416 protein-coding genes, 3 tRNA genes and 9 pseudogenes (2 of these 428 running past the window's edge) are annotated in these 461,373 nt (G+C 58.2%); 187 read left to right on the top strand and 241 right to left on the bottom strand.

The window, feature by feature from the left end:
• On the top strand, positions 1-1,294 hold the 3' portion of the coding sequence (locus K5R88_RS07985) for a propionyl-CoA synthetase (protein ID WP_442963911.1). It extends 638 nt beyond the left edge of the window; the window shows 1,294 of its 1,932 coding nt (coding positions 639-1,932); the start codon falls outside the window, past its left edge; the stop codon is at positions 1,292-1,294.
• A 378-nt stretch (positions 1,295-1,672) separates the two neighbouring features.
• Here K5R88_RS07985 and K5R88_RS07980 read toward each other — a convergent pair whose 3' ends face one another.
• From K5R88_RS07980 to K5R88_RS07970, 3 genes and pseudogenes are all read right to left on the bottom strand, one after another.
• Positions 1,673-2,269, bottom strand: a complete 597-nt coding sequence (locus K5R88_RS07980; protein WP_230427576.1) for a response regulator transcription factor — start codon at positions 2,267-2,269, stop codon at positions 1,673-1,675.
• A 1,106-nt stretch (positions 2,270-3,375) separates the two neighbouring features.
• Positions 3,376-3,569 (bottom strand): annotated as a pseudogene (locus tag K5R88_RS07975) (hypothetical protein); the annotation flags it as partial.
• Positions 3,570-3,663: 94 nt separating this feature from the next.
• Positions 3,664-3,899 (bottom strand): annotated as a pseudogene (locus tag K5R88_RS07970) (hypothetical protein).
• A 324-nt stretch (positions 3,900-4,223) separates the two neighbouring features.
• Here K5R88_RS07970 and K5R88_RS07965 point away from each other — a divergent pair.
• The gene (locus K5R88_RS07965) at positions 4,224-4,565 is read left to right on the top strand and encodes a hypothetical protein (RefSeq protein WP_226299638.1); all 342 of its coding nucleotides are present in this window, start codon (positions 4,224-4,226) and stop codon (positions 4,563-4,565) included.
• A gap of 679 nt (positions 4,566-5,244) precedes the next feature.
• Here K5R88_RS07965 and K5R88_RS07960 read toward each other — a convergent pair.
• Positions 5,245-5,886 (bottom strand): hypothetical protein, encoded by a 642-nt coding sequence (locus K5R88_RS07960; protein ID WP_226299637.1) that lies wholly within the window; start codon positions 5,884-5,886, stop codon positions 5,245-5,247.
• 424 nt (positions 5,887-6,310) lie between these two features.
• Positions 6,311-6,589: a hypothetical protein gene (locus K5R88_RS07955; RefSeq protein ID WP_226299636.1), complete on the bottom strand. Its 279-nt coding sequence runs from the start codon at positions 6,587-6,589 to the stop codon at positions 6,311-6,313.
• 331 nt (positions 6,590-6,920) lie between these two features.
• Between K5R88_RS07955 and K5R88_RS07950 the strand changes: the two genes are divergently transcribed.
• Positions 6,921-7,103, top strand: a complete 183-nt coding sequence (locus K5R88_RS07950) for a hypothetical protein (protein ID WP_226299635.1) — start codon at positions 6,921-6,923, stop codon at positions 7,101-7,103.
• A gap of 573 nt (positions 7,104-7,676) precedes the next feature.
• Here the strand turns inward: K5R88_RS07950 and K5R88_RS07945 are convergent.
• The 5 genes from K5R88_RS07945 to K5R88_RS07925 all read right to left on the bottom strand — a co-directional run bounded on the left by K5R88_RS07945 (position 7,677) and on the right by K5R88_RS07925 (position 11,989).
• Positions 7,677-7,898, bottom strand: coding sequence for an AbrB/MazE/SpoVT family DNA-binding domain-containing protein (locus tag K5R88_RS07945; protein ID WP_226299634.1), 222 nt, complete (start codon positions 7,896-7,898; stop codon positions 7,677-7,679).
• A 352-nt stretch (positions 7,899-8,250) separates the two neighbouring features.
• Positions 8,251-9,000, bottom strand: a complete 750-nt coding sequence (locus tag K5R88_RS07940) for a hypothetical protein (protein ID WP_226299633.1) — start codon at positions 8,998-9,000, stop codon at positions 8,251-8,253.
• Between the two features lie 414 nt (positions 9,001-9,414).
• The gene (locus tag K5R88_RS07935) at positions 9,415-10,497 is read right to left on the bottom strand and encodes a ComEC/Rec2 family competence protein (RefSeq protein ID WP_226299632.1); all 1,083 of its coding nucleotides are present in this window, start codon (positions 10,495-10,497) and stop codon (positions 9,415-9,417) included.
• Positions 10,498-11,037: 540 nt separating this feature from the next.
• Complete coding sequence (locus K5R88_RS07930; RefSeq protein WP_226299631.1) at positions 11,038-11,610, bottom strand: hypothetical protein; 573 nt, start codon at positions 11,608-11,610, stop codon at positions 11,038-11,040.
• Between the two features lie 79 nt (positions 11,611-11,689).
• Positions 11,690-11,989 (bottom strand): hypothetical protein, encoded by a 300-nt coding sequence (locus K5R88_RS07925; protein WP_226299630.1) that lies wholly within the window; start codon positions 11,987-11,989, stop codon positions 11,690-11,692.
• 392 nt (positions 11,990-12,381) lie between these two features.
• Here K5R88_RS07925 and K5R88_RS07920 point away from each other — a divergent pair, with 392 nt between their 5' ends.
• Entirely contained in the window at positions 12,382-12,675 is a 294-nt protein-coding gene (locus tag K5R88_RS07920; RefSeq protein WP_226299629.1) for an antitoxin Xre/MbcA/ParS toxin-binding domain-containing protein, read from the top strand.
• Positions 12,676-12,902: 227 nt separating this feature from the next.
• Here the strand turns inward: K5R88_RS07920 and K5R88_RS07915 are convergent, their stop codons facing one another.
• The 5 genes from K5R88_RS07915 to K5R88_RS07900 form a co-directional block, all read right to left on the bottom strand.
• On the bottom strand, positions 12,903-14,867 hold the full coding sequence (locus K5R88_RS07915) for a DUF3732 domain-containing protein (RefSeq protein WP_226299628.1): 1,965 nt from the start codon (positions 14,865-14,867) through the stop codon (positions 12,903-12,905).
• A complete protein-coding gene (locus tag K5R88_RS07910; protein ID WP_226299627.1) occupies positions 14,864-15,352 on the bottom strand; it encodes a three component ABC system middle component in 489 nt (162 codons plus the stop codon). The genes K5R88_RS07915 and K5R88_RS07910 overlap by 4 nt, the downstream gene beginning before the upstream one ends.
• On the bottom strand, positions 15,349-15,639 hold the full coding sequence (locus tag K5R88_RS30850) for an ABC-three component system protein (protein ID WP_442963910.1): 291 nt from the start codon (positions 15,637-15,639) through the stop codon (positions 15,349-15,351). The genes K5R88_RS07910 and K5R88_RS30850 overlap by 4 nt, the downstream gene beginning before the upstream one ends.
• A 456-nt stretch (positions 15,640-16,095) precedes the next feature.
• Positions 16,096-16,722: a pentapeptide repeat-containing protein gene (locus K5R88_RS07905; RefSeq protein WP_226299626.1), complete on the bottom strand. Its 627-nt coding sequence runs from the start codon at positions 16,720-16,722 to the stop codon at positions 16,096-16,098.
• Complete coding sequence (locus tag K5R88_RS07900; RefSeq protein WP_226299625.1) at positions 16,683-17,177, bottom strand: hypothetical protein; 495 nt, start codon at positions 17,175-17,177, stop codon at positions 16,683-16,685. The genes K5R88_RS07905 and K5R88_RS07900 overlap by 40 nt, the downstream gene beginning before the upstream one ends.
• Positions 17,178-17,436: 259 nt before the next feature.
• Between K5R88_RS07900 and K5R88_RS07895 the strand changes: the two genes are divergently transcribed.
• Positions 17,437-18,051: a hypothetical protein gene (locus K5R88_RS07895; RefSeq protein WP_226299624.1), complete on the top strand. Its 615-nt coding sequence runs from the start codon at positions 17,437-17,439 to the stop codon at positions 18,049-18,051.
• Between the two features lie 76 nt (positions 18,052-18,127).
• Here K5R88_RS07895 and K5R88_RS07890 read toward each other — a convergent pair whose 3' ends face one another.
• Complete coding sequence (locus K5R88_RS07890) at positions 18,128-19,015, bottom strand: Fic family protein (RefSeq protein ID WP_226299623.1); 888 nt, start codon at positions 19,013-19,015, stop codon at positions 18,128-18,130.
• A 1,022-nt stretch (positions 19,016-20,037) separates the two neighbouring features.
• Between K5R88_RS07890 and K5R88_RS07885 the strand changes: the two genes are divergently transcribed.
• The gene (locus tag K5R88_RS07885; RefSeq protein ID WP_226299622.1) at positions 20,038-20,499 is read left to right on the top strand and encodes an antitoxin Xre-like helix-turn-helix domain-containing protein; all 462 of its coding nucleotides are present in this window, start codon (positions 20,038-20,040) and stop codon (positions 20,497-20,499) included.
• A gap of 423 nt (positions 20,500-20,922) precedes the next feature.
• Here the strand turns inward: K5R88_RS07885 and K5R88_RS07880 are convergent, their stop codons facing one another.
• Together K5R88_RS07880 and K5R88_RS07875 are read right to left on the bottom strand one after the other, a co-directional pair.
• Complete coding sequence (locus K5R88_RS07880; protein WP_226299621.1) at positions 20,923-21,144, bottom strand: AbrB/MazE/SpoVT family DNA-binding domain-containing protein; 222 nt, start codon at positions 21,142-21,144, stop codon at positions 20,923-20,925.
• A 101-nt stretch (positions 21,145-21,245) separates the two neighbouring features.
• A complete protein-coding gene (locus K5R88_RS07875) occupies positions 21,246-22,496 on the bottom strand; it encodes a hypothetical protein (protein ID WP_226299620.1) in 1,251 nt (416 codons plus the stop codon).
• A 1,603-nt stretch (positions 22,497-24,099) separates the two neighbouring features.
• On the opposite strand from K5R88_RS07875, the gene K5R88_RS07870 reads away from it, so the two are divergent.
• The 4 genes from K5R88_RS07870 to K5R88_RS07855 all read left to right on the top strand — a co-directional run bounded on the left by K5R88_RS07870 (position 24,100) and on the right by K5R88_RS07855 (position 29,307).
• Entirely contained in the window at positions 24,100-25,239 is a 1,140-nt protein-coding gene (locus tag K5R88_RS07870; protein WP_226299619.1) for a metallohydrolase, read from the top strand.
• Positions 25,236-27,464, top strand: a complete 2,229-nt coding sequence (locus K5R88_RS07865; protein ID WP_226299618.1) for a Mov34/MPN/PAD-1 family protein — start codon at positions 25,236-25,238, stop codon at positions 27,462-27,464. Before K5R88_RS07870 ends, K5R88_RS07865 begins: the two co-directional genes overlap by 4 nt.
• 187 nt (positions 27,465-27,651) lie before the next feature.
• Entirely contained in the window at positions 27,652-28,548 is an 897-nt protein-coding gene (locus K5R88_RS07860; protein ID WP_226299617.1) for a ComEC/Rec2 family competence protein, read from the top strand.
• Between the two features lie 9 nt (positions 28,549-28,557).
• On the top strand, positions 28,558-29,307 hold the full coding sequence (locus K5R88_RS07855; protein ID WP_226299616.1) for a hypothetical protein: 750 nt from the start codon (positions 28,558-28,560) through the stop codon (positions 29,305-29,307).
• Between the two features lie 623 nt (positions 29,308-29,930).
• Here the strand turns inward: K5R88_RS07855 and K5R88_RS07850 are convergent.
• Entirely contained in the window at positions 29,931-30,986 is a 1,056-nt protein-coding gene (locus K5R88_RS07850; RefSeq protein WP_226299615.1) for an AAA family ATPase, read from the bottom strand.
• 439 nt (positions 30,987-31,425) lie between these two features.
• Positions 31,426-31,905 carry a hypothetical protein gene (locus tag K5R88_RS07845; RefSeq protein ID WP_226299614.1) on the bottom strand — a complete coding sequence of 160 codons (480 nt, stop codon included), beginning with the start codon at positions 31,903-31,905 and terminating at the stop codon, positions 31,426-31,428.
• A 714-nt stretch (positions 31,906-32,619) separates the two neighbouring features.
• Here K5R88_RS07845 and K5R88_RS07840 point away from each other — a divergent pair.
• The 3 genes from K5R88_RS07840 (at position 32,620) to K5R88_RS07830 (ending at position 34,249) form a co-directional block, all read left to right on the top strand.
• Complete coding sequence (locus K5R88_RS07840) at positions 32,620-33,450, top strand: hypothetical protein (protein WP_226299613.1); 831 nt, start codon at positions 32,620-32,622, stop codon at positions 33,448-33,450.
• 118 nt (positions 33,451-33,568) lie between these two features.
• Positions 33,569-33,895, top strand: a complete 327-nt coding sequence (locus K5R88_RS07835) for a hypothetical protein (RefSeq protein WP_226299612.1) — start codon at positions 33,569-33,571, stop codon at positions 33,893-33,895.
• 96 nt (positions 33,896-33,991) lie between these two features.
• Positions 33,992-34,249, top strand: a complete 258-nt coding sequence (locus K5R88_RS07830) for a hypothetical protein (RefSeq protein ID WP_226299611.1) — start codon at positions 33,992-33,994, stop codon at positions 34,247-34,249.
• Between the two features lie 617 nt (positions 34,250-34,866).
• Here K5R88_RS07830 and K5R88_RS07825 read toward each other — a convergent pair.
• The 5 genes from K5R88_RS07825 to K5R88_RS07805 form a co-directional block, all read right to left on the bottom strand.
• Entirely contained in the window at positions 34,867-36,165 is a 1,299-nt protein-coding gene (locus tag K5R88_RS07825) for a site-specific integrase (protein ID WP_226299610.1), read from the bottom strand.
• Positions 36,166-36,167: 2 nt separating this feature from the next.
• On the bottom strand, positions 36,168-37,193 hold the full coding sequence (locus K5R88_RS07820; RefSeq protein ID WP_226299609.1) for a hypothetical protein: 1,026 nt from the start codon (positions 37,191-37,193) through the stop codon (positions 36,168-36,170).
• Complete coding sequence (locus K5R88_RS07815; protein WP_226299608.1) at positions 37,193-39,244, bottom strand: tyrosine-type recombinase/integrase; 2,052 nt, start codon at positions 39,242-39,244, stop codon at positions 37,193-37,195. Before K5R88_RS07815 ends, K5R88_RS07820 begins: the two co-directional genes overlap by 1 nt.
• Position 39,245: 1 nt before the next feature.
• Complete coding sequence (locus K5R88_RS07810; RefSeq protein WP_226299607.1) at positions 39,246-41,441, bottom strand: hypothetical protein; 2,196 nt, start codon at positions 41,439-41,441, stop codon at positions 39,246-39,248.
• A 425-nt stretch (positions 41,442-41,866) separates the two neighbouring features.
• On the bottom strand, positions 41,867-42,304 hold the full coding sequence (locus K5R88_RS07805; protein ID WP_008028095.1) for an Lrp/AsnC family transcriptional regulator: 438 nt from the start codon (positions 42,302-42,304) through the stop codon (positions 41,867-41,869).
• Positions 42,305-42,439: 135 nt separating this feature from the next.
• Between K5R88_RS07805 and K5R88_RS07800 the strand changes: the two genes are divergently transcribed.
• The gene (locus K5R88_RS07800; protein WP_226299606.1) at positions 42,440-43,333 is read left to right on the top strand and encodes a DMT family transporter; all 894 of its coding nucleotides are present in this window, start codon (positions 42,440-42,442) and stop codon (positions 43,331-43,333) included.
• Here the strand turns inward: K5R88_RS07800 and K5R88_RS07795 are convergent, their stop codons facing one another.
• Positions 43,334-44,374: an FUSC family protein gene (locus K5R88_RS07795; RefSeq protein ID WP_226300244.1), complete on the bottom strand. Its 1,041-nt coding sequence runs from the start codon at positions 44,372-44,374 to the stop codon at positions 43,334-43,336. It lies immediately after the preceding gene.
• Between the two features lie 47 nt (positions 44,375-44,421).
• The gene (locus K5R88_RS07790) at positions 44,422-46,047 is read right to left on the bottom strand and encodes an NADP-dependent glyceraldehyde-3-phosphate dehydrogenase (protein WP_226299605.1); all 1,626 of its coding nucleotides are present in this window, start codon (positions 46,045-46,047) and stop codon (positions 44,422-44,424) included.
• Between the two features lie 186 nt (positions 46,048-46,233).
• Between K5R88_RS07790 and K5R88_RS07785 the strand changes: the two genes are divergently transcribed.
• The 9 genes and pseudogenes from K5R88_RS07785 (at position 46,234) to K5R88_RS07745 (ending at position 54,975) form a co-directional block, all read left to right on the top strand.
• The gene (locus K5R88_RS07785) at positions 46,234-47,121 is read left to right on the top strand and encodes a Dyp-type peroxidase (protein ID WP_226299604.1); all 888 of its coding nucleotides are present in this window, start codon (positions 46,234-46,236) and stop codon (positions 47,119-47,121) included.
• Positions 47,122-47,599: 478 nt separating this feature from the next.
• Positions 47,600-48,352: a GntR family transcriptional regulator gene (locus K5R88_RS07780; protein WP_008039052.1), complete on the top strand. Its 753-nt coding sequence runs from the start codon at positions 47,600-47,602 to the stop codon at positions 48,350-48,352.
• The gene (locus tag K5R88_RS07775; protein WP_192228316.1) at positions 48,349-50,079 is read left to right on the top strand and encodes a fumarate reductase/succinate dehydrogenase flavoprotein subunit; all 1,731 of its coding nucleotides are present in this window, start codon (positions 48,349-48,351) and stop codon (positions 50,077-50,079) included. The genes K5R88_RS07780 and K5R88_RS07775 overlap by 4 nt, the downstream gene beginning before the upstream one ends.
• 25 nt (positions 50,080-50,104) lie before the next feature.
• Positions 50,105-50,350: a 4Fe-4S dicluster domain-containing protein gene (locus tag K5R88_RS07770; protein WP_007946457.1), complete on the top strand. Its 246-nt coding sequence runs from the start codon at positions 50,105-50,107 to the stop codon at positions 50,348-50,350.
• A 237-nt stretch (positions 50,351-50,587) separates the two neighbouring features.
• A complete protein-coding gene (locus K5R88_RS07765) occupies positions 50,588-51,994 on the top strand; it encodes an ABC transporter substrate-binding protein (protein ID WP_226299603.1) in 1,407 nt (468 codons plus the stop codon).
• 120 nt (positions 51,995-52,114) lie between these two features.
• Positions 52,115-52,897, top strand: a complete 783-nt coding sequence (locus K5R88_RS07760) for an ABC transporter permease (protein WP_226299602.1) — start codon at positions 52,115-52,117, stop codon at positions 52,895-52,897.
• Positions 52,897-53,744: pseudogene (locus K5R88_RS07755) on the top strand (ABC transporter ATP-binding protein). Before K5R88_RS07760 ends, K5R88_RS07755 begins: the two are co-directional and overlap by 1 nt.
• Positions 53,741-54,703 carry a HEAT repeat domain-containing protein gene (locus K5R88_RS07750; protein WP_226299601.1) on the top strand — a complete coding sequence of 321 codons (963 nt, stop codon included), beginning with the start codon at positions 53,741-53,743 and terminating at the stop codon, positions 54,701-54,703. The pseudogene K5R88_RS07755 and the gene K5R88_RS07750 overlap by 4 nt, the downstream one beginning before the upstream one ends.
• Entirely contained in the window at positions 54,700-54,975 is a 276-nt protein-coding gene (locus tag K5R88_RS07745) for a DUF971 domain-containing protein (RefSeq protein WP_008027252.1), read from the top strand. Before K5R88_RS07750 ends, K5R88_RS07745 begins: the two co-directional genes overlap by 4 nt.
• Positions 54,976-55,025: 50 nt before the next feature.
• Here K5R88_RS07745 and K5R88_RS07740 read toward each other — a convergent pair whose 3' ends face one another.
• Positions 55,026-55,454, bottom strand: coding sequence for a nuclear transport factor 2 family protein (locus tag K5R88_RS07740; RefSeq protein ID WP_226299600.1), 429 nt, complete (start codon positions 55,452-55,454; stop codon positions 55,026-55,028).
• Between the two features lie 835 nt (positions 55,455-56,289).
• Here K5R88_RS07740 and K5R88_RS07735 point away from each other — a divergent pair.
• Positions 56,290-57,390 (top strand): polyamine ABC transporter substrate-binding protein, encoded by a 1,101-nt coding sequence (locus K5R88_RS07735; RefSeq protein WP_192415723.1) that lies wholly within the window; start codon positions 56,290-56,292, stop codon positions 57,388-57,390.
• A 167-nt stretch (positions 57,391-57,557) separates the two neighbouring features.
• Here K5R88_RS07735 and K5R88_RS07730 read toward each other — a convergent pair whose 3' ends face one another.
• Positions 57,558-58,736: a cystathionine gamma-synthase gene (locus tag K5R88_RS07730; RefSeq protein WP_008039031.1), complete on the bottom strand. Its 1,179-nt coding sequence runs from the start codon at positions 58,734-58,736 to the stop codon at positions 57,558-57,560.
• Positions 58,733-60,109, bottom strand: coding sequence for a pyridoxal-phosphate dependent enzyme (locus K5R88_RS07725; protein WP_008039030.1), 1,377 nt, complete (start codon positions 60,107-60,109; stop codon positions 58,733-58,735). Before K5R88_RS07725 ends, K5R88_RS07730 begins: the two co-directional genes overlap by 4 nt.
• 208 nt (positions 60,110-60,317) lie before the next feature.
• On the opposite strand from K5R88_RS07725, the gene K5R88_RS07720 reads away from it, so the two are divergent.
• Together K5R88_RS07720 and K5R88_RS07715 are read left to right on the top strand one after the other, a co-directional pair.
• Positions 60,318-60,704 (top strand): DUF1801 domain-containing protein, encoded by a 387-nt coding sequence (locus tag K5R88_RS07720; protein WP_226299599.1) that lies wholly within the window; start codon positions 60,318-60,320, stop codon positions 60,702-60,704.
• Between the two features lie 138 nt (positions 60,705-60,842).
• Positions 60,843-61,292 (top strand): cupin domain-containing protein, encoded by a 450-nt coding sequence (locus tag K5R88_RS07715; protein ID WP_192415730.1) that lies wholly within the window; start codon positions 60,843-60,845, stop codon positions 61,290-61,292.
• Between the two features lie 368 nt (positions 61,293-61,660).
• Here K5R88_RS07715 and K5R88_RS07710 read toward each other — a convergent pair whose 3' ends face one another.
• Complete coding sequence (locus K5R88_RS07710; protein ID WP_226299598.1) at positions 61,661-63,079, bottom strand: MFS transporter; 1,419 nt, start codon at positions 63,077-63,079, stop codon at positions 61,661-61,663.
• A gap of 135 nt (positions 63,080-63,214) precedes the next feature.
• Between K5R88_RS07710 and K5R88_RS07705 the strand changes: the two genes are divergently transcribed.
• A complete protein-coding gene (locus K5R88_RS07705) occupies positions 63,215-64,105 on the top strand; it encodes a LysR family transcriptional regulator (RefSeq protein WP_226299597.1) in 891 nt (296 codons plus the stop codon).
• 16 nt (positions 64,106-64,121) lie between these two features.
• Here K5R88_RS07705 and K5R88_RS07700 read toward each other — a convergent pair whose 3' ends face one another.
• Complete coding sequence (locus K5R88_RS07700) at positions 64,122-64,382, bottom strand: hypothetical protein (RefSeq protein WP_226299596.1); 261 nt, start codon at positions 64,380-64,382, stop codon at positions 64,122-64,124.
• A 414-nt stretch (positions 64,383-64,796) separates the two neighbouring features.
• Between K5R88_RS07700 and K5R88_RS07695 the strand changes: the two genes are divergently transcribed.
• A complete protein-coding gene (locus tag K5R88_RS07695; protein ID WP_226299595.1) occupies positions 64,797-65,864 on the top strand; it encodes a hypothetical protein in 1,068 nt (355 codons plus the stop codon).
• A gap of 20 nt (positions 65,865-65,884) precedes the next feature.
• On the top strand, positions 65,885-66,238 hold the full coding sequence (locus K5R88_RS07690; protein WP_008039011.1) for a DUF1428 domain-containing protein: 354 nt from the start codon (positions 65,885-65,887) through the stop codon (positions 66,236-66,238).
• Positions 66,239-66,251: 13 nt separating this feature from the next.
• Here K5R88_RS07690 and K5R88_RS07685 read toward each other — a convergent pair whose 3' ends face one another.
• A complete protein-coding gene (locus K5R88_RS07685; protein WP_192415742.1) occupies positions 66,252-66,446 on the bottom strand; it encodes a hypothetical protein in 195 nt (64 codons plus the stop codon).
• A gap of 60 nt (positions 66,447-66,506) precedes the next feature.
• Between K5R88_RS07685 and thpR the strand changes: the two genes are divergently transcribed.
• Entirely contained in the window at positions 66,507-67,046 is a 540-nt protein-coding gene (gene thpR, locus K5R88_RS07680; protein ID WP_226299594.1) for an RNA 2',3'-cyclic phosphodiesterase, read from the top strand.
• Between the two features lie 289 nt (positions 67,047-67,335).
• On the top strand, positions 67,336-69,222 hold the full coding sequence (locus tag K5R88_RS07675) for a hypothetical protein (RefSeq protein WP_226299593.1): 1,887 nt from the start codon (positions 67,336-67,338) through the stop codon (positions 69,220-69,222).
• A gap of 342 nt (positions 69,223-69,564) precedes the next feature.
• Here the strand turns inward: K5R88_RS07675 and K5R88_RS07670 are convergent, their stop codons facing one another.
• From K5R88_RS07670 to K5R88_RS07650, 5 genes are all read right to left on the bottom strand, one after another.
• Positions 69,565-70,662, bottom strand: coding sequence for a polyamine ABC transporter substrate-binding protein (locus K5R88_RS07670; protein ID WP_226299592.1), 1,098 nt, complete (start codon positions 70,660-70,662; stop codon positions 69,565-69,567).
• Between the two features lie 54 nt (positions 70,663-70,716).
• On the bottom strand, positions 70,717-71,601 hold the full coding sequence (locus K5R88_RS07665) for an ABC transporter permease subunit (protein ID WP_192228303.1): 885 nt from the start codon (positions 71,599-71,601) through the stop codon (positions 70,717-70,719).
• Positions 71,598-72,479: an ABC transporter permease subunit gene (locus tag K5R88_RS07660; protein ID WP_192228413.1), complete on the bottom strand. Its 882-nt coding sequence runs from the start codon at positions 72,477-72,479 to the stop codon at positions 71,598-71,600. The genes K5R88_RS07665 and K5R88_RS07660 overlap by 4 nt, the downstream gene beginning before the upstream one ends.
• Before the next feature lie 29 nt (positions 72,480-72,508).
• Positions 72,509-73,651 carry a polyamine ABC transporter ATP-binding protein gene (potA, locus tag K5R88_RS07655; RefSeq protein ID WP_008027211.1) on the bottom strand — a complete coding sequence of 381 codons (1,143 nt, stop codon included), beginning with the start codon at positions 73,649-73,651 and terminating at the stop codon, positions 72,509-72,511.
• A gap of 348 nt (positions 73,652-73,999) precedes the next feature.
• Complete coding sequence (locus K5R88_RS07650) at positions 74,000-74,761, bottom strand: gamma-glutamyl-gamma-aminobutyrate hydrolase family protein (RefSeq protein ID WP_008027209.1); 762 nt, start codon at positions 74,759-74,761, stop codon at positions 74,000-74,002.
• Positions 74,762-75,033: 272 nt separating this feature from the next.
• Here K5R88_RS07650 and K5R88_RS07645 point away from each other — a divergent pair, with 272 nt between their 5' ends.
• From K5R88_RS07645 to K5R88_RS07620, 6 genes are all read left to right on the top strand, one after another.
• Positions 75,034-76,410, top strand: coding sequence for a glutamine synthetase family protein (locus K5R88_RS07645; protein ID WP_008039000.1), 1,377 nt, complete (start codon positions 75,034-75,036; stop codon positions 76,408-76,410).
• Between the two features lie 266 nt (positions 76,411-76,676).
• Positions 76,677-78,167 carry an aldehyde dehydrogenase gene (locus K5R88_RS07640; RefSeq protein ID WP_226299591.1) on the top strand — a complete coding sequence of 497 codons (1,491 nt, stop codon included), beginning with the start codon at positions 76,677-76,679 and terminating at the stop codon, positions 78,165-78,167.
• Positions 78,168-78,219: 52 nt separating this feature from the next.
• Positions 78,220-79,503: an NAD(P)/FAD-dependent oxidoreductase gene (locus K5R88_RS07635; RefSeq protein WP_008038997.1), complete on the top strand. Its 1,284-nt coding sequence runs from the start codon at positions 78,220-78,222 to the stop codon at positions 79,501-79,503.
• Between the two features lie 372 nt (positions 79,504-79,875).
• Positions 79,876-80,424, top strand: coding sequence for a cupin domain-containing protein (locus K5R88_RS07630; RefSeq protein WP_007946335.1), 549 nt, complete (start codon positions 79,876-79,878; stop codon positions 80,422-80,424).
• A 115-nt stretch (positions 80,425-80,539) separates the two neighbouring features.
• Positions 80,540-80,986, top strand: coding sequence for an NUDIX hydrolase (locus K5R88_RS07625; RefSeq protein WP_226299590.1), 447 nt, complete (start codon positions 80,540-80,542; stop codon positions 80,984-80,986).
• Positions 80,987-81,064: 78 nt separating this feature from the next.
• On the top strand, positions 81,065-81,358 hold the full coding sequence (locus K5R88_RS07620; RefSeq protein ID WP_226299589.1) for a hypothetical protein: 294 nt from the start codon (positions 81,065-81,067) through the stop codon (positions 81,356-81,358).
• 120 nt (positions 81,359-81,478) lie between these two features.
• Here the strand turns inward: K5R88_RS07620 and K5R88_RS07615 are convergent, their stop codons facing one another.
• The 19 genes from K5R88_RS07615 to K5R88_RS07525 all read right to left on the bottom strand — a co-directional run bounded on the left by K5R88_RS07615 (position 81,479) and on the right by K5R88_RS07525 (position 103,964).
• A complete protein-coding gene (locus K5R88_RS07615) occupies positions 81,479-82,213 on the bottom strand; it encodes a zeta toxin family protein (RefSeq protein WP_226299588.1) in 735 nt (244 codons plus the stop codon).
• Entirely contained in the window at positions 82,200-82,562 is a 363-nt protein-coding gene (locus tag K5R88_RS07610; RefSeq protein WP_226299587.1) for a hypothetical protein, read from the bottom strand. Before K5R88_RS07610 ends, K5R88_RS07615 begins: the two co-directional genes overlap by 14 nt.
• A 198-nt stretch (positions 82,563-82,760) precedes the next feature.
• A complete protein-coding gene (locus tag K5R88_RS07605) occupies positions 82,761-83,054 on the bottom strand; it encodes a fructose-bisphosphate aldolase (protein ID WP_226299586.1) in 294 nt (97 codons plus the stop codon).
• A 499-nt stretch (positions 83,055-83,553) separates the two neighbouring features.
• The gene (locus K5R88_RS07600) at positions 83,554-84,429 is read right to left on the bottom strand and encodes an alpha/beta fold hydrolase (protein WP_226299585.1); all 876 of its coding nucleotides are present in this window, start codon (positions 84,427-84,429) and stop codon (positions 83,554-83,556) included.
• Between the two features lie 112 nt (positions 84,430-84,541).
• Positions 84,542-85,174 (bottom strand): CGNR zinc finger domain-containing protein, encoded by a 633-nt coding sequence (locus tag K5R88_RS07595; RefSeq protein WP_226299584.1) that lies wholly within the window; start codon positions 85,172-85,174, stop codon positions 84,542-84,544.
• A 119-nt stretch (positions 85,175-85,293) separates the two neighbouring features.
• On the bottom strand, positions 85,294-86,715 hold the full coding sequence (locus tag K5R88_RS07590; RefSeq protein WP_226299583.1) for a mannose-1-phosphate guanylyltransferase/mannose-6-phosphate isomerase: 1,422 nt from the start codon (positions 86,713-86,715) through the stop codon (positions 85,294-85,296).
• Between the two features lie 105 nt (positions 86,716-86,820).
• Positions 86,821-87,933: a mannuronate-specific alginate lyase gene (locus tag K5R88_RS07585; RefSeq protein ID WP_226299582.1), complete on the bottom strand. Its 1,113-nt coding sequence runs from the start codon at positions 87,931-87,933 to the stop codon at positions 86,821-86,823.
• Positions 87,933-89,330 (bottom strand): alginate O-acetyltransferase AlgX-related protein, encoded by a 1,398-nt coding sequence (locus K5R88_RS07580; protein WP_226299581.1) that lies wholly within the window; start codon positions 89,328-89,330, stop codon positions 87,933-87,935. Before K5R88_RS07580 ends, K5R88_RS07585 begins: the two co-directional genes overlap by 1 nt.
• 11 nt (positions 89,331-89,341) lie before the next feature.
• Complete coding sequence (gene algG, locus K5R88_RS07575; RefSeq protein WP_192228291.1) at positions 89,342-90,859, bottom strand: mannuronan 5-epimerase AlgG; 1,518 nt, start codon at positions 90,857-90,859, stop codon at positions 89,342-89,344.
• A gap of 83 nt (positions 90,860-90,942) precedes the next feature.
• A complete protein-coding gene (locus tag K5R88_RS07570; protein WP_223415530.1) occupies positions 90,943-92,331 on the bottom strand; it encodes an alginate export family protein in 1,389 nt (462 codons plus the stop codon).
• Positions 92,332-92,372: 41 nt separating this feature from the next.
• Positions 92,373-93,773, bottom strand: coding sequence for an alginate biosynthesis protein AlgK (locus tag K5R88_RS07565; protein WP_226299580.1), 1,401 nt, complete (start codon positions 93,771-93,773; stop codon positions 92,373-92,375).
• Positions 93,770-94,984, bottom strand: coding sequence for an alginate biosynthesis protein Alg44 (locus K5R88_RS07560; RefSeq protein ID WP_226299579.1), 1,215 nt, complete (start codon positions 94,982-94,984; stop codon positions 93,770-93,772). Before K5R88_RS07560 ends, K5R88_RS07565 begins: the two co-directional genes overlap by 4 nt.
• Before the next feature lie 64 nt (positions 94,985-95,048).
• Positions 95,049-96,530, bottom strand: a complete 1,482-nt coding sequence (locus K5R88_RS07555) for a glycosyltransferase family 2 protein (protein WP_192228287.1) — start codon at positions 96,528-96,530, stop codon at positions 95,049-95,051.
• Positions 96,531-96,587: 57 nt separating this feature from the next.
• Positions 96,588-97,898, bottom strand: a complete 1,311-nt coding sequence (locus K5R88_RS07550) for a nucleotide sugar dehydrogenase (protein WP_008027175.1) — start codon at positions 97,896-97,898, stop codon at positions 96,588-96,590.
• Between the two features lie 590 nt (positions 97,899-98,488).
• Positions 98,489-99,904, bottom strand: coding sequence for a purine-cytosine permease family protein (locus K5R88_RS07545; protein ID WP_223449487.1), 1,416 nt, complete (start codon positions 99,902-99,904; stop codon positions 98,489-98,491).
• A 364-nt stretch (positions 99,905-100,268) separates the two neighbouring features.
• Positions 100,269-101,420: an acetylornithine deacetylase gene (argE, locus tag K5R88_RS07540; RefSeq protein WP_223449488.1), complete on the bottom strand. Its 1,152-nt coding sequence runs from the start codon at positions 101,418-101,420 to the stop codon at positions 100,269-100,271.
• Positions 101,417-102,094, bottom strand: a complete 678-nt coding sequence (locus K5R88_RS07535) for a DUF1028 domain-containing protein (RefSeq protein ID WP_192228284.1) — start codon at positions 102,092-102,094, stop codon at positions 101,417-101,419. The genes argE and K5R88_RS07535 overlap by 4 nt, the downstream gene beginning before the upstream one ends.
• Before the next feature lie 121 nt (positions 102,095-102,215).
• The gene (locus tag K5R88_RS07530; protein WP_008038953.1) at positions 102,216-102,632 is read right to left on the bottom strand and encodes a RidA family protein; all 417 of its coding nucleotides are present in this window, start codon (positions 102,630-102,632) and stop codon (positions 102,216-102,218) included.
• A gap of 21 nt (positions 102,633-102,653) precedes the next feature.
• Complete coding sequence (locus K5R88_RS07525; protein WP_223481220.1) at positions 102,654-103,964, bottom strand: flavin-containing monooxygenase; 1,311 nt, start codon at positions 103,962-103,964, stop codon at positions 102,654-102,656.
• Between the two features lie 207 nt (positions 103,965-104,171).
• On the opposite strand from K5R88_RS07525, the gene K5R88_RS07520 reads away from it, so the two are divergent.
• From K5R88_RS07520 to K5R88_RS07500, 5 genes are all read left to right on the top strand, one after another.
• On the top strand, positions 104,172-105,143 hold the full coding sequence (locus K5R88_RS07520; RefSeq protein WP_226299578.1) for a bifunctional helix-turn-helix transcriptional regulator/GNAT family N-acetyltransferase: 972 nt from the start codon (positions 104,172-104,174) through the stop codon (positions 105,141-105,143).
• 39 nt (positions 105,144-105,182) lie between these two features.
• Positions 105,183-105,563, top strand: a complete 381-nt coding sequence (locus tag K5R88_RS07515) for a RidA family protein (RefSeq protein ID WP_008027160.1) — start codon at positions 105,183-105,185, stop codon at positions 105,561-105,563.
• 247 nt (positions 105,564-105,810) lie between these two features.
• Positions 105,811-106,905 carry an alpha/beta hydrolase gene (locus tag K5R88_RS07510; RefSeq protein ID WP_226299577.1) on the top strand — a complete coding sequence of 365 codons (1,095 nt, stop codon included), beginning with the start codon at positions 105,811-105,813 and terminating at the stop codon, positions 106,903-106,905.
• A 60-nt stretch (positions 106,906-106,965) separates the two neighbouring features.
• Positions 106,966-108,021, top strand: coding sequence for an alpha/beta hydrolase (locus K5R88_RS07505; RefSeq protein WP_226299576.1), 1,056 nt, complete (start codon positions 106,966-106,968; stop codon positions 108,019-108,021).
• Positions 108,022-108,039: 18 nt separating this feature from the next.
• A complete protein-coding gene (locus K5R88_RS07500) occupies positions 108,040-109,212 on the top strand; it encodes a (R)-mandelonitrile lyase (protein ID WP_226299575.1) in 1,173 nt (390 codons plus the stop codon).
• Here K5R88_RS07500 and K5R88_RS07495 read toward each other — a convergent pair.
• Together K5R88_RS07495 and K5R88_RS07490 are read right to left on the bottom strand one after the other, a co-directional pair.
• Positions 109,200-110,093: a LysR family transcriptional regulator gene (locus K5R88_RS07495; RefSeq protein ID WP_192228278.1), complete on the bottom strand. Its 894-nt coding sequence runs from the start codon at positions 110,091-110,093 to the stop codon at positions 109,200-109,202. The genes K5R88_RS07500 and K5R88_RS07495 overlap by 13 nt on opposite strands.
• 91 nt (positions 110,094-110,184) lie before the next feature.
• On the bottom strand, positions 110,185-111,039 hold the full coding sequence (locus K5R88_RS07490; protein ID WP_008027147.1) for a LysR substrate-binding domain-containing protein: 855 nt from the start codon (positions 111,037-111,039) through the stop codon (positions 110,185-110,187).
• Positions 111,040-111,173: 134 nt separating this feature from the next.
• On the opposite strand from K5R88_RS07490, the gene K5R88_RS07485 reads away from it, so the two are divergent.
• The 5 genes and pseudogenes from K5R88_RS07485 to K5R88_RS07465 form a co-directional block, all read left to right on the top strand.
• Positions 111,174-112,226 (top strand): agmatine deiminase family protein, encoded by a 1,053-nt coding sequence (locus K5R88_RS07485; RefSeq protein WP_008038940.1) that lies wholly within the window; start codon positions 111,174-111,176, stop codon positions 112,224-112,226.
• Between the two features lie 4 nt (positions 112,227-112,230).
• Complete coding sequence (gene aguB / locus K5R88_RS07480) at positions 112,231-113,139, top strand: N-carbamoylputrescine amidase (RefSeq protein ID WP_226299574.1); 909 nt, start codon at positions 112,231-112,233, stop codon at positions 113,137-113,139.
• Position 113,140: 1 nt separating this feature from the next.
• The gene (locus K5R88_RS07475; RefSeq protein ID WP_226299573.1) at positions 113,141-114,238 is read left to right on the top strand and encodes an extracellular solute-binding protein; all 1,098 of its coding nucleotides are present in this window, start codon (positions 113,141-113,143) and stop codon (positions 114,236-114,238) included.
• Positions 114,239-114,261: 23 nt separating this feature from the next.
• Positions 114,262-115,386, top strand: a complete 1,125-nt coding sequence (locus tag K5R88_RS07470) for an agmatine deiminase family protein (RefSeq protein WP_226299572.1) — start codon at positions 114,262-114,264, stop codon at positions 115,384-115,386.
• A gap of 41 nt (positions 115,387-115,427) precedes the next feature.
• Positions 115,428-115,757, top strand: a pseudogene (locus tag K5R88_RS07465) (metallophosphoesterase family protein); the annotation flags it as partial.
• A gap of 1,075 nt (positions 115,758-116,832) precedes the next feature.
• Here the strand turns inward: K5R88_RS07465 and K5R88_RS07460 are convergent.
• The gene (locus K5R88_RS07460) at positions 116,833-117,717 is read right to left on the bottom strand and encodes a LysR substrate-binding domain-containing protein (protein WP_192228267.1); all 885 of its coding nucleotides are present in this window, start codon (positions 117,715-117,717) and stop codon (positions 116,833-116,835) included.
• Positions 117,718-117,873: 156 nt separating this feature from the next.
• Here K5R88_RS07460 and ydiJ point away from each other — a divergent pair, with 156 nt between their 5' ends.
• On the top strand, positions 117,874-120,897 hold the full coding sequence (gene ydiJ / locus K5R88_RS07455) for a D-2-hydroxyglutarate dehydrogenase YdiJ (protein WP_226299571.1): 3,024 nt from the start codon (positions 117,874-117,876) through the stop codon (positions 120,895-120,897).
• 11 nt (positions 120,898-120,908) lie between these two features.
• Here the strand turns inward: ydiJ and K5R88_RS07450 are convergent, their stop codons facing one another.
• Positions 120,909-121,496: a TetR/AcrR family transcriptional regulator gene (locus tag K5R88_RS07450; RefSeq protein WP_207284494.1), complete on the bottom strand. Its 588-nt coding sequence runs from the start codon at positions 121,494-121,496 to the stop codon at positions 120,909-120,911.
• A 172-nt stretch (positions 121,497-121,668) separates the two neighbouring features.
• On the opposite strand from K5R88_RS07450, the gene K5R88_RS07445 reads away from it, so the two are divergent.
• The 4 genes and pseudogenes from K5R88_RS07445 to K5R88_RS07430 all read left to right on the top strand — a co-directional run bounded on the left by K5R88_RS07445 (position 121,669) and on the right by K5R88_RS07430 (position 127,952).
• Positions 121,669-121,947 (top strand): LysR family transcriptional regulator, encoded by a 279-nt coding sequence (locus tag K5R88_RS07445; protein ID WP_008038901.1) that lies wholly within the window; start codon positions 121,669-121,671, stop codon positions 121,945-121,947.
• 139 nt (positions 121,948-122,086) lie between these two features.
• Positions 122,087-123,331 (top strand): multidrug efflux RND transporter periplasmic adaptor subunit MexE, encoded by a 1,245-nt coding sequence (mexE, locus tag K5R88_RS07440; protein WP_226299570.1) that lies wholly within the window; start codon positions 122,087-122,089, stop codon positions 123,329-123,331.
• An 11-nt stretch (positions 123,332-123,342) separates the two neighbouring features.
• Positions 123,343-126,537, top strand: a complete 3,195-nt coding sequence (locus tag K5R88_RS07435; RefSeq protein WP_226299569.1) for an efflux RND transporter permease subunit — start codon at positions 123,343-123,345, stop codon at positions 126,535-126,537.
• Positions 126,534-127,952, top strand: a pseudogene (locus K5R88_RS07430) (efflux transporter outer membrane subunit). The gene K5R88_RS07435 and the pseudogene K5R88_RS07430 overlap by 4 nt, the downstream one beginning before the upstream one ends.
• Positions 127,953-128,018: 66 nt before the next feature.
• On the opposite strand, the gene K5R88_RS07425 reads toward K5R88_RS07430, so the two are convergent.
• The 6 genes from K5R88_RS07425 to K5R88_RS07400 all read right to left on the bottom strand — a co-directional run bounded on the left by K5R88_RS07425 (position 128,019) and on the right by K5R88_RS07400 (position 133,084).
• Positions 128,019-128,615: a cytochrome c3 family protein gene (locus tag K5R88_RS07425; protein WP_226299568.1), complete on the bottom strand. Its 597-nt coding sequence runs from the start codon at positions 128,613-128,615 to the stop codon at positions 128,019-128,021.
• A 9-nt stretch (positions 128,616-128,624) separates the two neighbouring features.
• Entirely contained in the window at positions 128,625-129,110 is a 486-nt protein-coding gene (locus K5R88_RS07420; RefSeq protein ID WP_226299567.1) for a nitrate reductase cytochrome c-type subunit, read from the bottom strand.
• Between the two features lie 11 nt (positions 129,111-129,121).
• Positions 129,122-131,626: a nitrate reductase catalytic subunit NapA gene (gene napA, locus K5R88_RS07415; protein ID WP_226299566.1), complete on the bottom strand. Its 2,505-nt coding sequence runs from the start codon at positions 131,624-131,626 to the stop codon at positions 129,122-129,124.
• Complete coding sequence (locus K5R88_RS07410; RefSeq protein WP_226299565.1) at positions 131,623-131,883, bottom strand: chaperone NapD; 261 nt, start codon at positions 131,881-131,883, stop codon at positions 131,623-131,625. The genes napA and K5R88_RS07410 overlap by 4 nt, the downstream gene beginning before the upstream one ends.
• Before the next feature lie 33 nt (positions 131,884-131,916).
• Positions 131,917-132,084, bottom strand: coding sequence for a periplasmic nitrate reductase, NapE protein (napE, locus tag K5R88_RS07405; protein ID WP_008038857.1), 168 nt, complete (start codon positions 132,082-132,084; stop codon positions 131,917-131,919).
• A gap of 259 nt (positions 132,085-132,343) precedes the next feature.
• Positions 132,344-133,084 carry a Mut7-C ubiquitin/RNAse domain-containing protein gene (locus tag K5R88_RS07400; RefSeq protein WP_223481198.1) on the bottom strand — a complete coding sequence of 247 codons (741 nt, stop codon included), beginning with the start codon at positions 133,082-133,084 and terminating at the stop codon, positions 132,344-132,346.
• Between the two features lie 358 nt (positions 133,085-133,442).
• Here K5R88_RS07400 and K5R88_RS07395 point away from each other — a divergent pair, with 358 nt between their 5' ends.
• The gene (locus tag K5R88_RS07395; protein ID WP_192228256.1) at positions 133,443-133,904 is read left to right on the top strand and encodes an HvfA family oxazolone/thioamide-modified RiPP metallophore; all 462 of its coding nucleotides are present in this window, start codon (positions 133,443-133,445) and stop codon (positions 133,902-133,904) included.
• Positions 133,905-134,011: 107 nt separating this feature from the next.
• Here the strand turns inward: K5R88_RS07395 and arsH are convergent, their stop codons facing one another.
• From arsH to K5R88_RS07375, 4 genes are all read right to left on the bottom strand, one after another.
• Positions 134,012-134,704, bottom strand: a complete 693-nt coding sequence (arsH, locus tag K5R88_RS07390) for an arsenical resistance protein ArsH (protein WP_192415837.1) — start codon at positions 134,702-134,704, stop codon at positions 134,012-134,014.
• An 11-nt stretch (positions 134,705-134,715) separates the two neighbouring features.
• Positions 134,716-135,186, bottom strand: coding sequence for an arsenate reductase ArsC (locus tag K5R88_RS07385; RefSeq protein ID WP_008033448.1), 471 nt, complete (start codon positions 135,184-135,186; stop codon positions 134,716-134,718).
• A gap of 251 nt (positions 135,187-135,437) precedes the next feature.
• Complete coding sequence (locus K5R88_RS07380) at positions 135,438-135,737, bottom strand: hypothetical protein (protein ID WP_226299564.1); 300 nt, start codon at positions 135,735-135,737, stop codon at positions 135,438-135,440.
• 141 nt (positions 135,738-135,878) lie between these two features.
• Positions 135,879-137,078: a patatin-like phospholipase family protein gene (locus tag K5R88_RS07375; protein ID WP_226299563.1), complete on the bottom strand. Its 1,200-nt coding sequence runs from the start codon at positions 137,076-137,078 to the stop codon at positions 135,879-135,881.
• Positions 137,079-137,810: 732 nt separating this feature from the next.
• Here K5R88_RS07375 and K5R88_RS07370 point away from each other — a divergent pair.
• Positions 137,811-139,262, top strand: coding sequence for a multiheme c-type cytochrome (locus K5R88_RS07370; RefSeq protein ID WP_226299562.1), 1,452 nt, complete (start codon positions 137,811-137,813; stop codon positions 139,260-139,262).
• A gap of 222 nt (positions 139,263-139,484) precedes the next feature.
• Entirely contained in the window at positions 139,485-140,387 is a 903-nt protein-coding gene (locus K5R88_RS07365; protein WP_226299561.1) for an alpha/beta fold hydrolase, read from the top strand.
• A gap of 168 nt (positions 140,388-140,555) precedes the next feature.
• Here the strand turns inward: K5R88_RS07365 and K5R88_RS07360 are convergent, their stop codons facing one another.
• Genes K5R88_RS07360 through K5R88_RS07350 form a run of 3 tightly spaced genes read right to left on the bottom strand, consistent with a single transcriptional unit; the run spans position 140,556 to position 143,602 of the window.
• On the bottom strand, positions 140,556-140,906 hold the full coding sequence (locus K5R88_RS07360) for a RidA family protein (RefSeq protein ID WP_226299560.1): 351 nt from the start codon (positions 140,904-140,906) through the stop codon (positions 140,556-140,558).
• A gap of 28 nt (positions 140,907-140,934) precedes the next feature.
• A complete protein-coding gene (locus K5R88_RS07355) occupies positions 140,935-142,179 on the bottom strand; it encodes an NAD(P)/FAD-dependent oxidoreductase (RefSeq protein WP_226299559.1) in 1,245 nt (414 codons plus the stop codon).
• A 4-nt stretch (positions 142,180-142,183) separates the two neighbouring features.
• Positions 142,184-143,602, bottom strand: coding sequence for an aminotransferase-like domain-containing protein (locus K5R88_RS07350; RefSeq protein WP_226299558.1), 1,419 nt, complete (start codon positions 143,600-143,602; stop codon positions 142,184-142,186).
• 339 nt (positions 143,603-143,941) lie between these two features.
• Between K5R88_RS07350 and K5R88_RS07345 the strand changes: the two genes are divergently transcribed.
• The 7 genes from K5R88_RS07345 to map all read left to right on the top strand — a co-directional run bounded on the left by K5R88_RS07345 (position 143,942) and on the right by map (position 149,764).
• Positions 143,942-145,375 carry an amino acid permease gene (locus K5R88_RS07345; protein WP_226299557.1) on the top strand — a complete coding sequence of 478 codons (1,434 nt, stop codon included), beginning with the start codon at positions 143,942-143,944 and terminating at the stop codon, positions 145,373-145,375.
• Positions 145,376-145,460: 85 nt separating this feature from the next.
• The gene (locus K5R88_RS07340) at positions 145,461-146,426 is read left to right on the top strand and encodes an ABC transporter substrate-binding protein (RefSeq protein ID WP_226299556.1); all 966 of its coding nucleotides are present in this window, start codon (positions 145,461-145,463) and stop codon (positions 146,424-146,426) included.
• Positions 146,427-146,474: 48 nt separating this feature from the next.
• Positions 146,475-147,251 (top strand): amino acid ABC transporter ATP-binding protein, encoded by a 777-nt coding sequence (locus K5R88_RS07335; RefSeq protein WP_226299555.1) that lies wholly within the window; start codon positions 146,475-146,477, stop codon positions 147,249-147,251.
• Between the two features lie 3 nt (positions 147,252-147,254).
• Positions 147,255-147,935 carry an amino acid ABC transporter permease gene (locus tag K5R88_RS07330; RefSeq protein WP_226299554.1) on the top strand — a complete coding sequence of 227 codons (681 nt, stop codon included), beginning with the start codon at positions 147,255-147,257 and terminating at the stop codon, positions 147,933-147,935.
• A 1-nt stretch (position 147,936) separates the two neighbouring features.
• Positions 147,937-148,584, top strand: a complete 648-nt coding sequence (locus K5R88_RS07325; RefSeq protein ID WP_226299553.1) for an amino acid ABC transporter permease — start codon at positions 147,937-147,939, stop codon at positions 148,582-148,584.
• A 125-nt stretch (positions 148,585-148,709) separates the two neighbouring features.
• Positions 148,710-148,976, top strand: coding sequence for a ParD-like family protein (locus K5R88_RS07320; RefSeq protein ID WP_008038842.1), 267 nt, complete (start codon positions 148,710-148,712; stop codon positions 148,974-148,976).
• Positions 148,973-149,764 carry a type I methionyl aminopeptidase gene (map, locus tag K5R88_RS07315; RefSeq protein ID WP_223435616.1) on the top strand — a complete coding sequence of 264 codons (792 nt, stop codon included), beginning with the start codon at positions 148,973-148,975 and terminating at the stop codon, positions 149,762-149,764. The genes K5R88_RS07320 and map overlap by 4 nt, the downstream gene beginning before the upstream one ends.
• 74 nt (positions 149,765-149,838) lie before the next feature.
• On the opposite strand, the gene K5R88_RS07310 is transcribed toward map, so the two are convergent.
• Positions 149,839-150,486 (bottom strand): TetR/AcrR family transcriptional regulator, encoded by a 648-nt coding sequence (locus tag K5R88_RS07310; protein WP_226299552.1) that lies wholly within the window; start codon positions 150,484-150,486, stop codon positions 149,839-149,841.
• A gap of 129 nt (positions 150,487-150,615) precedes the next feature.
• Here K5R88_RS07310 and K5R88_RS07305 point away from each other — a divergent pair, with 129 nt between their 5' ends.
• On the top strand, positions 150,616-151,833 hold the full coding sequence (locus K5R88_RS07305; RefSeq protein ID WP_008038838.1) for an MFS transporter: 1,218 nt from the start codon (positions 150,616-150,618) through the stop codon (positions 151,831-151,833).
• A gap of 184 nt (positions 151,834-152,017) precedes the next feature.
• Here the strand turns inward: K5R88_RS07305 and K5R88_RS07300 are convergent, their stop codons facing one another.
• The 3 genes from K5R88_RS07300 to K5R88_RS07290 all read right to left on the bottom strand — a co-directional run bounded on the left by K5R88_RS07300 (position 152,018) and on the right by K5R88_RS07290 (position 154,103).
• Entirely contained in the window at positions 152,018-152,473 is a 456-nt protein-coding gene (locus tag K5R88_RS07300; RefSeq protein WP_226299551.1) for a VOC family protein, read from the bottom strand.
• 181 nt (positions 152,474-152,654) lie between these two features.
• Positions 152,655-153,077, bottom strand: coding sequence for an MAPEG family protein (locus K5R88_RS07295; protein ID WP_192228253.1), 423 nt, complete (start codon positions 153,075-153,077; stop codon positions 152,655-152,657).
• 72 nt (positions 153,078-153,149) lie between these two features.
• On the bottom strand, positions 153,150-154,103 hold the full coding sequence (locus K5R88_RS07290; protein WP_226299550.1) for a diiron oxygenase: 954 nt from the start codon (positions 154,101-154,103) through the stop codon (positions 153,150-153,152).
• Between the two features lie 198 nt (positions 154,104-154,301).
• Between K5R88_RS07290 and K5R88_RS07285 the strand changes: the two genes are divergently transcribed.
• Positions 154,302-155,258, top strand: coding sequence for an AraC family transcriptional regulator (locus K5R88_RS07285; RefSeq protein WP_226299549.1), 957 nt, complete (start codon positions 154,302-154,304; stop codon positions 155,256-155,258).
• 47 nt (positions 155,259-155,305) lie between these two features.
• On the opposite strand, the gene K5R88_RS07280 is transcribed toward K5R88_RS07285, so the two are convergent.
• Positions 155,306-156,193, bottom strand: a complete 888-nt coding sequence (locus K5R88_RS07280; RefSeq protein ID WP_226299548.1) for an NAD(P)/FAD-dependent oxidoreductase — start codon at positions 156,191-156,193, stop codon at positions 155,306-155,308.
• Positions 156,194-156,334: 141 nt separating this feature from the next.
• Here K5R88_RS07280 and K5R88_RS07275 point away from each other — a divergent pair, with 141 nt between their 5' ends.
• Positions 156,335-156,763 (top strand): Rrf2 family transcriptional regulator, encoded by a 429-nt coding sequence (locus tag K5R88_RS07275; protein WP_008038831.1) that lies wholly within the window; start codon positions 156,335-156,337, stop codon positions 156,761-156,763.
• Positions 156,764-156,966: 203 nt separating this feature from the next.
• Here the strand turns inward: K5R88_RS07275 and K5R88_RS07270 are convergent, their stop codons facing one another.
• The 11 genes from K5R88_RS07270 to K5R88_RS07220 form a co-directional block, all read right to left on the bottom strand.
• Positions 156,967-157,548, bottom strand: a complete 582-nt coding sequence (locus K5R88_RS07270) for a hypothetical protein (RefSeq protein WP_226299547.1) — start codon at positions 157,546-157,548, stop codon at positions 156,967-156,969.
• A 98-nt stretch (positions 157,549-157,646) separates the two neighbouring features.
• Complete coding sequence (locus K5R88_RS07265) at positions 157,647-159,008, bottom strand: HEAT repeat domain-containing protein (protein WP_192228248.1); 1,362 nt, start codon at positions 159,006-159,008, stop codon at positions 157,647-157,649.
• Positions 159,009-159,132: 124 nt separating this feature from the next.
• Positions 159,133-159,564: a bleomycin resistance protein gene (locus tag K5R88_RS07260; RefSeq protein ID WP_226299546.1), complete on the bottom strand. Its 432-nt coding sequence runs from the start codon at positions 159,562-159,564 to the stop codon at positions 159,133-159,135.
• 158 nt (positions 159,565-159,722) lie between these two features.
• Positions 159,723-160,124 carry a GFA family protein gene (locus K5R88_RS07255; RefSeq protein WP_226299545.1) on the bottom strand — a complete coding sequence of 134 codons (402 nt, stop codon included), beginning with the start codon at positions 160,122-160,124 and terminating at the stop codon, positions 159,723-159,725.
• A 61-nt stretch (positions 160,125-160,185) separates the two neighbouring features.
• Positions 160,186-160,593 carry a hypothetical protein gene (locus K5R88_RS07250; RefSeq protein ID WP_329959902.1) on the bottom strand — a complete coding sequence of 136 codons (408 nt, stop codon included), beginning with the start codon at positions 160,591-160,593 and terminating at the stop codon, positions 160,186-160,188.
• A 163-nt stretch (positions 160,594-160,756) separates the two neighbouring features.
• On the bottom strand, positions 160,757-161,368 hold the full coding sequence (locus K5R88_RS07245; protein WP_226299543.1) for a hypothetical protein: 612 nt from the start codon (positions 161,366-161,368) through the stop codon (positions 160,757-160,759).
• 48 nt (positions 161,369-161,416) lie between these two features.
• Complete coding sequence (locus K5R88_RS07240) at positions 161,417-161,887, bottom strand: carboxypeptidase-like regulatory domain-containing protein (RefSeq protein ID WP_226299542.1); 471 nt, start codon at positions 161,885-161,887, stop codon at positions 161,417-161,419.
• Positions 161,888-162,568: 681 nt separating this feature from the next.
• Positions 162,569-163,474, bottom strand: coding sequence for an alpha/beta fold hydrolase (locus K5R88_RS07235; protein WP_226299541.1), 906 nt, complete (start codon positions 163,472-163,474; stop codon positions 162,569-162,571).
• Between the two features lie 139 nt (positions 163,475-163,613).
• Positions 163,614-164,762 (bottom strand): 2Fe-2S iron-sulfur cluster-binding protein, encoded by a 1,149-nt coding sequence (locus K5R88_RS07230; RefSeq protein WP_442963904.1) that lies wholly within the window; start codon positions 164,760-164,762, stop codon positions 163,614-163,616.
• A gap of 3 nt (positions 164,763-164,765) precedes the next feature.
• A complete protein-coding gene (locus tag K5R88_RS07225; protein WP_226299540.1) occupies positions 164,766-166,022 on the bottom strand; it encodes an aromatic ring-hydroxylating oxygenase subunit alpha in 1,257 nt (418 codons plus the stop codon).
• Between the two features lie 138 nt (positions 166,023-166,160).
• Complete coding sequence (locus K5R88_RS07220) at positions 166,161-167,099, bottom strand: LysR substrate-binding domain-containing protein (protein WP_226299539.1); 939 nt, start codon at positions 167,097-167,099, stop codon at positions 166,161-166,163.
• A gap of 414 nt (positions 167,100-167,513) precedes the next feature.
• Here K5R88_RS07220 and K5R88_RS07215 point away from each other — a divergent pair, with 414 nt between their 5' ends.
• The 11 genes from K5R88_RS07215 (at position 167,514) to K5R88_RS07165 (ending at position 179,891) form a co-directional block, all read left to right on the top strand.
• Positions 167,514-168,227 carry a GntR family transcriptional regulator gene (locus K5R88_RS07215; protein ID WP_008033405.1) on the top strand — a complete coding sequence of 238 codons (714 nt, stop codon included), beginning with the start codon at positions 167,514-167,516 and terminating at the stop codon, positions 168,225-168,227.
• Entirely contained in the window at positions 168,224-169,135 is a 912-nt protein-coding gene (locus K5R88_RS07210; protein ID WP_192228242.1) for a dihydrodipicolinate synthase family protein, read from the top strand. The genes K5R88_RS07215 and K5R88_RS07210 overlap by 4 nt, the downstream gene beginning before the upstream one ends.
• The gene (locus K5R88_RS07205) at positions 169,128-170,645 is read left to right on the top strand and encodes an aldehyde dehydrogenase (RefSeq protein ID WP_223449519.1); all 1,518 of its coding nucleotides are present in this window, start codon (positions 169,128-169,130) and stop codon (positions 170,643-170,645) included. Before K5R88_RS07210 ends, K5R88_RS07205 begins: the two co-directional genes overlap by 8 nt.
• Positions 170,642-171,988, top strand: a complete 1,347-nt coding sequence (locus tag K5R88_RS07200; RefSeq protein ID WP_207284473.1) for an NAD(P)/FAD-dependent oxidoreductase — start codon at positions 170,642-170,644, stop codon at positions 171,986-171,988. Before K5R88_RS07205 ends, K5R88_RS07200 begins: the two co-directional genes overlap by 4 nt.
• 72 nt (positions 171,989-172,060) lie before the next feature.
• Entirely contained in the window at positions 172,061-172,909 is an 849-nt protein-coding gene (locus K5R88_RS07195) for a glycine betaine ABC transporter substrate-binding protein (RefSeq protein ID WP_008038804.1), read from the top strand.
• A 74-nt stretch (positions 172,910-172,983) separates the two neighbouring features.
• Entirely contained in the window at positions 172,984-174,102 is a 1,119-nt protein-coding gene (locus tag K5R88_RS07190) for a quaternary amine ABC transporter ATP-binding protein (RefSeq protein WP_226299538.1), read from the top strand.
• Positions 174,099-174,947: an ABC transporter permease gene (locus tag K5R88_RS07185; RefSeq protein WP_223416287.1), complete on the top strand. Its 849-nt coding sequence runs from the start codon at positions 174,099-174,101 to the stop codon at positions 174,945-174,947. Before K5R88_RS07190 ends, K5R88_RS07185 begins: the two co-directional genes overlap by 4 nt.
• Positions 174,944-175,795 carry an ABC transporter permease gene (locus K5R88_RS07180; RefSeq protein ID WP_008033394.1) on the top strand — a complete coding sequence of 284 codons (852 nt, stop codon included), beginning with the start codon at positions 174,944-174,946 and terminating at the stop codon, positions 175,793-175,795. Before K5R88_RS07185 ends, K5R88_RS07180 begins: the two co-directional genes overlap by 4 nt.
• 12 nt (positions 175,796-175,807) lie before the next feature.
• Entirely contained in the window at positions 175,808-176,806 is a 999-nt protein-coding gene (locus tag K5R88_RS07175) for a 4-hydroxyproline epimerase (protein WP_223449521.1), read from the top strand.
• A gap of 114 nt (positions 176,807-176,920) precedes the next feature.
• Entirely contained in the window at positions 176,921-177,904 is a 984-nt protein-coding gene (locus K5R88_RS07170; RefSeq protein ID WP_008038798.1) for a GlxA family transcriptional regulator, read from the top strand.
• A gap of 589 nt (positions 177,905-178,493) precedes the next feature.
• A complete protein-coding gene (locus K5R88_RS07165; RefSeq protein ID WP_008033386.1) occupies positions 178,494-179,891 on the top strand; it encodes an MFS transporter in 1,398 nt (465 codons plus the stop codon).
• Positions 179,892-179,986: 95 nt separating this feature from the next.
• Here K5R88_RS07165 and K5R88_RS07160 read toward each other — a convergent pair whose 3' ends face one another.
• Together K5R88_RS07160 and K5R88_RS07155 are read right to left on the bottom strand one after the other, a co-directional pair.
• Positions 179,987-180,688 carry a hypothetical protein gene (locus K5R88_RS07160; RefSeq protein ID WP_226299537.1) on the bottom strand — a complete coding sequence of 234 codons (702 nt, stop codon included), beginning with the start codon at positions 180,686-180,688 and terminating at the stop codon, positions 179,987-179,989.
• A 132-nt stretch (positions 180,689-180,820) separates the two neighbouring features.
• Positions 180,821-181,738: a LysR substrate-binding domain-containing protein gene (locus K5R88_RS07155; protein ID WP_223481107.1), complete on the bottom strand. Its 918-nt coding sequence runs from the start codon at positions 181,736-181,738 to the stop codon at positions 180,821-180,823.
• Positions 181,739-182,120: 382 nt separating this feature from the next.
• Between K5R88_RS07155 and K5R88_RS07150 the strand changes: the two genes are divergently transcribed.
• The 4 genes from K5R88_RS07150 to K5R88_RS07135 all read left to right on the top strand — a co-directional run bounded on the left by K5R88_RS07150 (position 182,121) and on the right by K5R88_RS07135 (position 184,872).
• Positions 182,121-182,573, top strand: coding sequence for an Ohr family peroxiredoxin (locus K5R88_RS07150; RefSeq protein ID WP_192228233.1), 453 nt, complete (start codon positions 182,121-182,123; stop codon positions 182,571-182,573).
• Between the two features lie 240 nt (positions 182,574-182,813).
• Positions 182,814-183,272 (top strand): MarR family winged helix-turn-helix transcriptional regulator, encoded by a 459-nt coding sequence (locus K5R88_RS07145; RefSeq protein ID WP_008033385.1) that lies wholly within the window; start codon positions 182,814-182,816, stop codon positions 183,270-183,272.
• 161 nt (positions 183,273-183,433) lie between these two features.
• A complete protein-coding gene (locus K5R88_RS07140) occupies positions 183,434-184,129 on the top strand; it encodes a tRNA (adenine(22)-N(1))-methyltransferase (RefSeq protein WP_329959895.1) in 696 nt (231 codons plus the stop codon).
• A gap of 173 nt (positions 184,130-184,302) precedes the next feature.
• Entirely contained in the window at positions 184,303-184,872 is a 570-nt protein-coding gene (locus K5R88_RS07135; protein ID WP_226299535.1) for a DJ-1/PfpI family protein, read from the top strand.
• A 394-nt stretch (positions 184,873-185,266) separates the two neighbouring features.
• On the opposite strand, the gene K5R88_RS07130 is transcribed toward K5R88_RS07135, so the two are convergent.
• The 9 genes from K5R88_RS07130 to K5R88_RS07090 all read right to left on the bottom strand — a co-directional run bounded on the left by K5R88_RS07130 (position 185,267) and on the right by K5R88_RS07090 (position 193,744).
• Entirely contained in the window at positions 185,267-186,031 is a 765-nt protein-coding gene (locus K5R88_RS07130; RefSeq protein WP_223449526.1) for an ABC transporter ATP-binding protein, read from the bottom strand.
• 144 nt (positions 186,032-186,175) lie between these two features.
• Positions 186,176-186,874, bottom strand: coding sequence for an ABC transporter permease (locus tag K5R88_RS07125; protein WP_192228229.1), 699 nt, complete (start codon positions 186,872-186,874; stop codon positions 186,176-186,178).
• The gene (locus tag K5R88_RS07120) at positions 186,871-187,560 is read right to left on the bottom strand and encodes an ABC transporter permease (RefSeq protein WP_226299534.1); all 690 of its coding nucleotides are present in this window, start codon (positions 187,558-187,560) and stop codon (positions 186,871-186,873) included. Before K5R88_RS07120 ends, K5R88_RS07125 begins: the two co-directional genes overlap by 4 nt.
• A 106-nt stretch (positions 187,561-187,666) precedes the next feature.
• Positions 187,667-188,449, bottom strand: a complete 783-nt coding sequence (locus K5R88_RS07115; protein ID WP_226299533.1) for an ABC transporter substrate-binding protein — start codon at positions 188,447-188,449, stop codon at positions 187,667-187,669.
• 427 nt (positions 188,450-188,876) lie between these two features.
• Positions 188,877-190,031 (bottom strand): alpha-hydroxy acid oxidase, encoded by a 1,155-nt coding sequence (locus K5R88_RS07110; protein WP_223449530.1) that lies wholly within the window; start codon positions 190,029-190,031, stop codon positions 188,877-188,879.
• Positions 190,032-190,125: 94 nt separating this feature from the next.
• A complete protein-coding gene (locus K5R88_RS07105) occupies positions 190,126-191,043 on the bottom strand; it encodes a LysR substrate-binding domain-containing protein (protein ID WP_226299532.1) in 918 nt (305 codons plus the stop codon).
• 379 nt (positions 191,044-191,422) lie between these two features.
• Positions 191,423-192,064 carry a GntR family transcriptional regulator gene (locus K5R88_RS07100; RefSeq protein WP_226299531.1) on the bottom strand — a complete coding sequence of 214 codons (642 nt, stop codon included), beginning with the start codon at positions 192,062-192,064 and terminating at the stop codon, positions 191,423-191,425.
• A 41-nt stretch (positions 192,065-192,105) separates the two neighbouring features.
• Positions 192,106-192,309, bottom strand: coding sequence for a GntR family transcriptional regulator (locus tag K5R88_RS07095; RefSeq protein WP_226300242.1), 204 nt, complete (start codon positions 192,307-192,309; stop codon positions 192,106-192,108).
• A 118-nt stretch (positions 192,310-192,427) separates the two neighbouring features.
• Positions 192,428-193,744, bottom strand: a complete 1,317-nt coding sequence (locus K5R88_RS07090; protein WP_192496250.1) for a CitMHS family transporter — start codon at positions 193,742-193,744, stop codon at positions 192,428-192,430.
• Positions 193,745-194,095: 351 nt separating this feature from the next.
• Between K5R88_RS07090 and K5R88_RS07085 the strand changes: the two genes are divergently transcribed.
• From K5R88_RS07085 to K5R88_RS07070, 4 genes are all read left to right on the top strand, one after another.
• Positions 194,096-196,702: an aconitate hydratase gene (locus K5R88_RS07085; protein ID WP_226299530.1), complete on the top strand. Its 2,607-nt coding sequence runs from the start codon at positions 194,096-194,098 to the stop codon at positions 196,700-196,702.
• Between the two features lie 28 nt (positions 196,703-196,730).
• Positions 196,731-197,879 (top strand): 2-methylaconitate cis-trans isomerase PrpF, encoded by a 1,149-nt coding sequence (gene prpF, locus K5R88_RS07080; RefSeq protein ID WP_223449535.1) that lies wholly within the window; start codon positions 196,731-196,733, stop codon positions 197,877-197,879.
• Between the two features lie 183 nt (positions 197,880-198,062).
• Positions 198,063-198,776, top strand: coding sequence for a TerC family protein (locus K5R88_RS07075; protein ID WP_226300241.1), 714 nt, complete (start codon positions 198,063-198,065; stop codon positions 198,774-198,776).
• Positions 198,773-199,513: a transporter substrate-binding domain-containing protein gene (locus tag K5R88_RS07070; RefSeq protein ID WP_192229335.1), complete on the top strand. Its 741-nt coding sequence runs from the start codon at positions 198,773-198,775 to the stop codon at positions 199,511-199,513. The genes K5R88_RS07075 and K5R88_RS07070 overlap by 4 nt, the downstream gene beginning before the upstream one ends.
• Before the next feature lie 399 nt (positions 199,514-199,912).
• Here K5R88_RS07070 and K5R88_RS07065 read toward each other — a convergent pair whose 3' ends face one another.
• The 5 genes from K5R88_RS07065 to K5R88_RS07045 form a co-directional block, all read right to left on the bottom strand.
• Positions 199,913-200,281 carry a DUF6632 domain-containing protein gene (locus K5R88_RS07065; RefSeq protein WP_226299529.1) on the bottom strand — a complete coding sequence of 123 codons (369 nt, stop codon included), beginning with the start codon at positions 200,279-200,281 and terminating at the stop codon, positions 199,913-199,915.
• A gap of 478 nt (positions 200,282-200,759) precedes the next feature.
• Complete coding sequence (locus K5R88_RS07060) at positions 200,760-201,701, bottom strand: RES domain-containing protein (protein WP_226299528.1); 942 nt, start codon at positions 201,699-201,701, stop codon at positions 200,760-200,762.
• Positions 201,702-201,906: 205 nt separating this feature from the next.
• Positions 201,907-202,563, bottom strand: a complete 657-nt coding sequence (locus tag K5R88_RS07055) for a DUF6988 family protein (protein ID WP_226299527.1) — start codon at positions 202,561-202,563, stop codon at positions 201,907-201,909.
• A gap of 201 nt (positions 202,564-202,764) precedes the next feature.
• Positions 202,765-203,148, bottom strand: a complete 384-nt coding sequence (locus K5R88_RS07050) for a hypothetical protein (protein WP_226299526.1) — start codon at positions 203,146-203,148, stop codon at positions 202,765-202,767.
• A gap of 352 nt (positions 203,149-203,500) precedes the next feature.
• Positions 203,501-204,397, bottom strand: a complete 897-nt coding sequence (locus tag K5R88_RS07045) for an SDR family NAD(P)-dependent oxidoreductase (RefSeq protein WP_226299525.1) — start codon at positions 204,395-204,397, stop codon at positions 203,501-203,503.
• A 105-nt stretch (positions 204,398-204,502) separates the two neighbouring features.
• Here K5R88_RS07045 and K5R88_RS07040 point away from each other — a divergent pair, with 105 nt between their 5' ends.
• The gene (locus tag K5R88_RS07040) at positions 204,503-205,372 is read left to right on the top strand and encodes a LysR family transcriptional regulator (protein ID WP_226299524.1); all 870 of its coding nucleotides are present in this window, start codon (positions 204,503-204,505) and stop codon (positions 205,370-205,372) included.
• Between the two features lie 108 nt (positions 205,373-205,480).
• Here K5R88_RS07040 and K5R88_RS07035 read toward each other — a convergent pair whose 3' ends face one another.
• From K5R88_RS07035 to K5R88_RS07010, 6 genes are all read right to left on the bottom strand, one after another.
• On the bottom strand, positions 205,481-206,005 hold the full coding sequence (locus K5R88_RS07035; protein ID WP_226299523.1) for a hypothetical protein: 525 nt from the start codon (positions 206,003-206,005) through the stop codon (positions 205,481-205,483).
• A 119-nt stretch (positions 206,006-206,124) separates the two neighbouring features.
• Entirely contained in the window at positions 206,125-206,397 is a 273-nt protein-coding gene (locus K5R88_RS07030; protein WP_226299522.1) for a hypothetical protein, read from the bottom strand.
• A gap of 272 nt (positions 206,398-206,669) precedes the next feature.
• A complete protein-coding gene (locus tag K5R88_RS07025) occupies positions 206,670-206,852 on the bottom strand; it encodes a DUF1289 domain-containing protein (RefSeq protein WP_008033373.1) in 183 nt (60 codons plus the stop codon).
• A gap of 2 nt (positions 206,853-206,854) precedes the next feature.
• A complete protein-coding gene (locus tag K5R88_RS07020; protein WP_226299521.1) occupies positions 206,855-207,211 on the bottom strand; it encodes a hypothetical protein in 357 nt (118 codons plus the stop codon).
• 39 nt (positions 207,212-207,250) lie between these two features.
• Complete coding sequence (gene dmeF / locus K5R88_RS07015) at positions 207,251-208,165, bottom strand: CDF family Co(II)/Ni(II) efflux transporter DmeF (protein ID WP_226299520.1); 915 nt, start codon at positions 208,163-208,165, stop codon at positions 207,251-207,253.
• Positions 208,166-208,181: 16 nt separating this feature from the next.
• Positions 208,182-208,457, bottom strand: coding sequence for a metal/formaldehyde-sensitive transcriptional repressor (locus K5R88_RS07010; RefSeq protein ID WP_008033367.1), 276 nt, complete (start codon positions 208,455-208,457; stop codon positions 208,182-208,184).
• A 215-nt stretch (positions 208,458-208,672) separates the two neighbouring features.
• On the opposite strand from K5R88_RS07010, the gene K5R88_RS07005 reads away from it, so the two are divergent.
• From K5R88_RS07005 to K5R88_RS06990, 4 genes are all read left to right on the top strand, one after another.
• Positions 208,673-209,014 (top strand): hypothetical protein, encoded by a 342-nt coding sequence (locus tag K5R88_RS07005; protein WP_223449543.1) that lies wholly within the window; start codon positions 208,673-208,675, stop codon positions 209,012-209,014.
• Between the two features lie 374 nt (positions 209,015-209,388).
• Complete coding sequence (locus K5R88_RS07000) at positions 209,389-209,667, top strand: DUF2790 domain-containing protein (protein ID WP_008044187.1); 279 nt, start codon at positions 209,389-209,391, stop codon at positions 209,665-209,667.
• A gap of 238 nt (positions 209,668-209,905) precedes the next feature.
• Complete coding sequence (locus K5R88_RS06995) at positions 209,906-210,553, top strand: hypothetical protein (protein WP_226299519.1); 648 nt, start codon at positions 209,906-209,908, stop codon at positions 210,551-210,553.
• 89 nt (positions 210,554-210,642) lie between these two features.
• The gene (locus tag K5R88_RS06990; RefSeq protein ID WP_226299518.1) at positions 210,643-210,849 is read left to right on the top strand and encodes a co-regulatory protein PtrA N-terminal domain-containing protein; all 207 of its coding nucleotides are present in this window, start codon (positions 210,643-210,645) and stop codon (positions 210,847-210,849) included.
• Positions 210,850-210,962: 113 nt separating this feature from the next.
• Here K5R88_RS06990 and K5R88_RS06985 read toward each other — a convergent pair whose 3' ends face one another.
• Entirely contained in the window at positions 210,963-211,289 is a 327-nt protein-coding gene (locus K5R88_RS06985) for a DMT family transporter (RefSeq protein ID WP_192415939.1), read from the bottom strand.
• A 67-nt stretch (positions 211,290-211,356) separates the two neighbouring features.
• Positions 211,357-212,358: an SLAC1 anion channel family protein gene (locus K5R88_RS06980; protein WP_226299517.1), complete on the bottom strand. Its 1,002-nt coding sequence runs from the start codon at positions 212,356-212,358 to the stop codon at positions 211,357-211,359.
• Between the two features lie 115 nt (positions 212,359-212,473).
• On the opposite strand from K5R88_RS06980, the gene K5R88_RS06975 reads away from it, so the two are divergent.
• From K5R88_RS06975 to K5R88_RS06960, 4 genes are all read left to right on the top strand, one after another.
• Entirely contained in the window at positions 212,474-213,430 is a 957-nt protein-coding gene (locus K5R88_RS06975; protein WP_192229319.1) for a GlxA family transcriptional regulator, read from the top strand.
• 190 nt (positions 213,431-213,620) lie between these two features.
• Positions 213,621-214,142, top strand: a complete 522-nt coding sequence (locus K5R88_RS06970; protein WP_223449547.1) for a sigma-70 family RNA polymerase sigma factor — start codon at positions 213,621-213,623, stop codon at positions 214,140-214,142.
• A complete protein-coding gene (locus K5R88_RS06965) occupies positions 214,139-215,095 on the top strand; it encodes a FecR domain-containing protein (RefSeq protein WP_226299516.1) in 957 nt (318 codons plus the stop codon). The genes K5R88_RS06970 and K5R88_RS06965 overlap by 4 nt, the downstream gene beginning before the upstream one ends.
• 119 nt (positions 215,096-215,214) lie before the next feature.
• Positions 215,215-217,695, top strand: a complete 2,481-nt coding sequence (locus K5R88_RS06960; protein WP_226299515.1) for a TonB-dependent siderophore receptor — start codon at positions 215,215-215,217, stop codon at positions 217,693-217,695.
• 119 nt (positions 217,696-217,814) lie between these two features.
• On the opposite strand, the gene K5R88_RS06955 is transcribed toward K5R88_RS06960, so the two are convergent.
• The 3 genes from K5R88_RS06955 to K5R88_RS06945 form a co-directional block, all read right to left on the bottom strand.
• Positions 217,815-218,435, bottom strand: coding sequence for a LysE family translocator (locus tag K5R88_RS06955; RefSeq protein WP_226299514.1), 621 nt, complete (start codon positions 218,433-218,435; stop codon positions 217,815-217,817).
• 48 nt (positions 218,436-218,483) lie between these two features.
• The gene (locus K5R88_RS06950; protein WP_226299513.1) at positions 218,484-218,978 is read right to left on the bottom strand and encodes a PaaI family thioesterase; all 495 of its coding nucleotides are present in this window, start codon (positions 218,976-218,978) and stop codon (positions 218,484-218,486) included.
• 90 nt (positions 218,979-219,068) lie between these two features.
• The gene (locus K5R88_RS06945; protein ID WP_008024112.1) at positions 219,069-219,473 is read right to left on the bottom strand and encodes a RidA family protein; all 405 of its coding nucleotides are present in this window, start codon (positions 219,471-219,473) and stop codon (positions 219,069-219,071) included.
• Between the two features lie 132 nt (positions 219,474-219,605).
• Between K5R88_RS06945 and K5R88_RS06940 the strand changes: the two genes are divergently transcribed.
• The 3 genes from K5R88_RS06940 (at position 219,606) to K5R88_RS06930 (ending at position 222,247) form a co-directional block, all read left to right on the top strand.
• Complete coding sequence (locus K5R88_RS06940) at positions 219,606-220,532, top strand: LysR family transcriptional regulator (protein WP_226299512.1); 927 nt, start codon at positions 219,606-219,608, stop codon at positions 220,530-220,532.
• 136 nt (positions 220,533-220,668) lie between these two features.
• Positions 220,669-221,337, top strand: coding sequence for an ATPase (locus K5R88_RS06935; protein ID WP_226299511.1), 669 nt, complete (start codon positions 220,669-220,671; stop codon positions 221,335-221,337).
• Positions 221,338-221,458: 121 nt separating this feature from the next.
• Positions 221,459-222,247 (top strand): DeoR/GlpR family DNA-binding transcription regulator, encoded by a 789-nt coding sequence (locus tag K5R88_RS06930; RefSeq protein ID WP_192229311.1) that lies wholly within the window; start codon positions 221,459-221,461, stop codon positions 222,245-222,247.
• A gap of 18 nt (positions 222,248-222,265) precedes the next feature.
• On the opposite strand, the gene K5R88_RS06925 is transcribed toward K5R88_RS06930, so the two are convergent.
• Positions 222,266-223,165 (bottom strand): bestrophin family protein, encoded by a 900-nt coding sequence (locus K5R88_RS06925; RefSeq protein WP_207284461.1) that lies wholly within the window; start codon positions 223,163-223,165, stop codon positions 222,266-222,268.
• A gap of 249 nt (positions 223,166-223,414) precedes the next feature.
• A complete protein-coding gene (locus K5R88_RS06920) occupies positions 223,415-224,266 on the bottom strand; it encodes a CAP domain-containing protein (RefSeq protein WP_226299510.1) in 852 nt (283 codons plus the stop codon).
• A 200-nt stretch (positions 224,267-224,466) separates the two neighbouring features.
• Here K5R88_RS06920 and K5R88_RS06915 point away from each other — a divergent pair, with 200 nt between their 5' ends.
• The 4 genes from K5R88_RS06915 to K5R88_RS06900 all read left to right on the top strand — a co-directional run bounded on the left by K5R88_RS06915 (position 224,467) and on the right by K5R88_RS06900 (position 228,355).
• Entirely contained in the window at positions 224,467-225,087 is a 621-nt protein-coding gene (locus K5R88_RS06915; RefSeq protein ID WP_226299509.1) for a cell wall hydrolase, read from the top strand.
• A 107-nt stretch (positions 225,088-225,194) separates the two neighbouring features.
• Positions 225,195-226,130, top strand: coding sequence for a Ppx/GppA phosphatase family protein (locus K5R88_RS06910; protein WP_008024127.1), 936 nt, complete (start codon positions 225,195-225,197; stop codon positions 226,128-226,130).
• A gap of 177 nt (positions 226,131-226,307) precedes the next feature.
• Positions 226,308-227,240: a GlxA family transcriptional regulator gene (locus K5R88_RS06905; protein WP_226299508.1), complete on the top strand. Its 933-nt coding sequence runs from the start codon at positions 226,308-226,310 to the stop codon at positions 227,238-227,240.
• 146 nt (positions 227,241-227,386) lie between these two features.
• Positions 227,387-228,355, top strand: a complete 969-nt coding sequence (locus K5R88_RS06900) for a nitrilase-related carbon-nitrogen hydrolase (RefSeq protein ID WP_226299507.1) — start codon at positions 227,387-227,389, stop codon at positions 228,353-228,355.
• A gap of 562 nt (positions 228,356-228,917) precedes the next feature.
• On the opposite strand, the gene K5R88_RS06895 is transcribed toward K5R88_RS06900, so the two are convergent.
• From K5R88_RS06895 to K5R88_RS06880, 4 genes are read right to left on the bottom strand one after another with little or no spacing between them, the layout of a single operon-like run.
• Positions 228,918-229,616, bottom strand: a complete 699-nt coding sequence (locus K5R88_RS06895; RefSeq protein WP_008028132.1) for a dienelactone hydrolase family protein — start codon at positions 229,614-229,616, stop codon at positions 228,918-228,920.
• A gap of 37 nt (positions 229,617-229,653) precedes the next feature.
• Positions 229,654-230,277, bottom strand: coding sequence for a glutathione S-transferase family protein (locus K5R88_RS06890; protein ID WP_008043943.1), 624 nt, complete (start codon positions 230,275-230,277; stop codon positions 229,654-229,656).
• A 56-nt stretch (positions 230,278-230,333) separates the two neighbouring features.
• A complete protein-coding gene (locus K5R88_RS06885; RefSeq protein WP_226299506.1) occupies positions 230,334-230,849 on the bottom strand; it encodes an HvfX family Cu-binding RiPP maturation protein in 516 nt (171 codons plus the stop codon).
• A gap of 53 nt (positions 230,850-230,902) precedes the next feature.
• Positions 230,903-231,106 (bottom strand): HvfA family oxazolone/thioamide-modified RiPP metallophore, encoded by a 204-nt coding sequence (locus tag K5R88_RS06880; protein WP_008043946.1) that lies wholly within the window; start codon positions 231,104-231,106, stop codon positions 230,903-230,905.
• A gap of 377 nt (positions 231,107-231,483) precedes the next feature.
• Between K5R88_RS06880 and glsB the strand changes: the two genes are divergently transcribed.
• The 3 genes from glsB (at position 231,484) to K5R88_RS06865 (ending at position 234,659) form a co-directional block, all read left to right on the top strand.
• On the top strand, positions 231,484-232,392 hold the full coding sequence (glsB, locus tag K5R88_RS06875; RefSeq protein WP_008028142.1) for a glutaminase B: 909 nt from the start codon (positions 231,484-231,486) through the stop codon (positions 232,390-232,392).
• A 340-nt stretch (positions 232,393-232,732) separates the two neighbouring features.
• Positions 232,733-234,235, top strand: coding sequence for an aldehyde dehydrogenase family protein (locus K5R88_RS06870; RefSeq protein ID WP_226299505.1), 1,503 nt, complete (start codon positions 232,733-232,735; stop codon positions 234,233-234,235).
• Between the two features lie 73 nt (positions 234,236-234,308).
• Positions 234,309-234,659 (top strand): BON domain-containing protein, encoded by a 351-nt coding sequence (locus tag K5R88_RS06865; protein ID WP_008043954.1) that lies wholly within the window; start codon positions 234,309-234,311, stop codon positions 234,657-234,659.
• Between the two features lie 119 nt (positions 234,660-234,778).
• On the opposite strand, the gene K5R88_RS06860 is transcribed toward K5R88_RS06865, so the two are convergent.
• The 3 genes from K5R88_RS06860 to cynS all read right to left on the bottom strand — a co-directional run bounded on the left by K5R88_RS06860 (position 234,779) and on the right by cynS (position 236,258).
• On the bottom strand, positions 234,779-235,438 hold the full coding sequence (locus K5R88_RS06860) for a carbonic anhydrase (protein WP_226299504.1): 660 nt from the start codon (positions 235,436-235,438) through the stop codon (positions 234,779-234,781).
• Positions 235,439-235,467: 29 nt separating this feature from the next.
• Positions 235,468-235,704, bottom strand: coding sequence for a DUF2790 domain-containing protein (locus tag K5R88_RS06855; protein ID WP_226299503.1), 237 nt, complete (start codon positions 235,702-235,704; stop codon positions 235,468-235,470).
• Positions 235,705-235,790: 86 nt separating this feature from the next.
• A complete protein-coding gene (cynS, locus tag K5R88_RS06850; protein ID WP_201112519.1) occupies positions 235,791-236,258 on the bottom strand; it encodes a cyanase in 468 nt (155 codons plus the stop codon).
• A gap of 121 nt (positions 236,259-236,379) precedes the next feature.
• Between cynS and cynR the strand changes: the two genes are divergently transcribed.
• Positions 236,380-237,276: a transcriptional regulator CynR gene (cynR, locus tag K5R88_RS06845; protein WP_226299502.1), complete on the top strand. Its 897-nt coding sequence runs from the start codon at positions 236,380-236,382 to the stop codon at positions 237,274-237,276.
• Here cynR and K5R88_RS06840 read toward each other — a convergent pair.
• The 5 genes from K5R88_RS06840 to K5R88_RS06820 all read right to left on the bottom strand — a co-directional run bounded on the left by K5R88_RS06840 (position 237,262) and on the right by K5R88_RS06820 (position 241,729).
• On the bottom strand, positions 237,262-237,564 hold the full coding sequence (locus K5R88_RS06840; RefSeq protein WP_223449562.1) for a hypothetical protein: 303 nt from the start codon (positions 237,562-237,564) through the stop codon (positions 237,262-237,264). The genes cynR and K5R88_RS06840 overlap by 15 nt on opposite strands.
• A 121-nt stretch (positions 237,565-237,685) precedes the next feature.
• Complete coding sequence (locus K5R88_RS06835) at positions 237,686-238,015, bottom strand: hypothetical protein (RefSeq protein WP_008028159.1); 330 nt, start codon at positions 238,013-238,015, stop codon at positions 237,686-237,688.
• Between the two features lie 521 nt (positions 238,016-238,536).
• Positions 238,537-239,040 carry a GNAT family N-acetyltransferase gene (locus K5R88_RS06830; RefSeq protein WP_226299501.1) on the bottom strand — a complete coding sequence of 168 codons (504 nt, stop codon included), beginning with the start codon at positions 239,038-239,040 and terminating at the stop codon, positions 238,537-238,539.
• A 31-nt stretch (positions 239,041-239,071) separates the two neighbouring features.
• Positions 239,072-239,701: a glutathione S-transferase family protein gene (locus tag K5R88_RS06825; RefSeq protein ID WP_226299500.1), complete on the bottom strand. Its 630-nt coding sequence runs from the start codon at positions 239,699-239,701 to the stop codon at positions 239,072-239,074.
• A 78-nt stretch (positions 239,702-239,779) separates the two neighbouring features.
• Entirely contained in the window at positions 239,780-241,729 is a 1,950-nt protein-coding gene (locus tag K5R88_RS06820) for a DNA topoisomerase III (protein WP_226299499.1), read from the bottom strand.
• Positions 241,730-242,077: 348 nt separating this feature from the next.
• On the opposite strand from K5R88_RS06820, the gene K5R88_RS06815 reads away from it, so the two are divergent.
• The gene (locus K5R88_RS06815; RefSeq protein ID WP_008028168.1) at positions 242,078-242,446 is read left to right on the top strand and encodes a DUF427 domain-containing protein; all 369 of its coding nucleotides are present in this window, start codon (positions 242,078-242,080) and stop codon (positions 242,444-242,446) included.
• Between the two features lie 36 nt (positions 242,447-242,482).
• Here the strand turns inward: K5R88_RS06815 and lldD are convergent, their stop codons facing one another.
• The 4 genes from lldD to K5R88_RS06795 all read right to left on the bottom strand — a co-directional run bounded on the left by lldD (position 242,483) and on the right by K5R88_RS06795 (position 249,512).
• Positions 242,483-243,637 (bottom strand): FMN-dependent L-lactate dehydrogenase LldD, encoded by a 1,155-nt coding sequence (gene lldD, locus K5R88_RS06810; protein ID WP_008028170.1) that lies wholly within the window; start codon positions 243,635-243,637, stop codon positions 242,483-242,485.
• 1,023 nt (positions 243,638-244,660) lie between these two features.
• Positions 244,661-245,785, bottom strand: coding sequence for an IS481 family transposase (locus K5R88_RS06805; protein ID WP_226299186.1), 1,125 nt, complete (start codon positions 245,783-245,785; stop codon positions 244,661-244,663).
• A 167-nt stretch (positions 245,786-245,952) separates the two neighbouring features.
• Positions 245,953-247,575, bottom strand: coding sequence for an MFS transporter (locus K5R88_RS06800; RefSeq protein ID WP_226299498.1), 1,623 nt, complete (start codon positions 247,573-247,575; stop codon positions 245,953-245,955).
• 290 nt (positions 247,576-247,865) lie between these two features.
• Complete coding sequence (locus K5R88_RS06795; RefSeq protein WP_226299497.1) at positions 247,866-249,512, bottom strand: GMC family oxidoreductase; 1,647 nt, start codon at positions 249,510-249,512, stop codon at positions 247,866-247,868.
• A 121-nt stretch (positions 249,513-249,633) separates the two neighbouring features.
• Here K5R88_RS06795 and K5R88_RS06790 point away from each other — a divergent pair, with 121 nt between their 5' ends.
• Positions 249,634-250,530 (top strand): LysR family transcriptional regulator, encoded by an 897-nt coding sequence (locus tag K5R88_RS06790; protein WP_207284451.1) that lies wholly within the window; start codon positions 249,634-249,636, stop codon positions 250,528-250,530.
• 108 nt (positions 250,531-250,638) lie between these two features.
• Here the strand turns inward: K5R88_RS06790 and K5R88_RS06785 are convergent, their stop codons facing one another.
• The 6 genes from K5R88_RS06785 to wecB form a co-directional block, all read right to left on the bottom strand.
• A complete protein-coding gene (locus tag K5R88_RS06785) occupies positions 250,639-251,739 on the bottom strand; it encodes a DNA alkylation repair protein (protein WP_226299496.1) in 1,101 nt (366 codons plus the stop codon).
• A gap of 75 nt (positions 251,740-251,814) precedes the next feature.
• Positions 251,815-252,891 (bottom strand): GGDEF domain-containing protein, encoded by a 1,077-nt coding sequence (locus K5R88_RS06780; RefSeq protein ID WP_226299495.1) that lies wholly within the window; start codon positions 252,889-252,891, stop codon positions 251,815-251,817.
• Complete coding sequence (locus K5R88_RS06775; RefSeq protein ID WP_226299494.1) at positions 252,875-253,753, bottom strand: DUF4434 family protein; 879 nt, start codon at positions 253,751-253,753, stop codon at positions 252,875-252,877. Before K5R88_RS06775 ends, K5R88_RS06780 begins: the two co-directional genes overlap by 17 nt.
• Positions 253,753-256,917, bottom strand: a complete 3,165-nt coding sequence (locus K5R88_RS06770) for an NfrA family protein (protein ID WP_226299493.1) — start codon at positions 256,915-256,917, stop codon at positions 253,753-253,755. The genes K5R88_RS06775 and K5R88_RS06770 overlap by 1 nt, the downstream gene beginning before the upstream one ends.
• Complete coding sequence (gene nfrB / locus K5R88_RS06765) at positions 256,914-259,088, bottom strand: cyclic di-3',5'-guanylate-activated glycosyltransferase NfrB (protein ID WP_223452566.1); 2,175 nt, start codon at positions 259,086-259,088, stop codon at positions 256,914-256,916. The genes K5R88_RS06770 and nfrB overlap by 4 nt, the downstream gene beginning before the upstream one ends.
• Complete coding sequence (wecB, locus tag K5R88_RS06760; RefSeq protein WP_226299492.1) at positions 259,085-260,239, bottom strand: non-hydrolyzing UDP-N-acetylglucosamine 2-epimerase; 1,155 nt, start codon at positions 260,237-260,239, stop codon at positions 259,085-259,087. Before wecB ends, nfrB begins: the two co-directional genes overlap by 4 nt.
• A 509-nt stretch (positions 260,240-260,748) precedes the next feature.
• Between wecB and K5R88_RS06755 the strand changes: the two genes are divergently transcribed.
• The 9 genes and pseudogenes from K5R88_RS06755 to K5R88_RS06715 all read left to right on the top strand — a co-directional run bounded on the left by K5R88_RS06755 (position 260,749) and on the right by K5R88_RS06715 (position 268,538).
• Complete coding sequence (locus K5R88_RS06755; RefSeq protein WP_226299491.1) at positions 260,749-261,540, top strand: hypothetical protein; 792 nt, start codon at positions 260,749-260,751, stop codon at positions 261,538-261,540.
• Positions 261,541-261,816: 276 nt separating this feature from the next.
• The gene (locus K5R88_RS06750) at positions 261,817-262,665 is read left to right on the top strand and encodes a transporter substrate-binding domain-containing protein (protein ID WP_226299490.1); all 849 of its coding nucleotides are present in this window, start codon (positions 261,817-261,819) and stop codon (positions 262,663-262,665) included.
• 52 nt (positions 262,666-262,717) lie between these two features.
• Positions 262,718-263,380 carry an amino acid ABC transporter permease gene (locus tag K5R88_RS06745; RefSeq protein ID WP_008033038.1) on the top strand — a complete coding sequence of 221 codons (663 nt, stop codon included), beginning with the start codon at positions 262,718-262,720 and terminating at the stop codon, positions 263,378-263,380.
• 9 nt (positions 263,381-263,389) lie between these two features.
• Positions 263,390-264,052, top strand: coding sequence for an amino acid ABC transporter permease (locus tag K5R88_RS06740; protein WP_008033040.1), 663 nt, complete (start codon positions 263,390-263,392; stop codon positions 264,050-264,052).
• Positions 264,049-264,846: an amino acid ABC transporter ATP-binding protein gene (locus K5R88_RS06735; protein ID WP_008033043.1), complete on the top strand. Its 798-nt coding sequence runs from the start codon at positions 264,049-264,051 to the stop codon at positions 264,844-264,846. Before K5R88_RS06740 ends, K5R88_RS06735 begins: the two co-directional genes overlap by 4 nt.
• A gap of 30 nt (positions 264,847-264,876) precedes the next feature.
• Positions 264,877-265,266 (top strand): RidA family protein, encoded by a 390-nt coding sequence (locus tag K5R88_RS06730; protein ID WP_008033044.1) that lies wholly within the window; start codon positions 264,877-264,879, stop codon positions 265,264-265,266.
• Between the two features lie 144 nt (positions 265,267-265,410).
• Positions 265,411-266,175, top strand: a complete 765-nt coding sequence (locus tag K5R88_RS06725) for an IclR family transcriptional regulator (RefSeq protein ID WP_008033782.1) — start codon at positions 265,411-265,413, stop codon at positions 266,173-266,175.
• 41 nt (positions 266,176-266,216) lie between these two features.
• The gene (locus K5R88_RS06720; RefSeq protein ID WP_223437703.1) at positions 266,217-267,434 is read left to right on the top strand and encodes an amino acid deaminase; all 1,218 of its coding nucleotides are present in this window, start codon (positions 266,217-266,219) and stop codon (positions 267,432-267,434) included.
• Positions 267,435-267,606: 172 nt separating this feature from the next.
• A pseudogene (locus tag K5R88_RS06715) lies at positions 267,607-268,538 on the top strand (sugar kinase).
• A 139-nt stretch (positions 268,539-268,677) separates the two neighbouring features.
• Here K5R88_RS06715 and K5R88_RS06710 read toward each other — a convergent pair.
• Positions 268,678-268,953, bottom strand: coding sequence for a peptidylprolyl isomerase (locus K5R88_RS06710; protein ID WP_007898282.1), 276 nt, complete (start codon positions 268,951-268,953; stop codon positions 268,678-268,680).
• A 65-nt stretch (positions 268,954-269,018) separates the two neighbouring features.
• Positions 269,019-271,556, bottom strand: a complete 2,538-nt coding sequence (locus K5R88_RS06705) for a PAS domain-containing hybrid sensor histidine kinase/response regulator (protein WP_226299489.1) — start codon at positions 271,554-271,556, stop codon at positions 269,019-269,021.
• Between the two features lie 119 nt (positions 271,557-271,675).
• Here K5R88_RS06705 and K5R88_RS06700 point away from each other — a divergent pair, with 119 nt between their 5' ends.
• Positions 271,676-272,785: a PilT/PilU family type 4a pilus ATPase gene (locus tag K5R88_RS06700; RefSeq protein WP_226300240.1), complete on the top strand. Its 1,110-nt coding sequence runs from the start codon at positions 271,676-271,678 to the stop codon at positions 272,783-272,785.
• Between the two features lie 139 nt (positions 272,786-272,924).
• Entirely contained in the window at positions 272,925-276,773 is a 3,849-nt protein-coding gene (locus tag K5R88_RS06695) for a hypothetical protein (RefSeq protein WP_226299488.1), read from the top strand.
• An 18-nt stretch (positions 276,774-276,791) separates the two neighbouring features.
• On the opposite strand, the gene K5R88_RS06690 is transcribed toward K5R88_RS06695, so the two are convergent.
• From K5R88_RS06690 to K5R88_RS06640, 11 genes are all read right to left on the bottom strand, one after another.
• Positions 276,792-278,747, bottom strand: a complete 1,956-nt coding sequence (locus K5R88_RS06690) for an acetoacetate--CoA ligase (protein WP_226299487.1) — start codon at positions 278,745-278,747, stop codon at positions 276,792-276,794.
• A 139-nt stretch (positions 278,748-278,886) separates the two neighbouring features.
• Positions 278,887-279,660, bottom strand: coding sequence for a 3-hydroxybutyrate dehydrogenase (gene hbdH, locus K5R88_RS06685; RefSeq protein WP_008033792.1), 774 nt, complete (start codon positions 279,658-279,660; stop codon positions 278,887-278,889).
• A gap of 7 nt (positions 279,661-279,667) precedes the next feature.
• On the bottom strand, positions 279,668-281,059 hold the full coding sequence (locus tag K5R88_RS06680; protein ID WP_008037115.1) for a GntP family permease: 1,392 nt from the start codon (positions 281,057-281,059) through the stop codon (positions 279,668-279,670).
• Between the two features lie 296 nt (positions 281,060-281,355).
• A complete protein-coding gene (locus K5R88_RS06675; protein WP_226299486.1) occupies positions 281,356-282,771 on the bottom strand; it encodes a sigma-54 interaction domain-containing protein in 1,416 nt (471 codons plus the stop codon).
• 119 nt (positions 282,772-282,890) lie between these two features.
• Positions 282,891-284,471 (bottom strand): ABC transporter ATP-binding protein, encoded by a 1,581-nt coding sequence (locus K5R88_RS06670; RefSeq protein ID WP_226299485.1) that lies wholly within the window; start codon positions 284,469-284,471, stop codon positions 282,891-282,893.
• A 14-nt stretch (positions 284,472-284,485) separates the two neighbouring features.
• Complete coding sequence (locus tag K5R88_RS06665) at positions 284,486-285,508, bottom strand: ABC transporter permease (RefSeq protein WP_008037110.1); 1,023 nt, start codon at positions 285,506-285,508, stop codon at positions 284,486-284,488.
• On the bottom strand, positions 285,508-286,569 hold the full coding sequence (locus K5R88_RS06660) for a microcin C ABC transporter permease YejB (RefSeq protein ID WP_008029533.1): 1,062 nt from the start codon (positions 286,567-286,569) through the stop codon (positions 285,508-285,510). Before K5R88_RS06660 ends, K5R88_RS06665 begins: the two co-directional genes overlap by 1 nt.
• A complete protein-coding gene (locus K5R88_RS06655; RefSeq protein WP_226299484.1) occupies positions 286,569-288,437 on the bottom strand; it encodes an extracellular solute-binding protein in 1,869 nt (622 codons plus the stop codon). Before K5R88_RS06655 ends, K5R88_RS06660 begins: the two co-directional genes overlap by 1 nt.
• A gap of 136 nt (positions 288,438-288,573) precedes the next feature.
• A complete protein-coding gene (locus K5R88_RS06650; protein WP_008029538.1) occupies positions 288,574-288,855 on the bottom strand; it encodes a peptidylprolyl isomerase in 282 nt (93 codons plus the stop codon).
• Between the two features lie 83 nt (positions 288,856-288,938).
• Positions 288,939-289,820, bottom strand: coding sequence for an esterase/lipase family protein (locus tag K5R88_RS06645; RefSeq protein ID WP_223435702.1), 882 nt, complete (start codon positions 289,818-289,820; stop codon positions 288,939-288,941).
• A 225-nt stretch (positions 289,821-290,045) separates the two neighbouring features.
• Complete coding sequence (locus tag K5R88_RS06640; protein ID WP_192227015.1) at positions 290,046-291,119, bottom strand: 3-deoxy-7-phosphoheptulonate synthase; 1,074 nt, start codon at positions 291,117-291,119, stop codon at positions 290,046-290,048.
• A 627-nt stretch (positions 291,120-291,746) separates the two neighbouring features.
• Between K5R88_RS06640 and K5R88_RS06635 the strand changes: the two genes are divergently transcribed.
• From K5R88_RS06635 to K5R88_RS06590, 11 genes are all read left to right on the top strand, one after another.
• Entirely contained in the window at positions 291,747-292,505 is a 759-nt protein-coding gene (locus K5R88_RS06635; RefSeq protein WP_226299483.1) for a carbon-nitrogen hydrolase family protein, read from the top strand.
• The gene (locus K5R88_RS06630; RefSeq protein WP_223449900.1) at positions 292,505-292,948 is read left to right on the top strand and encodes a GNAT family N-acetyltransferase; all 444 of its coding nucleotides are present in this window, start codon (positions 292,505-292,507) and stop codon (positions 292,946-292,948) included. The genes K5R88_RS06635 and K5R88_RS06630 overlap by 1 nt, the downstream gene beginning before the upstream one ends.
• Before the next feature lie 126 nt (positions 292,949-293,074).
• Complete coding sequence (gene gacA / locus K5R88_RS06625) at positions 293,075-293,716, top strand: response regulator transcription factor GacA (RefSeq protein ID WP_008015884.1); 642 nt, start codon at positions 293,075-293,077, stop codon at positions 293,714-293,716.
• 2 nt (positions 293,717-293,718) lie between these two features.
• A complete protein-coding gene (uvrC, locus tag K5R88_RS06620; RefSeq protein ID WP_008029554.1) occupies positions 293,719-295,542 on the top strand; it encodes an excinuclease ABC subunit UvrC in 1,824 nt (607 codons plus the stop codon).
• A 32-nt stretch (positions 295,543-295,574) separates the two neighbouring features.
• A complete protein-coding gene (gene pgsA, locus K5R88_RS06615) occupies positions 295,575-296,132 on the top strand; it encodes a CDP-diacylglycerol--glycerol-3-phosphate 3-phosphatidyltransferase (RefSeq protein WP_008029556.1) in 558 nt (185 codons plus the stop codon).
• Positions 296,133-296,199: 67 nt separating this feature from the next.
• Positions 296,200-296,275, top strand: a tRNA-Gly gene (locus tag K5R88_RS06610).
• Positions 296,276-296,550: 275 nt separating this feature from the next.
• Positions 296,551-298,269 (top strand): ShlB/FhaC/HecB family hemolysin secretion/activation protein, encoded by a 1,719-nt coding sequence (locus K5R88_RS06605; protein ID WP_226299482.1) that lies wholly within the window; start codon positions 296,551-296,553, stop codon positions 298,267-298,269.
• A 27-nt stretch (positions 298,270-298,296) separates the two neighbouring features.
• Positions 298,297-307,455, top strand: coding sequence for a hemagglutinin repeat-containing protein (locus K5R88_RS06600; RefSeq protein ID WP_226299481.1), 9,159 nt, complete (start codon positions 298,297-298,299; stop codon positions 307,453-307,455).
• Positions 307,456-307,463: 8 nt separating this feature from the next.
• A complete protein-coding gene (locus K5R88_RS06595) occupies positions 307,464-307,850 on the top strand; it encodes a DUF5376 domain-containing protein (RefSeq protein ID WP_223449908.1) in 387 nt (128 codons plus the stop codon).
• A 541-nt stretch (positions 307,851-308,391) separates the two neighbouring features.
• Positions 308,392-308,496 carry a hypothetical protein gene (locus K5R88_RS30845; protein ID WP_442963909.1) on the top strand — a complete coding sequence of 35 codons (105 nt, stop codon included), beginning with the start codon at positions 308,392-308,394 and terminating at the stop codon, positions 308,494-308,496.
• A complete protein-coding gene (locus K5R88_RS06590) occupies positions 308,493-308,948 on the top strand; it encodes a DUF6911 family protein (RefSeq protein ID WP_226299480.1) in 456 nt (151 codons plus the stop codon). The genes K5R88_RS30845 and K5R88_RS06590 overlap by 4 nt, the downstream gene beginning before the upstream one ends.
• 249 nt (positions 308,949-309,197) lie before the next feature.
• Here K5R88_RS06590 and K5R88_RS06585 read toward each other — a convergent pair whose 3' ends face one another.
• Together K5R88_RS06585 and K5R88_RS06580 are read right to left on the bottom strand one after the other, a co-directional pair.
• A complete protein-coding gene (locus tag K5R88_RS06585) occupies positions 309,198-310,259 on the bottom strand; it encodes a hypothetical protein (RefSeq protein ID WP_223449910.1) in 1,062 nt (353 codons plus the stop codon).
• A 225-nt stretch (positions 310,260-310,484) separates the two neighbouring features.
• A complete protein-coding gene (locus K5R88_RS06580; protein ID WP_226299479.1) occupies positions 310,485-311,423 on the bottom strand; it encodes a LysR family transcriptional regulator in 939 nt (312 codons plus the stop codon).
• A 138-nt stretch (positions 311,424-311,561) separates the two neighbouring features.
• On the opposite strand from K5R88_RS06580, the gene K5R88_RS06575 reads away from it, so the two are divergent.
• The 3 genes from K5R88_RS06575 to K5R88_RS06565 all read left to right on the top strand — a co-directional run bounded on the left by K5R88_RS06575 (position 311,562) and on the right by K5R88_RS06565 (position 314,230).
• Entirely contained in the window at positions 311,562-312,875 is a 1,314-nt protein-coding gene (locus K5R88_RS06575; RefSeq protein ID WP_226300239.1) for an MFS transporter, read from the top strand.
• Between the two features lie 61 nt (positions 312,876-312,936).
• A complete protein-coding gene (locus tag K5R88_RS06570; protein WP_226299478.1) occupies positions 312,937-313,686 on the top strand; it encodes a creatininase family protein in 750 nt (249 codons plus the stop codon).
• A gap of 79 nt (positions 313,687-313,765) precedes the next feature.
• Positions 313,766-314,230 (top strand): RidA family protein, encoded by a 465-nt coding sequence (locus tag K5R88_RS06565; RefSeq protein WP_226299477.1) that lies wholly within the window; start codon positions 313,766-313,768, stop codon positions 314,228-314,230.
• A 63-nt stretch (positions 314,231-314,293) separates the two neighbouring features.
• Here K5R88_RS06565 and K5R88_RS06560 read toward each other — a convergent pair whose 3' ends face one another.
• A complete protein-coding gene (locus K5R88_RS06560) occupies positions 314,294-315,550 on the bottom strand; it encodes an OprD family porin (protein WP_192227021.1) in 1,257 nt (418 codons plus the stop codon).
• A gap of 288 nt (positions 315,551-315,838) precedes the next feature.
• Positions 315,839-317,578, bottom strand: a complete 1,740-nt coding sequence (locus K5R88_RS06555; RefSeq protein ID WP_226299476.1) for a dipeptidase — start codon at positions 317,576-317,578, stop codon at positions 315,839-315,841.
• A gap of 286 nt (positions 317,579-317,864) precedes the next feature.
• Here K5R88_RS06555 and K5R88_RS06550 point away from each other — a divergent pair, with 286 nt between their 5' ends.
• The 7 genes from K5R88_RS06550 (at position 317,865) to K5R88_RS06520 (ending at position 323,867) form a co-directional block, all read left to right on the top strand.
• On the top strand, positions 317,865-319,034 hold the full coding sequence (locus K5R88_RS06550; protein WP_226299475.1) for a DUF1624 domain-containing protein: 1,170 nt from the start codon (positions 317,865-317,867) through the stop codon (positions 319,032-319,034).
• A gap of 337 nt (positions 319,035-319,371) precedes the next feature.
• Positions 319,372-321,933, top strand: coding sequence for a nitrite reductase large subunit NirB (nirB, locus tag K5R88_RS06545; protein WP_223435744.1), 2,562 nt, complete (start codon positions 319,372-319,374; stop codon positions 321,931-321,933).
• Positions 321,933-322,310, top strand: a complete 378-nt coding sequence (nirD, locus tag K5R88_RS06540; RefSeq protein WP_008029576.1) for a nitrite reductase small subunit NirD — start codon at positions 321,933-321,935, stop codon at positions 322,308-322,310. Before nirB ends, nirD begins: the two co-directional genes overlap by 1 nt.
• 40 nt (positions 322,311-322,350) lie before the next feature.
• A complete protein-coding gene (locus K5R88_RS06535) occupies positions 322,351-322,791 on the top strand; it encodes a CBS domain-containing protein (protein WP_008029579.1) in 441 nt (146 codons plus the stop codon).
• A gap of 250 nt (positions 322,792-323,041) precedes the next feature.
• Positions 323,042-323,115, top strand: a tRNA-Cys gene (locus K5R88_RS06530).
• A gap of 195 nt (positions 323,116-323,310) precedes the next feature.
• A tRNA-Leu gene (locus K5R88_RS06525) sits at positions 323,311-323,397 on the top strand.
• Positions 323,398-323,516: 119 nt separating this feature from the next.
• A complete protein-coding gene (locus K5R88_RS06520; RefSeq protein WP_226299474.1) occupies positions 323,517-323,867 on the top strand; it encodes a hypothetical protein in 351 nt (116 codons plus the stop codon).
• Between the two features lie 85 nt (positions 323,868-323,952).
• Here the strand turns inward: K5R88_RS06520 and K5R88_RS06515 are convergent, their stop codons facing one another.
• Together K5R88_RS06515 and K5R88_RS06510 are read right to left on the bottom strand one after the other, a co-directional pair.
• On the bottom strand, positions 323,953-324,162 hold the full coding sequence (locus K5R88_RS06515) for a hypothetical protein (RefSeq protein ID WP_008031035.1): 210 nt from the start codon (positions 324,160-324,162) through the stop codon (positions 323,953-323,955).
• A gap of 147 nt (positions 324,163-324,309) precedes the next feature.
• Positions 324,310-325,137, bottom strand: a complete 828-nt coding sequence (locus K5R88_RS06510) for an SDR family oxidoreductase (RefSeq protein ID WP_226299473.1) — start codon at positions 325,135-325,137, stop codon at positions 324,310-324,312.
• A gap of 155 nt (positions 325,138-325,292) precedes the next feature.
• Here K5R88_RS06510 and K5R88_RS06505 point away from each other — a divergent pair, with 155 nt between their 5' ends.
• Entirely contained in the window at positions 325,293-325,979 is a 687-nt protein-coding gene (locus tag K5R88_RS06505; protein WP_226299472.1) for a TetR/AcrR family transcriptional regulator, read from the top strand.
• Here K5R88_RS06505 and K5R88_RS06500 read toward each other — a convergent pair.
• The 8 genes from K5R88_RS06500 to K5R88_RS06465 form a co-directional block, all read right to left on the bottom strand.
• Positions 325,976-326,260: a hypothetical protein gene (locus K5R88_RS06500; protein ID WP_008036910.1), complete on the bottom strand. Its 285-nt coding sequence runs from the start codon at positions 326,258-326,260 to the stop codon at positions 325,976-325,978. The genes K5R88_RS06505 and K5R88_RS06500 overlap by 4 nt on opposite strands.
• Before the next feature lie 301 nt (positions 326,261-326,561).
• Positions 326,562-326,792 (bottom strand): hypothetical protein, encoded by a 231-nt coding sequence (locus tag K5R88_RS06495; protein WP_008031039.1) that lies wholly within the window; start codon positions 326,790-326,792, stop codon positions 326,562-326,564.
• Positions 326,793-326,907: 115 nt separating this feature from the next.
• A complete protein-coding gene (locus K5R88_RS06490) occupies positions 326,908-327,129 on the bottom strand; it encodes a hypothetical protein (protein WP_223416091.1) in 222 nt (73 codons plus the stop codon).
• A 72-nt stretch (positions 327,130-327,201) separates the two neighbouring features.
• Positions 327,202-328,242: a DNA topoisomerase IB gene (locus K5R88_RS06485; RefSeq protein WP_226299471.1), complete on the bottom strand. Its 1,041-nt coding sequence runs from the start codon at positions 328,240-328,242 to the stop codon at positions 327,202-327,204.
• 75 nt (positions 328,243-328,317) lie between these two features.
• Positions 328,318-329,397 (bottom strand): molybdenum ABC transporter ATP-binding protein, encoded by a 1,080-nt coding sequence (gene modC, locus K5R88_RS06480; protein WP_223449920.1) that lies wholly within the window; start codon positions 329,395-329,397, stop codon positions 328,318-328,320.
• Between the two features lie 3 nt (positions 329,398-329,400).
• Positions 329,401-330,081: a molybdate ABC transporter permease subunit gene (modB, locus tag K5R88_RS06475; RefSeq protein ID WP_192227047.1), complete on the bottom strand. Its 681-nt coding sequence runs from the start codon at positions 330,079-330,081 to the stop codon at positions 329,401-329,403.
• Positions 330,082-330,849 (bottom strand): molybdate ABC transporter substrate-binding protein, encoded by a 768-nt coding sequence (gene modA, locus K5R88_RS06470; RefSeq protein ID WP_008031048.1) that lies wholly within the window; start codon positions 330,847-330,849, stop codon positions 330,082-330,084. It abuts the gene before it with no gap.
• A gap of 135 nt (positions 330,850-330,984) precedes the next feature.
• The gene (locus K5R88_RS06465; RefSeq protein WP_226299470.1) at positions 330,985-332,049 is read right to left on the bottom strand and encodes an NAD(P)H-dependent flavin oxidoreductase; all 1,065 of its coding nucleotides are present in this window, start codon (positions 332,047-332,049) and stop codon (positions 330,985-330,987) included.
• 187 nt (positions 332,050-332,236) lie between these two features.
• Between K5R88_RS06465 and acuI the strand changes: the two genes are divergently transcribed.
• Positions 332,237-333,220: an acrylyl-CoA reductase (NADPH) gene (gene acuI, locus K5R88_RS06460; RefSeq protein ID WP_192227049.1), complete on the top strand. Its 984-nt coding sequence runs from the start codon at positions 332,237-332,239 to the stop codon at positions 333,218-333,220.
• Between the two features lie 47 nt (positions 333,221-333,267).
• On the opposite strand, the gene ada is transcribed toward acuI, so the two are convergent.
• From ada to K5R88_RS06435, 5 genes are all read right to left on the bottom strand, one after another.
• Positions 333,268-334,332 (bottom strand): bifunctional DNA-binding transcriptional regulator/O6-methylguanine-DNA methyltransferase Ada, encoded by a 1,065-nt coding sequence (gene ada / locus K5R88_RS06455; RefSeq protein ID WP_008031054.1) that lies wholly within the window; start codon positions 334,330-334,332, stop codon positions 333,268-333,270.
• An 86-nt stretch (positions 334,333-334,418) separates the two neighbouring features.
• Positions 334,419-335,099 carry a DNA oxidative demethylase AlkB gene (gene alkB / locus K5R88_RS06450; protein ID WP_226299469.1) on the bottom strand — a complete coding sequence of 227 codons (681 nt, stop codon included), beginning with the start codon at positions 335,097-335,099 and terminating at the stop codon, positions 334,419-334,421.
• A complete protein-coding gene (locus K5R88_RS06445; RefSeq protein ID WP_226299468.1) occupies positions 335,089-335,796 on the bottom strand; it encodes a 2OG-Fe(II) oxygenase in 708 nt (235 codons plus the stop codon). The genes alkB and K5R88_RS06445 overlap by 11 nt, the downstream gene beginning before the upstream one ends.
• A gap of 125 nt (positions 335,797-335,921) precedes the next feature.
• Positions 335,922-336,098 (bottom strand): hypothetical protein, encoded by a 177-nt coding sequence (locus K5R88_RS06440; protein WP_226299467.1) that lies wholly within the window; start codon positions 336,096-336,098, stop codon positions 335,922-335,924.
• 28 nt (positions 336,099-336,126) lie between these two features.
• A complete protein-coding gene (locus tag K5R88_RS06435) occupies positions 336,127-336,429 on the bottom strand; it encodes a DUF1883 domain-containing protein (RefSeq protein WP_226299466.1) in 303 nt (100 codons plus the stop codon).
• Positions 336,430-336,641: 212 nt separating this feature from the next.
• Between K5R88_RS06435 and K5R88_RS06430 the strand changes: the two genes are divergently transcribed.
• Together K5R88_RS06430 and K5R88_RS06425 are read left to right on the top strand one after the other, a co-directional pair.
• The gene (locus K5R88_RS06430; RefSeq protein ID WP_223480399.1) at positions 336,642-337,001 is read left to right on the top strand and encodes a hypothetical protein; all 360 of its coding nucleotides are present in this window, start codon (positions 336,642-336,644) and stop codon (positions 336,999-337,001) included.
• A 72-nt stretch (positions 337,002-337,073) separates the two neighbouring features.
• Positions 337,074-337,304, top strand: a complete 231-nt coding sequence (locus K5R88_RS06425; protein WP_008031064.1) for a hypothetical protein — start codon at positions 337,074-337,076, stop codon at positions 337,302-337,304.
• An 11-nt stretch (positions 337,305-337,315) separates the two neighbouring features.
• Here the strand turns inward: K5R88_RS06425 and K5R88_RS06420 are convergent, their stop codons facing one another.
• Entirely contained in the window at positions 337,316-337,597 is a 282-nt protein-coding gene (locus K5R88_RS06420; protein WP_008036896.1) for a hypothetical protein, read from the bottom strand.
• Positions 337,598-337,738: 141 nt separating this feature from the next.
• Positions 337,739-337,927 carry a hypothetical protein gene (locus K5R88_RS06415; RefSeq protein ID WP_008036894.1) on the bottom strand — a complete coding sequence of 63 codons (189 nt, stop codon included), beginning with the start codon at positions 337,925-337,927 and terminating at the stop codon, positions 337,739-337,741.
• A 279-nt stretch (positions 337,928-338,206) separates the two neighbouring features.
• On the opposite strand from K5R88_RS06415, the gene galU reads away from it, so the two are divergent.
• On the top strand, positions 338,207-339,046 hold the full coding sequence (galU, locus tag K5R88_RS06410) for a UTP--glucose-1-phosphate uridylyltransferase GalU (RefSeq protein ID WP_008036893.1): 840 nt from the start codon (positions 338,207-338,209) through the stop codon (positions 339,044-339,046).
• 131 nt (positions 339,047-339,177) lie between these two features.
• Positions 339,178-340,536, top strand: coding sequence for a glutathione-disulfide reductase (gorA, locus tag K5R88_RS06405; RefSeq protein WP_226299465.1), 1,359 nt, complete (start codon positions 339,178-339,180; stop codon positions 340,534-340,536).
• On the opposite strand, the gene K5R88_RS06400 is transcribed toward gorA, so the two are convergent.
• Positions 340,533-341,543 carry a DNA-binding protein gene (locus tag K5R88_RS06400; protein ID WP_226299464.1) on the bottom strand — a complete coding sequence of 337 codons (1,011 nt, stop codon included), beginning with the start codon at positions 341,541-341,543 and terminating at the stop codon, positions 340,533-340,535. The genes gorA and K5R88_RS06400 overlap by 4 nt on opposite strands.
• 178 nt (positions 341,544-341,721) lie before the next feature.
• Between K5R88_RS06400 and K5R88_RS06395 the strand changes: the two genes are divergently transcribed.
• The 3 genes from K5R88_RS06395 (at position 341,722) to ahpF (ending at position 345,056) form a co-directional block, all read left to right on the top strand.
• The gene (locus tag K5R88_RS06395) at positions 341,722-342,660 is read left to right on the top strand and encodes a site-specific integrase (RefSeq protein WP_192416223.1); all 939 of its coding nucleotides are present in this window, start codon (positions 341,722-341,724) and stop codon (positions 342,658-342,660) included.
• A 138-nt stretch (positions 342,661-342,798) separates the two neighbouring features.
• On the top strand, positions 342,799-343,362 hold the full coding sequence (ahpC, locus tag K5R88_RS06390; RefSeq protein ID WP_010460707.1) for an alkyl hydroperoxide reductase subunit C: 564 nt from the start codon (positions 342,799-342,801) through the stop codon (positions 343,360-343,362).
• A 128-nt stretch (positions 343,363-343,490) separates the two neighbouring features.
• The gene (gene ahpF, locus K5R88_RS06385) at positions 343,491-345,056 is read left to right on the top strand and encodes an alkyl hydroperoxide reductase subunit F (protein ID WP_226299463.1); all 1,566 of its coding nucleotides are present in this window, start codon (positions 343,491-343,493) and stop codon (positions 345,054-345,056) included.
• Between the two features lie 132 nt (positions 345,057-345,188).
• On the opposite strand, the gene gloA is transcribed toward ahpF, so the two are convergent.
• The gene (gloA, locus tag K5R88_RS06380; protein WP_008031081.1) at positions 345,189-345,710 is read right to left on the bottom strand and encodes a lactoylglutathione lyase; all 522 of its coding nucleotides are present in this window, start codon (positions 345,708-345,710) and stop codon (positions 345,189-345,191) included.
• A 145-nt stretch (positions 345,711-345,855) separates the two neighbouring features.
• Here gloA and K5R88_RS06375 point away from each other — a divergent pair, with 145 nt between their 5' ends.
• A complete protein-coding gene (locus K5R88_RS06375; protein ID WP_226299462.1) occupies positions 345,856-346,380 on the top strand; it encodes a DUF4946 domain-containing protein in 525 nt (174 codons plus the stop codon).
• Positions 346,381-346,545: 165 nt separating this feature from the next.
• Here the strand turns inward: K5R88_RS06375 and K5R88_RS06370 are convergent, their stop codons facing one another.
• From K5R88_RS06370 to K5R88_RS06360, 3 genes are all read right to left on the bottom strand, one after another.
• Positions 346,546-346,911, bottom strand: a complete 366-nt coding sequence (locus K5R88_RS06370) for a histone-like nucleoid-structuring protein, MvaT/MvaU family (protein ID WP_008031084.1) — start codon at positions 346,909-346,911, stop codon at positions 346,546-346,548.
• A 233-nt stretch (positions 346,912-347,144) separates the two neighbouring features.
• The gene (locus K5R88_RS06365) at positions 347,145-348,680 is read right to left on the bottom strand and encodes an EAL domain-containing protein (protein WP_226299461.1); all 1,536 of its coding nucleotides are present in this window, start codon (positions 348,678-348,680) and stop codon (positions 347,145-347,147) included.
• Between the two features lie 115 nt (positions 348,681-348,795).
• Complete coding sequence (locus K5R88_RS06360; RefSeq protein WP_223480391.1) at positions 348,796-349,668, bottom strand: LysR family transcriptional regulator; 873 nt, start codon at positions 349,666-349,668, stop codon at positions 348,796-348,798.
• A gap of 78 nt (positions 349,669-349,746) precedes the next feature.
• On the opposite strand from K5R88_RS06360, the gene K5R88_RS06355 reads away from it, so the two are divergent.
• A complete protein-coding gene (locus K5R88_RS06355) occupies positions 349,747-350,691 on the top strand; it encodes a DMT family transporter (RefSeq protein WP_226299460.1) in 945 nt (314 codons plus the stop codon).
• 252 nt (positions 350,692-350,943) lie between these two features.
• Positions 350,944-352,020 (top strand): 4-hydroxyphenylpyruvate dioxygenase, encoded by a 1,077-nt coding sequence (gene hppD / locus K5R88_RS06350; protein WP_008031092.1) that lies wholly within the window; start codon positions 350,944-350,946, stop codon positions 352,018-352,020.
• Between the two features lie 128 nt (positions 352,021-352,148).
• Here hppD and rarD read toward each other — a convergent pair whose 3' ends face one another.
• The 3 genes from rarD to K5R88_RS06335 all read right to left on the bottom strand — a co-directional run bounded on the left by rarD (position 352,149) and on the right by K5R88_RS06335 (position 355,748).
• The gene (gene rarD, locus K5R88_RS06345; protein WP_226299459.1) at positions 352,149-353,030 is read right to left on the bottom strand and encodes an EamA family transporter RarD; all 882 of its coding nucleotides are present in this window, start codon (positions 353,028-353,030) and stop codon (positions 352,149-352,151) included.
• Positions 353,031-353,230: 200 nt separating this feature from the next.
• Positions 353,231-354,244 (bottom strand): aldo/keto reductase, encoded by a 1,014-nt coding sequence (locus tag K5R88_RS06340; protein WP_008036869.1) that lies wholly within the window; start codon positions 354,242-354,244, stop codon positions 353,231-353,233.
• Positions 354,245-354,437: 193 nt separating this feature from the next.
• Positions 354,438-355,748, bottom strand: a complete 1,311-nt coding sequence (locus K5R88_RS06335; protein WP_008031098.1) for an MFS transporter — start codon at positions 355,746-355,748, stop codon at positions 354,438-354,440.
• A 161-nt stretch (positions 355,749-355,909) separates the two neighbouring features.
• Between K5R88_RS06335 and K5R88_RS06330 the strand changes: the two genes are divergently transcribed.
• From K5R88_RS06330 to K5R88_RS06315, 4 genes are all read left to right on the top strand, one after another.
• Positions 355,910-357,031 (top strand): sugar diacid recognition domain-containing protein, encoded by a 1,122-nt coding sequence (locus K5R88_RS06330; RefSeq protein WP_008036866.1) that lies wholly within the window; start codon positions 355,910-355,912, stop codon positions 357,029-357,031.
• Positions 357,032-357,272: 241 nt separating this feature from the next.
• Complete coding sequence (locus K5R88_RS06325; protein ID WP_207284405.1) at positions 357,273-358,415, top strand: glycerate kinase; 1,143 nt, start codon at positions 357,273-357,275, stop codon at positions 358,413-358,415.
• A gap of 346 nt (positions 358,416-358,761) precedes the next feature.
• Complete coding sequence (locus K5R88_RS06320) at positions 358,762-360,387, top strand: methyl-accepting chemotaxis protein (RefSeq protein WP_226299458.1); 1,626 nt, start codon at positions 358,762-358,764, stop codon at positions 360,385-360,387.
• A gap of 41 nt (positions 360,388-360,428) precedes the next feature.
• Positions 360,429-361,616 carry a pyridoxal phosphate-dependent aminotransferase gene (locus K5R88_RS06315; RefSeq protein ID WP_226299457.1) on the top strand — a complete coding sequence of 396 codons (1,188 nt, stop codon included), beginning with the start codon at positions 360,429-360,431 and terminating at the stop codon, positions 361,614-361,616.
• 117 nt (positions 361,617-361,733) lie between these two features.
• Here the strand turns inward: K5R88_RS06315 and K5R88_RS06310 are convergent, their stop codons facing one another.
• The 10 genes and pseudogenes from K5R88_RS06310 to K5R88_RS06265 all read right to left on the bottom strand — a co-directional run bounded on the left by K5R88_RS06310 (position 361,734) and on the right by K5R88_RS06265 (position 373,884).
• Positions 361,734-362,711 (bottom strand): NAD(P)-dependent oxidoreductase, encoded by a 978-nt coding sequence (locus K5R88_RS06310; protein ID WP_226300238.1) that lies wholly within the window; start codon positions 362,709-362,711, stop codon positions 361,734-361,736.
• A 21-nt stretch (positions 362,712-362,732) separates the two neighbouring features.
• Positions 362,733-364,031 carry an MFS transporter gene (locus K5R88_RS06305; protein ID WP_226299456.1) on the bottom strand — a complete coding sequence of 433 codons (1,299 nt, stop codon included), beginning with the start codon at positions 364,029-364,031 and terminating at the stop codon, positions 362,733-362,735.
• A gap of 105 nt (positions 364,032-364,136) precedes the next feature.
• Positions 364,137-365,123, bottom strand: a complete 987-nt coding sequence (locus K5R88_RS06300; RefSeq protein WP_226299455.1) for a sugar kinase — start codon at positions 365,121-365,123, stop codon at positions 364,137-364,139.
• Positions 365,116-365,898, bottom strand: a complete 783-nt coding sequence (locus tag K5R88_RS06295; RefSeq protein ID WP_192227067.1) for a sugar phosphate isomerase/epimerase family protein — start codon at positions 365,896-365,898, stop codon at positions 365,116-365,118. The genes K5R88_RS06300 and K5R88_RS06295 overlap by 8 nt, the downstream gene beginning before the upstream one ends.
• Positions 365,899-366,052: 154 nt before the next feature.
• A complete protein-coding gene (locus tag K5R88_RS06290) occupies positions 366,053-367,078 on the bottom strand; it encodes a LacI family DNA-binding transcriptional regulator (RefSeq protein ID WP_317850748.1) in 1,026 nt (341 codons plus the stop codon).
• A 138-nt stretch (positions 367,079-367,216) separates the two neighbouring features.
• Entirely contained in the window at positions 367,217-367,825 is a 609-nt protein-coding gene (locus tag K5R88_RS06285) for a LysE family translocator (RefSeq protein ID WP_226299454.1), read from the bottom strand.
• A gap of 52 nt (positions 367,826-367,877) precedes the next feature.
• Positions 367,878-368,717 (bottom strand): AraC family transcriptional regulator, encoded by an 840-nt coding sequence (locus K5R88_RS06280; RefSeq protein ID WP_226299453.1) that lies wholly within the window; start codon positions 368,715-368,717, stop codon positions 367,878-367,880.
• Positions 368,718-368,793: 76 nt separating this feature from the next.
• The gene (locus tag K5R88_RS06275) at positions 368,794-369,435 is read right to left on the bottom strand and encodes a DUF1345 domain-containing protein (protein WP_207284400.1); all 642 of its coding nucleotides are present in this window, start codon (positions 369,433-369,435) and stop codon (positions 368,794-368,796) included.
• A 178-nt stretch (positions 369,436-369,613) separates the two neighbouring features.
• Positions 369,614-372,712, bottom strand: a complete 3,099-nt coding sequence (locus tag K5R88_RS06270) for an efflux RND transporter permease subunit (RefSeq protein ID WP_226299452.1) — start codon at positions 372,710-372,712, stop codon at positions 369,614-369,616.
• A 15-nt stretch (positions 372,713-372,727) separates the two neighbouring features.
• A pseudogene (locus K5R88_RS06265) lies at positions 372,728-373,884 on the bottom strand (efflux RND transporter periplasmic adaptor subunit).
• A gap of 295 nt (positions 373,885-374,179) precedes the next feature.
• On the opposite strand from K5R88_RS06265, the gene K5R88_RS06260 reads away from it, so the two are divergent.
• On the top strand, positions 374,180-374,881 hold the full coding sequence (locus K5R88_RS06260; RefSeq protein ID WP_008031130.1) for a response regulator transcription factor: 702 nt from the start codon (positions 374,180-374,182) through the stop codon (positions 374,879-374,881).
• Positions 374,882-374,885: 4 nt separating this feature from the next.
• Positions 374,886-376,187: an ATP-binding protein gene (locus tag K5R88_RS06255; protein ID WP_226299451.1), complete on the top strand. Its 1,302-nt coding sequence runs from the start codon at positions 374,886-374,888 to the stop codon at positions 376,185-376,187.
• A gap of 104 nt (positions 376,188-376,291) precedes the next feature.
• Here the strand turns inward: K5R88_RS06255 and K5R88_RS06250 are convergent, their stop codons facing one another.
• Genes K5R88_RS06250 through K5R88_RS06240 form a run of 3 tightly spaced genes read right to left on the bottom strand, consistent with a single transcriptional unit; the run spans position 376,292 to position 378,130 of the window.
• On the bottom strand, positions 376,292-377,059 hold the full coding sequence (locus tag K5R88_RS06250; protein WP_226299450.1) for an anti-sigma factor family protein: 768 nt from the start codon (positions 377,057-377,059) through the stop codon (positions 376,292-376,294).
• On the bottom strand, positions 377,056-377,553 hold the full coding sequence (locus tag K5R88_RS06245; protein ID WP_226300237.1) for an RNA polymerase sigma factor: 498 nt from the start codon (positions 377,551-377,553) through the stop codon (positions 377,056-377,058). The genes K5R88_RS06250 and K5R88_RS06245 overlap by 4 nt, the downstream gene beginning before the upstream one ends.
• 46 nt (positions 377,554-377,599) lie before the next feature.
• Entirely contained in the window at positions 377,600-378,130 is a 531-nt protein-coding gene (locus tag K5R88_RS06240) for a tetratricopeptide repeat protein (RefSeq protein ID WP_223449942.1), read from the bottom strand.
• Between the two features lie 188 nt (positions 378,131-378,318).
• On the opposite strand from K5R88_RS06240, the pseudogene K5R88_RS06235 reads away from it, so the two are divergent.
• Positions 378,319-378,475: pseudogene (locus tag K5R88_RS06235) on the top strand (class I SAM-dependent methyltransferase); the annotation flags it as partial.
• 51 nt (positions 378,476-378,526) lie between these two features.
• On the opposite strand, the gene K5R88_RS06230 reads toward K5R88_RS06235, so the two are convergent.
• From K5R88_RS06230 to K5R88_RS06205, 6 genes are all read right to left on the bottom strand, one after another.
• Positions 378,527-379,480 carry a D-2-hydroxyacid dehydrogenase family protein gene (locus K5R88_RS06230; protein ID WP_008036836.1) on the bottom strand — a complete coding sequence of 318 codons (954 nt, stop codon included), beginning with the start codon at positions 379,478-379,480 and terminating at the stop codon, positions 378,527-378,529.
• A 13-nt stretch (positions 379,481-379,493) separates the two neighbouring features.
• Positions 379,494-380,516, bottom strand: a complete 1,023-nt coding sequence (locus K5R88_RS06225) for an alpha/beta fold hydrolase (RefSeq protein WP_226299449.1) — start codon at positions 380,514-380,516, stop codon at positions 379,494-379,496.
• Positions 380,517-380,600: 84 nt separating this feature from the next.
• Positions 380,601-381,035 (bottom strand): YqaA family protein, encoded by a 435-nt coding sequence (locus K5R88_RS06220; RefSeq protein ID WP_226299448.1) that lies wholly within the window; start codon positions 381,033-381,035, stop codon positions 380,601-380,603.
• A complete protein-coding gene (locus K5R88_RS06215; protein ID WP_226299447.1) occupies positions 381,035-381,484 on the bottom strand; it encodes a DUF411 domain-containing protein in 450 nt (149 codons plus the stop codon). Before K5R88_RS06215 ends, K5R88_RS06220 begins: the two co-directional genes overlap by 1 nt.
• Positions 381,485-382,677: 1,193 nt before the next feature.
• On the bottom strand, positions 382,678-384,669 hold the full coding sequence (locus K5R88_RS06210; protein ID WP_207284396.1) for a methyl-accepting chemotaxis protein: 1,992 nt from the start codon (positions 384,667-384,669) through the stop codon (positions 382,678-382,680).
• Positions 384,670-384,848: 179 nt separating this feature from the next.
• On the bottom strand, positions 384,849-385,844 hold the full coding sequence (locus K5R88_RS06205; protein ID WP_008024806.1) for an aldo/keto reductase: 996 nt from the start codon (positions 385,842-385,844) through the stop codon (positions 384,849-384,851).
• A gap of 118 nt (positions 385,845-385,962) precedes the next feature.
• On the opposite strand from K5R88_RS06205, the gene K5R88_RS06200 reads away from it, so the two are divergent.
• Positions 385,963-386,889, top strand: coding sequence for a LysR family transcriptional regulator (locus K5R88_RS06200; RefSeq protein ID WP_207284394.1), 927 nt, complete (start codon positions 385,963-385,965; stop codon positions 386,887-386,889).
• Between the two features lie 6 nt (positions 386,890-386,895).
• On the opposite strand, the gene K5R88_RS06195 is transcribed toward K5R88_RS06200, so the two are convergent.
• Positions 386,896-387,036, bottom strand: a complete 141-nt coding sequence (locus K5R88_RS06195; protein WP_008024803.1) for a hypothetical protein — start codon at positions 387,034-387,036, stop codon at positions 386,896-386,898.
• Between the two features lie 182 nt (positions 387,037-387,218).
• Here K5R88_RS06195 and K5R88_RS06190 point away from each other — a divergent pair, with 182 nt between their 5' ends.
• The gene (locus tag K5R88_RS06190; RefSeq protein ID WP_008024801.1) at positions 387,219-387,407 is read left to right on the top strand and encodes a hypothetical protein; all 189 of its coding nucleotides are present in this window, start codon (positions 387,219-387,221) and stop codon (positions 387,405-387,407) included.
• Between the two features lie 19 nt (positions 387,408-387,426).
• Here the strand turns inward: K5R88_RS06190 and K5R88_RS06185 are convergent, their stop codons facing one another.
• Complete coding sequence (locus K5R88_RS06185; protein ID WP_192227081.1) at positions 387,427-387,798, bottom strand: fe2+ zn2+ uptake regulation protein; 372 nt, start codon at positions 387,796-387,798, stop codon at positions 387,427-387,429.
• Between the two features lie 313 nt (positions 387,799-388,111).
• On the opposite strand from K5R88_RS06185, the gene pvdQ reads away from it, so the two are divergent.
• Positions 388,112-390,460 carry a bifunctional acylase PvdQ gene (gene pvdQ / locus K5R88_RS06180; RefSeq protein ID WP_226299446.1) on the top strand — a complete coding sequence of 783 codons (2,349 nt, stop codon included), beginning with the start codon at positions 388,112-388,114 and terminating at the stop codon, positions 390,458-390,460.
• A gap of 55 nt (positions 390,461-390,515) precedes the next feature.
• On the opposite strand, the gene K5R88_RS06175 is transcribed toward pvdQ, so the two are convergent.
• Together K5R88_RS06175 and K5R88_RS06170 are read right to left on the bottom strand one after the other, a co-directional pair.
• Positions 390,516-391,517: a FecR family protein gene (locus tag K5R88_RS06175; RefSeq protein ID WP_226299445.1), complete on the bottom strand. Its 1,002-nt coding sequence runs from the start codon at positions 391,515-391,517 to the stop codon at positions 390,516-390,518.
• A gap of 98 nt (positions 391,518-391,615) precedes the next feature.
• Positions 391,616-396,472, bottom strand: a complete 4,857-nt coding sequence (locus K5R88_RS06170) for a dermonecrotic toxin domain-containing protein (protein ID WP_226299444.1) — start codon at positions 396,470-396,472, stop codon at positions 391,616-391,618.
• Between the two features lie 183 nt (positions 396,473-396,655).
• Here K5R88_RS06170 and K5R88_RS06165 point away from each other — a divergent pair, with 183 nt between their 5' ends.
• Positions 396,656-397,696, top strand: coding sequence for an Ldh family oxidoreductase (locus K5R88_RS06165; protein ID WP_226299443.1), 1,041 nt, complete (start codon positions 396,656-396,658; stop codon positions 397,694-397,696).
• Between the two features lie 156 nt (positions 397,697-397,852).
• Here the strand turns inward: K5R88_RS06165 and K5R88_RS06160 are convergent, their stop codons facing one another.
• A complete protein-coding gene (locus K5R88_RS06160) occupies positions 397,853-398,170 on the bottom strand; it encodes a DUF883 family protein (RefSeq protein ID WP_192227086.1) in 318 nt (105 codons plus the stop codon).
• Between the two features lie 165 nt (positions 398,171-398,335).
• On the opposite strand from K5R88_RS06160, the gene K5R88_RS06155 reads away from it, so the two are divergent.
• Positions 398,336-398,587 carry a hypothetical protein gene (locus K5R88_RS06155; protein WP_007937833.1) on the top strand — a complete coding sequence of 84 codons (252 nt, stop codon included), beginning with the start codon at positions 398,336-398,338 and terminating at the stop codon, positions 398,585-398,587.
• Between the two features lie 8 nt (positions 398,588-398,595).
• On the opposite strand, the gene K5R88_RS06150 is transcribed toward K5R88_RS06155, so the two are convergent.
• Positions 398,596-399,504 carry a LysR family transcriptional regulator gene (locus tag K5R88_RS06150; protein ID WP_226299442.1) on the bottom strand — a complete coding sequence of 303 codons (909 nt, stop codon included), beginning with the start codon at positions 399,502-399,504 and terminating at the stop codon, positions 398,596-398,598.
• Positions 399,505-399,588: 84 nt separating this feature from the next.
• On the opposite strand from K5R88_RS06150, the gene K5R88_RS06145 reads away from it, so the two are divergent.
• Entirely contained in the window at positions 399,589-400,509 is a 921-nt protein-coding gene (locus K5R88_RS06145) for a carbon-nitrogen hydrolase family protein (RefSeq protein ID WP_226299441.1), read from the top strand.
• 106 nt (positions 400,510-400,615) lie between these two features.
• Here K5R88_RS06145 and K5R88_RS06140 read toward each other — a convergent pair whose 3' ends face one another.
• Together K5R88_RS06140 and K5R88_RS06135 are read right to left on the bottom strand one after the other, a co-directional pair.
• Positions 400,616-402,049: a nucleobase:cation symporter-2 family protein gene (locus K5R88_RS06140; RefSeq protein ID WP_226299440.1), complete on the bottom strand. Its 1,434-nt coding sequence runs from the start codon at positions 402,047-402,049 to the stop codon at positions 400,616-400,618.
• Positions 402,050-402,179: 130 nt separating this feature from the next.
• Entirely contained in the window at positions 402,180-403,073 is an 894-nt protein-coding gene (locus tag K5R88_RS06135; protein ID WP_226299439.1) for a LysR family transcriptional regulator, read from the bottom strand.
• A 101-nt stretch (positions 403,074-403,174) separates the two neighbouring features.
• Between K5R88_RS06135 and K5R88_RS06130 the strand changes: the two genes are divergently transcribed.
• On the top strand, positions 403,175-404,266 hold the full coding sequence (locus tag K5R88_RS06130; protein WP_226299438.1) for a polyamine ABC transporter substrate-binding protein: 1,092 nt from the start codon (positions 403,175-403,177) through the stop codon (positions 404,264-404,266).
• Positions 404,267-404,287: 21 nt separating this feature from the next.
• Entirely contained in the window at positions 404,288-405,247 is a 960-nt protein-coding gene (gene speB / locus K5R88_RS06125; protein WP_192227092.1) for an agmatinase, read from the top strand.
• Positions 405,248-405,374: 127 nt separating this feature from the next.
• On the opposite strand, the gene K5R88_RS06120 is transcribed toward speB, so the two are convergent.
• On the bottom strand, positions 405,375-406,427 hold the full coding sequence (locus K5R88_RS06120; protein ID WP_226299437.1) for an aldo/keto reductase: 1,053 nt from the start codon (positions 406,425-406,427) through the stop codon (positions 405,375-405,377).
• A 191-nt stretch (positions 406,428-406,618) separates the two neighbouring features.
• On the opposite strand from K5R88_RS06120, the gene K5R88_RS06115 reads away from it, so the two are divergent.
• From K5R88_RS06115 to K5R88_RS06095, 5 genes are all read left to right on the top strand, one after another.
• On the top strand, positions 406,619-407,335 hold the full coding sequence (locus tag K5R88_RS06115) for a helix-turn-helix transcriptional regulator (protein WP_192227094.1): 717 nt from the start codon (positions 406,619-406,621) through the stop codon (positions 407,333-407,335).
• Between the two features lie 52 nt (positions 407,336-407,387).
• Entirely contained in the window at positions 407,388-407,729 is a 342-nt protein-coding gene (locus K5R88_RS06110; RefSeq protein WP_008040238.1) for a nuclear transport factor 2 family protein, read from the top strand.
• 30 nt (positions 407,730-407,759) lie between these two features.
• On the top strand, positions 407,760-408,878 hold the full coding sequence (gene zapE / locus K5R88_RS06105) for a cell division protein ZapE (protein WP_008040240.1): 1,119 nt from the start codon (positions 407,760-407,762) through the stop codon (positions 408,876-408,878).
• Between the two features lie 18 nt (positions 408,879-408,896).
• Positions 408,897-409,484: a DinB family protein gene (locus tag K5R88_RS06100; RefSeq protein ID WP_008040241.1), complete on the top strand. Its 588-nt coding sequence runs from the start codon at positions 408,897-408,899 to the stop codon at positions 409,482-409,484.
• Positions 409,485-409,576: 92 nt separating this feature from the next.
• Entirely contained in the window at positions 409,577-410,068 is a 492-nt protein-coding gene (locus tag K5R88_RS06095; RefSeq protein ID WP_223451646.1) for a GNAT family N-acetyltransferase, read from the top strand.
• Between the two features lie 81 nt (positions 410,069-410,149).
• Here the strand turns inward: K5R88_RS06095 and K5R88_RS06090 are convergent, their stop codons facing one another.
• The 4 genes from K5R88_RS06090 to K5R88_RS06075 all read right to left on the bottom strand — a co-directional run bounded on the left by K5R88_RS06090 (position 410,150) and on the right by K5R88_RS06075 (position 415,011).
• A complete protein-coding gene (locus K5R88_RS06090; protein ID WP_192227098.1) occupies positions 410,150-410,350 on the bottom strand; it encodes a hypothetical protein in 201 nt (66 codons plus the stop codon).
• Between the two features lie 98 nt (positions 410,351-410,448).
• Complete coding sequence (locus tag K5R88_RS06085) at positions 410,449-412,683, bottom strand: TonB-dependent siderophore receptor (protein ID WP_226299436.1); 2,235 nt, start codon at positions 412,681-412,683, stop codon at positions 410,449-410,451.
• A gap of 202 nt (positions 412,684-412,885) precedes the next feature.
• Positions 412,886-414,628 (bottom strand): phosphoethanolamine transferase CptA, encoded by a 1,743-nt coding sequence (locus K5R88_RS06080; protein ID WP_207284383.1) that lies wholly within the window; start codon positions 414,626-414,628, stop codon positions 412,886-412,888.
• A gap of 200 nt (positions 414,629-414,828) precedes the next feature.
• The gene (locus K5R88_RS06075) at positions 414,829-415,011 is read right to left on the bottom strand and encodes a DUF6026 family protein (protein WP_008029917.1); all 183 of its coding nucleotides are present in this window, start codon (positions 415,009-415,011) and stop codon (positions 414,829-414,831) included.
• A 272-nt stretch (positions 415,012-415,283) separates the two neighbouring features.
• On the opposite strand from K5R88_RS06075, the gene gnd reads away from it, so the two are divergent.
• From gnd to K5R88_RS06060, 3 genes are read left to right on the top strand one after another with little or no spacing between them, the layout of a single operon-like run.
• Positions 415,284-416,264 carry a phosphogluconate dehydrogenase (NAD(+)-dependent, decarboxylating) gene (gene gnd, locus K5R88_RS06070; protein WP_226299435.1) on the top strand — a complete coding sequence of 327 codons (981 nt, stop codon included), beginning with the start codon at positions 415,284-415,286 and terminating at the stop codon, positions 416,262-416,264.
• On the top strand, positions 416,261-417,784 hold the full coding sequence (zwf, locus tag K5R88_RS06065) for a glucose-6-phosphate dehydrogenase (RefSeq protein ID WP_008029913.1): 1,524 nt from the start codon (positions 416,261-416,263) through the stop codon (positions 417,782-417,784). The genes gnd and zwf overlap by 4 nt, the downstream gene beginning before the upstream one ends.
• Positions 417,781-418,605, top strand: coding sequence for an HAD family hydrolase (locus K5R88_RS06060; protein ID WP_226299434.1), 825 nt, complete (start codon positions 417,781-417,783; stop codon positions 418,603-418,605). The genes zwf and K5R88_RS06060 overlap by 4 nt, the downstream gene beginning before the upstream one ends.
• A gap of 97 nt (positions 418,606-418,702) precedes the next feature.
• Here the strand turns inward: K5R88_RS06060 and nhaB are convergent, their stop codons facing one another.
• From nhaB to K5R88_RS06045, 3 genes are all read right to left on the bottom strand, one after another.
• Positions 418,703-420,205 (bottom strand): sodium/proton antiporter NhaB, encoded by a 1,503-nt coding sequence (gene nhaB, locus K5R88_RS06055; protein WP_008029909.1) that lies wholly within the window; start codon positions 420,203-420,205, stop codon positions 418,703-418,705.
• Positions 420,206-420,283: 78 nt separating this feature from the next.
• Positions 420,284-421,573 carry a hypothetical protein gene (locus K5R88_RS06050; RefSeq protein ID WP_223451641.1) on the bottom strand — a complete coding sequence of 430 codons (1,290 nt, stop codon included), beginning with the start codon at positions 421,571-421,573 and terminating at the stop codon, positions 420,284-420,286.
• A 280-nt stretch (positions 421,574-421,853) separates the two neighbouring features.
• Positions 421,854-422,117, bottom strand: coding sequence for a hypothetical protein (locus K5R88_RS06045; protein ID WP_223451640.1), 264 nt, complete (start codon positions 422,115-422,117; stop codon positions 421,854-421,856).
• A gap of 343 nt (positions 422,118-422,460) precedes the next feature.
• Here K5R88_RS06045 and K5R88_RS06040 point away from each other — a divergent pair, with 343 nt between their 5' ends.
• Positions 422,461-423,786, top strand: coding sequence for a sigma-54 dependent transcriptional regulator (locus tag K5R88_RS06040; protein ID WP_223451638.1), 1,326 nt, complete (start codon positions 422,461-422,463; stop codon positions 423,784-423,786).
• A 69-nt stretch (positions 423,787-423,855) separates the two neighbouring features.
• Here the strand turns inward: K5R88_RS06040 and K5R88_RS06035 are convergent, their stop codons facing one another.
• The 9 genes from K5R88_RS06035 to K5R88_RS05995 all read right to left on the bottom strand — a co-directional run bounded on the left by K5R88_RS06035 (position 423,856) and on the right by K5R88_RS05995 (position 432,623).
• Positions 423,856-425,136, bottom strand: a complete 1,281-nt coding sequence (locus tag K5R88_RS06035) for a hypothetical protein (RefSeq protein ID WP_223451636.1) — start codon at positions 425,134-425,136, stop codon at positions 423,856-423,858.
• 46 nt (positions 425,137-425,182) lie between these two features.
• The gene (locus tag K5R88_RS06030; RefSeq protein WP_226299433.1) at positions 425,183-425,923 is read right to left on the bottom strand and encodes a hypothetical protein; all 741 of its coding nucleotides are present in this window, start codon (positions 425,921-425,923) and stop codon (positions 425,183-425,185) included.
• 33 nt (positions 425,924-425,956) lie between these two features.
• Positions 425,957-426,637 (bottom strand): C39 family peptidase, encoded by a 681-nt coding sequence (locus tag K5R88_RS06025; RefSeq protein WP_223451632.1) that lies wholly within the window; start codon positions 426,635-426,637, stop codon positions 425,957-425,959.
• A 62-nt stretch (positions 426,638-426,699) separates the two neighbouring features.
• Positions 426,700-428,010, bottom strand: a complete 1,311-nt coding sequence (locus tag K5R88_RS06020; protein WP_226299432.1) for a heme utilization protein — start codon at positions 428,008-428,010, stop codon at positions 426,700-426,702.
• A 51-nt stretch (positions 428,011-428,061) separates the two neighbouring features.
• Complete coding sequence (locus tag K5R88_RS06015; RefSeq protein ID WP_192227105.1) at positions 428,062-428,634, bottom strand: adhesin; 573 nt, start codon at positions 428,632-428,634, stop codon at positions 428,062-428,064.
• 1 nt (position 428,635) lies between these two features.
• On the bottom strand, positions 428,636-429,070 hold the full coding sequence (locus K5R88_RS06010) for a hypothetical protein (RefSeq protein ID WP_192416286.1): 435 nt from the start codon (positions 429,068-429,070) through the stop codon (positions 428,636-428,638).
• Between the two features lie 357 nt (positions 429,071-429,427).
• A complete protein-coding gene (locus K5R88_RS06005) occupies positions 429,428-429,952 on the bottom strand; it encodes an AAA family ATPase (protein ID WP_008029890.1) in 525 nt (174 codons plus the stop codon).
• Complete coding sequence (gene pnuC, locus K5R88_RS06000; protein ID WP_223414246.1) at positions 429,949-430,512, bottom strand: nicotinamide riboside transporter PnuC; 564 nt, start codon at positions 430,510-430,512, stop codon at positions 429,949-429,951. Before pnuC ends, K5R88_RS06005 begins: the two co-directional genes overlap by 4 nt.
• Positions 430,513-430,988: 476 nt before the next feature.
• The gene (locus tag K5R88_RS05995) at positions 430,989-432,623 is read right to left on the bottom strand and encodes a methyl-accepting chemotaxis protein (protein ID WP_226299431.1); all 1,635 of its coding nucleotides are present in this window, start codon (positions 432,621-432,623) and stop codon (positions 430,989-430,991) included.
• A 293-nt stretch (positions 432,624-432,916) separates the two neighbouring features.
• On the opposite strand from K5R88_RS05995, the gene K5R88_RS05990 reads away from it, so the two are divergent.
• Positions 432,917-433,747 (top strand): undecaprenyl-diphosphate phosphatase, encoded by an 831-nt coding sequence (locus tag K5R88_RS05990; protein WP_223451628.1) that lies wholly within the window; start codon positions 432,917-432,919, stop codon positions 433,745-433,747.
• A complete protein-coding gene (locus K5R88_RS05985) occupies positions 433,744-434,169 on the top strand; it encodes a DUF1294 domain-containing protein (protein WP_192227108.1) in 426 nt (141 codons plus the stop codon). The genes K5R88_RS05990 and K5R88_RS05985 overlap by 4 nt, the downstream gene beginning before the upstream one ends.
• Here K5R88_RS05985 and K5R88_RS05980 read toward each other — a convergent pair.
• Together K5R88_RS05980 and K5R88_RS05975 are read right to left on the bottom strand one after the other, a co-directional pair.
• Positions 434,166-434,525 (bottom strand): MmcQ/YjbR family DNA-binding protein, encoded by a 360-nt coding sequence (locus tag K5R88_RS05980; protein WP_008043775.1) that lies wholly within the window; start codon positions 434,523-434,525, stop codon positions 434,166-434,168. The two genes, K5R88_RS05985 and K5R88_RS05980, sit on opposite strands and share 4 nt — an antisense overlap.
• On the bottom strand, positions 434,522-435,430 hold the full coding sequence (locus tag K5R88_RS05975) for a LysR substrate-binding domain-containing protein (protein WP_008029879.1): 909 nt from the start codon (positions 435,428-435,430) through the stop codon (positions 434,522-434,524). Before K5R88_RS05975 ends, K5R88_RS05980 begins: the two co-directional genes overlap by 4 nt.
• A 129-nt stretch (positions 435,431-435,559) precedes the next feature.
• On the opposite strand from K5R88_RS05975, the gene K5R88_RS05970 reads away from it, so the two are divergent.
• Both K5R88_RS05970 and K5R88_RS05965 read left to right on the top strand, forming a co-directional pair.
• Complete coding sequence (locus tag K5R88_RS05970; protein ID WP_008043774.1) at positions 435,560-436,171, top strand: FMN-dependent NADH-azoreductase; 612 nt, start codon at positions 435,560-435,562, stop codon at positions 436,169-436,171.
• A 257-nt stretch (positions 436,172-436,428) separates the two neighbouring features.
• On the top strand, positions 436,429-437,466 hold the full coding sequence (locus tag K5R88_RS05965; protein WP_008043773.1) for an alpha/beta hydrolase family protein: 1,038 nt from the start codon (positions 436,429-436,431) through the stop codon (positions 437,464-437,466).
• A 557-nt stretch (positions 437,467-438,023) separates the two neighbouring features.
• Here K5R88_RS05965 and K5R88_RS05960 read toward each other — a convergent pair.
• The gene (locus K5R88_RS05960) at positions 438,024-439,211 is read right to left on the bottom strand and encodes an MFS transporter (RefSeq protein WP_192227112.1); all 1,188 of its coding nucleotides are present in this window, start codon (positions 439,209-439,211) and stop codon (positions 438,024-438,026) included.
• A gap of 275 nt (positions 439,212-439,486) precedes the next feature.
• A complete protein-coding gene (locus K5R88_RS05955; RefSeq protein WP_008026595.1) occupies positions 439,487-441,076 on the bottom strand; it encodes an ABC-F family ATPase in 1,590 nt (529 codons plus the stop codon).
• 494 nt (positions 441,077-441,570) lie between these two features.
• Here K5R88_RS05955 and lpxO point away from each other — a divergent pair, with 494 nt between their 5' ends.
• From lpxO to K5R88_RS05940, 3 genes are all read left to right on the top strand, one after another.
• Positions 441,571-442,470, top strand: a complete 900-nt coding sequence (gene lpxO / locus K5R88_RS05950; RefSeq protein ID WP_223451613.1) for a lipid A hydroxylase LpxO — start codon at positions 441,571-441,573, stop codon at positions 442,468-442,470.
• Positions 442,471-442,630: 160 nt separating this feature from the next.
• Positions 442,631-442,987, top strand: coding sequence for a hypothetical protein (locus K5R88_RS05945; RefSeq protein ID WP_226299430.1), 357 nt, complete (start codon positions 442,631-442,633; stop codon positions 442,985-442,987).
• A 51-nt stretch (positions 442,988-443,038) separates the two neighbouring features.
• Complete coding sequence (locus tag K5R88_RS05940) at positions 443,039-444,190, top strand: PQQ-dependent sugar dehydrogenase (RefSeq protein ID WP_226299429.1); 1,152 nt, start codon at positions 443,039-443,041, stop codon at positions 444,188-444,190.
• 133 nt (positions 444,191-444,323) lie between these two features.
• On the opposite strand, the gene rimI is transcribed toward K5R88_RS05940, so the two are convergent.
• Entirely contained in the window at positions 444,324-445,424 is a 1,101-nt protein-coding gene (rimI, locus tag K5R88_RS05935) for a ribosomal protein S18-alanine N-acetyltransferase (RefSeq protein ID WP_226299428.1), read from the bottom strand.
• 92 nt (positions 445,425-445,516) lie between these two features.
• Between rimI and K5R88_RS05930 the strand changes: the two genes are divergently transcribed.
• On the top strand, positions 445,517-447,091 hold the full coding sequence (locus K5R88_RS05930; protein ID WP_226299427.1) for a RimK family protein: 1,575 nt from the start codon (positions 445,517-445,519) through the stop codon (positions 447,089-447,091).
• A gap of 7 nt (positions 447,092-447,098) precedes the next feature.
• Complete coding sequence (locus K5R88_RS05925; RefSeq protein WP_008044231.1) at positions 447,099-448,022, top strand: magnesium transporter CorA family protein; 924 nt, start codon at positions 447,099-447,101, stop codon at positions 448,020-448,022.
• A gap of 147 nt (positions 448,023-448,169) precedes the next feature.
• Here K5R88_RS05925 and K5R88_RS05920 read toward each other — a convergent pair whose 3' ends face one another.
• Positions 448,170-448,505: a DUF2834 domain-containing protein gene (locus tag K5R88_RS05920; RefSeq protein ID WP_223480045.1), complete on the bottom strand. Its 336-nt coding sequence runs from the start codon at positions 448,503-448,505 to the stop codon at positions 448,170-448,172.
• A 247-nt stretch (positions 448,506-448,752) separates the two neighbouring features.
• Here K5R88_RS05920 and ilvA point away from each other — a divergent pair.
• Positions 448,753-449,754, top strand: a pseudogene (gene ilvA / locus K5R88_RS05915) (threonine ammonia-lyase, biosynthetic); the annotation flags it as partial.
• 165 nt (positions 449,755-449,919) lie between these two features.
• Here the strand turns inward: ilvA and eco are convergent.
• Positions 449,920-450,402 carry a serine protease inhibitor ecotin gene (gene eco, locus K5R88_RS05910; protein WP_226299426.1) on the bottom strand — a complete coding sequence of 161 codons (483 nt, stop codon included), beginning with the start codon at positions 450,400-450,402 and terminating at the stop codon, positions 449,920-449,922.
• Between the two features lie 304 nt (positions 450,403-450,706).
• Here eco and K5R88_RS05905 point away from each other — a divergent pair, with 304 nt between their 5' ends.
• Positions 450,707-450,976: a DUF1652 domain-containing protein gene (locus K5R88_RS05905; RefSeq protein WP_008026579.1), complete on the top strand. Its 270-nt coding sequence runs from the start codon at positions 450,707-450,709 to the stop codon at positions 450,974-450,976.
• A gap of 131 nt (positions 450,977-451,107) precedes the next feature.
• Here K5R88_RS05905 and K5R88_RS05900 read toward each other — a convergent pair whose 3' ends face one another.
• On the bottom strand, positions 451,108-451,374 hold the full coding sequence (locus K5R88_RS05900; RefSeq protein WP_008044241.1) for a DUF2790 domain-containing protein: 267 nt from the start codon (positions 451,372-451,374) through the stop codon (positions 451,108-451,110).
• Between the two features lie 515 nt (positions 451,375-451,889).
• Here K5R88_RS05900 and K5R88_RS05895 point away from each other — a divergent pair.
• Complete coding sequence (locus K5R88_RS05895; RefSeq protein WP_226299425.1) at positions 451,890-452,186, top strand: hypothetical protein; 297 nt, start codon at positions 451,890-451,892, stop codon at positions 452,184-452,186.
• A 66-nt stretch (positions 452,187-452,252) separates the two neighbouring features.
• Here the strand turns inward: K5R88_RS05895 and K5R88_RS05890 are convergent, their stop codons facing one another.
• Positions 452,253-452,804 (bottom strand): hypothetical protein, encoded by a 552-nt coding sequence (locus K5R88_RS05890; protein WP_226299424.1) that lies wholly within the window; start codon positions 452,802-452,804, stop codon positions 452,253-452,255.
• Between the two features lie 69 nt (positions 452,805-452,873).
• Positions 452,874-454,850 carry a type VI secretion system Vgr family protein gene (locus K5R88_RS05885; protein WP_226299423.1) on the bottom strand — a complete coding sequence of 659 codons (1,977 nt, stop codon included), beginning with the start codon at positions 454,848-454,850 and terminating at the stop codon, positions 452,874-452,876.
• Between the two features lie 371 nt (positions 454,851-455,221).
• On the opposite strand from K5R88_RS05885, the gene K5R88_RS05880 reads away from it, so the two are divergent.
• Positions 455,222-456,523: an OprD family porin gene (locus tag K5R88_RS05880; protein ID WP_008044248.1), complete on the top strand. Its 1,302-nt coding sequence runs from the start codon at positions 455,222-455,224 to the stop codon at positions 456,521-456,523.
• A 100-nt stretch (positions 456,524-456,623) separates the two neighbouring features.
• Here the strand turns inward: K5R88_RS05880 and K5R88_RS05875 are convergent, their stop codons facing one another.
• From K5R88_RS05875 to K5R88_RS05860, 4 genes are all read right to left on the bottom strand, one after another.
• Positions 456,624-457,568: a carbohydrate kinase family protein gene (locus K5R88_RS05875; RefSeq protein WP_226299422.1), complete on the bottom strand. Its 945-nt coding sequence runs from the start codon at positions 457,566-457,568 to the stop codon at positions 456,624-456,626.
• Positions 457,569-457,581: 13 nt separating this feature from the next.
• On the bottom strand, positions 457,582-459,078 hold the full coding sequence (gene xylB, locus K5R88_RS05870; protein ID WP_226299421.1) for a xylulokinase: 1,497 nt from the start codon (positions 459,076-459,078) through the stop codon (positions 457,582-457,584).
• A 159-nt stretch (positions 459,079-459,237) separates the two neighbouring features.
• Positions 459,238-460,710 (bottom strand): mannitol dehydrogenase family protein, encoded by a 1,473-nt coding sequence (locus K5R88_RS05865; protein ID WP_226299420.1) that lies wholly within the window; start codon positions 460,708-460,710, stop codon positions 459,238-459,240.
• A gap of 16 nt (positions 460,711-460,726) precedes the next feature.
• Positions 460,727-461,373, bottom strand: partial view of an ABC transporter ATP-binding protein gene (locus K5R88_RS05860; RefSeq protein ID WP_207284362.1) — the 3' portion only. The gene runs 457 nt beyond the window's last position; the window shows 647 of its 1,104 coding nt (coding positions 458-1,104); the start codon falls outside the window, past its right edge; the stop codon is at positions 460,727-460,729.

Here is a 461,373-nt window from a genome sequence, read left to right as displayed (position 1 = left end):
GGGACGGGATGTCGATTGGGAACAGGCCGTGGCCAGCGCGCAGCCCGCGGCCTGCGTACCAGTGCAAGGGACCGATCCGCTGTACATCCTCTATACATCCGGAACAACCGGCGAGCCCAAGGGCGTGGTTCGGGATAACGCCGGCCACGCGGTCGCTCTTCGTTGGACCATGGAGCATTTCTACAATGTCCAACCCGGCGAAGTCTTCTGGGCGGCTTCGGATGTCGGATGGGTCGTGGGTCACTCCTACATCGTATACGGGCCGCTGCTCGCCGGCTGCACCACTGTCGTGTTCGAAGGTAAACCAGTGGGAACTCCCGACGCGGGTACATTCTGGAGGGTCGTCGAACAGCACAAAGTGACGACCTTATTTACCGCGCCGACGGCCTTCCGTGCCATCAAACGCGAGGATCCTCAGGGCCAGCATATCGACAAGTACGACCTGTCTCATCTTAGGGCTCTGTTCCTGGCTGGAGAGCGTTCGGATCCGGACACCCTGCAGTGGGCGGAACAGAAACTGCAGGTTCCGGTCATCGACCATTGGTGGCAAACGGAAACAGGTTGGGTCGTTGCGGGTAACCCCCTCGGCACGCATCTGTTTCCCGTCAAGTATGGCTCGGCCACGCGCCCGATGCCGGGCTGGGATGTCCAGGTGCTCGACAGCGAGCAGGACGTGATGTCACGAGGCAAGATTGGTGCCCTGTGCATCAAGCTGCCGCTGCCCCCAGGCGCGCTGGTTACACTGTGGAACGCGGATCTACGCTTCCAGAGCTCCTACTTGCGTGCTTATCCGGGGTTCTACGAGAGCGGGGACGCGGGCTTCATTGATGAGGAGGGCTACGTTCATGTAATGACCAGGACCGACGACATCATCAATGTCGCCGGCCACCGACTATCGACGGGGGCGATCGAAGAAGTACTGAGCAGCCATTGCGATGTCGCCGAGTGTGCGGTGATCGGAGTCGCCGACCAGATTAAGGGGCAAGTGCCGCTGGGGCTGTTATGCCTTAAGGTCGGTGTCAACCGCCCGCACGAGGAGATTGTCAAAGAAATTGTGCAGCTCGTTCGCGAAAAAATCGGCCCGGTTGCTGATTTCAAGCGTGCGGTGGTGGTCACTCGCCTTCCGAAGACGCGCTCGGGAAAGATCCTGCGCGGGACCATGCAGAAGATCGCCGACGGCCAAGAATGGAAAATGCCTGCCACAATCGACGATCCGGGCTCACTGTCGGAGATCGGTGCCGCGCTACGAACTGCAGGGTACGCGCTGAATGCTACATTCGTGACAGCCTCTTAATAGCGGTGCGGCGGGCACCGGTTGCGCCGTGTGCAATACGCGTCGGCGGCGCGACCTGGTGTCCGTAGGCCGCAAGCTTGGGTGGAACTTTTGACGCCCCTGCGGCTTGGACCGCGGCGCTTTTACTCTCGCGACGCTGACTCTTGGGGCCAGAGGCTCGCTCCCGAGCTGGCGTAGCAGCGAATAACCATGGAAACCTGGCGACCATTTCCCGATCCACACGGGCAGCGAATGCCATGAAGACAAGCAACCATCTCAGTTGGTCAACAACGAATAACCGCAGCAATGTCAGAGCAGAAGGCCATGTCTACGACACTCCGCCAGCGCCGGATGGCGCGGCGGCGATATTTCGAAACCGGCTCGGAATGCGGTTTACCGTCAGGACGTACGGGCAACGTCTTGCGCCGAAAGCACCATGTGGATCAGTTCCGCTGTGGTATGAACATTCGTCTTGAGCAGGACGTTGGCGCGATGAAACTCGATGGTCTTGCACGATAAATTAAAGATATTGGCTATCATCTTGCTGGACTTGCCGGCGACAATCAGATCCATGACCTCGCGCTCGCGCGTCGTTAGCGTATCCAGACGTTCACGCACTGACTCACGGCCAACCGCCGAATAGCGCCTTTCCTGCTCAAGCGTAAGCGCGAGATGTACCTGATCGAGCAGATCTTGATCGTGGAAAGGTTTTTCCAAGAAATCCAAAGCGCCTGCCTTTACCGCTCGCACGGCCATAGGCACATCCCCGTGCCCCGTGATAAAGATGACGGGTATCGTTATTTTTTTCGCCTTGAGGTATTCCTGAAGCTGCAGGCCACTCATACCAGGCATACGCACATCGAGAACCAGACAGCCCTGTTTGGAGCAATCGTCATCGTCGATAAACGCCTGCGCGCTAGGATAAGTTTTTACCGGAAGATCGACGGACATGAGCAGTGCGCGCAGGGAATCGGCCACAGCTTGATCATCGTCCACTACGAAAACGGTCCCCGAACTGCCCATTTAGTTAACCTCTCTTATTGTATTGGGAGCGTGAAACGGAACATTGCACCGCAAAGCGCATTTGTATCCAGTCAGAGCCGGCCATGATGCACTTGCACGATTGAGTGACTGATGGACAGCTCCGGCCCATGCTGTCAGTTCTGGCGGTGAGAAAAGATCGAAAATCTGGGCTGGGACAATTACCGGAAAGCTAGCCCTGAATCTCGTACGGTCACCTCCATATCGGTCTAGCTCTTTACCAGTTTCGGCAGAATCTGTTCGATCTCGATCTTTTCAGCGTGAACCGATGGGAGTTCGGCAGCAGGCCGTGGCGCACGGTCAATGTGGCTCTGTCCCGCCTTCGGTTCCACGAAGTTCAGGACTGTAATCATTACTCGGCCTATGTCGACTGGACCTACTTTGAGCCCTCCCTTGGCTACGAGCTCGCGGATCTGTCGAATGGTCTGTCCGCCGCGCTTGCCTCTCCGACTATCCTCTCGAAGTTCTCGAGTACTTCGACACACGCATCCGCACTTGGCTTGATGCGTAAGATACTTGCCCTGGCGAAGTTGGCAATCGTCATGAGCGGTTGGTTTTCGTTCGTTGCGATGTTCGTCGCCATCTCACCCATGGTGAACACACATGCCACGTGGGCAACTTAGCCAAATGCCGGTGCGACTGTTCTTGCGGCAGTCTGCGCTCGCTGAAATCCCGCGTCAATGCGACCACGGAGGTATATTTTCACGTACGTCGCGCAGCGAAACTATGTAGCTTTCGAGCGCGTGTACGCTGCCTTTGAAGCTGATTTCGCGCGACTCCATCGACCCCGGTTTGCCCAGAAACGCCTGTTCCTTTAGTCGGCGATACGGCTTCCGGTATTCGGGCGCGATGTAGCGATACACCGGTTGACCAATTACCTTCTTGGGGACTCCCTACCAGGGCTTACCTGACTTGACCACGCGTTTGCATACGACCTGACCAGCAGATCTTGTGTCCACGACTAGCCGATTGCTGTCCGATGGCGAGTGTCAACGCGAACGTTTCTGTGAGATCACTATCGACTCACCCATCGATGAAAAGCCGGACTGTACGCCCAGGTTTCAGTGCAAGCGCCATGACACACCAACATACACTGCTAGACCCTTACCCGGCGTGCACCGTACCGCGTCCAGACCCTATCGTAGCCCGGGGTGATGGTGGCAGCATCTTGCTTGCCCGTCAGGTTGCGCATGTCCAGCCGGGTCTGCCAGTCGCCCTTGGGCGAGTTGTAACCCAAGGTTGCGGCTGTTGCAGCCGTAATGGACGCATTCAGGCACGACGACGTCTTGGAAGGGGCTCCACCGCAATCTCCACTTCCACTTTGCCCATTAGCCTGTAGCGGTGGGTCGCTAAAGCCACATATTTACCACCAGCCGATCCAGCTCCTCCCAATCAGCCACGCCCAACACCCGTATGGTATTCAACGCGCGCAAATAACCGCGCAACTGACTTGGCGGTGGCCCGCGCAAACTCCGGTCGGCGCGTCTTCGCACAACAGTACGGTTTTGTACTGGACCCGGTACTCGGCCATCCGGTTACAGAAATCGAGGAAAACGGCGTCGCGGATTAAGTCAAAAGTCCTCAAGAAGAGATCCTCATCAATCTTTTCTAGTTGTGATTGAGTGTGTATCCGTCTGAACGGCGCGCAACTATTGCTAGAAGTAATAGTGATCATCACGAAATACAAGTTCTACTTTATTGGTAATAGCCGGAAAATCGCCTGCATCAAACACACCGCTCAAGAAATTGCGCGATGAAGACATTCACCCGACTCGTTATGGTCGCTCTGCTGACGGGCGTAGTGGTTACTGCACCTGGCTGAAGACACAAAACACAAATGGCATGGCGGCGCTCAAGACGCAGTTCCGTTGCTTGATGAAGCGAACCTTTTATTTTCAGGATGAGATCGATGCGCCCTTTATTCGTGCCTGCCATGGTGTTTGCCTCTTTGTTGCTCGCCGGTTGTGCATCCACGCCGAACGACCCGACTTTGACCTTGCAGACCAGCAAGACCCCGGCCCAATTCGCTGACTGCGTTGTACCGAAATTGCAGGGCAGTGCGTTGAGCCCGACCGTCTCGCAGACCCAGCGCAGTTACCGGATCGTGGTGTCGAGCAAAGTCTCGGCGGACAACGTGCTGGAAGCCTACAAGGCCGGGAACGGCGGCAAGGTGTTCATCTACGAGCGGCACTTGCTGGCTTCGAACTTCCTGCCTTCAAGTTTTGAACGCGCCGCGCAGGATTGCATCTGACCCCGGCCCGTAAACGCTTTCATAGCGCTCCTTTGGTTGGCCGCAACCAACCAATTTTTTGCCCCGCACCGCATTCGGCTGCGGGGCTTTTTTCTGCGAATTAACAACGGCTTGCATTTGATTCAAATGGAAGAGGCTGTAATGGTTTGATTCACGCTCGAAGGGGATGCTCAACAATCCAGAGCGCAAGTTGGGACTGGTTTGAGTGGGCGAATTCCATCGTACTTTTTGCCGGCAGGTAGCGCTGCATATTCGGCGGTCATTCGCTGAAAGCGTTGGTATTTCGGTGGAAGAGAGAATCCGAGTTCTCTCCTCTTGGGTAAAAGCTTATCGACTTCGATCAAGTGTGCTGGATTTCCATCGACCAGCAGTGTTCGCCCAGGCTGGCGTTTCTGCGCCCATCCAAATATCTGAACGATATCCGAAAAAAGACCGATTGCCTCGTAGAGCAGATCAGGCCGACGGTTACGACGGCGGCTACAGCGGGCCCATAATACGTCGTGGTGAGGTGAGGTGAGGTGAGGTGAGGTGAGGTGAGGTGAGCAAGGCAAGTCGTTGCGTGCCTTTCTATGAGTATTGAATACAACCATCCAGATCCAACGCTTATCCAATGAATTTCAATGGTGCCGTGCGCCGCTATCCGTCAGATGTTCAGAATTTATTTGTCATCGTCAATTGATTAATAGAGGATATCTTCTGAGCACTCATCACTAGGAGGGGTTGGAATTGGGTTATATATTATTTGTCTACCATTGTTGTTTGAGTGCCATCTTTTATTTTCAATGCAATGAATCGACGAGATCGGCGTAACGTTCTCGATCAGAGTATCTGCTGTTTGCGTTCGAATGGTTGAGCTCTGCCTTAAATCGCGTTCGAGATTCAGAACTTTCTCCCTGAGGTCGTTTAGTTGTTGCGTATTCGCCACATGTAATGCGATAGCTTTTGCATAGGATTGAAAACGTGGCCAAAAGTTGTGATAGTAATCAAAGTTAACTGTGATGGCTGTATTTTTTTCTTCGTCTGAGATGTGATTCCACGCCAAGTCAAATCTTTCATCTTTTGAGTCTGTCGCGATAAGTCTTCTTGCCAGCGATTCAGGGATCTTGGGAAACCTCATCAAGGCGCCGACCGATGCTTCGGGGTTCATCCAAGTGGCGCCGTTTTGCACCTCTACTTCGACCTGTGATACCGCATCAAGAATCCAGCCAATGCATTGAAATCGGCAAATTTTCACAATTCGAAATTCATTACTCAGATAATTGAATTCAAGGAAAACTGCTGATGAGTTTTCGTTAATGCAGATATTGATGGAGTATGCCAATTTTTAGATCTCGCCTTTTCAGTTGTGGAGGGCTGATGGGGTGTTATAGCTTTGGATGTTTGCCGTTAAAATGTTTGCGCACAACAAAGCCCAGTGGGGCCTCTTGGTGATCAGCCAAAGTCATTGAAGTCTATGTCCACAAATGCATGGGTCAAGATAGAGTTTCTTGTCGCCAGATCAAAAAATATAATAGTTCCGGGCTCGCCAGTATGTAATTCCAATGTCAAGTATTTGTCGTCTGTCTACGGAGACGATTCAAGTACCAAATCATTGATGATGGTGTCTTTTTGGGTGCCTATATATACATGATGAAAATGAGATTTTGCACGATCAATAAATATTTGTGTGTATGCCGGAAGACAATTTCACGTCAAATGTATTTGGTGCAATCAGGGTTCAGCGGGACCCTATATTTGGTTGCAAGTTAGGCGGCGACGTACTCGCTGTAGAAAGGACTGTCATCTTCGACACTTGCGCTTGCCAGCGCAGAAATCAAAGCTGGGTTAGTGCGGTTGCCGTCGTCCAAGTCGTGGTCGTCGGCAAACTTGTCCCATTCCGCTTTGCTCAAGCGCTGGACGATGTAAATATTGTTGGAGGCCGGCTTGCATTCGTGGATGTGCACAGTCTCGCCGTCGGTAGTGGCGTAGTACTCGTAGCCGCCGAAAGCGCACGCAGGATCGTAGATGTGTCTGAAGTTAGCCATGGCACGGCCCTTTTATATTGTGCGCTGTATTTGCCAGCAATCGGTGTTGTTTGCTGATTGGTTCAAGTCTGCCAGCAACGCTGGCACGAATGCAAGTGTTATTTTGAAATTAACTTACATGGCAATTTAATATGCAAGTTGCCAAAACAGCCAAAATCCATACAGACAAAGGCTAATTCTGATTTCGCGGTGATGGCGCGCGGGCCAAATATTTTTAGAATGATAGTAAGTTGATACCAAAGTTGCGGCCGTCACCGAAGTCAAACTCACTTACATTAGCATCGATGACTACAATGAACGCACGGTCATTGCCCAAAACAACGGTTTGCGGATGCACGAAGGCGATTCAGAAGGTCAGACACTTTCGATGCTCATGATTTCCGTGCGAGAAACCGCCGCGAAAATCGTCCAGAGAGAGCTTTCCGCGATTTCTGTGCCGCTGGCTTCCTGTATCGCCGAATGCCATCGATCAATGGTTGACGTCGAAGTTGATGATGTCGTGCAACTAACCTGACCTGCGCAAAAAATCGAAAAAATCGTGATGCGGGATACTGCAGTCGACCTCGGCGCGCCAACAGATGGTGCTGTACGGCTGACTTTGATCCAAGACGTTTTGGCGTTTTCCAGAGTTTTTACACCAGCGGATCTGAAGCCAAATGGCAGAAACCGTCTTTCGACCCGGTCGATGTCACGCGCTACGACATCATCGAGCCGTACCTAACGCACGCTTGATTGAGGTAGCTCTTGTACCATGACTGACTGCGGGCGCCATACATTGCGCGGGTGGGTGGATGAGCATGCCGGTTCGTGGGCTTGGTTCGAAGCGCCCGTGGATATGATGAGGACGAGGGTGGAAACGAAGGCCGTCTTTGATTTTATTGGACGACTCGAGAAGGGCGTTCTTGTGTGAGATTCGATAGGCGACTTGTTGGGCTTCGTAGCTAAAGCTTCTTTGGCTATCGCTCCTTCGGGCTTCAGCCCGGCTCGACCCCAAGTCTTCACGTGCCCAGGGTGAGTCACTCCACGGCCTGCCATGATTGATTCAAGGAAGCGCATTTCGACGGCCTCATTTCTCCTCGACATTGCCCTAGTGTCCGCTATTCCAGGATTCAGTGAGCTCGTCTATTCGATCCGCAATTTGAGGCGTTTTTGATAGGACGAGGCATCGCGTGTTGCCGACAAATTCTTCAATCAGATACACGGGGGCGCCGACATCCAGCTCCAACTCCTGCAACGCTTCATAGGGAATTCGAATCGCACCGTCACCATCCCATTCTTCGATGATGATTTTCATAGGTGGCTTTCTCATGTGCGGCCTCTTTTGATTCTGAACTGGCAATGTTAATGCGCTTTCGCTTATGGCCCAGAGCACAGTGAGCAAGCTTTCGAGCTGTTCTCGTTCCTAGGCACTCGAATGGCCGACCTGGATCAGGTCAGCCCACACGATGATGTTATTGAAATCGCAACCTATCGATTGCGGGCTGGAGACGCTACGACAGGTACCAGCCAAAGCCAGGGTAGGCCAGCACCCAAAGCAGGCGGTACCATTACGCCAGCTTCCTCATGCGCTGAACCACTACAACTTTGCTAATGCGCTTGCTCTTTCAAACGCACTGGTGAAAATTCCACCGAAGAAACTTAGCCTAAAGTTTAGTTATGGCTTATTTCTTTTTAGCTGTCTGGTGCGCATTGTTCATGAGCGTATCGCAACTCAGAATGAGCTGTCGACCATATGCTCTAGACGCCTCCCATACTGCCTTTTTATTTACAGAAAAGATCATGTAGGCAGTGTGGAGCAATAAAGCAGCCATAACTATAATCAGTTTTTCATCGATGCGTGGAAGCTCTTCAAAGTAAGTCGGTTTGAAATATAAAACGGCTATGCAAAATGCCAAAACTAACAAATTGCAAATGATCGCAATCGTTTTTAGGCCAAGCAAATTTCGACGAAAGCCATAGGTGATATTTTCGCCAAACAGCATCGAAAATTTACTCGTGTCACGCGTGCGGTCACGCAACCAAGCGTTGGCAGCACGATAGAAGTCGTTAGCCTTCGTAGTATCAAATTCTTCTTCGTTGGCTGTCGGAGCCTCTTGCTTCAGCTGATCAGCTACAAAGTTTCGAAAGAGGCTCTTTGAAACCTCCGGCAAATCAGAATTATCCCGATGCCATTGCTCGGGCGTCTCGCCAGATCCCAGTTTGGTTTGGATATTCTTGCCTCGGTGTCTAGCCATATCGGCAAATGCAAAAACCAATACCACTCCCATAAAGGACGCGATGGCTTGCGAAATGCCTAAGTGATCCCAAGGCACAATGATAAATAATAATGCAAGCGTAGGGAGGCCTGCGATAATCGCAGGAAATACCCTTGCTTTAATGCTGTATGTGTCGAATTGCTTTAAGAACTCCATCTACTTGCCGTCTCTAGTTCTGGTTGTAATTTAAACGAAGAGTTAAATAACCTGCTCCGCCCCTGCTGCTTTACGGCAGACAATACTGACGCATCAGCCATGACTGACTACATAACATTTTACCGCGCATGATGTCTAATTAGCGAATCAGTGCATTCCACCGTGTAGGGGCTCGTCTGGGCTGGGTCTGTGGCGGAAATGTTGCATCCATCGAGATGGGAGAGGGGAGAGCTCCTCCGACACGAGCGTTATTTTTGCTCGCCGCTATCTTTCAATACTTCGAGCCAATCACCAATTTAATCGACCGATACGCTTTAATAAACGTATCGACCGAATAAAATGAGATATGACGACAGTATTCTGTCTAAGCCTCTGAAATTTTCTTCAGGAGGATTTGATGAGTTCTTTTTTTGGTCACTCTTCTACTTCGTCATAGAAAGGAACGTAGGAGATCGGCCCCCATCCTTCGCGCTGTGGCATGCCAGGGGTGAAGTGACAAATTGTGCCCCCTTTCGTTTGACCAACTTTAAAGCCACGACGGGCGAATGCGTTTGTTACAGCTCTTTTGGGATGACGCGGTGCTTTTGCTGCAACTGAGACAAAGGCGGTACGAGTAGGCTCCTCAGGCGCATTTGGCAGCGGCTCACCAACGAGCATATTCAAGGTCTCAGAGGAGACGTTGTGACGCCCTCCATGGTGAGGGATTTGCACGAAGGTTACACGCCGTGGCAAATCGATACCGATGCCAGCAGCATATTCTGCAGAGGCGCGAAGCGTTTGGATTCCTGCATCCCCCGTCAACAAATAGCCCCTATCTCCCACTGACGCGAACAGAATTGCGCTGCTTTCATTTTCAGCAGAAGTCGACACGGTATCTGGAAGGTATTCCACGTCCCAACGATCGGCGATGAATCCCAAAGCTCCTTTGACTGCGTCAAAGACGGAAGCCAGTGCGCTCTCGTTTTTCTTCAGATCGGGGGCTTTTTCGAATTGTGGTACTAACTCATGGACATAACGGTCTCGGGTGGGAGAGAGGACAGTAAAAATCCCAATCTTGCTGCCGGCAAATGGCTCGAAGATTTTAACCCCTCGTTTTTGGGCTGCTTCTTCCAAGGCGTACGCTGCCGACATTTTTTTCTTCAAGCGCTCCTCTAGGCTGGCGTCAGTAATCCGGCCATCACGAAAATAATGTCGAATCTCGTTGCTGTACGTCCAAGGTTGGTGCATCCAAACCTGGCCAACTGTCAGATTCTCCAGGACGTGCAGTAATCCACCTGCATGGTCATTATCGGGGTGGGAGTTGACCACGTAGTCAACGTAATGAGAATGAAAATGCGTTTTCACGTGGTCAACCAATGCAGAGCCGTAAGCTTTGGTTCCGCCATCGTAGATCAATATTTTGTACTGATCATTTTCACGCCACCGAATAGCAATGGCGTCCCCGCTGTGTTCGCCTTCCCCAACTGGTAAGAAGTCAATTTCGATGCTGTCCGCCACAAACATATGCTCCGTAAGAATTCCGCGAAATCTATCGCGGTCAGGGATGGCCTTTGGCCATTTGTGGAGTTAGATTGGGGGCGAATCCAAAAACTTCAAGGCGCTTGGTAATTTAGTCTTGCATAGCTTCGCTGTTGCGATGTCTAAGGCGCAAGAGGGGGCAGTCGCCTTAAGCTGCTTACATAATGCCGACTACGGATCTGGCCGAAGCCCATTGTGGCTCGGTACGCTAGCTTGATGGCTCCAAGCAGCCGATTCCGTCACAGAAAGCATGCGCGAATCAGGCTCTCGAGTATGCCTGCAGACTTTGATTTCGCTGGAAAATGGAAGTGCCCAAAGTGCAAGACTTGCTATGCCGGCACAGCTTAAGATCACTGTGTTGGCGCTGATTGAAAACTGACTCACTGGGTCAGCTTTCGGTCAGCGGCAACACCTGGCGATACACATTTTCGCGCCCGTAGAAAATGGACACCATCGTTTCATGGACTGGGATCAGGAAGGTGTGTTTACGGAAAAGTCCACTGCACCTTACTCCCTTCCCTACTTGTCGTACTTCGATGGCAGCGGACAGTCATAATTGACGTCTATCATATCGAGATTTGTCAACTCGAAAGTGGCATAGTTGCGTTCATTATAGACTTTCACGCTCGGCTGCCCATACAGGAAAACGAAAGCGGTAGGTATCGGTTTTTTACAGACCTTGGAAAGCCTGACTGCCATGAGATTCTTCAGCTTGAAACTATCGATCAGAGAATCCGAAACGAAGGTAGACGTCACCAGATTCTCGCCCCCTTGCTTGAGACTTTTCTTGAACTTGATTTTGTAGGCCTTATCATTTCTAGTCCGATCGACATAAGCCCACCCGTAATAGATAACCGGATGTTTTGGAAGATCTTCTAGATCTTGCTCCCATATGCATTTGAAAATGCTGCTATACAGGACGTCTTGTCCGAGAATATTGAGGCGACGAAACTCGATACTCCCATCTTCTCGATATCGTATATACCGGCTGACAATCGACCGAACGGAGTAAACGGGGCCGCTAGGGCCTTTTTCGCCGAGCTTTGGCGTATAGGGCTTACGGGCCTTTGCAAGTTTCTTTGCAACCAGCATGTCCGCACTAGGATCCAGCTTACGCTCCTCATAGTACGAGTCGGGGCGATCCAGCTTGAAAACGTCTACGATAGACTGATCAGACCGTCTGACGCTCTCTGCTCTCAGGGGCTGCTGGCTCTATGACCTCTTTGAAAGGGGCCTCTTCAGGAATCCCGCATCCCTCACTATGGGCACCGATAACCCTGAAATGTGGCACCACCTTCATGTTCTGAACGTCTTTGTCCAAATTGGCGCAGGTAACCTGAGCGCTACAGTCCGCCCCCGGGCAGATAAAGGCCTTTTTGCTCGTGATCACCCGTGACCAGTAGAGATCATAGGCTCGATCAGGATCGACAAAGTCGTTAGCTTCAATGCTGAAAGCGAGATCCAATGGCATGGCGTGCAATCCCTAAACTAACTGACCGACCGGACGTCGATGGTACCTGAAGGAAAGCCGCTGTCCTGCGACAGGTCTAAGATATTGCAGATAAAACCATAGTTACAATCCTCCGTTATCTTTCCGTAACCTTGACTCGGGAGGAGGCTCGCGAGATGGAAAACGGGCCCGGCTTAGTTGTAGGTTTTTCAGATGGAGGAGAAAGTTCTGTCATCGATCAAGGAATACCAACCAAGGCCCCAGATCTCACGGAGCATTTGGATGACCCTCGGGCTGCCGTCACGCGGTACCGTGCTTCATGACCTAGTTCACAAAGGACTGCCTTTTGAATTCCTCGACCGAATGGCGAGCCTTCTGCAGGTGCAGCGGGGGGGTTCTCCAAGGCTATTTGCATGTCACCCACAACGTTGGCGCGTAGGGTGAAAGTAGGGCGGTTAAATTCCGTAGAAAGCGACCGGTTGGTCGCATTGATAGCGGTCTTTGAGCAAGCCCTTTACCTGTTCGAAAACGATGTCGCCGCAGCAACGGGATGGATTAGTACGCCGGTGCGGGGCCTCGGTTCGAAGCGTCCACTGGATATGATTAGTAAGAGGGTGGAGACGAACGCTGTGCTCGATCTTATCGGTCAACTGGAGAGGGGGGCTCGTGTGAGATTCGATAGGCGACTCGCTGGGCTGCTGAGCTAAAGCTGCTTTGGCTATTGCTCCTTCGGGCTTAAGCCCGGCTCGACCCAAATCGTCCATCCCCTGGGCGAGTCACTCCACGGCCTGCCATGATTGTTTTAAAGACGCGCATTTCGGCTGTCTCATTTATCGAGGGCGTTACCAAGCTGTCCGCTATTAGTGCCCGAAGAGCGAGGGCTTCGCGCCTCACTCCTTGCGAACTACGGGGGCGAGTGCGTCCCCACCGTCAGTCAGCGGGACACTTGGCTCTTGAGAGGCCAATCTTCTGGAACCAATGCAGGAGGCTTGCTCCAGAGCGCCTCCACCAAGGACGTCTGGAACCAGTCGTCACGCAGGTTGGCATGCTCTGTCACGATGATTTGGAATCCAGGCACGTCCTCGACCGTGAACTGGTACAGCAAGTTAAATAGCTTGCGCACGGAATCCATATCGGCATCGGACTCCTCGGTGTTTTTAACGGTACCGTCTACAGCTTTGTAGGCCTCCTCCGAGGGGAAATATACCTGAGTCGGCTGATCGATCATCAAAAAGCGAGGCATAGGTCGATTGCTCTCTGCGCAGTACCAGTGCAGCGCGAGCAGTGCCGAGAGGTGATAGGCAAGGTAGTTTTCGCCACCACCTGTCCTCGACATGGGCACAGGACGCTCAGGGCGATCAAAAACGATGGTCAGACGCTTCAGGTCTAAACGGGCAGGATAGGCGCTGAATTCCGATTTGAAACGCTGGTTGTAGACATTCATCTGTGCCGAGATGCTGTTTATGATAGATGCTAGGCGGTCATCCACGTCTACATCCGCCAAGGTCTTTTCCAGTTCCTCTACACGCACTTCCCTACGGCGATGGTCGACCAGGTGCTGTTTCAGCGAGTTGTCAGGGATGAACCCCTCCAAGAAATAGCTGATACGGCCCACCACATGTTTGGCGGCATCGCTTTGCTTCTGCGCGTTGGCCAAAACCGCATTGGTTGCGATGGCTGCAGTCAGCTCGGCTTCTTTTTCGGCGATCGACCGGTGGGTCACTTGAAGTCGTTGAGACTCTTCTTCTAAGTAACCCTGGAGTTGAGGGCGCTGCCCCATGACCGTCTGCATCTCAGCTTCCAAGGATTCCAGCTCGCCGATCAGTGCTTGGGCAATGGGTGTGTCCATGGCCAGGTTCTTTTCTGCGAAAGGCCACTGCCACTCGCCTGTCGAAGAATGTTTTGGAAGCGACTTGATAGAGGCTAAGCGGTCAATGTGCTCCGCTGCTTCGCTCTGGAAGCCGCCGGCACGTTTTTCGAACAGCTTCCCGGCCTCAATTTTGGCTTTGATTTCGCGCCTGGCCTTACGAAGCTTGGCAAGCTCAAACTCTAGTTTGGGAATCTTGTCGTCAGGTTGGGAGTGAGGCTTGGCGGGAGACCACTGCTCAGCCGTTTTGAGCGCCGCAAGGATTTCATCCATTTCACCGGTCGAGGTGCCTTCGGGAAGTATTCCTACAGTCTTAGCTTCCGTGAGCAGTGAAACAGCTTGCGTTCGGTTATTTCCCACTGCCTGCTTGGCCTGATCCAGCAATTTTGCTTGGGCTCTCAGGTCTCGCTGTGCTGTCCTAAGCTTGGCCTGCAACTCGTAACGCTCATTGGTCGACGCACCTAATAGGATTGGCAGCGTGTCCTTGATCGCCTGGGGTTGAAATGGCTCCTGCTGGCGATAGAAAAGCTGATCCTTGTTTGTGACCAAGCCCTGCTTTTGAAAGAGGTAGTAGTACGAGTGCTTGATGGACGCTTCGTAGCTGTTGCGCGTGTGCTGTTCGGCAACCTCGGTACGGTTTTCTGGAATGCCGAGATGTCGTGACAGCAATGACGTAACGGCGATGTCGTCGGTGTTGATCACGAGCTCTGAGTATTCAGGTGGCTGCACGAACTCACCAGTGCGTGTCATGGCCATACTGCAGCTAGCTCCTCCAGAACGTGGAGCAGGTTTGGCCACCATTACCTGTACATCCGTAAACTGATAGATCACTGCGAACCATGAGACCTTGTCTCGGATAACGCCTTCTGCAACGTTGAAGTCGGACTGGCCCATGCAATATTCGATGATGTCCGAAAGCGCGGATTTGCCCGTTGAGGAACGGCCAGTAATGACATTGAGCCCGTCGACTTCGAAGTTGAGATCGCGGCGTTGTCCGTCGTGGCTATATAGATGGATAGAGCTGATTTTCATGGTCGAATTCCAAAAGCCGTGTACACCGTTACCCTGTCTGCGATTCTGGCAAACTCTCTCCCCAGCAACATCGCCGCCCGTTGGCACGCCACTGATTCTTCCGTGCCTTGGATGTCTGCCTTGAGCCTTCGGGCTTTCGGAAGGAGTCGTCCCTGCGGGGTAACCTCAAAGCAATCAGTGTGGTGGGCCAAAGCGAATGCCTCAAATGTAAAGGGCAGCATTTCTGTCACCCGTTCAGGCAGCCCAATTTGCAGTTGGGGATTGGTTTCCACTGTCTTGAGCAGGTAGCCCTTGTACAGCTTCATCAGCAGACTTCGAGAATCGTAGTGCAGGCTCAATGGCAATATGAGCAGCGATAGCGAGAACGGCATTCCCTTGGGATCTGCCGTTGCGTAAGCCTTTAGGGCGCGCATCAGCACGACTGCACAGAAGGCTGGGTTGAAAAGGTTTTTGGTTTCAAAAGGACGCTGATCCCAGCCAATCATTCTGTTTCTCCGGCAGCCTTGATCAGGCGATCCAGAAGCTGTGGATGCCAGTAAACAGTGGGGTAGGGGCGCTTATTGGCGAGAATCTGAAAGCTGCCGCGAAGGACGTAAGGCTCTGTCACGCGTGCCCGGATTTTCAGATGATCAAGCTTTTGTGCTTCGGTCTCTGCCCAGGTGTAGAGCTTCTTTCCTGCAGCAATCAGTGTCTGTTCTAAGCTGGCCTCGATCGGTGCGTCGAAGGCATCATCGAATACGATGTCTTTATTGCGCTCCCACTCATTCGTCAGCCGATTTTCGTAGCGTGTGATTTCTTCAGAGCCGACTAGGCGCTGCCTTGAGTGTGCGGGAACGACGCAGGCACAGGGGGGACTTCGCGTGGGTTCTGAGTCCTGAGCCGCACCGGCTATGGGCCTGGGCTGGCGTGAAATGGATTGAATTTTCGGCGCTCTCGCATCGGAGGATCGAAGTGCGAGGCCTCAGGGGACGATGAGAGGCAGCGGTCGGTGCTCTCCCTATGGGCAGGTCATTTTGTTTGGCCCTAGGCAGATTTAAGCCACGCGCGACCATTGTCTCTGGGTCTAACGCTCGCAATAGCATCCTTTCCATGTTCGTCCTATCTTAACCGATTCCCTCCCGGCGACTATTCTGCTTTGAGTAGTGGCATATGGCAATCGCTCTGCTGTAGGCACTGCCCACCCGTGGCAAGTTGACCAGGTCTCGCAGTAGCTCCGCAGCAGGGAGCGCTACGGACTGAAGGGCTTAAGGTCGCGTTTAGATATGCTTTTATTTAAATGACGCGCCAAGTCGAACGTCTCGGGAAAGGTAACGCTGTGAACCTCATTTCGTTCAAATGCAGTGGGTTTGAGATCACTGCCGGTAAAGTCGGAGCCGTTTAGGACGCAGCTCTTTAGCTCTGTCCGAGCGAAGCCGCTGTGTCTGAAGTTGCTCGACATCATCATTGCCCCGTTGAACTTGCAATCGGAGAAATTGGCATGCAGGGCTTCCAAGTTCAGCAGGTCTGCACCGACCAAGTTGCAGAGCTGTAAGTCTGCCCAGTTGAGCCTTGATCTCTGCAGGGAGGCCTTACGCAGGGAGCAGTGTTGGAGATTGCTGTAGCTCAGGTCGCAGCATGCCAGCGATATCCTGTCGAGCATTTCACCAGGCAATTCAATGCCTCTGAGGTCATCCAGGTCATTCGGAGACAGCGGATTACTTACTGGGGGGAGGTCTAACAGTAGCTCCGGCCAGTCTTCGCTCCCCACACGCAGGGCAATAAGTAACTTTCGCCGAACTTGCTGTCCAGCGGCAGTCTTCCAGCGATCCTTGAGTTCTAGAACGCCAGGTTCGGGCAATTTTTGTTTATCGTCCATTCATTCACCACCAAGAAACGTCTTGACCTCTCTACTTTCCCAGCCCGCCGGATCATTGAGGGGAGGATCCACGAATCGATCGCTCCCTCCATCTCTCCTGGAAAAGGTGCGCCGGCAAATCCGTTGGCCGTGGGCACTTTACCGGCCAGCAGCTTTTCAACATCCCAGCCAGGAATATTGTCCAACTCATAAACCCAGCCACCTTCGTCGGCCCAGCACACGGCCCCCTGACCCAAAGCTTCATTCACCATCAAAAAGGGCGTTGTGCCTCGGAACCTACTATCACGCCCTTTTCCGGCATGCCGCAAAAGATCAACGCAGAAGCCCTTTAAAGGTAACCCTTTGGTGAAGGCTACGTCTGGTGTCAGATTTGACGTCCCGTAGTACTGCTGGGTGCCTAGTTTCGCAGGTGCTTCGAACGCACCATTCGGCAATCTTGCCGTCAATATCATCATTGGCTGGGAGCTCTTGCAGAAGCAAGTCTCATCGCTGCAAAGCCGCATTCCATGATTCACCATCAGCATCCTGCAATCGTCCCTTCGCTATTGCTGCTCATGTGCCATTTTTCTCGAACCAATCCAGTGCCAAAAAGTGATCTTGGTGAGAGGGCCGCTCCCCGTCAACGTTTACCGGAAAATTATTTATCTTCAACGTTAAAGTCTGCCCTTAACCCGTCCGATTAGATTTTGAGAACATAAATAATGACGGTGTTTTGTGGGCAAATATGACGGGCAGTCAGAAGTATTCCTTGCGACTCGCGATCTCACGTGCTGGCGAGAGCGTGAATACAACGACAAATATCCATGCCAAGTATCAAGCTTTCAGGGAGTTAACAGTGTTGATATCAATTTAGATACCGTATCGATTAGGTTTGCTAGTCCCGTAGCTGAAGAGGTTGCGCGCTGCCTTTACGATGCTGTCCTGATTACGGTGGGAAATCTGGCCGGATTTGTACCAACGCCTGCCGCACGGGACAGTATGTTTGAGCGCAAATATCACAAAAGAGTATCCGGAGATTGGAGTTACACCGCTGACGGGAAATTCAGTTGTCACGGATCCGAAAGTGCGGTCTATTTTGTCGAGCTCCCAACAGATACCAATGATACAACTGAGCAAGTGGGCGTCTACACAGTTGAGGACGGTGGAGCAGAGCTTGTATTCGAGTTCATGTGCTATTCGTTCAGCATGCTTGACGCGGTTTGGCTAGCTAACAGTTTGATGGAAGCCGCAGGAGGTGAGCCTTTGGATGTTCTGGAAACTACTAGCGTGAGCAGCTCGAGCTGCGTGCCGCTGGCGGTACTAAAATTCATGGGCTTGTTTGAACGTTAGGATAACCCCGGCAATCCTAGTTGAGGCTATGACCGTTATCGCCCCTCCGGGCTATCAGCCCGGCTTACAGTCAAGTTCATGCTAAATGAAAATCGGGAAGGAGAACCTGGGCAAACCAGGCCGGTAAGCTTACCTCCAGCCTTTGGAGGTTAGATGGCGGGCTCACCACGATACCGAGGTTGAGCAGCCGGTTGAGCTGGTCGCTTGCTGCTTCACGTGGAAGACCGGTAAAGGTTACGAATTCGGTGCGAGGTAGTGAGCCTTGGATTAACAGCGCTAGGAGCGCCGGCATCGTTTCTGGGCTGACGCTTGCTTCCGTCAATCGCGAGTTTGTTCTGTACGCATGGGCAACGGACTCACGAAGCTGGTGACGACTCAGAGCGGTAGTCATGTAGTCCACTTCTTCATGGCAGACATCAAGCATGAACTCAATGAAGGTGAGAGAGGCTCTGTCTGTTCGCTGGAATCCACTAGCAAGTTGTCTCTCTTGCGTGTCACCAGTTATGCCCAGCGCAGCGTGATACTCCTCCTGTCTACGAGCTATACCGCGAGATAACGACCACAGCTGCGGATGTAATCCGATCTGAGCGAAATGCGTATGAACGATCAGCCTCGCCACGGCCCCATTACCGTCAGATAGCGGTTGAGTTTGTACAAGGTGATAGTGGTGGGCTAGCGCCGCAATGAGACGTCGACGAAGCTCGGTGATTTCCCCCAACGTGGACTGCATGCTAGCCAAGTTGGTTGCGTCTTCCAGCACCTCCAGGTCAGTGTTGTGCCCGTCGATGATCCTCGAGTACTCAGCGTCAGAGACCTTCAGCTGTCTGCTCAAGCATGCTGCAGTTTCAGGTGCGAGCAGGCCGGCAAGGAAAGCTGTTTTCGTTACAAGCACGTCTGCTTTCGACAGTATCGACGGAGGAATCGAATCGGGCAGGGGCGGAATAAGCCATTGATCAGCGGTCATCTGAGATATCTATAAAAGGATATTGTTTCATTCATCATCCGCCATCATCGATGAGTTTGGGTCGATATTCGATTTGGGCCGGCTGCGGGCCACGTAAACTGGGCCGCTCACGAAATTCCGGTGGTTGCTTCGGCCAGGAAACGCTCAGCAAATTCCGGTTGGCGTACACAGGAATCCGGTGCCCTAGCCCGATTGCACACCGAACGGAGCCAGTGCTGCTGATGGCGTGTGGGAGATAAAACCCCCGATATTCGATTCTGGCCGGCTGCGGGCCACGTAAACCGGGCCGCTCACAAAATTCCGGTGGTTGCTTCGGCCAGGAAACGCTCAGCAAATTCCGGTCGGCGTACACAGAATTCCGGTGCCCTAGGCCGATTGCACACCGAACGGAGCCAGTGCTGCTGCTGATGGAGGGTGGGAGATAAACCCCCGATATTCGATTCTGGCCGGCTGCGGGCCACGTAAACCGGGCCGCTCACCAAACTCCGGTGATTGCTTCGGCCAGGAAACGCTCAGCAAATTCCGGTCGGCGTACACAGAATTCCGGTGCCCTAGGCCGATTGCACACCGAACGGAGCCAGTGCTGCTGCTGATGGAGGGTGGGAGATAACCCCCCGATATTCGATTTTGGGCAGCTGGAGGCCACATAAACCGGGCCGCTCACCAAATTCCGGTGCCCTGTCTCGGTATATATTGGTTCGTTGCACGTCGAACGGGCCAGGGATGCTGATGATGGACTGTGGGAGATAAAACCCCCGATATTCGTTTCCGGTCGGCTGCAGGCCATGTAAATCGGGCCGTTCACCAAGCTCCGGTGATTGCTTTGGCCAGGAAGCGCTGACCAAGTTCCGGTCTGCGTACATAGGATTCCGGTGCCCTATGTCAATGCCCGCCGAAAGGTTAGGATGATTTCGCTACCTATCGATACCTCGTCATCTCGGGTCTGATTTACCTAAGCGTCGGGCGATTGGAGATGTCGCTGATTCGGGCCACTTGGCCCGGCTTGGTTGTAGGTTTTTCAGATGGAGGTGAAAGTGCTGTCATCGATCAAGGAATACCAACCAGGGCCCCAAATCCCACCAAGCATTTGGATGACCCTCGGGCTGCCGTCACGCGGTACCAGGCTTCATGACCTAGTTCACGAAGGACTGCCTTTCGAATACCTCGAGCGGATAGCGAACCTCTTGCAGATACAGCCGGGGGTTATCTCCACGGCTATTTGCATGTCACCCACAACAGTGGCCCGTCGGGAGAAAGCAGGGCGGTTCAACACCTTCGAAAGCGACCGCCTCGTTGCATTGGTAGTAGTCTTTGAGGAAGCCCTTTCCCTGTTCGAAAACGATGTTTCCGCTGCAACGGAGTGGATGAGCTCGCCGGTTCGTGGGCTAGGTTCGAAGTGTCCGCTGGATATGCTTGGGATGAGGGTGGAAAGCGAGACTGTCCTCGATCTTATCGGTCGATTGGAGAGAGGAGTTCTTGTGTGAGACTCGTCAGGCCAGCTTAACGCATCTCTCTATGTGCCGCGAGGTGCTGCATCTCGGCTGTCCATAGTCGCAAAAAGCGGCGCCAATCTCTCGCGTAACAGCCTTGCCGTAATCGAGTAGACCCGGTGCTCGCTTCTTCGAAACGCGTCTTCCACGGTTCTGGTATGTGCTCGTCAAGCACGACGACGAAGTGGGATCCGCTGACTCCCTCGATCTCGGTTTCTGGAACACATTCTCGTAGCTCATCAACCGACATGGCTACTGCATCGCCTATAGGGTCATCTCGATCTTGGTGCTCAATTTCATCAAGAATCTCAAGGCACTGAATCGCTCGATCAGATCCAGGCTGCAGCCTTTCTAAATCCCACAGAGCGTAGCGCCGTTTGCGTTCGCGTTGCCAGAGACGGTTCGCGTCAATCATTTTTATTCACCGCTATTCCAGGCCTCAGTGAGTTCGTCTATTCGATCCGCAATTTGAGGCTTCTTTGATAGGACTAGACAGCGCGTGTTGCCGACAAATTCTTCTATCAGATACACAGCGTCGCCTACATCGAGCTCTAGTTCCGGCAGTGCTTCATCCGGAATCCGGATTGCACCGTCACCATCCCAATCTTCGATCATCACTTTCATAGGTAGCTTTTTCACGTGTGGTCTCCATTGTTTCTGAGTCGACAATCCTTGCGTGCGATTGACGGAGAGATGGCCCCGATTTACGCCATCCCGCTCAGAGCCGATAGGGATGAAGCTTATTGGCTATGTAGCTGGTCAATCACTGCCAAGTAGCGCTGGAATGGCTCCGCAAGACGTTTGGGCAAGGTGCGGTGCCAAGTTCCACGTCGATACTCATACCAGACGTCTTCTTCAGGACGATGGTTAATGATACCGAGCCGATTCTTGTACCCCACCAAGGCATTGCCCTTGCCAGCCAGTAATGCGGCGATGGCAATGTGCATGAGGTGGCTCGGCACGTCCTGCGGTGTCCTGGGGCGATCCAAGGTGATCGTCAGGCAGCGCTGCTCGTGGAACTCACGCCAATCCGGCCCCGCGATGTCGCCGAGGTTGGCAACTTGCTTGGCTGCTGACTCGCTTTTGCCGTTGACGACTCCCAGTAGAACCGTAGGGCTCAGAAGCCCGAGTGCCGAACTGACCTTGGCCAGGGTCGCTTTCACCCGCTCCAGGTGCTCATCAGCGGCAAATACAATGAACTGGTGCCGGAAGTCTTCCCCCTCGATTAGCGTAGAGGGCAACTGAACATAAAGTGGATATAGCAGGTCATTCAAGTAGATGAACGTCTTGCGCCGGCCCTCATCATCGCTGGACTTCGTTGCTGTCAGCGCCTGCCGGGCCCACTGCGGTGTCAGCTGATCCAGACTCATGTCGGTGATGTCGATGGATATGAGTGGAAAGCCCATTGAGCGACCAGCCAGAGCCTTTCGCCCATCAAATGCGTGGCCAAGCTCAATTTCGATACCCGCCAGCACCATCGGATGCCGAAGAATGGGCTTGCCGAGCACCGCCACATCAAGGCGATAGGAGTTGCCAAACGGTGTCTTGATGCTCTGTTCTTGGGTAACGCCATTAGCCCCGAGCAGGAGATTGCCGGCCAGATGATACTGGCTGATCGTTTCATCCCTGTAGTACCAGGGCATGGCCAGCCCTGCGTCGAGTCGGCGCTGGAGCTCATCGGCTATTAGCTGCTTGGCTCGCCTGTGCTCCTCGCTTTCGCCAATATGACGTTGTCGAGCTTTTTCCTGACTGTCGAAATAGTCTGCGGCTCGAACGCCGCGTTTGCCGGTGTATGTTCTGAAATAACTGCGTGTTTTCAGCTTTCCATCATCATTGAAACAAGGGCTTACCCAGCTTACGAGGCGGTGGGGTTTGTCCGTAGTGACCAAGGGCCACATCTTTCGATAATGCTCCCGGCTTTTAATTTCGTACGCCGTAATCGGAGTTTGGAAGAGGCCTTTCCGTGAAAAGACCACCAGCGCGTCATCCATAGCAATGCAATCCGAAGAGGTATAGCCAGGGAGAATAGCGCTTCGCTATCAGCCCTGAAACGCTTGAGTTCGGAGAATGTGAAAGTGGTGGGCAGCGCCGCAACGGTACGCTGATGAAGCTCTGCTAGCTTCTTCGGGTTTGCATGTTTTTCGCAAAATCTGGAGAGCGGAATGTGCTGCTCAGAACAGGCCGGCGCCGACTGTCAGCGGCGAAAAAAACATTGACGCCAGAAGTGAAGCCGCTCTGAGGTTTACCAGGGTAATACGTCGGCGCCGGCTGAGCGGCTGACAGATCTGATTCTGATCAAAGGGGGCGTGGCCACCTATATGTCCAGGTCTTCCGAAAACTGCGGGCTCAGCGGTCGCTTTGCAAACGACCGCGTGTGAGTGCACATCCCGGAATGTCCACCCCCGATGAGACCAAGTGATCACCGGAGATCTGTCTGCGGCTGCCCAGCCTGTTTGCAAGTGAGAAATTAATGGGCGTGCTCGATACGGTAGATGGTCGGTGAGGGAGGGGGATAAAGTTGGCTGGCGTGCCGGTTGATCCGAATTGGGAAATGCGACTAGAGAGGATGAACCAAGGCTTCACAACGAGGATAGATGAGCTGTGGCTTGCCTTCTGTAAATCAGGCTAGGTAACTCCGTGATACGTGGCTTTAATAAATAATTCGTTTTCACATTGCCATCCTACTAACTAGTCTGCGGTTTGTTTGATGATTCTATTATTAATTAAGCCGAGCAAAAAACTAAGCTAACAAGCAGGTCAGGTTTTGCTGGAGTGAGAAGGGTTCTCAACTAATGAATTTTTCTCAACCCATGTAACTTGTTTGTCGTAATTTTGACAGAAAAACACGTCATTTTTCAGACGTTCGGTTCGTCGTGACACGACCCGTCATCTCTTATGTGGAGGCGACTCGGTTCAAATTTGTAACAATTTACTTCACGTTAAATCTAGCAAACCCTCGTAACTCGCGGGCTGTGCATACGTACAGCTAAAAAATGGGATCCAACAGACGGCTTGCGCCAAGCTCTTCGTGCGGCGTCTGCTTGCGGTGTCCTGTTTTTTTGCCTATGTTGTAGCTGTGCCATAGATATGGCACTACATGTTGTGTTTTTTCTCAGTGGTCTGGAAGTGGATTTCGTGGGATGGGTACTAGGTAAGTGAAAGTGGCTATCGGCCATCTTTGAGTCGCGGCCAGTGAATGAGTCGGTGGGATGATGTGCGTTGGGGCTGCCAGTGTTGCAGGCTGTGTGGATGCTAAATGAGTGGATTGTGCTGACCCCAAACTCCAGTACGGAGCTTTCGACGGGAATTCACTCGGAGTGTTTTAAGCACAGTTGGTTACCGCATCCTCAAAACTATCTTGTTCACCCGAAATCCGCATTCAGCACATAAGCGTACTTAAAGCTTTGTCCAGAACTAGGCAAAGCAACAGGTTCATTCGTGCTCCGCCTTTTCTGAGGGGCAGTGGCTTTTAAACAAAAACGTTTTCCGTGTTTGGAAAGTCGTATCCAGCCGATCTTGGGTACTATTTTCCAGATAGCGCAAGGAGGTACGAGTGGTAGCTAAGTTTTCTTTTTCCAGGTTGGTAATGGCGATATGACCTTGGTGCGCTTGGCGGATACTAGGGTCACTACCATTCTGATTGATTGCCACATTAGAGCGGCGGCAGATAACCCGAACGATGACACCCCGAACGTTGGTAGGGCGCTGCGTGAGCGATTGATTTATGACAAGGATGGCCGCCCCTTCGTTGATGCATTTCTGCTGAGTCACCCTGATCAGGATCATTGCGGGGGGCTGCGCAAGCATTTCTGGCTGGGGCACCCCGATGACTACCCTGACGATGATCTTGATCGCTGGGAAAAGCGGATCATCATACGCGAGCTTTGGTCTTCCCCACTGGTCTTCAGGCGGCGGTCGAAGAACCACACCCTTTGCGATGATGCGAGTGCCTTCAATAAAGAGGCACGTCGGCGGGTGAAGCACTGGCGTGATCACCGCTGGGCGTCCAGCGGCAATCGCATCCAGATCATGGGCGAGGACGTGGATGACAAGACCGATGACCTGAGAGCGATCCTGGTCAAGGCAGGCGAATGGTTCAGCACCATCGACGGCTCTTCCTCTTCTCTGTTCAGAGCGCAGCTTCTGGCGCCGGCACCCCATGAGGATGACGCTGAGCTCGAAGAGGCGCTGACCAAGAACGAGTCCAGTGTTGTCATGAACATGGAGATCGCACCGTCAATCTTCACCAGCAAGCGTACCCGGTTCCTGGTAGGCGGGGACGCAGAGGTTTTGATCTGGGAGCGGATGTGGGATCGGTTTGAGGATGACCCGCAAACCCTCGCTTATGATCTGCTGCTTGCACCCCATCATTGCTCGTGGCACACGCTGTCGTGGGACAGTTGGTCTGGCAAGGGAGAGAACGCGAAGGTCTCCGAGGCTGCACGGAACGCCCTTGGCCAAGCTAAAGAGTCGGCCACAATTATCTCCAGCAGTAAAACAATCGTAGATGATGCCAACGACCCGCCCTGCATCCGCGCTAAGCGGGAGTACCAGGCGATCTTGAAAGATGTCGATGGCTGGTTTGCCTGCACGGAAGAAAATGGCTCCAAAGGGGTACTTGAGCTTGAGGCGACATCTGGCGGCAGCGTAGTCAAAGCGGTTGTAGCGGTCGCCGCAGCTGCGACCTCGGCTGCAGCAGCTGCTGCACCCCGTGCAGGTGCCGTCAAAAAATGACCAGCTTCTACGTGTTGGGTGAGGCTATGGGTGAGAAGCCCGAACCCATTCATGCGTGCACCAAAGCACTGGTGAAAGCATGCAAGGCGTACTCGGGTGTCGAGCTCCTGGGGCTTCGGCAGGAAAGCGAAGCCGGCGGGGTGACGGAGTACCTCGTGATCGAGGCCGGCGACGGGACTGTTAACGGTGGAAATCCAGGTGGAATCCATCGCGTGGAGACGCTAGCAATTGCAGTCAATCCACGGCTTCATATCCCGGTTACCGTGCATGCGCTGCGAATGGACTTCCCAGAGCGTTCACACCTACACGGGTCAGATCCGGGTACTCCCAGGATCCTTTGCCTTTACGACGTGGATTGGAGCGGAGTCGAGCGGATCTGGACGGCTGAACGTTTTCTGGAGCGGATGTTCTGGTGGTTGCGCGAATCATCAGAGCTGCGATTGCACCGGGAGGATCAGCCGTTGGAGCAAATGTTCTACGCCAGTCCCTTCCAGCTGATTCTTCCGGCTATGGATCCAGCGCAGCTGGCTCAGGGAGCTTGCAAGCTTCGAGTTGTGCTGACTGACACAGCCGAAAAAATCACGCTACGGGCTGTCATCGATTCTGATGCTTCGTCAGAAAAATCAGGCTACCGGTTGCTTAACATTATGGTTCCGCCTGTTGAACCAACGTCAGTGGTGATGTTTCCAGCCAACCTCGGGGAGTTGCATGATCAGTTGGTGGAGTGGGGTAGCGAACTGTCCCAGCAGCTTTCTGATTGTGTGTACGAGGCTGCTACCGGTGGTATTCAGAAATTTGAAAAGGGCGAAAGACAAGGGCTTTTGATTCTGGTCTGGGTGCCTAGGCTTCGCCATAGCGTCGTAGAGCGCACGGATGTGAAGGGGTACATGCTGGAGGTCAACTTGTTTGATCTGGCAGCCTCATTCGAAATGCTTGCACCGGCAACGGCAGAGGGAGTTTTTTTCCCAGCAGTGCAGATTGGAGGGTACACGGGACAGGCCTGGAAAGAGTTTGGCGTACGTCCTGTGGAGGTTCGCGGCTCCCTGAATGCGGCGTTCGCTAGAGATCTCTCTGCTGTTGACTCTACCACCGCGACATTCAATGGAGTGCTGGCTGGAACGGGTGCCCTTGGAGGCATGCTCGCGGATATCTGGACGCGATTGGCATGGGGGAGCTGGACATTCATCGACCCTGACTTGCTGCTACCGCATAACGTTGTAAGACACGTTGCTAATGACGAGTACGTAGGCTTTCGGAAAGCGGACGTGCTCCAGGACATGATGCAGCGAGTGTATCCGGGGGAACCAGCTCCAAAAGCTATCTCCAAAGGAATCTTGGCAGATGATGCTCGCATCCATGAGGCCATTGAACACGCGGATCTTTTGATTGACGCTACAACGACGTTGGCGGCGCCTCGGGATTTGGCGCTGCGTGATCAGGCTCCTCGGGTCGCGAGCGTATTTCTGACGCCATCTGGCATGGCCAACGTCATCATTCTCGAGGATTCGGAACGGCTACAACGAGTTGATGCGCTGGAGGGACAGTATTACCGAGCGATATTGAGTAATCCCTGGGGCGAAGATCATCTCGTTAACCATCTGGGGGATCGTTGGGTCGGTGGTGGTTGTCGTGATGTATCGTTCCGGATGTCCAATGAGAACATCCACATACATGCGGGTTTGATTTCGCGCAGGTTGCGGAAAATAGTAACCAGTTCAGAGCCTAAGATCCTGATATCCACACTGGATGATGAATCAGGCAGTGTGGAGTCTCGCGAGGAGCAAGTCCACCCAGTCACTTCCGTAAAGGTAGGGGAGTGGATGGTCAAATATGACAGCGGTTTGATTGAAAAGATCAGGTCGCAAAGGTTGTCCGAGCTTCCCAATGAGACCGGTGGATCGATTCTTGGGATTACTGACTTGAAGAGTAAAACGATCGTCCTGGTTGATACCTTGCCACCTCCACCAGACAGCGAGTCGGGCCCCACCCACTTCATCAGAGGTAAAGAGGGGCAGTTGGACGCACTGAAGAGGGTGCATCACCTAACTGCTGGGGTCGTTGACTATGTGGGTGACTGGCATTCGCACCCCAATGGTTGCTCCGTTAATCCAAGCACAGACGACGAAATATTATTTGCCACGTTAGTGAAAAGGATGCAAGTGGAGGGGCTTCCGGCAATGATGTTGATTGTTTCAGATGTCGACCTAGGTGTGTACGTGATCTAGCGTTCTGTTAAGTAGAGAATGTGGTCTGGCCGGTCTGCTCTCCAGTGGAGAGCAGCGGAAATTTATAAAATGATTTGAAGGTGCTCATGATTTAATGTGCGATGCATATTTCTGCCTGCAAGTGGATGGTTGTTTATACTTGGCTAGTATATGTTGAAATTTTGATTCTTTTAACTTTGGGGGTGGTATGCCTGTGATAAAAAGCCTTTCCGTGGGCAATGGCGATATGTTTTATATTGCGCACGCTGGTGATAGTTTCACCATGATCGATTGCAATCTTAAAACAGATAGTTCAGAGGAGCTCATTGCTGAGCTCAAGCGGGTGGCCCGAACGAAAGGAATGCGTAGGTTCATTTGCACTCATCCTGATGAGGATCACTTCCGAGGGATCGAGCTGCTGGATAAAGCACTTCCAATTAATAATTTCTACTGCGTTAAGAACACGGTGGAGAAAGATGATCTGACGGACTCGTGGCTGCATTACAAGTCTCTGCGAGACGGAGATAAAGTTTTCTATCTTGAGAAAGGCGTGAGGCGACGCTGGCTTAACGCTAGCGATGAATCACGTGGCAGCGCCGGCGTGCAGGTATTGTGGCCTAATGTGTCCAATCCAAATTTCATCGAAGCGATGCGAAAAAGTGAGGCTGGACATAGCCCGAATAACCTTTCTTGCGTACTTCGCTACGCAGTCAAAGATGGCGCAAGCTTCATGTGGCTTGGCGATCTTGAAACGGACTTCATGGAAAGTATCGCCGATGACATTGAGTTGGAGAAGACCACCGTGGTTTTCGCGTCTCATCATGGTCGAAAGACAGGGAAAATTCCAGATTCCTGGCTGAAAAAACTGGATCCTCAAATCATCGTTATTGGTGAAGCGCCTCGCCGTGACATGCATTATTACACCGGCTACCAAACGATTACCCAGAATACGGCTGGTCATATCACGTTGGATTGCAGTGATGGTAAGGTTCATGTGTATGTATCAGCGGAAGGGTACTCTCGGGACTTCTTGAGTGATGAGGGGGAAAACAAGTATCCGGGTTATATTGGCTCGTTTGAAGTAGAGACAGAATACACTCTCTGAGAGGTGAGTATGGACTTGAGTAAGATCTACGATCCGTACAAAATCAATGCCAGGATCAAGCCAGCTTTTTTGCTGTTTTTGCCTGTAGTTATATTTGTGATAGCTTTTTTTGAGCCGTCTCGTACGATGGAAGGTATTGCGTTAACTTTTCTGGTGTCGTTTGGAGTCATCGCCTTTGCGGCAAACCAAATGTCCAGCAGAGGCAATATCCTTCAGGAAAAACTTTACAAGAAGTGGGGTGGAGCACCTACCACTATTGTTTGCAGGCATTCTGATGACACGCTGGATCGACCGACCAAAAGCCGCTACATGCAACACTTGGCAGGTCTGATCAAGGGGTTTTCTGTGATCAGTGAAACAGATGAGAAAAATGATCCAAAAGCTGCGGATGAAATGTATCGGTCAGCGGCTAATTATGTAAGGGAGAGGACTCGGGATCAGAAAAAATACTCCATGATTTTCAATGAAAATATTGAGTATGGATTTAGCCGAAACCTTACTGCGTGCAAACCGTTTGGCATCGTACTGACATTAATTTGCCTTGTGCTCTGCTTACTGGGCTTATATCACGTGATAGGTGTTCCATTGGAAAGCCTAAGTCTTACGGATTTAACAAAACATCCGTACTTAGTGACCGCTACGGGTGTCGAACTGCTAATTTTTCTGGGTTGGATATTTTTAGTGAACCATGACTGGGTTCGAGTTCGCGGTCTTGCTTATGCCAAGCGCTTGTTTGAAAGCTGCGAGGAGGTCAGTTGAGCGCTGTTAGGCGCTGCATTCACCCCGGCCTTGAGCCGGGGTCGTATCTGAGAGCCACTCAGACCGCCGGATGAAAAGGCTGATACCCATTAGGGCTTTAGAGATGCCAGTACGAACTACATTGATGTTGTCTTCCGGGGTGGCGAGGGCGCCATTCACATTCCCTGACACATCACTACTCCTCAGTGCCCAACCTACTTAGTAAGCTCCTCCACTGCGGCTCGCAGGGCGTCTTGGTGAAGGCCAGCGACGTGCTTATCGTAGTGATGTCAATCCTTGGCGAGAGGCTGGGCTGGCATGAAGTTGTAGGCTGTCAATGTGTCACAACTGGAAGGGGCTGATGCGTCAATCGCTCACCAAAAGATTGACAGTCAACCGGTCTCAATGGGAAGTATGGGAAAGCCACTTTTCATGGATTATACCGTGTCAATGTATAGAACTGAATTGCGATGCGAAGCACTATTTGTCATGCCTGTCGTAATGGTCTAAGAAGGCAATGCCCGCGCGCAGTAAATTAGATACGTCTATGATGATGCGCCATGCTCTACGCATAATGGTGGTCATGTTTTCTCCTGGGTGTCATTGCTATATATGTGACGAAAATGGATAAAGAAATCTAGATTCTAGTTTCGTCCCCACAAAATTTCTGCTAGCTCATCTCTAACCTCTGATACCTCAATGGATGCTATTGAGTTGGGTGCTATATCCATAATGGTGTCGAAGTAACAAAATTCAGTTGCTTTTAAATCACTGTTATATAGCTCGATATGGTACTCATAGTCTGCGGAAAAACGTGAGCGCAAGGTGGGTATTTTTAGCTCACGGATTTTTTTATAGTTTTTTAGGGTTAGGTGAGCGTTAAACATACAGCTGTCAAATATTCTGTTTTTGTGTGCGCGCGTTACATCCAGCTGTCCTCGTGGACTGGGAATGCTGGAGAAATTAGTGAAAAGCACGTGAATGGAGTCCAATTTGTCAACGTTGATTTTGTTCATGTGGTTGTAGTAATTATGTGTGCTGTTGGGGGAGTATTGACAGGTTGCGTCTACGAGCAAAATTATTTCATCTGATTGGGCCAATGTCTCGTATAAATCTCTGTTCAAATCAAAGAGAACTAGATCGTATTTATTTTTTATGTCGTCAAAGGTCAGTTTTGAAGCTTTTTTTCGAGAAATTATTTCTTTGTCATCGATGCATGAGCTAAAACTCGGAGAGTTTCTACTTCGCTCATTTGCTTCCTCTAATCTTGCTATCTCTGCGGGGTACATAACAATGTCGTGCTGGTCGTAAAAGTCTACTTGAGAAGAAAGGCGCTTCGAGTTCTTTATAGTCTGGCGGTCTGTTTCGGTGTAAGATCGGAATACTTCATCGTTCGCGACTACTGCGACTTTTAAGCCGGTTTGTGCAAATGATGTCGCGACTGCCACGGTTATTGGAGACTTTCCAATACCTCCTTTATAAGCTGTGATACTGATGACTTTCGCGTAGGGCCAAGTAATATTGAATGTGCGCAGGAATTTCGAGAATATGACATCTGGAATCTGCACCTTGGACTCAGCGTTCTCATATCCCCGCCAAGATTTGGTGCATCTCCCTACCGCTGCAGCGGCTTTTTCCGCAGAAATGCCTTTCAATTTTCTCATTGCCTTTAGTTCTTCAGGTCGAATCTTTCGTGCCATTGCGTATGTCCTCGTTTGGTTCGCAAAATATACGGTAGTCGTGTTCCAGCCGAATAGAGGAAACAGTTTCCTCTTGACGGCTCTGCGCGCATGTGATTCTAGGCTTCTCGATTGGAAATGCTTTGACGAAGAAGCAAGAAGGAAGAGGCCAAAGGGCAGAGATTTTTGGAGCAATGAAATACGGGGCGATGGTGTGCAGGCACGACGTTTAGCCTCAGAGGCGATGGTGTCAGGTCGATTATCTGATGTATTTCGATACGATGCGGCCCACAGTTTGGTCACTATGGGAATACTGGTATCAAAGTAGCGAAACGATAGTTATTGATGAGTCTGTTGATCGCATGCCGGTCAGGGCATATGACGCCGATAAGGCCTTATCCATCCCGTTACACGTTCGATTTCGGTTAGATTGCCGAAGGGGGGCCGGTTAATTCTTTTCCTAGTACGCAGCGGACAGGGCTCGCTGGATGTCGTGGACTGCACCGACCCAGTGCCGACCATTTTCGTATGAGGTGAAACCCATGCGTTCTCCAAACGCAGCCGCGTTTTTGTTTGCGCATTCTATGGCTAGAAATTTGTAGCCAAATTCAGGTGTCAGCTTCACCAGCATTTCTAAAAGCTCCCGACCGTGCCCCGCACGCTGCTCCTTGAACATCAAGCGGGCAAGGATTAGGCATTCCCTTGGGCAGAAATCATCAGGTCGCAGAAAGAGACGGAAGTAGAGATCATATTTGCTTGTGTAAGTGGAGACGGTGGGGCCTGTTCGCCATATTTTCTGCTTCACGTAACGTGGGTTGTAAGAGAAACGCTCCGTAAGGAACTCCGCAAGGTGGGGTATCAGCACCTCACCACTTTGGTAGGAATAGAGATTCCAATCTTCATCGTTGGCGTCGATTGAGGGCGTTTTGAGCAGCTCCATCGCTTGGCTCCGAGGTATTGAGTTAGACAAAGCGTAGGCGAATTGCACGACAGCGAATCTAATATCCATTCGAGAGAGTGTTCGAAGCCAAATTATTGTGTTGAGTGAATGCAGCCCATTGCTTAGCTGTGCTGAGCTAGAAGCTCTAGAGCAATAAAATCGCTTTTTCGGGCACTTGGGCCCGGCTAAAGCAGGCAGTCAGGTGGGCATCTCGTTCATGATGTAAGCAACATTTCTAGCATCGTCTATCCCTCGGTGATAGGCAGGGGAATCATCACGGACGATGACGTTAGTGACCTGTACCTTGACCTGGTCAACCAGTGGGTTACCTCAACAAATTTGGAGCTGTCAGAGAGCATCATTGAATTGCTGGGCCTGTCTCCAGTAGCTCCCGACGAAGAGCCAGAGTAGGTAGGCGTCGGTGTAGGCTCTGGTTCAGAGCGTGACGTTGAGCCAGGTGCTCACGCCTGGTTACCAGCCAGCTAGAGAGCACCTATCGCAATGCGTTTTCGATAACAAGCAGCCCATCCCCAATCATGAACATACCCTGTAGCCCGCCGCCATCGCTCTCGCGAACCCGCTGGTAGTAAGCGGATTCGATTCCCTGCAGATGATGGTCGCACCATAGATGATCGTCCTAGAGAGATTCGTGCCTTGACGCATCCAGTTGGTCATCAACAGAATGGCCGATTGCCACCTGGCTGTTGAATAGGAATGAGTCGTTTGCCATCATCAATCGTCACCCCGCCTATGTCTGAGCTCGACTCAGACCACGTCACATCCGAAGCTCTCTACCCGGATCCGGCCCGAGTCCCCCCATACGTTACTGCTGTAGAAGCCTCTTCCTTCGAAGGTAAACCGTTGGGCCAGGTCGAGGTTGAGATCGTGCCTATGACTGCCGACCATGTTGCCTGGTGGCATGACACGATGCAGCCCATTATCAAAGCGAGTTTTCGCACCGCTGTTGACCGAGCTGCAGATCCTGCAAAAAAGATCCGTGCTGACGTGAACTGGAACTGGAAGACTAATTTCTGGTTGCTGGACGTGCACAACCGTGGGCATTTCAGTACGCGTAATGCGCACCGAGCGTTTGGTCTCACGATGGTTGCACGTAACGCGCTTGGCGAACGCGTGCCCGTTGGCATGATGACCCTGGTGCCACGCTACCTGTGCAATTCAGACCAGTTTGGTTCCAAGACCTATACTTGGTTCATTTCCTCGGCGCCTGAGGGCTTTTACAAGGAGTACTTCGGGGAACTGAAGCTAGAAGGGGTGGGTAAGGTGCTTTTTGACTCGGCCATCATTGCCTCATACCGGGCTGGCTTAGATGGTTCGCTGCTCCTGCATGCTGCGCCGGGAGGTGGTAAGGGTTTGACAAGGCTTTACGAGAAATTGGGATTTAAGTCGATCGGCTTCAAGCTCTTGCCAATTACCCTGTATCGCTGGCTAAACAGAAAGGGGTACATGCTGCTCGAAGCTGAGGGGGCAGCGAAGATCATCAAGGACAACGACTTGTATCGTCGCAAGGGCTACGTTGCTGACTGAGTGCATGGGCGATACAGAAACCCAGTATCAAATGTGCGGGGGCATTTGATTGATGCCAGATCCCTTTACGTCGGCCAGACCGCACATGCTAGGCTGAAGGAACACGGGAGAAGAATTAATGAACAGCGATGACGGTAGCATGACCCTTTTTGCCAAGGCCGTGAGCATGGCACTGGGGCGGAAATTTGACACTGACAGTGACCTGGGTCTGGAGGAGCTCCGTGTGTTGGCGCGTGAGCTGGCGGCTAATCCTGATGCGCCTGAGACCGAGCGCGTGTTGGAGGCCATGGAAGACCTCGGAGGCGGACATGAACCTGCGCTCAAGGTTACGAAGGGCGTGGCTCCCCTTGTCATTCAGCTGGATATTCCTGAGGCGCAACGGGTTCTGAAGAAAGGCCGGTCTTACGTCAGCAACAAGAAGCCTGATTTGTATCTTGGGATGTAGGTTTTCACCCTCGCTATTCACCACCCTGCCTGTCACGATCTGGGTCAATAATCATAGGAGGGCGCTAGTTTGCCGTGCCCTACCGGGCCGGCTGTCGTGAACCAAGCTGTCACCGCCAATGTAAAACTGACCCCCTTCCGGGCTCTGGAAAAAACCGGAGTGCTCGAATTGGCCAAAGATCTGGCCAGGGTGACGGTAGAGTCCTTGGATGGAGACGCCTTGTCAGTGCTCGCGCCCACCCCCAAGGGCATGAAGCCCGGATCGGTCAAGCCCTTAGAGGTTACATTGCAAATGGGCGTAACCTTTGAGCAGGCAAGGGCATTGATCAAGGTCAAGGTGTTGGTGGGTACCTAACGCACGCTTGATCGAGGCAGCACTCGCTCCATGACTGACTGCGGTCGCCATACATTGCGCGGGTGGCTCATGTGAGATTCGATAGGCGATATGTTCGGCTGCGGCTAAAGCTACTTTGGTTATCGCTCTTTCGGGCCGAAGGCCCGGCGTAGTCAGCCAAGCATCTCCTTAACGATGGACGCCACATTTCTAGCATCGTCTATCCCTCGGTGATAGGTACCAAGCCAAACTAAGCCCAACAACTCTACCGTTTGCTTAAGTGATTCGGTCGATTGTCACACAAGCCTGCATGCCATTTCCTGGCATTGAAATGTGGCAGACCCACGAGCAGGGAAGGGCTCGCAGCGAATCCAACATCACGCTCTAGCTGCCACGCATCATAATCACCTCATGAAGCCCAGGCAGCGTCGGGTAGCGCGTAAAATAAACGATCCTAGCTCCTGGCCAACCTCTTTATAAGTTCCTGCACTATCCACATCTACTTGCTGGATGGATGGATATGAAATTTTTACAGAATTCTGTGAGTTCGGGATTGATTTGAGACCGGAGGAAGCGCTACATGCATCCGCGGTCTCAAGTGTTTCCAAATCGATTATCACGTAATTTTGCGGAAATCATTATGGACATTCGATCATATTACGCCCTGGATATGAGTCTATGAACTCCGCGACCGTCTGTTCAGGTTCGATAAACTCCTGGTAGGCCCATCCTTGATAATGAACCATGACTCGAGCCATATCGATATAATGTTTATAGGTTGTGCTTATATCGTCATGTCCCATTTGATCCATTATTGCTTGCGCGCACGCAGCATATAAGAAATCGGAAGACTTAGTTAGAATATCTCCTTTGTGGTAATTGATAAGAAATTTCGTCGGCCACCATTTGCGCGTAGAGTAAAAAACTGAAGTGTCACGAAAGTCAGGGAAAACTACCTTTGATTTTTTCTTTGCGTAATTTGTCCGTTGAGAAATCATTTTCTCAGTAATGGGCACGCCTTTTTCATTGAGAAACAAGATCGATAAGGGACAAGGGTGCCCATAAAGTTCGGCATATTTTTTTGCCCTTATTTTGTATAGTTTACTGGTGTAAGAATCTTGAAGGTCGCGCAGGTCTTTTACGTTGATCTTAATCTTACGAGTTTTATTTCCTTTTCCGACAAGAGTGTAATCAACAGTTCCTAAAACGTTATTCATATCAGAAAATGGCGCAATATGCTGATTTACTCCCGCCCCGTAGAGAGGGAACTTACAGATTTCCATTGGACGCATAGCTGTGCCTAGTGCAAATTTCAATATTGCTGAATATACAGGGTCATGATAATTATTAATCAGTGCGTGAATTTCTTCTTTGGAAATCAGCGTGACAATATTTTTCTGTCGACTTTCCTTGTCTAAAACTCTAATCCCTTTGTTTGAAAGGGTTTTTTTAGCCTTTCTTTCAATGTAATTTAGAAGTCTCTCCTTTTTAAAGTTGATAATTGATTGGAATACATTTATTTTTACGTCAGATGGATAGCCGTGTTCTTCGAGCCAGCTGAATAGTTGGAGTAGAATGCGCGCATCTTCAACAATAGTTTTTGTAGATGGGCTCGCGCTTTGATCTCGTAGGCGCTTCTCCAGTCTTGAAACTTGCCATCGAATAATATCCTTGTTTGAAACATGCGCATGGTATTCAGCGACATTAAATTCACTAAATCTTATCTGTGTTGACAAGAATTTATAAAATGATGAAATTATCTGGGAGTAGCGGTCAGACGTTTTTAGCGAAGACCTTGTAGTACTGTACAGATAAAGATTCGGGTGGCTCAGTATAGTCGTTTTTTTATCATTGTAAGCAGTTAAAACGTAGTGTGACACTCTCATTCCGGTTTCATCGTCAAGGTAGGAGATGGGCTGTCTGTTTATCTTTATCATGACTAATCTCCCTGCGAAATTTGACTAAACGAGATGGCGTTTATTCCTATCGACCTACATCGTTTTAGGGATGTGTCCTGAAGACCGAAATCATCTGCATTTCTTAGTTCAAAATGAGGAACATTTCTTACAAAAAAAGTTCGTTGTATTTTAACAATACTTTCTACATCGCAGACAGGAATGATAACTTGGACGCGTGCGCGAACATCCATTTGTGCTAGATAGCTTTTAAGTAAATATTGATCAAAAATCGGAAACCTAACTAAAATAGCGGCACTGCTATCGTACGGGTTGAATTGATCCGCAAATTTCTCAAAGCGTGATATGAATCTGTCAATATATAAAACTACTGACGAAGTGTTGTGGCCGACTATTGTATTGATTTTGTTTATTGTCTTCTCGGCGCATTTATTCTTTAATTGAATAAAAGTTGATTCGTCTTCGATGGTGTTTTTCTTGATAAGTAATTCGAATTCGTCAATTACAATTAAGTCGCTTGCCATCGGTTGAGCTCTAGAGCCATTTGATTTAATATTATTTAATTCGGCTTCAGCGGTAAGCGCACGTGACTGTTCTTGGAGTAATGCCATTTTTAGCGTGCTAAGATCTTGTCTGAGCTTTTCGTTGTGGCTAATTTGTTGTGCGTGTCGTTTTCGTACATTGTCGGCATCGTGCAGAGCCAAGTCGCTTTTCATGAGAGAAGTTATGCAGTTGTTTTTGAACTCCTGCAACTCTTTTTTATGTGCATCTTCCACTTTAGAAAGTGAGCTTTGAAGTTCGTTAATTTTTTTCTGGGCATTCAACAGATGGGTAGATCCCATTCCGTCTGTTTGATTTTGAAATAACGTGGAGATAGGTTTCTCACCTAGCACGTATGGTTTGAGTTCACTATGGTATCGATGGAATGCCTGCCTGGTTATGCCCGCCATCTCCGCGATAACGCCTATTCTTAGTTTGGCATTTCCTGTTTCGATTTGTTGTTCTGTTATAATCCTGATCAAAGCTTCACGTGTTGTTTCAGTACGCATTATGATCTCGCCAAATCCGATTCAGATGTAATTGTGATATTTGAACGCCCTAAATTATCTAGGTGAATTAGGCATGCTCTTAATTGTTTGCTTAGTTTTTGAAAAGAAACCTTATTCTCTTGACCCGTCATATGATCGAGCAGTGAAGTGTAAAACTTTACATCCTCCTGTAGTGATTCGCGGGCTTTTTCTGTAACAACGGCATGCTTACAGTATGTTTTACAGTTCTGAGGGTCTGGGAGAGGGGTCTCATCCGGCAAAAGAACTTTCCCTTCTAAGCATGGAGGAAGATATGTTTGGCTGTATTTCTCATCAGATAGGCAAAATACACCCAGTGCAGTACGTTTAATAAATATAGGTTCACCAGATTCAAGCAAATGCTTGATGTAGTGAAATACTGTCACTTTAAATTGTCTTCCATTGAAGTGTTCAGGTTTGGCATTTATAGCATTGGCGATCCTGGTAGCGGTCTCACCCGAATGTTGTCCGTTTTTAACAGCATCCAGCACATCGACAAAATCATCACTGTAATTTTGCTCAATTGCTAAAGCTACACTTTGGATAATGTAAGGGTTTCTCGCGATATAGCGGAGGGTCATTGTGTAGCTTTTGTGCCCAAAAAGATGTCTAAGAATATCGATGTTGGCTTCACCGCGATTGATAATGATATCTGCGATTGTCTTTCGAAAACGATGCACGTGTATGCTGTCTAGGCCTGTTTCATTTTTCAGATGAGTCAAGATAGGCAGAAGCACTCGGTGGTTCGAGTCAGTTCGAGAAGAACGCATGGATCGAAATAATAAGTCCGAATTTGGTTTGTAAAGATTTTTCAAATCTTTTAGTAGAATTAAATTCTCGCCAATAAAAGATGGTAAAGGAATTTCTTGTTTTTGACCTTTGTAGTTGGGGTCGTTTGTCACCTTGAATCTCGTTAAAGAAACCCACCACTCTCCGCGAGCATAGTAAAAGTCTGAAAAGCACAGTCCGCATAACTCCCTTGACCGTGCTCCAGTACAAAGCGCGATCAAAATAAACAATGCACTTCTGACCTTGTCGATCGTTTTAATATACGGCATGGCAAAATTATAAATATATCGGGTGGTGTTATTTTGTGCAATTGTATATTGGCGCATTTGAGGTTTAAATATTTCAATGTTGTCAACAATGACCGTAGTGGATTCCTCCAGGCTCAAGTCACGGTCAGGGACTTGAACTTTAAATCCATAAAACTTTTCGATTTTGTTTTGTTTTATGAAGTCTTTAAGTTTTGTCAGTTCTGGCAATGCCTTTTCAATCCAAAACATCGCGTATTCAATGAGGCGCTCCAACTCATCTTCATCATAAGATTCCCAGCTACCGAGGGAGTTTTTCAAATGTTCGAAGACGTCGCGCTCGCGTTCTTTTGTGTCAACTTTATTAGCAGGGATGTCTAGACAAAAAGGCTCTGGAATAAAACCATCTCTCCCCAGGTTTAGCCAAAAACGGATTAAATAATAGAGATTGCTGTAGTGCGAAACCTTGCCTGAGTCTCTAGCCGTATCAAGCGCCATGTTCAGCATCGGTACTGTGATCAAACTTATACTGCTTGGTGTTGCATCTAGGTGATTAGGTGTAAAGCAGTAGTCGTCCAACAGCTTGAACGTTGATGTTTTGTGCTCGGCTGTAATGTAGCTTCTACATCCCCCGTATGGAGAGAAGTCCGGAATTAAATGATAGCCTAGCATCCGTTTAAGATCATTTTCTCCCGGCAGTAATCTATTAAACGAAATGCTTAGTTTTTTATAGTTATTAGGTTGACCGAGAACCCACTGATCATCACCGTAATTTGAATGCTTGCTAACTGGGAAGTCAAGATTTGGGAAGAGCTTTAGTTTGCCTTTTAGTCCTTCTGTTTTTTGCTTTGATTTTGGATTGTGTATTGATCCTGAGCTGTTAAGCAGTTCGTCAAGTATTTCATCTGCATACTCTTCAAAGTCGTAATCAAATTCCGATATAAGATCATTATCATTGATATCATTCGCGGATTGGCGAGCGTCGTTGAGACTTGTCATCTTAGTCATCCTGGAACAGGGTGTTTAATATTTCTAGGCTCTTTGGTAGCAGCCCTTTGTTCGCGTTAAAGAAAACAACTGCCTTGCTCACTGCGCCTGAGTCATTCCAGTTGTCAATGATATACTCAATAATTTTAAGTTCGCTTCTGAGCTGGAAGATCCCACTAGCTGATAAATTGTCGTCTAAGTATTGCTGCAAGTAATGAGCCCTATCCATTAAGTAAGGTAGAGAGTCTTCGAAAATCATAACTCTGCTACAAAATAGACATTTTGAAATGTGGGCGCATTTTTTCCCTTTTTTTATGTATGTATCAAATCCAGTCCAATCTGGAGCCTTCTGATCGGAACATCCCCATAATGGTGGCTCCATACCTGGAATGCTGAACAAGGTTATGCATTTAGAGTTTTCATTTGTTTGTCCAGGTTTTGGCGGAAGGAGCTGTCCGCGGAACTTCAAGGATCTCAGTGTTTCCATCGTCTGCTCTAGCGCCCCACGTAGCCGTTGCTCCCTTTCTTTTACTGCCGGCCCTGAACTACAATAAAATATATCTGTGGTGTCTTCTTGTTTGTGACCCATCTGCGTAGCGACGAAACTTAAAGGGCTCTTGGTGTATTCTTTCTCAGCCCAGGTAGGTCTTAAACTAGCAGTGAAGTCTTCAGCTGATTTTAAGCGTTCCCCATTTTCAAAGATTTCATATTGGGCCAGGAATTGTTTCACCCCTGTTTCGAAATAATAGGCGTTATAGAGTGACGTATGTCGGCCATGTACAGCCCATGTTTTGGATGTTTTAATGCACAAGAATAACTTGCTCGCGTCTTCGTCATAAAAAACTCCAACCTTGTCTAAGGGCTTACCTTGTAATGGCTCTGCAAGGGTGTTGGCCAAAAAAATTAAATTGTAAGCGGAATACCTATCGGTTTTATCGCTCAGGCTAAAAATTGCTTGGGGGTTGGCGTAAGGTAGACCTTTTCCTTGAGATTTATTCTTCTCGCCCTGGATTACTTTTGAGTCTGTGTTAAATACCCCTGAGAGGAAATGAGTTGCAGTGTCAGGAGTAATGGATAAAACTGTTTCCTTGTTCCAACCAGTCTCAAGCATGATTTTCAAAACGATTACAGTCATATCCAGTTCCGAGGGATAATACATTTCTAATAATTCGTCTTGGGAGAAAATTGGCGAGCGACCGTTGTATCTTGCAATTCTTAGAATGATGGTTTTGACGATATCGAATTTGCAATCATCAATATTGATTAAAGAACTCGATGTATATTCTTTTGCAATGGTTTCAAGAGATATATCGAAGGGGAAGCCGTGAGTAAGAAAAGTTTTCAACACCCTGATTGGTTCAGGTTTCCAATTCGTGAGCCCCCCAATTTTACTTTTGACATCGAAAGGACTAAGTTCAATATAGTCAGCATGCTTATACTGTTGTTGATATAAGTCCATTACTTTGTTGTAATAATCTGGCTGGGTAGCGAGTTTGTTAAGGGCTTTGTCTGCAGAGTTTGCTAAAAATTTTGCCAAATTGGCTTTATTAAGAATGCGGCCGTTTTTTATTAGATTGAAGTTTATCCACTTAAATATATTTTCAAGTGTGTGGGGGTTTGTTTCGGAGAGCATCGATGAATAGGTATAAGGCTCCGAAGCCTCTACTTGCATTCTGAATTCAATTTTTTTGTAAATTTTTTCAATATGCTGATTCAAACAGTTTGCAAGACTTGTTTCGCACTCAAGTGAAAGAGGTTTGGCACTATTGTATTCGGCATTTGAAAGCGTGGTAAACCGTAGATTGGAAAATAAGTTGTATTTTTTGCTATATGTAGTAATCGCGCTTTTGAAAAGAACCATGCGAGTCGTTGCAAGGTTTGCATTTTCGCAATTGGCGTATAAATAGTTTTGAAATTGGTTATGTATTTCAATGTCGTAATCTTCCATTCCCTGGAAGGCTAGTTCTGATTTGTTCAGTTCATTATACTGTCCGACAAACGAGAGGAACTCATCAATGGATTTTCTTAAGCCGCTTGCAGTAGAGTATGAAACTTCTCTGCAATAGCTGATAAAAATTCTGTGTAAATCCTCTGAATAACCAGCATCGAACTGGAAGTGCTCATGATCCATATAGTTGCACTTGACCATAATTCCTTTAACGGAAGGCACACTAATGGTATTAAATATTGGCGAGATTGAATCGGTCACAAGTTACGACTCAGGTAATAGAATTGAATTTGATCAATACTTGAGGTGTCCGCTTAAGCGTTTTGTTGCAACATCTAGGGTTAAAACGCGTGGCCATGGATGACGGCTTCGCTAGCATATACGCTAACAAATTACTAGCGCCGAAAAGGAAAATCAGCAGGAACCTTACTAGATTTTTTATTCGGTTCGGTGCAGAGAACATGAGGGTCTTAGATTTCTCGATGAAGGACTGGATGTTTACATTTAGTCTGGGTGAGATCTAACGATACAGAGGTTGACATATTTGTCAACGAGAACTAAATCTACAACCTGTTCATCAGCTTGTTGCAGATCTTCGGCATCATGAGCCGCGATGATTAATCGTCGTCCATGAGTAAAAAACCCGCTTCGGCGGGTTTTTTCTTGCCTGCGATTTGGCTGAAGGCTCATGCCATGGGCGGCAATCGGCGTTTGACCGGGGTTTTCTTGACGATGGCGGTGTTGGTTTCAGCGTGGGTGTTCAGGCGGTCGAGGAGGGTGTCCAGTTGTTCCATCGAGCGCACGTGCAGGCGGGCGATGAAGCAATCGTCGCCGGTGACCTTGTCGCACTCGGTGAATTCGGGGATGGCCTGGATTTGCCGCTCCACCTCTTGCAACTGGCCCGGCAACGGGCGGATTCGCACGATGGCCTGGAGTTGATAGCCGAAACACTTGGGATCAATCTCGACGGTGTAGCCCTTGAGCACGCCGCGTTCTTCGAGGCGGCGCAAACGCTCGGCGACGCTCGGTGAGGACAGGCCGCTGAGGTTTGCCAGCGCCTTGAGCGAACGCCGTGAGTCTTCCATCAACGCCGTAATCAGCACCTGGTCGATATCGTCAGTCATGGCGCAACCCCTGTAAGGCAATTAATCGAAACCGCCTTGATAAAAAAGGCAGATGTCGAGTTTAGCCTGCTTTTTGCGCTGGAGAAGCCCCCTGTTGGATGGGCATACTTTGGGCTCAATCACAGGAGTCTGATGATGGACAAAACACTTCGTCGCGGGTCATTCGAGATGACTGCCGCCATGCTGATTTCCGGGACCATCGGCTGGTTCGTGCTGGTGTCCGGGCAACCGGTGCTGGACGTGGTGTTCTGGCGTTGCGTGTTCGGCGCCGGCACCTTGTTGCTGATTTGCTCGGCTTTCGGCTTCCTGCGCCCCGGCATTCTGACCCGCACCACGTTCCTGCTGGCCGTGCTCAGCGGCGTGGCGATTGTCGGCAACTGGGTGCTGTTGTTTGCCTCTTACTCCCGCGCTTCGATTGCCATCGGTACCGCGGTGTATAACGTTCAGCCGTTCATGCTGGTCGGCTTGGCCGCGCTGTTCCTCAACGAAAAAATCACCTTGCAGAAACTGTTCTGGCTGGGCGTTTCGTTTCTGGGGATGCTGGCGATTGTCAGCGCACATGGGCAACAGGGCGAGGGCGGCAACGATTACCTGATGGGCATCGCGCTGGCACTCGGGGCCGCTTTCCTTTATGCGATTGCGGCATTGATCATCAAACGCCTGACCGGCACGCCACCGCACCTGATTGCGCTGATTCAAGTCAGCACCGGCGTGTTGTTGCTCGCGCCATTCGCGCACTTCTCGGCGTTGCCGCAAGCACCGAGCGCCTGGGCCAGCCTGGTGACTCTCGGCATTGTTCACACCGGCGTGATGTACGTGTTGCTGTACGGCGCGATCCAGAAATTGCCGACGGCACTGACCGGTGCGTTGTCGTTTATTTACCCGATTGCGGCGATTTTCGTTGACTGGTTTGCCTTCGGCCATCGTCTGGAAATACTGCAATGGATCGGTGTCGCTGCGATTCTGCTGGCCGCCGCGGGCATGCAACAAGGCTGGAGCCTGAAGTTTCGGCGGACAGTTACACAATAATCAGATGTTCCAACACGGCGCGGTCTTGGCCAGGCGCTGGCGCATTTCGCCAATGTTGCTGGCCAGCTGCCGGATCAATAGCCGGTAGCCGTCCAGCGGATTGTAGACCGGTGTGTCCAGGCTCGAATCCGCCGGCAGTTCGACGGGTCGATTCAGCCGTTGGGACGCGCCGGATTTCAGCGCCCGCGCCATTCCCACCCATTGCACGCGAATCAGCCGATGCTCCGCTTTCAACGCCGATTGCAGATGCGCCATGGCGTCGGGGTCATTGATATCCGGTCGGGTGTTGCCGAGGATTTCCAGGGTGCTGACACACATGCGCAAATGGCGCTGTATCGCATCGAGCTCGGTCATGGATATCTTCACTTCCTTGGACACCGACGGCATCAGCGAGCGCTGTTGCACCATCACCGTGTTCAGGCGATTCATCAACTTCACGTGCTCGTCATCGGTCACGGGTTGGCCATTGATGATGCGCCCGTAAATCGTCGCGCAATCGCGCAGCGCATCGGCCAGGTTGTAGCGCCAGGAGTAAACCGCGTACAGCGGCAAGGCGAAGGAAAACGCCAGGGCCAGGGCAATGCCGATCAGGATATCGACCCCGCGCCACAGCCCGTCGGTCACCGGATTATCGCCATGCCCGGCGACGATAAACACGGTGATCGCTGACAGCAGCGCCGTGTAACCGCCTTTGCCGATGGCATGGTATGAGAAAAATCCGCAGACCACCGACATCGCAAAATAGGTCAGCCACGGCATCCCGAGCCAGGCTTGTTGTGCCACCAATAACAGGCCGACACCGGCGCCGATCAAGGTGCCGATGGCGCGCTCGGCGGCTTTTTTGCCGATGTTGCCGTGGTGCTGCAAACCGCCGATCACCACCAGCATCGTCACCGACGCCCACTCACCGTGGGGCAGGTGGATGCCGGTGGTCAGCAGGATCGTCGCCAGCAACCCCAGCGATACACGCACGGCGTGAATCAATCTGGCGTGGCGATAGCGCCGGTACGGGTCCAGTAACGGACGCAGTACCCGGCGCAGTAACGGTGGCAGTCGGTTGGCTCTGAAGGTACTCAGACTCGTGGTCCTCAGAAGATGTAGTCGGTGGTCAGGAAACTCGAACTGCGACCGCTGATGATCTCGCTGATGAGGTCCTTGTTGGTCTCCTGGAACTTGGTCGCGACCAGCGTGCGAATAGAGAACACCCGCAACGCATCATGCACCGACAACGTGCCTTCGGCCGAGTTCTTGCGACCATTGAACGGATAGGTGTCCGGGCCGCGCTGGCACTGGGCGTTGAGGTTGATCCGCCCGACCTGGTTGGCGAAAGTGTCGACCAGACGGCCAACCGCCACCGGGTTGGTGCCGAAGATACTCAGTTGCTGGCCGAAGTCCGATTCCAGGACGTAATCGATCACCGTGTCCAGATGCCGGTAAGGCACGATTGGCACCACCGGGCCGAACTGTTCTTCCTGATAGACGCGCATCTGCGGCGTCACCGGGAACAACACCGCCGGATAGAAGAAGGACGCGCGGGCTTCACCGCCATTCGGGTTGACCACACGGGCACCTTTGCTCACGGCATCCGCAACCAGCCCGTGCAGATAATCGACCTTGCCCGACTCCGGCAGCGGTGTCAGGGCTACGCCGCTTTCCCACGGCATGCCGGGTTTGAGGCTGGCGAGTTTGGCGCTGAATTTGTCGATGAACGCCTCGACCACGTCTTCGTGGACGAAGAGGATTTTCAGCGCGGTGCAGCGCTGGCCATTGAACGACAGCGAGCCGGTGACCGCTTCGTTCACGGCGTTGTCCAGGTCCACCTCAGGCAAAACGATGCCAGGGTTTTTCGCGTCCAGGCCCAGCGCTGCGCGCAAACGGTGCGGTTTCGGGTGGAGTTTTTTCAGGTCGCTGGCGGCCTTGTTGGTGCCGATGAACGCGAAGATATCGATCTTGCCGCTGGCCATCAGCGCGCTGACCGTCTCGCGGCCGCTGCCGTAAATGACGTTGATCACACCGGTCGGGAAGCTGTCGCGGAACGCTTCCAGCAGCGGACGAATCAGCAGCACGCCGAGCTTGGCCGGTTTGAACACCACGGTGTTGCCCATGATCAGCGCCGGAATCAGCGTGGTGAAGGTTTCGTTCAGCGGGTAGTTGTAAGGTCCCATGCACAGCGCCACGCCCAGCGGTACGCGGCGGATCTGCCCGAGCGTGTCCTGTTCCAGCTCGAATCGACTGGAGCGGCGGTCGAGTTCTTTGAGGGCGTTGATGGTGTCGACGATGTAGTCGCAGGTGCGGTCGAACTCTTTTTCCGAGTCCTTGAGGTTTTTGCCGATCTCCCACATCAGCAACTTGACCACGGCTTCGCGCTGTTCGCGCATACGCCCGAGAAACGCTTCGACGTGCTGGATGCGTTCGGCCACGCGCATGGTCGGCCACAAACCCTGGCCCCGGTCATAGGCGCGGACGGCGGCGTCGAGCGCGGTCAGCGCTGTGTCGGCATCGAGCAGCGGCGTGCTGCCGAGGATCACTTGTTCGTCGCCATTTTCGCCGGTCAGGTACACCGGGCTGCGGACTTGGGCGAGGGGGCCGGCCCAGGTTTTCAGTTCGCCATCGACCAGGTATTCACGTTGCTCGGTCTGGCCGTCGAGGCGGTACTTTTCTGGGATGTCGCTGGCGTCGGGAAACAGGTTGCCGAGGATGTGTGCTGTGGTCATGTCGCTACTCCATGTGATGTAAGCCATGCGCTGGCGGCTTGCAGTTCAGAATTCACTTCAAAGGTTATACGCCTTATTGCCTCGACTTTTTAAGTGCCGATTTGATGAACCCGCGATCTTTTGACCTGAGAACACACAACGGCCGACGCTGCGGGTAAACTTCATGCTCTTTATTAAGGAGTTCATATGAGTTACTACCAGCCGGGCATCCTCGCCACCCCCGTTCCACCTCAAGCCCGTCATATGTTCTTCGCGCTGGAATCCGTCGATGCTCTGCCGGCCGCGCTCGAAAAATTGATGCTGCTGGTGGACGGGAAATCGGCGGTGGCCGGTTTCGGTGAATCCCTGGTCAAGGCGCTGCACGTGCAGATCGACGGGCTGCGGTCGTTTCCGGCACTGACCGGCGTCGGTGTCGACAACCCGTCGACCCAGCACGCGCTGTGGTGCTGGTTGCATGGTGTCGACCGTGGCGAGTTGCTCAATCGCGCCACCGCCATCGAAGCCGCGCTGGCACCGGCCCTGCGCCTGGTGCAGATGAACGAAACGTTCCGCCACCTCACCGGCCACGACCTGACCGGTTACGAAGACGGCACCGAAAACCCGCACAACGAAGCCGCCGTGGCTGCCGCGCTGGTCGGTGAGGGCGCTGACGGTGTGGTCGGTGGCAGCTTCGCCGCGATCCAGCAGTGGCAGCACGACCTGAAGGGCTTCCATGCGATGCCGTCTGAAGAAAAGGACAACATCATGGGCCGTCGCTTGAGCGATAACGAAGAAATCGATGACGCGCCGATCTCTGCCCACGTTAAACGCACCGCCCAGGAAAGCTTCGCCCCCGAAGCGTTCGTGGTCCGCCGCTCGATGCCGTGGATCGAAGGGGATCGCGCTGGTCTGATGTTCCTCGCGTTCGGTTTCTCCCTCGACGCCTTCGAAGCCCAATTGCGCCGCATGAGCGGTCTGGAAGATGGCATCACCGACGGCTTGTACCGCATCAGTCGCCCGATCACCGGCGGCTACTACTGGTGCCCACCGCTGAAGGACGGTCGACTGGATTTGCGCGCACTGCGCGTCGGTTGATTTGTAGGAGCCCGGCTTGCCGGCGAAGGTGACTTCAATGACGCCATCGCCAGCAAGCCGGCTCCTACAAGTGCGCATGCGTGCCGGGAATGTTCGGTTGACGCCAATCCTGTAGGAGCCCGGCTTGCCGGCGAAGGCGATTTCATGGACGCCATCGCCGGCAAGCCGGCTCCTACAAGTGCGTATGCGTGCCGGGAATGTTCTGTTGACGCGAATCCTGTAGGAGCCAGGCTTGCCGGCGAAGGCGATTTCATGGACGCCATCGCCGGCAAGCCGGCTCCTACAAGTGCGTGGGTGTACCGGGAATGTTCGGTTGACGAGAATCCTGTAGGAGCCGGCTTGCTGGCGATCCATGCAGCGCGGTGCGTCAGGTAACGCGCCATCCCACGAATCTAACCTTATTCTCAAACAGTATTTCTCAACCCCAGTACTAGAACTCTAAGATCACGTCATAACTCGTTATAACAAGTGATCTGCCATGACCGATAACGTTCTCTCCCTCAGCAGTGTTCCTTTGCACACTCAACTGCGTGACGTCCTGCGTGCCCGCATTCTCGACGGCGAATACCCGCAAGACAGCCAGATGCCTTCGGAAAGCGAGCTTGGCGCGTTGTTCAAAGTCAGCCGCATCACCGTGCGCCAGGCCCTCGGCGATCTGCAAAAAGAAGGGCTGATCTTCAAGATTCACGGCAAGGGCACCTTCGTCGCCAAGCCGAAAACCTTCCAGAACGTCAGCACCCTGCAAGGCCTCGCCGAGTCCATGACCGGGCGCGGCTACGAGGTGATCAACCGCCTGCGCAGTTTCAAATTCATCCCCGCCGACAAACTCGTCGCCGAGCGTTTGCAGGTGGCCGAAGGCGAGATCGTGGCGCAGATCAAGCGGGTGCGCCTGATCAACCGTGAGCCGATCTCACTGGAAATCACCTACCTGCCCAAAGCCATCGGCGAACGGCTGGAAAAGGCCGATCTGGTCACCCGCGACATCTTCCTGATCCTCGAAAACGACTGCGGCCTGGCCCTCGGTCATGCCGATCTGGCCATCGATGCCGTCCTCGCCGACAGCGACCTGACCCAGGCACTCAACATCGAACCCGGCTCGCCGATCATGCGCATCGAGCGTCTGACCCACGATGCCAGCGGCCAACCCGTGGACTTCGAACACCTTTACTACCGTGGCGATGCCTTCCAGTACCGCCTGCGGATCGACCGGCACAAAGGGGCGCAGGCATGACAAGAAGTACCCTCGAACAGGAATACGACATCGTCGTGATCGGCGGTGGCACGGCGGGTCCCATGGCGGCAATCAAGGCCAAGGAGCGCAACCGCGACCTGCGCGTGTTGCTGATCGACAAGGCCAACGTCAAACGCAGCGGCGCGATCAGTATGGGCATGGACGGCCTGAACAACGCGATCATTCCCGGCCATTCCACGCCGGAGCAGTACACCAAGGAAATCACCATCGCCAACGACGGCATCGTCAATCAGGCAGCGGTCTATGCCTACGCCACCCACAGCTTCGAAACCATCGAGCAACTGGACCGCTGGGGCGTCAAGTTCGAGAAGGACGAAACCGGCGATTACGCAGTGAAAAAGGTCCACCACATGGGCGCATACGTGCTGCCGATGCCGGAAGGGCATGACATCAAGAAAGTCCTGTACCGCCAGTTGAAACGCGCCCGGGTCAGCATCACCAACCGTGTGGTTTGCACGCGCTTGCTGACGGACGAAGAGGGCGCGGTCAACGGTCTGATGGGGTTCGACTGCCGTACCGCCGATTTTCATGTGATCAAGGCCAAGGCGGTGATCCTCGCGTGCGGTGCTGCCGGGCGCCTCGGTTTGCCGTCCTCGGGTTACCTGATGGGCACTTACGAAAACCCGACCAATGCCGGCGACGGTTACGCCATGGCTTATCACGCCGGGGCCGAATTGGCGAACCTCGAATGCTTCCAGATCAACCCGCTGATCAAGGATTACAACGGCCCGGCCTGCGCCTACGTCACCGGCCCGTTGGGCGGCTACACCGCCAACAACAAGGGCGAGCGCTTCATCGAGTGCGACTACTGGAGCGGCCAGATGATGTGGGAGTTCCACCAGGAACTCGAAAGCGGCAACGGCCCCGTGTTCCTCAAGCTCGATCACCTGGCCGAGGAAACCATCCAGAACATCGAAGAGATCCTGCACAGCAACGAACGCCCGAGTCGCGGCCAGTTTCACGCCAATCGCGGCACCGATTACCGCACGCAGATGGTCGAGATGCACATCTCGGAAATCGGTTTTTGCAGCGGGCATTCGGCGTCGGGTGTGTGGGTCAACGAGAAGGCCGAAACCTCGGTCAAGGGTTTGTATTCGGCGGGTGACATGGCCGCCGTGCCGCACAACTACATGCTTGGCGCGTTCACCTACGGCTGGTTTGCCGGCACCAACGCAGCGGATTTTGTCGCCGGTCGCGAATTTTCAGCGGTCGATGCCAAGCAGATCGAGACAGAGAAAGCGCGGGTCTACGCGCCACTGGACCGCGAACACGGACTGCCGCCGGCCCAGGTCGAGTACAAGCTGCGACGCTTCGTGAACGATTACCTGCAACCGCCGAAAGTGACCAAGAAGATGCAGATCGGCCTGCAGCGTTTCAGCGATATCCAGCGCGATCTCGATCAGATCAAGGCCCACAACGCCCACGAACTGATGCGCGCCATGGAAGTCAGCATGATCCGCGACTGCGCCGAAATGGCCGCCCGCGCTTCGTTGTTCCGCGCCGAAAGTCGCTGGGGGCTTTACCACTATCGGGTCGATCACCCGCAACGCAACGACAGCGACTGGTTCTGCCATTGCCATTTGAAGAAGGATGAAAACGGCCAGATGAGCAGTTTCAAGAAAGCCGTCGAGCCCTACATCATCCCGCTGGATGCCGAAGAAATGCAGGCCTACGACCGGCTGCGCGTCGGTGCCTTTGCGGCCTGAGCCTGACTATAAGAGAGACCGACAAATGGCCTATCAACCCCAGGAAATTTTCTTCCGTTCCAACGCGCCCGTCACGGTCGACGAGGACCTGTGCATCGCCCACAAAGGCTGCACCGTGTGCGTCGACGTCTGCCCGATGGACCTGCTGGCGATCAACCCGGCCACGCAAAAGGCCTACATGGCCTTCGACGAATGCTGGTACTGCATGCCCTGCGAAAAGGACTGCCCGACCGGGGCGGTGAAAGTCGAAATCCCTTATTTGCTGCGTTGACTGACAGGACGCCATCGCTGGCAGGCCAGCTCCCACAGGGATTTTCAGTGGGACACGGATTTCGCTGGCAACAGAGAACCTTGTGGGAGCTGGCCTGCCAGCGATGAGGCCCGCCCAGACAACCCAAAGCCATCCGGAAACACCGGACGCTGGATTCACCCAACACCCCTCGTTTCCCACCACGCCCTGATCGTGGCGGAGACGAACATCCTATAAATGATTCGAGGGGACACACCCATGTTATTGCGTGCAGCATTGGCCGGTCTGGTACTGGCTTCTTTCACCTTGTCGGCTTCCGCCGAAACCATCCGCATTGCCATCGGCACCCAGGACACCACGATCAACTGCGCCGCCGGCGGCCTGTTGATTCGCGAGCTCGGCCTGCTGGACAAATACTTGCCCCACGATGGCCAATACAAAGACGCCAAATACGAAGTCGAGTGGAAGAACTTCACCAGCGGCGCGCCTCTGACCAACGAGATGGTCGCCGGCAAACTGGACTTCGGCGCGATGGCCGATTTCCCCGGCTCGTTCAACGGTGTCGCGTTTGAAACCGCCGGCAAGCACAGCCTGTTTATCAGCGTGCTGTCGGGCAGCATCAAGGGCAGCGGCAACGGCATCGTCGTGCCGAGTGCTTCGGGCGTGCAATCACTGGCCGAGTTGAAGGGCAAGACCATTTCCGTGCCGTTCGCCTCGACCGCCCATGGCATGTTGCTGCGCGCCGTGGCGGCTCAGGGTTGGGACCCGCTCAAAGACGTGAACATCATCGCCCAGCCGCCGGAAGTCGCCGGTTCCGCATTGCAGGCCGGGAAGATCGACGCCCACGCCGACTTTGTGCCGTTCGCCGAAATGTTCCCGAGCCGTGGCTTCGCTCGCAAGATCTATGACGGTTCACAGGCGAATACGCCGACGTTCCACGGTGCGCTGGTCGATCAGGCCTACGCGAAAAAGTACCCGGAAATCGTCGTCGCGTACCTGCGCGCCAGCCTCGAAGCCAACCAGTTATTGGCGGCAGAACCCGAGAAGTACAGCGAGTTGATCGCCAAGGTCACCGGCGTCGATGCCGAGGTCAATTACCTGTTCCACGGCCCGCTCGGCGTGCAGACCCGCGACCTGAGCTGGAAGCCGGAATATCGCCAGGCGGTCGGCACCGCCATCGACACCCTCAAGCTGCTGAAGAAGGCTGATCGCGGTCTCGACCTCAACACCTTCATTGATGACCAGTACATCCGCGCCGCGTTCAAGGCCTCGAAGCTGGACTACACCGCGCAACTGGCCAACTACGGTCAGACCCCGCTCAAGGCAGTGGATGCGTTGAGCGGCAAAGCCATTACCGACTTCAGTCATGTGGCCGAGATCTGGGTGCGCGGCGAGCCGAAAGTGCGTCAATACGCCTCGGCGGAGTCGGCGTTCACCGCATTGGCCGGTTTGAAGTCCGAAGGCAAAAACATCCGCGCGGTGTATGCCCAGGCGAGTGACAGCGGGATCAAGTTGCTGGCGGATCAGGCGTGGTTTGCCAGTGACGCGAAAGGGCGCCTCAGCGCGTTCCTGCTCAAGGGCCAGGCCCAGCAATTCGCCACGGCCCAGGGCGGCAAAGTCCTCGACTTCACCGACGCCACCACCCAGGCCGTAGCCGCCCGCTAACCGCCAGAACCCCGCAATCCCCTGTAGGAGCCGGCTTGCTGGCGATGGAGTGTCAGTCGACATCAATGTAGCTGACACACCATCGCCAGCAAGCCGGCTCCTACAGGGGGAGGAAGATGTATGTCCCGATCTATAAAGCGCTGGATCCCGAGGGCAGCTTCATTGCTGCTCTGCCTTTTGTTCTGGCAACTCGCCGCCAGCCACCACTGGAACCTCGGCCTGGTCACCTTCGCCAATGTCCCGACACCGCTGGCGGTGATCGAAGCCGCTCTGGGCCTGGGCGATTCCGGCAAACTCGCCCAGCACCTGAGCAGCAGCCTCAGCCGGGTCTTCGCCGGTTACCTCGCGGCGCTGATCATCGGCATCGCGTTGGGCCTGGCCATCGGTCGTTCGAAATGGGCCGAAGATTTGCTGCTGCCACCACTGGAAGTCCTGCGCCCGATCCCGGCCGTGGCCTGGATTCCCCTGGCGATCCTGATGTTCCCGTCGTCGGAACTGTCGATGGTCTTCATCACCTTCACCGGCGCGCTGTTCCCGATCCTGCTCAACACCGTGCACGGCGTCGAAGGCGTCGACCGGCGCCTGATTGCCTCGGCGAAAAGCCTCGGGGCAGGGCGTCGGGCGATTCTGCTGGAGGTGATTCTGCCGGGCGCCGCGCCGAGCATCATCACCGGCCTCGCCATCGGCATGGGCACCTCGTGGTTTTGCCTGGTGACCGCCGAAATGATCTCCGGCCAGTACGGCATCGGTTATTACACCTGGGAGTCCTACACCATCCAGAACTACGCCGACATCGTCGTCGGCATGTTGCTGATCGGCGTGCTCGGCATGGGCAGCAGCCTGCTGATCAAACGGTTGGGCGGGTTGTTGACGCCCTGGCATCGACCACGAGGAAAAGCCTGATGAGCGTATTTCAACACCTTGAAGGGCGCATCGACATTCGCGGATTGTCGATCAGCCTAGGGGAGGGCCGTGCCGCGTTCGAAGCCGTGCAAGGCCTCGATTGCCAGATCGAGCCGGGGCAGTTCGTGTGCATTCTCGGCCCCTCCGGTTGCGGCAAATCGACCTTGCTCGGCGCGCTGGCCGGACACCTGCAACCTCGCGCCGGCAGCCTTAAAGTCGATGACGAAGACGTGTCGAGTCCTTCGCCCCAGCGCGGCATGGTGTTCCAGCACCACACGCTGTTCCCTTGGCGCACGGTGCGCGACAACGTCGCGTTCGGCCTGAAAATGCGCGGCATCGGCAAGGCCGAACGGCACGAAGCCGCCGACGAAATCCTCGCGCTGGTCGGCCTCGAAGGGTTCGCCGAGCGCTGGCCAGATCAGTTGTCCGGTGGCATGCAGCAGCGGGTGGAAATCGCCCGGGTGCTGATCAACCGTCCGCGTTTGTTGCTGATGGACGAACCTTTCGGTGCCCTCGACGCGCTGACCCGATTGAACATGCAAGAGCTGCTGCTGGACATCTGGACGCGGATTCGCACCACCGTGGTGTTCGTCACCCACGACATCGACGAAGCGTTGTTTCTCGCCGACCGGCTGCTGGTCATGAGCACGCGTCCCGGGCGGATCATCGAAGACCTGCGCCTCGACTTCCTCGGCCACGCACCAGCGAACTGGTGACAAGCCATGAGTTCTCCCGCTTGAAGCGCCATTGCCTCGAATTACTGCGTCACGAAGACGGTCGGCAGCTACCGCGCCTGAACCCTCTCGGACTTCCCCCTGAAAACAAACTGCCGCGATTTGCCCTATGACCTCTCTATTCGATGTAACCGATAACGATGACATTCTCGCCCTGCAACCGCGCCTGACCGATGCCGACGCCGGCGTGCGCCGGATCGCCCTGATCGAGCTGGCAGACCTGGAAGAGCCGGACGGTTTGCTGTGGCTGGTCGATCGACTGGCCGAAGACCCGACCGCAGAGGTCCGCGCCGAAGCTGCGCGCCTGCTTGAAGCCTGGGAGGAGGCGCCGGTCGTTGAGGCGCTGTGCCAGGCGTTGACCGATCCGTCGCCGGCCGTGCAGGCCGCCGCCGCGCAGAGCCTGAGCCTGCTCAAGAGTGAAGCCGCAGGCAGGGTGATTCTGCCGTGGACCGGGCATGCCGACATCAACGTGCGTATCGCCGCGTTCCGGGCGTTGCGCGAATTGCGTTTTCCCGATGCCGCGACCGCTGCCTTGGCGGCGCTGGGCGATGCAGACGCCAGCGTTCGCCGCGAAGCGGTTGGCGTGCTCGGCTGGCTCAAACAGCTTGATGCATTGCCGGCCCTGGCGACGTTGGCCAGTCACGACCCGGACACCGAAGTCCGTCGCGCCGCCACGGGAGCCCTCGGCCTGGCCTCCGATGCGCACGTCCTGCCGGCCCTGCGCCAGGCATTACAGGATGGCGCCTGGCAAGTGCGCGAAGAAGCCGCGACCACCCTCGGCAAGGTCGGTCATACCGACGCAGGCCCGGCATTGGTCGAAGCGTTGAGCGATGATTATTGGCAAGTGCGCCTGCGCGCCACCCGCAGTCTCGGTCGCTTGCGTTATGCCCCGGCGCTGGACGCATTGATCGAAACCCTCGGTCATCGCATCAGCAACCTGCGCAAGGAGGCCGCGTTGGCCCTCGGCGAATTGAACGATAAAGGCGCAGTTGCGCCGTTGCAGGCCGCGCAGAACGACGGCGACCCGGAAGTGCGCAAAGCCGTGCGCATTGCCTTGAGTCAGTTGCAATGAACCCGCTGGCGATCGGCAACTCCCGGAGCAAACAGCAGCTGCGGCTGAACTGGCCGGATGGTCGTGAGCAGCTGCTGGATCATGCCGAGTTGCGCCGGCAATGCCCGTGTTCGCAGTGCCGGGCGTTTCGCTTGAAAGGGTTGACGCCGAGGGTCGATGACCGAGTGCAAGTCATCGAATTGAACGCGCAGGGCTATGGCCTGCAACTGATTTTCAGCGATGGTCACGAACGGGGCATCTACCCGTGGCCGTATCTTTCGAGCCTGGCCTGATGACGCGCTTCACCGGTGAGTGTGCCCGCCGATGAAGCGCTGCGCAGTGGTCAGGCTTTGCTGGCGGCCAGGAAAGCGCCCAGTCGGCGCCCCATCTCTTCACCCAAGGCTTGCAAGCCACTCAGGGGGCGGACCATCACCTCGAATTCAACGATTTTTCCTTGTTCGTTGAAGCGGATCATGTCGATGCCCTTGAGCTGTTTTTCACCGACCTTGGCGCTGAACTCGAGGATGACGTTCAAGCCGTCCGCAGTCGCCAGTTCGCGGTGGTACTGGAAGTCCTCGAACACGCCGGACACCGTGTTGAGAATCATGTTGACCACTGGCGCCCCTGGATAAGGCGTGTGCGCCATCGGCGAGCGGAAAACCACTTGCGGGTCCAGTAATTCGGGCAAGGCCTTCAAGTCGGCTTTTTTGATCATCGCGTGCCACTGGCTCAACGATTGTGCGGCGTTTGGATGCAGTTTCAGTTCCGACATTTTCAACTCCTGTATTTTTGTTGTTCTGCAAACGTCGGCGAAGACTGTACATCAAAGGGCTTGAAGGGAAACCCTCCGGCGGCAAAACCCTCGAGCACTGGTTAGTATTTTTCCGTCCTGACGCCCGTCGCCATGGGCGAAATCGTTCTAAAAATTCCGGGGCGCGGTTCGGGAGGGTGTACTAGTCTAGAACTTGTAGGTGAAGACGCAGACTGATGCGCAAGCGGATGGCAAGGACACGTGGGGCGCGTTCCGAAGGGTACACGGTTAGAAAGATCTCCGCGCTGAGATCCAGCCCTTATGCCGTGTGAAGCAGAAGAGCACAAAACTCTTCTGTGAGAGTCCTGATAAACCTTGTAAGCCGGAGACCAGCGCCGGCCACCTACTCGAATCCCGAAGCCCGCCTTGTGCGGGCTTTTTTTGTGGCCTTTGCCTTCACCCAAATGCGCGTATTTCACTCATTTCCAGATTGACGCCAAACCTGTAGGAGCCGGCTTGCTGGCGATAGCGGTGTGTCAGTCACCCATGATGTTGCCTGGCCAACCGCTATCGCCAGCAAGCCGGCTCCTACAGGGATTGCGTACAACAGGGTGATCAGGGCGTCTTCCGCCACCGGATCCACCGGGACACCGATATTGGCCATTTCGATCTCCTTTTGGCCGACCTCGCACTATGAACTCACTCGTTCGTCAGCAAGAATCGAAGCAGCATTGCTGTTTCAGCACGCTTGCGAATCCACAACTGAAATCCTGTTTTCCTTGCCCTGGGCAATTTTTAAGGCCTGCCGTGTACAGAACATAAAAACCAACGAGCGACACATTTGGGGAATTCATTCATGGTCATGATGAAACGCATACTGGGCGCCACTGTTTGTGGGCTGACGCTGTTGGCCAGTGCCGTGCACGCCGAACAGCGGGAATTGCGGGTGTACAACTGGGCGGACTACATCCTGCCGTCCGTGCCCAAGGACTTCGCCCAGAAAAGCGGAATCAAAGTGACCTGGGACACCTTCGACACCAACGAATCGCTGGAAGCCAAGCTGCTGACCGGCAACTCGGGCTACGACCTGGTGGTGCCGTCGAACCAGTTCATCGAAACCCAGATCAAGGCCGGTGTATTCCAGAAACTCGACAAGACCAAACTGCCGAACTGGAAACACCAGGACCCGGCACTGCTCGCATTGCTGGACAAGAACGATCCGGGCAACCAGTACGGCGTGCCCTACATGTACGGCACCGTGCTGATCGGTTTCAACCCGGCCAAGGTCAAGGCCGCGCTGGGCGAGAATGCGCCGGTGGACAGTTGGGACCTGGTGTTCAACCCGCAGAACATGCAGAAGCTGAAATCCTGTGGCGTCGCCATGCTCGACTCACCTTCGGAAATCCTGCCGCTGGCGCTGCACTATCTGGGGCTGGACCCGAACAGCCAGAACCCGGACGACTACGAAAAAGCCAAGGCGCTGATGCTGAAGATTCGCCCTTACGTCACCTATTTCAACTCGGCCAAGTACATGACCGACATCGCCAACGGCGATATCTGCGTCGCCATCGGCTACTCCGGCAGCTTCTACCAGTTCGGCAATCGCGCCAAGGAAGCGGGCAACGGCGTAGTGGTCGACTGGCGCTTGCCGAAGGAGGGCGCGCCGATCTGGTTTGATACCTTTGCGATTCCAAAAAGCGCGAAGAACGTGGAGGAAGCCCACGAGTTTCTCAACACCTTGCTGGACCCGAAAGTCATCGCCCCGATCAGTGATTTCCTCGGCTACCCCAACGCCAACAAGGACTCGCTTGCGCTGATCAATAAAGAAATCACCGGCAACCCGAACCTGACGCCGACCAGCGAAGCGTTGAAAACCCTGTATGTGGTGCAACCGCTGCCGCAAAAGCTTGAGCGGGTGCGCACACGGGTCTGGACCAGCATCAAGTCCGGCGAATAACACCCAAGGCAGAGCGCAATCGACCGGCCATACGCATTCCCCTGTAGGAGCCGGCTTGCTGGCGATGGCGGCGTGTCAGCCAACATCAATGGTGATTGATACACCGCAATCGCCAGCAAGCCGGCTCCTACAGGTTCGGTGTCATGCCACCGAACCCCCCGTTTTGTTCAGATCCGCGTCAGCGCCTGCGCCAAATCGGCACGCAGATCCTCGACATCCTCAACCCCCACGGACAACCGCACCAGCCCGTCGCCGATGCCCAGCTGCGCGCGGGTTTCTGCGGGGATGGTGGCGTGGGTCATGATCGCCGGGTGCTCGATCAGGCTTTCCACGCCGCCCAGACTCTCGGCCAAGGCGAATATCCGTACGCTCTCAAGGAAACGTGTGGCACCCGCCAGATCACTCTTCAGATCGACAGAAATCATCCCGCCGAAACCGCGCATCTGCCGCTTCGCCAATTCATGCTGCGGGTGCGATGGCAGGCCCGGGTAGTAGACGCGCGCCACTTGCGGCTGGCGCTCCAGCCATTGCGCCAACTCAAGCGCGTTGCTGCAGTGACGCTCCATGCGCAGCGCCAGGGTTTTCACGCCGCGCAGGGTCAGAAACGCGTCGAACGGGCCGGCGATTGCGCCCACCGAGTTCTGCAGGAAACCCAGTCGTTGCGCCAGTTCCGGGTTCTGCCCGACCACGGCGATGCCGCCGATCACGTCGGAGTGGCCGTTCAGGTATTTGGTGGTCGAGTGCAGCACGATGTCGAAACCCAGCTCCAGCGGGCGCTGGATCCATGGGCTGGCAAAGGTGTTATCGGCGACGCAGATGATGTCGCGGTCGCGGCAGATACGTGCGACGGCGGCGAGGTCGGTCAGGCTGAGCAACGGATTGCTCGGTGTCTCGACCCAGACCATTTTGGTGTCGTCCTGCAACGATGCTTCGAACGCCGCGAGGTCTGTCAGGTCGACGAAGCTGAAACGATGCCCGGCGCTGCGTTTACGCACCTTGTCGAACAGTCGGAACGTCCCGCCGTACAGGTCATTGCCGGACACGATGTGCGAACCGGCGTCGAGCAGTTCCAGCACCGTGGAAATCGCCGCCAGCCCGGAGGCGAACGCGAAGGCCTGGGTGCCGCTTTCCAGATCGGCGACGCAGCGTTCCAGGGCGAAGCGCGTCGGGTTGTGCGAGCGCCCGTAATCGAAACCTTTGTGCACGCCGGGGCTTTGTTGCAAATAGGTGGAGTTGGCATAAATCGGTGGCATCAATGCGCCGGTGGTCGGGTCCGGCGTTTGCCCGGCGTGGATCACCCGAGTGGCAAAGGCGCGTGCCGCGGCGTTTTCATCGTGTTGACTCATGCAAGGGATCTCCGCAAATGATTGAGCAGGTCGACGCGAGTAATCAGGCCGTGGAAGCCCGAGGCGTCGGCGATGATCGCGACCAGCCCGCGATCGAGTTCTGCCTGCAGCTTTTCCAGACTGGCGCTGGGCGGCAGGGTTTCTACTTTGTCGGTCATTGCGCTGGCCACGGTCAAGCGGAAGTGTGAAGGATCTTCCTGCATGCCCAGCAGAATGTCGGATTCGTCGATCACGCCGACCAGTTGCTTGCCGTCCGCCAGCACCGGCAATTGCGACACATCCGCCAGGCGCATGCGCTGGAACGCCGTCAGCAGCGTGTCGTCCGGGCCGACGCTGATCACCCGGCCATCCTCGAAACGCCGTGCGATCACATCGCGCAGGTCGCCATAAGGTTTGCGCTTGAGCAAGCCCTGATCATTCATCCACTGGTCGTTGTAGACCTTCGACAGGTAGCGGGTGCCGGTGTCGCAGACGAAGCTGACCACGCGTTTGGGCGTAGTTTGTTCGCGGCAGTAACGCAGCGCCGCCGCCAGCAGGGTGCCGGTCGAAGAGCCGCCAAGAATGCCTTCGGCGCGCAGCAGTTGGCGGGCGTGATCGAAGCTTTCCTCGTCGCTGATCGAATAGGCGTGGCGCACGCTGGACAGGTCGGCAATCGAGGGGATGAAGTCTTCGCCGATGCCTTCCACCGCCCACGAACCGGGCGTCTGCATGGTGCCGCTGCGGCTGTATTCGGCCATCACCGAACCGATGGGGTCGGCCAGCACCATTTCCAGATTGGGCTGTACGCGCTTGAAGAAACGGGTCAGCCCGGTCAGCGTGCCGGCCGAGCCGACGCCGACGACAATCGCATCCACGTCATGCTGGGTTTGCGCCCAGATCTCCGGTGCGGTGCTGCACTCATGGGCGAGCGGGTTGGCCGGGTTGTTGAACTGATCGGCGAAGAATGCATCGGGAATTTCCAGCGCCAGCCGTGCCGCGACGTCCTGGTAATAATCGGGATGGCCCTTGCCGACATCGGAGCGGGTGATGTGCACCTCGGCGCCCATGGCCTTGAGGTGCAAGACTTTCTCGGTGGACATCTTGTCCGGCACCACCAGCACCACCCGATAGCCCTTGGCGCGGCCGACCAGGGCCAAGCCGAGGCCGGTGTTGCCGGCGGTGGCCTCGACGATGGTGCCGCCAGATTTCAGCCGGCCGTCGCGCTCGGCTTCGTCGATCATCGCCAGGCCGATGCGGTCCTTGATCGAGCCGCCGGGGTTCTGTGATTCGAGCTTCAGAAACAGGGTGCACGGGCCCGTGTCAAAGCGGCTGACGCGCACCAGCGGCGTATTGCCGATCAGTTCAAGCACGGCAGGGCGGGAGTCGTTCGGCATGTTGTCACCTCTTTGCGAAAATTCGCACGGGAAGGACAGCAACCGGCGGCGAGCCATCGCACGCCGGTCGCCAGCAATGCATCGTTTGGACCATAGGCCGCGAATGCGCCTCTCGCAACTTTGTGCGACCAGCCGGTCACCTGATTGCTGGAGAGAATCCCCGAGTCGGCAATACTCAAGCGACCACCATCGGCCGAGGGCGAGCACCATGACGAAGGAAAGCAGTGGGGGCGAATCGGCCTCTGCGCTAATCGATGCACGAATCAGGGAATTGAATGACTGGCGGGGCGAGACGCTCGCGCGCGTCAGGGCGATCATCCAACAGGCCGACCCCGACGTGGTCGAGGAGTGGAAGTGGAGGGGCGTGCCGGTGTGGTCGCATGCCGGGATCATCTGCACGGGCGAGACATACAAAACGGCGGTGAAAATGACCTTCGCCAAAGGTGCTGCGCTGGACGATCCTGCCCATCTCTTCAACGCCAGCCTGGAAGGCAATACCCGCCGGGCGATTGATGTGCATGAGGGCGAGGCGATTGATGAAAAAGCATTGAAGGCGCTGATCCGGGCGGCGGTGGTGCTCAACACCTCCAAATGAGTCGGCCGGTTTGTATTCCTGTGTATCCCTCGGGGCCGCAGCTATCTTGGCTTACAAAACCATGGCATCCGCGACACGTCCCCGATACACGACGGCCGCCTAATGGGGCACCACAACGGTATCACCCGGAGAAATGCCATGTTCCGTATCAACGCTCGTCACACCGCCAGAATGCTTGGCGTCGCTGTTGTCACCACTGCCGCACTCGCGGCGTTCTCCGGGATGTCTCAGGCCGAGGAAGTGAAAGCCCCTGCAAAAAGCTGGCAGACAGGGATTCATCGCACCGATCTCCTGAAAAAAGACCTCGACGTCGACGGTCGTGAAGTGATCCAGGTACGGGTTGATATCGATCCGGGCATCTCGTCGCCCAACCACTCCCATCCCGGCGTGGAAGTGGCTTATGTCATCGACGGCACGTTCGAATATCAACTGGAAGGGCAGCCACCGGTGACGTTGAAAGCCGGTGATTCGCTGTACATCCCGGCGGGCGTTGCGCACATCGCGAAGAACATCGGAACCAAAACCAGCTCCGAACTGGCGACGTACATCGTCAAGAAAGGCGAACCGCTGGTTGTGATCAAACAGTAAGCCAAAGGCACGCAAATCCCCTGTAGGAGTCGGCTTGCCGGCGATAGCGGTGTGTCAGCCAACATCAATGGTGATTGATAAGCCGCCATCGCCGGCAAGCCGGCTCCTACAGGATTTATGTCAACCGAACATTCCCCGTCCATACGCGCACTTGTAGGAGCCGGCTTGCTGGCGATAGCGGTGTGTCAGCCAACATCAATAGTGATTGATACGCCGCCATCGCCAGCAAGCCGGCTCCTACAGGATTTACGTCAACCGAACATTCCCGGAACACTCCCGCACTTGTAGGAGCCGGCTTGCCGGCGATAGCGGTGTGTCAGCCAACATCAATGGTGATTGATACGCCGCCATCGCCGGCAAGCCGGCTCCTACAAAGGTTTCAGCGCTCGGCGGGCTAGCACGACGCCGAGGGCAACCACGATCAGCCCCAACGCTACCGCGAAGGTGACCCGCATGCCGTGGGCCACGGCTTCGGGTGGCGTCAGGGTGATGTCGGCCGCCTGCGAGGCGAGGGCGAATACAGCCCCCAACGCCGAGGCGCCAGTGATCAATCCCAGGTTTCGCGACAGATTGAGCATGCCCGAGACAACGCCACGCTGATCGGGCTGCACATCGCTCATGACCGTGGTGTTGTTGGCCGTCTGGAATACGGCATAGCCGAGCGTGATCACCACCATCGGCGCAACATACCCGCCAATGCCAACGGTCAGCGGCAACACCGATAACACCAGGCAACCGACGGCCATGGCGATCAGCCCGGCGACAGTCATCCGCTGGGCGCCGAATCGGTCGGCGATCCGCCCGGCGGGCACACCTGTCAGGGCCGCGACACAGGGCCCGACCGCGAGCACTATGCCCACCACAACCGCCTTCAGCCCAAGCCCGTGGGCCAGATAAAACGGCCCGACCACCAGCGTTGCCATCATCACCGTCGCGACCAGTGTGCTCATGGCCAGGCTCGCGCTCAGCACCGGGTTGCGAAACATCGCCAGCCGTATCAGCGGCGAAGCGACTTTCATTTCAACCAAAACGAAGAGCCCCACGCCGACCCCCGCCGCCAACAGCAAACCGATATTAAGCAGCCCGAAATGGCCACGGCCCAATGTCATGGCCAGCGCATATGCCGCCAGCGTCAGTGCCAACACCAGCGTGCCCCACGCGTCGAAATGGACGCTCCCGGTGGTTGCGCTCTGCCGATCCGCCGGCAGGTAGCGATGCGCAAGCAGCAGCGTCATCAGGCCCAATGGCACGGTGACCAGGAACATCGCCTGCCAACCGAACCCACTGATCAACAGGCCGCCCAACGATGGCCCCAGTGCGGTGCCAATCGCCGACATCGTCCCGAGCAACCCCATGGCGCTGCCGGTTTTGGCTTTCGCCACGGTCTCACCGACGAAGGCCATGGTCAGCGCCATCATGATCGCCGCGCCGAGCCCTTGCAGGGCTCGGGCGCCAATCAACATGCCCAATGTCGGTGCCCACGCGCACAGCGCCGAGGCGAGGGTGAACAGGCCAATGCCGCCGAGCAGCAACCGGCGGCGGCCGATCAGGTCACCGAGCCTTCCGACGCTGACGATCAGCGTGGTGATCGCCAGCAGATACGCGATGACGACCCACTGCACGTCCTGAAAGGTTGCACCGAACACCTGGGCCAGCGTCGGCAAACCGACGTTGGCGACGCTGGTGCCGAGTGACGACAGCAGCATCGACAGCGAAAGGCTGACCAGCGCCCAGCGTACGGCGGGTGTCTGTGTTGTGTTGTCGACGATGGCGATAGTCGGCTTCATGCTGTCCCTCTGGATCTGGCCACTCCCGAAGTGGAGCTATCAGAAATCTACGCTGGCGCCTAACATGGCGGAAGGCGCACGGGTTGCACTCTACTCGTGCGTAAAACGCCATCTCACCCGGCCGTGGGGCAACGCATGTCGACTCCCGATTTCAATTTGCTGATCACCCTTGATGTGCTGCTCGCTGAAGGCAGCGTGGCGCGTGCCGCCAAACGCTTGCGCCTGAGCCCGTCGGCGATGAGCCGGGCGTTGGCGCGGTTGCGCGAAACCACCGGTGACCCGTTGCTGGTCCGGGCCGGGCGCGGACTGGTCGCCACGCCTCGGGCGCTGGAATTGCGCGAGCGGGTCAGCCAGTTGGTGCAGGACGCCGAGGCGGTGCTGCGCCCGGCGCAACAGCCTGACCTGAAGCAATTGGCCCGCACGTTCACGTTGCGTACCAGCGAGGGCTTTGTGGAGACCTTTGGCGCGCCGCTCATCGACCGCGTCGCCGAGCAAGCGCCGGGCGTGCTGCTGCGCTTCATGCACAAACCTGACAAGGACAGCACGTCGCTGCGGGACGGGACCGTTGATCTGGAAACCGGTGTGGTGGGGAAGGCCGCCGGGCCTGAGTTAAGGACCCAGGGTTTGTTTCGTGATCGCTTCATCGGCGTGGTGCGCGTGGGTCACCCGTTGAGTCAGGGCGAGATCACTCCGGAACGTTATGCGGCGGGCGGTCACATCAGCGTCTCAAGGCGCGGGCTCGACAAGGGGCCTGTCGATGAAGCACTGGCGGCGCTGCAACTGGAACGGCAAGTCTTGACCATCGTCGCCGGTTTCTCGACCGCGTTGGCGCTCGCCCGAGCCACCGATTTGATCGCTGTCGTTCCTGAACGCCACACCGAAAACCTGCGGGCGGGCATGCACAGTTTTGCGCTGCCGGTTACCTTGCCGGAATTCACCGTCGCGATGCTCTGGCATCCGCGTCTGGACGCCGATCCGGTGCATCGCTGGTTGCGGGGGTGTGTTCGTGAGGTTTGTGCGCAATAGCCAGTGACGGTCAGTCTCAAAAACTGAACGACCGCGAGGTGTGTCGGGCCAGCTCGGCATCCAGCAGATGTTCGGCCAGCACATCATTCAAAAAGCGGAATTGATCGTTGAGGCCGACCACTTCGTTGCTGAAGTGGTTGCCAGCGGCGGGCATCAGCAGCGCTTCGAAGTTCTTGTCGAACACCAGCGACAGCACTTTGCGCGAGACGGCCTGCTGTGAGTAGTAGTTGTTGCCGAACACCGGAAAGCTCACGGCGAGGGTGACGGTGTGGATCATGATGTGCGCTCCTCGGTCAGGACGTACCACGAAAAAACGGTCAGCGTGAAGGCTGTCAGGGCCAGGCAGGTCAGCAGATGGATCAACATGATTTGCCCCTCCGGTTCGGGGTTGTGTGTCGGGTTGAAGTTGATCCTACGCTGACGGTTCATGAGCGGAAGGCATTCGCGGCGATGGTGAATATCGATGTGAGTGATGGTCGGGTTTTTGTGGTGTTCTTGAGGGACCCTTCGCGGGCAAGCCTCGCTCCTACAGGGATATCCGCGGGACACCAGTCATCTGTAGGAGCGAGGCTTGCCCGCGAAGAGACCATCAGCAACACCATCAACCTGAGAGTCCGCCGCCTATACTCAAATCAGGGCGCTTTAACCCCTGAATATCCTGTTCGGGGGAAGACTTTAGGACACCACGATCTTGAACCTGCGTTCGCTGATCGTCGCCGTGCTGCTGGTGTTGGCGGGATGCGTCACGCCTGCGCGTGCCCCGGCGCCTGCGCCGCCCGTGGTCATTTCCCAGAGCACCTGGCAGCAGGTGGATCGGGACATCGTCGCGGCATCCCAGTCCGCCACCGAACAGGCAAAAATCTATTCGCGCGGCGCCATGGATTACTGGCGAACCCGGGTCTATCAACTGACCGAAGAAAAATTCATTCCCTGGTTCAGCAGTTACTGGACCCAGGAATGGCTGTCGATGAAAGTCAGCTGGTACAGCCTCAGCGCCCAGGGTGAGCAGGATGCCTCGTCGAAACGCCTGGCGGCCTATCTGCTGGAGCAATACCAGAAACGCGTGCTGGCCCCGGTCGCGGTAGAGATTGATCCCGACCAGATTCTCGGTCTGGCCACGGCGTTCTACGTGGATATTCTTCAGGAAGAACTGCAAAAAATCTCCCAGCGCCACGGCGTGCCCATGGCCCAGCTCAATGGCCGTATCCAGAAAATCCCGGCCATCGCCCTCGGACCGCCGCCCGCGCGAGACGCTTCGCTGTACCAGGTCGTGCACACCCAGCCGCTCAACATCCTGCCGGCGTACGCGGCGCTGATCGACAAAATCCACAAGGCCGGCGGTAGCAAGGGCGTTGATTCCACCGACCAAGCCATGGCGCCGGTGGCCAAGCGCGCCAGCCAGCGGATGGAAGCCGAAATGGCCCCGCGCGGTGCCGCCAGCGCGGTATCCGCAGCGGCGGGAAAAATCGCTGGAGGCTTGATTACCTTGGGCGTGGCGGGAATTCGCGCACTGATTCAGGCCAGCGACCGACCGGACAGCGAGGCGCTGATTCGCAGCAGCCTGGGCAACACGTTCGATAAGGCCTGGATAAAAATGGTGCAGAACCCGACCTTCGGTGTGATGGCGGGGACGTTGTACATGGCAGGGCAGATCGAGGGCAACCTGGCGGGGAGTGCCGACGTACCGTCGGTCAGTTCGGGCAGCGGCGCTGTCGATTGGAGCCCGTCCGAACCGACTAAACCGCAGATCGACCCTTAACCCCCGGCAGGAGAATGACCATGTCTTACGTCGATGGCTGTGTCTTTGCGGTGCCCAGTGCCAACCGCGAAAAATTCAAGAAACACGCGGAATCCGCCGCTGTCATTTTCAAGGAAAACGGCGCCCTGAGCATTGTCGAATGCTGGGGCGATGACGTGCCCGATGGCAAAGTGACTTCGTTTCCGCTGGCCGTGAAACTCAAGGATGACGAAACCGTGGTGTTTTCCTGGATCGTCTGGCCGGACAAGCCCACCCGCGATGCCGGCATGCAGAAATTGATGGCCGACCCGCGCATGCAACAAGACGTCAATCCGATGCCGTTCGATGGCCAGCGGATGATCTTCGGCGGCTTCGACATCCTCTTGCAGGTCTGAGCGTGTGTCAGGATCACTCCGGTGTCGGGGTGATCCTGCAACTTTTTCGATTGCGGATCTCGCTGTCCGTCGGTCGCTCTTTGACAAACTCGAAACGCGGTTCACCTTCGCTATAGTGAACCAGCCAGCCCCATTCCAGCTCTGACTCATCCTGACCCGGTTGCGGTGGCACGGCCCACCATGGCTCTTTGCTGATGATCTCTCGCATGGCCCCGTCCCGTTTATTCGGTTGGTTCAACTATAACGTGCATGTCAGGAGGTGCCAGGCGTGAGCGACGAAACCCCGGAGCCGGTCAAACGGCTGTTTTTTGCATTGGATTGCCCACCCGAACAGCGCAAGGCGATTGCCCAATGGCGCAGCGCGCTGCAATTGCGCATCGGGCGTCCGGTGCCGGTGGAAAACTTCCATCTGACGTTGCTGTTTTTGGGCGCTGTGGAGGTGGCGCAGATTGCCGAAATCTGCGCGGCAGCAGCAAAGGTGCGCGTGCCGGGTGCGGCGTTGCGGTTGGCGCTGGATCGCCTGGATGTGTGGCGCAGGGCCGGGGTGTTGGTGCTCGCGCCGGAACAGGCGCCGCCGGAGTTGCTGCGGCTGGTGTATGCGCTGGAGCAGGCGATGTTGCCGTTCGGGTTTGAAGAGGCACACAAGGAATTCAGGCCGCATCTGACATTGATGCGCGACTATCGGGCGCCGGTGCCTGAGTCGACGACGCCGCCGGAGTTTTTTCTGCGGGCGGATCGATTTGTGTTGTTTGAATCCCACAAGGGCCGCTATCGGGCGCTGGCCGAATGGCCGCTGGTGCCGGCATAAAAAAAGGCGCCCGAGGAGGGCGCCGAACTCACCTTAACCGAGGAAGCCAGGTGAGGCCGTTCGTCAGAGAGGAGTGCAGCGGTGGTAAGGCGCTGCGTGAACGGAAAAGGGTAAGCGGCCAGTATCTATGTTGGATGTTTTGGCCTCATCGCCAGCAAGCCGGCTCCTACAAGGTACGCGTCGCGCCGCAGATCACTGTAGGAGCTGGCTTGCTGGCGATAGCTATCGCGTCGCACGCTGAGAGATCTGGTAGTGTTAGTTATCGGAGAAATTAGTTTTAAGGACTGTTATGAAAAAACTGAAACCCTGGGCACGTGGACCTTTGGAGCTGATCCAACATGCCGAGGAGCACTTGAGAGGGGACAGTGATTTCGACCGTCGCATGGTCTTGGTTAGTTTTGACAATGCTATTGAACTTTCAATCATCACCTTTTTGTCACTTAATCCCATTCAGCGAAGTGGTTTGCAATATGAAAAAGCACAAGTTGGGAAGTGGATGCACAACTTTCACTCAAAGCTTGAGTTTTTGGAATATTATGTTGTTTCTCAGCTTAAACAAGAGATGCTCATAGAGCGTGATGTTTTGGTCTATTATCATTCGATTCGGAATGAGCTTTATCATAATGGGAATGGGTTTGCACCGGCTTTGGAAATTGTCGATGGCATAAAGTCCGCAGCGCATTGGGTCTTTTCCGTATTGTTCGAAAGTAAGCCTGAAGATCATTTTGTCAGTCGGGTTGTTGAGAGTAAATCACCTTTTCCAACTGATGAAACTGGTCTTTCATCTGCTACCCTGTTCTTGAAAGCATTTATAGATGTGAAAAATCTGTTGAATTCGGAAATGGGTGCGGATGGTGTTGAACATTCGAGCTCTCTAGTTTCTGCTATACGGAAGTTTGCCGAAAATTATCCAATAAAATTGCCTGACGGATTAGTTGCTGCAGCTGTAAAGGCGGAAGAAGTTAGGGAGGTCATGCTTGGTGGTGAGCAGCCGGACTTGTCGGGGGTTGAACTTAAAAATCTATCGTCGGAGTTGAAAAAGTATTCGGCCCAGATAGATTCGAAACTCAGACTTTACCAGTTAAAATTAGTAGAGGCAGCCGTTGAGGCGACGGTTAAAACACTGTCGTTGCATGAAGATAGAAAAGTGGGGGTGGTTCATCAAACACTTGGGACAGGGATAAATATGTCCATTGTCTCGTACATAATTCGCGCACGTCAAATTGCAGGGCTGGAGTATGTGCCATTCATTGTGGTCGGCACTCACAGAGAGTTGTTGAGTCAACTTCAAGGTAGATTAATCGATCACTGCCCTGGCTCCTCGGGGATGCATACTGTAATGCCCATGGGTAAGGTGAATTTGATGGCTTCGCTCTCTGCTCCGAATCCTGGAGTAATCTTTACTACGATGGCGCAACTTCGAAATATCCCGATGGTGTTTGAGCAGAAGTGTCTTTTGATTGGTGTCGGCTTGCAAGGCGTTCAGTTTGATTTCAAGAGATCAACTCCGCTTGCTGCATTAATTAATTTTTCCAGTTCTCCTGTTGGTCTCAAAGAGTCTCCGGATAAGAATTTTGGCTCTCTTGTTGTTAGTTTTGGTCTGCAGCAAGCTGTAGAACATGGTGTTCTTCTTCCGTTGATACTGGATAAGAGGCCTGTAACTGTGGTGGCTCGAGCGGGTGCTGATGAAAGCGCGGTTTCTGATGGTGTCAGGGAGGAGTGGATAATTGGTGAGGTTTGTAAAGACCTGAAGAGTTTTTCGTTTGATAGTAGGTGTAAGGCTATTATCGTCACGAATAGAATATCTGTTGCATCCATTTTGTACGAAAAATTGGTGGTCGCGTTAGGTGGGAAGGGAGAGAGTGGTGTGGCTCCGCTAACAGTAGGACTTCTTTCGAGTGCAGAAAAAGATGGAGGTCGTCATGCGGTTCAACAATTCAATAATGCAAGTGACGGAGGAAGCGTCCTTGTGATCACCAGCGGAATGCTGGCGGGGCTTGACTTGCCGGAAGTTAATATGGCTTTTGTAACCAGTCCGCTACAAACGGAGTCTCTAGAAAAAATTACCACTTTGTTGGGGCGTGCCGGCCGATCAACAGAGGGAGTAATTGTTGACTTCAGTGGTAATGCATGGCCGGACGTGATGATTGGGCAAGTAACCAAGAACGAAAATTAGATTTTCAGGTGACGAGCAGTAACGTGTGTGGTTGAAACATCGAACAAGTAAGTTCATAGCTTTAAGGCACAAGGCTCAGGGTTTCAGTCGTTGCAAAAAAAAGGCGCCCGAGGAGGGCGCCAAATTCACCTTAACCGAGGAAGCCAGGTGAGGCCGTTCGTCAGAGAGGAGTGCAGCGGTGGTAAGGCGCTGCGTGAACGGTAAACAGTAGAAACCCAATGCCCCTGTAGGAGCGAGCGGGCGGCGTTCCGACTTGCCCGCGAAGACGGTGTGTCAGTCGCTATCAATGTTGAATGTGACGGACCCTTCGCGGGCAAGCCTCGCTCCTACAAAGGGGCTCAATTATTTCCCGAGCTTCACCCGCGTCCAGCCGCGCGTCATCACCCGCTGAACGCCGATCGGCATGTCCGGAATCGCATACAACGTCGCCATCACGGCCAAGGGCGGATACGAGCCCGGATCATCGCGAATCGCTTCATCCACCAAGGGCGTCGCCGCCGCGTTGGCGTTGCTGTAGCCGATGTTGTTGGTGATCTCGGCGATGATGTCCGGGCGCATCAGGAAGTTCATGAACAGGTAGGCGTTGTCGACGTTCGCCGCATCCCGTGGGATTGCGACCATGTCGTAGAAACTGCCGGCGCCTTCTTTCGGAATGCTGTATTCGATTTTCACCTTGTCGCCCGCTTCCTGTGCGCGGGCCTTGGCTTGCAGCACGTCGCCGGAATAACCGACAGCGACGCAGATGTTGCCGTTGGCCAGGTCGGAGATGTACTTCGACGAATGGAAGTACGCCACCGACGGCCGGATCTTCATGAACAGCGCTTCAGCTTCGGCGATCTGCTCCTTGTCCTGCGAGTTCACCGGGTAGCCCAGGTAGTGCAGGGCGGCGGGCAGCATTTCGGTCGGTGAGTCGAGGAAGCTGATACCGCAGGCTTTCAGCTTCTCGGCGTTTTCCGGTTTGAACAGCAAGTCCCACGAGTTGGTTGGCGCATTGGCACCAAGCACTTCCTTGACCTTGGCCGGGTTGAACCCGATGCCGATCGAGCCCCACATGTACGGGAAGGCGTGACCGTTTTCCGGGTCGCTGGCCGAAGCGTTTTTCAGCAACACCGGGTTGAGGTTTTTCCAGTTCGGCAGCTTCGACTTGTCCAGTTCCTGATAGACGCCAGCCTTGATCTGCTTGGCCAGGAAGCTGTTGGACGGCACGACAATGTCATAGCCGGATTTGCCTGCGAGCAGGCGTGCCTCAAGGGTTTCGTTGCTGTCGAACACATCGTAGGTCACGCGGATACCGGTCTCGTCTTCGAACTTCTTGACGGTGTCCGGGGCGATGTAATCCGACCAGTTGTAGACGCGCAGTACCTTATCATTGGCCTGGGCGCCGGTAGCCATTGCGCCCAATAAGGACAGTGTCAGCAGAGTCCTGCCAAACATTTTCATCGGTACAACTCCATTTTTTTTATTCAGTACGCAAAGCTGTGAAACGCGACGGCACTAGGCCGTCGCTTCTACCATTTGCTTTTTCGGTTGCTGCCAGGATTCGCTGGCGGTCTGGTCCATCGCTTCCTGGATCGCCCGTTTGCGGCTGGCTTCGGCGCGGCGGCTGAAGTACCAGACCATGAAGGTCACGATCGAAACGGCGAGCAGAATCAGGCTGGCCACGGCGTTGATCTCAGGCTTCACGCCCAGACGCACCGCCGAGAACACTTCCATTGGCAAGGTCGTCGAGCCTGGGCCGGATACGAAACTCGCCAACACCAGGTCATCCAGCGACAGGGCAAACGACATCATGCCGCCGGCCGCCAGTGACGGCGCGATCATCGGGATGGTGATCAGGAAAAACACCTTGAATGGCTTCGCCCCGAGGTCCATGGCCGCTTCTTCGATGGACAGGTCCAGCTCGCGAAGGCGGGCGGAGACGACCACCGCCACATAGGCCGCACAAAACGTGGTGTGGGCGATCCAGATGGTCACGATGCCACGCTCCATCGGCCAGCCGATCAGTTGCGCCATGGCCACGAACAGCAGCAACAGCGACAGGCCGGTGATCACTTCAGGCATCACCAACGGCGCGGTGACCAGGCCACCAAACAGCGTACGGCCCTTGAAGCGCGTGACGCGAGTCAGCACGAACGCCGCCAAAGTCCCCAGCGCCACCGCTGCAATCGCGGTGTAGCAGGCAATCTCCAGCGAGCGCACCACCGAGCCCATCAGTTGCGAGTTGTCGAGCAAGCCGACGTACCACTTCACCGACCAGCCGCCCCACACCGTCACCAGTTTCGAGGCGTTGAACGAGTAGATCACCAGAATCAACATCGGCAGGTAGATAAACGACAAGCCGAAAATCAGCATGAACTTTGAAAATCCGAAGCGTTTCATCCCCGTGCCTCCATCTCTTTGGCCTGGCTGCGGTTGAACAGCAGAATCGGCACAATCAGGATCAACAGCATCACCACCGCCAGGGCAGACGCCACCGGCCAGTCGCGGTTGTTGAAGAACTCTTGCCACAGCACACGGCCGATCATCAGGGTTTCCGGGCCGCCCAGCAGTTCCGGAATCACGAACTCACCGACCACCGGAATGAACACCAGCATGCAGCCGGCGATGATCCCGTTCTTGGCCAGCGGCACGGTGATTTTCCAGAAGTTGTTGAAGTTGCTCGACCCCAGGTCCGAACCCGCTTCCAGCAAGCTTTGATCGTGCTTGACCAGGTTGGCGTACAGCGGCAAGACCATGAACGGCAGGTAGGCGTAGACCACACCGATGTACACGGCCGTGTTGGTGTTGAGGATCTCGATTGGGTGATCGGTGAGCCCGGTCCACATCAAGAACGCGTTGAGCAAACCGTTGTTGCTGAGGATGCCCATCCACGCATACACGCGGATCAGGATCGCAGTCCAGGTCGGCATCATGATCAACAGCAGCAAGACGTTTTGCGCTTCCTTGCTTGCCTTGGTGATCGCGTAGGCCATCGGGAAACCGATCACCAGGCACATCAGCGTGCTGAAAAACGCGACCTTCAACGAACCGAAGTAAGCCGAGATGTACAACTCATCCTCGGTCAGCAGCAGGTAATTGCCGACGTTGAGGAACAGCTGGAGTTTCTGTTCGGCGAAGGTGTAAATCTCGGAATAAGGAGGAATGGCCAGCGCCGCTTCCGAGAAGCTGATCTTCATCACCAGGAAGAACGGCAACAGGAAAAACAGGCACAGCCACAGGAATGGAATCCCGATGACGAGCTTTCGACCACTCGGCATCAGCCGCATGAACCGCTGATTGAGTGTTTTCATGAGCGCAGTACCACGCCGCTGTCGTCTTCCCACCACACGTAGACCTTGTCGTCCCAGGTCGGACGCGCGCCACGGCGTTCGGCGTTGGCCATGAACGACTGCACGACTTTGCCGCCAGGCAGTTCGACGTAGAACACCGAGTGACCGCCGAGGTAGGCGATGTCATGCACCTTGCCCTGGGACCAGTTGTAGCGGGACTCGGGTTGGGTGGTGCTGACCAGCAGTTTTTCCGGACGGATCGCGTAGGTGATGGACTTGTCCTCCACCGAAGTGCTGACGCCGTGGCCGACGTAGATCTTCTGCTCCAGATCCTTGCTGTGAATGATCGCGTGACCTTCAAGGTCCTCGACAACGGTGCCTTCGAAGGCGTTCACGTTGCCGATGAATTCGCAGACCATGCGGCTGACCGGGGCTTCGTAAATGTCCACCGGGCTGCCAATCTGGGCGATCCAGCCCAGGTGCATGATCGCGATGCGCTGGGCCATGGTCATGGCCTCTTCCTGGTCGTGGGTCACCATTACGCAGGTCACGCCAACGCGTTCGATGATTTCCACCAGCTCAAGCTGCATCTGCGAACGCAGTTTTTTATCCAGCGCGCCCATCGGTTCGTCGAGCAACAACAGCTTCGGACGTTTCGCCAGGGAGCGGGCGAGGGCGACACGTTGACGCTGACCGCCGGAGAGTTGATGCGGCTTGCGTTTGGCGTATTGGGTCATGTGCACCAGGCGCAGCATCTCTTCCACGCGGGCGTCGATTTCACTGGCGGGCAAACGGTCCTGCTTGAGGCCGAAGGCAATGTTCTGTGCGACGGTCATGTGCGGGAACAGGGCGTACGACTGGAACATCATGTTGATCGGCCGTTCGTACGGCGGCATGTCGGTGATGTCCACGCCATCGAGCAGGATCCGCCCTTCGGTCGGGCGCTCGAAGCCGGCGAGCATGCGTAGCAGCGTCGATTTGCCGGAACCGGAACCGCCGAGCAAGGCGAAGATTTCCCCTTGATGAATCTCAAGCGAAACATCGTCCACTGCGGTGGTTTCGTCGAATTTCTTGGTGACGCGGTCGACTTTCACCAACACCTTTTTCGGTGCCTGGTGACCTTCAAGAGCCTTCCTGTAAATGCTGGAGGCGTTTGCCATGTGAAACTCCCAACAGGTTTCAGTCGTCGGGCCAACGCGGCCTGACTTAAGAGTGGATTGCAAGCCCGGGGCATTCGGTTGGCGCAACCCCCTGTAGGAGCGAGGCTTGCCCGCGAAGACGGTATGTCAGTCGATATCATCGTTGCCTGAAACACCGCCTTCGCGGGCAAGCCTCGCTCCTACAAAGGATTGCGCTCGCCTGATCCATACCGCTCGGGCTTATTCGGCGCCGCCGTCCTGGCTGCCTGGGTCGTACTTGTTGTTATTGCAGTGTGTTTTTTTCGCGAGCCACGGACGCGCAAAGGCACGCCCGCCAAACTCGCGGGGGCAGTAAATGGGTGTTTTGGGTCAGCGGGTTTTACGCTGCGCGGCCCGTCGTCGGCATGCATCGCCGAACGCCTGGAAAATACTCAAATAAGGAGGATTCGAAAGCACCTGCCATTCCGGGTGCCATTGCACGCCGACCGCAAAGGTCGGGCTGTGGTCCACCGAAATCGCTTCGATCAGACCGTCCGGCGCAATCGCCTCGGCGCGCAGGCCGGGAGCGAGGCGGTCGATGCCCTGACTGTGAATCGAATTGACCATGAACTCGGTCGGCAACTCCAGCGCTTCGAACACGCCACCCGGTTGCACCGTCACCGCATGCGCCGGGGCGTATTGCACCGCCAGCTCAGGGCTGTCCGCTTCGCGATGATCGAGCATGCCCGGCAGTTCATGCACCTTCTGGTGCAGGCTGCCGCCAAACGCCACGTTCATTTCCTGGAAACCACGGCAGATGCCGAGTACCGGAACGCCCGCCGCAATGGCTGCACGCAATAAAGGAAGGGTAGTGGCGTCCCGCGCCGGATCGTGATCCGTGCCGGGAGCGCTGGCCGGGCCTTGATAGTGGAAGGGCTCCACATTCGATGGCGAACCGGTCAGCAACAGACCGTCGAGATGCGCGAGCACATCCTCGATTTCAGTCAGTTCGCCTAAGGAAGGAATGACCACGGGCAGCCCCAGAGCCGCGACGCTGACAGCACGCAAGTACTTGTCGCCGCTGATGTGGTAGGGGTGCAGGCCAATCTGTTTGACGCACGCTGTAACGCCGATCAATGGCTTGAATGCCATTTTTATCACCTCGACCTTGAACGAGTTTTTCAGGAGCTTAGCTTTGTTGATTTTAATTAACAACTCTCATGTAAAAAATTCTAAACGCCGCACGTCCGATTGCTAGTCTTTGTGCGGTGTTGAGGGCCTATATGGCACTCTCGTGCCCAGAAAAGTCCCAAAAATAAAGGATGAAAGGCCAAGTGTTCGCTATTGACTTCACTTTGCCGTTCGGGTTGACTGGGCTCCAGAAAGTGCGGTGAACATAATAATTAACAGCTAATAGGTGCATCATGTCGGTCCCTCTGCGTGCCGTTCAACTCAACGAAGCAAACGCATTCCTTAAGAAATATCCTGAGGTTTTGTACGTCGACCTTCTGATTGCGGATATGAACGGTGTGGTGCGCGGCAAGCGCATCGAGCGCACCAGTCTTCATAAGGTCTACGAAAAAGGCATCAACCTGCCGGCGTCCCTGTTTGCCCTGGACATCAATGGCTCCACGGTGGAAAGCACCGGCCTGGGTCTGGACATCGGTGACTCTGACCGGATCTGCTATCCAATCCCTGGCACCCTGAGCATCGAGCCTTGGCAGAAGCGCCCGACCGCGCAACTGTTGATGACCATGCACGAACTCGAAGGCGAGCCGTTCTTCGCCGACCCGCGTGAAGTGCTGGCCAATGTGGTGCGCAAGTTCGACGAACTTGGCCTGACCATTTGCGCTGCGTTCGAACTCGAGTTCTACCTGATCGACCAGGACAACGTGAACGGTCGTCCGCAATCGCCACGCTCGCCGGTTTCCGGCAAACGTCCGATGTCGACCCAGGTGTATTTGATCGATGACCTCGACGAATACGTCGATTGCCTGCAAGACATCCTCGAAGGTGCGAAAGAGCAGGGCATCCCGGCCGACGCCATCGTCAAGGAAAGCGCCCCGGCGCAGTTCGAAGTGAACCTGCATCACGTCAACGACCCGATCAAGGCCTGCGACTACGCGGTGTTGCTCAAGCGTCTGGTGAAGAACATCGCCTACGACCACGAGATGGACACCACGTTTATGGCCAAGCCGTATCCGGGCCAGGCGGGCAACGGTTTGCACGTGCACATTTCGATTCTCGACAAAGAAGGCAACAACATCTTTGCCAGCGAGGATCCCGAGCAGAACGCCGCGCTGCGACACGCGATCGGCGGTGTGCTCGAGACCCTGCCGGCGCAGATGGCTTTCCTGTGCCCGAACGTCAACTCGTACCGCCGTTTCGGTGCGCAGTTCTACGTACCGAACTCGCCGAGCTGGGGCATCGACAACCGTACTGTTGCGGTACGTGTGCCGACCGGTTCCTCCGATGCCGTGCGCATCGAACACCGCGTGGCCGGTGCCGATGCCAACCCGTACTTGTTGATGGCTTCGGTGCTGGCGGGCGTGCACCACGGCCTGACCAACAAGATCGAGCCGGGCGCACCCGTGGAAGGCAACAGCTACGAGCAAAACGAGCAAAGCCTGCCGAACAACCTGCGCGATGCATTGCGCGAGCTGGACGACAGCGAAGTCATGGCCAAATACATCGACCCGCTGTACATCGACGTGTTCGTGGCGTGCAAGGAAAGCGAGCTGGCCGAGTTCGAAAACTCCATTTCGGACCTTGAGTACAACTGGTACCTGCACACGGTTTGACGAGATCTGCGTCGACGACACAAAACCTTGTAGGAGCCGGCTTGCTGGCGATAGCGGTGGGTCAATCAACATTGATGTCGCCTGACACACCGCCATCGTCGGAACGCCGCCCGCAGCAAGCCGGCTCCTACAGTAGATCTTCGTCGTTCGCATCTTTTGTGTACGTCACAAAACCCTGTAGGAGCCGGCTCGCCGGCGATGGCGGCAGCTCAGCCACCACCAACGCCCACGGCCCACCCAACATTCCTCTGCGTCGAGTCACAACCATGACAAACACTCGCAGCGACTGGGAACAACGCTTCCAGTCCCTAACCATCGAAAACCGCGCCTTCATCGACGGCCAATACCGCGCGGCACTCAGCGGTGAAACCTTCGAATGCATCAGCCCGGTCGACGGCCGCTTCCTGGCCAATGTCGCCAGCACCGATGAAGCCGACGCCAACGAAGCCGTCGCCGTCGCACGCCGCACCTTCGAATCCGGCGTCTGGGTCAATCTCGCCCCGGCCGAGCGCAAGCGCACTTTGATCCGCTTCGCCGACCTGATCCTGGCCAACCGGGAAGAACTCGCCCTGCTCGAAACCCTCGACATGGGCAAACCGATCAACGACTCGATGAACATCGACATCCCGGCGACCGCCAACGCGATCCGCTGGAGCGCCGAAGCCATCGACAAGATCTACGACGAAGTCGCCGCCACGCCGCACGACCAACTCGGCCTCATCACCCGCGAACCTGCCGGTGTCGTTGCCGCCATCGTGCCGTGGAACTTCCCGTTGATCATGGCCAGCTGGAAGTTCGCCCCGGCCCTCGCGGCGGGTAACTCGTTCATCCTCAAGCCTTCGGAAAAGTCGCCACTGACCGCGATCCGCATCGCGCAATTAGCGCTGGACGCCGGCATTCCGAAAGGCGTGTTCAACGTCCTGCCGGGCTACGGCCACACCGTCGGCAAGGCGCTGGCGTTGCACATGGATGTCGACGTGCTGGCCTTCACCGGCTCGACTGCGATTGCCAAGCAACTGCTGATTTACGCTGGCCAAAGCAACATGAAACGCGTCTGGCTCGAAGCAGGGGGGAAGAGCCCGAACGTGGTGTTCGCCGATGCGCCGGATCTGCGCGCGGCAGCACAAGCAGCGGCCAGCGGCATCGCTTTCAACCAGGGCGAAGTCTGCACCGCCGGTTCGCGTTTGCTGGTCGAACGTTCGATCCGCGAGCAGTTCATTCCGCTGCTGGTAGAAGCGCTGCAAGCCTGGAAACCGGGGCATGCTTTGGACCCGCAAACCACCGTCGGTGCGGTCGTCGATCAGCGTCAACTGGACAACGTGCTGCGCTACATCCAGGTCGGTAAAGACCAGGGCGCGCAACTGATCGCGGGCGGCAGCCGCACCCTGGAAGCCACCGGTGGCCTGTACGTGGAACCGGCGATTTTCGACGGCGTGACCAACGCCATGACCATCGCCCGGGAAGAAATTTTTGGCCCGGTACTGTCGCTGATCACCTTCGACACCGCTGAAGAAGCCTTGGCCATCGCCAACGACAGCATCTTCGGCCTGGCTGCCGGTGTCTGGACCAGCAACCTGAGCAAGGCCCACACCTTCGCTCGCGGCTTGCGCGCCGGCAGCGTCTGGGTCAACCAGTACGACGGCGGCGACATGACCGCGCCGTTCGGCGGGTACAAGCAGTCGGGTAATGGTCGGGACAAATCGCTGCACGCGTTCGACAAATACACCGAGCTCAAAGCGACCTGGATCAAGCTCTAATACTTCTACAACGGCGGCCGCCGGCGCATGCCAGCGGCCATCGGAGAAACCTATGAAACAAGCACATGTAAACAGCTACTACGCCGCAACCCGCAACTTCACCGGCGACTTCCCGGTGCTGGAACAAGCGGTGGATTGCGACGTCTGCATCATCGGCGCCGGCTACACCGGTTTGTCCTCGGCGCTGTTCCTCGCCGAAGCCGGCTACAGCGTGACCGTACTCGAAGCCGCCAAAGTCGGTTTCGGCGCCAGCGGTCGCAACGGCGGCCAACTGGTCAACTCCTACAGCCGCGACGTCGATGTCATCGAAGAGCGCTATGGCGACAGAACCGCTGAAGTCCTCGGCAGCATGATCTTCGAGGGCGCCGACATCATCCGTCAGCGCATACAACACTACGACATCCAGTGCGACTACAAGCCGGGCGGCATCTTCGCTGCGCTGAACAAAAAGCAGCTCAAAGGCCTGGCCGAGCAGAAAAGCAGCTGGGAACGCTACGGCAACAAGAACCTGAAAATGCTCGACGCTGCGGACATCAAGCGCGAAGTCGGCAGCGACAACTACGTCGGCGGCCTGCTCGACATGCAGGGCGGCCACATCCACCCGCTGAACCTGGCCCTCGGCGAAGCCTCGGCCATCATCGGCCTGGGCGGCAAAATCTACGAACAATCGGCGGCGGTGGAAATCACCTACGGCGAACCGATCACCGTGCGCACCGCCAAAGGTGTGGTCCGCGCCAAATACCTGTTGATCGCCGGCAACGCCTACCTGCCGCAGGGCCTCGATAATCGCGTGACCGCCAAAAGCATGCCGTGCGGCTCGCAAATCGTCGTCACCGAACCGTTGTCGGAAAAGGTTGCGCGCAGCCTGATCAAAAACAACTACTGCGTCGAAGACTGTAACTACCTGCTCGACTACTACCGCCTGACCGCCGACAACCGCCTGCTGTACGGCGGCGGCGTGGTCTACGGCGCGCGCGAACCGGATGACATCGAACAGCTGATCAAGCCAAAAATCCTCAAGACTTTCCCGCAACTGAAGGACGTGAAGATCGACTACCGCTGGACCGGCAACTTCCTGCTGACCATGTCGCGCATGCCGCAATTCGGCCGCATCGAGAAAAACGCCTACTACATGCAGGGCTACAGCGGCCACGGCGTCACCTGCTCGCACCTGGCCGGCAAACTGATCTCGGAAATGATCCGCGGCGACGCCGAACGCTTCGATGCTTTCGCATCCTTGCCGCACATGCCAATGATCGGCGGCCGCACCTTCCAGGCCCCGCTCACCGCCATGGGCGCCGCGTACTACGCACTTCGCGACCGTTTCGGCATCTAACCCAACACAACCCTGTAGGAGCAGAGCTTGCTCGCGAAGACGGCGGCACATCCGACATCGGTGCCGCCTGACACACCGCCTTCGCGAGCAAGCTCTGCTCCTACATTGGATCCATGGCAGGCACAAAATGTACGTGCAGCAGAGGTCAAAAACTGTGGGAGCGAGCCCGCTCGCGATGACGCTATCCGGTTCCCCATCAATGCCAACTGACCCACCACCATCACCAACAACCATGCGCCTACAGCAACACCCCCAAACGTGATTTAATACCCGCCTTTCACAATTACGGGACAGGGAAGCGGTACTTTCGCGGCCAAAAGTCGCCCGCCATCCACCCCCATAACCCTTAAGTTTTCCTCGCATAAGGCTGTCATGGACACGGGCTCACGACTCAAATTAGTACGCGAAAGCTACAAACTCTCCCAGCGCGAGCTGGCCCGGCGTAGCGGCGTCACCAATGCCACCATCTCCCTGATCGAACAGAATCGCGTCAGTCCCTCCGTCAGCTCCCTGAAAAAACTGCTCGAAGGCATCCCCATGTCTTTGGCGGACTTCTTTACCTTTGATCAGCCGCCACGCGAGCATCAATACGTGTTCCGCGCTAACGAACAACCGGATCTTGGGCGTCATGGGCTGCGGTTGCTGCTGATTGGCGCTTCGGTGCCGAGCCGGCAGATGCGCTTGCTGCGCGAGCAATACGCGCCGGGGGCGAGTTCGGGGGAAGAGCCGATTGTGCACTCGGAAGGGGAGGAGTGTGGGTTGGTTACGCGGGGGACGGTTGAGTTGACTGTTGATGGGCAAATCAGTGTGCTCAACGCGGGTGACGGCTATTACTTCCCGACGACGTTGCCGCACAAGTTTCGCAATATTGGCCAGGATGAAGCGGAAATCATCAGCGCCAACACTCCGGCCAACTTCTGATATCAAAAGCGGACGCCAACCTGTGGCAGTTGCCGAGGTTGCGTCCGCGATCAATACCCCATGCCGAATGGAAGCAGCTGCTTCAGGAATTTTCAAAGTAAATGGACTTCACATCATGACCACACCCCGCATCCGCCCCCTCGCACTCTGCATCTTCCATCACGACGGCAAGATACTGGTCAACGAAGCTCGCGATCCTATTACTGAAAAGCCGTTCTTCCGCCCAATCGGTGGCGGAATCGAATTCGGCGAAACCAGCGCCCAGGCAGTTGTACGAGAAGTACAGGAAGAACTCGGTTTGCCCATCACCGATGTTCGCTTGCTCGGCACGCTTGAAAGCCTCTTTACGTATAACGGCACACCAGGGCACGAAATCGTGCAGGTGTACGACGCGAAGTTTGTGGATGCCAGTGTCTACGAGTTGTCGCACTTGGATGCTCAAGAAAGCGATGGTGCACCCTTCATCGCCAAATGGCTCCCATGGGCAAGCTTTACTGACGAAGCACCGTTGGTGCCCGATGGGCTTTATGAACTGCTAGAGAAAACTTCAATTTCGGACTGAGCCCATCACCCTGAAAGTTCGGGTAAAGTTAAGTAGTTGTCTTTTTTTTGTCGAACTAAGAGGTCGTAAGGAATGAGCGTGACGAAAAATGCAATAGCGACATTTATCACTTTGGTAGTAGTGTTGGTGGCGATGGCGTATGTGATTCCATACTTTAATGATAAGTGTTTGAAACCGCAGTTCGTTGAGGCGCATCTGAAAAATTGTAATCTTTTGAGTGTGGAGGATTCTTGTTTGTGGTTGAAAGATAATGCCGTCTATGAAGATTATGGAGTAGATAAATCTGCTGTTGTGAAGGCCTGCAATAACAGTCGGGAGATAACTGAATTGCTTGTGAAGTATGCTTCAAAAGGGAAAATTGGAGGAGAATAATAATTAGCCGCACACTGCTGGCTTATAATGGGGTAGGCCTAAAAAAAGGTGACAGATCTATTTAATAAACAGGCCTGTCACCTTTTTGGTTTTTATTGATTGATTGAATGATTCATTGGTTTAAGTAGTTTCGACTTTATCGACATAAGACTCGAAGAACCAGTCAGGGATGTCTTCAGTACGGTATTCAAGGGTGTCCCCATCAGTAATCTCCGCAAGAAAAACCGTACTGTCGCCGGAGTTGTCGAAGATGTAAGCCCGATTGCTGACTGCGATGGCTTCTGGCAGTAGACCCAGCGATTTGTAGTACCTTTCGCGTACCTTGTCAGATGCCACGGGATGACCACCTTCGCGGACTCTGATTTTTACGCGGTCTATGTTGATTGCCGGATTTTCAGTCGAAACGAAGTAAAGATATATCCGATAACCGTGGGCTTGGGCTTCTTTCATGAAGTCGACCTTGCTGCGATGTGACATCACCGTTTCGAAGGTAAAATTCACACCTTTTTCCAGCAGGTGCTGGCGTATGAAGTCCGATATTACGGAAGCCAGATAAGAATTGACGTGTACGTTTCGGTAGTCAACTTTAGAGCCCAGCAAACCAATTTGTTTGGCTTGATCACTGAGCTCTTTGTTTTTTATCAGATAGTGTCCGGCATGGAACGTGAGTAACTCAGGCAATGTAGTGGCGACTTCAAAGGTAGCCAAGTCGATGAATCCGGTTGCTTTCGCTTCCTTCTCGAGATCATCGGCATTCACGTACATCTTGATAAGGGCGGGATCAATTTCTCCCTTGATGGTGCTTTTGCCTGATCCGTTCGGTCCCGCAAATACCCGAAACCTAGGCACGACCACCAGCCGTTTGATCTTCGATACGGCGCACGGTGATCACCTCACCTACTTTGACTTTGCGACGCGGCTCGGCTTTGGCTACAACAGTCTTGCTGCCATCAAGTGAGATCCGTACCAAATCGCCGGAATCGACACGAAGTACGCTATCACTCACCAGCAGTGCGCGAGCATAAGCAGTCTTGGTGGCTATTTGGGCGAGATCAGGTATCTGGCGCTCGAGTGCGTCCATCTCCTTATCCGAAAGCTGTTTGGTTCTTGCAGTCATCGGGACTCTCCGCTTGAGCGAGCGCTCTGGTGCTTCTTGTCCGGATAATACCGCATTAACCGGGCTTTCGAACGTCATCAGTTCCATATCAATTTCCTCGGTAGTGTAAGCCTTGATCACTGTGTGAAGTACAGATTTTCCAGCATGAAATGCGGGGGCTTTTGCCGATAGCTCTCTGTAACGATCCCCTGAAACCGGCTCACTGAAAAGAAAGTGACCATTACAGCGTGTGTTCAAGCGACCAAAAAACCGCAGCGACGAGTGTTGCTGCGGTTCAAGAGCTGATCAGTGCCCTTTGGGTGCCTCAAACCCACGCTGCTCAATCACTCGAAACACATCACTCACGTCCTGGAGCAAAATCCGGGCGATGTTGGCGACGGTGTTGATGTCGTTTTCGGCGTAGTCGGGGAGGCTGGTGCAGCCCATGAGCTGGAGGTAGGGGAGGACGGCGTTGAGGCGTTCGCTGACGACGTTGTGCAGTTCGCGGATTGGGGCGTGGCTGTCGATGACTAGTACGGGGTAGTCGGTGGCGAATTGGGACATGGGGGTGAAGCGGCGGGGCGGATGTTGGGTCGTCATGGATGTAGTCCTAGAAAGATGAATCAAAATCGCCATTACTCGTTTACCGACGGAGATCGGCTGCGCGGGTCTGGCGGTCTTCGGTGTCTTCTCTTTTGGGCTGCGAATCCCGGTCACCGACAATGGCAGCGACGGCGGGAACTATAAGCTGCGATTTTGGCGCTCACAACCGGGCTGTAGGACGCTTTGGCGTTTGTTGCGACAAGGCTCAATGCCACTGTTTACGGGGCTTTCACGGTAATCCGGGAGGTATGGAATGCCTTGGGAAATCGGGGGCAGGTTTTGGGGCGGCTTCGCTGCTTGTTGGGAATAAATCCCCTCGTTACAAAAGGTGAATTCCTACACGTTTTTCGGATGTCAGGTTTGTGAAATCGAGTGGGCTGAAAGGTGTGACAGTGAATGTTGGTGTTGAATGTGAAGGCCTCATCGCCGGCAAGCCGGTCTCGCTCCCACAGGGGAGATGTAGGCGGGCGCACTGTTGCGTCCGCCTGGGATCCTTTTATGCCGCGTGACCGATCACTTCGATGATTCGCTTCGCAATGTAGTCGACGTGGGTTTCCAGGGCGAAGTGTCCGGTGTCGAGTAGTTCGACTACGGCATTGGGGTTGTCGCGTTTGAATGCCTCTGCGCCAGGCGGGATGAAGAAGGGGTCGTTCTGGCCCCAGATGGCCAGGGTTGGCAGTTGGGTCTCGCGGAAGAAGCGCTGAAAGTCCGGGTAGCGTTTGAGGTTGTTCGCGTAGTCCAGGAACAGGTCGAGCTGGATGTCCTTGTTGCCCGGCCGCTCCAATAGCAGCGCGTCGAGTGTGTAGGACTCGGGAGCGATGAGTTCAGGCGTGCTGACGCCGTGTTCGTATTGCCAGCGCGTGCCTTCCAGGTGCAGGACTGCGTCGGCGATGACCTGGCGATTTTCGGACGACGGTTCTGCCCAGTAGGCTTTGATCGGTGCCCAGGCATCGCCCAATCCTTCCAGATACGCGTTGCCGTTTTGCGAGATCAGTGCGGTCATTCTCTCGGGGTATTTGACTGCCAGTCTCAGGCCGGTCGGTGCGCCGTAATCGAAGACGTACATCGCGTAGCGTTTCAGTCCCAGGGTCTCGACGAAATGCCCCAGCGTTTCTGCCAGTGCGTCGAAGGTGTACGCGTATTTGCGCTCGGCAGGCACTTCGGTGAATCCAAAGCCGGGCAGGTCCGGGGCGATGATGTGGAAGTGGGCTGAAAGCAACGGGATGAGTTGGCGGAACTGGTGGGATGAGCTGGGAAACCCATGGAGCAAAAGAAGGGTCGGCTTGGCCGGTTCTCCTGCTTCCCGGTAGAAGACGCGAACGCCGTCGACGTCGGCAAATGTGTAGCGGATGGGTGCAGTGGTGCTGGTCATGATGATTGGCCTCGTAACCGCATGGATGAGATCAAGCCGGTTTTCGAGATTAAATCTGGCACGAACAAAGTAACCTGTCAAAATGATTTTGACAGGTTATTGTTTTTCGCCCTCAAGCATCGATGACTTTCTTTTGCCGCTCGCGGTGGGCCGCTGCTTTCGCTCGGTTGCCGCAGACCGCCATGCTGCACCAGCGGCGTTTTCTGCCTCGGGTGTGATCGACGAACATCAGGGTGCAGCTCGGTCCTTCGCAACATTTCACGTTGGTGAAATCTTCCTCGCTGACGAACTGTGCGAGCACTTCGCCCAGTGGCAACAGCAGGGAATCGGGGCTGCGCCAGCGGCGCTTCAGTTCCCAGGCGAGCTTTGGTGTTTCGCCGTCCTGCAGCGTGATCTGGGTGTATTTTTCGTCCCGTTCGAGCAAGCGATTCAAGGCCTCTAGCTCTTTCAGGGCTGAGGCTTCAAGCGGTTTTCCTTTGTATTTCAGGACAAAGCCGCGAAACCATTCGCGCAATGACCGTGCCTGCGCTGCGACGGTTTCCAGCTCGCCAGGCATTGCTTGTGCCTGAAGCCGTTGCAGTATCTCGTCTTCCACCCAGCCCGATTGTTTCAGCCAGTCCAGCCAGCCGTTGCCGTCGTCAATCCAGTCGACGGGTTCATCGACCGGCGTTGCTATCGAGTTCAGGAAATCGAGAGCGGCGGCGTCGGCGACGAAGAGGGCCGGTCCATGGGGAGTGCTGTTCATGAGGATGTCCGCTAAAGCCTGGATTGATAAGGCTCAGCGTAACCACTCAAAGTGCATCCGACAAGTTACTGTTTAATTGATAACCTCTTCATGGTATTCGGTGGGGTTACTGAATGGGCTCAATTCTTGACCTGCTGATTCCGCCCATAAACATCCTCCAACCGCTCAATATCATCCTCACCCAAATAACTCCCGGACTGCACCTCAATCACCTCCAGCGGAATTTTCCCGGGGTTGGCCAGCCGATGCACCGAAGCAATCGGAATGTAGGTGGACTGGTTTTCCGTCAGCAGGAAGACCTTTTCATTGCACGTCACCTGGGCGGTGCCGGAGACCACGATCCAGTGTTCGGCGCGGTGGTGGTGCATTTGCAGGGACAGTTGCGCGCCCGGTTTGACGGTGATGTGCTTGACCTGGTGGCGGATGCCGTTGTCCACCGAGTGGTAGCTGCCCCAGGGGCGATACACCGCGCAGTTGTTCTGGGTTTCCGAGCGATTTTGGGCGTCGAGCGCATTCACCAGTTTTTTCACGTCTTGCACGGTGTCGCGGTGCGCGACCATCAGTGCATCTTCGGTTTCTATCACGACGAGGTCTTCCACCCCGAGCAGGGTCACCAGTTTGCTGCTGCCATGGACGAAGCAATTGCGGCTGTTGTAGCTGACGACATCGCCCTTGAGCACATTGCCGTCGGTGTCCTTTTCGTGCACATCCCACAGCGACGACCAGCAACCGACGTCACTCCAGCCAGCGCTGAGCGGGACGACCCACGCGCGGTGGGTGCGTTCCATTACCGCGTAGTCGATGGAGTTGTCCGGGCAGCATTCGAAGGTGACGCGATCGATGCTGGTCACGCCGTCGCTGCTGGGGCTGCGCTCCAGGGCCATCACGCAGGTGTCGTACATGTCCGGTTCGTGAGTGCGCAGCTCTTCGAGGTAGCGGCTGGCACGGAACAGGAACATGCCGCTGTTCCAGAAGTATTCGCCGGAGCGGACAAATTCGGCGGCGGTTTGCTGGTCGGGTTTTTCGATAAATTGCTCGACCTTGAAGGCATGGGCGTCCGCATCGCTGCAGTCGGCCTTGATGTAGCCGAAGCCGGTTTCCGGACGCGTCGCCGGAATGCCGAACAGCACCAGATTGCCTTTGAGCGCCTCTTGCTCTGCGTGTTCCAGTGTGGCGCGCAAGGCGGGGACGTCGCTGATCACATGGTCGGCCGGAAGGACCAGCATGAGCTCATCGCGGCCTTCGGCAATCAGCTTGAGGGCTGCCAGCGCCACCGCCGGTGCGGTGTTGCGGCCGAAGGGTTCGAGCAGGATCGCCTGCGGCGTGCAGCCGATGGCGGCAAGTTGTTCGTTGACCAGGAAGCGATGCTCTTGATTACACACCACGATAGGTTTGCCGATACCGTTGAACGCCAGGCGCTGCAAGGTTTGCTGAAAGAGTGATCCTTCGCCGGCCAGGCTCAGGAATTGTTTGGGATACAGCTTGCGTGACAATGGCCACAACCGGGAACCACTGCCCCCGGACAGAATGACTGGAATCATTTTTCTTTCCTCCCACACCTTCATCGTTCGATATGAAGGCGCTTCGAACAGCGAAGGACTGCCTTCCATTATTTGAAACACAAGCTCAATTCAAAGTGGCCGCAATCAGGGGCGTGCCGGCTGTTGCACCTGGTCTTTCTGGTCTGCAAACAGCTGGGTGATGTCGCCGCCCAGGCGGTAGTTTTTCATCGGTTCGACCGATTGGCGCCAGCGGTTGGTTTGCGCTGAGCAGTCGTATAGGGCGCAGTACGGTTCCAGCCAGGCAAACTTGCCATCCTCGTTGAGGTCTTCGAGTGCTTGCTTGTGGCCGGTCTTGCGTTCGAACAAACCTGGATTCTTGATGCCTTCTTCCACGCGCGTCGCCAGACGCCGCATGGCGCCGTTGTTCTCTTCGCGCAGGTCGACGCCGTTGGCTTGGGCGAAGGAGGCGATCATCATCAGCGGCCCCATCGCGTAGTTATGGTAAGCCAGAGCACGGGTGTCGCGGCCCAATTCGTTGGGCAGGTATCCATCTGCATCGACCTGTGACGCGCCGATGCGAAACTGTGCGACCGACCAGTCGAACAGGTCGCGCCGGTCGACCACCACCGAGGCCGCCATGACGGACCATGCCGCCCAATACTGGTGATTGTTGAGGCGGTCCAGCGGTTGGTCGCGCCAGTCCCGCACTACCTGTTCGGCGAGCTTGCCGATCCAGGCTTCGATGGGACGGGTCTGCGCTTCACGGCCCTTCAATGGCTGTGATTGCGAAAACTTGAGCCGCAGGTACGCCGAAGAAATACTGCCCAACGCCCATTTGCGCATCGACTTGCCGGTGTGGGTGTAGGTGGTGCTCAGCAACGCCTGTGCCTTGGCCCAATCGCCCAGCCAGCTCAACGTGCAGTCCACATGACCGGGGCGGCCGAGCCGCAGATAGGCGGCGACTTGTTTGTTGACGCCTTTTTCCAGTTCGTTGATTTCGCCGGACATTTCCTTGTAGCGTTTGTTGGATTCTGCGTTGAGCTGATCCCGAGCCTTGCCCGAGCCTTCGTATTTGCTGGGGATCAACAGGTCGCCGGTATAGGGTTTGGGCGTCGCCGGACAGCTCTGCGCGTCGCCCTTTTTCTCTGTGGCCGGCGCGTAATAGCCCTGCGGTGGGCGAAGTTGTGCGGCCGCCTGCATGATCGGCCCCATCAGAATGAAGGCCACGCCAATGGCGGCCCAGTGTGCCGGGCGCATCAGTTTTCCTCCGTCTGCGCGGTGCGCAGGGTCGGTGCTGCCGTGATGGCGGGTTTGACGCACAGTCGGGTCGAAAGCCCTGTGGTGGTCATTCCCGGCGGCGGTTGCACGTCCATGGAAAGAAGCGTCTGTTCGCCCCAATCCCCGTCGCCGCGCAGCTCGAAGGCGAAGCGGCCCTGGGTATTGACCGTCGGCGAACGGCTCAAGCTGAGGTTTTCCTGGCGACCGTTCAGGTAGGTCAGGGTCGCGTTCAACAGACGCACGCCAGGATCCGCGAACTTGAGGTCGACCTGATAACGATTGCCCTTGATCGGATACACGTTGCCGCCACTGCCGTTGAACAACACTTGATTGCGCCCGCTGTGCAGGGTCGCCTGGCTTTTGAGCAGCGGGGACTGGTTGTCGCAGCCATCGCTCAGCGCCGCCATTGCCTGGCGGTAGAAGCTGGGTTTGCCGAGGCTGTCGAGGTTGTCGGTTTCCCACACCAGCATCGCCGGCGGGGCGTTCTGGAAGTCGTCGCCGAGCAGGTAGGCGATTAACGAATCATCGTAGCCACCGCCCGGTACGCTGAAGTTGCGGACTGGCGTCTGCAGATATTGTTCAAGGAAACCGGGGAAGTTGAACAGCTCGCTGCTGGCGCTGGTGCCGATCAATGCGACCTTGGCCGGGCCCTTGGAATCGCCTTGGGCGCGGGTTTGATAACGGGTCACATACTGCGCCGCATAGCCGTTGCCGCAGATCTGTGCGGCGGCTTTTTGCAGCGTGCCCGAGCGTCCCAACAGGCCGGCCGGTTGGCTGGCGAAGACCTGATGCGGCAACGCCTTGAGCACATCGTTGCCCTTGAGCGTCTGGGCTACCAATTGGGCACTGCGGTCGGCGCCATAGGGCGTCCAGTTGTGATCGCCCTTGAAGTAGAAGGGCTGGCCGGCGGGCTGTGGCGAGCTCAGCAGGTTGGCAAAGTCAGGCGCCAGAATGCCCAGGTCGCGCACCCGGTCCAGGGTTTGCAGGTAGTTTTGCCGGGCCCTGGCCTGATCGAAGCTGGCCAGTTCCAGCGGCGTCAGGCGGTCGGCGTGCAGCAGGCCGCGACTGGGTGGCATCACCAACACCAGTTCGACCCCACGCTGGGCGAGCCCGTCGCGCAGGCGCTTGAGGGCTTTGTAACCGCTTTCATCAAGGCCGAAGTCGGTGCGCAAATCGCTACGGGTGCGGAAGAGCCATTGGTCCTTGGCCTCCACCAGCGTCGCGTAGTTTTTCAGTTCCGGTGGCTCGTAATAGGTTGCCTGCGCCGCTTGCGGGCACAGCTGACAGCAGGCCTCGGCCGTGTACTGCGGCTGCGCCTGTGCCCCCATCGACATGGACAGCAGGCCAAGCGCGGCAAATCCATGAAAGGTGTTCATCGGCAGGCTCCTCACAGTGTCTCGGGCAGAATTAGTGCGGCGGCGTGGCGGCGCAGGAGGATGTCCATCAAGTCGCCCTGGACGTCCCCCAGCAAACCGGTGAAGGCCAGGCCGTCCTGTTTCTGCGGCGCGAGAAAGGTCAAGTCATAGAGTTCCAGGCGCGAGGGTGAAAACACGGCGATGGGGCTGGAACCGTTGCCGATCAGCTTGCCGCCGACCACGGTGAGCGACAGTTTGGCTTCGTAAGGGTCTTCCTTGAGATCGCGGTCGCTGCCACGCAAATCCTTGGTGTGGCCATAGATCCCGGTCAGGGCGTTGGCCATCAGCTCGTTTTCGTACAGGCGCACGCCGGTGCTGTTGCGCACGCGGATCCCGTGTCGGTCATTGTCCGCCGCGCGGTTGCGCCAGATCAGGTTATTGCCGCTCTCGTACAAGGTGATGCCGTCGGAACGGTTTTTGTAGGTTTCGTTGTAGGCCAGCAGGTTATTGACGCTGGAACGGTCCAGGACGATGCCCGACAGATGATTGTTGTAGGTGCGGTTGTAGATGATCCAGCTGTCGTTGACCTCGCGCGAGAGGATGATGCCGTGCTTCTTGTGGGTATCGAAGACATCGTTATGGGCAATGATCAGCCGGCGCGAACGGTCGTGCGGGTCGATGCCATATACGATGTTTGCGCGATAGGTGTTGCGCAGAATCACCACGTCGTCGGCCTCGTAGCAATAGAAGCCGAAATAGTTGTCGATGAACTGCGAATTGATCAGCCAGCCGGTCGGTTTTTTGCGCTTCATCTTCGGCGCCATGCTCGGGCTGTACTGGGAAATACTCACCCCATAGCTCTTGCTCTCGGTGTAGCCAAAGCTGGTGATGGTGCTGTTGACGATGTAGGTTTCGGTGCCGCCCCAGGAGATCAGGAACGGGCGAAACGTTTCCTCTTTTTTGAACCAGGCCGGACTGTCGTCTTTCTCGCTCCAGGCGCTGACCTTGGTATCGGTAATGAACAGTTTGCCGTCGTTGACCAGGAACGAACCGCCGTCCTGGGACAAGCGCAATTCCTTCACCGACTTGTCGATATGCAGCGTCCCGCCGGGACGGATGACGATCGGCAAGCGCGCCAGAAACACTCCCGGTGCGGTCTCGCGCAGGGCTGTCTGTGGCAGGCTGCGTGCCAGTTGCGTCAGGCTCATGTAGCCACGGTCGATGAAGATCGCCACGGGCATTTGCTTCTGGCGCACCACCCATTCCTTGAAGCGGTCCTGGCCACCGATGAACTCGTCCAGCGCGTTTTCCTTGAGCATCGGCTGGATCAAGGCACGGCCGGCGGGCTTGTAGGCAATCTTCGCGGCGACTGCCTCGGCGGTATAGCCGGACAGGTCGGGCATTTTCGGTTCCTTGATCAGCAACGGTTTTCCCGGAGCCTCGCTGATGCTGTAGCGCGGTATCAGGAGGTCACCTGCCGCACTGGCACCTGCCGTCTGCACCAACAGCATTGCGGCGAGCATCAGTCCTATCTTGACGACACGGTCCATAAGTCTCACTCATCCAAAAGGCAGCCGGTTGTGATCAATGTGCCGTTGCCCGCGATGGCTTCAGCGCGGGCAGCCACCGGGTCCTAGATTTTCCAGACGAAATCGATGAACGCCCGGTGCATGCTCGAATCGGTGTCGTTGGCGTAGGCGTCACCGGGGAAGAACACGCCCAGGCGCAGGCGGATCAGTGCCGAGGGTTCGTCGACCCAATCCACCATGCTCGCGGGCAACAGGCCTTGCTTGAAGTACTTGGTCATGACCAGATCGACTTCCTGGCCCAGGTCCTTCTCGCCGTCCACCAGCGCCGCATTGATGATCCCGTCGTCGCCGGTTTCCGTCTGGTCGTCGACCCGCCAGAAGCGGTGGTAGACGAGGCTGGCGTCGTAGTCCTCGCGATACGACCAGGCGCCGAACAGCGTTGCTGTCTGGAGGTTGCTCAGTTCACCGCGAAAGGCTTCGCCGAAGCGGTGTACCCGTGAGCGCGTGCCGGTGTAGTTCGAGCGGTTGCTTTGCAGGCCGGTTTGCTGGAACTGGTTCTCCTGGTCGTTACCGCCGCCATCGCCACGGGCGGCGGCAGCACCGAGGCGCCAGGCGTCATCGATGTTCCAGCGCAAGCCCAGGTCCGCGGCCCAGGAATTGACGTCGCCGCTGGTGTGGCCTGTCGCGATTCGATCGCCGGAAGGGACGATCACGCTGTTGAGGTTGTCGCGATCGCCGGTCAGCCAGGTTGCGTTGATCCAGTAATTGAGCGGCATCGTCGAGCGATAGTTGTAGCCGTCACCGTTCGCTTCAAGGCCGACCCAGGTCAGGCTGCCGGTGGTGGTCTTGTCGAGTGTGTCGAGCCGGTCACCGGGGTCCGGCAGATTGCCGCTGTCTTCCGAGTGATGTACGCGCAGGCCGACCCAATTGTTGGGCGTCCATTGCGTAGAGATGTCGGCGAAGGCATGGGAGCGGTCTTTGTCTTCCGGCGCCAGGTCGTCCAGGTCGGTGCGGTAGTCGGAAAAGCGTTGAGCGGCGCCGACGTGGCTGCGCAGCAGCGTGGTTTCGAAGGTCCAGTTGAGCGCTTCGATGTTGGTGTCCATCCACTCGCCGCTGTCCTCGCGCAGACGCTGGCGCCCCAGGCGCAGATGCTCGCCCGGATAGGCCGTGATGCCTGAATAGTCGACCCAGAATTCGCGAAGCGCCAGGTAGCTGTCATCCGCTTCACGGGTGTTGCTGTCGTCGACGCCGTTGTTCACGGTGTCGGTGTCGATGGTGTCGGTCGCCGCTACCGCCTGGCCCATCACATAGGCGCTCCAGTTGCCCCATTGGCCAAAGGCCCAGGGGCGCAGGTCGAGGCCAATATCGTTGAGGGTGCCACCGGGTGCAGTGCCCAGGTCCCGGTCGTCCTGCGACTCGCCGGTAATCTTCACATCCAGGCCGAAATTCTTCGGCGCCACTTCCGCCGCCAGCACCAGACCGGCGCTGCACATCAGCGAAACTCCCAGACCATAACCTGCCAACAGTGCTTGTTTCATAGTAAGTCCTGTCCATTTTCCGGAGTTTGCAGCCTGGCGAGAGCCGCGCCCGTCAGACGGGCCTGAGCTTCTTCCTCAAGTAAGGGCTGCGCGATTTTCCTCTCTGCCGGGGTCATCCCCGACTGCACGGCCGACAGCACTGGCCCCGCATTTACCACGCCCTGGCGTTGCGCGAGTTGCGCAAAGACAAAAGCATTGATTCGATTGACCTTGACCCCGCGTGAATCGGAAAACATGTGCGCCAGCGCCAGGTCGGCATTGGGCGAACCGTTGCGCGCTGCCAGCAGCAAGTGTTGCAACGCTTTCTGTGGTTCGACCTGGCCCAGATAACCGCGCCGGTACAACTGGCCGAGGTAGTAATGCGCCCCGACTTCACCAGCGGCGGCCGCCTTGAGCAGGTGCTCTTGCGCCAGGCGCGGGTCCTGCGGCAGCCATTTGCCGAGGTAATACAGGCGCCCGGTCAGCAGTTCCGCCCGTGGATCGCCCGCTTCGCGCCCGCGCTGCAAGGCCGAGAGCAATTGCGGCGCATCGCCTTGGGCGGGGTAGTCGTCGATCAGCCGCGCCAGGCTGGTCCAGGCCGGTGGATAGTCGGGTGCCAGTTCTTCGAGCAGGCGCTGGGCGCTTTGCGGATCGGCCGGGCCTTCGAGTGTCGGCGTCGACAGAACGCGTGCCACCGACTCGACCCGCAAGGGCGCGACTCGTCCCTCGCGCCAACCCTGGCGCAACTGCGCCAGCAAGTCGGCTTGCGCCTTGGGCTGGGCGCGCATTCGGTTGATAGTGGCCAGCTCCACATAACAGGCATCGAGTAATGCCAGTCTCGCCCGGCACATCTGCTCGATCTGCGGCAGGTGAGCGTTATAGGTGCCCTGATTGCGGTAAATCAGGATTTGCGCCATGTCTGCCTCGACAATGCCCTGGGCGCGCCAACTGTTGACCTTCTGTTGCGGATCCACCCCCGGCGTCAGTTGCGGGTACCCCAGGTACAACAAGGTCAGCGGCACCACTGCACTGAACTCGCCTTTGTCCAGCGCGCCTTCCAGCAATTGCCGGGCCTCTTGCACTTGCTTGGGATCCGTCGGTCCCTGACGAAGCAACACGCGGCCCAGACGTGACTGCGCCTTGACCGATTCCGGCGCAGCCTGCCGGTACAATCCCTCAGCCTCTTTCAGGCTCGCCGGGTCGCCCGCCGAGGCCGTCAAGTCGCCCATTCCGGCCTGCGCGTCGGCATAGCCGTCCTCGGCCAGCGGCGCGTAGTTCTTGCGAGCCGTTTCATAATCGCCGCGCGCCATGGCTTCGCGCGCCAAGCCTTGATCGGGGAGGGTGCCGCACCCATGAATCATTGTCAGGGCAACGGCCAGCGCGGAAAGCCGCAGCCCCGATCGCCATGCGCCGTTCATTTTCCGGCCGCCATGACTTTATTCGCCCAGGTGTTTTTCACCCAGGCATTGGCCGCCGAGGCACTCTGCACCCAGACATTGCCTTGCAGGTCTTCGATACTGACCTCCACCGGCCGCCCGGCCTGATCGGTTTGCAACGGGCTGTCAGGCTCAATGGTGACCCGCAGGTCCGAAGCCAGGCCGCCGTTGTCCAGCGCCACCGCAGTGATTTTGCCTGCGCGTGGCTGTTCTTCGCCGATCAGCTGGAAGCTCACCGCTTTGCCGGGCTGGATCTTGGCAAAATTCTTGTAGGGGAAGCGCGCCTCGATGGTTGCCACACCGTCGATCGGCATCAACTCGTACACCGTGGTGCCCTTGCCGACGACCTGGCCATCCGGCACCAACTGCGACACCACCCGGCAATCGCAAGGGCTGGTCAGCGAACCTTGCAGGGTTCGGCTGAACAGGCGCTCAAGGTTTTCCGGGGTCGCCTGTCCGGGCGGCAGGTTGCCTTTCATCACATCCAGCAGCGAGGCGGAAAAGGTTGCCAGCGGGGCGCCCTTGGCCACCACCGACCCCACTTTGACCAACGAATTGACGCTGCCGTCGCGCGGCAGGCCGATCAACTGGCCGGGCACATTGACCCGCGCCGATTCGGCATGGGTGACGAAATAAATGCCATACAACTGGTGCACCACATAACCAAAGGCAAACAGACCCACCAGGAACATCAGCAGGCTTGCCGCGGTGGCCCGCACGCGAGCGAGAATGCCCATGCCGTGGCCGCTTTCGTGCTTTCGCGGCTTGGTGAAGTTGTCGCGCTGCTGGGTCGAGAGCATGTCACCCAGGCTGATCACCCCGCCCGAGAGGTAAGAGGTGATCACGTAACGCAAGGCGGAAATCGCACGAGGGCGCAGGTTTTGAAACTCGCAACCTATGCGCTGCCCCTCGTCGTTAATCGAGCGCACGACAAACTCCACGTCGATGGCAAACCCCAGCGCATCGACCTGGAACACCAGTTTGCCTTTGTGTTGCCGGCCAACGATCAGCGTTGTACCCGGCTGACTCAGGCTGAATCCACCGGCTGACAAGTCGATCAGCTCGCAATCGAACGGCTCCCGGTCCGGCCCGTGAAACTTGATCCTCGCCGGCAGAGTCAGCCGCGCATGCTGACGCTGCACCTCCGACTCGTGCACGACATTGTCATCAACAGCAACAAAAGCTGTGTTCATAACGCGTTCCTTCCCATCGATTGAGTCCGATCCGGCACGGCCTGCCACGGCCCTGACACCTGCACTACACAATCCACATCAGCAGCGCGCAAAACACGCTGCCCGCCGAAAACGTCATGGCCCGCGACGACCAGGTATTGAACCAGCGCTGATAGCTCGCCAGCCCACGGTCGAGTTTGGTTTTCTGGCGCGTCCACGATTGCTGGTCGAGACGGAAGAACACATAGATCTTCACCATGGCGCCGACCAGCTGGTTGTAATAGAGAATCAGTGGATAAGCCGGGCCGACCGGGTGCCCCGACGCCAGCAACAGAAGACTCAGGATCAGGCGCGTCACGCCGATCCAGAGCACATAAATCAGCAAGTAGGCGATGCTGTATTTGAGGCTGGCAATGATCGCCACCGACGGCCCGAGCAGGCTGGCCCACATCGATACGCGTTGGTCGAGCAGCACCAGCGAGGTGAACCAGCCCAGCCGCCGCACGCCCAGGTGCAAGGCCCGTGAGTTCTGCCGCAGGTTATTGCCATACCAGCGGAACATCAGCTTGCGGCTGGCCTTGATGAAGTTCTTTTCCGGTGGATGCTCGACGGTGTTGATCGCCGCGTCGGGCACATAAAAGGTGTCGTAGCCCAGCCGCATCAGACTGTACCAACTGGACTTGTCATCACCGGTCAAAAAGCGAAAACGTCCCAGGCGCCAGTGCTGCAGATAATCGCGCTCGACGTCTTGAATGAATCCGGGATCGGTCACCACCTGGGCGCGGAACACCGACATCCGCCCGGTCATTGTCAGCACCCGCTTGCCCAGTGCCATCGAGCACATATTGATGTGCCGCTGGGCGAACCGCAGCTTGTGCCATTCGCTCATCAGGTAGCTGCCGCGTACCTCGCAGAACTCATTGGTGGTCAACCCGCCGACGTTCGGAAAGAGCTTGAACCAGGGCACGGTCTGACGTACCAGCCCGGCGGAGAGCACGGTGTCGCCATCGACCACCGCCACCACCGCATCGGCGTCCGGCACGTGCCGGGAGATTGCCCGGAAACCATGGGCCAGGCCGTCGCGCTTGCCGGTGCCGGGAATCCGCACGAAGCTCAGCTTGACCTGCTCCGGCGGGGTATAGCTGTCCCAGAGTGCCTTGATCAGCAATTCATCGGCGAGCTCGACGATGGAACAGACCACCGTGGTCGGGTAACCACAACCGATGGCCTCTTCAATCACCGAGCGGTAAACCTGCGCCGTGGTCAACGCCTCGATCCGAAAGCTGGTGACCAGCAAAAACACGTGCGACGGGTCGGCAATGCTGCCGAGCCGGGTGACTTTGCGTCTGTAGTAGGGGAACACCAGATAAAGGAACAGTAACCCTCGTATGTAATGGACAGCCCCCATCGAGTAGCGCCAGATGCCGACCGCCCCCAGCAACAGGAGAAAGTCCCTGGATTGGGGATCGAACACTGAGCGCGGCAGCAGCAATGCAAGCCCCAGCAACGCGGTGACGTAAAACAGCCAGCCCGCCGCTTCGCGCAAGTAATCCCTGGCACCAGCCATACTTGTGACTCCTGTTCGATAATCCCGTATTACCCGGGTTGCAGTTCGGTGGCTCTCTTACCAGCAGATGCCTTCGAGCTGATCGTCACTGGTGTGTGGCATGAAACCCACCAGGTCAACCACCTGCTTGCCCTCGGGCACCTCAAGCGCGAGGGCTCTGAAGGACTCGTCACCGTTACCCAACACAATCACCTCTGCCTCGTCGATCACCTTCACAAGGTCTGCGCGTAGCAGCGAAGCCAGGTGCGGAATCTTCGATTCGATGTAGTCCTTGTTGGCGCCGTAGATGCGCGCGTATTCAACGTTGCGGTCGAAGATATGCAGGTCGTAGCCCTTGCCGATCAACATTTCGGCCAACTCCACCAGCGGGCTTTCGCGCAGGTCATCGGTGCCGGCCTTGAAGCTCAGGCCGAGCAGGGCGATACGCCGCTTGCCGTAACTGGTGATGATGTCGAAGGCTCGCTGAACCTGCGCCGCATTGCTGCGCATGATCGACGCCAGCAGCGGGTGCTCGACATCCAGTTGCCCGGCGCGGTAGTTCAGCGCACGCACATCCTTGGGCAGGCAGGAACCGCCGAACGCGAATCCGGGGCGCATGTAATAACGCGACAGGTTGAGTTTGGTGTCCTGGCAGACCACGTCCATCACGTCGCGACCGTCCACGCCGGCAGCCTTCGCGATATTGCCGATCTCATTGGCGAAGGTGACTTTGGTCGCGTGCCAGACATTGCAGGTGTACTTGATCATCTCGGCCACTTCGATACTGCGGCGCAGGAGCGGCGCGTCCAGCTCTTGAAAGAGCGAGGCGAGCAGGTCACCGCTGCGTTGGTCGAGTTCACCGATCACTGTCATGGGCGGACAGTTGTAGTCCTTGATCGCCGTACTTTCGCGCAGGAATTCCGGGTTGATCGCCACACCGAAGTCGACCCCGGCCTTCTTGCCGGAACAGTCTTCCAGTATCGGGATCACCACATTCTTGACGGTGCCCGGCAGTACCGTGCTGCGCACCACCACCGTATGCCAACTGTCCTTGGTGTGCAGGGCTTCGCCGATCTCGCGGCAGACCGACTCGATGTAGACCAGATCCAGATCGCCATTCTTCTTGCAGGGCGTTCCGACGCAGAGGAACGACATTTGCGTGTCCATCACGGCCGCCTTTACATCACTGCTGCCGCGTAGCCGCCCTGAATTCACCCCCTGTTCGAGCAGCGGTTCCAGGCCGGGCTCGACGATAGGCGATTTGCCCTGGTTGATCAGGTCAATCTTGACTTGCGAGACATCCACGCCGATTACGTCATGACCGCGAGCAGAGAGACAGCCCGCGCATACAGCGCCCACATACCCCAGACCAAATATGCTGATACGCATTGGTAAGTTCCCCATATACCCGGATTTCGGATGGCCATCGGCATGCCACACAGGCCGACAGTTGCTCTATTTGGCTAACTAAGCGGCAGTTTGGTTCAACGTGTTTTTCGGGTCCGCAAACGCAGAACCAAGAGTGTAGACAAACATCTTCCTGGCACTGTCATTTTTTTTAACAGGAATTTCGAACAGTTCGCGCCAGCAATATAAAGAGTGGGGGTTACAAGGAAGGTGCCAAAAGACAATGTGTGAATTGCGAATAAAAAATACTAATAAAAACAGCAAGGTAACTAACTTATTTCGTTTGGAAATATGAGTAGAATATGTATTTTTGCACCAAAATCAGGCAGGCGCCTATATCGTTTTTTTGAAGCGGCACTGGCGCGGTGCAACGCCAGCGTTACAATTTTGCAATCAGCCAGATCAATTTTTTCTTAGAGTGTAAAGTTGCTGAGACATGTCAAATTTTCAATAACGGTTTTATTGGCGTTTTTATTATGCGTGATAGTAAATATCTTGGAGCTGCATAATATGATCAAGCAATAAAAAACCGCATTGATGCGGTTTTTTATTAAGGTTGAAATGCGGGGGAGTTAGAGGCTATTGGCCAGTTTCCCGATGGAGAGTCGGCGCTTGTACGCGGTGTCGCGATTGGCCAGCCAGTAGTAGAGCGGCGAGGTGATGATCAGGCCCACCAGCCAGGACAGGTCAGCCCCATTGATGTGCTGCGAAATCGGCCCGACGTACAGCGGCGTGTTCATGAATGGAATCTGCACCACGATCCCGATCGCATACGCCAACAGTGCCTGCGGGTTGTACCGGCCGTAGATGCCGCCATCGACCTTGAAGATCGAATTGATGTCGTACTGGCCTTTGTGGATGGCGTAGAAGTCGATCAGGTTGATCGCGGTCCATGGCACCAACACCACGAGCAACACCAGCACCATGTCGACGAAGTGGCCGATGAAGTTGGCGGAGGCGCCGACGGCGGCAAAGCAGCAGGCGGCGAGGAGGATGATCGACAGGATGGCGCGGCTTTTGGCGGTGGGGATCCAGCGGTAGGCGAAGGTTTGCACCAGGGTGATCAGCGACAGCACCGCGCCGTAGAGGTTGAGGGCGTTGTGGCTGATGACGCTGAGCAGGAACAGCACGAGCATCAACGGGCCGATGGAGCCGGTGGCGAGTTTGACGGCGTCCATGGTGTCCATGCCGACGGGCGTGGCGAGGACGGCGACTGCGCCGAAGATGAACGAGAGGCTGGAGCCGAGCACAGTGCCCAGATAAGTCGTCCAGAAGGTTGCGGCGACGGGCACGTTGGCCGGCAGGTAGCGCGAGTAGTCGGAGACGTAAGGCGCGAAAGCGATCTGCCAGAGTGCGGCAAGGGACACGGTGGCGAGCCAGCCGGAAATGTTGAAGCTGCCGCGTGTGAGGAAGTCGGCGGTCTGCACGTGGGTGAAGATGTAGCCGAAGCCGAGCACGATACCCGCGCCGAGCACCCAGGTGCCGATGCGGTTGAGCACGTGGATGAAGCGATAGCCAATGATGCCGATGATGCCGGAACCGAGGGCACCGATGACGATGCCGACCGGCACTGGCACGCTGTCGACCACGCCATGCAGGGACTTGCCGGCGAGGACGATGTTGGAGGCGAAGAAGCCGATGTACATGATGCCGGCGATCAGCACCACCAGCAGCGCGCCGAGGGAACCGAACTGGGCGCGGCTCTGGATCATTTGCGGGATGCCCATCTGCGGGCCCTGCGCCGAGTGCAGTGCCATCAGCACGCCGCCGACCAGGTGGCCGACGAGGATGGCGACAATGCCCCACACCAGGTTGAGGTGAAACATCTGCACGCCGAGGGCGCCGGTGACGATGGGCAGCGGGGCGATGTTGCCGCCAAACCAGAGGGTGAACAAGTCACGGGTTTTGCCGTGGCGATCTTCGGGTGGCACGTAGCCGATGGTGTGTTTTTCGATGAGTGGGGCGGGGGTTGTTGCTGCGGTAACCATGACGGACTCCAAGGCAATTTTGAGTACGTGGACGTACTTCGGTGAGCGCCGCGTGGGGCGACGCTTTTCTTGTTGGAGTTGATGATGTGCGGTGGGTAGCGATAGATAAATTAGTAGTTTTGTTGGTACAGACGTTAAAAAAAGTAGGTCCACGGGTCGCCCAAAAACCCTGTGGGAGCGAGCCTGCTCGCGATAGCGGAGTGTCAGTCAACACAGGTGTTGAATGTTAGTCCGCCATCGCCGGCAAGCCGGCTCCTACAGGGTTATTTGGGGTGTTCGGGGGCGTTGAATCACCACGCCACCTGTAGGAGCCGGCTTGCCGGCGATAGCGATTGTGAGACCGCCATCGCCAGCAAGCTGGCTCCTACAGGCTGATGAACGCGAGCATTCGTTGCAGCATTTCATCGCAGCGGTTCAATTGTTCGAGGCTGACGAACTCATCCGGTTTATGGCCCTGATCCATGCTGCCGGGGCCACAGACGACAGTGGGAATTCCTGCAGCATCGAACAGGCCGCCCTCGGTGCCAAAGGCCACTGTTCCAAATTCCCTGGAGCCGGAAAATGCAGCGATCAACTCAGCCGCTTCGCTGTGTGCATCCGTCGCCAATCCGGGATACGCCGACAACTCACTGAAGCGAATCTCGCTCTGTTCACTGACCGCACGCATTCGCGGCAGCACTTGCTGCTCGGCGTAGGCTTTCAATTCCTGGGCGACTTCGCTTGGATCATGCGAGGGCAACGCGCGTATTTCGAAGTCGAACCGGCAATCGGCCGGGACAATGTTCAACGCTTTGCCACCGGAAATCACACCGGTTTGTACGGTGGAAAATGGCGGATCGAAACGCGCATCGTGATGCTCGGGCGCTTTCAGTCGGTTACCGATTCGTCCCAGTTCGCCGATCAATTCGGCGGCGTACTCAATGGCATTGACCCCAAGCGGCGCATACGCCGAATGGCACGCTTCGCCATGAATATCGCAGCGCATCGCCAGTTTGCCTTTGTGCCCGAGCACCGGTTTCAGCTCAGTCGGTTCTCCAATGATGCAGAGCATCGGTTTGACCGGGCGTTGTTCCAGCTCCGCCAGTAAGGAACGTACACCGAGGCAGCCGACTTCTTCATCGTACGAAAGCGCGATGTGCACCGGCAGTCTCAGCGAAGCGTTTACCAAGGACGGAACGAGGGCAAGCACGCAAGCAATGTAGCCCTTCATGTCCGCCGTACCGCGACCATACAACTTGCCATCGCGCTCGCTCAGTTCGAACGGCGCAACGGTCCATGGCTGGCCATCGACGGGCACCACGTCGGTATGTCCCGAGAGCACGATGCCCGGCTTGTCCGCCGGGCCGATCGTGGCAAACAGATTGGCCTTGCTGCGCTGCTCGTTGTAGATCAGTTCACAAGGCACATCGAGACTTGCGAGGTAGTCACGGACAAACTCGATGAGCTGCAGGTTCGATTCGCGGCTCGTGGTGTCGAACGCCACCAGGGTTTGCAGCACGTCGCGGCTGCTGCTCATCGGTCGTCTCCGGCGACGCCGTAGCCGGGGGATTTGTCCGGGGCGAGGGCACGGTCGATGTAGTCCTGGACTTGTGGGCGGTAGGCATCCCAGAGTTTTTCGAGCTGACCGATTGGATCGTTGTCCGCCCAGTCGACTCGCAGGTTGATGATCGGCCAGGTCAGTTCGCCGACCACCACCATCGCTGCCGAATGCACCGGCCCGGCTTCGCCACCAGCGGCGATGGCGGCTTTCATCGCGGCGAGCAGGCGGTCGGCGAGTTGACCTTCGCCGTGTTCGAAGGCCTCGACCATCGCCTCGATCACGCCCCGGTCCGCAAGCATGTTGCCGGCGGCCACACATTGTTCGCCGGACACGGCGTTGTGGTTGCCCAGGGTTTGCGCACCGCTGAAGTGGGCGGTCTGGCCGAGGTGGTCGATGGCGGTGATCTGCCGGTATTGGCTGTAGCCGTTGCGCGTGAGGACCTTGTCCAGCGCATCGAAGGGGGCGAGGCCTTGCTCCATCAGGGCGAGGACGTCCGGACCGAGGGAGGGCAGGGTGATGTTTTGCGTGGAGACGGCGCCGACGCCCGGCAGCAGCCACGGGCAGCGGGCGCCGACGGCGATGCTGGAAGAACTGATGGCGATGCCGAACTGACCGGTTTCGGGGCAACGGGCGGCGATGGAGAAGGTCATGGGTTTTACTCCTTGGCAAATGAGGTGTCTGGGCGGGCCTCTTCGCGAGCAAGCTTCGCTCCTACAGGAAATCCGGATCACCTGTAGGAGCGAAGCTTGCTCGCGAAGGCCGCGACTCGGTCTACTCGGGAATCACCGCAATCACGTCAATCTCCATCAACCACTGCGGCTGCCCCAGCGCCGACACCACCAACCCGGTCGAAATCGGAAACACGCCTTTCAACCACTTCCCGACTTCCTGATACACCGGCTCGCGATACCGCGGATCGATCAGGTAAGTCGTGGTTTTGACGATGTGACTGAGGTCGCTGCCGGCCTCTTCCAGCAACTGCTTGACGTTGCGCATGGCTTGCTCGGTTTGCGCACGCGGGTCGCCAAGGCCCACCAGACGGCCTTCGAAATCAGTCCCGACCTGGCCACGGACATAAACCGTATTGCCAGCGCGGACCGCCTGGCACAGGTCATTGTCCAGGCTCTGGTTCGGGTAGGTTTCCTTGGTGTTGAACATGCGAATACGGGTATGGGTTGGCGTGGACATGTGAAGCTCCTGGAAAATGGCTTAAGCGCTGACAGTTTTTTTAGGGGCGAGCGAAACAACTTCCGCCTCGCGTTGCGCCGCATCGTGGTAGTCGAGGTACGAACGCTGAATGGCGATGTGATCCGCCACGTACTTGGCGTCATGCCAAACGCCCCAGATGAACGAAGAGCCGCGACGGGACTGCCAAGGCAAACCGAGGAAATACACCCCCGGTTCGCTCGACACACCGCGTTGATGCTGCGGCTTGCCCTTGTCGTCGAAGGCATCGACCTTCAGCCAGCTGTAGTCCGTGGCAAAACCGGTGGCCCAGATGATTGAGGTCACGCCGGCCTTGGCCAGGTCCAGCTCAAGAATCGGATGGGTCACGCACTCCGGATCGGGGAAGGTGATGCGCGCTTCCGGTTCTTGCGGCAGGTCCAGGCCATTGCGTTCGATGTAGGCGTCGGCGGCGTTGAGCAGCGCCAGATAATTTTCGTCGCCACGCGCCAGGTTCTCGGCCAGGTTTGGCTGGAAGGTCGCCACGCCGCCGTTGAACGCCTGGGTCAGGCCGACCAGCGTCATGCCGCGATGAGCGAGGCCACGGAAGTCCACCGTACGGCCGCCATGTGCGCCGCTGACCGCGATGGTCACGTGTTCGCGACCGGGCTTCATCGCCGCTTGATCCCACTCGCCAAGCACCCCCAGCCACCAGCAGAAATCACGGTTGCGATAGGCGCGAGGCGGGCGGTCGTGGGCGCCGACCGAGAGATAAACCTGCTTGCCGGCCCGCTGCAATTCATCGGCGATCTGCACGCCGGACGAACCGGCGCCAACCACCAGCACTGCGCCTTCAGGCAGCTGCTGCGGGTTGCGATAATCGGCGGAGTGGATTTGCAGGAAAGGCTGATCCTGCGGCGCAATCGGCGGAATCACCGGCCGCTGGAAAGGCCCGGTGGCGGCGACCACACGGTTGGCCTCGATCACGCCTTCAGAAGTTTCGATGGTGAAACCCGGACGGCCAACGTTGCGTTCAACTTTCAGCACGTCCACGCCGGTGCGGATCGGCGCGTTGAATTTCTTCGCGTAGGCTTCGAAGTAATCGGCCACGCGTTCTTTCGGCGCAAACTCGTCGGGGCTGAGGTCGTCAAAATCAAGGCCCGGAAAACGGTCGTGCCACGCCGGACCATTCGCCACCAGCGAATCCCAGCGCCCGGTGCGCCAGCGTTCGGCGATACGGTTGCGCTCCAGCACCAGGTGCGGCACGCCGAGTTTGCTCAGGTGTTCACTCATGGCCACGCCAGCCTGACCGGCACCAACAATCAGCGTATCTGTTTTTATTTTTTCAGTGGTCATCTCTATACCCTTCGAGTTGGATTTAGGTCGCGAACGGCCTGCCATTTCTTGGGCTCAAGACTAGGGATGACCCTGTTATCGGTAAAATATTATTAAGCTGGCATTTGAGTATAAATAACTGATGCAGAGCGTTTGACTCAGCGCCTGTTGAACCCTCGCGTTGAAATATGGTTGTATGGTGCAACTAATTTTCAGGGGAGGCCTGAAGTGACCACTCATCCCGCTCTGGTTGAAGAAATCCGCTCTGCGTCGCGCACGATGGTGCGTGAGTTGGGCTTCATGCGCGCCACGCTGGCGGCGACCGACTACTCACCTTCTGCCGTACACGCGCTGCTGGAGATCGAGGCACACCTGGCGCTGACCGCCGCTCAACTCGTGCAATTGCTCGATCTGGACAAGTCCAGTGTCAGCCGCATGGTGGCCAAGCTCATCAAGGCCGGCGAGCTGGTGGAGAGCGCCGACAGCGATGGTCGCGTCAAGCGCCTGCAATTGACGAAGCAGGGCCGGCGCACAGTGACTGCGATCCATGCTTATGGGCGAACGCAGGTCCAAACGGCGCTGGAACACTTGAATCCATCACAACAACAAGCGGTCGCCCAAGGGCTGGCGGCGTATGCCCACGCCCTGAATGCACACCGTACCGGCGAAGGAAAAGCGCCGGGCAACCCGGTCGAGATCTGCGTCGGTTACCGTCCCGGTGTCGTTGGGCGTGTGACTGAAATGCATGCTGCCTTTTACGCGAGGCACTCAGGGTTCGGGCAGTTTTTCGAGAGCAAGGTCGCCAGTGGCATCGCTGAGTTCGTGGGGCGTCTGGACCAGCCCTGCAACAACCTCTGGGTGGCGACAGTGAATGATCGCATCGTCGGCTCGATTGCCATCGACGGGCAGGATCTGGGCAATAACCAGGCCCACCTGCGCTGGTTCATCCTTGACGACGGTTGCCGTGGTGGCGGGGTGGGGCGCCAGTTGCTGCGCGAGGCGGTGGAGTTCTGCGACCGGTTCGGCTTCGAGGCGATCGAGCTGGCAACGTTCAAGGGCCTGGACGCCGCGCGTCGACTTTATGAAGCCGCAGGTTTTGAGCTGACCCACGAACAGCAAGGCAGTCAGTGGGGCAGCGTGGTGACTGAGCAGCAATTCACCCGCCGCAGGGGAGGCGCAAGTCACCCGGTGAAGCTGTAAACTCCCCACACTTTTTACTTCCCCGAACAAGAGAACCCCATGGCGAACCAAGACATCACCTTCACCCCTGATCCCGACGCGGATTCCATCTCCTCCGACGTGGCCGGCTTCAACGGCATCCTGGTCTCCACGCAGATCCCGACCCGCGCCGACGGCAGCCTGGAACTGGGCGACATCACCCTGCAGAGCGAGTGCACGTTGCAGGCATTGAAGGTTGCGCTGGAGCGCGCCGGCAGTTCCATGGACCGCGTCATGCACCTGACCATCTACCTCACCGACATGGCCGACCGCGCCGCGTTCAACGAGGTGTACAAGCGCTTCTTCGCCAAGCCGTGGCCGGTGCGTGCAGCAGTGGGCGTGGCCTCGCTGGCAGTTGAAGGCATGCGTGTGGAAGTGACCGCGATGGCGGCCAAGGGCTGAGCAAAATGGTAGGAGCAGCCGGTCGACGCTCGATTGCTCGCGATGAACTCAGGCGCAACGCGCTTATTCAGAAAGCCCGCGTTATCGTTGGCCTCCATCGCGAGCAGGCTCGCTCCTACAGGGAAAGTGTTGGGCTTTCTCATCACATTTATGTGATTTTGGTATCAGTGCTATCCGATTAGTACTGTTTATCAATCAATAGTCTGAGGGTAAGTTGCTTCTCTGCGTTTCTCGCCGAGAGCACCCCATGACCCATCCCGTTATTCTCTATCGTGTTTCAGCCCTGGCAAAGGCAGGCACCCTGTGTTTTGCCCTGTGCACCTCTGCGGTCGCCGAAGCGGACGAGCGCAGTCCGCTGGTCATCCAGGAGCAGGGCAGCGTGATTGCCGGCGGGAGGGTTGAGACTCAGCCGGGCATCTTTGACCCGTACAAGCCTGCCCTGTCTGATGGCCAAAGCTACCATGGCGACCATGTGTATGCGTTCTACCAGGTCCCGGTTGACGCTCGCCCGTTGCCGATTGTCATGTGGCATGGCGCGGGGCAGTCTGCGAAATCCTGGGAAACGACGGCTGACGGACGCGAAGGGTTTCAGAACATCTTCCTGCGTCGCGGCTTCTCCACCTGGTTGATCGACCAGCCGCGCCGTGGCGATGCCGGACGCAGTCTGGTTGAAACGACGATCAAACCGGTGGCGGACGAGCAGATGTGGTTCAACCAGTTCCGCATTGGCCTGTGGCCCGACACTTTCGAGGGCAGCCAATTCCCTCGGGGGCCGCAGGCGCTGGAGCAGTTCTTCCGCTCGATGACACCCAACACCGGCCCTTATGACATTGAGGTCGTATCCGATGGCGTATCCGCGCTGCTGGAAAAGACGGGGCCGGCCATTCTGTTTACCCACTCGCAAGGTGGCGGACCCGGCTGGCTGACGGCGATCAAGAGCCGCCATGTGCGGGCTATCGTCGCATTTGAACCGGGCAGCAGCTTCGTGTTTCCCGAGGGGGAAGGCCCCGCGCCGATCCCCAGCGCATTCGACACAGTCTCGGCACAGATCGTCTCGAAGGAACAGTTCGAAGCGCTGACCCGTATCCCCATCCTCATCTTCTACGGCGACAACATCCCCGACAAACCGGTTCGTTTGCCTGCTCAGGACAGCTGGCGTGCCCGTCTGGAGATGGCGCGCCTGTGGCGTGATGCGGTGAATCGCCATGGCGGTGACGTAAAGCTCATTCATTTGCCGGAGATCGGGATCAAGGGCAATAGCCACTTCCCGTTTTCTGACTTGAACAACATCGAGATCGCGGACCTGGTTTCGACCTTCCTCGCAGAAAAAAATCTTGATTGATTACGCGCACGGCCATGGCTGCCGTGCACCTTGGAAACAGGAATTGGCAGGAATATTCATATGACGCGAACCACGATAAAGGCCACATTCCTGGCCGCCATGATCGGGATGTCCGGAGCCGAAGTCGAGGCAGGGGACTACAAGCAGAACCCATTCACATTGACCTACGGTGGCGCGCTGACGAAGAACGAGCCCGGAAAGGTCAACATCCATCCGGTCACCTACAAACTCAATGGCCTGGACATTGCCGCCAACGTTTACACCCCCGCGAACTATGACTCGGCGAAGAAGTACCCGGTTGTTGTCGTGGCGCATCCCAATGGCGGGGTGAAGGAGCAGGTTGCAGGCCTGTATGCCCAGCGCCTGGCAGATCAGGGCTATATCACGATCACTGCGGATGCGGCGTATCAGGGAGGCAGTGGCGGTCAGCCGCGCAACGTCGACAAACCAACGAACCGCGTCGAAGACATCCATGGCATGGCGGACTTTATCGCCGGCTATCCGGGCGCCGACGACTCGCGTTTGGGCTTGCTCGGTATCTGCGGCGGTGGCGGCTATTCATTGAAGGCGGCGCAAACCGACAAGCGCTTCCAGTCCATCGCAACGGTGAGCATGTTCAATTCCGGACTGGTACGGCGCAATGGCTACAGGGATTCGCAGCTGTCCACCGTTCAGGAGCGTTTACGGCAGGCTTCGGCTGCCCGTGCCCAGGAGGCGGCAGGCGGAGAAATTCTCTACACCGGCGATGCCAAACTCACCAACGAGCAGATCGCCAAGCTGCCATTTGATTTGTATCGGCAGGGTTTTGAGTACTACGGCAAGACTCATGCTCACCCCAACTCGACCTTCAGATACACCCTGAGCAGCCTGCTGGACCTGATGAGCTTCGATGCGACGGATCAGATCGAACTGATCGACAAGCCGTTGCTGATGATCGCGGGCAGCAAGGCGGACAGCCTGTATATGTCGGAGCAAGCCTTTGCCAAGGCCACCGGTACACAGGACAAGAAGCTGTTCACCATCGATGGCGCAACTCATATCGAAACCTATTGGGTGCCTGAGTATGTGGACGTCGCCATTGCGCAGTTGAACGCGTTTTACGCCAGAACGCTCTGACTTGAGGGATCGGTCATTATGAAAAACACTCTTTTGGGGATCGCGGTTTGCGTCGCAGCGCCCTTCGCCAGCGCTGCGGGTGCTGAAAATGCCGGTGAGTCCCGGTCCGTTCAGCAGATCAGTCGCGCAGGCTCCCAATCTTCCACAGCGGGATCGGCGGATTACTTTACCGGGCAAGTGCGCGTCGACCCCTTGTTCCCCGTCACGAATGAAATCAATGCGTCCAGCGCCTACGTGACCTTCGAGCCGGGTGCGCGTTCGGCCTGGCACACCCATCCCGCAGGCCAGCGATTGGTGGTGGTTTCCGGCGTGGGCTTGACCCAGGAGTGGGGCAAGCCTGTGCAGGAAATCCTCCCCGGCGACGTGATCGTCTGCCCGCCGGGCGTCAAGCATTGGCACGGCGCCGCACCGTCAAGTGCCATGACCCATCTGGCGGTGACCGGTGCTGTGAATGGCAAAAGTGTGGATTGGCTGGAGAAAGTCACCGACGATCAATACCGCGCCCACGAGCCCGTGACGCCGACATCAATGTCCACCGAAAATCTCGCTTCCGAGGTGCTGTCCGCGAGGCAACAAGCCATCCCGCTGATTGCTGCCCACATGGCCAGCAGCAACATGCCGGGGCTGAATGCTGCATTGAATCAGGGGCTGGACGCGGGCCTGACCGTCAGCGAGGCGAAGGAAATACTGGTGCAACTCTACGCTTACACCGGTTTTCCACGCAGTCTCAACGCACTTGGCGAGCTGATGAGGGTTGTGGAGGCGCGCAAGAAAAACGGCATCCAGGACGATCCGGGGCGCGAGCCCGGTCGTGTCATTCCCACCGGTGGTGAACTGCTGTCGGTGGGCAAGGCCAATCAGACCCGCATTGCCGGCGCGCCTGTTCAGGGCCCGCTGTTCGACTTCGCCCCTGTCATCAACCAGTACCTGCAGGCGCATTTGTTCGGCGATATTTTCGAGCGCGACAACCTTAACTGGCAAAGTCGTGAGTTGGCCACGGTCGCCGCGTTGGCCGTCACTCCCGGTGTGGAGTCACAGTTGCGTTCGCACATGGCCGCCAGCCTGCGGGTCGGCCTGAGCGTTTCGCAATTGCGTCAATTGGTCCGGCTGCTGGCGGCGCAAGGTCATGCCGATGCGGCCAAGCGTGCCGACGCGGCGCTGAATGCTGCCCAGGCAAATCAGCCCAAATAGCGCAGGGCTTCGCGCAGCAGTGCGAAGGCGGGCGAGCTCTGGCGTCGGCTCGGGTAATAGAGGTGGTACCCCGAGAACGGCTCGCACCAATCCGCGAGCACGCGAATCAACCGGCCTTGCGCAACATGCTCCTGCACCAGGTCTTCGGGCATATAGGCCAGCCCCAGCCCCTGAAGGGCGGCCTCCATGCGCATGGCGATGTTGTTGAACACCATTTGGCCTTCGACGCGTACGTTCAGTTCTTGCCCATCCTTCTCGAACTCCCAGAGAAAGAGGCCGCCGTAAGTCGGCATGCGCAAGGTTATGCAGTTGTGTTGCATGAGGTCGCTCGGGATGTCTGGCTTTGAATGCCGGGCGAAATACGCCGGGGAGCCGACAACCGCCATGCGCATGTCGGGACCGATGCGCATGGCGATCATGTCTTTGGCGACCTGCTCACCCAGCCGAACACCAGCGTCGAAGCCTTCCGCCACAATGTCAGTCAGGCCGTAGTCGACGATGATTTCGATATTGAGATCGGGATTGTCGGGCAGCAGCTTCGCGAGTACCGGTTGCAGGACCGTAATCGCGGAATGCTCACCGGCCGTAATACGCAGTTTGCCTGCTGGCTTGTCGCGGAATTCGCTGAGCAATGCCAGCTCGATGTCGATCTCTTCGAACCTTGGGGCGATCACTTTCAGCAGGTGTTCGCCCGCTTCCGTGGGAGATACGCTGCGCGTGGTGCGAGACAGTAACCTGACGCCCAGTCGTTCCTCCAGCTGGCGCATGGCCCGGCTCAATGCGGGCTGTGACATGCCCAGCCTGGCAGCGGCGCGGGTGAAACTGCGCTCCTGCGCCACGGCCGAGAAGATCGCGAGTTGGTCGTAGCTTTCAACGGTCATTTGTACATCCCTGGGTCACGTTTCCAAAGAGGAACGAGGAGCTTACCTTGAGGCCTGCGAAAGCGCTTTGCAGGATGTCGAAAAGACCGCGTCACGTCAGGTTGTTCAGCAGCCACTCGATGAAGCTTCGCGCCAACGGATTGTTCTCACTGTCACGGTGAGTCAGCAACGCCCAGTTCGGCCCGCGAATGGTTTCCTCCACCAACGGTTGCAGCAGTCCGTTGTCACGCGCCTGTCGACTCAGCAGCTGGCTGACCAGCGCAATCCCTAACCCCGCACACGCCGCGTCCAGCAGCAACCCGGGGTCGGAAAAATTCAAGCCCTGATCCTTCTGCCCCACATCGATGCCGGCCTCGACGTCCCAATGGCTCCAGTCCATTTCCCGCTCGCCGTGCAGGGTGGTGCGCTGTTCGATGGGCACGGCCAATACATCGGGATGACACGCCGGATAGAGGCGATCGGCGTGCAGCACCTTGAAGCTGCATTCGGCCTGGGAGCTGATGTCATCGCGCACCGCGAGGTCGATGGTCTGGGTGGTCATGTCCGGGACTTCATCGGTGCTGAAAATCCACAGATCGACTTCCGGATGCTGCCGGCGAAAATCCCCCAGACGTGGCAGAAGCCAATGACGAGCGAACGTCGGCGTGGTGTTGAGCACCAGTTGATTGGGTTTCTGGTATTGCCCGAGACGACGAATGCCGACCGACAATTGCTGCAGCAACGCCTGCGTGGTGCTGAGCAAATCGTGGCCGGCATCGGTCAGGCTGACGCTGCGTCCACTGCGAAAAAACAGCGGCTGCTCAAGGTACGCCTCAAGCGTTCGAATCTGCTGGCTGATCGCCGATTGGGTCAGGTGCAGCTCGTCGGCGGCCTTGTGAAAACTGCCCAAGCGGGCAGCTGCTTCAAAGCCGCGAAGGGTGCTGAGCGGGGGCCAGTGCTTGAGCATATTGATAAGTTCCTCTAATCACTTTTCTGCAAAATCCATCGTTTGTTAGCCCGTTTTTACAGCCGTAGCATGCATGCCAGGACCGAAAAGGTCATTTTCATTGAACACAATGACTTAACTCAAGGGCGATTGTCATGCAGCAGAACGAACTTCAGAACAGCGGCTGGTTGATGCCGGCAGAATGGGTAAAGCACGCAGCGACCTGGATGGTCTGGCCACACAATCAGGCACTCTGGGAGTCGGGTTGGCGCGTCACCCTCGCACAAGTGCAAAAGGATTTCGCCGGGGTAGCCAACGCCATCGCTCGTTTCGAACCGGTGAAAATGGTCGTTGATCCGTCTGCTGTCGCGAGTGCCAAGGCGCTTTGTGGTCCGAACATCGAACTGATCGAGTTGGCGGTGAACGACAGTTGGTGCCGCGACTCCGGCCCAAGCTTCGTTTGCCACCCGCAACAAGGGCTGGCCGGTGTGAGCTGGCGTTTCAATGCGTGGGGCGGCAAGTCGGCGCACGATCTGGATGAAGGCCTGGCGCGCCGTGCACTCAATCACTTGGGCTTGCCGTGCTTCGGCACACCGCTGAGTAACGAAGGCGGGGCGATCCATGTCGACGGCGAGGGCACGCTGATCACCACCGAGTCGGTGTTGCTCAATCCCAATCGCAACCCCGGGATGACCAAGACTGAAATGGAGGAGATTTTCACGCGTCTGCTGGGCGTGAAGAAAACCATCTGGCTGCCGGGTGATCCGGACTACGTGACCGGCGACATGACTGACGGCCATGTCGATGGCGTCTGCGCATTCGCACGCCCCGGCGTGTTGCTGGTGGACGCGACACACGACAAACAGTCGGTGTATGCCGAAGTGGCTCGCGAAAACCGCCGCGCGCTGGAACTGGCCACCGATGCCCAAGGCCGGAAGTTCGAGCTGATCGAGCTCTATGAAGCCACCGATGCGGTGGACACTGAGGCGGAAGTGTTCTGTGCCTCGTACACCAATTTCTACATCGCCAACGACGCGATCATCATGCCGGCCTACGGCATCGATGCCGACCACGCAGCGGCCGAAGTGTTGGCTCAGGCGTTCCCTGGGCGTGAAGTGGTGCCGGTGCGGATCAACCATCTGGCCCATGGCGGCGGCGGGGTGCATTGCATCACCCAGCAACAGCCTGCCTGGCCAGTGAAGGGTTGATGCCATGACTCTATTGACGATTGCTACCACCCAAATGCCCTGCACCTGGGACTTGCCGCACAACCTCGACCTTGCCGAACAGTTGGTTCGCGAGGCCGCGGCGAAGGGCGCTCAGGTCATCCTGTTGCAGGAGCTGTTTGCCACGCCGTATTTCTGCATCGAGCAAAGCCACAAACACTTGGCACTGGCCGAGGAATATCAATACAGCCGTGTACTCAAACGCTTTGCCGCGTTGGCCAAGGAGTTGGGCGTGGTGTTGCCGCTGAGCTGGTTCGAGAAGGCCGGCAATGCCTATTTCAACTCTCTGAGCGTGGCCGATGCCGACGGGCGCTTGTTGGGCGTGTATCGCAAGACCCACATCCCCAACGCCATCGGTTATCAGGAGAAGGAATACTTCAGCCCCGGCGATACCGGTTTCCGGGTCTGGGACACGGCGTTCGGGCGCCTCGGCGTGGGGATCTGCTGGGATCAGTGGTTCCCGGAGACTGCGCGTTGCCTGGCGTTGATGGGCGCTGAAGTCTTGCTGTTTCCCACCGCCATCGGTTCTGAACCTGGCTGCGCCGAGCTGGATTCCCGTGACCATTGGCAGATGACCATGCGTGGCCATGCGGCCGCGAACATCCTGCCGGTGGTGGCCGCCAATCGCGTCGGCCGAGAAGCGGCGACCACCGATACGACCTTGCAAATGGGCTTCTATGGCTCGTCGTTCATCTGCAATCACAAGGGCAAACTGCTCGCCGAGGCCGACCGTGACAGCACCGGCGTGCTGGTGCACAGCCTGGACTTGAGCGCCATGCGCGAAGAGCGCCTGAGCTGGGGCATCTACCGCGACCGTCGCCCTGAGATGTACGGGGCGCTGTTGAGCCAGGACGGTCGTCACCTTCATGCACGCTGGAACACTCAAGGAGTTTGATATGGGCATTGCGCACACGTTGTTGCTCGGCACCTTGGGGTTGGCACTGGCCTCGTCGTCGCTGCACGCCGAAGAGAAAACCCTCAGGCTGTACAACTGGGCCGATTATTTCGCCGAGGACACGCTGGCGAAATTCACCGCTGAAACCGGGATCAAAGTGATCTATGACGTCATGGATGGCAGCGAAACGCTGGAAGCCAAGATGCTCGCCGGTGGCAGCGGTTATGACCTGATTTTCCCCGGCGACACGGTGGCCGAACGCTTGATGCGCGCCGGCAGCCTGCTGCCGCTGGACCGCAGCAAACTCACCGCGCTGAACGACATCGAGCCCGGTTTGCAGAAACTGCGCCGGCAGTATGAAACCTCGAGTCAGGCCACCGTGCCTTACACGTGGGGCACCATCGGCCTGACCTACAATGATGAGCAGATCAAACAGCGCTTGCCCGATGCTCCGGTCAACAGCCTCGATATGTTGTTCAAGCCGGAGCTGGCCGGCAAATTTGCCGACTGCGGTATTTCGATGATCGACTCACCGGATGAAGTGCTCGCCGTGGTGCTCAATTACCTCGGTCGGGAACCGCGCAGCGCCAAGCCCGAAGACCTCGCGGCGGCGAGTGAATTGCTGATGAAACTGCGGCCACACATTCGCAAGTTCCAGTCGCAGCCAGTGACCGATCTGGTGAACGGCAACCTGTGCGTGTCGCTCGGTTACAGCGGCGACATGACCCAGGCGCAACGGACGTCAGACAGCGCCGGCAAAAGCACCCGATTCGAGTACCGCATCCCCCGTGAAGGCACCACCGTGTGGATGGACACCATGGCGATTCCGGTCGATGCGAAACATCCGGAGTACGCTTATGAGTTCATCAACTTCGTCATGCGCCCGCAGAACATGGCCGACATCAGTAACTTCACCGGCTACCCGACCTCCAACGCCAAGGCGCGGCCGAGCGTCGATGCGACAATGCGCAACAACCCGGACATCTATCTTGATGAAGCCACTTATGCGCGGCTGATTCCAGGCAAGGACATCCCCCAATCCGATATGCGCGCGCGGATGCGCACCTGGACCAAGTTCAAGACGGCCACCGCAAAATGAGTTCACTTTCCAAGGATCAATACATGTCGACGCGTCGCGAGTTCATCAAGCAGGTTTCGGTCGTGGCGGGGATGGGGGCGGTCGCCTCCATCGGTTTCGGCTTGGCGCCTTTGTCCGCGCACGCAGCCACCCAAGTCGGTTGGCGCATGCCGGATGAGGGCGATCGCCACGAGCAAGCCTTCATTGCTTTTGGTGCGCAAGAGGCGATCTGGGAGGATTTCACCGCCGACGTGCAAGCGGCCATTGGCCTGATTGCGCGCACCATCGCCCGCCATGAACCGGTTACCGTTTTCTGTCGCGAGCACGAGCGGAGCCTGGCCGAAGAGCATTGCGGCAAGAGCAACATCACCTACGTCGTCACCGAGCTCGACGACATCTGGATGCGCGACATCGGCGCCAACTTCGTCATTGATGACAAGGGCGTACTTGGCGCCGTGGATTTCAACTTCAATGGCTGGGGCAACAAACAGCAGCACAGCGAAGATGCGCAACTGGCGGCACAGGTGGCCGACGCCACGGATGCGCGTTACCTGCGCAGCGAACTGGTAGGCGAGGGCGGCGGCATCGAAGTGGATGGTCACGGCACCGGGATCATGACCGAGAGCAGCTGGATCAATAAAAATCGCAACCCGGACTGGAGCAAGGCCGAGGTCGAGGAGGAACTGAAAGCCCGCTTGGGCCTGCGCAAAATCATCTGGCTGCCGGGCATCAAGGGCAAGGACATCACCGATGCCCATGTCGATTTCTACGCCCGTTTCGTCAAGCCCGGCGTGGTGATCGCCAACCTCGACAACGACCCCGAGTCATACGATTACAAAGTCACGCGGGCTCATCTGGACATTCTGAAAAATGCCACGGATGCCGATGGCCGCAAGCTGCAGGTCCATACCGTGTCGCCGCCGCTTAATCCACGAAAGAGCAGGTTCAACCGCAGCAACCCGGACTTTGCAGCGGGCTATATCAACTACTTCGTGATCAACGACGCGGTGATTGCGCCGGAGTTTGGTGACAAGGTGGCAGATGCCAAAGCCTTTGATCTGTTGTCCGGGCTCTATCCGGATCGAGAGGTGGTGCAACTGAACATCGACGCAATTTCCGCTGGGGGTGGCGGCATACATTGTGTGACCAGTCATCAGCCGTTGGTTTAGTCTGCGATGCTCCACTGCTTGAGCCTGGTCGGGAGCTTTGTATGAAGGTTGGCGTGATTTCCGATACCCATGGACTGCTCCGCCCTGAGGCCCTTGCGGCTTTGGAGGGGTGTGAGCGGATCATTCATGCGGGCGACATCGGAAGCTCCGAAATCCTTGAGCAGCTGGGGGCAATCGCTCCACTGCACGTCGTGCGCGGGAACAATGATCTTGATGCTTCCTGGGCAATGGATATTGCAGATTGCCTGCGTTTCGACCTCAACGGGTGGGAGGCGTTGCTGGTGCATGACATTGCCGATGTCCCGGCCGTGCTTGATGCGACGGTCAAACTGGTGATCACCGGCCATTCGCACAAGCCGTGCATCGAATGGCTCGATTACGGGATTGGGTGAGGCCCGGTCTTGCGCACACCGCTGCACTGTAGGAGCCGGCTTGCTGGCGATGGACTCACAGGCGCCGCGTTTATTCTGTAGAAACGCTTAATCGTTAACGATCATCGCCGGCAAGCCGGCTCCTACAGGGTTTGGGTGAGGCTTGGTCTTGTGGACACCGCTGCACTGTAGGAGCCGGCTTGCTGGCGATGGATTCACAGGCGCCGCGTTTACCCTGTAGATGCGCTTAATCGTTAACGACCATCGCCGGCAAGCCGGCTCCTACAGGGTTTGGGTGAGGCTTGGTCTTGTGGACACCGCTGCACTGTAGGAGCTGGCTTGCCAGCGATGGACTCACAGGCGCCGCGTTTATTCTGTAGAAACACTTAATCGTTAACGACCATCGCCAGCAAGCCGGCTCCTACAGGGTTTGGGTGAGGCTTGGTCTTGTGGACACCGCTGCACTGTAGGAGCTGGCTTGCCAGCGATGGACTCACAGGCGCCGCGTTTATTCTGTAGAAACACTTAATCGTTAACGACCATCGCCAGCAAGCCGGCTCCTACAGGGATTGGGTGAGGCTGGGTCTTGTGTGCGCCGCTGCACTGTAGGAGCCAGCTTGCTGGCGATGGACTCACAGGCGCCGCGTTTATTCTGTAGAAACACTTAATCGTTAACGACCATCGCCAGCAAGCCGGCTCCTACAGGGATTGGGTGAGGCTGGGTCTTGTGTGCGCCGCTGCACTGTAGGAGCCGGCTTGCTGGCGATGGACTCACAGGCGCCGCGTTTATTCTGTAGAAACGCTTAATCGTTAACGACCATCGCCAGCAAGCCGGCTCCTACAGGGTTTGGGTGAGGCTGGGTCTTGTGTGCGCCGCTGCACTGTAGGAGCCAGCTTGCTGGCGATGGACTCACAGGCGCCGCGTTTATCCTGTAGATACGCTTAATCGTTAACGACCATCGCCAGCAAGCCGGCTCCTACAGGGATTGGGTGAGGCTGGGTCTTGTGTGCGCCGCTGCACTGTAGGAGCCGGCTTGCTGGCGATGCAGACGACGCGGTGTATCCACGGACGTCGTCATATCTGCGCCAGCAACCAGGTACGGAACGCGATCAGCGACGGCAGCCTTTCGTTGCGCGGTGGATAGGTCAGGTAGTAACTGCGCTGGCTGGCGAAGGGTTGGTCCAGGCTGATCAGCTCGCCGTTGGCCAGCTCGTCGGTCACCAGGATGCGCGGCACCAGACCGATACCAATGCCCGCTCTCACGGCCTGGATCAAGTGTGAAGTGAGTTCGAAACTCGGCCCCAGCCGCATCATTCGATGGGGCAGGCCGTGGTGGCTGAACCACTCGCCCCAGACGTTGGCGTTGTTCGCGACGTTGAGCAGCGTCTGTCCGCCGATGCGTTCCGGGGTCCAGGCGTCATGGGCCTCGGCCGCTTCTGGAGAAATGATCACCATCAACTCTTCCGTATGCAGGCGATGGCTGATCAGGCCCGGCGAGTCGGCCGTGCCGACGACGATCGCGGCATCGATGCCACTGGTTTCGAAGTCGATGGCCTCGATCCGGGAGTTGATGTGCACCAGCATGCCAGGATGGGTTTTGTAGAAGTCGTGAAGGCGCGGCAATAACCATTTCGAACCGAACGTGGGCAATGTGGCCAGGCGCAAGGTGCCGCTGCCTGACTGATAAGCCAGCGCCTGCAATGTGGCGCTGCGGATGCGCCCGAGTGCGTCGCTCATTTCCCGCTGGTAAAGACGACCGACGTCGGTCAATTGCACCTGCCGACCTTCACGACGAAACAGCGTCAGGCCCAGTTGCTGCTCCAGCGCCTGGACTTGCCGGCTGACGGCGCTCTGGGTCAGTGACAGCTCCAGCGCGGCGCGGGTATAGCTTTCATGCCGGGCGGCGGCTTCGAAAGCCAGCAGCAAGGACATGGACGGGGTGAGATGGCGGTAATTCATTCGTAAAAGTCATCGATAGCGGCAGGATTATCCGTTTGTTCGGCGTCGGAACCTGCAGGATCATTGGCTCAGCCGACGACCTGAGGCTGACCTATTAATGCTCAGGCGACAAGTATTTTGATTTCCGTGATTAGACCTACAAGAGATTTTCCAGCGATGATCGCCCAGTTGCCTACCGCTGCACCCGCCGCACAGTACCCGGAATTCCTCCAGGCCTTGCGTGCCGCTGGTTTCCGCGGACAGCTCAGTGCCGACTACGCCACCCGCACCGTGCTGGCGACCGACAACTCGATTTACCAGCGTCTGCCGCAAGCGGCGGTGTTCCCACTGGATGCAGACGACATCGTGCGCATCGCAACATTGATGGCCGAACCGCGCTTTCGCCAGATCAAGCTGACCCCACGTGGCGGCGGCACCGGCACCAACGGCCAGTCGTTGACCGACGGCATCGTGGTTGACCTGTCGCGACACATGAACACCATCCTCGAAATCAACGTCGCCGAACGTTGGGTGCGGGTGCAGGCGGGCGTGGTCAAAGACCAGCTCAATGCCGCGCTAAAACCTCATGGATTGTTTTTCGCCCCGGAGCTGTCGACGTCCAACCGGGCCACCGTTGGCGGCATGATCAACACGGACGCCAGCGGCCAGGGCAGTTGCACCTATGGCAAGACCCGCGATCATGTGCTGGAACTGGACAGCGTACTGCTCGGCGGTGAGCGCCTGCACAGCCAGCCGCTGTCCGACGCACAGCTGGAAGCTGCATGTGCGCAACCCGGCCGTATCGGCGAGGTGTACCGCACCGCACGGCAGATCCAGGAAACCCAGGCCGAGCTGATCGAGGCGGTGTTCCCCAAACTCAATCGCTGCCTGACCGGTTACGACCTGGCGCACCTGCGCGACGAGCAGGGGCGTTTCAACCTCAATAGCGTGCTGTGCGGTGCGGAAGGCTCGTTGAGTTACCTCGTCGAAGCCAAGCTCAACGTGCTGCCGATTCCCAAGTATTCGGTGCTGGTGAACGTGCGTTACAGCAGCTTCATGGATGCGCTGCGCGATGCCAATGCGTTGCTGGCGCACAAGCCGCTGTCCATCGAAACCGTGGACTCCAAAGTGTTGCTGCTGGCGATGAAAGACATCGTCTGGCACAGCGTCGCCGAGTATTTCCCGACGGATGCCGAGCGCCCGACGCTGGGTATCAACCTGGTTGAATTCAGCGGCGAAGACCTGTCGGAGGTGAACGCTCGAGTGGCGTCGTTCGTGACGCATTTGCAGGCCGATACGACGATCGAACGGCTGGGCCACACGCTGGCCGAAGGTGCTGAAGCGGTGACCCGTGTCTACACCATGCGTAAACGCTCTGTCGGGTTATTGGGCAACGTCGAAGGCGAAGTCCGCCCGCAGCCGTTTGTTGAAGACACCGCCGTACCGCCTGAGAAACTCGCCGACTACATCACCGAGTTCCGCGCATTGCTCGACAGTCATGGCCTGGCCTACGGCATGTTCGGCCACGTCGATGCCGGCGTGTTGCATGTGCGTCCTGCGCTGGACATGAAAGACCCGAAGCAGGCCGCGCTGGTCAAGCCGATTTCCGATGCCGTGGCCGAGCTGACCCGGCGTTATGGAGGGCTGTTGTGGGGCGAGCACGGCAAGGGTTTGCGCTCGGAATACGTCCCCGATTTTTTTGGCGAACTGTACCCGGCGCTGCAATCGCTCAAGGGCGCGTTCGACCCGCACAATCAGCTCAATCCCGGCAAAATCTGCACCCCGCCCGATGCGGCCCAAGGCTTGCTCAAGGTCAACGAAGTGACGCTGCGCGGTGATCTGGATCGGCAAATCGACGAGCGCGTGTGGCAGAGTTTCGGCAGCGCCGTGCACTGCAACGGCAACGGCGCTTGCTACAACTATGACCCCAACGATGCGATGTGCCCGTCGTGGAAAGCCACGCGGGAACGCCAGCATTCGCCGAAGGGCAGGGCGTCATTGATTCGCGAGTGGTTGCGCCTGCAAGGGGCGGCCAATATTGATGTGTTGCAAGCGGCCCGGGGCAAGTTGACGTGGTTGAGCGGGTTGCCAGCGCGACTGCACAACAACCTGGCGCGCTCGCGCGGCGAGGCGGATTTCTCCCATGAGGTGTACGACGCCATGGCAGGCTGCCTGGCCTGTAAATCCTGCGCGGGACAATGCCCGGTCAAGGTCAATGTCCCGGAATTCCGCTCGCGTTTTCTCGAGCTGTATCACGGTCGCTATCAACGCCCGATGCGCGATTATCTGATCGGCTCGCTGGAGTTCACCATTCCCTACATGGCGTACGCGCCGGGCCTGTACAACGCGGTGATGGGGTCGAAATGGGTGAGTCGTTTGCTGGAGCGACACGTCGGCATGCTCGACAGTCCGCTGATCCACCGCTTCGACCTGCAGAACACGTTGACCCGTTGCAAAGTCGCTGTCGCCAGCGTGCCCGCCCTGCGCGAACTGACTGCCGCACAACGTGAGCGAAGCGTGGTGTTGGTGCAGGACGCCTTCACCCGCTACTTTGAAACGCCGCTGTTGGCGAGCTATATCCAGCTGGCGCATCAGTTGGGCTACCGCGTGTTTCTGGCGCCCTACAGTGCCAACGGCAAGCCTTTGCACGTGCAGGGGTTCCTCGGTGCATTCGCCAAAGCGGCGATCCGCAACGCCAATCAGCTCAAGGCCCTGGCCGACTGTGGCGTGCCGTTGGTTGGCCTCGACCCGGCGATGACGCTGGTCTATCGCCAGGAGTATCAGAAAGTGCCGGGCCTCGACGGCTGCCCGAAAGTCTTGCTGCCCCAGGAATGGCTGGTTGATGTGTTGCCTGAAAGGTCCCGTCACGCCGATCAGACGTTCCGTTTGATGGCGCACTGCACCGAGAAGACCAACGTCCCGGCCAGCACCTCGCAATGGGAAACCGTGTTTGCCAGGCTTGGGCTGAAGCTGGTGACCGAGGCAACCGGCTGTTGCGGCATGTCGGGCACCTACGGCCATGAAGCGCGTAACCAGGAAACCTCGCGGACTATCTTCGAGCAGTCATGGGCGGGCAAGCTGGACAAGGCGGGTGAAGCGCTGGCGACGGGGTATTCGTGCCGCAGCCAGGTCAAGCGCCTGGCCAGCAAGCAACTGCGTCACCCGCTGGAGGTGGTGTTGGAGCATGTGCTCGTTGAGTGAAGAGTAGGGCGTCAGTCCGGAACGCCTGCCTGCTCTTCTTTCTCGGGAGCAGCAGGCCAGGCACTGATCACCGATTGCAGGAACTGCCCGGACAACTCAGGGTTGTCCAACGCCCTGGCAATCAACATCGCCCCGGCTATCGATGACAGGATGCGCAGCGATTCCTGGTATTTTTCCTCGTGACTTTCCCCCTCGACCAGCGCCATCAACGTTTCGATCAAACGCTCGACGCCTTTGGTGAAGGAGTTACTGACGGTCCCGCCGGCGCGGGCAACATCGGCGCCCAATGCCGGGATGGGGCAGCCCTCGGTCCAGTTATCCAGGTGCCCTTGCGTCAGGTAACCCTTGATGAGCTCGGGAATGGATTTGGCGTCCCGCCAGTCCTGGATATTGGACTCGAACGTGCGGGTGACGGCTTCTGAAGCCAACTGCTCCTTGCCGCCCGGAAACTGTCCGTAAAAGCCGCCATGGGTCAGGCCCACGGAGCGCGACAGTTCACCAATGCCGATGCCGTCGATTCCCTTTTCCCGATACAGCCGGGACGCGGCCGTGAGGATCGCCTCTTTGTTTGCGGCGGCCTGGTCTTTCGTGACTTTCATGAGTCTGCTCCTGTCGCCAGGTCGGCATCGCTTGGGAAAAGCTGTGCTGAGAGGCTGGTATTGATGATGCACGTCATATAAAGTCGCTGCAATGGCTTTTCCGGTATCGACTCAAGTCTGGCGGATTCCCCGCCTGTGGCTCAAGTCAAAAATCTCTACGTGGACCTGCCCCATGAAACGTAATGATCTGCACAGTATCGATCTGAATCTGCTGGTGGTATTCGACACGCTGATTCAGGAGCGAAACCTCACCCGTACCGCTGAGAAACTGTCGCTGGGCCAGCCCGCCATCAGCGCGGCGCTGGTGCGTTTGCGCAAGTTGTTCAACGACCCTTTGTTCGAGCGCATCGGTCGCCGAATGGTGCCCACTCCACGGGCATTGAGTGCGGCGCAGACGCTGGGGCCGGCGCTGGATTGCGTGTGTTCGGCAATCGCTCACAAGAGGGGTTAACCGGGTCGCCCCTTTTTTTGCCCTTAAACATGACGGCTATCATTAATGATGATAGCCAACTTCACTCCGTTCGATTCGTCGTGACCTCGCGCGAGGCCGAGAATCCGCAAAATCCCAAACCGTCTGGCGGACACACCCCATGGAACAGTCACTCAAACCTTTGCGTTATCCCCTGGCTGCGTTGGCGCTGCTGATGCTTACCGCGTGTGAACGCACACCCAGCGCCGCACAGGCTCCGGGGGCGCCGCACGTTACCGTCGCCAAAGTGCTCGAGCAGCCCATCACCGAGTGGGATGAAGTCACCGCTCGCCTGGAAGCACCGGAAACCGTAGAGGTTCGTCCACGGGTGTCGGGCCAGATTGAACGCGTGGCCTTTACCGATGGCGCGTTGGTGAAGAAGGGCGACTTGCTGTTCCAGATTGATCCACGGCCGTTCGAACATGAGGTGCATCGCATCGAGGCGCAGTTGCAACAGGCACGCGCCACCCTGGTCCGCACCGGCAACGAAGCGCAGCGCGGCCAACGTCTATTGAGCAGCAACGCGATCTCCGCAGAGCTCGCCGACACCCGCACGACCACTGCGCAAGAAGCTCGGGCTGGTGTGGATGCCATTCAGGCGCAGCTGGATCTGGCGCGTTTGAACCTCAGCTTCACCCGCGTTACCGCGCCGATCACCGGCCGCGTCAGCCGTGCGGAAATCACCGCCGGCAACATCGTGACCGCCGACACTACAGCGCTGACCAGCGTGGTCTCCACGGACAAGGTCTACGCCTATTTCGATGCGGACGAGCGCATGTTCCTCAAGTACAGCCTGCTTTCCCGCCAGGGTCAGCGCGGTCAAGCCACGCCGGTGTACATGGGCCTGTCGAACGAGGAGGGCAACAGCCACCTCGGGCAGATGAACTTCGTCGACAACCAGGTAAATCCGAAAACCGGCACTATCCGTGGTCGCGCGGTGTTCGACAACACGGACGGCCAGTACACCCCCGGCCTGTATGCCCGGTTGAAACTGGTGGGCAGCGCCGCCTATCCCGGCCTGTTGATCAAGGACGAAGCGGTGGGCACCGACCTCGGCAAAAAATTCGTGCTGGTGGTCGATCAGGACAACAAAGCCGTGTATCGCAGCGTCGATCTGGGGCCGAAGCTTGAAGGCTTGCGCATCGTGCGCAGCGGCTTGCAGAAAGAAGATCGCATCGTGATCAACGGCTTGCAGCGCGTGCGGCCCGGCGCGGTGATCGACCCGCAGGATGCGCCGATGGCCAGCCCGGAAACCGTCGCCACACTGGCTCGCCAGCGCCAGGCCATCGAAGCCTCCAATCAGCCGGCTGCCGTTAAATCACCTGCCCTGGTGAAAGCGGATTCTGCCGCTGCACCTCGCGGATAAGGAGCACCGACATGAAGTTCTCCCAGTTCTTTATCACGCGGCCGATCTTCGCGGCGGTGCTGTCGCTGCTGATCCTGATCGCCGGCGCGATCTCGCTGTTCCAGTTGCCGATCAGTGAATATCCGGAAGTGGTTCCACCGACCGTCGTTGTTCACGCCAACTACCCGGGCGCCAACCCGAAAGTCATCGGCGAAACCGTGGCAGCCCCTTTGGAGCAAGCCATCACCGGTGTCGAGAACATGCTGTACATGTCCTCGCAATCCACGGCTGACGGCCGGCTCACCCTGACCGTGACCTTCGCGTTGGGCACCGACCTGGACAACGCCCAGGTCCAGGTCCAGAACCGTGTGACCCGTACCGAGCCCAAGCTGCCCGAGGAAGTGACGCGTATCGGCATCACTGTCGACAAGGCGTCGCCCGAGCTGACGTTGCTGGTGCATTTGATCTCTCCCGATAAACGCTACGACATGCTCTACCTGTCCAACTACGCGATCCTCAACGTCAAGGACGAGCTGTCGCGTCTGGAAGGGATCGGCGATGTGAAGATGTTCGGCATCGGCGATTACTCGCTGCGTATCTGGCTCGATCCGGACAAAACCGCCTCGCGCAATCTGACTGCCACTGATGTGGTCACTGCGGTGCGTGAACAGAACCGTCAAGTCGCCGCCGGGCAACTGGGTTCGCCGCCAGCACCAAATGCCACCAGCTTCCAGATGTCGATCAACTCCCAGGGGCGGTTAGTCAGCGAAGAAGAATTTGAAAACGTGATCGTGCGCAGTGGCCCGAACGGCGAAATCACGCGCCTGAAGGACATTGCCCGGATCGAACTGGGTTCCAACCAGTACGCCTTGCGCGCCTTGCTCAACAACCAGGAAGCGGTGGCGATGCCTATCTTCCAGCGGCCAGGTTCCAACGCCATCGACGTCTCCGACCAGGTGCGGGCGAAGATGGCCGAGCTGAAGAAAAATTTCCCGGAAGGCATGGATTACGAGATCGTCTACGACCCGACGATTTTCGTCCGCAGCTCGATTGAGGCGGTGGTGCACACGCTGTTTGAAGCACTGATTCTCGTGGTGCTGGTCGTCATCCTGTTCCTGCAAACCTGGCGCGCGTCGATCATTCCATTGGTGGCCGTGCCCGTGTCGCTGATCGGTACGTTTGCCGTGATGCACCTACTCGGATTTTCGCTCAACGCACTGTCGCTGTTCGGCCTGGTCCTCGCCATCGGGATCGTGGTCGACGATGCCATTGTGGTGGTGGAGAACGTCGAGCGAAACATTGAATCCGGACTGGAACCGATCGAGGCGACCAAGAAAGCCATGGGCGAAGTGACCGGGCCGATCATCGCCACGGCGCTGGTGCTGTGCGCGGTGTTCGTGCCAGCCGCGTTCATCTCCGGGCTGACAGGGCAGTTCTACAAACAGTTCGCGTTGACCATCGCGATCTCCACGGTGATCTCGGCGTTCAACTCCCTGACCTTGTCACCGGCGTTGGCAGCGGTGTTGCTCAAGGCCCATGGCGCACCGAAAGACCGGTTTTCCAGAGTGCTGGATCGTTTGCTCGGTGGCTGGCTGTTCAAACCGTTCAACCGTTTCTTCGAAAGGGCCAGTCACGGCTACATGGTTGCCGTGGCCAAAGTCATTCGTGGCAGCAGCGTGGCGTTGTTGGTGTACGCCGGTCTGATCGCCATGACCTGGATGGGTTTCAGCACCACGCCGACCGGCTTCGTGCCGACCCAGGACAAAAAGTACCTGGTGACCTTCGCGCAACTGCCGGATGCCGCGAGTCTCGACCGCACCGAATCGGTGATCCGTCGCATGAGCACCATCGCCATGAACGAGCCGGGTTTCGACAGTGCCGTGGCATTTCCGGGCCTTTCAATCAACGGCTTCACCAACAGCCCGAACGCTGGTATTGCGTTCATCGGCTTGAGTTCGTTCGAAGAGCGTAAAGACCCGAGCCTGTCTGCCAAGGCGATTTCCGCCTCGCTCAACGGCAAGTTCGGCGGCATTCAGGACGCCTACATCGCCGTGTTCCCGCCACCGCCGGTACAAGGCCTGGGCACGATTGGCGGCTTCCGTCTGCAGATCGAAGACCGTGGCAACCTGGGCTACGACGAGCTGTACAAAGAGACGATGAACATCATCGCCAAGAGCCGTAGCACGCCGGAGCTGGCCAACCTGTTCACCAGCTACACCGTCAACGTGCCGCAGGTTGAAGCCGCCATTGACCGGGAAAAAGCCAAGACTCACGGGGTGAAGATCAACGATATTTTCGACACCTTGCAGGTCTACCTGGGCTCGCTGTACGCCAACGACTTCAACCGTTTTGGCCGGACCTATCAGGTCAACGTGCAGGCCGAGCAACAGTTCCGCCAGGAGCCTGAACAGATCGGTCAGTTGAAGGTGCGCAATGATCGCGGCGAGATGATTCCGCTGGCCACATTCGTCAAGGTCAGCCCGACGTCAGGCCCTGACCGGGTCTCGCACTACAACGGCTTCCTCACCGCCGAAATCAACGGCAGTGCAGCCCCCGGCTACAGCTCCGGACAGGCACAAGCCGCGATTGAAAAGTTGCTCAAGGAAGAATTGCCCAACGGCATGACATACGAGTGGACCGACCTGACCTACCAACAAATCCTGTCGGGCAACACGGCGCTTCTGGTGTTCCCCCTCTGCGTGCTGTTGGCGTTCCTGGTGCTGGCGGCGCTGTATGAAAGCTGGAGCCTGCCATTGGCGGTGATCCTGATCGTGCCGATGACCCTGCTGTCGGCGATTGCCGGGGTGATCATTTCCAAGGGCGACAACAACATCTTCACCCAGATCGGCCTGATCGTGTTGGTCGGCCTGGCCTGCAAAAACGCGATCCTGATCGTCGAATTCGCCAAGGATAAACAGGACCAGGGCATGTCGCCGCTGGATGCAGTGCTGGACGCTTGCCGCATGCGTCTGCGGCCGATTCTGATGACGTCCTTCGCGTTCATCATGGGGGTGATTCCGCTGGTGACGTCCACGGGTGCCGGCTCGGAAATGCGCCGTGCGATGGGCGTCGCGGTGTTCTCCGGAATGCTCGGCGTGACCTTCTTCGGGTTGCTGCTGACGCCGGTGTTCTTCGTGCTGATTCGTCGCTACATCGAGCGCAAAAACGCGCGCAAGGTCACCAAGGCTCATCAGGCAAACGCGCTCAATCAGGAGGCTCATTCATGAACACCTTGAAGCTTTTTTTACCCAGCCTTCTGGTCGTCGCGCTCGGCGCCTGCACGGTAGGCCCCGACTACAAAACGCCTGACACCGCGCCCGCCAACGTCGTGTCTGCCCAAGGCAGTGCCTACGATCAATCGCGATTTGAAACGGTGTGGTGGCAACAGTTTGATGACCCCACGCTCAATCAGTTGGTGAGCAAATCCCTGGAGGGCAACCGCGACTTGCGCGTCGCGTTTGCCCGCTGGAAAGCGGCCCGGGCGATTCGTGATGACGTCAGCAACGACATTTTGCCGGTTGTCACCAGCCGCGTCAGCAGCCAGCATGGCAAGTCGCAAGTGCCTGGCCTGACCGAAAGCCGCGTCAATATCGAACGCTACGACCTGGGCCTCGACATGGCTTGGGAAGTCGATCTGTTCGGCCGGATCCAGCGTCAACTGGAATCCAGCAGCGCCCAGGAAGACGCTGCCGCCGCAGACTTGTTTCAGCTCCGCGTGACAATGATCGCCGAGCTGGTGGATGCCTACGGCCAATTGCGCGGCGCGCAGTTGCGGGAAAAAATTGCCCTGGCCAACCTGAAGAATCAGCAGGATTCGCGCAGCGTGACGGTCAGCCTGCGCGATGCCGGCGTGGGCAATGAGCTTGACGTGGTGCGTGCCGACGCACGTTTGGCGGCTGTCGAGGCGACGGTTCCGCAACTGCAAGCGGAACAGGTGCGGCAGAAAAACCGCATCGCCACGCTGTTGGGTGAACGCCCGGATACGTTGTGCGTGTCGTTGAGCCCTGCGCAGTTGCCCGCCATCGCCAAAGCGTTGCCGATCGGTGATCCCGCCGAGCTGCTGCGCCGGCGTCCCGATGTGCTCGCCGCCGAGCGCAGGCTGGCGTCCTCCACGGCGGAAATCGGCGTGGCCACCGCCGACCTGTTCCCGAGAGTGAGCTTGAGCGGCTTCCTCGGTTTCACCGCCGGCCGTGGTTCGCAGATTGGTTCCAGTGCCGCCAGAGCCTGGGGATTGGGACCGAGCATTACCTGGGCAGCTTTTGACCTGGGCAGTGTGCGAGCGCGCATCCGGGGCGCCGACGCGAATGCCGAAGGCGCCTTGGCCACCTACGAACAGTAAGTGCTGCTGGCGCTGGAAGAGTCGGAAAACGCCTTCAGCGACTACGGCAAACGCCAGCAGCGGCTGCTGTCATTGATCCGGCAAAGCGAGTCCAGCCGAGCGGCTGCAGACCTGGCGGCGATCCAGTACAAGGAAGGCACCGTGGATTATCTGGTGTTGCTGGATGCGCAGCGTGAACGCCTGAACGCCGAGGATGCGCAGGCGTTGGGTGAGATTGATCAGTACCGGGGCATCGTCGCGATCTATAAGGCGTTGGGAGGAGGGTGGGACAGTGTCGGCAAAAAAGTGGTAGCCACGAACTGATGCCGGTGTGAGATCTGTCGCCCTACGCTGACGGTGTGGGGCGGCCGGTCGGATATTTCGGATGCATCACCATCCTTTCACTCCACTCATATCGGGCAACTTGTGCGCAATGCCCTTGTGGCAGTCGATGCAAGTGGCCTCGCCCTTGGCCAATGCGGTGGAGTGCATGGCCGCAGCGCGTTTGCCCTGGCGGGTAAAGTCCATGAACTCAAAGTTGTGGCAGTTGCGACATTCGCGCGAGTCGTTGGCCTTGAGCCTGGCCCATTCATGTTCCGCCAGTTCACGGCGCAAAGTGAGGAATTTGTCGCGGGTGTCGATGGTGCCGAACAGCTTGCCCCAGACTTCCTTCGATGCCTGCATCTTGCGCGCGATCTTGTGCGTCCACTCATGGGGAACGTGGCAGTCCGGACAACTGGCGCGCACACCGGAGCGGTTGGTGTAGTGAATGGTGTCCTGCAACTCGACATAGACGTTGTCGCGCATCTCATGGCAGGAAATACAGAACTTCTCGGTGTTGGTCAGCTCCAGCGCCGTGTTGAAACCGCCCCAGAAAATGATCCCGGCGATAAAGCCGCCCAGTGTCAGAAACCCCAGGCCGAAGTAAACGCTGGGTCGACAGAGGATGCCCCAATAATCCTTAAGCAGGGCGAACAGTGCTTTCATGGCGCCTCCTCAAGGTTTTTGCGCAGCGTTGGCATCGTCTTGCAGGATTTTGTCGATGGTTTCAAAGGTGTTGCCCACCAGCGGCAGTACCTCTTTTTGCGGCACGTGGCACTGAGTACAGAAGTAGCGCCGGGGCGAGACCGCCGCCAGCGCCTGACCGTCGCGATCCATGTAGTGGGTGATGCTGATCATCGTCGCCTGCGCGCGCGCGCTATTGGCCCGGCTGTGGCACGTCAGGCATTTGTTGCCGTTCTTGTCGATCTGGTACCCGCGAATGCTATGGGGAATGGTCGGCGGCTGGTCAGGATAGTTGCGCTCGCGCTTCAGGTCCTTGTTTTCATCGTTGGCAATCGGTGGCGCGGGCATGCTCCGGGTGAGGGTACCGCCGGGGCGGCGACCGTCGGGGCCGGGCGCATCCAGCGGGTAATCGACCTCGGCGGCGAGCACCATGCCCATTGCGGCAAGCAGGACCAGGGGCAGGATTCGAAAAGTCATGACGGTTCTCCTCAAGCCGCGCTGATCAACTCGATGCGGATGGCGCATTTCTTGTAGTCGGTCTGCTTGGAGATCGGGTCGGTGGCGTCGAGCGTGACCTTGTTGATCAACTTGTTGGCATCGAAAAACGGTACGAACACCAGGCCACGGGGTGGTTTGTTGCGCCCGCGGGTTTCGATGCGCGCGCGGATTTCACCGCGGCGGCTGATCAGCTTCACTTCACTGCCACGCCGTGCCTTCAAGGCCTTGGCGTCCTCCGGATGCATGTACACCAGGGCGTCCGGCACCGCTCTGTACAACTCCTCGACTCGCTGGGTCATGCTGCCCGTATGCCAGTGTTCGAGGACACGGCCGGTGCTTAGCCAGAACGGGTAGTCAGCATCCGGGATTTCGGCCGGTGGCTCGTAGGGCAGGGCGAAGATGATCGCCTTCTTGTCCGGGTAGCCATAGAACTGCACTTCGCTGCCGGCCTCCACGTAAGGATCGAGGCCCTCGCGATAACGCCAGCGGGTCTCCTTGCCGTCGACCACCGGCCAGCGCAGGCCACGTTCGCTGTGGTAAAGGTCGAAGGGTGCCAGGTCATGGCCGTGGCCACGACCGAACCGGGCGTACTCTTCGAACAAGCCTTTTTGCGCATAGAAACCAAAGGCCTTGGCTTCGTCGTTCTTGTAGCCGGCCTCGATTTGCTCGACGGGAAACTGGTCGACCTGACCGTTCTTGAATAGAACCTCGAACAGGGTTTTGCCTTTGTATTGCGGCGATTTGGCCAGCAACTCGGCGGGCCAGGTTTCGTCGGTGGTGAAGCGTTTGGAAAACTCCATCAGCTGCCACAAGTCCGATTTGGCGTCTCCCGGTGCACTGACCAATTGATGCCAGAACTGCGTGCGACGTTCGGCATTGCCAAAGGCGCCTTCCTTTTCCACCCACATGGCGCTGGGCAGGATCAGGTCGGCGGCCTGGGCGGAAACGGTGGGGTAGACGTCCGAGACGATGACGAAGTTTTCCGGGTTGCGCCAACCCGGCAAGACTTCCTGCATGATGTTCGGCCCGGCGTGCATGTTGTTGCTGGCCTGGGTCCAATACACGTTGAGGACGCCGTCCTTGAGCATGCGGCTCTGTTGTACCGCGTGAAAACCGACTTTCTCCTGGATGGTGCCGGCCGGCAGTTTCCAGATCTGTTCTGCGGTGGCGCGGTGCTTGGGGTTGGTCACTACCATGTCGGCGGGCAAGCGGTGGGAGAAGGTGCCGACCTCCCGCGCAGTGCCACAGGCTGACGGCTGGCCGGTCAACGAGAATGGGCTGTTGCCCGGCTCGCTGATCTTGCCGGTGAGCAGGTGGATGTTATAGATCAGGTTGTTGGCCCACACCCCGCGTGTGTGTTGGTTGAAACCCATGGTCCAGAACGACACTACCTTGCGTTCGGGGTCCGCATAAAGTTCAGCCAGGGCCTTGAGGTGTTCCGGGGCCACGCCGGACTCTTTCGCGGTACGTTCCAGGGTGTAGGGTTTGACGAACGCGGCGAACTGCTCGAAGGACATGTCGGTCCAGGTATTGGCCTTGTCGGCATTCTTCGCCTGTTTTTCCCGTGGGTCGTCGGGACGCAAGCCGTAGCCGATGTCATCGGCGCCTTTGGCGAAGCGCGTGTGCTTGCTGATGAAATCCTTATCGACCTTACCGTTTTCAATGATGTGGTTGGCAATGTAATTGAGGATCAGCAGGTCGGATTGCGGCGTGAATACCATGGGAATATCGGCCAGTTCGAAGCTGCGATGTTCGAAGGTCGACAGCACCGCGACTTTCACATGCGGCTGGCTCAGGCGCCGGTCGGTGACCCGGCTCCATAGAATCGGGTGCATCTCAGCCATGTTCGAGCCCCACAGCACAAAGGCGTCGGTGGCTTCGATGTCGTCGTAGCAGCCCATCGGTTCATCCGCGCCAAAAGTGCGCATGAAACCCATCACCGCCGAGGCCATGCAATGGCGGGCATTGGGGTCGATGTTGTTGCTGCGAAAACCGGCTTTCATCAATTTGTTGGCCGCGTAACCTTCCCAAACCGTCCATTGCCCGGAACCGAACATGCCGATCGATTCCGGGCCTTTGCTCTTCAGGGCTTGCTTGAACTTTTCTTCCATGATGTCGAAGGCCTGGTCCCAGCTGATCGGCTGGAATTCGCCCTGTTTGTCGAACTGGCCGTTGGTCATGCGCAGCAGTGGCTGGGTCAGGCGATCCACGCCGTACATGATTTTGGAGAGAAAATAGCCCTTCACGCAGTTGAGTCCGCGATTGACCTCGGCCTTGACGTCGCCATGGGTGGCGACCACCCGGTTGTCGCGGGTCGCGACCATCACGCTGCACCCGGTGCCGCAGAAACGGCAGGGCGCCTTGTTCCAGTCCAGGGTGACCATGTCCGCTTCGGTAATCAGGTTACTGGCGGAGGTGGCAATCGGCAGGCCAGCGGCGGCGGCTGCGATGGCCGCGGCCTGGGCCTTGACGAACTCTCGGCGGGACATGCTCATTCGGTGTCTCCTGTGGGCTCTAGGAGTTCGTGATAGATCAACGCGGCGTTGAGCACACCCGGCAGATTGTTGATTTGCTCGATACGTTGCAGGATCTGATTTTCGTGGCTGGCCTCAAGCACGACCACCAGTTTTCCGGCGGCACTTTCGTGATGTAATTCCAGGCCGTCCAATAGACGCAAGTTGGTTTTGACGGCGTCGAATAGTTCAGGTCGGGCAAGTACCACCAGGCTGGCTATATGCAGAGTTTCGTCCATGCGCTGACTCCAACAGGCTCTGAAAGAGAACTATCAGTTAGGTGGTCCGGGCGGGCCGTAGAGCATTTGGAAAAACCAGATGAGGAAGCCATAGCCGCCCACTATCGCGACCGACAGCAGCGGAAAAAGGCAGACGACAAGAAAGACAAACAGCCGGGCTTCTTTGCGACGCTGCGGTTTTTGTTCTTCAGCCAACGACATGAGAATCTCCTGCCGAAACTTGCGTTGATACTAGATCAGTAGTTAAGGGGAGGACTTCTGCCCTGAGTTTTTCTCGACCAATGGTTAATCTCCATGCACCGGTGCAAGCCACGAGCGGGACAGGTATGGAGATGGATGCAATCTACTTTCGTGACACAACGCAGGCGTATCGGTCCGATCTCCTTGCGCGTAGTGCATGCGGTGACCGGAGTTCCCGAGTAAACGGTCCTCGCAATCTCTTCCCGGTCGATGCATTCGGCTATCGGTCCAGCAGAGGTGCCAGCAGTGCACACATGCTGCGCCAGTGCGAACCCTCCCAGTAAACCCGTTGGCAGGCGTCGCAGCGCAGGAAGTGCGAATAGAGCGCGCCAACGCGTGGCGGGACCTGCGGCCGGGCCAGTTCCGGGCTGATCTCGTGCAGCGGCAGGTTGCAATGAAGGCACAGGCTGAATGGCCGCGCGCTACGCGCCAGGTCGAGGCGCTCGTACAATTCGCGCAGCTGCAGCGACGGTTTCAGGGCGTGCACGTAACAGCCGTGGCTGATGATCCGCCGCTTGAGCAGTTCGCGGTCACGGGTCAGCACGATACGTCCTTGCTGCGCAGCGATCTCAGCAATCTCGCCATCCTCGAAGCCATTGTCGTAGAGGGTGTCGAAGCCGCTCATACGCAGCAGGTTGGCCAGCCCGCCCAGGTGCGCATCAGCGACGAAGCGCAGCACCCGTAAAGGTTGAGCCCGAACCTTTAACAGCGGGCTGATGTCCAGCGTTTCGAACTTGGGATACACCGCCAACCGGTCATCGTCGAAGATCACCCGCTCGAAACCCACCGACTCACCGTTGAGCAGCACCAGCTCGACCTCCGTGTGCGGTATCCCGAGCGCCTCGATCATGTGCTTGACCGTCGCCCCTCGCGCGCACTTGCAGGTGAATGACTGCCGCCGCCGTTCGGCCGGCAGGAAATCGTTGAGCTCCTCGTAGAAGCGGAAGGTTGCACTGGCCATGATGAACAGTATGGCAAGGCTGCAGGATGAGCGAGTCTGGCCCGGGCATCTTCTGCGGCGGGGCCACGACTACGATCATGTTGGAATTGCTCAGGGATAGGTTTGATGCCGATTGGTTCAGGGCCTTCCAGGCGGCAAAGATAAAAAGCAGTGGGCCAAATGTATCGCTGTGTATCCAGACCCGCTGTAAAGATGCTGGCGTACAAATGCCCCTCGATCCGGATACATCCGGGATACACGGTTGCAGTCAAATAGCCTGGCCTTAGCGAGAAAGCAAACGCACCTCGCACCACGGCTTATCGCCCTGGTGGCATGACCCTGAGCGGCCTCACCGCACACAGTATCCGGAGAAATAACCATGTCCCGTCTTTCGAACAAATCCCGTATTGGCCTGATTGCTGTTTCACTGGTCGGCTGCATGAACCTCGCTTCGTCCGCCTTCGCCGCTGACGCACTGCCTCAAGGCTACCAACTCGCCGCGGCGGAAAAGACCAGTGAAGGCAAGTGTGGCGAAGGCAAGTGCGGCGCCAGCGAAACCGGCGCCAAGGTCACCAAGGCCGGTGAAGGCAAATGCGGTGAAGGCAAATGCGGCGACGCTTCCTTCGCCCGTACCGACACCGACCACGACGGCCGAGTTTCCCTGAAAGAATTGCTGACCGTGGCCCCAAAGGGTGCTGAAGAGTTCAAGGCGATGGACACCAACAACGACGGTTTCCTTTCCGAAGGCGAGGTCTACAAATTCCGCACCAACCAGTTCACCTCCAACGGCAAGAAAGTGCCAACCGAGCTGTTCACCAAAATGAGCAAAGCACAGGGCTGATAGTGGGGACTGCCGACTACAACAACACCGGTGTGGCGAGATAGGGTTTTCTCTATCTCGCCACATCGGTGTTTTATTCGTTGCGATCTATAAAGCGTCGGGGTGCTTCAAATCGACCGCTGATTCACCCGCCGGGTCAGTTCCTCCGCCGACTCCTTGCGTTCGGAGTAACGGTCAACCAGGTCCGGACGCTCCCGGAGCAGCAGAGTGAACTTCACCAGCTCCTCCATGACGTCCACCACCCGGTCATAAAGCGCGGACGGTTTCATGCGGTTGTCTTCGTCGAATTCCAGATAAGCCTTCGGCACGGAAGACTGGTTGGGGATGGTGAACATCCGCATCCAGCGCCCCAGCACGCGCAGTTGATTCACCACGTTAAACGACTGAGAACCACCACTGACTTGCATGACCGCGAGGGTTTTGCCCTGGGTCGGGCGAATGGCGCCTAGCGCGAGTGGCACCCAGTCTATCTGCGCCTTGAACACGGCCGACATCGAGCCGTGACGCTCGGGTGAACACCAGACCTGTCCTTCGGACCATTGCATCAGTTCGAGCAGTTCCTGGACTTTCGGGTGATCGGTCGGTGCATCGTCCGGCAGAGGAAGGCCGGATGGATTGAAGATCCGCGTTTCTGCACCGAAATGTTCGAGCAATCGGGCGGCTTCCTCGATCAGCAGACGACTGAATGAGCGCGGTCGAGTCGACCCGTACAACAGCAGGATTCGCGGCTTGTGCGGGGTGTCGTCACCGGCAATGGATTGAATCAGGGAGGCGTCGAGATTGGGCAGTTCGTGGGACATGAGGGCTCCGGTTACAGGGTGCTGATGCGATCGAGTTCGCGCTTCAAGGCATCCCGGTCAAGTTCGCCGAAGGGCAGGGCGAGGAAGGCCCGGCAGCGTGTTTCGATGCGCGCCAGGGTTGAGTGGAAGGCTGCGGTCACGACCGCTTCGTCGCCCTTCACCTCGGATGGATCTTCCAATCCCCAATGGGCTTTCAGCGCCGGGCCGAAGTAAACCGGGCACGCCTCGCCGGCAGCCTTGTCGCAGACGGTGATGACAATGTCCGGTGGGTTGGCTTCGAAGGCGTCGTTGCCTTTACTGCTCAACCCGTCAATCGCGATGCCGGCTTCTTGCAGCGTCACAAGACTGCGCGGCAGAACCTGGCCCTTGGGGAAGCTGCCGGCACTGACTGCCTGAAAACCTTGCGGCGCGAGATGATTGAACATCGCTTCGGAGAGGATGCTGCGGCAGCTATTGGCGGTGCACATGAACAGAACGCGCATGGTGACTTCTCTGAGTACATATGGTTAATCGAATATACGGTTTTCCATATGGATTGGTCAAATGCTGTCTGAATGCCAATTCACTGCCTGTCATGGGTCTTTGCAGAAATGCGGTCTCGGCGTGCGAGTCTTGGCTTTAATGTCCGCAGCCGACGGGAAATGGTCGTCGGCCTCTGGACGTAAGCATGAGGGCGCTTAAACACGCGCCTTCCACAGATGTTTATTGAGTAGAAGCGCACACGGCTGCACGCCTAATTTTTGCACTCGGCCAACACCACCTGGCAGGTATCCGGCGTGCCACCGGAGCGGCCGGCATAGCGAATGCAGTTACTCAGGGATTTCTGGCGTGCCATGTTCAAGGTGTCCCCCCAAGCGAGGCCGCCCTCACCGGAAGTGGGCAGTGCTTTGGCATAGCAGCTTGAGCCTACGCTCAAGGTCGAGTAGCGAGCCGTGGCCGCTTTGCCTGAACATCCCGCCATCATCGCCAGGATGATGGCAAGCAGGGAGGGCAGGATCCATGACGAGCAGTGGCGTACTGTGTTTGCGGTCATGGCGTTTTCCTGCAAGAGGCGGCTAGCAGCGTGTGTGTAGTCGTGTACTTATCAGATTAGACGGTAGGTTGACGTTGCTGCAATCGGCTGTGGATTCAACCGGTCGATGCAGCAGATTGCCTCGATCTTTCAGCGGTTGTTTCAATGTTTGGTGTTTTCCAAGTGCGGCGATTTATGCCACGGATAGCCTTTCGCGCTGAGTTGAAAGGCGTAATCGAATAAACGCTTCATGTACTCGCCATCGAATTTTCGATTGTGCGGAAAGTAGAAGTCGGAGCCAATGTACGCAAGATTGAAATCCGCTCCATCCTGTTGTGCCATACGGTAAATACGCTCCAGGTCGCTGATCCCCTGAGTTTGAATCAAGGCACTGATGGCTCGACCGCCGATGCTCAATGTGCGGCGCTTTGTCCCGGACCACTGTGGCTCCAGTGTCCCATTACGAATGACATAGAAATGACGGTCGAGTCGCAAAGGTGCTCCGGTGGCTTTGCTCAGCGCCATCACGGTGCTGGGTGGGTAAAGAAACACTTGAGTGATGACCCCTCCGTCCACGTGCATTTCCTGAAACTGTTTGCCGTCAACGTCCACATCAATCATGACGGGTGAGACTGCACCGGGAATACTCATTGACGCGAGCATAATGTTGCGAAAGAGGTCGAGCGCTCCCGGTGCTTTGCTTGCGGCAATCGCGCCCATGTTCCACGTGACTGGCCGCCCCGAATCAAGGTCAGTTGTGCCAATCAGCAGAATTCGTCCTTTGGCGTACTCTGTCGCGATCGCCGCAAGAATCTGTGCTGTAACGTATTTTGCGATGAGCCGCGACAGTGGCTTACTGTCCGCTATACCGTCGCTGGCAAGACGGGTGAATACGCTTCGCGAATGAAAAATGTCTTTTGGACCGATTGCGTTGGAGACATACCGAATCACGCCGTCGTACTCGGACCCCAGGTAAGCGAACGGGGCGACCAGGGCACCCGCGCTAACGCCTGTGACGACCTTGAACATGGGGCGAGTTCCTTGCGTCGTCCATCCAGCAATCAGTCCCGCTGCGAATGCACCCGCGTCGCCGCCACCGGAAATCGCCAGCATATTTGCCAGCGGAAGGATATTGTTCGGCTTCCCGGCCTTGGCGAGAACCTCGCTCTCACGTTTGTTGGACTGAACCGCATCCTCAATGAAAGGCGTCAGGTCGTGGTCCAGCCTGTAGCGAGCATCGGGAATGCCTGAGATGACAGCTTTTTCCGTCAAGGCTGGCGGAACAGCATCACGGCGTGGCAGACACGCTTGAAGAAACATGTCCAGAGTTGAGGCGCCAGGTCTGAGCGGGAATGGTTTCAAAACGCCTCTCCAGCCCTTGCCGTCGACAGCAAGCGCGCTCATCGTCCCCGAGAAAGTCCCTGCCGGTGGTGTACGAGATGACTACACGCCAGCCGCCTGCGGCATGTCATTCGAACGCCAGGCTGCTCATTCTGCGCTCCTTTACATGATAAAAAAACTCATTGGCCGCGCGCGCCAGGTTTTATAAGAAAGCCTTTTGACTCTCCTGGTTAAGGGGTAGAGCGTGATATTTAGGACGGGTCAATTACGCGTTGCGTACTGGCTGAACAGGAAAAGCTTGACCCCTTCAATATTCATGAGCTCGTATGAGCAATGAGGCAATAATCAGACCATTTGAGTGAAAGACGCTTGGCTGCAAGCCTTGGGCCTGTAGCGCTGCTGAAGCGCTTTTGTTCCCCCCCGATTTCGGAGTGAGCTTCCCCACTAATGGGCGTGATTCCCCAGCAGAGTTCGCGTCTCCATTAACTCAAAATTTCAAGCACTGACCAATGTTTGCTGGTCTCCCAGGTAATCCGACATATTTTGTTGCGGGGCTGGCAAGGCAATTGCTGAGTGAGCTTGTCCCGTTCATGCAAGGTGCAGGGTCGGGGTGCTGTGGAACTGTCAGTACTCCATTGAGTGATTGCCTGTAACCATCGGTTTGCATCACGAAGTACCTCCGACTACTCAATACTGGGGCTACTCAATAGAAGTACTGCAGTCATCCTCTGCAACCGTCCAGGGGAAATGCTTATGGGCCACTCCAGAAATACGTGTGCGCAGGTAGCACTGAACCGGTTGTGCTTTCTAGCCTGCCTGCTGATGGTCACGCTGGTGGCGGCCGACGAACCTCAGGGCAATGACAACCAAAGTAATGAGAAGTGGCTGGAGCCGGCACGCTCCAGGCTCATGCATGTGATTGGCGGGATGCCGTTCTTTCCTCATCGGGCCAATACCACCGGCAACCTGGTTTTGAATGTCAAAGACTTCGACAATGCCCAGGTCTGTGGCGCTTGCCATACAGAGATCTACAAGCAGTGGCGCTCGTCGATGATGTCCCAAGCCTGGGATGAACCCATCTATCGGGCTTTGCTCAAGCGTGCGAGTTCGGCCACCGAGGGGAAGGTCGATAACTTCTGCACCGGCTGCCATACCCCGATCGGTCTCACGACCGGGCAGATCAATTCGCAAGTTAACCGCTCTTCAATTGAAGACAGCGCGAAGAATCATCCGATGCCTGGGGTCGATTGCGAGACCTGCCACAACATCAGTGCACGCACGGGCCTCGATAACGGTGCCTATGTTCTGAGCCCTCGAGCGCACGGTAAACCCACCAAGTTCGGCCCGCGTAAAGATGCCGTTTCGCCTTATCACGACACCGTGTATTCCGCTCTGCACACGCGCTCGGACTTTTGCGGAACCTGCCACAACGTCACGCACCCGTTCAGCAGTGTGGCGGTCGAGCGCACCTATGACGAATGGCAGGAGAGCACCTACAGCCTTAACGATGTCACCTGCCAGAGCTGCCATATGCCAGGTTTTGCGGGCAAGGCCGCGATCATGGGGCCAGACCGCGAGGAGGTCGCCTCGCATTGGTTCAGCGGAGCCAACGCGATGCTGCTCCAGCACCTCGGCCAGGAAGAGGGCGCGCAACGCGCGCGCAACATGCTCGCGCGCGCGGCGGAAGTAAAGTTCGAGCAACTGCCGGCAGCCATCATTCCCGGGCAATACACCTCGGTCGCAGTCAAAGTTTCCAATGTCGGCGCCGGGCACAAGCTGCCGACCGGCTTTCCGGAGGGACGGGAGATGTGGATCGATTTCCGGGTGCAGGATGCCACGGGTCGCGAGCTCTATCGATTGGGTTCGATCAAGGACGGCAAGACCGAGGACGACACGCGAAATTTCAAAGTGCACATAGGCGACAAGGACGGAAATCCGTTGGACGTCGAGGTTTGGAATGCCACGCAGATTCTCTCGGACAACCGCATTCTGCCCAAGGGCTACGATATCCGGGAATTCTCCTTCCTGGTGCCGGCCGACGCCGTCGGGCCGCTGACCCTGAATGCCAACCTGAACTACTGGCCGTTTTCGCAGAAGCTGGCCGACTACCTGCTCGGCAAGGATAAGATGCAGGTGGAAATCACCCAGATGGCCAAAGTCACGCAGAGCGTACCTCTGTCCCCGATCACTGCGTCCCGACCCTAGCGGCATATGTTCACGCGGTGGTTGTGACGGTACATGGACCGAAAACGCCTGCTATCGAGCTAGGGGACAAATGCCGGGAATGCCGTTTTCAGCCTGTCACCAGGGACAGCCATCGACCCGAAGCTGACGCTACGGATTGCAGGCGGGGGGATAGTTTTCTCGCGCCTTCGTGTGCCGTTATCGCTATATAGTGGCAACATTTCTTCGGTCAAAGGAATGGCTATGAACCCCTTAAGCTTACTCGTCGGCGTGATCGGCGCCACTTTGTCCCCGGTGTCGGCATCGCCAGCCCTGTCTGAGTCCCTGTCGCCAGTGACGGTCAAACAGGGGCGTATCTCTGTGCTGGTCGAAGGCAAGGGAACAGACATTATATTGATTCCAGGATTGGCATCGTCCTACGAAGTATGGGCTGATTTGGCCTCCAGATTGCGACAGACCCACCGTCTCCATCTCGTACAGGTAGCTGGCTTTGCCGGCTCGCCTGCCGCATCCGATCCAGAAGGGAAAGTAGCAGCGCCTACAGCCGAGGCGATTGCTGAATATATCCGCAGCCAGCGCATCGAGGCGCCGGTCATCATCGGTCATTCGTTGGGTGGTGAGGTGGCACTGATGCTTGGTGCTCGTCATCCCGACCAGGTTGGCCCCCTGATGATTGTCGATGCTCTGCCTTTTTATACGTTGCTGATCGCACCCTCGGCTACCAGTGAAACGGCCACCCCGCATGCTGCTGCGATGCGCGATGCGATGTTAGCGGCAACACCTGACCAGGCCGAAGCGATGCAGCATGCATCCATCGCCCGTCTCGTCAAAACTGAAGCGTTCAGGCCAGGTTTGGCCGCAGCGGGGATAAGCTCGGACCGAAAGACCGTGGCCGATGCCATGTATGAACTGATGGTTACTGACCTGCGGCCTGAGCTTGAACGCATTAAGGTGCCGGTCGAGGTTGTCTATGCCTACGACCCGCTTTACGGCATAGATGCTTCCAACGTTGATGCAATGTACCGGAACGCCTATGTCTCGACCCCAAACATCAGCTTGCGACGCATTGACGGCAGTTTTCACTTCGTCATGCTTGATCAATCAGAACTGTTCGCCGCTGCTGTCATCGAGTTCCTGAACCAGTGAGCGACGGCATGGGGTTGCCAGAGTGACGAATCGCCGCAAACGGGAAAGTGGATTCGTTGCCGTGCTTGCGGGTCACTGACCGTCCGCTTCTGGCCGATTGCTGCCCGTCACTAGCGGCAGCTATGCGGCTCTCGTAGCCATTGATGCGCTTGAGAGAACCGTAAAAATTCACTCCTTCGCCGCGCAGACAATCACTTCAACCAACAACCGCGGATCAGCGAGTTTCGCCTCGCCGCAAGCACGTGCCGGAGCATGGCCCGCCGGTATCCAGGCATCCCATACGGCGTTCATCGCCTCGAAGTCCGCCATGTCGGCGAGCCAGATGGTTGTTTGCAGCAAGTGTTGCCGCGTAGAGCCGGCTTCTTTGAGCAAGGCATCGACCCGTGAAAGGGCATCGCGGGTTTGGTCGGCGACGTTGTGGTGGGCCTCACCCACTTGACCGGCCAGGTACACTGTGTCGCCGTGGATGACGATCTGGCTCATGCGTTGGTTGGTCTGTTTGCGTTCGATGGTTGGCATCAATTGCTCTCCTGTGGAATGACGTGGCTCAGAAACGTTGCACGGAAAAACTGTCGAGCCAGCCGGGGGGCTTGCCGGCGATGCAATCCGCGACCAACTGGCCGGTCGCCCCGGCGAGGGTCAGGCCCAGGTGTTGATGGCCGAAGGCATAGATCAGTCGCGGTTCGTTTGGCGATGGGCCGATCACTGGCAACGAGTCGGGCAGGGACGGGCGGAAGCCGAGCCATTTGCGCGCCACCGGTTCGGTCAAACCCATGACACGGCGTACATGGCGCTCCAGATAATCAAAGCGTTTGGGATTGGCCGGGTCGTTGATCGAGCCAAGCTCCACCGTACCCGCCACCCTCAGGCGACCGGCCATGGGCGTCATGTAGAACGCGCTTTCCACCGGGCAGCAAGGGCGATTGAGCAAGGTGTCTTGCAGGTCGAATTCGAGGTGATAACCGCGCTCGGTATCCAGCGGAATGTGATCGCCGACCTGACGCGCCAACGCCGCCGACCAAGCCCCCCCGCACAGCACCACCCGGTCGGCGCGGTAGGTCAGGCCTTCGACGCTGAGCAGGTGCAGGCCGTCGCTGTGCCTTTGCAGGCCGGTGATCGTTGCTTGATGCAGCGCCCCTTCAGCCACCAGCGGTGCCGCCAGCGCTTCAATGAAGGCTCGCGGGTCATCCATGTGCGACGACTCGGGAAACAGAATCCCGGCGACCGCTTTACCCGCCAGGGCCGGTTCCAGCTGTTCGATATCGGTAGCGTTCAACACTTGTTGCGGGATGTTCAGGGCGCGGCGCAGTTCGATGGCGGCCTGGGCGCCGGCGAAACCCTGCTGGGTGCCGTAGGCATAGATGCAGCCGTTGTGGCGCAGATGCTGATTGGCCTGGGGGCAATCTGCCAGCAAGGGCGCATAACCGCTGTAGGTGTGTTGCAATATTTTTGTCAGTGCCAGGGTGTTGGCTTCGCAGCGCGAAGCGCGACATTCATTGAGAAACCGCAACAGCCAGGGCATCAGCCGGGGCAAGCGGGCCCAGTTGATGACAAAGGGAGAGTCCGGCGAAAACAGCAGCGACGGAATCGCCTTCAACAGTGAAGGCTGGGCGATCGGCATCACGCCGTAGGGCGCCAGGGTGCCGGCATTGCCGTAGGACGCGCCGGCGGCAATCGCCTCGCGCTCCAGCAACAGCACTTGGTAACCCTGGCGACGCAGCCAGAGTGCAGTTGCCACCCCGACAACACCGGCACCGATAACGGCAATTTCGCAATGAACTGGCTGTGTCATGACCTCAGATCCGGTTGTGCATATAGAGATGACCCTGGCGCGCCAGTTGGCTGATGATGCCCAAGGCCTTGACCAACTGCTCCCGTGACAGAGCAGCCGAGATGTTGATGCGCACCGCTTGCGGTGACAGTTCCGGGCGCAAGGTGAAGGCGCCGCCGGCCAGCAGCACGACACCGCGGTCCTGGCACAATCGGGCGAAGCGCGAACCGGTCCACGGTTCTGGCAACACCAGCCAGGCGTGAGTGCCGGTGGCGCTGTGCTGGAATTCCAGGCCTTCAAGATGCGTGGCCAGCAGCGCCTGGCGGATCCGCAGTTCTTCGCGCTGTTCGGACACCAGTTGCTCGGCATGCCCGTCCTCGATCAACCGGGTGGCGATCAGCGCAGTCAGCGGCGAAGTGCTCCAGCAGTCGATGCGTTGCATGGCGGCGATGTCTTGCACCAACGGTTGGGGCGCCATGACAAAACCCATGCGCAGCCCCGGCGCGATGCATTTGGACAGGGCCGAGATGTAAATCGTCCGTTCCGGCATCAGGGATGCGAAGGAGGGCGGTGATTGATCCAGCAGCGGTCGGTATACATCGTCCTCGATCACCAGCAGGTTGGTTTCGCGAATCACCTCCGCCAGTTCTTCGCGGCGCTCGGCGTCGAGGGTAATGGCGGTGGGGTTATGGATCGACGGCACCAGAAACAGCAACCGTGGCTGATGTTCGGCGCAGGCCAGGCGCAACGCTTCAGGGGACATGCCGCGCGCATCAGCATCAACCCCGACCAGAATCAGGCCCAGAGAGCGGCACAGGGCGTTAATGCCTTGATAGGTCACGCTGTCGGCCAACACGGTGTCGCCGCTGTTGGTCAGGCTGCGCAGGGTATTGGCGATGCCATGTTGCGCGCCTTCGACAATCAGCATCTGACTGGCCTGGGCCTCTACGCCGGTATGGCGCAACCATTGCGCAGCGGCTTCCCGGGCCCAGAGCGGACCTTCGGACGGGTGATAGTCCTTCATGTCGCCAAAGCGCGGATCACTGGACAGCCGTGGCAGCAGTTGTGCCAGTACCCGATTGAACCCATCGGTGGCCGGGCGGTTGACGCTCAGGTCCACGGTGCCCGGATCATTGCTCGGCGCCGACTGGAACTGCGCGGCCGGATGCCGAGGCTGGGCGACTTGCGTGCCGCGACCCGGGCGGCTTTCTACCAGGCCTTTTTGCTGCAACACCGCCATGGCTCTGGTCACCGTGGTGATGTTCACCCCCAGTGCGCTGGCGAACTCGCGGTGCGGCGGCAGGCGCTCGCCCGGCTTGAGCTTGCCATTGCCGATCGCTTCAGCCAGTGAATCGGCCAATTGGGCGTAAAGGGTTTCTGCCTTGTCGCGCTGCAAAGCGGCACTGGCTTTGAGCTCGTCCAGCAACTGTTCGAATTGACTCATGGTGCTTTATCCCTGCTTGTCATGCTTGCAGCAAGACAATAAGCAAATTTGTATTGCTTTTTATCCGATACAAGGCCCATTGACAAGCTAAAAAATCGTGATTAGTGTGTGAGTTGTAATGCTTGTCATGCAACACAATAAGAAAATGGCTGCCACGCTCAGCCCAACAGGTACGCACATGACTATCAAAACGTTCCAGCCAGGCACGCCCCGGCACCACCGACTTTTCAGCCTGGCAGCGGGCGGCACAGAGTATCCGGTGTGTTGTCCCCCCCGCGCAAAGTCTTCGATGAAATTATCCGGTCGATCGGCCCCAGACAACGCAGCGGAGGTCATCCGATGAACAACGCCCAGCCAACCAATACAAAGCCCGGTCAGCAACAACTCAGCGGGGCGTTGCGCCAACGTCATATCACGATGATTTCCCTGGGCGGGATCATTGGCGCGGGCCTGTTTGTCGGCAGCAGCGCGACGATTCAGGCCATCGGCCCGGCCTCGTTCCTCAGTTATCTCGCCGCAGGCATCGTAGTAATGCTGGTCATGCGCATGCTCGGCGAAATGGCCGTGGCCCTGCCCGGTGTCGGCTCCTTTACCGAATACGCGCGCATCGGCCTGGGCAATTGGGTCGGCTTCACCAGCGGCTGGTTGTACTGGTACTTCTGGGTGATCGTGGTCGCCGTGGAAGCCGTGGTCGGCGCCAACATTCTCCAGCAATGGATACCGTTGCCGGCCTGGATGATCGGTCTGACGCTGTTGGCCGTGATGACCGCCATCAATTGTCTGTCCGTGAAGTCCTATGGCGAATTCGAGTACTGGTTTGCGTCATTGAAGGTCTTCGCGATCATCGTCTTCATCTTTGTGGTCGGTGCCTACCTCTTCGGCTTTGCGCCAAGCACCAGTGCGCTGCTGGGCAACCTGGTGAACGACCGCGGCTTCATGCCTTACGGCGTGAGCGCGATTCTGGCCGGGGTGCCTACGGTGATCTTCGCGGTGGGTGGTGCCGAGATCGCGACCATCGCCGCCGCCGAATCCGATGACCCGTCGAAGAACGTGGCGAACATGACCCGTTCGGTGATCTTCCGGGTCATCACCTTTTATGTCGGCTCGATTTTCCTGATTGTCTGCGTGGTGCCCTGGGGGCAGATCGTGGCCGGGCACTCGCCGTTCGTGGCGGCGCTGGAGGTCCTGCACATTCCCGGCGCGGCCATGATCATGCAAGCGGTGGTGCTGGTGGCCGTGCTCTCGGCGCTGAATTCCGGGTTGTACGTGTCGTCGCGGATTCTGTTCGGCCTCAGTCAGCGCGGTGATGCACCGGCCAGGCTGTCGACCCTGACCGGGCGCAAAGTGCCCCGGGCCGCGGTGCTGCTGAGCAGTGTGATCGGCTACATCGCGATCATGGCGGCGATCATTTCCCCCGAAGGCGTGTTCCTGTTCCTAGTCAATGCGTCCGGCGCGGTGATGCTGTTCGTGTATCTCGCGGTAGCGCTGGCGCAGATCCAGGTTCGGCGTCAGGTGCAAGCCACGGCGCCGGCCCGGCTGACCCTCAAGATGTGGCTGTTTCCTTGGCTGTCCTATGCTGTTGTAACGGTGATTGCGGGTGTTTTGGTCGCCATGGCCTTTCAGGAATCCTTGCGCACACAGTTCCTTGCCAGCCTTGTAAGTCTGGGCGTGGTATCGGCGGCTTACCTGCTACTCAAGCGTCGTCGGCAGTCAGTCGGCAAGCCCCACATCAATGCCATCGACTTGCTGGCGGGGTTGCCGACACGGTCATAAATCATAGGGAAATCCAGCCACGGATGGCGGTTGAGTTGTTTGGCTTGAAACCGTCCAAAACAATAATTTGCCCAATAGGTGATCTATGTCCGACTTCAAATTCGACTCCCAGGGTTTCTCTCGGCGCGGGTTGCTCAAAGCCACGGGTTACGGTTCGCTGGCTGTGCTGCTGAGCAGCGTCGTAGGCCCGATCCCGATGTCATTCGCCGCCGGGCAACCGATCAAGACTGTGCGCCCCGGCTACCTGACAGCCGCTTGCCTGGGTGATATGCCCTTGGGTGCGCTGCGTGAAGGCGTACCGGTCGGCACCGATCTGGAATTGCTGAAGATCATTGCCGATCGCCTCGAACTCAAGCTCGACGTGCTGACTATGGGTTTCCCGGCGGTGGTCGAAGCGGTAAGGTCGGGACGGGCCGACTGGTTCGGCGGCAACTTCGCCTGGAACCCGATGCGTTCGAAGATCCTGCTGCTGACCGACCCGGTGTTCTACACCGGTGCCTACGTGATCATGCGCGACAGTGAGCCGTTCACCACCTCGATCACCGTCAACGACGTGAAGGGCCGCACCATCGGCGCGATTACCGGCTATTTCACCATTCCGGACATGAAGAAAATCGAAGGCGTGAAGGAGGTCAAACTCTACGACAACACCGACTCCTGTCTGCGTGACGTGCGCGCCGGGCGACTGGATTTTGCCGTGCTGGATGCCCCGACCATTGACTACATGATCCTTCAGGACCCAAGCCTCAAACTCAAACAAATCCCTATGTCCTACGATGAAAAATTCCCCAGCCTGACCGCCAAGTTCGAGGCGATCTGGGGTGTTCATCCGCAGAACCAGGACTTGTTCGATGGCATAAACCAGGGCCTGCGCTGGCTCAAAAGCACCGATCAGATCAAGCCGATCCTCGCCAAGTACGGGATCAAGAACTCCGACTACCTCGTGCCTCCCGCCAAGGACCCGCGCATCGGCGTGGACCGCGACGAAAAGGGCAACCTTATCGGGCCGTTCGAGCACCCGCCGCGAGATTTCAGTCAGGCCTTCGCCTGAGTCGACGTCGCGATCACAGTTTGCGTCATCCACTTACGGACATTGCACATGGCTGAATCAACTCCACTGGTGCGGATCGAAGGGCTCTACAAGTCCTTCGGTAGCCTGGACGTGCTCAAAGGCATCGACCTCAACGTACAGCAAGGCCAGAAGATCTCGCTCATCGGCCCCAGCGGCTCGGGCAAGACCACCTTGTTGCGTTGCGTCAACTACCTCGAAGAGCCGACCAAAGGCGATATTTACATCGATAACGAACTGATCGGCCAGCGCCTGGTGGGCACCCGCAAAGTGCCCATGAGCGACAAGGAGCTGGCGCGGATGCGCACCGAGATCGGCATGGTGTTCCAGCGCTTCAATCTGTTCCCGCATCTCTCGGTGCTGGAGAACATCATCCTCGGCCCGCTCAAGGTGCAGCAACGCAACCGCGCCGAAGCGGTGGAACTGGCCGAAGACCTGCTGAACAAGGTGGGCATGTTTGCCAAGCGCGACGTTTACCCGGAACAGCTCTCGGGCGGGCAACAGCAACGCATCGCCATCGCCCGGGCGCTGGCGATGCAACCCAAGCTGATGCTGTTCGACGAGGCCACATCAGCGCTGGACCCGGAGTTGGTGGGCGAAGTGTTGACCGTCATGCGCAAGCTGGCAGAGGAGGGCATGACGATGATCATCGTGACCCATGAAATGCATTTCGCCGAAAGCGTCTCCGATCAAGTGATCTTCATGGCCGACGGCAACATCGTTGAACAGGGGCCGCCACGACAGATTTTTCGCGAGAGCCAGATCGAACGCACCCGCTCCTTCATCCGCGCCGTGCAGGAGCACTGATTGATGTTCGATTCGACTGCACTGCACAAAGCCATCGAGATGCTGCCGTACTTTTTGAATGTGCTGGGTATCGGTGCGCTGACGACGGTCGGCCTGACGGCCGCCGCGTTTGTCGTGGCGATGCTGCTGGGGTTTTGCCTGGCGTTGATGCGGCTCTCGCGCAGCCGGGTACTGAGCCTGATTGCCAGCGTGTACCTGGAGGTGTTTCGCAACATACCGATTTTGACCCAGTTGTTCATTCTGTACTTCGGGCTGACCTATATCGGTATCACGCTGCCGGCGATCGGCGCGGCGATCATCGGTTTTGGCCTGAACGGTGCCGCGATCCTGTCGGAAGTGTTCCGTTCGAGCATCCGCACCATTGATCGGGGGCAAAGCGAAGCAGCGTTTTCGATCGGTATGACCCGGTCGTTGGCGATGCGCATTATCGTGCTGCCCCAGGCGTTCAAGGTGGCGATTCCGGGGATGGCCAACTTCGCCATCGGCCTGCTCAAGGACACCTCCCTTGCCTCGGCAGCGGCGGTGCCGGAGCTGACGTTCAAGGCGCGGATGCTGGTCAGCGAAACCTATCAGACCAACCTCATCTACTTCCTGTTGGCGATCATCTATCTGGTCTTGAGCCTGGTGCTGTCCCACTGGGCGGCGCGCACAGAACGGCGACTCAAAGTCGTGAAGGAGCATTGATATGGGCTATGGCGAGTTGTGGGAAGCAACCCATGTCGAATTGCTGGCGGCGGCCTGGGCGACGCTCCAGTTAGCGTTTGGCGCACTGGTCATCGGTTTGATTGTCGGGCTGTTGGTGGCGTTGGCCAGGCTTTCACGTAACCGACCATTGCGCCGCGCCGCGCTGGTCTACATCGAGGTCTTTCGCGGTACACCGGCGCTGGTGCAACTGTTCATCGTCTACTTCAGCCTGACCGAAGTCGGCGTGCAGTTCAGCTCGTTTCAAGCCGCCATGATCGGCTTGGGATTGAACGCCGCTGCCTACCTGTCGGAGATTTATCGCTCGGGCCTCGAGGCCGTGCCCAAGGGGCAGGTGGAAGCGGCGAAGGCAATTGGAATGCCTCATCTCAAGGTGTTGCGCTGGGTCGTGTTGCCTCAGGCCATTCGCATCGTGCTGGCGCCAATTGGCAACGTGGCGATCTCGCTGTTGAAAGACACCTCGGTGGCCTCGTTGATCGCGGCGCCGGATTTGATGTTGCGGGCTCAGGATTTGAGCTCGGTGTACTTCATGCCCCTGGAGATCTACATCCTCGTCGGCGCGATCTATTTTGCGCTGTGTTATCCGCTGTCGCTCGGTGTGCGTTTGCTGGAGCGCAAGACGAGGCATTGAACCGATGGCCCGTCGGGTTTTCATCTGCACCAGCTTTTGATCCTCCCCAATCCGACAACGCAAATTTGATTTCACGCTCGAACCGGCTAATATACGTTCCATATCCATTTCATATAGTGAAGCTGATGGGCATCGTAAAAATTTCTGAAGACATGCATGAGCATCTGCGCGTCGCGAGCGATGCGTTGAGTCGCTCGATCAACGCTCAGGCCGAGCACTGGATGCGTATCGGGATGCTTGCCGAATTACACCCCGACCTGGATCACAGCGACATTTGCCGCATGCTGATTCGCGCAGAACTGCAAGGCGGTCTTGATTTGAAGAAGCTCTGCGCCCTCGAAGAAAGTTCGCAAGGCCCACAGGTTCATGCAGCCATCGGAGCCAGGAAATGAGGGCGAACGTGCGCATCAATACCCGGGCAGACATCGCCAGCTCACGTGCCGCTGCAACGCTGGCGGCCGAGGTGCTGGCCATGATTGGGCCTTATGTGAAAGCGGGTGTCACCACCGACGAGCTCGATCAGCGCTGTCACGACTACATCGTCAATGTGCAAAAGGCCATTGCGGGGAATATCGGGTATCTCGGCTACCCGAAAACCGTGCTGACGTCCGTCAACCAGGTGGTCTGCCATGGCCTGCCTTCGGCCACTGTCCTGAAGGATGGCGACATTGTGAATATCGACGTCGCTGTCAAAAAGGACGGTTGGTATGGCGACACCAGTCGAATGTATTTCGTGGGTGAACCCAGTCCGCAGGCTCGGCATTTGGTCAAGACCACCTACGAAGCGCTGTGCGCCGGTATTCGAGTCGTTCGCCCCGGTGCCACGCTGGGCGATATCGGTTATGCCATTCAGTCGGTCGCCGAAAGGGATGGATTCAGTGTTGTGCGCGAATACTGCGGTCACGGTATTGGCAAGGTCTATCACGATGAGCCGCAGATCCTCCATTACGGCTACCCCGGCCAGGGATTGCAGTTGAAAGCGGGCATGATTTTCACCATTGAGCCCATGTTGAACGCGGGTAAGCGTCACGTGAAAACCCTGGCGGACGGCTGGACCGTTGTCACCAAGGATCACTCCCTTTCAGCCCAGTGGGAGCACATGGTGGCGGTCACTGACGATGGCTTTGAGGTTCTATCTGCCTGGCCTGACAGCGTCGAAGAGTTCCCGGCTATCCGATAACCCGGCCCTGGACGGGCCTTTGACAATTACGCAGTTGCGCCGGATTCACGCCATGGCCTCACGGGTTAAATCAATCAGTCCCTGTTGGCCATTGCGATAGCTGGCGGAGCGGAAGAGGCCGTAATGTCCCAAGTCAGCAGTATCTGGGTGATGGCCGCATCAATTACCTCATGCGACGTGTTATCCCGAGCGAGGATGGAAATACCCTGCAGGAAACTGTCGAACACCGTAGCCATCGCGGGCGCGTGAACATTGCCCGGCAATTGACCTGTACTGATACCCCGCTCGACACACGCCAAAATCCCCGCACGAGTGCGGGTGCGTGAATGGGTCAATGCATCGACCACCCGCGCACTCTCCGGGCTGGGCGCGCTCATCACGCCGAGGGCCACCATGCAGCCTTTGGGATGACCTTCTTCGCATTGCATGCGCGCCGATTGGCGCAGCGCGGTTTCGATAGCCTGGCGTGGAGGCAGGCTCCCATCCCACAGGCATTCGGTGACTTGAGCGAAAGTCGCCAGATAACGCTGCACACACTCGTCAAACAACGCTTCCTTGGAACCGAATGCCGCGTAAAAACTCGGTGCGGAAATTCCGCCGCCCAATCCGGCTTTCAACTGAGCGAGGGAGGTCGCGTCGTAGCCGTGTTGCCAAAACAGGTGCATGGCCTGTTCCACGGCGTGGTCGCGGTCAAAGGTTCGGGGGCGGCCCATTTGCGCCATTTCAAGGCTCCTGAGGATTACGAGATAAATACTAGTCGATACATAAGTCGTTGACAACGAGTGCTGGCAGCCTTCAACATTTGTATCGATCAGTATTTAAGTCGAAAATCCTCACTCAAGGAATCTACCGTGACACCCTCAATTACCTTATCGGTGGCGCCCGAGCGCCTACCCATTGGCGCCTTGCTTGCACTGGCCATGACCGGCTTCATCTGCATCGTCACCGAAACATTGCCCGCCGGCCTATTGCCTCTGATCAGCGAAGGACTGGCGATTTCCCCCTCCATGGCCGGGCAGATGGTCACCGCTTACGCGCTGGGTTCGGTTCTGGCGGTGATCCCCATGACCATCGCCACCCGTGGCTGGCGCCGCCGCAATGTACTGCTGCTGACCATCGTCGGTTTCCTGCTGTTCAACTCCATCACCGCGCTGTCATCCCACTACGGAGCGACCCTGGTGGCGCGCTTCTTCGCCGGCGTCGCGGCGGGGCTGGCCTGGAGCCTGCTGGCCGGTTACGCCCGACGCATGGTCGCGCCCCATCAACAGGGCAAGGCGCTGGCGCTGGCCATGGTCGGCACACCGATTGCCCTGTCCCTGGGTGTACCCCTCGGCACCTGGCTGGGCGGCCTCGTGGGTTGGCGCACGACCTTCGGCATCATGTCGGCCCTGACCCTGGTGCTGATTGCCTGGGTGCTGGTGAAAGTCCCGGACTACCCCTCCCAAGCCGAGCACCAGCGCCTGTCGCTGCGCACCGTTCTGACCACTCCTGGCGTGCGCCCCGTGCTGGCGGTGGTGATCTGCTGGATGCTGGCCCACAACATTCTCTACACCTACATCGCACCGTTCGTGGTGCCGGCGGGGTTGGGGGATCGGGTGGATTTAGTATTGTTGGTGTTTGGTACTGCGGCGTTGGCGGGGATCTGGCTGACTGCCAAATTGGTTGAGCCGTTGTTGCGCAAGACAGTGTTGGTGAGCCTGGCGACGTTTGCGGCGGTTTGCGTAGTGCTTGGATTTTTGGGGAGCGTGCCTGAAGTGATCTACATCGGCGTGGCGGTTTGGGGGTTGAGCTTCGGCGGGGCGGCGACGTTGTTGCAAACAGCGCTGGCAGACGCGGCGGGAGATGGGGCCGATGTGGCGTTGTCGCTGAATGTGGTGGCCTGGAACAGTGCGATTGCGGGGAGTGGGGTAGTGGGCGGCGTGTTGCTGGATAGATGGGGCATCGCCTCTTTTCCCTGGGCAATGATGGTGTTGGTGGGAGTGGGTTTTGCGATTGTCTGGGGGGCTCGGGCTCACGGCTTCAAATCGGGACCGCGTGCGGCTGGCCGGCCTGCGGTTGCGGGGCACTGAACTACAAAAAAGGCGCTGGCGGGGGGCTTTAATTCGAGAGTTGTCCCGTCCTGAATAAGGTTTACACCTTCTGATCTGTTTTCAGGAGGACGGGATACATCTCCGCTGCTGAGGGCTTGGCAAAAAATTATTGAGGCAGATGGCCGGAGCGCTGTGGTCAACTTCCGAATCCCGAGACCAGATTTCAGGCAAACGCCTCCTCGATAAATGCTTCCAGCGCCTTGTCTTCCAATATCTCGATGGAGAAGTGCCCGAAGCGCTTGGGCAACCAGATGATGCGGGCCCCGGACGGGGATTGCAGGTTCTCGCGGGCGAGGGGTTTGCCGTTTTCGTCTTCTGGCTGAACACCCGTGGCGATCAATTCGTCATAGGCCTTCTCGATGTCCGGCGTGGAGTAGCAGTGGCGATAAATCATGCCTTCACCCGATGAATCCAGGAGTTCTTTCAGGTTCCCCGCCAACGGTTGCACCAGCATGAAACGCTCCTGACCAATCAACGCAATCGCGTAGCGCACGTGCAGGCCACCGCGTTCCCAGACGAGGGTTTTAGAGATCCTGGCCTTCAGTGTCTGTGCGTAGTAAGCACAGGCTTCTTCAAGATTCGTGACCAGTACATCGACGTGACTGAACTTCAACTCCATTGCATTTCTCCTGTCGAACCGGCGTCCATGATAACGACGTCACCCTCAGGATCAGAAGGGGTTTCATGGGGTTGTTTGCGAACCGAACAGCGTCGCTGAGGTGGGGCCGTGGCGTAGGCTTGCCGAGAGCGGCAACGCATTGCCCTCGACGTTTGCGGCAAGCAAGCACTTCATCCCTTACTCATGCGCCGTAACTCGCCGCTATCACAATGAGCGCAAGGAAACAGACCAACTGAACGCAAAAGAAGGTAAACCGAACCGCCACGAACCTGTTTGTCTGCACATGAGATACGTGAACCAGAGACTGGCACACGCGAGCGATCAGGACGAGCATGGACAAGTAGTCAACGGCGGGTGTGTTGATACCAAGGGCTGAAATCACGAACACGATGGCGCCAAAGACCGGCAGGTTCTCCACACAGTTCGCATGCGCTCGAGTTCCGCGCCGATACCAATCCTCGCCATCGGGCTGATCGCTTCGGAAAGAGGCAATCGGAACATTCGAGAACAGGATTCTGACCCAGCGATACACCCCGACGGTTGCCATCAACAGCAGCAAAGTCCAGGTCGCGAACCCCAGCAACATCCACATCGGTATCGTCATGGCTGCTATCCTCAATCCAGCACGTCATTGCACATCCGCGCGACCGACGCGAGGTCGGCCGCACCCTGTAGATCAGTTGCTCATGATGGGAGCCAGTGCGGTCTGAATCCTGGACATCTGTGCGGGTGTTGTCATGCGCGCAAGCAGTTGGCCAAAGTGTGGATGCTGCACGCCCGAGATAATGTATTGCCAGCGGTAGGCGCCCAGCACGGAGGCATTGATTTGCGCGGTCTCGTCAACACTGAACGAGCGTGGAACATTGCGAATGAAGTAGTTGGCATCGGATGCCGATTGCGCCTGCAGGATTGCATCGACGGCTGCCACCAGCGCAATCAGATCGTTCACGGCCTGGTCGCGCTCGACTGGCGAAAGTTTCGCATGCTCCGCTTTCCATTCCAGCTCATCGAGTACGACGTGCCGGCTTTCATCCTTCCAGTGAAATTTGAAGACATCCTTGAAGAGTGGGCACAACTCCTCGCGCGGGGCGATGCTTTTTGCGTAATGCGTTTGAACAAACAGTTCGATATGACAGGTCAGCGCCAGCACCGACCAGGTGCTGGCCGCCAGTACCGCACGCGCCACATCGTTCGGATCGGCCACTTGACGATATCCCGACGGCAATTGCGCATCCATCATCGTTTCTATGCGCCGGAACAGCTCCTGATGCTTGATCTCGTCATTGGAGAATCGCACCAGCGCTTCAAGTGCGAGCTGATCGTCAAAGACATGGGCCCGACCTTGATCGAGCATTTTGGCACTGATGAAACGCTCGACCAGGCCAAAGATATACGCATAGGTTCGGCCCTGAATCTGGCTGAGCAGGCGCGCCTCTTCCAGGGTGAGAAAGGTCAGGCGGTCGATCCGCGAGAGTCCGTCGGGCAAGAATTTGCGCGAGAAGTCGAAGCGGCGGTCCTGGAGCAAATCGCGATCGATCTGCCATTCGGCTTTTTTCGAGGACCTGACGAGTTGAGCATAACGGGCGGCGTTGCCCGAATCTGCGTCGGGTAAGGTTGCGACGGTGTTCATATCGATCTCCTGCTTCCTGGTCGAACTGGAAGGGGGCCATTACGGTTAACGTCGGAGCCTGTGACCATGAGTGAAACCTCTGGGGGGCGTCCTGATCACTGAGTCCGCGTTGGTGCTAATCTAGGCCTCGCCGTTCAGGCGCAGAATGACCGGTGCGCCTGATTACATGCTCCGGACTCCGGAAAGGAGGGCTGGCAATTGCTGGATGCGCTTTCTGATGTCTTGCGTGTCATTCGGCTCTCTGGAGGGGTCTTCCTCGAGGCGGAATTCACTGCGCCCTGGTGCCTCAGCGGAAAAATCTCTGCGGACGATTGCAAACCGTTCCTGGCGGCCCCTCGACATGTCATTGCTTCGCATTTTGTCGCTGCGGGGCACATGCAATTGAAAATCGACGGTGAAGCCCCCCTCGACGTGGGGGCAGGCGAACTCATTCTGCTTCCGCGCAATGACGTTCATACGTTTGGCAGCGACCTGAGCGTTGCTCCCATGTCGGCGCGCGACGTTATTCAGCCGCCGGAAGTCGGCGGCATTTCACGTATCAAGTGCGGCGGAGGCGGCGAGGTCACGCAGTTATTGTGTGGGTTCCTCGGCACTGAAACCCCTTTCAGTCCTTTGCTCTCGTCGCTGCCATCCTTATTGAAACTGGATGTGCGCGCGACGGCTTCGGGAGCCTGGATTGAAAGCTCATTCCGGTTTGCTGTCAGCGAGATCGCGGCGGGGCGCGTCGGCTCGACAACGGTCATCGCCAAGCTATCGGAATTGCTTTTCGTCGAAGCCGTCAGCCAGTATGTCGCGAGCCTCCCCGCTGAACGGCGCGGGTGGCTGGCGGGTTTGCGGGATCCGCATATAGGGCGCGCATTGGCGCTGCTTCATGCTCGCCCAACCGAGGGCTGGACGGCAGAAGCCCTGGCGCTTGAAGTGGGCATGTCGCGCTCGGTTTTCGCGGAACGATTCACGGCATTGGTCGGCCAGCCACCGATGCAATACCTGACGCTCTGGCGCATGCACGTGGCGGCTCAACATCTGCGCGAAGGTCGCGGCAATGTGGCGCAGATCGGCTTTGCAGTGGGCTACGAATCAGAAGCCGCGTTCAGTCGTGCATTCAAGCGCCAGTTCGGCACATCACCCGGCACCTGGCGCAGGCAATCGGCATGAGAAGGTCGGGTGCCGGCGGACGCACTTAATCCGCTTGCGACGCGTATTCAGCGAAAGATCAGCGACTGGTGTGCCGCGCCGCCCGTGCGTGCGCCGTCACCCACTGCGACTGCCACATTGCCTGCGGCTGTTGCTGCATCCCCGCAGGCAAACACGCCGGGTACACTGGTTTCGCGCATCGCATCGACCTTGATGAACTCACCCGTCGGCCCGGCTTCAAACTCGCAACCAAGCAGCGCTGCCAGTGGGCTGCCCATACGCGTGAGAGGCTGAGTGAACAGCCCTGCGAGTTTGATCACACGACCGCTGGCCAGTGTCACATCGGCTTGTTCCCCGCCAACCGACAAGACAGGTTCGCGCTCCACCGCAACCCCACGCCTGGCCAGCTTCGCCAACTGCTCGGCATCTGGCTCGAATACCTCGTTGAGGAAGAGTGTCGTTGGCCCCCAGTCCGGCAACATCAGCGATTGGTGGATGGCAACTGGCGACGCCGCCAATACTCCAATCGGTCCGCCGTACAGTTCATATCCATGGCAATACGGACAATGAAACACTCGCTGCCCCCAGCGCTCTGACAGCCCGGGAATCGCAGGCAACTCATCCACCACCCCTGTGGCCAGGATCAGACGCCTCGCTGCGAATTGCTCCCCGTTCGCGGCTGTTATCACAAATCCACCATCGCCCGTCTTTGCCTGGGTGGCGGGTTGCGAAAGCCACTCGACTGTTGGATAGGCCAGCAACTGGGCACGTGCCTCGCTGGCTATCGTGCCGGGATCACGACCGTCCTGCCCGAGAAATCCATGTGAATTGTGAGCAAACCGATTACGGCGCAGACCTGCATCGATCACCAACACCTTTCGGCGCGCCCGTGCCAGTTGCAAGCCTGCGGAAATACCGGAATAGCTGCCACCAACGATGATCACGTCGTAAACCATTGATCAGTCTCCCTGGGTCTTCGACCTGCTCGAAAACTCTAGATACAACGTAAGTTACGTGATGTCGGGGTGTCAATAGTCTCGTAACTTATGCTGTGTCGAGCGATACTCGGCACACGCAACTTCAGGAAACCGCCATCCATGAGAAATGACACTCGCTTGTCCCGCATGCTGCACGTGCTGATCCACATGGCTCGCCACGAACAGCCCGCCACGTCCGATACCATCGCGCAGATGCTCGGTACCAACCCGGTGGTGGTCCGGCGGACCATGGCGCTGCTCAAGGACGGGGGCTATGTGCGCTCGGAAAAGGGGCACCGTGGGGGGTGGACGCTGGCGAAACCGTTAGCGGATATAACACTGTTGAACATCCATCAGGCCTTGGGCTCGTCCTCGCTTTTCGCCATCGGTCTGTCGACCGACCATCCAGAATGCCTGGTGGAGCAAGCGGTGAATGCTGCGCTGACCGAAGCGTTTGATGCGGCGCAGGCACTGCTTATAGATCGCTTGGGAAGCGTCACGCTTGAACAGTTGGCCAGTGATTTCGAACGGCGCTACCAACGTCTGTAAACCTGTGGTCTACAAAGTGGCGTCTGGAAGTAGCTGTATGTTTGGTTCTAGCCGGAAAGTGACGGTCCAGTAGGGAAAGATCACATCCTTGGACATTACCCACATGGGGCCACTTGATCTTGTGAAAAGATGAGTCATGTCGCCTGGAGGGCGAACTACGTTACTCAAAAAAGCACCTCCAGCCTACCTCCACTTTGTCTGTACTACGTTAGCTGAAAACGCTCTAACGCATAATCCTTGCCTGCCAAGGTAAGTTCAAAAGTGGTGGCGCCAAACGTACCCCGTGTCACTTTTTGTTTGATAAGGCGTTTGTCTTGAAGTTGCTTTAGATCGGCTTCAACTTCTGCTGTGCTGAGTGAGACAAGTTTGCAAATTGAGTTCAGATTTGCAACTTTCCTGAAATTTGCATGATAGGCCAAAGCTTCCATTAATAGCGTTTGGTTATCTGTCAGTCGTGGGAACTGAGGGTTGTTCATTTTGTAAACTTTTCGCTCTATCTCATGTAGCTCGTCGTAAGCTCCATCAGTGTTGCGGGCGTAGTAAATCGCTGCAGACAAAGTGCTGATTAAAATCGCGATTATCATCAGCAGCGACCAATTCGGCATTGGCGTTTCCAGCGAAAGCCAATCCGAAAAACGTTGCGGCCAGCTCGTGCTATCTGCCAACAATCTCAGGTCTAGGTGAGTGTCGAGCAGCTTTATGACAGCCCAAGCGACAAGGAAAATCCCAGCCCAGCAGGCCATAGCCTTGAGCGTGAATGGGGAATGCTTGCCTTGTACTGCCATGCTACTCGTCCCCAGTGCAGAAACAGGTCTTATCAGCATAGCAGTGGAAAATTTGTCGTCTGGCAGATGACCTGAAAGGTCAGCTTTTGGTTGGGGATTCAACCGGTCGATGCAACACGGGCTACGCTGTCGCTGCCGATGAGTCCTGTTGCGGCCAGGTTTCGAAGCTTTTGAGCCAATGCTTCTCGCTCGGCCTTTGAGGTGACCGGATCGACGATTTGATATTGGCGATCGCACCACATGCCAACCTGACGTAGCCAGAAAGCCTGTGCAACCGGTTCAGTAGCCAGTCGCTCCAGTAGGTACGCCACCTGCTGCCAACCAGGTCTCAATTGAAGTATCGCCTGGCGGCGTGCTGTCGACAGTTCATGCCAATCCCTATCTAGTTTGGCACCTGATCCAGGTGTCACTGATGCCCAAGATAGCTTGTCCAGTTGAGCAACTGCGGCGTAAAACACTTTGTCCGACGGATCGTCAAGCGCCCCCAGCAATTCGGACAATTGGTTATCGCCAAGCAGACGTACGGCCGCTTGGCGCACGGTGGAATAGCGAGAGCGCATCGCTTCAGTTAGCCACAGCTTGTCGAGAGGGAAGTTAAGTTCGGTTGCCAAGCCAATGACACCGAGCCAATCCTGTTTCCGTGTTGGAATGCCCTGATTCAATTTCTTTTTCAGGATCGCGTTTGCATCGACGTCATGGCGTGCTGCTGCCCAGCGCGCCAAACTGCGGATTGAGGCGGATGCATCCAGCAAGGCCTTGCACAAAATTGGCCTCGGATCGTCGAACAAAGGCAGTAATGCGCGCAGCACGCAGACACGAACTTTGGCGCCCGGACGTGATAGGGCTTCGAGTAGCAGTGGTGAAGCTTGTGCAGCTGGTAAATCCTGACAAGCTGACACGGCAGCTAAGCGTACGGTCAGCTCGCGATGGGCTAAGGCGTCCCTTAAAAGTGTCTCCGGCGTTGAGTCCTTTTCCAGCAAAAGAGCAAACAGATAGCGCGCAGCTTTACCTTGTCGCGCAAGGAAATTGGCGTAGACCTCAGCCTTGATCTCGGGTGACTGCAGTACTGTGCGGGCGGCCATGAGCGTGGGGCCATGATCGGCTCTTCGGCGCGCAGCCAACGCTATGAGTGGCTCCAGTGCGATCAATAGCGCCTGGGCCCGAGAGGGAGTTAAATAGTGATTCAGCCCCTCCAACGCCAGATCGCGAATCTGGGGTACCCAATCGTTCAAACGCTCTATCAAAGCGACTAACGCTTCAGGAGAAGGATGATCGCGCAGCCCCCTGACAGCGACTTCTCGAATGAAGCCGTTGTAGTGAGTACTGATCTCTATCCATTTTCCACTGTTCTCAGCATTCCCCAGCAGTTCCATCGCTTCGTTTCGCCGATGCTCCGCCAATGAGGAGGCTGGCACCTGCTTGTTCTTCAGCTTACCCAGCCATTCCTTTATGACGTTCACTTTTTAATCCTTTTTTTGCTCGTACGGGCAGTCTTGCCAACACTTTACCCAGTTTTTCAGGTCGATTGCAGTCAGTAGGGAAGGATGCTTTCGACACTAAACGGATGGTCGCCTTGGCCTGCGTTCAGATTGAAAAAGCCGGCCGCTCACCCAACCGCTCAACCAATCTGACGAGATAACCATCGGGATCCTGGACGATGAACTCGCGCTGGCCTACTTCTACGTTATCAGCCCGATACCAGGTGTCTTTGCATGCTCGATAGAGTGGAAATCCGGCTTGGCCAAGTTTTTGGGTGATGGGGGCGACAGCGGCAACGTCGATCTGCAGGTTGATTCCTCTTCCAAATGGCTTCGTCAGGGGGGCCGTAAGCCATTGGCCTGCGTCCGGATCAATCTGCTCGAGCATTACCTGAGCACCGTTCAAATCGAGGTAAGCGAATCCATCTTCCAGGCGTTGATACGCTACTTCGAAGCCAAGGCAATACACCCAAAAATCCAGGCTGTTACCAAGGTCGGTGACCATTAACTCTGGAACCAGTTTGCTACGTTCAAACATGAGATGACTTCCATTTCGATAGGCTTCTCCCCTGGGGCTGGCAGTGTAAATGCCTGATGCGTGGTAGCAGGCTCTGCACTGTTGGCACGAGTGCCACGGGAAAGGGGAGCGAGCGGCATGATGCAGGGGCGGATGAGTATTATCGAGCCACAAAGCGATTATCGGGACTGCGGCCAGTGATCCTGAATGTCATGCCATACAGCCTTGGACGTCACCTCGACATGCTTCTGTTTATCGCAAGTAAAGGGCGTGTCCAGCGTACCGAGGGCTATGGAGATCCAGTCGGAGTATTCGCCCTGGTTATTTGACCAGAAGAGCGACGAGCCGCAGCGAACGCAAAACTGGCGCTCGACAGATTCAGAGGAAGGGTAAGAACGGATGTCGTCGTTACCCTGTACCAGATCAAAGTCGCCCCTCAAGACACTGCCGTAGCTCGCAAATGCAGCGCCATGGCTTTTGCGGCATTGGCTGCAATGGCAGTGCGAAACAGCTTTGGGTCGTGACCGGAGTTGGTATTGAATGGCGCCGCAAAGGCAACTGCCCTGGAAGGTTTCAGTCATTTTGGATGTCCCCCGGTTTCTACCTTGCCAATACACTGCCCGTCATCATCGTAAGACGGGATTAGCTAACAGACCGCGCGGGATAGAAGTAGCCGCTCGTGCGCAGTTGCAGGCTGTATACCCAGATCCCGAAGACCAGGGCGTACTCCTTAAACATCGGGAGCGTCAGCAGGTGCACGATAGAACCGCTGCGCATTTGGCTGAGGGAGAAAGCCACGCCTAATGCCAAGGCAAGAATAAAGCACAACGAGCTGCTCTTTTTCCTGGCCAGTAGCATCAACCCGCCGACCCATATCAGAAGTGCTACGGTACAGACATTGAGCAGCACCAGAAGTGAAATATCCCCTTGTCGCGTTTGTTCAAATCCTTCGTTGACCACCCAAAGACCCGCTTGAATCAAGACGATGAAGCAATAAAAGACAGTCATGAAGACCGGGGCAGGACGTGTGGTGTACCAAGGCTGAGGCATGTTTGCTTCCATAGTGAAGTCGCTCCTGGAGGATTAGGTAAAGGGCAGTTGCCAACCCTGACGGATGGCTGCGAACGCTGGGTTAATGCTTAAACCCAGCGATTGAAAAGGCTTCTTTTGAGCAAGCCGCAGTTGGCCGCGGAAGAATCTATATCGTCCAGCGTTACAGCATGTTGCACAGCCCTTTTCCAAAGACATCCGTTGCCTTTTCATTGGGCCAGCCTGGAAATTGCAGTGGTTGGGAGACGTTTGTTATTGCCACGTCGGCCAGGAAGGGATGAGCTTTTTTTATGTCGACAATGGTCTTTGCAAAGTCGTCACGATTGGAAAGGCACATCGTCAGGGAGTTTGCGTGAAAATTGCCAATGTAGACGGCTTCCCCAGCCTTGACGTTGAACAGCAGCGGTTTTTTCAGATCGTCGCTGAAGCCGTCATAGAAACGGTAGTACCAGTGGGTGACTTCATAGGTCCCCGGAGGTACTTCGAAAACGAAAGTGTTGCCCATGATGTGCGTGTTACCACGCACTTCGTTGTTCTGGTCAAGAGTCGTAAGGGCGATGCGCGTATCTTTCGCCCGGGGATCCGGGTCCTGGTATTTGAGCATCACATTCAAGCCATGGGGCTGAGTGAGAAAGCCTTCTGAAACAAAACCGACGATAAGGCTCTTCTGGGAGCTGATAGGCTTACTTTCATCGACTCGATCGATCATGTTGGAAGCAGTGACGCAGCCGCCCAACGATAGCAGCGCGACGAGCGCCAATATCCACTTGTTCATCCTTCGTTTTCCTGTGGTGAAATTGCGATCCAAGAGGACATGCATCGATCAATCGTTGGTAAGAAACACAGTCGTCTCTTGACCTTCTTCCACTACGATTCGTCTCGTCAGCGAGTTCATGTCGACAACACTCCATAAGAAGTAAGCGCCCGCCGGCAATGCTTCAAACTGGAATTCGCCAGAGCTGTTGCTATGAGTTCGGCGGGTAAGTGAATCAATTCTGGGGTCCATTTGATCAGGCAGTTTAATGCCATCCCGTATGGCCCGTTCCCGTTTTTCCGTGTAGGGCGTTGCTGGCCACAGCAGCATATTACTGTTGTTGCCAACGCGTATTTGGCCTCTTCGGTCCGTGAAGTAGAGCTTTCCTGCAATAGACCCAACACCTGCTTTTGACTGCGCCAACATCAGTTGTGCGTATTCGGCGTCGGGCATCCGGGAGATGGGTTTGAGGTCGTAGTCTGTAGCGCATCCGGCCAAGGTCAGTGCCAGCAGTACGACGTTAAAATGGCGTAAAACCATCAGAAAGCTCCATTCACTTTGTTGGCGACCATTAATATTTGTCCGTATGGCTCGCGGTTAGGCTATTGGCTGCTCTCTTCGCAAATTGCTTTCAGACCAAGGACTGTAGTTGGAGTACTACCCAACTGAGTTTGAGTAGCAATGACCATGTTGGCGCCTGAGTCACCTTCCAGATGGTAAGGCTTTCCATTGCACACTTTTGTGGCTTTCTGGTTTATGTTTTCTAACAAGCCTTCTCTAGAGTTAAAGATACTTCCGTGGCTTGTGATCATATATTGGCCCGGTGCAATTTCATTGGCGCCCGTGAAGGTGCAACCCGTCAAGGCACAGGTAATGCATCCGGCTAAAAGTATATTTTTCAACTGCGCGATCTCATGTAAGTAGTCTAACTACTATCAGGCGATATGCGATATCGTGTAAACGACACTACATAGATGGAAAGATCCATTGCCGAGTATTAATAGTTGCATGATATCGTTTGGCCATTAACGTGTCCATCGGACTCTCTGGCCGATTGCCGCCAGTCACGTCAGGGCATGACACAAAGCAGCTATTCGCAATCAATCGAACGCTTATACCGGAATGCTGATCGCAGTCAGCTTCGCACACGGGGCGGCGATATTACTCATCGCCGCCTCCATGTGATTGGAGCTCAATTCGTTTTTGCCCTGCTACAGACGGTCACTGCAAAAAGTCGCGAATCGCCCGAATAGTCTGCGTAGGCGCCTCTTCCATCAACCAATGTCCTGCCCCTGGAATCACCACTTCCGTGACATTGTCCGCGGCGTTGCGCATGACGATGGCTTCGTTGTTGCCAAAGGATTTTTCCCCGCCGACGGCCAGCACGGGCATGGTCAGGCGTGTCTTCATTGATGCTTCGTTGTCCACGGCGTCCTGGCGAATGCTGCGAAACTGCGCGAACGCCGCGTGCATCGCGCCGGGGCGGGCGTAGAGTTTGGCGTAATGCTGGCGGGTGGCTTCGTCCACTTTGGTCGGGTCGCCGGCGAACTCGTTCCAGAAGCGGTCGAGGTAGATACGCTCACGACCGGCCACCAGGCGCTCGGCATCCGGGCCGCCAAAATCGAAGTGCCACAGCATCGGTGAGCGCACGATGTCGTTCCACGGCGGAATGCCCGGTACGGGCGCATCCATGACCACCAGGCGATCGGTTTGCTGCGGATAACGCGAGGCGTAGGCGAAGGCGACCATGGTGCCGATGTCATGGCCGATGACCACGGAATGTTCGATTTTCAACGCTGCGAGTACCGCGCGTATGTCGCCCGCTTGCGTCTTCTTGTCGTAGCCGCCGTCCGGGATCGACGACAAGCCCATGCCGCGCAGGTCCGGCACCACGACCGTGTGATCCTTGGCCAGGTCGGCAGCGAGAGGCGCCCACATGTCGCCGGTGTCGCCGAAGCCATGCAGCAGCACCACGGCAGGCCCTTTGCCGCCGACGCGCACGTGGATCTTCGCGCCTTCCACGGCGATGTCCTGGGTGCGGAAGGAAGTGGGGAATGGCGTGACGCCGGCATGGGCGGGCAGGCTTAGCGCAAGCAGCAAAGAAGCAGTCAGCAAGGTGCGGATCATGTGGTTTTCCCGGAAGGATGCATGGAGAGTTGCGTACCGCATCCGCTGCAAACCACCGTGCCGAAAACGCACGTCGCCCGGGGCAGAACAAGGTACCCAAGGCTGGAGCGTAGACCACATTGAAAGGTTCTGATGGACCCTACAAATCGATGACCAGGTCTGACGTTGGCTTACTGCAGCACAGCAGGCGCAATCCCTTGTCGATTTCACGCTGGCGGATGCCGCCGTTGTGGTTCATCGCCACCGTGCCTTGCAGCACCGCCGTTTTACAGGTGCCGCAGACCCCTTGGCTGCAAGAGGAGGGGATGATGGCGCCGGCCTTCTTCGCTGCGGTCAGCACGGTCTGGTTGCCCGGCATGCTGAAGGTTTTACCGGAGCGGGACAGCGTGATCGTAAACAGGCTCTCCGGCTGATCGAGCACGCAGGCCGTTTCGATCAGAGGGGCCTCATCCAGCGCCGTGATATCGAAGCTTTCCTGGTGATAGTGCTGGAAATCAAAGTTTCCCTGTTTGAGTAGCGATTTGACCGCGCCCATGTAACCTTGCGGCCCACAAGTGAACACTTCTCTGTCCTTGAAGTCCGGCACCTGTTCGCTGAGCAAGGCCAGATCCAGGCGGCCAATCGGCCCGGCCCAATCCGCGCTGTCGCCGTGTCCTTCGCAGATATTCACGACACGAAGTCCCGGCATGCTGGCCTGCATCCGTGTCAGTTCTTCATGGAAAATAATATCGTCGGGGGTTCGAGCACTGTGCACGAAGACGATATCCAGTCGGGCTGCCAGGTCGAAACCCGCACGGGTCATGGACATCAGCGGTGTCACGCCGGACCCCGCCGATAGATAAAGCAGCTTGTCGGCTGGACGGCCTGTCGGTGTGAAGCTGCCCGCAGGGCCTGAGGCAAGCAGCCTGTCGCCTTCGCGCAAGTGATCGTGCAGCCAGTTCGATACGGTCCCGCCGGGAACACGCTTGACCGTGATCGACAGCGCAAAGGGGCGGGTGGGCGACGATGACAACGTGTAGCAGCGCGACACGCGTTGCCCCGAAATGGTCGGCGATACCGTAATGAACTGCCCTGGCTCAAAACTGATGGCGCTGAAATCCGCACTTCGAAAGGTAAAGGTTTTTACGTCGTGGGTTTCGTCGCGTACGGCGCAACAGTGCAGCGCTTTTTGCTCGCCACTGTTCCACTGTGCACCGTTGGTGGCCCACGTGTCCGGATGGGTGAATACGTTCGGTGCAGACACGGCGCTCGCTGTAACCGGTGGCTTTTCAAGGAGGGTCATGGTCATTGCTCACACTCCCTGTGCGGCAAGCCGCGCGGCGTACCAGCGAGAAAATTGATCCACGTAGGATTCGGTAAATGCCGAGAAGGGGCCTGGCGAGTAGCCGGGATCTTGCGTACCGCTGTGGGTGATCGCGACAAGGTTGGCGTCCTGCTGATTGGTGGCTTTCCAGACCTCGGTCAGTTTTTCGATGTCGTAATCCACGCCCTCGATGGCGTCGGCATGGACCAGCCATTTGGTGCGCACCAACGTCTTGTCGGGCGCGAGCGGGATGATGTATGAAATGACGGCGTGATCGCTCATCACATGCGTCCAGGAGTTATGAGTCCACAGGTGCACGTCGCCGAGATCGCGGCGGGTCAGATCACCAAACAGCCGTGTGCAGGCCACCCGAGTGTCGAGCGTTTGCGATTCGCCATTGCCGGCAATGACCAGCCGTTGCGTGCGGAACTGGGTCACCGCGTCTGTGTCCAGGTGTTCCACTGCGTCGCAGATAAACCCTTCACGTTCCCAACTGCGTTTGGCCGCCGCATTGCGTTCTTCATACTCATCCAGCGCTTGCAGCGATTCCTCACTCAGACCTTCAGCGCAGAAACCAAAATCCTCCGGCAGGAATGAGGCGGTTAATTCAGGGTGCGTCGCAGAGCAGTGATAACACTCGCGATTGTTTTCGATGACCAACTTCCAGTTACCGTCTTCAATGATCTCGGCTTCATAAGCAATCTTCGAATACGTGAGGTTGTAGGGCGCCAGCCGGGGCGCCATGGTTTGTTCCAGATAGGCGATGTCTTCCGGTGGTCGGTCACCCAGGCAAACAAACACATGAGTGCCGACCACTTTCGTATGAACACGAATCAGGCTTTTGCAGGTCGGATCGAAATCCTTACCCATGTGGGCGGCGTGCTTGAGGCTGCCATCAAGGTCGTAGGTCCACTGGTGATACGGACACACGAGCATGCCCACCGTTGATTTGCCGGCCTGTTTCAGGCGTGCCCCGCGATGGCGGCAAACGTTGCGAAACGCCTGCACCTGCTCGTCGTCATCGCGCACGAGGATGATCGAGGATTTGCCGATGTCTATGGTCGAAACATCCCCAGGCTCCGGGATGTCCGCCGTCACGCCGACCAGAATCCAGTGCCGGGTGAAAAAGATATCGACGTCGCTGTCGAAAATGTCCTGACGCCCGAACAACGCGCCATGCATGCCATGGCCGGGGGTACGTGCAGTCACCAGTTCTTGTTGGGATTTCGCGACGGTAGTTGTCATCTGTTGCCTCACGGGGGCGATGTTGAATCGTCAGCAAGTGACGGTGAGGCAAGTATCAAAATGGTCCGGTTTTGCGTCAATGCGCTTTAATTTCACCCTCGCATAGCTAAAAGTTATGCGAAGAATCGACAACTGACCTTAGTGTGAAAGTAGCGACTCATCCCGCAGCCAATCGACGATGGCGTGCACCAACGGGGTTATTTCCCGGCCGTTCGGAACAATCAGGTAATAGGCATCTTTCGGTTTCACCGCATAGTCAGTAATCCGCACCAGTTCGCCGCTCTGCAATAGTGGACGCAACAAACGGTTCCAGCCCAGCGCGACGCCATAGCCCTGCAACGCGGCCTGCACCGTGTCGTTGTAACTGCTGCAGCGCAGGCAGTAATTCACCTTGGGACGACTCTCGCCCAGCTCCTTGAACCAGCTGTTCCACGTCATCCAGCCTTCGAGCGTGGTGTCCGAATCGATCAGGTCAATGTGCAGGAAGTCGTTGACCGACAGCGGGGCAGGGTGCGTGGTCAGCCAGGCGGGGGAACACACCGGGAACACTTCTTCGTCAAACAGGAAAATCGCCGTGCCGTCCTCCCATTTTCCATTGCCGAAGCGCACGGCGATGTCGACGTCCTGTCGGTGCACGTCCGGATTGTGGACTTGGGTGATCAGGCGCAACTGCAGCTTGGGTTGCGACAGGCGCAATGCAGCCAGCCGGGGCAGGATGCGCAGGTGTGAAAACGCCGCAGTGCAGGCGAGCACCAGTTCCTGCTCGGGAATCCCCTCGGAAATCTTGTCGAACACGTTCGCCATGCGCTGCATGGATTCGGCGACCACCGAATACAGCACGTAGCCTTCGCTGGTCAGTTTGATCGCCCGGTGCAGTCGATGAAACAGACGGGTGCCGAGGGTTTCCTCCAGGTATTTGACTTGCTTGCTGACGGCCGCCTGGGTCACGCCCAATTCTTGCGCCGCCAGCGTGAAGCTGCTCAACCGCGCGACGGCCTCGAATTCCATCAAGGCCGTCATGGACGGTATCAGTCGGCGGTAGCCCTTGACCTTCTTACTGGTTTCTTCACTGCCCATCTTGGTCGATCCTGAAGGAGAACGGAGCCGCTCAACCGGCGACACACTATCGCTTGTTCCGTTGCTCGCCGGGAAGTGCTCGCAAAGCCGTGTCGCAAACGCCTTGCGCCATGTCGCTACGGGTCAACCGGGCTGCTGGCAAAGTGCGCTTGGCAATAAGCTTTATGATGGAATGATCTAGAAATAAGCATTCCAAAAACGACGTGTTTCTTTTCTGTAACCGACTAGTTCATTTTTGAGGTGAACGCATAACTAAATGAATTAAAAAGAAATTAATCGAAATCGCGTTGTGTTTTTCCTGTGTTTTCTATGTATACACAAGAAATACAATCTATTGACCGACCCAAAAACCCGTGCGAGTCTCGACTCATCAGTCAGCCGCACCTGACCGCAAAACTGCCCTTGGAGGTCGTTGTGAAAAACGGCAAAACCAGTCTTTACGAAGATCTGAAACGTCAAATCCTGACGATGGAACTGGACCCTGACGAAGCGCTGGATGAGGTCATTCTCAGCGAGCGATATGGCTTGTCCCGCACGCCGGTCCGGGAAGTATTCCGACGCCTGGCCGGTGAAGGTTATGTCGACATTCGGGAAAACCGCGGTGCCCGGGTGATTCCAATGAATCACTCGACCCTGCGCAATTTCTTCCTCGTCGCACCGATGATTTACGCAGCCGTTGGCCGTCTGGCCGTTCAAAACTACAAGCCGCGCCAACTGGTCGACTTGAAGGACACGCAGCACCGGTTCCGCATCGCCACTACCTCAAGGGATGCGCTGGCCATGGTCGTCGAGAACAACCGCTTCCACGCGATCATGGGCGAAATGGCCGGCAATCAATACCTCCAGCCCAGCCTGGAAAGATTGCTGATTGATCACTCCCGTATCGGCAATACCTTTTTCCGGCCTCAAAACGAGGACATGGAAGAGCGTCTTGAGCTGTCGGCGGGGCACCACGATTTGTTTATCGAGGCGATTGAACGCCGCGATGAATCTGCAGTAGTCGATCTCGTGTTTGAACACTGGGAACTGTCCCGGGAAAACATGGAGATTTTTATCGCGCCCCAAGGCATCAAGGCGGACGCGCTCGTTGATCTTCCACGCAATTCATTTCCGGAGAAATCATCTTGAAATTTGAAGGCATCTACACCCCCGCAGTGACACCTCATAAACCGGATGGGGAAATAGACTGGAGCGTGTACTCCGAAGTACTGGAGTCGCTGATCGAGGCGAAAGTGCACGGCATTATCATCGGCGGTTCGACCGGCGAATATTATGCGCAGACCTCGGAAGAGCGTACCGAGCTTGCCGCTTATGCCAAGGATGTCATCGGCAACCGGGTCCAGTTGATCGTCAGCACCGGGGCCATTCGTACCGAAGATTCGGTGCAATACGCCAAGGATGCCAAAGCGATCAAAGCGGACGCCATTCTCGTCACTAGCCCGCCGTACGCGCTGCCGACTTCCCAGGAAAATGCAATCCACGCGTTGACCATCGATCGCGCTGCCGACCTGCCGATCATGCTTTACAACTACCCCGGCCGCATGTCCGTTTCGATGGACGAGGATTACCTCACCCGTGTAAGCGCCTCCAAAAATGTAGTTGCCATCAAGGAAAGCTCCGGCGACATGGGCCGCGTTCATCTGCTGGCCCGTGAGTTCCCGAACATCGCGCTGTCCTGCGGTTGGGATGATCAGGCACTGGAGTTTTTTGCCTGGGGCGCCCGAAGCTGGGTGTGTGCCGGCTCCAACTTCCTGCCAACCGAACACGTGGCGCTTTATGAAGCCTGTGTGCTCGAAAAGGACTTCGACAAGGGCCGCCGGATCATGTCGGCGATGATGCCACTGATGAATGCCCTGGACGGCGGCAAGTTTGTGCAGTCGATCAAATACGGTTGTGAACTGGCCGGGCTGAAAGTAGGGGACGTGCGCTTGCCGCTGCAACCTCTCGACCTGGAAGAAAAGCAAAGCCTGCAAACCATCATTGCCAATGTGAAGCGCGACGTTGCACGCATCACATCAGGAGCCAGCCATGGGTGATCTCCTGACCAAGGCCGAATACGCCGCCATCGCCAAAGACATTTCGTTCCCCTGCAATGCCTTCATCAACGGCGCGTTCAAACCCGCGATCTCGGGCAAAACCTTCGCCACGAACAATCCGGCGACCGGTGAGTTTCTGGCAGACGTCGCCGCTTGCGCGTCGGCAGATGTCGATCTCGCGGTCAGCAACGCCAAGGAAGCGTTTGAGGATGGCCGCTGGAGATCCATTTCTCCAAAAGAGCGCAAAACCGTCCTGTTGAAGTTTGCCGATTTGCTTGAACGGCATAGCCACGAACTGGCCGTCCTTGAGAGTCTCGACAGCGGCAAGCCAGTCAGCGAGTGCCAGTTGGTCGATGTGCCGGACACCATTCATACGCTGCGCTGGCACGCCGAGTTGATCGACAAGATTTATGACAACACCGCCCCTGTGGGCAGTGACGCGCTGACCATGGTCGTGCGTGAACCCATCGGGGTGGTGGGCTGCGTGCTGCCCTGGAACTTCCCGCTGCTGATGCTGGCCTGGAAAATCGGCCCGGCACTTGCCGCAGGCTGTTCGGTGATCGTCAAACCCGCCGAGCAGACCACGCTGACGACGTTGCGTGTGGCGCAACTCGCGTTCGAGGCGGGCGTCCCCGCCGGTGTGCTCAACATTGTCACCGGCACCGGGAAAGAGGTCGGCGAGCCGATCGGCCTGCATCACGACGTCGACATGGTGAGCTTCACCGGCTCCACCGCGACCGGCCGCCGTTTCCTGCACTACGCAGCCGATTCGAACCTGAAACGCATCGTTCTCGAGTGCGGCGGGAAAAACCCGGCCGTGGTGATGGACGATGCGCAAAACCTCGACCTCGTCGCTCAGCATGTCGTCAACGGCGCGTTCTGGAACATGGGCGAGAACTGCTCCGCAACCTCGCGGCTGATCGTCCACGCGTCTGTGAAGGATGAACTGCTGGAACGCATGGGCGCCTACATCCGCGAATGGAAAATGGGTGATCCACTCGACCCGCAAAACCGCGTCGGCGCGTTGGTCAGCCCCGAACATTTCGCGAAAGTGAAGTCGTACCTTGAGCATGCCAGCGTCGGCAAACTTGACGTTGTGTACGGCGGTAGCACCGAAGACGGTGCGTTCGTCGAGCCGACCGTGATTGACGGTGTCGCGCCAGAGAGTCGGTTGTTCCAGGAAGAGATCTTCGGTCCGATTCTGTCGGTCACCACGTTCAGCTCGATTTCTGAAGCCATTGCCCTGGCCAATGACACGGTGTACGGCCTGGCCGCCTCGGTTTACACCGGCAGTTTGCGTCGTGCCATCAAGTTGGCGAGGGAGATTCGCGCCGGGATCGTCACCGTGAACTGCTTCGGCGAGGGCGATGCTTCCACGCCGTTTGGCGGCTACAAGGAGTCCGGGTTCGGCGGTCGGGACAAATCGATTTTTGCCCACGATCAATACACCGAAATCAAAACCATCTGGATCGATGTGTCTGATCGGTCGGATGAAGAGAACGAAAAATGAGCACCCATACCATCAAGCGCCTTCCGGTAGACACCGGGGTTTCAGGTTGGGAGGCAATTTCCGTACGCACTGCGCCTGTTCGCCTGCTTGATGGCAACGTCACGGCGGACTGGCTGATCATCGGTGCGGGTTTTGCCGGGCTGTCTGCGGCTCGCAGGCTGGCTCAACTGCATCCGGGCTGCCGCATCGCGGTGGTGGATGCCCATGAAATCGCCAAGGGGCCGGCGGGCAGGAACTCGGGGTTCATGATCGATGTGCCGCACAGCCTTTCATCCGGGGAGTATTCGGTGGGCGGTGAGTCGGCAACGGCACTAGAAATTGCCCAGAACCGTTTTGCCATTGCGTTTGCCGCCGACGCTGCTCGTGAATATGGCATGTCTGCGCAGACGTTCGACCCTTCCGGCAAGATCAACGCCGCCGCCACCGAGCGGGGGACGAAACTCAATGACAACTATGCCAAATCGTTAAAAGGCATTGGCGAGCGGTTTGAAGTACTGGACGCCGCGCAGATGCGAGACATCACCGGTTCCACTTATTACCACAACGGGCTGTATACGCCTGGTGCGGTGATGATTCAGCCAGCGCAATATATTCGGGATCTTGCAAACGGACTGGATCGGCAGATTGAACTGTATGAGCGTTCACCGATTGTGGAATTGTCCCGGGCGGGAGTTGGCTGGAAGGCGAAGTCTCATCGTGGTTCCGTTAGTGCGCCTAAAGTCATTCTTGCGGTCAATGGCCATATTGAAGACTTCGGTCACTTTCAAGGCCGGTTGCTGCATGTCTTTACTTACGCCTCAATGACGGCTGCTTATAGTCATGATGAGTTTTCAAGGCCGGTTACCGGTAAAGATCGTTGGGCCTTATTGCCAGCGGACCCGATGGGCGCGACAGTTCGCAAGATAACTTCGAATGGACTTTCGCGGATTGTTATCCGCACCAAGTTTACCTATGACCCGAGTATTCAAGTCACACCGATGCGTGTCGCGGCGGTGGCCGAAGAACAACGGCACTCTCTGGATGCGCGTTTCCCGGAGTTGAAATCGACGCCGCTGGAATTCAGCTGGGCAGGGCGGCTTTGCCTGAGTCGTAACAGCGCGCCCGCCTTTGGCGAAATCGAGGAAAACCTCTATTCCGCCTGCTGCGAAAACGGGCTGGGCACGGTTAAAAGCACATTGGCAGGCGTGATGGCTGCCGAGTTGGCCAGCGGTCACCATTCACAGGTTTTGCAAAGTTTCAGTCAACTGCCAGGGCCTAGCCGGCTTCCACCAAAGATATTGACGATGTTGGGTGTCAACTCGGTTATTCGCTGGCAGGCGCTCAGAGCAGGGCGAGAAGGCTGAATAGTTTCAAACCACCGGCTTTTATTTCATAAAGGCCTAATCTCTAGTTTTAACCGTAGATCGGAGCACGCCATGAAAAAGATTTGGAAGGCAGTCTGCGCTGTCGCTGTGGCCGGCGTTATGTGTTTGCCAGTTCACGCCGAAGAAAAAAATATCACCATGGGTACTATGACGTGGGAGGACTTGACGCCAATTACAGGTATTACCAAGAAGGTGCTTGAAGACTCTGGTTATACCGTAAAAGTTGTAGAGTTCTCCGAGTGGGGCATCGCTTATGCGGCATTAAGCAAAGGTGATGTTCAAGTGCTGGCGTCGCAAACGGACTACGCGGCAAACGATTACTGGAACAAAAACAAGAACAAAATCGAGAAACTCTCGCCGGTTTCGTTTGGCCTCTACCAAGGGCTTGCGGTACCGAGTTATGTCGACATCGATTCCATCGACCAGTTGAACGCCAATTCGGAAAAACTGGGCGGCAAGATCATCGGCATCGAACCGGGTTCTGGCCTGATGAACGATGCGACCAATGTGGTTAAAGCCTATGACCTCAAGCTGAAACTGGTGGAAGGCAGTACCACGGCAATGACGGCGGCGTTGAAGTCGGCAGTCGACCGTAAAGAGCCAGTAGTCGTCACCGTTTGGGATCCGTCCTGGATGACCAAGAAATTCGATCTCAAATTCCTGAAAGATCCAAAAGGCATTTTCCCGCCGCTGCAAGGCTACTACTGGATCGGCCACAAAGGCTTCGCTGAAAGCAATCCGCGTGCGCGTGAACTGATGGCGAGCGTCTACGTGCCAATCGCCGACATCACCGCGATGAACGCCGAAGTCAAAGATGGCAAAACCATGGAACAGGCCATCAAGGGCTGGACCGATAGCCACAGCGAGCTGCTCAAGCGCTGGGAAAATATCAAGAACTGATTGCTGATGCCTTACGCCACTGCCGCCCTTTGATTCATTAGAGAAACCAGAAAACTGGTTCACGGGTTACGAAAATGACAACGGCCAAAATAGACACTAACGAAGTGCTGATAGATTGCCAGTCAGTCTGGAAAATCTTCGGGAAAGCCGCACCGGCAGCGATGAACGCTGTCACTCAGCAAGGGCTGACCAAGACTCAGATCCTGCAAAACTACGGCTGTGTGGTCGGGGTCTCCGACGTCAGCCTCCAGGTTCGAAGAGGCGAAATCTTCTGCATCATGGGCTTGTCCGGCAGTGGCAAATCCACCTTGATCAGGCTCCTCAACAAACTGATCACACCGAGCTCAGGCAAAGTGCTGGTCAAAGGCAAGGACCTGTCTTCCCTGACACCGGCGCAGCTTCGAGAGGTGAGGGCGCGTCACATCGGCATGGTCTTCCAGAGTGTGGCGTTGTTGCCCAATCGAACGGTGCTGGAGAACACGGCATTCGGCCTGGAAGTGCAGGGCGTCGGCAAGGCTGAGCGGTACAAAGTGGCCGAGCAGGCACTGGCCAAAGTGGGGCTGAGCGAATGGTCATCGCGTTACCCCACGGAGTTGTCTGGCGGCATGCAGCAACGTGTCGGCCTGGCCCGTGCGATTACCGCCGACCCTGAAGTGATTTTGATGGATGAACCGTTCAGTGCGCTTGATCCATTGATTCGCCGGCAGTTGCAGGACGAGTTTCGCCAGCTGACCAAGGAGCTTGGCAAGTCCGCGGTCTTCATCACTCACGACCTGGACGAGGCCATCCGCATTGGTGATCGCATCGCGATCATGAAGGATGGCGTGATCATCCAGGTCGGCACCGCCGAGGAAATCGTGCTTAACCCAGCGGACGATTATGTCGCGGAATTTGTGGCAGGTATCTCCCGGCTGCACTTGGTCAAGGCTCACTCGGTCATGACGCCGGTCGAGCCTTTCAAGGTCGCAAACCCGGGATGCGACATTTCCAGGCTGAGCAAGACTTCGCTGGGCGCAGACATCAACGAACTGATCGGATTGACGATGAAGTCCGAGCGCGACGCGCTGGCAGTCATCGACAACGGCGTGGTGGTGGGCATCATTACGCCGCGCGATCTGCTTCGCGGCGTTCAGGGCATTCCGAATGAATTCTCGGCCTCAACAGCCGACACCGTTCTGGAGGCATCGACATGAGCATTCCGGACTTTTCCGATCAATTCGACACGACCATCGACTCGAGTCTGGAATGGCTCTCGGATCACGGCGAGTTTTTGTTCGACGGCGTCAATGCACTGCTGACGGGCGTCTACAAAAGTGTGCTCTGGTGCATTGCCTATCCACCGTATTACCTCGTCGCGCTGGCCATCGCCCTGATCGGATGGCGGGTGGTGGGCGCCCGGTTCGCGATTCTCGCGGGCCTCGCGCTGGTGTTCTGCGACGTGATCGGCTTGTGGCCAGAGACGGTCAGCACGCTTGCGCTGGTGCTGACGGCCACCGTACTGGCGCTGGTGGTCGCGATTCCATTGGGCGTGCTGGCCGGCCTCGCGCCGTCGGTTGATCGCGTGGTCGATCCGGTGCTGGACCTGATCCAGACCATGCCGCCCTACATCTACCTGTTGCCGGCCATCGCGCTGCTGGGCTACGGCCCGGCCACCGCACTGCTCGCCACTTTTATCGTGGCCGTGCCGCCGGCGATACGCCTGACATCCTTGGGGATTCGGATGACCCCGCGAGAGTTCATCGAGCTGGGCGATGCCAGTGGTGTCACTGGCTGGCAAATGTTTTTCAAGATTCGCCTGCCGTTCGCCAAGCCCAGCATCATGGCCGGGGTGAACCAGAGCTTGATGATGGCGTTCGGCATGGTGGTTATCGCCGGCATCGTCGGCTCCGGCGGGCTGGGTGAGTCGATCTACGGCGCCGTTCGCACACTGGATATCGCCAAGTCGATCAACGCGGCCATCGCCATCGTCATTCTGACCATGATCCTGGATCGGTTAGCGCAGCACGCTGCCCGCTCGCGGATGGGAGAAAGCCAATGAGTGCCTCAGAACTGCAATTTTCCCCGGGCGAATTCCTGGCGCCCGCAGTCGATTGGCTGAACGCCAATCTGCACGGTGTGTTCAAAGGCATCAGCCAAGTCATCGAGGCGGTGCTGGGCGCGGTGGAGTCCGCGTTGCTGGCGCCGCATCCTTATCTGTTCATCGCCATCGTCGTGGTCGGCGCGTTCTTTTTCGCCAACAAACGCGTCGCGGTGTTTGCCGCCTTGATGTTGGCGTTTTGCCTGTTCGCCGGCCTTTGGGCGGCCTCCATGCAAACCATCGCGCTGGTCTCGGTGGCGGTGTTGATCTCGGTGGCCATCGCCTTTCCGCTCGGTGTATTGGCGGCACGGGTAAAACGCGTGGATGAAGCCTTCCTGCCGATCCTCAACATCATGCAAACCGTGCCACCGTGGGTTTACCTGATTCCCGCCGTGATGCTGTTCAGCCTCGGGCGAGTGCCGGCGATTATCGCGACCATCGTCTACGGCATTCCGCCGATGCTCAGGCTGACCACCCTGGCGTTCAAACAGTTGCCGAAAGACCTGCTGGAACTGGGCCAGGCGTCCGGCGCTTCACCCCGGGACATTCTGTTCAAGATCGAACTGCCGACCGCCGCGCCGACGCTGTTGGTCGGGCTCAACCAATGCATCCTCATGTCCCTGGCAATGGTGGTGTTGGCGGGCCTGGTCGGTGCCGGTGGACTCGGTGCAGAAGTGACGCGAGGTCTTTCCAGAATGGAGATGGGCCTGGGGCTGCGCGCCGGTCTGGCGATCGTCGCGGTGGCTCTGTTGCTGGACCGGCTGACACGCGGCGCGTTGCAGCGTCACTCCCCACGCGCACTTCTTTGAGAGACCTTCAGAATGAGACGTAGCTTTTTTTGTGTCGACTCCCATGCGTGCGGGAACCCGGTGCGGGTCGTGACCGGCGGCGGGCCTCTGCTGCCGTCCGTTTCGATGGCCGAACGCCGTGAGATTTTCGTGCGTGACCATGACTGGGTTCGCACCGCGCTGATGTTCGAACCCCGTGGGCACGACATCATGTCCGGCGTGATCATCTACCCGTCGAACCGCGACGATTGCGATTTTGGTGCGTTGTTCATCGAAGTCAGCGGCTGCCTGCCAATGTGCGGGGCGGGTACGATCGGCTTGTCCACCGTGGTGATCGAAGAGGGGTTGGTCACGCCGCGCGAGCCGGGCCGGCTGGCCATCGAAACACCGGCCGGGCGCGTCGATGTCGACTACGTCATGAGCGGCGAATACGTGGACTCGATCCGACTGTTCAACGTGGCCAGCTACCTGCACAGCGCCGACGTGGTGGTCGAGGTGCCGGGCGTTGGAACCTTCACCGTCGACATTGCCTATGGCGGCAATTTCTATGCAGTGGTTGAACCACAAGAAAGTTGGGCCGGCCTGACGGGGATGACGACCGCAGACATCGTCAGCCTGAGTCGGAAACTTCGCTCGGCATTGGCAGGCGTGTGTGATCCCGTGCATCCCGAAAACAGCCGGATCAGCGGCGTTCACCATGTCATCTGGTGCGACGACGAACACGGCACCGCCGCCGATGGCCGCAGTGCGGTGTTCTACGGCGACAAGGCGATTGACCGCTCTCCCGGCGGCACCGGGACGTCGGCGCGGATGGCGCAGCTGGTGGGGAAGGGCCGGTTGCACGTGGGCGAGACATTCCGCAATGAGAGCCTGATCGGCACGATCTTCGAAGGCAAAGTCGAGTCTGCGGTGAAAGTCGGCCCATTCGACGGCATTCGCCCCAGCATCGGTGGCTGGGCGCAGATTACCGGGCACAACACCATTTTTGTCGATGACAAGGACCCGCTTCGTCATGGCTTTCAGTTGGCGTGAAGAGGTGTAAATGGCGCTAGGGTGTTTTGAGCGTCAGCAGGTAGCATTAGGTTTTATCTACGCCGTAACCGAGTGCCTAAAACTTTGATCGAACGACGCCAATTTAGCGGAGGCATGAAGGGGAAAAATCTTCGCTATCTGAACGACAACCCCGACGAGCCTGTTCAACTGACACGGACAGGCTTTTTGCTGCTCGAACATTTTTCGCTGCCGGCATTTACGCAGGCACTGGATACGATCATCACGGCGAATCTGCTACGGCCAAAACTGTTCTCGTCGCGCACGTTCGGCTTGCACGACGGGGAGGTCATCAGCGATCTGGGGCTGGTCATCCGGCCGGATGCGCGCATTGATTGCTCCGTCGTGCACGACCTCGATCTGTTGGTCATTTGCGGTGGCTACAGGACCGAGCTGAAGGCCTCTGACGAGTTGACCAGTCTGTTGAGAGCGGCCGCCGACCATGGCGTGAGCCTGGCCGGATTGTGGAATGGCGCCTGGTTCCTCGGGAGTGCCGGCTTGCTCGACGGCTATCGCTGCGCGATTCATCCCGAACATCGCCCCGCGCTCGCGGAAGTGGCGAAAGCGGCGCATGTCACCAGCGAGCCTTTTGTCATTGATCGAGACCGGCTCACGGCGTCCAGTCCTTCGGGCGCGTTCCACATGGCGCTGGACTGGATCAAGAGCTTGCACGACAAGGCTCTTGTCGAAGGGATCGAGGACATCCTCGCGTTCGAAGAGTCGCGTTACCGGCGGATCAAACCGACGGAAAATGTCTGCGTGAGCGCACCCTTGCGCGAGGTGGTGAAGCTGATGGACGCCAACCTCGAAGAGCCTCTGGAGTTGGAGCAGTTGGCCGTTTACGCAGGCCGTTCTCGCCGCCAACTCGAGCGTCTGTTCAAGGAGCAACTCGGCACCACGCCTCAGCGCTATTACATGGAATTGCGCATTACCGAAGCGCGGCGCCTGCTGCAGCACACGGAACTGTCCCAGGTGGATGTGCTGGTGGCCTGTGGTTTTGTGTCACCGAGTCATTTCAGCAAGTGCTACAGCTCGTATTTCGGGTACAGGCCATCGAAGGAAAAACGGCTGGTCAAATAAGCCCCTCCTCAAAAATTGTAGGAGCGAGCCGGCTCCGGGCGGCGTTCCGACGATGGACTTCAGAACACCGCGTTGAGCCAGATAACACGCGTTTTCGTTCACGTCCATCGCGAGCAGGCTCGCTCCTACAGTTGAAGTGTTCGTCACGACATGCGTTGTCGTACGACTATCTGATTTTCAAATACCCACGGCCACACCCGGACCACTAATCTCTTCAAGGGCGGCACAGCCTTTGCCGTTCGGCGGGTTGTCTGTCGAGACGAACGGCCATTTTCCGGATTGACAGCCGGGTAGGGGAGTCGTTATAAAAGGCGCAGTTGTACGACGACATACGATGTTACACCCCTAAAAACAAAAACCGGGTCCCATCATGAACTCAATCCGCTTTCCAGCCTTCCCGCATACCGCTTCTTGTGGTCCGGTCCTGATTGCCTGCCCAGGCGCTCAGTCATCCCCGTTATCTGTAGCAACCCCCCGATTGCACGTGCTACTCGTCTGACGATAGCCACAGAGCAGTTCGCTACGCGTAAGAATTGATCTCGCTTGAAACCGAGAGATCATCACCACAATCCAATAATAAAGTGATGCCATGAATCTGAACGAGCCCATCAATGCGCAACGTGTCGGCCAGTCCGTCGGCAAATATCGCTGGACGATCTGTGCACTGTTGTTCTTCGCCACCACCGTCAACTACCTCGACCGCCAGGTGCTCAGCCTGTTGGCGCCGGATCTGTCGACGCAATTTGGCTGGAGCAACAGCGACTACGCCAACATCGCTTCCGTTTTCCAGTTTGTGTACGCGATATCCATGCTGTTTGCCGGCCGTTTCGTCGACAAGATCGGCACCAAGAAGGCCTACATCATCGCGATCGCTGTCTGGTCGACCGGCGCCATGATGCATGCCTTTTCAGTGCCGATGGGCGAGGGCATCGCAGCGGTGAGCAGTGCGTTCGGCCTTGCGGTGATCCCGGTCTCTATCGCCGGTTTCATGCTGTCCCGCGCCGTGCTGGCGATAGGCGAGGCGGGTAACTTCCCGATCGCGATCAAGGCCACGGCCGAATACTTCCCGAAGAAGGAACGCTCCTTCGCCACCGGTATCTTCAACTCTGGTGCCAACGTGGGCGCGATCCTGGCGCCGATCTGCGTGCCGCTGATTGCCGCCCTGTGGGGTTGGGAAGCGGCGTTCATCGTGATCGGCATGCTGGGCTTTGTCTGGGTGGCCGTGTGGATTGCACTGTACGAAAAACCTGAAAATCAAAAACGCCTCTCGGCAGAGGAACTGGCCTTCATCCGCAGCGATGCGCAGGTGATTGCCACCCCGGCACCGGGCGTTGCCGAGAAAAAAGTCTCGTGGTTCAAGTTGCTGACCTACCGCCAGACCTGGGCGTTCGCCTTCGGCAAATTCATGACCGACGGTGTGTGGTGGTTCTTCCTGTTCTGGCTGCCAACCTACCTGTCGGCGCAGTACGGCATGAAGGGCGCGGCCATCGTCTTGCCTTTGGCCGTGCTGTACAGCATGACCATGGTCGGCAGTATCGGCGGCGGCTGGTTCCCGAGCTATTTCATGGCACGTGGCGATGCGCCGTATGACGGTCGGATGAAAGCCATGCTGGTCATCGCCTTCTTCCCGCTGCTGGTGTTGCTGGCTCAGCCATTGGGTTACATCAGCTTTTGGGTACCGGTGATATTGATCGGCATCGGGGCGTCGGCGCATCAGGCGTGGTCGTGCAACATCTTCACCACCGTGTCTGACATGTTCCCGCAAAAATCCATCGCGTCAGTGGTCGGCATTGGCGGTTTGGCCGGCGGCATGGGCGGTGTTGCGATGACGAAGCTTGGCGGTTGGGTGTTCGACTACTACAAATCGATCAACGATATTCACACCGGCTACATGATCATGTTCGCCATCTGTGCGGTGGCCTACCTGGTGGCGTGGAGCGTGATGAAACTGCTGGTACCGCGCCACAAGGAAATCACCGATCTGTAATCGGCTGGCTTGAGAGGTTGAACCGGTAGACGGCGCTTGTAGCCGTCACCGGTTCCGTTTCACCATTCACCGCCCTTCAGTTCAGGGGGCGCAGGTCAGGTACGACTCGCCATGCGCCGTTTCACCCTGTAGCAGTCATTGATATCGAGCGCTTTCTGGTAAAACTCCCAGCGCTGCGCGCGGTTACTGTCGCCCTGCAGCCGGTAAATCTCCGCTTGATAATCACGGCTGCTGCCCCATTGCATTGCCATGCCCATGGGCTCTTCGCGTCGACACTCAAGCTTTACAACCGGCTGCGGAAAGTATTTCTCATAGAGGGGCATGCTGGCCTCGATCGCCTGCAGCGCTGTCTGGTATTGGACGGTGTCCGTGAACGCCACACACCAGGACGAAATCTCGAGTGCCGCTGGAGCAAAGCCATGTACCAGACTTTGTTCGAACAAGGGGCAAGCCTTCTCCTTTATCACGTCGCTCGGATGGAGCATCACGTAGATCAACGCCAGACGATACTGCGCTACCGGATGCTCAAGCGCTGCGGCTTGCTCCAGCAATGTGATCGCAGGCCTGAGCAACACTCCCGCTTCGTCGACCAGCGCCATTGAGCGCTGCTTCTCCTCGGCACTCGCCGTGGGAAAATTGGAAGGCACCGCTTCAAGCTTGCTATTGGCTTGCTGCAGATACGGGACAGCCTGTTGGTAGAGACTCTCGGAGCGAGAATCTATGGAAAACGAACTCGCCATGCACAGCGACGGCATCAGACTCGCCAGCAAGGTGATGCAACTGCGATGGATAAACATGGGGACTTCCTTGTGTCACGCGTTTTCAGTGTTGCGCAGGATACTGAGAACTTCGCATGGGGACCACTTTCAGGCGTGAGCGATCAGGATTCTGGTGACGGAAATGGACGCGCGTGAATGACGACTCGAGCCTCACCCCTTGGCTCGGTGACGCAAGCGTGAGTACGAAATCAGCATGCTGGTCAGTTCTTGTGTCACTTGGGTGAAGGGTGACACTCGACGGCTGATCAGGCACACCTCGCACGACTCCAGCGGCTCGCGGATCGAAATGCTGGTCAGCGACGAGGAAAACAGCTTCATGCCGGCAAGCATGCCGGGCTCAATGGTCAGGTAGTCCGTCTCGGAGATGATGTGCAGGATTTCCAGCAGCGACTCGGTCGTGATCGCGATCTTCGGGGGCGGCAAGCCTTGGGCTTTGAACAGCTCGATCAGTTGCTTCTCCGCGCTACCGGCAATCCCCGCCGGGCGGACGCTGATCCACTGGCAGTCGGCGAGGTCGCGCACTGAGCGAGCCTCCGCCAGGGGATGCCCCTTGCGCGCAATGACGCTGGCTTTCGAGCGGTAAAGCCGCTCAATCTGCAAGTCGATATCGCAAACGTCGGCACTCAGTGGACACATCACAAAGTCGAGCCGGCCCGCGCGAATCATTTCGATCAACTTCTTCGTCTGGCCACCGGCGACGTGCAACTGCACGTTTGGAAATCGGCGGGTAAAACTGTTGAAGACCGGCATCAGGCACGCAGCCAAGGGTTCCGTCGTGACACCCAATGCGATCTGACCTTCGGGCGCACCGTTGCATTGTCGGACGTCCTGTACTGCGCGATCACAATCCAGAATGATCGAGCGTGCCCTGGTCAGGAAAACCTTGCCGGCCAGGGTCAGGCTGATGCCTTGATTGGAGCGCACCAACAAGGTGGCCCCCAGTTCTCTTTCCAGACTTTGAATCGACTCGGTCAAGGTGCTTTGAGCCGCTTCCAGCGTTCGCGCCGCCGAACGAAAACTGCCCATGTCGACCACTGAGCAGAACGCCCGAAGCTGGATCAGTTTCATGCAGCAGTGATCCAGTTGTTGCCGTTGTGGCCATGGGCAGCGTGAGAGATAGAGATTGTGCGGCTGCTTGCGGTGTTCATGGCGGATTCTCCAAACGGCAAGGGATGTAGTGGCTTGTTATCGCTATCGATTAGATCGCATGCGATTTATAAATATTCAAGCAAAGACCCCTCGATGTCAAAGATCCTGTCGCGACTTGGCGACGAGCGGTGATGGGCTTCATCTCAACTGGCGAAGGGCAGCAAGGTGGTCGGAAAAGCCGAAGGTGATCGGTTTTTCCGTCATTCCCGGCGCTCTGATCTCGTCTATAAAATTAGCCAAGTCATATAGTTACGTATCTTTTGTGCTATTTGACTTTAATAAAAAACTCAAGGAATCACTGATGAGCAAAATCGAAAAAGTCTTGGCTACCGGCAAGACTCACACCACCCTGAGCAGCTCCGGCAACAATTCGCGCGGGCACAACGGCAACCTCGACATCGAACTCTCAACGCCGGGGAGCGCCAAACCGGCCCACGTATTTGCCGCCACCCAGCCGCACCCGACGGCCGAGCAGTTGTTTGCCGGCGCATGGTCGGCTTGCTACATCGCAGCGCTTGGCCTTGCGGCCAAAGAGTTGAAGGTGGCTATTCCGGCCGACGTGTCCGTCGACATCGAGATTGATCTGGGGCAAACCGGGAATGCTTACTTCCTGCAGGCCGGGTTCAACGTCAACCTGCCAGGCCTGCCTTATGAGGTCGCTTGCGCTGTTGCACATGCGGCGGATCAAATTTGCCCGTACTCGAAGGCCACGCGCGGCAACATTGATGTGTATTTGAATGTTCAGACGTCGTGAGTCGATATAAAAAGCCGGGTTCAAGTCGCTGAGGTAAGTGAAAAGCCCAAAGCATGAAGACTTGATGCTGACGGCGGCAGTGTCCGTCGACGCACGACTCCCTGGTGAGCCGTGCGTCGACCGTCACCGGCCTGCTGCACTTGGATAACGAACATCAGAGGAACGAGCACTTCCGACACCATCGCATGCGATGTATAGTCGGGCCTTGCGATCCATTTGTCTTTGGCCCGGAGAATGCTCATGAAACCCACTGAAAAGACATCCGCCCTCGACCTGAAACTTTCCGACTTCCTGTGTTTTGCGGTCTATTCCTCCAACCTCGCTTTCGGCAAGGCTTACAAGCCAATGCTCGAACGGCTCGGACTCACCTACACGCAATACATCACCCTCGTGGCGCTGTGGGAGGAAGACAACCAGACCGTTGGCAGCCTCGGCGAAAAACTGTTCCTGGAATCCAACACCCTCACTCCGATCCTGAAGAAGTTGGAAGCCATGGGGTATGTGCTACGCCAGCGCGACCCGGAAGACGAACGCCAAGTGCGGATCAGCCTCACAAAAGAGGGGCGAAAACTGCGTGAAGGTCTCTCCGAAGACGGCTTCCCGCAAACCGGTCTGGATGCCGACGACTTCGTGCAATTGCAGCAGGCAATCGTGAAGTTACGGGGCAACCTCATCCGTACGACGAAAGATCGGGAGTAGGGCGACTCAACCGTTCAAGCCTGTCTACCCGAAGGCAAGACGACAGGCAGTTCATCACACAACCCGCGCCGGCGCTTTACCCTGCCACCCTCACCAAGCATCATGTGCGGCCCGCACTCATGCCAACGGTGCCGGACATCCGTGGTGAAAAGGAACTGCAGTTGAACGAACAGACATTGTCCATGCGCCTGGAGCGCGTGGCTGCGCATATGCCAGCCGGTGCGCGCCTGGCCGATATCGGCTCGGATCATGCCTACTTGCCGGTGGCGTTGATGCGCCGTGGCGCTATCGCATCGGCGGTGGCGGGCGAGGTGGCATTGACGCCGTTCCACTCGGCCGAACGCACCGTGCGCGAAAACGGCCTGGACCAGCACATCACCGTGCGCCTGGCCGATGGCCTGGCGGCAATCGAGCCGGGAGACGGGATCACCGCGATCAGCCTCTGCGGCATGGGCGGCGAGACGATCCGCGACATCCTCGACAGCGGCAAGGCGCACCTGAGCGGCCAGGAACGCCTGATCCTGCAGCCCAACGGCGGCGAGCAGCCACTGCGCCAATGGCTGATGGAAAATGGCTACCGCATCCTCTGCGAGGAAGTGCTGCGCGAAAACCGTTTCGACTACGAAATCATCGTCGCCGAGCGCGTCGGACCGGTGACGTACACCGCCGAAGAACTGTACTTCGGCCCGCTGCAGATGCAGGCACGCACCCCGGCGTTCCTGGTCAAATGGCAGCGCATCCTGCGCCACAAGCAACAGACCCTGACCCAGTTCGCCCGAGCGCGGCAGGCCGTGCCTGAGGAGAAGGTGCAGGATGTCGCCCGGCAGGCGCGGTGGATTAGTGAGTTGCTGGCTTGAGTACGGTTCCCGGGTTTGTACGGACGTTAGCCGGGCGGATATCCCTCAAAGGTGTAGGCACATCAAATGGTTGATAACGACCTATCGCGAGGGGCAGCAAACGACCCATAGCAGCCCTTGATGTATGTGTGTTGTCGCCATATGTTATTGGCATTCATGGAGGATTCTGACTGATGGCACGCGTGGGATTGATACTGACACCCGGTTTTGCGGACTGGGAATATGCTTTCATTGCTGGAACTGCGTCTCCGTTTTACGGGATCGACGTCAGGTTTTTCGCTTCTGCTACGGGGCAGTTCCTCTCGCAGGGTGGATTGGCTGTAACTGTCGATAGCAGCTTGCAACAATATCTGGACTGGAAACCGGACGTTGTTGTCGTCATTGGAGGAATGGTCTGGGAGCGTGCAGAAGCACCGGATATTCGAGAGTTTCTTCATGCTAGTCGTTCAAGTGGAGCGACAATTGCCGGTATCTGTGGGGGAACGCTGGCACTTGCGAGGGCCGGGCTTCTCGACACGGTTCCTCATACATCGAACAGCGCTGACTTCTTACAGCAGAATGCCGTAGGTTATGAGGGGCGCACGCTTTATCGATGCAGTGCAGTGGCTGTGGTTGCAGACCGCATTATAACTGCTCCAGGCCCTGCACCCGTTAGCTTCACCTGCGCAGTGTTCGAAGCTGCCGGGCTATCTTCAGAGATCACTTCTCAATTCAGGTCAATGTTGGCAGCGGAACATCGGTGACTGCTTCGTCCTGCAAAACAGCCGATCAGGTGATGTGTTCGAGTGGCCGCTCATGGCCGATTGCTGCCCTCCGCGACAGGCAGCAATCGACCCTTTGCAGTCAGTCAAATTACCGATGCAATCAGGCGATAATCCGTGCATTTCTGGCGTCATTGATCATCGAGGATTACATACGGTTTCTAATAATTTGACGTTGGCCGAATGCATGTGCATTCAGCCTTCGATAGATCTACTTTGTTTCTAAATGACCACTACAGCAACGGTCTAAGTCATGAAAGTGCTTTGGAAATGATTACGTGGTGGTTCGCTCGGCGTTATTGGGCCTGTCAGCTAGAAAGCTAGTGTGTGGGGAAGGCATTCCAAGGCGCTCTACGACGGAGATGCAAGCGGCCGACTACTTCAAGCTTCCAAAAAGGAATTGCTGGAGCCGTTCGGATTTTGGATTTGCCAACACTTCCTTAGGGCAACCGCTCTCTTCTACCAGTCCCTTATGCAAAAAGGTCAGATGGTTAGAAACCTCACGAGCAAAGCCCATTTCGTGGGTCACCACCACCATAGTGCGTCCCTCCTGCGCAAGGTCTTGCATTACCTTAAGTACTTCACCAACGAGCTCTGGGTCTAGCGCCGACGTGGGCTCGTCAAACAGCATCACTTCCGGCTCCATAGCAAGAGCGCGGGCAATGGCCACGCGTTGCTGTTCGCCACCAGACATATGTCCTGGATAAGCATCTTTCCTGTGTGCCACTCCGACCTTGTTCAGGTAGTGTTCGGCCCTGTCGCGAGCCTCACTTTTGGAAAAGCCGAGCACGTGTACGGGAGCTTCCATGACGTTTTCCATGGCACTCATGTGTGACCAGAGGTTGAAGTGCTGGAACACCATTGCCAGGCGCGAGCGCATACGCTGCAATTGTTTAGGGTCAGCGGCTCTAAGCGCTCCGTCTTTGCTTGGCGTTAGCTTCAGCTCTTCGCCGTTGAGCAGGATCTTTCCGCCGTAAGGTTGCTCCAGCATGTTGATGCAGCGCAAAAAGGTGCTTTTGCCGGAACCGCTTGAACCGATGATGCTAATAACATCACCAGCCTTGGCGGTCAGGGACACGCCCTTGAGCACTTCGTGAGTACCGTAGCGTTTGTGCAGGTCTTGGACTTCTAGTTTGTACATGGTTTCGATCTCCTGTGGCCATGTCGCTCGGAACGCGCTCCTGATGGGTGGCTTCACGACTGACCTTGGCCAGCCATCGTTCAGGCAGCGCGAAGAAGCGGGGGGTTAGGCGCGTAATGAATTGAGCGTGCTTGGCACCACTCCCTAGTGCTTGCGCGGGGCGAGGTACGCTAGCCAATGGCGCTCGGCGTGCTTGAACAGGCGCACCAAGATTAGGGTCAGGCCAAGGTAGAGCAAGCCTGCTGTGATGAAGGCCTCAAACGGCAGGTAATACTGCGAACTCACCGTGCGTGCGGCACCGGTAATGTCGATCAGTGTGACAATCGACGCCAGGCAAGTGGTGTGCAGCATCATGATCACTTCGTTGCTGTATTGCGGCAGCGCCCGGCGCAGGGCCGAAGGTAACAAGATCCGGCGATACAGCTTGGCACGCGACATACCGACAGCTTTTGCCGCCTCTATCTCGCCGTGAGGTGTAGCTTTCAAACTGCCAGCAAGGATCTCAGCGGTGTAGGCACTGGTGTTTATGGCAAAGGCTATACAGGCGCAAAAGGTGGCGTTGGAGAGGTAAGGCCAAAGCGCGCTTGCGCGTAATGCCTCGAACTGCGCCAGGCCGTAGTAGATCAGGAATAGTTGTACCAGCATCGGTGTGCCACGGATTACGTAGGTATAGAGCCACGCCGGCAGGTTTACCAACGGGTTTCTGGACACCCGCATCAGTGCCAGTGGTACTGCCGACACCAGACCCAAGGTCAGGGAGATCACGAGTAGTTTGAGGGTTACCAGCATGCCTGCAAGATAAAGCGGTAGGTTCTCCAGAATAACGCTGTAGTCGAAGATCATAGTTCAACCGCCTTGATACCCGCGGAGTAGCGTTTTTCCAAAACACGCAATGCCAGCAATGAAACGCTGGTCAGCACCAGGTAAAGCGCCGCCGCTGCCAGATAGAAAGTGAAGGGTTCGTGTGTCGAATCTGCGGCGCTCTTTGCTTTGAACATCATGTCCTGCAGGCCGACCACGGAGATAAGTGCTGTAGCCTTGGTCAGCACCAGCCAGTTGTTGGTAAAACCAGGAATGGCCAAGCGAATCATCTGCGGTACTAATACACGGAAAAAAACCTGAGAGTCGCTCATACCATAGGCAACTCCTGCCTCGCTCTGTCCTTTTGCAATGGCCATAAAGGCACCGCGGAAGGTTTCGGACAAGTAGGCACCGAAGATTAATCCCAAGGTGAACACGCCAGACCAGAAGGGGTCGAGATCAATGTAGTTCTCGTGGCCGACCATCGACACTGCGAGGTTCACGACCTGCTGGCCACCGTAAAAAACCAATAGAATCAGGACCAGGTCAGGGATGCCTCGCACGATGGTGGCGTAGCCTTCACCCAAGAGCGCCATCCACTTGATTCGCGACAACCGAAGCGCTGCGCCAATCAGGCCAAGAGTGATCGCCAGCAATATGGAAGATAGGGCCAATAACAGTGTAAGCCAGGCACCATCGAGTATGGTCGAACCGTAGCCATTAAGCATGATTCAAGTCCTTAAAACGCGCTCTGAGATATCGGGCGCTGCCAATTCAACGAAAAAGTGGCGCAATCACTAAGTTGAGAGTTGCGCCATTACCAAGGGGAAGTAATTAGTCGCCAAAGACGTCGAACTGGAAGTATCTATCCTGGACTACTTTATACTTGCCATTAGTCCGGATGGCTGCAATGGCTGTGGAGATCTTTTCAGCCAAGACCTTATCTCCCTTGCGCACAGCAATACCTTTACCCTCACCGAAGTAATTCTTGTCAGTGAAGGCCGGGCCTGCCAAAGCGAAGCCTTTGCCGGCGTCGGTCTTCAGAAAGCCATTATTGATGTTCACCGCATCCGCCAGAGTGGCGTCTAAGCGTCCTGCGGCCAAGTCTAAAAAGACCTCGTTCTGCGAGCTGTAACGCACCACTTCCACACCGGCAGGAACCAGGACTTGGCTTGCGTAGCGATCAAAGGTTGACGCACGTTGCACACCGACTTTCTTGCCTTTCAGATCAGTCAATGGATTGTTGATCACGGCACCTTCTTTCATCGCTAGGCGAGCCGGGGTATTGTAATATTTATCAGTGAAGTCCACCGACTTGAGACGTTCTTCAGTGATGCTTATCGATGACAGCACGGCATCGAACTTACGGACTTTAAGAGCAGGAATAAGACCGTCGAACTCTTGCTCTATCCATTGGCACTTGACCTTCATTTCTTCGCATAGGGCGTTCCCTATGTCGTAGTCGAAGCCGGTTATCTTGCCTTCCGAAGTCTTGTAGGCGAAGGGGGGGTAAGCTGCCTCGATACCTATGCGCAGAGGGGGCGTGCCATCGGCCATGGCAATCAATGGTGATATCAGAGACAGTGCCATGGCACCAATAAGTGAAGTTTTTCTCATTACGTGACTCCTTTGTAGAGTGGGATTTTTGCGGGCAGGAATAAGACGTAGCAATGCTTGCCTATAAAAAGGAAGGGCATTGTCCTCGAGTGTTTATTGTTTTTGTTTTTCTGAGTACCAACCCATTCGATGTGCGTGGTACTCCAGAAACTAATATTCCGTTTGCTGTTAAGATTACTTCCCTGGGAGTCTGTTTTTCGTATGTCTAAATCACTTCTTAAAATTAGCCGTGAGCTTATATTCTTGAAATTGATAAGGTGATTGCGCTGAGTTTCATGATCGAAATAATTTTTATCCTCTTTAGAGAAATGCCGAGGAGTAAACTAAAGTCGCTTCAGTTGAAAGCTCGGAGAATTACCCAGTGCTGTAAAATGGATGAAAAAGTTTTCACCGTAACGATACAAAAAAAGCAATTTTGATGTGTTCGTTATGGCGTCGGGTAGCTACCAGGCAACAGAATGTTGTGATTGATTTGGCTGATGTCGGTATAGCCACAAAGTGCCATTGTAAGATCCATCTCTTTGGCAATGATCTCCAGTGTTTGCCGAACACCCTTTTCCCCAGATGCACCAAGGCCGTATAGGTGGGCTCTACCGATTAGAGTGCCTTTGGCGCCAAGAGCCAGTGCCTTGATCACGTCCTGTCCGCTGCGGATACCGCTATCGAGCCAGACTTCGACCTGGTTGCCTACTGCGTCAACAATGGCCGGCAGCATCTTGATGCTCGAAGGTGCACCATCGAGTTGACGTCCGCCATGATTACTCACGATGAGTGCATCGGCACCGACCTTGACTGCCATTCGCGCATCCTCTACATCCAGAATGCCTTTCAATACTAGTTTTCCACCCCAGCGCTGCTTGACCCAGGCAATGTCGTCCCAGCATAGGCTCGGGTCGAATTGATCATACGTCCACTCAGCAAGCTGGCTCAGGTCATCGACGCCTTTGACGTGCCCCATGATGTTGCCGAAGTGGTGTCGGCGGGTGCCGAGCATTCCTTTGATCCAGCGGGGTTTGCTCAGCATGTTCAGGATATTTGCAGGGGTTGGCCGAGGAGGGGTGCTCAGACCGTTTTTCAGGTCTTTGTGCCTCTGGCCGCTGAGTTGCAGATCAAGAGTAAGCACCAGTGCATCACAACCTGCGGCTTTTGCTCTATCAATCAAGCGGCCGATAAAGTCACGGTCACGCATGATGTACAACTGGAACCAGAAAGGGGATCCCACCTCATCAGCAATATCCTCCAGCGAGCAAATGCTGACGGTCGATAAGGTGTAGCGAATGCCCGCCGATGCTGCAGCCCGAGCCGCAAGAATTTCACCGTCGGCGTGCATCATGCCAGCGAGCCCGGTCGGGGCGATAGCGACTGGCATTGCCATGTCGATTCCAAGCATCTTGGCTTTCAGTGAGCGGTTTTCGATGTTGCGCGCTACCCGCTGACGGAACTTGATCCGCGCAAAGTCACTTTCGTTTTCTTGATAAGTGCTCTCAGTCCAGGAGCCCGTGTCGACATAGTCATAGAACATTCTCGGCACACGCCGCTGAGCTAACAGGCGAAGATCTTCTACGCAAGTAATGATGGTCATACGGCCACTCCCCAAAAACATTGATGGGGATGCTAGCGGTTATGGAGCGAGTGGGCGGGGAAAAAAATGCGCGTCATCTAGGCGTTTTTTTCCGTTAGAGCGAGTGCTCCAATTGCATCTGGGCGCTGGATACCGCCTCGCAACAAATTTGCTTGAGCCAGGCTACGAACGCATCGGCCGCTACCGAAGGTTGAAGTACGCTCACTTCATAGTGAAAAGATGGTTTGCTACGAATCTTGCCTAAGGGTACCAACCTGCCATCAGCCAACCACGACCGAGCCAGCGATGGCCGAGCAAGTACCACCCCTTGGCCGTTCGCTGCTGTTTCCAACATCATGCCCAGGTCGAGTAACACTGGACCCACATGAGGTTCTGGCAGATCCAGTTGGGCCTCATTCAACCAAGGACGCCAAGGCTCCAGCGGTGAGCGTAGCAGGGGGAGCCGGGAAATATCGTCAAGCAAATGCAGCGAGCCGAACCTGGTAAGCAAGTCTGGTGCTGCCAGGGGCTGCAGTTGCTCGTCCAGCAGTCGGTGCTCTGGTTCTACCTTGGCGCTATCGCCACTGATATTGATATCCCATGTACCGCCGATGCTACGTGCCAGAGGCGCCGAGAGTTGAATTTGCAGATCTATGTTCGGGTGCGCCGCGCTGTGCTCTGGAAGACGAGGAATTAGAATTTGGCGAGCGAAGGTCGGTGGACAGCAGATGGTGAGCCGCTGCTTTCGCTGGGTCAGGCGGTTATGCATTGGGATTGCGACCAACTGTTCTAGTATCGGGGTGATCTGTTCAAGATAGGCTTGGCCCTGAGCGGTGAGTGTCACGGTACCGCCGAGGCGATTAAACAGTAGTACACCGAGAAGCTGCTCTAAGCCCGATACGCGCTTTCTGAGCGCGCTGCTGGTAACCGATAATGACTCAGCGGCTCGATCAAAAGACTCCATCTGTGCTGCGGCCTCGAATGCCAATAGGGCATCGAGAGAAGGGAGACGATAGTCGTTGAATCCGCTCATGCTTGCTCCCGAACATTAAAATTTACTACACCTTGATTGCTCCCGACCGACTCGTTTTTCGATGAGGAACCAAGCGAAGCAGTGTATACCGTTGGTTTTTCATGTCTCTTGTTATTGGCTCCCAAGCCCCCCTGATAAAAGCCGTCTGGCTGTCCTTGGTCGATGCGCCGGCTAGTGAGGTTGTGTTCAAGCGGACACGTTAGCCAGTACTCGCTCTGCTTGAATTATAAATGGTCTTTGTAGTGATATAGATCAATCTGTGTTTTGGGGGCCTGAAACCGACGATTAGCTAGAGGCTATCGTTTGGCAAAAGTCAGGAAGGGGTAAGCGAGCGCGACCTGTGAGGTCGCACTTGGCATGAAGTGAGGAGGGCAGGGGGTTATTCGAACAGAGAAGGATCTACTTTTTTACGTCGGGCCTGCTCCAGGTGTCTGCGCATCTGGTCTGCTGCTGCCAGCCGGTCCCCTCGTTCCAGGCAGTCGAGGATCGCGAGATGCTCTTCCGCCTGGCCTTTGCGTGGGGCTCGTGTGCTGGCTTGACGGTATTCTACCAGTCGACGCAATTGGTCGAGACGGCGGACGGTTTGATGCAGGAAGCGATTGCCGGAGCACGCCGCCAGTGTCTCGTGAAACAGTGAGTTCGCCTCAAACAGCTCCTGAGGAGTCATAGTCAGGTAACCACCGTTGGCAATGAACTCCTGTTGTTTGCGACAGGTAGCAAGCGTTTCACGATCTATTTGAAATGTGGGTGAGAGCAGGCCAGAGGGCTCGATGGTTGCGCGGAATGAATAGCTTTCTTCATACGCCTCGACTGAATCGATCATGGGCAGAAGCCGCCATCCTTGACCCGCGCGTTGTTCAATCCATCCTTCCTGCTGGATGCGTGAGAGAACCGCTCTCAGCGCTGCCCGAGACACATCAAACCGACGCATGAACTCAATCTCGGTAAACAGTTCGGGAAGCTGTCGGCTGAGACGTAATTCGGCAAACTTCAGGTAGAGCGGATCGTCACTGCTCTCCATGACTTCCGAGGCGAGGTCTACTAGATCGTCGCTGGAGCGGGCTAGAAAAAGCCTCGATTTCGGTCGTATGTGAGCATGCCCTTTTCGACCAAATGGCCCATGGCAAACTTGATTGGAGTACGTGAAACGTTAAGCGTTGCCGCCAGCTGTGACTCGACCAGGTGATGTCCTATATCGAAGCGTTCACGACGCACGTGAGAAACAATGTCACGCGCAATGCGTGCTTGCAGAGGACTTAGAGGCATTGGATCGAGAACCAAATAGAGCTGACCATGGAATCGCCATTCTAGCGTGTCGGTAAGCTTAACGGCAGAGACCATTTTTTTGCCTCTGCCGAGGTTTGTGTTGCTCCGAGCGCCTGTTTTATCGAACTTGGTAGAAGGGGAACGCCCCGAACAACAGGCCACCAGCGAGCAGGCCGAAGCTGGCAAAAATTGCCCACTTGAGAGCGAAGCGCTGGTGGTCACCCAGATCGACTTTTGCCAATGCGACCAACAGGTACAGGGACGGTACCAGCGGGCTCAGCAGATGGACAGGTTGGCCGACCACTGAGGCGCGGGCAATTTCAAGAGGCGTGATTCCATACTGAACGGCTGTCTGTGCGATCACGGGCAGAATGCCGAAGTAAAACGCATCATTGGACATGAAGAATGTGAACGGCATGCTGACCAATGCTGTGAATACGGCCAGGAACGGGCCGAAACTGTGTGGAATGACAGTGAGCAAACTTTTGGCCATCGCATCCACCATGCCGGTTCCAGACAGGATGCCTGTGAATATCCCGGCGGCAAAGATCAGCGCGGTGACGGCCAGCACATTCGACGCATGGGAGGCGATACGTTCCTTTTGGTGTTCGATACTTGGGTAGTTGATCATGATTGCCAGTGCGAAACCGACCATGAAAAGCACCTGGATTGGCATGGCCCCCGCGACAAGGCAAGCGATCAAGGCGAGTGTGAGAATCAGGTTTGGCCAGAACATTTTCGGACGGCGATGCACGTCACACTCTTCTGCCGATCCATTCCCCAAAGCCATCGATCCATGGTGAAAGTCTTCGAGATGAAGCACTCCGAGCGCGGCACGCTCTTTGCGACCCAGCACAATGGCCGTAAATATGAGGCAGGCCGCCCCCATCAGCATGGCAGGAATCATCGGTAGGAATATCTCAAGCGCATCGACATGCAGGGCGGCAGCGGCGCGCGCTGTTGGCCCACCCCAGGGTGAAATGTTCATGATGCCGCTGGCGATATTCACTACGCAGACCATACCCAGCACGTTCATACCCAATCGCTGGTAAAGCGGCAGAAACGCTGCACAGGCGATCATGTAAGTGGTTGAACTGTCGCCGTCCAGGGATACCAGCATCGTCAGCACGGCAGTGCCCACCAGAACCTTCAGTGGGTCTCCTTTCACCAGCTTCAAGATGAAGCGCACGAGCCCGTCAAAGAGCCCCGCGTCGATCATGATGCCGAAGTAAAGAATCGAAAACGTCAACATCACGCCCGTTGGTGCGAGGGTTTTTACACCGTCGAGCATCATGCCGCCGAGGCCCGCGTAATGGCCCCCGATCAAAGCGAAAACGATAGGTATCAGGATCAGCGCAATAAGCGCCGATAGGCGCTTTGTCATGATCAGGTACATGAAACAAATGACCATTGAAAAACCAAGGATTGTTAACACGGTCCTACTCCCACTTTTATTAGACGTATGTGGCTCTCGTCAGCCGCGTGGCTGTTCCAGATCCATGGTTATCAAGTCGAGGCTGGCTCGAAAAAAAGGGGAGTGAGGATGGAGCTGGGGCATGTGAGCTTGATCATGGTGAGCCTCGACTTTCTTATGTTTATTTTTTCTACCGTACCCAACCGGGCGCTGCGTCAGAGGAGCGACTGTGCACAGTAGAAATCGTTGGTTGGGGTACGTCCGATCTCGGGTTTGAGATGACTCGGACAAATCAACATTGATCTATATCGTGACAAAGTGCAATATGGTTCTCACAAAAACATTACCCGTACAGCCTGTGAGGATTAGCCAATGCCTAAATCAAAGGGTCGAACCGTTTCCGCCAACGGCATCGAGTACCGTGTAAGTGATATTCGGGGGGTTGTGACTGACCTGGGAGGTGACTACGCCAGGCTGCCCTATAGCCTGCGAGTTCTTGCCGAGAACGTTTTGCGTGGTGAGGGCGATCCTGAAGCCGCACTTAAAGTGATATGTGCCCGTTCCAAAGAATTCGACATCCCGTTCCGCCCGGCCCGGGTTGTGCTGCAGGATCTGCTGGGTACGCCAGCACTCGTAGACCTCGCTGGTTTGAGAGATGCCGTCGCGGAGAAAGGTGGTAATCCGCGCTTGGTGAACCCGGTGACCCCAACCCACCTCGTTGTGGATCACTCGCTCAACGTCGAACGCTGGGGCGATGCCAGTGCTCTTGCTGATAACGAGGCAATCGAGCGTGAACGCAATGCGGAGCGTTTCCAGTTCCTGGACTGGTGTAACAAGGCATTCAGCAATCTCTCCATCATTCCCTCGGGCAAAGGCATCCTTCACCAGATCAACCTTGAGCGTCTGACCACCGTTGTAGGTACTCAGCGCCGTGGCGACGAGCTATGGGCTTTCCCGGATACGTTGGTAGGTACTGATAGCCACACCACTATGATCAACGCCATTGGTGTGTTGGGCTGGGGTGTTGGCGGCATTGAGGCCGAAGCCGCGATGCTGGGCAAATCACTGATGCTGCGCCTGCCGGAAATCGTTGGTGTGCGCCTGGAAGGCACATTGCCTCAAGGCTACCTCGCGACCGATATTGCACTGGCGTTGACTGAACAACTTCGTAATGCAGGTGTGATCGGTTCCTTCCTTGAGTTCTTTGGCCCGGGCGTGCCACAGCTATCACTGGCAGACCGTGGAACCTTGTCGAACATGGCGCCGGAATTCGGTGCAACAGCAGCAATGTTCGCAATTGATGACCGGACGCTGCATTACTTGCGTATGACGGGGCGTGGCGGTCAGATTTCGGGACTGACGGAAGCGTATGCGCGGGCACAAGGTCTCTGGCATGACAGTCTTGCCGAGGCTGAATACAACCGTGTCGTAACACTCAATCTCAGCACTGTTGCACGCTCGATAGCCGGGCCTAAGCAGCCACACCAACGCATCGTATTGGGACAAAAGGCGCCTGCCACCAATCTTCCTGCCGGTCTGGACAATGGCTCGATAGTTCTCGCTGCCATTACCAGTTGCACCAACACCTCCAACCCAAGGGGAGTAATCGCTGCGGGGCTGGTTGCGCGTAACGCACGCAAGCGTGGACTGAAGAGAGCCCCCTGGGTGAAAACCTCGTTCGCTCCTGGCTCCATGGTGGTATCGGACTATCTTGAGCGGTCTGGCCTGAATGAAGATCTGGACGCTTTAGGTTTCAACCTGGTTGGCTATGGCTGCACCACCTGCAACGGTATGTCCGGCCCGTTGCTCAGCACCGAAATCGAAGACGAAATCCGTGCTCGCAAGTTGGAGACTGTGGCTGCGACTTCAGGCAACCGTAACTTTGAAGGCCGAGTCCACCCACTGGCGCGCGAAGTTTTCATCATGTCGCCACCGTTGATCGTCGCTTATGCGATTGCCGGCACCTACTTGATTGACCCGGAAAAGGACGCATTGGGTCTCGACGACAAAGGCGTACCGGTCTACCTGCACGAATTGTGGCCGAGCGATGAGGAGCTGACGCAAATCGAAGCAGATAATTTGACTGCCGATTTGTTCGACAAGGCCTACGAGGATGTTCCGCGTGAAGCAGGCTTGATCGCCAGCGATCTGCGCGCCGGTGTCAGCGACCAATATGCCTGGCAAGAAAGCAGCACTTACATCCGTAAACCTCCATATTGGAGCGAAGCGGTGACTGCGACAGACACCACCAAAGACCTCAGCAACATGCGTGTGTTGGCCATGCTCTCGGACAACATCACCACCGACCACATCTCGCCATCTGGCGCGATTCTTCCAGAAAGCGATGCGGGCCAATACCTGCAATCGCATGGCATCGCAGTACCAGACTTCAACTCCTATGGTACGCGTCGTGGCAACCATGAAGCGGCGCAGCGTGCGACCTTCGCAAGCCCTCGTTTGAAAAACGAACTGCTTGAAGATGGCCGTGAGGGCCCGTGGACGTTGCTTCTGCCCGAGAAAGAAGTCACCACGATTTTCCAGGCCGCCGAGATCTACGCACAACGTAAGCAGTCGCTGATCGTTGTCGCCGGTAAGGAGTACGGAAGTGGATCCTCGCGCGACTGGGCTGCAAAGGGCCCCCGTCTGTTGGGTGTTCGTGTGGTCGTGGCCGAAAGCTTCGAGCGTATTCACCGCACCAACCTGGCTGGCCTCGGCATTCTTCCGTTGCAGTTTGAGGGCGGTGTTTCTCGTCAGAGTCTGGGCCTGAATGGACGTGAAACATTCAGCGTTGAAGGCATCACCGCAGACTTCCAGCCGGGCGCAAAAATCACGCTGGTGATCGAACGTGAGAGTGGTGAGAAAGAGCGCGTCACGGTCGTGAGTCGTCTGGATACCTTCGAAGACGTCCGCTACTTCCGCAGCGGTGGTTTGCTGCCACAGCTTCTGATCGAAAGCATGAAGAACGCATCCGTTAACTGATGCACCGCTGATTCGTTGGAGTAAAAAAATGACCCAAAGACGTATTCCTGCCGTTTACATGCGTGGCGGTTCCAGCAAAGGCGTGTTTTTTCTTGACGAGAGCCTGCCACCGGCAGGTGCGGAGCGTGATGCGATCCTGCTTCGTGTGATTGGCAGTCCGGATGTGTATGGCAAGCAGATCGATGGGATGGGCGGCGCCACCTCCAGTACCAGCAAGGTTGTGATCATCGGTAAATCCACCCGTGATGACTGTGATGTGGATTACCTGTTTGGTGCGCCGGCGATTGAGACCCCTGTAATCGATTGGTCAGGTAACTGCGGAAATCTGAGCTCGGCGGTTGGCCCTTACGCGATTTCCGAAGGCTTGGTGGATGCACCTCGCGATGGCATGGCAGTTGTCCGCATCTGGCAAGCCAACATCCAGAAGCGAATCATCGCTCACGTGCCAATGCGTAATGGTGAGGTTCAGGAAGAGGGTGATTTTGTACTCGATGGCGTAGCTTTTCCTGCTGCCGAAGTTGTCTTGGAGTTCCTCAATCCCGGTGGTTCAGATGGCAGCATTCTGCCAACCGGAAATGCCATCGATGAATTGGACATTCCGGGCGTCGGTAATCTTGCAGTGACACTGCTGAATGCTGGCAACCCGACCATATTCGTAGACGCGGATAAGGTGGGCCTGAAAGGCACCGAAACTCAAGACCAGGTTAACGGTGATGCGCAGTTGCTTGCACGGCTTGAAATCATTCGCGCCCATTGCACGGTGGCCATGGGCTTGGCCGAGAGTGCGGAAGAAGCAACGCGATTGCGTCCTCATACTCCGAAGCTATGCATGGTTGCTAAACCTCAAGCCTACAAGGCAGCGGGTGGCAAACAGGTTGAGCCAGGTGATATCGACGTGATTGCCCGGATTCTCTCGATGGGCAAGCTTCACCATGCAATCACTGGCACCGGCGCTGTTGCTGTCGCAGTTGCAGCAGCACTTGATGGCACGTTGGTCAATCGCATCGTCGGCGACGTCAGAGATCGTCAGGTACGCATGGGACACACCGCTGGCAGCGTCGCTGTCGGTGCGAAAACCGCCTTTGTAGAGGGCGCCTGGACAGTCGAAAAAGCAGTCATGAGCCGCAGTGCTCGTCGACTGATGGAAGGCTGGGTACGCATCCCCGAAGTGGTTTGATTTGCCAGTGTCATGCCGAGCGACGCTCGGCATGAGCACACCTGATTCAATGTCGCATTTGACGTTGACAGACATTCAGGTGGACTTACTGAAAATGGCCATGTGATTAAAACCGGCAGCCCTGTTTGTATGATTTTCAAAACGACCTGACCGCCTGATTCGCAGAGACCTGGAATGCTTACTTTGATCGAACTACTCAACTCGCCAACGTTCTGGCTGGCAGTGGCGCAAATCATAGCCATCGACATCTTGCTCGGGGGCGACAACGCAGTTGTCATTGCATTGGCATGCCGCAAGCTCCCGGAAGCTCAGCGTAATCGCGCCATTCTTGGTGGCGCGCTGGGTGCCATAGTGCTCCGCATTGTGATGATTTTCTTTGCACTGCAATTGTTGGAATTGCCGTACCTCAAGTTCATCGGGGCAGCACTGCTTCTCTGGATTGGTATCAAAATGCTCGTTCCAGAGAAGGAGGATGCGCATGACAACCTTGCAGCCAGTCCTCGGCTGTGGGGGGCGATCAAGACAATCATTGTCGCTGATGCTGTCATGAGCCTGGATAACGTTGTTGCGGTCGCGGGAGCATCTAAAGGAAGCCTGGAGTTGGTGATCTTTGGCATCGTCATCAGCATTCCAATCATCATCTGGGGCAGCAAGCTGGTGCTCCATTTTATGGATCGGTTTCCATTGATCGTCACACTCGGGGCGGCATTGCTTGGCTGGATCGCCGGAAGCATGGCTGTCGGTGACATCAGCTTGCCAAGCCTCCCGTCATGGTCGCACTACGCAGCCGGGGTGGTCGGTGCGATGTTGGTCTTGATTGTGGGCATGCTCGTGAAGCGTCGTCAGCAAACTGATGGCGAGCTGTCTCCAGAGATTGAAAGAGGTGAACAGTTATGAGTTCTGATATTGCAGCTGTGCGTCGCGATTTGGCCCCTTATGGCGAACTGCGGGTAGCCATCAATCTAGGTAATCCAGTCCTGGCCCAGCGCGATGAAGCCACCGGCACTTTAGGAGGTGTATCTGTTGCGTTGGCAAATGCGTTGGCACAGGAGCTGGGTGTCGCGGTCAAGCTGGCTGCATACGATGCCGCTGGGAAGGTGTTTGCTGCCTTGGAGGACGGGCAGTGGGACTTGGCGTTCCTAGCTATTGAGCCAGTACGCGCGGAGAAGATCGCCTTTTCAGAACCTTATGTGAGTATCGACGGCACCTACCTCGTTCGTGAGCAAAGCCCTTACCAAAGTGCATCTGACCTGGATGCGCAAGGTCACAGGATTTCTGTAGGTCGTGGTGCCGCGTATGACTTGTATCTCACACGCACTCTTCAGAGAGCTGAGCTCGTCAGAGGGGAGACCTCAGCGAGCGCTATTGATCTGTTTTATGAGCAGGGATTGGAGGCAGCAGCGGGAGTGCGGCAGCCATTGGAGCGGTTTGCAAAGTCAGCTCAGGGAGTAAGGGTGCTGGCAGACAACTTCACCCAAATTCGCCAGGCGATGGCTGTTCCGAAGGCTCGGAGCATCGCAGCTGCGTACATTCAGGATTTTATAAGTCGTCGCGTAAAAGATGGCTTCGTGGCAAATGCGCTAGCCGAAAGTGGGCAACATGATGCGCGAGTGGCACTGCCAAAAGCGTACTAATCCAGACAGCATTTTTGCTCCAGTTTTCGGACATCGTTGTTCAGTGTTTGAAAAGTGAAGGCTCCAAGTGCGGCATCGAAGATTACCTTGAAATCAGATATTTCTGTTTTAGCGTGTAGTGATGAGGGTAAGCGTGGAAAGTAAAAGCCGGTTGAATTATCTCGGAGCGCCATTGGTGGGAGTCATCGGTGGTCTGCTGGCGAGTTGGGTTAGCTGGCCCTTGTTGCGCAATGTGATTCTCTGCAGGCAGTTTTTCAATCGCATATAGCGCGCAAGATCTCCCGCAGGTAGCTTGACCAAGGAATATCGGTGAATCGACTGCAAATTCGATAACAGCCAGTCGAAAATCGACAACCCGACAATTCCAAAAACGTGAGGGCGTACCCATTCGGCGGCCAATTACGAACGGGGCGTCAAGATGGCCAAGGCAACCGCCACGATGAAGAGCGCCGGCACGTCACCTGCCAAGTGCCCCATTTGCCCCGGCTGGGTGACCGCCTGGACGGCCATGATTCCTCCGTGTACGGCGCTAGACCACACGGTGAACCAGATCAGGCTCAGATTGGCTAATGGATCACGTGCGGCCAGGATCAAGAACACGCCAAGTGTGGCGTAGATGCCAACGATCATCATCGGGTAGTCCGAGTGACCGACGTGCCAGGCCCAGCCGGACGGCCAGAACAACATAAGTGGGTAGAGAGCAAGGCACGCGAGGCCAGCCAAAACTAGAACGACGCGCAAATACCTGAGGCGATCGGCTACGGTCATGGCGGACTTCCTCTTTGGGCCTAAGACCCCAAGTTGGGGTGATAACGCCTTCACAGGCTTGATGGATAACATTCCTTGTTCTGTCGTCTATTCCTGACCAGGCCGGGCATTGTGATAGTCGGGTAACCGCTGAAGGGGCTTATACACCAAGGACGGAAAGCCCAATCGGCTCAATCAGTTCCGGCAGTAGACCAAGCATAGCTACTCATTTGCTATCGCTCCGTCCACCGAACGCTTCTGGTCGATTGCTGCCTGTCACGAAGGGCAGAAAACGACCCGTAGCTGACATTCGAGATATTAGGCTTTGTGCGCGTGGCAATGGACGAAGCAGTGGCATTCTGCTAGCCAGCAATCTGAATCAAACTCGCATCAGAGACGACAGCCCTGCCAACTCTGGCTTTCGGGTAACGACTGCGGCGAGTTAAACGATCAATTTTGCGCAGTCGGCGCTTGTTTATAGGATGTGCAGAACACAGGACTAGGGAATTAGTCTGGTTGTCGTGTTTATGGTAGTCCTCTGCTCTAAGGTAGAGCGGTCATTCGACGCGTAAATTCTCCGATGCTTTTTTATAAACTCTGCGAAACGTGCACCTGCTGCTTCAGCCTCTGCGTGATACTTATAGGTTCCATCTTCTTGCAGTAGAAAATAGCCTACAGGCATCTTTAACCCACTCTCTTTACCGTTGAACGCAAAAATCTCGAGCAACTCAAGCTTGTGCTGAGATTCGGGGCGGAAGCATACGTTCTCACCGCCTTGATAAACCGTAGATGGGTATGCCCAACCGTCAGGGCTAATATTTAAGATTGAGTTGGTAAATTCGCTACTGAAAAGGTAAGCGCCTTCCCCGGCAGCCAGTAGGTTCTGGTTAATAAACTTCCGAATGATGGAGAGTTTTTTCCTAGTATCCGACGGCAGGCTGGTATAGAACTTATTGCCCACCGTTGCCACAGTGAGTATTTCTTTGGATTGATAGGCCATCAGGAGTACATTGGACTGTGGCTCGACTCTAACCTCTGCAAATGTTGTAGGTATTTGGCCCTCTGAGGTATAGAGCAAACCTTGAGACGGCCGGTTGACACGACCGTGGTATTTAACGCGATCGTTGGGGGCCGCCCAGAACTCTGACTCTGGAAGGTCTTTGAACTCAGAATCCCAAATTCGCGCACGGTAGAAAATGCCGCCAGGAAAGTATTCCTTCTCCTGTGCAGCGATGGCGCCCGCTCTCACAGCCCCTGTTGAAATCATGATGACTTCTTTAATTCGAGCGTAGATGTCTTGGGAGTCTAAATTTTTATAGTTATCGTTAAATTTCTCGATTCTTCTTTTGAGTTCTTTGCTGCTGACATTGCGCAATAAAAACACTATGTGGGCTAGGTCTTCATTTGACGCGCGTTCGCTATCCATTTCTAACATCGACATTTAAAGCCTCTAGCTCTCTCGCGATCTGTATTATAGTTCCCCCAGAAACCTTGTTAATCAAGTAACTGGCTTTATACCTACTGGGGGGTAAGATAAGAAGGGCAAACCTAACATTTTAATATAACCTTCGGCTAGGAAAATTTCCTCTGAATTCAAGGCGTCAGCGGCTGGCCGCTTCTGGGCGAAAACTGACTGTCCTGAACGGTCAATGAGCCGGCTCGGCCGTACGCTTGTATGGTGGGTTATTCGCAGGGAAGCAATCTTGGAACTCCGTGTAGATGCCCACCATAGTTCCTGCCTCCTGCGGTACACCACTCAGGAACAGAAGTAGATTGCCTGCGATTCCGAGCAGACCATTCGAGTGCTGGATCTCTAATAAAACCAGCTCTGGTGGAAAACCCCTTCCGTGACGATTAACTGCATGGATACCTCCATGCACGTAGGAGTTCAAAGGTCCCCAAGAGTAGTGCTTAAACTCCTTTAGGAGAGCTACCGGAGCGTGCGGAGCTTTCACCTCAATCTCCTCCAACATTTGGCTGAGCATAGGAATTTTTCTTGCCTGCTTTGCCGTCTCTTGTGTGAGTTCAGCAAGCATCAAATCCACCTGATCATCCTTGGCTACATAAAGAACCCAAAGTGCGCGAACTAGTGATTCGTACTGTACTCGTAGTAGCGCAGCAGCAGAGGTGTACAGCCCTGCTGCTACCAGATGTTTCAGGCTCCGGGCGTGCTCAAATCCTAGACTAGCTAGCGCTTGGGTTGCCTGACGGCGGCTGGAAGCATCGACTAAAGGCAGGGCGAAAAAGCTGACAAGCCGGTCCTCAAGCATGGACGAACGTGCCAGTAATTTGTCGAAGTGCATACACATACCCAGGTCAGAGAAGAGTCATTTCAGCAGGTTTCTATCGGCACCGGGCAATGACCGAATCTGGCCGTTTTTTGCCTGTCGCGACCGATTGAATTCACAATCCAAAGCAGCCAGTCGCTGAAGCTTAGCTTGCGGAGCAGCAGAACGAGATCCCGGAGATCAAGAGGAATCGCTTGGACGACTTGTTATAGGCATTCACTTCGCACGAAAATGCCGAATAAGCTCACTTGCCTTTATGGATGCATAAAAAATTAAAACTGAACAAGCTATAGCAGCCACCGTCGGACCGACGGGGTTTATACCTACTGCGATTTGTATATATATAGATATAAACAAGATAAGGACTGCGTAGCTTATGGCGACCTTGTTAAATGTCGCCAAAAATAACGGAGCTATTGAAATTATAGCCGAGTGAGCTGCAGTCGTTAAAAGTATCTCCATGATCAGTCGAAGAGGAACGCCGCCAAATTGTGCTTGCGCAATTGCAATAAAGGGTTCGTACAAAAGCACCTGTAATGCCCCAACGACAGCCGCACTGATTCCAATAAAGGGCAAGGTTGTTTTTTTCGTAATGTTCATCGTACTTCCACTGACTCCTATAACTCCTATTAAGGACATCGTTGTTGCATAAAATCCCTTGCTACACGCTAAGACGTTACTTTTCTTAGATCCTATCATGGCAAATGCGGAACCGAGCAGAGAAAAACTCGATATGAAGCTGGCCAAATTGCCGAGCGTTCGCAGCCAATGAGTAGCGGGCTATGGACTTGCTGACAGGCTGTTGAGTGGCTACTTTTGGCCGATTGCTGCCTGTCGCGGAGGGCAGCAATCGACCCAAAGCAGTCGGTCGAAGCGTGTAGGATTAGGTCACCAAGTTGTCGCTCGTGGTGCGATCTTCAAAGGTCTGTGATGGAGAGCGCTTGTCTCGCGATCAAGAGACTGCGACTGAAATACCCGTCCGGGCAACAAGTGTTTCGGACGCGACCATGAACTGGCTGATATGCGTTTCAGTCATGCCCGTAGACGGAAGGATCGCTTGCCCTTTGTTGTTGAACATCGCGCCGCTGCGATCCTCGATCTCAGGGGCAACAAGTAGCGGGACGATTTTCTTTGCATACGTTTCGGCGGTGGGTGTCAGCAGCCCGATCAGGCCCTCCACGATGCTCGACTTTAGCGAGCCCTTGCCGAAAAAGTTATCGCGGATACTGGTTTTGATAAGGCCGGGATTCAGGCCAAAAACGCTCAAGTGCGGATAGCGTTTCACCGCATCCAAAACGAGCATTTCGTTGCCGGCCACAGTGTTCATATGCGCGGGCATGGCCTTGTAGGACCTTTCAGCATTGAGGTCGTCGAACGTCCCTATCTGGCCCGTACCGGGATACCCCACGACAATCACCCTTGGTTTGCTAGTAGTTTTGGGCCTGTCTGCACCCAACTTCGGTCCGACGCTGCGCAGGATGACCATACGGTTCAGATAACTGACTGCCAGATCGCGCTCAATGCCCTCTGCTGTTTCCTGACGTTGGGAGGCGGCAAAGATACCGGTGGTGAAGATGAGCAGGTCCAAGGATTCCGACGGCAGCAGCTTGGCAACCCGCAGAGCCTCACTCATCAGGCTTAGATCCGCCTGGAGAAATTCGATCCCCTGCGTGCCAGCATCGCGAAAGGTTTGCCCAACGACCAGGATGCGAGCGCCGCGAGAGGCGAGCAAGCGACTCAATGCCTGACCGATGCCACCGGTGCCACCGACGACGGCAACCCGCATCCCTTTGAGGTCAAGGTTCTCTGCATCGACATGGCGCCACGTCAGGCTGCTGTCACGCTTCATATGATGGCTCTCAAATAAATTGTTGGAAACGCATCATCCGCTTTATTGTTTTTGGGATAAATATGGTTTATTGGATTTTACTGATCCATTTATGGGGCAATAAGCGTGGATTTTCTGAATGATATGGCGCTGTTTGTCGAAGTCGTCAAAGCGAAAGGGTTTCGCGGGGCCTCCGAGGTAACTGGCATACCGAATTCCACCTTGTCACGGCGAATCAGTCAGCTGGAAAAGGCAATCGGGTTGCGGCTGCTGCATCGCACGACTCGCAAGGTCGAGTTGACTGAAGCCGGGCAGATCTACTTCGAACGGTGCAAGCGCATTGTCGAGGAGGCTCGGCTGGCGCATGAGCAGCTTGGAGAGATGGTGGCTCGACCGAGTGGGGTGCTACGAGTTTCTTTGCCTGTGGATTTTACCGTCACTTACCTGGCTCCTCTGCTCACAGAGTTCGCTGGTCTCTATCCAGGGATCACCTTTGATCTGGACCTCACACCTCGGCGAGTCGACCTGGTGAGCGAACCCTTCGACGTCGCAATCCGGATGGGGGAATCCGAAAGCTCGCAGCTGATCGCCCGACCTCTGGCCTCGCTAACGTCTTATTTGTATGCGTCGCCGCATTACCTGCAGGTTTCAGGCGTGCCGGGTTCACCTAGTGATCTTGAACGGCATCAGTGTCTGAACATTCAGAAGGCCGGGACGTGGGAGCTGAACGATGGTGTACGAACCATCTCGGTAGCGGTTGGAGGACGCTTCATGGTCAACAGCGTCGGTTTGATTCGACGGCTGGCGGCACTCGATCAGGGCATCGTGCTGATGCCCGAGGAAATCGTGGCTAATGAGCTAGGCAATGGTCAACTTTGCCGTGTCATGCCTCAATGGAAGGGAGCGCCGATGACTGTCTATGCCGTTACCGAGACTCGATTACTGCCTGCTAAGACTCAACTTTTTATCGATTTCCTTCGGGCGCGTCTGGGATGACCGCTCCAGTCATCACACGCTGCCTATAGGCGGATTCTGCTGTGCACTCAACCGACCGCTTCTGGCCGATTACTGCCCGTCGCGGAGTGCAGCGGACGACCCTAGGCGTCATCCTAGCGAAGTCACCAAGCGGGTTTCGATGCCCGTCACACTTTCGGCCGGTTCGTTGATAAGCATGACAGCATCGTCACCCTGGTTCAGATAGATCAGGTAGTCGCCGGTCTCGAAGGTAATCTTGAAAGCTACAAGCCGAGCCTCCTCGTCCAATCTTTTGTCCACGACTCCTTGAACCTCAGTGATGATCTTTCCTTCAAGCGAAAGGGCGGATAATTCAGAAAGCAGATTTTCTCTACGCCACGAACAGGCACTATCTGCGCCAAGCTCAAACGGCGCGGGGGGTGGCAGATCAGATAGCTCAGCACCGACACTTTCCCCATCAGCTAACAAGTACATCGAAACGGTCTGATGTTCGCCACACAGCCACACCAACGATCCTATGTCTTCCGGACACTTCTCATCGTTAAAGTAGTACTGGTCATGCAATAGCACGGAAAGTCGCTGACCCAGCAGCAAACGCGCCTTGTCTAAGTCGTGCTTCATCCTCTCGCGGGAGGCGGCATAGCGGTTAAACACTGGGTAGTATCTCGTTGGCTAGTGAGAAGAAGGCGCAGATCTTAGTCGGGCTGCTCGTTAAACGTCTGCTTATCGCCGATTTCTGTCTGTCAGAAGGGCTGCAAACGGGCCGTAGCGGACTAGCTGAATTGACGCTCATACAGCGTGACATGCAGAGGAAACAACTCACCATAGAGAGGATATGGAATACCGAAAATGTTCACTTCGATGCAAGGCGACGGGAACTCTTTGGAGTAATCCAGGATACTCAGGCCCGCACACGGAATTACCAGGCCCGCTTCGGTCTGAACAGAAAGATCCAGAGCGGTCTGATCGTGGTGGTTCGTGGAGCACTCGCTCTGGACGGCTGTGTACCCATCGGCAGATTCGAATTGGCCGAAAGCAACGCCCATGGGGGGATCTCCGTACTCGAGCGCGGAGTAGCCCACCAGAACCAACCCGCTATAAATTGAGAATCGCCTCATGAGACTGCCTGTTTTTGCCATGCATTAGACCCGAGAGCGGTATATCACTTGGCTAGTAGTTAAGCGAGGGCTAGCCTGTTGAATCCACAGCCGATTGCTGTCTATCAGTTGGTTCTCACAAGGGTCATTATGGGACAGACCACATTTTCTAAATGTGGTCTGTCCCTGAAATCCCAATTGCGGTCATCCAGCTCAAGCGACTATCCCTGTGCTTTCTTCAACCCTTTCAAACGCACATTCGCCCGTTGCACAGCGGCCATTTTTTCAGGCCGCTTCATGCGTTTCCACTTTCTGATGTCTTCCTTGCTCCGTCCACAACTCACACACAGATCGCCACTCAGTTGGCAAACCGAGATGCAGGGGTTTTCGATTTCTTTAGCCATCGTCAATAACCCTTGGCCAGGCGCTTCTGCCAATCGCCACCGTGAGTGCGCTGGCATTCTTCCTCGGAGTCAAAGCGGACATTGAGGTCTGAAGGGCTCAGATCGATGTTGGCCTCATTCAAGGCGATAGTCGTGAGCTCAAAGATGCGTGTCTTCGCGTTAACCTGGGCGAGCTTTTTGTCAGCGAGGGTTTCGAACACCCAGATCACCTTCAGGGTTTCAGCCAATGCGTTCAGGTCAGTGATGTGGGTGAGCCAGGTAAAACCCTTGATTTCACTTTTTGCTGTTTCGCACGCATCAGTGAGCGTGGCAATCAATCGGCGTTCGATCCGCGCCAGTTCACGTTTCCCTGGGGGCATTACGGTTTCCTTTGGAGGCAGTGGAGGGGAGGCGCTGAATCAGGCCGGTCGAAACTCGACCGTCAGATGGCTGACTTCATGAACCGGCTTCAGACGTTCACGAATGCTGTCGGCGTTCGCAGTGGCTTCACCAAGGACGCTGACGATGGCCGCATGCGCTTGCGGTCCAACTCGCCAGACGTGCAAGTCAGTGATGGTGGCATCCCCAGGTTTCTCAACCCGTTCACGGATTTCCTCGGCAACGTGTGCGTCTGTCTGATCCAGCAGTACACCTGCGGTGACCCCCATCAAGATCCACGCCCAACGCGCGATAACGATAGCGCCGACAATGCCCATGACCGGGTCCAGCCACACCCAACCGAGATACCGGCCGGCGAGCAGTGCAGCAATGGCCAGAACCGAAGTCAGCGCGTCTGCGATGACGTGGACGTAGGCCGATTTCAGGTTGTTGTCGTTCCCATGATGGTCATGATCGTGATCGTGATCGTGCCCATGACTGTGCCCGTGACCCAGCAGCAGAGCGCTGACTATGTTGACGATCAAGCCGGCAATCGCGATGAGCGTCGCGGTGCCGAACTGAACTTCCGTTGGCTGCAAGAGACGTATGACGGACTCAACGCCAATTCCCAGGGAGACCATACCGAGAATCAGCGCCGAGGCGAACCCGCCCAAGTCTCCAACCTTTCCGGTACCGAAACTGTAGCGCTGGCTGAAAGCGTGGCGTTTTGCGTAACCATAAGCCGCCGCCGCGATGCCCAATGCGCCGGCATGGGTTGCCATGTGAAAGCCATCGGCCAGCAACGCCATCGAGCCCGTCATATACCCGGCGGTGATCTCACCGACCATCATCACAACGGTCAGTATCACAACCCAAAGCGTACGCTTGGCGTTTTCGTCGTGTGCTGAGCCAAGGAACATGTGGTCGTGTGTGTAGTTGATGTTGGAGCTGCTCATGAGTGTGTACCTGCGTTCACTTGGAGTAACGGCGAATGGCTTCAAGAAGTTCTTCGACGCCCTTGTTTCGCTCCTCTTCGCTGAGAGCAGGGTTCGCGACATGCTCCCGCGCGTGGTCCTCGATGATTTCTTCCATCAAGCCGTTGATGGCTCCGCGGGTGGCGGCAACAAGGTGCAGTGTTTTGGCACAATCGAGATCCGATTCCAATGCCCGTTCAACGGCTTGGATTTGCCCGGCGATACGTTTTACGCGTTTGAGAAGATCGCCTTTGTTTGCTGCAATATGGCCCATGGGATACCCCCCCTGCCTATGTATTGCGCATGATAGGCATACCCCCTATACCTATGCAATGTCAGGGGCGGAGAGGGCATCTATAACCCCTGGCAGGAATTTGCGAGGGGGCAATCGAGAGGACCTGGAATGAGCGCTTCTGGCTGATTGTTGCCGTTCACCATCGACACTGATGCTCGCCAGCTGCCCCCTTGGACTCGAGCAATGGATATCGCTTGGATGAATGGCAGTTCCTCAGCCTGCGGGACGTCTGGAAATCAGCTGTACTTAAAATCCGACATCGAGTTCCTGGAGATCAGATTATGAGAAAGCACAGGACGTTTGGTTGGGTAGCGATGATTTTTCTTCTGGTGGCGAACGGGGCAGCTTGGGCGGCCACCGAACGAGCCGAGACGCGTCGTTCCGCGCGCGATGTCAGGCAGGAAACGCGCCAGGGTGCGCGTGAGACGAAACAGGATTGTCGAGCAGCCGATGCCCAGAGCAATCCCGGTTGCCGACAAGACAAGCGACAAACGAAGCAGGAAGGACGTCAAAAAGCCCGGGATATCAAGTACTGAACCTGGACGCTCGAACGGCGGAAACTGGCCGATTTCGGCCAGTCATGGACGGCAGAAATCGGCCAATACCCGATATTTCTCACCCTGGCTCGCAGACGTTTTCGGTCCATGTGCCGTCACAGCCAGCACGTGAAATCTCGCTCGAAAATCCGTCATAACATGTTATGACCTCACTCAAAAATGCCGTTTGGCCCAACAAATACGGCGTTTAATGGACGAATGGTCGTAAGGCGTCAAGCGCGGGGAATTGCTAGGGGCCTGAAGCCACTACAGGCGACTCAGATCGGCGCGTTCGTCGCGGTGAAGTGAACTTCACTTTGATCACGTGTCACATTAAGTCCTCGTTAAGAGAACTTCAGTGGAGGTACAGCCTTATGAACATGGCCACAATTGTCAGTGCCGTGATTTCCAGTCTCGCGCCAACTGTCTTCGACCAGAACGGCCTGCAAGAACCCGGCGCGCATGTCTCAGCCGTCGATTACCACTACGGAATGGAAATCGATGTGAAGCGGGTATTGCAGCGCACTGATACATCCAACAAGACAGGCGTGGTACCGGTGACCCTGGTCTATGAAGACAGCCTGGGTGAGGTTCACAAGATCCGTTTCCTCGAATGGGGCGCAAGCCCAGCCAATCCCGCCAGCATTGCCTGATCCGCTCGCCGATAGGGTTCTGGATCTCGCCGACCCCAGAAGCGGAAGTTAAACCTCATATGCACTAAGTACGGATGATTAAAAGTTCATTCGCGAAAATCACTATTATCCTGGCAGCGTAACACTGCGAGATTATTTAATAATAATTGTTGGATCCTAATTACAATCAGCAACGGCAAACTCCAATCAAGCTGTGCCGAGAGCTATGTTGATTCACTATTGAAGTCAAGAGGTAACCATGGAACTTAGTATGATTTCTTCGTCCACCGTGGAATATTTTCGTTTGGGCGTTGTATATTTCCATCTTATCGCCTGCTGTGTTGCAATCGGTCTTGTCTTGACCAGTGACGTTGCAATGGTCAAGCAACTCCTGAAAGGGGACGTGTCGGGTCACCATGATGACGCACATATGGAAAGCCTTCAAAAAACCGTCGTACTTGCACTTGTAGCTCTTTGGATTACGGGCATTGGCATTATCGGGATCGATTATGCCGGCAAGGGGATGGAGTATTTCCAGAATCCAAAGTTGCAAGCAAAAATCGGGATCGTTGTACTGCTGACATTTAACGGCTTCCTGTTGCATAGCGCTGTATTGCCGGCGCTGAAAAAAGCCGGTTCGTTACTTGAACTTTCCTTCAGCCTTCGCATGCTGGCGCTGTTCTCGGGGGCGCTCTCTGGCGTGTCGTGGTTCTATGCCGCCATGTTGGGTGTTGGTCGTCCGCTGGCCTGGAAATACTCGCTGATCGAGTTGCTGGCAGCCTATCCGGTTCTCATCGTCGGTGGATTCGCAATGATGGTAATGCTCACCGCCTGGGCAAAAAGCAGAGATGCCGACGGGCGTATGGAGCAAGGCACCTGGACGCAACAAAACGCCGCCCTGGCTTAATGCTAAAGCCAGGTTGAATGAGCAAGTAATGCTTTAGCAAATAACTACCACTGTTATCTATTAATAAACTCTCACTTGAGGAAACCCAAATGAAATCCATAAAAGTTCTTTTCGTCGCCGCCGCTCTGACCGCTTCCACTCTGGCTATGGCCACAGGTGGCGGTGATCGGACCTTCACACGCATGGAGTCGGCCCGGAAAGTCTCGATGGAAGCCTTCCAGGTTGCACAGAAACAGAAGGCTGAAGCCGCTGTTGCCGAAAGCAAAGCCAAGGCGACCGATCGCACCAACGGCTGATCTGTGTAGGGTCATTAGGGGACAGACCACATTTTCTAGATGTGGTCTGCCCCTGAAATCCCTGAAATCCTCTCTGGCTTGACCCCAAAAAACACTCTGAAGTACTTGCTCGTTCAAGCTGCCCAGCGTAGTCCCGCGACACTCAGCAGGATCAATCCGATCCAGACCATTCGCCAGAGTGAAACCCCATCACCCAACCAGTACATGCCGACAATGGCTGTGCCGGCGGCGCCGATGCCGGTCCAGACTGCATAGGCGGTACCGACTGGCAGAACGCGCAACGCCATCGTCAACAGGCACAAACTGCCGGCCAACACGATGACGGTACCGGCCAACACGGCGGGCCGTTCAAAGCCGTTTGCAGATTTCAAACCGACCGCAAAGGCGATTTCCAGTAGTCCGGCAACGATCAGCATTAACCACGAAGTGCTGTGTGTCATTCGATGAAACCTGTAGGGGCAAAAAAAGAAGCGAGCCGGTGAAGGCTCGCCAAAGGGAGGTAAAACGTCAGTTGGCCAACAGTTTGCCGCTGAACAGGCTGATCAGGGTTTTCACCAACAGCACGGCCAGTGCCACGGTGAGGAACAGCAGGATCGCCGCAGCGATGACCATCAGCAGAGCGTTGTCCTGGGCATGTGCATATTTCAGCGCCGCATTGCTCAAGGCCGCGATAGGAAAGCTGATAGCCCACCACGAAGGGGCAAAGGGCACATCGCGACGGAACACTTTGAAGCTCAGCACCACGAACAGGAACAGGCCGAAGTAGAACAACACACTGGCAAACCGGTCGATTTCGCCGAACACGTTGGTGTACGCCAGGAAACCTACCTCGAAGGGTGCAATCAGGACCATCAACGAAGGCACCATGCCTTTGGCCAAAGCGGCCTCATGCACCAGTCGCGAAAAGATCCGGGTGAAGAAAACCAATGCCAGCACCGCACCCACGGCGAGGGCAAACAGGTTGAACTCCGCAGCCCAAACCATGGGCATGTGCGCACCGGTTACCGCGATGTCGAGGGTGGCAACACCAGGGATCAGCCAGGCAGGCACGGCATTCACCGAATCCTGATTGCCCGACAACAGACGCGAAACCACCAGGCCTGCGAGCAACACCGTGAGCGCGCTGCCCAGTATCCACAGAGCCTCTGCGAGCCACTGGCTATGGGGCGCAGCGACTGCCGAAAGCAGCAACAGGGCAATGGTGACGGTGCCAAAAAAGTTGCTGGCAATCGGATGGTTGAACTCGGCCTTTACTGCTTCAGGGTGTTTCACCCATTTGCTCAGGTAACCCAGGGTCAGCAGCACGAATACCAGGCCGGCCAGTGCGCCAATCGCTTCTCCCAATGCGCCGCCGACGCCGAAATATTGGCCACTCAAACGCCAGGCCAGTCCCAGGCCAGCCAGACCCATGACTGAACCGAACAGGTTGATGGGCAGGTTTTTGATCGACGTCGTACTGCTTGATACCGATTGTGCAGCTGCGACGGAGGAAGTGTATGCAGTGTTCATGGCGGTCTCCCGTTTGACTGAATTTGCTGTTGGAGCTATTTTCAGCCGAAAAGACCATGGCTGAAATAGTCACATAACGACGTATTCAGCCAATGATTCGACGAGGACAGACATCATGCGCATAACTCTCCTGGCGTTCCCCCGCGTGCAGCTTCTGGATGTCATCGGCCCGGCAGACGTCTTTGCTGAAGCGGCAAAGCAGCTCGGCAATCCGCGCGCCTATCGGGTGGAAGTCATCGGTACCGACAAGGGGATGATCAAAGGTTCAAGCGGATTGAAGCTGGGCATCGACGAGACCTTCGATACCTATAAAGGCAAGATCGATACGTTGCTCGTGGCCGGAAGCCCACACATCGATGAAATTGCGCTCGACCCTGCACTGCAAGAGTGGCTGCGCCGACAGGCGAAATCCGTGCGCCGTATCGGCTCGGTCTGCAGCGGTGCTTTCTTGCTCGCCGCCGCTGGCCTGCTGGACGGACGCCGAGTTACCACTCACTGGAATTCCAGCGCAAAACTCGCCAAGGAGCACCCGCAAACGCAGGTCGAACCCGACAGCATCTTCATCAAGGACGGCAACATCTACACCTCGGCGGGTGTCACGGCCGGCATGGACCTGGCCCTGGCGCTGGTCGAAGAGGATCACGGCAGAGAACTGGCGCTGAGCGTTGCCCGTGAAATGGTGATGTTCTTCAAGCGGCCTGGCGGACAGTCGCAGTTCAGCGCGCAACTGGCAGCGCAAACCGCAGAACGCAGCGTAATCAGAGACGTGCAGGATTATGTTTTGGAGCACCTGAAGGCTGACTTGAGCGTGCCCACCCTGGCTGCCCGCGCCGGGATGAGCGAGCGCAACTTCGCCCGTACCTTTAAATCCGAAGCGAATTCGACCCCGGCCGAATTTGTCGAGCTGGCGCGCATTGATGCGGCCAGGCGGCTAATCGAAGGCTCGGACGTATCACTCAAGCGCTTGGCCGATACCGTCGGCTATGCCAATACGGACGGGTTCAGAAGGGCATTTATGCGACGCCTCGGAGTGGGGCCGAGCGATTATCGCAAGCGGTTTTCATCCGTGTGATGCAGAGGTAGGCGTCAGCGACATTGATCAAGCGACTGCATAAACATTCTGATAGTCGCCTGCATGTATTCTTTGATGGGCTTGATGCATCTGCCTGGCGTCGCGCCTGTCAGCCAATGTGGCTATTGCAAATCACCCATTGCACACATGACAATGCGAGTCATTATCACTCGCGAATTATTCCATCGTCATGTCCGCCAACGATTTATCCCTGCGTAGCGCCGTCAATGATCTGTATTGCGACCATCACGGTTGGCTCAATGGCTGGCTGCGCAAGCGCCTGGGCAATGCGTTCGATGCGGCAGACCTGACGCAGGACACCTTCGTCCGGGTCCTCAAGGCGCGTAACGCACTCGATATTCGCGAGCCGCGACCTTACCTGTCGATGATCGCCAAGGGTTTGCTGATCGATCTGTTCCGCAGGCGGTCATTGGAACAGTCCTATCTGGAAGCCTTGGCGGCCATGCCCGAATGGCAGCAGCCTTCGTTGGAGGAGCAGGCGATCCTGTTGCAAGCCCTGATGGAGATCGACCGCCTGCTGCAAGGATTGGGGACGAAGGTCAAACAGACGTTCATCCTGTCTCAGTTCGACGGCTTGACCTACCCGCAGATTGCCGAGCGCTTGAATATCAGCTCTCGCACGGTCAACAACTACATGGCCAAAGCCATGGAGCATTGCTGCCTGATGCAGATTCAGTTGCAACTGGCATGAGCCTTTCGCCCGCTGAGTTGAAGGCAATCAGCGTTGCCGCCCAGTGGTACGCCCGACTTCGGTCGGGTGTCGCCACCGATTCGGACCTGGCCGCCTGGAACGACTGGCTGGTCGCCGACCCTGCCCATCGACAAGCCTGGCAACGCATGGCGGACGTCGGCGAGCAGATGGCCAGTGTGCCGGGTGCCCTGGCATTGCCAGCGTTGCGTGGTGCTGATCGATCCCGGCGTCAGGTGTTGCGCAGTGTGCTGGTGCTTGCCTCCGCCAGTTCACTGGGCTGGCTGGGCTGGCGCAGTGAAACCTCGAAGAACCTGTTCGCCGATTTTCGCACCGCCGTGGGTGAGCGCCGTGAGTTCCGGTTGGCGGATGGCAGTTCGTTGCTGCTCAATACCGACACCTCAGTCAATCTTCGTTTTGACGGTCGTCAGCGTGTGCTCGAACTGTTGCGTGGCGAGATCCTTGTGACGACCGCTGTCGATCCCTTGCAGCGACCCTTCAAGGTGCTCACCCGTCATGCAGAGGTGCTGGCGCTCGGGACGCGTTTTATCGTCCGGTCCCTTGAACAGGGCGGCGGGGTGGCGGTGATCGAGAAGGCCGTAGAGGTCCGTTCGGCTGGCGGTGGCTCGACGGTGCGTCTGGAGGGCGGCCAGTCCCTGGACTTCGATGGTCACTCGGTGGGGGCGGTACGGCGCAACGACGCAGCGGTCGGCGCCTGGCAAACGGGCAGCATCATTGCCATCAATCGTCCCTTGGCCGAGTTGCTGGCCGACCTTTCGCGCTATCGCACAGGTGTGTTGCGCTGTGATCCGCGTATCGCCCAACTGAAGGTGTCCGGCGCTTTCCCCATTGATAACACCGACCTGGCGCTGGCTGCGCTGGAGAGTGGTTTCTCGCTGCGGATCACCCGGTTCAGTCGATATTGGGTCGACGTGTCGCGTGGTGATTTGCTCTGAATGTGGGCTTGCTCGCGATAGATCTGAAAATAATTTTTTCGGCCTTTGCACTTTTCATACACATCGTTCGGCTCATCCCTCAGTGAGTTTTTATTGATTGTTTTTGGGGGAGGGTAAGCATGTCTCGGGTGTACAAGTCTGATCGTCTGGCGACCGCAGTGACGGTCGGGCTATTGGCGGCAACGACGGCGGGCGTCTGGTCAACGGCAACGCTTGCGGCACAGGTGCCGGTGCAACAGCAGAGCCCGGTGAAATCGTTCAACATTCCCGGCGGCAGCCTGACCGAAGTGCTCAGCCAATTCGCCAGTGCGGCGGGTGCCGCCATTTCCTTTGATGCGCGACAACTCGAAGGGTTGAAATCCCCGGGCCTCAACGGTGCTTTCGGGATCAGCGAAGGGTTTGCGCGGATTCTGGGTGGAAGTGGTCTGCAAGCCGAACCCCAGGCCAACGGTACTTATGTCCTGCGACCAGCCACGGCTGCCGGCGCGGCCCTGGAACTGGGCGCGACCAACATCAATGGGCAAATGCTCGGCGCGACCACCGAAAACAGCGGCTCGTACACCACGGGTGCGGTGACTATCGGCAAGGGTGAGCACTCACTCAGGGAAACGCCGCAGTCGGTCACGGTGATGACGCGCAAGATGCTCGATGACCAGAACCTGAACACCATCGACCAGGTCATGGAAAAGACCCCGGGCATCACCGTCTACGACTCGACCATGGGCGGCAAGTATTTCTATTCGCGCGGGTTCCGCATGTCGGGCCAGTATCAGTACGACGGCGTCCCTCTGGACATGGGCAGCCTCTATGTTCAGGCCGACAGTTTCAGCGGTGACATGGCGTACTACGACCGTGTCGAAATCCTTCGCGGCGCAGCCGGGATGATGAAAGGTTCAGGTGGCACCGCCGGCGGGGTGAACTTCGTGCGCAAACGCGGCCAGACGGCCCCGCACACCGACATCACGCTCTCCGGTGGCAGCTGGGACAACTATCGCGGACAGGTCGACACCGGTGGCCCGCTGAACGAATCCGGCACCCTGCGGGGGCGGGCCGTTGTCGCCGAGCAGAGTCGGCATTACTCGGTAGACGACGCCAGTCGCAAGGATCAGGTGTATTACGGCGCGCTCGACGCTGATGTGAGCCCCGACACGACACTCGGCCTGGGCGTTGCCTATGAAGATGTAGACGCCAACCCTTGCTGGGGTGGCCTGCCGCGTTACCGGGACCGCAGCGATTTGAAACTCAGCCGCTCGACCTGCCTCGATCCCTCGTGGAACACGTGGCGCAGCCAGCGCACCACCGTTTTCAGTGATTTGAATCACCGGTTCAATGATGACTGGAGCTTGAAGGTCGCCAGTGTTTATACAAAAAACACCCAGGACATCAAGTACGCATTCGCCTCCGGCGCCGTGACGCCAGGTACCAATACCACCGGCATGCTGGGCAGCATGTACGATTACGATCAAGTCGATTACGGTCTTGATGCGTACGTGGATGGCAAGTTCAACGCGTTCGGCCAGCAACATGAATTGATCGTGGGCGCCAACGCCAGTCGTTCGAAAAAGGACGACTTCTACTCGGTGGCGTTTCTGAAGCAACGCCAGAATGTGTTCAACCCCGACAAACATATTCCGGAGCCGGATGACAGTTACTTTATTGACAACTCATCTCGCGGCGGGCCGGTCAATTCGGTGACCAAACAGAAGGGCATCTACTCGACACTGCGGTTGAAACTGGCCGATCCGCTGACATTCGTCGTCGGCAGTCGGGTGAGCTGGTACTACTCCGAAACCGACTCCGACTTCATCAACACAGGCACCTCGGAACATTCCAGCGCTACCGAGACCGGGCAGGTGACGCCGTTTGCCGGTGTGCTTCTGGACCTTAACGAGAACCTGACGGCCTATGCCAGCTACTCGGATATCTTTACCCCGCAAGGCAATTTCCGCTCGGAAGACGGATCTGCACTCAAGCCGCTCGTGGGCCAGAGCTATGAGCTGGGGATCAAGGGCGCCTGGTTCGACGGTCGCCTGAACAGTTCCTTCAACTTGTTCCGCACGATCCAGAAAGATCAGGCGCAGACGGACTACAACTCATCCTGTCCTTCATCCGATGGTTACTGCTACGTCAATGCCGGCAAGGTTCGCGCCCAGGGGTTCGAGGCCGAGATCAGCGGTGAAGTCATTGAGCGCCTGCAAGTGCTGGCGGGTTACACCTATACCCAGACCAAAACCCTCGACGACATCGACACCAGCCTGAACGGCGCAGCGTTCAACAGTTATGTGCCTCGGCATGTGCTGCGCATGTGGGGCGATTACGCCCTGAGCGGGTCGCTTGAGCGATTCACGATCGGTGCCGGCGTCAACGCGCAAAGCGATAACTTCCGGGTTTCACCTTCCAGTGGCGAAAAAATCAGCCAGTCAGGTTATGCGGTCTGGAACGGCCGCATCGGTTACCGCATCGACGACACCTGGTCGGTTGCGCTCAACGGCAACAACCTGTTCGACAAGCGCTACTACGCCACCATCGGTACCGAAACCTTCGGCAACTACTACGGTGATCCACGCAACTTTATGGTGTCGGTCAAAGCGAGTTTTTAACGCAGGCCGCGCTGAAAACGACGCATAACCCGTGAACGAAATGCCCGCTTCGCAAGAGGCGGGCATTTTTTTGGGTTCTTCACGCAATCCCGGGAAACACAAAACTGTAGGAGCGCTGTTCACCGCTTGCTGAACGCCAACCGCGCTGCAAACAGAACAAAGATCATGCCCGTCGTGCGGTCCATCCACTTGATGACTTTTTCACGCCGCAGCACCAGGGCGAGTGGTTGTGTAGCGCGAATCAACGTCAACGACCAGATCAAACCGAGCACCACGTGAATGCTGACCAAGCCAAAAGTCCAGGCAATCAGCGAGTGGCCCTGGGGAATGAACTGAGGGAGAAAAGAGACGTAAAAGATGCCGATTTTCGGGTTGAGCACATTCCCCATCATGCCTTTCAGAAACCAGTTGGCCGTTGGTTTTGCGTCCGTTTCGAGGGGCGACAGCGAGCGGCGCGGGCGCAACAGCATGTTCAAGCCCAGCCACGCCAGGTAAGCGGCGCCGCAGTATTTCAGGACGTTGAAGGCCAGTTCCGAGACAGCGATCAACGCGCCCAGACCAAAAGCGACCGCAGCGCCCCACAGGAAGCAGCCGGCATTGATGCCCAATGCCGCGCGGAAGGCCTGTTGTCGGCCGTCCACCGTTGCGGTTCGCAGGATCAATGCGGTATCGAGGCCGGGTGTCAGTGTCAGCAACGTGGCCGCGAAGGTAAAGGCGAGAAGATTGTCGGCGATGGACATGGGCGTGCGCTTCCAAAAGAGGATGCGCGCACGTTATCACGCGGCGACCTATCGGTTGTGCGCGACGTCGGCCAATTGAGCGGTGTCCACGCGAACAAAAGTGGAGTCGCCCACCGCCGTGAGCACGTCCCCGGCGTAGATCTCGCAGATGACCCGGGTCTTGCGCCCGACATCACCTTCGACTTTCGCCCGCAGGGTCAGCGGGACACCCATCGGCGTCGGCTTGATGAACTTGATGCCGAGGTTGCCCGTGACGCAATTGATGCGCGGAAGGCTGACGGGGTCGCGGTTTTCCGCCCGGTAGTGATAGGCCATCGCGGTCCAGTTGGAATGGCAATCCACCAGCATCGCGATCAAACCGCCGTAGACCAGATCCGGCCAGCCGCAATACCTGGCGTCGGGCACGTGCTCGGCGATGACATGCTCGCCGTCTTCATGCCAGTAGCTCTTGACGTGCAGCCCATGCGGGTTGCGGCTGCCACAGCCATAACAAACGCCTTCCGGCGCTGCGGTGTCTTGCAGGGAAATGTCGGGTGTGGACATGCCTGGGTCATCCTCAAAAGTGTGGGCTGAACATTTTCCGATTCTAACGCCGAACGGATAGCCGCGTTCATTCCCTGTGCAGGCTTCAGTTCATTCCTCGGCGGTGTCTGGAAGCCTGGCAATCACCTTGATCTCGAATTGAAAGCCATACAGCCACGTTACGCCGACTCCGGTCAACGTCGGGTGCGGTGCGTTACCCCAGAACTCCGGCACGATCTTCCAGATGGTTTCGAAGGTCGATTCGGGGTCGACGATGAACACGGTGACATCAATCACATCGTCGAAGGTGCAACCGGCCGCCACGAGGATCGCGTTCAAATTGGTGAAGGCGAGCCGCACCTGTTTCTCCAGATCCGGTTCGGGCGATCCATCCTCAGCGCTGCCGACTTGCCCCGAGACGAACAAAAAGCCGTTGGAGCGAATAGCCGGTGAGTAGCGATTGCGCTCATATAGCGCCTGGCGTTTGGCTGGGAAAACAACATCGCGCTGCGTCATGAAAGGCCTCCATCAAGGGCTCTGTGTGAACGATGAAGGGACTGTAAGGACTTGCATCGGGGCGATAAACGAGCAACCTTGGCCAGCACTGTTTGTGATATCCAAACAATCCTATCGATACCTGGGGCTGCAATGGACCGTTTTGATGCAATGCAGGCATTCGCGCGCGTGGTGGAGGCGGGCAGTTTCACCAAGGCGGCCGAAACCCTGCACATGAGCAAGACCACCGTGACCCAACTGGTGCAGCAACTGGAGGCCCGGTTGCGCGTCAAGTTGCTCAACCGCACCACGCGCAAGGTCAACGTCACGGCTGATGGCGCCGTCTATTACGAGCGGGTGTTGCGGCTGCTGGCCGACATGGACGATGCCGAAACCAGCCTGTCCGGTGCGTCGACGTTGCCCAGAGGCCGGCTGCGCGTGGATGTGCCGAGCCCGCTGGCGAGGATGATTCTGGTGCCGGCATTGCCTGCGTTTTATGCGCGATACCCGGACATCCAGATCGACATGGGCGTCAGCGATCGCATCGTCGACATCATCGATGAAAACGTCGATTGCGTGGTGCGCGGCGGCGAGCTGATGGACCAGTCGCTGATGGCCCGGCGTGTCGCTGACCTGCCGCTTGGGGTGTTTGCAGCACCGAGCTATCTGGCTCGCGTCGGCGTGCCTGTGCATCCGCAAGAGCTGGAGGATTCGGATCATCGAGTCGTCGGCTTTTTGTGGGCGCGCACCGGCAAACCGGTGCCCTACGCGATGTACAACGAACGTGAGCGTGTGCAGGTCAAAGGACGTTATGTGCTGGCCGTCGATGATGGCAACGCATTTCTTGCGGCGGGCCTCGCCGGGCTCGGTGTGCTTTGGCTGCCCAAATACATGTCCCGGGACTACGAGGCTCGCGGTGAATTGGTACCGCTGTTCGAGGGCTGGAGTCTCGAGACGATGCCCTTGTATGTGGCCTTCCCGCCGAACCGGCACATCAGCCTGAAGCTGCGCGTGTTTATTGATTGGGTGGTCGAGTTGATGGCGCAGCATGCGCCGGTTGCTGATCGGCCGGGGGCATGAGGCTAGGGGGTAACGGTCCCTTTTGCCGCAACCATTCGTTTGATCAATAACCATCATCAAGAATCGCAAGTTCTGTTTTTTCGCCAAGGGAGGAGGATAGCCACATACCGAATTCGCCACCGAAGGAACCTGCGCGATGAGAATCTCTACCCTGCTGGCCCTTGTCGCTGTCCTGACCGGCAGCGTTGCCGCCACCGTACCGGCATACGCCGCCGAACAGTCCTGCCACTTCCCGCCGGTCGCCGACAGCGCCGCGACGTTGCAACACGCGCAATCAGTGGGCGTGCTCTACAGCGAAAACACTGTCAGCACCCTCGAATACCTTGAGCAGTACCACTCGGTTGCACTGAACGGCGCGAAGAACCCGGAACTGGATTCACGCATCAGCAGCGCCTTCGTCGACAGCTCCGATCCGAAACGGGCGATCAACTGGCTGATGGGGTCGTTGCAGAAAGAGTTTGCCTCGGTGACGGTCTACGACAACCTCGATGCGCTGGTGCAGGCGCACCCGGACGTGGTGGTGATGCTCGACACTTACAGCCGTCTGGTGTCCAAGCGTAACAACCAGGTTGAAGCGCGGTTCATGGCCAAATTCTACGACTCGAACCTGCAATACATCGGCAAGGCCGAGGGCTCGCGCACACAACAAATGCCTTCGGTCTGGGTGCATGGCAAAGCCGCACCGGAGATCGCCGCGCAGATCGATCAGCAAACCGCATTGCAAGTGAATGCACTGAAACAGTTCGACACCTCGTTGAAGGCGCTGGTGACCTCGGGCCATGTGGCTCAGGTCGCGATCAACTGACGCTTCACCGCAATCCTGTAGGAGCCGGCTTGCCGGCGATGGGGCCCCTGAGCCCTGCATCGATTGTGTTTGCACGAAGGTTTGGCTAATCTCGCACAAACCCGCAAACTCAGGCATAAACATGCACGACCATCACTCGGCCGCCGAACTCCCTCATCTGCGCCGGCAGAAAATCCTGCTGATCCTCGAACGTGACGGCAAGGTCATGGCCTCCGAGTTGAGTCAGCATTTCGCCGTTTCGGAAGACACCATCCGCCGCGACCTGTCAGAGTTGGCCACGGCCGGTCTGGTGCAACGCGTGCACGGCGGCGCGCTGCCTCGGCCCAAGGACACGGGCAAGGATTACTTCACGCGGGTCAGCGAAACCGATGAAGTGAAAACCCACCTCGCGCAGCTCGCCGCCAGTCGCGTGGAGAATGGCCAGATCGTGATGTTCGATTCCGGCACCACCACGCTGCAGATCGCGCGTTCGTTGCCTTCGGACATTTCCATCACCGCCATCACGACCTCGCCGATGACCGCCATCACCCTGGCCGAATACAAAGGCATCAAGGTGATTCTGGCAGGCGGGCAACTCAACCTCGCTACGATGTCGGTCAGCGGACACGAGACCTTGCGCTTGTTGCAGGGCATCAAGGCGGATGTGCTGTTCACCGGGGTTTGCGCGATTCATCCGCAAGTCGGCATCAGCTCGTTGCACTTCGATGAGGTGCCGGTGAAACAGGCGCTGCTCGACAGTGCTTCGCAGGTGATCGCCGTCACCACGGCGGACAAACTGGGCGCGGTCGAGCCGTTTGTGGTCGCGCCGTGCAACCGTATCCATACGCTGATCACCGAGCGCCATGTGGCGTCGGGCGATGTCGGGGATTATCGGAAACTGGGGATCGAGGTGGTTCAGGCACAGGCCTGAACCTGTCCCGCTGGTGTTTCAGCTCAACACGAAATCGACGGGTTCAAGGGCCGGGGGAAGTTGTGTTTCACCCAGTGCCGCGAGGATTTCGCGCTCGATGTTGCGCACCATCGCATGGGTCGGCAGATCGTTTTCGTCACGCCCGAACGGGTCCTCCAATTCATCGCCAATCGCATCCAGGCCGAAGAACGTGTAGCTGACGATGGCGGTGAAAACCGGTGTCAACCAGCCCAGCGACTCTGCCATGGCGAAGGGCAGCAAGAGGCAGAAAAGGTAGGTCGTGCGGTGCAGCAGCAGGGTGTAGGCGAAGGGTAGAGGCGTGTGCTTGATCCGTTCGCAGGCCGCTTGCGACCGGCTCAGGCTCGTCAGGTGGTTGGCCATGATCGTGTAGCGAAACTCACTGATGGCTTCGGACTCGCCGAGTGCTGAACATTGCTCACCGACATGGTTGAGAATACGTCCGCTGATGTCCGGCGCGTTGTCGTCCGGCCTCGGCTCAAGCCACTCACCAGCGGCGTCCAGTTCGCGCTTGCCGTGCAATTTTGCGTTCAGCGCGTGGGCGAACCCGCAAAGGTTGCGCAGGATGGTCTGCCGCGCGTGTGCGTCCTTGATCACTTGGGTTTCGCGGATCATCGAGCGGATCGCGACGATCATTTCGCCCCAGGCTTTACGTGCTTCGTACCAGCGGTCGTAACAGGCGTTGTTGCGAAAGCTCATGAAAATCGAGAGCGACAGGCCGAGCAAGGTGAATGGCGTCGCGTTCACTTTGGAGAAGTAGTTGGGGTGCAGGGTTTCCACGAGCACGATGATGGACGCCAGCAGCGTCACCATCAGACAACGCAGCGCAATTTTCCTGGCAATCGAGCCCTTGAGCGAAGTGAGGATGTTGATCAGATTGGGTTTGGGGCGGACGATCATGGTGCTTTGCCTGTGTCGGAGGGCGCTGTTCACGAAATGAGTGCGCGCAGGCTAGAAGCAACGGGCCGGGGCGTCCAATCACTTTAGATGACCAGTTGATTGACAGAGTCTATGACAACGCCAAACGCCGACCTGTATCTGTAGGAGCGAGCCTGCTCGCGATGGACGTTAACGATAACGCGTTGTCCTGAATGAACGCGGCGCCCTGAAGTCCATCGCGAGCAGGCTCGCTCCTACAGGAGATGCGGTTTACGGCGAACCAAACATCACTGTCCAGTAAATCCCCGAATCGCTTTTCGGGTCCACCGCATACGCCGCGCCCAGCTCGTGGTACTGCGGGTTCATCAGGTTCGCGCAGTGGCCGGGGCTGGCGACCCAGCCATCGACGACCTTGCGCACACTGTCTTGCCCGGCGGCGATGTTCTCGCCGATCTGCTGGCCGCTGTAACCCGCCAGTTCTGCCCGGTCACCCGGCGTGCGACCGTCGCGGTCCTTGTGATCGAAGTAATTGTTGTTGGCCATGGACCGCGAGTGCGTCTCGGCGGCTGTCGCCAGTGTGGCGTTCCAGGTCAACGGCGTGGCGGCGGCAAAGGATTGCGTGCCGCACTGACGTGGACGGCTGCGGGCGACGTTGAGTTCGGCGAGCAGCTTCTGGCCTTCCGCCTGCCAGTCGCCCAGGCGCGCACTCAACAATGGACGGGCCACCACGATGCGCCATTCACGGTCCTGGCGGCTCACGCCGATGTCGACGAATTGCGGATCGAGCACGATCTGGCAAAAGCTCTCCTGGATCGCTTTCATCGCCGCCGCCGCATCGCGCGGCCCGGACAGGCTGATCGCCTGCACGTTCTTCATCGGATAATTCGCGGCGACCATGGCCTGTTGCAGATTGCCGATACTGGTGGCGGACAACACCAGCCGTGGATCACCCGCCAGCGGCGGCAGTTCCGACGAGACCTGGCCTGCGCACCGCTGGTTCTGGCTGCGGTAATCGTTGATCGAGTCGATCAGTTGTTTCTCGTCGGCCGCCAGCGCATTCATGGCGAACAACAGCCCCAGCGACAACGTGGCAAGACGCAAAACGGGTGGCAGGACACGCATGGAAATCTCCCTTGTTCGGACTGCGCCCATGATGCGCGATTTCACCCCTGTGAGCGCAATGCCTTTTCACACCGAAATACAGGTTGTCGGCCGTCTGTCGAAATGAAAACGGGCAACTACAATCAAGCGATGTCGCCGGCCAGGGGCGCTCAGCGTCGACAGTTTGTTGCTTGAATCCAGTCCACTCAGAAGGGTCGATCATGCGCTTGATTTGGATAGCGACCTGCTTTGCAATCACGCTACTCGGCGGCCAGGCAGCGGCTACTGAACAGGAACAAAAAAAGGAAACGGCCGAAAACAAGGCCGAAGTGCTGGAACAGAAAGCGGCGGAGAAGGGGGCCGATGTGCCGGTGCCCAAGTCCGAAGCGATTACCACCTCCGAAGTGCAGGCGGTCGACCCGGCAGGCGCGTCGCCGCTGGACGATGCAATCACCTGCCTGGCGCGCTCCATTTATTGGGAAGCCAAGGGCAAGTCCTCCGCCGACATGGAAGCCGTGGCCAGCGTGGTGATGAATCGCCTGGGCCATGAGGGCTTTCCGGACACAGTATGCGCGGTGGTCAAACAAGGTTCTGAAACCAAGAATTGCCAGTTTTCCTGGTGGTGTGACGGGCGTTCCGATCAGGTCCAGGAAGAAACCCAATACACGATCGCCAAGGAAATCGCGCGCAAGGCACTCAACAAGCAACTCAACGACCGCACCCACGGCGCGATGTATTTTCACGACCGCAACGTGAACCCCGATTGGGCCAGCAAATACATCAAGACCACCGAGACCAGCATGTTTCTCTTCTATAAACCCAAGGGCGGAGAGGCCCATTAGCGATGTCATCTGGATGTCATCGAACCCATGTAAAAATTCTTGCAAACCGTCTTGAACGTACAGCGGGCCTGGGTCTGCTGACAGATGAATTTGCAAGGAATACCTCAATGAAAGGAGATGCCTCCCTGTTTGCAGCCATCGACCTGGGTTCCAATGCGTTTCGCATGATGATCGGCCAGTCGGTCAAGCGGAATCAGCAACTGGTGATCCAGGAAGTGAAAACCCTGCGCGAGCCGGTGCGTCTGGCGGAGGGTTTTCAGGGCGGTGCGCTGGACGAAATGGCACTGGATCGCGGATGGCAGGCACTCGCGCGATTCGGCAAAAAGTTACGCGGCTTTGAGCCCGGTCGTGTGCGGGCGGTGGCGACGAGCGCCGTGCGTGAAGCCGACAATGCCCAGTTATTCCTGGCCAGCGCTGAGCGGCATCTGGGTTTTCGCATCGACGTGATCTCCGGGCATGAAGAAGCGCGGCTGGTTTACGCCGGTGTGGCTCACACGGTTCCCGGTACGGAACGCAAACGGCTGGTGATCGACGTCGGTGGCGGCTCCACGGAATTGATCCTCGGGCAGGGCGCGCAGCCGCTGTTGACCGAGAGCATTGCCATCGGTAGCGGCACCTTTGGTGCGCGTTATTTTCAAGGAGGGCGCATCACGGCCCCGGCGCTGCTGGAAGCCGAGCGTGTCGCCACCCTGCAATTCGAACGCGTGGCGCGCCGTTATCGCTCGCTGGGCTGGCAGCAGGTGATCGGCTCATCAGGCACCGCACGGATGCTCGCCAAAGTGCTCAAGGCCAACGGTTTGAACGACGAAGGCCAGAGCGGCATTACCTACAGCGGCCTGTTGCGCCTGTCGCTGCGCCTGCTGGAAGTGGGGCACGTCAATCAACTCAGGCTCGCAGGCCTGCAAAGTCACCGCCTGAGCATCCTGCCCGGCGGACTGGTGCTGATGCTGGCAGCGTTCAAAGTCTTCGGCGTCTCGCACATGACACCGTCCGAGCCCGGTTTGCGGTTCGGTGTACTGCATGGGTTGATGTCCCGGCACTGAGTGCCAGCCGCGATCCCTTCAGAACTTCGCATAGTTCAACGCATCGACCACGGCCTGCGCCTCGTGTTGTCGGCCAACGGCTTTCCGTTAGGTGTAGACCTGATCAGGGCGTACAGTGCAGGTTAGATGGCCTTAAAAGCTATCAAGCCTCCTTTGCGGTCATCAGGAATTGGCGTCATGCACGAGATCGCCCTCATCGTTTACCCCGAATTCCAGGTGCTGGGCCTGGCCATGTGCGCGGCGTTCGAAATGGCCAATGGCGCCGCCGACGAGCCGGTGTACAGCCTCTCCTTGTTGTCGGAACACGGCGGGACGGTGCAGACCTCCGCCGGTTTCGGCGTGGAAACCACCGCGTTCGATCAGCGCTCGTTCGACACGCTGCTGGTAATGGGCGACAACCTGATCCGTCCGGTTTCATCGGGCATGGTGGCGTTTCTGCGCAGCGCCAGTCAGACCTGCCGCCGGGTCGGCTCGATCTGCACTGGTGCCATCGCGCTGGCCGAGGCGGGTCTGCTCGATGGCCGGCGAGCAACCACGCACTGGTGCCATGCACCGGCGCTGCAACGGGCTTACCCGAAAGTGAAGGTGGAGGAGGACCGGATCTTCATCAACGACGGCAACGTCTGGACCGCTGCGGGCATGAGTGCCTGTGTCGATCTTGCATTGGCCCTGGTGGAAAGTGACCTCGGTGCAGAAGTGGCGCGGCGGGTGGCCCGGCAATTGGTGGTGTACCACCGGCGCGCGGGCGGGCAGTCGCAGTTTTCGGTGATGCTTGAACTCGAGCCCAAGACTGACCGCATTCAAGCCGCGTTGACCTATGCCAAGCAGCATTTGAAGTCCGAGTTGTCGGTCGAGGAACTGGCCAGCGCCGCCAACCTCAGCCCGCGACAGTTCAGTCGCGTCTTCCATGCTGAAACCGGTCAGTCTCCTGCCAAGGCCATTGAAAACCTGCGGGTGGAGGCCGCGCGCCTGATGATGGAAACCGGCCGGCACGCCATCGATGTGGTGGCGACAGAGACCGGTTTTGGTGATCGCGAGCGGATGCGCCGGGCGTTTATTCGCGCCTTTGGTCAACCGCCGCAAGTCATCCAGCGTGCGAATCGAGGCTGACTTTGTAGGAGTCGGCTTGCCGGCGATGGCGTCATTGAAATTGCTATCTGCGTGGCTTAAAAGGTGGTGTATTTGGCATTTGAGACAAAATATTATTGGCGTAATCTTGATCTCGTTGAAGCCCATTCCCCACTGAGATCACCGCCATGACCATCGTCAAAGCCGCTGCCGTCCAGATCGCACCTGTGCTCTACAGCCGTGAAGGCACTGTAGAAAAGGTCGTCAACAAGATCCATGAACTCGGCGAGAAAGGCGTGCAGTTCGCCGTTTTCCCGGAAACCATCGTTCCGTACTACCCGTACTTTTCCTTTGTGCAGGCGCCGTTCGAAATGGGTTCCGAGCACTACAAATTGCTCGATCAGGCCGTCGTCGTGCCTTCCGCGACCACCGATGCCATTGGCAAAGCCGCCAAGGACGCCAACATGGTGGTGTCCATCGGCGTCAACGAGCGCGATGGCAGTACCCTGTACAACACGCAATTGCTGTTCGATGCGGACGGCACCCTGATTCAGGCCCGTCGCAAGATTTCGCCGACCTATCATGAGCGCATGATCTGGGGCATGGGTGATGGTTCCGGCCTGCGCGCCACCGACAGCGCTGTTGGCCGCATTGGTCAACTGGCTTGCTGGGAACACTACAATCCGCTGGCGCGTTACGCCTTGATCGAGGATGGCGAACAGATTCACGCCTCGATGTACCCCGGTTCGTTCGCCGGTGAGCGGTTCACCCGCCAGATGGAAGTCAGCATCCGCATGCACGCGCTGGAATCGGCGTGCTTCGTGGTGAACTCGACGGCCTGGTTGTACCCGGATCAGCAGGCGCAAATCATGGCTGACACCGGTTGCGGCATTGGTCCGATTTCCGGCGGTTGCTACACCGCGATCATCGATCCGCAAGGTGAAGTCGTCGGCGCACTGACCGAAGGTGAAGGCGAAGTCATTGCCGACATCGACTTGTTCCAGATCGAAGTGCGCAAGCGTCAGATGGATGGGCGCGGCCACTACAGCCGTCCGGAAATCCTCAGCCTGAACATCGACCGGACACCGCATCGCCATGTGCACGAGCGCAACGCGCAGCCGAAGCTGGCCGACACTGCGCAAGCGGAAGAGTTGTGATTATGGAAGTCATGACGATCAACCGGTAAACGCTTCACCTGTAGGAGCACGGCTTGCCGGCGAAGGCGTCTTTGAAATCGCCATCGTCGGAACGCCGCCCGCAGCAAGCCGGCTCCTACAGGTTTTGCGTCAACCCGCGATCCCGAACACGCCCGAGATTTGTAGGAGCCGGCTTGCTGGCGAAGGCGTCAGTGAAATCGCCATCGCCAGCAAGCCGGCTCCTACAGGTTGTGCGTCAACCCGCGATCCCGAACACACCTGTGATCCGTAGGAGCCGGCTTGCCGGCGATGGCGTCAGTGAAATCGCCATCGCCAGCAAGCTGGCTCCTACAGGTTTTGCGTCAACCCGCGATCCCGAACACACCCGAGATCTGTAGGAGCCAGGCTTGCCAGCGAAGGCGTCGTTGAAATCGCCATCGCCAGCAAGCTGGCTCCTACAGGTTTTGCTTGAACCTGCGATGCCGTACACACCCGAGATCTGTAGGAGCCAGGCTTGCCGGCGAAGGCGTCAGTGAAATCGCCATCACCAGCAAGCCGGACTCCTACCAAAAGCGTGTCGGTCTTAGAGTTCCATGCCCAGGAAGATCAGCGTATTGCCATGGGCTTCAGCCGCGGCACGCTGGTTGTAGCTGTCGCGATGCGAGCAGTTGAAGCCATGCTCGGCTTCCGGGTAAACCACGATTTCAACGTTATCGTTGTTGTCGAAACGCTCGGCGATTTTTTCCACGGCTTCCAGCGGGATGTGGCTGTCCTGTTCACCAAAGTGCATCAGCAGCGGCACTTCGATTTCGTCGGCGCGGTCCAGTTGGTTCTGGATGCCGCCGCCGTAGTAGGCGATCGCCACGTCCACCAGCCCATTGGCAGCGGTGTGGTAGGAGAGCAAGCCGCCGAAGCAGTAGCCGATGGAGGCAATGCCGCCATCCAGACCCGGTTGTGCTTTCAGGGCGTCGATGGCCAGCTCGATGTCTTTCTGTGCTTTGCCGACGTCGGTTGCGTTCATCAATTCGACGGCGCGTTTCCAGCCGGCTTCGTCGTAGGTCAGTTCAATGCGCGGGCCGTTGCGCCAGAACAGGTCCGGTACGATTACCAGGTAGCCGTCGGCGGCATATTGCTCGGCGACCGAGCGGATGTGTTCATTCACACCGAAGATCTCCTGGATCAGCACAATCCCCGGGCCTTTGCGGGTATGCGGAATCGCCAGGTAAGCGCCGAATTTACCTTCAGCGCTGTCGATCTCGATCCATTGGGTGGTCACGCTCATGGTGGCTCCTGTCTTCGCAAGTGAGTTGGGGCGTAGCTTAATGCGGCTGTGTGGCTTTGAAGCTCGTCAGCCCCTGCATCCGTTTCCACCAGCTGTTGAAGCCGTCCACGGCAAATACCTGTGGCGCATCCGGGGTCATCGCGATGTAGGCGCAACCCGGTGCCAGGTAGAAGTCGCCGATGCTCGGTTCAAGGCCGGCGATATACGGATCGGTGCCTTTAATCTTCATCAACTCGCGCAGCACTCGTTTCGAGTTCTCGATGCCTTGGCGGCGCGAATCCTCATTCTGCCCGCCAATGAAGTCGGGAAACAGATGGTAGCCGAACACCGAGACCAGCGCGCCATAACCGTAGGAATCATAAATGCCCTGGGCCATGTGGGTACGCGCACGGTCGTGGGCGTTGTCCGGGGTGATTGACGGGCCGGGCAGGACTTCGTCCAGGTAGGCAATGATCGCGCCGGTTTCGATCACCCGAAACCCGTCGTGGTCGACGACGGGCACCTTGCCGAACGGGTGACGCACCAGATGCTCCGGCAGGTGTGGTTCCCCTTTGATCACGTTGACTTGGACCTGCTCGAAGTCCGCGTCTTTTTCCACCAGCAACATCTTCACTGTGCGCACATAAGTACTGCCGTCAAAACCGTAGAGAGTGAGACTCATGGCGATTGCTCCTGTTCTATTGGGAGTGGCAGGTACGTTATCGAAACGCCGGCGCCTCAGCGGTGGTTGCGACGCCAGAAGAAGCGAGCCAACAACGTATCGAGACTGAGCTTGCCGGCACCCGAGAGCAACAGCGGCATCAGGGCGGCGAGGTAAATCAGCGGCAGTTTGAAGTTGCCGTAGCCCTTGTTGCTGATGGCGTAACCCTGAGCAAGCTCACTCAATGTAGACCAATCGGCCGGCCAGTGGACGGCGGCCGTCGCCACAAGGGTGACCACGATCAACGCGATGGCCGAAATCCGCGTGCCAAGGCCGACGAGGATGGCGAGGGCGCAAAGCAGTTCGGCCCACATCGACAGTTCCCAGTTCAGCGTCGCCGGTATCTGGTCGAAGGGAAACGGAAAGCGATCCTGAATGTCGGCGAACCAGTTTTCGCCATTCCATTTTTCCAGGCCTGACTCGAAAAATTCCCAGGCAATGAACAACCGCAGGGTCAATGGGGCGAGCCAGCTACCGGCACGGTCGAGATTCAGGTGCAGGCCTTTCACGGCCGACGAGATTGCAGAGTTCATGGACGTGGTCTCCGTTCAGTCAGGGATGCGGGGCTCGCGGCCCCGCGCAAGGGTTACTCGCCGGCGCCGCACTTACCTTCGCCGCATTTGCCTTCAGCCGGTTTTTCCGCGGTGTCGGCGTGGGCCTGGCTGTAGCCGTGGGCCAGTTGTTTCATGCTGAACGCTTCGGACTCGGAGGCCGACGCGACGTTGGACAGGGCCAGGCCGCCTGCGATGATCAGGCCGAGGGTCAGGGAAGAAGTCGAGAGCTTGAACATGGTGATACTCCGTAGCATTGAGTGAGTTGAGCGCTTTGATCGGCTGAGCCAATCGACAGGCACATTTCATCAATCGGGTGTATCTGCGATGTGTCGTTGGGGTGGGGTTTTATGGACGGGGTGTGTCAAGGGCGGGGCTGTACACACTCTGATACGTAACCCCCTAAATTTCCTTGGCCTACACAAATCCTTGTAGGAGCCGGCTTGCTGGCGATAGCGTCCGTTCAGGCGATAAATGTGTCGACTGACCCACCGCTATCGCCAGCAAGCCGGCTCCTACAATGGCATTCCAATTCACAACTGTGATCCGCTGCTGACCACCAGCGTCTAGCGTCAGTGTCCCCGCAATCCCTTGGGGCGAGACTTCGGAACCCGGCATGCAAGCGCTGTTGAACGAGATCCTTGACGCAGTTCGGCCCCTGATCGGTCAGGGCAAGGTGGCTGACTACATTCCTGCCCTCGGCACCGTGCCGGCCAATCAACTGGGCATCGCCGTGTATGGCAACGACGGCGAGCTGTTTTGCGCCGGTGACGCCCACACGCCGTTCTCGGTGCAGAGTATTTCCAAGGTGTTCAGCCTGGTGCAGGCCATCGAACATTCCGGTGAAGCCATCTGGCAGCGCCTGGGCCACGAGCCTTCCGGGCAGCCGTTCAACTCGCTGGTGCAGCTGGAATTCGAACGCGGGCGCCCGCGCAATCCGTTCATCAACGCCGGTGCGCTGGTGATCTGCGACATCAATCAGTCGCGCTTTGCCGCACCGGCCTTGTCGATGCGTGATTTCGTCCGGCGCCTGTCGGGCAATCCGCAAGTCATGGTGGACGGCAAGGTCGCCGAGTCCGAATACCAGCACCGGGCGCGCAACGCCGCCATGGCGTACCTGATGCAATCCTTCGGCAATTTTCACAACGATGTCGAAGCGGTGCTGCGCAGCTACTTCAGCCATTGCGCCCTGCGCATGAGCTGCGTGGACCTGGCGCGGGCGTTCTGCTTCCTGGCCAACGACGGCTTCTGCAAACACAGCGGCGAACAGATCCTCAGCGGCCGCCAGACCCAGCAAGTCAATTCCATCATGGCTACCAGCGGCCTCTACGACGAGGCGGGCAACTTCGCCTATCGCGTCGGTTTGCCCGGCAAGAGCGGCGTGGGCGGCGGGATCGTCGCGGTGGTGCCGGGGCAGTTCACGGTGTGCGTCTGGTCACCGGAACTCAACGCCGCCGGTAACTCATTGGCGGGCATGGCCGCGCTGGAACTGCTGAGCCAGCGGATTGGCTGGTCGGTGTTCTGATAGCGCGGGGTTGTGGCCGGCGCGACTACCGCCACAGCCGCCGAGGCGGCCTGAAAGCCGACCTGTTTCTCAGTTGTCCGCGTTCTCCTTCACTACTGCGACCGCTCATTTTGGACATGTCCACCGATTCCCTGTAGGAGCCGGCTTGCTGGCGATGGCGTCTGTCCAGCCAATACACACGTTGACTGATCCACCGCTATCGCCAGCAAGCCGGCTCCTACAGGGGATCTGCGTACGGTTTCGCAATCGAACGAAATGCGCCGGATGGCCACCGGTTAATGACGCTCCAGAAATTTTGCTATACATTTTCTGACCGCCCATTGCATGGTGAAACCGCTTCATGTCTCTTGCGCTCGAACGTCTAGTCGCTGGCACGCCAATCCCTTTCGCTGGTAACCGCGTCACTGTGGTCAGCCCCGAACTGGCCTTGCGCTTTCAGCCCGGGGACCACCTGTTGGTGGAGCAGGTCAGCGGTGAGTTGTTGCTGATTCCCGTAGCAGACCAGAAAGCAGCAGCGGTCGCGATTGAGCGGGCTGAAGCGGCGTTTACGGCGATGTCCGCCGTTTCCGATCAGGCGATCAGTGCGTTTTTCGACCTTTTTGCCCAACGCCTGGAAAACCAGGACTGCTGGGACTTGATCGAAGCGGCCAACCGGGCCGACATCGAATGGGCCAAGTCGCGTGGACGCTCCACCACACGGTTGCTGGCCGATGAGCGCATGCGTCGTGACATGATCGCGGGCCTCAGGGCCTGGCGCGATGCGTCAGCCTCGCGTGGCAAAGTGATCAGTTGCGTCGAGCATGACGGCTGGAAAGTCGAGCAGGTGGTTTCGCCGTTGGGCATCGTCGCCTTCGTCTTCGAGGGCCGGCCGAATGTCTTCGCCGACGCCGCCGGCGTGTTGCGCACCGGCAACACCGCGGTGCTGCGCATTGGCAGCGATGCCTTGGGCACGGCGCAAGCCATTGTCACCCACGCGTTGAATCCGGCATTGAGTGAGGCCGGTTTGCCGGTGGGCGCAGTGTCGCTGGTGGAAAGCGTCAATCACGCCGCCGGTTGGGCCATGTTCGCCGACCGTCGTCTGTCGTTGGCGGTGGCCCGAGGTTCGGGGCGTGCGGTCAGTCAGTTGGGCAGTATCGCGCAACAGGTCGGCACTGCCGTCAGCCTGCATGGCACCGGTGGCGCCTGGCTGGTCGCCGACAAGGACGCCGACGCCAAGCGTTTCGCCGCCGTCGTGCGCAATTCCCTGGACCGTAAAGTCTGTAACACCCTGAACGTCTGCCTGATCCACCGCGATCGCGCCGCCGAACTGGTGCCGCTGTTTCTGGACGCCCTGGAAAAAGCCGGCAGCGCCCGGGAAGAGGGCTGCAAGTTGCACATCGTCGAGGGCAGCGAAACGTATTTGCCGGGCCGTTGGCGGACTGCAACCGTCGAGGTCTACCGCCCCGACGGCTACCAGACCGAAGCGTTGGCCGAACCACTGCCCGAAGACCAGTTGGGCCGCGAGTGGGAGTGGGAAGAAACCCCGGAAGTCAGCCTGAAGATCGTCGACGACCTGGGCCAGGCCATCGCCTTGTTCAATCGCTACAGCCCGCAATTCACCGTGTCGTTGATCAGTGAAGATGCCGAGGCGCATGAGCGCTTCTACAACGCAGTCAACGCACCTTTTGTCGGCAACGGGATTACCCGTTGGGTTGACGGGCAGTACGCGCTGAATAAACCGGAACTGGGGCTTTCGAACTGGGAGAGTGGTCGCCTGTTCGCTCGCAGCGCGATTCTCTCGGGCGACGGTGTGTTCACGATCCGTAGTCGCATGACGCAGATCGATCTGTCGGTCAAACGCTGAGAACCCGACCTCAAGCGCAGACCGCACTATAATTAAGGGTGTCTGCGACTGCGTCTTGAGACAGGGGTCCGCCATGAAACTTCAATCCTTCGATCATTACTCTCATAAGCTGGAATTGGCCGCGCATGACGCGTGGCTGACAGCCCGGGTGAAGTCGGCCTTGGCGTTGGCCGATCCGACCCTTGGCCTGCAAGTCCATGTCAAAACCCTCGCGGGAATGGTGATGTTGAGTGGTCGCGTCAACACGCATAAGCAATGTGAGCAGGCTGTTGCGCTGGCTCGCACGGTCAGTGGTGTCAATGAAATCGATGCCAGGGAATTGCTGACTCACGTGTTCACGCCTGGAAGCTTTCCAACACCGCCCAACGCCGAGGAAAACCCGGAGATCCGGCCATCCTCGTCAGCCAAACCGGAAGACAAATAAAGCGGGGTGCAGCGCTTCCGTGAATCGGGCGCGCTGCATTTTCACTTCGCGGTTATTGAGCGCGGATGCTGATTGGCTGCAAGGTGCCAGCTGAGGGCGATGGCCCTCTGGTACACGGATCAAGCCGCTTCAACCGCTTTGCCGTAAACGGCGCACGTGCTCGGGTGCTCGACCAGCGACACGAACGTGCGGCTGTTGGCATCCAGTGCATCGATCGACCCGGTTTCGATGTCGTAGACCCAGCCATGCAGGTTCAGCAGGCCTTTTTCCTGAGCCAGTCGCACGCTCGGGTGTGTCTGAATGTTCGCCAGTTGCGCGATCACGTTTTCCCGCACCATCGAACTCACTTTCGCCGCGTCGCTGGCATGAGGCCGGGATTCGTTGATGACCTTCGCCGATTCCGCATGTTGCAACCAGCCGCTGACGGCGGGCAGGTGATCCATACATTTGCAGCTGGCGACGGCTGTCATCGCACCACAATCCGAATGGCCGCAAATCACGATGTCGGTGACGCCCAGTACGGCCACCGCGTATTCGACCGTGGCCGATACACCGCCCGGATGCGGGCTGTAGGAGGGCACGATATTGCCGGCGTTACGGATCACGAACAGTTCGCCGGGTTCTTGCTGGGTCAGCAGTTCCGGTACGACACGGCTGTCGGAACAGGTGATGAACAGCGTGCCGGGGTGTTGCGTGGTGGCCAGGTGTTTGAACAGGTCAGTCCGTTGCGGGAAGGCTTCCGTCTGGAACTTCAAAAAACCGTCGATGAGCGCTTTCATGGGGGAGTTTCCTTTCAAATGATGGGGGATCAGTTCGAGCAGCCGGTGCCAAACACGCTGTAGTCCAGAATGTGGGTGGCGCCTGTGGAGTCCTGGTACGTCATTTCCACGGGGACGACCCCGCACTCATCGGCAATCGGCGTGATGCTCACGACATGCGCGATGTCCAGTTTCATGCCGTACTCGTACGCGACGGCCGTTTCTTCTGCGTAAACCTGGGCAGACATGCCCGCTAACAACGACAGCACCAACAGAATTTTTTTCATGGGGCATCCTCCAGACCAATGTGGTGAACAAAGAAACAAGCGGGGTTCTGGAACTGGCCCGCACTTGAATGCGGGCCGGGATCAAGTCAGAAAGGACGCAGTGGCAGGAACTTGCCGTCGAGGGTGATCACGGCGCGGGAGCCGCCTTCCGGGTCTTCGACTTTTTTCATGTCGAGCTTGAAGTTGATCGCGCTGATGATGCCGTCGCCGAACTGTTCATGAACCAGGGCTTTGAGCGTGGTGCCGTAGATCTGGATCATTTCGTAGAAGCGGTAGATGGTCGGGTCGGTCGGCACACCAGAGAGGCTGCCGCGCAGTGGAATGATTTGCAGGCGAGCCACGGCGTCGGCGTCCAGGTCGAGCTTCTCGCCAATCACTTTGGCGGCGCTTTCCGGCAGTGGGTGCTGACCGAGCAGGGCGGCGGTGACATAGGCCAGGCCGAGGCCGGTGCCGTCGGTCAGGTCCTGCCACGACAGGTTTTTACGCGCCTTGGCATCGAGGATCGAGGTGGTCAGGGCCAGGCTCGGGTCGTTGTAAGCGTGGGACTGTTGCATGGTGAATCTCCTATCGGGTTGAGTACTGCTTGGGTGTGAAGCAATCTTCTGCCGATTGATTCATAGCGTCCAAGACCGATATACAATGCATTGCATAAGCCCTGCCTATAGGTTGATCCCGATGCTGCTCCGACATTTGCGCTACTTGCTGGCGGTCGCCGACCACGGCGGCTTCACCCGTGCTGCCGAGGCATTGCACGTGTCCCAACCGACCTTGTCGCAACAGATCCGCCAATTGGAGGAAACCCTCGGCGTGAGCCTGTTCGACCGCACCTCGCGCACGGTCAAGCCAACCGATGCGGGTGAGGCCTACATCGAGTGCGCTCGGCGGGTGCTGGTGGAACTGGAGGCGGGTAAACGGGCGTTGCATGACGTGAAGGACTTGTCACGGGGGACGTTGCGATTGGCGATGACGCCGACGTTCATGGCGTATCTGGTCGGGCCATTGGTGCGCGACTACGTGGCGCGCTATCCGAACATTCACCTGGAGATTTTCGAGTTGTCGATGGACGACATCGAGGCCGGGCTGCTGGATGACTCACTGGACATCGCCATTGCATTTGATCAGGTCAGGAATGCTGACATCGAGTCGATCCCGGCGTTTACCGAGACGCTGGGAGTGATGGTCGGGCGGGATCATCCGTTGTACGAAAGCCAGGTCGCGTTATCCGCTGAAGCGGTGGCCCAGCTGGAATTTGCCCTGTTGGCCACGGACTTCGTCACCCGAACCCGAATCGATGAGTATTTCGCTGAGCAGCAGATCACGCCAAAAGTGGCCATTGAGGTGAACTCGGTCAGCACCTTGCTGGAAGTCATTCGCCACACGGCGATTGCCACCATCCTTCCGGAACCCATCGCCACTCAGGACCGCGCGTTACGCAGGATCCCGTTGCTGGGGGAGGCGCCCAAGCGCGGGGCCGCGCTGCTGCGGCGTAAAAACAACTACCACAGCGCGGCGTCGGTGGCCTTCATGGAACTGTTGCTGGGAACCGTTGAGGCGACGTCAGTCATCCACTGACTGGCACACGCCGTTGGAGGCCTTGCCGGTGGAGGTCACGGCGACCGAATCGTCATCGGCGAGGACAATTGACAGGGTGATGCCGGAGCCTTTGGCTTCGAAGCGGCGCTCACTGATGATTTTGGTGTCTGCTTCCTTGCCGTTGATCATGACCGGCCCATCCTGATCCGCCTGGACGAGAAACTTGCCGGGGCACTCCACCGCGAATGACGGGACACCGTCGACGCTGTTTGCCTGAGCAACACTTGTCAGAACCAGCAACAGCGGGAATATCAGCTTGTTTTTCATCGCAAGTCTCCAGTGACCAACAGCGGATACGCTTAACAATAGCTTTGTTTGGCAAACCGGAGACAAACAAAAAGGCCCCGCTCGTTTATTCGAGCGGGGCCTTTTTTATTGCGATGGTTTATCAGTAGAACCGATCAATCACCCGAACTTCATTCTGGTTCTGCATCGAGTCCCAGGCCTGCTTCAGCGTTTGCAGGACATTGCCGATGAAGTCTTTGTCGGCTGCAGCTTTCTTGCCGACATAACCCTGGCCGCGACGGTACATTTTCAGTCGGGCCAACAGGTTCTGGTTGTTCTGGTCGAACTCGGCTTCATGGGCATGCGGCGACAGGCAATCGATATGAACCTGGCCCGATTTGCTGATCCACAGAATGTGGCTGTCGTGGCTGTCTTTTTGCGCAGCGAACATACGAGCCAGTTCATCGATAGTAGGTTGATTGTTCAGATTCATAATATGCCCCTTGACCATTTGGTGATCTTTCAAAGTTGATTCGCTAATACAAGTAGCCCATCGGTTAGTTGATCCCTGGCACCGAAACCAGGACGTCAGCGTTCGGCCGTCGAGAGTGACGGGGTTACGCGTCTGTTGCATGTAGTCGTGTTGAATAACTGCTACGCAATAGCGTCACAACGAAGAGAAGCAGCGAATACCTTCAGGCCACTGCCGACGTTTTCAGGGTCGGCCACAAGCTTCATGAGGATTGATCGCCAGCGCTTCTCGTCCTTGTACTGGACGTTCGGGCCAGGTCAGCTTCTTCAATCTGCCTTGTGGGCAGCGTGTATCCGGGAAAAACAGCTCGGCGGTCAGACGAGCTTGCTCAAACATGTTGCTGTACTCCCGATCGGGGAGATGTCTGCATCATGCAAGGGCAAATCGGAGGCGTCAACGGTTTTGTAGTGATTATTTTCAGTCACTACATATTGTCGGACAAAGCTGTTTGGAATTAGAAAGCAGCAGGGTGAAAGCGCCCCTCAGGACGAGGGCAGCGAGCTTTGGAAGCGGTAAAAGGTGCAGGGATAACCGTCTACTGGCTGATGATGCCGGGAGAACGTGTTACCCGTGAGGCCAGGTATCACACGGGCCCAGAACTGCCGTGCAGGCGGGTTGGCGTCGATGTGGAAAATCTGCCATTGCCCGGGAAGCTGGCTCAAGAGGGTAGAAACGACAAACGTCGCGACTCCTTGGCCACGAAAGCGTCGGCTGACAAAAAGGTAGCCGATGTTGTACTGGGCGCCAGGCAGGTGGGTGTTGTCATCCACGGTCACAAACCCCGCCAGTTCCCCGTCGACCTTGATCAGGAACGGGCGGGTTGCGGGGTTGCGCCAGTAGTCCTGTTGCGGCTGGATGCGGAAGAAGCCATGCCCGCCGAGTTTGAGCGGGAGCCACTCACTGAGGTCGTACATATAGAACTGCATCAGGTTTTCGAGCGTTTCCAGTTCGTCTCGCTGAGCGGCGTGCAGTTCTATCGAGGGCATGCGGGCTGACTCCTGTTCAGAGCGGAATCAATCAGTGAGGCGCGAAGTCGTATTTACCACCTTTCTTCAGTGCGGCTTGATAGGCCGGGCGCGCCTGGAAGCGCTCGATCCAGGCCGCTACATGAGGGTAGTTGCCGAGCTTGCCTTGGGCGCGGGCGATTTCGCCTATAAAACTCATCTGGATATCGGCTGCGCTGAATTCCTTGCCCAACAGGTAATCGGACTGGCTCAGCGCGGTGTTCAGATAGCCGAGGTAGTTGGCTACTTCCGAGTTGATCCGCGGATGCAGCGGTGCGCCGGCTTCACCGAGACGTCCGACATACAGGTTCAACATCAGCGGCAACATGGCCGAGCCTTCGGCGAAATGCAGCCACTGCACGTATTCATCGTAGGCCGGGGTGGACGGATCGGGTTGCAGGCGCCCCTCGCCATGGCGACGAATCAGGTAGTCGATAATTGCGGCGGACTCAATCAGCTTCTGGGTACCGTCTTCGATGACCGGCGATTTACCCAGGGCGTTGATCGCTTTCAGTTCCGGCGGGGCCAGGTTGGTTTTCGGATCGCGCTGATAGAGCTTCAGTTCGTAAGGGATGGCCAGTTCTTCCAGTAGCCACAGAATGCGCTGGGAGCGGGAGTTGTTCAGGTGGTGCACGATAATCATGGTCGATGCCTTTTCAGGAAACAGGGCTGTAGCCGGGCTTGAAGAACACTAGACCATCGCTGGCCAGTCGAAGTGCCATCAAGCTTTACCCGGCGTTTTTGCTGCACGTTTGACGCCGGTCGATGGCTTGCGTTTGGCCGGCTTGCGTTTGTTTTTCCAGGGTGTGGAACCTCGCCCGGCAGGGCTTGCAGGCCCGCTGATGGTCAGGCTCAGGCCGGAGCAGCGGGCAACCTGCTTGCTCATCCACGCCGCTTGTTTGGTGACGAATTCTTCCAGGCTCATTTCGCCGTTCTGCACCATGTCCAGCGCCTGCTCCCAGATCGCTGTGGTGCCCGGGTCGGCAATCGCGCGCGGCACGGCGTCGATCAGGCTGAACGCCGCCGGGGTGGCGGCCAGGGCCTTGCCGTTCTTGATCAGATAACCACGGTCGAGCAGCCCCTGAATGATCGAGGCGCGGGTGGCCTCGGTGCCGATCCCGGTGGTGTCCTTGAGTTTCTGTTTCAGCAGTGGATCCTCCACCAGCTTGGCGACGTTCTTCATCGCCTTGATCAAATCACCCTCGGTAAACGGTTTGGGCGGCTGCGTCCAAAGGTCCTTGAGCTTCACTTCGGCCACCGCGCAATCACGGCCTTCGCTCAATGTCGGCAGTGTTTGCGGCGCCGGTACTTCGCGGCCCTTGGCCGGAGCAAGGGCCTCGGGCAGGGCGCGTTTCCAGCCGGGTTCGACGATCTGCTTGCCGACCGCGCGCAAGGCTTCACCGGCACAGTCGAAGTCGGCCTGGGTCCGGTCGTATTCATGGTTGGGCAGAAACTGCGCCAGATACCGCGCGCGGATCAGCGTGTAGACCGCTCGCTGCTTGCCCACCAGTCGATCCAGGTTCTTTGCCGCAGCCGTGGGGATGATGCCGTGGTGAGCGCTGACCTTGGCGTCATTCCAGGCCCGTGAGCGCCGTTGCGGTTCAAGGTAGTCCTGCAAGGCGTTCAGCGTCGGATCTGCTTGCCGCAGGGCGGCGAGAATTCCGGGCGCTTCACTGTGTTGACTCACCGGCAGGTAACCGCAGTCGCTGCGAGGGTAGGTGATGACTTTATGGGTTTCGTAGAGTGCCTGGGCGATGTCGAGGGTTTCCTGAGCGCCAAGCCCGAGTTTCTTCGAACAGACCTCCTGCAAGGTGCCCAGATCGAACGGCAATGGCGCCACTTCGCGCATGCGCTCGGTACGCAGTTTGATCACCCGGGCGCTCGCCGCGTTGCCAATCGCCGCAGCTGCCTGTTGTGCGAGAGCCTGATTGAGGCAGCGATCCTGGTCGTCGCAAACGTCGGACGGCGCACGCCACTGTGCAGTGAACGCGGTGCCATCGTTCAGCAGCTGCACGTCGATGGCCCAGTAAGCCACGGGGACGAAATCGGCGATGCTGCGGTCGCGGTCCACCACCAGGCGCAGGGTCGGCGTTTGCACTCGACCGACCGGCAATACGCCCTGATAACCGGACTGGCGCCCCAGCAGCGTGAACAACCGGCTCATGTTCATGCCGATCAGCCAGTCGGCCCGTGAACGGCCCAATGCCGAATGATAAAGGCTGAAGGTCTCCGCCCCCGGCTTCAGCGCAGCCAATGCCTTGCGGATTGACGCATCGTCCAGCGCCGACAGCCACAACCGCTGGATCGGCCCGCGATAACGGCAATGCTCCACCAGTTCCCGGGCGATCATTTCGCCCTCACGGTCGGCGTCGGTGGCGATCACCAATTCATCGGCCTCGCCGAGCAAGCGTTTGACGGCCTTGTACTGACTGGCGGTGCGCGGTTTGACGGTCATTTTCCATTTGTCCGGAATGATCGGCAGATCCGCCAGCACCCAGCGCTTGTAGCGTACGTCGTAGGCATCCGGTGGCGCGGTTTCCAGCAGATGGCCGATGCACCAGGTCACCGTGACGTCCGTTCCCAACCAGCAGCCGTCGCCGCGACGCCGGGCGCCGAGCACGGCCGCAATGTCTTTGGCCTGGGAAGGTTTTTCACAGAGGTACAACCGCATAACCACCATCGTTCATCAACTGCCGGGAGGTGCACAGAATGGCGGCTGATGAGCGATGGAGCAATCTTTATCTGTATGGATGTACAGCTCGTGCGTTTCGACTCATTGCAACGAACGGCATCTCGCTTCTGCATTTGACGTTATCCGCCTCTGCGCTTGTGCCGGTCCTGCGACGGATAGCTTCAGCGCCCCGTTCGGCTGTGAAGCCGTCGCGCTGATGAAATCTGGGTTATACCTGACAAAGCTGTGTTCTCAAGTTTTGGGGCACTGTGCGACCCATTGCGGGCAAGTCGGATTGCCGCATCGCACGCTCCCACAGGTTTTTCACCGTCCCGAGGAACGCATTTCATGAAAAGCTCCGGTCCTAGCCCTGTCATTACCATCGCCGAGCAGCCCGGCTGTCTGTTGGTGAAGTTTCACGGCATTCAGGTGGCTGCGTCGGCGCGCGCGCTGGTGCTGCTGGAGGCCAATTACCCTCCGGTGTACTACGTGCCCCGGGAGGATATCGACGAGAAGTATTTTGCCCGCACCGACCACACGAGTTACTGCCCCTACAAGGGTGATGCGAGCTATTTCAGCCTGCAGGTCCCGGGACATGAGGGTGCGAATGCGGCGTGGAGTTATGAAGATCCCAAGGTGTCGGTAGAACAGATTCGGGGCTACATTGCGTTCTATCCCGATCAGGTGAAGTTCGAGATTCTCAAAGACGTCGAGTGATTGAAAACGCCCTGCATTGACAGGGCGTTTTTACGATCAAGCGTTCAGTTCACGAACCGCCTGCACCAGCGTCGACTCATCGATCTGAGCAATCGAGGTCACTCCGGTCAGCGTCATGGCCACGCGCATCTCTTTGGCGAAAATATCCAGCATGTTTTCCACCCCGCGTTGACCATCGGCGGCCAGCGCATAGGCCATGGATCGCCCCAGCAATACACCTTTCGCGCCCAGGGCCAGCATCCGCACGACATCGAGCCCCGAGCGGATCCCCGAGTCGACCAGCACCGTCAGATCATTCCCCACCGCTTGTACGATGGGCGGCAATGCCTTGGCGGTGGAAAGCACGCCGTCCAGCTGCCGTCCGCCGTGGTTCGATACCACAATGCCGTCCGCGCCAAAGCTGACGGCGTCTCGCGCGTCCTGAGGATCGAGAATGCCCTTGATGATCATCGGGCCTTTCCAGAAGTCACGAATCCACTCCAGATCGCTCCAGCTGATCGACGGGTCGAAGTTGTTCGCCAGCCAGCCCATGTAGTCTTCGAGCGTGACGGCTTTGCCAAGGTACTTCGAGATGTTGCCCAGATCGTGCGGGCGTCCCATGACGCCGACGTTGAAGGCCCAGTCGGGCCGGGTCATCGCCTGAAGTATTCGCCGCGATGACGCAAACGGCCCGGACATGCCCGAGTGCGCATCCCGGTATCGGGCACCGGGCGTGGGCATGTCGACGGTAAACACCAGGTTCTTCACCCCGGCGGCCTTGGCCCGTTCCAGGGCGTTTTTCATGAAGCCCCGGTCTTTCAGCACGTACAGCTGGAACCAGATGGATTGTTGGCTTTGCGCCACCACTTCCTCGATCGAACACACCGAGACCGTCGACAGGCACAGGGGAATGCCTTTGTTTTGCGCCGCTTTCACGGCTTGTACTTCGCCTCGACGGGCGAACATGCCTGTCAGGCCTACGGGCGCCAGGATGATCGGCATTGCGAGGGGCTGGTCGAAGAGGGTGGTTTGCAGGCTCAGGGTTTCGACGTTTTTCAGAATGCGCTGACGCAGGCTGATGCCTGTCAGGTCGGCGCTGTTGGCCCTCAGTGTGTGTTCCGCATAAGCGCCTCCATCGATGTAGTCGAACAAGAACCGGGGGAGTTTGCGGCGGGCTGCCTCGCGATAGTCGGATGCGGATGAAATGATCATGGTGCCTCGGTCGGGTGAGTGGCGGGGCGATGGGTGCTTGGAGCCAGAGTAGCGAAAACGGCTCGTGTTTGCGGTAATTCTGTTTTTCGCGGTGTTGGGTGTTTGGGTTTTTTGGGGGGGATATATCCGTTATTGGGGTAACGGCGGCTATTGGTTTCGCCCTTACGGCGAGTCACTTGGAGAAGCGCCAAGTAACCAAGCGCTTTTGCCCCTTTCGTTCGGTGCCTCGCCTAGGCTCGGCATGCCCTCGCTCCGGTCCTGCTCCGTGGGCCCGCCGCGATCGGCCATCCCTGGCCGTGCGCGGCTAACCCGGCATCCATGCCGGGTTGCCCACTGCGCAGAACCTGCGCTCGGCCTCTCGAGGGGGCGACGACCGCCACAGCCGCCGAGGCGGCCTGAAAGCCGACCTGGCTCTTTGGTCGTGTGCACACTCCCACATCATGGTGGCTGCACTAATGTTGGATGTTTGCACATTCCCTTGTAGGAGCCGGCTTGCTGGCGATGGCGTCCGTCCAGCCAATACATGCGTCGACTGATCCACCGCTATCGCCAGCAAGCCGGCTCCTACAGTTGATCGTATTTATCCAAATGCATATGCATTTCCCTTGTAGGAGCCAGCTTGCTGGCGATGGACGCCAACGATAACTCGGGCTGTCTGAATGAACGCGTTGTCCGGTCGTTTTTCGCGGGCGAGCCTCGCTCCTACAGGGAATCGCGTTTGCTTTTGCTTCTCACCACTCATCAGGCCGAGCGTTAGCTCGCCTTCCGCTTTTGATCTGAGCGCCCCCTCGAGAGGCCGAGTGGAGGTTCTGCGCAGTGGGCAACCCGGCATGGATGCCGGGTTAGCCGCCCCCGGCCATGGATGGCCGATGGCGGCGGGCCCACGGAGCAGGACCGGAGCGAGGGCATGGCGAGCATTAGCGAGCCACCGAACGAAAGGGGCAAGAGCCCTTTGGTTACTTTGGGGCTTTTTGTACGGACCGGACACATGGTGGACACATGTGCGGGGACATGGTTGACACATTATGACCCATAGTCAGGTTTGCTCACGTCGAACGTTCTTAGGAAGTGATGGCAGAAGTAGACGTCAAAGAGTCCATTTCTTTCAGGGTTGGGCCGTATTGCGATGTGCTGCCCAACCAAGCCCTTGGCGATGCTGAAATAGCGTTTCTGAAAGCGAAATCGGCTGTGATAAACCTTGGCCAACACATCGTCCGGCCCGTATTCAAACTCCGATAGTTGCTGCGGATAAGCCCAGGGGCTAGAGCGATACCGGTCCATCGGCACTTGATAGTTCAACGCTTGATGAGGCCGTTGCAGGTTATAAACCTCCCGCCATCGATCAAACGCGGATTGAGCCTCCTTGACCGTGGAAAATTGACGCCCCTCAAGCACTTCGGCTTTGAGTGAACGGTGGAAGCGCTCGATCTTCCCATTGGTTTGGGGATGGTAAGGGCGGCTGAAGCTGATCCGGATTCCTAAACGAATCAGCCAGATACTCAGCTCTGTGATTTCACCTGGGTTGCGCGGTGAGCCCCATGGCGGGCCGTTATCAACATTGATGCGTGCTGGTAATCCGAAGCGCTGGAATACCTCAATCATCTTTTCCTTCACCGTGGCTCCGCGCTCGTTATCGCAGGCCTGAATAGCCAAATTGAATCGTGAGTGGTCGTCCAACAAAGTCAGGGGGTGGCATCGGCCTTCTTGCGTTGAGAAGTGCCCCTTGAAATCCATCTGCCACAGATCGTTAGGCGCATCGTGTTCAAATCTCAGCTTGGCCTCTTGCTCATTCTGAGCAGGCTGAATCAGCCCGTGCCTGCGCAGGACATTGGTGACGGTGCTGGGAGCGATCTGCTTTTTCAAGATGATGCTGATTGTGCGTCCGCCCCATGCGGGATGTTCTTGCCTGAGGGCTAAGACTTCGGCCTCCAAAGCAGCAGGGGTCAGCTTGGGGCTGGTTGCAGGTCTGCGGGACTTCTCTTGCAGTCCCGACTGACCGTGTGTCTCGTAGCGGTTGAGCCACTTGTAGGCCGTTTGCGGACTGATGCCGAACCGTCGACACAGTTCTCGTTTATTGCTGCCGGGTTGCCGTGCTAAGGCAACAAACTCTTCTTTCAGGCTCATGGTATCTCTCGTGTCCCAGGGCATGATGGATTCCCGGCGAAGTTGGCTCGCCGAAAAGTGTCCACCATGTCCCCGCACACCCGTCAACCATGTGTCCGGTCCGTACAGGCTTTTCCAAAGTGACTCGCCGTAAGGGCGAAACCAATAGCCGCCATCACCGCAATAACGGACATGCCCCCAAACACCATCCCTCAGTTAGTATCCAGATCCACGTTCTTGGTCTCACGCAAACAGATCATCCCCACCACCAGGCTCACCGCAGTAATCACCACCGGGTACCAAAGCCCATAAAAGATGTCCCCGGTGTACACCACCAACGCAAACGACACCGTCGGCAAGAACCCACCAAACCACCCGTTGCCAATGTGATACGGCAGGGACATCGAGGTATAGCGAATGCGCGTCGGAAACAGCTCGACCATCAACGCCGCCAGCGGTCCGTAGCACATGGCCGAGATGATGATCAGCGCGACGATCAGCGCCACGATCATCGGTTTGTTGATCAACTGGACGTCGGCTTTTGACGGATACCCGGCCAGGGTCACCGCACCCCGCAGGGCCGCTTCGTCAAAGCCTTCAAGCCTCACGTCACCGACGCTGACCTGCACGCCGCTGCCTGCCGGGGCCGCTTCGCTGATGTAGGGCAAGCCCTGTTTCACCAGGAAGGTTTTGACCTTGTCGCACGGGCTGTCAAATTTCGCCTTGCCCACCGGATCAAACTGGAAGGTGCAGGTCGCCGGGTCGGCCAGTACGGTAATCGGTGCCTGACGGCTGGCCTGGTCGATTGCCGGGTTGGCGTAATGGGCCAGGGTCTTGAAGATCGGGAAGTACAGCGCGGTGGCCAGCAACAGGCCGATCATCAGTACCGGTTTGCGCCCGACCTTGTCCGACAGCCAACCGAAGAAAATGAAGAACGGCGCGCCGATGATCACGCTGACGATCAGCAGGCTGTTGGCCAGGGCCGGGTCCATTTTCAGGAACTGGGTGAGGAAGAACAGCACGTAGAACTGCGCCGCGTAAAACGTCACCGCTTGCCCGGCGTTGATGCTGAACAGCGCGATCAGCACGACCTTGAGGTTTTCCCATTTGCCGAAGGAGTCACGCAGTGGCGATTTGCAGAGCTTGCCTTCCTCTTTCATTTTCACGAACGCGGGCGATTCGTGCAGGCTCAGGCGAATCCAGGTCGAGATGCCCAGCAGCACGATGGAAAACAGAAACGGAATCCGCCAGCCCCAGACTTCAAACTGGTCACCGGTGAAGTAGCGGCAACCCAGCACCACGAGCAACGACAGCAGCAGGCCGAGGGTCGCGGTGGACTGAATCCAGCTGGTGTGGAATCCGCGTTTGCCGATGGGCGCGTGTTCGGCGACATAGGTCGCAGCACCGCCGTACTCACCGCCCAGGGCCAGGCCCTGAAGCATGCGCAGCACCACGAGGATGATCGGCGCGGCGATGCCGATGCTCGCGTAAGTCGGCAGCAACCCGACGCAAAACGTCGCGACGCCCATGAGGACGATGGTGGCGAGGAAGGTGTATTTGCGCCCGATCATGTCCCCCAGCCGCCCGAACACCAGCGCACCGAAGGGCCGCACGATAAAGCCGGCGGCGAACGCCATCAGTGCAAAAATGAACGCGGTGGTATCGTTGACCCCGGCGAAAAACTGTTTGCTGATCACCGCCGCGAGGGCGCCGTAGAGGAAGAAGTCATACCACTCGAACACTGTTCCCAGTGACGAAGCGAAGATGACTTTGCGGGTGTCACGGCTGGCATCGGTGCTGCGCGTGATTTCCAGAGATTGAACGTGTTCTGACATATCGGTATCCCTCACAGTGATTGTTTTTGTTGTTCCACTGTCGGCACCAGCCTTGTGGGCGGGTGCCGCTACTGTCCGTGCATCGGGTGACATCGATGTTGATTGATCCGCCGCTATCGCTGGCAAGCCAGCTCCTACAGTTGATCTTTGTCGTTCATATTTCTTGTGCCCTACCTACAACCCTGTAGGAGCCGGCTTGCTGGCGATAGCGGTGGATCATTTAACAGCGATGTCGCCTGAGACACCGCTTTCGCCAGCAAGCTGGCTCCTACAGGTTTTGTGTTTGGAGGTCAGGCATTGGTCACCAGTTCCATCGGTGAGGTCAGGCTCCTTGTGGCGGGGTTGAGGATGAGTTGTGCGGCCTTTTCGGCAATCATCAGCGTCGGCGAACAGGTGTTGCCCGAGGTGATGCGCGGCATGATCGAGGCGTCGGCGATACGCAGGCCGGGGATGCCGTGGACTTTCAATTCGGCATCGACCACCGCGTCCCCGTCATTGCCCATGCGGCAGGTGCCGACCGGATGGAAAATCGTCGTACCGATTCGCGCGGCGGCTTCGTGCAGTTGTTCTTCGCTCTGCAAACTGTCGCCGGGCAGGTATTCCACCGGTTTGAACGCTTGCAGGGCAGGCGCGGAAACGATGCGTCGGGTCAGGCGGATCGCATTGGCAGCGACGCGCAAATCTTCCGGATGGCTCAGGTAATTGGGTTGAATCAGCGGCGCGTCCTGCGGGTTGGCCGAGCGAATGTCGATTCGCCCACGGCTTTGCGGACGCAGATCGCAGACCGACACCGTGAAGGCCGGGAAGGCATGCAGCGGCTCGCCGAAACGCTCCAGCGACAGTGGCTGCACGTGGTATTCGAGATTCGCCGAAGTCTGCTCCGGCCCCGAGCGGGCAAACGCACCGAGCTGACTCGGCGCCATGGACAACGGGCCACTGCGGTCATACAGATAACGCAGCCCCATGCCGATCTTGCCCCACACACTGCCGGCGATCTGGTTCAGGGTACGCGCGTTTTGCAGTTTGTAGATCAGCCGCAGTTGCAGGTGATCCTGCAGGTTGCCGCCCACACCGGGCAGCTCATGGGCCACACCGATGCCCAGTTTTTCCAAGAGCGGGCGAGGGCCGATGCCGGAGCGTTGCAGGATGCTCGGCGAACCGACGGCACCCGCGCAAAGGACGATTTCCTTGCGCGCCTTGAAGGTTTTCGCCTGACCCTGCCAGCGTGCGCTGACCGCCGCTGCACGGCCGTTTTCCAGGAGCACGCGGTCGACTTCAACGTCGGTCAGCACGGTGAGATTGGGACGATGGCGGACCGGTTTGAGAAATGCCTTGGCCGCGTTCCAGCGAATCCCGGCCTTCTGGTTGACCTGAAAGTAGCCGCAGCCTTCGTTGTCGCCCTGATTGAAGTCATCGATGCTGGCGATGCCGCTTTGTTCGGCCGCGCTGCGGAAGGCGTCGAGAATCGGCCAGGACAGTCGCTGGCGCTCGATCCGCCATTCCCCGGCGGCGCCGTGAAATTGCGAGTCGCCGGCAAAATGATTTTCGCTCTTCTTGAACAGCGGCAGCACATCGTCCCAACGCCAGCCGGGATTGCCATCGGCTGCCCAACCGTCGTAGTCGCCGGCCTGGCCGCGCATGTAGATCATGCCGTTGATTGAGGAACAGCCGCCGAGCACCTTACCGCGCGGGTAACTCAGGGCGCGACCTTGCAGGCCTGCTTGTGCTTCGGTCTTGAAGCACCAGTCGGTGCGCGGGTTGCCGATGCAGAACAGGTAACCCACGGGGATGTGAATCCACGCGTAGTTATCGCGGCCGCCGGCTTCGAGCAGCAGCACCCGGTGTTGCGGGTTGGCCGACAATCGATTGGCCAGCAAACATCCCGCCGGCCCGGCCCCGACCACGATGTAATCGTATTCATCAAGGGAAGTCTGCATCCCTGACCTCGTATTGTTGTTCTTGTTGTCGATCATCCTAGTTGTTAGCTTTCGTCAAAAGAATGTTAGTTTTTGCGCAGCCGCTGTGCGTTTTTAAACAGCGTATCCCTAAGGACGGTTCATGTTCGATTGGAATGACCTGCGGTTTTTTCTCGAATTGCAGCGCAGCGGGCGTTTGCTCACCGCTGCCCGCCGTTTGAACACCACCCACGCCACCGTGGCCCGGCACATCGAGGCCATCGAAAAAAGCCTCGGCACGGCGCTGTTCGTCCAGCACGCCCAGGGTTATGAATTGACGCCGGCAGGTGAAGCGCTGCTCAAACACGCTGAAGCGATGGAGAACGTCGCCTTGCTGGCCCAGGAAGAGATCACCCAATCGACGGCGCCGCTGGGCAAGATTCGCGTGGGGGTGACCGAGGGCCTGGGCATCATGTTCCTCGCCAGTCGTATGAACGGTTTGTTCGAGCGCTATCCGGGGCTGGAAGTGGAGCTGGTGGCGGTGCCGCGATTTGTCAGCATCCTCAACCGCGAAGCGGAGATCAGCATCCACCTCGAACGCCCCGCAGCCGACATGCTGGTCACGCGCAAACTCACTGACTATCGCCTGGCGCTGTATGCCAGCCAGGCTTACCTCGACAGGGCGCCACCGTTGCGCAGCCGCGAAGACCTCGGGCGCCACGCGTGGATTGGCTATGTCGACGACTTGCTGTTCAGTCAGGAGTTGATGTTCCTCAACAGCTTCTGCCGCAATCCGCAGGTGGTGTTCCACAGCACCAGCGTGATCGCCCAGCAACAGGCGGCGCGCTCGGGGTTGGGGATTGCGGTGCTGCCGTGCTACATGGCCAGCGCCGATCCGCAGCTGGTGCCGTTGTTGCCGGATGAAAGCATCCAGCGCAGCTACTGGATCAGCACTCGTCGCGAGCTGCACAAGTCCGTGCGGTTGCGGGTGTTGTGGGATTACGTGGTGGAGTTGTGTGAGCGTGAACAGGATCTACTGCGAGGCCCCGATCCCTTGTAGGAGCAGCGGTGCGGCGATCCGACTTGCCCGCGAAGAGGCCCTTGAATCTTGCATCAATTTCAAAACCGCCTTCGCGGGCAAGCCTCGCTCCTACAGTTGATCGCGTGTTTAGGGGAGGATTTCGAAGGCAGTGCTGGCGAGGCGTTCGCCGTTTACCAGGACGTGCACCGCGTGCCGGCCGGCGTAGTGCTTGCGAGTGGTGAGTTCCTTGATGTGCTGACCACGGCTGAGGAGGGCGGTCGCTTGGCCCGGCAGCGTCAATGCCTTGAGCTTGAACACCTTCGCCGAGGTGCTGCCATTGGCTTTGACGTAATCGATGGCGTAGTCGATCACCAGGTGCTGACTGTCCTCGACCGTGGATTTAACGCTGAAGGACAACGTGACTTTCTCACCCAGGCCAATCACCGCCGGTTCAACGTTCACATCAATGATTTCGACCTCGGGCTTGCCGCCCGCGCCGATGATCGCCAGCGCCCGCTGGTTGCCCTGTTTGATCAGGCTGCGTAGTGCATGTCTGGCGATCCACGCGGTGTGCCTGTTCTCCAGCGACCAGCCTTCGATCAGGTCCAGCACCCACTCGGGATGGTCCTTGGTGATGTCGTTGAGGTGGTTGGCCACCGACTTGCGCACATAAAGGCTGGCGTCCGCCTTGAGGTTGTCGAGGATCGCGGCGGCGAGGCTCGGGTCGGCCTGAATCTGTTCCAGGCGAAATGACCACGGCAGGCGCGGGCGACAGCCTTCGCTGGCCAGGCGCCGGACATGTTCGTTTTCATCCAGTGACCAATCGTGCATCACGGCCAACGCGCGCTTGAGGTCACTGCGCAGGAAATAGCGGATCGCGAATTCAGCAGAGCCGAATGTAGTGAAGTATTTGAGCGCAGCCATGGACGGTTCGAAAGCATGGGCGCCGTAAGTCGCGACGTAATGCGGCAGCGAGATGCTGACGAAGCCGCTGTTCAGGCGCGGGGCGAGGGCGCGCAATACCTCCAGCGACTCGTCAAAACCCAGTGGTAATACCGCGTGCAGAGATTCGCTGACCCGGGCCATGCGCTGCATGATCGACAGCTCGGCCAGTCCGTCGTTGGCCAGTTTGAGGAAGGCTTTGGCGTTGAAGTCGGGGTAGACCGCGGTCATCTCGGTGGCGATGTGCTTGAGGCGCTCGGCGTTGAAGATTTCCTTCAGGGCGGGGGCGGGTTGGTCAACGGCCATTGTCGATTCCTTTGAAATCGTTATTTATCCAGGTACACCGCGTTATCCAGGCGAGCTTGCTCGCGAATACGCTCATCACTGATGAAACGTATACCGATCCTTCCCCGAGTGTTTTGATTCATACAGCGCCTCATCCGCTTTCACCAGCGCCTGATTCAGCGTGTCGCTCTCCGCGACCCGCGCCAGGCCAATGCTGATGGTCACCGGGTGCAGGGTGGTTCGTTCGCGGACCACCCGGCACAGATCGCCGGCCAGGGCGGCGACGTCTTCACGGCGCACACCGGCGAGGTAAATCGCAAACTCTTCACCACCCAGTCGCGCGTATTCAAAGTTGGCCATCACCGCTTTGATGTCCGCGGCAACGCGCTTGAGCACCTCGTCGCCAATGTCGTGGCCGAACACGTCGTTGACCTTCTTGAAGTTGTCGATATCGATCATTGCCAGGTAATGGTCGGATTCCCGTGGCGCGGCTTGCAACTGCTTGTCGGCGCGTGCCATGAACGAGCGACGGTTGGGAATCTCGGTCAGCGTGTCGATGTAGGCCTGATCCAGCAGCAACCGGGACATGATGAAATTGTAGAGTTTGGCCTCGCGTAATTTCAGGAAGCAGTAGACGGTCATCGCACAAAGAAAAACGGCGTAGCAGACCGTCATCATTCCCCGCAGCTCAAGCACGTGAAAGTGGGTGTCGTAGAACGGATTGAGCAGCAGCCAGGTGATGATTTGCGCACCGTAGAAGGACCAACGACTCAGCGGCAACACCGACGCACTGTACAGCGTGCTCGCAGCGGCCAGTACCAGCCAGGCAGGCTGGAAATCGGCGGGCAAGCCTTCGATCACCAGGCGAATGCCCAAGGTCATGGCGAAGACGAACATCAGGTTCAATACGTGGAAATGCCGAGCCTTGCGGGTGAACAGCAGCACAATCGCCAGGATCGTGAAAACCCCGAGAAACAGCATCGACAGCCAGGTAAAACCCTGGCCACCGATGAAGCTGACAATCAGATCGAAGAGCACCCAGATAACGATGCTGGCGACATAAATCAGCAGACAGAATTTATGCAGCCGTTCGAATTCATGCTGGATGAATTCAGCCTTGAGTGCCGCCGGCGCGGCTTTTTTCAGGACTTCATCTTCAATGGTTTTGTACATCGCCGACCTGTTGCTTGCGCTGGTTGTCGAGAATCACCTTGCCCCACGGTCGATAACGCAGGGAAAACACCGCCGTTGGATGGCAACCTGCCGAGGAGGCGTCCGGGGCGGCCGGCTCTGCGCGGAACGGTTGACCTTCGGCGCTGACCTGCCGGAACGCTTCGCGCACGATGCCGACCGGGCAGGGCAGCGCGCTGGCGTAGCCGTTGCGCACCAGTGGTGGTAAACGCCCGGTGCCCGCGCCGTCCTGCCACCACACCTGAACGCCCACGCTCGTCAGCCCATCGAGCCACTGGCCATTGACCTGTGGCGCAAGTTTGCCGGCCGTGAAGGCGCTGACGTGCAGCGGTGCGTCCAGTTTGCCGACGAAATCCTTGAGTTGGCGCTGCAGGGTTTGCCGTCGCTCGACCGCCAGGAAGTGAAAGTCATCGAGCTCCATCGGCAGGTACCAACCGCTGACCGGCAACTTCCAGTCCTGGCGCAGCCGCTGTTGCTGGGCCAGCGACTGCCCGAGTTGCACCTGCCAATAAGCCGCGAGCCCGGCGCTGTCCAGTTCATCGATACGCTGGTAATAGGCCGGGTCCATGTTCAGGCCCAGTACCAGTTTCAGGCCTTGCTCGTGGGCCAGTTTCAAACTGTTGGCGAGCCAGCCATCGACGCCACCGAAGTTTGAATCACCGTACGCGGTCCATTGCACGATGACAGTCTGCACGCCGTGTTGAGCGGTGTCCTGCCAGATCCGTTGCCATTGCGCCTGGCTCAGACTGGCGTCGACGTTCAGGGGTTGGTAAAAAATCCGCTCATCGGCGCGGGCCATTGTGCTGCTCAACAACAGGCAAAGAACCAGGAGAAAACGCGTCATCAGAAATTCAACTCCACACCCAGCAACACACCGTTGCCGCCTTCATACAGGTTGCCGCTCAGGGATTGCTGATACTCGGTACGAACCGTCAGGTGCGCGCGGTAAGCGTTGTAGATGTCGTCGTCGAACCACCATTGCCAGCGCAGGCCGATACCGGTGCGCAGGTCCTGGCGCCAGTCATTGTTCGGGTCCTGGCTGGCGAACTCGAGAAAGCCGTACGGCATGACGGTTTGCGCGCCGTTGAACGGCAACTTCCAGGTGTGACCTTGCTGGAAGCGCGACAGCCATTGGTGATCACCGGCCTTGGTCCACCACGCGGCGTCGAGGTAGAGGAAACGTTCCTCCCAATCGTTTTCATCAATGCGCCAGTCGTTGCGGAACCGTCCCTGATCAAGAAACGAGGCCGTGGCGCGCAACAGGTAATCAGTGCTGGTGTGACCGTCCTGGCGGTGATCGTTGAACTGGTCGGCGAGTTTTTCAGGAATCAGCAATTGGCCCAGGCTCACATGCTGATTGTCGTTGTCATCAAACGAGCTCTGCTTGTAGAGCTCGCCGTAGAAGTTGATGTTCGCCGTGCCCCAGGGCTTGTAGCGCAGACCCACGCCGGTGCCGAGGGATTCGCCGTAACTCGATCGACCCTGACCACCAAGCAGTACGCGGCCATAAACCGATAACGTGCTGCCGGCGCGGCTCGGCTCTTCGCCGAGCGCATGGTCCCAGATCGCCACTTGTACGTTCTGTGAGGTGGCGCGTCGTGAGCTGTCGCGCAGGGTGCCGTTGGGGCGGAAGCTGTCGTTGGTCGAGACGCCGGCCGGTGACCAGGTGCTGGCCAGCGTGCGGCTGTCGCGACGGGACAGGGTTTCGTGAGCGCGGCGCTGGCGATAACGCCTGGCTTCCATGCTGCCGTCTTCATCGTCGGCGGCTACCGGGTGCTGTTCCAGGTCAATGACCCGGCGCAATTCCTTGCGCGCCGCCGCGCTGTCCTTCACTTCGTCATAACGCAGCGCCAGGGTTTCGCCGAGGCGATAGTCTTCCGGAAAATCACGGGTGGCGCTTTGCAGATAAGGGATGGCGTGGGCGCGCTGTTCCCGGGTGTCGGCCCCCGCCAGACGCATGCCGTAATCGGCGCGATAGCGCGGGTTGTGCGGTTCGCGACGCACGGCTTCGGCGAGCCACGCGGTGCTTTGTTCCAGTTCGCCGGCCTTTTGCGCGGTGACCGACGCTGCGTAGAAATTCCCGGCATCCGGCGCCTGCTGCAAGGCTGAACGCTGACGTTGCAATGCTTCGAGATGATCGCCGCGCGCGTCGGCAATCGCCGCGCCCAGCGCCCATTCATTGGCCCCCCGGGCGCGACTGTGTTGCCAGTAACGTTCTGCGAGCTGCGTGTCGCCTGCGGTGAGGGCGCTGCGGCTGGCCGTCAGCTTGGCGTTATCGCTCAACTCAGCCTCCGGCAGGCTGCGCCAGATAGCCAGGGCGCCCGACGAATCACCGGACGCTTCCAGCGCATACGCCAGTGGCAGACGACTGCCACGGTCGCCGAGTTTTTCTGCGGTCTGGTAGTAGACGACGGCTTCACCCGGCCGATCCGGCATGGCGCAACGGCCCAGGGCCCGATAGTCGCCTGCGACCTGCGGGTGGTCGCCAATGGCTTGTCGCACCGCGTCGCACTGACCTTTCTCGGCCAGTTGCGCCAGCAGTTGGCCGCGTGTGGCGGGATCGACGCGATTGAGCAGCGACACCATGCGTTTCTGCTGCGCCGGGGTCGGCGTCGATGAGGCATAGAGCCCCGCCAGCCGTTGCAGCAGGGCAACGGGCAACTTTCCGCCATGACGGTCATAGGCGTTTTCGAGCAGCTGTTGCGCGTGTTCGCGCTGGCCGGCATTCAGCGCCAGATACGTTGCCTGATTGAGCGAGCCGAGGTTGCCGGTCTGCTGGTAGTGTCGCTCCCAGAGTGTCGCGGCTTCTGAATTTCGACCCAGGGCTTGCACCAGTTCGGCCCGGCGTTTGACCACGTCAGCCGTCTGTGGCTGGCCGGCGAGCCAGGCCATGACCTTGTCGCTCTCGCCCTGGTCCTGCCAGATGTCCAGCAGCCGTGCCTGGCGGCGACTGTCCCAGGGTTCGGGCAGGCGCGTGCCTTGCAGCAGCTCGGTGTCTTGCAGGCGCTGGGCCAGAATCAACCATTTTTGCGGGTCATCGTTCGGCTGGCAGCCACGCAGCTGCGTGCGTGCGGCTTGTGGATCGCGACCGGACAACCATTCGGCCGTCTCCAGGCACGGGCGCTGCAATTCGCCACTCAAGCGTTGCACGGTCGATACATCGCCGCTTTGTCGAGCCAGTTCCCACAGGCGCTGGCGTTGCGCCGGATCCGCCAGTTCGCTGGCGGGCAATGATTGAATCCAGCGTTGAGCCAGTTGCACTTGGCCCATGGCGATCGCCCGATCGATCATCGCAAGGCGTGCCTTGCGCGCGGCTTCGGGTGACGGGGCTTGCTGCAGCAATTGCTGCAAAGGCTGTTCGTCGAGCCGCTGCACATAGGCATTGGCCAGTCGCTGCCAGCCTTCGGCGTCCAGTTGATCGCTGGCGGCCAGTGGCGCCAGTTGCTCGATGGTGCCGTTCCAGTCGCGCAATTGCTCGGACCAATTGGAGCGGGCCAGTTGCAGGATGTTGTCGTCACCCTTGGGCGTCAGTTGTGCCAGCCAGTCGTGAGCCCTGCCGGCGCCACCAAACTTCGCGAGGCTCAAGCTATAGGCCTGCCACAGGCGTACCCGCTGACTGAGGTTGCTGTTGGCGATCCATTGTTCTACTAGCTCGCTGCCCGGAGGGTCCTGTTCGATCCAGGTCAGGCGCAGGTTGAGCAGGGCGTCGTTGTTGTCCGGGTTGTCCGGCAGCGCCTGCACGGCATCCTTGTACCGTCGTTGCTTGGCCAGCGCTTCCACCAGCAGGGCGCGGGCTTCATCGTTTTTCGGCACCTTGACCAGCAGGTGGCGCATCAGCCGTTCGACTTCGGCCCAGTTGCCCTTTTTCGCTTCGCGGTAGCTGCGATCCATGTAGGGGAAACTGCGAAATTGTTCGAACTCGGTCAGCGGTTCAGCCTGTACCCATGAGCTGGTCGCCAGGCTCAGCAACAGACTGCCGATGAGGAGGGCATGACGATCAGGCTTCATGCGACCTCCCGGACAATGCGGAAGGCCGCTTGCTGTTCACTGGCCTGGTCGGCCAGGGCCTGTTCGAGCACTTCCTGCGTGATCATGCCGCGCGAGATGAGGTGTTCACCCAAGGACATGTGCTCGGCATCGAAGTCGATCAAAGCCTGATTGAACAGGCTCGGCGGGACCATGCCGCGCACTTGCAGCAGATTACCCAGCAGCACCTGGTGATGGCTGACGCGTTCGAGCAAGGCTTCATCGTCCTGATGACGCTCAAGCACTTCGAGCATGTGGTGCACTTCCTTATTCTGGCGAGGGCTGGCGTACCAGTAGCGGATACCCAGCGTGACCCGGCCCTGAGGCGCAAGACGGCAGCGCACCGGGCGTTTCAATTGACGGCTGATGGCACCGAGGGAGACCTGGCTCACCGGTCCTTCGGAGGCCAGCACCAGGGTGTTGCCTTCCTCGGCCACCGGCAGCACGCCGTAGTGGGAGGCGATCTTGCGCGGCACGGCGTCGATCAGGCGCTTGTCGAGTTTGAACGGGTTCAGTGGCGCCCATTCGAGATCCAGCTGCTCGGCGAGGGTTTCTACCAGTTGTGTGCTGTCGATGTGTTCACGCAGCAGCAGTTCGTGGCCCAGACGCCGGCGTATCGGGTTGGTGATCGCCGCTTCCAGTTGCTCTTCGGTGAGCAGGCCTTTTTCCACCAGGCGATGACCCAGCGGCGTGCGCTGGGCTTTGGTCAGGGCCGGGAATTCGTGGGTGGTCTTGTCCCACGCCACACGGCGCGAATCCCCCATTTCCATGACCTGGCGCAGCGCCCGCACGTTGGCGAAGAAGTTGATGAAGTTGCTCCATATCATGCGCGGTGCCGACAACAGGCCTTCGACGAGCCCGTAGTAACGGGTGACGAACCAGCCACGCTGGAACAGTCGATTGATCAGCATCAAACCGTTGAGCCACAAGAGCGCAGCGAGCACCGGGCTGTTGGACAGGATCGACGGATAGCGCCAGGCGGTCGGTGCTATCACCGTCATCAGCCACATCGCCAGCAGCACGATGCATAACAGGTTCACCAGGAAACTCAGCAGGTAAGCGATCATGCCGCGACGGTCGCGCCAGAGGAAATAGTTGAGCACGCCCGTGGGGCTCCAGCCGAGGTTCTTGGTGCCTTGAAAGACGATGCCGACAATCCAGCGCGATTTCTGGCGGATGGCATGCTGAAAGTCCCGGGGGAAATGCTCGCGAACGCAGATGACCTGGGAAAACACGCGGTCCATGCCGAACGCCCAAGGCTGTTCGAGCGCCAGTTTCGGGTCGGTCACCGAGTAACGGGCAAAGATGCACTTCATGCCTTTTTGCTTGAGGCGGAAACCGATGTCGTAGTCTTCGGTCAGGCTCTGCACGTCGAAGGCGATGCCGTCACCGTCTTCGAGCAGGGCGCTGATGGCTTTACGGCTGAAGCAGGTGCCGACCCCGGCGCTGGGCACCTGGCCGGTCATGGCTTCGCGGACGATTACATCCTTGCCATGGTTCTCGGCGAACTCGTCGACGTAATGCCCGGCGGTGAAGCCTCGCCACTCCGGCGCATAGGGGTAGACCGGAATCTGGATCAGGTCCTTGGCTGGCAGCAGGTAGTTGAAGAGGCGCAATTCCATCGGCGAAATCACGTCTTCGGCATCGTGCAGAATGAACCCGGAAAACTGGATTTTCGCCTCGCTTTCAAAGCGCAGGATCGCGTCGATGATGTTGTTCAGGCAGTCGGCCTTACTGGTGGGGCCGGGGCGGGCGCAGACCACTTTGTGCACGTTGGGGTAGTGCTGGCAAACCGCATCGACATCCGCCTGCGTCTCGGCATCGTTGGGGTACGTACCGACGAAAATCTGATAGTTCTCGTAATCGATGGTCGACGCCGCCAGGCGCGCCATTTCACCGACCACACCGACTTCGTTCCACGCCGGGACCATGATTGCCAGGGGTTTTTCGGCGATGGCGTACAGGCGCTCTTCATCCGCGCGCTTGAATTTTTCGTAGATCCGCCAGCGCCGGACCAGCTTGCGGCCCCAGTACACGAGGTCGATGAACAGGTCATCGAGCCCGAGGAGGAACATCAAAAACGCCAGGGTGATCGCGAGGTATTTGAGACCGAACAGAACGTAGGCAAAAAAATCGACAAAACCGAAACTCATCGTGCTTTGACCGCCGCCGAGCGCACGCTCAGCCACTCGAACAATCGAGTGCCGATGCGTTCGCTGGCGTGGCCGTCGCCATAGGGGCTGTGAATGCGGCTCATGCGTTCGAAGTGAGCCTCGTCATCCAGCAACCGACTGGCTTCCTTGACGATGCGGTCGGTGTCGGTGCCCACCAGCAAAACGGTTCCGCCTTCGAGCACGGAGGGACGTTCGGTGACATCGCGCAGCACCAGCAGTGGCTTGCCGATAGCAGGTGCTTCTTCCTGAATGCCGCCCGAATCGGTGAGGATGAAATGCGCACGGCCCATCAGCCAGACAAAATGCTGGTAGTCCTGCGGCGGCACGAGATAAATGTTCGGCTTGTCGGACAGCACGCCATACACCGCTTTTTGCACCTGCGGATTCAGGTGCACCGGGTAGACGAATTGCACCTGCGGGTAGCGCACGGCGAGGTCGGCGAGCGCCTGGCAGATGTTGCGAAAACCATCGCCAAAATTCTCCCGGCGGTGGCCGGTGATCAGCACCATGCGTCGATGGTCTTCAAGCACCGCCAGAGACGAATCGGCGGCAGGGTGCCAGTTGATTTCCTGTTGATGGGTGCGCATCCATAGCAGTGCATCGATCACCGTATTGCCGGTGACTTCAATGTTGGCTTTGGGCACGCCTTCACGCAGCAGGTTGTTTTCGCCCTTGGTGGTCGGTGTGAAATGCAGGTCGGCGATGACGCCCGTCAAGCGCCGGTTGGCTTCTTCCGGCCACGGCGCACGCAAATTGCCGGTGCGTAAGCCGGCTTCGACATGGCCGATGGGCAGTTGGCGATTGAAGGCGGCGAGGGCGGCGATGAAGCTGGTGGTGGTATCACCGTGAACCAGCACGATGTCGGTTTTTGTCCGCTCGTATGCCTGATCGAGGTTGATCAGCAGTTGTTGTGATAACCCGTTGAGGGTCTGGCCCTGGGTCATGACTTGCAGGTCTTCGTCGACCGTCAGTTCGAAGGAGTCGAGTACTTGCTTGAGCATTTCACGGTGCTGGCCAGTGGAGCAGATGTTCAGTTTGACCCCGGGCCATTGACGCAACACCCTGGCGAGTGGCGCCATCTTGATAGCCTCCGGACGCGTACCGAAAACCATCATGACGTTGAAAGACATTGACCCCTCCTGGGAATGTGACAAGGCTCTGGCTCAAGGCCAGCAGCGCTTGACTGCCTACTGAGATATAAATGAAAGCAGCCGGATCGGAGCTTGTCCAATTCGGTTCGGCGCTTGATTGATGACAATCAATTGCAGCGAATGCTCTGTCGATAATGGCTTTTGGACAGCAGTTTCCTTAAACGTTCAATCCAGTGCAAAGAAGGTCGCAGCGAGTCGGTTTTGGTCTCTTGCCAATTCGATCAACTTGATGAGCTCGGGTTGAAGGCCATTTTCGGGTATCGAGTATACGTGATGCATTCTCCACACCGTTATTGAACAGGGCCTCGCCGCTCAGTGCCAGCGAGGATGCCCGTACGCAGACATCGTCTCCTGTCAGTATTGACAGTAGACAAGGCTGTCGCTCCGGGGGCTTGATTGCACTCGGTTGAGTGTTGGACTCCAGGCCGTGCCGACAGTTTTTCAGCCAGTTTGATGAATTCATCTCTGGATATGGAAGGGTGGCCGGCATGATCTCGACAGCAGTGGACAGCGGTTTTTTCGATAGGCAATCACGATACTCCCTCTCTTTACTCACGGCACCGACGGTGTGGTTTTCCGCGTACGAAGTCGTGCGAGTGTTTCTTCCGGTACTGGTCGACTACCGCCCCGGCAGGGTGACCACGCATATCTCTGATCCTGTGCTGGCGCCAGGCGATTGCGTGTACATCACGTGGTTTAGCGATAAAGGGAAATATGAGGCCGAACCTCATCCCGTTGTTTCCTCTGGATTGCAACAGGTCGCTATTCCCGACGCCGCCGTGTTAATGCACTCGGGGGGCACAGTTGACGTCAGTTATACCGTCAGCCACCCGGATGGCACGCAATCGAGCTCCCACGCCTTCTCCTTCGTGGTGGCCACTGGCGAACTGGACATCGATCACCTGCCGGATGTCGAGATTGTCGAGGCGCGGGACGGCGTCCTCAAACTTGCAGATGTTCCGAATGGCGCCACTTTCCGTATTCCCCCGATTCGCGGTCTGCACCGAGGAATGTTTCTGGGGCTGAGGATTTACTCCACGACTGGCGGCATCCCGTGCGGTCCTGACGTTCCTCCACCTTGTGGCCCAGGCATCGAGTACCTGTTGGCGTGGCAGCAGATTCGCACGACCGCGGATGGTTTTCTGAGCTTTCGAGTGGATCCGACCGTGCTTCGGCCCCTCATCGGCAAGGAGTCCAGGGCCGGGTATGCAATCGAACTGCTCGATGGCTTGTTCTATAACAAAGGGGGGTTAAGCGGTTTGTTCCGGGTTGAGATGTAGGTGTGAGCCGGGCGCAGGCAAGGCGGCGCACCCGATCGGGTCAGCCTTCGCCCAATTGAGATGCTTTTACCCGCCCGTTGTGGCGAACGGTAGCGCCCAGTCGTTTGCACGAGCGCTACCGTTTTTTCCTGTTGCAGCGCATCCCGTTGATTTCACTCGATTTGTAATTTTCCGAGAAATGGCCCCACAACCTGTGGCACACTTTCTGCTGTCTATTCCGTTGTTACATACTCGGTTCCGGTATAGCGGAATACACATCATCCTGGAGTGCTTGCCATGCATCGCCGACCTTCCTTGTTTAAAGCGTGTGTTTTTCTTTTTGCAGCTTCGGCTGCTGCCATGGGCGTTGCCCAGGCGACGGACAGCAAGCTCGATAGCGTGCTGGCCCGTGGGAAACTGATCGTGGGCACGGGCAGTACCAATGCGCCGTGGCATTTCCAGGGCGCGGACGGCAAGTTGCAGGGGTTCGATATCGATATCGCGCGAATGGTCGCCAAAGGGTTGTTCAACGATCCGAGCAAGGTCGAGTTCGTGGTGCAGTCGTCCGATGCGCGGATTCCCAACCTGCTGACCGACAAGGTCGACATGAGTTGCCAGTTCATTACCGTGACCGCCAGCCGTGCGCAGCAAGTGGCGTTCACGCTGCCGTACTACCGCGAAGGTGTCGGCCTGCTGTTGCCGGCCAACAGCAAGTACAAGGAAATCGAAGACCTCAAGGCGGCCAATGACAGCGTGACCGTGGCGGTGCTGCAGAACGTTTACGCCGAAGAACTGGTGCACCAGGCGCTGCCCAAAGCCAAGGTCGATCAGTACGACAGCGTGGATTTGATGTACCAGGCCGTGAACTCCGGCCGTGCCGACGCCGCTGCCACCGACCAGTCTTCGGTCAAGTACCTGATGGTGCAGAACCCCGGTCGCTATCGCAGCCCGACCTACGCCTGGAGCCCGCAAACGTACGCGTGCGCAGTTAAACGCGGCGATCAGGACTGGCTGAACTTCGTCAACACCACGTTGCATGAAGCCATGACCGGCGTTGAATTCCCGACGTATGCGGCGTCCTTCAAACAGTGGTTCGGTGTGGATCTGCCTACCCCGGCCATCGGTTTTCCCGTCGAATTCAAATGACCCCGTGAGAGTGGGGCGCCCATAACGCGCCCCGTTCAAGGTACTGCTGACCATGAACTATCAGTTGAATTTTGCCGCCGTGTGGCGCGATTTCGACACCTTGCTGGCGGGGCTCGGCCTGGGCCTGGAGCTGGCGCTGGTGTCGATCGCCATCGGTTGCGTGATCGGCCTGATGATGGCGTTTGCTTTGCTCTCAAAGCACCGCGCATTGCGGGTGATGGCGTCGGTGTATGTGACGGTGATCCGTAATACGCCGATTCTGGTGTTGATTCTGTTGATCTACTTCGCGTTGCCGAGCCTGGGGATTCGTCTGGACAAGATCCCGTCGTTCATCATCACCCTGTCGCTGTATGCCGGGGCGTACCTGACCGAAGTGTTCCGGGGCGGTTTGTTGAGCATTCCCAAGGGCCAGCGCGAAGCCGGGTTGGCCATCGGCTTGGGCGAGTGGCAGGTCAAGGCCTACGTCACTGTGCCGGTGATGTTGCGCAACGTGCTGCCGGCCTTGTCGAACAACTTCATTTCGCTGTTCAAGGACACCTCGCTGGCGGCGGCGATAGCCGTGCCCGAGCTGACCTATTACGCGCGCAAGATCAATGTCGAGAGCTACCGGGTGATTGAAACCTGGCTGGTGACCACAGCGCTCTATGTTGCGGCCTGTTACCTCATTGCCATGATGCTGCGTTACCTCGAGCAGCGTCTGGCGATCCGCCGATAGGAGGCCCTCATGTACGAATCACCCAGTTGGTTGCATGAGTTATGGGTTGCCCGCGAAGTGTTGTGGCAAGGCTTCCTGACCAGTGTGCAGGTCTCGGCGCTGGCGATTTTGCTGGGCACGATGGTCGGCATTGTCGCCGGTCTGGTGCTGACTTACGGCAAGTTCTGGATGCGTGCGCCGTTCCGTTTTTACGTGGACATTATTCGCGGCACACCGGTGTTTGTGTTGGTACTCGCTTGCTTCTACATGGCGCCCGCATTGGGCTGGCAGATCAGTGCATTCCAGGCCGGAGCCTTGGGGTTGACGCTGTTCTGCGGTTCCCACGTCGCCGAGATTGTGCGCGGCGCGCTGCAAGCGTTGCCGAGCGGTCAAATGGAAGCGAGCAAGGCGATTGGGCTGACGTTCTATCAAGCCCTCGGTTACGTGCTGTTGCCGCAGGCGCTACGGCAGATCCTGCCGACCTGGGTCAATTCGTCCACCGAGATCGTCAAGGCTTCGACGCTGCTGTCGGTGATCGGCGTGGCCGAGTTGCTGCTCAGCACCCAGCAGATCATCGCCCGGACCTTCATGACGCTGGAGTTTTACCTGTTCGCCGGATTTCTGTTTTTCGTCATCAACTACGCCATCGAATTACTCGGCCGGCACATTGAAAAGCGGGTGGCCTTGCCATGACTCAACCTCAAGTTTCGAACGTTCCAAATGAGCAGCCCCTGCTGGACATTCGCGGGCTGCACAAAAAATATGGCCAGCTCGAAGTGCTCAAGGGCGTCGACTTGACCATGCAGCGCGGCAACGTGGTCACGCTGATCGGCTCCAGCGGCTCGGGCAAGACCACGCTGCTGCGTTGCGTGAACATGCTCGAAGAATTCCAGGGCGGACAGATCATGCTCGATGGCGAATCCATCGGCTATGACGAGGTCAATGGCAAGCGCATACGCCACCCGGAAAAAGTCATCGCCCGCCATCGCGCGATGACCGGCATGGCGTTCCAGCAGTTCAACCTGTTCCCGCACCTGACCGCATTGCAGAACGTCACCTTGGGTTTGCTCAAGGTCAAAAAGCTGCACAAGGACGAGGCTGTCGCGCTCGCCGAAAAATGGCTCGAGCGGGTCGGTTTGCTGGAGCGCCGCGATCACTATCCGGGGCAATTGTCGGGCGGTCAGCAACAGCGCGTGGCGATTGCCCGGGCGATCGCAATGAACCCGAGCCTGATGCTGTTCGACGAAGTCACCTCGGCCCTCGACCCGGAACTGGTGGGCGAAGTGCTGAGCGTGATCAAGGGCCTGGCCGAGGATGGCATGACCATGCTCTTGGTGACCCACGAAATGCGCTTCGCTTTCGAGGTCTCGGACAAGATCGTTTTCATGAATCAGGGGCGTATCGAAGAGCAGGGGCCTCCCAAGGAGCTGTTCGAACGCCCGCAATCACCGCGTCTGGCTGAGTTCCTCAAAAACACGCGGTTTTAACTTTTAGCTTTTCAATCAGGAGAAACACTCATGAGCATTACTCGTTACGGCACCGGCAGCAGCGCCGCTGGCGGTACGCCTCGTCCTTTCGCCCGCGCCGTTGAAGCCGACGGCTGGCTGCACGTTTCTGGCCAGGTGCCGGCGTTGGATGGCGAGATCATTGTTGGCGGCATCGTCGAGCAGACTCACCAGACCATGAAGAACCTGATCGCGATTCTCGAAGAGGCCGGTTATGGCCTCGAAGATGTGGTGCGCGCCGGGGTGTGGCTGGAAGATCCGCGGGATTTCACCAGTTTCAACAAGGTCTTCTCCGAGTACTTCAAACCCGAACACGCACCGGCCCGGGCCTGCGTGCAGGCGAACATGATGGTCGATTGCAAGGTCGAGATCGACTGCATCGCGTACAAGAAAAAGGCCTGAGATTTGCGGTGAATTCTTCGCGGGCAAGCCTCGCTCCTACATGAGCTCATCGTCTGTAGGAGCGAGGCTTGCCCGCGAAGGCGGCCTAACGGTCGACACGGCACTCTAGGTAAACTCCCGGCACTTTGAATGGGAATTTGAAACATGACCGAAGACACCATCAAGCGCCGGGCTCGCGGTCTGGACCGGGCGTTCGATATCCTCGATTTCCTCAAGGAGATCGGCCAGCCCCTGCGTCCGAATGAAATTGCCAGTGGCATCGGCAGCCCGAAATCCACGGTCTACGAACTGGTGGCGTCCTTGCTCGAACGGCGGATTCTGGAGCCCGTGGGCAAGGACGGTCACGTCTACCTCGGCCGTCAGCTGTACTTCCTCGGGCAGGCGCATTTGCGTCATTTCGACCTGACCCGCGAGGCCGATCACGCCTTGCAGGAGATCGTCAGCCAGACCCATGAAACCGCGCAGATGTGCCTGCTCAACGGGCGCAAATACACGGTGGCATTGATGAAAGAGGGTGAGCGGCATTTCCGCATTTCCTCGGACATCGGCGAAAACGCGCCGATCCCCTGGACCGCGTCCGGGCGCCTGTTGCTGGCGCACCTGAGCGACCAGGAAATCATCGACCTGATCGATCACGACGACTTCATCCTGCCTAACGGTGAACGCCTGCCGCTGGAGCAGTTTCTCGGTGAAATCCGTCAGGCCGGCATCGACGGTTTTTTCTCCTTCGACAGTGTCGCCGACACCTTTACCCATTGCTTCGCCGCCCCGGTCAAAGACCCGAACGGCGTGGCCATTGCGACCCTGTGCATCGTCGCCCCACGGGCCGATGCCAAGACGCATTACAACGACTATCGCCGGGTGTTGATCGACAACGCCAACCGCCTGGCCCGTCGCATTAACGAATAACAGCGGCTGTTCGCGGCCGCGAAAATGTGAGGAGTTCGACCATGTCTTCTGCCCAAAATACTGCTGCCGTGGAAAAGGGCTTTGCCCAGACCGGTGCCCATCTGGTGCGCGACGTCAGCCTGCCGGCGCTGGTGCTGCATCGCGAGGCGCTGGAACACAACATTCGCTGGATGCAGGCGTTCGTCAGCAACAGCGGCGCCGAACTCGCGCCTCACGGCAAAACCAGCATGACCCCGGCCTTGTTTCGCCGCCAACTGGACGCCGGCGCCTGGGGCATCACCCTGGCCAGCGCCACGCAAACCCGCGCGGCGTACGCACATGGTGTGCGTCGGGTGCTGATGGCCAACCAACTGGTGGGGACGCCGAACATGGCGCTGATCGCCGATCTGCTGGCGGACCCGACGTTCGATTTCCATTGCATGGTCGATCACCCGGACAACGTCGCTGACCTCGGTGCGTATTTCGCCTCGCGCGGTGTGCGCCTGAACGTGATGATCGAGTACGGCGTGGTGGGTGGCCGTTGCGGTTGCCGGACCGAGGAGGAAGTGATCGCTTTGGCCAAGGCCATCAATGCACAACCCGCGTTGGCACTGACCGGTATCGAAGGTTATGAAGGCGTGATTCACGGTGATCATGCGGTCACCGGCATTCGTGCATTCGCCGCGTCGCTGGTGCGTCTGGCGGTGCAATTGCAGGACAGCGGCGCGTTCGCCATTGCCAAGCCGATCATCACCGCGTCGGGTTCGGCCTGGTACGACCTGATCGCCGAGTCCTTCGAAGCGCAGAACGCTGGCGGGCGCTTCCTCAGCGTATTGCGTCCTGGCAGCTACGTGGCCCACGACCATGGCATCTATAAAGAAGCGCAATGCTGCGTGCTCGACCGTCGTAGCGATCTGCACGAAGGCCTGCGCCCGGCGCTGGAAGTCTGGGCGCATGTGCAATCGTTGCCGGAACCGGGTTTTGCGGTGATTGCCCTAGGCAAACGCGACGTGGCCTACGACGCCGGGCTGCCGGTGCCGTTGCTGCGTTACAAGGCCGGTGTAGTGCCGGCAACGGGCGACGACGTCAGTGCCTGCAAGGTAACGGCGGTGATGGACCAGCACGCGTTCATGACGGTGGCGCCGGGGATTGAACTGCGGGTGGGCGACATCATTTCGTTCGGCACTTCGCACCCGTGCCTGACGTTCGACAAGTGGCGCACGGGGTGTCTGGTGGATGAGCAGTTGAATGTCATCGAAACCATGGAAACCTGTTTCTAAGGTTCCAGACCGAGGCGCGGCCTTCGCGGGCAAGTCGAGTCGTCGCACCGCACGCTCCTACAGGATTTGTGCCGTAATCATCATTTGCGAATGACACAAAACCTGTAGGAGCGAGGCTTGCCCGCGAAGGCGCCCGACCAGACACCACCGAACCACCAGAGACACCACAACAATGAACACCATCAACACACTCGGCCCCAACATCCCGCGCATCGCCCTGATCGGCGAATGCATGATCGAGTTGCAACACAGCGCCGACGGCAGTCTGCAACAGAGCTTCGGCGGCGATACCTTGAACACGGCGGTCTACCTGTCCCGGGAACTGGGCGCGGCCGGCTCGGTGGATTACGTCACCGCCCTGGGCGATGACAGCTTCAGCGATGCCATGTGCCAAAGCTGGGCCGCCGAAAACATCGGCCTGGACATGGTCCAGCGCCTGCCCGGTCGCTTGCCCGGTTTGTACTGCATCCAGACCGACGCCGCGGGTGAGCGGCGTTTTCTCTACTGGCGCAACGAAGCCGCCGTCCGCGATTGCTTTACCACGCCAGCCGCCGCGCCGATCCTCGCGGCGCTGCCGGATTACGACGTGTTGTATTTCAGCGGCATCACCCTGGCGGTGCTCGGTGTGCAAGGTCGGGAGAAGTTGCTGGAAACCCTGATCGAAGCACGGCAGCGGGATGCGCGGATCGTGTTCGACAACAACTACCGGCCACGTTTGTGGGCGTCGATCGAGGACGCTCGGGCGGCGTATCGCAGCGTGTTGCCGTATGTCGATCTGGCGTTGCTGACTGTCGACGACGAACAGGCGTTGTTTCATTTTTCCGATTGCGAGGCGGTGTTCGCCGCGTACGAACAGGTGGGTACGCCGGAAGTGGTGCTCAAGCGTGGTGCCGAAGCGTGCCTGATTCGCTGTGAGGGCGAGTCGTTCGAAGTGCCGGCGCAGAAGGTCGAACGCGTGGTGGACACCACGGCGGCGGGGGATTCGTTCAGTGCGGCGTACCTGGCCAGTCGGCTCAAGGGGGGAGCCCGGTCGAAGCGGCGGAGGCGGGGCATCGGTTGGCGAGTCGGGTGATTCAGGTGCCGGGGGCGTTGATTCCGCGGTAGGTGGTGAATGGCCGGCTGCTGCGCAGTCGGATCGCGAGCAGGCTCGCTCCCACAATGGATCTGTGTACGCCGCAAATCCAATGTGGGGGTGAGCCGGCTCCGGGCGGCGTTCCGACGATGGGGTCCTCAAGGCAACCACTTAATCCCGATAAAACACCTGCACCAGGTGATAGCCAAACTTGCTCTTGATCGGGCCATGCACCACCCGCAACGGCTTCTTGAAAATCACCGCATCAATCACACCGACCATCTGCCCAGGCCGTACTTCACCGAGATCACCGCCGCGCTTGCCGGACGGGCAGGTGGAATACTTCTTGGCCAGCACATCGAAGGCTTCGCCCTTGGCGATGCGTTGTTTGAGCTGCTCGGCTTCTTCCGAGGTTTTCACCAGAATGTGGCGGGCTTGAGCTTTCATGGGGCGAGTACCTTGCAACGGTAGTGGCTATGTGGGTGGATCGGGGCGCGCGATTATGCCTCAACTCACTCGGGTTGGCCGATCATCGTGCGAATCTTGTTGGCCAGCAGGTCAACCGAAAACGGTTTGGCCACCATGTCCATGCCTTCCTCAAGGAAGCTCTGACGCTCGGCGGCCATTTCCGCGTAACCGGTCATGAACAGCACTTTGAGGTCCGGACGGTGCTGACGGGCGATTTCTGCCAATTGCCGACCGTTCATGCCTGGCAGCCCGACATCGGTCACCAGCAGATCGACCCGCAGACCCGATTCGAGCAGGGGCAGGGCGGTCTTCGCATCTTCGGCCTCATGGGCGTGATAACCCAGCTCCTTGAGCAGATCGAACACCAGCATGCGCACCGCCGGATCATCTTCCACCAACACCACGGTTTCCCCGGCTATCGCCGAGGGGGCCTCGCCGATGACCGGCGTCAGCACATCTTGCGGCTCCATCTCGTGCAAGCGCGGCAAGAACAGGCGCACGCTGGTGCCCTGGCCCGGCAGGCTGAACAGGCTCACGTGGCCGCCCGACTGCTGGGCAAAACCGTAGATCATCGACAAACCCAGCCCCGTGCCCTGGCCGATAGGTTTGGTGGTGAAAAATGGATCGAACGCCTTGGCCAACACTTTCGGGGTCATGCCGGTGCCGTTGTCACTGACGGCGATCATCAGGTAATCCCCGGCCTTGACGGGTTCCAGAATGTTGATGTCACTGCTGTCCAGATAGACATTGGCGGTTTCGATACGCAACTCGCCGCCATCGGGCATGGCATCCCGCGCATTGATGACCAGGTTGAGCAGGGCGTTTTCCAGTTGGCTGACGTCGGTGCTGACCGGCCAGGCTTCATCGGCCAGTTGCAGTTTCAGCTCGATGTGGTCGCCCTTGGTGCGGCTGAGCAAATCTTCCAGAGAATGAATCAGTTCGTTGGCGTTCAGCGGCTTGCGGTCCAGCGACTGGCGCCGGGAGAAAGCGAGCAGGCGGTGGGTCAGGGCCGCCGCGCGGTTGGCTGACGACACCGCCGCTTCGGTGAAACGGCCGATCTCGGCGGTGCGCCCATCGGCGATGTAGCGCTGCATCAGGTCGAGGCTGCCGATGATCCCGGTGAGCATATTGTTGAAGTCATGGGCGATACCGCCGGTGAGCTGGCCGACCGCTTCCATTTTCTGCGCATGGCGCAGGGCATCTTCGGCACGTTCGCGCTCGAACATTTCGTTTTGCAGGCGCTGGTTGGCTTCGGCCAATTGCTGGGTACGGGCGGCGACACGTTCCTCAAGGGTTTCGTTGAGGTTGCGCAAGGCTTCTTCGGTCTGTTTGCGCTCGGTTTCGTCGATCACGAAAATGTAGAAACCGTTCACCGCGCCATCCGGCCCGTGGCGGGGCAGGTAATTCATCAAGGCTTGTCGGGTGCTGCCATCACGATGCGGCGTGCTGATGCTGAAACAGCAGGTCCTGCCCGCCAGTGCTTCGGCGATGTATTCGGCGCGCAAGGCGTAGGCTTCTTCACCCAGCACCTCACGAATGGTCCGACCGTAAAGCTCCTGGGGCGTCAGCCCGTACCAGTCGAGGTACGCCGCGTTGTTCAGGCGAAAGCGTTCCTCGCTGTCGACGTAACTGATCAGGATCGGCATGGCGTTGATGATCAGTTGCAGCTCGGTCTGACTCTGGCGCAAGGCCTGTTCGGTGTGTTTTCGTTCGGTCAGGTCCAGCGCGGCGCCGAGGAAACGGATCGGCCGGCCATGGTGGTCCTTGTAACAACGGCCCCGGGCAAACACCCAGCGCAACTGGCCGTCGGGTTGCAGCAGGCGATATTCCTCGGCGTATTCGCTGCCCTGGGTGATGCACTGCTTAATGCCGCGGGTGACCATCGAGCGGTCTTCCGGATGCACGGCTTCGAGATAGTCGCTGATGGGCAACTGACTGGCGAGTAGCGGATCGATGCCGTGCAATTGGGCGAAGTGCGCGTCGGCAATGAAGCGGTCTTCGCCGATGTCCCAGTCCCAGGTGCCGACGGCATCAGTGGCGGCCAGCGCCAATTGCAGGCGCTCCTCGGTCTCGCGCTGAGCCTTCAGGCTGGCGGCCGAGCGCTGCTCCAGTTCGAGGGCGATGCGTCGGCGTTCATTGGTTTCAATGGCCGTGACCAGAATCCCGGCGACTTCGGCGTGTTCATCGCGGATCGGGCTGTAGGTCAAATCCAGCCAGAAGTCGGAATCATTCCCGTCGCGTTGCAGGGTGAAGCGCTGTTCGCTGTAGGTCCGCACCTGGCCTTGTAGGACAGCGCTGTAAATCGGGTCGGTAAAGTCTTTGAGTTCTGGCCAGATCTGGTGCGTCGGTTGTCCGAAAGCGTGCGGATGCTTGCTGCCGGCCAGCAGTGCGAAGCCGTCGTTATAGATCTGCGTAAGCTGCGGCCCCCACAGCAACAGCATCGGCATCGGTGAGTGAATCACGATGTCCACCGCTGTGCGCAGGCTCTGCGGCCAGTCACTGGCGGCGCCGAGCGGGGTGCGCGCCCAGTCCAGTCTGGCAATCAAGGCCTGGGCATCGCTGCCGGTGGGTACTGCGTTCATCAAGGTGTCCTGCACGTCTGTCGGGGTGACGGCGTCTACTATCCTAGGGCGGTAGACGCTGAATGACCGATTTTTCGGGTCATTTCTGTTCATTGAATGCTTCGCGGGTGTTTTTTGCCATGGAAATCGATGCGCTGTTAAAGACCCTGTCTAGCCAGGAGGGTTCCGATTTGTACCTGTCCACCGGTGCGCCACCCTGCGCCCGGTTTGACGGTGTACTCAAACCCTTGGCCGACCAGCCGTTCAAACCGGGGGAAATCGCCGCGATTGCCGCGTCCATCATGGACGCCGAACAGCGATTGGAGTTCGATCGGGAGCTGGAGATGAACCTGGCGATTTCGTTGTCGGGTGTCGGGCGCTTTCGGGTCAATATTTTCAAGCAACGCAACGATGTGTCGATCGTGGTGCGCAACATCAAGCTCGATATTCCGCGTTTCGAAGACCTCAAGTTGCCACCCGTGCTGCTGGAAACGGTGATGCTCAAACAAGGGCTGATGCTGTTCGTCGGCGCCACCGATTCGGGCAAGTCGACCTCGCTGGCGGCGTTGATCGATTACCGCAATCGCCATAGCAGCGGGCATATCGTCACCATCGAAGACCCTATCGAGTACATCCACCGGCACAAAAAATCGATCATCAATCAGCGCGAGGTCGGCGTCGATACCCGCAGTTTTCATACCGCGCTGAAAAACACCCTGCGCCAGGCGCCCGATGTGGTGCTGATCGGTGAGATCCGCGACCGCGAGACCATGGAGCATGCGCTGGCGTTTGCCGACACCGGGCATTTGGTGATTTCCACGTTGCATGCTCACAACGCCCATCAGGCGCTGGATCGCATTATCAATTTCTTCCCGCAAGAACGGCGGATGCAACTGCTGCATGACCTGGGCAACAACCTTAAAGCGTTCGTTTCCCAGCGTCTGGTGCGCACTCGTGACGGTCAACGCAGGGCGGCGGTAGAAGTGATGCTGGGCACGCCGACCGTAGGCGACCTGATACGGCGCAATGAATTCGCCGAGCTCAAAGGCATCATGGAAAAGTCCGCCGAATTGGGGATGCAGACCTTCGATGGCGCCTTGTATGCGCTGGTGCTGGAAGGTGTGATCAGCGAGGACGAAGCGTTAAAAAATGCGGATTCGCTGAATAATTTAAAGTTACACCTTAAGTTGCACAGAGAGGGAGCATCGATATTAAGTTCGTCCAGTGATAAATGGGGGTTGGCCGACTGATTACAGGCATCGCTTGAACTTTGTTGAATCTGATTTTTGAAATGTTTCCTTGTGGTTTTTTGCTGTTTAGTTGCTCGTGAATAAGTAAGGATTCGGCTGGTCTTAATCAGTCGAATAATAAAATTCATGAGGTTGTTTTATGTGTGAGAAGTTTAAATATAAAGACTATCAAGTTGTCGGCTCTGTTTCCGAGGTGCAGTATCAGTGGCTAAAGGCCGATGCTGCCGAGCGACAACTCGTACTAAGCCTGTTGCCAACTATTATCGAGGAGCAAGAGGGCGACGGGGATTACAGTTGGCAAGGCTATGAGTTGGAATTGGTAGACGGGTCTTCGCTTTATGAAGTCCATATGCCGGGTCGAGCGGCGTGGAGTCACCTGGCCAACTACACGGTCGTGATGGATGAGCTCCGTCGCCACCGCCCCGAGAACATGGCGGCAACCCGAATCAATGAAGCCGGTGGCTTGGAGATATTTCGAAAAGACAGTGCCGTGTGGGAAGTCGTCGACGTGGATATCGTCCACCAGTCCCACTACTACCAGAAACTGCTGGTGGTCGGGGACATTGCCAGGCAGGCCGGTGGTTACGTTTATACCGAAGATTTAGTGGATGTGGAGCAATGGCTGAAGTTTCATGGCCTGGCAGTTCCTCGAAATGCGAGCGAAGTAAAAAACCTGATTGCGCTTTTCGAGTTTGATCCCGATGTTGACGAGTTGGGTAACTATTGGGGCCAGCTCGTTACGGATGACCCGACGTTGGCCGTCTTGTCGGCTGAGCAACGTGCCGCGATTCGGGAGGCCACGCCACTTGTCGCCAACAACACCAAATTGCTGGATAAGTTGTACCGCGAAACGGGGCGCGGCTTTGCGACGCACGATAACGCCGCTGAGCGGATGGTTCAGTTGGTCAAGCACCCTGTGGCCCAGGCCAGCGCCAGGGCACTGCTGGAGGCGTTGGACTGGTTCGGTGCGCAATCCGGGCAAGATGTCTCTTCGCAAGATCTCGAGCAACTGCTGATAACCAGTCTGTTGCTGGACCTTTATCCGACTCTCGGCAGCACCCAGGAGCGCAAGAGTATCGGTGGTTTCGATTTATATACGCCGACCAATGTTGAGCGCTCGCCAGCCTTGGTGCGTGAAGAGTTGCAGGCCTTTCTCCATACCAAAGGCTGGGTTGATCCTGCCGCGGCACCGCTGGCGTGTCACCTGCTGCTGGCGGAGATCGCACCGGAATTTCTGGTCAGGGGCGTTCCATCGGCGCTGACGATGGGCTCGGTTTCCTGGGTGACCTTTTGCCATGGCGTTGCCCTGGCGGAAGCGGTCAGGAAGGGCGCGTCACGTGTGCTGACGTATGCGCAAATCATGGCGTATGTCGAATTGGAGCCTGTGAGCGAACCACTGTCCCGACTGCGGGATTTGGCAATGATTGACCCGATTGTCGATTGGGCACTGATGAATGGCGTTATCAGCGCAAGCGAACTCAACCAAGCGGCGAAGGAAACCACGGAGCAGGCAATCACGGCGTTCCAGGAATACGCAGAGAACTTCACCCATCTTGCGCGCATCTATTCCAGCCCCATGCCCAACCGCGAAACCATGGCGCGCGAAGCGTTGCAAGGCGCAGTGCCGGAGTGTGATTTCCTCGACGATACAGTGCTTTATCAACGCCCCGGCCTCTATGCATCCCCTAACCCCATGTCGATGGTCGGCTTGCATATGTCGGGAGATCTGACGGGTGGCCAGTGGGATTTTCGTGCGGTCTTTCCCGACGAAGTTATTTCCAAAACACCTGATTTGCATGCAGGCCTGACCAATTACAAAAGGCCAACCTATTACGATCCTTCCGTCACCAGCCTTTATAGTCGCTTTCCAAGGTTGCTGAGACTGCCGTCCAACAATGCCGAATACCATCGCCTATTACGGGACTATCACGGCAATTTGAATAAAGCGCTGATGACCAATGTGAAATTGGCCCTTTCACACATGCTTCCCCATGATCTGGATATCTTTCTGAAAGGCAAGATCAGCTTTTTTACCGTTCGTCTTCCGGCAACCAGGACCGAGTCTTACTTCTCAATATCGCCTGTGCCTATTTCAACGACCTACGAAACCCAGCACAGTAACGATGCTGTCAAGGGACGCTTTGGCATTGTCATGTGCGCTACACACGGAAACACGGCCGCGTGTTATGAGTTGTTTACCTTGCGCGGTGAACTGCGGAAAAACAGCACGCTCGCCTCGCTGATCATCTCAACAGGCAAATTGCGGGCTGCAGCCAGGTTGGACTTCAACGGGGATTTGAATGCGCCTCTTCGACCCACGCCTCCCGAATCGTTACCGCTCTCTGTTGTTGAATACACGGACGGGGTTGTTGCTGAGAATGACGCCAGCAGCTCCATGGCGATTATTGAAAAGCTCGGCGAAATCCCCGCGCCAGCGTCTGTGGCGGCGAGGCAGCAGAGTACCTACGGGAACTTCGCTAATCCGCAACTGGTGCGAATTGCCGAGTTCGTTGTGAACAATCATCCGTTCCGCACGTTTGACGAAATCGAATCAATGGCGACCGTGCCGACAGCGCTCGAAAGCGAACGCAAAAGGGGCGAAGAGACTGCAGATTACATCGTGAATCTGGTGGTTCCGTTTAAAAAATGCATCGAGGATTTATCTTCCGGTGAACACAACAAGGTCGTCGACGGGATCTATGGATGCGTCATGGACACTATTGCATTGGGAGGCGCCTTCGTGGGGGCGGGCGCCAAAGCGCTGAGCATTTCGGCAAAAGCCATCTCGACAACGACCAAAGCTGCGCGCTTGACCCAGCTGGCCTTCATGACGTCTGTTTCCTTGTTCAACCCCGTGGATGATGTACCAACGGTGTTTTATGGCGCCGGGAAGCTCATCCACAAGGGCGCGTTACGTTTCAGCAGGCAGGCGCAAGAGCTTCTCGGGCTGGCGAAGTCCCAATTGGGCAGACTCCATGGCACTCATAAATCCTATGACCTGATCCGCGCAGCCAACAACCTCCATACCGGGCAGGGTAACTGGCGTCCCCGTGGTGCAATCGGTGAGACGCTCACGGTGGTGGCGGCACGCAACAATTTTCAATGGTATGCCCTCGACCGTCTGGGCAAAGCCTGGGGACCAAAACTGAACAACTTTGCTTATGTGGCCCCTGTCCGATTGCCACGTTCCACCAAGACATTGCCCGTCAGTTACACCCGACAGTTCATTGAGCAAAGCCTGCCGCGAGCCCGGACCAAAATCGAAAACGCGATCAATGCCTTGACCCATCGTGACTTCGAAGCTCAACGCAAACTGGTCGCCAGACTGCTGATGGGAAGCGACTCGAACGAGGCAATCAATCAGTTGGGGAATTATCTGAGAGCGATCAGGGCGGACTTTGCGGGCGTGTCCATCAGTAATTTTCTTCTCGATCCGCTCAAGGACACCCACCACATCGCGGCTTTCGATACGAGCGCTTACCAGCAGTGGAAAGGTGCCACCGGGCCATCCGATACGACGTTCATTGAAATCTATACCGCCAATCTCAACAGGCACTTCATCGGCCTGGGGTTCAACCATGATGTGGTCGCAGACGACTTGATCCATGAGTTGTTTCACGGACCTGCGCAGATCGGTGATGTCGCCTATGCCCGCGACGCCGGCAATGTCGGCGGTGGGCAGTCGCTGGATGTGTCGGCGCTGCTGAACCTTGCCTCCGGGCAGCTTGCGGTGACTGATGAAGGCGATGACCTCCACGCCAGTTCCAAAGCCTTTGAAAACGCCGACTCACTGGCGGTGGCCACTTCGCTGTTGAGCCAGTTGTACACGGACAAGGGCGGGTATGAACGCAACATGGCCCTGCTGCAAGATGCACTTGAAGCAAATCCCGATAGCGCAATCGGTGATCCGGTGCTGATCACGCTGAACAACCCTGATGTGACGGCGCAGGGGGCTGCGTCAGGCAGGCCCGGCGCGTCCGTTGGATAATTCAGAAGTGCAGGCCGTTTAACAAGCCAGTTCTGGCCGATCCCGAAATTGCTCCAGCGCTTCGGGATTGGCCAGCGCATCGGTGTTTTTCACCGGCTGGCCATGCACCACGTTCCTCACCGCCAACTCGACCACTTTGCCGCTGATGGTGCGCGGAATGTCCGTCACCGCGACAATCTTCGCCGGTACGTGCCGTGGCGTGGTGTTGGCGCGGATGACCTGGCGGATCTGCTGTTGCAGTGCCTCGTCCAGTTCGACCCCCTCGACCAGCCGCACGAACAGCACCACCCGCACGTCGTCTTGCCATTGCTGACCGATGGCCACGCTGTCGGTGACTTGCGGGACTTTCTCCACCTGACGGTAAATCTCCGCCGTGCCGATGCGCACGCCGCCGGGGTTGAGTACCGCATCCGAGCGCCCGTGAATCATCATCGCGCCGTGAGCCAATTGTTCGGCGTAATCGCCCTGGGCCCAGACGCCGGGGAACAGGCTGAAATAAGACGTGCGCAGTTTTTCCCCGGTCGGGTCGTTCCACAGGCCGACGGGCATGGCCGGAAAGTGTCGGGTGCAGACCAGTTCACCTTTTTCGCCAATGACCGCGCGGCCGGCATCGTTCCAGACTTCGACCGCCATCCCCAGGCTTTTGCCCTGGATTTCGCCGCGACGCACTGCCAGCAGCGGATTGCCGTTCACGAAGCACGAAACGATGTCTGTGCCGCCGGACATCGACGCCAGGCACAGGTCGGCCTTGAGGTCACGGTAGACGTAGTCGTAACTTTGCGGCGATAGCGCCGAGCCGGTGCACAACAGGGTTTTCAGCGTGCCGAGATTATGGCTTTGCCGAGGCTTCACGCCGTTGCTTTCCAGGGTCGCGAGGTACTTGGGACTGGTGCCGAACACGCTGATGCGTTCGTCGTCGATCAGGTCGATCAAGCGCTCCGGGCCGGGATGAAATGGCGAGCCGTCGTACAGCACCACGGCGCTGCCGACGGCCAGGGCTGACACCAGCCAGTTCCACATCATCCAGCCGCAAGTGGTGTAGTAAAACAAGCGGTCGCCGGGCCCGAGATCGCAATGCAGGCCGTGTTCCTTGGCGTGTTGCAACAGCACGCCACCGGTGCTGTGGATGATGCATTTGGGCACGCCGGTGGTGCCGCTGGAATAGAGGATGTACAGCGGATGGGCGAAAGGCACGGCAACAAAATCCGGCTCGCCGCCCGGTTCGTAGAACGCATCCCAAAGCGTCACGCCCGCGTGGGTGCGGAAGTCTTTGATGTGCGCTTGGGGTCGTGCGTAAGGCACCACGATCAGCTGTTGCAGCGACGGCAGGCGTTCAAGGATTTCGTTGACCTTGGCGCTCTGGTCGATGTCTTTGCCGGCATAACGGTAACCGGCGCAGGTGATCAGCACTTTCGGTTCGATCTGGCCGAAGCGGTCGATGACGCCCTGGGTGCCGAAGTCCGGCGACGAACAGGACCAGATCGCCCCGAGGCTGGTGGTGGCGAGCATGGCGACCAGGGTTTGCCAGGTGTTCGGCATGCACGCGGCGACGCGGTCGCCAAGGCCGACACCGACGGCGATCAAGCTGTTTTGAAAACCGGCGACATGCTCGGCCAGTTCGGCCCAGGTCAGTTGTTCGCGCTGGCCATTTTCACCGATCGCAATGACGGCGACGGCATCGTCACGACGGCGCAGCAAGTGTTCGGCAAAGTTCAGGGTGGCGCCGGGAAACCACTGGGCGCTGGGCATGTGATCGCCTTCGATCAGCACGGCGTCCGGTTGCGTATGGAAACGGATGTCGAAGAAATCGACGATGGCTTGCCAGAAATCGACCCGTTGATCGATGGACCATTGGTGCAGGGCGGCGTAGTCGGCAATGTCGAGGTGGTGGCGTTGATTGATGGCGCGCCGGAAGGCGTCCATGCGGGTCTTGGCGATGCGTTTGGCGTCAGGTTGCCAGAGGATGTCGGACATTTTTTGCCTCTTCTTTTATCTTCAGATCCATTCGCGGGCAAGCCTCGCTCCTACAGGTTATCGGTGTTTTCATGAACGACGCATGACCTGTAGGAGCGAGGCTTGCCCGCGAAGAACGATAACGCGGTCTATCGCCCAATCACTGCGCCAACCACCCACCATCTATATTCCACGCCGCGCCCCGCACTTGGCTACCGGCCTCACTGCACAAAAACAGTACCAGTTCACCCAGCTGAGGCGGCGTAACGAACTCCAGCGACGGCTGCTTCTCGGCCAGCAAATCGTGTTGCGCCTGCTGCGGATCAACCCCTTTGGCGATGCGGTCGTCAATCTGCTTCTGCACCAACGGCGTCAACACCCAGCCTGGGCAGATTGCGTTGCAGGTGACGTTGGTCGTGGCGGTTTCCAGGCCGACCACCTTGGTCAAACCGATCACCCCATGCTTGGCCGCGACGTAAGCCGCCTTGCCCACCGAACCGACCTGGCCATGCACCGAGGCGATATTGATAACCCGCCCCCAACCCTTGGCACGCATGCCCGGTAAGCTCAAACGGGTGCTGTGAAACACCGACGACAGGTTGATCGCAATGATCGAATCCCAACGCTCCACGGGAAAATCTTCCACCGACGCCACGTGCTGAATGCCGGCGTTGTTGACCAGAATGTCCACCCCGCCGAACTCGCGCTCGGCGTAGGCGATCATGTCGGCAATCTGCGCCGGGTCGCTGACATCGGCGGGGTGATGACCAACCTTGCCACCGAACTGTTCAACCTCGGCAATCACTGTGGAGGCATCGCCGAAACCGTTGAGAATCAGGTTGGCGCCAGCCTTGGCCAGGCTGAGGGCGATGCCCAGGCCGATGCCGCTGGTGGAGCCGGTGACCAGTGCGGTCTTGCCTGAAAGAGTCGTCATGAATACCTCACACAATGCCAGTGGCGTAGAAAGTACCGATCACCACAAAAACCGCCAGGGTCTTGATCAGCGTAATACAGAAAATGTCTTTGTAGGCTTCGCGGTGGGTCAGGCCGGTCACCGCCAGCAAGGTGATGACCGCGCCGTTATGCGGCAGGGTGTCCATGCCGCCACTGGCCATCGCGGCGACGCGGTGCAGCACTTCCAGGGGAATGTTCGCCGCATGGGCCGCAGCGATGAAGTCATTGGCCATGGCCGCCAGCGCAATACTCATGCCGCCCGATGCGGAGCCGGTGATACCGGCCAGCAAAGTCACGGTGATCGCTTCGTTGACCAGCGGGTTGGGAATGCTTTTGAGCCAGTCGGCCAGCACCAGAAAGCCTGGCAAGGACGCGATCACCGCACCAAAACCGTATTCGGACGCCGTGTTCATTGCTGCCAGCAATGAACCGCTGACCGCACTTCTGCTGCCTTCGGCCAACTTGCCGCGAATCGCCTGGAAGCCGAACACCAGCACCATGATGATGCCGACCAGCAACGCAGCCTGAACCGCCCAGATCGCCGTGAGTTTGGCGACATCGGTGGTTACCGGTGCGGCCATGCCTGGCAGCGCGAGGCTGTGGGTCTTGCCGTACCACTGGGGAATCCACTGGGTAAACAACAGGTTCATGATGCCGACGGCCAACAGCGGCGACAGCGCGATCCACGGATTCGGCAGTTTGATGTCGGCGGCGGTTTCCGGCTCGTTGCGCAGGTCGGTGCCGTAGCCTTCGCCCGAAATCTGAGCCTTGTTGCGCTGGCGCTGCAGAAACGCCATGCCGGCGCAGACCACGAAGATTGCGCCGATCAAACCCAGCCACGGCGCCGCCCACGCGGTGGTGTTGAAGAAGGTGCTGGGGATGATGTTCTGGATTTGCGGGGTGCCGGGCAGGGCGTCCATGGTGAACGAGAAGGCGCCGAGGGCGATGGTCGCCGGGATCAGGCGCTTGGGAATATTGCTCTGGCGGAACATCTCGGCCGCGAACGGGTAGACCGCAAACACCACCACAAACAGCGACACGCCGCCGTAAGTGAGCAGGGCGCAAACCAGCACGATCACCAGCATCGCCTGACGGGTGCCGAGCAGGCGAATCGCCGCCGCAACGATGGAACGCGAGAAACCCGACAACTCGATCAGCTTGCCGAACACGGCGCCAAGCAGGAACACCGGGAAATACAGTTTGATGAAGCCGACCATTTTCTCCATGAACACCCCGGTAAAAGCAGGGGCGACGGCGGAAGGGTCGGTGAGCAGGACGGCGCCGAGGGCGGCAATCGGTGCAAAGAGGATAACGCTGTAGCCACGGTAGGCCGCGAGCATCAGCAGCGCGAGGGCTGCCAAGGCAATGATCACACTCATGGTGTGTCTCCTGGATTGTTATTTTTGTGGGGTGAAACGGTGTGGGGGAGGGCTTTAGCGAGATTTGTGCCAAGGTGGCAACATGTTGAAATATAAGGATATTTATTGTTTTTTCAGAAGCGGACGAACGTATTTGTCTCTGTTTTGAGAATTTTTGTGGTTTGGAGGCCGCCATCGCCAGCAAGCCGGCTCCTACAGAAGATCGCGTCAACACCGAAACCCTGTAGGAGCCGGCTTGCTGGCGATGAGCGCAAAGCGCTCCAAAAATATGTCTGTAAATAGAGATCTATGTCTCGTTATAGAGACTCAGCAATCCCCAACGCCACCATCTTCTTGTACAACGTAGACCGCCCAAGCCCCAGCCGCGCCGCCGCCTCAATCACTTTCCCCCCGCATTGCGCGAGGGCCGATTCAATCAACTGCCGGTCAAACCGTTCACGCGCCTCACTGAACGTCTCGTGTGCCACCGACTCAACCTTCAAAGGTGCCACACGCTCCACCGGCGTAAACGTACCAATCGCCGCGCGGATATCGGTCGCATTCAGCATCAGATCGTCACTGAGCAATGCCGCCCGTTCCAGCACGTTGCGCAACTCGCGAATGTTCCCCGGCCAGGCGTGTCGGGCAAGCAACTCCAGCGCCTCGCGGTTCAGCTCGTGCTGACTGCGCAACTCCTCAAGTATGGCTTCACTGAGTGCCGGCAAATCATCGAGACGATCACGCAGCGGCGGCACCTGGATCGGCAGCACATTGAGGCGGTAATACAAGTCGGCGCGAAACTCGCCGCGTTTGATCGCCGCTTCAAGGTCGGTGGAGGTCGCGGCGATCACCCGCACATCGCTCTGAATCACTTCGTTGGACCCGACCGGTTCAAATTCCTTTTCCTGCAACACCCGCAGCAGCTTGCTTTGCAGCGGCAGCGGCATGTCGCCGATTTCATCGAGAAACAGCGTACCGCCCTGAGCAATCTGCAACTTGCCGACGCGACCCTTGCGATCGGCGCCGGTAAACGCGCCGGGGGCGGTGCCGAAGAATTCGGCCTCGAGCAGCGCCTCGGGAATCGCTGCGCTGTTGATGCTGACGAAAGCCTTGTGCGCACGGGGTGATGCACCATGAATCGCCTGCGCCAGCAGCTCTTTGCCGGTGCCGGTTTCGCCGAGTAGCAAAACCGGGGAATCAGCACTGGCACTGCGTCGGGCGCGGCGTTTGACTTCGAGGCTGGCCGCGCTGGTGCCGATAAAATGCGCGAAGTTGTATTTGGTCTGCCGCGCCCGCAGCAGCGAGCGGGTGGAGGCCAGTTCTTCCTGCATGCTCATGTAGCGCTTGAGCATCGGCGACAGGCTGCGCAACTCATCGAACAACGCAAAACCGATGGCGCCGATCACCACGCCGGCGTCGTCATGGATCGGCAGGCGCATCACCACCAACGGTTCCTTGGGGGTGTCCTGCATGTCGAGCAGAATCGGTCGGCCGGTGCGCACCACTTCCCGCAGCAGGCTGCCGGGGATCACACTTTCGCAGGCCTTGCCGATGGCCACTTCCGCCGATTCCAGACCGAAGCGTCGGGCATAACGTTCGTTCATCCAGACGATGTTCGCGTCGCGGTCGACAATCACCGTGCCTTCGCTGGACTGCTCGATGATCTCGAACAGCGAACGGATCGCCAACAGACGAACGCGCTGGTAATCCTTGAGGCTTTCGGTGGTGTTCATGGGGTCATGTCCAGAATGTGTGGTGTCTGTGCGGGCCTCTTCGCGGGCAAGCCTCGCTCCTACAGGGGATCGCGTTCACCTGTAGGAGCGAGGCTTGCCCGCGAAGGCAGCGACGCGATTTATGCCTGTTGCAGATGCGCCGCCGCCAACAGCTCTTTGGTGTACGGATGCTGCGGTGAATCAAACACGTCGTGGCTGGCGCCGCTTTCCACCACTTTGCCGTCCTTGATCACGATCATGTCGTGGGCGAGGGCGCGCACCACCGCCAGGTCGTGGCTGATAAACAGATACGTCAGGCCGTGTTTTTCCTGAAGCTGGCGCAGCAGCGCGACCACTTGTTTCTGCACGGTGCGGTCCAGCGCCGAGGTCGGTTCGTCCAGCAGGATCAGCGCCGGTTTCAGCACCAGCGCCCTGGCGATGGCGATGCGTTGGCGCTGGCCGCCAGAGAACTCGTGGGGGTAGCGATGGCGGCTTTGCGGGTCGAGGCCGACTTCCTGCAGGGCCCGAATCACTTCGGCCTTGCATTCGTCCGCCGTCAACTGGCTATGCACTTCCAGGCCTTCACTGATGATTTGTGCCACGGACATCCGTGGGCTGAGGCTGCCGAAAGGGTCCTGGAACACCACCTGCATTTTCTTGCGCCATGGTCGCAGTTGCTTTTGCGTCAGGCCGTCCAGCGCCTGGCCCTGAAAGCGAATGCTGCCTTCGGAGTCGAGCAGGCGCAGGATCGCCTGACCCAGTGTCGACTTGCCCGAGCCGGACTCACCCACAATGCCCAATGTCTTGCCGCGCTGGACATTCAGGCTGATGCCGTCCACGGCATGCAAGTACGTTTTGCGCTGAAACAGCCCGCCACCGAGGGGGAAGCGCACGCAAAGATTGTCCACTTCCAGAACGTTCTCGCGCTCGTCACGGGGCAGCGCCTGGCCTTCCGGTTCGGCGTTCAGCAGTACGCAGCTGTAGGGATGTTTCGGCTCGGTGAACAGCGTTTCGCACGGTGCCTGTTCGACGATTTCCCCGGCCTTCATCACGCACACACGCTGAGCGATGCTGCGCACCAGATTGAGGTCGTGGCTGATCAGCAGCAATGACATGCCGAGCCGCTGTTGCAGGGACTTGAGCAGGATCAGGATCTTGCGCTGCACCGTGACGTCGAGCGCGGTGGTGGGCTCGTCGGCGATCAGCAACTCCGGCTCGCAGGCCAGCGCCATGGCGATCATCACGCGTTGCCGCTGGCCGCCGGACAGTTGATGCGGGTACGCCTTGAGCCGCTCTTTGGGTTTCTGTATGCCCACGAGGTGCAGCAGCTCCAGAATCCGCTCCTGCGCAGCTTTGCCGGTCAGGCCCTTGTGCAGCAGCAGGGTTTCACCGATCTGCTTTTCAATGCTGTGCAGCGGATTGAGCGAGGTCATCGGCTCCTGGAAGATCATGGCGATGCGGTTGCCCCGCAACTCTCGCAAAACCCTGGACGAAGCGCCGAGCAACTCCTTGCCGCGATAGCGGATGCTGCCGCTGGTTTCGGTGCCGGTCTCGGGCAGCAGTTGCAGGATCGAGTGCGCGGTCACCGATTTGCCGGAACCCGACTCACCCACCAGCGCCAGGCATTCACCGGGGCGGATGTCCAGACACAGGTTGCGCACCACGGTCTGGCCGCTGAAGGCCACGCAGAGGTCACGGATTTCGATCAGGTTGTTACTCATATCAACAGTCCGCGTCAGGATCGAGGGTCAAAGGCATCTCGCAACGCCTCGCCGATAAACACCAGTAAAGACAGGATCAGCGCCAGGGTGAAAAACGCGGTCAGCCCCAGCCACGGCGCTTGCAGGTTTTGCTTGCCCTGACCGATCAACTCGCCCAGCGAGGCACTGCCGGCCGGCATGCCGAAACCGAGGAAGTCCAGCGCGGTGAGCGTCGAAATGGCCCCGGTCAAAATGAACGGCAGGTAGCTCAGCGTCGCGTTCATCGCGTTGGGCAGGATGTGCCGCACGATGACTTTGCGGTCGGTCAGGCCCAGTGCCCGCGCAGCCTTGACGTATTCGAGGTTGCGCCCGCGCAGGAACTCGGCACGCACCACGTCCACCAGTGCCAGCCAGGAAAACAACGCCATGATCCCCAGCAGCCACCAGAAATTCGGCTCGACAAACCCCGACAGAATGATCAGCAGGTACAGCACCGGCAGACCCGACCAGACCTCCTGCAAACGCTGGCCGATCAGGTCGACCCAGCCGCCGTAATAGCCTTGCAGCGCGCCGGCGGCGATGCCGATCAGTGCGCTGACAAAGGTCAGCATCAGCGCAAACAGAATCGACACCCGCGCGCCGAAAATCACCCGTGCCAACACGTCGCGAGCCTGGTCGTCGGTGCCCAGCCAATTCACATTCGACGGTGGGCTCGGTGCCGGTTTGTTCAGGTCGTAGTTGGGCGTGTCGTCGCTGAACGGGATCGGCGGAAACAGCAGCCAGCCGCCGTCCTTTTTGATCAGCTTCTGTACATAGTCACTGCGGTAATCCGCCTGGAACGGCAGTTGCCCGCCGAACGCCTGCTCGGTGTAGCGCTTGAACGCAGGGAAGTACAACGAGCCCTGATAACTGACCACCAGCGGTTTGTCGTTGGCGATCAGCTCGCCACCGAGGGTCAGCAAAAACAGGCCGACAAATAGCCACAGCGACCACCAGCCACGGCGGTTTTTCTTGAATCGGTCGAAACGGCGGCGCGCCAACGGCGAAAGCTTGAACATCAGGCATTCCTCGCGGCGAAGTCGATACGCGGGTCAACCAGCGTGTAGCACAGGTCGCCGACCAGTTTTATCAGGAGGCCGAACAGCGTGAAGATGAACAGCGAACCGAACACCACCGGATAATCCCGCGACACCGCCGCTTCATAACTCATGCGGCCCAGGCCATCGAGGGAGAAGATCACCTCGATCAGCAACGAGCCGGCGAAAAATACGCTGATGAACGCCTGGGGAATGCCCGACACCACCAGCAGCATGGCGTTGCGGAACACGTGGCCGTACAGCACGCGACGTTCGCTCATGCCTTTGGCACGCGCCGTGACCACGTACTGGCGGGTGATTTCATTGAGGAAGGAGTTTTTGGTCAGGATGGTCAATGTGGCAAATCCACCGATGACCAGCGCCGTGACCGGCAATACCAGGTGCCAGAAATAGTCGGCGATCTTGCCCACGGTGGACAGCGAGTCGAAATTGTCCGAGACCAGGCCGCGCACCGGAAACCAGTTCAGTGACGTGCCGCCGGCGAACACCACGATCAGGAACATCGCAAACAAGAACGCCGGCATCGCGTAGCCAATGATGATCGCGGTGCTGCTCCAGATATCGAATTGGCTGCCGTGGTGCACGGCTTTGCGGATGCCCAGCGGGATCGACACCAGATAGGTAATCAGCGTGGCCCAGAGCCCAAGGGAAATGGTCACCGGCATTTTTTCGAGGATCAGGTCGGTGACCGTGGCGCCGCGGAAAAAGCTTTTGCCGAAGTCCAGTCGCGCGTAACTGGTGAGCATCAACCACAGGCGTTCATGGGCCGGTTTGTCGAAGCCGTATTGCTTTTCGATTTCCTTGATCAGTTGCGGGTCGAGGCCGCGACTGGCTCGCGAACTGCCGCTCATGACCTCGCCAGAACCGCCGCCGACGCTGGCGCCGCCGATGCCTTGAAGGTGCGCGATCGCCTGTTCGACCGGGCCGCCCGGTGCGGCCTGAACGATGACGAAGTTGACCAGCAGAATGATCACCAGAGTCGGAATGATCAGCAGCAGGCGCCGCAGAATATAAGCCCACATCAGTGCGGCCCTCCGGGTTTGCCGCGCTTGATCAGTTCGGCGGTCATCTGTTGGTTGGTCAGCGGCGTGGTGCTCACTTCCCACCAACTCTCGATGGCTTCGTCATTGGCTGCTTGCACGCTGGGAATGCCGAAACGGTTCCACCACACGGTCGAGCTGCCCGGCGGGTAATAGTTGGGAATCCAGTAATAGTTCCATTGCAGTACCCGGTCGAGAGCATGGGCGTAGCGCAACATGTCGGCCTGGGTGGTGGCGCGCACCAGACCGTTGACCAGCGTATCGACCGCCGGGTTCTTCAACACCATGTAGTTGTTGGAGCCCGGATCGTTGGCCGCTGCCGAACCAAAATAGTTATTCAACTCGTTGCCCGGCGACGTGGTGACCGGGTAGCCGGTGACGATCATGTCGTAATCCCGGGACATCAGGCGATTGACGTATTGGGAGGAGTCGATGCGGCGGATGTTCAGGTCGATGCCGATCTGCTTCAGCGTGCGCTTGTAAGGCAACAGCAAACGGTCCATCCCGTTCTGACTGACCAGGAAGGTAAAACTCAGCGGCTGGCCCTCGGCATTCACCAATTGATCGCCATCGGGTTTCCAGCCGGCCTGTTCGAGCAAATCCAGTGCTTGCAGTTGTTTGTCACGGATCACGCCACTGCCGTCGGTTTTCGGCGCTTCGAAGACTTTGGTGAACACCTCGTCGGGGATCTGCCCGCGCAGCGGTTCGAGAATCGCCAGTTCGGCGGCATCCGGCAGGCTGCGGGCGGCGAGGGCGGAGTTGGAGAAGAAACTCTGTTGGCGGATATACATATCGCGCATCATCTGCCGGTTGCTCCATTCGAAATCCCACAGCATCACCAGTGCCTGGCGGACGCGGCGGTCCTGGAACATCGGGTTCTGCAGATTGAACACAAAGCCCTGGGCCGATTGCGGCGCTTCTCTGGCCAGGTGCGCCTTTTGCAGGCGACCGTCGCTGAGGGCCGGGCTTTCGTAACCGATGGAGTAGGCGGTGGCGGAGAATTCGCGGTTGTAGTCGTAGGCGCCACCGCGCAGCACCTGACGCGCGACATCGGTATCACCGAAGTACTCGATGCTGAAGTGATCGAAGTTGTACAGCCCACGGCTGACCGGCAGGTCCTTGCCCCACCAGTCCGGATTGCGTTCGAAGGTGATGCTGCGCCCGGAGTCGACCTTGCCCACCCTGTACGGGCCGCTGCCCAGTGGCGGCTCGTAACCACCACCGCTGGCGAAATCGCGGGTTTTCCACCAGTGTTCGGGAAACACCGGCAAGGTTGCGATGTCGAGGGGCAGGGTGCGGTTTTCGTTGCTTTTGAAGTCGAAACGCACCGTCAGCGGGGATTCCACCTCGACGCCTTTGACGTCGGCGAACTGGGTGCGATAACGCAGGCTGCCCTGGGTCATCAGCAGGTTGAAGGTGTAGCGCACGTCTTCGGCGGTGATCGGCTTGCCGTCGGCGAAGCGAGCCTTGGGGTTGAGGTAGAAACGCAGCGATAACCCGTCATCCGAGCGCTCCATCTTCTGCGCCACCAGACCGTACACGGTGTAAGGCTCGTCCTGCGAGCGCTGGGCCAGCGGCGAATAGATCAAACCGTCGATCTGCGTCACGCCGATGCCTTTGTCTATATAAGGCAGGACATGGTCGAAATGCCCGATCTCGATCGCCGAGCGACGCATCGTGCCGCCCTTGGGCGCTTGCGGATTGGTGTAGGCAAAATGACTGAAGCCGGCCGGGTACTTGGGCGGTTCGCCGTAGACGGTCAGCGCGTGTTGCGGTGCGGCGTTCACACCGGCGGCGCCCAGTAGCAGGGTCACGGCAGTGAACAACAAAACAGGGAAAGCCAGTCGCATTTTCAGCCTTAGAGCCGGGTGATCGATAACCGCAATTTGTACGCTAGCGGCGCGTCCCTCGCCAGTCGTATCACGTACCCGAAACACGACGGCCCACCAAAAGGCGGGCCGTTGTGCATGAAACTACGCGAATGACTTAGTCCTGACGGCTGGTCACTTCGAGCAAGTGGTAGCCGAACTGGGTCTTGACCGGGCCTTGCACGACGTTGATCGGTGCGCTGAAGACCACGGTGTCGAATTCCTTGACCATCTGGCCCGGACCGAACGAACCCAGGTCACCGCCCTGACGGCTGGACGGGCAAGTGGAGTTGGCTTTGGCAACTTCGGCGAAATCGGCGCCAGCCTCGATTTGGGCTTTGAGTTCGTTGCACTTGTCTTCGCTGGCAACCAGGATGTGACGGGCAGTGGCTTTAGCCATGGAAAAATACTCCTTCTAATGTTCAGTAAAGTGCTCAGCCTACCGGATTCAGGAGGCTATTTCTCCTCAAAGTTCCGCCCGGGTCACAGACCCGCCTTGCGCAGACGTTCGGCATGTTCCACGTACAGGTCAATCGGGTCGATGTCTTTGCGAACCCGACCGACTGTCTGGCTGATGCTGTCCAGGTGGTCCAGCGGATAGTCGGAGCGGATCACCTTGCCCAGATGAGAGCTGAAGCGGCCGACCATGCCGTCGTTTTGCTCGGCCTCGATGGTGAAGTACCTGGCAAAAGCACGGGAGCACCCATTCAGTGGGTCAAGTGCGTTGAGCCCTTCATCGAGGAGGTTGCCCTGCAGGGTTCCGCTCCAGGAATAGTAGCGAACGCCGTTGACCCGCTCGCTGCCCTTGCCGCCCCAGGTCTTCGGCAGTCCTTGAGGGTACTTCTCGTTAAATGCGCTGACGCCTTCGGTGGTCAAGGCATTGAGCGCAGCGATCGCGTTTTGCGGCAGGTGGCGGTCGCCACTCAACAAGGACAGGAAGTCAGCGAACAACGTGGCCACCGTGTCGGCGACCTGTTCCGGCAGCTGTCCAGGCGTCAGCGCCTTGCGCAGGAAATCCGCCAGTTCCGAGCCATGGTTGGGCCCGCTGACCGAGGTCACCGACGCAACGATTTGCGGCGCTATCGCTGCGGCATAGCGGGCGGCCAGCGCTCCCTGGCTGTGCCCGATCAGGTTGACCTTGTCTGCACCGGTCCCTTCCAGCACCCGTTCGATCTGTGCCAGAAGCTGGTCACCTCGCGCCTCATTGGTATGGGTAGCCGACAGGTGTGGGATGAACACTCTGGCGCCGGCGCTCCTGAGGGTTTGCTTGATGTCATGGAACAGTTCGAAAGGGCCGATCCGATCGAAACCAAACAGGCCGTGGACCAACAGGATGGGATGGAGGGTGCTTGCATTCCGTTGCATGTTCATACCTTTTCGCGGGAGTTCGTGATGTGTCCGGGGCTCACTCTAAAGCACTCGGACGTTTGCGCGATGTATGAAAAAGCCGCTGTGAATGGGTGAAAACGGAATAGGGAATGTACGAATATTCGAATCAGCAGGAGGCTCTTTTCCGAATGTCCGGACGTCCTTTAATCGGAGGTAGCGCAGAGTTCTGCAATGACCTACCTCCGGAATGTCATTTGCCTGTCAGCCGCGTGCGGTTCTCAGCTGTTCCGCCGCTGAACGCAACAACGTTTCGGTCCCCTCCCAGCCAAGGCAGCCATCCGTCACCGATACACCGTACTGAAGCGACGGACTCAGCGGCTGGCAGCCTTCGAACAGGTGACTCTCAATCATCATCCCGATCAACGAGCGATCACCTTGCAGACGCTGCTCAAGCACATCGTTGAACACCGCCGGTTGACGTAGCGGGTCTTTGCCGCTGTTGGCGTGGCTGCAATCGACCATGATCCGGGCCGGGATCTTCAGTTTGGTCAGGTCGCTGTTCACCTGGGCGACGCTGTTGCGGTCGTAGTTCGGGCCGCGATGACCGCCGCGCAATACCAGGTGAGTGTCAGGATTGCCGGGCGTCTGGATGATCGCGGGGTGCCCCTGGCTGTCGACACCGAAATGCCGATGCGGATGAGCGGCCGAGCGCATGGCGTCACTGGCAACACCGACGCCACCATCGGTGCCGTTCTTGAAGCCGACCGGCATGTTCAGGCCGCTGGCCATTTCCCGGTGGATCTGTGATTCGGTGGTGCGGGCGCCAATGGCGACCCAGCTGAGCAGGTCGTCGAAGTACCCGGCGGCCATCGGTTGCAGCAGTTCGGTGGCAATCGGCAGGCCGAGTCGAAGCATTTCGCGCATCAGCTCCCGTGACAGGGTCAGGCCACCGGCCATGTCGTCACTGCCGTCCAGGTGCGGATCGTAGGCCAGGCCTTTCCAGCCGACGGTGGTACGGGGTTTTTCGACGTAGGCGCGCATCACCAGTAGCATTTCATCGCTGACGTCGGCGGCGAGGCGGGCGAGGTGACTGGCGTATTCGAGGGCAGACTGCGGATCGTGAATCGAGCAAGGACCGACGATGACCAGCAAACGGGAGTCTTCACCGTTGAGAATCGCACGAACCGCATCGCGGTGGGCGGCGACTTGCCGGGTCAGGGCGTTGCTGAGCGGCAGTTGCTGTTTGAGTTGCAATGAGCTCGGCAGGCGCAAGGTCAGCGCTTCATTGGCAGGGCTCAGGGTGGACAGCGGCAAAGCAGAGACGGACGAGTTCATGTTCAGGCTTCCTGGGCGGGCGGCGGGTTCGTTCCCGCGCGCTCGGCCCTACTGGGGTGTTCGACAATTGGCCGGATTGGCTGCGTGTGTGTGCTTGCCACCTGTGGGTGACCGATCGGAGGCGGCAGGCTGTCCCGAGCGGAGGCTGCTAAATCGCCAGGCGGTAAAACTGTCGTGACGGTAATAAGTGGCGTAGTTCATGTCGTGAATCCTCAAAATGTCTGTGTTGTTGCTAAAAAGTGTGGGGGCTGAAAAAACAAAACCCCCGGTCGGGAGGCCGACCGGGGGTTGAGAATTCTCTGGTGGCGACCCGTTTAAAGTGGGCGCCGTGTGGGTATCAGGCGCGCCAGTGGCTAAACCAATACCCAAAATAAAAGCTGACCGAAGCGCAAACGACATTCACCCGGGCAGCCACAACCGAGCGCGGGGCGCTGGCGGAACTAAGCTGTGAGAGGGCGTTGAACATGGTCTGTCTCCGATGGATGCGCCGAGCTTACTAGAGGCCGGTACACGGATTCAATCAGAAATTGCTATTGGTTACTGGCGGCGTTTTCTATCGCTTGAGTGCGTCGGCGGTTGTGACACACTCGCCGTTTAAACAAAAACACAACGTCACAAGGACGAACCATGACGACGCTGACCATCGCCGCCGCTCAATCGATCTCCATCGCCGGAGACCTGGCCGCCAATATTGTGTGGCATCAACGCTTCATGCAGGTGGCGGCGGAGCAGGGCGTGCAGTTGCTGGTGTTTCCGGAACTGTCACTGACCGGGTACGAGCGTGGGCTGGCGGCTGAGCTGGCCATTGCTCCGGAGGATGCGGTGCTGCAACCGTTGCGCGATTTTGCGCAGGAAGTCGGCGTAACGACCGTAGTCGGGATGCCTGTTCGTCTGTCGGAGCATTCGCCGGTGTTGATTGGGGCGCTGGTACTGGGCGCCGATGGTTCACTTGGGGTCTACAGCAAGCAGCATCTGCATCCCGGCGAGGAAGTCGCGTTTGCGCCGGGCACTGGCGGTTCGCCCCTGACCATCGGCGGCGATACGATAGCCTTGGCGGTGTGCGCCGATTTTTCCCACGCCAGTCATGCGGCCGCAGTGGCGCAACAGGGCGCCGACCTGTATGCCGCAGGCGTGCTGATCACCGAAAATGGTTACGCCCCCGATACTGCGTTGTTGCAAGGCTATGCCGTCAGGCATTCGATGGCGGTGCTGATGGCCAACCATGGCGGTGCGACGGGGGGCTGGGAGTCGGCGGGACGCAGCGCCATCTGGGCATCGGACGGTTCGCTGATCGCTGCAGCACCTGGCACGGGCAATCTGCTGGTCGTTGCTCGCCGTAATGCTGACAGCTGGACGGGGCGCGTCGTCGCCGTCGCGGAGGCCTGATGGGATTCGAATTACGTCCTGCGACATCGCAAGACCTCGACTTTGCTCGTGAACTGACCTGTAAAACCATGCTCCGCTACTACATTCAGCACGATCTGCTGTGGCAGGACGAGGCTTTTGATGTGGCCTGGGCGGGGCGGGAAAACTGGCTGATCGTCCGTGATGATGTACGGCTGGGTTATGTAAGCCTGAGTCGGGATGCAAGGGCCTTGTATATCCGTGAGTTACACGTGCTCGAAGCGTTCCGGGGGCAGGGCGCCGGTTCCTGGGCGATCGATCAGGTATTGGCAATGGCGTGCAAGGAACGACGCCCGGCATTGCGCCTGACGGTTTTTGAAAATAATCCGGCGAAAGCGTTATACGAGCGAAAGGGCCTGGCAGTGGTCGGCAAAGACGAGTGTTTCCTGAGAATGCAGCGCGATATCGATGCCTCGCATCGCTGAAACACGCATGAGACAAGCCTTTCAAGATGTATTGAAACTTTTTATATGACGCTTGCCGCTAGGTCTGCCAGTTGCTTTTTGCTAAGGTGTCGGCAACTCAATAAGACCATATCGCGAGGTGTCTGCTTGATTAGGGTGCTAGTAGTCGATGACCATGATCTCGTTCGTACAGGCATTACACGAATGCTGGCTGACATCGATGGCCTGCAAGTAGTCGGCCAGGCTGAGTCCGGGGAAGAATCCCTGCTCAAGGCGCGTGAGTTGAAACCCGATGTGGTGCTGATGGACGTCAAGATGCCGGGTATCGGCGGTCTTGAAGCCACGCGCAAACTGTTGCGCAGTCATCCGGATATCAAGGTCGTCGCGGTCACCGTGTGCGAGGAAGATCCGTTTCCTACACGTTTGTTGCAGGCCGGGGCCGCGGGCTACCTGACCAAAGGCGCCGGGTTGCCGGAAATGGTCCAGGCCATCCGCCTGGTGTTTGCCGGGCAACGCTACATCAGTCCGCAGATTGCCCAGCAACTGGCGATCAAATCCTTTCAGCCGACCAACGATTCGCCCTTCGACGCACTGTCGGAGCGGGAAATCCAGATCGCGCTGATGATTGTCGGCTGCCAGAAGGTCCAGATCATTTCCGACAAACTGTGCCTGTCACCCAAAACCGTGAACACCTACCGTTACCGAATTTTCGAAAAGCTTTCGATCAGCAGCGATGTCGAATTGACGCTGTTGGCAGTTCGTCACGGCATGGTTGATGCCAGCCTCTGAAAATGACTGACACCTTCGATCCGAGTGCTTTCCTGTCGACGGTCAGCGGACGCCCCGGCGTCTATCGCATGTTCGACAGCGAGGCACGCCTGCTCTACGTCGGCAAGGCCAAGAATCTCAAGAATCGTCTGTCGAGTTACTTCCGCAAGTCCGGCCTCGCGCCCAAGACCGCTGCGCTGGTGGCGCGTATCGCCCAGGTCGAAACGACGATCACTGCCAACGAAACCGAAGCCTTGCTGCTTGAGCAGACGCTGATCAAGGAATGGCGTCCGCCCTACAACATTCTGCTGCGCGACGACAAATCCTACCCGTACGTGTTTCTTTCCGACGGTCAGTTCCCACGCCTGAGCATTCATCGTGGGGCGAAAAAGGCCAAGGGCAAATATTTCGGCCCTTATCCCAGTGCCGGGGCGATTCGCGAAAGCCTGAGCCTGCTGCAAAAAACCTTTTTCGTTCGCCAGTGCGAAGACAGCTACTACAAGAACCGCACACGCCCATGCCTGCAATACCAGATCAAACGTTGCAAGGCGCCGTGTGTGGGGCTGGTGGAGCCCGAGGTTTACGCCGAGGACGTTCGTCACTCGGTGATGTTCCTCGAAGGGCGCAGCAATGCGCTGACCGATGAATTGTCCGCCGGCATGGAAGAGGCGGCGATCAACCTCGAATTCGAGCGTGCCGCCGAATTGCGCGACCAGATCTCGTTGCTGCGCCGGGTCCAGGATCAACAGAGCATGGAAGGCGGGACCGGTGACGTCGACGTCATCGCCGCGTTCGTCAATCCGGGCGGTGCCTGTGTCCATTTGATCAGCGTGCGCGGCGGACGGGTGCTGGGGAGCAAGAATTTCTTTCCGCAGGTGGGTATTGAGGAAGACGTCTCTGAAGTCATGGCCGCGTTTCTCGGTCAGTACTTCGTCAGCAGCCCCGAACGCGACTTGCCGAGCGAGCTGATCGTCAACGTGGTTCACGAAGACTTCCCGACCCTGATCGCGGCCATCGAAGAGTTGCGCGGTCGTGAGCTGAGCATCAGTCACAGGGTTCGTGGCACGCGGGCACGCTGGCAGCAATTGGCCGTGACCAATGCCGAGCAGGCACTGGGCGCGCGCCTGGCCAACCGCCAACACGTTGCGGCACGTTTCGATGCCCTGGCCGACGTGCTTAAACTGGATGAGCCACCGCAGCGCCTCGAGTGCTACGACATCAGTCACTCCAGCGGCGAAGCGACCGTGGCGTCCTGCGTGGTGTTCGGCCCCGAAGGGCCGATCAAGTCCGATTACCGTCGCTACAACATTGAGGGTGTTACGCCGGGCGATGACTACGCCGCAATGCATCAGGCCCTGACCCGGCGCTTCAGCAAACTGAAGGACGGGGAGGGCAAGTTGCCGGACATTCTGCTGGTGGACGGCGGCAAGGGGCAGTTGTCCATGGCGCGCGATGTGCTCAATGAACTGGCGGTGCCCGACCTGATTCTGCTGGGCGTGGCCAAGGGGGCGACGCGCAAGGCCGGTTTCGAAACCTTGTACCTCAATGACGCCGCCCACGAATTTACCTTGCGTGGCGATTCCCCGGCACTACATTTGATCCAGCAGATCCGCGATGAAGCCCACCGATTTGCAATTACCGGACACCGTGCCCGCCGTGGCAAAACGCGCCGTACGTCTACGCTTGAGGGTGTAGCCGGGGTGGGTCCGACCCGTCGGCGCGATTTGTTGAAACATTTTGGTGGATTGCAGGAGCTGTCTCGTGCCAGCATCGAAGAGATCGCCAAAGCACCCGGGATCAGTAAAAAGCTCGCAGAGTTGATTTATGCAAATCTGCACAGCGAGTAGAATGCCCCCTCACCTCGTAGCCAGTTGTGCCGATGAATATCCCTAATCTGATTACCGTTCTACGCGTCCTGCTTATCCCGATCTTCATTTTACTGTTCTACCTGCCTTACCAATGGAGCTACCTGGCGTCCGCTTCGGTCTTCGCGTTTGCCGCCGCCACAGACTGGCTGGACGGATACCTGGCTCGTCGTCTGGAGCAAAGTACGCCGTTCGGGGCATTCCTCGATCCGGTGGCCGACAAGCTGATGGTCGCCGTGGCGTTGGTGCTGCTGGTGCAGGAACACGGTAATTTGTGGCTCACGCTGCCGGCTGCCGTGATCATTGGTCGCGAGATCGTGGTATCGGCACTGCGCGAGTGGATGGCCGAGCTCGGCGCTCGCGCTCACGTCGCCGTGTCGAACCTGGGCAAATGGAAAACCGCCGCGCAGATGTTGGCGCTGGTGATCCTGCTGGCCAATCCGTCGGACTTCACGTTCTGGGTCCTGGTGGGTTACGCCTTGCTGATGATCTCTGCGGGCCTGACATTGTGGTCCATGGTTCAATACCTGCGGGCTGCCTGGCCGCATCTGAAGACCGATGTGGAAAAATAAATAAAACTTTTTTGAATCAAGGGGTTGACGGAGCTTCTGGATTCTATAAAATGCGCACCACCAAGACGCGGGAATAGCTCAGTTGGTAGAGCACGACCTTGCCAAGGTCGGGGTCGCGAGTTCGAGTCTCGTTTCCCGCTCCAAATACAAAAAAGCGCCACTCAATGAGTGGCGCTTTTTTTTGTGCGCGATTTGTCATTTCATCTTCGAAAAAGAGGCTCAGGCCTCTTTTTTTGTGCCTGTTTTTCGGTGTCGGCGCCGACGCGAAGGGCAGTTTGAATTCGGCATGCAACGGTCGGTTGCTCATTACGCGGCGCGGGTAATGGTTATATGGACAAAGGAAAGTTGACGTCAGAATAGTGGCCATTTAGTATCGCGCCGCTATTTTGCCATCACCCGCCGTATCGAGGGATCGAACATGTACCCACCCGCCCTCGTGGCGAGGTTGTGCCTGGCTTTGCTGTGCCTTTCTCCACTGAATACTACCCTTGCTGCCCCGACACCCGGTGAAACCGACCTAATCCGCGAGCGTCAAGATCGCTTGCTGGACGAGCAGCGTCGTCGTCTTGAAGAACTCAAGGATTTGCCCGGCAAGGAAGCCACGCCTGCGCAACAAGCGGCGCCTGCCGATACCCGTTGCTTCCCCATCAAGAACATTGAGCTCAAAGGTGCCGACAGCCTTTCCGCCGGTCAGCGCGAGCACTTGCTCAAGCCTTACATGGGCCAATGCCTGGGTGTCGCTCAACTCAATCAATTGCTGAAAGTCATCACCGACCACTACATCGAAAAAGGCCTGGTCACCAGCCGCGCCTACTTGCCGCAGCAGGATTTGTCCGGCGGGCATTTGAAGGTGCTGGTCGTAGAGGGGCGGCTCGAAGGTATGCAAGGCGCGCAGGGCAGCCAGCTGTCAGAGCGCGAGCTGGCCATGGCTTTTGCTGGCAAGACCGGTGATCTGCTCAACTTGCGGGAAATCGAACAGCTGTTAGACCAGATCAATCGATTGCCGTCGAACCAGGCCAAGATGGAACTGGCCCCCGGACAGAAGGTGGGCGGCAGTGAAGTACTGGTCACGAACACGCCGCAAAAACCCTGGCGCGTCGGGTTGTCGCGCAGTAATGACGGCCAGAAAAGTACCGGCGAACAACAGTGGGGTACTTCGTTTGAATGGGACAGCCCCCTGGGATTGGCCGATCAACTGATGCTGCGCGGCGGCCATGACGCAATCAGCGATCATCAGAAAACCTCGAACAATGCCTTGCTTTATTACAACCTGCCGTTCGGCTGGTGGAACCTCAGCTATGCCTACAGCCAGAGTGAGTACCGCTCTGTGGCCCAGGCCAGCGGGTTTGACTTCAAGCAGACCGGCGACAGCCAGAATCATCAGCTGCGCCTGGAACGGGTGATCCACCGCGACTCGGTGAGCAAGACGTCCCTCAACACCGGCCTGGCCTATCTGCGCACGAACAACTTTATCGAAGACAGCAAACTGGCAGTCAGCAGCAATCGGCTGAGTGAGGCGCAGTTTGGGATAAACCATGGCCGGCGCATCGGCAGTGCGTTCGTCAACGTCGATCTGGGTATGCAGAACGGTATCGGCGCATTCGACGCTCAGCGTGAGAACCAGCGTCGCGATGCTTTCGGCAACCTCACACCTGACGCCCGCTACCGCAAATACACCGCGACAATCAGCTACCTGCAACCCTTCAAGCTGTGGGATGAATCCCTGGTGTTCAGCAGCCTGATCACCGGCCAGCGCAGTGAAGACGTGCTGTTCAGCCCTCAACGCATGAGCCTCGGTAGCCAGTCCTCGATCCGTGGTTACAAGGACCAGACCCTGATCGGCGACAGCGGCGGTTACTGGCGTAACGACCTGCGCTGGAGCCGCCCGGTGACGTGGGCCTGGCTGCGTCCGCTGCTCACGGAATATGGCACCGGCCTGGGTTATGACGTCGGTGTGATCCGTAACGATCGCTACAACGCGGAGCAGCACGGCCGGATGTCGAGCAACTCCCTGGAGCTTTTCGCCCGGGGCCAGCACCTGGCCGCCAGCGTCACTTTCGCCCACTCCCTTGAGCGGCCAGAAGCGCTGAGCGAACGTGAAGCACCGATCTACTTCCGTCTGGATTTCTTTCTTTAACTCTGCTGTTTACCTGAGATACACGACATGGACGTTCGCCAACTCGCCTTTTTGGCCCGCCAGCCTTCGGCTGCCCTGCAATCGCGTGAGTCGTTCTGTGGGCTGCCCAAGCGCGGGTTGGCGTTCATCCTCGCCAACGCGATGTTCTGGCAACCAATGCTGGCCCAGGCCGACGGCATCGTCGTGAATGGCAGTGCGACCACGGTGGGGCAGGCGGCCAACGGCGTCCCTGTGGTGAACATTGCCACGCCCAATGGCACCGGCCTGTCCCATAACCAGTTCAGCGACTTCAACGTCGGACAGCAGGGCGTGATCCTCAACAACGCCACGAACAATCTGCAGAGCACCCAGTTGGGTGGTTACATCATCGGCAACAGCAACCTCAACGGTCGCGCGGCCACCGTCATCCTCAACGAGGTCAATGGCGGCAGCCCCAGCCAGCTCAGGGGCTACACCGAAGTAGCCGGGCAGGGTGCCCACGTCATCCTCGCCAACCCTCACGGCATCAGCTGTGATGGTTGCGGCTTTATCAATACGCCCAAAGTCACGCTCAGTACCGGACGGCCCATTCTTGAAAACGGTCGACTCGCCCGCTACGACGTGGAGGGCGGTGCGATCGCCATTGAAGGTCGCGGCCTCAATGCGAGCAACGTCAGCCAGTTTGAATTGATCACGCGCAGCGCCAGGATCAACGCTGAGTTACATGCGCAGCAATTGGCAATTGTCACCGGTCGCAACGAAGTCGATGCGGGCACGCTGGCGGCGAAGGCCAAGGCACCAGCCGCCGGTTCGGCACCGCAACTGGCCATCGACTCTTCGGCCCTGGGCGGCATGTACGCTGGGGCTATCAAACTGGTGGGCACCGAGTCCGGGGTCGGGGTGAAACTCGCGGGCGATGTGGCCGCCAGCGCAGGTGATCTGCAGATTGATGCCAACGGCAAACTGACCCTGGCGCGTGCAGAAGCCACCCAGGGCGACGTCAAGCTCAATGCCCGAGAAGTCGCACTCACCAATACCGTTTATGCCGCCCGGGACGCGAAAGTCGTCGCGGCGGGAAGTCTCGACATCGACAGCAGCCTGACCGCCGCCCGTAACGTGCACGTCGAAGGTCAGCAGATCACTAATCGCGGCAATCTCAATGCCGGCCTCAAGGCAGACGGCAGCGTCAACCGCGCCAGTCACCTGCAAATTCAGGGCGGCAGCCTGAGTAATCAGGGCAAGGTCAACGCCCAGGGCACGCTGGCGACGGACCTGCAACAACTCGATAACCGCAACGCCGAGCTCGTCGCCGACGGCACCGCGACCCTCAAGGCCGGCGTGCTGGATAACCGTGGCGGCAAGGTGATCGGCCAGCAAGTGCTGAGTCTGGAAGGTGGCAGGCTGGATAACCGTGGCGGCACTTTCGCCAGCAATCAGGCGCTGTCGGTGACTGTCAGCGATACGGTGGACAACCGCGATAAAGGACTGATCCTCAGTAAGGCCGAGGGCTTGACCCTGAACGCGAAGAACCTGGATAACCGCGCCGGCACTCTGCAGGCCAACACCGGCGAACTGAAGGCAACGGCGACCCAGGTGCTCGACAACCGCGACGGCAAGGTATTGACCGGTGCGGGCGCCATGACGCTGGTCGCCGATGATCTGCGCAACCAGCAAGGCAAGCTCAATGCACAGGGCGGCAAGCTCAAGACCAGCAGCGCCACCTTTGACAACACTCAGGGCGACGCGCGTGCCGAGAATGTTGAAGTCACCAGCACGACGCGCCTTACCAACGATCGAGGTCACCTGGTTGCCACCACCGGCAATCTGGAGCTCAAGCGCGGAGAAATCCTCAATAACGCAGGTGAACTCAGCGCCGGACAACAGTTGATGGTCGATGCCGGCAGCTTGAAGAACTATCAAGGCAATCTGAGCGGCAAGAACATCGGACTGACGTTGAACGGTGCGCTGGATAACGACAATGGTCTGATCGAGGCTGGTGAAACGCTTGGTATCGATGCCGGCAGGCTGACTAACCTCAATGGCAAATTGCGCGCATTGGGGACCCAAGGTAAAAGCCGGTTCAAGATTGGCGGCCAGTTCAATAACGACAATGGCCTGGTGGAAGTCGGCAATGATCGGTTTGCCCTCGACAGTGCAAGCCTGAGCAACCAGCAAGGCACCGTCCGCCACCTAGGCACGAACGGGTTTGACCTGTCACTGGCGGATACCGGCGCCGCCGGGGGCAGCTTCATCACCAACAGCCAACTCAACCTGGATCTGGCCGACTGGAGCAACACCAGCCTGATCCAGGCGCAAAAACTCGCCCTCAAGGTCGGCACCTTTACCCAGACAGCCAGCGGCAAACTGATTTCCGTCGACGGCGTCGAGGCCAGCGGGAGCAATTGGATCAACGACGGCAGCCTGGAAACCCAGGGTGACCTGAAGCTGATCCTGAGCGGCACTTATCGGGGCAACGGCATCCTCAAGAGCCAGGGCAAAATGACCCTCGCCGCTGCCAGCGCCGATCTGGGCCAGGACGCGCAAATACGCAGTGGCGGCAAGGCCGACTTTAACCTCGGCAGCCAACTGCTGAACCAAGGCAGCCTGACTGCCACCGGTGACCTGCTGTTGAAGGTGGCCAGCCTGACCAACCGCGGCACTCTGGGCGCAGGCAGCGCCTTGCGTATTGAAACGCCGACGCTGGTCAACGAGGGCGGGCTGATTTTCAGCGGCGCCGACATGGCCCTCCAGGCCAACAGCGTGACCAACAACAAAGGCGATATCTACAGCCTGGGTCGACTGGACATCGCTGATGAAAACAATCGTCCTGCGAGCTTGATCGAGAACATCTCAGGCACCATCGAAAGCGCCCATGGCATGCAGTTGCTGGCAAACCGCCTGATCAACCGCAAGGAAAAATTCGCTTTTATCCCGGCGCTAACCTCGGGTCAGCTCACCCTGGCCTTTACCGACAATTGCAAGGGCAAACATTGCGAGGCTTATTACAGCGTCACTGAAACCTATGGCACAAAAGTCACTGAAGACTCGGCGCGGGCCAATCTGATTTCCGGTGCGGAACTCAAATTCACCGGCGGCAGTTTTGACAACCACTTCAGCAGTGTCTCGGCGGGTGGCGATATCACCCTCGACAGTCAGACCCTGAATAACCTTGGCGCCGGGGGCGGCGAGCAACGTTACGCGGCCTACGTGATTTACACCAAGGACGAGGACTCCTACTACACCTTCTACGACAACATTGCGAAGTACAACGCCTATAACGACCCGGCATCCGCCAGCTACAACCCGGCAGCGATGCCGTTTTCCTCCATCGCGCTGGGTAGTGTCACAGGTTCCAGCACAACCCAGACCTCCGGGGCGGTCGATGCCTCATTGGCCATCATTCAGAGCGCCGGCAAGGTCAATGCCACCGGCACTCAACAGGTGGTGAACGGTTCTATCCGCCCAGGCGAATCGATCACCGCCGGCGCCAATCGAGTCGCCGCGACCGCGGTCGATACGTCCACCCAGACCCTGGCGCAGTTCAATGCGCAACTGACTCCAGACCTGCGCCAGCAGGCGGTTAACCCATTGTCCCTGCCGGGCTTCAGCCTGCCCACAGGGCAAAAGGGTCTGTTCCAGTTCAACAGCAATCCGCAGCACAAGTACCTGATCGAAACCAATCCGGCGTTTGCCAGCCTCAATGGCTTCATCAACTCCGACTACTTGCTCAGCCGCATCGGCGTCACCAGCGACCAGACCCAACGTCGCCTCGGTGATGGCCTCTATGAACAGCGCCTTATTCGTGAGGCGGTGATCGCGCGCACCGGCCAACGTTTCATTGCCGGCCTGAACAGCGACGAAGCGATGTTCCGCTATTTGATGGACAACGCCATCGCCAGCAAAACCTCCCTGAACCTGTCTCCCGGGATTGCCTTGAGTTCGGCCCAGGTGGCGGCCCTGACCCATGACATCGTTTGGATGGAGGAACAGGAAGTTCGCGGCGAAAAGGTCTTGGTGCCGGTTCTGTACCTGGCTCAGGCCAACAATCGCCTGGCACCCAACGGGGCGTTGATCCAGGGCAGTGACGTGACGCTGATTTCCGGCGGCACCCTGGCGAACCAGGGCACGCTGCGTGCCAGCGCCAACCTGCAAGCCAGCGGCCAGAACATCAGCAACAACGGGTTGATGGAAGCCAACGAGCGCCTGTCGCTACTCGCGACCGACAGCATTCGCAACGCTCAGGGCGGAATCCTCAAGGGCAAGGATGTCAGTCTGGTCGCCACTCAGGGCGACATCATCAACGAGCGCTCGCGAACCAGCACAGATACCCGGTACGCAGGCGGCACTCAGCACAACGATTACCTCAACAGCGCTGCGCGGATCGAAGCCGACAATACCCTGTCCCTGACCGCCGGCAACGACATCCGCAACAGCGGCAGCGTGTTGCAAGCGGGTGGCAACGCAACCCTGAAGGCCGGTCGCGATCTGGAAATTGTCTCGACCGAGCAAGTCAACAGCAGTGAAGGCCGACACAAGAAGACCAGTTGGAGCCAGAGCCAAACCACGCAATACGGCAGTCAGGTGTCAGTTGGCGGCAATCTCACTGCGACCGCTGGCCAGGACATCAAGGTGGTCGCCAGTACGGTGGCCGCGCAGAAGGATCTTTCGTTCGACGCCGGGCGAGATGTGGCCATCGAATCGGCCGCGAATGAAAGTCACAACAGCTCCAAGAGCAAGAAAGTCCAAAGCAGCAAAGACCAGGTGCGCCAGCAATCCTCCACCGTGCAGGCGGGCGCAAATCTGTCGATCAAGGCCGGCCAGGATCTGACGCTGGTGGCCAGTAATGTGAAGGCCAAACAAAACGTCGCGCTGGATGCGGCGGGCGATATCAACGTGCTCTCCGCCAAGGATGAAAGTGCTTCGTTCTATTCGAAGAAGAGCAAAGGCTCCTTCGGTCGCAGCAAGAGCAAACAGAGCGAAAGCTATGACAGCACCAACATCGCGTCGGTGGTGGAAGCGGGTCAGAACCTGACCCTCAACACCACTCGAAAAGCCGATGGCAGCATGAGCATCAACGGTGGTCGCGATGTCACCGTGATTGGTAGCCAACTCAAGGCCGGTGAAGACCTGATGATCGGCGCCACTGGCGATGTGGCCATATTGTCTGGCGTTGAGGAGCATGGCTCGTACAGCAAGAAAACCAAATCCGGCTTCATGGGCCTGTCCAAGAGTGGCAAGAGTCAGCTGACGACCACGGCGACACAAGTCGGCAGCCAGCTTGAGGCGGGCAACGATGTGGTGGTGGCCGCCGGCAATGACATCCGGCTCCGTGCCAGTAAAGCCAGTGCCGGCAACGATGTTGAAATGCGGGCCGGACTGGTCAACGACACGGGCGATATCAACCTGGTCTCGGCCAACGACACGGCTTATAGCCGCAGCGAGCAGTACAAGAAAAAGGTCGGGCTCTCTACTTCGGACGGGTTCCTCTCCGTTTCCTCGGCCAAGGAGTCGGGGCGTCAGGCACAAAGCAGCACCAGTGTCGGCAGCCATGTGTCTGCGGATCGCGATGCAACCTTGAAGGCTGAACGCGATATCAATGTGGTGGGCAGCGGCATTAGCGCGGGGCGTAACGTCAGCCTGGATGCCGGGCGTGACGTCAATGTGGTCGCGGCGCAGAACACCACGGCTGAGCAGGACTGGTCGAAGAACAAGCAGGTCGGCATTGGGGTCTCCAGCGATGCCAACGGCGTCAGCTTCTTCGCCGGTGCCGACAGCAACAAAGCAAAAAACCGCGTCGAACAGCAGACGGCCGCCGCCAGCCAGATCAGCGCCGGGCAAGACCTGACGGTCAAGGCCGTGCGCGATATCAACCAGATCGGCTCCGACCTGAAGGCCGACAACGACATCAACCTGACCGCCGGCCGTGATATCCGGATCGACGCCGCGCGGGAAACCCTGTTGACCGAGCAGCAGCGCGAAGCCGAGCGCAATGGTCTGACGGCCACCCTCAACCACAACTACGGCAAGACCAAGGATGCCGTGAATGGGGTCGGAAAAGGCGAGAACGGCGTCAGCCAAGGCTCCAGTGTCCTTAAGGGAGTCGATGCGATTGGCCAGTTCCTGTCGGGGCCGACGGGCGACGCCAAGTTCGGTAACAGCAAGCAAAGCAACAGCCAGCAGGTTGTCGAGCAGACCAACAGGTCCTCGACCCTCAATGCCGGCCACGACCTCAACCTGAATGCCAACAATGATGTCGTGGTCAAGGGCAGCCGGCTGGATGCCGGGCGCGACATCAACGTCAAAGGCCGTGATGTGACCTTCGATGTCGCCAAGGGCGGTGTCAGTGAGGAAACCCAAAACACCGAGAGCTGGAGCGGCATCCACGGCGGCACCAGTGGCGGCATCAAGATTGGTGTCGGTGGCAGCTACGGCACTGCCAGTGGCGACAGCGCCCAAGGATCGGCAACGGTCACGCAACTGGGCGCCGGACGCGATATCAACCTCAAGGCCAGCAACGACCTGAACCTGATCGGCACCCAGGTCAAGGCAGACCGTGATATCGATCTGAATGCCGGCAACGAACTGAACATCCGCTCGGCGCAGAACGACAGCAATGTTGAAAACAACCGCCACAACGGCGGCGGTGAAGCCGGCCTCACCTTCGGCTCCCAGGGGGTAGGTGTTTATGTCAGCGTCAGCCTCGGCAAGGGCAATCTGGAACGCGAAGGCGAACGTCAACAAGAGGCATACCTCTACGCCGGTAACCGCCTGGGCTTCACCAGTGGCCAGGACACCAACATCGCGGGCGCCACCCTGCGTGGCGATGAAGTGGTCGGTCGTGTTGGCGGCGACCTCAATGTTTCCTCGGTAGCCGATACCGGCAAGGTCAAGGGCAAAGAGTTCGACATCAGTGCCACCGGCTCCTTCGTCGGTGTCAGTGGCTCGGTCGGTTACGGCCAGACCACCGGCAAGACCAACTGGGTTGAAGAACAAACCAGCATCACCGGCAAAAGCAAAGTCGATATCCGCACCGAAAACCACACCCAGATCGACGGGGCGGTGATTGCTGCCGACAACGGCAATCTGAAGCTGGACACCGGCACGTTGGGCTTCAGCGATATCGCCGGGAAGGATAAAGAGCACGGTTACTACTTGAACGTTGGCGGCACCTACGGCAGTGGGGGCACCGTGCAGGACGGCAGCCAAGTAGGGAAAGGCAAGGAAGGCAAGACGGGCTGGAGCGTTGAAGGCTGGAACTACGAGAAGGATCGCGAGCAAATCGTGCGGGCCACCGTCGGCGCAGGCCAGATCGTGGTGCGCAATGACGCGCAGACCGGCGCTGACTCCACGGCTGGGCTGAACCGTGATGTGAGCAAAGCGTATGAGATCACCAAGGATGAAGAAGAGCGTACCGATCTGTATGCCAGTGATTCTTCCATTAACGCGGTACTGCACCCTGTTGTAACCGTGCAGCAATGGACCGAAGCGTTCCTCAACTATAACCAGACCGCACTGGCCAACTTCAACAGAGCCGCTTCGGCGCTGAACGTCGTGGTCAATCGCGTGGACAACATTCTGGGCCGTCCCATGGATGCCCGCGCTCAAGCTACGGCAGGCAAGGACCTGGCCGAAAGTACTCTGGAAGCGCTTCTCCTGTCAGGCAAGAGCCGTAAAGAGGCCATGGCGATGATGGGCGATCCTGCGTTCATCGACGGTGTTCTTGCCAATTTGGCCAGGATGAATGGGATCGAACCTAAGGTTATCAAGGATATTCAGGATGTTGTTGCGTCGGATAAATACATTCCAAATCCAGGCGAAGTGACCTTGGAGACGACGACGGTGACTGAGCCTGAGCTTAAAGCTCTTCAAAAGCTTAATCGTCAGTTGTCCGCGGTCCAGGCCTATATCGATGAGCATCCTGGGAGCCAGGAGGCCGTAGGGTATGTAATGGCCGTCGCTCAAGGGCCGAAAGGTGTCGCTCAATTTGTTGTGATGCAGGCGCTTGCCGGGACGGAAACCGGTCAAACGATTTCGAAGAACATAGGTAAGCTGCAGGCTGACATCAGTCGAATGGTGGCGGAGGGGCTTGAGGAGAGGCCTCTTGATTCTAAGGAGGCGGACGATCGTTTTCTGATTGGTGGCGGTGAGCTGATTACCAGCATCTTCACAGGAGTGCTGCCAGGGAAGGTGCCGGGGAAAGGTAATTCACATATCACTGTGGCGGGTGGTAAAGATCAGGTTCCAAAAGGCCCAGCGGGAACGCCAGCAACGAAGGGGCCTTGCTGCTTTGCAGCGGGTACGAAAGTTTCTACACCGCAAGGCGATCGCGCTATTGAGTCGCTCAAGGTGGGAGATGTTGTCTGGAGCAAGCCTGAGAAAGGGGGCAAGCCGTTCGCTGCTGCCATTCTGGCAACACATCAGCGTTCGGATCAGCCGATCTACCGCCTCAAGCTCAAAAATGTTCGTGGCACCGACGCAGCTGAAGGCGAAACCCTGCTGGTTACGCCGAGCCACCCCTTCTACGTACCGGCCAAACGTGACTTCATTCCCGTCATCGATCTGAAGCCGGGCGACTTGCTGCAGTCACTGGCTGATGGCGACACGGAAAACACCTCGTCCGAAGTCGAATCGCTTGAGCTGTACCTGCCCGAGGGCAAAACATACAATCTGACGGTCGATGTGGGGCATACGTTCTACGTCGGCGAGCTCAAGACCTGGGTACACAATACTGGGCCTTGTGATTTGCCTCCTGATTATTTTAAGGGGGGGACAAAGGGCACAGCGGATCTAAATGCACAAGCTTCACTGTCTGTAAGTAAAGTTACTGCTCCGATTGATTTCGATGGTCACATAATCAAAGCTGAAGTAAAGCCTAACGGGAATGTCGTAGGTGGACATTCTACAGCGACCGGGGATGTTAGAGTGGTCCCTGGAACAGCCTCGTCGCCCAATGCGCAGGGTGTTTATACGGCTAGAATCCAGGTGGCGGATCCCGCAAATCCAGGGCAGTTTTTGGCTAAAACGAACAATGGCGGTTTCTCCACAATGTTCCCCGACTCATGGACTGCGGATCGCATAAAAGTTGAAGTTGATGGAGCATTCAAGAATAAAACTGTAGTAGGTAATAAATGGTCTGGCACCACTTCCAGCGGTGTGCGGGTCGAAGGTTATTTGACTCCCAATACAACTGTCTATCCAAAGCTTTAGGGGGCTTAGTGAAACTATATTTCTCATGGGAAGACTCAGGTGGTGGGCTTTCCCCATATTGCAGGTCTAGCATCCTCAATGAAGATGGAGTCAGCCTGCTCGCTTGCTTGTTAAATGATGATGGCGGAATTTGTTTTCTGGATACTACGCCGTGGCTGAAAGAGGGTTTGACTCGGATAAGCAATGTCAGGAGTTCGAACATACCTTGTGCAGACTGGAGTAGGGATGCTTGGGGCGCTGAGCTGACAAAAGCGCAGGTTAAAATATATTCCCTCTATGATGAAAATTATATCGAGCTGCTAGATATAGAGTCGTTTGAAGTGGCTTTGCTGGCGTGGATTAATTTTATTCAAATGCCCTCGGAACCAGGTGTGGTAACGGAAGTCAATTTGTAAGAGTTAAAAAATGCAATGATTCAAGAAAGCTTTGGTAGGTGTTAGGTTGTAATGTGCTTGCCGGCGTTGAGAGTCATGATTAATTAAAAAAACAAATAGACCCATCAGCAAACGCTAACTCCTTTGGAGGTGACGCCAATACTGATGAGTGGCAAGCCTCAATTGTCGTTCTTCCGGTGCGTATGGTGTCGATTGTAAAACATGATCGTGCTCAAATTGTCATAGTTCAGCCACGCGGGGAAACGGGGACAGACCACGTTTTTGTGATGCCATGGATAATTGGGATAGACCACATTTTCTAAAGCATATTTTGATTGGCCGAAATGAAAGAAAATAGGAAGAAATTATGTTTTTTCTTAGGTCGAATAAACTTTCGAGTTAAATGGGGGCAGATCACGTTTTCATGAGGATGAAGTAGCTCTTCTTCGATTTAATCGTGGTCTGTCCCCGATTAGTTTTTTGATTCTGGCCTGACACGAGGTCAAACCATGACGATTGTGGTGCGAGGGGAGGAAGTTTTTGTTCTTTCTGCAAAAGTAACCTGACTGCAGCAGCCGACCGTGCCGGATTAAATGGCCTTAAGGTCGTTGATACAGTTAAAGGTAGAGTCTACGAATGGGTGCGCGGATCAGGGTGGAAAGAATGATTGATTGCGAAAATGATGAAAAAGTTGTGTTGGAGTTATGTGCGCTAGATAACTCAATGCGCCCGCCTGCACAAATCACAGAAGCACCAGCTTGGGAAAGAGTTAGCGTAGCACTTGAAAATGCATTTAAGAATGGTGGGTTCGTCTACTTGAGGGTGCTCGGGAAAAGCCATTCCTTTATAAATGAGCTATGTATGAAGTCTCTGCCGGGACAATATAGATTGGTCGTATTGATGAAATCACTTGACCCTAAAACGGAGCTTTTAGAGTGGTGGGAGGAGGGGGATTCGCCATTTCGAGGGTTCGTTCGCTTTGGTGACGACGACTGGGATGCACGTACGGTATGTTCTGACCTTGCTGTTGCACAGGCTACGTTCAAGGAATTGTTTGACTATGGTGATATGCCTACAGGATTACTGCAAATGCGCTCACAGTGGGATCCGAAACCTTAGTCTTTCATACTCGCTTATGTCTCTTGCTTAGATGTGAGAAAAACGCTCGAAGTAATACGAGGCAGGCGACAATGTTGAGGTAAATGGGGGGGCACGCTTTTCATGAGAGTGGAGTGGTGCTCCTTCGATTTAATTGTGGTCTGTCCCCGATTAATTTTTTAGCTAACTACTCTACGCCCAGGGAAGAGGTGCTAGGGTAGTACAAAGCGCAAACTTGGTTTTGTTTGCGCTCGGTATTTTGTTAAATTGTTACTGTTCAACTGTTACCTCTAAAGTTCGTGAGATTCCCGTTTCTGAGTCTATGAATGTGACAAAGATCGGTTCTGTGGTGACCGCCTTTCCCTCGATAATAATCAGTCTGACTTTGTTTTCTGACACAAATTTTGCGACTACATTTGTCGAGTCTGGTGACTTCTTGATGTTGAAGAATCCAGAGCCATCAAGGATGGTGTATTGCTTCTTGGTATCCTTTTTGATTGTTAATTTCCCGTCTGAAGGGAAGTCCGCAATCACGAAGTCAGAGCTGAATATGGCGCACTGTGGTTTCAAGTGATTGTCCGTTATGTCCTTGTGGCGATTTATTGCGCCGGACATCCATATGCTCAGTCTTCTAGCATCCTCAGAGATCGCTTGGGTGTCAGGGGCTAATTTCGATTTAAATTGGCCTTTATCTATGTCGTCTGTGGCATCTCCAATTGCGCCGGAGACTGCTGAATAAGACTCCGCAGCAGTAGGTTGTAGCGTGCTAATAAGTCGGTTTATGGAGTTGGCCAAGCTCCGGACGTTTGCTTTGTATTGATCATCGTACATCTCTGTCAGGCCCAGAACTCTTAAGTAGTCTACTTCAATCGCTTGTTTCTGAACTGCTGTCAGTTTATTGAAATAGTAGGTTCCTACAGCAGGGTCGAGGTCGCGGTAGAAGTTATCCAGGCAGGAAAGGGCTGCGGAACCTCCCATCCATATTTGTTCGCGGGTAGGTTTATAGAGCGCCAGACCTGTTCCATAAAGTGCGCCACCGCCAGCTGCCAGTGCAACAAACTGATGGCCGCTGCTGGCAACAATGGACTTATAGGCCCCCAAACCGAGCACCCCAGCCAGAGCTACCGTAGACCCTGAAGAAAAGTAAGCGGTGCTTTGAGCATTGAACTCGAATGTTTTGCTGAAGTGACATGACTCTGCGCGGCCAGATCCTGGAAGAGGCTCCGGTTCCGTACAGAATCGCTCTGCGACCGGTGTGTAGGGGGAAAACAGAGCGCAGCCGCTGAGAGTCGCGACGCCTATGACTAACACTGATGCATGGGAGATGCGCATCGTGACCTTCCCTGTTCGGATTGGATGTGAGGAGGATGATGGCACAGGGCCGTCATAATTCAAGGATGTAGGTGAGTCCTCTGCGTCCCATGGTTTCGACCCGCCCAAAGCATACTGGTATAGATCTGGTGGAGGCCTGACATGGCGCTATGGTCAGAATTCACTGCCATTAGCGGAGTAAGTTCAGGTCGTCCGCTTCTGGCCGATCAGCAACCCACGCTGAGATCACCGAGAAACCAATCTAATTCCGTCACCCGACCCAAACATCGGCAAGCGCTGCAACATCCAGTTCAGCAACTCCTGAGCCGGCGCGGCCAGCGGTCGGCCGGACTTCACCAGCAGTTTCGCTTCCACGCCCAGAAACAGCGGATGGTCGATCAGTACTGCCGCGAGGCTGCCTTGTTCGATTTCCCGGTAGGCAGCGAATTCGCCGAGTAACGAGGTGAAATCTCCGGAGGCCACCAGGCGCTTGAGTGCCGCGAGAGAGTTGCTGACCAGTGCCGGGCGGATTTCGATTTTCTCGGCGTACTCAAGCATCTTGATCGCATGCCCGATACCGAAGGTGGGGGGCGTCAGCACCAGTCGGCAGGTGAGTATGTCCTCGACGGTTGCCGTTCCCCCTCGCACTGCCAATGGATGATCGGGGCGAACCAACAGCATCACTGGCTGCGATGACGTCGCGCGGTAATCGATTTGCGAATGCGGCGGCGGATTGTAGGCAAGGCCGATGTGCGCACGGTTTTCGGCGACTTCGTTCAGCACGTCGTCGACGGGAAGAATGTCCAGCCTGACATCGAGCTTGGGGTACTGTTTGCAGAAGGGGGCGAGCACGTTGTCGACCAAGGCATCGACATAGCCCTCACTGATGACGACTCGCACCTGACCTTGCTGCAGGCCCTTGATCGCTTGAAGCTGGTCTTCGAGTTTCTCCTGGTGTGATCGATAACCGCGCCAGAACTCCAGCAAGTGCGCCGCTGCCTCGGTGGGTTGCACGCCGCGAGCCTGGCGCTCGAACAGTTTTGCGCCCAGTTCCTCTTCCAGCAGCTTGATCTGGCGCGTGATAACGGAGGGCGACGTATTGATGCTGTCCGCCGCGCCACGAATCGAGCCGTGGACCAGCACTTCATGAAAATACCGCAGCCGTTGTTGGTTGATCTCGCGCATCCCGGGCCCTCCCGCCAGAAAGTTTGTGTTGCCTGCAGGGCAACGATACACGAACTTAGTTGCTCTTGCTGGGCCTGCGGTGCCGGTGCAACATTCTTTGGCACGAACGCAGACCAACAAGAATAATTGGAGACTCGCATGTCAACCTTACTGACACCGGCAAGCAGTGATGCCGTTTCTGCCCTTTACCGCAAGCTCAATTGGCGGCTGTTGCCACTCCTGTTCATTTGCTACGTCTTTGCGTATCTGGACCGGATCAACGTCGGCTTCGCCAAGCTGCAGATGCAAAATGATCTCGGACTGTCCGATGCGGCCTACGGAGCGGGCGCCGGTATTTTCTTTCTGGGGTACGTGCTGTTTGAGTTGCCGAGCAACCTGATGTTGCCGAAGGTGGGGGCGCGAAAAACCTTCAGCCGCATTCTGGTGTGTTGGGGCATCACATCGGCCTGCATGCTCTTTGTGCGCAACGTGCCGATGTTTTATGCGATGCGTTTTCTGCTGGGTGTATTCGAAGCCGGTTTTGCCCCCGGCATGATCTATTACCTGTCTTGCTGGTACGGCCCGAAGCGCATGGCGCGGGCCATTGCGATCGTGTTTATTGCCGGTCCCATTGGCGGCATTATCGGTGGTCCGCTGTCTGCCTGGCTGATCACCACGTTCGAAGGTGTTGGTGGCCTGGCCGGCTGGCAATGGATGTTTTTGATTGAAGGTCTGCCTTGCGTGTTCCTCGGCATCCTGACCTATTTCGTACTCTCCAACCGGCCCTCGGAGGCCCGATGGCTGAGTGTTGAAGAAAGGACACTGCTGGAGAGTGAACTCGGTACATCGTCGGGGCGAGCCCATTCGTTCCGGGCGGTGTTGCGCGACCCGAAAATCTACATTCTCGCGTCAGCCTATTTCTGCATCATCTTCTCGATCTACGCCATGAGTTTCTGGCTGCCGGCAATCCTCAAGGCCCAGGGCGTCAACGACACCATGCAGCTGGGTTGGTATGCCGCAATTCCCTATGTCGCGGCGGCATGCGGCATGTACTGGATAGGGCGTCGGTCCGACCGGGTCGGCGAACGACGCTACCACTGCGCAGTCCCTGCGGGCATTGGCGCCATCCTGTTGCTCATGTATCCCTTTGCCGACGGCAACCTGATGGCGTCGCTGGCTCTGCTGACCGTGGCGACCGCCATGATGTTCATGGCCTACACCGTGTTATGGGCGATGCCCTCCGAGCACATCAAGGGTGATGCGGCGGCGGGAGGCATCGCCTTGATCAACACCATCGGTCTTTCCGGCGGCTTCTGGGGGCCTGCGGTGATTGGCTGGGCAAAAACGGCAACCGGCAGCGCCAATCTCGGCATCGTCGTTGTGGGCTGCGTCTTCCTGTGTGCAGCGTTCGTGATCCTTGCCACCAAACGGCAACCGCGTGAGCGCCCGGTTTCTGAATTCAGCGCGGGTTGATCAACCGCCTCCCACTTGATCAGTCGGTTCCGAAAGGAACCCTTTTAAAGAGAGAACCCACATGCTTTTACACCTATCGACCTGGGCCGAGATCGGGCAATTCCTTGAACGCAGCCGCACCATCGTGATCCCGATCGGCTCCAATGAACAACACGGTCCGACCGGCCTTTTGGGGACCGACTGGATGTGCCCCGAAATCATTGCATGCGAAGCGCAGAAGTCGGCAGACATCCTGATTGCGCCGACTTTCAACATCGGCATGGCCCAACACCATCTTGGATTCCCCGGGACCATTTCACTTCGCCCCTCGACGTTCATTGCGGCCATTGGCGACTGGGTGCGTTCGTTGGCCGCCCACGGGTTTGAAAGAATCCTCTTCCTCAATGGCCACGGCGGCAACGTCGCATCGATTGAAGCGGCGTTCTCGGAGCTCTATGCCGAAGCAAGCTTCGCTCGACGCCCTGCGGGGTTCGCGCTGAAGTTGTGTAATTGGTGGGATCTGGAGGGAATCGGTGAGTTGGCGCGGGAGCAGTTTCCTGAGGGGCACGGCATTCATGCCACGCCGTCCGAGATTGCCGTGACCCAATGGGCCTACCCGGATTCCATCAAAACCGCCGGGTACTCGCCGCAGATCGCGCCGTGGGGGCCGATTCGCGAAGCACTGGATTTCCGCGCACGCCATCCGGATGGCCGCATGGGCTCGGATCCGTCCCTGGCCACCCCTGATAAGGGCCGTGCTCTGGTGATGTTGGCAGCGCAGAGCCTGGTGCAGGAAGTCGACGCCTTCAGCCGCGAATCGATACCCGGCTAAACGACCGGATCAACCGTTTTTCAACTTGCCCAGCGCCCGGAAGTTCCGGGCGTTGGCACGTTCTATTCGAGGAAAACCCATGATTGAACATGATGTTTATACCCGCCTGAAAGTCCTCGGTATCGAGTTGCCCACCACCGGAGCCCCCGCAGCAGCCTATGTAATGAGTGCGCAGAGTGGCAATGTCGTTTACCTGTCCGGCCATATCGCGAAGCAAGACGGTAAAGTCTGGGCAGGAAAGCTGGGCGAAACGCTGACGACAGAGGAGGGCTATGTGGCCGCACGTTTGACCGCCATCGATTTGTTGGCGACGTTGCAGGCTCATCTTGGCGATCTGAATCGGGTCACGCGGATTGTCAAAGTGCTGAGCCTGGTGAATTCAACGTCCGGTTTCACCGAGCAGCATCTGGTCACGAACGGCGCCTCGGAGCTGCTGGCCGAGGTGTTTGGGGATAAGGGAAAGCACGCGCGCTCGGCATTCGGTGTGGCACAGATTCCGTTGGGTGCCTGTGTCGAAATCGAGATGACCGTGGAAGTCAGTTGAAGGCCGGGTAACAGTAAAACCTGTGGGGGCGAAGTGATTCGCCCCCACACTTGTTTTTAGAAATCAGAACAGCGTCCACGTGTAACTGATGATCAGTCGGTTCTCGTTGATATCCGTGCGGTAGTTGGAGCGTGCCACCGCATTGCGCACTCGCACGCCGAGGCCTTTCAAGGGGGCTGCCTGGAAGGTGTAACTGAGGTCGAGGTCACGCTCCCGATCTTTGCCTTCATAGCCCATCCCCGTCTTCACGTTGTCGCCGGTGACATAACGTGTGCTGGCTAGCAGGCCAGGCACACCGAGGGCCGCGAAGTCATAGTCATAGCGCAGTTGAAAGGAGCGCTCATGGGTGGAGACGAACTCGTAGGTCGGCAGTTCGTTGCCAAGGGCGCTGACATTGAGAAACACGCGAGGAAAGGGGCTGTCGCCGTACATGCCCTGGTAACCGGCATAGAACGTATGACCACCGAGCTTGGCCGATAGCAACGAGAAGAAGGACTGGTTGTCGACCTTGCCTACCAGTTTGCGACCTTCTTCCTGAGCGTCGTAGTAACCAAGATTGGCGCCCAGCACCCAACTGCCCACCGGCACACTGTGTTTCAAACCGAAGAAGTTTTGCTCGTAGATATCTTCCAGTCGGGAATGCCAGGCACTCACGGTGGTGCGGTTACTGTTGAACGCGTAATCGCCGCCCACGTAGTTGAAGGCATCACTCGACACTTGCCGTTGCGGCTTGTTGCCCAGCAACGCCTGGAGTTTGCTCTCGCCGGCTTCATTGCGCAGGGTCGTGGAGGTCAAATGTCCGGCTTGCAGCGTCAGGCCGGGGATTTCACTGCTGGTAATGCTCGCACCCTGATAGGCCGGGGGCAGCAAGCGGATGTCGCTGAAGACCAGTGTCGGCAGGTTGGGTTGCAGTTCACCGACCTTCAGCTCGGTTTTGGAAACGCGCATCTTCGCCGCCAACCCGAGGCGACCATAATTGTCCGCGGCATGGCCATCGTCCTTGACCGGTAACAACCCCGAGTTGACCCGGTCCGGGCTGCTGTCGAGCTTGATGCCGAATTTGCCGATGGCATCCAGGCCGAATCCTACCGGCCCGGGTGTGTAGCCGGATTTGAAGTTGAGGATGAACCCTTGGGCCCATTCCTGAGCCATCGATTTTTCCGAGCCTCGGATATCGGAGAAGTCTCTGCTGAAAAAATAGTTTCGGGTTTGCAGGGTAGCGGTGGACTGTTCGACGAATCCGCTGTCGGCGGCCTGGGCAAGGTTGGCGCCAGCCCCGGTAAACAGCAGTACACACAGTTTGCCTTTGTCTCTGGTCATAATTTAACTCTTGTTTTTATTAGACATGACTCTCCCGTAGGCCCTCTGTCGGGGCTTGTGCGCGTGCGGGGGAGGTAAGACAGCCGGCAGGATGTGGCGCTCGCAGCCGCTCCGGTGTCGAGAGCGATGCTCGCTCCATTGACCAATGGCAGCAAGAGCAACTTTATTCAGAGATCGTTGCTCTGGAAGCAACGCTGATGGCAAGGCGTGAAAAGACTGCTACAGGAAAGTGGGTCAGGACGTTGTAAGCGTCGGACCCGCCAGAGCAGCGGGTCCGAAGGGGAGGGCTTAGAGTTTTGGCAACTGGCCGATGCGCCCGAACATCTCGGTCACGATCTGCAAGTCCAACAGGAACTGGTCGACAGTCTTGAACTCGTTGTCGGTGTGGCCGGTGTATTTGACTTCGGGCCGGGCCAGGCCGAACTGCACGCCGTTGGGCAGTTCATGGACCGAAGTGGCGCCGGCCGAGGTGCCGAACTTGTGTTCCATGCCCAGGTTTTCGCTGGCCACGGCGAGAAGCGCCTTGACCCATTCACCCTCGGGATTGCGGTACATCGGTTCGGCGATCGAGTAATCGAAGGCCACCGCAACCCGGGATTTCTTGCTCCAGGCGTCCAGCTTGTCGGCGATTTCGCGTTTGAGCACTTCCGGGGACTTGCCCTTCGGTACGCGCAGGTTGACCGCGAGTTTGAAGGTGTTTTCATCCATCCCGACAAAGGTCAGGGAGGTGGTCAACGGCCCCATGAACGCATCGGAAAAACCGACCGCCAATTTGCCTCCCAGATAATCGAGCCCCCAGTTGTCGGCAGCGTAGCGGGCCGCGTCGGTGATGTGGTTGTGCTTGAGGGCGACCTTGCCGTCGAGGCTGTTGATGAACACCAGCATTCTCGCCACCGGGTTGGTTCCGGACTCGGGCTCGGAGGAGTGGGCGGAAACGCCGGTGACTGTCAGCGTGACGTCTTTGCCGACGACCTTGGCCGTCATCTCGAAGTCGCCGCCATTGCGCTTGGCGTACTCGGTGCCGGCCTTTTGCAGGCTGGCGGCCAGCTCGGCGGGTTTGTCACTCAGCAGGGTGGCGACCGACGCCGACGGAATCTGGTTGGTGGCCAGGCCGCCAGTCATCGAGACGATTTCAGCGCCCTTGCCGTCAGCCTTGCGCTTGGGGAAGTTGGCCATGACGGTGCCGTAGCCTTTCTCGGCGATCACCACCGGGTAGCCGCCATCCAGCGCCAGGTTGTAGTTAGGTGTGGGGTTGTGTTCGAAGTAATAAGGGATGGCGTCGCCGCTGGTTTCCTCGGTGGTGTCCACCAGCAACTTGAAATTCCTCGCCAGCGGCAGCTTTTCTTCCTTGATGACTTTCATGGCGTATAGCGCCACCACGATGCCGTTTTTGTCATCTTCAGTGCCACGGCCATACATGCGATCGCCAATCAGGGTGACCTTGAACGGATCGAGGCGGGTGCCGTCTTTCAGGACCCAGTTTTCCGGTGTCACGGGCACCACGTCGGCGTGGGCGTGAATGCCCACCACTTCATCGCCGCTCCCTTCGAGGGAGATTTCATAGACGCGGTTGTCGACGTTGCGAAAGGTCAGGTTGAAGGCCTGGGCCAGGCTCTTGATCTTGTCGGCGATCTTGATGAATTCAGGGTTGTCGTGCTGGGCAACGCCGTCCACGCGGAAGGTCGGGATGGCCACCAGTTCACGCAGCGTCTCGGTGGCGGCGCTGCCGTATTTCACCCGCGCATAGAGGCCGAGCAGGCGATGGATTTCGTTCTGCTGGTCGGCGGAAAGGCTCTTGTTGTCGAGGAAGGCAGAGATTGCCGTGCCGAGGTCGTCGGTTTTGGCCAGGTCGCTCTTGGCCACGCTTGTCAGGAACTGCCTGAAATCCGTGATCGATGCGTCACTGAACGTCTTGAGGATGGCCGCGCCTTGCTGCGGGGTAATGTTGGCGTGCGCTGCTGTGGTGAATGACGAAAGACTGGCCAGCATCAACGTTGTCGCGGCCAGGTGCTTGAGTGAGAAGTCCATTGTTGAAGGCATTCCTTTGCAGGTGTCTGATTAATGAAACAAAACATTTCAACATTAACACTGTAGGAGCGAGCCTGCTCGCGATGGTTTAAAGGACGCTGCGTTTACCCAGGCAACACGCGTTTTCGTTAACGACCATCGCGAGCAGGCTCGCTCCTACATGGTTTCCTTCTAAATGTGCACAAACTAAAAAAATGCTTTGAGATGTTATAGGGTAACAATATAAGGTGCCCGGCAGGCTGTCCTGCGGGACACGTTTATTCACCCCTTGCGTTGTGAAACATCCATGACCCTTGCACCTTCTCGCTCCACCGGCACGGCAGTTGGCCGGCTTCTTTCCATCGATGCATTGAGGGGCATGGTGATTCTGTTCATGCTGCTCGATCACGTTCGCGAAACCTTTTTCCTGCATCGGCAAGTGTCCGATCCGATGGACATCACCACGACCGAGCCGGCGCTGTTTTTCAGTCGCACGCTCGCTCATTTGTGCGCGCCGGTCTTCGTGCTGCTCACCGGTCTGTCGGCCTGGCTGTACGGTGAGAAGTACGCCGGCAAGGCCGACGTTTGCAGCTTCCTGTTCAAGCGCGGGCTGTTTCTGGTGGTGCTTGAGTTCACCCTCGTGAACTTCGCCTGGACGTTCCAGTTTCCGCCGACCGTCATTTACATGCAGGTGATCTGGGCCATCGGCTTGAGCATGCTGGCCCTGTCGGTGATGGTCTGGCTGCCGCGTCCGGTGTTGTTGCTCTTGAGCCTGGCGATCATCGCCGGTCACAACGTGTTGGACGGCCTGCATTTTCCGATCGAATCGGTGATGCACGTGCCATGGGCGATTCTCCATGATCGCGGCTGGATCGAACTGTCCGAAGGGTTTCGGCTGCGCACGTCCTATCCGGTGCTGCCGTGGATCGGTGTCATTGGCTTGGGTTACGCCATGGGCCCGTGGTTCGGGCGAGCGGCGCAGGCCCAGGGGCGTCAGCGCAAGTTGCTGCTCTGTGGCGTTTTGGGGCTGGCCGGTTTCGTCGTACTGCGGCTGCTCAACGGCTATGGCGAGAAGCCATGGAGTGTTGGCGATACCTCCGTGCAAACACTGATGAGTTTTTTCAACATCACCAAATACCCGCCGTCGCTGCTGTTTATTGCGCTGACCCTGAGCCTCGGATGCTTGCTGCTTCTCTGGTTTGAGCACTTGCAGAAGAGCCGATGGTTGCGTCCCTTGACGGTGTTTGGATCAGCGCCGATGTTCTTCTATCTGTTGCACCTTTACGCACTGAAGGTTTTGTATCTCATCGCGGTAGCGCTGTTCGGATTGAATCAGGGCACGTACTTCGGTTTCGACTCGGTAGGCGCGGTATGGATCGCCGCAATCCTGTTGGCCATTGCGCTTTATCGCCCGGTCCGTTGGTTCTCCGGGCTGAAGGCCCGACGTCGCGACATCGCCTGGCTCAAATACCTGTAATGCCCATGAATGCACTTTTATAAAGCCGTGAGGCCTCGGTCTGCACTATGCGAAGGCAAAAGTCTGGAGCCTGTTCGGTGCTCGCGCCTGAAAAACGCTGCGCAATCAGCGTTTTCGCGATCTGGCACAAACACTGCAATACACCGGACAGACCCACCATAAACGCAGTCGAGTGGGCAGCCCCCTCGGTCAACGACGATCGAATCATGGGCAACATCGGTGGATCAGGCATAGACGTCTGGTGCTAACACCGCAAAAGAACAGGCAAAGACGCCTGGAACCGCAAGGTTTCAGGCGTTTTTTTTGCTTTTTGAACCGTTTTAGCCGGGTGCTTCTTATGAATTCCAATGTTGCCGCGTTGAACAAAGTGCAAACGCTGATCGTGATCGGCAATGGCATGGTCGGACATCATTGCGTCGAGCAGTTGATTGAGCGGGGCGCGCTTGACCAGTATCGGCTGCACGTCTTCAGCGAGGAGCCGATGCGTGCCTACGACCGCGTGCATCTGTCCGAGTATTTCTCGGGGCGTGATGCCGAATCGTTGGCGCTGTCCGATGCGTCGCTTTACCAGACGCCGGGCGTCACCCTGCATTTGGGTGTGCCGGTGCTGGAAATCGACCGCACCCGTCGCCAGGTGATTACCGCGCAAGGCAGCATCCCTTACGACAAGTTGGTGTTGGCCACCGGCTCTTACCCGTTTGTGCCGCCAGTCGAAGGTGCCGAAGGCGATTCGCGCCTGGTGTATCGAACCCTTGAAGACCTCGATGCGATCCGTGCCGCAGCAGCCAATGCCCGACGCGGCGTCGTGGTCGGCGGTGGCCTGCTGGGCCTTGAAGCCGCCAATGCCCTGAAAAGCCTCGGCCTGGAAGCGCATGTGGTGGAATTCGCCCCGCGCCTGATGCCGGTGCAACTGGACACAATGGGTGGGCTTGCGCTCAAGTCGCAGATCGAAAGACTCGGTGTCGGTGTGCACCTGTCGCGCTCTACTCAATCGATCAGCGCGGGCGAGGAATATCGCTACCGCATGAACTTCGCCAACGACGAGTTTCTTGAAACCGACCTGATCGTGTTCTCGGCGGGCATCCGTGCACAAGATGCGCTGGCCCGGCAATGCGCGCTGGAGATCGGTCCGCGCGGCGGCGTAGTGATCAATGACGAATGCCTGACCAGCGATCCGGACATTTACGCCATCGGCGAATGCGCCTCCTGGAACGGCGGCCTGTTCGGCTTGGTCGCGCCGGGCTACCAGATGGCGCGCGGTGTGGCGGCACGTCTGTGCAACGACACGGCCGAGCCGTTTCTGGGCGCCGACATGTCGACCAAACTCAAACTGCTGGGCGTCGACGTCGGCTCCATCGGCGATGCCCACGGCAACACGCCGGGCGCACGCAGTTATCAGTTCATCGACGAAACCACGGCCAGCTATCGACGGCTGGTGGTGGATGCCTCGGGCAAGCACGTCATCGGCGCGGTGCTGGTTGGCGACAACAGCTATTACGACACGCTGCTGCAATACATGCAGAACGCGATTGCCTTGCCGGGGGAACCCGCCAGCCTGATCCTGCCGTCATCCGAAGGCGCGCCGACTCTGGGCCCGGGCGCGTTGCCCGAATCGGCCACGGTCTGCTCGTGCCACAACGTCACCAAGGGTTCCATCTGCTCGGCCATCGATGGCGGCTGCACCGACCTGGGCCTGCTCAAGTCTCAGACCAAAGCCTGCACCGGCTGCGGCGGTTGCGCCGGTCTGCTCAAGCAAGTGTTCGAACATGAGTTGATCGCCCGGGGCGTCAGCGTCGACAAAAGCCTGTGCGAACACTTTGCCTATACCCGTCAGGAACTGTATGCGCTGGTCCGCGTAGAAGGGGTCATCACCTTCGAAGAACTGCTGGCCAAACACGGCCGCGGCCACACCGGTTGCGACGTCTGCAAACCGGCCGTGGGCTCGATTCTCGCGTCGTGCTGGAACCAGCCGATCATGGACGCATCGCTGGTGCCGTTGCAGGACACCAACGACACCTTCATGGCCAACATGCAGAAAAACGGCACCTATTCGGTGGTGCCGCGCATTCCCGGCGGCGAAATCACCGCCGACAAACTGATCGCGATCGGTGTCGTGGCGAAAAAATACGACCTCTACACCAAAATCACCGGCGGTCAGCGGATCGACCTGTTCGGCGCGCAGTTGCATGAATTGCCGGACATCTGGGCCGAGCTGATCGAAGCCGGTTTCGAAACCGGGCACGCCTACGGCAAATCGACCCGGACGGTGAAGTCGTGCGTCGGCAGCACCTGGTGCCGTTATGGCGTGCAGGACAGCGTGCAAATGGCCCTGACCATCGAGGACCGCTACAAGGGATTGCGCTCGCCGCACAAGCTCAAGTTCGCAGTGTCCGGTTGCACCCGTGAGTGCGCCGAAGCCCAGAGCAAAGACGTCGGCGTGATCGCCACCGAGAAGGGCTGGAACCTCTACATCGCCGGTAACGGCGGCATGCGCCCGCGCCACGCCGAGCTGTTCGCCACTGACCTGGACGATGCCACGCTGATCCGCTACATCGACCGTTTCCTGATGTTCTACATCCGCACCGCCGACAAACTGCAACGCACCTCGGTGTGGCGCGAAAGCCTGGAGGGCGGCCTCGACTTCCTCAAAGAGGTGATCATCAACGACAGCCTCGGGCTCGGCGCCGAGCTCGAATCGCAGATGCAACTGGTGGTCGACCGCTACGAATGCGAGTGGGCCAACGCCCTCAAAGACCCGGAAAAACTCAAGCGCTTCCGGACCTTCGTCAACGATAAACGCCCGGACCCGGACATCCATTTTGTCCAGGAACGCGGCCAACGGCGCCCGATCATGGCCGCCGAACTCAACCTGATCCCTGTCACCGAGGAGATTGCCTGATGAGCCAGTCCACTACCCAACGCATCGATTCCCTGGCCGACAGCGATGTCTGGCAAACCGTGTGCGAGCAGCAGGACCTTGTCTCTAACTCCGGCGTCGTCGTGTGGCTCGACGGCGCACAAGTGGCGCTGTTCTACCTGCCGGGCGCGGAGGGCAGAAGCCTCTACGCCATCGACAACCATGACCCGCAATCCGGGGCGAACGTCATCGGGCGCGGGTTGGTCGGCAGCATCAAGGGTGATCTCGTGGTTGCTTCACCGATCTACAAACAGCATTTCCGTCTTGAGGACGGCAGTTGCCTGGAGTACCCGCAGCAACGTTTGCGGGTCTGGCCGGTGCGGCTTAACGGCGGCGTGGTGGAAGTCGGGCTGGCTTGAGGTCAAGTATCGGCAATGAGCAACGATAGCGGAGGCATCCATGAAAACAGCCGCACAGCTGCTGAAACTGAAGGTCGTGCAAAACCAGCACGTGCACAGCATCGCGCCAGACCAGATGGTGCTTGAAGCACTGAAAATGATGGCCGAGAAGAATGTGGGCGCGCTGCCGGTCATCGAAGCGGGGCAGGTGGTCGGCGTTATCAGCGAGCGCGACTATGCGCGCAAGGTCGTTCTGCAGGGACGTTCCTCGGTCGGGACGCCGGTGCGCGACATCATGAGCGCGCCGGTGGTGACAGCCGACAGTCAGCAGAGCATCGAGCGCTGCATGGAAGTCATGACCGACAGCCACCTGCGGCATCTGCCGGTGTTAGATAGCGGCGAGCTGATCGGGTTGTTGTCGATTGGCGACCTGGTCAAAGAGGCAATTGTCGAGCAGGCCGATTTGATCCGGCAATTGGAGTACTACATTCGCGGGCACTAAGCGGGCCGGGGGCATGCTGAAGCCGTATTGGTGCGCGCGGGCGAAGCGTTGAGCCTGCGTCGCAACATGCAAAGCACCTGACAAATTTTTTTGAAATCAAGGGGTTGCCAGCCTTCGGAAATCAGTACATAATTCACGCCATCGAAAGCACTGACCGCTGAAAAAGCTCAATGTTTTCAAGGAGTTAGATCTAGATCTTCTCCAAGACTGTACGCGTTTGGTGTTGTGCTACATGACATCAGATGTTTGAGGCCGAGTAGCAAAATGGTTATGCAGTGGATTGCAAATCCACCTACGCCGGTTCGATTCCGACCTCGGCCTCCACTTTAAACAAGCTCCGTAGATCGATGATTTACGGAGCTTTTTTATTTGCGTTGTCCTGCAAGATTTAGTCTTGAAATGGGCATTTGCAAACTTGCTTCACCGGGACGGGATGTATATATTTCGTCCTCTGCTGCACAGGCGTCAGAACTGACATATCGTCATTTGTCAGCCATCAGACTGCCTGACCGCGCTACCGCCCGAATGGCGAAACTGGTAGACGCATGGGACTTAAAATCCCCCGCTCGTAAGGGCGTGCCGGTTCGATTCCGGCTTCGGGCACCATGAATATCAAAGGCTTGCGTGAGATACCTCACGCAGGCCTTTTTCATTTTTACCCGGCTATTTCTCGAAGTGTTCTGCGAAGATCACTTTGCCGACTTCATCTTCTTGCGAGGCCCAGGATGGTATGGAAGACACTTAAGTACCTGATGGTATCGGGCATCGTTCTGGCGAGTGCGGCCTACGCGTCAAGGTATGCGTACTTCAATTACTACATGGAGTACCAGGCTAAAAACCTTGTCAGGGACTATCTGAAAGACCCTCAATCCGCGGTGTTCAGGAACATTGACTCCAGGCACCAGGTATTTTGCGGGGAGGTGAACAGTAGAAACAGCTTCGGGGGAATGGTGGGTTTTTCAAGGTTCATCGCACTTCCTCGCGATAGCAGAGTTTTTCTGGAGGAAGAGTTTGAAAGCCGAAACGCTGGGGAGTTGTTTGAGCAGTCGTGGAGGCTGACCTGCGAACCGGCTTGAGTGGGACTCTTACCGTAATTTATAAAATCAAGGGTTTGCCAGCGAAAACTGATGCAAACCCTTGTTTGTTTCCGGTCAACTATTTTCACTTGCCGCTTTTGTCAGCAGGCTGATTCGCCTTGCGTCGATCAGCGCCGGAAGGGTTGCCGGTGTCAACGAGCCTTCTTTCTCGCAATATATTTTGCAATGCCTGACGAGCTGCCGGATCAAGCTGATGTTCTCTTGCTTTGAGCTCCAGCAAGATCGGGCTGGACCAGCGGCAGTATTCTTCTTCCGCCTCACGGATCGTCGTCATTTACTCCTCCTTGATCGGGCGCCTGCCCACATCGTCGGGGCAGAATCGATGCGATAGAAACCCTAGCTGAGGAAAACGCTTATCGCCAAAAATGAAATGGCATACAGCGCTATTGAACTGATCGTCGAATAATCTATTCGGCTGATCTCAACCCCAGACACCCGTAGCCACCGTGCGGCGAACATAGTCGCTGAAGTCCCGCGCTGGGCGACCCAGTGCACGCTGTACGCCGTCAGCCACCGGTGTATTGCGGCCATCGAGTACGGTGGTGAAGAGGTACAGCACGAGTTCAATCAGCTCTGTTGGTAGTTGGGCCTGTTCCTGCGCCTGGCGATAGGCGTCGGGTGGCACGGCGACGAAACCGACATCGCGTTTGGACGCGTGGGCAATTTCGGCAATGGCCTCTGCAAAGGTCAGCGCGCGCGGGCCCGTCAGCTCATAGAGTTGGCCTGAATGCCCCGGTTTGGTCAGCGCCTCAACCGCAATCTCGGCGATGTCTTCCACGTCGACAAAGGGCTCGGCGATGTTGCCGACGGGGAGGGCGAGTTCTCCTTGCAGGATTGGCTCAAGAAAGTGCGCTTCGCTGAAGTTCTGAAAGAACCAGCTGGCCCGCAGGATGGTCCAGTCCACGCCGCTGTTTTGAACGACGCGTTCTGCCTGTTCAGCTTCAACTTCGCCGCGCCCTGACAACAGCACCAGTTTGCGGACGCCGCTTTTAACGGCCTGATCGGTGAATGCCTGCACAGTTTCAAACGCACCGGGGACCGCAAGGTCTGGTTGGAACGAAATGTACACCGCGTGAATTCTCTCAAGCACCGCTTCCCAGGTGGAGCGATCCTCCCAGTCGAACGCTGGATCCGCCCCGCGAGAGCCTAAACGAACAGGCACATCGGCCGCTTGCAGCCGTTGAGTGATCCGTCGCCCGGTTTTGCCTGTTGCGCCGAGAATCAGGATTGTCTCTTGGGTGGTTTTCATCGCGTTCATCTCCATCGGTTTAATGTGAGTGATGCTCATGTTTAAAAAGATGATAAACGCTCATGTTTTATCGTCAACCGGAAGAACCGGTGAAACCGACGTACGGGCGGTGCTAAGGTGAGGCTATGTCATGTTATTGATCGGGAAGCACGCCAGTGCCGAAGAAAACCACCGAAGCCCACGAGCAAGCCGTTTCAGAGACTGTCCGGCGCAATCCCACGCAGCAGCGCAGCCGCGAACGCCAGGAGCGAATCCTGGCGGCGGGGACGCAATTGATTGCGAGCAAGGGCAGCGATCAAGTGAAAATGAGTGAAATCGCCGAAATGTGCGGGATTTCGATCGGCTCGCTTTATCAGTATTTTCCAGACAAGAGTTCGGTGATTCGCACCTTGGCCGAGCGCTATAACGCCGAAAGCCGTCGTTGCATCGAAGTCGCCATGGCTGCGGTCGAGGACGCGCAAGGGCTGCGCGAGGCATTTTCAGAGCTGTTGGACGAGTATTACGAGATCTTCCTGGCGACACCGGCGATGCGTGACATCTGGTCAGGCATGCAGGCAGACAAGCAACTCATGGCGCTGGAACTGCAGGAGTGTCGGATTGCCGGCGGGTTATTGGCGGATGCGATGCTGCGGGTAAACCCCAGCAGCGATATACAACAGGTTCAGGCGTCTGCCTTTCTGATCTGGAGTCTGGGCGAGGCGACAATGCGCCTGGCCATCTCATGCGCTCCCGAGGAGGGACGCGCGCTGGTCGAAGCGTTCAAGCGGATGTCTTTGCGAGAAATCATGGGGCCGGCGGCCGGGCCGAGTGAACGTGCTTCAACCGCCGAACCTGTCCGTTAAACGAATGGTTGACCGCTAAAGCCACGGGGCAACCGTTGCAGCCCGGCCATGGCGGTAAGCCGCTCGACCCATGCTGCGCGCCAGTCATTGGCAGTGTGAGTGGCTTTGGCTTTGCGGGCGGCGCGGCGTGCCGCGTTGCGTTGGTCTTTGCGTGCATCCTTGTATGCATCGGTGTTTCGGCAACTTCTGCATTTCACTCGGTTCAGTTCAGTGGTTGAGGTGAGCTTGCTGCCTTTGTGGCCGCAAGCCAGATGCCCGGCAACTTTGAAGTGAGTAACCATCAGACGCCTCCTTCGTGACGTGTGACTGTTTGACCTCCCGCGAGTGATGACGTTCGTTGAATGCAGGCGAGCAAAAAGAAGGCCCGCATGCGGGCGGGCCAAGGGATATTTCAAAAGGAGTAGGGCTACAGTAAGGCGTGAGTTGTGAAGGCTGTGTGAAATGACCGGACAAAAAAAATCCCGGTACAGGGCCGGGTTTGGGATTCAGTAGCAGGTGATCAGGCAAGGACGCACCCGGTGACGATCATCGTCGCCGTTCATGCGTCCTGGCCGTGCGCTCGTGTCCGGAGTCCAGATCGAATCATCTGAACCGCGGCAGCGGCGGCTCGACAGGTTTGAGCGAAGACAGCGTGTTACGAATCAGCGGCGTGTCCTTCTCGATGTCGTTCAGGCGATCACGAATCCTGAGGGCGGTCGGATGCCCGCCTTGATGATCGACCCAGTCGGCGATTTCCTTGCACGCTGCGGCCAAGCGAACCTGGCGCGAGTCGAGCAGGGTGAGCAGGGTGGTGATGGACTCTTTTTCGGACATGGCAAACACCTCCGTTCAAGAAACCTGGCAGTGGCAGCAAAAAGCCCGCAAAGAGCGAGCTTTCTGCCGATGGGGTCGCTGTTCCCTCAGCCATTTTTCAGTATAGACCCGGACTTCAGCCTTGTCGGGCCACCACTTGCGATCGGGCATTGAGTTGATCGCACGTGCGTTGGGCTTTTTCTTCAAGATCGTAGCCGTCACCGATGTAGCCGTTAGTCCGGGTATCGGTGATGCGATACCAGACGGCGGCTTCAGGTGGCTGATGTTGGTCTTCGCCGGCTCGGCGGCCATAAACGATGATCTTGTTGCAACGCTTGACAACGTAAATGTCTTCCATGGCTTCACTCGAAGCTAATTTGTGTCACAACAACTATAGAAGCCATTTGTAATCGCGCAAAAAATGAACAGGTCAGTTCGTCGGTTGAGTCGCCTCGATCATCGTCTCCAAATACATCGCCAGCCCGACTTCCTCGGCCCTCAAGCCTTTACGTGTTCTCGGGCGCGGTAACCCGGCCAATGCCCCCATCAGGAAACCCTCAAGCACCGCCGGGTGGATGTAGCACTTGCGACAAACTGCCGGGGTGTTACCAAGTTGCCTGGCGACGTTCTTGACCATCTCCACCACATGCCGCCTGGCGTCTGATTCCGGTTCCCACTGCAAACCGCGCAACACCGACAACGCCAGCGCGCTGCCTGCCCAGGTGCGGTAGTCCTTGGCGGTGAAGTCGGTGCCGGTGAGGGTTTGCAGGTAGGCGTTGACGTCGGAGGAACTGACGGTGTGCCGCTCGCCGCTTTCATCCAGATACTGAAACAGGTTCTGCCCGGGAATCTCCTGGCAGCGTTTGATGATTCGTGCCAGGCGCCGGTCTTTCACGGTGATCTGGTGCTCGACGCCGCTCTTGCCCCGGAACTGGAACCGGATCGCACTGCCGTTGATCTCGACGTGCCGGTTGCGCAGCGTGGTCAGCCCATACGAGCGGTTGTCCCGGGCGTACTGCGTGTTGCCGACCCGAATCAATGTCGCGTCGAGCAAGGTAATGACCGTGGCCATGACCTTGTCACGGCTGAAGCCCGGCGCGGCCAACAGCGTTTCAAGCTGTTTGCGCAGTTTCGGCAGGGCGAGCCCGAAATCCCGCAGGCGCGAATATTTGTCGGCATCGCGCACTTCGCGCCAGCGCGGGTGATAACGGTATTGCTTGCGCCCCCGCGCATCACGGCCAGTGGCTTGCAGATGCCCACGCGGGTCGGCGCAAATCCAAACGTCGGTGTAGGCCGGGGGTACGGCGAGGGCATTGATACGTTTGATTTGCTTTGGGTCGGTGATGCGTTTTCCGTCCGGGTCGAAGTAGCAGAACTTGCCACGCAGTTTCTTGCGGGCGATGCCGGGCTGGGTGTCATCGACATAATGCAGGTCAGGTGGCAGCGCATCAGTCAGCGCGGAATCGGGCATGGCGGTAGTCCTTGGCGACGAATCAGGGGCCGTTACAGCCATTGACCGCGTGCCAGTGCAGTCGTGCCAGCGGGTTTACGCCAGCACCGCCACCGCTTTGATTTGCGCCCAGAGCTGTTGGCCGGGATGCACCTGCAACTGATCCCGGGAGTAGCGGGTGATTCGCGCCAGCAGCGGTGTGCCGGCCGCATCCAGACGAATCAGCACGTGGGCGGCGTTGTCTGCGCCCATTTCACTGATCACGGTCACCGGCAGACGGTTGAGGATGCTGCTTTGCTCGGCGCTGTGCAGGCTCAGGCTGACATCGCGCGCCTGGACCTTGCAACGCAGCGCCTGGCCGGGGTCCATCGGCGTGTGCGTCACGCGGATGTTCAGAGCGGTGCCTGGCAGTTGCAAGGTCAGCAACTGATAATCGGCGTCATAGGCACTGACGTGGCCCTCGATCACCACGCCGGCGTCATCGCCCAGCGCCAAAGGCAAATCAAGCCGGGCCAGCGTTTCACCGATAGGGCCGCTGGCCAGGGCTTTGCCGTTGCTGAGCAGGACGATGTGGTCGGCCAGTCGCGCCACTTCATCCTGGGAATGGCTGACGTACAGCACCGGGATGTCCAGCTCATCGTGCAGCCTTTGCAGGTAGGGCAGGATTTCGCTTTTGCGTTGCGAATCCAGCGCCGCCAGCGGTTCGTCCATCAGCAACAGTTTTGGGCTGGTGAGTAGCGCCCGGGCAATGCCGACACGCTGTCGCTCGCCACCCGACAAGTGCTGCGGATGGCGGTCCAGCAGATGACCGATGCCCAACAGTTCCGTCGCGTGCGCCAGGTCGACCCGGCGTTGGTGTCTGGGGATTCGTTTGAGGCCGAATTGCAGGTTCGCCAACACCGACAAGTGCGTAAACAGACTTGCTTCCTGGAAGACATAGCCGATCGCGCGTTTGTGCGGCGCTACGAAAATCTTCTTGTCGCTGTCCTGCCAGACTTCATCGTTGACCTGGATAAAGCCTTGTTCGGCCCGTTCCAGGCCCGCGATACAGCGCAAGCAAGTGGTCTTGCCCGAGCCGGAATGACCGTAAAGCGCGGTGACGCCACGGCCGGGCAGTTGCAAGTCCACATTCAGGGCGAACCCCGAATACCTCAGTTTCAGACGTGTTTGAATCATCGATCAGCTCCAGCCCGCTTTGGTTTTACGGCTGGAGTACAGCGCCAGCAACACGGCAAACGAGAACACCAGCATAGCCCCGGCCAGCCAGTGGGCCTGGGCGTATTCCATGGCTTCGACGTGATCGTAGATCTGCACCGAGACCACGCGGGTCTTGTCGGGGATGTTGCCGCCGATCATCAGCACCACGCCAAACTCGCCGACGGTGTGGGCGAAACCGAGAATCGCGGCGGTGATGAACCCCGGTCGGGCCAGAGGCAGGATCACGCTGAAAAAAGTGTCCCAGGGATTGGCGCGCAAGGTCGCAGCCACTTCCAGTGGGCGGGTGCCAATGGCAGAAAAAGCGTTTTGCAACGGCTGGACCACGAACGGCATCGAATAGAGCACCGAGCCGATCACCAATCCGGCAAAACTGAACGTCAGGGTGCCGAGCCCCAGCGATTGAGTGAAGTGGCCGATAAAGCCGTTAGGGCCCAGCGCCAGCAACAGATAAAAACCGATCACCGTGGGCGGCAGCACCAGGGGCAGGGCGACAATCGCCCCGACCGGGCCGCGCAGCCACGATTGGGTGCGCGAAAGCCATAACGCAATCGGAGTGCCGATCACCAGCAGGATAACTGTCGTCAGGGACGCCAGTTTCAGGGTCAGCCAGATGGCGGAAAAATCGGCACTCGACAGGGTCATTTAGAGTTGATAACCGTAGGATTTGATGACAGCAGCGGCTTTCGGACCTTTGAGGTAGTCAACCAGCGCCTTGGCAGCCGGGTTGTCCTTGCCTTTGTTGAGGATCACCGCGTCTTGTTTGATCGGGTCGTGCAGGCTGGCTGGAACGATCCACGCCGAACCGCTGGTGACTTTGCCGTCTTTGTAGATCTGCGACAAGGCGACAAAGCCCAGTTCTGCGTTACCGGTTGAGACAAACTGATAAGCCTGGGTGATGTTCTGGCCTTCAACGATCTTGTCTTTGACCTTGTCGGTCAGGCCCTGCTTGGCCAAAACCTGGGTGGCAGCCAGGCCATAAGGGGCGGCTTTCGGGTTGGCGATGGACAGATGCTGGTATTCGTTCTTTTTCAGCACGTCCCCTTTGGCATCGACGTAACCTTCTTTAGCCGACCACAACGCCAGGGTGCCAACGGCGTAGGTGAAGCGCGAGCCCTTGACGATGTCGCCTTCGGCTTCGAGTTTTTGCGGGGTGGTATCGTCCGCCGACAGAAACACTTCAAACGGCGCGCCATTCTTGATCTGCGTGTAGAACTGGCCGGTTGCACCAAAGGAGGTGACCAGTTTGTGCCCGGTGTCTTTCTCGAAATCGGCAGCGATAGCCTGGATCGGCGCGGTGAAGTTGGCCGCGACGGCGACCTGGACTTCGTCCGCCTGGGCCGCGCCAATGGCGAACACAGCGAGCAGGCTCGCCAGGCAAGTAGGGGCAAAACGTGAGGCACGAATGGTCATGAAACGGCTCCGTTGTAGGCAGGGACAGCGAGGGGTTAAAACGCTATATAGCGGAATATATAGCGAATTGCCTGCAAACGGAATGTGTTGATCTCGATTGCATTGCGGCGAAACGCCTCGCCCCAGGTCTTGTGCCTAGCGGTGTAACAGTTTCGCCAATCCGTCTTGGGCCAGACGCTGCGTCAATTCTGCGGTCGTCATCTCAACCCCCAACCTGAACGCCTGCCCGGCCCAGAGGTTGCTGAAATCCGCTTCGCCCTTTGCCCGCAACGGCATCAACGCTCCACCTGCCAACGGGAAGGCCGGTGCTTTATCGCAGATCGGTCCGAGTTCGCGCATCACGCGATTGAGAATCCCGCGTGCCGGGCGGCCGGTGAAAATGTTGGTGACGGCGGTCTCGCTTTCTTTGGCCGTGCGCAACGCTTTGTGATGAGAGGTGCTGACCTTGGCTTCCGGCGTAAACAAATACGCCGTGCCCACCTGCACCGCGGACGCGCCCAACAGAAACGCCGCCGCCACGCCCCGTGCGTCGGCAATGCCGCCAGCGGCAATCACCGGCACTTTCACCGCGTCGACAATTTGCGGCAGCAGCGCGAAGAGGCCCACCTGGCTGCTCAAATCGTCGCTGAGAAACATGCCCCGATGGCCACCGGCTTCGTAACCCATGGCGATGATCGCGTCGCAGCCATGCTGCTCAAGCCAGACGGCTTCTTCGACAGTCGTCGCCGAAGACAGCACTTTCGCCCCGGTCGCCTTGACGCGATCCAGCAGAGATTTTTCCGGCAGGCCGAAGTGAAAGCTCACCACTTCGGGGCGGCATTCTTCGATCACTTCACAGGTTGCGTTATCGAACGGCGCGCGATTGGACACGGGTGTCGGTGCGTCGAAATCCACGCCGAGTTCGCGGTAGTAGGGTTGCAGCAGATTCTTCCAGTCCCGGGCACGTTGCTCGTCGGCAGGGGGCGGCTGATGGCAGAAGAAGTTGACGTTGATCGGGCGTTGAGTGTGTTGGCGAATGGTCTTCAATTCTTCGCGCAACTGCTCGGTGGTCAGCATGGCCGCGGGCATCGAGCCCAGGCCGCCGGCATTGCTCGCGGCGATGACCATGGCTGAACCGGTTGCGCCAGCCATCGGAGCCTGGATGATCGGCAGTTCGATCCCCAGCAAATCGATAATTCGGGTATCTGGCCATTGGCTCATTTCAAGGTTCTCCGGGTCATAACGGGGCAGGGCTGCAGGACGGGACTTGTATCAGCAAAGACAGGCGCAAGACCCATCGGGTTTCAGGATGGGGCATTCCTGGATTGGCTTAAAGTCGGGTACGGCAAAAGGTTGCAGTGTGATATTCCAGTAGCACGACAACTGAATGATCTGACAGGAGACGACAATGTTCCAAGGCATTTTGATCGACAAAGACGACAGCGGTTACCGGGCCACACTGCAAGAGATCAATGACGATCAACTGCCCGAGGGCGATGTGACAGTGCGTGTGGCGTACAGCACGCTGAACTTCAAGGACGGTCTGGCGATCACCGGCAGCAGCCCGGTGGTGCGAAAATTCCCGATGGTGCCGGGCATTGATCTGGCGGGGACTGTCGAAGTCAGTGGGCATCCGGACTACAAGGTCGGTGATCAAGTCGTACTCAATGGCTGGGGAGTCGGTGAAGGGCATTGGGGTGGATTGGCGCAGAAGGCGCGCCTGAATGGCGACTGGCTGATTCCGCTGCCTCGTGAATTCACCGCTGCCCAGGCAATGGCGATCGGCACGGCCGGTTACACGGCGATGCTGAGCATCCTGGCCTTGGAACATAACGGTGTGACGCCTGAGCAGGGTGACGTTTTGGTCACGGGCGCCAACGGTGGTGTCGGCAGTTTCGCCATCGCGCTGCTGAACAAGCTCGGCTACCGGGTGGTCGCGTCCACTGGCCGCACCTCCGAACACGACTACCTCAAGCAATTGGGTGCCAGCGAAATCATCGACCGCGCTACATTGTCCGAGCCGGGAAAACCACTGGCCAAGGAGCGTTGGGCGGCCGTGATCGACTCGGTCGGCAGTCACACCCTGGCCAACGCCTGTGCCAGCACGAAAGCCAATGGCACTGTTGCCGCGTGTGGTTTGGCGCAAGGCATGGACTTCCCGGCCTCTGTCGCCCCGTTCATTTTGCGTGGTGTAACCCTGGCCGGAATCAACAGCGTGACCCAACCCAAAGCCAAGCGGGTACTGGCCTGGAACCGTCTGGCCAAGGATCTGGACTTTGCCTTGCTGCCGCTGATCAGCCACGAAATCGGTTTGAGTGAGGCGATCGATGCGGCACCGCGATTGCTCGCCGGTCAGCTGCGTGGCCGTGTGGTGGTGGATGTGAATCGCTGAAAGCAAAAATCGCAGCCTGCGACTGCCGCAGGCTGCGATCTTTCTATTTATTGGCTTTCGCGCTCCAATAACTGCCGCTTGCGCTCCACTCCCCAACGATACCCCGACAAGTTGCCGTCACTGCGCACCACGCGGTGGCACGGGATAGCCACTGCCAGGCTGTTCGCGCCGCAGGCCTGGGCCACGGCGCGCACCGCTTTCGGCGAGCCGATGCGCTGCGCGATGTCGGCGTAGCTGGCGGTGCTGCCGACAGGAATCTCTCGCAGGGCTTGCCAGACGCGCTCCTGAAACGCCGTACCGCGCACATCCAGAGGCAAGTCCAGGCCGATGGCCGGCGCTTCGATAAACCCGACAACCTGGGCGATCAACTGCTCGAACCCGTGGTCGGCGCCGATCAGGTTGGCCCGCCGAAACTTGTCCTGCAGGTCGCACACCAATTGGTGCGGATCATCACCCAGCAGAATCGCGCACACACCGCGTTCGCTCTGCGCCACCAGAATCGCCCCTAAAGAACACTGGCCGACGGCAAATCGAATGTCGTTGTTCTGGCCTTCGGCGCGGTAGTCGCCAGGTTTCATCCCCAACAATTGATCCGCCGCCTCATAAAATCGGCTATTGGAATTGAAACCGGCGTCATACAAGGCATCGGTCACCGAGCCTCCATCGATCAAACGTTGGCGAACCTTGCGTGAACGGTGGGCCGTGGCGTAGCCCTTGGGCGTCAATCCGGTCACGGCTTTAAACACTCGGTGAAAGTGGAAGCTGCTCAGTCCCGCCACGTCGGCCAGTTCACTCAGTGCCGGCAGATGCTCTGCGGTCTCGATCTGACGGCACGCGGCAGCCACCGTTGCGGCATGTTGCGCGGCGACGTCACTTTGATCCTTCGCCGCGCGTTTGCTCGGGCGGTAACCGGCCGCCTGGGCTTGCTCGGCGGTGTCGAAGAATTCGACGTTCTGCGGCTTGGGCAAACGCGCCAGGCTGCTGGGGCTGCAATAGATGCCGGTGGTTTTAACTGCATACACAAACTGCCCGTCTGCGCGGGGATCGCGTGCGACGACGGCGGCCCAGCGCGGATCGTTTTCGGTGGCGATTCTTGTCGATTGGCGTGTCATGGCTTCTTGTCCGTTGACCTGTTTGATTCAGATTAACCAGCCGGCGCAGTCGTCGCACTCCGGGGCTTGCGGTCAAATTCGGGGATTCATTTTGCGGTACGAAACGTGAAGTTGATCCGTTGCTCGCCCATTCGCGGGTGCTGACCGTCCTTGATCGGCAAGACACCGTGATAACGCAAGCGATCAACGCCGCCCCAGACCACGATATCGCCATGCAACAGTGGTACTCGCTGGCTTTTATCGCTGCGTTCAAACCCGCCGAACAGGAACATCGCCGGCAAGCCCAGGGAGACCGAAACGATCGGCGCCGCGTAGGACGCTTCATCCTTGTCTTGATGCAAAGACATTTTGGCGCCGGGGACATAACGGTTGATCAGGCACGAATCGGGTACGAAATCAGCAAAGCCGGCTTCGCGCGCCGCCGCTTGTGCGAGCGCCAAAAACACCGCGGGCATGGCCGGCCAGGGTGCGTCGGTTTGCGGATCATTGCGGGTGTAGCGATAACCGCTACGGTCGGTTGTCCAGCCCCAGGTACCGCAACTGCTCATGGCTGCCGACATGATGAAGCCGCCGGGCGTGATCATCTGCCGAAACGGCGCGGCGGCCAGAACCGCTTCCAGTGCAGGCAGCAAACGATCCAGCCAGGGCAGGGCAAAGCCTCTCAGTACGCAGGACTGTTCGCCGATCTGCTCACGCCGAGGTAGCTGCTCGGGCTCGGCGTCGGCAAACAGGTCGAAAGTGCTCGGGGTCATGGGGTCATGTCGCATCGTGAAAGATGATTCCAAGGGTATGCCGTTTTCCGCTGTGCAGGCGACTCACCCCATGGCGCAACGTGACTCGGTAGAAGCCGCGAAGGCCTTTGACCGGCCGTTGGTTGACGGCAAAGATCAGCCCGTCACCTTTCTTCAGGCCAATCACCTGGGGACGAGACTGCATCCGTGGCCGTTGCTCGGTCAGTACAAACTCGCCGCCGGTGAAATCTTCGCCTGGCTCTGACAGAAGAATCGCCACTTGCAGCGGGAAGACATGTTCACCGTACAGATCCTGATGCAGGCAGTTGTAGTCCTGTGGCCCATATTGCAGCAACAACGGCGTTGGGCGCTCCTGACCGGCGGCATGACATCGTTCTAGGAACGCCTCATGCCCGGGAGGGAAACGGATCGGCAAGTCCATCTGCTCGTACCAGCGATTGGCAATCGGCACCAGTCGCGGGTAAAGCGCATTGCGCATTCGGCAGACAAGATCCGGTAGCGGATAACGGAAGTATTTGTACTCGCCGCGGCCAAAGCCGTGGCGGGCCATCATGACCTGTGAGCGGAAAGGCTCTGGTTTCGCATAGAGCGCGCTGATGTCGTCACACTCTTCGGCACTCAGCAATGACCGGATGATGGCGCAGCCATCCTGATCGAGTTGCTGGTACAGGCTGTCCCAGTCGAGTGCATCGAGCGTACGCTCGTTAAACATGTGCTGACTCCTTAACCCAGGGTTGAGGTGGCCAGTCTAGGGAGCGCTGCCGTCGTGAACACTCCGGCGCTTGCGGTCAAATTCAACGGACGGAGCAGACATCCCGGTTGTCGCTCCGAATCCCGTTACAGCGCTTTGCTGACGCTGATCTCGCTGATAACGTCTTCGCCCTGGCCATGAATGGCGTCCAGCGCGGCTCTGGCTTCTGCTTCGGTGCCGTTTTCAAGCTGGGCAAATTCGAAGCGGCGTTCGCCGTTGAGTTTGTATTTGATGACGTACTTGGTCGTTTGAGCCACGGTCATACCTGCTTATGTTCGCGTCGGGCGGCGTTCAGCTCAGTTTCGAGCTGGAGCGGCGGATGATCTTGATCGAGTGGGACAAGGTCGGTTTGCGGGTCACGCTGATCGCCCGACGATTGACGGTGTCGATGGTGATGTTCCAGAAACCGGTGCTTGGTGCAGTAATACGGGCCGGGAAGGTGTCGAATGCACCACCATGGTAAGTGTGACGGCCGCCATTCTTGAAGCTGCGGAAATTGGCGTCGTTCATCAAGCGGATGTTGCACATTTGCGAGCACTGGATGACGACGATGTCGTCTTCGTTGAGGTGCTCGCGCTGGTGGATAAATTTCATGAGGCGCCTCCAGAAGGGCTTTTTCTACAAAATCAAAACGATAGCATGGGCGATTGGCGCAGTTTATCAGCCCGAACGGGTTATTATCCGGTCGTCGGGCTCCGCTTTGACAATTAAAAACAGTTATTCGGAATTCTATGAGCGATAAAAGCAGTGGGCCTCGGAGAAAACCAGCATTTGTGCTGTCGGAGGGGCTTTATCGGAGGTTTTTTATGAAGTGGGGTGCGTGGGTTTTGCCATTGGCGTTGGCGATGAGTGGTTGTGCGAGTGTCTCGGAAATCAACGAGACGCTGCCCACCATGAGCGTGATTTCAGGCAAGAAGCCCCATGAGTACGCGCAATGCCTGACCGAGAAACTGGCCGGTAGCCGCGGTGCCCTGCAAGTCGAGCCGCAGGGCAAAGACGGCGTGCGGGTCATCGTGCCGCAGAAGTTCTCCTCGGGTCCGGCCGCTGTATTCGATATCGAAGAACGTTCCAGTGGCAGCAGCATCAAGCTGCATGAGCGCATCTCCAATGTGCCATTACGCCCCATGGATGTGCGCGATGCCGCCACGGCGTGCATTTCCGGCTGATAGACTGGCGACAGTCAGCATCGATGCCGTCAAAGCAACGCTTTGGCGGCATTGTCATTTCTGGAGTCGAGCATGAAGCGAGAGCAGGTACGGGAACGGCACGCAGAGGGTCACATCTCTGCTACCCATGTGATTCAAAATCCGGCTGATCCGGGGGAATGGATCGTGTTTTTCAAGAAAAGCGCCGGACGCAGCTATTTTCTGGTGGACGATAACGATGAAGTCGAATCCTTCAGTCGTCTCGACGATCTGATCGAGACCGTGCGCGGTCTCGGGATCAAGTTCGCCGAAATTCACATGTAGGGCAGGGCGCCTTACTTGCAGACCACCACGACGCTGCGGTTTTTGTAGTTGCCTACGTCGACGCCGAGAGTCTTGTCGCTTTCCTTGGTCGACGGGGTTCCGTCAGTGCCGACGATTCGATAGCCGGTGCCGGCGCAGGAGGCATCGGCTTTTTCATAGCAGGAGGCCCAGGAATTGGCTTCGCCGGAGCAGTCGATGGACAGGCCTGTTTCGCCATTGCCCAGGTAAGTCTTTTCAGAGGTGGCGCAGCCACTCAGGGCCAATATCGCAATCAAAGGCAAAAATCTATTCATGTCGTGGTCGTCGTCAGGGTGATGGGCTAAGCCTGTGACAGCGCCGGAATCAAAAGGTTATAGCGAAAGGCCACTTCGTTTCATCCAATCACAAAAAAGCCCTGCGCGAGGCAGGGCTTGGTCATGCAAATCGGCTCCGGATCAGGACTTGTCCTTGCCGCGACGCTTGGGCTCCGGGTGTTCGAGTTCCAATACAGACGCCACTTCAATCGCCAACGCTTCAGTCGGGAATGGCCCGGCGATATTCTCGCCGCTGACGCTGGCTACCCACCACTGGCCGTCTTTCGCCTGATTGATCAGGAACCCGTTGACACTTTTTGCTACCGACATCTATCTGCCTCGTTGGCTGGTTCAATTGCGCAATGATAACGCCAAACGCACGCAACCGGTGTTGATGGGTGTAGGGTGGTTGCGATTGCATGCTCGGTTGTCACCTGTGCAGCCCCGAAAATCTGCTATCTATAAGAGGCATCGCGACGTTCTGCGGAACTATCCGCAAGAATATTTCTCTATGTTGGCATCGGTTAGCCAGTGCGGGGCATTGTAAGGTGCACGCCGCCTGATTAGACTGCGCCGAAACTCGTACACACAGCCCTTTCAAGGACTTTTATGATCAAGAAATGCTTGTTCCCAGCAGCCGGTTACGGTACTCGCTTCCTGCCAGCGACTAAAGCCATGCCCAAAGAAATGCTGCCGGTGGTAAACAAGCCACTGATCCAGTACGGCGTCGAAGAAGCTCTGGATGCCGGTTTGACCGAAATCTCCATCGTTACCGGTCGTGGCAAGCGCGCCCTGGAAGACCACTTCGACATCAGCTACGAGCTGGAAAACCAGATCAAGGGCACCGACAAAGAGAAATACCTGGTCGGTATCCGCAAACTGCTCGACGAGTGCTCTTTCTCCTACACTCGCCAGACCGAAATGAAAGGCCTGGGTCATGCCATCCTGACCGGTCGTCCGCTGATCGGCGACGAACCTTTCGCCGTGGTGTTGGCGGATGACTTGTGCGTCAACCTCGACGGTGACGGCGTACTGACACAGATGGTCAAGCTGTACAAACAGTACCGCTGCTCGATCATTGCGATCCAGGAAGTCGATCCGCAGGAAACCAACAAGTACGGCGTAATTGCCGGTGACCTGATCGGTGATGACCTCTACCGCGTTCGCAACATGGTCGAGAAACCAGCCCCGGAAGACGCACCGTCGAACCTGGCGATCATCGGTCGTTACATCCTGACCCCGGACATCTTCGACCTGATCAAGCAAACCGAGCCAGGCAAGGGCGGCGAGATCCAGATCACCGACGCCTTGATGAAACAGGCGCAAAACGGTTGCGTCATTGCCTACAAGTTCAAAGGCAAGCGTTTCGACTGCGGTGGCGCTGAAGGCTACATCGAAGCAACCAACTTCTGCTTCGAGAACTTCTACAAGACTGGCAAGGCTTACTGATAGCGTTTGATTTGCTTGTTTCTTAAAAGCCACCTTCGGGTGGCTTTTTCATTTTCCGGCCCCATATCGTTTGCAGCGCTTGCCCAACGGACGTCTGCGGGTATGCTGTTTGCCTGCCGAGGAGATTGAAAATGGCCTACGATTTTGACCTTTATGTGATTGGCGCCGGTTCCGGCGGTGTGCGAGCGGCGCGTTTTTCGGCCGGGTTTGGCGCGAAAGTGGCCGTGGCCGAGAGCCGCTACCTGGGCGGTACGTGCGTGAACGTCGGCTGCGTGCCGAAGAAGTTGCTGGTCTACGGTGCGCACTTCGCCGAAGACTTCGAGCAATCTTCGGGCTTTGGCTGGACGCCGGGCGAAGCACAGTTTGATTGGGCAACGCTGATTGCCAACAAGGATCGCGAGATCAATCGCCTGAATGGCATCTATCGCAACCTGCTGGTCAATAGCGGCGTGACCTTGCATGAAGGTCACGCGAAGATCGTCGATCCTAATACGGTCGAGATTAATGGCGAGCGTTTTACGGCGAAGAACATCCTGATCGCCACGGGCGGCTGGCCGCAGATTCCGGAGATTCCGGGGCATGAACACGCGATCAGCTCCAACCAGGCATTCTTCCTCAAAGAGCTGCCAAAACGTGTGCTGGTTGTCGGTGGCGGTTACATCGCCGTTGAATTCGCCGGTATTTTCCACGGCCTGGGCGCCGAAACCACGTTGCTGTATCGCGGGGATCTGTTCCTGCGCGGTTTCGACGGCGCGGTGCGCAAGCACTTGCAGGAAGAACTGACCAAACGTGGCATGAACCTGCAATTCAATGCCGACATCGAGCGCATTGAAAAGCTCGCCGACGGCAGCTTGAAGGCAACGCTGAAGGACGGTCGCGAACTGGAGGCGGATTGCGTGTTCTACGCCACCGGCCGGCGTCCGATGCTGGACAACCTGGGGCTGGAAAACACCGGGGTCAAACTCGACAAGAAAGGCTTCGTTGAGGTCGATGAGCAATACCAGACCGCCGAACCGTCGATCCTCGCACTGGGCGATGTGATTGGCCGGGTTCAGCTCACGCCGGTTGCGCTGGCTGAAGGCATGGCCATTGCGCGTCGCTTGTTCAAGCCTGAGCAGTATCGCCCGGTGGATTACAAGATGATCCCGACGGCCGTGTTCAGCTTGCCGAACATCGGCACAGTCGGCCTCACGGAAGAAGAGGCTCGCGAGGCCGGCCATGACGTGGTGATTTTCGAAAGCCGTTTCCGCCCGATGAAGCTGACCCTGACCGAATGTCAGGAACGCACGCTGATGAAGCTCGTGGTGGACGGCAAAACCGACAAGGTGTTGGGTTGCCACATGGTCGGACCGGATGCCGGCGAGATCGTGCAAGGTCTGGCGATTGCCTTGAAGGCGGGCGCTACCAAGCGCGACTTCGACGAAACCATCGGCGTGCACCCGACGGCCGCCGAAGAGTTCGTCACCATGCGTACACCGGTCGCGGGTTAATCGGCCTTGGCTGCGTCTGGCGCTGTCGCAATGACCGCTGCCAGGCGCACGCTTTCATCGAGGCTCGCCTGAGTCTTCAGTAATTCAATTTCCAGCGCTTTGTTTATCTGCGACTGTTCCTCGACGTTCTGCTTCAGCGACTGGCTCTCCAGCAGTGCTGCGCGCAGGCGTTCCTGGAGGAGGGTGCGTTCGCTGTCGATCCGGTTGACCTGTTCCAGCAGTTGATCCTGGCGGGTATGGGTGTGCTTGAGCTGTTCCTGCAGCAGGCTCAGCTCGCGCAATGTGCCGCGATTTTCGGTCAGCAGGCGTTCGTTGTCGCGGTGCAACTGGGTGATTTCATCCTGGCGCACCAGGGCGCTTTGCTGGGCCTGGCGCAACTCCATCTGAATCTGCTGCACCTGGCCTTCGTGGCGGCTTTGTTCCTGCTCGCGCTGCTCTTTGACGGCATTGCGATAGTGCTCAAGTGCGTCACGGGCGTGCAGGTGCTTTTCCTCAAGGGAGCGGATCTGCTCGTCCTTGTCCTGCAAGCGCAACTCGAAATCAGCGAGCGCCTGGTTCATTCCGGCGTTGCGGGTTTGCTCGGTCTGCAGCATCGACAGGGTGTTTTGCAGGGTGTCGGACTCCTGCGTCAGCGCCAGGGTTTGAATCTCGTACTGCTGCTGCAATTCGCTGTTGGCTTCCTGGGCGTCTGTCAGCTGGCTTTCCAGGTCTTTTCGTTGCTGTTCGAACTGCGCGCGTGCCTGATCGATGGGTTCCTGCGCCTGCTCTTTGAGCCGTTGCGCAAGGCGCGAGACCAGCCCGGCCAGCTCGTCGTCGATGGGTTCGGAGGAGGGCGCTACCGGCTCGGCGCCGTCATCCAGCTCCTTCAAGTACCGGTGAATAGTGGTTTTCGAGCCGGTATTGCCCATTTCGATCCGTACTGCATCGATGCTGGGGTTTTCACCGCGAGCCAGAATTGCCAAGCGTGCCGCTTGCACCACTGCTTTGTTTACACCGCCGCGTGCCATGAACTCTCCTACGATTTCGTACTGTGGTACGTACCACTAAAGTACATAATGTACCACGCCAACAAACAACATTAAATACACGAAGTATTCACACGGGATATACTGGTATTACCCAATGTGATGCGCTTTGGCGCGGCTTTTCAGCCAAGAAATCAGTACGCCTTCGAGAAGTAAGCCCATGAGCGATCTGGATCGTTACCTGCAAGCCGCCACGCGCGACAACACTCGCCGAAGTTACCGGGCGGCCATCGAACATTTCGAAGTCGATTGGGGCGGGTTTCTGCCGGCCACGGCTGACAGCGTTGCGCGTTATCTGGTGGCGTATGCGGGTGAGTTATCGATCAATACGTTAAAGCTGCGGTTGTCGGCGCTGGCGCAGTGGCACAACAGCCAGGGGTTTGCCGATCCGACCAAGGCGCCCGTGGTGCGCAAAGTCTTCAAAGGCATCCGCGCGCTGCACCCGGCGCAGGAGAAGCAGGCTGAACCATTGCAGCTTCAGCATCTGGAGCAAGTGGTGGCCTGGCTTGAGCAGGAGGCGCAAACCGCGAAATCAAAAGACGACCGACCGGCCCTGTTAAGAGCCCGGCGCGATAGGGCGCTGATCTTGCTGGGCTTCTGGCGCGGTTTCCGCAGCGACGAGTTATGCCGCCTACAGATTGAGCACGTGCAGGCCAGTGCCGGTTCAGGCATCACCCTGTATCTGCCTCGCAGCAAGAGCGACCGCGAAAACCTTGGCAAGACTTACCAGACGCCGGCGTTGCAGCGCTTGTGTCCGGTGCAGGCATACATCGACTGGATGACCGAGGCCGCATTGGTGCGCGGGCCGGTGTTCCGTGGCATCGACCGCTGGGGGCATTTGAGCGAAGAGGGCTTGCACGCCAACAGCATCATTCCGTTATTGCGCCAGGCACTGGAGCGCGCCGGCATTGCGGCCGAGCACTACACCAGCCATTCGTTGCGACGGGGTTTTGCCACGTGGGCTCATCAAAGCGGTTGGGATTTGAAATCGCTGATGAGTTACGTCGGCTGGAAGGATATGAAATCGGCCATGCGTTACGTAGAAGCCAGTCCATTTCTGGGAATGACGCGGATTTCGGAAAAGCCGTTGGCGCCCTAGATACCTTTTCCTTCTATTAATACTGCCTGCTAATAGCGAAAACCAATCAGCAGCATGAGGTTTGCCAATGAGCCATCCGTCCGTCGAGTGGGTAGAGTTCACTCCATCAACTTCTTAACCCCTGACGGAGAGTCAACGATGCCTATCATCAACAGCCAAGTTAAACCATTCAAAGCTGACGCATTCAAAAACGGCGACTTCGTAAAAGTCTCGGACGCTGACCTGAAAGGCAAGTGGTCGGTTGTATTCTTCTACCCAGCAGACTTCACCTTCGTTTGCCCGACCGAACTGGAAGACCTGGCTGACAACTACGACGCGTTCCAGAAACTGGGCGTCGAGATCTACAGCGTTTCCACTGACACCCATTTTGCCCACGCTGCCTGGCACAACACTTCGCCAGCCATCGGCAAAATCCAGTACACCATGATCGGCGACCCGACCCACGCTATCTCCCGCAACTTCGACGTACTGATCGAAGATGCTGGTCTGGCTGACCGTGGCACCTTCGTGATCAACCCAGAAGGCCAGATCAAAATCGTTGAGCTGAACGATGGCGGCGTTGGCCGTGACGCTTCCGAGCTGCTGCGCAAAATCAAGGCTGCCCAGTACGTCGCTGCTCACCCAGGCCAGGTTTGCCCAGCCAAGTGGAAAGAAGGCGAGGCCACTCTGGCTCCGTCCCTGGACCTGGTCGGCAAGATCTAAGTCTGTGACACGCTTCAAAGGGCGGAACTCCGCACCTACTCAGTAAGCTGCACCGCCCAATAGAAAAGCCCGGGCGAGATTCGCTCGGGCTTTTTTTCGCCTCAAGAAAAGCAAAGGAAATCGCCCGTATGTTGGACGCCAATCTTAAAGCCCAGTTGAAATCGTACCTGGAACGGGTCACCCAGCCGATCGAGATCGTTGCATCCCTCGACGACGGTGCGAAATCCCGGGAAATGCTCGAACTGCTGAAAGACGTTGCCAGTCTTTCCAGCCAAATTACTTTGCTCGACAACGGTGACGACACGCGTAAACCATCGTTCTCGATCAATCGCCCCGGTGCCGACATAAACCTGCGTTTCGCCGGCATCCCGATGGGCCACGAATTTACCTCGCTGGTGCTGGCCCTGCTGCAAGTCGGTGGCCACCCTTCGAAAGCCAGTGCGGAAGTGATTGAACAGATCCGCTCGCTCAAAGGCCAGTTCAGCTTCGAGACTTACTTCTCGCTGTCCTGCCAGAACTGCCCGGACGTCGTTCAAGCGCTGAACCTGATGGCCGTGCTCAACCCGAACATCCGCCACGTTGCTATCGACGGCGCGTTGTTCCAGGCCGAAGTCGATGATCGCAAGATCATGGCCGTGCCAAGCATTTACCTGAACGGCGAGATTTTCGGCCAGGGCCGCATGGGCCTGGAAGAAATCCTCGCCAAGATCGACACCAGTGGTGCCGAGCGTCAGGCCGAGAAAATCAGCGCCAAGGAAGCCTTTGACGTGCTGGTGGTCGGCGGTGGCCCGGCCGGTGCTTCGGCAGCGATCTACGCCGCCCGTAAAGGCATTCGCACCGGTGTGGCGGCTGAGCGTTTTGGTGGGCAGGTGCTGGACACCATGGCCATCGAGAACTTCATCTCCGTGCAGGAGACCGAAGGGCCGAAACTGGCCAGCGCGCTCGAAGAGCACGTCAAGCAATACGACGTCGATATCATGAACCTGCAACGGGCCACCGCGCTGATCCCGGCGAAGAATCCAGGCGAGTTGCACGAGGTTCGCTTCGAAAGCGGTGCGACCCTCAAGACCAAGGCACTGATCCTCGCCACCGGCGCCCGCTGGCGTGAAATGGGTGTGCCGGGCGAGCAGGAATACAAAGCCAAAGGCGTGTGCTTCTGCCCGCACTGCGACGGTCCGCTGTTCAAAGGCAAGCGCGTAGCGGTGATCGGCGGCGGTAACTCCGGAGTTGAAGCGGCGATCGATCTGGCCGGTATTGTCAGCCACGTCACGCTGCTGGAATTCGACAGCAAGCTGCGCGCCGATGCGGTGTTGCAACGCAAGTTGTTCAGCCTGCCCAACGTCGATGTCATCACCAGCGCACTGACCAGTGAAGTGAAAGGTGACGGCCAGAAGGTGACCGGGCTGGTCTACAAGGATCGCGATTCGGGTGAGTTCAACACGGTGAGCCTTGAAGGTATCTTCGTGCAGATCGGTCTGCTGCCCAACACCGACTGGCTCAAAGGCACCATCGAGTTGTCGCCTCGCGGCGAGATCATCGTCGATGCCCGTGGTGAAACCTCGATGCCGGGCGTGTTCGCCGCCGGTGACGTGACGACCGTGCCGTACAAGCAGATTGTGATTGCAGTAGGCGAGGGCGCCAAGGCTTCCCTGAGCGCATTCGATCACTTGATCCGGACATCGGCCCCGGCATAAACCGGACGCTGAAAACACAAACCCCTGTAGGAGCAGAGCTTGCTCGCGAAGGCGGTGTGTCAGTCAATAGATATGCAGACTGACACACCGCCTTCGCGAGCAAGCTCTGCTCCTACAGGGACGTGGTGATGTTTACAGTGGCGCTGGCTGGATGATCTCGACCCAGTAAGCATCCGGGTCCTTGATGAATGCCAGGCTCTTCATGCGGCCGTCGTTCAGGCGCTTCTGGAAATCGCAGCCCAGCGCTTCGAAGCGTTCGCACGCAGCGACGATGTCCGGGACTGAGATGCAGATGTGGCCGAAACCGCGCGGGTCGGTGTTGCCGTTGTGGTAGGCGAAATCAGCATCGTTTTCGGTGCCGTGGTTGTGGGTCAGCTCAAGGATGCCGGGGATCGACTTCATCCATTGGGTGCGGGCTGCGGCATCGGCCGGGATCTGGTTCTTGTCGACCAGCGCCAGGAAATACAGGCTGAACTCGGCTTCCGGGAAGTCGCGCTTTTCCACCAGCGAGAAACCGAGGACCCGCGTGTAGAAATCCAGGGACTTGGTGATGTCTTTGACCCGCAGCATTGTGTGGTTGAACACGAAATTCTGCGTTGCGGTGTCAGGTTGGGCGGTGACGCCTGGGAAGGTGTTCAATTCGTGCAGGCTCATGGGCCCTCCGGAAAATAAGTGGGGCTAACGAATGACGCCAATGATACGCAAGGGCGCAGGCATCACCAAACCCAAACCACCCGCTATTGCCTGACAGGCGGACGAGGCTCAGACTTTATCGCTCAATCCGTGAGTATTCATTGCAATGACCCGATCCTGTAAATCGCTGTTCGTTCTGATTTTCCTGTTGTCAGGCGTTGCCTGTGCTCATGCGGATGCGCCGATCGTGACCTGGCCAGATGGCTGGGAAGTCGAAGCGACCCCGCCGGATCAGGCTACGCCTCAGGTGTCCCGGCAGCGCGCGGTGAAAAACGATCAAGGCGGTGCGCCGTTGATGGTCATGGAGTTGACCATGACGACAGTGGAAAGCGGTCATCAGGTCAATCTGCAAGGTGTGCTGCTGGAAATGCGCAAGTCCGTGCAGAAAGACTTCTTTCAGGGCGGTTATCAAAGCGTGTGCAACAAAATCCATCCGGCAACGTTGAGCCGCCTGGCGGCACTGGAAACTACCTGCACCATTACGCAGAACGGACGCCATGTGCTTTCGCAAACATTGGTCGCGGCGGTGGATGCCGATAAGGCTTATGTTCTTTCGTACGCAGGGCAGGCAGAGGCTTACAAGGCAAGCCTGGGTGAAATAGAGGCTGCTCGTAACAGCTTGAAACTTTAGATAACGGTTTGCACGGTCGTGCATTTCGCAATGTTTAGATACCCAAAGGGATTAAGCACAAAGTTAGTCGATAAGTAGCGAATTGATCGATTCCAATCGTTGCATTTAACAGGTATCCATAAAAAAGCCCTGCTTGATGCAGGGCTTTTTTGTCACCGCGAGTGCTTAGCCGCGAAGCCAGGAATCAACGGTGGAAGCACCGTATTGTTCCTTCCAGGCTTTCAGGCCGCGGTGGTTGCCGCCCTTGGTTTCAATCAGTTCACCGGTGTGCGGATTCTGATAAACCTTGACCACGCGAGCGCGGCGGGTTTTCGGCGCGGCGGCCTGCTGCAGACCGGATTTTGCCGGGTTCGGATCGAGAATGGCGATGATGTCGCGCAAGCTCTTGCCGTAGGTTTTCATCAGCCCCTGGAGCTTTTCTTCGAATTCGATTTCTTTCTTGAGCCCGGCATCGTTCTTCAGGGATTCCAGCTGCTTGAGCTGCTCTTGAAGGGCCTTTTCAGCTGCACGAAATTCAGCGAGTCTGGACAATATCTTTACTCCAATAGTGTGTTTGGCTGATACCAACCGCAAACAAAGCTATAAGCCAAGAGCCTTGTAGCGACTCGGTGATAGTGGCTCACCTGCCAATTTATAGCAGGCATGAAAAATTGTAGTAGTTAATGAGCAAAGAGTAAATCCTGACTTTTTCTTCATGTAACGAGAGTAGTCTTTTGATTCAATTTGGTGCGCATCGCCGTTGTCTCGTCGCTTAATGCCATTAGTTAATGGTGACTTAATGCCTTAATGAAGTCTTCACCGGGCATCGGCCTGCCGAACAGATATCCTTGCAGAAAGTTCACGCCATGGGCGGTGAGGTAGTCACTTTGCTCTTCGGTTTCCACGCCTTCGGCGACGATGCCCAGATCGAGCTTGGCGGAGAGTTCGATGATGGTGTCCAGAATGTGCCGGGAGAGGGCGTCGGCACCGATCAGGGCGACAAAGCTCTGGTCGATTTTCAGGAAGTCGACATTGAACTGGCGCAGATAACCCAGGCTTGAATGGCCGGTGCCGAAGTCATCGATGGCGATCATCACGCCCAGCGCGTGAAGTTGCTCGAACAACTGCAACGTGATGGCGGTCGGCTCGATCAGTTCACGTTCGGTCAACTCCAGTACCAAGTGAATGGAGCCCGGCGCAAAGTTGCCCAGGAATGTCCGGCAATCTTCGACCAGTTCCAGGTTCTTGCAGTGGCTGGCAGTGATGTTGATGCCCACGTGAAACGGGCTTTCGAATGAGGTCGACAAGGGCGCCAGCAATGCGGCGGTTTGCTGCATTAAAGAACGGGTCATGGGCACGATAAGCCCGGAGTGCTCGGCGAACGGAATAAACAGATCGGGACGAACCAGGCCTTCCTTCGGGTGCTTCCAGCGCATCAGCACCTCGGTGCCTGACCATTTCTTGCTGTCGCCATGAACCACCGGCTGAAAGTATGGAACGAACTCCGCGGCTTCCAGTGCTCGCTGTAGTTCATGGCTCGGCGACGAAGAGCGCTTCTGCACAAAGTGCCCGATGGAACCTGACACCACGCCGAAGAAGATCAGCAAGCTGAACAGCGGCGGATATTCGCTACTCATGTAGCGCCACGTTTCGCCTTCGGGAAATCCGGCTGTTACAGAGAACGCGTAGCGCGAGGAACCGAGCCTGGTTTGCGCCACGGGCAAAGTGGGGAGGGGGTCTTGATGGAACTGGCCATCGGCGGTCAGCCAATGGGGGCCGACTTGCAGCATCAATATTGTCGAGCGGCCGATCATGCGCAGTACGTTGCTCAAGTGATAACCGTCGAGCGTGCTCAGCGCGCCCTTTTTGCCTTCGCCGATGCGGTACACCAGCACCGCGGAATCGGGCGTGACCAGATTGCCTTTCATCAGTCGCAACGTGCCGTTGCTGTAGTCGCCCGCTTCGATTTTTTCGCGGAAGTCGCCGAACAAAGAACTGCAATAATTGGTGTCGTCCCACACCAGATTGGTCGAGCGCACAAACGGACGGCGGGTGACTTGCTCGCGTAAGGCCAGATTGACGTCAATACAACTTTTCCCGGCCAGCGGCAGCAATTCGCGTGCGGCCTGCGCGGTGTTGTCGAGCATCAGTTCGAATTGGCGGATGGCTTCTTCGGCGGTCAGTCGGGTGCTTTGCTCAAGCGCGCGCTCAGCTTGCAGGTAAAGAATGGCGAACCCGAGCAACATCGGGAGCAAACCACTCAATACGGTGACAATAATCCGTCTGCCGCGTTGGCGGCGGGTTTTTACAGTCAGTGGCATTTGCGAAACCTGTAGCGATGAAATAGGGCTCTCAAATGCAGGCAGGACAACGGCACGCCTCCCCAAAAGAGTTCGGTCAGAGGCCATGATAGTTGGCCTTTGTGGCTTATGCCGCTCAACGGTAGGCCAGGCTTGTGGCCAGTTTGATAAAGGCCAGTGCCGCCGGTGAACTCTGGCGTTGGTCGAGCACGGCCAGGCCGACCTGGCGTGCGATCGCTGGCGATAGCGGTTTTTTCAGGTAGCGGTCGTCGTGATGCGTGGGCAGCGAGCCTTCGGCGACCACGGTCAAGGCATCGCCCCGGCCAACGGTATCCAGCGTGCTGAGCAGCTGCGAGCAGCGATAACGAATGTTCGGCGTCAACCGCGCGGCACTGAACAAGCGGGAAACCAGCTCCGAAGAGCCGGCCTCGGTCAGCACGAACGGGTCGTGACACAAATCGCCCAGGGTCAGGCTGGCGCGAGCCGCCAGCGGATGATGGGCGGGCAGCAACGCGACCATCTGGTCCTCGAACAGCGCAAAGGTGTCGAAGCGCTCCTCGGGCAACACCACGAAGCCGATGTCGATGCGTCGCTCTTCCAGCCACTGGATCACTTGGCGGTCGGGGCCTTCATCAATGTGCACCTCGATGCCGGGGTGAGCGGCGCGGTAGTGCTGCAGGATCGTCGGCAACAACTTGATCGATGAGGTCGGGCCGAACGAGCCGATGCGCAATGTGCCGCGTTTCATGCCGCGGGCATCCGCCGCTTCCTGGCGCAAGGTGTTGGCCAGCCCGAGCATTGCCCGGGCGCGCAACAGCAGCTGTTGGCCGATGTCACTCAGTTCGACCTGAGACTGATGCCGCCGCAGCAGCTCGACGCCCAGTTCCTGTTCCAGCGACTTGAGGGCGTGAGACACCGCGGATTGAGAAATGCCCAGACGATTGGCCGCCGCCGTAAAGCCGTGAAGTTCGGCAACGAGCGAGAAGATCTCCAGCTGAGTGAGGGTCATGAGCTTTTACTCATTTTACGATGATCGAATATTAGCGAAATGATACGCCATCGAATCGATCTGTCGTTCTGGAGACTTATGACTGCATATGAGCAAAGCCTGTCGGAGCCTTCCGATGTCGCGGTTTATTTCAAACTCGCGGCGGTCACCATGATTTGGGGCGGCACTTTCGTCGCGGGGCGGTTTCTGGCGGATAGCCTCAGCCCGTTGTTCGCCGCCAGCCTGCGTTTTTTGCTGGCCAGCGCGGCGCTGCTCCTGTTTTTGCTGCTCGCGCGCATTCCACTGGCCCGGCCGAGCCCTCGGCAATGGTTGCAACTGGCGTTGTTGGGCTTTTTCGGGATTTTTTTCTACAACCTGTGCTTCTTCTATGGCCTGCACTACATCAATGCCTCGCGGGCGTCATTGATCGTGGCGCTGAACCCGGCCGTGATCGGACTGGCCTCGTGTCTGCTGTTCAAGGAGCGCTTGAGTCGAGCGAAAGTCATCGGCATCGCGATCTGCATTGCCGGGGCAAGCCTGGTGATTGTCAGTCGTCATCCGCAGTTGTTGGCCGGTCAGGCGGATGCCTGGTTCGGCGATCTGTTGATTTTCGGCTGCGTGCTCGGTTGGGGCATTTACTCACTGTTCTCCAGAGATCTGAATCAAACCCTGGGGCCGGTGCAAACGGTGACGTATTCGATTTTGCTGGGCACGGTGATGCTCTGGGTGGCCAGTGCCGTCAGGGGCGAGGTGAGTGTTGCGGCGCTGGTCAGCCTTGACCCGGCGCAATGGTTGAGCCTGATGTATCTGGGCGTGTTGGGCTCGGCGCTGGCGTATATTGGCTATTACGACGGCCTGCGCAAAATCGGCGCGACCCGTTCCGGGGTGTTCATCGCCTTGAATCCGCTGACCGCTGTCATCCTGGGTGCGTTGCTGCTCGGCGAGCGATTGACCCTGACGATGTGTCTGGGCGGAGGGCTGATTCTGGCGGGGATTTTCCTCTGCAACAAACCCCTTGCGCGACTAGGGAAAAAGGGGATTTGATACAGAAGGCGGACAAACCTATTTACGCTGTGTAGAATCCGGTTACGCATATAAGAATAAATGGCTTCTGGCAGCAGAAGCCTCGCCCGTAATAGCCTTGGGTCGACAATGAAGAGTTTTGGGTTTCAATTGATCTACGGTGACTTCCTCGCGCGCAGCGTGCGGGGCATCTCCTGCGCGCCACCCGCCGGTCTCAGCATTGCCAGCAACTAACGATTCGTTAATTGACCAGAAAATGATGAGGCACCGACCATGGCAGATTTATACGAAAACCCGATGGGCCTGATGGGCTTTGAATTCATTGAGTTCGCATCGCCAACCCCGAACACGCTGGAGCCGATCTTCAAGATCATGGGCTTCACCAAAGTCGCGACCCACCGTTCCAAAGACGTGCACTTGTATCGCCAGGGCGCGATCAACCTGATCCTCAACAACGAACCTCACAGCGTCGCTTCGTACTTCGCGGCCGAGCATGGCCCGTCGGTGTGCGGCATGGCGTTCCGCGTCAAGGATTCGCAAAAGGCCTACAAGCGTGCACTGGAACTCGGCGCGCAGCCGATCCACATCGAAACCGGCCCGATGGAACTGCACCTGCCGGCGATCAAAGGCATCGGCGGCGCGCCGCTGTACCTGATCGACCGTTTCGGTGAAGGCAGCTCGATCTACGACATCGACTTCGTGTTCATCGAAGGCGTTGACCGCAACCCGGTCGGTGCCGGCCTGAAGATCATCGATCACCTGACTCACAACGTGTATCGTGGCCGCATGGCGTACTGGGCGAACTTCTACGAGAAGCTGTTCAACTTCCGTGAAATCCGCTACTTCGACATCAAGGGCGAATACACCGGCCTGACCTCCAAGGCGATGACCGCGCCGGACGGCATGATCCGCATCCCGTTGAACGAAGAGTCCTCCAAGGGCGCCGGGCAGATCGAAGAGTTCCTGATGCAGTTCAACGGCGAGGGCATCCAGCACGTGGCGTTCCTCAGCGACGATCTGATCAAGACCTGGGATCACCTGAAAAGCATCGGCATGCGCTTCATGACGGCGCCACCGGAAACCTATTACGAAATGCTTGAAGGCCGCTTGCCGAACCACGGCGAACCGGTTGATCAACTGCAAGCGCGAGGCATCCTGCTGGACGGTTCGTCCGAGTCGGGCGACAAGCGTCTGCTGTTGCAGATCTTCTCGGAAACCCTGATGGGCCCGGTGTTCTTCGAATTCATCCAGCGTAAAGGCGACGACGGGTTCGGCGAGGGCAACTTCAAGGCGCTGTTCGAATCGATCGAACGTGACCAGGTTCGTCGTGGTGTGCTCTCCACCGACTAAGTTGATCCACCGATAAAAACTGTGGGAGTGAGCCTGCTCGCGATAGCGGTCTGTCAGCCAACATCAATGTTGAGTTTGACGACGCTATCGCGAGCAGGCTCACTCCCACATTTGTTTTTGCACAGGCCTTAAGGGCGGCGTTGTCGCATCATGTGCTTGAACCCTTCGAACATCAGCACCAGCACCGCCATCCAGATCGGAATGTAGGTCAGCCATTCCCCGGTCTTGATGCTTTCCCCGAGCAGCAACGCAACGCCAAGCAACAGCACCGGCTCGACGTAGCTCAACAGGCCGAACAGGCTGAAGGGCAACAGCCGGCTGGCGATGATGTAGATCACCAGCGCCGACGCACTGATCACGCCGAGAAGCGGGATCAACAGTGACAGCCACGGATGCTGATCAAACACATTGAAACCTTGCTCGCCGGTCTGTACGAACCAGAAGGCCACCGGCAGCATCAACGCCATGTCCAGCCACAAGCCGCCGAGGTTGTCCGTCGCCAGTCGCTTGCGCAGGATGAAATACGTTGGATAGCCGATGCACACCAGCAACGTCGCCCAGGAAAAACCACCGACCTGATACACCTCGTTGATCACACCGAGGCAGGCAAAAAACACGGCAATTTTCTGTAGATAGGAGAGGCGCTCACCGTAGGCGAGCCGTCCGGTCAGGACCATGGTCAGTGGCAACAGGAAATAGCCCAGCGACACATCAAGGCTGTAGCCGTTGAGCGGCGCCCACATGAACAGCCAGAGTTGCACGCCCAGCAGGGCCGAAGAGGCGATCAGGGCGGCAATCAGTTTCGGCTGGGCGATGGCTCGGCGAACGAGCTCGACCACGCGCTTCCATTCGCGGGACACCACCATGAACACGGTCATGCACGGCACTGTCAGCAGCATGCGCCAGCCAAAAATTTCCACACCGCTCAACGGGTTGAGCAGTGAGGTGTAGTAATACATGACGGCAAACAGCACAGAGGCCGAAACCGATAGAGCGATACCTTTAGACAAACTGTCCTCGCGAAGTTGAACGTGAAACGGGGTGCGGAGGATACGTGGTTTTTGTGTTGAATATTGTTCGGATGATCAATATTTACAACACGGCAATACCCTGTGGGAGCGAGCCTGCTCGCGATGGTGTATCAGCCACATCGGTATCAACTGACAGATCATCGCGAGCAGGCTCGCTCCTACAGTGGTTATGTGTTTCTTCAGGTGTTGCGCGGTTTGCGGCCCGACACGAAATGGCTCACATCATTGAACCCTGGCGTGGACGCATGCCCCGGTGTCACCAGCGAGTCGATAAACGCTTCATCCTGCGCCGTGATCTTCACCGCCTGCGCCTTAGTGTAGGCATCCCATTGCTCTTCGGTACGCGGCCCGACAATGGCCGAGGTGACGGCGCTGTTGTTCAGCACCCAGGCAATCGCGAATTCGACGATACCGACGCCGCGATCTTGCGTGTACTGCTGGATCTGCTGGGCGATGCGCAGGGATTCGACGCGCCATTCGGTTTCCAGAATACGTTTGTCGGCGCGCCCGGCGCGGCTGTTGGCATCCGGTTTTACATCCGGCGCATATTTGCCGCTGAGCACGCCGCGCGCCAGCGGGCTGTAAGGCACAACGCCCAAACCGTAGTTCTGCGCGGCGGTGATCTGTTCGGTTTCGGCCTGGCGATTGACGATGTTGTACAGCGGCTGGCTGATGACAGGGCGGTCGACACCCAGTTGGTCGGCCACGCGAATGACCTCGGCGATGCGCCAGCCACGGTAGTTCGACAACCCCCAGTTGCGGATTTTGCCCTGGCGAATCAGGTCGCCGATGGCCGACACCGTCACTTCCAGCGGCGTGTTGTGGTCTTCGCGGTGCAGGTAATAAAGGTCGACGTAGTCGGTGCCCAGGCGCGTGAGGCTGGCATCGATGCCATTGAAAATGTGCTTGCGGCTCAGGCCGCTGCGGTTCGGCACACCGTCCACCGGGCCGAAACCGACTTTGGTGGCGAGCACCCATTCGTGGCGGTTGCCGGCGATCGCTTCGCCGACGATCTCTTCAGAGCGACCGTTGGTGTAGACGTCGGCGGTGTCGATGAAATTGATGCCCTGGTCCCAGGCCTTGTCGATGATCCGCAGGGAATCTTCGGTGCTGGTCTGTTCGCCGAACATCATGGTCCCCAGGGTCAGGGTGGACACCTGCAATCCCGAGTGACCCAGCGTGCGGTAGCTCATGACGAAATCCTTTTACCAGTGGGAAAGGCTCAATCAAATACCAGAACAACCGCATGGGGCAAACACAATTATTGCCCCCCCCCACAATCAAATGTGGGAGCGAGCCTGCTCGCGATTGCGGTTCAACATTCAACAGCTATGTTGACTGACACTCCGCTATCGCGAGCAGGCTCGCTCCCACAGGGGACAGGTGTCAGACGCGCAGGGTGCGGGTCATGCGCAACGCCAGCAGGCTGCCGCAGACAATCACGCCCGCCAGCAAGTACAACGCGGCATCGGTCGAGCCAGTAGTGTCCTTGACCCAACCGACCAGGTACGGGCTGAGGAAGCCGGCCATCTGGCCCATCGAGTTGATCAACGCCAGGCCACCGGCAGCCGCGCCGGCGCTCAGCAGTGCGGTCGGCACCGGCCAGAACATCGGCAGGCCGGTGAGGGCGCCCATGGTGGCGATCGTCAGGCCAAGGATGGCGATGGCAGGCGTGGTGGCGAAGTTCACGGCGATCAGCAGGCCCACTGCGCCCATCAACATGGGTACCACCAAATGCCAGCGACGTTCTTTGCGCAAGTCCGCCGAGCGGCCGACCATCAACATGAACACGGCCGCCAGCAGGTACGGGATCGCACTCAACCAGCCGATCACCAGGTTATCGTTGAAGCCCAGGTTCTTGATGATCGACGGCAGCCAGAAGTTGATCGCGTAGACCCCGCTCTGGATGCAGAAGTAGATCAAACCGAACGCCCAGATTGCCGGGTTCTTGAACACCGCCAGCAGCGAGTCGGTGGTGGTTTTCGGTTTGTTGGCCAGGTCTTCAGCGTGGTCGGCTTCCAGCACCGAGCGTTCGAACGGCGTGAGCCATTTGGCGTTGGCGTAACTGTCGCTCAGCAGGAAGTAGGCGAGGGCGCCGAGGATCACGGTCGGGATGCCTTGCAGCAGGAACATCCACTGCCAGCCGGCCAGGCCGCCCTGGCCCGCAGCGAAGTGGTTGAGGATCCAGCCGGAGAACGGGCTGCCGAGCAGGCCGGACACCGGGATCGCCGACATGAACAGCGCCATGATGCGGCCACGGCGGAAGGTCGGGAACCACTGCGAGAGGTACAACACCACGCCCGGGAAGAACCCGGCTTCGGCCGCGCCGGTGAACAGGCGCAAGGTGTAGAACTCGGTCGGGGTGGTGACGAACAGCAGGCAGGTCGACAGCGTGCCCCAGGTGATCATCATCAGCGCGATCCAGCGGCGCGGGCCGAATTTGGTCAGCGCCAGGTTGCTCGGTACGCCGCACAGCACGTAGCCGATAAAGAAGATCCCGGCGCCGAGGCCGTACACGGTTTCACTGAACTTCAGCGCGTCGAGCATCTGCAGCTTGGCAAATCCAACGTTCACCCGGTCGAGGTAGTTGAACAGGTAGCAGATGAAGATGAAGGGGATCAAACGCAGGGTAATGCGTTTGTAGACGGCGTTTTTTTCGTCAACGATGGCCTGGGTAGCGGCGGCGCTCTGTGACATGGCGGGCTCTCTCTTTATTATGATTTTTTGCGATGCAAAGGGTAACGTTGATCGCCCTGAGAGTCTCGACCACCCTCAGGGCTGCTGTCTTTGTGCCTGAGCACAGGGTTTGCAACCAAGCCCTGTGCGGGTGAACAACCGCGCTTTGAAGGACCACCACAATGTTCGAACTCGATCACGACCTGGCCCAGGACATCGTCGACCGGGCGATGGCCATCCTGCCTTACAACGTCAACGTCATGGACAGCCAGGGGTTGATTCTCGGCAGTGGTGAACCGGAGCGGGTCAACACCCGGCACGAAGGCGCGCAACTGGTGCTGGCCAACGGGCGGGTGGTGGAAATCGATGCGCAAACCGCTATCCACCTCAAGGGCGTACAACCGGGTATCAACCTGCCGCTGTTGCTCGATCAACGGCTGATTGGCGTGCTCGGCATCACCGGCGAACCCGAGCAATTGCGCACCTACGCCGAACTGGTGCGCATGACCGCCGAGATGCTGGTGGGCCAGCGCAATCAGCAGGCCGAACAGCAATGGCGGCGCCAGCGTTGCGATGATTTGCTGGCGTTGCTGCTCAGCGAGGCAGGGGATTCGCCGCGCTTGATCGATGAGGCGCAACAGCTTGGGCTCAAACCGCAACTGACGCGGGTGCCGTATTTGTTCGAGCTGGGAATGGAGCACGGTCCGGGGCAAACCGTCGACGCACTCAGCGCCTGGCTGACCTCGCGCTACCCGGACAGTTGGTGCGTGAGTTCGGCCAAGTCGTCGTTGCTGTGGTGCCGGCCGGCCAACCAGGCGATCGAGAACGACCGCTTGCTGGAAAAGCTCGACGGCCTCGGCTGGAATATCTTGCGCATCGCCGTGGGCGGGCAGGCCGACGGCTTGTCGGGTTTGCGCCGTTGCTATCGGCGGGTCGGCGACTTGCTGGCCTATGGGCGCGATGTACTGCCGCATTCACGTCTGCTGACGCTGACCCGTTATCGATTGCCGGTGATGCTCTGGCGCCATCGCAACGATGATGCGCTGGACGAATTGCTCAAGCCCTTGCGCAAAGTCATCGCCAAGGACGGCAACGGCCAATTGCTGGCGACGTTGCGCAGTTGGTGCGATCACGACGGCCAGAGCCAGGCCTGCGCCGATGCGCTGGGCATTCACCGCAACAGCCTGCGTTACCGGATGGAGCGGATTGCCGAGCTCAGCGGCGTCGACCCGTTGCGCCTCGATGGCATGCTGGCGCTGTACCTCGGCGTGCAGCTACTCCCACAAACAGACGCAAATCCATGACGTTGTGAACACGTCCTTGTAGGAGCCGGCTTGCCGGCGATGGCGTCCTCGAAATCGCCATCGCCGGCAAGCCGGGCTCCTACAGGTTTTTCGGCGTACTTGAGATTGCTTTCGCGAGCAGGCTCGCTCCCACCGGGTTTTGTGAAAATGAACAATAATCCTCCGTGCCACTTGTGCAGCGGACCGGCGTTATTGTTCAGGCCGGCTGGCAGCATGGGGGCATTGGAACTGGAGAATTCGCATGAAAATCGTCATCGCCCCCGATTCGTTCAAGGACAGCCTCAGCGCACAAGGCGTGGCCGATGCCATTGCCCTTGGTCTGGTTGAAGTCTGGCCCGATGCGCAACTGGTCAAATGCCCGATGGCCGATGGGGGCGAAGGCACGGTCGAGTCGATTCTGGCCGCCTGCGAAGGTCAACTCCGTCGCACTCGCGTCAAAGGGCCGCTGGGCACAACGGTCGACGCCGCGTGGGGCTGGTTGCCCCAGAGCCTCACCGCCATCATCGAGATGGCCGAGGCCAGCGGCTTGCAACTCGTTCCGCCGGGGCAACGCGATGCGTGCATCAGCAGCACCTTCGGCACCGGTGAGTTGATCCGCGCGGCACTCGACGCCGGGGCGCAACGGGTGATCCTGGCGATTGGCGGCAGCGCCACCAACGACGGCGGCGCGGGGGCGATGCAAGCGCTGGGCGTGAAACTGCTCGATGCACAAGGCCAAACCCTGGCGCCCGGCGGATTGGCACTGGCGCAACTGGCGCGCATCGATCTCAGTGACATCGATCCGCGTCTGACCGACGTGCGCTTCGACATCGCCGCCGACGTCAACAATCCACTGTGCGGCCCCCACGGCGCCTCTGCGATTTTCGGCCCACAAAAAGGCGCAACGCCTGCGCAGGTCGAGCAGCTGGATCGCGCCCTCGGGCACTTCGCCGGGCTTTGCGCCCAGGTCCTCGGCAATGACGTGCGTGACGAGCCGGGCAGCGGCGCGGCGGGTGGCCTGGGGTTTGCCGCCAAGGCCTTCCTGGGCGCGCAGTTCAAAGCCGGGGTTGAAGTGGTCGCGGAATTGGTCGGCCTGGCCGATGCGGTCAAGGGCGCCGACCTGGTGATCACCGGCGAAGGCCGCTTCGATGCGCAAACCCTGCGCGGCAAGACACCGTTTGGTGTCGCACGCATCGCCGGGCAACACGGCGTACCGGTCATCGTCATCGCCGGCACCTTGGGCGAGGGTTATCAGGCCCTGTACGAACATGGCATCGACGCCGCGTTTGCCTTGGCGAGCGGGCCGATGACCCTGGAGCAGGCGTGCACCGAGGCGCCACGGTTGTTGCGCGAGCGGGCGAGCGACATCGCCCGGGTCTGGCGTATCGCCAAACGCCAATCCTGAATACCCCACGGCCATTGTAGGAGCGAAGCTTGCTCGCGAAGAACGTGAGGGCAACGCGTTCATCCAGACAACCTGCGTCATCGTTGACGACCTTCGCGAGCAAGCTTCGCTCCTACAGGGGGACGCGGCGAACCAAAGATCAGTGTTTCACGGATGAAACACTCGTAATCCCTTGAAATATATTTCGCAAATCCCCGCAAAAATCCTCAACCCCAGCCGATACAGATATCAGGCGCACACAAACCTATTACAACAGTGGCGCCAGCCTGAGCGGTGCGCCTCAATGCCCGCCCGCCAGTGATCACGGCAAGGACGCTCGAAGACTCAATCACCCGAGTATCGTCCTATGTCCCTGCGTAATCTGAACATCGCGCCTCGAGCTTTCCTGGGTTTTGCCTTCATTGCCTTGCTGGTCATCGTGCTGGGTGTATTTGCCGTGAGCCGCATGACGACCATTCGCCAGGCATCGGTCGATATGGAGACGACGCAACTGCCCAGCATCGGGTTTTTGGGCAACATGACGGAAAACGTCCTGCGCATGCGCATCCTCTCGTTCCGGGTGTTGGTCAACCGCGAACCCGCCGCGTTGCAGGAAGCCCAGACTCGCATCAGCGTCCTCACCGACAAGCTGCGCAGCGCTCAGGCCAGCTACGCAGCCTTGCCCGCCCAGCCAGAAGAAGCCGCGCTGTACAAGACGTTCACCGCCACCCTCGACACCTATATGCAAGCGCAGAACCAGATGATGGAACTGTCGCGGCAGAACAAGCTGGATGAGATGCGCACCCTGATCAATACGCGGATCAAGGACGGCACCGACCAGATGGGCGAGCAGCTCAATAAACTGGTGGCACTCAACACCACCGATGCGAAGACCGCTTCGGCCGAAGCGGGCGAACACTACAGCAACGCCATCACCGGCATCGTGGTCGTTGCGGTGATTGCCGCGCTGATGACCGTGTTGCTGGCCTGGCTGTTGACCCGCAGCATCGTCACCCCGCTGAACCGTGCATTGCAGGCTGCTGAAACCATCGCGGGCGGCAACCTGCGCAACGTCATCGAAGTCGATGGCAAGGATGAGCCGGCCCGTTTGCTCGGCGCCTTGTCCACCATGCAGGCCAGTTTGCGCAAAACCATCGAGCAGATCGCCGGTTCCGCCACGCAGCTGGGCGCCGCCGCCGAAGAGCTGAGCACGGTCACGCAAGAAGCGTCCCGCGGTCTGCAACAGCAAAACAATGAAATCGAACAAGCCGCCACAGCAGTCAACGAAATGACCGCCGCCGTGGAAGAAGTGGCGCGCAACGCCGTGTCGACTTCCGAAGCCTCGAACCAGTCGACCCAGGCTGCTCGTGAAGGTCGCGACCGCGTGGTGGAAACCGTCGATGCGATCCAGACCATGACCCACGACGTGCAGAACACCTCGCTGATGATCGAAGGCCTGGCCGCTCAGGGGCGGGACATCGGCAAGGTGCTGGACGTGATTCGCGCCATTGCCGAACAGACCAACCTGCTGGCACTGAACGCCGCGATTGAAGCGGCCCGTGCCGGTGAAGCCGGGCGTGGTTTTGCAGTGGTGGCGGACGAGGTGCGGGCGTTGGCGCATCGTACGGCGCAATCGACTCAGGAAATCGAGAAGATGGTGGCCGGCATCCAAAACGGTACGGGGGAGGCGGTTTCGTCGATGCAGCAAAGCAATCAGCGCACCCACAGCACCCTGGAAATGGCCCGAGCCGCCGGTGTCGCGCTGGAGCAGATCACCCAGTCGATCCATCTGATCAACGAACGCAACCTGGTGATCGCCAGCGCGTCCGAAGAGCAGGCGCAGGTGTCCCGTGAAGTCGACCGCAACCTGGTGAACATCCGCGACCTGGCGACCCAGTCCGCTGCCGGGGCCAACCAGACCAGCGCTGCCACCCACGAACTGTCGCGCCTGGCCGTTGATTTGAATGCCATGGTGGCGCGTTTCGTGATTTGAGATAGGGTTGAGACTAGGAACACGCGCGATTGGAGAAATACATGCGCTATTCAGCCTTGACCCAACGAATTGCCGGAGACGGCGCTGCGGCCTGGCAGATTCATTACCGAGCTTTGGAATTACGAGAGCAGGGCGTTGATGTGTTGCTGTTGTCGGTGGGTGATCCGGACTTCGATACGCCGCGTCCCATCGTCCAGGCGTGCATTGACAGCCTGCTGGCTGGCGACACGCATTACTCGCAAGTGCGCGGCAGTCGCGGGCTACGCGACAGCATCGTCAACCGTCACCGGCGTTGCAGCGGTCAGGAGATCGATGCGGATCAGGTGATTGTGACGCCCGGCGCCCAGTGCGGGGTGTATTCGGTCGTGCAATGCCTGCTCGATCCGGGCGATGAAGTGATCGTCGCCGAACCGATGTACGTGACCTATGAAGGCGTGTTCGGTGCCTGCGGGGCGAAAGCGGTGCCGGTGGCGGTGCGTCCGGAGAACGGCTTTCGCGTTGATCCGGCGGATGTCGCGGCGCTGATCACGCCGAAAACCCGCGCGCTTTTGCTCAACAGTCCAAACAACCCTTCCGGTGCCAGTCTGTCGCTGAAGATCTGGCAGGAACTGGCGTCGCTGTGTATTCGGCACAACCTGTGGCTGATCAGTGACGAGGTTTACAGCGATCTGTTGTACGAGGGCGAGCACATCAGCCCGGCCAGCCTGCCGGGCATGGCCGAGCGCACCGCGACGCTCAACAGCCTGTCGAAATCCCACGCCATGAGCGGCTGGCGGGTCGGTTGGGTGATCGGGCCCAAGCCCTTGATTGACCATCTGGAACATCTGTCGTTGTGCATGCTGTTCGGCATTCCGGACTTTGTGCAGAAGGCGGCGCAGGTTGCGCTGGAGGGTGATCTGCCGGAAGTGGCAATGATGCGCGAGGAATACCGTCAGCGGCGCGACCTGGTGTGCGCGAGCCTGAGTGCGTGCCCGGGGGTGCGGGCGGTTCGGCCGGATGGCGGGATGTTTGTGATGGTCGATGTGCGCCAGACCGGGTTGTCTGCCCAGCACTTCGCCGAGCGGCTGCTGGAGGGCTATGGCGTTTCGGTGCTGGCCGGCGAAGCGTTCGGGCCAAGCGCGGCGGGGCACATCCGGATCGGGTTGGTGGTGGATCAACGGAAACTGGCGGATGCGTGTCGGCGGATTGCGTTGTGTGCGGCGGATCTTTTGGAAGCGCGCCGGGCCTGACAGATTTGTGTTGGCAATGCCGGCCCCTTCGCGGGCAAGCCTCGCTCCTACAGGTGCTGCGTAATCCCGTAGGAGCGAGGCTTGCCCGCGAAGACTGACTGACAGGCGACTAAATCTTCAACCCTTCCACGCCCGCGTATTCACCAGATTCTTCGGCCGCTCACCCGCCAACGCTGCCAGCAGATTGTCCACCGCACACGTCGCCATCGCTTCGCGCGTCTCATGGGTCGCCGAGCCAATGTGCGGTGTCGCCACCACGTTGTTCAGTTGCAACAGCGGCGAGTCCGGGTTCAGCGGTTCGCGTTCGAACACATCCAGCCCCGCTGCGCGAATCTGCCCGGAACGCAACGCTTCGATCAGCGCCGTTTCGTCCACCACTTTGCCCCGTGAAATGTTGATGAAGATCGTCTCTGGACGCATCAGCGCAAACTGTTCAGCACCGATCAGCCCCTCGGTTTCCACTGTCAGCGGCAATGTCAGGCAAACGAAATCGGCCTGCTGCAACAGCTCCGGCAGGCTGCGGTATTGCGCATTGAAGCGCTGTTCCACCGCCGGTTTCGGCGAGTGGCTGTGATAGATCACTGGCATGCCGAAACCGAAATGCCCGCGTTGGGCCAACGCTTCGCCGATTCGCCCCATGCCAATGATGCCCAGGGTTTTGCCGTGCACATCGCTGCCGAAATGCACGGGGCCGATGTTGCGGTTCCACTGGCCGGCACGAACCATGTTCGCCAGTTCCACCACGCGCCGGGCCGTCGCGAGGATCAGCGCAAAGCCGGTGTCGGCGGTGGTTTCGGTGAGCACGTCCGGGGTGTTGCTGAGCAGGATTCGCCGCTCGGTCAGGTAGTCGATGTCGTAGTTGTCGACGCCTACCGAAACGCTGGCGATGGCGCGTAGATTCGGCGCCAGATCCAGCAGGCCCGCGTCCAGTTTCAGACTGGCACCGAGCAACCCGTGAGCGCGGGGCAGGGCCTCGCGCAGTTGCGCCAGGCCATCGGCGTCGAGGTTGTCGATCAGCGTCACGTCGGTCTGCTCATGCAGGCGAGCCATCAGCAACGGTGAGAGTTTCTTGTACAGCACGACCTGCTTTTTCATCGTATTCATCTCTGCATCAATTCAAGGATGGGCGGCGGTCGGGCGTGTTTGCGCAACCGCAGGACGTTCCCGGTCGCTGGCGCCGGGCTTGAGGAGAATTGTCAGCACCACCGAAAACATCAGCGCGCCGCTCATCAGCAGGTACGACGCGCCCGGCGAACCGGTGGAGCTGTTCAGGTAACCGACCAGATAAGAGCCGCCAAACGAGCCCAGCGCGCCCATGCTGTTGATCAACGCCATGGCGCCACCGGCGACGTTGGACGGGAGGATTTCCGGGATGATCGCGAAGAACGGTCCGTAAGGCGCGTACATGCAGGCCCCGGCAATCACCAGCAGGGTGTACGACCACCAGAAATGTTCGGCGCCCAGCGCGTACGATCCGTAGAACGCAATCGAGGCGATCAGCAGCGGTGGCCAGACAAAGCGTTTGCGCTTTTGCAGTTTGTCCGAGCCCCAGGACACCAGCAGCATCCCGATCACCGCCGCCAGATACGGCAGCGCCGACAGCCAGCCGGCTTCGACCATGTCCATTTGCGCGCCGGCCTTGAGGATCGACGGCAGCCATAGCACGAAGCCGTAGACGCCGATGCTCCAGCAGAAAAATTGCAGGGCCAGGATGATCACTTTCGGCGAGCGGAAGGCCTCGGCGTAGTTCTTCACCGCCTTGATACCCACCTGTTCGGCGGCGAGGGCGCTTTCCAGATCGTGCTTTTCGGCGTCGCTGAGCCACTTGGCCTGGGCCGGACGATCATCCGCCAGACGCCACCAGATAAACGCCCAGAGCACTGCCGGCAAACCTTCGATGATGAACATCCAGCGCCAGCTGTAATGCTGCACCAGATAGCCCGACACCACCGACATCCAGAGCATGGTCACCGGGTTGCCGAGGATCAGGAAAGTATTGGCCCGCGAGCGTTCGGCACGGGTGAACCAGTGGCACAGGTAGATCAGCATGGCCGGCATCACCGCGGCTTCGACCACGCCGAGCATGAAGCGAATGACGATCAGCCAGTAGGCGTTGGAGACGATCCCGGTGAGCGTCGCCAGGCTGCCCCAGAGGATCAGGCTGACGAAAATCAGCTTCTTCACACTGTGTTTTTGCGCGTAGATCGCGCCCGGCACCTGGAAGAAAAAGTAGCCGAGGAAGAACAGTGCGCCGAGCATCGACGACAGGCCAGGCGTGATCATCAGGTCGGCGGCCATCCCGGAGGCGGCGGCGAATCCGTAGTTGGCGCGGTCCAGGTACGCCAGGCTGTAGGTGATGAACACGATGGGCATGATGTACCACCAGCGGCGGGTGGCGAGCGTTGCGGTTTTCATGAGTGGTGCTCCTGAGCTTGTTGTTTTTGTCGCAGCAGGTAACGGGTTTAAATCTTCGGTGATTGAGCGGGCCTCATCGCTAGCAGGCTAGCTCCCACACTGGATCTATAGGCGACACAAATCCCCTGTGGGAGCCAGCCTGCTGGCGATAGCGGTCTCGAATTCGATGGACATTTCGGATCGGGTCGGCAACCCCTCCATATCCCCACGACTCTGTACCGCACGGCTACCAATCCAGTTGGCGCGTTTCACGGCGTCGGCAACGCTGTGGTTTTCCAGCAGCGCGCTGATCATGCCGACGGCAAACCCGTCGCCGGCACCGACCGTGTCGACCACCGTTTCCACGGGCACGCCCGCCACGAAACCGTCATCCAGATGCGTGCGGTAATACGCGCCGTGCGGGCCGAGCTTGATCGCCACCGCTTCGGCACCCTGGTCGAGGTAAAACGCGGCGATGTCAGCCGGGTCTTCATAGCCGGTCAGCAAACGACCTTCACTCAAACCCGGCAGCACCCAGTCGGCGAGGGCGGCGAGGCGGTTGATTTCGCTGATCATCTGTTGCGTGCTGGCCCACAGGCTCGGGCGCAGGTTCGGGTCGAAGGACACACTGCGCCCGGCTTCACGCATGCGCGTCATCAGTTCGAAAGACATCTGTCGCGCCGTTTCCGAGAGCGCCGGAGGAATGCCGGTGGCGTGCAAGTGCCGCGCCTTGAGCAGTTCGGGGATGATCGACTGCGGCGACAAATGACTCGCCGCCGAACCGCGCCGAAAGTACTCGACCCTGGGATCGTCGCCATCGTCGGTACGTGACTTGAGCTGAAACCCGGTCGGGTGTGCGGCATCGAGGGCAACGTTACTGCAATCCAGGCCTTCCTTTTTCAAGGTGTCGATTACGAAGCGCCCCAGAGAGTCGTCGCCGACCCGGCTCAACCACGCCACCTTGAACCCCAGTCGCGACAACCCGATGGCGACGTTGCTGTCGGCCCCGGCAATGCGTTTGTGAAAGTGGTCGACGTTGGCGAGGTCGCCATTTTGATCGGCGACAAACATCGCCATGGTTTCGCCGAACGACAGGATATCGATCTCAGACATGAGCGCTCTCCAGGCGTGCTTGCCCCAAGTGGGCGAGGGCGGCGACATGCTCGGTGGTGAGCTGCACCAGGTCATCGGCTTGCAGCGGATATTCCGCGGCCCGCATCACGCCTTGGGCCATGTGCCGCAGCAGTTGTTCCCACGAATGCAGGTCGCTGGCAGCAGGCGGCATGGCGACCAGTTTGCCGTCGGCCCGGCGTGACACGGCTTTGCAGTGCACGTAGCCGACGTGGCGCCCGAGCAGACGCGCGGCGCTGCTGGCGGACTGGTCCTGCCAGTGCCAGTTGCCGATGTCGAAGGTCATTTTGATCGGCAGATTGTGTTGCTCGACCGCTGCGAAAAAACGCTGGAACGGTTCGATGCGACCGCCGTGCAGGGTCTGATCGTTTTCCACCAACAGTTGCACGGCGCTTTTGCCCAGGATCCGGGCGAGGGTTTGCAGGTCGCTGGTGTCGGTGAAGTAACCGAGGGACACCTTCAGCCATTTGGCGCCGAAGGCCTGGGCGCGTTGCAGGGCGGTGATCAGTTGCGGATTGGGTTTCGACTGGCCGGCCAGCCACAGTTCCATCGGCGAGGAATACACGCTTTCGAGGCCTTGCGCCTGGGTGGCATCGGCCAGTTGGGCGGGGTCTTCAACAGTCAGCAATTCTTCGCGCCATTCGATGTGGCTGGCGCCCGCAGCGGCGAGGATATCGATGAAACTGCCTTGACCGCGCTGGCGGACGAGGTCGGCGCCGTAGCTGGAGAGGCTGATGGAAACGGGTGGTTTATGCATTGTCATGGACCTCTGAAACCGGTTTCATTTTTGTTCAAAAAAAGAGGATGAGGTTTTGTGGTGGTCTTTCGGGCCCTTTCGCGGGCAAGCCTCGCTCCTACGGGTTGTCGGTGTCCTGTAGGAGCGAGGCTTGCCCGCGAAGGGGCCGAAACATTCACCGAGAATTTCCCAGGGTCGACCCACGCACAATCAACCGAGCCGAAAAATCCATCGTCCGCACCGGCCCGTCATCCCCGCGCAAACGCTTGAGCAAGCATTCAAACGCACTTGCACCCATCTCGGTCGTCGGTTGGGCGAGGGCGGTGATGCCGCTGCCCACCAGCGGGTACCAATCCAGGTCATCAAGGGCGATCAAGCCGACATCCTCGAACAACGTGCACTGCAATTCGCGCAACGCATGGGTCGCGGCCAGCGCCGCAATCCCGTTCGCGCAGAACAGCGCCTTCGGGCCGGGGCCGGGTGTATCGAGAAAGGTTTTGAGGTTTGCGGTGAGGTCACTGCCGGTTTCGCTCATCGTTCCGCGCAGCGCCGAACGCCGGGCGATCTGCGCCTTGAAACTGCTGACTCGTTCGATCCGTGAGCTGGTGCCGTCAAACGGTTCGGTAACCAGCAGCACATCGCGGTATCCGCGTTCTTCAAGGTGGGCGATGGCGATCTCGACCGCTGCCGGGTTGTCCAGCCCGACCATGTCACTTTCGAGGTGCTCGACCTTGCGGTCCACCAGCACCAGCGGCATCTCGCGATGCAGTTCCTGCAATTCGTCGCGGTGGTGGCCGAGGGTGTTCACGATCAGCCCTTCGATGTTGTACGAGCGCAGCAGGGCCAGGTGCTGGCATTCCTGCTCGTCATCGCGGTCGGTGTTGCACACCACCAGGCTGTAGCCGTGTTGACGGCAGGCGGTTTCCACCCCGTGCATCACGGCAATCGAATAAGGGTTGCGGATGTCGGCGACCAGCATGCCGATCAGGCGGGTTCGTCCACGTTTCAGACCGCGAGCCATCTGGTTCGGGCGATAGCCCAGTTCGGCAATCGACTGTTCGATGCGCAACGCAATCGCATCGGACAGCAAGGCGCGATCCTCGCCGATGAACCGCGACACGCTGGCCTTGGAGACCTTGGCGTGTTCGGCGACATCAAGCATGGTCACGCGGCTGCGCTGGGCGGCGGAGAAATCGTTCACGGTCTGAAACCTTCTTATTGGAGTTATAAGGTCCGTGCGTTTGAGATCGCACTGAAACCGGTTTCAGAAGACACCAAAAGCAAATACGCCGTCAAGCCCCGCATCGTCGATTGTCCGACAATGGCCGACGAATGGGATTCAGGCCCAAAGACTCAACCAGGCCGATCCCAACAGCAACAGGGCCATGCAGCGATTGAAGCGTTGCATTGAGCGAGGTGAGCGCAACCAGCGCGTGGAGCCCGCGCCGAGCAACGCCCAGACCCCAAGGCAGGGCAGGGAAATCAGAAAGAACGCCAGCGACAAAACCATCACATGGGCCAGGCGCTGTTCGCCGGCCCCGGCAAAGACACTGACAACCGCCAGCGCCATCATCCAGGTTTTCGGGTTGATCAGTTGCAGGCCGGCAGCGCCCAAAAGACCGAGCCGGGCGTCGGCATCTCGGGTGGTGACGGCTTCTGCCGGAGCGTTGAAAATCTGCCAGGCGAGGTAACTCAGCCAGGCGACGCCGATCCACTGCATGGCGGTTTGCACGAAGGGCCAAGCGGTCAACGACGCCCCGGCACCGCTGCCGACCAACAACACAATTGTCGCGGCGCTGGCACAGGCGCCGAAGATGATCGGCACGGCGGCCACCAAGCCGTATCGGGCACTGTTGCTCAACACCAGAATGTTGGTCGGGCCGGGCGTGATCGACGCCACGAACGCAAACAACAGGAAGGGCAGTAACGTCGGGAAAGTGGACAGCATCGCGGGCAAACTCCGGTGAAGATCTTTGAAGTCGATCTTCACAATCCCACGGTTAACTGTCTGGAAGATTTGAGCAGCGCTTGCGATACAACGCGGGCGTCAGGCCGTAGGCCCGCACGAACCAACGGCCCAGATGACTCTGATCGGCGAACCCCAACGCCATGGCCACCGTGGCCGGTTGTTCGCCTCGGGCCAGCATTCTGCGGGCCGTGGCCAGGCGCAATTGCACCAGATAGGCGTGCGGGGCGATGCCGTAGGCAGCCTTGAAGGCGCGGGTCAGGCGAAAGCGATCGACGCCCGTTGCGGCGGCCAGTTGGTCGAGGCCGATGTCCTCGTGGGCATGGGCGTGCAGATACTCCCGAGCCTTCTGCGCCACCAACGGCAATCGCGGGTCTTCGCCATAACGGGCACGCCAGTGCAGGTGAGTGGTGAGGCGCTCGAGCAGTCCGTCGAGGGCAGTCTGGCGGACAATTTTCAGCTCGCCGTTGTGCAGGGCCTGAAACGCCAGGCTGGTGGCGTGGGCCAGGCGCACGTCGGTGGCCAGGGTATTGGCGAAGCTCAATTGACTGTTGTCCGGCGCGTTGTCGAACACGGCACTGAGCTCGCGCTTCAACCACTGCGGGTCGAGGTACAGCATGCGGTAGGTGAAACCATCGACCGTCGGTGCTTCGCCGTCGTGGATGTCACCCGGTTCGAGCAAAAACACTTTGCCCGGCGTGCTCTGGTGCCTGGCCCGCCGGCAGTTGAATTGCTGCACCCCTTGCTCGGTGACGCCCACCAGATAGCTGTCATGCCAGTGCTGATCGTAGGCGTGGCCCTCGAAATGCGCGCGCAGCGTCTCGATGCCGGTGTCGGCGTCCTGGGCCAGGTCGATCCAGTTGTGAGTGGTCATGCTGCACCTGCGAGACGGATTGCCGGGTTATTTAACGCCCGTGGCGAGGGCGATGCCTAGAACGTTTGTGCACGGCTCAGTTGAACAGGCCCGCAGCGATGTTGATCGAGAACCCGAGAATCGCGGTGTTGAACAGAAAACCGATCAGCGACTGCGCGAGCACAATCTTGCGCAATTCCCGAGTGGCCACGCCGACATCAGAGGTCTGCACGGCTGCGCTGATGGTGAACGAGAAATACAGGAAGTCCCAATAATTGGGGGTGGTCAGCCCTTCAGCGAAGCGCAAAGCCGGGTCTTTGCCGGCCCAGGTGTAGAACAGGCGGGCGTAATGCACGCTGAAAATCACCCCGATCAACAGCCATGAACCGATGACGGTCAGTGCGGTATACCCGTAATGCAACAGCTTGCGGGTGGTTTCCAGGTCCTTGCTGCCGGCCAGTTCGAAGGTGATGGTCGCCAGGCTGGCGATGGCGGCGATGCACACCACGAACAGCACCAGCCCGGCGTTCTCGTCTTCGACTTCGGCAATGCGTTTCACATCCGGCGCTTTGGCGCGGGCGGCGAGCCAGAGCATCAGCACCAGATACGACCAGACCCCGGCGTTCCAGCCGAAGAGGATTTTGCTGATGATCGAATCGGCCGGAGCCAGAATGCCCACCGCAACACCGAGGGTCGCAGCGGCGGACAGGCGAGGGTGGGTGCGGGCGAGGAAGGGCATGTGAACTCGATGGGCCAGGGTATGCAAACACCTTAGCCCAGCGTGGCCCCCTCTGACCAACACCGACCCCTGTAGGAGCGAGGCTTGCCCGCGAAGGCGCTGTAACAGTCAATACTTCACTCGACTGACACACCGCCTTCGCGGGCAAGCCTCGCTCCTACAAGGGGGATGTGTGCGGTCAGGTTTTCTTGTGGCGCTTGCGCACCAGTTTCATCACCACCACAAAAAACACCGGCACAAACACCACCGCCAGTGTCGCGGTGATCATCCCGCCAATCACCCCGGTGCCGATGGCTTGCTGGCTTGCCGAGCTCGCGCCAGTGGCGATCGCCAGCGGCACGACGCCGAGGATGAACGCCAGGGACGTCATGACGATTGGCCGCAGGCGCAGGCGCGCGGCTTGCAGGGTGGCGTCGATCAGGTCGTGGCCTTCGTCGTACAAGCTCTTGGCAAACTCGATGATCAGGATCGCGTTCTTCGCCGACAGGCCGATGATGGTGATCAGCCCGACCTTGAAGAACACGTCGTTGGGCATCCCGCGCAAGGTCACGGCCAGCACGGCGCCGAGCACGCCGAGCGGCACCACCAGCAGCACCGAAGTCGGAATCGACCAGCTCTCATACAACGCCGCCAGGCACAGGAACACGATCAACAGCGACAACCCGAGCAGGATCGGCGCCTGGCTGCCGGACAGCCGTTCCTGCAGCGATAACCCGGTCCATTCCTGGCCCAGGCCCGCTGGCCCTTGCGCGACCAGTCGCTCGATTTCCGCCATGGCTTCACCGGTGCTGTGACCTGGCGTCGGTTCACCGGAAATACTGATTGCCGGATAGCCGTTGTAACGGGTCAACTGCGCCGGGCCCTGAGTCCATTTGGCCTGGACGAAGGCGGACAGCGGCACCATTTTCCCGCTGCTGTTGCGCACGTGGATCTTCAGCAGGTCGGCGACCTGACTGCGTTGATCGCCTTCAGCCTGAACCACCACCCGCTGCATCCGCCCCTGATTGGGGAAATCGTTGATGTAAGCCGAACCGACTGCGGTGGACAGCACGCTGCCGATGTCGGTAAACGAAACCCCCAGCGCATTCGCCTGTTTACGGTCGACGATCAGTTGCACTTGCGGCGCTTCGGCCAGCGCGCTTTCGCGCACGTTCATCAGGACCGGACTTTTCTCGGCGGCTGCCAGCAACGCGGTACGCGCCTGCATCAGCGTGGCATGGCCGAGGCCGCCACGGTCCTGCAAGCGGAACTCGAAACCGCTGGAGGTGCCGAGGCCGTCCACCGGCGGCGGCAGGACCGAGAACGCCATGGCGTCCTTGATCTGGCTCAGCGCGATGTTGGCGCGGTCGGCAATCGAACTCGCCGAGTCATCGCTGCCGCGATCCGACCAGTCTTTCAACGTGGTAAACGCCAGCGCCGCGTTTTGCCCGCTGCCGGAGAAGCTGAAACCCAGAATCACCGTGCTGTCGCCGACACCCGGTTCGGTGGCGTTGTGCGCTTCGATCTGCTCGACCACCTGCACCGTGCGATTTTTGCTCGCGCCGGGTGGCAGTTGAATGTCGGTGATGGTGTAACCCTGATCCTCCACCGGCAGGAACGAAGAGGGCAGACGACTGAAGCACAGCCCCAGACCGATCAGCAGCACGCCGTAGATCAGCAGGTAACGACCGCTGCGTTTCAGCGCATAAGCGACCCAGCCCTGATAGCGCTCGGTCAGTTGCTCGAAGCGTCGGTTGAACCAGCCGAAGAAGCCGCCCTTGGCGTGATGCTCACCCTTGGCAATCGGCTTGAGCAGCGTTGCGCAGAGCGCCGGGGTCAAGGTCAGGGCGAGGAAGGCCGAAAACAGAATCGAGGTGGCCATCGACAGCGAGAATTGCCGGTAGATCACCCCGACCGAGCCCTGCATGAACGCCATTGGAATAAACACGGCGACCAGCACCAGAGTGATGCCGATGATCGCCCCGGTGATCTGCTTCATCGCTTTGCGCGTCGCCTCTTTGGGCGACAGGCCCTCGGTGGCCATGATCCGTTCGACGTTTTCCACCACCACGATGGCGTCGTCCACCAGAATGCCGATGGCCAGTACCATGCCGAACATGGTCAGTACGTTGATCGAGAACCCCAGCGCGAGCATGGTCGCAAAGGTGCCCATCAGCGCCACTGGCACCACGAGGGTCGGAATCAGCGTGTAGCGGAAGTTTTGCAGGAACAGGAACATCACCGCGAACACCAGCACCATCGCTTCGATCAGGGTGTAAACCACTTTGGTGATCGAGACTTTGACGAAAGGCGAGGTGTCGTACGGGATCTTGTATTCCACATTGGCCGGGAAGTAGCGCGCCAGTTCATCCATCTTCGCCCGCACCAGCGTCGCAGTGCTGAGGGCGTTGGCGCCGGGCGACAATTGCACGCCGACGGCGGTGGACGGCTTGCCGTTAAGGCGCGTGCCGAACTGGTATTCCTGGCTGCCGATCTCGACCCGCGCCACATCACCGATGCGCACGGTGGAACCGTCCGGATTGGCCTTGAGCACGATGTCAGCGAATTCTTCCGGGGTCGACAGCTGGCCTTTGACCAGAACGGTTGCGGTGATTTCCTGGGTGGTGCGGGTCGGCAGGTCGCCGATGCTGCCGGCCGAAACCTGGGCGTTCTGCGCAACGATGGCGGCGTTGACGTCGGCCGGTGTCAGGTTGAAACCGATCAGTTTTTGCGGGTCGATCCAGATCCGCATCGCCCGCTCGGCGCCGTACAGCTGGGCCTTGCCGACACCGTCCAGGCGCTTGATCTCGTTCATCACGTTACGCGCCAGGTAATCGCTGAGCGCCACGTCGTCGAGTTTGCCGTCAGTAGACGTCAGGGTGATCAGCAGCAGGAAACCGGCGGAGACTTTCTCCACCTGCAAACCTTGCTGGTTGACCGCTTGCGGCAGGCGCGACTCGATGACTTTCAGGCGGTTTTGCACATCCACCTGAGCCATCTCCGGGTTGGTGCCCGGTTGAAAAGTCGCCTTGATCGTGGCGCTGCCGAGGCTGCTTTGCGATTCGAAATACAACAGGTGATCGGCACCGTTGAGCTCTTCCTCGATCAGGCTGACCACGCTTTCGTCCACGGTTTGCGCCGAGGCGCCCGGGTACACGGCATAGATTTCGATCTGCGGCGGCGCGACATCGGGGTACTGCGCCACCGGCAACTGCGGAATGGACAGGGCACCGGCCAGCAGGATGAACAGGGCAACCACCCAGGCGAACACCGGGCGGTCGATAAAGAACTGCGGCATAGAAAAGCGTCCTGCTTACTGACCAGAAACCTGGGCAAGTGGAAGAGGGAATCGTCGATCTGTACTTTCTCGCCGGGCTTGGCGTGTTGCAGGCCTTCGATGACGATGCGGTCGCCAGACTTGAGGCCTGCGGTGACGATCCAGCGATCGTTTTGCACGGCGCCCAGCTCTACGGTTTGCTGGCCGACGCGCAGTTCCGCATCGAGCACCAGCACCTGCGCAACACCCGCGCTGTCGCGTTGAATGGCGCGTTGCGGCACGCTGATGCCTTGCTGGTTCACCGCTTGTTCCAGGCGCACCCGCACGAAGCTGCCCGGCAGCAAGTCGAGGTCCGGGTTGGGAAACTCGCTGCGCAGGATGATCTGGCCGGTGCCCGGATCGACGGTGATGTCGGTGAACAGCAGCTTGCCCGGCAGCGGATAGAGGCTGCCGTCATCCTGAATCAGCGTGGCTTTGGCCTGACCCTGACCCACTTCCTGCAACTGGCCGGAACGGAAGGCGCGGCGCAGGTCGTTGAGTTCGCGGGTCGACTGGGTGAGGTCGGCATGAATCGGGTTCAACTGCTGGATCAATGCCAGCGGCGTGGTTTCGTTCTGCCCGACCAATGCGCCTTCGGTGACCAGTGCGCGGCCGATGCGCCCGGAAATGGGGGCGGTGACGGTGGCGTACCCGAGATTCAGTTTCGCTCGATCCACGGCGGCTTTATTGGCCGCGACTTCAGCGGCGGTTTGCCGTACGGCAGCCCGGGCGTTGTCGTAATCCTGGCCGCTGATGGCATTGCCTTCGATCAACTGGGCGTAGCGCTGTTCTTGCAGCCTGGCCTGGAAGGCGTTGGCCTCGGCCTTGCGCAGCGAGGCTTCGGCGCTGTCCAGGTCAGCCTTGAACGGTGCCGGGTCGATGCGGAACAGCACATCGCCTTTTTTCACGTCGCTGCCTTCGTGGAAGGCGCGTTGCAACACCACGCCGGCGACCCGGGCGCGCACTTCGGCTATCCGTGGCGCGGCGATCCGTCCGCTCAATTCGCTGGTGATCGACAGGGGCCGCGGTTTGATGGTCTCGATGCGCACGGTGGCCAACGGCGCCTGCTCTTCAGCGCTCGTGGATTTGTCACACGCGCTCAGCGTCAACGCCAGGGCAAGCAGGCTGAGCTTGGCAAGCAGGTTCTTCGACATGTAAATACCCCAATAATGAACTCCCGCATCCTACGGGGAGGCGACGAGGGTAGCGGTGAAGCTTTGTTGGTGCTGTGTGAAATTGTGTAATGGTTTTGCTCAGGCACGGGTGAGGGCGTATATCCTTCACGGCTTGAAATTTATTGCGCCTGTCAGGCAGTCATCGCTAGCAGGCTAACTCCCACAAGGGATCTCATGTGGACACAAACATTGTGAACACCACTGAACCCCTGTGGGAGCTAGCCTGCTAGCGATGGCGGCATAACAGCCGCCACTGCACTCTCTGGAAACACCCATGCCCAACATCCTCCTGGTCGAAGACGACACCGCGCTCTCCGAGTTGATTTCCAGCTACCTGGAACGCAACGGCTACTCCGTCAGCGTGATCAGCCGCGGTGACCACGTGCGCGAGCGTGCGCGGGTCAATCCGCCGGACCTGGTGATCCTCGACCTGATGTTGCCGGGGCTCGACGGCCTGCAAGTCTGTCGCTTGTTGCGCGCGGATTCGGCCACGCTGCCGATCCTGATGCTCACCGCCCGCGACGACAGCCACGATCAGGTGCTGGGCCTGGAAATGGGCGCCGATGACTACGTCACCAAACCCTGCGAACCCCGCGTGTTGCTGGCCCGCGTTCGTACGCTGTTGCGCCGCAGCAGCCTCAGCGAACCGCAGACTGCCAACGACCGCATCCTCATGGGCAATTTGTGCATCGACCTGTCCGAACGCACCGTGACCTGGCGTGAACAACTGGTCGAGCTGTCCAGCGGCGAATACAACTTGCTGGTGGTGCTGGCCCGGCATGCCGGCGAAGTGTTGAGCCGCGACCAGATTCTGCAACGCCTGCGCGGCATCGAATTCAACGGCACCGACCGCTCGGTGGACGTGGCGATTTCCAAGCTGCGACGCAAATTCGACGACCATGCCGGCGAGGCGCGCAAGATCAAGACTGTTTGGGGCAAGGGTTACCTGTTCAGCCGTTCCGAGTGGGAATGCTGAGGCGATGTTCAGAATCCTCTTTCGCCTGTACCTGGTGACGATCATTTCGTACAGCGCGGCGATCTATCTGGTGCCGGACGTGGTGATCAAGGTCTTCCAGGAGCGCTTTGTCACCTACAACCTCGATTACTCGCGCGGGTTGCAGTCGCTGATCGTCAAGCAGTTTCACGCCGTGCCCGAAACGCAGTGGTCAGCGTTGGCGGCCGAGATGGACAAGGAATTCAACCCGCTGCACATCGTCCTCAGCCGCAATGACGATGACGGCCTGACCCTGGCGGAACAGAAACGTTTGCAGCGTGGCGAGAATGTCGTGCGCATCGGCGACTGGGGCTGGCGCACGCTGGCGGTGGCACCGTTGAACTCGCAAACCGTCGTGCAAATGGTCGTGCCGCCGGACCCGCTGGACGTGAATTTGCTGTACTGGAGCATCAACGTGTTGATCGGCGCGACCATGCTCGCGTGCCTGTTGCTGTGGCTGCGCCCGCACTGGCGCGACCTGGAGCGGCTCAAAGGCACGGCTGAACGCTTCGGCAAGGGGCATTTGAGCGAGCGCACCCAGATCCCCACCCATTCCAACATTGGTAGCCTGGCCAACGTTTTCGACACCATGGCCGGCGATATCGAAAACCTGCTGAACCAGCAGCGGGATTTGCTCAACGCGGTTTCTCACGAGCTGCGCACACCGCTGACCCGCCTGGATTTTGGCCTCGCGCTGGCACTGTCCGACGATTTGCCGGCGGCCAGTCGGGAGCGCCTGCAAGGGCTGGTCGCGCACATTCGTGAACTGGATGAGTTGGTGCTGGAGCTGCTGTCTTACAGCCGCTTGCAAAACCCGGCCCGGCTACCGGAGCAGGTTGAAGTGTCGCTGGATGAGTTCATCGACAGCATTCTGGGCAGTGTCGATGAGGAGCTGGAGTCCCCTGAAATCGTGATCGACGTGCTGCTTCACGGCCAGCTCGAACGCTTCACACTCGATCCACGGCTGACTGCCCGGGCGATTCAGAACCTGCTGCGCAACGCGATGCGCTACTGCGAGAAGCGTATTCAGATCGGGGTTCAGGTCTGTGCCAAGGGGTGTGAAATCTGGGTCGATGACGATGGGATCGGCATTCCCGATGACGAGCGCGAGCGGATTTTCGAGCCGTTTTATCGACTGGATCGCAGTCGCGATCGGGCGACGGGCGGCTTTGGCCTGGGATTGGCGATCAGTCGGCGGGCGCTGGAGGCACAGGGCGGCACGCTCACCGTCGAACCGTCTCCGCTGGGCGGCGCACGGTTCCGTTTGTGGTTACCGGTCCCGGCCTGATGACCGCCGCAAAACCTGTGTAGGAGCCGGCTTGCCGGCGATGGCGTCCTTGAATTCAACGCAATGTCTGATAGCCCCATCGCCAGCAAGCCGGCTCCTACAGGTCACGCGCTTAGCCGACTGCGCAACACCTTCGCCATCTCCTCCAGCTCCGACGCCGGGTTGTGTCCGATCAGCATCCACGCATGTTCCATGTCCGCCCAATACACCACGTTCATTCCGTGCCGACGCTCGTGGGCGAAGTGGCGACTGCGGCTGTTTGAGCGGGTGACGCACAACGCCATGGGGCCGTGCGCGGGGTCCAGATACGTAATCTGGGCGATGGGCATGCCGTCGTATTCGAGGATTTGTGCGCGTTTGAGCTCAACGCGTGGCAGGCTCAATTGAGCCGGCAAAAGGCGCAGCCCCAGGCGTGCGTCGATGGTGTGCAATTGCGCGCGTTGAGTGGCTTCGTCGCTGGGCAAGTGTTCCAGGGTTTGCGGCACGTACATCGACATGTAGTCCGCCACCAGCCCTCGCCAGCTGGATTTGTGCTGGCTCGCCTGCCAGCCAAGGAACAACCGGTCCGCGAGCACGCCGCTCAACACCAGGCCGGCTGCCGCCGCGAGGAACCGGCGCCGATTTATCGCGGGCCGGGCAGGCGAGGGCAAGGTGTCGAGCATCGCTTGCAGGCGGTCCACGGGCGCCTGTTGCGCCAGTTCGTCGTAGGCGGCCTTGAACGGCAGGCTGCTGCGGGCCAGCCATTGAAGGCGCAGGTTGAGCATCGAGTCTTGGGCGATGACTGCGTCGATGCGGCTGCGCTGATCGCTATCGAGTTGGTCGTCGAGGTAGGCCACCAGTTGCTCGTCCGTAGGCATCGTGTGATCGTTCATCGACGTTCTCCTGTGGAAGGGTTCGACACCGCGTGCAAGGGCGGGTACTCGGCCAGTTTCGCCCGCGCCGCGGCCAGGCGGCTCATGACCGTGCCGATGGGCACGTCCAGGACTTCGGCGACTTCGCGATAGGACAGGCCCTCCACGTAGGCCAGAAATACCGTTTCGCGTTGCGCTTCGGGCAGCGCATCGACGCGCCGAATCACCTGCGTGGCGAGCACGTGAGTTTGCGCGGCGTGTTCACCGTCGAACGACAAGGCGTTGTCGGCATCCACCAGCCCCTGGCCCTGACGCACCCGGCGCGAGCGCACTTCGTTGAGCCAGATCGAATGCAGAATGCTCAGCAGCCAGCGGTCCAGGCGGCTGCCGGGGACAAATTGCCCGGCACACTCCAGCGCCCGCACGCAGGTGGCCTGCACCAGGTCTTCGGCGACATGCCGCTGCCGGGACAGCAGCAGGCCGTAGCGCCATAACCGCGCCAGGTGCTGGCCCAGCTCTGCCCGTATTGCCTGATCGCTGGCGATGGCGACCTCCGTCCTGTCAGGTTTTCGATGAATCGTTAATGGCTTCAGCCAGGTCCTGGTACTCCTCGCAGGTGCTGCCGCAGATCGATTTTATCTGCTGCAACTGCTCCTGGGCGAGATCCAGCCGACCCTTGATCACATAAGCCTCGCCGAGGTACTCGCGGACTTGCGCGTATTGCGGGTCGAGTTTGACCGATTGCAGGTAGTAACCGATGCCCTCGTCGGTGCGCCCCAGTTTACGCGTAGCGTAGCCGCGATAGTTGAGCGCCTTGGCGGTGTCGGGTTCTTTCAGCGTGTCGAGCAGTGCCAGGGCTTCCTCGTAGCGACCGTCCTTTGCCAGCCGATAGGCGTAATCGGTGCGGTCGGCATCGGATACCTCGCCGCTGGTCTGCCTCACGCATTTTTGCGACCTGGAGTCGAAGACCTGGCCTTTCGGGCAGTTGGGCCTGGCCGGTGCGTCATCGTCACCATTGGCCAATGCAAGGGTAGCGGACAACGCAAAGGCGAGTAGTAGCTGAACGGTAAAAACAGTAAGACGGGTATTCATGGATGATCTCCACTGGTTTATTCGTTTCAGTTCAACCACGCCCCGGCAACATGCAACGCAAGGTGTTATCCCGCAGGCCGAAATGATGAGTCTTCGCTGTCATGAACACCGCAGGGTGAACAATTATTCATTTCTTTCGGGCAGTCTTTTCGAGGCACGCGCGCACAGGTTCGTGGTCGATCTGGGTGTCCACCCGTTTTGTCGCGGCTTTATCCGCGCAGGAACGGGCGAAGGTGGATGGGCAAATTCGCGGGCTGATCGCCGCTGAGCCCGAATTGCGGGGGCAAGGACGTGGTGACGGTGCCTTATGTGACGGCGGCGTTTGTCGCGATGAAGGCCAGTTAGATTTGTAGTGCGTTCATCGCCGGCTGGCCGGCGATGAACGATGACCGGGTCTCAGCTGAGCAACCGGATCGGCTCTCCAGCTGACCAGGCCTGAATGTCCTCGATCATCTGCGAAAAGAACTGATGGTAATTCTGCTGGCTGACGTACCCGACATGCGGCGTCGCCAGCACATTCTCCAGCGTCCTGAACGGGTGATGAGCGGGCAAGGGTTCCTGCTCGAACACGTCCAGCGCCGCACCGGCCAGCCGTCGTTTTTGCAGTGCCTTGATCAGCGCTGCCTCATCGACAATCGGCCCGCGAGCTGTGTTGACCAGCAGTGCGGTGGGTTTCATCCAGTCCAGCGCTTGCGCGTCGACCAAGCCGCGACTGCGGTCGCTGAGCACCAGATGCACCGACAACACGTCGGCCTGTTCGAACAACGCCTGCTTGCTGACGTAGGTCACGCCCACTTCGGCGGCGCGTTCGGCTGTGAGGTTTTCGCTCCAGGCGATTACCCGCATGCCGAACACCTGGCCGAACTGGGCGACTCGCTGGCCAATGCTGCCCAAACCGAGAATCGCCAGGGTCTTGCCGTGCAGGTCACCCCCCAGGCCTTGTTGCCATTTACCTGCACGCAGGGCGTTGGCTTCCACGACCAGGTTGCGGGTGGCGGCCATGATCAGCGCCCAGGTCAGTTCCGGCGCGGCGTGTTTGTAACTGTCGGTGCCGCTGACCTGAATGCCAAGCGCGGCAGCGGCTTTCAGGTCGAGGGCGGCGTTGCGCATGCCGCCGGTGACCAGCAGTTTGAGGGTCGGTAGCCGACGCAGCAGGTCTTCATCGAAGCGGGTGCGCTCGCGCATTACGCAGATCACTTCAAACCCGGCCAGCCGTGCTGCCAGCGTTTCGTTATCCGCCGGATAGTCATGGATGAAACTCACCTGGCCGATGGCGTCCAGCGCCGACCAGTCAACCACCTGCCGCGCCACATCCTGCCAGTCATCGAGTACCGCAATCTGCACAGCCATCCGCCTTACCTCATCAATGAACGGGGTTGGAATTGTTCAGCCAGGCGAGCAGGGCCTGGTGGAATTTTGCCGGTTCTTCCATTTGCGGCGCGTGGCCCATGCCGGGGAATTCGACCAGCGTCGAGTGAGGAATCAGTTTCGCCACCTGTTTGCCGAGTACGTCGTAGTGACCGATTTTCGCTTTGACCTCGGGTGAGGCGATGTCCTTGTTGATGGCCGTGGAGTCGGCAGTGCCGATCAGCAACAGCGTCGGCACCTTCAGGTCCTTGAATTCGTAGTACACCGGCTGGGTGAAGATCATGTCGTAAATCAGTGCCGAGTTCCACGCCACCCGGGTTTTGCCCGGGCCTTTGGCCATGCCCGCGTACATGTTTACCCAGCGGTCGAATTCGGGTTTCCAGCGGCCGTCGTAATAAGTGTTGCGCTGATAGTCGTGAATGCCCTGCGCCGTCACCTTGAGCTCACGCTCGTACCATTGATCCACCGTGCGATACGGCACGCCGAGGGCTTTCCAGTCTTCAAGACCGATTGGGTTGACCATCGCCAGTTGTTCGACCTGCTCGGGATATTGCAGCGCATAGCGGGTGGCGAGCATGCCGCCCGTGGAATGCCCGAGCAGGCTGGCTTTCTGGATACCGAGGGCTTTGAGCAGTTGTTGGGTGTTGGCCGCCAGTTGCTGGAAGGTGTACTGATAATTGTCCGGTTTGCTGGAGGTGCAGAAACCGATCTGGTCCGGCGCGATGACCCGGTAACCGGCGTCGCTCAAGGCCTTGATCGACGTGTCCCAGGTTGCGCCGCAGAAATTCTTGCCATGCATCAGCACGATGCTGCGCCCGTTGGCCTTGCCGTGCGCGGCGACGTCCATGTAGCCCATTTGCAGTGACTGGCCCTGGGATTCAAAGGCGAAATGCTTGAGCGTATAGGGGTATTCGAAGCCTTGCAGTTCGGGGCCATATTCCGGGCCGTCGGCCGCGATGGCCGGCAGTGCGGCGGTCAGCAGCAGGCTCGGAAGCCAGCGGGAGCGTGCGAGGGGCATGGGTGGACTCCAGAGGAAATCGGCGATGCTGGATCGGCATGATTAGGGCGGCATTAAGCACAGGCCATCGCGGCGGGTGATGGTTCAATCGATCCAGCCCAAAGTCGCCAGGGCCAGCACGCCGTAACGGGCGCCTTTGGCGAGCGTCACGATCAGCAGGAAGCGCCCCAGCGGTTCGCGCATGACGCCGGCGACCAGCGTCAGGGGATCACCGATGACAGGCACCCAACTCAACAGCAACGACCAATGACCGTAGCGCTGATAATGAATGCGGGCCTTGTCCAGATGGCGTGGGCTGACCGGAAACCAGCGCCGGTCGCGAAACCGCTCGATACCGCGACCCAACCACCAGTTCAGCAGCGAGCCGAGCACGTTGCCCAGCGTCGCAACTGCCAGCAGCGACCAGAGCCAGTACTGCTCGCTGAGCAACAGCCCCACCAGGACCGCTTCGGACTGCAACGGCAGCAGGGTCGCCGCACCGAATGCGGCGAAAAACAGCCCGATGTACGCCGCAGACATCAATGGGCGGCGGGGTAGTCCGCCACCACCACGTCAGCGCCGTCCTTTTTCAGGCCGATCACCTGATAGGCGTCGCTCATGCCGTCCATTTCCATGCCGGGCGAACCCATCGGCATGCCGGGCGCGGCCACGCCCAATAGATCGTCACGCTTGGTCAAGGCCAGCACCTGATCGGCCGGGACATGGCCTTCGACGAATTTGCCATTGATCAAACCGGTGTGGCAGGACGCCAGGCGTGGCGGCACGCCGTGCTGTTGCTTGAATTCGCTCATGTTGGCTTCGACGTGATCCTCGACCTTGAAGCCATTGGCCTCCAGGTGGCTGATCCACTTTTTGCAGCAGCCGCAGTTGGCGTCGCGGTGGACCTCGATGGGGATGAGGTCGGCGGCCTGGGCCAGGAACGAAATGAACAGGGCGCTCAGGGCGACCAGACGCAGATGGGTTCGCATGGAGGGATCTCGACTCGGATGGCGGTCAAAAAAAGAGGCATTTTGACTACTTTAGCCGGTTAAGAGCGACGAGATTGTTTCGAATTAATGCTGGGGTTGTGAGGGATTCTGGGTTGCACGGGGTTTGGTTGGTGTACATATCCATTGGTTTGGTGATGGCTGATATGGGTTTCGCCCTTACGGCGAGTCACTTGGAGAAGCGCCAAGTAACCAAGCGCTTTTGCCCCTTTCGTTCGGTGGCTCGCTAAGGCTCGCCATGCCCTCGCTCCGGTCCTGCTCCGTGGGCCCGCCGCCATCGGCCATCCATGGCCGGGGGCGGCTAACCCGGCATCCATGCCGGGTTGCCCACTGCGCAGAACCTGCGCTCGGCCTCTCGAGGGGGCGTGTACCTCAAAAGCCAGATCAAAAGCTGAAGGCGAGCTAACGCTCGGCCTGATGAGTGGTGAAGATCAAAAGCGCACACCGATCCCTGTAGGAGCCGGCTTGCTGGCGATAGCGGTGGGTCATCCAGCATATTTGTTGACTGGACGGATGCCATCGTCGGAACGCCGCCCGCAGCAAGCCGGCTCCTACAGTTGATCGTATTTATCCAAATGCATATGCATTTCCCTTGTAGGAGCCAGCTTGCTGGCGATGGACGTCAACGATAACGCGTGCTGTCTGAATGAACGCGTCGCCTAGACGCTTTTCGCCGGCAAGCCGGCTCCTACAGTTGATCGTATTTATCCAAATGCATATGCATTTCCCTTGTAGGAGCCAGCTTGCTGGCGATGGACGCCAACGATAACGCGGGCTGTCTGAATGAGCGCGTTGTCCGGTCGTTTTTCGCGGGCAAGCCTCGCTCCTACAGGGAATCGCGTTTGCTTTTGCTTCTCACCACTCATCAGGCCGAGCGTTAGCTCGCCTTCAGCTTTTGATCTGAGCGCCCCCTCGAGAGGCCGAGTGGAGGTTCTGCGTAGTGGGCAACCCGGCATGGATGCCGGGTTAGCCGCCCCCGGCCATGGATGGCCGATGGCGGCGGGCCCACGGAGCAGGACCGGAGCGAGGGGACCCTGAGCCTAAGCGAAGGGCCGAACGAAAGGGGCAAGAGCCCTTGGTTACTTGGGGCTTTTCCAAGTGACTCGCCGTAAGGGCGAAACCCATATCAGCCATCACCAAAACAATGGATATGCACACAAAAGCCTTACAGCCAATCAGCGGACTTTGAACCGCCCCATAATCGCACTCACGCGGCTATTGGCTTCCAGCAACTGCCGGGTATTGAGCTCACTGGCCTGACCGCTTTTCACCAGTTCATCCACCATGTGGCGGATCTGCACCATGCTGCGGTTGATCTCCTCCGTCACCGCACTTTGCTGTTCGGCGGCCGTGGCGATCTGAGTGCTGAGGCTATTGATGTGGCTGACGGAACCGGCCATTTCGTCCAGCCCGGTATTGACCCGCGCCGTGGCATCGGCCGCTGACTGGCAGCTGGCCTGGGTGTTTTCCATGGCGCTGACCGACGAACTGACGCCTTGGGTCAGGCGCGTGAGCATCTCGTTGATTTCCGAGGTGCTGGCCTGGGTGCGGGCGGCGAGGGCGCGGACTTCGTCGGCCACCACCGCAAAACCGCGACCTTGCTCACCGGCACGTGCCGCTTCAATGGCCGCGTTAAGGGCCAGCAGGTTGGTCTGGCCGGCGATGGCGCCGATCACCCCGAGGATTTCGGTGATGCGCTGGGCGTCTTGCTGCATGCTTTCGACTTTATGGGTGGCGCTGGCCACTTCGTCGATCAACGCAATCACACTGCTGGACGCTTCGCCCACCACGACCCGCGAACGGTCGGCGTTTTCGTTGGCGCGTTGAGTGAAAGCAGCGGTTTCAGCCGCGTTCTGCGCCACGCTTTCGGCAGTCGAACTCATTTCGGTAATGGCGGTGACGGTCTGATCGGTTTCCGAAGCGTGGCGCACCAGAATCTGGCTGGTATGCGCAGAGGTGCGTTGCAGGTTGTCGAGGCTGGAGGCCATGGCGCCCGTGGCCTGGGTGACTTCGCCGATCATGTTTTGCAGGTAAGCGATGAACGCGTTGACCGAGTGGCCAATGGCGCCCAGCTCGTCTTCGGCACGAATGGTGATGCGTTTGGTCAGGTCGGCGTCACCGGCGGACAGTGCGTCGATATTGGCCTTCAGGGCTTTCATGCGCTGGATCAGTTGGCGGATCGCATAGATTTGCAGCAGCACCAGCAGGATCACCATCGGGATTTGCAGCAGGCTCAGTGTGCTGAGCACATCGTCGCGCTGCGCGGTGATCAGCTTGGTCGGCAGGGCGGTGGCGAGGAACCACGGCGTGCCTTCGATAGGGCGCATGAAGAAGGTGCTGGCTTCGCCTTTGTTGTCGAACTCGACGCGCTGCGCCTGATCACGGTTTTGCAGGCCGGCCTTCACCTGGCTGGCGAAAGGTGAGTTGCCGGCCAGTTCGCTGATGTTCTTCAGTACGATCGGTCCGCTGATGCGCGAGCTGTTGCTGATGATCTTGCCGTCGGCCTCGACGATGAGCATTTCGGCACCGAGGTCTTTTTCCTTGCGCGCCACCAGCTCGTTGAAAAAACCCAGGGTCACGTCGATGGTCGACACGCCGTAGGCGGCGCCGTTTTTCTGGATCGCCATGGCGCAGTTGGTGCGCGGCTCGGCGCTGGCGTCATCTTTATAGGCCGCTGCCCAGGCGCATTGCCCGCGCGGGGTTTGCATGCCGCCCTTGTACCAGCTCTGGTCGTAATAGTTAGGCGCGGCGTCGCTGTTCCAGAAGGTATTGACCGCCAGTTTGCCCGAGGCATCGCGATGCCAGAACGTGCTGAACTTGTTGCGTCCTGCTTCACGCTGGCCGGGCAGGGGCCAGATGCCGCCACCGAAGACTTTCAGTTCGCCGTACTGATCGACCAGCCCCGGCAGGACCGTGTCGATGGCGGCGCTGTCGAGCAGGGGGATGGTCTGGGTGATACTGCGCTGTTGCGCCTGAACCTTGTTCAGTTCGCCCTGGATTTGTTCGGCGACTTCGGCGATGCGATTGAGCGCGACTTGTTCTTCGGTGTGGCGCAGCTTTGGCGCGACCAGTTGGCTGATGCCAACCACGGTGAGAATGGACAGCAGCAGAATGAACAGGACCAGAAACAGCGTGTAGCGAGCCTGAATAGTGCGGAATGCGGGCATGGGGCCGGGTCCTTTTGAGCAGCGATCTTATTGTGGGTATCGGTATGAAACTGGACGCTTCAAAGGGCTATCGGCTGGCTCAAGTCGAGCTTTAGGTACGATCGTGCTAGAACGGAGGGAGGTGACGGACGGCGGGATTGCGCCGGCCCGTTCAGACAATTGAACGGGCCGAACGCAGATTAACGGTCGAGCAACTTCAGGATTTCTTCCGGGTAACGCAAGCCGGCGGTGGCATTCGCCGGGAAGATCGCTTCCAGCGCGTGCAACTCTTCGCGGCCAAGTTTGATTTCCAGCGCTGCCACGTTTTCTTCCAGGTATTTACGCTGTTTGGTCCCGGGGATCGGGATCACGTAATCACCCTGGGCCAGCACCCACGCCAACGCGAGTTGACCCGCCGTCACGCCTTTTTCCGCTGCCAGGTCCTGCACTTGCCGCACCAGCAACAGGTTTTTCGCGAAGTTGTCACCCTGAAAACGCGGGCTGAACCGACGGTAGTCGTCCGCCGCAAAATCGTCCGGGCTTTTCAGTGCGCCCGTCAGAAAGCCCCGACCCAGCGGGCTGTAAGGGACAAAGGCAATGCCCAGTCGCTGGCACGCGGCCAGGCAGCCGTTGTCTTCCTGATCCCGGCTCCATAACGAATATTCGCTTTGCAGCGCGCTGATCGGATGAACCTGGTGCGCCCGCTCCAGCGTTGCGGCCGAGGCCTCGCTCAAGCCCAGGTAACGCACTTTGCCGGCCTTGACCAGTTCGGCCATGGCGCCGACGGTTTCCTCGATGGCCACTTGCGGGTCGATGCGGTGCTGGTAGTACAAGTCGAGGGTTTCGACGCCGAGCCGCTTGAGGGTGCCATCGATAGAGGCGCGTATGTATTCCGGGCGTCCGTCGACCCCTCGGGCGGACGGGTTCGCCGGATCGCGGACGATGCCGAACTTGCTCGCCAGGAACACTTGATCACGCTTGCCGGCGATGGCTTTGCCGATCAGCTCTTCGTTGGTGTGCGGGCCGTACATGTCGGCGGTGTCGAGCAGGTTGATGCCCAGCTCCAGTGCGCGATGCAGGGTGGCCGTGGCTTCCCGGGTGTCCGTGCCGGTGGTGTAGAAATCGGTCATGCCCATGCAGCCCAGACCGATCGCGCTGACCTGCGGACCGTTTTTACCCAATTGACGTGTTTGCATGAAATCAGCTCCCTGTGAATGTGGATCCCATTGTTAACCTCGACAGAATCCAGATAAACCAGCTAAAACTGCTATCACTATTAGTAATTTCTAAATAATCAGCCGGTACGACAGCACAATGGATCGATTCAACGCCATGCGCGTATTCACCCGGATCGTCGAGCTGGGAGGCTTTGCCAAAGCGGCTGACAGCCTGCAATTGCCCCGCGCCTCGGTGACCATTCTGATCAAACAGCTGGAGGCGCATCTGGGCGTGCAGTTGCTGCAACGCACCACGCGGCAGATCAGCCTGACGCTCGACGGCGCGGCCTACTACCCGCGTTGCGTGCGTTTGCTGGCGGATCTGGAGGAAACCGAAGCGGTGTTCTCCGCCGCGCGTCAAAACCCCAAGGGCTTATTGCGCGTGGACATGCCGGCGGGGGTGGGGCGACTGATCGTGATCCCGGCCTTGCCGCAGTTCACGGCCCGTTATCCCTTGATCGAGCTGGAAATCGGTTTGAATGACCGGCCCGTGGACCTGATTCGCGAAGGCGTCGATTGCGTGCTCCGGGGCGGTTCGTCACTGGACGACTCTCTGGTGGCGCGGCCGCTGGTCATGCTGGATCAGGTCACCTGCGCCAGCCCCGGTTATCTGCAACGCCACGGAACGCCGCAGTGTCTGGCCGATCTGGAGGGGCATGAAATGGTGGAGTACGTTTCCAGTCACAGCGGCAAACGTTTTGGGCTGGAGTTTGTGGTCGATGGCCAGATACAACCGATCAATCTGTCCAAACATGTGGCGGTCAACAGTGCCGACGGTTATCTGGCGGCGTGTGAGGCGGGGTATGGATTGGTCCAGACCCCGTACTATCACGTAGCCAGGCAATTGAAGGAGGGCAATCTGGTCGAGGTGCTGAGGGAAGTGCCGCCACCGGGGATGCCGTTGGCGGCGCTCTATCCTCCTCACCGTCAGCTGTCGCGGCGGGTACGGGTGTTTGTCGACTGGATGGTTGAGCTTTGCGCGCAGCCGGGAAATGGCTTTGTCAAAGAGCATTCAGGCCGCTGAAAAATCCTAACGGTGTTGGTAGTAACCCGGTCCGCCACGGCCGTCGTAATGGTGGCCGCCGTGCCATCCGCCGTGGGGGAAAATAATGCAGCCGCTCAGGGAAAGTATGGCCAGCAGGGGAATCAGCAGTGTGATTCGACGGAACATTTCAAAATCCTCATGGTTATCGCCGCTATGAAGCCAAAAGGCTTCATCGGCTGTAACATGAGACCCCGTTTGCAGCGCCCCATCCCCGGAAAACGGTAGTGGCTTGGCATGCATTCGGATACAAACCCGATACATTTTCAGGTTCGCCTTACGTTTTAGCTTTTTGTTTAAGGAAAAGGGCAATGACCCAGTCGCAACGTTTGAAATACTCGATTCTGATCTCCCTGGTGGTGCTGGGGATCATGTTTGGCCTTTCGTATTTGCAGAATGCCGGGGTCATCAGCGAAAAACTGTTCCAGTACATCGCTATTGGCGTGGCGGTGATCGTGGTGGTGATCAATGGCGTGATGCGTCGCAAGGTCAAGCCCTGAGCGACGCACCACGGGCAGGTTATTCGCCGTGCAATGCGGCGAACGCCTGCGGGTGCAAGCTGTAGCTTTTGTCCGGGTTCAGGGTGATCACGCCTTCGCTGCACAAGCGTTTCAACACTTCGCGCACACTGAGAAAGGACAGCGGAATATCCAGGTCCAGCAGGTGACTGTGGACGCCGCGCACACCCAGGCTGCGATCGCTTTCGGCGGCGGTCAGCAAGGCGTCGATGACTTTCAGGCGGATCAGGCTGGTGCGCAGGCCGAAGCTCTTGAGCAGTACCCGGATCCGTTCGTTGCTGTGTCGTTCAGTACGCGGATTGAACAGGCCCGAGCCCATGGAAGTGCCCATTGGCGCAGTGCTACCGTCCGTTGGCAGTTGCGAGTTGTACATGCAAAATCTCCTTTTCAGAGCCTGAACCGGAAAGATGTGTTGGGTGCTCTTACTCAATAAGACGTACGAGCCACCCAAATCATGAAGGATCAGATGTAGAAATTTTGTTGCCATCACGTCAGAAGCTTGTAAACCCCCGCAGAAACGCCCTCCAGCGGCCTAAATTTTTGTCATGGATTTCGTTCCTGTAGGAGCGAGGCTTGCCCGCGAAGAGGGGGGATCAGTCAACACTTATGTTGGCCAGGACTCCTTCTTCGCGGGCAAGCCTCGCTCCTACAAGGGCTATTTGCGTGCATTTGGATCAGGAGCGAGTGTGATTATTACCAGGCAGTTAACCCGATTGAGCCTTGCCGCCGTGTTGGTGGGCTTGAGTCTTGCGGCACACGCGCGCAGCCAGCCGGATGCTTCGGCGACGGCCGATATCCGCCGGACCAGCTTCGGCGTGCCGCATATTCGTGCCGACAACGAACGTGGCCTCGGCTACGGCATCGGCTACGCGTACGCGCAGGACAATCTGTGCCTGCTGGCCAATGAGATCACCACGGTGAACGGCGAGCGTTCACGTTATTTCGGCCCGGAGCAGTTCACGGTCGAAGAGCGCGAAAATCAGGTCAGCGACGTGTTTTTCAACTGGTTGAATACGCCGCAAGCGGTCGCTGCGTTCTGGCAGGCGCAGACCCCGGAAGTCCGCGACCTCATTGAAGGGTATGTGGCGGGTTACAACCGCTCGCTGGCGGAACGTCGCGCACAAGGCTTGCCGCAGCAATGCCAGGGCGAATGGGTGCGGGACATCACCGCGCAGGACCTGGTCAAGTTGACGCGGCGCCTGTTGGTGGAAGGCGGCGTCGGGCAGTTTGCCGAAGCGCTGGCCGGTGCCACGCCGCCCAAAACGGTCGCGCAGAATACGCAGGCCTCGGCGCAGTTCCAGCTAGCCGCTGCGCGCATTCAACGCTTCGCGCTGGATCGCGGCAGCAACGCAGTCGCGGTGGGCAGTGAGCGCTCCTTCAATGGCCGTGGCATGTTGTTGGCCAATCCGCATTTTCCGTGGGTCGGCGGGATGCGCTTCTATCAGATGCACCTGACCATCCCCGGTAAACTCGATGTGATGGGCGCCGCGCTGCCCGGTCTGCCGATGATCAACATCGGCTTCAATCAACACCTGGCCTGGACCCACACCGTGGACTCGTCCAAGCATTTCACCCTGTATCGCCTGCAACTCGATCCGAAGGACCCGACCCGCTATTTGCTCGACGGCAAATCGCTGCCGATGAAGCAGCAGACCGTGACCGTTAAGGTGAAACAGCCTGACGGACAGACCCGGGCGGTCTCTCGCGTGATCTACAGCTCGCAATTCGGCCCAATCGTGCAATGGCCGGGAAAACTGGACTGGGATAACCAGTTCGCCTACAGCCTGCGCGATGCCAACCTCGATAACGACCGGGTGTTGCAGCAGTGGTACGCGATGAATCGTGCGGTCAGCCTCAAGGAATTGCAGGCATCGGTTCACAAGATCCAGGGCATCCCGTGGGTCAACACCCTGGCGGCGGACGATCAGGGGCAGACGCTGTACATGAACCTGTCGGTGGTGCCGAACGTCAGTGTCGACAAACTGGCCGCGTGCAGCGATCCACGGGCCGGGTTGCAGATGATCGTGCTCGACGGTTCCAACAGCGCCTGTGCCTGGGACATCGACCCGGCGGCGGCGCAAAAAGGCATTTATGCCTCGGACACATTACCGCAGCTGTTGCGCAAGGACTTTGTGCAGCACTCCAACGATTCGGCGTGGATGGCCAACCCGGCACAACCGCTCACCGGTTTCTCGCCACTGATCAGCCAGGACAGCCAGCCGTTGGGCCTGCGCTCACGTTTTGCGCTGGATCGCCTGGGCACACTGAACAAGGCTGGCCCGATTGCTGCCGCTGATCTGCAACAGATGGTGATGGACGATCAGGTGTACCAGGCGACTCAAGTGATGCCGGATTTGTTGAAATTCTGCGCTGAAGACCTGGGCGCCGACGCGCCGACGCTCACACCGCTGTGTGCCAGTCTGAAGGCCTGGGACCGCAGCGCGAATCTCGACAGCGGCGTGGGGTTTGTACATTTCCAGAATGTCATGGAAGCGCTGCAGGAAGCGCCCGATGTCTGGCGTGTGGTGTTTGATCCGAAAGACCCGCAACACACGCCTCGCGGCCTGGCGGTCGAGCGGGCGGAAGTTGCCAAGGTTGTGCGCGAGGCGATGCTGGCGTCGGTGGAATCGGTCAACACATCGGGGCTCAAGACGGACAGCCGCTGGGGCGATATCCAGGTGGTCAGCAGCGGTGGCCAGCAGACGCCGATTCACGGCGGACCGGGCACTCTGGGCGTGTATAACGCGATTCAGAGCGTGCCGAGAACCGACGGCAAACGCGAAGTGGTCAGTGGCACCAGCTATTTGCAAGTGGTGACGTTCGACGACAAGGGACCGCAGGCCAATGGGCTGTTGGCGTTTTCGTTGTCCAGCGACCCGGCCTCGAAGCACGCCAACGACCAGACACTGGCCTTCTCGAAGAAACAGTTGAGTGTGTTGCCGTTCACCGAACAGCAGATCACTTCGGACCCGCAGTACCAGGCACTGACAATTCGCGAGCAGGATGAAAAAGCCGCGAAGGTGGCCAAACAGTAAATCGAACAGAGTTTGTGTTCAGAAAGAAGGCCGCACCCCGCAAGGGTTGCGGCCTTCAGCTTTTAGGCGGTTGCTGCGGCATGGAGTTGAGGACCGGATTGCCGTCCTTGTTGCGGGTCAGGTAGACCGGCAACACCTTGGGCAGCGTCGCCACAAGGCTGTTGAGTTCCTTGATGTTGTAGATGCCACCGAGGCGGATTGAGCCGGTGCTGCTGTCGGCGACCATCACCGGGGTGTTCAGGTAGCGATTGATCAATGGCAGGGCTTCGGACAACGCCAGGTTATCGAGCACCAGTTTGCCGTGACGCCAGGCCAGCGAGCTGTCGTTAGCGTAGGTCTGGCTGATCTGCGGCGTGAAGTCGCCGTGTTTGTAGCGCGCCTGCATCGATGGCTCAAGCCGCAGGCCATCACCTGGCAGGTCATTGTTGCTGCTGACCAGAACCGAACCTTCGATCAGGTTGACGCGCACCTGATCCTCGTACATCCAGACATTGAACTGGGTGCCGGTGACCCGGATTCTGCCTTCTGCCGCCCGAACGATAAACGGGTGGTTCGTGTCGTGGCTGACTTTGAAGAAGGCTTCGCCTTTTTCCAGTCTGACGCGGCGCTGATCCTTGTAATTGCTGTAGGTCAGCTCGGTGCCAAGGTTCAGTTCGACCTGGCTGCCATCGCTCAGTGTGACCTGACGGACCGTATTGCTGGCTTCGAAATGCTGGTACGAGTTGGGAATCCAGCCCAGGCTCCACCCGCTAAAAGCCGCCAGTGGCAACGCCAGGGCACACACGGCGGCAGCGATGCCGAACGTGCGCCAAGGCGTTGTGGGTTGGAGGCGAGCGACGGGCATGACGGCTTCGGGACGAGGCAAATCTCCCGCGACATCCCAAATCTCCAGCATGGCCTCGTACTCGAACGCATGCATTGGATCAGCGTCAAGCCACTGTTTGAATGCCTGCCGTTCCTCGGCCGTGCAGTCGGTGGCGTGCAGACGCATGCACCAGTGCGCAGCGGCATCGGTGATGGCGTCATATTGGGCTTGCGAGAGAGGGGTGTCGGTCATTGACTCATCCTGATTTCCTGCATTCTAACCTTGAGGGCAGTCTGCGAGAACAGCCGTCATGGCATTTACCCATCAAACGGCTGTTTATTTTCTGGAGTCTAAGGTGTATTGACGTGTAGCTCGCGTCCGAGATGACTGATCAACCAGGCCACGCTGTCGGCATTTCCAAGTTGCACCGCCAGCCGCCTCAGTGAGTCTTTTTTGAAGGTCTCGCGAGCACCGCTCAGGTTGTCTGCGCCGGTCAACGTCAAAATTTGGGCTTTTACCCGGTCAGTATTTTCATAAGTCGTACTTCCTGGGTCTTCCCATACGCCGGTGTCGGCATCCTGGGTCATGAACAATTGTGTGTAAGGTGTCTTGAGTGACAGTGCTGTGTCCTGAGCATCGGTCAATGCATTCTTGAGATCAGTGGCGGTCGCGCTGGCCGTGCCGATCAGGTCGGCGAAAGGTCTGCCAGGGTCAAGGTAGGAAATGTCCTCGGTATTACAAACAAGGTGTGAAAGCTCATGCAGGAGCGTTATCGCCCGGGCATGCGTGTGGATCGGGAAGGCCGTGTTGGTTAGATATTGGCGGTAATGCTCGAAACCGGGATCGAAGAATTTTTCTGCCAGATAGATTTTCTTCTCGGTGTCATTCGGGACGGTGAGGCCGAATGTACTGTCGGCGCCATCGTTTACCCGGCCGACGACAAAACGATCGGACTTGGCTTTTCTGAGCGTAGGGTCCAACAACGCGGTAAACATGTCGCCCACGACCTTTTCAAGTTTTTCCACATGCGCTGGCAACACCTCCGGCACATCAAGGAAACGCTTGATGAGTTGATGCGCGGGGGTGTTCGTGTTTTCGGCGTTCTTCAGCAATTGCAGGTTTTGAAAACTGTTCCAGGCATAGCTCGTTGCCTGGTCCAGCGCTTGGTCGATCTGCCGAGCCTTGTGCGGGTAAAAACGTCGTATCTGCCGCATTCCATGGGCGTCGATGTTCATGCCGTCCCAAGCCGCTGCCAGAGCATCCAGCCGACGGATAAGGCCGAACTGCGGCTTCGGTGTATCCCGGTCGAGCACCCATTGTTTCGATTCGTTTTGCCGCAGATAAGGGCCGAGCGTCTGTGTGTCGGCGATGCGCCAGCGGGTGCCGCGTTTGGTCACCGGAAACACTTTGCCTTCCACCGGCCCGTAAAGTTGCTTGGTCGTCGGGTGCGCGTAGAGCCCGGGCGTTGAGTCGGGCTTGAGCGAACCCAGGTCGATGTGGAGGCTTTCATGACGCTTCAAGCCTGTGCGCTCGGGGGCGGTCACCTTGATGTCCTGCCATTTGCAGCGGGCATCGGTTTTTTCCGGTGGCGGTTCGGCTGGCGTGGAAGTCGGCGGTGCGTGAGTGTCCAGCGATTGGCGCAACGAAGCGAGTTGAGCAATGCCGCTGATGAATTCTCTGATGGCCGCGCCCCATTTGTGCGTCTGCAGGTCTTCGGCGGATTGTTTGATGTCAAGGTAGCTGTGGTACACCGTGACAGGGTAGGCGAGCTTGCCCATGAAAAATGAATACGCCTCGTGCAGGTCCTCGCCCAGAACATGCTTGATGGTTGCCCATGCACTCTGCTTTTGGTTATCGGACTGACAACCGAGCAAGCGGCCCAACAACGCGGCATTGTCATTGAACAAGTGCCCGAACAGGTGCCCCTTGATCGGGTTGGACGCCAGCTTGACGTCGGCATCGGTATTGTCCGTTGCCACAGGTGCGGCTCTTGTAGCCCGGTTACTGCGCGTTGCCATTCGGGTTTCGAGCAAGATCCGCTCGGGTTGCGGCAGGTTCATGAGCACCCAGTCGAGCAGTGCGCCGCGCGTCTTCAGTTCTGCCAGCAGCTGGGTTTCGCTTTGGTATTCCTTGATCCCGTGCCGTGGACTGTGAGGGGCGACAAGCACCTGCGGCGCCGTGCGGTCGGCCGATGAGCCGATCAGGTAGACGCCCGGCACTTTGACGGTTTGTCCGCTCCTGACACCGAGCAACTCCAGGGGCCGGATGATCGCGTGGGCGCCATCGACGGCTGCACGGGCGATGGCGTCTGGCATGTCCATGACCTGGCGGATCAGATCAAACCCGGTTTCGCTCAGGCGCTCCTGCAGTTTTTCAACGTGGGCGTGGTGCATCAGTTGCCAGGGCAGTTGCGTGTAAAAACGTTGCCTGCGATCCGCGTTTGCCACGGTGTCGGCAAGGGCTGCGCTGAGTATTTTCTGCTGATGTTCGCCCGGTTTCAGGTTGCGTATCAGGTCTTTGATGTAGCGTTCGTCCATGCCCGCCGGAATGACCGTGGTGTCCAGCGACGTCAATTTGAGCGAGACAGTGTCCAGGTCCTTGAGGTGAGCCAACGCAAAATCGGTCAGGGTCTGTTTGCTGGACGCAGACCAGGGGCTGGCGCTGATCTCGACCTGGACCTTGTCCGGATTGATGTTGAACGTGTCGGCCTTGAGTTGTTGTTCCAGTTCATGGTGGGCGGTTTGCTTCAATGATCGGATGCCGGTGAGGTAGTCCTCGTCGTCTTTGACGTTGTGCAGATATTGCTGAAGCAATTCGCCATGCAGGATCAAGTCTTTGATCGGCGCCTTGGCCAGCCAGGCCGGCAGTTTTTGCTGGGTGATCAGGGACTGGGCAATGTCGCTCGCGCGACTTAGCCCGGTCATCGGCTCACGCAGGGCCACCAGGTTCAGCAGACTGGCCAGCGGCGCGGGGGAGAGCGGGGTGGTCAGCGCGCGGGTGACGAAGGTCTGGTCCAGATCAACAAAGGGCCTTTGCACACTGTCGAGAAAATGCCCATGGACCTGTTGCAGTGGCGCCAGTGTGTAGGCCCTGCCTGGCAATCGCTCGCTACGACCGAGGTTTTCCAGAAGCATGGAACGATGATTCTTGTCTTTAAGGCGTCGTTCGAGCTCTTCCTTTAGCGGCGTCAGTGCCTTGAAGGCTTCAAATCCCAGTGCCGGCGTCCACAGAATGGCCTTGCCCGAGTGCAGCGGATCCAGGCCGCCGCGTTCAGTCAGGACAAAACAGCTGGCCAGTTTCAGTGGGGTTGCCGCGGTGCCGGCCTTCAACGCCAGGGAAAAGACCTCCGGTAAAAAGCCGTTCAATGCCGCTCGGTCCGCGCTTGTAGGCGTATCGAGAACGGTTTTGATGATCGCCTGTTCCGCCGCACCCAGGGTGCGCGAGACGGCGCGAAGCTTCAATTCACTGCGCAGTGCCGTTGACAGTGTGTGGGTAAAACTCGATTTCAAACCTGCCAATGATGAACTGACGAGGCTTTGCGCCGCGGCGAACGTGCGGGTTGTTGTGGGAATGACCGGGTGTTTTTCAAGGACTTGATCAAGCGCCTGTTCGACCGAGCTCAGCAGCGACAGCTCCTGTTTGGCCGACTCGGCGCGCACGGTGGCCGGCCGCGCATTCACGCCATGGTCCGGTCGAGTGCTCCAGCGTCCCACGGCTTCAGGCAGCAGCAAGCGGGGATCGATCAATGCCCGGACGTCCAGGGCATTGTCGAGCAAGGCATGAGGGTCCAGCGTGCCTTCGCTTTCACGGTAACGGCTCAAGGCATGGCTGAGGTTTTGCCGTTGTTTATCAATGATGTCAGTCATCACGCTTGCAAACACCGGGCCGACGATGGGTTCACCGACGATCACCCGATCGTTCAGTACCAGTCCAAGAAACGTGCAGCGTTCGTTCAATGACATGAACTTGAGCAGCGTGTCTTCATGCTCTGCGCTGTTGAGCATTTGCAGGGCGATTTTTTTCACTGCTGGCAGGTTGCTTGTGGCCTCGATGCCGCGGGACGGGCTGTACAGGAAACCCAGCGTGTTCGCGCCGCCGATCATCAAGGTCGAGGCAAGCTCTGCGAATTGTTTGAAGGGGGCGGTGAACCGCACTTTTTCGATGCGAAGGGGATCGACCGTGGCCGGGGGGAGGCTCACATTCATCAGCCGCAGGTATTGCTCTGTCGTCAAAGTGCCCTGCTGGTGCTGGTTTAACAGCCTCGCGTGAAAAGTGTCTTGCAGGCCCTCGGTGAAAAAAGCCCGGCGCGACAATCCATTGCTCATGAGCGAGTCCCAGAACGTCTCGAGCAGGCTATGCAGGTGAGGCGTAAAACCTTGCGCGATTTTTTTTACCGCGCTTTCCCAGGTCTGGTTATCGGCATTGCTGCTGGTGGCGTGCTCGGGATGGGTAAACACCCTGGAGGCGCCCGTCGGCCACTGATTCGTCAGGTAAAAATGCAGGAGGGCCTCGCTCAGTGACATCGTTGCAATCCCATGGGGCGTTCCACGTTGATCAAACGCAGATCCCGTACTGACAAAGCTGTTCAGCCGCGTCAGACGCTGGTCCAGTTTGGGGAATGGCTTGGACAACGCGTGTTTGAGGAGGTCGTCCAGCATTGATTGCAAGGTGGGCATCTTGACCAACTCGTCCGCCATCGCCTTGAGGTTTTGTTCCCGCTGTTGCTTGAGCGTGAGTTCCTGATCTTCAAATACCGCGCCTTCGATTTCGCGAGTGGAGATATCGAGTGCAGCGGCGGCGGCCAAGGGCAGGCGTTGTTCGATGGAGTGGAAGCGCAGCAGTTCACTTTTTTCAGTGGCCTGTGCCAGCCATTCTTTGAGTTTGTTTTTGAGGTCGGCCATGCCCGCGAATTTGATCAAGCCTTTGCACGGTGTGAAGAGCGTGACCGCGCCATTATCGGGTCGGCTCATGGCAAAGGCGCCGGCCAAAGGAATGCCGGCCTTGCCGGGCAAAGACAGCAGCAACTGGAAGGCCTGCATCGGTTTTTCATGGGTTTTGCGGGCTGCCTGGGTCGGCTTGTAAACCGTGTTCAACCAGTTCAGATCGTCCAGGGTAAAGCCCAGCGCGGTTTCCCGTTCGCCGAGTAACCCGGCAGTGGATGCAGCCAAGGCTTCGTCAAAAAAATACGGCAGTGCAGGTGTCGTCATGATGTTTCCTCGATGGACTGCGACGGTGTTCAGCGCAGTTCGTTGGGTCGAGGGGCAACAATAGGGGGCGGGAAAAGGCGGGGTGCGGTACATATTGCTTGCGCGAGAGACTTGACAGGAAGCCGGTAAAAAAGCGCTTAATCGACCTGTCGCCCGCCTCTAAAAATAACACTGGAGCTTCAGATGACCGCTTCGCCTGAAATGGCAGTCAGTTCGGCCAACTCGACCCTGGATTTTGATTCTCTCGTCCTTTTGCTCGAACGCATTTTCGTTCGTCACGGCACCTCCGCCGAAGTCGCCAGGGCACTGGCCCTCAACTGCGCCGGTGCCGAACGTGATGGCGCCCACAGTCATGGCGTGTTCCGCATTCCCGGTTACGTGTCGACGCTGAAAAGCGGCTGGGTCAATGGCCAGGCCTTGCCGGTGGTTGAAGACGTGGCGTCGGGTTTTGTCCGGGTCGACGCCGGCAATGGCTTCGCCCAACCGGCGCTCGCCGCCGCACGTTCCTTGCTGGTAGAGAAGGCCCGCAGCGCCGGGATCGCGGTGTTGGCGATTCGCAATTCCCATCACTTCGCGGCGTTGTGGCCGGACGTCGAGCCGTTCGCCTATGAAGGGCTGGTGGCGTTGAGCGTGGTCAACAGCATGACCTGCGTGGTGCCGCACGGCGCCGATCGCCCGCTGTTCGGTACCAACCCGATTGCCTTCGCCGCACCGCGCGCGGACGGTGATCCGATAGTCTTCGACCTGGCCACCAGCGCCATCGCCCATGGCGATGTGCAGATCGCCGCACGCAAGGGTGAGCGCTTGCCCGCGGGCATGGGCGTGGACGGCCTCGGTCAGCCGACCCAGGACCCGAAAGCGATTCTGGAGGGTGGGGCGTTGCTGCCGTTTGGCGGGCACAAAGGTTCGGCGTTGTCGATGATGGTGGAGCTGTTGGCGGCGGCGTTGACCGGCGGCAATTTTTCCTTCGAATTCGACTGGAAAAACCACCCTGGCGCCAAGACGCCATGGACCGGCCAACTGTTGATCGTGATCGATCCGAGCAAGGCCGCCGGGCAGAGTTTTGCTGAGCGCAGCCAGGAACTGGTGCGGCAGATGCACGGTGTGGGGCTCAAACGGTTGCCGGGTGATCGCCGCCATCATCAGCGCGCCAAGTCCAACGCTGATGGTATTCAGCTGGATGCGGATACGCTGGCGAATCTGCGCGAATTGGCTGGTCTCTAAATTCGAAACCGAGTTGGCCGAACTCTAACGTCGAAACACGGACTGTGTAGGAGCCGGCTTGCTGGCGATGGCGTCCTTGAGATCGCTATCGCCAGCAAGCCGGCTCCTACATTAAATTGCGTTTAGCCAACGTCAGCGTGACAAAGGCGCGGCCGGTTAGCGTCGGCCCAGCAACAACCCGACAACCAAACCGAAACCGGCGGAAATCGCCACGGTTTGCCACGGATGACCGCCGATATAGATTTCTGTCGCTTCGACCGCAGGCAGGGTCCGGTCACGAACGCGGGTTACCGAGTCCCGCGCCTGCTGGAGTTTCTGGGCGATTTGCCCACGGAGCGTGTCCGCTTCCTCACCGACCAGCGAGGCACTGCTTTTCAGCAATTTTTCCGACTCTTCGATCAGCGCCTGAAGCTCGCTGAACGCTTGATCCTTGATTTGGTCTTCGGCGGCTTGTGCGGCGGTTTTCCGAGCCATTGGGATACTCCTTGCAGGTGAGTGGGCAGTGAACAATGGAGTCTGCGGCGATTGAAAAAGTTGCAGCGATTTTACCTGCGCAGGCCCTACTGTAGAAAAATCCTGCGCAGGACATTTCTTCCTACAGTGTAAGATGTCGCCTATTTACGCAGCAGGTAACTCCCCATGAGCTTCAATCTGGCCGACAAACCCCTTGCCGAGCGCGCAGCGCTTGAAGACGAGAAATCCCGTCTGTTCGAACTCTGGCAGAACAACCTGGGCAAAGCCAAAGGCGAGGCCGCACGCTTGTTCGGCGAACGCGCCAAGCGCAAAGGCAAATGGGCCGAGTGGGTCCGTTCCGAACTCGACGGCATGTCGCCTCCGGAATTCGCCAACATGGTGCGCAGTGAAGTCAATCGGTTGATGGCGGCCAAATAAGGCCGGCCTCACGCAAAAATCGCGACAATCGCCTCACGCACTTTCAACACCACCGGATCGAGCTGCGTGCTGGTACGCCAGCCCAGTTCGATCGGGTAACGCGGCAATGCCAACGGGCAGGGCAGCAGCGTCAACCCGCTGAGCGCGGCGATGCTTCGGGCGGCATGCGCCGGGATGGTCGCCACCGCCTGACTGCCCTTGAGCAGATGCGGTAACGCTGCGAAATGCGTGGTCGAAGCGCATACCCGCCGGCTCAGGCCCAACGCGGCCAACCCTTCGTCGGTGATCCCGATAAAACCACCCGATGACACCAGAATATGTTCACGGGTGACGAACTCCTCAAGGTCGATGGTTTGTTGTCCCGCGGCCAGACTCTTCGGGTCAACCAGACACAGATAATCGCCTTCCCCCAATACCTGACGACTCAGCAACCGTTCGGCAAACCCGCCGGCCGTGATCGCCAGGTCGATGCTGCGCTCCATCAACGCGTGGGCGACGATCTGGCTGTGGGTCTGGCGGAAGATCAGCCGTAACTTCGGCGCGCAACGGGCGATCTCTTCGATCAAGCGGCGGCCGTAGGCAATTTCGAAATCATCCGACATGCCCACCGTGACCGAACGGCCTTCATAGTGATGGGCGGCCGGATCGACCATCGCCAGGCTTTGTCGGCATTTGTTCAGCGCGTCGCTGACCACCGGTTTCAACTGATTGGCCTTGAGCGTCGGCGCCAGGCCTCGGCCGGTGCGCACAAACAATTGATCGCCATACACCTCGCGCAGTCGGCGCAACGCCGCGCTGACCGCCGACTGTGTGACGCCCAGACGCAGCGCTGCACGGCTGGCGCTGGACTCTTCATGCAAGGCTTCGAAGACTTTGAGCAGGTTGAGATCGACGGTGGCGATATTCATGGTGTTCATATCATTCAGCAGCGAACGGGGCTTTATTCATGATCCGGTAGCGCCTGAGAATGAGCAACACCCGATTCGAATGGAGTTACTGCAATGCCCAAGTCAATCGTTGCTGCACTGCAAATCGGCGCACTGCCCGGCGGCAAGGCCGAGACCCTGGAGCAAATCCTCTCTTACGAAAACGCCATCCTTGAAGCCGGCGCGGCGCTGGTGGTCATGCCCGAAGCGTTGCTCGGTGGTTACCCGAAAGGCGAGGGGTTCGGCACGCAACTGGGTTATCGACTGCCGGAAGGTCGAGAAGCATTTGCCCGGTATTTCGCCAACGCCATCGACGTCCCGGGCGTAGAAACCGAAGCGCTGGCCGGGTTGTCGGCGCGCACCGGGGCCAATCTGGTGATTGGCGTCATTGAGCGCGCCGGCAGCACCTTGTATTGCACCGCGTTGTATTTCGATCCGCAGGCCGGACTGGTCGCCAAACACCGAAAACTGATGCCCACGGGCACCGAACGGCTGATCTGGGGCAAGGGTGATGGCTCGACGTTACCGGTGATCGACAGCCAGGTCGGGCGGATCGGCGCGGTGGTGTGCTGGGAAAACATGATGCCGCTGCTGCGCACCGCCATGTACGCCAAGGGTGTGGAGGTGTGGTGCGCACCCACGGTGGACGAGCGGGAGATGTGGCAGGTGAGCATGCGCCACATCGCCCATGAAGGGCGCTGCTTTGTGGTCAGTGCCTGTCAGGTTCAGGACTCGCCGCAAGCCCTGGGCGTGGAGATCGCCAACTGGCCGGCAGACCGACCGTTGATTGCCGGCGGCAGCGTAATTGTCGGGCCGCTGGGCGACATTCTGGCCGGGCCGCTGCGCGGCGAGCGCGGCCTGCTCACCGCCGAAATCGACACACACGACCTGATCCGCGCGCGTTACGACTACGACGTCGTCGGCCATTACGCGCGACCGGACGTGTTCGAGTTGACCGTGGATGAACGGGCCAAACCCGGTGTCCGCTTCCTCTGACACACCACCCCCTGTAGGAGCCAGCTTGCTGGCGATGGCGGCCGAATAATCAACGCAAGTCTCACGGCCGCCATCGCCGGCAAGCCGGCTCCTACAGAACGGCGGGTTAGCCTTTGGCCGGGACATCCGGGTTTTCCATGACCTGGAGGATCGAGGCTTCCGGATCGAAATCGTCTTCTTCCAGCTCGATGAATTCCTCAGGCAGGAAGATGTTCAGCACGATAGCGCACAACGCGCCGACGGTAATCGGCGATTCAAAGATGTTATGCAGCGCCTTGGGCAACTCGCGCAACACCTCCGGCACGGCCGCCACACCCAGGCCCATGCCGAGGGAAATCGCCACGATCAGCATGTTGCGCCGATGCAGGCCGGCTTCGGCGAGGATCTTGATCCCGGCCACTGCAACGGTGCCGAACATCACCAGTTCAGCGCCGCCGAGCACCGGTTTCGGCATCAGTTGCAGCACCGCGCCGATCATCGGGAACAGCCCCAGCACCACCAGCAGGCCGGCAATGAAAAACGCCACGTAGCGGCTGGCCACGCCGGTCAGTTGAATCACGCCGTTGTTCTGCGCGAAGGTCACCATCGGCATGCTGTTGAACACTGCCGCCATGGCCGAGTTGAGGCCGTCGGCGAGCAGGCCGGATTTGATCCGGCGAATGTAGATCGGGCCTTTGACCGGCTGCCGGGAAATCATCGAGTTGGCTGTCAGGTCACCGGCCGCCTCCAGCGGCGACACGAGGAAAATCACCGCCACCGGCACGAACGCCACCCAGTCGAAGTTGAAACCGTACTTGAACGGCACCGGCACGCTCATCAGCGGTACGTCGGGCATGCTGGCGAAATCCACGTGGCCCATGAGCCACGCCACGACATAACCGAGGGTCAGGCCGATCACGATGGCGCCGAGGCGCAGGAACGGCACATCAACACGGTTCAGCACCACGATGGTGCCCAGCACCAACGCAGCCAACGCGAGGTGACTGGCGGCGCCGAGATCCGTCGCGCCGAAGCCGCCGGCGATGTCGGTCATGGCGACTTTGATCAGCGACAACCCCATCAGCGTGATGATCGTCCCGGTTACCACCGGCGTGATCAGCATCCGCAGTTTGCCGATGAACTGGCTCAACACCACTTCGATGAACGCGGCGAAAAAGCACACGCCAAAGATTGTCGAAAGGATTTCATCAGTGCCGCCGCCGCGGGCCTTGACCATGAAACCGGCGCTGAGGATCACGCTGATAAACGAGAAACTGGTGCCTTGCAGACACAGCAAACCGGAACCGATCGGGCCGAACTTGCGCGCCTGGACGAAGGTGCCCAACCCCGAGACAAACAGCGCCATGCTGATCAGATAGGGGATTTCGCTTTGCAGGCCGAGGGCGCTGCCCATGATCAGGGTCGGGGTGATGATGCCGACGAAGCTGGCGAGTACGTGTTGCAGGGCGGCGAAGACGGTGGCGGTCAGATGAGGGCGGTCGTCGAGGCCGTAGATCAGGTCGTTGTGGCGCGGGGCAGGGGCTTTTTCAGAGGCGGTCATGGTGGTTTGCGTGCCGAAAGGCGGGCCGGGTCAGAAAATGGAGGCGCAGGATGCCAGAAAATTCATCGACTTACACAAAACCCTTGTAGGAGCGAGCCTGCTCGCTCCCACAGGGGATTGGCGGTGTGGTTCAGGCGAACGCGGCGAGCAAATCCTCTTCAAAGGCTTTCTGCGCATCCTCCGGCACCTGCGCACGGTGGCGGGCCAGATGGAACGCCACGTCGAAACTCATGTCGCTGCGGCGCACGGCCCTGAGCAATCCTTTGTCTTCCCAACTGCGGGCAAAGTGGCTGGGCAGGTAACCGACATGCTTGCCGGACAAAATGAAGGCGAGGGTGCCTTCGACCTGTTCCGAGCGCGCCGAGCACCGTTTGCCCTGAAAGGGCTCGTCGCTGCGCAAAAAACGGTAAGGGTGATCCACCCGGTCGCACGCCTGCAACGCTTGATCGTCCGGCGCCTCGTCGGTGAACAGCGGGTGGCCGGCGGCGCAATACAAGTGCTGGGTTTCCGTGAACAGTTCGCGGTAGTCAAACGCGCTCTGCACCTGTGAGAAATAGCCGATCGCCAGGTCCAGCCGTTGTTGCAGCAGCAAGCGCTCCATCTCGCCGGGCATGGCGCTGATCAGTTCGATGCGCACCGACTCATCGCGTTCGCGAAAGCGCCGGATCGCCTCAGCTACCCGTTGCAGCACGGATTGATCCACGGCTTCGGACAGCCCCAGGCGCACTTCGCCGATCAGCCGACCGGCCACGCCATTGGATTGATGACGGAACGCTTCAATGGATTCGAACAGTCCGCGTGTCGCGGTCAACAGTTGTTCACCTTTGGGGGTGATCCTGAATCCACCCTTGCCGCGACTGCACAGCCGATAGCCGAGCCGGGTTTCAAGCCTGGCCATTTGCTGGCTGATGCTCGACTGGCTCAGGCCCAGTTCACCCTGGGCTGCGCTGAAACCGCCGCATTCCACCACGCTGACGAACAGGCGCAGCAATTGCAGATCCACATCGTGAAGCTGGCCGAGCATCAAACATTACTCCGCAATAAAGTCAGGGTAACTGACTTGGTATTTTTCCAATGTATCCGACGACGCATGCTGGGGCCACTTCCTCTGGTCAGGTGTTCGTCATGGCTCCTCTATTCAAGCTGTGTTTACCCGCGCTGTTCCTTGCCGCCTCCGTGTCGGCCCATGCCGAGGAGAAGGTCGTCAATCTTTACAGTTGGGCCGATTACGTGGCCCCGGAAACCTTGCAGCGCTTCGAGCAGGAAACCGGCATTCACGTGCGCTACGACACGTTCGATTCCTCGGAAGTCCTGGAAACCAAGTTGCTCACCGGCGGCAGCGGCTATGACGTGGTGGTGCCGTCGTCCAGCGTGCTGGCGCGCGGATTGGCGGCGGGTGCCTTGAGGGCGATTCCCCACGAAGGCCTCAAGGGCTACGCCAACCTCGATCCGGATTTGCTGGAAAAACTCGCCGCGGTCGATCCCGGCAACCACTATGGCGTGCCGTACACCTGGGGCACGCTCGGACTCGGGATGAATGTGGAGGCGGTGAAAAAGCGTTTGCCGGATGTGCCGCTCAACAGCCTCGACTTGCTGTTCAAACCCGAATACGCCAGCAAGCTGAAAGATTGCGGCGTGGCGATCATCGATTCGCCGCAGGAAGTGATCGGCCTCGCGCTGCACTACCTCGGTAAAGATCCCTACAGCACCGACAAGTCCGATCTGTCAGCCGCCGAAGCGTTGTTGCATCAGTTGCAGCCGAATGTGCTGTACGTCGCCAGTGGCCGGCAAATCAACGACCTGGCCAACGGCAGCGTCTGCCTGGCCTTGACCTACAACGGTGACGCGAGCATGGCCGCCGATCAGGCGCGCAAGGCCAACAAACCGTATGAAGTGGCGTACCGGATTCCCAAGGAAGGCACGCTGGTCTGGCAGGACAACCTGGCCATCCCCAAGGACGCGCCGCACCCCGAAGCCGCCCGCGCCTTTATCGAGTTCATGTTGCGTCCCGAATCCGTGGCGGCGCTGACCAACACGCTGTTCTTTGCCACGGCCAACCAGGCCGCCACACCGCTGGTGGATGAGGCAGTACGCAGCGATCCTGACATTTACCCCCTCGCCGATGTGCGCGAGCGGTTGTACGCCGACCGCAGCATGAGCCTCAAGGACATGCGTCAGCGCACCCGTTTGTGGACCACTTTCCGTAGCCGCCAATAAATAAACAAGAAGGAGCACCTGATGGACGTCCCAGTGCAAAACGATCAGGCCATGACCCGCGACAGTCTCTACGGGACTGCCGCCGAAAGTACCTACGCCGGTATCACCAGTTTCATGCGTCGCCGGTACAGCCGCGACTTGCGCGGTGTCGATGTGGCCGTCAGTGGCGTGCCGTTCGATACCGCCACCAGCAACCGTCCCGGCGCGCGTTTCGGACCGCGCGGCATTCGTGCGGCGTCCACCGGGATCGCCTGGGAACGGCATTGGCCATGGACGTTCGACCCGTTCGATCATCTGGCGGTGATCGACTACGGAGATTGCGACTTCGATTACGGCTCGCCGCATTCGGTGCCGGAAAGCATTGAAGCCCACGCCGAGCATATTCTGAATGCCGGTTGCGCGATGCTGACGTTCGGCGGCGATCACTTCATCAGTTACCCGCTGCTCAAGGCGCATGCCCGTAAACATGGGGCGCTGTCGTTGATTCACTTCGACGCGCACAGCGACACCTGGCCGGATGAAGAGGGCAAGCGCGTCGATCACGGCACGATGTTCTGGCACGCGGCCAAGGAAGGTCTGGTGGACCCGTCGCGCTCGGTGCAGATCGGCTTGCGCACCACCAATGACGATCATCAGGGCTTTCAGGTGCTGGATGCGCGGCAAGTGCATCGGCGTGGGGTGGACGCGATTGTCGAAGCGATTCGCGCACGGGTCGGCGACAACCCGGTGTACCTGACGTTCGACATCGATTGCCTCGACCCGGCGTTTGCACCCGGCACCGGCACACCGGTGTGTGGCGGTTTGAGCACGGTACAGGCGCTGGAAATCCTCGGCGGCTTGCGCGGGATCAATCTGGTGGGGATGGACGTGGTGGAAGTGGCGCCGGCCTACGACAGCGCGGACATTACCTCACTGGCGGCGGCGACGTTGGCGATGGAGATGCTGTGTTTGTATGCGGCGAAGCATAAGGTCGATCGGTAGTACGGATTTGCGGTGTTCGTGATGACGCTTTCGCGGGCAAGTCGGATCGCCGCACCGCTCGCTCCTACATAGAGCATGACCTGTAGGAGCGAGCGGTGCGGCGATCCGACTTGCCCGCGAAGCTTTTTCAGGCGACCGGGATTATTGGCAGGTCCAGGGTTTCGCCCCCGCTGAACCGTGCAAAAGAACCGGCAATGGATTCATGCGGCACGCCCTTCGCCACTTCGCTGATGCCATCCAGCCGCGACAACTGATCGGCACTCAACTGCACATCCAACGCGCCCAACGTCGCATCCAGCTGCTCACGCGTACGCGAACCCAGAATCGGAATCAGCGCCGTGGTCGAGCGTTTGGCTTTTTCCCGCAGCCAGGCAATGGCCACGTGCGTCGGGCTGGCGTCCAGCTCCGCCGCGACCGCGAGCAAGGTGTCGAGCAGGGCGGTTTCGCGGGCACTTTTCTCGGCGTGTACCAGCATGCCCAGTTTGGCGGCACGGCTGTTCTCGTCGTTGGTGCGGTATTTGCCGGTCAGGAACCCGCCACCCAGCGGCGACCATAAGGTAGCGGCCAGCCCCAACGCTTCGGCCATCGGCAGTTGTTCACGTTCGGCCGTGCGCTCGGCGAGGCTGTACTCGACCTGAATGGCGGCAACCGGCGAAAAACCGCGAACTTCAGCCAGCAGATCGGCGCGGGCGATACGCCAGGCCGGGAAGTTCGACAGCCCGGCATAATGAATCTTGCCGGCGCGCACCAGATCATCAAAACCACGGAGGATTTCTTCCATGGGCGTGACACCGTCGCTCATGTGCGCCCAGAACAGGTCGATGTGGTCGGTCTTGAGCCGTGTCAGGCTTTCTTCCACGGCGCGGACCATGTTCTTGCGGTTGTTGCCGGTGTAGGAAATGCCTGCGGCCGGCGTAGTCCCCAACGTGTATTTGGTGGCGATGACCAGGCGATCGCGCTCAGCGGCGATGAATTCGCTGAGCATGGCTTCCGACTGGCCACCCTGATAGCCGTTGGCGGTGTCGATGAAATTACCGCCGGCCTCCAGGTAGCCATCAAAGATGCGCTTGGCTTCATCGCGCTCGGCGCCATGACCCCAACCGGTACCAAAGTTACCGGCACCCAGCGCCAGTTCCGCAACGCGCAAGCCGGTTTTTCGGCCGAACACTTTGTAATGCATGGGATGACTCCTGAAGGAAGACGCTGCGGATTAATATAAATGTCGCAAGACATGTATTTAAGATGATGCTAGTCATGTATTCAGTCAAGGTGCTTTTTCATGAGTGGCAAAACGGGCCTGTGGTTACTGCCACTTTCTGACAGGGGGCTCTGCTAATCTGCGACATCCTTTCCGAAAAGAGCCTGCCGATTGTGTCTCGCACCACGCGTTTACTGACCTTGTTGCAAGTGCTGCGCGGCAAAAGTCGTCCGGTCACGGCGGCGACACTCGCCAGCGAGCTTGAGATTTCCGAGCGTACGCTCTATCGCGACATCGCGGAACTCACCGCACTGGGCGCGCCGATCTACGGTGAGGCGGGGATCGGTTACGTGTTGCGCAGCGGTTTGTTCCTGCCGCCGTTGATGCTCAATGCCGATGAAACCGAAGCCATCGTGCTGGGGCTGCGTTACGTGGATCAGCGCGGCGATGAAGTGTTGAGCAAAGCGGCGGCCGATGCGCTGGCCAAGATTGCTGCGGTGCTGGCGCCCGAAGCGCTGGACGCACTACGCAACCCGACGGTAATGCCGGGCCCGCCCGGTTATGGCTTCGCGCCAAATGCCGTGCCGCTGAATGCGTTTCGCCAGGCGATTCGCGATCAGGCCAAGCTGCACATCGACTATGCGGACGCACAGCAAGTGCCGAGTCAGCGGCTGATCTGGCCGCTGGCGCTGGGGTTTCTCAATGAAGTGCGGATCATCGTCGCCTGGTGTGAGTTGCGCGGCGCCTATCGGACTTTTCGTACCGACCGGATTTCGGCGGCGAGCGAGCAGGGCGAGCGTTATCCGGGGCGGCGCAGCGACCTGCTGCGCACCTGGCGCAAGCAGATGCAACTGGATGAAGCCGGGCGTTTCACTCCTGACAAGAACTGACACAGGCGTGTTCTAGCATGGCGTCAGAATCAACCAACAAGGAGCTGTCACCATGTCCCATCCTGCCTCTGCACTGGCGCCCGCCATCGCCGCTTACATTGCTGCCGCCAATGCCCGCGACACCTCGACGGTCGCCAGTTTTTTCGCTGAGGACGCCAATGTGTTCGATGAAGGTCAACACCGGATTGGCACCCAGGCTATCGCCCAATGGATGCAAGACACCGCCCGGCGTTACCAGCCAAAGGTCGAAGTGCTCGACGTACAACAGCGCACCGGCAAGGTGCTGGTGCACAACCTGATCTCCGGGACGTTTCCCGGCAGTCCGCTGGAATTGCGCTACATGTTTCGCCTGAACGAGCAGGGCAAGATCGCCCGGCTGGACATTTCACTGTAGACGTCGCGTCACGATGGCATACTGCCGCGCATGAATGCCGACTCCCCGTTAAGCGCCTGGCAACACGCCATCGAACAGAAGGGCTTCGTCCAGGACGAAGCCCAGGAACATGCCGTCTGGGCGTTGCAAAAATGCCATGAAGCGTTGCATGAAGGTCAGACGCCGGTCACGGGCGTGTACCTGTGGGGCCCCGTCGGGCGTGGCAAGACCTGGCTGATGGATCAGTTTTACCAAAGCCTGCAGGTCCCGGCCCGGCGCCAGCACTTTCACCATTTTATGGGGTGGGTGCATCAACGCTCGTTTCAGCTGACCGGCACCGCCGATCCGCTCAAAGCCCTGGCCCGCGAGCTGAGCGAAGAAGTCCGCGTGTTGTGTTTCGATGAGCTGTTCGTCAACGACATCGGCGACGCAATCATTCTCGGGCGCTTGTTTCAGGTGATGTTCGAGGAGGGCGTGGTGGTGGTCTGCACGTCCAATCAGCCGCCGGACATGCTGTACGCCGATGGCTTCAACCGCGACCGCTTCGTGCCCGCGATCGAGGCGATCAAGCAGCACATGCAGGTGATCGCGGTGGATGGCGGCGAAGACCATCGCCTGCATCCCGGCGCTGGTTTGCAGCGCTATTGGGTCGCCGCGCCCGGGCAACCCGGCGCGCTGGAAGATGTGTTCAAGGCGCTGACCGCCGGCCAGTCAGTCTCCAGTGAACCGATCAAGGTCGGTTACCGCTCGCTGAATGTGGTGCAGGCCAGTGAAACCGTGCTCTGGAGCCGATACGCCGACCTCTGTGAACAACCCTTTGCCGCCATGGATTTCATGGCCCTGTGCGACACCTTCAGGGCTATTCTGTTGAGTGACGTGCCCAACCTCAGCGCGCAAAAACGCGCCGGCCGCATCGCCCGTGGCACCGAAGACGGGGTCGAGCGGGTGGTGGCGGGTGATCGCGAGTTGCCGCAATTGTCGGTGCACGACGACGGTGTGCGGCGCTTCATCGCGTTGGTGGACGAATGCTATGACCGCAAAGTGCCGTTGTACCTCGAAGCCCAGGTGCCGATGGAATCGCTCTACACCGAAGGCTATCTGGAATTCCCGTTCCGCCGCACACTCAGTCGCCTACAGGAAATGCAGCTGCAACGTTTCGCCGACGCTTGAACCCAAGGAGCCGCGAACATGAATCAGCCCTTGTCCCACCATTTGCTGACCATGGCTTATCAGAATGCCTGGGCCAATCATCGACTGGCCAAGGCCTGGAGCCAGTTGAGCGCAGAGGAGCTGGCGGCGCCGCGCGTCAGTTTCTTCCCCAGCCTGCGTGCGACCCTCAACCACATCCTGACCTGCGACTGGTTTTACATGGATGCGCTGGAACGGGAGTTGCGTGGCGATGTTCCGCATCCTGAATGCACGGTGTTCTTCAACAAAGACGAGCCGTTCACCACTGCCGCTGACCTGCAGCGCGAACAGGCCCAGGTTGACCGCCGCCTGATCGCCTATTGCGAGCAAATGCGCGACGCCGACCTGGGCAAGATTGTGACAATCGCCCGAGACACGCCGCAATACGACAGCCGTTTGCGCCTGCTGTCTCATCTGCTCGAGCATCAGATCCATCATCGCGGGCAAGTACACGCCATGCTCAGCGGCACGTCGGTCGCGCCACCACAATTGGACGAGTTTTTCTGCGCCGGGGAGTCGGGCCTGAGGGCGGCGGATTTCGCCGAGCTGGGGTGGACCGAAGCATTGATCTGGGGCACCTCTGTTTAAAGATTGCGCGATGAACGGGACTCGCGATAGGGTCGCTGTGCCCTGCGGCGCGATCTGCGCGCCGGGGCAATTCATGTGTAATCGAGGTGGAAATGGAATCCGCAGAAATTCTAGTGCTTCAGGCCAGTTACACCAATCCGGTGCATGCCGAGGCGATAGGTCAGGTGTTGAATCATTACGCCGAGGACCCGATGGGTATCGGTCATTCTTTGCCGGCCGAGGTGCTGGAGCACCTTCCGAGGGAACTCGCCAAACGTCCCCATGCGTACAGCGTGCTGGCGTTCGTCGGGGGTGAACCGGCAGGGCTGGTCAATTGCTTTGAAGGTTTTTCGACGTTTGCCTGTCGGCCATTGGTCAACGTGCATGACGTGGTGGTGGTGAAACAGTTTCGCGGATTGGGCCTGAGCCAGAAGATGCTGCAAAAGGTCGAGGAAATCGCCCGTCAGCGCGGCTGCTGCAAAATCACGCTGGAGGTGCTGGAAGGCAATGCCGTGGCGCAGTCGTCCTACGCTAAATTCGGCTTCAGCGCCGGCATGTTCGATCCGGAGCACGGCCGGATGCTGTTCTGGACCAAGGCGTTGTAGCATCGCGCTCTTCGTAGGAGCCAGGCTTGCCGGCGAAGGCGTATTTGAAATCGCCTTCGCCGGCAAGCCTGGCTCCTACATCTAGCGTTTGTAATGCTCGGTCACTTGCGCCGTTTGATCGTCCGGAACCCGGACCTCAGCGGTTTGCTGGCTTTGATTCTCCTGTTGGCTGAGCCGCAGGCTTTCGTAGTAATAGCGCATGCGTTCTGCGCCACCTTCGGCAAATGCGCTGACCGAAACGAACGTCATCAGGCCGGCAACGATCAAGGGTGTACATTTCATGGTTCGCCTCCCAAAACGGATATCGGGTGCTTTTCATCCATGAAGCAATGTCGCGAGAACATTATCTGCCGATTTCGTCGATTGGGAATTAACTGCGCCTAGAGTTTCCAGTCCAGGCTCAGTGTCACCGTACGCGGATCACCCCAATACACACCGTTATAGAAACCGACGTTGTCGTAATACTTCTTGTCGAACAGGTTCTCGACGTTGAGCGAGGCGGACAGGTGCGGGTCGAACTCGTAACGTGACATCAGGTTGACCACGGTGTAGGCGCCTTGCCGGATGTTTGTGCGTTCAGTTATCACATTGCCAGCGGCGTTGCGTCCGACCGGGCGATTGGCGGCGCGGTAAACGTCACTTTGCCAGTTCACTGCACCGCCCACGGTCAGGGCCTGCCAGTCGCCAGGCAAGCGATACGAAGTCGACACCCGAAGCAGGTTCAGCGGCTGACTGGTATTGGTGCGTTTTTCCTCGCCATTGACCGAGTGGGTGTAGGTGTAACCGGCGGTCATGTTCCAGTGCGGCATGACCTCGCCGGAGAGCTCGGCCTCGAACCCCTGAACCTTGTTGCCCTTACCGCTGGAGGTGTAGAACTCCTCGCCGGTAACCGGGTCCGGCGGCACCGAATCGTCGCGTTCGGCGACATTGTCCTGTTTGCTCCAGAACACGGCGGTGGCGAGGTTCAGTCGCTCTTCCAGCAGGCTGCCCTTGAGGCCAAGTTCATAGTTGCTGCCCACCACCGGTTCGAGGTACTTGCGGCTGCTGTCGCGGTTGGTTTGTGGCTTGAAGATATCGGTGTAGCTGATGTAAGCCGTGTATTCGGGCGTCAGGTCGTACAGCAGTCCGGCGTATGGCGTCCATAGGTCGTTGTGTTGCTGGCGGGTAACTTCGGACTCGCTCAACTGCAGATTGTCGGTGTAACTGTTAGCCGTTTTCGACGCTTTCCAGCTGCCATAGCGGCTGCCGAGGACGGCGTGCAGATCGTCGGTCAACGTCAGGCGAGTGGCCAGGTAACCGGCCTTTTGGCGGGTGTTGTCGCTGGAGCCACGCAGGCTGGTGACGGTGTCGGGGAATTTGGGGATGCCGCCCATGTACTTCCAGTCGGGTACGTTTTCGTAGTCCTTCGCGCGGGCGCCATCGACGGTGTGTGGGCTTTCGTCGCTGCGTTCGGCTTCGCCATACCCGAGCATCATTTCGTGCTCACGCCCGAACAATGAATAGGGTCCGGACACGTTGAAGTCGTAAGCCTTCATTTTTTGCGTGCCGATCATGTGGCTGACGTTGGCGATCATGCCGCTGCGATCCGCCTCGGGGAAGCCGCCACCGCCGTAGTAAATCTTGCCGTCGGTGTCGCTTTCGCGATGGGTGTAAGCCGCCTTGAGGTGCCAGCCCATCCCCAGTTGCTGATCCAGCGTGGCGAACGCGGTCTTGTCTTTCAGCGGCCAGGAACTCCAGGGGGTGGCCATGTTGGTGGAGCGGCCGAGGCCGGCTTTGCTGCCGTCTGCGTTCCAGTAGGGCACGGTCCCCCAGGAGGTGCCCTGCACCTGTTTGTCCTGATAGTCATAACCCACGGCGAGCAGCGTATCGTCGGTCAGGTCGGCTTCGAGAATCCCGTAGCCGACTTCCCTTTGCAGCTGATACTTGTCGCGTACCGAATGACTGTCGCGATAGGCCAGCACGCTGCGCCCGCGCAAGCGTCCGTCGAACGCCAGCGGCCCGCCGACATCGACGTAACTGTAGTAATCGTCATAACTGCCGCCGCTGACACCGGTTTTGGCTTCCCACTGCGCCGTCGGACGCTTGCGCACCATGTTGATGGTGGCCGAAGGGTCGCCTGCGCCCGTGGTCAGGCCGGTTGCGCCGCGCACGACTTCGATACGGTCATAGATGATGGTGTCGGAATCGGACTTCATGTAGTTGAAGGTGTTGAGCATCCCGTCGATCTGGAAATTGTTGATCGTGTAGCCGCGGGAGGAATAGACGACCCGGTCCGAGTCGTTGTGCTGAACCACCACGCCCGTGGTCTGGCGCATGGCGTCGGAGAGCGTGTCGAGTTTGAAGTCGTCCATTTGCTGGCGCGTGATCACGGACACCGATTGCGGCGTCTCCTTGATCGACAGGTTCAAACGGGTGGCGGTGCTCATGGCGCCGGTGGTGTACGACCCGGTGTTTTCGGTGGTGCTGCCCAAGCCTTGGGCCGTGACGCTGGTGGCACCGAGTACCAGGGCGGAGGGTTGTTTGTCCGGGTCGGTTTCAGCCAGTAGGTCCGGGCTTAGTACGGCACTGCAAAACCCAAGGGTAAAGGTCATGGAACGGGTGATAGGCGCGAACATCGCAGCCGACTCCTTGTCGTCAATGAAAAAATTCCGTTTGTTCAAAGACGAAGGAGGGCGGGGGTATTTAGTTATAAACGAGAATTATTATTATCTTCCGAGGTAATTGTAGGAGCGAAGCTTGCTCGCGAAGACGTTGACCCAGCCAGCATAGATGTTGAATCTGCCGACCTCTTCGCGAGCAAGCATCGCTCCTACAGATCTACTGCTGAGCGACTGCCGGGGTCGGCTTCACCTTGGGTTTGATCAGGCTGAAGTCGATCAGCGCTTTCTGCTCGCGCTCATAAGGATTGCCGATCAGCAGTGGGCGCGGCTTGAAACTGTCGCTGACCACGCTCTTGCTGCGATCCAGTTCATCGAAGCTCAGCCCCGCCAGATCGGCCCAGGTATGGATCAGGTGCGAGCTGCTGTACGGCCGCCCCAGATCACCGGCAAAGCTCCAGTCATGGCTTTCGCGCCATTTCGGCGAGGCCCAGGCCATGAATGGAATGGTGTACATCGGCGCCGTCGGCTTGGCCTCGTTGCGACCCAGGGTGTTGTGACCGGCAGAGTCGAAAACGTCTTCGCCGTGGTCGGAGAGGTACAGCAGGAAGCCGTTAGGATCGGTCTTGGCGTAATCCTTGATCAGGCTCGAAACCACGAAATCGTTGTACAGCACCGCGTTGTCATAGCTGTTGTAGGTCGGCAACTGATCGTCACGCACGCCAGCCGGAACGCCGTTGCGGTCCTTGAACTTGTCGAAGGTCGATGGGTAGCGGTACTGATAGCTCATGTGTGTGCCGAGCAAATGCACAACGATCAACTTGCGTGGCGCCGCGTCGGCCAGGGCCTTGTTGAACGGCTCGATCACGTCGCCATCGTACTGGGCGGCGTTCTGGTTGCGGTTGTTGTTCAGGTACACCTGCTCGTCGGCCTGCTCGGAGAAGGTCGTGAGCATGGTGTTGCGCTTGGTCATGGTTTGCTGGTTGGTGATCCAGAAGGTCTTGTAGCCCGCCTGTTTCATCATGCTGACCAGCGACGGCGTCGACAGGTACAGCTCCGGGTTTTCTTCGTCGGCGAACGTCAGGACCTGCTGCAATGCCTCGATGGTGTAAGGGCGCGGGGTGATGACGTTATTGAAGACCGCCAGTTGGTCCTTGAGCTTGTCCAGTTCCGGCGTGGTTTCACGCGGGTAGCCGTAGAGACTCATGCGCTGACGGTTGGTGGATTCGCCGATCACCAGCACCAGGGTGGCAGGCTGATTGGCCATCGAATCCTTGAAATTGTGCAGCGGTGGAATCTTGCTCGCGCTGTCGAGCATGCCCTGCATGTCGGCCAGGGTGTCGAGGTAGCGGTGATAGGCCACGGCCATCTGCCACGGCACTGCCGGTTCGATACGGGTTTCGAACTTCTCGAAACCACTGGCGAAACTGCCGGTGTGAACGGTCTGCTTGGCTAGCGGATAACCCACCACGGCCACCAGAATGGCGGTCGCGGCGACCAATGCGCGACCACGGGGCATGTACACCGGGCGCAAGCGGGTCCACAGGAAATAGGCGAACAGCGTGTGGGCGACAAATGCCGCCACCATCCACCAGGCAAAATACTGGGTCATGTACTCGCCGGCTTCAGAGATGTTCGACTCGAACATGATGAAGATGACGCTCTGGGAAAATTCCTGCTGATAGATGAAGAAGTAACCGAGACTGGCCATGGAACAGGCCCACAGCACCACGCCGATCAGCGCCGCCAATACACGCGTCTTGCGGGGAAACAGCAGCATCGGCGCCAGCCAGATGGCGCTCATGGTGAAGGCCTGGCGGAAACCGCTGAACCCGGAGGTGCCCGTCAATTGGATCAGCAGTTGGGTAATGCCGGAGAAATACCAGAAGAACAGAAACAGCCAGAGAAACCCTGCCCAATCAAACTTGTCCGCAGTCGAATTGCTGCGTTCATACAAAGCCATTGCGTGCTCCAGCCAGAAATCACTTCCACCGCCGGGACGGGAAGGTCGCCGACGAACAGGCGCCGCGCAGATACCGGGCGGCCATAAAGGACCGGAGTATCAACAAGGGCGTGTGAAAGTTTTGTGAGCTGCTGGGCGCGGGTAAATCGTGATGGCGTATCGGAAACAGCGATTGGCTGCTTCCGATTCAGGCGAGGGGATCAGGCGTGGGGAGCGCGCAAAGTGACAGGCATCGGCTGAGCCTGGATACCTTGCGTCAGCAGGCGCAATTGCTCGACTTCCTGTTTGAGCTGGTCGCGTTCGTCTTTCAACTGGCGCAATTCATCACGACGGATCGTGACGTAAAGGGTTTGTGCTGGCCGTGCTGCTTGTACTGTGCCCATTGCTCACCTCGCAAATGGCTTGCCTCAACTGTAAATCCGCCCCGACATCGGTGCTGATTTACTATCGGCGCTGATTTTGATTTCTTTTGTCCCGGAAGGGAACTTTTTTATTTTTCGTGGTCGTTGTGTCTTCGGCACGATTCCCGACGTTATCAATCAGGATCGGGCACAATGCCCGGAAACTTCATGCCAACGCTCTGGACTAACCCTCATTAGTCGCGTTGGGCTATAACCTTTGACACACATTTATTTGTAGTAGGGAGCATCAGCACATGCAACTCGGGATTATTGGACTGGGCCGCATGGGCGGCAATATTGCGCGGCGCCTGATGCTCAACGGGCACACCACCGTTGTTTACGACCGCAATACCGCCTTCGTCGACACCCTGGCCGCCGAAGGCGCCAAGGGCGTCACCGACCTGCCGGCCCTGGTCGCCGGCCTGGCCAAACCACGAGCGGTCTGGATCATGCTGCCGGCAGGCGCACCGACCGAAGACACCATCGACACCCTGAGCACCTTGCTTGAAGCCGGCGACACCATCATCGACGGCGGCAACACCTTCTATAAGGACGACATTCGCCGGGCAAAAACCCTCTCGGAAAAAGGCCTGCACTACATCGATGTCGGTACCTCCGGCGGCGTCTGGGGCCTGGAGCGCGGTTACTGCATGATGATCGGTGGCGAAGCCGACGTGGTTAAACGCCTCGATCCACTGTTCGACAGCCTGGCGCCTGGCATGGGTGACATCCCGCGCACCAAGGACCGCAAGTCGGACGACGATCGCGCCGAACGCGGTTACATCCACGCCGGCCCCGCAGGTTCCGGCCATTTCGTGAAGATGATCCACAACGGCATCGAATACGGAATGATGCAGGCCTTCGCCGAAGGCTTCGACATCCTCAAGACCAAGGCCAGCACCAACCTGCCGGAAGACCAGCGCTTCAACCTGAACGTCGGCGATATCGCCGAAGTCTGGCGTCGTGGCAGCGTGGTCTCGTCGTGGCTGCTCGACCTGACCGCCGATGCCCTGGCTGCCGATCCGCAGCTCGATAATTTCTCCGGTTCCGTAGCGGACAGCGGGGAAGGTCAATGGACCATTGAAGCGGCCATGGAACAAGCGGTACCGGTGCCCGTGCTGTCGAACTCGCTGTTCGCCCGCTATCGCTCGCGTGGCCAAGGCACCTTTGGCGACAAGATTCTCTCGGCCCAGCGCTTCGGCTTCGGCGGCCACGTGGAGACTGCGAAGAAATGACCCGTTTGATCCGCAATAAATCCAAGGCAGAACCCGCACCACCGACCACGCTGTTCCTGTTCGGTGCCCACGGTGACCTGGTCAAGCGCTTGCTGATGCCGGCGCTGTACAACCTGAGTCGCGACGGTCTGCTTGGCGATGGACTGCGGATCATCGGCGTCGACCACAACGCCATCACCGACGAAGCGTTTGCCCAGAAGCTCGAAGACTTCATTCGGGCCGAAGTGGCAAGCAAAGTCGGCAAGGGCGATCAAGCCCTTGACCCGGCGTTGTGGGCCAAACTGGCCAAAGGCATCAGCTACGTCCAGGGCGACTTCCTGGACGACAGCACGTATCAGGCGCTGGCGGCGAAAATCGCCGCCAGCGGCACCGGCAACGCGGTGTTCTACCTGGCCACCGCGCCACGTTTCTTCAGCGAAGTGGTGCGTCGTCTCGGCGCTGCCGGTTTGCTGCAAGAGACGCCGGAAGCGTTCAGAAGGGTAGTCATCGAAAAGCCGTTCGGCTCTGACCTGCACACCGCCGAAGCCTTGAACGCGTGCTTGCTCAAGGTCATGACGGAAAACCAGATCTACCGGATCGATCACTATCTGGGCAAGGAAACCGTGCAGAACATTCTGATCAGCCGGTTCTCCAACAGCCTGTTCGAAGCGTTCTGGAACAACCATTACATCGACCACGTACAGATCACCGCCGCGGAAACCGTCGGCGTGGAAACCCGTGGCAGTTTTTATGAACACACCGGCGCCCTGCGGGACATGGTGCCCAATCACCTGTTCCAGCTATTGGCGATGGTGGCCATGGAACCGCCGGCTGCCTTTGGCGCCGATGCGGTTCGCGGCGAGAAGGCCAAAGTAGTGGGGGCGATCCGTCCCTGGTCCACCGAAGAGGCACGGGCCAATTCGGTGCGCGGCCAATACGCCGCTGGCGAAATCGACGGCAAGCCGTTGGCGGGTTATCGCCAGGAAAACAACGTAGCGCCCGACAGCACGACGGAAACTTATGTCGCGCTCAAAGTCATGATCGACAACTGGCGTTGGGTCGGCGTGCCGTTCTACCTGCGCACTGGCAAGCGCATGAGCGTGCGCGACACCGAGATTGTCATCTGCTTCAAACCGGCGCCTTACGCGCAGTTCCGTGATACCGAGGTCGATGAGCTGCAACCGACCTATCTGCGGATTCAGATTCAACCCAACGAAGGCATGTGGTTCGACCTGTTGGCCAAGCGCCCCGGCCCCGCGTTGAAAATGGCCAATATCGAACTGGGTTTTGCCTACAAGGATTTCTTCGAAATGCAGCCGTCCACCGGCTACGAAACCCTGATCTACGATTGCCTGACCGGCGATCAGACGCTGTTCCAGCGCGCCGACAACATCGAGAACGGCTGGCGTGCCGTGCAACCGTTCCTCGATGCCTGGCAGCAGGATGCGAGCGTGCAGACTTACGCGGCGGGCGAAGACGGGCCGGCGGCGGCAGAAGACCTGCTGACCCGCGATGGTCGCGTCTGGCATAGCCTCGGATGAGTGACGAAACGCAACAACCCATCCGCTTTTTGCTCAGTGACATGGACGGCACATTGTTACTGCCCGATCACAGCCTCAGTCAGCGCACCATCGACGCGGTCCGTTCGTTGCGTGAGTCGGGCGTGCTGTTCAGCCTGGCCACCGGCCGGCCGCCGAAAGCCATGCTGCAACAGATCGAAGCCTTGGGCGTCGATCTGCCGACGGCGGCGTTCAATGGCGGCACCATCGTAAACCCCGACGGCAGTTTGCTGGTCGCGCATTACTTGCCGGCAACGGCCGCGCTGACCACGTTGACGCAGTTTGCCGATCTGCCGGACATCGAGGTGTGGGTGTTCAGCGGCGGCGACTGGCTGGTGAAAGACTCGAATGGCCCCATGGTGCCACGGGAACAGCACGGCCTGGGGTATCCGCCCGTGGTGGTGGAGAGTTTCGAGCCCTATCTGGAATACATCGACAAGATCGTCGCGGCGAGCAACAACACGCAGTTGTTGATTGAGCTTGAGGCGCAGTTGCTGCCCAGGGTCGAGGGCCAGGCGCAGGTGTCACGCTCGCAGCCGGTGTACCTCGACGTGACCGCGATGCAGGCAAACAAGGGGGACGCACTGGCGACACTGGCAGAGTTCCTCGGTGTACCGCTCGGGCAGACCGCCGCCATGGGCGATGGCGGCAATGACCCGGCGATGTTTCATCGCGCCGGATTGTCGATTGCCATGGGTCAGGCGGAGGAGGCGGTGAAGCGTCAGGCCGACGTAGTGACCGGGGCCAATACCGAAGACGGCGCGGCGCAGGCGATCGAGCGGTACATCATCAACGCAGGTTAACCGCGTTATCGTTCTTCGCGGGCAAGCCTCGCTCCTACAAGTTAGCGGTGAATCTGTAGGAGCGTGGCTTGCCCGCGAAGGCGTCAAACCTGCCGACTCAAAGCCAGAAACTCACCGCATACCAGCCCAGCACACCCATCACCACCGTATACGGCAACGCCATCCACACCATCCGCCCATACGACAGGCGAATCAGCGGGGCAATCGCCGACGTCAGCAGAAACAGAAACGCTGCCTGGCCATTCGGCGTCGCCACGCTCGGCAGGTTGGTGCCGGTGTTGATCGCAATCGCCAGTGTCTCGAAATGCTCACGGCTCATGTGGCCGGAGATGAACGCCTGTTTCACTTCGGTGATGTAAATGGTCGCGACGAACACGTTGTCGCTGATCGCCGAGAGTAAACCGTTGGCAATAAACAGCATGCCCGGTTGCTGATTCGCCGGCAGCGCCAGCACCCACTGGATCAGCGGCGTGAACAACTGCTGGTCGTGAATCACCGCCACTACCGCGAAAAACACCACCAGCAGCGCCGTGAACGGCATGGCGTCCTTGAAGGCGTTGCCGATGCGGTGCTCGTCAGTGATGCCCGTGAATGCGGTAATCAGCACGATCACCATCAAGCCGATCAAGCCGACTTCGGCAATATGGAACGCCAGGGCGGCAATCAGTATCAGCGCCGCCAGCCCCTGAACGATCAGCGCAGCGCGTTGGTGTGAGGTGCGTTGGGCGTTGTCTTCGGCGGCGTAATTGGCCAGCACCGCGCGCACGTTGTCTGGCAGGAGCGTGCCGTAACCGAACCAGCGCAGTTTCTCCAGCAGCACGCAGGTCACCAGGCCCGCCACCAGCACCGGCATGGAAACCGGGGCGACTTTCAGGAAGAACTCAGAGAAGTGCCAACCCATTTCGTGGCCGATCAGCAGGTTCTGCGGTTCGCCGACCAGCGTGCAAACGCCACCCAGTGCAGTGCCCACGGCGCCGTGCATCAGCAAGCTGCGCAGGAAGGCGCGGAACTGTTCGAGGTCCCCGTGATGCAGCGTTGGCAGATGCTGGTCATCGTTGAATTCGCTGTCCTGGCGCGGATCGTTACCCGAAGCGACACGGTGATACACCGAGTAAAACCCCACGGCGGCACTGATGATCACAGCGGTCACGGTCAAGGCATCGAGAAAAGCCGAGAGGAACGCCGAAAGAAAGCAGAACATCAACGCCAGCATGGCTTTGGAGCGAACGCCGAGCAGCAGGCGCGAAAACAGAAACAGCAGCAGGTCTTTCATGAAGTAGATGCCGGCCACCATGAACATCAGCAGCAGAATCACCGGGAAGTTGTGCAGCAGTTCGTCATACAGCGCCTGAGGCGTGGTCATCTTCAGCAACAGCGCTTCGACCAGCAGCAAGCCGCCCGGCATCAGCGGATAGCACTTGAGCGCCATGGCCAGGGTGAAGATGAATTCCAGCACCAGCAGCCAACCGGCCGCTACCGGACCTACGGTCCATAGCACCAGGGCATTGAGAATCAGGAAACCGACAATACTGGCCTTGTACCAGCGAGGTGAGTGCCCGAGAAAATTATGCGCGAACGCCTGGGCCATTGAGCCGGACATCGGCTGCTCCTTGTATTAAGAAGCGCGCAACTTGCCGCAAGCGGTACGGAAGATCAAGCGCAGGAAAGCTCGGCAGGCCTATCCCAGATAGCGAGCGACGATTGCCCGGTAGTTGCCATCCAGTGAATAGCCGCCTACGACAATGTTGCCATCGTCCTGCACGGCCAGCGACGTTGCGGTATCCAGGCTGCGACCCAGGCGGGTGCGGACCCAGCCGATGCCTTTGCCGAACAGCTCGTCGAGTTGTCCGTCAGGGCGATGCCGGGCCAGGATGAAGTCGGCTTCGACACCGCCGATGGTCGCGCCAACGGTCAGCACACGCCCGTCTGCAAGGGCGTGGGCGGCGGTCCACTGGCAGCCACTGTGGCCGATCCCCAGCAAATGCGGCTGGCCACCGTTGCAATGGATGTCCGGGCGACCGTTGCTGTGTACTTTCAAGGCCATGCAATGCATCGGGTCGCGGCTGCTGCCAAAACAGTGCAGGTCGCCGTTGGCCTGCTGGACGACCTGGCTGACCTGGGCGTGACGCCCTTGTGCCAAGAAACTCATGAAGCCATCCACGGCGAAACGGTCGTCCAGGCTGCCGTCGCTTAGATAGCGCGCAAGCAGGCCTTCTTCAGGGAAGTTGATCGAGCCGCCCACCAGAATCCGGCCGTCGCGTTGCACCAGCAGGCTGCTGAGCCAGGTGTTCATCAGCAGGTGTCTGACCAGGACGAAGCCACGACCGTTGAAGGTGTCGTCCAGCGAACCGTCGGGGTTGAGTCGCACCAGCAGGCCGACGTGATCGGCCAGTTCAAAATGATGATTGGCCAGCAGGACCATCCGGCCGTCTTCCTGCACGCACACATCACAGGCTTCGGCGCCCGGTACGCCGGGGGGAAGCCAGGCATCCCGCACGCCCCGGGAAAGATTGCCCGGCAGGCGCACGACACGGCGTCCGTTGTCGCCAAAGTCGGGGACCGGTTTGCCTTGCTGATCGAACAAGGCGAGGGCAGGCAGTGTCTGGTGCTCATTTTCATAGTGCAGGCCGGCCAACAGAATGCACCCGTCGGGCCGGATCAGCACTTTGCCACCCATGGACTCGAAGCCGGGTTCGAATTGGCTGATGACACTGCCTTGTTTGCCGAACGCCAGATCCGCCGAGCCATCCGCAAGCAGGCGGGCCAGACCGAAGCGGCTGCCGCTCGGGGTTCCGACCTTGGCCGCGACGAGCAGCCGGCCTTGTGAATCAATCGCGACGCCGGTGGCCATGCTCGACGTGCTGCCGGCGAAATACACCTGGGTTTTACCGGCGCTGGCAAAGGTTTTGTCGAGCTCCCCGGCGGCGCTCAGCGTCGCAGGCAGGACCACAGCGGTCTGGGTTGACATGCACGCATCTCCTTGCGAGTCGTCTTGATCCAGGAGTTGGGGGGCGACTTATAGTAGAAACATTCAATCCCTGAATGATTGGTTGCACAACTGTAATAACTAACAGACGGAGGGGCGTTTTGTGCCAGAACAGTGTCTTTTCGACCCACTGACAAGCCTGCCAAGTATTTGGCCGCGTTCAGGTACAAATAAATGTTGCGCGTATTGTCTGCTGGCAAGGCCGGCAAACTAACGATCATGGGGGAGGGTGCGGATTACCGATAAGTAATCCGCAAAAAGATTAGTGCGGCATCGACCACGATTGCAGCGCGTAACCTTCCTGGCTCAGCTCTTTACGGGCTTCTTCCAGAACATGTTCCAGTTGTGCCGGGTCGGTATAGGCACTGCTTGGGATCTGCTTGCGAATGCAGGTATTGGTGCGGTCGATGACGGTCAGGCTGAGTTCGCCGTTGCCGTCTTGTGGGGCCCAGGCCACGCATTGAAATGGCTTGAACGCGCGGTCGGCAATCAAAAGAGCTTCGTTGATACGGAGCGGGGCGGTCATGGGGTCTTCTCTCTGTATGCCCAATCAAGTGATGTGCCGTCGGTTGGGCTTACCGTTCGGCTGGTTACTTGTACTGATGCCCGCAACCGGTGGGTGGGTCACATACAATTAAAAGAATTTTCAACTTTCTTTCATCGGTTCGAGGTTTCGACGGCTTTTGAAAGCTGGGTGAAAGGTTCGAGTCGTTAGGTAACTAATAAAGTTGCTTCTTATAACTGCTTGCGCGCACTTCCTATAGTCAATCGATACAAGACAGTGTCAAATTCTTGCTAGTGTTACAGCCAGATCCGCCAAATGATTGTTTTTAATAAAATTTCATAAAATTTGGCGTCAAGGAACAGTCATGATCGAAGCGCCTGCGTTACGACGTCTGTTAGTAGTGGACCCTTGCGACGACTGTCATCGCCTGCTGCCAGGTCTGCGTTCTGTAGGTTGGGATGTTGATAGCTGTACGCTGGAAAATGCCGCTGACCGAACCTGCGACGTCGGCCTGTTGCGGCTCCAGCCTTTTCATCTGGAGCACCCCGAGGCGGTCAAGGAACTGATCAGCCGCAGCGGCACCGAATGGATCGCCGTGCTCAATCAGGAAGTCCTGCGGCTGCAAAACGTCGGGGACTTCGTCTGCGAATGGTTTTTCGATTTCCACACCTTGCCGTTCGATGTCTCCCGGGTTCAGGTGACACTGGGTCGGGCGTTCGGTATGGCGCGTTTGCGTGGTCAAGGCACGGTTCACATCGATCAGCCCGAACACGAGCTGCTTGGTGACAGCAAGCCGATTCGCGAACTGCGCAAACTGCTGAGCAAGCTGGCGCCAACCGAATCTCCGGTGTTGATTCGCGGCGAGAGCGGGACCGGTAAAGAACTGGTCGCCCGCACCCTCCATCGGCAATCCCAGCGCCACAGCAAACCCTTTGTCGCGATCAATTGCGGCGCAATTCCCGAACACCTGATCCAGTCCGAGTTGTTTGGCCACGAGAAAGGAGCCTTTACCGGCGCCCATCAGCGCAAGGTCGGGCGGATCGAAGCGGCCAATGGCGGCACTCTGTTTCTCGACGAGATCGGTGACCTGCCGCTGGAGCTACAAGCCAACCTGTTGCGTTTTCTCCAGGAAAAACACATCGAACGCGTGGGCGGCAGCCAGCCGATTCCGGTCGATGTGCGGGTGTTGGCGGCGACCCACGTCGACCTTGAAGCGGCCATCGAGAAGAAACGCTTCCGCGAGGATTTGTATTACCGCCTCAACGTGCTGCAAGTGGTCACCGCCCCGCTGCGTGAGCGGCATGGCGACCTGTCGATGCTGGCCAACCATTTCTCCCATTTCTACAGCCATGAAACCGGCCGCCGTCCGCGCAGTTTCAGCGAGGACGCACTGATCGCCATGGGCAAGCACGACTGGCCGGGCAACGTGCGCGAGCTGGCCAACCGTGTACGTCGCGGGCTGGTTCTGGCGGAGGGCCGGCAGATCGAGGCGCGTGACCTCGGGCTGATCAGTCAACACACAATCGCTGCGCCGATGGGCACCCTCGAAGACTACAAGACCCGCGCCGAACGCCAGGCGTTGTGCGATGTATTGAACCGCCACAGCGACAACCTGAGTGTCGCCGCCCGAGTGCTGGGCGTGTCGCGGCCAACCTTCTACCGACTGCTGCACAAGCACCAGATCCGTTAGGGCGGGGCGAAACGAAAAGGCCCGCTGCGATGAACCTCGCAGCGGGCCTTTTTCATTCAGGTGTAGCGGTTAGAAGTAGTACGGGAATTTCAGGCTGAAGGAAAAGTCTGGCGCGTCGTCGGTCAGGCCAATGGCCAGGTTGGGGACGATCGTCAGGTTGTCGGTGGCTGCCATGGTCATGCCGATGTTGAAGTTGGCCGCGTTGTAATCGCTGTTGGAAATTGATTGCCAATCGCCACCGTCGGGCTTGATTTTGCTTTTGCGGGCGAACTGGTCGGTGAACGAGAACGACATACTCATCTTCTCGTTCAAGGCGAATGCAATGCCGGCGCCGACTTGCCAGGAATCGCCCAGTTTCACGTCTCCTTTCACCTTGGAGCCGACCTGAGGGCTGATGTCGCTGAAAGAGTCCTCCATGTTGTAGGTGTAGGCCAGGGTGCCGAACAGCACGGCCGGGTCGAAGGTCTTGACCAGCGAGATACCCGGGGTGATCGACCAGACGCCGTTACCGGTAGGCAAGTCCTCGGGGACCGCGAGGTTGTCGTTGTTCGGGTCTTCGACCAGTTTGATGCCGTAAGGGTCCTTGCCGGTCGGTGCCTTGACACGCAGTGTAAAGACCGCGTCTGGCAGACTGACCGACTCATCCAGAAACTTGTAAGCAACGCCAACGTTCACATCGCCGATGGTCGGGTCGCGGGTGACGGTTGCGTCCGACGTCACGGGGCCGGCGCCACCGGCGCCACCGGAGGAATACGTCGACTCGCGATAAACCACGGGGACGTTAATGTCGAACTGCCAGCGCTGCGCCACGTTGTAGCGGGCAGTCAGGTCCAGTGTCCAGTTGTCGGCCTTGATGCGGTCGAGGTTGATGTTGCCGAGGAAAATCGAGTCCAGTGCCAGAAAACCATTGAGCGTCAGCGCGCGTGTATCGAAGTGCGTGTAGGTGAGGCCGGTTTCGACACTGAACTTGCCGCCGCCGAAGAACCCGCTGGCTTCGTCATACAGGTTGGAAACGCTTTGCGCCGGCTCGGCATCTTCTTTGAGCGATTGGCCGTATGAACTGCCTGTGGTGCCCGGCGCACCGGCAGCCACCGTCTGGCCACCCCTGGCCGGCTCGGCAGGGGATTTGGTCAGGCGTTTGGGGGCCGGTGTCGCAGGTGCTTCTTCTACTTGGCGAACGCGCTGTTCGAGTACCATCAGAGCGTTCTGTTGTGCTTCGTAACGCTGTTTCAACTCCATGAGTTCTTGTTTTAATGCTTCGACCTGGGGGTCCGGTGCTGCGTACAGCAATGTGGCCGGGGCCAGGCTACTCAAACAAACGATAGCTCTGAGCGTTATGGATCGGTGCATGGGTTAGCCGTCCCTTCTGACTGCATCTGATGAGACTGAGCGTAGATCAGAATCCTAGAGTGCGAATTCCTTTGAGTTGGTCCAGGTTGCCGTTCAGTGAACCGGTTGATGACAGGTTGTCGCGCAGCACAACGTTGATCGACATCATGTTTCTGACCTGGTTACCACCGCCAAGCAGCGTCGCGTTTTGCATCAGCCCGCCTTGGGCAAGGCGCTGCACGGTGCTGCCCTGGTTGTTGTTGGCGATGATGTTGAGCTGCACGCCCGTACCGGTAGCGGAAATACTCATCACGCCGGCACCGTTGGTGTGGTTCAGGGTTGAGCCCGAGGCCAACGCTTGCCCCTGGTTGTCCATCTGTGGTGCCTGGCTACCTCTGCTGACGTTGAGATCAACGTTGTTGTAAGCGCTGTTGTTGTCGCCGGCAGCGCGCACAACCTGAGTGACGCCCTGGGTAGTGTTCAAACCGTTACCGCCGCTGACGATTCCTGTGCCCTGAGAAACCGCCGAGCCATCGCCATTCACGTCGATCATCGACACATAGAACTGTGGCTTGATGGTCGTTTGTTGAATTTGCATCGAGGAGGTTGCCCCGATCACCTGACCGTTGGCATTTTGCCAGGTGCTGGTCATGACAATCCCGAAACTGATGACGCGTCCCGGCATGACATAGCGGCCTCGCAGGTTCGCCAGTTCCTGATCGCTCAGTTCAATGGGTTTGAACGTCTGTGCCTGGGTTGGCAGGCTGGCGGCCAGGCAAGCCACGGCCAGCCAGATTGGAGTCTTCATTAGATGCTCCCGGAGCGTCATGCTCCCTTGTTATTAGAAGAAGTCGCTTCGGATAAATCCGAAGTCCAACAACTCTGCGTCTTGCACCGGGCTGAAGGTGTCGAGGCGGTTCCTGGCGGTCAGTGGCACGGGAGGGTCGAGCAGCGCGTTGGTTTTGTCGTAGCCCTGGCCAATGACGGCAAAGATGATGCCGTTCCAGCCTTTGACAAAGTCGTCGACTTGGTAGCGTTTATGACCGAGTACCGGATCTCCGATGTATACCCAGCCCTTTTGGACTTTTTGCAGGACCACAAAATGTTTGTAGCCACGGATATCCATGAGGACCACGACCGGAATTCTGATGTCGTTCAGCGTTTCCGGCGCCACCCGGTAGCCACGGGCCCGCATGCCGATACTTTCCACGTAACGCTTCATGTCGAGCATGGAGAAGCCCTGAACGCGGACAAGGTCTTGATCGGCATGTGCCAGCATGCCTTCGATGATCTGTTCTTCGTTCACGTCCAGCCAATAGGCCTGGCGCAATATCGTCGCCAGCGCAGCTGCGCCGCAACTGAAGTCGGTTTTCTGTTGCACCAGGTCGGCAAATTTACGCTCGCGTATGCTCTGGATCGGCTTGTACACCACCGCGCCGCCCGGCAGGACGGAAAGCGGCATTTGTGCAGCCTCGATCACACTGGACACACAAAGCAAAAGTACCAAGGCGATAATGCGCATGGTGGGACGCCCTCTGGTTGTGTTGAAAAAGGCCCCCGTGAGGGGGCCTCCAGAGACAGCCATCAGAACGATTGGTTGGAAATGGCCAACGAGTTGCTTTGTTGGTTACCCACACCGGCAGCCACGTTGACGCCGAGGTTGCCACTGCCGCCATTCACCGAACCGCTCAGGGTTGCAGTGTTGGTGACAGGGTTAGCCCAGCCATTTGGGGTCAGGATTTGATAGGAAACTGTGTTGCTCAATTCCCATGCATTGCTTTCGCTGTAGCCCTTCTCTTCGTGTTTGGTAGAAGCGGACGATTTCTCGCCTGATTTCTCGAACGAAGAGTCAAACGATTTTGAGAACGAAGAATCGAACTTCTTCTCGAACGAAGAGTCGGTCGATTTTGAGTGCTCTGTATCGATAGATGCTTTAAGCGATGCGTCAACCGATAGGTCGACAGACTTGCTGCGAGTGCGATCGCCATAGCCGTTATTATGAGTAACGGTTTTGGTGACATTCGCATCTGCGGTCAAAACAGCGTCAACAGCAGCATGGCTGGTGGAGCTCTTGTCGGTGCTTTTTGATCCGTTTGCATCAAAGTGCTTGGTGCCGCTGACGTCAAAACTGCTAGCACCTTTCTTGGTCCAGTTGCTGGACGCGCTCTTATCAATGTTCAACTCGGAGTTATGGCTGAAAGAGGAATTACCGCTTTTGGTTGTGGTTAGCGTCACCGTCGTCAGGGCGAAGTTCCGATCGGCGTTGTTATTCACTACCAGACCAGGACCATTCTGATCGGCGGAGGCGGTGGCTGTTGCGTTACCCAGCGGCGAATTGGAGTTGGCAATCGCCATGGTGTTTTTCTGTTGGTTCAGGTCGCCACCGGCAATGTTGATCCCCATATTGCCGTTGCCACCATTGCCCGATCCGCTCATCACGGCAGAGGCTGTGGTGTTGTAGTTGTCGACCTTGTTGTGGTTGCTGTACTGCTTGACGCTGGCAGTGGCAGTGGCAACCCCGAACACGAAGGAGTTATCCAGAGCGGAAGTGGCGCCAGCGTTCGCGATGGCGGCAGCGTTGTCCTGTTGGTTGCCGTCGCCTGCCGCCACGTTGATACCGACGTTGCCGTCGGCGCCTGTGGCAGAGTCGGTCATCTCTGCCTTGTTAATAGTCCCTTCGTTACGGATGCGATTGTTGGTGCTGCTTTGTTTGTCGTAGGCATTGGCAGTCGCGTAAACAGGGATCTTCATTGGAGGAGGAGTGTGGTGACCGTTGTTATGATGGCCATTGTGGTGGTCATCGTGACGCCGATCGTTTTGCCCAGCTTGTACAGCAACAGCCATGACCGCAGCAATTGCGAAAACCAGAGGCTTGAGTGCCGTCGAAGGTTTCATGGTGATTCTCCGTACTTATTTTAGGTTAAGTGTTGTTCCTAACTGTTTGGGTCAATCCGCGACCCGTACGTTCAGGGTGTTGGCCATTCGGTTTCCCACCCCGGCGCTCTGATTCAACTGAATCACCCCGCGGCTACCGGTGAATGCCTGGTCACTGGTAGAGACCTGGCGATAGCCTGGTGCAGAGTCAGTCGGATCGGAGTTTTTGATCAGCGCCACGTTCTGTTGCATGAGGACGCTGTCGTCGATACTTTGCGGTTGATTGCTGATGCTTATCCGCAGGGCATTGGCTTGCTGAGTGCTGGCACCGGCGCTCTGGTTGACACCCAGTACGCCGTAGCCGCGGCTGAAGGAGTCGCCCTGAATGCTGGCTCGAGCATCCATCCTGGGGTCGACTTCGGTATGCAATCGTTGGCGAATCTGCGTGGTCGCGCTGGCGCCATGGCCCATGGCGATGGCCCGGGCATTAGCCTGTTGCTGCTGATCGCCGGCAGCCTGGTTGACCGCGAAGTTACCTTGGTACTGCGCGCCCGAATTACTGATGTCGGCATTATTGATGACGGGGGGTTGAGCAAAGCTCGATGCGCTGCAAAACATAGCGATAATCAGCAGCTTACGATTCATCTCAACGGCCTCCCGTAATGACGTTCAGACCGCTCAGGCCTCGCTGGACGCTTGAATTGACCAGGTTGGAAATACCGTTGCCCGAACCTCCCGAACGTCCGGCGGGAAGGTTGGAAAGCTGATTCTGGGTGGTGATGTTGCCGCCCAGGTTTGTGTTGCCTAACGTGACGAGGCGGGTGATCCCGGCACCACTGGCAACGTTGGCAAAGTCGCCGTCGTTCAACTCGTTCGTTTGCCTGAGGATTTGTTGGCTCGGGTTGGCATTGGCGGTCGTGGGGTTAGGGTCGGGAGCCACCGGCGCTTGCACGGCGTTTCGTGTCTGGACATCACGCTTGATAATGATGATGCCGTCGTCAGCCTGGACACTTGAGCCCAATGCGCATCCGATCAGGAGGAGGCAGGTAAAGCCTTTATTGAAAGTATTGAAAGTCCCCACAGTGGCAATTCCTTCTTTTTGTGGGCTGGCCCTAGTCAGCGATGTGAAGGAGAGAGCGAATGCTGTGCCGTTTTTTGAATTTTGTTTTAATTCAACGGGTTAAAAATTTTGTCCGGGAGGCCGATGTCGGTGCTGTTTCACGTCTGAGACGGGCGCGGGCGCTTTTGTCCAACAAAAGCGGTTGCAGTGCTCTAGATCAATGCTTTGCGCCGAGGTGTATTGGGGGCTTAACAGCTGACGGGCGAAGAGGGTGCAGACCGCTGAAACGGCCTGTTTGGGGTGGGGTGGGTGTAACAGGTATGGACACTTTTGCCCCCAAAACAGGGGAATTACTGGGTGAAAACCCCTAAAAACGGGTCAGGGGTTCAGCAGCAGGGTGACGGCTTGCAGTGCCTGAAAACGACGTTCCGCCCAGTTTCCCTGCAGAATTTGAAAAGGCTGTTGATGGGTTTCAAGCCATGTCAGGGTTGCGTCGAAAAATGCCCGGCGCTCGCTCAAATCGGGTTGGCAGCGTTGGCCATCATCCTTCCAGTCGACCTGATCGGGAGACAGCAACAGGTGCAAGTCGTACTGGCGAGCCAGCAGCGCCTGCTCGATCCACGCGGGGCAATCGCCAAACAGGGTCTGGCTCCAGAGGATGTTACTCAGCAGGTGGGTATCGAGAATCAGCAACGATGGCTGCCGGGCCCGGGCCTCGTCTTCCCATTGCAATTGCCCGCGGGCGATCTCCGGAATGTCGGCCAGGCAGGTATCACGCGGATTTTGTTCGATAAACCAGCGGACATATTCGTCGACCAGCACTCCGCCGAAATGCGCTTGCAACTCGGCCGCGAGCCAACTCTTGCCGCTGGATTCGGGGCCGGTGAGTACCAGGACTTTCATGTGCGCAATGCCGGGTCGGTGCGCCATTCCCGCCAGCCTTGAACGGCGATCACGGCAAACAACGCATAGAGCCCGGCGGTCAAGTACATGCCCTTGTAGACGAAGAGCCCGACGAAAACCACATCCAGGGTGATCCACAGAGGCCAGCATTGAACGCGCTTTTGCGCCATCCAGACCTGCGCCACCAGGCTGAACCCCGTCAGTGCCGCATCGAGCCAGGGCTGCGCGGCATCGGTCCAGTGCGCCATGGCCGCGCCGAGCAACAGACTGCCGAGGGCACCGATGGCCAGGCCTGTCGCGATCGATTTGCCCTTGAGTTGGCTAACCTGCCGCCCTTGCCGCGCAACCCCCGCGCGGGTCCACTGCCACCAGCCATAGAGCTGCAACGCGGCGTAGATCACCTGCAACAGCATGTCCGAATACAGCTTCACTTCAAAAAAGACCCAACTGTACAGCGACACCATGACCAGACCGATCGGCCAGCACCAGGGGTTCTGTTTGACCGTCAACCAGACGGCAATGACACCGAGGGCGGCGGCAAACAGTTCAAGCCCGGACATGGAGGTTCCTTGGAGCAGACGAAGAGGGGAGCGAATTGTACCCGGATTGCAGCGGATGAGGCTGTGCTGGCGAGGGAGAAAGCACTCGTTGACCTGTAGGAGTCCGGCTTGCCGGCGATGGCGATTTCACTGGCGCTATCGCCAGCAAGCCGGCTCCTACGGATCGCGGGGGTGTTGGGATTTGTGGGTTCACCCGAAACCTGTAGGAGCCGGCTTGCCGGCGATGGCGATTTCACTGGCGCTATCGCCAGCAAGCCGGCTCCTACGGATCGCGAGGGTGTTGGGATAGTGGGCTCACCCCAAACCTGTAGGAGTCCGGCTTGCCGGCGATGGCGATTTCACTGGCGCTATCGCCAGCAAGCTGGCTCCTACGGATCGCGGGGGTGTTGGGGATTGTGGGTTCACCCCAAACCTGTAGGAGTCCGGCTTGCCGGCGATGGCGATGTCGCGGGTGCCATCACCGGCAAGCCAGGCGCCTACACGCGGAATTGTTTGAGCAACCCGTTCAACTGCTCACTCAGTTCCTTGAGGTGGACGCTGGCCACGCTCGACTGTTCCGCCGCCAGCGCCGTGCTGTGGGACAAACCGGCTGCCTGGGTCACGTTCTGGTTGATGTCTTCGACCACATGGGCCTGTTGCAGGGTGGCGCTGGCAATGGAAGCGTTCAACCCGTTGAGATTGCGCAGTGCCTGGCCAATGGCATTCAGGCTTGCACCGGCGAGGCCGGCCTGCTCGATGGTCAGTTGCGAGGCGCGGCTGCTGTCGCCGATGACCTTTACCGCCGCTTCGGAATGGCTTTGCAGGCGTTCAATCATTGCCTGGATCTCGGCGGTGGACTTCTGCGTGCGCTGGGCCAGCAGGCGCACCTCATCGGCCACGACGGCAAACCCGCGCCCCTGCTCACCGGCACGGGCGGCTTCGATGGCCGCGTTGAGGGCCAGCAGGTTGGTTTGCTCGGCGATGGAACGGATCACTTCCAGCACGCTGCCGATCTGAGTGCTTTCGGCGGCGAGGGTGCGGATGACTTCCACGGCCTGATCAATCGTTGAAGACAGCTTGTCGATTTGTTGCAGGCTGCTGTCGATGTTGACCTGGCCCTGCTGCGCCTGAGACTCGGCATCGCGCATCTCGCTGGCGGCGTGCTCGGCGTTCTTCGCCACGTCCTGCACGCCATAGGTCACTTCATTGATGGCCGTGGCCACCAGTTCCATCTGTTGCGATTGCTGCTGGCTGCGTTGCTGGGCCTGGACGGCGTCGTTGCCCAGTTCGCTGGACGACTGGCCCAGGGCGCTGGCGGACACCTGCAATTCGCTGATCACCAGTCGTAGCTTGGCGGTGAACGCATTGAAGTGGTGTGCCAGCTGCGTGACTTCGTCCTGACCGTGGGTGTCGAGGCTGCGAGTCAGATCGCTCTCGCCGCTGGCAATGTTGGCCATGGCGTTCACGGTGTCCTGCAGCGGACGGACGATGCTGCGGGCAATCAGGATCACCAGCAGCGCCATGATGGCGGCGATCACCAGCCCGACTACTGTCGCTTTCCAGACCTGGCCCATGAACTCGGCTTGCATGTCATCTATATACACGCCCGAGCCGATCACCCAGCCCCACGGTTCGAAGAGTTTGACGTAGGAGGTTTTTGCGACCGGCTCGCTGGCGCCCGGTTTCGGCCAGCGATAGTCGATCGGGCCGGCGCCCTTGGCCTTGGCGAGGGCGACCATTTCATTGAACACCGCAAAGCCGTCCGGGTCGCGGATCGCCGAGAGGTTCTGGCCATCGAGCTTCGGGTTGGCCGGGTGCATGATCATCACCGGCGTCAGGTCGTTGATCCAGAAGTAGTCGTTCTGGTCATAGCGCAGGCCGCGAACGGCGGTCAGCGCCTGTTTCTGCGCAGCTTCGCGGGTCAGCGTGCCGGCGGTTTCGAGCCCGTGGTAATAGGTCAGAATGCCGCTGGCCGTCTGCACGACGTGCTGGGTTTTCTGCGCCTTGGCGTGATACAGGTCCTCGTGAATCTGCTTGAGCATCAACACGCCCAACGTCAAAAGCATCATGACGGCCACGATCAAAATCAACCACAAACGCCGGCTGATCGACATATTGCGCAAGCTGTTCATAACGCTGTCACTCCTGTTTCTTTTTCTTGTAATAAACGACCGCCAGCATCCAACCACATTTTGCCGATCGGGCATATCCGACCCAAGTCCAATAACGTGGCAGCGTTATTCAGCCTTGTCTGATAGGATTTCGGCCCCGCACGGAAAAACCTGAATCCAAGTTGATTTTTCACGGAATTTTTACGGTTTCGTCTGGATTCTGTGCGCGTCTGGCTGCAACTGCGCTGATCGCAGTCAATGTTTTGAAAAATATTAACGGGGCATGCGGTGGCGCATCGCTTCTTGGGGGATTGATGGATCTTTGGACCGCCTTTCAGGCATTGATACTCGGCGTTGTAGAAGGGCTGACGGAGTTTTTGCCCATTTCCAGTACCGGACACCAGATCATCGTGGCCGACTTGCTCAATTTCGGTGGCGAGCGGGCGATGGCGTTCAACATCATTATTCAGCTTGGGGCGATCCTCGCGGTGGTGTGGGAATTTCGCCGCAAGATTTTCGATGTCGTCATCGGTTTGCCGACGCAACCCGGCGCTCGACGCTTTACTGCCAACCTGCTGATTGCCTTCATGCCGGCCGTGGTCCTGGGGGTGATTTTCGCCGACCTGATCCACCATTACCTGTTCAACCCGATCACCGTCGCCACCGCATTGGTCGTGGGCGGCATCGTGATGTTGTGGGCGGAGCAGCGTCAGCATGAAGTGCATGCTGAAACCGTCGACGAGATCACCTGGAAAGATGCCTTGAAAGTCGGCTTCGCCCAGTGCCTGGCGATGATCCCCGGCACTTCGCGTTCAGGTGCGACAATCATTGGTGGTTTGCTGTTCGGGCTGTCGCGCAAGACGGCCACCGAGTTTTCGTTTTTCCTGGCGATGCCGACCATGGTCGGTGCGGCGGTGTACTCGGGCTACAAATACCGCGACCTGTTCGTCCCGGCCGATTTTCCGGTGTTCGCCATCGGTTTTGTCACCGCGTTCATTTTCGCAATGATTGCCGTCCGGGGCTTGCTCATATTCATCGCCAGCCACAGCTACGCGGTGTTCGCCTGGTACCGCATTGCATTTGGCCTGCTCATTCTCGCTACCTGGCAGTTTGGCTGGGTTGACTGGACCTCGGTCAAGCCATGAATGACACCCGCGCACGCAACAATCCCGGGCGCCAGTCCGGGGGCGGAATCCAGAACCCACGGCTGAAACTGCTGGTGTTCGCGATGGTGTGTGCGCTGCCGTTGTTCGGCTCGATGTCGTTCTGGCTGCGAGGGGTTTCGCTGATTCCCCTGGCGGCCTATGGCATCGTCAGCGTGCTGGCGTTCTTCCTTTATTGGAGCGACAAGCGCAAGGCCCGGACTGATAGCTGGCGCACGCCGGAAAACGTGTTGCATGCGGTGGAACTCGCCGGCGGCTGGCCGGGCGCGTTGCTGGCCCAGCAGGTGTTTCGGCACAAGACCCGCAAAGTGTCGTTTCAGTTGCTGTTCTGGGTGATCGTGCTGCTGCATCAGGTGTTCTGGATCGATCAACTGTTCCTGGGCGCCAATCTGGCGCTGCTTTAAAGCAGCAGCCCGACCTGCGTGCGTTTGGGCAGTTTGCTCACCACCAGTTGATGGGAACGTTGCAGCAGCCCTTGCAGTTCTTCGCTGCCCAGCGGGTAGGGCGTTTGCATGATGATCCACTGGGCCCGGGCCAGATACGGCGCCGGATGAATGCCCGGGCGGTCGCAATGCCCCAGAAACAAGTCCTTGTCGACCTTGAACGCCAAAGAGTCGCCCCGCAGGTTCTGCAGGGCGAACATCTTGTTTCCGGCAATCGAAAACACCCGCACGCCACCCCACTTGTAATCTTCCCGCGCCCCCGGCAGCGCGAGACAGAATTGCGCGACATCCTCTTCGCTCATACGCCCAGCCTTCATATCAGTCGGTCCCCACAGGCATTGAATGATTCGATCAAATGGTCGAGCCAGGCGCGAACGGCCGGCATCACCCCGCGCCGATGAGGGTAGACCGCTTGCAGCCAGCCGCCAGGCAAAGACCAGTCGGGCAGTAACTGCACCAGCGCGCCGCTTTCCAGTTCCTGCTCGCAATACATCATCGGCAGCATGGTAAAACCCTGGCCGGCGAGGGTGCAGGCCCTGCGCACGATAAAGTCATCGATGCCCAGTCGCGCTTCGAGGGCGAGTTCATGACTTTTACCCTGTTGGTCGAGCATGCGGATGTGCACCATGCGGTCCGCTTCCAGAGCGCCGAGCACCGGCAAGCCCTTGAGGTCTTCGGGATGATTGATTGCTCGTCCATGAAGAAAACCCGGACTGGCCACCATCAGCATCTGCGCCTGACGCAGGCGCCGGGTCACCAGCAGCGGGTCTTCATCACCCGGTTCGCGAACCCGCAACGCGACGTCGACGCCCTCGGTCACCAGATCGACCCGGCGATTTACCAGCATGACCTCCAGCTGGACATGAGGGTATTTCTCGAGGAATTTACTGATCACCGTTGGCAACATTTCGTGAGCCAGCCCGACGGGGGCGGACACCCGCAAGCGTCCGCGAGGTTCGCTGGACATGCTGGCCACGGCCTCATCGGCCATCTCGGCTTCCAGCAGCATGGCCTGACAGTGGCGTAAATAGCGCTCGCCCACAGCGGTTAGCTTGAGCTGCCGGGTGGTGCGTTGCAGCAGGCGCGCGCCCAGGCGTTCTTCCAGTTCGGCGATGCGGCGCGACAACCGTGATTTGGGAATCCCCAGCAAACGCCCGGCTGCCGCGAACCCGCCGGCTTCGACCACTTTGGCGAAGTAATAGAGGTCATTGAGGTCTTGCATGGTGTTAACTCGATTGTTCTATCAGTGAGACGAACTATCGCATTGTTGCGGTCTAATCAGCTATTGGTTTCGTCTGTAGGATTGTCTCCATCAGATCGCCTCGTGGCGGTCCTCACCTGGAGATCCCATATGAAACTGCTGCATATCGATTCGAGCATTCTTGGTGACAACTCGGCTTCCCGTCAGCTGAGCCGCGAAGTCGTCAGCGCCTGGCAAGCTGCCGAGCCGACCGCCGTCGTGACCTACCGCGACCTGGCCAGCGATGCCATCAGCCATTTTTCCGCCACGACCCTGGTCGCCGCCGGCACCTCCGCTGAACTGCGCAACGCCGCCCAGCAGCACGAAGCCGAACTGAGCGCCTCGACACTGGCCGAATTCCTCGCCGCCGATGCCGTCGTCATCGCAGCACCGATGTACAACTTCACCATCCCGACCCAACTCAAGGCCTGGATCGACCGCATCGCCGTTGCCGGCCAGACTTTCCGCTACACCGAAGCCGGCCCTGAAGGCCTGTGCGGTGGCAAGAAAGTCGTGATCGTGTCGACTGCCGGCGGTTTGCATGCTGGTCAGGCGAGTGGCGTTGCACACGAAGAGTATTTGAAGTTGCTGTTCGGCTTCCTCGGCATCACCGACATTGAATTCGTCCGTGCCGAAGGCCTGGCGTACGGCGATGAAGTCCGCACCAAAGCCATGAGCGCTGCTCGCACTCAGATCAGCGAGCAACTGTTCGCCGCCGCGTAAGGCTTGCGTAAAGTTGTAAATCAGCTCGGGCAACACCCCAAAAAACTCTGTATTCTGATCCCGCAAGGTCAGATACGGAGTTTTTTGTTTCTGATCATTGCGTAATCTTTCATGTTGTGGCCCAGGTTATGCAGTCGAGGGTTTAACGTCCCCGTTCTGTAACGACCTTGGTGGCCGCAATTGCTGGTACAAGGCCGCTTCCTCGGTAATCGATGGAGAACGGGCTTCCCGGTCAAGTAACAAAGGTGGGGCATCCCATGGTGCGTCTTTGGGCAACGTTACTGATTTGCCTGCTCAGCAGCCTGAATTCAGTGCACGCCGCGCCTGCGCCACATCCTCACTGGAGCGTCGGTTTCCATGAGATGAGTTTTCTCGACCCACTGGACCTGCAACCGATGCGCGCCATCGCGTTCTACCCCTCCAGCGACCGCGAACACTCCAGTAAACTCGAGGGCTACACGGTCGAAGCGGGCGAAGACACCCGCGTCGCCATTGGCCGCTTCCCGATGCTGATGCTGTCCCACGGCAACACCGGAACCCCGCTGGCCCTGCACGACCTCGCCACATCGCTGGCGCGTAAGGGTTTTGTGGTGGTGGCGGTGATCCATCCCGGCGACAACTCCAAAGACCACAGCCGCCTCGGTACCTTGAGCAACTTGTATGGGCGGCCGATCCAGATTTCCGAGGCCATTACCGCGACCCTGGGCGACCGCATGCTCGCGCCGTTCGTCAATGCCGATCAGGTGGGGGTTATCGGTTATTCGGCCGGCGGGGAGACGGCGTTGATTCTGTCGGGGGCGACGCCGGATCTGGATCGTCTGCGTCGCTATTGCCAGGAACGTCCGGACGACCACGATGCCTGCAACACCCAGGGCGAACTGATTGTCGACCGTGATGACCTGCAACCGGTGGCGGATCCACGGGTGCACGCGCTGCTGCTGATGGCGCCGTTGAGCCTGAAATTCGGTCGCCATACCCTGGCCGACGTGCATGTGCCGGTGCTGTTATATAGCGGTGACGGCGACAAACTGGTGGCCTTCGACAAAAACGCCGCCGCGCTGGCGCGCAAACTGCCGACCGCACCGGACTTCAAGCTACTGGCCGGGGCAGGGCACTTCGTGTTCATGGCACCGTGCAACGAAGAACAGATCAAGGCGATGCCGGCGCTGTGCACCGATGCCGACGGCGTCGACCGCGAGGACATCCACCGCAACATGATCTCCGAAGCGGGGCGCTTCTTCTCCCACGCACTGGGCAAGCCGACCCGCGCCGGCATGCAAACCGCCGATCAATAGGACCCACACACCACTGTAGGAGCCGGCTTGCGGTGCACCCACAAACCCAGCATCCCCCAATTCTGTAGGAGCAGGCTTGCCGGCGATGGCGCCCATGAAATCGCCATCGCCAGCAAGCCGGGCTCCTACAAGTCTTGCGGTGCACCCACAAACCCAGTCATCCCCAAATCCGTAGGAGCCGGCTTGCCGGCGATGGCGTCCTTAAAATCGCCATCGCCGGCAAGCCGGGCTCCTACAGGTCTTGCGGCGCACCCACAAACCCAGTCATCCCCAAATCCGTAGGAGCCGGCTTGCCGGCGATGGCGCCCATGAAATCGCCATCGCCAGCAAGCCGGGCTCCTACAGGTCCTGCGGCGCACCCACAAACCCCAACATCCCCGAATCCGTAGGAGCCGGCTTGCTGGCGATGGCGCCCTTAAAATCGCCATCGCCAGCAAGCCGGGCTCCTACAGGTCCTGCGGCGCACCCACAAACCCCACCATCCCCCGAATCCGTAGGAGCCGGCTTGCTGGCGATGGCGCCCATGAAATCGCCATCACCGGCAAGGTTTGTGTTAATCAGGCTGTAGCGCGGCGTTTCAGTAGCAGGGTCAGGGCCAGGCCGGTGATCGACAACATTGCCGCACTGAAGAAAATCCACGAGTACCCCATATTCAACGCCACCGCGCCCATCAGCGGTCCGGCAATCGCCAGCGCCAGATCGAAAAACACTGCGTAAGCACTCAAACCCGCGCCGCGACTGGAGTTGGGCACCTGTTTAATGGCTTCTACCCCCAGCGCCGGGTACACCAGCGACAAGCCAAACCCGGCCAGACCCGCGCCAATCAGGGCGAAACCGGTCGACGGCGCGAGCCACAGCAGCACCAGGCCCACTGTTTCAATGCTCATGCAGACAATCGCCGAGGTGAATCCACCAAAACGACTGATGCTGGAAATGAACAGCAGTCGCGCCAGAATGAAGCAGACACCGAACACCGTCAGGCAGTACGCGGCGCCGGTCCAGCCGCGGTTGACGTAATACAGGGTAATAAAGGTGGTCAACGTGCCGTAGCCGATCGACGCCAGGCTCAAACTCGCGCCGAACGGCGCAATGCGCCCGAACACCGCCCAGAACGGCAGGCGCTCACCGCGAACCACTGGCACCGAAGGTTTATTACGGATCAGCAGCAGCGCCAACGCAGCCAACAATGACAGCGCGATGCCCAGGCTGGCAAAACCATACGCGGCCACCATCACGACGCCCAATGGCGCACCGATCGCGATGGCGCCGTAGGACGCGATGCCATTCCACGAGATCGAGCGCGCGGTGTGTTCCGCGCCGACCTGGCCCATGCACCAACTGATGGTGCCGACGCCGATCAAGCCCTGCGCGATGCCCAGCAACAAACGGCCGGCGATCAGGATCAACAGGCTCGTCAACGGAAAGCTTTGCAGCAGCGTCGACAGCAACGTCAGCGCGCCGCTCAAGACAATCCCCGCCAACCCGTAAACAATCGATCGTTTCGTGCCGATGCTGTCCGACATGCGCCCGGCCATCGGGCGGCTGAGCAGGGTGGCGAGGTATTGCGAACCGATGGTCAGCCCTGCGACGACGGCGCTGAACCCGAGTTGTTCGTGGACATAACCTGGCAACACCGCAATCGGCAGGCCGATGCAGAGGAAGGCAATAAAGGTATAGAAAACGATGGAGACGATCTGCAGGGTGATCGCCATGGAGCTTTGCGGTGGCAGTTGCTGCGCAGACATGAGGGCTCGTTCGCGGGCGGCGGTGGGAGAGGTCCATCATGGCGCGGGTGTGGAATAAAAGAAAGCAGGCTAACTATATTCGTTGAGCCCGAGGGCCTCTTCGCGGGCAAGCCTCGCTCCTACAGTATCGAGTCGTACGCGAATTTCGGGATCGACAAAAAACACTGTAGGAGCGAGGCTTGCCCGCGAAGAGGTCCTGAGCACCAGCGAATCACTGCCCCTGAAATGCAAAAAGCCCCGTCACATGGACAGGGCTCTTCATTTATAGCGAACGCTTAGAACACAACACCCTGGCTACGCAGGTAATCATCATAAGTACCGCTGAAGTCGATCACGCCGCTAGGGCTCAACTCGATGATGCGGGTGGCCAGCGACGATACGAACTCACGGTCGTGGCTGACGAAGATCAGCGTGCCCGGATAGTTCTCCAGCGCCAGGTTCAGCGCCTCGATGGATTCCATGTCCAAGTGGTTGGTCGGTTCGTCCATGATCAGCACGTTCGGTTTTTGCAGGATCAGCTTGCCGAACAGCATGCGACCTTGCTCACCACCGGAGATGACCTTGACCGACTTCAGAATCTCGTCGTTGGAGAACAGCATGCGGCCGAGGGTGCCGCGAACCAGTTGCTCGCCGCCCTGGGTCCACTGGCCCATCCAGTCGAACAGGTTGCAGTCGTCTTCGAAGTCGTGCGCGTGGTCCTGGGCGTAGTAGCCCAGTTCCGCGGCGTCGGTCCACTTCACGGTGCCGGCATCCGGGGTCAGTTCGTTGACCAGGGTGCGCAGCAGGGTGGTTTTACCGATACCGTTCGGGCCGATGATCGCAACGCGCTCGCCAGCTTCAACCTGGAAGCTGAAGTCCTTGAACAGTGTCTTGCCGTCGAAGCCTTTGGCCATGCCCTCGACGATGACCGCTTGACGGTGCAGCTTCTTGGTTTGTTCGAAGCGGATGAACGGGCTCACACGGCTCGAAGGCTTGACCTCGGCCAGCTGGATCTTGTCGATCGCCTTGGCGCGGGAAGTGGCCTGCTTGGCTTTCGAGGCGTTGGCCGAGAAGCGGCTGACGAACGATTGCAGCTCGGAAATCTGAGCCTTCTTCTTGGCGTTGTCCGACAGCAGTTGCTCGCGGGACTGGGTCGCCACGGTCATGTACTCGTCGTAGTTGCCCGGGAACAGGCGCAGCTCGCCGTAATCCAGGTCAGCCATGTGGGTGCACACGCTGTTCAGGAAGTGACGGTCGTGAGAGATGATGATCATCAGGCTGGAGCGCTGGGTCAGCACGTTTTCCAGCCAGCGGATGGTGTTGATGTCCAGGTGGTTGGTCGGTTCGTCGAGCAACAGCACTTCAGGATCGGAGAACAGCGCCTGCGCCAGCAATACACGGAGTTTCCAGCCTGGAGAAACCTCGCTCATCGGGCCAAAGTGCTGCTCGATGCCGATACCCAGGCCCAGCAACAGTTCGCCGGCACGGGACTCGGCGGTGTAGCCGTCCATTTCGGCGAACTCGGTTTCCAGCTCGGCCACGGCCATGCCGTCTTCTTCGGTCATTTCCGGCAGCGAGTAGATGCGGTCGCGCTCGGCTTTAACCTTCCACAGTTCTTCGTGACCCATGATCACGGTGTCGATCACGGTGAATTCTTCGTAGGCGAACTGGTCCTGGCGCAATTTACCCAGACGCACGTTCGGCTCGAGCATGACCTGACCGCCGGAAGGCTCGAGGTCGCCACCGAGGATTTTCATGAAAGTCGACTTGCCGCAGCCGTTGGCGCCGATCAAGCCGTAGCGGTTGCCCGCGCCGAATTTGACCGAAACGTTTTCGAATAGCGGCTTGGCGCCGAACTGCATCGTGATGTTAGCTGTAGAGATCAAAGGTTTTTCCTGCGAAGCATTCAGAGTAGCTAGGGTTGCGGCAGTACCGATTCAGTACCCGTTTCCGGTATTCAAACCACGGGAAATACATCCCGATCAGAAGCGGAAGGTCCATCTGGCAATAAGTGGACAGCAGCAGTTGGAGCGCTTGGCCCGAGTCGAAGTGCGCTGAGACGGGGTTCATTCCCGTCATCAACCAAGGGGGGCGCGTAATGTTTGGCGGCGATTGTACTGGTCTGGCTCTTTAAACGATAGGGCGTTGAGGCCGCACGGGTGCTTTGGCGGTACAAGTGGACAGATTTTCACAGTTGAACGCTAACTATTTGTTACAACTCGTGGCTAAAATGCCATCTTTCAACCGGATGCCGGCCGCCGGCATGCTCAAGGACGCGCCTCAGGGACGCTGTTTCGTATTCAGACGCTGCACAAGACCCTTGGGCCGTCGGGCCTGTCAGGGGACGCAGTTTGTTCACTTCTGACGTGTGACGATTTCCGTGAAACTCATCATTGCCGCTATTTATGTTGTATCGATTGCGTACGTCCACCTGCGCGGTCGGGTGCGCCACAAGCTGGGCCGCCAACTGAGCGATCACTCGACGTTTCTCGCGCCGATCAATTGCTTCCTGTACCTGTTCTCGAAAATTCCCAACAAACCGTATCTCGATCCGGCCGACTTCCCGGACCTGAGCCCGTTGCAGACCCATTGGGAAGAAATCCGAGCCGAAGGTCAGAACCTGCTCAAGGCGGGTGAGATCAAGCGCTCGAACCAGTACGACGACGTCGGCTTCAACTCGTTCTTCAAAACCGGCTGGAAGCGCTTCTACTTGAAGTGGTACGGCGACAGCCATCCTTCGGCAATGAAGCTTTGCCCGCGCACCACCGAACTGGTGCAGAGCATCGGTTCGATCAAGGCGGCGATGTTCGCCGAACTGCCGCCCGGTTCGAAACTGGTGCGTCACCGCGACCCGTATGCCGGTTCCTACCGTTATCACCTGGGCCTGGAGACGCCGAACGACGCCGGTTGCTACATCAACGTCGATGGCGAGAATTATCACTGGCGTGATGGTGAAGCGGTGATGTTCGACGAGACCTTCATTCATTACGCCGAAAACACTACGCAGCAGAACCGCATCATTTTGTTCTGCGACATCGAGCGCCCCATGAAGTATCGCTGGGCGGCGGCGTTCAATGGCTGGTTCAGCCGTAACGTGATGTCGGCGGCGGGCGCACCGAACGAAGCGGGCGACAAGACGGGTGGCATCAATCGACTGTTCACCAGGATCTACAAGATTCGCCTGCGCGGCAAAGCGTTGAAGAAGCGCAACCGCACACTCTATTACCTGGAGAAGTGGGCGATTTTTGCCGGGTTGCTGGCGATTTTTGTCTGGATCTGATTGACGCGTCGCGGCTGCCCATGGCCCGGCGCAACGTTTTCAGCGGCGTACCAGCCAGCCCTGGCAGGGGATCAACTTCGTGTTACATGGTTTTGGTTAACAAATCCGAACCCTCGGCGTAGCGTGCTATCGAAGGCTGTATCTCCTGGAGGGGCTGGTCATGAACCGATTAGCGTTTGGCATCATCACGATGGCATTGACGGGCGTGCTGAGCCATCTGGCCCAGGCCGACACCCGGTTACCCGCATTCCCGATGCTGTTCGCCCAGAGCCCGACGGGCGCCACCAGCAATCCTTACAACAGCCCGATTCGCCGGGCCAACCCCAATAGCATGCAAGGCACACAACCCAGTGCGCCGGCCATCCGCGGGCCGAACACGGTTCCCGTTCCGCGGCCACCGACGCTGGACAACGGCGGCATTGGCAACCGCTATCCCCAGGATCGGTCGGCGCCTGTCAGCCCACCGAAATTCATCCCTAATCCACCCCCTCGGGACACAGGCACCAGCAACCGTTGAGCAGCAGGACGCACGTCTTGCCAGCCATTCAGACGACAAAAGGAATCGTGCATGTTGCGTAAAACCCTCCTGGCTACCGTTTGCGCCAGCGCCCTGATCAGCACCGCCGCGCCGGTTTTCGCGGCGTCCGTGCAAACGCTGAAAAGTGAACAGGGCACCCTTGAGGTCACGGCCATCGCCAAGGGGCTGGATCACCCGTGGGCCTTGGCGTTTCTGCCGGATAGGCAAGGGATGCTGGTGACCGAACGGCCCGGCAACCTGCGCGTGGTCAGCGTCGACGGCAAACTTTCGGCACCGCTCAGTGGCGTACCGAAGGTCTGGGCCAAAGGGCAGGGTGGCCTGCTCGACGTGGTGCTGTCGCCCGATTTCAAACAGGACCGCACGGTCTATCTGTCCTACGCCGAAGGTGGCGGCGAGGGGAACAAGGCCGGTACGGCGGTCGGTCGCGGGCAACTGTCGCAAGACCTGACGGCGATCAGGAATTTCAAAGTGATCTTCCGTCAGGAGCCCAAACTCTCGGTCGGCAATCACTTTGGTTCGCGACTGGTGTTCGACCGTGACGGCTACCTGTTCATCACCCTCGGCGAGAACAATGACCGGCCAACCGCGCAAGATCTGGACAAGCTGCAAGGCAAGGTCGTGCGGATCTACCCGGACGGCACGGTGCCCGACGACAACCCCTTTGTCGGCCAGGCGGGCGTGCGTCCGGAAATCTGGTCGTATGGCCAGCGCAATCCACAAGGCGCGGCGCTCAATCCCTGGACCGGCGTGCTCTGGGAAAACGAACACGGCCCGCGTGGCGGTGACGAGATCAACATCATCGAACGTGGCAAGAATTACGGCTGGCCTCTGGCGACCCATGGCATCAACTACTCCGGTCAACCGATCCCGGAAGCCACGGGCAAGACCGCTGTGGGCACTGTTGCGCCGCGCCACGTCTGGGAAAAATCTCCCGGCCTGAGCGGCATGGCGTTTTACTACGCTGACCGCTTCAAGGCGTGGCAGCACAACGTGTTCATCGGTGCGCTGGTCAGTCAGGAGTTGATACGCCTGCAGTTGGACGGCGACCGGGTGGTTCACGAAGAGCGTTTGATGGGCGAGCTGAACAAACGCATCCGCGACGTGCGGCAGGGGCCGGACGGGTATTTGTATGTGCTCACCGATGAAGATGATGGCGTGTTGTACAAAGTTGGCCTGAAATAAACACAATTCCTGTAGCCGCTGGCGAAACTTGTGGGAGCGAGCCTGCTCGCGATAGCGGACTTATGGCCAACATCTATGTTGATTGGTAAGGCCCCATCGCGAGCAGGCTCGCTCCCACAGGTTCCGTCAACTGCTACAGGGAGCGGCGATAAAGAATCACCGCCGCCCGCAACTTACCGCGCCCGAAACTGCACATCTTCTCGAACTCCCCATGGCTGACCGGCAAATGCTGGCAGTCCATGGGCTGACGATGCTGGCTATGGTCGACATCCGGGTCGTGCAGGTACACAAATTCCTCATCGCAATCAGTGACGATCACCCAGTGCGGCGACTTGGAGCGGGTCAGCCGGTAGCTGCTGATCAGCACCAGCGGCTGGCCGCCGTCGTTCAGTAACCGTGGCAGGTCCAGCGGACCACCGAGCACCTGTTCGACGTCGGTTGTTCCCAACTGAGCCATGAACTCCTCGTGCACCAGGCGCATGACGTCTTTTTTATGCTCATCGCGCACGCCATCGAGAAACAACGGCCCGGCCATGCTCACTTGCAGGCGCACACGAAACCCGCGCCGCGCCGCCGCCAATGCCAGGCCTTGAGGGCTGCACCCACCGTGGCCAGAGGTCATGAACACGGTCGTCGCCTCGCGCCAGATCTGCAGTTCTTCGCGGCGCTCCAGCACTCGACCGGTTTGCAGTGCGCCCATGGCCATCAACAGGCACGCGGGGCCGCAGGTGAAATCGGTGGTCTGGGCGTACCAGGGCACGTTGATATTGCGCGAGTCACGGTGCTGAAGGATGCGTTTTTCCAGGCGCAGCGCCTCGGCATGGTCCTGGTAATAATCATGGATCAGCGCGAAGCGCCGGTAACCGTTGCGCTCATACAGGGCGATGGCGGCGGGGTTGTCGATGCGCACTTCCAGCCGCAGGTACGCGCAGTCGTGTTCCAGGGCGCAGGCCTCGATGCGTTCCAGCAATTGCTTGCCGAGCCCACTGCCGCGAGCCTGTTCGGCGATGGCAATCGAGTAGAGCCGCGCCAGCGATGTGCCCCGGTGAAACAACACCACCGCGTAACCCAGCAATTGCTCGCCACGCTGGGCCACCAGCAGTCGTCCGTGAGCGCGGGTGATCATCCATTGAAAGCTGCGGCTGGTGAGCCGGTCCGTGGTGAAACATTGCTGTTCAAGTGCCAGCAACGCGGGTAAGTCTTCAACTACCGCCAAGCGAAAGACAGGATTCATATGACCGCCGTAAAAGTTGCGTAACGAAACGGGACTTTCGAAAAAGTTCGTGCTTAATAGGAAAGGTCTTGTTCTCCAACGGATCAATCACTATGTCAGCGGTACAAGGTCATTGGCGCGAAGTATCCGAGCAAAGTTTGCCGGCAGCAACTTATTTAAATGACACGGTTAGAACTTCAAGTCAGTTGATTATCATCGTCGAACGCAAGGAAGACTGGGCGTCCTACTTTCCCAGCGAAGACATCGTCACGGCTCAGGAATACCTCGAGCAGACCCGCGACAACGAGCAGGGCAAACGGGTCCAGGTGATCAACCTGTGCCGCAGCTACAAGTACCTGGGGCACGGTTATTACTGCTCGCTGCTGGCCGAGGCGCGGGGGCACAAGGTTATTCCATCGGTGCGCACCATCAGCGAACTGACGCGCAAAGCCCTGTACGGCCTGGCGCTGGATGACCTGGATAAAACCCTGGAAAAAGCCCTCAGTCATCACCTTTACAGTGATACCGAAGGTTTTACCCTGACCCTGTATTTTGGCAAGACACATATAGAGCCGTTGCAGGATTTGGCGCGGCAGTTGTTTGAAGTGTTTCCGTGTCCGATATTGTTAGTTGAATTTCGTCGAACTAACGGCTGGCACATCGAAGGGATAAAGTCTGGCGCCTTGCACAAGTTGCGCGAAGATCAGGAAGATCAGTTCGCCCACTCACTCGACACGTTCAGCCGCAAGATCTGGCGCGTGCCACGGTCGCGGCGCCTGGCCCGTTATGACCTGGCGATCCTGCACGATCCGCAGGAAGCGTTGCCGCCGTCCAACCCCAAGGCGCTGGAAAATTTCGTACGCGTGGGCAAGACCTTGGGCATTGATGTGGAGCTGGTCGAGCGCAAGGACTACGCACGCATCGCCGAATACGACGGGCTGTTGATCCGCGAGACCACAAGCGTCGACAACCACACCTACCGTTTCGCGAAAAAAGCCGAGAGCGAAGGGTTGGTGGTGATGGATGACCCGGCATCGATCCTGCGTTGCACCAACAAGGTCTACCTGACCGACCTGCTCAATAGCCATCAATTGGGTATGCCCGCCACCGAAATCCTCTACAAGGAACGACCGGAAGATTTCGAACGGGTCGGCGAGCGCCTGGGTTTTCCGCTGGTGTTGAAGATTCCCGACGGTTGTTTCTCCCGTGGCGTGATCAAGGTCGAAAGCCAGCAAGCCTTGCTCGAAGCGACCGCCGAACTGTTCGAACACTCGGTGCTGTTGCTGGCTCAGGAGTTCTTCTACACCGAGTACGACTGGCGCATCGGCGTGCTCAACCGCAAACCGATCTTTGCCTGCCAGTACTTCATGTCCAAGGGCCATTGGCAGATCTACAACCACAAGGCCAAGGGGCAGGACATCAACGGCGAATGCCGTACGCTGGCAATTCACGAAGCACCGCGTGCGGTGGTGGAACTGGCGGTGAAAACCGCGAACCTCATCGGCGACGGCCTCTACGGCGTCGACCTCAAGCAGTCCGGCGACAAGGTGGTGGTCATCGAGGTCAACGACAACCCGAACATGGACGCCGGCATCGAAGACGCGTATCTGCAGGACGATTTGTACTCGTTGGTGCTGGAAGAATTCGTCCGCCGACTGGAACTCAAACGCCGCGGCCAGGCCTGGTGATCGGCCGATGATCAAGAGCTTTCAACTGACCCACGGCGTGCTGCATGCGGTCGAACGGCTGGACGCCGAAGTGATGCTGTTCAGCAACCCCGATGCGGCCGAGCGCGACTTGCTGCACAGCCATTTCAAACTCGATGAACACGCCCTGGCGTCGGCGCTGGACCCGGACGAGGTATCGCGCATCGAGTTTCACCCCGACAACCTGTTTCTGATCTGGAAGCGCCCGGAGAACTACTCCGGCGCCGGCAGCCTGGCTTTTGAAGTGTCGTCCTGCGGCTTGCTGTTTTCTACCCAGCGTTTGCTGGTGATCGCCACCGACGATTCGCCGCTGCATGGGCTCGGCACCCGGCAGAAACTGAACACGCCGTTGGATGTGTTGCTGGATCTGCTGTTCAACAACATCCATCACTACCTGGGCCACCTCAAGGTGATCAAGCTGGTTGCGCGGGAGTTGCAGCAGAAATTCAACGCGTCGATGCAGAACCAGCACCTCATCCAGATGTTCAACCTCAGCGAAAGCCTGATCTATTACATCAATGCGATTCACAGCAACGGCGCGGTCCTGACCCGGCTGCGCAACCACGCGGAAAAGGAGCACTTCGGCGCCGAGGCCATCGGCCTGATCGACGACCTGATCATTGAAAACAACCAGTGCTACAAACAGGCGGAAATCTATTCCACGGTGTTCTCCGGGCTGATCGACGCCCGGGGCAACCTGATGAACAACAGCATGAACAACCTGCTGCGCAAACTGACGCTGATCAACGTGGTGTTTCTGCCGCTGAACCTGATTGCGAGCATCGGCGGCATGTCCGAGTTCAGCATGATGACGGCGGGGACGCCGTGGTGGGTGTCGTATCCATTATTTTTGACGGCGATGATGCTAGGGGCGGGAGTGATGGTGTTGGGGCTCAGGCGTTTGGCCAAATGATGTGGTGAATGTCAGGCCGTAATCGCGAGCAGGCTCGCTCCCACAATGGTCCGGGTTGAACTCAGGTTTCCTGTTCAACACAAATCTCCTGTAGGAGCCGGCTTGCTGGCGATGGCGCCCTCAACACCCACACACACTCTCTCAGAATCAGACTTCTTGCGCGGCACCCACAGACCTCTTCCGATCCTGCAACCCGCGAACCACGAGATACAACAACGGCCCAATCGACACAAAAATCGCGGTGAGCAATAGATAGGGAATGACGGACAATGCCGACTGCCCACGCTTGCGCGCATCGCTGTACATCCACACCCCGGCCAGCGTCGCCAGCAGATAAAGATCAATCACCACCTGCGCCGTATCAGGTCGCGACATCAGGCTGATGCCAAATTCGATCAACGATTGTTCCGCCTGGAGCATCACCGCAACGGTGTAGCCAGCGAAGGCGAGCAGGGCAATCAGGGGCAGGGCGATGGACTTCATGGTTTCCTTCCTTGGACGATGAGCAGAACAGCGAGCCTACACAGGCCGGGAAAATTTGGCCATTGACTTGCCTGCCATGCCCGGCTAATTTCCAGCCATGACTTCCACCGTATTGCGCTGCCAGCCAAGCATTATTACCGCCATTCCTTATTTGGCGGGCTAGCTCACGACTGCAGCACCCAACCCGCCCTAGAGGCGGGTTTTTACTTTCTGTCTCTTGGGTTCTGATCAACGTCAGGAGACGACCATGAACAGCACACCCGCCCAGCAGAGCTTGCTTGAGCATTACGTCAAAAAGATCCTCGCCGCGCCGGTGTACGAACTGGCGGTACGCACGCCGTTGCAAGTAGCGCCGGCGCTGTCCGAAGTCCTCGGCAATCAGATCCTGTTGAAACGCGAAGACTTGCAGCCGACTTTTTCCTTCAAGATCCGTGGCGCCTACAACAAGTTGGTACAGCTCAGCGATGAGCAGAAGGCGCGCGGTGTGATCACCGCCTCGGCAGGCAACCATGCCCAGGGCGTGGCGCTGGCGGCGCGTGAATTGGGGATTGCCGCGACCATCGTCATGCCCGCCACCACACCGGAATTGAAGGTGCTCGGGGTGCGCAGCCGTGGTGCCGATGCCGTGCTGCACGGGGAGAGTTTTCCGTTTGCCCTGGCGTACGCCTTGAACCTCGCAGAACAAACCGGCCGCACCTTCGTTTCGCCCTTCGACGACCCGGACGTGATCGCGGGGCAGGGCACCGTCGCCATGGAAATCCTCCGTCAGCACCAAGGAGCGCTCGACGCGATCTTCGTGCCGGTGGGCGGTGGCGGCCTGATCGCGGGCATCGCCGCGTACGTCAAATACCTGCGGCCTGAAGTCCGCATCATTGGCGTCGAGTCGGAACATTCCGCGTGCCTGCGCGCCGCCTTACAGGCAGACGAGCGTGTTGTCCTGCCCAACGTCGGTACGTTCGCCGATGGCGTCGCCGTCGCGCAGATCGGCGCTTATGGTTTCGAGGTCTGCCGGTTTTGCGTGGATGAGGTGCTGACCGTCAGCAATGACGAACTCTGCGCGGCGATCAAGAACATCTACGACGATACCCGCTCGATCACCGAACCTTCCGGCGCGTTGGCCGTGGCGGGCATCAAGAAGTACGTGGCGCAGACTGGCGTGCGTGGTCAGACGCTGGTGGCCATCGACTCCGGCGCCAACATCAACTTCGACAGCTTGCGCCACGTCGCCGAGCGCGCTGCATTGAGCGACGCCCCAGCGTAAGCGTGAGCGGGCGCTGGGCGCTAATCGATCACCCGTTCCCCCTGTGGGAGCGAGCCTGCTCGCGATGACGGTTGTACATTCAACACATCTGGTGGCTGAAAGTCCGCTATCGCGAGCAAGCTTGCTCCTACAGGTTTTGCATTTGGGCGGGGATTATTCCTGAACAGCTTTTTCGACCGTGCTCGACGCCGACCAAATCCGATAGCGCACTTCAACGTCCTTGGGCACATACAGCACGATCGGCAGCTTGCTGTTGTAACGCAACCTGAAGCCGTCACCGACCACCGGGACGAAGTCCTGTTTGCTTTTGCCATCCGGGCAGGCCATCAGCGTGCTCATCGGGCCGATCACTTTTTCCAGTCGGTAGAACGGGTAGCCCCAGCCTTCGAGGTTTTTCTCCTCGAGCATACCGCCCAGGCGTTGGCGATTGCAGTCAACGGTCAAGGTCTTGCCCGCGAGAATTTCGACCTGGTAGTTGTCTTCACTTGCTTGTGGGGCGAGGTGAATGACCTGGCGGGTGAAGCCGTTTTCGGCTTTGGGAAACGGTGCAACGTCTTCGAGTTTGGCTGCGTGAACAACGGCGGATAGCCCGGCAACAATCAGGCCGACGGTAGTGATTCGGGTCAATGAACCCATGATGCCTCCTTGCGTGTGAGTAGGGTCAGCGGATGTTAAAGGGAGTGGCCGCATTTTTACTGCCATGGGCGGCCAATGCAAACCCGGACTCATCAGGTTGCAATTTGCAGGGGCGAGAAGCGGTGTTCTTGCAGACTGCATGAGTTCATTTACTTGAAGACACATTAAACCTTTGAATTACCGATGAGCTGCACGGCGAAATCCGGGGCATGTTTTATGCTTCATCTGGTCCTGAAGCTGGCCGCGAATGAGTTGAGTCGGCATTGATAGCTGATTGGCAATCTCACATAAGGAGAGGGTCGCCATGTTTCTTTCTGCCTTGGAACTTCGCAACATCATCGAAAGCAGTTTTCTGCCGAAACGTTGTCAATGCACGCTGACGCCCGACCTGTCGATGAGCATCAAGGTGTATGCCGACGGCCAGACCGATCAAGTGGATCTATTGGTCACTGGCATAGACGCCAGCACACTCAATGGCTGCCGGGAAATCAATGACCTGATTGCCGAGCTGCGCACCGAAATTCAGCATAGGGCAGCGCTGCAGACGCTGCATCCCGACCGGCAAGCGCTTTAAGCCCACTCCTGTAGGAGCAAGCTTGCTCGCGATGGACGTAAACGATAACGCGTGTTTTCTGAATAAACGCGTTATCCGAACGTTTTTCGCGAGCAAGCTCGCTCCTACAGAAAAGCATGAGTGTCGCGTTATCAATTCTGATAACTGCACGCATCCGACCATTTGCGATACGAGATCTCTGCGGGTTTGCCCGACGTATCGATGTACTTCATCTCAGCCGTAATGACTTTGCAGTCCAGCGTCGTAGGTTCGGTCAGCGCAACCACCTTGGCCACGTGCAGCGGCATCCCGTATTCGTAGGGCACGGCTTGTGAGGAAGTGGTGTCGTCGGCCTGGGCAAGCCCGGTAAACCCGGTGCAGGCGAGGGCAGCGGTAACCAGCAAAATGCGCGTATTCATGAGCAATCTCCGGTGCGGACGGAACGAGAGTTCGACGTAGTGAACGTCGAACCTGCCGCACTGGGCGTCAGAGGAACCTGAGGGCGTGCGGTCCAGTAAAGTCTTGGACCGCAGGGTTAAGCAATGGTTAACCCGGCTGAATGCCGCCTGTCGTAAGGGACGATTCTGTCAGGCGTTTCGTTGGGGCAAGAATCTTCGGTAGCTTCGGCTTCGTCCTACAAGGATGGATGCTTTGTCGACTTTCGGCTGATGGGGCGTAGCGATTACTGTTTGGGCTCGCTGCAAAATCAGCGAACAGGTTTGGTCACCTGAAAATTAAACAGTGCATACAAGTGTGACATCATTCGCTTTGCGGACATCTCTGTTCGCATGGCGCAATGCTGTGGCGGCTGTGTGCAGGACGCCTTCGGGCGAGCTGAGTTACTGTTCTCAGTTGACCAAACCTGTACACGGTCCGCCTCCCATCGTTTGGTCACGGTGCTGGCGGTTACTTCAAAACAGGCGAGTAACTAACTATGACAACGATTAATCCGTTCCCCGATCGTCACCGTTCAATCAAAAGCAGCGTCACCGAAACATCTCCTCTGGTCATCGACACCGAAGCCAACCCCCAAGACATCCTCGAAGCCGCCCTCCAGCGCATCCGCGCCTCCAGCGAGCTACTTGAAACACTCCACCTCCAATGTTTCAAAGACGGCGACGTCCAGGACATCCCCCACATCACGCACGCCCTTTACCTGCTGACGCAGGACGGTTGCGATTTACTCAAGGTTGCGCAGCAACGGATGCTGGGCTGGAAGACACCTGCCTGACGTTTGATCTTTACTGACAAATCCAGCGCCCATAGGCGCTGGATTTTTTATGGAAGGGGCCTCGCGTCAAGGCTCGGAGGCGTTCAGTTGTATTAACGACTCGCCCTTCGAGGTCACTGGAAACTGGTCCAATTCCAGAAAACTCCCGTTCTTTCCGTAGCTCAAATATTTGTGCGAGCTTTCATTACCCGTATTCTCAAAGATCACCTGCGCACCCTGAGCGGAAATTTTTATCCAGCGAGGACGGTTCCTTTCTGCGAAATCAATACGTTGGATTTTCCCGTCCGTTGAATCGAAATAGAACAAAGCTCCTTGCAGATAGTTAGAAGTGAACTCGCCCGACACCACCAGTACGTTTGTATTTTTTTGATCTGAAGCACATTGCCATTGCACTTCGCTTCCTCGAGATGCCTCAGCATCGTCGTATACAAACCGGGTCATTTGGGCGTAGCGAGTTTTGTAAATATAGGAATCGATGATCGGCGAGCCACGCAGCAGCGAAATCGTGTGTTGTGATCCTGCCAATTCGCAATCGATCATCGTTTGTAACGGCGGTTGAGCAGCCAATGCCTGAACGCAAAAAATGACAAGCCCAATGCCAGACACAACATTCTTCATTTGATCCCGCCACAATGGACGAAGTGGCCGAGCGATCGAGTCAAGACCCGTTCGCTCGCTGTAACTGTTTTAGTGAACCGACTTCGCCTGCACCACATTCCCCGCACGATCCTGATCGGCAGGCGTCGGCACCACCGGCGGCAACTGAGCAATCCCCGTGCCCGCACCCGGCGCACCGCCCGAGTTGGCCTTCACCTCAGCCCCGCTGATCGTCACACCCCCCGCATCGACCTTGACGAAACTCCCGCCAGCCTTCGCCGTCAGTTCCATCCCGCCTTCAACCACCACTTTATTACCCGCGTGGTAGTGAATCTCTTCACCAGCCTCAACAAACTGCGCCGTGCCGACTTTGACGTGCTGGGTTACACCCACCGTAAGGTGATCATCCGCCCGCGCTTCAGTCTTGCGATCCAGATGCGTAATCCGGTGCTCCTCAACCTTGAACTCGCTGAACACCTTCGCCTCAACCGTGTCATGCCGCTCATTGCCGATGCGGATTTTCTGGTCGTGTTCGATGTTTTCGTCCCAGTCGCGCTGGGCATGCAGGTAGATCTGTTCCGCGCCTTTTTTGTCTTCGATGCGGAATTCGTTGTAGCCCTTGCCGCCCGGTGAGCTGAGGGTCTTGAAGGTGCTGCGGGTTTTGTTCGCCGGCAGGTCGTAGGGGACGACGTTTTCCTTGTGGTACAGGCAGCCGGTGACCAGCGGTTGGTCGGGGTCGCCTTCGAGGAAGGTGACGAGCACTTCCATGCCGACACGCGGGATGGCGATGCCGCCATAGGCGCTGCCCGCCCAGCCGGTGGCGACGCGCAGCCAGCAACTGGTGTTGTCGTTGGCCTGGCCGTCGCGATCCCAGTGGAATTGCACTTTGACGCGGCCGTACTCGTCGCAGTGGATTTCCGAGCCGGGCGGGCCGGTGACGATGGCGGTCTGGCTGCCGAGGACTTGCGGTTTCGGGTGTTCGAGGGCAGGGCGGTAGTGCGCGTCCCACGGCGTGGCGAGGAAGCGGTTGCGGTAGCCCTGGTGGAAATCGTCTTTGTTGTGGGTGACGTCGCTGGTGACGTTGGCGCCGAGCACTTGCGGTTGCTTGCCTTCGTGGACCACTTCCAGCAGCAGCCAGAGGTCGTTCCATTCGGCGCGCGGGTGTTCGCTCAGGGCCATGAAGTGACCGCTGACCAGCGTCGGTTGATCGCCTTTGCCTTCCGCGAGTTTGTAGTCGCTGCGGTGGCGCTCGAGGGCGCGGGTTGCCAGTTGCTTGCCACGGGCACGGTCGGTGAAACGGCCGGGGTAGTCGTAGTCTTCCAGGTCCGGAGCGAACGCACTGGAAGCGGCGCCTTCGGGAAGGATGCGCGGTTTTTCAAAGTCGTAATCGCGACGGCTGACGCGGCTGGTGCGGGTTTCCAGGCGCAGGTTGAAGCGCTTGATCACCGGTTTCTCGGCGGCCATGCCCGAGTCTTGCTGATAGGCCACGGGCGCCAGTTTGCGGAACACCGTCTGGTCATCGCCGAACACCAGTTTGTGGCCGCTGCTGCTGTGCTGGAAGTGGAAGTGAATGCCTTCTTCTTCGCACAGGCGCTGGATGAAATGCAGGTCGGATTCGTCGTACTGCACGCAGTAGACGCGCTCCGGATAGATCGCGCCGAGCTGGAAGTCATAGGCGTCGGCCAGAATGCCGCGGGCCTCAAGGACCTGGGCGATGATCTTCGGCACCGTCAAATGCTGGAAAATCTGCTGGTCATGGTTGTGGCGCAGGTAGGCCAGTTGCGGCACCAGGCTGATGCTGTAGCGGGTCAGGCTTTTGCCGGAGTCGCCTTGCTCGATGCGATAGACCAGGCCGTGAATGATGCCTTCGCCGGTGGCGCCGAAGGTCAGGCAGCCGGGCTTGTGCAGCAATTCTTCGAGTTTCAGGTCGGGGCGCGCGCTGACCAGTTCGATGTCAAAACAGAAGGGCTGATTGAGGGCTTCGCGACCGACGAAACTGAGTACCTGAAGGTCAGCGGAAACGCCTTCCAGCGTGAGGGAAATATGGATTGCGTTTGCGTCCAGCATGCCTTGAATTCCGTCCTTTGGATAAGCAGGAGCGGATGGTGCAGGATTAAACCGCCTCGTTCAAGGCGCAAATGCCGTAGATGAGGGCGTACCCCGGCATCGGGAAAACCCCTAATGGCACGGTTTCGACCAATAAACACGGGGGATCTTCGCCTGCGGGCTCATCGATCAATTGCCCCCGCTGGTCAACGCCGTGCCAGAACAGGGAGTCATTTTCCGACTAAAGTCGTCTGTAGCCGGTAAAAGCCTTCTGCCATCATTGCCGCTCACCCCCGTGTGTCGCCTTCATCCTGGCCAGTTCCTGGTCCGGGGCGAAGCTATTTTCTGGCTTATTGCGCCTTGCGCAAACGCTGCACTGTTGGAGCTTTTTCATGCGTCCCCCTTTTCAACTCATCACCGCGCGCCAGTCACTCGGCTTCGGCGCTTTAGCCCTGTGCGCCGGTTTTACCGTCCAGGCTCAGGCGAGCGGTTTTCTCGATGACACCACGGCGAAGATCGAATCGCGCACGGTGTATTTCAACCGTGATTTTCGTGATGGTCATACGTCCACCGAACAGGGCGCGTCCAAGCGCGAAGAGTCGGCGCAGGGCTTCATTCTTAACCTGCAATCGGGGTACACCGAAGGCACCGTCGGCTTCGGTATCGATGCGCTGGGCATGCTCGGGTTCAAGCTCGATTCCAGCGCCGACAGCAGCAACAGCGGCTTGCTGCCATCGTCGGGTGAAAACCCGCGTGGCTCGAAAGACCAGTACGCTAAACTTGGCCTGACCGCCAAGGTGCGCGTCTCCGACAGCGTATTGAAGTACGGCGCGCTGCTGCCGGACGTGCCGCTGCTCAAGTACAACGACGGGCGTTTGCTGCCGACGATGTTCAACGGCGCGCAGCTCACCTCTAAAGAGATCAAGGACCTGACGTTCATGGCCGCGCGCCTGGACCAGTACACCGCCCGGGACTCGACCGACGCCCAGGACATCCGCGTGCACTGCAAGAACAAGCGCTACGCCTGCAACGTCACCGCCGATCACTTCGACATGTATGGTTTCGACTACAAGATCAATGAGCGCCTGACCGCGCAGTATCACTACGCCGAGCTGGAAGACATCTATCGCCAGCACTTCGTGGGTTTGCTGGCCAGTCAGCCGCTGGGTGAGGGCGTGCTCAAGGCTGATCTGCGCGTGCTCAAGAGTGCCGACAGCGGTGCCGAGCGTGCCGGCTCCATCGACAACCGCGCACTGAGCGGCATGCTCGCGTACGCCATCAGCGGCCACACCTTCAGCGCCGGTTGGCAGCGCATGAACGGCGACAACTCGATGCCGTACCTGGATGGCACCAATCCGTACCTGGTGAACTACGTGCAGGTCAATGACTTCGCCGCCGCGCAGGAGCGTTCGTGGCAACTGCGTTATGACTATGACTTCAAGTCGATCGGCATCAACGGCCTGAGTTTCCTGACCCGTTATGTGAACGGCGACCACATCAAGGTGCTTGGCAGCGATCAGGAAGGGAAGGAGTGGGAGCGCGACAGCGAGCTCAAGTACGTGGTGCAAAGCGGGACGTTCAAGGATGTCAGCCTGCGGCTGCGGAACGCGACATACCGGACCAACTACGAGAAGTTTGCGCGGGATGTGGATGAGACGCGGTTGATTGTGAGTTACAACTTTTCGGTGTTGTGACAGGGAGGCCGCCTTCGCGGGCAAGCCTCGCTCCTACAAGGTTGGTGTCGCGCCATAGAACCTGTAGGAGCGAGGCTTGCCCGCGAAGAGGCCCTTACATTCAGCGCAAATCCAACTGCTGCCGATACGGCAAATCCGGCCCGGTCTTGCTGCACGTCAACGCCGCTGCCCGCACCGCAAACTTCAACATCCCGTCGATCTGCTCGGGCGCCAGCGATTGCACGCCCTCGACCGAATCCAGCTGCTGCTCGGTCAGCCAGGTAATCAACGCCGCCTGGAACGTATCGCCAGCCCCAACGGTGTCGGCAATCTTCACCGGACAGGCCGGCACCGACCACGAACCGTGATTGCGGCTAAACACCGTCGCACCTTCGCCGCCACGGGTCAGGAACACCACCTGACAGCGATGCTGCAACCAGCCTTCAATCACCTGCTGCGGATCCTGCCCGGGATACAACAGGCTCAGGTCCTCATCGCTGACTTTGATCAGGTCGGCCAGCTCAACCAGCGACGCAACCCGCGAACGCCATAGCTCGATGTTCGGTTCAGGATTGAGCCGCACGTTCGGATCAAGGCTGATCAGGCGCTTGCCACTTTCCCGCTGTACCAGGGCCAGCAACGTGTCGGCAATCGGCTGCACCACCAACGAGAACGAGCCAATGTGCAAGCCGCGCACCTCTGGCCCCAATTCCGGCAAATGCTCCGGTTTCAACTGCCGATCTGCGCAACCTTCACCACGGAAACTGTACTGCGGTGAACCATTGGCACCGACCGCGACCATCGCCAGGGTGGTCGGTGCGGCGAAATCCACCAGGTAATCCGGGCGTACGCCTTCATCCTGCAGCACTTGTTGCAAACGCCGGCCCAGATAGTCCGTCGACAACCCGGCAAACAGCGCCGCGTCCACGCCCAGGCGGCGCAACCCGACCGCCACGTTGAAGGGCGAGCCGCCGGCAATCGCCTTGAAGTTCACTTTTGAAGCCAGGCCGCTGGCGTCGTCTTCACTGAAGAAATCGAACAGCGCTTCGCCACACACCAGATACATAGTTGTTCACTCTTTAAAGGGTTGCGACATGCTGTTGATAGCGTTCATAGGCCTGCTGACAGGCCGTTACATTTTCTGCAATCGGCAGGGTTTCGCTCGCCGGATCGAGCTTCACGCAGCGCTCGCACAAGTCCGCGAGGCTGTCTTCGTGGCCGTTTGCCCAGGATTTGCACCACGCCGCCTGAATCGCCGCGCCGAGGGCGGCGGCTTCGCTTTGTTCGGTGCAGATCACCTTGGTGTTCATGATGTCGGCGACAATCTGGCGCCACACCGGGCTTTTCGAGCCGCCGCCGATCAGGCAGATGGTGCGGCTTTGTAAGCCATTCTGGCGCAGCAGGTCCAGCCCATAACGCAAACCGAAGGTCGTGCCTTCGACCACGGCGCGGCACAAATTGGCTTGCGTCAGATTGGTCATGGTCAAGCCCAGCAAGCTGCCGGTGGCGTGGGGCAGGGCGGGGACGCGCTCGCCGTTGAGAAACGGCAGCATGCTCACACCTTCGGCGCCGATCGGTGCTTGCGCGACGAGGGTGTTGAACTGCTCGATATCCAGCTCGAACAGGTCGCGAATCACCCCGGTGGCATTGGTCAGGTTCATGGTGCAGATCAGCGGCAACCAGCCACCGCTGGAGGAACAGAACGTCGCGACCGACGCGTCAGCGCTGACGGTCGGTTGATCGGCATAGGCGTACACCGTGCCCGAGGAACCGAGGCTCATGGTGATCGCGCCGGGCCGGATGTTGCCGGTGCCGATGGCGCCCATCATGTTGTCGCCACCGCCGCTGGACACCAGCGCCTTGGGGTTGATGCCCAGGTGCTCGGCGATGCCCGGCAGGATCGTGCCCACCGCTTGATGGGCGTCGATAAGCTCCGGCAGCGCTGCTTGCAAGCGACCGCTGGGGTCAATGTCGCGCAGCAGCTGCAAGTCCCACTGGCGGGTGCGCACGTTGAAATAACCGGTGCCCGAGGCGTCGCCGTACTCGCTGCAGCTGCGGCCGGTCAGCCAGTAGTTGAGGTAGTCGTGGGGCAGCAGGATGTGTGCGATCCGCGCAAAAACTTCGGGGTGTTGTTCCTTGGTCCAGAGTAGTTTTGAAACGGTGTAGCCCGGTGCGATGACCACGCCGAGGCGTTCGAGCGCGCCTTTTTCACCGCCAATGTGCGCCAGCAGACGGTCGTTCTCCGAGGTGGATTCGGTGTCGCACCAGAGCTTGGCGGGACGCATTACCTGGCCTTGATCGTCGAGCAGGACCAGGCCGTGTTGCTGACCGGAAACGCCGATGCCGAGGATGTCCTGACCGTCGACGTTTGCCGCGATCAGCGCACGACGCGTGGCTGAAGTGAATGCTTCCAGCCATTGCGATGTGTCCTGCTCGCGACGGCCATTGGCGCCGCTGATCAATGTGTGCGCGGCGGCGCCTTGGCCGAGGACCTGACCGCTGCGGGCATCGAGGATGATGGCTTTGGTGCCTTGGGTGCCGCAGTCGATGCCGAGGAATAGTTGTTGGTTTGCCATGGGAGGTCCTTGGTGTGTCAGGTCGATCGGGGTGAAGCCATTCGCGGGCAAGCCTCGCTCCTACAGGGGATCTTTAGTGGACGCGGATTTTGTGTACGACACCGATCCAATGTGGGAGCGAGCCTGCTCGCGATGACGGCGGTGATTTCACCGCCGCTTTTACGCCAACACCCGCTCCAGCGTCCGCGTCACACCCACCTCACGCAAACTGTTGCAGCACCACTCAAACGCCGCGACAAACTCCGGCGAATGCGCAATCGCCGTACCAAAAATCTCCTCCACCCCCAGAAGTCGCTGGGTCATCAACGCATCATCGGCCACCTGCGCCTGACAAAACGCCGCCCGAGGATCCGGAATGGCGTAGGTATCACCATTCTCGTCCACGCCCTTCAAATACAATGCCCAAGCCGCCACCACCAGCGCCGCACGCTTGGTCTCCCGGCCATCGGCAATCAAGCGGTTGATGGTCGGAATGGTGAACTTGGGAAACTTCGACGAACCGTCCGAGCACACACGTTCCAGCTGATCGGCAATCGCCTGATTGGAAAAGCGCTCCACCAGGGTGTTCTTGTAGTCAGTCAGATTAATTCCCGGCACCGACGCCAGTTGCGGCGTCACGTCCAGGTCCATGTAGGCGCGCATGTAACGCACGAACAGCGGGTCGTTCATGGTTTCGTGAACGAAGCGGTAACCCTTCAAAAAACCCAGGTACGTCAGCGCCAGGTGACTGCCGTTGAGCAGTTTGATTTTCATCTCTTCGTACGGCGTGACGTCGTCGGTGAACTGTACGCCGACCTTTTCCCAGGCCGGGCGACCGTTGACGAACTTGTCCTCCAGTACCCACTGCACAAACGGTTCGCAGACCACCGGCCAGGCATCGTCGACCGCGTGTTTGTCGGCCAGTTGCAGGCGATGTTCGGTGCTGGTCATCGGCGTGATGCGGTCGACCATCGCATTCGGGAAGCTGACGTTTTCGGCGATCCAGTCGTGCAGGTCTGCATCGCGCAGCGCGGCGAAGGCCAGCAGCGCTTTGCGGGTGACCGCGCCGTTGTGCGGCAGGTTATCGCAGGACATCAAGGTGAACGCCGGCGTGCCCGCAGCGCGGCGTTTGGCCAGCGCGGCGCAGAGAAAACCGAACACGGTTTTCGGCGAGTCCGGGTGCGCGAGGTCGTGCTGGATCTGCGGCAGGTGCGACATGAATTCGCCGTTGCTGTCGTCGATGCAGTAACCGCCCTCGGTGATGGTCAGCGAGACGATGCGGATCTCGGGACTCGACAGTTTGTCGATCAACGCTTGCGCGCCGTCCTCGGCCAGCAGCATGTCGCGGATCGCGCCGATGACCCGGACTTCGGTGTCATCGGTGTCGCCGAGTTCGAACAGGGTGAACAGGTAATCCTGCTCCTTCAGGTCGTCCCGGGCGCGGCGGTCTTCGGCGCGCAGGCCGACGCCGCAAATCGCCCAGTCCAGGCCTTCGCCAGTGTTCATCAAGGCATCGGTGTAATACGCCTGATGGGCGCGGTGGAAGCCGCCGACGCCAATGTGCGCGATGCCTTGGCGGGCGTCGCTCAGGGCGTAGGCGGGCAGGACCACTTCGGGTGCGAGGTGGTGCAGGTTCTGTTTATTCAGTTTCATCACACGCTCTCTGAAATCAGGCCGCTGCGCGCAACGGGCGGGTCAGTGCCACGCCGTCGGCATCGAATAAATGGCAGTGTTCGGCGTCCAGGTGCAGGCTCAGCGCCTCGCCATAACGGCTGGCCAGATCGCCGCGAACCCGCATGGTCAGGGCTTCACCGGAGGAGGTCCGGACGTGGCAGAACGTGTCGCTGCCCAAGCGTTCGCTGACATCGGCGGTGACCTGCAAAGTGCAATCGCCGGTTTTTGCCAGCTCCAGATGTTCCGGGCGAATGCCCAGCGTCACCGCGCCGCCAACGCTCAGGCTGGCGCCGCTCAGCGGCAACGTGATGCGGGTGCCGGCATCGAGCACCACTTCGCAGCTTTGGCTGTCGACACGGGTGACTTTGCCCTTGAGGAAGCCCATCTTCGGTGTGCCGAGAAAGCCTGCGACAAACAGGTTGGCTGGCTGGTGATACAGGTCCAGCGGTGAGCCGACCTGCTCGATCTTGCCGCCATTGAGCACGACGACTTTGTCGGCCATGGTCATGGCTTCCACCTGGTCGTGGGTCACGTAGATCATCGTGGCTTGCAGTTCTTTGTGCAGGCGCAACAGTTCCAGACGCATCTGCACGCGCAGCGCCGCGTCGAGGTTGGACAGCGGTTCGTCGAACAGGAAAATTT

The sequence above is a fragment of the Pseudomonas sp. MM213 genome, assembly GCF_020423045.1.
Lineage (GTDB): Bacteria > Pseudomonadota > Gammaproteobacteria > Pseudomonadales > Pseudomonadaceae > Aquipseudomonas > Aquipseudomonas migulae.
The sequence above is the reverse complement of the archived record's forward strand: the minus strand, read 5'-3'. Positions and strand labels throughout refer to the sequence as shown.

Coding starts and splice junctions, on each gene's coding strand:
- K5R88_RS06340 (WP_008036869.1), bottom strand. CDS start 354,244: ATGAGCTACCGCACGCTGGGTCACTCGGGATTGCAGGTGTCCACCCTG.
- hbdH (WP_008033792.1), bottom strand. CDS start 279,660: ATGACGACTCTTTCAGGCAAGACCGCACTGGTCACCGGCTCCACCAGC.
- K5R88_RS05900 (WP_008044241.1), bottom strand. CDS start 451,374: ATGAATACGCGCATTTTGCTGGTTACCGCTGCCCTCGCCTGCACCGGG.
- K5R88_RS06285 (WP_226299454.1), bottom strand. CDS start 367,825: ATGCTGTCCACTTTCCCGACGTTACTGCCCTTCCTGTTGTTTGCGTTC.
- dmeF (WP_226299520.1), bottom strand. CDS start 208,165: ATGAGCAGCTCCAACATCAACTACACACACGACCACATGTTCCTTGGC.
- K5R88_RS06415 (WP_008036894.1), bottom strand. CDS start 337,927: ATGTCGGTAGCAAAAAGTGTCAACGGGTTCCTGATCAATCAGGCGAAA.
- galU (WP_008036893.1), top strand. CDS start 338,207: ATGATCAAGAAATGCTTGTTCCCAGCAGCCGGTTACGGTACTCGCTTC.
- K5R88_RS07835 (WP_226299612.1), top strand. CDS start 33,569: ATGAACAGCGATGACGGTAGCATGACCCTTTTTGCCAAGGCCGTGAGC.
- K5R88_RS06555 (WP_226299476.1), bottom strand. CDS start 317,578: ATGGACTTCTCACTCAAGCACCTGGCCGCGACAACGTTGATGCTGGCC.
- K5R88_RS07590 (WP_226299583.1), bottom strand. CDS start 86,715: ATGATTCCAGTCATTCTGTCCGGGGGCAGTGGTTCCCGGTTGTGGCCA.
- K5R88_RS07085 (WP_226299530.1), top strand. CDS start 194,096: ATGCCTAAATCAAAGGGTCGAACCGTTTCCGCCAACGGCATCGAGTAC.
- K5R88_RS07365 (WP_226299561.1), top strand. CDS start 139,485: ATGAACCCCTTAAGCTTACTCGTCGGCGTGATCGGCGCCACTTTGTCC.
- K5R88_RS07200 (WP_207284473.1), top strand. CDS start 170,642: ATGAGCACCCATACCATCAAGCGCCTTCCGGTAGACACCGGGGTTTCA.
- K5R88_RS06165 (WP_226299443.1), top strand. CDS start 396,656: ATGACCGCTTCGCCTGAAATGGCAGTCAGTTCGGCCAACTCGACCCTG.
- K5R88_RS06900 (WP_226299507.1), top strand. CDS start 227,387: ATGACCATCGTCAAAGCCGCTGCCGTCCAGATCGCACCTGTGCTCTAC.
- K5R88_RS07060 (WP_226299528.1), bottom strand. CDS start 201,701: ATGTCGATGTTAGAAATGGATAGCGAACGCGCGTCAAATGAAGACCTA.
- K5R88_RS06925 (WP_207284461.1), bottom strand. CDS start 223,165: ATGATCGTCCGCCCCAAACCCAATCTGATCAACATCCTCACTTCGCTC.
- K5R88_RS07225 (WP_226299540.1), bottom strand. CDS start 166,022: ATGACAACTACCGTCGCGAAATCCCAACAAGAACTGGTGACTGCACGT.
- K5R88_RS06090 (WP_192227098.1), bottom strand. CDS start 410,350: ATGAAATGTACACCCTTGATCGTTGCCGGCCTGATGACGTTCGTTTCG.
- K5R88_RS07905 (WP_226299626.1), bottom strand. CDS start 16,722: ATGGACGATAAACAAAAATTGCCCGAACCTGGCGTTCTAGAACTCAAG.
- K5R88_RS07800 (WP_226299606.1), top strand. CDS start 42,440: ATGGACAAAACACTTCGTCGCGGGTCATTCGAGATGACTGCCGCCATG.
- K5R88_RS07180 (WP_008033394.1), top strand. CDS start 174,944: ATGAGTGCCTCAGAACTGCAATTTTCCCCGGGCGAATTCCTGGCGCCC.
- K5R88_RS07155 (WP_223481107.1), bottom strand. CDS start 181,738: ATGAAACTGATCCAGCTTCGGGCGTTCTGCTCAGTGGTCGACATGGGC.
- K5R88_RS07160 (WP_226299537.1), bottom strand. CDS start 180,688: ATGTTTATCCATCGCAGTTGCATCACCTTGCTGGCGAGTCTGATGCCG.
- K5R88_RS07190 (WP_226299538.1), top strand. CDS start 172,984: ATGACAACGGCCAAAATAGACACTAACGAAGTGCTGATAGATTGCCAG.
- xylB (WP_226299421.1), bottom strand. CDS start 459,078: ATGGCAAACCAACAACTATTCCTCGGCATCGACTGCGGCACCCAAGGC.
- K5R88_RS06705 (WP_226299489.1), bottom strand. CDS start 271,556: ATGAACGCAGTACCCACCGGCAGCGATGCCCAGGCCTTGATTGCCAGA.
- cynR (WP_226299502.1), top strand. CDS start 236,380: ATGCTGCTCCGACATTTGCGCTACTTGCTGGCGGTCGCCGACCACGGC.
- K5R88_RS06945 (WP_008024112.1), bottom strand. CDS start 219,473: ATGACGCAGCGCGATGTTGTTTTCCCAGCCAAACGCCAGGCGCTATAT.
- K5R88_RS07965 (WP_226299638.1), top strand. CDS start 4,224: ATGCGCCCTTTATTCGTGCCTGCCATGGTGTTTGCCTCTTTGTTGCTC.
- K5R88_RS07110 (WP_223449530.1), bottom strand. CDS start 190,031: ATGACCATCATTACTTGCGTAGAAGATCTTCGCCTGTTAGCTCAGCGG.
- K5R88_RS06670 (WP_226299485.1), bottom strand. CDS start 284,471: ATGAGTAACAACCTGATCGAAATCCGTGACCTCTGCGTGGCCTTCAGC.
- K5R88_RS07335 (WP_226299555.1), top strand. CDS start 146,475: ATGGCTGAATCAACTCCACTGGTGCGGATCGAAGGGCTCTACAAGTCC.
- K5R88_RS06075 (WP_008029917.1), bottom strand. CDS start 415,011: ATGGGCACAGTACAAGCAGCACGGCCAGCACAAACCCTTTACGTCACG.
- K5R88_RS07890 (WP_226299623.1), bottom strand. CDS start 19,015: ATGACCGCTGATCAATGGCTTATTCCGCCCCTGCCCGATTCGATTCCT.
- K5R88_RS07555 (WP_192228287.1), bottom strand. CDS start 96,530: ATGGCTGGTGCCAGGGATTACTTGCGCGAAGCGGCGGGCTGGCTGTTT.
- potA (WP_008027211.1), bottom strand. CDS start 73,651: ATGGCAAACGCCTCCAGCATTTACAGGAAGGCTCTTGAAGGTCACCAG.
- K5R88_RS06425 (WP_008031064.1), top strand. CDS start 337,074: ATGAAGCGAGAGCAGGTACGGGAACGGCACGCAGAGGGTCACATCTCT.
- acuI (WP_192227049.1), top strand. CDS start 332,237: ATGTTCCAAGGCATTTTGATCGACAAAGACGACAGCGGTTACCGGGCC.
- K5R88_RS06375 (WP_226299462.1), top strand. CDS start 345,856: ATGACCCGATCCTGTAAATCGCTGTTCGTTCTGATTTTCCTGTTGTCA.
- K5R88_RS07745 (WP_008027252.1), top strand. CDS start 54,700: ATGAACCCGCTGGCGATCGGCAACTCCCGGAGCAAACAGCAGCTGCGG.
- K5R88_RS06725 (WP_008033782.1), top strand. CDS start 265,411: ATGACCGAAGACACCATCAAGCGCCGGGCTCGCGGTCTGGACCGGGCG.
- uvrC (WP_008029554.1), top strand. CDS start 293,719: ATGACTGACACCTTCGATCCGAGTGCTTTCCTGTCGACGGTCAGCGGA.
- K5R88_RS06750 (WP_226299490.1), top strand. CDS start 261,817: ATGCATCGCCGACCTTCCTTGTTTAAAGCGTGTGTTTTTCTTTTTGCA.
- K5R88_RS07885 (WP_226299622.1), top strand. CDS start 20,038: ATGGAGGTGAAAGTGCTGTCATCGATCAAGGAATACCAACCAGGGCCC.
- K5R88_RS06825 (WP_226299500.1), bottom strand. CDS start 239,701: ATGATTATCGTGCACCACCTGAACAACTCCCGCTCCCAGCGCATTCTG.
- K5R88_RS06490 (WP_223416091.1), bottom strand. CDS start 327,129: ATGGAAGACATTTACGTTGTCAAGCGTTGCAACAAGATCATCGTTTAT.
- K5R88_RS07300 (WP_226299551.1), bottom strand. CDS start 152,473: ATGGAGTTGAAGTTCAGTCACGTCGATGTACTGGTCACGAATCTTGAA.
- K5R88_RS07065 (WP_226299529.1), bottom strand. CDS start 200,281: ATGACCGTAGCCGATCGCCTCAGGTATTTGCGCGTCGTTCTAGTTTTG.
- K5R88_RS06535 (WP_008029579.1), top strand. CDS start 322,351: ATGAAAACAGCCGCACAGCTGCTGAAACTGAAGGTCGTGCAAAACCAG.
- K5R88_RS07805 (WP_008028095.1), bottom strand. CDS start 42,304: ATGACTGACGATATCGACCAGGTGCTGATTACGGCGTTGATGGAAGAC.
- K5R88_RS07105 (WP_226299532.1), bottom strand. CDS start 191,043: ATGAGCGGATTCAACGACTATCGTCTCCCTTCTCTCGATGCCCTATTG.
- K5R88_RS07385 (WP_008033448.1), bottom strand. CDS start 135,186: ATGCGCGTTCTGTTCATGTGCACCGCCAATAGCTGCCGCAGCATCCTC.
- K5R88_RS06755 (WP_226299491.1), top strand. CDS start 260,749: ATGATCTCGACAGCAGTGGACAGCGGTTTTTTCGATAGGCAATCACGA.
- K5R88_RS06130 (WP_226299438.1), top strand. CDS start 403,175: ATGGCTCCTCTATTCAAGCTGTGTTTACCCGCGCTGTTCCTTGCCGCC.
- K5R88_RS07505 (WP_226299576.1), top strand. CDS start 106,966: ATGACGCGAACCACGATAAAGGCCACATTCCTGGCCGCCATGATCGGG.
- K5R88_RS07250 (WP_329959902.1), bottom strand. CDS start 160,593: ATGCCTCAGCCTTGGTACACCACACGTCCTGCCCCGGTCTTCATGACT.
- K5R88_RS06660 (WP_008029533.1), bottom strand. CDS start 286,569: ATGTGGGCTTATATTCTGCGGCGCCTGCTGCTGATCATTCCGACTCTG.
- napA (WP_226299566.1), bottom strand. CDS start 131,626: ATGAGCATGTCCCGCCGAGAGTTCGTCAAGGCCCAGGCCGCGGCCATC.
- K5R88_RS07715 (WP_192415730.1), top strand. CDS start 60,843: ATGTTCCGTATCAACGCTCGTCACACCGCCAGAATGCTTGGCGTCGCT.
- K5R88_RS07920 (WP_226299629.1), top strand. CDS start 12,382: ATGTCACCCACAACGTTGGCGCGTAGGGTGAAAGTAGGGCGGTTAAAT.
- K5R88_RS07330 (WP_226299554.1), top strand. CDS start 147,255: ATGTTCGATTCGACTGCACTGCACAAAGCCATCGAGATGCTGCCGTAC.
- K5R88_RS06870 (WP_226299505.1), top strand. CDS start 232,733: ATGTCTCTTGCGCTCGAACGTCTAGTCGCTGGCACGCCAATCCCTTTC.
- K5R88_RS07865 (WP_226299618.1), top strand. CDS start 25,236: ATGACCAGCTTCTACGTGTTGGGTGAGGCTATGGGTGAGAAGCCCGAA.
- K5R88_RS07495 (WP_192228278.1), bottom strand. CDS start 110,093: ATGACCGTTGAAAGCTACGACCAACTCGCGATCTTCTCGGCCGTGGCG.
- K5R88_RS06305 (WP_226299456.1), bottom strand. CDS start 364,031: ATGAAAACCGCAACGCTCGCCACCCGCCGCTGGTGGTACATCATGCCC.
- K5R88_RS06980 (WP_226299517.1), bottom strand. CDS start 212,358: ATGAACACTGCATACACTTCCTCCGTCGCAGCTGCACAATCGGTATCA.
- K5R88_RS07000 (WP_008044187.1), top strand. CDS start 209,389: ATGAACATGGCCACAATTGTCAGTGCCGTGATTTCCAGTCTCGCGCCA.
- K5R88_RS06095 (WP_223451646.1), top strand. CDS start 409,577: ATGGAATCCGCAGAAATTCTAGTGCTTCAGGCCAGTTACACCAATCCG.
- K5R88_RS06730 (WP_008033044.1), top strand. CDS start 264,877: ATGAGCATTACTCGTTACGGCACCGGCAGCAGCGCCGCTGGCGGTACG.
- K5R88_RS05985 (WP_192227108.1), top strand. CDS start 433,744: ATGAATGACACCCGCGCACGCAACAATCCCGGGCGCCAGTCCGGGGGC.
- K5R88_RS06965 (WP_226299516.1), top strand. CDS start 214,139: ATGAGCCTTTCGCCCGCTGAGTTGAAGGCAATCAGCGTTGCCGCCCAG.
- K5R88_RS07115 (WP_226299533.1), bottom strand. CDS start 188,449: ATGAGAAAAACTTCACTTATTGGTGCCATGGCACTGTCTCTGATATCA.
- K5R88_RS06510 (WP_226299473.1), bottom strand. CDS start 325,137: ATGAAAACCACCCAAGAGACAATCCTGATTCTCGGCGCAACAGGCAAA.
- K5R88_RS07640 (WP_226299591.1), top strand. CDS start 76,677: ATGACAAACACTCGCAGCGACTGGGAACAACGCTTCCAGTCCCTAACC.
- K5R88_RS06855 (WP_226299503.1), bottom strand. CDS start 235,704: ATGAAAAAAATTCTGTTGGTGCTGTCGTTGTTAGCGGGCATGTCTGCC.
- K5R88_RS07770 (WP_007946457.1), top strand. CDS start 50,105: ATGGCCTATCAACCCCAGGAAATTTTCTTCCGTTCCAACGCGCCCGTC.
- K5R88_RS07400 (WP_223481198.1), bottom strand. CDS start 133,084: ATGGCCAGTGCAACCTTCCGCTTCTACGAGGAGCTCAACGATTTCCTG.
- K5R88_RS06270 (WP_226299452.1), bottom strand. CDS start 372,712: ATGCCGCAGTTCTTTATCGACCGCCCGGTGTTCGCCTGGGTGGTTGCC.
- K5R88_RS06880 (WP_008043946.1), bottom strand. CDS start 231,106: ATGTTCAAGCTCTCGACTTCTTCCCTGACCCTCGGCCTGATCATCGCA.
- K5R88_RS07220 (WP_226299539.1), bottom strand. CDS start 167,099: ATGGGCAGTGAAGAAACCAGTAAGAAGGTCAAGGGCTACCGCCGACTG.
- ydiJ (WP_226299571.1), top strand. CDS start 117,874: ATGATCGCCCAGTTGCCTACCGCTGCACCCGCCGCACAGTACCCGGAA.
- K5R88_RS07515 (WP_008027160.1), top strand. CDS start 105,183: ATGGCGAACCAAGACATCACCTTCACCCCTGATCCCGACGCGGATTCC.
- K5R88_RS07705 (WP_226299597.1), top strand. CDS start 63,215: ATGTCGACTCCCGATTTCAATTTGCTGATCACCCTTGATGTGCTGCTC.
- K5R88_RS07240 (WP_226299542.1), bottom strand. CDS start 161,887: ATGGTTTTACGCCATTTTAACGTCGTACTGCTGGCACTGACCTTGGCC.
- gnd (WP_226299435.1), top strand. CDS start 415,284: ATGCAACTCGGGATTATTGGACTGGGCCGCATGGGCGGCAATATTGCG.
- K5R88_RS05920 (WP_223480045.1), bottom strand. CDS start 448,505: ATGAAGTCCATCGCCCTGCCCCTGATTGCCCTGCTCGCCTTCGCTGGC.
- K5R88_RS07050 (WP_226299526.1), bottom strand. CDS start 203,148: ATGAACATTACGAAAAAAACAACCTTGCCCTTTATTGGAATCAGTGCG.
- K5R88_RS06690 (WP_226299487.1), bottom strand. CDS start 278,747: ATGTCCGACATCCTCTGGCAACCTGACGCCAAACGCATCGCCAAGACC.
- K5R88_RS07725 (WP_008039030.1), bottom strand. CDS start 60,109: ATGCCGAACGACTCCCGCCCTGCCGTGCTTGAACTGATCGGCAATACG.
- K5R88_RS07650 (WP_008027209.1), bottom strand. CDS start 74,761: ATGGCATTCAAGCCATTGATCGGCGTTACAGCGTGCGTCAAACAGATT.
- K5R88_RS07490 (WP_008027147.1), bottom strand. CDS start 111,039: ATGCTCAAGCACTGGCCCCCGCTCAGCACCCTTCGCGGCTTTGAAGCA.
- K5R88_RS07940 (WP_226299633.1), bottom strand. CDS start 9,000: ATGGAGTTCTTAAAGCAATTCGACACATACAGCATTAAAGCAAGGGTA.
- K5R88_RS06015 (WP_192227105.1), bottom strand. CDS start 428,634: ATGAATCGTAAGCTGCTGATTATCGCTATGTTTTGCAGCGCATCGAGC.
- K5R88_RS07675 (WP_226299593.1), top strand. CDS start 67,336: ATGAAAAAACTGAAACCCTGGGCACGTGGACCTTTGGAGCTGATCCAA.
- K5R88_RS07270 (WP_226299547.1), bottom strand. CDS start 157,548: ATGGCAGTACAAGGCAAGCATTCCCCATTCACGCTCAAGGCTATGGCC.
- K5R88_RS06195 (WP_008024803.1), bottom strand. CDS start 387,036: ATGTTCCGTCGAATCACACTGCTGATTCCCCTGCTGGCCATACTTTCC.
- K5R88_RS07245 (WP_226299543.1), bottom strand. CDS start 161,368: ATGAACAAGTGGATATTGGCGCTCGTCGCGCTGCTATCGTTGGGCGGC.
- K5R88_RS07425 (WP_226299568.1), bottom strand. CDS start 128,615: ATGAAAGCACTGTTCGCCCTGCTTAAGGATTATTGGGGCATCCTCTGT.
- K5R88_RS07350 (WP_226299558.1), bottom strand. CDS start 143,602: ATGAGTCAATTCGAACAGTTGCTGGACGAGCTCAAAGCCAGTGCCGCT.
- K5R88_RS06300 (WP_226299455.1), bottom strand. CDS start 365,123: ATGTCTGAGATCGATATCCTGTCGTTCGGCGAAACCATGGCGATGTTT.
- K5R88_RS07445 (WP_008038901.1), top strand. CDS start 121,669: ATGAAACGTAATGATCTGCACAGTATCGATCTGAATCTGCTGGTGGTA.
- K5R88_RS06030 (WP_226299433.1), bottom strand. CDS start 425,923: ATGAAGACTCCAATCTGGCTGGCCGTGGCTTGCCTGGCCGCCAGCCTG.
- K5R88_RS06495 (WP_008031039.1), bottom strand. CDS start 326,792: ATGTCCGAAAAAGAGTCCATCACCACCCTGCTCACCCTGCTCGACTCG.
- K5R88_RS06680 (WP_008037115.1), bottom strand. CDS start 281,059: ATGAGTGTGATCATTGCCTTGGCAGCCCTCGCGCTGCTGATGCTCGCG.
- K5R88_RS07130 (WP_223449526.1), bottom strand. CDS start 186,031: ATGTACAAACTAGAAGTCCAAGACCTGCACAAACGCTACGGTACTCAC.
- K5R88_RS07670 (WP_226299592.1), bottom strand. CDS start 70,662: ATGAAAATGTTTGGCAGGACTCTGCTGACACTGTCCTTATTGGGCGCA.
- K5R88_RS06215 (WP_226299447.1), bottom strand. CDS start 381,484: ATGCGAACCCATCTGCGTCTGGTCGCCCTGAGCGCCCTGTTCATTTCG.
- K5R88_RS06920 (WP_226299510.1), bottom strand. CDS start 224,266: ATGCGTGTCCTGCCACCCGTTTTGCGTCTTGCCACGTTGTCGCTGGGG.
- K5R88_RS06930 (WP_192229311.1), top strand. CDS start 221,459: ATGCACGACCATCACTCGGCCGCCGAACTCCCTCATCTGCGCCGGCAG.
- K5R88_RS05865 (WP_226299420.1), bottom strand. CDS start 460,710: ATGAAACTGAATAAACAGAACCTGCACCACCTCGCACCCGAAGTGGTC.
- K5R88_RS07280 (WP_226299548.1), bottom strand. CDS start 156,193: ATGGTTTACGACGTGATCATCGTTGGTGGCAGCTATTCCGGTATTTCC.
- K5R88_RS06640 (WP_192227015.1), bottom strand. CDS start 291,119: ATGAACTCGTCCGTCTCTGCTTTGCCGCTGTCCACCCTGAGCCCTGCC.
- K5R88_RS06815 (WP_008028168.1), top strand. CDS start 242,078: ATGAAAAGCTCCGGTCCTAGCCCTGTCATTACCATCGCCGAGCAGCCC.
- K5R88_RS06120 (WP_226299437.1), bottom strand. CDS start 406,427: ATGCATTACAAAGTGTTCGGCCGAAAAACCGGCTTGCGCGTTGCGGAA.
- K5R88_RS05980 (WP_008043775.1), bottom strand. CDS start 434,525: ATGAAGGCTGGGCGTATGAGCGAAGAGGATGTCGCGCAATTCTGTCTC.
- K5R88_RS06805 (WP_226299186.1), bottom strand. CDS start 245,785: ATGCCCTGGGACACGAGAGATACCATGAGCCTGAAAGAAGAGTTTGTT.
- K5R88_RS06445 (WP_226299468.1), bottom strand. CDS start 335,796: ATGTTTAACGAGCGTACGCTCGATGCACTCGACTGGGACAGCCTGTAC.
- K5R88_RS06560 (WP_192227021.1), bottom strand. CDS start 315,550: ATGACCAGAGACAAAGGCAAACTGTGTGTACTGCTGTTTACCGGGGCT.
- K5R88_RS06935 (WP_226299511.1), top strand. CDS start 220,669: ATGAGAATCTCTACCCTGCTGGCCCTTGTCGCTGTCCTGACCGGCAGC.
- K5R88_RS07255 (WP_226299545.1), bottom strand. CDS start 160,124: ATGACTGAAACCTTCCAGGGCAGTTGCCTTTGCGGCGCCATTCAATAC.
- K5R88_RS06360 (WP_223480391.1), bottom strand. CDS start 349,668: ATGACCCTCACTCAGCTGGAGATCTTCTCGCTCGTTGCCGAACTTCAC.
- K5R88_RS06720 (WP_223437703.1), top strand. CDS start 266,217: ATGTCTTCTGCCCAAAATACTGCTGCCGTGGAAAAGGGCTTTGCCCAG.
- K5R88_RS06035 (WP_223451636.1), bottom strand. CDS start 425,136: ATGCACCGATCCATAACGCTCAGAGCTATCGTTTGTTTGAGTAGCCTG.
- K5R88_RS07525 (WP_223481220.1), bottom strand. CDS start 103,964: ATGACCACTGAAAAAATAAAAACAGATACGCTGATTGTTGGTGCCGGT.
- mexE (WP_226299570.1), top strand. CDS start 122,087: ATGGAACAGTCACTCAAACCTTTGCGTTATCCCCTGGCTGCGTTGGCG.
- K5R88_RS06700 (WP_226300240.1), top strand. CDS start 271,676: ATGGAAATCGATGCGCTGTTAAAGACCCTGTCTAGCCAGGAGGGTTCC.
- K5R88_RS07750 (WP_226299601.1), top strand. CDS start 53,741: ATGACCTCTCTATTCGATGTAACCGATAACGATGACATTCTCGCCCTG.
- K5R88_RS06580 (WP_226299479.1), bottom strand. CDS start 311,423: ATGCGCGAGATCAACCAACAACGGCTGCGGTATTTTCATGAAGTGCTG.
- eco (WP_226299426.1), bottom strand. CDS start 450,402: ATGGGTTCATTGACCCGAATCACTACCGTCGGCCTGATTGTTGCCGGG.
- K5R88_RS06465 (WP_226299470.1), bottom strand. CDS start 332,049: ATGAGCCAATGGCCAGATACCCGAATTATCGATTTGCTGGGGATCGAA.
- K5R88_RS06085 (WP_226299436.1), bottom strand. CDS start 412,683: ATGTTCGCGCCTATCACCCGTTCCATGACCTTTACCCTTGGGTTTTGC.
- K5R88_RS07340 (WP_226299556.1), top strand. CDS start 145,461: ATGTCCGACTTCAAATTCGACTCCCAGGGTTTCTCTCGGCGCGGGTTG.
- K5R88_RS06040 (WP_223451638.1), top strand. CDS start 422,461: ATGATCGAAGCGCCTGCGTTACGACGTCTGTTAGTAGTGGACCCTTGC.
- K5R88_RS07290 (WP_226299550.1), bottom strand. CDS start 154,103: ATGAACACCGTCGCAACCTTACCCGACGCAGATTCGGGCAACGCCGCC.
- K5R88_RS06665 (WP_008037110.1), bottom strand. CDS start 285,508: ATGTTCAAGCTTTCGCCGTTGGCGCGCCGCCGTTTCGACCGATTCAAG.
- K5R88_RS06590 (WP_226299480.1), top strand. CDS start 308,493: ATGATTGATTGCGAAAATGATGAAAAAGTTGTGTTGGAGTTATGTGCG.
- K5R88_RS06150 (WP_226299442.1), bottom strand. CDS start 399,504: ATGAACACCATGAATATCGCCACCGTCGATCTCAACCTGCTCAAAGTC.
- K5R88_RS07780 (WP_008039052.1), top strand. CDS start 47,600: ATGACCGATAACGTTCTCTCCCTCAGCAGTGTTCCTTTGCACACTCAA.
- K5R88_RS05970 (WP_008043774.1), top strand. CDS start 435,560: ATGAAACTGCTGCATATCGATTCGAGCATTCTTGGTGACAACTCGGCT.
- K5R88_RS07875 (WP_226299620.1), bottom strand. CDS start 22,496: ATGGATGACGCGCTGGTGGTCTTTTCACGGAAAGGCCTCTTCCAAACT.
- K5R88_RS06970 (WP_223449547.1), top strand. CDS start 213,621: ATGTCCGCCAACGATTTATCCCTGCGTAGCGCCGTCAATGATCTGTAT.
- cynS (WP_201112519.1), bottom strand. CDS start 236,258: ATGCAACAGTCCCACGCTTACAACGACCCGAGCCTGGCCCTGACCACC.
- K5R88_RS05990 (WP_223451628.1), top strand. CDS start 432,917: ATGGATCTTTGGACCGCCTTTCAGGCATTGATACTCGGCGTTGTAGAA.
- K5R88_RS06740 (WP_008033040.1), top strand. CDS start 263,390: ATGTACGAATCACCCAGTTGGTTGCATGAGTTATGGGTTGCCCGCGAA.
- K5R88_RS07420 (WP_226299567.1), bottom strand. CDS start 129,110: ATGACTTTTCGAATCCTGCCCCTGGTCCTGCTTGCCGCAATGGGCATG.
- K5R88_RS07260 (WP_226299546.1), bottom strand. CDS start 159,564: ATGTTTGAACGTAGCAAACTGGTTCCAGAGTTAATGGTCACCGACCTT.
- K5R88_RS06735 (WP_008033043.1), top strand. CDS start 264,049: ATGACTCAACCTCAAGTTTCGAACGTTCCAAATGAGCAGCCCCTGCTG.
- K5R88_RS07775 (WP_192228316.1), top strand. CDS start 48,349: ATGACAAGAAGTACCCTCGAACAGGAATACGACATCGTCGTGATCGGC.
- gloA (WP_008031081.1), bottom strand. CDS start 345,710: ATGAGCCTGCACGAATTGAACACCTTCCCAGGCGTCACCGCCCAACCT.
- K5R88_RS07625 (WP_226299590.1), top strand. CDS start 80,540: ATGACCACACCCCGCATCCGCCCCCTCGCACTCTGCATCTTCCATCAC.
- argE (WP_223449488.1), bottom strand. CDS start 101,420: ATGAGCAGCAGCCGCGACGTGCTGCAAACCCTGGTGGCGTTCGACACC.
- aguB (WP_226299574.1), top strand. CDS start 112,231: ATGACTCTATTGACGATTGCTACCACCCAAATGCCCTGCACCTGGGAC.
- K5R88_RS07955 (WP_226299636.1), bottom strand. CDS start 6,589: ATGGCTAACTTCAGACACATCTACGATCCTGCGTGCGCTTTCGGCGGC.
- K5R88_RS05975 (WP_008029879.1), bottom strand. CDS start 435,430: ATGCAAGACCTCAATGACCTCTATTACTTCGCCAAAGTGGTCGAAGCC.
- K5R88_RS06330 (WP_008036866.1), top strand. CDS start 355,910: ATGTTCGAACTCGATCACGACCTGGCCCAGGACATCGTCGACCGGGCG.
- K5R88_RS07950 (WP_226299635.1), top strand. CDS start 6,921: ATGCACGAAGGCGATTCAGAAGGTCAGACACTTTCGATGCTCATGATT.
- K5R88_RS05905 (WP_008026579.1), top strand. CDS start 450,707: ATGTTTCTTTCTGCCTTGGAACTTCGCAACATCATCGAAAGCAGTTTT.
- K5R88_RS06770 (WP_226299493.1), bottom strand. CDS start 256,917: ATGAAGCCTGATCGTCATGCCCTCCTCATCGGCAGTCTGTTGCTGAGC.
- K5R88_RS07195 (WP_008038804.1), top strand. CDS start 172,061: ATGAAAAAGATTTGGAAGGCAGTCTGCGCTGTCGCTGTGGCCGGCGTT.
- arsH (WP_192415837.1), bottom strand. CDS start 134,704: ATGTCCCACGAACTGCCCAATCTCGACGCCTCCCTGATTCAATCCATT.
- zwf (WP_008029913.1), top strand. CDS start 416,261: ATGACCCGTTTGATCCGCAATAAATCCAAGGCAGAACCCGCACCACCG.
- K5R88_RS06745 (WP_008033038.1), top strand. CDS start 262,718: ATGAACTATCAGTTGAATTTTGCCGCCGTGTGGCGCGATTTCGACACC.
- K5R88_RS06080 (WP_207284383.1), bottom strand. CDS start 414,628: ATGGCTTTGTATGAACGCAGCAATTCGACTGCGGACAAGTTTGATTGG.
- K5R88_RS05965 (WP_008043773.1), top strand. CDS start 436,429: ATGGTGCGTCTTTGGGCAACGTTACTGATTTGCCTGCTCAGCAGCCTG.
- K5R88_RS07845 (WP_226299614.1), bottom strand. CDS start 31,905: ATGGAGCTGCTCAAAACGCCCTCAATCGACGCCAACGATGAAGATTGG.
- K5R88_RS07530 (WP_008038953.1), bottom strand. CDS start 102,632: ATGTCCACGCCAACCCATACCCGTATTCGCATGTTCAACACCAAGGAA.
- K5R88_RS05925 (WP_008044231.1), top strand. CDS start 447,099: ATGATCAAGAGCTTTCAACTGACCCACGGCGTGCTGCATGCGGTCGAA.
- K5R88_RS07930 (WP_226299631.1), bottom strand. CDS start 11,610: ATGCTGGTTGCAAAGAAACTTGCAAAGGCCCGTAAGCCCTATACGCCA.
- K5R88_RS06575 (WP_226300239.1), top strand. CDS start 311,562: ATGTCAACCTTACTGACACCGGCAAGCAGTGATGCCGTTTCTGCCCTT.
- K5R88_RS07135 (WP_226299535.1), top strand. CDS start 184,303: ATGGCACGCGTGGGATTGATACTGACACCCGGTTTTGCGGACTGGGAA.
- ahpC (WP_010460707.1), top strand. CDS start 342,799: ATGCCTATCATCAACAGCCAAGTTAAACCATTCAAAGCTGACGCATTC.
- K5R88_RS07355 (WP_226299559.1), bottom strand. CDS start 142,179: ATGACACAGCCAGTTCATTGCGAAATTGCCGTTATCGGTGCCGGTGTT.
- K5R88_RS07690 (WP_008039011.1), top strand. CDS start 65,885: ATGTCTTACGTCGATGGCTGTGTCTTTGCGGTGCCCAGTGCCAACCGC.
- K5R88_RS06710 (WP_007898282.1), bottom strand. CDS start 268,953: ATGAAAGCTCAAGCCCGCCACATTCTGGTGAAAACCTCGGAAGAAGCC.
- K5R88_RS07600 (WP_226299585.1), bottom strand. CDS start 84,429: ATGACCAGCACCACTGCACCCATCCGCTACACATTTGCCGACGTCGAC.
- K5R88_RS06775 (WP_226299494.1), bottom strand. CDS start 253,753: ATGACGCGTTTTCTCCTGGTTCTTTGCCTGTTGTTGAGCAGCACAATG.
- K5R88_RS07020 (WP_226299521.1), bottom strand. CDS start 207,211: ATGCCCCCAGGGAAACGTGAACTGGCGCGGATCGAACGCCGATTGATT.
- K5R88_RS06315 (WP_226299457.1), top strand. CDS start 360,429: ATGCGCTATTCAGCCTTGACCCAACGAATTGCCGGAGACGGCGCTGCG.
- K5R88_RS06605 (WP_226299482.1), top strand. CDS start 296,551: ATGTACCCACCCGCCCTCGTGGCGAGGTTGTGCCTGGCTTTGCTGTGC.
- ahpF (WP_226299463.1), top strand. CDS start 343,491: ATGTTGGACGCCAATCTTAAAGCCCAGTTGAAATCGTACCTGGAACGG.
- K5R88_RS06100 (WP_008040241.1), top strand. CDS start 408,897: ATGAATCAGCCCTTGTCCCACCATTTGCTGACCATGGCTTATCAGAAT.
- gorA (WP_226299465.1), top strand. CDS start 339,178: ATGGCCTACGATTTTGACCTTTATGTGATTGGCGCCGGTTCCGGCGGT.
- K5R88_RS07295 (WP_192228253.1), bottom strand. CDS start 153,077: ATGACGATACCGATGTGGATGTTGCTGGGGTTCGCGACCTGGACTTTG.
- K5R88_RS07760 (WP_226299602.1), top strand. CDS start 52,115: ATGTCCCGATCTATAAAGCGCTGGATCCCGAGGGCAGCTTCATTGCTG.
- K5R88_RS07825 (WP_226299610.1), bottom strand. CDS start 36,165: ATGATAAAGATAAACAGACAGCCCATCTCCTACCTTGACGATGAAACC.
- K5R88_RS06840 (WP_223449562.1), bottom strand. CDS start 237,564: ATGAAAAACAAGCTGATATTCCCGCTGTTGCTGGTTCTGACAAGTGTT.
- map (WP_223435616.1), top strand. CDS start 148,973: ATGAGGGCGAACGTGCGCATCAATACCCGGGCAGACATCGCCAGCTCA.
- K5R88_RS06955 (WP_226299514.1), bottom strand. CDS start 218,435: ATGTCCATCGCCGACAATCTTCTCGCCTTTACCTTCGCGGCCACGTTG.
- K5R88_RS07900 (WP_226299625.1), bottom strand. CDS start 17,177: ATGATGATATTGACGGCAAGATTGCCGAATGGTGCGTTCGAAGCACCT.
- K5R88_RS06400 (WP_226299464.1), bottom strand. CDS start 341,543: ATGGCACGCGGCGGTGTAAACAAAGCAGTGGTGCAAGCGGCACGCTTG.
- K5R88_RS07820 (WP_226299609.1), bottom strand. CDS start 37,193: ATGCGTACTGAAACAACACGTGAAGCTTTGATCAGGATTATAACAGAA.
- K5R88_RS06950 (WP_226299513.1), bottom strand. CDS start 218,978: ATGTCCACACCCGACATTTCCCTGCAAGACACCGCAGCGCCGGAAGGC.
- lldD (WP_008028170.1), bottom strand. CDS start 243,637: ATGATCATTTCATCCGCATCCGACTATCGCGAGGCAGCCCGCCGCAAA.
- K5R88_RS07660 (WP_192228413.1), bottom strand. CDS start 72,479: ATGCCGAGTGGTCGAAAGCTCGTCATCGGGATTCCATTCCTGTGGCTG.
- K5R88_RS06790 (WP_207284451.1), top strand. CDS start 249,634: ATGTTCGATTGGAATGACCTGCGGTTTTTTCTCGAATTGCAGCGCAGC.
- K5R88_RS07235 (WP_226299541.1), bottom strand. CDS start 163,474: ATGATCCGCACCTTGCTGACTGCTTCTTTGCTGCTTGCGCTAAGCCTG.
- K5R88_RS07860 (WP_226299617.1), top strand. CDS start 27,652: ATGCCTGTGATAAAAAGCCTTTCCGTGGGCAATGGCGATATGTTTTAT.
- K5R88_RS07700 (WP_226299596.1), bottom strand. CDS start 64,382: ATGATCCACACCGTCACCCTCGCCGTGAGCTTTCCGGTGTTCGGCAAC.
- K5R88_RS06110 (WP_008040238.1), top strand. CDS start 407,388: ATGTCCCATCCTGCCTCTGCACTGGCGCCCGCCATCGCCGCTTACATT.
- K5R88_RS05875 (WP_226299422.1), bottom strand. CDS start 457,568: ATGTATCTGGTGTGTGGCGAAGCGCTGTTCGATTTCTTCAGTGAAGAC.
- K5R88_RS06835 (WP_008028159.1), bottom strand. CDS start 238,015: ATGAATCTGAACAATCAACCTACTATCGATGAACTGGCTCGTATGTTC.
- K5R88_RS07470 (WP_226299572.1), top strand. CDS start 114,262: ATGTCGACGCGTCGCGAGTTCATCAAGCAGGTTTCGGTCGTGGCGGGG.
- K5R88_RS06325 (WP_207284405.1), top strand. CDS start 357,273: ATGAAAATCGTCATCGCCCCCGATTCGTTCAAGGACAGCCTCAGCGCA.
- K5R88_RS06550 (WP_226299475.1), top strand. CDS start 317,865: ATGACCCTTGCACCTTCTCGCTCCACCGGCACGGCAGTTGGCCGGCTT.
- nirB (WP_223435744.1), top strand. CDS start 319,372: ATGAATTCCAATGTTGCCGCGTTGAACAAAGTGCAAACGCTGATCGTG.
- K5R88_RS06435 (WP_226299466.1), bottom strand. CDS start 336,429: ATGAAATTTATCCACCAGCGCGAGCACCTCAACGAAGACGACATCGTC.
- K5R88_RS06220 (WP_226299448.1), bottom strand. CDS start 381,035: ATGTCTGCGGCGTACATCGGGCTGTTTTTCGCCGCATTCGGTGCGGCG.
- pnuC (WP_223414246.1), bottom strand. CDS start 430,512: ATGTCCGGGCTTGAACTGTTTGCCGCCGCCCTCGGTGTCATTGCCGTC.
- K5R88_RS07870 (WP_226299619.1), top strand. CDS start 24,100: ATGACCTTGGTGCGCTTGGCGGATACTAGGGTCACTACCATTCTGATT.
- nhaB (WP_008029909.1), bottom strand. CDS start 420,205: ATGTCCGGCTCAATGGCCCAGGCGTTCGCGCATAATTTTCTCGGGCAC.
- K5R88_RS07360 (WP_226299560.1), bottom strand. CDS start 140,906: ATGCCAACCATCGAACGCAAACAGACCAACCAACGCATGAGCCAGATC.
- K5R88_RS06365 (WP_226299461.1), bottom strand. CDS start 348,680: ATGCCACTGACTGTAAAAACCCGCCGCCAACGCGGCAGACGGATTATT.
- K5R88_RS07665 (WP_192228303.1), bottom strand. CDS start 71,601: ATGAAACGCTTCGGATTTTCAAAGTTCATGCTGATTTTCGGCTTGTCG.
- K5R88_RS07785 (WP_226299604.1), top strand. CDS start 46,234: ATGAGTTACTACCAGCCGGGCATCCTCGCCACCCCCGTTCCACCTCAA.
- K5R88_RS06420 (WP_008036896.1), bottom strand. CDS start 337,597: ATGAATAGATTTTTGCCTTTGATTGCGATATTGGCCCTGAGTGGCTGC.
- K5R88_RS06915 (WP_226299509.1), top strand. CDS start 224,467: ATGCGCTTGATTTGGATAGCGACCTGCTTTGCAATCACGCTACTCGGC.
- K5R88_RS06145 (WP_226299441.1), top strand. CDS start 399,589: ATGCCCAAGTCAATCGTTGCTGCACTGCAAATCGGCGCACTGCCCGGC.
- K5R88_RS06310 (WP_226300238.1), bottom strand. CDS start 362,711: ATGAAAAAGCAGGTCGTGCTGTACAAGAAACTCTCACCGTTGCTGATG.
- K5R88_RS07925 (WP_226299630.1), bottom strand. CDS start 11,989: ATGCCATTGGATCTCGCTTTCAGCATTGAAGCTAACGACTTTGTCGAT.
- K5R88_RS06335 (WP_008031098.1), bottom strand. CDS start 355,748: ATGTCACAGAGCGCCGCCGCTACCCAGGCCATCGTTGACGAAAAAAAC.
- K5R88_RS07535 (WP_192228284.1), bottom strand. CDS start 102,094: ATGACCTTCTCCATCGCCGCCCGTTGCCCCGAAACCGGTCAGTTCGGC.
- K5R88_RS07410 (WP_226299565.1), bottom strand. CDS start 131,883: ATGGACGAAACTCTGCATATAGCCAGCCTGGTGGTACTTGCCCGACCT.
- K5R88_RS05880 (WP_008044248.1), top strand. CDS start 455,222: ATGCGTCCCCCTTTTCAACTCATCACCGCGCGCCAGTCACTCGGCTTC.
- K5R88_RS07310 (WP_226299552.1), bottom strand. CDS start 150,486: ATGGCGCAAATGGGCCGCCCCCGAACCTTTGACCGCGACCACGCCGTG.
- K5R88_RS06565 (WP_226299477.1), top strand. CDS start 313,766: ATGATTGAACATGATGTTTATACCCGCCTGAAAGTCCTCGGTATCGAG.
- wecB (WP_226299492.1), bottom strand. CDS start 260,239: ATGTCTTTCAACGTCATGATGGTTTTCGGTACGCGTCCGGAGGCTATC.
- K5R88_RS07610 (WP_226299587.1), bottom strand. CDS start 82,562: ATGGAACTGATGACGTTCGAAAGCCCGGTTAATGCGGTATTATCCGGA.
- K5R88_RS06005 (WP_008029890.1), bottom strand. CDS start 429,952: ATGAAAGTCCTGGTACTCACCGGCCCCGAATCCAGCGGCAAGAGTTGG.
- K5R88_RS05885 (WP_226299423.1), bottom strand. CDS start 454,850: ATGCTGGACGCAAACGCAATCCATATTTCCCTCACGCTGGAAGGCGTT.
- K5R88_RS06905 (WP_226299508.1), top strand. CDS start 226,308: ATGCACGAGATCGCCCTCATCGTTTACCCCGAATTCCAGGTGCTGGGC.
- ada (WP_008031054.1), bottom strand. CDS start 334,332: ATGACACGCCAATCGACAAGAATCGCCACCGAAAACGATCCGCGCTGG.
- K5R88_RS06430 (WP_223480399.1), top strand. CDS start 336,642: ATGAAGTGGGGTGCGTGGGTTTTGCCATTGGCGTTGGCGATGAGTGGT.
- K5R88_RS07345 (WP_226299557.1), top strand. CDS start 143,942: ATGAACAACGCCCAGCCAACCAATACAAAGCCCGGTCAGCAACAACTC.
- K5R88_RS07730 (WP_008039031.1), bottom strand. CDS start 58,736: ATGAGTCAACACGATGAAAACGCCGCGGCACGCGCCTTTGCCACTCGG.
- speB (WP_192227092.1), top strand. CDS start 404,288: ATGGACGTCCCAGTGCAAAACGATCAGGCCATGACCCGCGACAGTCTC.
- K5R88_RS06020 (WP_226299432.1), bottom strand. CDS start 428,010: ATGAAACCTTCGACGGCACTCAAGCCTCTGGTTTTCGCAATTGCTGCG.
- K5R88_RS06890 (WP_008043943.1), bottom strand. CDS start 230,277: ATGAGTCTCACTCTCTACGGTTTTGACGGCAGTACTTATGTGCGCACA.
- K5R88_RS06395 (WP_192416223.1), top strand. CDS start 341,722: ATGAGCGATCTGGATCGTTACCTGCAAGCCGCCACGCGCGACAACACT.
- K5R88_RS07475 (WP_226299573.1), top strand. CDS start 113,141: ATGGGCATTGCGCACACGTTGTTGCTCGGCACCTTGGGGTTGGCACTG.
- K5R88_RS06520 (WP_226299474.1), top strand. CDS start 323,517: ATGGTATGGAAGACACTTAAGTACCTGATGGTATCGGGCATCGTTCTG.
- K5R88_RS07765 (WP_226299603.1), top strand. CDS start 50,588: ATGTTATTGCGTGCAGCATTGGCCGGTCTGGTACTGGCTTCTTTCACC.
- K5R88_RS06275 (WP_207284400.1), bottom strand. CDS start 369,435: ATGCCCTTCCTCGCCCGCACCCACCCTCGCCTGTCCGCCGCTGCGACC.
- nirD (WP_008029576.1), top strand. CDS start 321,933: ATGAGCCAGTCCACTACCCAACGCATCGATTCCCTGGCCGACAGCGAT.
- K5R88_RS06155 (WP_007937833.1), top strand. CDS start 398,336: ATGAGCTTCAATCTGGCCGACAAACCCCTTGCCGAGCGCGCAGCGCTT.
- modB (WP_192227047.1), bottom strand. CDS start 330,081: ATGACCCTGTCGAGTGCCGATTTTTCCGCCATCTGGCTGACCCTGAAA.
- K5R88_RS06255 (WP_226299451.1), top strand. CDS start 374,886: ATGTTCAGAATCCTCTTTCGCCTGTACCTGGTGACGATCATTTCGTAC.
- K5R88_RS07070 (WP_192229335.1), top strand. CDS start 198,773: ATGAGTTCTGATATTGCAGCTGTGCGTCGCGATTTGGCCCCTTATGGC.
- K5R88_RS06240 (WP_223449942.1), bottom strand. CDS start 378,130: ATGAATACCCGTCTTACTGTTTTTACCGTTCAGCTACTACTCGCCTTT.
- K5R88_RS06795 (WP_226299497.1), bottom strand. CDS start 249,512: ATGCAGACTTCCCTTGATGAATACGATTACATCGTGGTCGGGGCCGGG.
- K5R88_RS06025 (WP_223451632.1), bottom strand. CDS start 426,637: ATGCGCATTATCGCCTTGGTACTTTTGCTTTGTGTGTCCAGTGTGATC.
- K5R88_RS07370 (WP_226299562.1), top strand. CDS start 137,811: ATGGGCCACTCCAGAAATACGTGTGCGCAGGTAGCACTGAACCGGTTG.
- K5R88_RS05960 (WP_192227112.1), bottom strand. CDS start 439,211: ATGTCTGCGCAGCAACTGCCACCGCAAAGCTCCATGGCGATCACCCTG.
- K5R88_RS06645 (WP_223435702.1), bottom strand. CDS start 289,820: ATGCAACGGAATGCAAGCACCCTCCATCCCATCCTGTTGGTCCACGGC.
- K5R88_RS06585 (WP_223449910.1), bottom strand. CDS start 310,259: ATGCGCATCTCCCATGCATCAGTGTTAGTCATAGGCGTCGCGACTCTC.
- K5R88_RS06885 (WP_226299506.1), bottom strand. CDS start 230,849: ATGAACTCTGCAATCTCGTCGGCCGTGAAAGGCCTGCACCTGAATCTC.
- K5R88_RS07435 (WP_226299569.1), top strand. CDS start 123,343: ATGAAGTTCTCCCAGTTCTTTATCACGCGGCCGATCTTCGCGGCGGTG.
- K5R88_RS07175 (WP_223449521.1), top strand. CDS start 175,808: ATGAGACGTAGCTTTTTTTGTGTCGACTCCCATGCGTGCGGGAACCCG.
- K5R88_RS07945 (WP_226299634.1), bottom strand. CDS start 7,898: ATGAGAAAGCCACCTATGAAAATCATCATCGAAGAATGGGATGGTGAC.
- alkB (WP_226299469.1), bottom strand. CDS start 335,099: ATGCGACATGACCCCATGACCCCGAGCACTTTCGACCTGTTTGCCGAC.
- K5R88_RS07645 (WP_008039000.1), top strand. CDS start 75,034: ATGTCGGTCCCTCTGCGTGCCGTTCAACTCAACGAAGCAAACGCATTC.
- K5R88_RS06865 (WP_008043954.1), top strand. CDS start 234,309: ATGAAACTTCAATCCTTCGATCATTACTCTCATAAGCTGGAATTGGCC.
- algG (WP_192228291.1), bottom strand. CDS start 90,859: ATGGACCGTGTCGTCAAGATAGGACTGATGCTCGCCGCAATGCTGTTG.
- K5R88_RS07565 (WP_226299580.1), bottom strand. CDS start 93,773: ATGAACGGCGCATGGCGATCGGGGCTGCGGCTTTCCGCGCTGGCCGTT.
- K5R88_RS07740 (WP_226299600.1), bottom strand. CDS start 55,454: ATGTCGGAACTGAAACTGCATCCAAACGCCGCACAATCGTTGAGCCAG.
- K5R88_RS07685 (WP_192415742.1), bottom strand. CDS start 66,446: ATGCGAGAGATCATCAGCAAAGAGCCATGGTGGGCCGTGCCACCGCAA.
- K5R88_RS07145 (WP_008033385.1), top strand. CDS start 182,814: ATGAAACCCACTGAAAAGACATCCGCCCTCGACCTGAAACTTTCCGAC.
- K5R88_RS07450 (WP_207284494.1), bottom strand. CDS start 121,496: ATGAAAGTCACGAAAGACCAGGCCGCCGCAAACAAAGAGGCGATCCTC.
- K5R88_RS07560 (WP_226299579.1), bottom strand. CDS start 94,984: ATGAACACAGCTTTTGTTGCTGTTGATGACAATGTCGTGCACGAGTCG.
- K5R88_RS06570 (WP_226299478.1), top strand. CDS start 312,937: ATGCTTTTACACCTATCGACCTGGGCCGAGATCGGGCAATTCCTTGAA.
- K5R88_RS07030 (WP_226299522.1), bottom strand. CDS start 206,397: ATGGGCGTTGCTTTCGGCCAATTCGAATCTGCCGATGGGTACACAGCC.
- K5R88_RS07910 (WP_226299627.1), bottom strand. CDS start 15,352: ATGATTGGCTGGGATCAGCGTCCTTTTGAAACCAAAAACCTTTTCAAC.
- K5R88_RS07635 (WP_008038997.1), top strand. CDS start 78,220: ATGAAACAAGCACATGTAAACAGCTACTACGCCGCAACCCGCAACTTC.
- K5R88_RS07570 (WP_223415530.1), bottom strand. CDS start 92,331: ATGTGCAGCGCCGGTCTGGTGCTGGCGGCGGAAGTGGCGCCGAAGAAT.
- K5R88_RS06830 (WP_226299501.1), bottom strand. CDS start 239,040: ATGCCCTCGATAGAACTGCACGCCGCTCAGCGAGACGAACTGGAAACG.
- K5R88_RS06910 (WP_008024127.1), top strand. CDS start 225,195: ATGAAAGGAGATGCCTCCCTGTTTGCAGCCATCGACCTGGGTTCCAAT.
- K5R88_RS07595 (WP_226299584.1), bottom strand. CDS start 85,174: ATGAACAGCACTCCCCATGGACCGGCCCTCTTCGTCGCCGACGCCGCC.
- K5R88_RS05940 (WP_226299429.1), top strand. CDS start 443,039: ATGTTGCGTAAAACCCTCCTGGCTACCGTTTGCGCCAGCGCCCTGATC.
- K5R88_RS06225 (WP_226299449.1), bottom strand. CDS start 380,516: ATGCCCCTCGCACGCTCCCGCTGGCTTCCGAGCCTGCTGCTGACCGCC.
- K5R88_RS06250 (WP_226299450.1), bottom strand. CDS start 377,059: ATGAACGATCACACGATGCCTACGGACGAGCAACTGGTGGCCTACCTC.
- K5R88_RS07460 (WP_192228267.1), bottom strand. CDS start 117,717: ATGAATTACCGCCATCTCACCCCGTCCATGTCCTTGCTGCTGGCTTTC.
- K5R88_RS06780 (WP_226299495.1), bottom strand. CDS start 252,891: ATGTACAAAACCATTGAAGATGAAGTCCTGAAAAAAGCCGCGCCGGCG.
- K5R88_RS07380 (WP_226299564.1), bottom strand. CDS start 135,737: ATGACCGCAAACACAGTACGCCACTGCTCGTCATGGATCCTGCCCTCC.
- K5R88_RS07850 (WP_226299615.1), bottom strand. CDS start 30,986: ATGGCACGAAAGATTCGACCTGAAGAACTAAAGGCAATGAGAAAATTG.
- K5R88_RS07550 (WP_008027175.1), bottom strand. CDS start 97,898: ATGCGTATCAGCATATTTGGTCTGGGGTATGTGGGCGCTGTATGCGCG.
- K5R88_RS07855 (WP_226299616.1), top strand. CDS start 28,558: ATGGACTTGAGTAAGATCTACGATCCGTACAAAATCAATGCCAGGATC.
- K5R88_RS07165 (WP_008033386.1), top strand. CDS start 178,494: ATGAATCTGAACGAGCCCATCAATGCGCAACGTGTCGGCCAGTCCGTC.
- K5R88_RS06140 (WP_226299440.1), bottom strand. CDS start 402,049: ATGACCGCCTCTGAAAAAGCCCCTGCCCCGCGCCACAACGACCTGATC.
- K5R88_RS07735 (WP_192415723.1), top strand. CDS start 56,290: ATGGTCATGATGAAACGCATACTGGGCGCCACTGTTTGTGGGCTGACG.
- K5R88_RS06655 (WP_226299484.1), bottom strand. CDS start 288,437: ATGCGACTGGCTTTCCCTGTTTTGTTGTTCACTGCCGTGACCCTGCTA.
- K5R88_RS06695 (WP_226299488.1), top strand. CDS start 272,925: ATGTGTGAGAAGTTTAAATATAAAGACTATCAAGTTGTCGGCTCTGTT.
- K5R88_RS07485 (WP_008038940.1), top strand. CDS start 111,174: ATGCAGCAGAACGAACTTCAGAACAGCGGCTGGTTGATGCCGGCAGAA.
- K5R88_RS07010 (WP_008033367.1), bottom strand. CDS start 208,457: ATGGGCCATATTGCAGCAAACAAAGGCGATCTTCTCAAACGCGTAAAA.
- K5R88_RS07585 (WP_226299582.1), bottom strand. CDS start 87,933: ATGCGCCCGGCACACTGGGCCGCCATTGGCGTGGCCTTCATTCTGATG.
- K5R88_RS05995 (WP_226299431.1), bottom strand. CDS start 432,623: ATGAACAGCTTGCGCAATATGTCGATCAGCCGGCGTTTGTGGTTGATT.
- K5R88_RS07150 (WP_192228233.1), top strand. CDS start 182,121: ATGAGCAAAATCGAAAAAGTCTTGGCTACCGGCAAGACTCACACCACC.
- K5R88_RS06960 (WP_226299515.1), top strand. CDS start 215,215: ATGTCTCGGGTGTACAAGTCTGATCGTCTGGCGACCGCAGTGACGGTC.
- K5R88_RS07325 (WP_226299553.1), top strand. CDS start 147,937: ATGGGCTATGGCGAGTTGTGGGAAGCAACCCATGTCGAATTGCTGGCG.
- K5R88_RS07630 (WP_007946335.1), top strand. CDS start 79,876: ATGGACACGGGCTCACGACTCAAATTAGTACGCGAAAGCTACAAACTC.
- K5R88_RS07605 (WP_226299586.1), bottom strand. CDS start 83,054: ATGACGACCCAACATCCGCCCCGCCGCTTCACCCCCATGTCCCAATTC.
- K5R88_RS06190 (WP_008024801.1), top strand. CDS start 387,219: ATGACCCAGTCGCAACGTTTGAAATACTCGATTCTGATCTCCCTGGTG.
- K5R88_RS05895 (WP_226299425.1), top strand. CDS start 451,890: ATGACAACGATTAATCCGTTCCCCGATCGTCACCGTTCAATCAAAAGC.
- K5R88_RS06175 (WP_226299445.1), bottom strand. CDS start 391,517: ATGACCGACACCCCTCTCTCGCAAGCCCAATATGACGCCATCACCGAT.
- K5R88_RS06995 (WP_226299519.1), top strand. CDS start 209,906: ATGGAACTTAGTATGATTTCTTCGTCCACCGTGGAATATTTTCGTTTG.
- hppD (WP_008031092.1), top strand. CDS start 350,944: ATGGCAGATTTATACGAAAACCCGATGGGCCTGATGGGCTTTGAATTC.
- K5R88_RS06985 (WP_192415939.1), bottom strand. CDS start 211,289: ATGACACACAGCACTTCGTGGTTAATGCTGATCGTTGCCGGACTACTG.
- K5R88_RS06060 (WP_226299434.1), top strand. CDS start 417,781: ATGAGTGACGAAACGCAACAACCCATCCGCTTTTTGCTCAGTGACATG.
- K5R88_RS07320 (WP_008038842.1), top strand. CDS start 148,710: ATGGGCATCGTAAAAATTTCTGAAGACATGCATGAGCATCTGCGCGTC.
- K5R88_RS05930 (WP_226299427.1), top strand. CDS start 445,517: ATGTCAGCGGTACAAGGTCATTGGCGCGAAGTATCCGAGCAAAGTTTG.
- K5R88_RS06280 (WP_226299453.1), bottom strand. CDS start 368,717: ATGACCACTCACAACTGGATCGACCTGGCCCAGGACGCCGACACCGGC.
- K5R88_RS06975 (WP_192229319.1), top strand. CDS start 212,474: ATGCGCATAACTCTCCTGGCGTTCCCCCGCGTGCAGCTTCTGGATGTC.
- K5R88_RS06320 (WP_226299458.1), top strand. CDS start 358,762: ATGTCCCTGCGTAATCTGAACATCGCGCCTCGAGCTTTCCTGGGTTTT.
- K5R88_RS07510 (WP_226299577.1), top strand. CDS start 105,811: ATGACCCATCCCGTTATTCTCTATCGTGTTTCAGCCCTGGCAAAGGCA.
- K5R88_RS07045 (WP_226299525.1), bottom strand. CDS start 204,397: ATGAAGCGTGACAGCAGCCTGACGTGGCGCCATGTCGATGCAGAGAAC.
- K5R88_RS06675 (WP_226299486.1), bottom strand. CDS start 282,771: ATGAACACCACCGAAAGCCTCAAGGATTACCAGCGCGTTCGTCTGTTG.
- K5R88_RS06230 (WP_008036836.1), bottom strand. CDS start 379,480: ATGGCTGTGCAGATTGCGGTACTCGATGACTGGCAGGATGTGGCGCGG.
- zapE (WP_008040240.1), top strand. CDS start 407,760: ATGAATGCCGACTCCCCGTTAAGCGCCTGGCAACACGCCATCGAACAG.
- K5R88_RS06630 (WP_223449900.1), top strand. CDS start 292,505: ATGGGATTCGAATTACGTCCTGCGACATCGCAAGACCTCGACTTTGCT.
- K5R88_RS06160 (WP_192227086.1), bottom strand. CDS start 398,170: ATGGCTCGGAAAACCGCCGCACAAGCCGCCGAAGACCAAATCAAGGAT.
- K5R88_RS06860 (WP_226299504.1), bottom strand. CDS start 235,438: ATGAAAGCGCTCATCGACGGTTTTTTGAAGTTCCAGACGGAAGCCTTC.
- napE (WP_008038857.1), bottom strand. CDS start 132,084: ATGTCGTTGGCTGAAGAACAAAAACCGCAGCGTCGCAAAGAAGCCCGG.
- K5R88_RS07275 (WP_008038831.1), top strand. CDS start 156,335: ATGAGAAATGACACTCGCTTGTCCCGCATGCTGCACGTGCTGATCCAC.
- K5R88_RS06200 (WP_207284394.1), top strand. CDS start 385,963: ATGGATCGATTCAACGCCATGCGCGTATTCACCCGGATCGTCGAGCTG.
- K5R88_RS06940 (WP_226299512.1), top strand. CDS start 219,606: ATGGACCGTTTTGATGCAATGCAGGCATTCGCGCGCGTGGTGGAGGCG.
- K5R88_RS07710 (WP_226299598.1), bottom strand. CDS start 63,079: ATGAAGCCGACTATCGCCATCGTCGACAACACAACACAGACACCCGCC.
- K5R88_RS06260 (WP_008031130.1), top strand. CDS start 374,180: ATGCCCAACATCCTCCTGGTCGAAGACGACACCGCGCTCTCCGAGTTG.
- K5R88_RS06045 (WP_223451640.1), bottom strand. CDS start 422,117: ATGACCGCCCCGCTCCGTATCAACGAAGCTCTTTTGATTGCCGACCGC.
- rimI (WP_226299428.1), bottom strand. CDS start 445,424: ATGAATCCTGTCTTTCGCTTGGCGGTAGTTGAAGACTTACCCGCGTTG.
- K5R88_RS06600 (WP_226299481.1), top strand. CDS start 298,297: ATGGACGTTCGCCAACTCGCCTTTTTGGCCCGCCAGCCTTCGGCTGCC.
- K5R88_RS06635 (WP_226299483.1), top strand. CDS start 291,747: ATGACGACGCTGACCATCGCCGCCGCTCAATCGATCTCCATCGCCGGA.
- K5R88_RS07125 (WP_192228229.1), bottom strand. CDS start 186,874: ATGATCTTCGACTACAGCGTTATTCTGGAGAACCTACCGCTTTATCTT.
- K5R88_RS07545 (WP_223449487.1), bottom strand. CDS start 99,904: ATGGTTACCGCAGCAACAACCCCCGCCCCACTCATCGAAAAACACACC.
- glsB (WP_008028142.1), top strand. CDS start 231,484: ATGCAAGCGCTGTTGAACGAGATCCTTGACGCAGTTCGGCCCCTGATC.
- K5R88_RS06205 (WP_008024806.1), bottom strand. CDS start 385,844: ATGCAAACACGTCAATTGGGTAAAAACGGTCCGCAGGTCAGCGCGATC.
- K5R88_RS07095 (WP_226300242.1), bottom strand. CDS start 192,309: ATGCCTCTAAGTCCTCTGCAAGCACGCATTGCGCGTGACATTGTTTCT.
- K5R88_RS07185 (WP_223416287.1), top strand. CDS start 174,099: ATGAGCATTCCGGACTTTTCCGATCAATTCGACACGACCATCGACTCG.
- K5R88_RS07120 (WP_226299534.1), bottom strand. CDS start 187,560: ATGCTTAATGGCTACGGTTCGACCATACTCGATGGTGCCTGGCTTACA.
- K5R88_RS06800 (WP_226299498.1), bottom strand. CDS start 247,575: ATGTCAGAACACGTTCAATCTCTGGAAATCACGCGCAGCACCGATGCC.
- K5R88_RS06170 (WP_226299444.1), bottom strand. CDS start 396,472: ATGACGACACCTGCACTGCCGTATTTTTTTGACGAAGCCTTGGCTGCA.
- K5R88_RS06440 (WP_226299467.1), bottom strand. CDS start 336,098: ATGACCGTGGCTCAAACGACCAAGTACGTCATCAAATACAAACTCAAC.
- K5R88_RS06990 (WP_226299518.1), top strand. CDS start 210,643: ATGAAATCCATAAAAGTTCTTTTCGTCGCCGCCGCTCTGACCGCTTCC.
- K5R88_RS07205 (WP_223449519.1), top strand. CDS start 169,128: ATGGGTGATCTCCTGACCAAGGCCGAATACGCCGCCATCGCCAAAGAC.
- prpF (WP_223449535.1), top strand. CDS start 196,731: ATGACCCAAAGACGTATTCCTGCCGTTTACATGCGTGGCGGTTCCAGC.
- K5R88_RS07170 (WP_008038798.1), top strand. CDS start 176,921: ATGAAGGGGAAAAATCTTCGCTATCTGAACGACAACCCCGACGAGCCT.
- pgsA (WP_008029556.1), top strand. CDS start 295,575: ATGAATATCCCTAATCTGATTACCGTTCTACGCGTCCTGCTTATCCCG.
- K5R88_RS07915 (WP_226299628.1), bottom strand. CDS start 14,867: ATGAAAATCAGCTCTATCCATCTATATAGCCACGACGGACAACGCCGC.
- K5R88_RS06185 (WP_192227081.1), bottom strand. CDS start 387,798: ATGTACAACTCGCAACTGCCAACGGACGGTAGCACTGCGCCAATGGGC.
- K5R88_RS06295 (WP_192227067.1), bottom strand. CDS start 365,898: ATGCATAAACCACCCGTTTCCATCAGCCTCTCCAGCTACGGCGCCGAC.
- K5R88_RS05945 (WP_226299430.1), top strand. CDS start 442,631: ATGAACCGATTAGCGTTTGGCATCATCACGATGGCATTGACGGGCGTG.
- K5R88_RS07840 (WP_226299613.1), top strand. CDS start 32,620: ATGAGTCGTTTGCCATCATCAATCGTCACCCCGCCTATGTCTGAGCTC.
- K5R88_RS07055 (WP_226299527.1), bottom strand. CDS start 202,563: ATGCACTTCGACAAATTACTGGCACGTTCGTCCATGCTTGAGGACCGG.
- K5R88_RS07500 (WP_226299575.1), top strand. CDS start 108,040: ATGAAAAACACTCTTTTGGGGATCGCGGTTTGCGTCGCAGCGCCCTTC.
- K5R88_RS06785 (WP_226299496.1), bottom strand. CDS start 251,739: ATGGCCGTTGACCAACCCGCCCCCGCCCTGAAGGAAATCTTCAACGCC.
- K5R88_RS07815 (WP_226299608.1), bottom strand. CDS start 39,244: ATGACAAGTCTCAACGACGCTCGCCAATCCGCGAATGATATCAATGAT.
- K5R88_RS07580 (WP_226299581.1), bottom strand. CDS start 89,330: ATGAACACCTTTCATGGATTTGCCGCGCTTGGCCTGCTGTCCATGTCG.
- K5R88_RS06135 (WP_226299439.1), bottom strand. CDS start 403,073: ATGCTCGGCCAGCTTCACGATGTGGATCTGCAATTGCTGCGCCTGTTC.
- K5R88_RS07100 (WP_226299531.1), bottom strand. CDS start 192,064: ATGGAGAGCAGTGACGATCCGCTCTACCTGAAGTTTGCCGAATTACGT.
- K5R88_RS06650 (WP_008029538.1), bottom strand. CDS start 288,855: ATGGCTAAAGCCACTGCCCGTCACATCCTGGTTGCCAGCGAAGACAAG.
- K5R88_RS07230 (WP_442963904.1), bottom strand. CDS start 164,762: ATGACCATGACCCTCCTTGAAAAGCCACCGGTTACAGCGAGCGCCGTG.
- K5R88_RS06485 (WP_226299471.1), bottom strand. CDS start 328,242: ATGCCCGATTCCGCGCTGACTGATGCGCTGCCACCTGACCTGCATTAT.
- K5R88_RS07025 (WP_008033373.1), bottom strand. CDS start 206,852: ATGGCTAAAGAAATCGAAAACCCCTGCATCTCGGTTTGCCAACTGAGT.
- K5R88_RS06050 (WP_223451641.1), bottom strand. CDS start 421,573: ATGTCAACCCAGACCGCTGTGGTCCTGCCTGCGACGCTGAGCGCCGCC.
- K5R88_RS05890 (WP_226299424.1), bottom strand. CDS start 452,804: ATGAAGAATGTTGTGTCTGGCATTGGGCTTGTCATTTTTTGCGTTCAG.
- K5R88_RS06820 (WP_226299499.1), bottom strand. CDS start 241,729: ATGCGGTTGTACCTCTGTGAAAAACCTTCCCAGGCCAAAGACATTGCG.
- K5R88_RS07790 (WP_226299605.1), bottom strand. CDS start 46,047: ATGACCACAGCACACATCCTCGGCAACCTGTTTCCCGACGCCAGCGAC.
- K5R88_RS07720 (WP_226299599.1), top strand. CDS start 60,318: ATGACGAAGGAAAGCAGTGGGGGCGAATCGGCCTCTGCGCTAATCGAT.
- K5R88_RS06210 (WP_207284396.1), bottom strand. CDS start 384,669: ATGCCCGCATTCCGCACTATTCAGGCTCGCTACACGCTGTTTCTGGTC.
- K5R88_RS06895 (WP_008028132.1), bottom strand. CDS start 229,616: ATGAGCGTGACCACCCAATGGATCGAGATCGACAGCGCTGAAGGTAAA.
- K5R88_RS06500 (WP_008036910.1), bottom strand. CDS start 326,260: ATGGTTACTCACTTCAAAGTTGCCGGGCATCTGGCTTGCGGCCACAAA.
- nfrB (WP_223452566.1), bottom strand. CDS start 259,088: ATGAGTTTCGGTTTTGTCGATTTTTTTGCCTACGTTCTGTTCGGTCTC.
- K5R88_RS06515 (WP_008031035.1), bottom strand. CDS start 324,162: ATGACGACGATCCGTGAGGCGGAAGAAGAATACTGCCGCTGGTCCAGC.
- modC (WP_223449920.1), bottom strand. CDS start 329,397: ATGATTCAAACACGTCTGAAACTGAGGTATTCGGGGTTCGCCCTGAAT.
- K5R88_RS07395 (WP_192228256.1), top strand. CDS start 133,443: ATGTCCCGTCTTTCGAACAAATCCCGTATTGGCCTGATTGCTGTTTCA.
- K5R88_RS06355 (WP_226299460.1), top strand. CDS start 349,747: ATGACTGCATATGAGCAAAGCCTGTCGGAGCCTTCCGATGTCGCGGTT.
- modA (WP_008031048.1), bottom strand. CDS start 330,849: ATGACCATTCGTGCCTCACGTTTTGCCCCTACTTGCCTGGCGAGCCTG.